This is a genomic window from Micromonospora sp. WMMD712 (genome assembly GCF_029581295.1).
GTDB classification, from domain to species: domain Bacteria; phylum Actinomycetota; class Actinomycetes; order Mycobacteriales; family Micromonosporaceae; genus Micromonospora; species Micromonospora carbonacea.
In genome coordinates this window covers 6,066,386-6,527,758 of record NZ_CP120743.1, presented here as the reverse complement: position 1 = coordinate 6,527,758, position 461,373 = coordinate 6,066,386, and the positions used below count along the sequence as shown (strand labels likewise).

Below are 461,373 nucleotides of genomic sequence, written 5' to 3'. Positions count from 1 at the left end.
CCCGGGTCCCCCCGGCCGGGCCCACCGGCGGCGGGGATCGGGAGGCGGCGGTGGCGCACGGGGTGCTGCTGCGGGACCGGGTCCTGCTCGAACTGCTCTACGCCACCGGCGTGCGGATCAGCGAGGCATGCGGCCTGGACACCGCCGACGTGGACCACGGCCGCCGCGTGGTGCGGGTGCTCGGCAAGGGCGCCCGGGAACGGTCCGTGCCGTACGGGGTGCCGGCGCAACACGCCCTCGACGAGTGGCTGCGGGCCGGGCGGCCCGCCCTGGCGGGTCCCGGTTCGGGCGACGCCCTGCTGCTCGGGGCGCGGGGCGGGCGGCTGCACCCGACGACGGCGCGGCGGGTCGTCGCCGGGCACGCCGAGGCCGCCGGTCTGCCCCGGACCACCCCGCACGGGCTGCGCCACTCTGCCGCCACCCACCTGCTGGAGGGCGGCGCGGACCTGCGGGCGGTGCAGGAGCTGCTGGGGCACTCGTCGCTGGGCAGCACCCAGATCTACACCCACGTGTCGGTCGAGCGGCTGCGGGCCGCGTACCGGCAGGCCCACCCGCGCGCCTGAGCCGGCCTCCCGCCCCGGCGGCGGGGGCCCGGCGCGGCCCGGTCCTCGTCGGGGGGCACCGCCCACCGTGCCCGGCTACGATCATCGGATGAGCGCGCCGCAGCCGCCCGACCCCCTTCCCGGTGCCCGGCTGCTCTTCTCGCTGGACCCGGCGGTGAGCCACCTCAACCACGGCTCGTTCGGCGCGGTGCCGGTCAACGTGCAGCGCGTCCAGCAGCGGCTGCGCGACGAGATGGAGGCGAACCCGCTGCGCTTCTTCGGGCTCAGCCTGGTGGACCGGATCACCCATACCCGCCGGCACCTGGCCGCCTTCCTCGGCGCCGACCCGGACGGCACCGCCCTGGTCGGCAACGCCACCACGGGCGTCGCCGTGGTGCTCCAGTCGCTGGGCCTGCGCCCCGGCGACGAGGTGGTCACCACCGACCACGGCTACGGCGCGGTCGGCTTCTCCGTCGACCGCGAGTGCCGCCGCACCGGGGCGACCCGGCGCATCCTGCCGGTGCCGTTGACCGCGACAGACGAACAGGTCGTCGAGATCGTCCGCGCCGGGCTGCGCCCCGGCCGCACGAAGCTGCTCGTCGTCGACCAGCTCACCTCCGCCACCGCCCGCCTGTTCCCGGTCGCCGAGGTCGTCGCGGCGGCGCACGCCCACGGGGTGCCGGTGCTCGTTGACGCCGCCCACGCGCCGGGCATGCTGGCGACCCCCGTGGCGGGCATCGGCGCGGACTTCTGGGTGGGCAACCTGCACAAGTGGGGGTACGCCCCGCGCGGCACCGCCGCGCTGGTGGTGGCGTCGCCGTGGCGTGACCGGATGGAGCCGCTGGTGGTCTCGTGGGAGCAGGATGCCGGCTTCCCCGGCAACGTCGAGTGGCAGGCGACCCTGGACTACACGTCGTGGCTCGCCGCGCCGGCCGGCGTCTGGACCCTGCGCAGCCTCGGCGTCGAGCGGGTACGCGCGCACAACGCCGCGCTTGCCGCGTACGGGCAGCGGGTGCTGGGGGACGCGCTGGGGGTGCCGCCGGCCGACCTGCCGGAGCCCGGCGGGCCGACGGTCGCCATGCGGATCGTCCCGCTGCCGGACGGGCTGGCCACCACGATCGACGCCGCCCGCGCGCTGCGCGAACGGATCGCCGAGGAGTTGTCGGCCGAGGTGGCGGTGATGGCCTGGGCCGGTCGCGGCTGGCTGCGGGTGTGCGGCCAGGTCTACAACACCCCGGACGAGTACGAACGCCTCGCCGCCCGGCTGCCGGCGCTGCTCGCCCGGCGCTGACGACCGACCCGTGCTGCCCCCTTCCCGCCATGCCGCCAGACCCTGACGGCCGCGCCGTGCCGGCGGCACGGGGGCACCGTGGGACCGGGCTGCCGCCCTGCCGGCGGCATGGGGGCGCCGTGGGACCCGGCTGCCGCCAGGTCGCCGGCGTGACGCCCGCTGCGGCGAGCGCGACCGGGGCAGCCGAGCGTCCCGGGCCAGGGGGGCGACGGTCAGAGCGGCAGCAGCCGGACGGGGCCGAGGCCGAGCAGCGCCGTCGGGTCGAGGTACTCCTCGCCCCGGCGCAGGCCCCAGTGCAGGCAGGCCCGGTCCGGGCAGCCCGCGTGCCCGGGTTCCAGCCGGCCCAGCGACGCCCCCGCGGCCACCCGGTCGCCGACCCGGACGCCGGGCGTCACCGGCTCGTAGGTGGTCCGCAGCCCGGCGCTGTGCCCGACGGTGATCACCGGTCGGCCGGCGACCTGCCCGGCGTGGAGCACCACCCCGGGCCCGGCGGCGCGGACCACGGCACCCGGCTCGGCGATCAGGTCGACGCCCCGGTGCCCGGGCAGCCACGGCTGCGGCGGCGGCTCGAAGCGGCGGGCGGGTCGCGGCACCCCGTCGAGCGGCCACCCGAAGGCAGGCAGTCCGGAACCTGGGCCGGCGACGACCGGGCCCACCGCGACCGGACCGACAGCGGCCGGACCGGCGACGACCGGACCGGCGACGACGGGGTCGACGGCGACCGGGGTCGGAACGGCCGCACCGGCGACGACCAGGATCGAGGCGACCGGGCCGGGGGCGGCAGCGGCGGCGAGGGCGAGGCCGAGGCCGCAGAGGACGACCCCGGCGGCCGCCGCCGGCCGTAGTCGGTTCGGGGCCGGCGCGCTTCGACGCCGCGTTCGACTACCACGACGGCCCCCGACCCGGCCCGCGCCCCCGGTCCGGCCCGCGCCGGGGCCGCCCGTGCCGTTGCTCCTGTCCGGGCCGGGACCGCCCGGCGCGTGCCTCGTCCGCATGTCCGGCAGCGTGCCGGAAGGCCGGGGTGGCCGCCACCGGCCACGGCTCGCCTGTGGACAGCCGGCGTCGTTGTGGACAACCCCCGCCCGGCCCGATGATCTGCTATGGCCGGTGGGCGCGGACCGCGTCGGGCGGAGCCGGTGGACGCGGCCACCGCCGGCGGGGCGGCGTGGGGGTCGGCGGGGTGGGCTCCGCCGCCCGGCGGGCGGCGGCGGGGCGCGGTGGCGGTGGGGACGGCTGGCGCAGCCGGCAGGGCGCGGATCGGGTGGGGCCCGACGGCTGGCGCAGCCGGGAGGCAGAGCGCGGATCGGGTGGAGCCCGACGCCCGACGCCCGACGGGGCGGTTACGGTGCGGTCGTCAGCCGCCGAAGCCGGAGTCGGCCGGCAGGGAGATGTCGGGCTTCTCCAGCTCCTCGACGTTGACGTCCTTGAACGTCATCACCCGGACATTCTTGACGAACCGGGCCGGACGGTACATGTCCCACACCCAGGCGTCGTGCATCTCGACCTCGAAGTAGACCTCGCCGTCGGAGTTGCGCACGTGCAGGTCCACCTGGTTGGCCAGGTAGAAGCGGCGCTCCGTCTCCACCACGTACGAGAACTGACGGACGATGTCGCGGTACTCCCGGTAGAGCTGGAGCTCCATCTCGGTCTCGTACTTCTCGAGATCTTCCGCGCTCATCGCACTCCGCCTTCCATGACCACATCCTCCCCCACCGGCGCGGGAGGTCGGGGCTGCTCGCCCAACGCCACGCCGACGGTACCCCCTGACACGTCGAAACGCTCCATCGGCTCGACCGGCCGCGCACCCACCGGACGGCGGGATCTGGGTGGCCGCCCGTCCAGGCCGGAAACGGTGGCCACATTGACGTACGAGAACCTGTGTTCCCGGCACGGGCCGCGCTCCCGCAGGGCCGCCGTGTGCTCCGCGGTGACGTAGCCCTTGTGCTCGGCGAAGCCGTAGCCGGGGTACGACGCGTCCAGCTCGACCATGATCCGGTCCCGGGTCACCTTGGCGAGCACGCTGGCCGCCGCGACGCAGGCCGCCACCCGGTCGCCCTTCCACACCGCGAGCCCCGGCACGTCCAGGCCGTCGACGCCGAAGCCGTCGGTCAGCACGTAGTCCGGCCGGGTGGCCAGCGAGGCGAGGGCCCGGCGCATCGCGGCGAGGTTGCACACGTGCAGGCCCCGGGCGTCGACCTCGTCGGCCGGGATCACCACCACCGCGTACGCGAGGGCGCGGGCGACCACCTGGTCGTAGACGCGCTCCCGGCTGGCCGGGGTGAGCAGCTTGGAGTCGGCCAGCCCGTCGATCTCGCCCCGCCGCCCCTCCGGCAGCACCGCCGCCGCGGCGACGAGCGGCCCCGCGCAGGCCCCGCGCCCGGCCTCGTCGGCGCCGGCCACGTGCCGGAAGCCCCGGCGTTGCAGGGCGCGCTCCAGCGCGTACAGCCCGGCCTCCCGGCGCACGACGGTGCGCGGCGGGGTCAGCACGGCGCGCCCCCGGCGGTGGACCCGACGTCGGCGGACCCGGCGGGGGCGGCGGACCCGGCGGGGGCGGGCGGCGGGTCGGCCGGCTCGGGGCGCGCGGCGAGCGCCCGGCGCAGCAACGCCGGCAGGTCGGCCGGGTAGTAGCGCTCGGTCGTGGCCGCCAACTCGTCGAGCGGCCACCAGCGGTGCCCGGTGATGCTGGCCCGCTCGACGGCGTCGAGGCCCGCCGTGTCGACCTCCCACCCCGCCACGCGGGCCAGGAAGAACTGCTGCTCCTGCTCGTAGTAGGCGGCGCCGAACGGGAAGCGGATCCGCTCCTGCTCCACCGGCTCGCCCAGCTCGGCCGGGGTCAGCCGCAGGCCCGTCTCCTCGGCCAGCTCCCGGGCGGCGGCCGCCGCCGGGGACTCCCCCGGCTCCAGCCCGCCGCCGGGGGTCAGCCAGTATCGGTGGTCGGGCCGCGCCGGGTCGTGCCCGGCGAGGAGCAGCACCCGGCCGGCGGCGTCGACGAGCAGCACGCGCGCCGCGCGTCGGGGGGTGTAGACCGTCACCGTCCCAGCCTGCCAGACGCCGCGCCGGACGCCCATGCCCACCCGGGGGCCGCTGGGGTCGCGCGGGCCGATCAGGGGTTGGGTACGTCGTCGAACGACTTCGGCACGGTGAGCCACGTGGCCCGGTCGACCGGCCAGAAGACGGTGAACGCCCGCCCGACCACCTGGTCCTCGGGAATGGTGGCGCTGTCGATGTTCTGACCCGACTGCTGCCAGTGCTCCAGCGAGTCGCCGGACGCCGAGCGGTGGTCGCCCATCACCCACAGCCGCCCCTGCGGCACGGTGATGTCGAACTCCTGGTCGGCGGCCTTGTCCTGCTGGCCGTTGGCCGAGTAGATGTACGGCTCGTCGATCGGCTTGCCATTGATCATGAGCCGTTCCTGCGGGTCGCAGCAGACGACGTGGTCGCCGCCGACGCCGATCACCCGCTTGATGAAGTCCTCGCCGTCGGGGTTGCCGCTCCACTCGGTCGGTGCCTTGAACACCACGACCTCGCCCCGGTGCGGTGACCGGAAGTCGTAGACCAGCTTGTTGACCAGCACCCGATCGTTGATCTGGAGAGTGTTCTCCATGGACGGCGACGGGATGTAGAAGGTCTGGAGCACGAAGGCCCGCACCAGCACCGCTACCAGGATCGCCACGCCCAGGAGGATGGGCAGCTCCTTCCAGAAGGAGCCGCTCTTCTTGTCGGTCTGCTCGTCAATCACGGGTGGAGCCTACGTCGCCGCAGGCGGACCGGCCGCCCGGAACGCGCGAGAACGGACAGCGCGGCCGAGACCGGCAGGAGCAGCAGCACACCGCCCGTGCCGCTGGGCCGCACCGGGGCCAGGGGCTGCCCGGCCGCCGGGGTGGGCCCGGTGACCGTGGCGAAGGTCTCCGGCACCGGCAGCGACGCCCACCGCGACGACGGCCAGACCACCGCGAACGCCCGGCCGACGACGTTCTCGATCGGCACCGGGCCCTGGCAGCGGGCGTCCTGGGAGACGAGCCGGTGGTCGCCCATGACGAAGATCTGGCCGGGCGGGACGACCACCTCGTCGAAGCGCCGCGACCGGCACTCGGCGGGGTTGGGCGGCAGGTCCAGCGGCGAGTCGCGGATCACGTACGGCTCGTCGAGCGGGATGTCGTTGACGGTGACCCGGCCCTGGGCGTCGCAGCAGCGGACCCGGTCCCCGGGCACGCCGATCACCCGCTTGATGAAGTCCTTCTCGCCGGGGCGGCTCACGCCGACCAGGTCGCCGACGGTGCGGCCGAACTTGCCGACGATCCCGGGCTCGGGCTCCTGGACCTCCTGGGCGACCCACTTGTCGGTGCCCCGGAAGACCACCACCTCGCCGCGCTGCGGGTCGCGGACGTCGTAGACGACCTTGTTGACCAGCACCCGGTCGTTGACGAGCAGGGTGTCCTCCATGGAGCCGGAGGGGATGAAGAACGCCTGGAGCAGGAAGGTGCGGATCAGCACCGCCAGGCAGAAGGCGACGACCAACAGCAGCGGCAGCTCCTGCCACAGCGGCATCTGCCGGCGGGACCGTCGTTCCCGCCGACGCCACGGATCGACCGCGTCGCCCTCGTCAAGCGTGCGCACCATGCCACTCCCCGGTTCGCAGAAACGCCACTACCGCCCGGGAGCCTCGACGAGGCCCCACGGGCGGTAGTGGGACGATCCGCGACCACGGCTGACGCCGCGACGCATCGATGCCCGCCTGCGCCCGTGCGACCAGCGTAACCGGGCCGGGCCCGTACGACATCCGCGCAGCTCAGGCGGCGTGGCGAGCGGGAAGTCAGCTAGGCTGCTTCTCGCGGCGCTCCTTGATCTTGGCCTTCTTGCCCCGCAGCTCGCGCAGGTAGTAGAGCTTGGCGCGGCGCACGGCGCCACGGGTCACGATCTCGATCCGGTCGATCGCCGGGCTGTTCACCGGGTAGGTCCGCTCGACACCCACGCCGAAGCTCATCTTGCGGACCGAGAAGGTCTCGCGCAGGCCGTCACCCTGGCGGCGGATGACGACGCCCTGGAAGATCTGGACCCGGGACCGGCTGCCCTCGACGACCCGCGCGTGCACCTTGACGGTGTCACCGGCGCGGAACTGGGGGATGTCGACCCGCTTCGACTGGGCGTCAAGGGCGTCCAGGATGTTCATCGCTGCGTCCTCGTGAGGCTCACGGCGCACCGTCAGTCGGTGCGCGGATGGGTGATTCTGATCCCCGGGTGGCGACCGCGGGCGGCCCCGGTCGAGGATCCTCGCAGCCGCCCGCGGCGCGGGCGGTCACGGCAACCTCCCTACTTTGCCACATCCCCCGCCGGCAGCGGAAATCCGGCCCGGTCCAGGGCCGCCCGGTCCCGTTTGTCCAGGCTCGCCGGGTCGAGCGCGGCGAGCAGGTCGGGCCGGCGGGCGGCGGTGCGGGTCAGCGCCTCGTCGCGCCGCCAGCGGGCGATCCGGCCGTGGTCGCCGGAGCGCAGCACCTCCGGCACCTCGTGCCCGCGCCAGCTCGCCGGCTTGGTGTACATCGGCGCCTCCAGCAGCCCGTGGGCGTGCGACTCGTCGTCGAGCGAGCCGGCGTTGCCGAGCACCCCGGGCAGCAGCCGGGTCACGGCCTCCAGGATCACCAGCACGGCCACCTCGCCGCCGAAGAGCACGTAGTCGCCGAGGGAGACCTCCGTCACCCGCATCCGGGTCGCGGCGTGGTCGAGCACCCGCTGGTCGATGCCCTCGTACCGGCCGCAGGCGAAGAGCAGGTGCGACTCGGCGGCCAGCTCGTGCGCCATGGCCTGCGTGAACGGCTCGCCGGCCGGCGACGGCACCAGCAGCCGGGGCAGGGTCACGCCGTCCGGGGCCAGCTCGGCCGGGGCGAGGGCGTCGAGCGCCTCGCCCCACGGCTCGGGCCGCATCACCATCCCGGGCCCGCCGCCGTAGGGCGTGTCGTCGACCGTGCGGTGCACGTCGTGGGTCCAGCTCCGCAGGTCGTGTACGGCCAGCCGCAGCGTCCCGGCGGCCCGGGCCCGGCCGATCAGCGACAGGTCGAGCGGGGCGAGGTACTCGGGGAAGATCGACACGACGTCGACGCGCATGCGCGGGTGCTCCAGGGGCCTAGAGGTCGAGCAGGCCGCCGGGCGGGTCGACGACGACGCGACCGCCGGCGAGGTCGACCTCGGGCACGATCGCCCTGACGAACGGGATGAGCGCGGTGCGCCCCTCGGGGCGGCGCAGCACCAGCAGGTCGGACGCGGGCGCGTGGTCGATCTTGACCACCTCGCCGAGGTGCTCACCGGCCGGGGTGACCGCCGCCAGCCCGACGAGCTGGTGGTCGTGGAACTCCTCCGGGTCCTCCGGCGGGGCGACGTCGGCGCTGTCCACCCCCAGCAGGGTGCCGCGCAGCGCCTCGGCGACGTCGCGCTCCAGCACGCCCTCGAAGGCGACCAGCAGCCGCCCCTGGTGCCAGCGGGCGGACTCGACGGTCAGCGCGGCCGGGACCCGGAACGGCACGCCGGGGCCGGGGGCCGGGTTGGCCGGCGGCGTCGCGCCCGGCTCGGTAGCGAGTACCGAGCCGGGCGCGAAGCGTGCCTCGGGCTCGTCGGTGCGCACCTCGACGGTGACCTCACCACGGATGCCGTGCGGCTTGCCGATCCGGCCGACGATGAGCCGCATCAGTACGAGTCGACGATGTCGACGCGCACGCCGCGCCCACCGATGGAGCCGATCACCTGGCGCAGCGCCTTGGCGGTCCGGCCGGACCGCCCGATCACCGTGCCGAGGTCCTCCGGGTGCACGCGGACTTCCAGCCGCTTGCCCCGACGGTTGTCGACCAGCCGGACCCGGACGTCGTCCGGGTGGTCGACGATGCCCTTGACCAGGTGCTCAAGCGCCGGACGCAGTGCCATGTCAGGCCTGCTCGCCGGCGGCGTCCGCCGCGGGCTGCTCCTCGGCCTTCGGCGCCTGCTCGGCGGCCGGGGCCTCGGCCTTGGCGGCCTTCTTGGCCGGCTTCGTCGGGGCGTCGGCCAGGCCGGCGGCGGCCTTCGCCTCGGCCTCGTACGCCGCCTTGCGGTCGGCGCGCTCGGCGGCGACCTTCAGCGGCGGCGGGGCCGGCAGGCCCTTGAACTTCTGCCAGTCACCGGTCAGCTCCAGCAGGCGCTGCACGGCGTCGCTCGGCTGCGCGCCGACGGACAGCCAGTACTGGACCCGCTCCGACTTGACCTCGATCACCGAAGGGTCCTCCTTCGGCTGGTACACACCGACGAACTCGATCGCGCGACCGTCACGCTTGGAGCGCGAGTCGGCGACGACGATGCGGTACTGCGGGTTGCGGATCTTGCCCATCCGCAGGAGCCGGATCTTTACGGCCACAGTTGTTTCGCTCCTGTTGCGATCTCACCGGCCCGGTCCGGGCGGTGCACGGGTGAGCGCCGACCGGCACAGTGGGGTTGGGCCGGAGACTGCTCGGTGGACTGGCGACGCGCCCGGGGTAGAGGGCGCCGGACGCGCGCCGGATACCAGCGACCCATTCTGCCAGATCGGGCCGGGATTCCTCACATCGGCCGGCCGGGCCGCCGCCCAGCGGCACCGGAACGCGCGTTTCGCGCCGTTTGTGGTGGTTCGTCGTCAGCGGGCGGGCGGGCGGTCCCAGCCCGGCGGCAGCGCGCTCGGCACGTCCCAGCCGGGCGGCGGGACGAAGTCGCACCAGGTGCCGTCGAACGGGAACTCCCCGGCCTCGGCGCGGGCGATCACCCGCTTCCCCTCGGCCCGGACCGCGGCCTCGTCGGCCACCCAGTAGTGGGCGGGGAAGGCCAGCCGCTCGGCGAACTCCTCCTCGTCCTTCCACTCCCAGGTGCGGTCGGGCCGGATCACCACGTCGAGATCCTGGTCGACCATGTCCACCCCGGCCAGGTCACCGTCGTCCCAGCGCACGCCGGGCTCCTCCAGGTTGACGTACCAGTGGCTGAACCGGCCGGCGGCGTCGGAGAACCACCAGACGGAGTGCGCCTCGCCCACGGGCAGGAACTTCAGCAGCGCCGGCCCGTTCCACCGCCCGTGGGCCAACCGGTACGACGAGGTGATCCACTCGGTGAACGGCACCGCCCGCATGCCGAGCCCGGCTGCGGTCACCTCGTTGGCCACCGGGGAGTCGCGGGCGACGTAGAGCAGCAGGCCGCGCTCGTCGTCGCTGACCACCCGCCCCGTCCGGGCCCAGCCGATCCGGCCGTGCCGGACGTTGCGGTGCACGATCAGCCGGCCGGGCGCGAACCTCATGGCACCGACCCTATCGGTCTGGCTGGCGGCACCGGCCGGCCGCCCTTCTTTCCACGGCGGTGGGTCAGTAGGCGCGGGCCAGGATCGCGACCAGGTCCGGCTCGTCCTCCGAGTCGGGGACGGAGCCGTCGGCGCGCAGCAGGCAGCGCACCGTCACGCCCTGGCCGTTCGCCTCGGCCTCGCCGGCCACGCCGACCGCCGACCACGGCACGCGGGCCCAGCCGGTGGCGGCCGCCTCGATCGCCTCGGCGAGCGTGGCCACCTCCACGGTGCGGGACCGGCGGTGGTCCAGGGCCTGATCGTGCAGGGCGCGCTGGTCGGCCTCCAGGGCGGCCAGCACCGCGCCGACCACGTCGGCGACCGGGGTCGGGGACTTCGAGCCGTCCGTGCGCCGGACCACGACCGCGTTGCCGGCGGCCAGGTCGCGGGGGCCGACCTCCACGCGTACCGGATAGCCACGCAGCTCGGCGTCGACGGCCCGGCGGCCGAACGCGGTGTCGGTGCGGTCGTCGAGCGCGACCCGGACCCCGGCGTCGCGCAGGCCGTCGCGCAGCTTGGCCGCCGCCTCGCCGACGCCCTCGCCGTCCTTGACGATCATCACGTACGCCTGCACGGGCGCCAGCTTCGGCGGGACCCGCAGGCCGTTGTCGTCGCCGTGGGCCATGATCAGGCCGCCGAGCATCCGGGTCGAGGTGCCCCACGACGTCGTCCACGCGTGCTCCCGGCCACCCTCGGCCGAGGAGTAGCTGATGTCGAACGCCTTGGCGAAGTTCTGCCCCAGCTCGTGACTCGTGCCGAGCTGGAGGGCCTTGCCGTCGCCCATCATGCCCTCGCACGTGTAGGTGGCGGTGGCCCCGGCGAAGCGCTCCCGGGCGGTCTTGAGGCCCACCACGACCGGGATGCCGAGCACGTTGACCATCAGGTCCTCGTACGCCTCGTGCAGGATCTTGCGGGCGTACGCGCGGGCGTCGGACCGGGTGGCGTGGGCGGTGTGCCCCTCCTGCCAGAGGAACTCGCTGGTGCGCAGGAACACGCGTGGGCGCAGCTCCCAGCGGACCACGTTCGCCCACTGGTTGAGCAGCAGCGGCAGGTCCCGGTAGGAGTCGATCCACTTGGCCATGAACTCGCCGATCACCGTCTCGCTGGTGGGGCGCACCACCACCGGCTCGGCGAGCTGCTTGCCGCCGCCGTGGGTGACCACCGCCAGCTCCGGCGAGAAGCCCTCGACGTGCTCGGCCTCGCGCTTGAGGTAGCTCTCCGGGATGAACAGCGGGAAGTACGCGTTCTCCGCGCCGGCCGCCTTGATCCGGGCGTCCATCTCGGCCTGCATCCGCTCCCAGATGGCGTAGCCGGCCGGTCGGATGACCATGGTCCCGCGGACCGGGCCGTTGTCGGCCAGCTTCGCCTTGGCGATCAGGTCCTGGTACCAGCGGGGAAAGTCCTCCGCACGGGGAGTGAGCACGCGTGCCATGACCGCACATCCTATGCGCCCCGCCACACGACGCCGTCATCGGGCGCGCTCCCGCCCCGCGCCGTCCCCGCCGGGGCCGGATCGTCACCCGGCGCGGCAAGGGCCCGTTCGGCGGCGCGCGGGCCACGACACCACTCAGGCCGGCCGTAGACTTCGGCCACGATGGGTGAAGTGAGGGACGCCGCCCGGCAGCGGCTGCGCGACGGCATCGTCGACGCCGCCCGGGCGCAGACGATCGCCGAGGGCTGGGACGGCGTGCGGATGGGCGGGGTGGCCGCCGCCGCCGGGGTGAGCCGGCAGACGGTCTACAACGAGTTCGGCACCAAGGCGGGGCTGGCCGAGGCGCTGGCCCGGCGCGAGGTGGACCGGTTCGTCACCGACGTGCGGGCCCGCCTCGACGAGCACGGCGACGACCTGCGCGCGGCGGCGTACGCGGCGATCGCGCACACCCTCGCCGCGGCGGCCGACAACCCGCTGATCAAGGCGATCCTGACCAGCGCCCGGGGCGGGTCCGACGAGCTGCTGCCCTACCTGACGACGCGCGCCGAGCTGGTGCTCACCGAGTCGACCGCCGCGCTGCTGGAGTGGGCCGGCGGCCACCTGCCCGCCGCCGACCCGGCCGCGCTGGCGTTCGCCGCCGACACCGTCGTCCGGCTGGTGGTCAGCCACATCGTGCTGCCCCGCTCCCCCGTCGAGCAGACCGCCGACGCCCTGGCCACGCTGGCCACCCGCCTCTTCGCCCCGCTCCCCTGACCCCCGCCCCCTGGCCCCACGCCTCCCTGGCCCGCGCTCCCCTGACCAGCGCCGCGCGGGGCGGCGCCGCGACGGTCAGCGCAGCACCCGGCCGCGCAGGACGATGCGGCTCGGGGTGCGCACCACGCCCAGGTCGCGGCGGGGGTCGGTGGGATAGACCGTGAGGTCGGCCAGGCCGCCCTCGACGAGGCCGGGGAAGCCGAGCCACTCCCGGGCCCGCCAGGAGGCGGCGGCGAGGACGTCCACCGCCGGCATGCCGGCCTGGGAGTGCAGCAACAGCATCTCCTCGGCGGCCAGCCCGTGATCGATGCCGCCGCCCGCGTCCGTGCCGACGTAGATCGGCACCCCCGCCTCGTACGCCGACCGGACCACCTCGGGGAAGCGGTCGCGCAGGGCGAGCATGTGATCGGCGTACCCGGGGAACTTCGCGCGGGCCTGCTCGGCGATCCCGCCGAACGTCCGGATGTTGATCATCGTGGGGACCAGGGCGGTGCCCTGCCGGGCCATCAGGTCGATCAGGTCGAGGCTCAGCCCGGTGCCGTGCTCGACGGAGTCCACCCCGGCCCGCACCATGATCTCGACGCCCGCCTCGGAGAACGTGTGCACCGCCGCCCGGGCCCCGGCGGCGTGCGCGGCGACCACGGCGGCGGTCATCGTGTCGGCGTCCCAGGCGGGCGCGAGGTCGCCGGCACCCCGGTCGATCCAGTCGCCGACCAGCTTGACCCAGCCGTTGCCGGCGGCGGCCTGTGCGGCGACGGTGGCGGCCACCTGCGGCGCGTCGACCTCGACCCCGATGTCGCGCAGGTAGCGGCGCGGCGGGGCGACGTGCCGGCCCGCGCGGGCCAGTCGCGGCAGCCCCGGGTCGTCGTCGAGCTCGGGGTACGGGTACGGCGAACCCGCGTCCCGGATGGCGAGGACCCCGGCGTCGACGTCGACGTGGGCCGCCGCGCGGGCCTGGTCGAGGGAGGTGATCGGGGCGCCGCCCCGGGCGATGCCGAGGTGACAGTGGGCGTCGGTCAGCCCGGGGAGCACGAAACCGCCGTCGACGATCGTCTCCGCGCCGGGCACCGGGTCGAAGGTGACCCGGTCGCCGACCAGCCACAGGTCCCGGACCTCGTCGTCGGGCAGGAGCACACCGCGCACATGCAGAGCCATGCGCACAGTCCTACCCGATCACTCCCCCTCCGTGGCGAGCAGCCCGTCCCGGCGGACGGTCAGGGCCGGCAGGTCGACGGAGACCTTCCACGGCAGCTCCGTGACGAAGAGGTCCTCGGTGTGGGTGATCTGCTCGTACTCCCGGCCACCGGCGGCGAGCGCGTATTCCGTCAGCGTGACGCGCTCCTGGAGCGGGTCCACCACCCAGTACGACCGGACCCCGGCGTGCGCGTAGACCTTCGCCTTGTCGTACATGTCGCGGAAGGTGGAGGTCGGCGAGACGACCTCCACGGCGAGCAGCGCATCCTCGACGGGGACGGGCGAGCGGTCGGCGTGCCGGCGGCGGATGACGACGACGTCGGGGCGCGGCTCGTTGCGGCGGTCGACCCGCATCGACAGGTCGAAGCTCACCAGGTGTTCCGGCGGGCAGTTGACGCGAAGCGTGAGCAGCAGCTCCACGCACAACTCTTGGTGCAGGGCAGTCGGCGACGGCACGATCAACCTTCCGTTGATCAGTTCGTACGGAAGGTCCTTCGGCAGGTCGCCGAGGTCGTCGACCGTCCACTCGTGCCGTTCGGGCAGGATGGGCGCTGCGGTCATGACATCTCCTCCCAGGAGGCGACGACCACTCTAAGCGTCGAGGCCGTCGCCCACCGTCACCGACACGCGTCAGCGGGGCCGGCCGTCGCCCTTGCCGAACTTGTTAAAGTCGATCTTCGGCAGCTTGAAGCCCGGGGGCAGGCCCTGGCCGCCGGCCAGGTCGCCCGGGTCCAGGCCCGGCGGGAGCTGCGGCATTCCGCCCGGGAACCCGCCCGGCATCCCCGCGCCCGCCCCGGTACGCGGCCGGTTGCCGCCCTTGGTGCCCTTGCGCTTGTTCTTCGGCGACTTGGTCGCCTTGCGCCGGCCGCCGCCGGGCAGGCCCATCATGCCGCCCATCTGCTTCATCATCTTCTGCGCGTCGGCGAAGCGGTTGAGCAGCTGGTTGACGTCCATCACGGTGACGCCCGAGCCGTTGGCGATGCGGGCCCGGCGCGAGCCGTTGATGATCTTCGGGTTGGTGCGCTCCGCCGGGGTCATCGACCGGATGATCGCGGTGACCCGGTCGAAGTGCTTGTCGTCCAGCTCGGCGAGCTGGTCCTTCATCTGCCCCATGCCGGGCATCATGGCCAGCACGTTGGCGATCGGGCCCATCCGGCGCACCGCGATGAGCTGGTCGAGGAAGTCCTCCAGGGTGAACTGCTCGCCGCCCATCAGCTTGGCGGTCATCTTCTCCTTCTGATCGGAGTCGAAGGCCGCCTCGGCCTGCTCGATCAGAGTGAGGACGTCGCCCATGCCGAGGATCCGGCTGGCCATCCGGTCGGGGTGGAAGACGTCGAAGTCCTCCAGCTTCTCGCCGGTGGAGGCGAACAGGATCGGCTGCCCGGTCACCTCGCGCACCGACAGCGCGGCGCCGCCCCGGGCGTCGCCGTCGAGCTTCGACAGCACCACGCCGGTGATGCCGACGCCGTCGCGGAACGCCTCGGCGGTGCGTACGGCGTCCTGACCGACCATCGCGTCGATGACGAAGATGACCTCGTCGGGGTCGACCGCGTCACGGATGTCGGCCGCCTGCCGCATCATCTCGGCGTCGATGCCGAGCCGGCCGGCGGTGTCGACGATGACGATGTCCCGGGCCGCCCGCTTCGCGTGCTCGATCGAGGCGCGGGCCACCTGCACCGGGTCGCCGGTGCCGTTGCCGGGCTCCGGGGCGTACACCTCGACGCCGGCCCGGCCGCCGAGCACCTGGAGCTGCCCGACGGCGTTGGGACGCTGGAGGTCGGCGGCGACCAGCAGCGGCTGGTGCCCCTGGGCCTTGAGCCAGCGGGCCAGCTTGCCGGCCAGGGTGGTCTTGCCGGAGCCCTGGAGGCCGGCGAGCATGATCACCGTCGGCGGCTGCTTGGCGAACTGGAGCCGCCGCCCCTCGCCGCCGAGGACGTTGATCAGCTCCTCGTTGACGATCTTGACGATCTGCTGGGCCGGGTTGAGCGCCTGGGAGACCTCCGCGCCGCGCGCCCGCTCCTTGACGTTCGCGATGAAGCCCTTGACCACCGGCAGGGCGACGTCGGCCTCCAGCAGCGCCAGGCGGATCTCGCGCGCCGTGGCGTCGATGTCGGCGTCCGTGAGCCGGCCCTTGCCGCGGAGCTTGGTGAAGATCCCGGAGAGGCGGTCACTCAAGGTGTCAAACACGCGAACATCCCGTTTGTCAGTGTTTCGGCGGGCACAACGCGACCGGGCGCAGGTGTCCGGCCATGGCTAGGGTAGCCCGCCGGCCGCACCCGCGCTCCGGCCCGCCCGGCACCGCGCTCGCGGGGATCGGCGGTTAGCAGGGGGCCCTTCCTCTACCAGAAGCGTTAACAAGGGGCCCCTCCTTACACCGCAGCGAGGACGGCGGCCTCCAGGCGGGCCCGCTCGTCGTCCGGCGGCCAGCCGCCCACCAGGTAGAACGCGTCCACCACGTCCCCGCCGAGGGTGGAGATCCGGGCCGCGCGCACCTGCGCGCCCGCCTCGTCGAGGGCGCAGGTCACCCGGTAGAGCAGACCGGCCGCGTCGGCGGCGCGCAGCTCCAGCACCACCGCGTCGGTGGCCGCGTCCCGGTGCCACACGACCCGGGGGGCCGCGCCGGAGCCGCGCGCGGCCAGCGCCCGGCCGCGCAGCCGCTGGGTGACCGAGACGTCCCCGGCGACCGCCCGGCGCAGGTCACCGGCGAGCGCGATCGGGTCGGGCGGCAGGCCGTAGCGGGGCTGCACCCGACACTCCACCAGGGCCCGGCCGTCGACGGTCGAGGCGTCGGCGGAGAGCACCTCCAGCCGGTGCAGGGCCAGGCAGCCGGCCACCGTCGCGAGCAGGCCGCGCCGGTCCGCCGCGGCCACCGCCACCCGGTCCCCCGTCAGGTGTACGACCGGCAGCGGCCCGTCGAGCAGCGCCGGGTCGGGGTCGGGCGGGGCGGGCAGCACGCCGGTGTCCAGCGCGGTGCGGACCCGGGCGACCAGCTCGGCGACGAGGCGGCCCTTCCAGTCCGACCAGGCGGCCGGGCCGGTGGCCGCCGCGTCGGCGCGGACCAGGGCGTGCAGCAGGTCGAGGGTGGCGCCGTCGCCGACGGCCTCGGCGACCCGGGCGATGGTCACCGGGTCGGACAGGTCGCGGCGGGTGGCCACGTCGGGCAGGAGCAGGTGCAGCCGGACCAGCGTGCCGATGAGCGCCACCTCGGGCTCGGGCAGGCCGATCCGGGCCACCACGGCCTCGGCCAGCGGCGCGCCGACGGTGCTGTGGTCCCCGGGCAGCCCCTTGCCGACGTCGTGCAGGAACGCGCCGAGCAGCAGCAGGTCCGGCCGGTCCACGTCGCGGGTGTGCCGGCTCGCCTCGTACGCGGCCTGCACCAGGTGCCGGTCGAGGGTGTAGCGGTGCACGGGGTTGTGCTGGGGCAGGCTGCGCAGCCGGGTCCACTCGGGCAGCCAGCCGTCGATCAGCCCGTACCGGTCGCAGGTCTCCCAGGCGGGGACGAGGCCGGGCCCCGCGCCGAGCAGGGTGATGAGCGCGGCGCGGGCCTCCGCCGGCCAGGGCGACGGCAGCGGCGGGCAGTAGGCGGCCAGCCACTCGCAGGTGGCCCGGGCGATGGGCAGCCGCGTGGTGGCCGCCGCGGCGGCCATCCGCAGGGACAGGCTCGGGTCGGGGCGCGCGCCGATGGCGGTGCGGGCCAGCACCAGTTCCCCGTCGTGCTCGACGACGTCCCGGGCGACCGGGCGGCGCGCCGGGCGGGGGTCGGCCCCCCGGCGGCGGGAGCGCAGCCGGTCGGCGGCCCGCCAGGCGTCGTCGAGGGCGTGGCTGACGGTGCGGGCGTCGCCGGCGACGCGGCGCAGCAGCACGTCGCCGTCGTGCGGGGCCACGGCCCCTGAGGCGGCGTCGCCCGCCGGCTGGCGCAGGCCGAGCCGGGCGGCGACGCCGTCGCGTTCCTGGGCGACGAGCCGGTCGACGCGGCGGCCGGCCTGCGCGTGCAGGGCGTCGCGGGTGTCGAGCAGGCGCAGGTGGGCGGCCCGGACGGCGGGGCGCAGCGCGTCGGTGATGCCGGCGGTGGCGATGGCGCGCAGGATGCCCACGTCGCGCAGCCCGCCGGCGGACTCCTTGAGGTCGCCTTCGAGCAGGAAGGCCAGCTCGCCGTGGGCCTGCCAGCGGGCCTCGGTGATCTCCCGCAGGGCGGGCAGCTGGCGGACGGCGGTGCGCCGCCAGTGGTCGGCGGCGGTGCGGGCCAGGGTGTCGGCGAGTTCCCGGTCGCCGGCGACGTAGCGGGCGTCGAGCAGGCCGAGGGCGACCTTCACGTCGTCCTGGGCCACGGAGAGGGCCTCGGCCAGGGTCCGCACCGAGTGGTCGAGCCGCAGGCCGGCGTCCCAGATCGGATACCACAGCTTGGGGGCAAGCTCGTCCATGCCGGGCACCCCGGCGTGCACGAGCACCAGATCGAGGTCGCCGTACGGGGCGCACTGCCGCCGCCCGAGCCCGCCCACGGCGACCAGCGCGATGCCGGGGCGGTCGGGCAGCAGCGGCGTCAGCCACCGGTCGAAGGCGGCGGCCCGCGCCCGGCGTGCGGCGTCCCCGATCCCCCCGGGAACGCCGACGACCTCGTTGACCAGGAGGTCCGCGTCACCGTCGCCGGCGCTGTCCGACGCGTCTCCCCTGATCAACGAGGTCATCTATGCGGGCCGGCCTAGAGGGCGTCCAGGCCGCGTTCGCCGGTGCGGACGCGGACGACGTCCTCGACGCCGGTCACCCACACCTTGCCGTCGCCGATCTTGCCGGTCCGGGCGGCGCTGACGATCGCGTCGACGATCTTCTCGACGTCGATCTCGTCGGTGAGCACCTCGACCCGGATCTTGGGCAGGAACTCGACCGTGTACTCGGCACCCCGGTAGACCTCGGTGTGCCCCTTCTGCCGGCCGTAGCCCTGGACCTCGCTGACGGTCAGCCCGGCCACGCCGAGGGCGTGCAGGGCCTCCTTCACCGCGTCCAGCTGGTACGGCTTGATGACCGCGGTCACCAGCTTCATGTCCAACCCCTCCATCCCAGGAACGTTAACCGGCGACCTTCTCGCTGACCGGCTCGGACTCGTCCGAGGCCGGCTTGGTGCCGGCGCCCGCCGGCGTCCCGATCCCGGCGAGCGCGAAGGCGCTGCCGCCGCCGCTGCCACCGGCCACGGAGAGGTCGTAACCGCTCTCGGCGTGCTCGGCGAGGTCGATGCCCTCGACCTCGGCCTCGGGCTTGAGGCGGAAGCCGATCGTCTTCTCGATCGCGAAGGCGAGCAGCCAGGCGATCCCGAAGGACCAGACGGTCACGATCAGGCCGGCGATGGCCTGGCGGCCGAGCTGGGTGACCCCGCCGCCGTAGAACAGGCCGTCGGAGGCGCCGACCACGTCGGTGATCGCGGAGTTGACCGAGTTGGTGGCGAACAGGCCGAGCCAGAGCGAGCCGATCCAGCCACCGACGAAGTGCACGCCGACCACGTCGAGGGAGTCGTCGTAGCCGAGCTTGTACTTCAGGGCGATGGCGAGGGCGCAGACCGCACCGGCGACGATGCCGAGCAGGACCGCGGCCCACGGGGCGATGAAGCCACAGGCCGGGGTGATGGCGACCAGGCCGGCGACCGCGCCGGAGGACGCACCGACCATGGTCGGCTTCTTGTCCTTGATCCACTCCACCGCGAGCCAGCCGAGCACCGCCGCGGCGGTGGCGAGCTGGGTGTTGATGAAGGCGAGGCCGGCGACCGAGTCGACGGTCAGCTCCGAGCCGGCGTTGAACCCGAACCAGCCGAACCAGAGCAGGCCCGCGCCGAGCGCGACCAGCGGGATGTTGTGCGGCTTCATGCCCTCGCGGGGCCAGCCGAGCCGCTTGCCGAGCACCAGCGCCACGGCCAGGGCCGCCGCACCGGCGTTGATGTGCACGGCGGTGCCGCCGGCGAAGTCCAGCGCGTGGATGTCGCCGCCGATGATGCCGCCGCCCCAGACCCAGTGGGCGACCGGGAAGTAGACCAGCGTGGCCCACCCGAAGGCGAACAGCAGCCAGCCGCCGAACTTGGCGCGGTCGGAGATCGCGCCGCTGATCAGCGCGACGGTGATCACCGCGAAGACCATCTGGAACGCCATGAACACGTAGAGCGGGACCCCGATGCCGCTGGGGTTCTCCGCCGTGGCGCCCCACAGGTCGGTCTCGGCCAGGAAGGTCTTGGTGCCGAGGTACGCCCCCGGGTCGCCCCAGAAGCCGTTCACGTCCGTCCCGAAGGCGACGCTGAAACCGTAGAACCACCACAGAACAGAGATGAGCCCAATGGCGGAGAAGCTCATCATCATCATGTTGAGCACGCCCTTGGCCCGGTTGAGCCCGCCGTAGAACAGCGCCAGTCCGGGCGTCATGAGCAGCACGAGCGCGGTCGAAACCAGCAGCCAAACGGTGTTGCCGCCGTCGATCGTCGGTGCTTCAGGCACGCTGGCCTCCTAAAGGTGAAGTTCCCTCCTTCGCGGCTTCCGGGGCAGCGTCGCCCGTACGCCGGTTGCGCGGAAGCTTGGTCGTCTCCTGTTTCCTTCAGCGTCACCACGCGATTTCCAGCCCGTGACGCTGTGTTTCGTACGTGTGAAGAAAACCTCACCGCCGCCGGGCGGGGCGGGACGTCACCGCAGCGCGTACTCCAACGCGTGCCGTTCGTAGTCCAACAGGCGGAGGTCGCGCATCGGGCGGCGAAGGTGACCCTTGTGCACGATCCGGACGAACGCCGGCTCACCCGCGGCGGCCATCCGGCGGATGCCCTCGACGTGGTCGACGACGCGCTTGCGGATCGTGCGCACCAGCCGGTGCCGGTCGCGCGGGATCAGCCCGTACGCGTCGGCGAACAGCCGCAGCCGGCGCGGCCGGTCCGGGTGCCGCCAGCCGAGGGTGATCGAGTCCCGGTCGGAGAAGATCGGCACCCAGGTCCACGCCGCGTACGCCACGTCGTAGATCCGCGCCCCCGGCGAGGCGAGGTCGAAGTCGATCAGCCCGAGGGTGCCGTCCGGCCGCCAGATCACGTTGTGCGGGGCGGCGTCGTGGTGGCAGATCACCTCGGTGTCCGGCGGCGGCGGGCCGAACGAGCGCCACACCGCCCCGGGCGGCGGGGCGAAACCGTACTGGGCGTCGTGGAACATCCGCAGCATGGTGGCGACCGTCACCAGCGCCTCGTCGGTGACCCAGTGCGGGGCCAGCGGGTATTCCCCGCACTCCCCCTCCAGGTACGACAGGACCTCCCGGTTGCGCTCGTCCATGCCGAGCGCCCGGGGCGCGCCGGTGAACCCGACGTACTCCAGGTGGCGCAGCAGGGCGTGCACGGACGGTGTCCACGGGCCGGCGTTGCGCCGGACGGTGTCGCCGACCCGGACGACGGTGCTGACGTTCCCGCCGTGCAGCGGGATCTCCTGCGAAGTCACGTACGGTCTCCCGAGGCCCGGCGCGGGGTGGCGGTCCTCGCGCCACCCGACGTAGGCGCGATCGTCACTGGTCACTGCGAGGTTACGCGTCGCGGGCGAGCGGCTCGACGCCGAGCAGCGCGTCGACGAACTGCGCCGGATCGAACGGGGCGAGGTCGTCCTTGCCCTCGCCGAGGCCGACCAGCTTGACGGGGATGCCGAGCTTGCGCTGGACGGCGATCACGATGCCGCCCTTGGCGGTGCCGTCAAGCTTGGTCAGCACCACGCCCGTCACGTTGACCACCTCAGTGAAGACCCGGGCCTGCTCCAGGCCGTTCTGGCCGGTGGTGGCGTCGAGCACCAGCAGGGTCTCGTCGATCGGCCCGTGCTTCTCGACGACCCGCTTGACCTTGCCCAGCTCGTCCATGAGGCCGACCTTGTTCTGCAACCGGCCGGCGGTGTCGATCAGCACCGTGTCGACGCCGGTGTCGATGCCGCGCTTCACCGCGTCGAACGCCACGCTGGCCGGGTCGGCGGCCTCCGGGCCACGGACGGTCTCCGCGCCGACCCGGCCGCCCCACGTCTGGAGCTGGTCGGCGGCGGCGGCGCGGAACGTGTCGGCCGCGCCGAGCAGCACGCTGCGGCCGTCGGCGACCAGCACCCGGGCGATCTTGCCGCAGGTGGTGGTCTTGCCGGCCCCGTTGACGCCGACCACCAGCACCACCGCCGGCACCCCGTCGGACGGCGCGGTGCGCAGCGACCGGTCCAGGGCCGGGTCGAGGGCGTCGACCAGCTCGGCGGCGAGCAGGGCGCGCAGCTCGTCGACGGTGCGGGTGCCGAGCACCCGGGTCCGCTCCCGCAGCCGGTCGACGATCTGGCGGGTCGAGTCGATGCCGACGTCGGCGGTGATCAGGCTGTCCTCGATCTCCTCCCAGGTGTCCTCGTCGAGCCGGTCCCGGCTGAGCAGGCCGAGCAGGCCCTTGCCGAAGGCGTTCTGCGAGCGGGACAGCCGGGACCGCAGCCGGACCAACCGGCCGGCGGTCGGCTCGGGCACCTCGACGGCGGGCGGCGCCTCCACCACGGGCGGGGGCTCGACCAGGATCCCCGTGGCGAGGTCCGCCTCCGGCGCCTCGACGGGCGGCCCGGCGAGGTCCTGCCCGGCGCGGGTGTCCACCTCCGTCTCCGGCAGCGGCGGTTGCGGACGCCGGCGCAGCCGCGGCACCACCAGCCCGAGGCCGCCGAGGATCAGCACGCCGAGCAGGGCGAGCGCGATGAGGAGGTATTCCGTCATGCCGAAATCCTGTCAGATGCCGGCGACGGCGTCCCAGCCACCGCTACCGGCGGGGGTGCGAGCTGCGGGTACGCTCGCCACGGCCAGGGGTGGCGCGACGGCCGACCGGGTAGAAATGATGAGATCGTCTCGTCTCCTGGAGGTTCCCCATGCCGGCACCCCGCCTGCTCATCGGCCCGCTGCTGCGCCGGGTCGTCGGCACGCGGGCCACCGTCTGGGTGGAGACCAGCGCGCCCGCGACGGTCCGGGTCCGCACGGCCGACGGCGCCGAGGGCACCGCGACCACCTTCTCCGCGTACGACCACCACTACGCGCTCGTCGTCGTCGAGGGGCTCACCCCCGACAGCGCGACGACCTACGAGGTGCTGGTCGACGACGAGGTCGCCTGGCCGGAGCCCCGGTCCGCCTTCCCGCCCAGCGTGATCCGCACCCGGGCCGCCGACGACCGGGACCAGCCGGTGCGCCTGGTCTTCGGCTCCTGCCGGGAGACCACCCAGCACTCCACCGCCCGCAAGCTGCCCCCCGACGCGCTCGACGCGTACGCCCGGCGGTTGATGGCCGACCCGGGCCGGGCCGACGCCCAGCCCGACCTGCTGGTGCTGCTCGGCGACCAGGTCTACGCCGACGAGACGTCGCCGACCGTGCGGCGGCTGCTCAAGCGGCGTCGCCGGCGGCCGGAGGGCGCCCCGGCGACGCAGGTGGTCAGCTTCGACGAGTACACCAAGCTCTACCTGGAGTCGTGGCGCGACCCGGAGATCCGCTGGCTGTTCTCCACCGTGCCGAGCGTGATGATCTTCGACGACCACGAGGTGATCGACGACTGGAACACCTCGGCGGCGTGGCGCGACGACATGCGCGCCCAGCCCTGGTGGGCCGAGCGGATCGGCAGCGGGCTGGCCTCCTACTGGGTCTACCAGCACCTCGGCAACCTCGCCCCCGACGAGATCGCCGCCGACCCCGTCTACGCGAAGGTCGTCGCCGCCGGGGACGCCACCGAGGTCCTGCGCGAGTTCGGCGCCCGGGTCGACAAGGAGGCCGACGAGGCGCACGACACCGAACGCTGGCGCGCGGTGCAGTACCAGTGGAGCTACGCCCTGGACCTGGGGCGCACCCGGCTGGTGATGCTGGACAACCGGTGCAGCCGGGTGCTGGAGCGTCGCAACCGGGCGATGCTGCCGCCCGGCGAGTGGTCCTGGTTCCTCGACCGCGCGCACGGCGTCTACGACCACCTCGTCGTCGGCGCGTCGCTGCCCTGGCTGCTGCCGCCGGGCATCCACCACGTCGAGGCGTGGAACGAGAAGCTCGCCGACTCCCGGCACCGCTGGGTGGCCGGCTTCGCCGAGCGGCTGCGCCGGGCGCTCGACCTGGAGCACTGGGCGGCGTTCCGGCGTTCCTTCGACGCCCTCGGCGCGCTCTTCACGCGGCTGGGCAGCGGCCCGGCCGGGCACACCGGCGACCGGGTCGGCGCGGGGCCGGCGTACCCGCCGCCGGCGTCGATCAGCGTGCTGTCGGGCGACGTGCACCACTCGTACGTGGCCCGGGCCCGGTTCGCCGACCCGGGGGTGCACACCCCCGTGCACCAGCTCACCTGCTCGCCGATCCACAACCAGGTGCCGGCGGCGATGCGTCCGCTGATGCGGCTGGGCTGGTCGCCGGGGCCGGCCGGGGCGGCCCGCGCGCTGGCCCGCAGCGCCGGGGTGCGCCGCCCGAGCGTGCGCTGGCGCAAGCTGGCCGGCCCCTACTTCGGCAACGCCGTGGCGACCCTCGCCCACGCCGGCCGCACGGCCGACGTGACGATCGAGGGCACCACCGGCGACGGGCACCTGCGCACGGTGTTCCGAAGGCGGCTCGCCTCCGGGGGCTGAGCTCGTCGCACCCGTACCCTTACGGCGTGGACGATCATTCCCCGGAGACCCTGCGGTTCGTCGAGCACGAGTTGACCGCGCTGCTGCGCCGGGGACGCTCGCTCTCCTTCGAGGTCGCCCAGGAGGTGCACCCCAACCTCGACCAGAACGCGTACGGCCTGCTGCTGTGGCTGCGCCGCTCGGACGCGACCCGGCTGACCGACCTGGCCGCCCGGCTCGGGATCAGCAAGGGGACGCTGAGCCGGCAGATCAACGGCCTGGAGGCGCTCGGACTGGTGCGCCGGGAGGCCGATCCGGAGGACCGGCGGGCGTGGCGGCTCACGCTGACCGAGGAGGGGCAGCGCCGGTTCGACGCCGCCCGGGCGACCCGGCTCGCGCTGTTCCGGCGCATAGTGGAGAGCTGGTCGAGACGGGACGTGGCGGACTTCGGCCGCCTGCTGCGCCGCTTCAACGACGCCCTCGACTGAGGTGCAAGGAAGGGCCCCCTGTTAACGCTTTCTGTATAGGAAGGGCCCCTTCCTAACACCCCGCGCCGCGGCGGGCGGCGGGCGGCAGGCGGCAGGCGGCAGGCGGCGGGCGGCAGGCGCGCAATGCGGTGGCCCGGTGTCGGGGGTGCCGGCCAGGATGGGCGGATGACCTGGAGAGCACCGCAGACCACCCGCAGCGACGCCCCGTTCGTCGGCGACGAACGCACCATGCTCGACGGCTGGCTGGACTACCACCGGCAGACCCTGCTGCTCAAGTGCGCCGGGCTGACCGCCGAGCAGTTGCGCACGCCCAGCGTCGAGCCGTCCGGGCTGAGCCTGCTCGGCCTGGTGCGGCACCTGGCCGAGGTGGAGGCGTGGTGGTTCCGGGAGTGCTTCGACGGGCAGCGCGTCGACTACCCGTACTTCACCCCGGAGAACCCCGACGCCGACCACGACGTCAGCGCCGCCGACGCCGAGGCCGACCTCGCCACCTACCACCGGGAGGTCGACCTCGCCCGCGCCGCCGCGGCGGGCCGCTCCCTCGACGAGACGTTCACCGAGGCCGGGCCCAAGAAGCGCACGTTCAGCCTGCGCTGGGTCTACCTGCACATGATCGAGGAGTACGCCCGGCACAACGGCCACGCCGACCTGATCCGGGAACGCATCGACGGCGTCACCGGCGAGTGACGGGCCCCGGGGCCGACGAGTGACGGAAGAACCCGGGGCCGGCAGCCCGCCGGCCCCGGCAACGACCGCTCAGTACGCCAGGGCCGCCCGCAGGTAGCGCAGCCCCGACGGCCCGTCCCACCGGTACGCCGAGAGCCCGGCCGCCCGCGCGCCCCGGATCGCCCAGTCCTCGTCGTCGACGAACAGCACCCGGGCCGGCGGGGTCTCCAGCGCAGCGCAGGCCGCCTGGAAGTACTCCTTCGCGGGCTTGTGCACCCCGACGACGGAGGAGTTGACCACCACGTCCAGTTCGTCGGTCAGGCCCAGCGCGGCGAGGTCGGTGTCGAGCAGGTCGGTGCCGTTGGTGCCCAGCCCGACCCGTACGCCGGCCGCCCGCACCTCGCGCACGAACGCCAGCACCTCGGGGTCGACCTCGCCCCGGTAGCGCTGCCACTGCTCGACGGCGGCGCGGGCGCGCTGCGGGCCGCCGGCCGAGTCGGCCAGCGCGTCGGCGACGCTGGCCACCCAGTCGGCGTGGCTGACCTGGCCGGTCAGCACCGGCTGGAGCCGCCCCCAGTGCATCGCGATCTCGGCGAGCACCCCGTCGTCGAGGCCGTACTCCCGTTCCACGCCGGCGGCGACCGCCGGGTCCCAGCGCCGCAGCACCCCGTCGAGATCCACCAGGAGCGCAGTCGCGCGTTCCCGAGCCACTACTGTTTCTCCTCGCCGCGGCCGTGCCGCTGGTCGTCGTCGCCGTCCCGCACGGTGCCGCCGTCGACGGCGGCGCGGGCGGGCGGCCTCTGCTCGCCCTCGGCCCGGTTGAGCCGCTGGCTGATCACCTGGGTGACGCCGCTGCGCATGGTCACCCCGTAGAGGGCGTCGGCGATCTCCATCGTCCGCTTCTGGTGGGTGATGACGATCAGCTGACTCTTCTCCCGCAACTGTGCCAGCAGCGTGATCAACCTGCCCAGGTTGACGTCGTCGAGGGCCGCCTCGACCTCGTCCATGATGTAGAACGGGCTGGGCCGGGCCCGGAAGATCGCCACCAGCATCGCCACGGCGGTCAGCGAGCGCTCGCCGCCGGAGAGCAGGGACAGCCGCTTGATCTTCTTGCCGGGCGGCCGGGCCTCCACCTCCACGCCGGTGGTGAGCAGGTCCTCGGGGTCGGTGAGGACCAGCCGCCCCTCGCCGCCGGGGAAGAGCACCGTGAAGACCTGCTCGAACTCCCGCGCGGTGTCGGCGAACGCGCTGGCGAAGACCTCCAGGATGCGCTCGTCGACGTCCTTCACCACGGTCAGCAGGTCCCGGCGGGTGGCCTTGAGGTCCTCCAGTTGCTCGGAGAGGAACTTGTAGCGCTCCTCCAGCGCGGCGAACTCCTCCAGCGCCAGGGGGTTGACCTTGCCGAGCAGGGCCAGCTCGCGTTCCGCCTTCGCGGCCCGCTTCTCCTGCGCCGGCCGCTCGTAGCGGACCGGCTCGGGCACCGGCGACCCGTCCCGCTCGGCCGCCGCCACGTCGGCCTGGGTCGGGGGTACGGGCTGCGTCGGGCCGTACTCGGCGAGCAGCGTCTCCACGTCGAGGCCGAAGTCCTCGGCGGCCTTGGCCTCCAGCTGCTCGATGCGCAGCCGCTGCTCGGCGCGGGCCACCTCGTCGCGGTGCACCTGACTGGTCAGCCGCTCCAGCTCCGCGCCGAGGCGCTTCGCCGCGCCGCGTACCTCGGACAGCTCGGCCTCGCGGGCGGCCCGCTCGCGCGCCACGGCGTCGCGGTGCTCCTCGGCCCGCGCGATCGACACGGCGAGCCGGGCCAGCGCCTCGCGGGCGCCGCCGGCCACCGCGCGGGCGATGGTCGCGCCCCGGGCGCGGGCCGCGCGCCGGGCCGCCGCGCGTTCCCGCGCGGCCCGCTCGGCGGCGGCCTGCCGGCGCAGCGAGTCGGCCCGGCCGGCGATCGAGGAGACCCGCTCCTCGGCGGTACGCACGGCGAGCCGGACCTCCATCTCGTTCTGCCGCGCCTGCGGCACCATCGCGGCGAGCTGGTCGCGTTCCTCCGTGGACGGCTCGGCGTCGATCGGGGTGGCCTCGGCCAGCCGCAGCCGCTCCTCCAGCTCGGCCAGGGCCGCGAGGTCGCGTTGCCGGGCCGCCTCGGCGCGGGCGCGGGACTCGCCGAGCCGGTCGGTCTCCGCCTTCGCCGACCGGGCGGCGGCACCCAGCTCGGCGAGGCGGCGGGCGGCAGCGTTGCGGTGGCTCTCCGCCTCCCGTTTCGCGGCGGCGGCGTGCTGCACGGCCTCCTTGGCGGCGGCGACCTCGGCGCGCGCCTCGACGAGCCGCTCGCGCAGCTCGGCGGCGGTGCGCTCGGCGGCGAGCCGGTTGCCCCGGGCCTCCTCGACGGCGGCCTGCACCTCGATGAAGCTGGGTGCCTTCGCCGACCCGCCGGCCGCCGCGTACGCCCCGACGACGTCGCCGTCGGGGGTGACCGCGCGCAGCTCCGGGTTGTCGGCGACCAGCTCGGCGGCGGCGGCGAGGTCGTCGACGACGGCCACGTCGCGCAGCGCCCGGTGCACGGCGGGGCGCAGCTCGGCGGAGCACTCGACCAGGTCGGGGGCCCAGCGGGCGTGCGCGGGCAGCTTCGGGCGCAGGGCGTCGGGGCCGCCGGTCATGCCCGGCCCGGCGGGGCTGCCGACGAGCAGGCCGGCGCGGCCGGCGTCGGAGATCTTGAGCAGCCGCATCGCCTCGACGGCCTCGTCGACGCCGGTGACCGCGACCGCGTCGGCGAGCCCGCCCAGCGCGGCGGCGAGCGCGGCGGAGTGGCCGGGGGCGACGGTGAGCAGCCCGGCGAGGCTGCCGAGCAGGCCGGGCACCTCGCCGGCGCGGGCCAGCAGCGCGCCCGCGCCGTCCTTGCGGCGCAGGCCGATGGCGAGCGCCTCCTCGCGGGCCTTCTGGGTGGCGGCCTCCTTCTCGGCGGCCCGTTCCGCGTCGGCGAGGGACCGCGCGGCGGCCTGCGCCCGCTCCTGGGCGGCGACGGCCTCGGCGTGCCGGTCGTCGAGGTCGGCGTTGTCCCGGTCGGCCTCGGTGGACTGCTCGGCGACCGCGTCGAGGTCGGCCTGCGCCTGCTCGGCGCGGGCCAGGGCGTCGGCGTGGGCGGCGGCGAGCCGCTCGATCTCCTCCCCGGCGCTGGTGGTGCGGGCGCGGGCGGAGTTGACCTGGCCGGTGAGCCGGGCCAGCCCCTCCCGTCGGTCGGCGATCGCCTTCGCGGCGGCGACCAGCTCCCGTTCGGTGGCGGCGAGCTGCCGTTCCAGCTCCTGCCGCTGCTCGACGGCCTCGGCGAGGCGGATCTGGTCGTCGGTGAGCGCGCCGCGCAGCTCCTCCTCCTGCTCGCGGACCCGCTCCGCCTCGGCGTCCAGCTGGTCGGGGTCGCGGCCGGGGCGCTCGTCGTCGGGCGTGGCGGTGAGGTGGCGCAGCCGCTCGCGGGCGAGCTGCTCGACGGAGCGGAACCGTTCGGAGAGCGCGGACAGCTTGTACCAGGTGTCCTGGGCGGCGGCGAGCAGCGGCGCGTCCTCGGCGAGCGCGGCCTCCAGCTCGCCGAGCCGGCCCTGCACCTCGGCGTGCTCCGCCTCGACCTCCCGGCGGCGCTCCCGCGCGGCGCTCTCGTCGGCGATCTCCCGGTCCAGGGTGGCGCGCAGGGTGTGCAGGTCGTCGGCGAGCAGCCGCAGCCGGGCGTCGCGCAGGTTGGCCTGGATCGCGGCGGCGCGGCGGGCCACCTCGGCCTGCCGGCCCAGCGGCTTGAGCTGGCGACGCAGCTCGGCGGTGAGGTCGGTCAGGCGGTTGAGGTTGGTCTGCATCGCGTCGAGCTTCCGCAGCGCCTTCTCCTTGCGCTTGCGGTGCTTGAGGACGCCGGCCGCCTCCTCGATGAACGCCCGCCGGTCCTCCGGCTTGGCGTGCAGCATCCCGTCGAGACGGCCCTGGCCGACGATGATGTGCATCTCCCGGCCGATGCCGGAGTCCGACAGCAGCTCCTGGATGTCCAGCAGGCGGCAGGAGTCGCCGTTGATCTCGTACTCGCTCTCGCCGGAGCGGAACATCCGGCGGGTGATGGAGACCTCGGTGTACTCGATGGGCAGCGCGCCGTCGGTGTTGTCGATGGTGAGGGTGACCTCGGCCCGGCCCAGCGGGGCCCGCCCGGCGGTGCCGGCGAAGATGACGTCCTCCATCTTGCCGCCGCGCAGCGCCTTGGCGCCCTGCTCGCCGAGCACCCAGGCGATCGCGTCGACGACGTTGGACTTGCCGGAGCCGTTCGGGCCGACCACGCAGGTGATCCCGGGCTCCAGCTTCAGCGTCGTCGCGGAGGCGAAGGACTTGAACCCCTTCACCGTCAGGCTCTTGAGATACACCTTCTCGATCCTCGTCCGGTGGCCGCCGAGCGTCGTGGGCTGCGCGGACCTGGTGAACCCGCAGACTAACCCGGTGTCGCCGGGGCTCGGGCACGCGACCCGCCCCGGGCCGGCGTCGACGACCGGCCGGGACGCCGCGTACCGGGTTTCCCGGTACGGATCGGACGGCCCCGGCCGACGCGGAGCTTGATCAATTATTCAAGATCAGAGAATGGTACGGGGAAATGTCCCGGACATGGCTGCGCGCCGGCACATTAAGTGTCGGCGCGCGATTTCTGCGTGGTGCGATTCAGTTGTCGGACCTGCGGAAGATCAGGTCAGCGCCGGCTCGGCCAGCCGGAGGAGGTCGTCCGCCTCCGCCGCAGCCGCCGCGAGCCGATCGTTCTCGGCGCGCAGACGCGTGATCTCGAACTCCAGGGCCTGAACCCTGGACCGCAGTCGGGTGACCTCGTCGAGCAGACGCCGATCGGGCGCTGCACCTACGTGGCCGTAGAGGGCCTTCGCCATGCTGACTCCTTGATATGCGCTGCCGGAAAGGCCGGACCAACGCGCGCCCACTCGTACGCGGCTGTCATTCCCAGCGATTCTGGGCACGAACGGGCGCGACTGGCGACACCTACATATTGAGCCGACAACCCCTCATTCGTCAAGTTAGCGCAGGCCGTAGATCATCTTCACGTCGGCCGGGCCGCTTGTCGGTGGCTGCCACAAGGCGCGGACACTCTCTGTCCGGACGCGTTAACTGTACGCCCGGGAACAACGGAACTCACCCCGCGTGAAGCGCTTTCGTCTTAACTCTTTCTTAGCCACGTTGCCGCAGCTTGCGGCACGCCCGTACGGTCACCCCGGCCCGCAACCGACCCATGGAGGCGACAGGCGTGTACGGCTGGACCGACCCGAACGACCCGGAGGTCGCGCGACGGCGTCAGGAGCCCCCGGCCGACGAGCCGGCCTGGCTGACCGACCGCCCGGCGCCCCGGTCGACCTACCTGTTCGGGGACGAACCGGACCAGCCGAGTGACCAACGGCACACCGCCCGGCCCCCGGCGTCGCCGGCCGACCGGCCCCGGGCAGACGAGCCCACCGCCCGGTGGCACTCCCCGGAACAGCCGAACGGACAGTGGCACGCGCCGGAACGGCCGAACGGAGAATGGCACGCGCCGGAACGGCCGGGCGGACAGTGGCACGCGCCGGAGACACCGGGCGATCGGTGGCACGCCCCGGAACGGGCCTCCGACCAGTGGTATCCGGCCGACCGCCCGGCCCCGGCGGCGGAGCACACCCGGGCGCTGCCGGTCGTCCCCGGCCCCACCGGCGGCGCGGCCACGCCGACCGCCGCACGGCCGGCCCGCCCCGCCGCCACGCGCCGCCCCGGCACCGCCGCGGGCGGCGGCGAGGGACGGCACCGGCCCGCCCGGCGGCTTTCCCGACCGCTGCTGATCGGCGGCGCCGCCGCGGCGGCCACCCTGGTGGTGAGCCTCGGCGTCGCCGCCCTCGTGCTGCCCGGCGGGGACACCCCACGGACCGACCCGGCCGCGGCCGACGCCCCGGTCGTCGCGCCCGCCGACCCGGCCGTCGCCACCTCGGCCAGCCCGTCGGCGTCGCCCTCGCCGAGCGCCTCGCCGACCAGCGCCAGCCCGTCGCCCTCGCCGAGCCGGACGGCCAAGCCGACCCCGAAGCCCAGCCGGACCACCGCCGCGTCGCGGAGCAACCAGCGCAGCAGCGCCCCGGCCACGCCCCGGGTCGCCGCCGCGCCCGGCGTGAGCGCGCAGGCGAAGGAGGTCGTCGACCTGGTCAACGCCGAGCGGGCAAAGGCCGGGTGCGGCGCGCTGAAGATCGACGACAAGCTCATGGCGGCGGCCCAGGCGCACAGCCAGGACCAGGCCGACCACCGGAAGATGACGCACGACGGCAGCGACGGCAGCGACGTCGGCGAGCGGCTCGACCGGGCCGGTTACGCCTGGCGCGCGTACGGCGAGAACGTCGCGTGGAACCAGCAGACCCCGGCCGCGGTGATGGACGCCTGGATGAACAGCCCGGGGCACAAGGCCAACATCCTGAACTGCTCCTTCACCGAGATCGGCGTCGGCGTCGCCAACAGCGACGGGCCCTACTGGACGCAGGACTTCGGCACCCCGCGCTGACCCGCGCCGGGCGGGGACCCCGGGACGGGGAGAGGCGAGTCGTCCCGGGGGCCACGCTCGTTGACCGGGTGAGGCGCGCCGGGCGCGGTGCCCGGGGCGGCAGGTCCGTCGCGGGACGGCCCGACGGCCGGTGCGCCGCGGGCGGCCGGTGGACGCACCCGCCTCCGGGCGGCCGGACGCCGCACCGCGACCTGCGGAGCTGCCGATGCGGATCGGGCCGCCGCCGCCCGGCGAAGGGCGCGCGCCGCGTCGACTGCTGCGCGTGCTCCTCGCGCTGACGCTGGTGACGACGACGTACGGCTGCCGGGCCGTGGTGACGCCGCCGGGCGCGCCGACCCCGTGGCCGCCCGGCCAGGCCCGGCACTGGCGCTGGCAGTGGCAGCTCACCGGCCCCCTCGACACCACGGTCGAGGCGGACGTGTTCCTGCTCGACCCCGTGCGTACCACCAGCACCGAGACCGCGGCGCTGCGCGGCCGGGACCGCCGGCTGGTCTGCCAGGTCGGCGTCGGCGCGTACGCGCGGACCGACCCGGACGCCGACCGGTACCCGGCGGACGTCGGCGGCGCGGCCGGCCGGTCGCCCGGCACCCGGTGGGTGGACGTGCGGCGGTGGGACGTGCTGGAGCCGATCCTGGCCGACCGGCTCCGGCTGTGCCGGGGCAAGGGCTTCGGGGCGGTCGCCCTCGCCGACGCCGACGGCTACGCCCACCCGACCGGCTTCGACCTGGACTTCGACGACCAGTTGCGGTTCAACCGGCGGGTCGCCGCCCTGGCCCGCTCGCTGGAGCTGTCCCCCGGCCTGCTCGGGGACGTGCCGCAGGTGACCGCGCTCGCGCCGGACTTCGACTTCGCCGTCGACGAGGAGTGCGTCCGGCTGCGCCAATGCGCCAAGCTGCTGCCGTTCGCCGACGCCGGCAAGCCGGTGTTCCACGTCGAATACGCGGGCGACCCCGACGAGTTCTGCGTGACCACCCTCGGGTACGGCTTCGCCTCCATCCAGAAGCGCCGCACGCTGGACGCGTGGCGGGACGCCTGCCCGGACGCCCCGCCGGCCCCCGGCCGCAACGGGACCGGCGGCGACTGAGCGGGGCCCGGCCGGCGGCGACTGGGCGCGGCCCGGCCGGCGGGCGGGCGACCGCGCGGCGGGTCAGCCCCGCAGCGCCGCCCGGGGCCGGGGCTGGCAGCGGGGGCAGCTGTAGGAGGAGCGGTTCATGAACGCCTCCCGGCGCAGCGGCGCGCCGCACCGCCGGCACGGCTCGCCCTCCCGCCCGTACGCGTTGAGCGCCCGGTCGAAGTAGCCGCTCTCGCCGTTGACGTTGACGTAGAGGGCGTCGAAGCTGGTGCCGCCCTCGGAGATCGCCTCGCCGAGGACGTCCCGGACGTGGCCGAGCAGCCGCTGCGCGACGGGCGCGGTGAGCTGGTCGGTCGGCCGGGCCCCGTGCAGCTTCGCCCGCCACAGCGCCTCGTCGGCGTAGATGTTGCCGACCCCGGAGACGAGGGTCTGGTCGAGCAGGGCCCGCTTCACCTCCGTGCGCCGCCGGCGCAGGGCGGCGACGAAGGCGCTGTCGGAGAACTCCGGGTCCATCGGGTCCCGGGCGATGTGCGCGATCTCGGACGGCAGCTCGGCCCCGCCGGCGGAGACCGCCAGCCCGCCGAACGTGCGCTGGTCCACGAAGCGCAGCTCGGGGCCGTCGTCGGCGAACCGGAACCGGACCCGCAGGTGCAGCTCGTCGGCCGCCGTCGCCGGCTGGAGCAGGAGCTGGCCGGACATGCCGAGGTGGCCGACGATGGCGTCGCCGCTGTCCAGCGGCAGCCACAGGTACTTGCCGCGCCGCCGCACGTCGAGCACCGTCCGCCCGGCGAGCACGTCGGCGAAGTGCGCCGGCCCGGCCAGGTGCCGGCGCACCGCCCGGGGGTGGCGCACCTCGACGCCGACGATCCGGCGGCCGGTGACCCACTGGGCCAGGCCCTGCCGGACGGTCTCGACCTCGGGCAGCTCAGGCACGGTTCGCCTCGCCGGCCGCCGGGGCGTCCGTGGGCTCGCCGGTCGAGGCGTCCGCAGGCTCGCCGTCGGCGGCGACCAGCGCCGACGCGCCCACGACACCCGGCGGGTCGACCTCGCCGGCCACGCCCACGACGTCCGTCCCGTTGACCGCGCCCGGCTCGACAGGCCCGTCCGCGGCCCCGGCGGCGGCCCGCTCCCGTCGTGCCGCCTCGGCCTGCTCCCGCTCGGCCTGGGCGGTCAGCTCCCGCCAGGCCGACTCGGCGGCCCGCTGCTCGGCCTCCTTCTTGCTGCGCCCCTCCGCCCCGCCGTACCGGTTGCCGGCGACCACCACCCAGGCGGTGAACGTCTTGAGGTGGTCCGGCCCGGTGCCCTCGATGCGGTATTCGGGCACGCCCAGCCCGAGGGCCGCCGTCAGCTCCTGGAGGCTCGTCTTCCAGTCCAGCGCCGCGCCCCGCCCGGCCGACTCGGCCATCAGCGGGTCGAACAGCCGGTGGATCACGATCGCGGCGGTGTCCAGGCCGTACTGGAGGTAGATCGCGCCGAGCAGGGCCTCCAGGGTGTCGGCGAGGATGCTCGCCTTGTCCCGGCCGCCGGTGCTCTCCTCGCCCTTGCCCAGCAGCAGGTACGCGCCGAGCCCGTCCGGGCCCAGGCCCCGCGCCACGTCCGCGAGCGCCCGCATGTTGACCACGCTCGCCCGCAGCTTGGCGAGCTGCCCCTCCGGCAGGTCGGGGTGGTTGTGGAACAGCGCGGTCGTGATCACCACCCCGAGGACCGAGTCGCCGAGGAACTCCAGCCGCTCGTTGGTGGGCAGACCGCCGTTCTCGTACGCGTACGAGCGGTGGGTCAGCGCCCGCTCCAGCAGCTCCGGGTCCAGCGAGACCCCGAACGCGGTCTCCAGGTGACCGATCGGCGCACGCCGCCGCCTGTCGATGGTCATGATGCGGTTACCTCTCGGTTCACGACCGGACGGCGCGCGCCGGGCGCGCCCGCCGGTGCCGGCGCGTCGACGCGGCCGGTCGGGACGGTACGGGCGGTCACAGGCTCACCTCGGTGTCGGTGGTGCGCTCGGTGTGGTCACCGGACTGCGCGGAGCTCTCCAGGGCCATCCCGGCGGCCGGGCCGACGCCACCGGGGACGCCGAGCAGGACGGAGACGGTGTCGGTGGCCCGGCGACGCCACAGGTGGGCGGCCAGGGCGATGCCGGAGGCGACGTCCTCGCCCCGGGCCGCGCCGTGGCAGACCACCACCGTGCCGGCCACCCCGAGCAGGGCGGCGGCCCGGGGAGCGCCGCCGCCGGGCGGGGGCCCGCCGGCCATCGCGTACGCGCCCTCGATCGCCTTCAGCAGCACGTTGCCGGTGAACCCGTCGGTGACCACCACGTCGGCGCGCAGGCCGGAGGCGATGTCGTAGCCCTCGACGAGGCCAACGTAGCGCGCGGCGCAGGGCAGCGGCGCGGCGGCGAGCGTCGGGTCGGCGCTGCGCCGCAACCGGTCCCCCTTGCCCGCCTCGGTGCCCACCGACAGCAGCCCGACGCGCGGCTCGACCACGCCGTGCGCGACGGCCGCGTAGGCCGCGCCGAGCACGGCGTGCCGCGCGAGGGTGGCGGGGCCGGGCTCCAGGGAGCCGCCGACGTCGAGCAGCACCACCGGTCCGGCGACCGCCGGCAGGGTCGCGACCAGGGCCGGCCGGCGCACGTGCGGCCAGCGGCCCAGGCCGAGCGCCGCCGCGGTGACGGTCGCGCCGGTGGAGCCGGCGGAGACCATCGCGTCGGCGAGGCCGTCGCGGACGGCGGTGGCGGCCGTGCGTACGGTGCTGTCGGCGCGGGCGGCGACCGGGTTCTCGGCCATGCCGACGGCGGCGCGCACCGGCCGGACCGTGACCCGGGCGCGTTGCGTCGGGTCGAGGGCACCGATCAGCTCGTCGGCGACCTCGGCGGGGCCGACGAGCAGGAGGTGCAGGTCCGGGTCGGCGCGCATGGCAAGCAGAGCGCCGTCAACCACGACGGCGGGAGCGTCGTCCCCGCCGAGGAGGTCAACGGCGATCCGCGCGGTGCCCGGCTCCAGCGGGACACCGGCCGGAACGGGCCGGCCGGCGACGGCGGGAGCCGGGGCACCGGGCGATCGCCAGGATGCGCGCGCCACCCGACCGGGGGTCGGGGGCGTCACTCGGCGTCCAGGTCAGACCTCGAGAACCTGGCGGCCGTTGTACGTGCCACAGACGGAGCACGCGGCGTGCGGCAGCTTCGGGGACTTGCACTGCGGGCAGGCGGTGGTCGCCACCACGGTCGCCTTCCAGTTCGCCCGGCGGGACCGGGTGTTGCTGCGCGACATCTTGCGCTTCGGGACGGCCACGGTTCCTACTCCTCTGTACGGTTCAGTTGCGACAGGCCCGCCCAACGCGGGTCGATCTGCTCGTGACTGTGGTCGGCCGGCAGATCGTCCCAGTGCACCCCGCACTCGGGGCACAACCCTGGGCAGTCCTCCCGGCAGAGCGGGTTGGTCGGCAGCATGAGCACCACCGCGTCCCGCAGCGCCGGCTCCAGGTCGATCAGATCGTCCTGCATCCGGCCCACCTCGTCCTCGTCGGTCGTGGCGTCCGTGGTGCTGTTCTCGTACGCGTACAGCTCCTGGACGGGCACGGCCACCGAGTCGTCGATCTCACGCAGGCAACGCCCGCACTCGCCCTTGACGCGACCACTGACGGTCCCGGAGACGAGCACCCCCTCGGACACCGACTCCAGCCTCAGGTCGAGGTCGAGGTCCGCGCCCTCCGGCACGCCGATCAACTCCACGCCGAGGTCCTTCGGTGCCGGTACGACCCGCCGGAGCGTACGCAACGCGCCAGGGCGACGCGGCAGGTCCCTCGTGTCGAGGACCAGCGGCGCCTTGGGGTTGAGTGATGAAGGCGAGTGTTTGGGCATAGTCAGACTCCGGCCAGTGAGAGGCCGACAAAAAAGGTTACCTGGGCGGCCCCCGCACCGTCGAACCGGGGGCGACGCCCGCCCCGCCTGTCGGCTGCTGAGGTGCCGCTCAGAAGGGTAGCGGGCGGTCGGCCTCGTCCCCACCGAAGGTGCCGATCTCGCGCAGCGCGTGCATCTTGTCCCGGCCACGCTCGATGGAGGCCAGCGCCCGGGTGAGGAACTGCTCGAAGTTGGCCAGCGCGGTGTCGACGTAGTCGTCGACCTCCTCGCGCAGCCGCTGCGCCTCGGCCCGGGCCTCGGCGATGATCCGGGCGCCCTCGTGCTCGGCGGAGACCGTGATCTCGTTCACCGACACCAGGCGGGCGTGTTCCGCCTCACCCTCGCTGATGATCCGGTCGGCCTCCCGCTTGCCGGCATCCATGATCTTGTCCCGCTCCTCCAGCAGGGCCGCCGCCCGGCGCAGGTCGGCGGGGAGGCCGGCGCGCAGTTCGTCGAGCGCGGCGATCATCTCACCCCGGTCGACCATGCAGTTGTTCCGCGACATCGGGACGGAGCGGGCCTGCTCCACCATGGCGATCAGTTCGTCGATGCGGTCGAGCGGGTCCACCGGTACCTCACTCCTGTCGTTCGTCGGCCGACCTACATGATGCGGGCTACGGCCGGGTTCCCGCTCGAACCATCATGTCGCGCCCCGGCCACCGCCCGCCGATCCACCCCGCCCGGCGCGTCGTGTCGCGGCCGGTCAGAGCGTCGTGCACGGCCGGGCCGGCCGGCCGGACCCGCCGGTCGGGGGCGTCGGCCCGCCGCCGGGTCGCCTGGCCGCGCGGCCGGGCGACCCGGCCCGGGCGAAGGACCACCGCCGGTCAGGCCGGCCCGCCGCGCGGCCGGGCGAAGGACCACCGCCGCAGGTCAGGAACGCGGCGGCGGGCCGAGCCGGACCTGGAGGGCCTCGCGGACCAGGTCGGGCACGTGGGCGGAGACGTCGCCGCCCCACTTGGCCACGTCCTTGACCAGACTGGAGGAGAGGAAGGAGTAGAGCGGGTTCGTCGGCATGAACAGCGTCTCGACGCCGGCCAGGCCGATGTTCATCTGGGCCATCTGGAGCTCGTAGTCGAAGTCGCTGACCGCCCGCAGACCCTTGATCAGGACGCTGGCCCGCTGGGCGCGGCAGAAGTCGACAAGCAGACCGCGGAAGGACGCGACCCGCACGTTCTCGTAGGAGGAGGTGACCTCGCGGAGCATCTCGATCCGCTCCTCGACGGTGAACAGGCCACTCTTCGACTGGTTGATCAGCACGCCGACGATCACCTCGTCGAAGAGCCGGGCGGCCCGCCCGATGATGTCGAGGTGTCCATTGGTGACCGGGTCGAACGAGCCGGGACACACCGCACGTCTCATGATCGGCGACCGTACCAAAGGGTGGTCTCGCCGTAACGGCGGCTGCGCTCGGCAGTGACGCCCTCCACCCAGCCGACCGGCCCGGTCCGGCTGGAGCGCTCGACCACCACGAGGGCGTCCGCCGCCAGCCAGCCGCCGTCGACCAGAGCGGCCAGCATCGCGGTGACGTCGGCATCGGGCACGGCGTACGGGGGGTCGGCGAAGACCACGTCGTACGGCCCGCCGTCCGGGCCGGCGGCCAGCACCGTGGCGACCCTGCCGGTGACGAGCCGGGCGGCCGGGGCGGCCCGCAGCGCGGCGATGTTCTCCCGCACCACGCGGGCGGCGCGCGGGTCGGACTCGACCAGCAGCACGTGCGCCGCCCCCCGGGACAGCGCCTCCAGGCCGACGGCGCCCGACCCGGCGTACAGGTCGGCGAAGCGCGCCCCGGCCAGGTCGACCTCGGCCTGCACGGCGCTGAACAGCGCCTCCCGGACGCGGTCGGAGGTGGGCCGGGTGCCGGCGCCGGGCGGCGCGGCGATGCGCCGGCCGCCGAGCGCCCCGGCGACGATCCGGGTCACCGACTGCTCCTGCTCATGCCCCGACGCTACGCGACGCCGGCACCGGGGCGGGCGGCACCGTGCGTGCCGCCGGCGTCCCCACGCGAACACGTTACGTATATCAATGATCTCAAGTTCATAACATCACCCTTAGGGCTATCTGAGCGCTGTAACGGTCGGCGCGTTCTCGCTAGGGTCTGCCGGGTGCCGGCTGCGCTCCGCCGGCCCACCGGCGCCGGGAGGCGTCGTCGCGGGTGCGCCTGACCCGGCCGCGACCGCTGACCGCCGTTGCCCGCGCCGCACCCTGACGTTTCTTCACCCCGGGAGTACGCGTGATCCGTCCCAAGCTGTCGCCACGGCGACCGCTCGTCGTGGCCGCCGCCGCCCTGGCCGGCCTCGCCACGGCGTTCGCGGTCTCGTCGCCGGCCCTGGCGACCAGCCCCTCGCCGACCGCCACGGCGTCGCCCACCCCGACCGCCGCGGCGACCTCGCCCGCCAACGAGGGACCGGCCTGCGTCAGCGCGGCCGACGCCCGCTACACGCACACCTTCAAGGGCAAGCGCGGCGAGGCCAGCATCACGCTGGTCAACGGCCCGCTCTGCGAGGGCGAGGAGCAGGCCCTCGCGCTGGTCTCGTACGTCGCCCCGTCGGCGAAGATCGCCTTCCCCCAGTACGTGCTCGACAAGTCGGTCAAGAAGTTCACCGGCGTCGGCGCGGGCGAGCTGGGCGTGGCGACCCTCGACTTCAAGGTCGAGGTCCCCCAGTGCTACACCCAGGTCGACTTCGTCTTCGGTGACGAGATCATCGACCCGCTCACCGAGACCGGCCCGCGGTACAACAACCGCAAGGTCGGCAGCCCCAAGGGCATCGGTTCCCAGTCGAAGGGCCCGCAGGCCTGGTACAACGGCGGCTCCGAGACGTGCAGCCCGGTCCCCGAGGTCATCGCGCAGTCCGACTGCGAGGGCAACGTCGAGCTGACCCTGGTCAACCGCAGCGGCAACGCGGCGGCGGCGTTCACCATCACCGGCAGCGGCGGCTACACCGAGACCGTCTCCGTGCCGATGCGCAAGATCGAGACCCGCAAGCTGAACCCCGGCCAGGCGCAGGAGCTCAAGGTCACCGCCCCCGGCATGGAGGACTTCACCGGCGGCTGGGCCAAGCCCGAGGACTGCCAGGAGCCCGAGGTCGGCGAGCCCGACGGCGGCTACGAGTCGACCTGCGACGAGATGATCTTCCGGATCGCGAACCCGGAGAACGGCGCGACCCTGACCTCGACCTTCACCTCGAGCACCGGCGAGCCGAAGACCGTCACGGTCGAGCCCGGCCGCGACGTCACCGTCACCTTCCCGGCCAGCCCCGGCCTGACCGTGACCGTCACCGGTGACCTCGCCTCCGGCGAGGCGATCAAGTGGGAGCAGCCGAAGGACTGCGAGGACGGCGAGGGCGGCGAGGAGGGCGGCTCCGGCGGTGGCGACCAGGAGGGTGGCCTCCCGGTGACCGGCGCGGCGGCCGGCGGCATCGCCGCCGGCGCGGCGGCCCTGCTCGCGGTCGGCGCGGTGCTCTTCGTGCTGGCCCGGCGTCGCCGGATCCGCTTCACCGCCTGAGCTGAACTGATCTGACGCACCGGCGAGGGCGCGTCGACCACCCCGGTCGACGCGCCCTCGCCGTGTGTCTGCTCTCTGGTGCCTCGCGTCTGGGGTGGCGGGGGTGGGTGCCTCGCGGCGGTGGGTGCCTCGCGGCGGGGGGCGGGTGCGTCGCGGCGGGGGGCGGGTGCGTCGCGGCGGGGGGCGGGGTGCGTCGCGGCGGATGTCTCGCCCCGCACGCCCAGCGCCCAACGGGTAGATCGCGCTCGATCGCGGATCGAGTGGCATCGCGCCCCGCTCGGACGCCACTCGATCCGTGTTTCAGCACGATCTTGGCGCGGGCGTACGCGCAGACACGGTCCGCCCCGGCGGGCCCGCAACGGACCCGGCGCGGCCTGAGCCCGCCACCGGGGACCGAGCTGTCATGTCGGCGACATGGCGGTATCAGCAGGGCCCGGATACCGCCATGTCGCCGACATGGAGTCGATCATCGGCCTGGCACCCGCCAGTCGGGTAACCGGCCCAGACAGGCAGCCGGCCCAGGCAGGAACCTGCGGCGGGCAGGGAGCCACGGCCGGCAGGGAAGCCTGGGCCGGTCAGCCCTTCTCCAGGTATTCCGCGCGTTCGGCGTCGACCAGGGCGGCCACCGAGGCGGCCAGCGCCGGATGACGGGCCAGCTCCGGATCCTCCTCCACCAGCGCGATCGCCTCGGCGCGGGCGTCACGGATCAGGTCGGTGTCGCGCAGCAGCGACAGCAGCCGCAGGTGCGAGCGCCGGCCGGACTGGGTCGCCCCGAGCACGTCGCCCTCGCGGCGCTGCTCCAGGTCGAGCTCGGCGAGCTTGAAGCCGTCCGTGGTGGACGCCACCGCGTCGAGGCGTTCCCGGGCCGACGAGCCCTCGGCCGCCTCGGTGACCAGCAGGCAGAGCCCCGCCGCCGAGCCCCGGCCCACCCGGCCGCGCAACTGGTGCAGCTGGGAGACGCCGAACCGGTCGGCGTCCAGCACGATCATCACGGTGGCGTTGGGCACGTTGACGCCGACCTCGATGACGGTCGTGGCGACCAGCACGTCCAGCTCGCCGTCGGCGAAGGCGCGCATCACGGCGTCCTTCTCGTCGGCGGGCAGCCGCCCGTGCAGGACCCCGATCCGCAGCCCGTGCAGCGGCCCCTCGGCGAGCAGCGGGGCGACCTCGGTGACCGCGAGCGGGGGCCGGCGGCCGTTGTCGTCCTCCCGGGGCGGCTCCTCCTCCGCCCCGGACCCCGAGCCGCCCGGCCCCGAGCCGCCCGGCCCCGAGCCACCCGACCCCGACGCCGGGTCCCCGATCCGGGGGCACACCACGTACGCCTGGTGGCCGGCGGCGACCTCCTCGCGCAGCCGACGCCAGGCCCGGTCGAGGAACGCCGGCTTCTCGGCCGCCGGCACCACGTGCGAGGCGATCGGCGAGCGCCCCTGCGGGAGCTGGGTGAGCGCGGAGACCTCCAGGTCGCCGTAGACGGTCATCGCCACCGTGCGCGGGATCGGCGTCGCTGTCATCACCAGCACGTGCGGCGGCTGCTCCGCCTTGGCGCGCAGCGCGTCGCGCTGCTCCACACCGAACCGGTGCTGCTCGTCGACCACGACGAGGCCCAGGTCGGCGAAGTCGACGCCCTCGTAGAGCAGGGCGTGGGTGCCGAGCACGATGCCGGCCCGGCCGGCGGCTACCTCGGCGAGGGCCCGACGGCGGGCCGCCGCGCCCAGCGAGCCGGTGACCAGCTCCACCGAGGTGGCCCCGTCGGCGGCGCCCAGCTCCCCGGCCCGGGCCAGCGGGCCGAGCAGGTCGAGGATGCCCCGGTGGTGCTGGGCGGCGAGCACCTCGGTCGGGGCGAGCAGGGCGGCCTGGCCCCCGGCGTCGACCACCTGGAGCATCGCCCGCAGCGCCACCACCGTCTTGCCGGAGCCGACCTCGCCCTGCAACAGCCGGTGCATCGGGTGGGCGGTGGACAGGTCGGCCGCGATCTCCGCGCCGACGGCCCGCTGGCCGCCGGTCAGCTCGTACGGCAGCCGGGCGTCGAACGCGTCGAGCAGCCCGCCGGCGCGCGGCGGCCGGGACCGGGCCGGCCAGGCGGCGGCCCGGTGCTTGCGCTGCACCAGGGTGAGCTGCACGGCGAACGCCTCGTCCCACTTGAGCCGGCGGCGGGCCCGGTAGAGGGCCTCCTTGCTCGACGGCCGATGGATCTCGCGCAGGGCGGTGCCGAGGTCGATCAGGTTGCGGGTGGCCCGGACGGCGGCGGGCTGCGGGTCCTCCGGCGGGGTGAAGGTGTCCAGCACCACCCGCACGCAGCGGGCGATCACCCAGGTCGGCACGGCCGCGGCGGCCGGGTAGACCGGGATCAGGGCCCCGGCGAACTCCTCGACCTCCTCGTTGGCGGCGGCCTCGCCGTCGCCACCCTCGCCGAGCAGCACGTATTCCGGGCCGTTGAGCTGGCGCTTGCCCCGGAACTCGGTGACCTTGCCGGCGAACAGCCCCCACCGGCCGGGGCGCAGCTCCCGCTCCCGCCACGCCTGGTTGCCGAAGAACGTGCAGGTGAGCACCCCGCCGGAGTCGTCGCCGACGGTGACCTCCAGCAGCTTGCCCCGGCGCTGGCGCATCGGCCGCACGTCGGTGCGCCGCACCTGGGCCAGCACGGTGACCTGCTCGCCGACGTCGAGCGACCGGATGTCGGTGTGCTCGCCGCGCTCGTCGTAGCGGCGGGGGAAGTGGTGCACCAGGTCGCCGGCGGTGTGCAGGTCGAGGTGGGCGGCCAGGGCCTTGGCCGTCTTCTCCCCGACCAGCTTCTTCAGCGGCGTGTCGACCGTGGCCGGCTCGGACGTCGTCGTCATTCGACCCCCACCAGGAGCGGATAGTGCGGCTGGCCGCCCGCATATGCCTGGACCTCCACGAACGGCCAGCGTCGGGCGACGTGCTCGGCGACGGCGTCGGCCAGCCCCTCGGGGGCGTCCGCCCCGGAGAGCAGGGTGACCAGCTCACCGCCACCGCCGAGCATGCGGTCGACCACGGCGGTGCAGGTGTCGGCGAGGTCGGCCCCGATCAGGTGCACCTCGCCCTCGACGAGGGCCAGCACGTCGCCGGGGCGGCACGGGCCGGCGACGGTGAGCGCCTCGCGGCTGGCCCAGCAGACCTCGGCGTAGCGGCAGGCCCCCGCCGCCTCGGCCATCGCGATGACGTCGTCGGCGAAGCGGCGCTGCGGGTCGCGCACGGCGAGCGCGGCCAGCGCCTGCACCGGCGACCGGGTCGGCACCACGCTGACCCGTACCCCCAGGGCGTGCGCCTCCCGCGCGGCGGCGTGGGCGACGGCCTGGGTGTTGGGGTCGTTGGGCAGCACCACCACCCGGGCCGCCGCCGTGGCGCGGATCGCGTCGAGCAGCGCGCCGGTGGACGGGTTGCCCGGCACCACGGTCGCCCCCTCCCCCGCGAACAGCTCGGCGATGCCCGCCCCCGAGGCGACCACCACGGCCGCCCGGCCGTCGCCCGTCGGGGCCGCCGCGCCGGCGTCGACCGGGGCGGCGGGCGGTTGGTCGGCGAAGCGGGTCACCGAGATCCGGTGCGGCCGGCCGGCCGCCACCCCCGCCTCGATCGCCGCGCCGACGTCGTTGACGTGCACGTGCACGTTCCAGGTGGCCGACGCCGCGCCGCCGGCCCCGTCGCCGACCACCACCAGCGAGTCGCCGAGCCCGGCCAGGGTCCGCCGCATCCGGGCCACCGCGTCGGCGTCGGCGTCGAGCAGGAACTGCACCTCGTACGCGTAGTCCGGCGAGCCGGTCTCCCGGGCGGCCGTGGCCGGCGGGCGGACCGGGCGGGGCGCGGGGGCCGGCCGGCGCGGACTCTCGCCCGTGACCACCTCGACCAGCGCGTCGAGCAGCAGGCAGAGCCCCCGGCCACCGGCGTCGACCACGCCGGCGCGGGCGAGCGCCGGCAACTGCTCGGGGGTGCGGGCCAGCGCCTCGGCCGCCGCGCCGGCCGCCGCCCGGGCGACGGCGGGCAGGTCGTCGCTGTCGGCCGCGCCGGCCGCGTGGGCCGCCGCGGCGACCACGCTGAGCACGGTGCCCTCGACGGGCTCGGCCACGGCGGAGTAGGCGGCGGCGGTGGCGTCGCCGAGCGCGGCGGCGAGCTGCCGGCCCCGCACCGCCGGGGCGGCGGCCAGGGCGTCGGCGAGGCCGCGCAGGATCTGCGACAGGATGACCCCGGAGTTGCCCCGGGCGCCCAGCAGCGCGCCGCGCGCCATCAGCCGCAGCGCGTGCCCGTGTGCGGTGGGCCCGCCGTCGGGCAGGGTGGCCAGGTCCATCGCGAGCGCCTGCTGGGCCGAGGTGAGGGTGAGCACCAGGTTGGTGCCGGTGTCGCCGTCGGGGACCGGGTAGACGTTGAGGTCGTCGATCTCGCCCTGGTGCCGGCGCAGCGCGGCCAGCCCGCCCGCGCACCAGCGGCGCACCGCGGCGGCGTCGAGGGTGTCCAGCACGTCGGGAAGCCTACTGGCGCACACCGACACCCGCCGGGGGCGACGCCACCATGTCGGCGACCCGGCGGCGGCACCGCTGCGGCACGGCGACGCCCCGAAGGCGATCCAGTGGCGGCACGACGGCGACATGACGGCGGCGACGGTGCCGGGGACGCCCCTGCCACGGCGTCACCAGGGGCCCGGTTGGGCCGCGACGGGGGCATCGGGTAACCTGGCCAGGTTGCCCGGGCTGCGCCTGGCGGCGACCTCATGAACGTATCAATCCCAGGAGTATCCCGTGGCTAGCGTGTGCGACGTCTGTGGCAAGGGGCCGGGCTTCGGCCACAACGTGTCCCACTCGCACCGGCGGACCAACCGCCGCTGGAACCCGAACATCCAGTCGGTGCGCACCCCGGCCGGTGGCGGCACCACCAAGAAGCTGAAGGTCTGCACCTCCTGCATCAAGGCCGGCAAGGTCACCCGCGCCTGACGCGGTAGCGCCGACCCACCCATCGTCGACAAGCCGGCGGGCCCGAGGGCCCGCCGGCTTGTGGTGTGCGCGTTCCAGCAGGGAGGCATCCGTTGGACCTGGGCCTGGGCCCCGCCGAGATGATCGTCGTCGGGGCCTCGCTGGGCACCCTGCGCTGGCTCGACGAGGAGCTGCCGGCGGGCAGCGTGGTCGTCGTCGAGGAGCCCGACGTGATCGACCGGCGTGGCGTCGACGAGCTGGTCGGGCGGCTGTCCGTCCTGGCCCGGGTCGTGCCGGCCGAATACCAGACGGGCTTCGACGCGGACGCGCTGCTCGCCCGCGAGCCGGAGCTGGCCGGGGCCCGCCTCGTCATGCCGGGCCTGGAGTACGCCGTCGGCGCCGCCGCGCGCCTCGCCGCCCGCCTCGGCCTGCCCGGCGCCGGGGCGGAGGCCGCCGACGTCTTCTCCGACAAGCACCGGATGCGGCTGCTCGCCGCCGGGGCCGGGCTGCCGAACCCGGCGTACGCGCTGGTGGGCGGGCCGGCGGAGGCGATGGAGTTCGCGCGCCGGCACGGCGGTCGCTGCGTGCTCAAGCCGACCCGGCGCTCGGGCAGCCTCGGCGTGCGGCTGGTCGCCGACCCGGCCGAGATCCCGGCCGCCTGGGCGGCCACCGCGTCCCCGGAGGCCCCGCCGGAGGCCACCGACCGAGGGCTGCCCACGCAGGTCCTCGCCGAGCAGGTGCTCGACGGCCGGGAGCACAGCGTCGAGCTGCTCGTCGCCGACGGCGAGGTGATCTTCGGCAACGTCACCGACAAGCGGGTGCTGCCCGGTCCCCTGCCGGTCGAGACGGGGCACACCGTCCCGTCGGCGCTGCCCGGGGCGACCCGCCGCGACCTGCTCGACGCGGCGGGGCGGCTGTGCGCCGCCGCCGGCTTCCGCACCGGGGTGCTGCACAGCGAGTGGATCGTCGTCGACGGCGTTCCGCACCTGGTGGAGTGCGCCGCCCGGCTGCCCGGCGACATGATCACCGCGCTGATCTCGATCGGCTACGAGTTCGGCTTCATCGACGCGTACCTGCGGGTGCTGCGCGGCGAGCGGCCGGCGCTGCCGGCCCGGCCGACCGGGGCGGCGGCGGTGGAGTTCCTGCTCGCGCAGCCGGGCACCGTCACCGGCATCGAGGGGCTGCGGCCGGCCCGCCGGGTGGCCGGGGTGCTGGAGGTGCAGCTCGACACCGCCGTCGGCGCGACCGTCGCGCCGGTCACGTCGTCGGGCCGGCGCAGCGGGCACGTGCTGGCCTGGGGCGTCGACCCGGCCGAGGCCGAGCGGGCCGCCCGCGCCGCCGCCGCCGAGATCCGCGTCACCGTCGCCTGACGGCCCGCCGCCCGCAGCGGCCGACCCGGCGGCGGGCCGGGCGGGTCGGTCAGAGGGTGCGGCCGAACGATAGGCAGCCCGGGTGGTCCCGGTAGAAGCCGAAGTTCGGGATGCGCTCGTAGCCGACCGTGCTGTACATGGCGATCGCCTCGGGCTGCTTGTCGCCGCACTCCAGGACGAGCCGCTTGCGCCCGTGCTCGCGGGCGGACCGCTCGACGGCGGCGAGCACCGCCCGGGCCACGCCCCGCCCCCGCGCCTGCGGGCTGGTGTACATGCGCTTCAGCTCGGCGGTCTCCCCGGCGTCGCCGTGGCTGCGCCAGCCGCCGCACCCGACGGGCTCCCCCGCGAGGTAGGCCACCAGGAACGCGCCGTGCGGCGGCACGAACTCGGCGGCGTCGACCGGGGTGTCGTCGCCGCTGCCCCCGTACCGCCGGCCCAGGTCCGCCAGGGCGGCCCGGATGAGCGCCTGGGCCTCCGAGGAGTCGAAGCGGGCCGGGCGGATCTCGATCTCGCTCACGGGGGAAAGGGTACGTCGCCGGCCGGCCCCCTACCGGAAGTGGTCCCAGCCGGTCGGGCCGTCGTACGCCTCGCCGTCGACGGTGACGCCGGTGCCCTCCGTCACCCGGCCGACGGCCCGCCACGGGTCGGGCAGCGCCACCGCCGGAGGGAACGTGGCCGCCAGCGCGTGGTCGTCGCCGCCGGCGAGGATCCACGAGTACGGGTCGACCCCGAGCGCCTGGGCGGCGTCGCGCATCTGCCGGGGCACCTCGAAGGCGTCCCGCCGCACGTCGATGCCGACCCCGCTGGCGCGGGCGACGTGCCCGAGGTCGGCGAGCAGCCCGTCCGACACGTCGATCATGGCGGTGGCCCCGAGCCGGGCGGCGTGCGCCCCGGCCGCGTACGGCACCTCGGGCCGCCGGTACGCCTCGACCAGGATCTTCGGCGTGCGGAAGCCCCGGGACAGCACGGTGTAGCCGGCGGCGGCGTACCCGCTGCGGCCGGCGAGCGCCACGACGTGCCCCGGGCGGGCCCCCGAGCGGACGACGGGGGCCCGGCCGCCCAGGTCGCCCAGCGCGGTGACGGCGATCGTCAGCGTGGGGCTCGCCGACATGTCGCCGCCGACCACGCTCGCGCCCACGGTCGCGGCCTCGGCCCCGAGCCCGTCGGCCAGCTCCTCGGCCCAGGCCGGGTCGAGATCCGCCGGCATGCACAGGGCCACCAGCAGGGCCGTCGGGGTGGCGCCCATCGCCGCGATGTCGGCCAGGTTGGCCGCCGCCGCCCGGTGCCCGACGTCGCGGGCGGCGGACCAGTCCCGGCGGAAGTGCCGCCCCTCGACGAGCACGTCGGTGGAGGCGACCACCCGGGCGTCCGGCGCGGCCAGCACCGCCCCGTCGTCGCCGGGCCCGAGCAGGCACGACGCCCCCTGGGGCAGCCGGGCGGTGACCCGGTCGATCAACCCGAACTCACCGATTCCGGTCACGCTCATGCCCGCTCCCCGCCGCGGCCGTGCCCACCGTGGACCCGGGACGGTCCCCTGCCCCGCCCGCCGGGGACCCGGGATCGTCCCGCCGCCCGCCCGCCGTCGCGCCCGTCGCGCTCGCTCACCGCTTCTCCTTGGCCACCGATAGGGATCAGACCTGGTCCGTAAGGTAGTTTCACCCTTCGGGCCGCCCAGCGGCGGCGACGGACGGAGGTCGAGTCGTGGTACAGGCGTACATCCTCATCCAGACAGAGGTGGGTCGGGCGCGTGACGTGGCCGGCCTGATCGGCGACCTTCCCGGCGTGGTGCGGGTCGACGCCGTCACCGGGCCGTACGACGTGGTCGTGCTCACCGAGGCCAACACGGTCGACGAGCTCGGCAAACTCATCGTCAGCAACGTGCAGATGGTGCCCGGCATCACCCGCACCCTCACGTGTTCGGTGGTGCGCCTGTAAGTGGACGAGATCACTTCCTCCACCGAGTCCCCGGCCGGGCCGGAGGCGACCGACGCCGCCGGCACCCCGCGCCGGGACCGCACCAACCGCAGCGCCGCGCTGCTGGCCACGCTGGTCGCGGTGCCGGTCACCGTGGCCGTGGCCGGGTTCACCTTCGCCAAGCTGACCCCGGACGCCCCGGCCGCCGGGCCGGGCCCGACGGCGACCAGCGCCGGGCCACGGTCCACCGCGCCGGTCGAGATGGCCGCCCCCCGGCTGGCCGAGCGGCCCGAGACGGTGTGCCGGGCCCTGACGTCGCAGCTCCCGCCGACCGTGCGCGACCTGGCCCAGCGGCCGGTCACCGCCGGCCCCGAGCAGAACGCCGCGTACGGCGACCCGGCGCTCACCATCGCCTGCGGTGGCGCCGAGCCGGAGCCGGACGACACCGACGACGTCTGGGTCGTCAACAAGGTCTGCTGGCACGCGGCCGAGGGGCCGGACGCGACGGTGCTCACCACGCTGGACCGGGAGACGGCGGTGCGGGTGACCGTGCCCCGCACCTACGGTTCGGCTCTGCAGTGGGTCAGCCCCATCTCCGACGTGGTGGTCGCCTCGGTGCCCTCCGGCGGCGACGCCCCCGGCGGTTGCGTCGGCTGACCGTGCGGCTGGCCCGGCCCAGCCACCGCCGGCCGACCCGGCTGCGCCGGCCGGCCGCCGGCTGGTGCGCGCGTTCAGTGCAGGCCGACGCCGCGCCGCTGGGCGGTGCGGATCAGTCGGTTGACCAGCTTCGGATACTCCAGCCCGGAGGCGGCCCACATCAGCGGGAACATCGACGTCGGGGTGAAGCCGGGCATCGTGTTGATCTCGTTGAGGTAGACGTCCAGGTCCGGCGTGACGAAGAAGTCGACCCGGGCCAGCCCGGCGCAGTCCAGGGCGGCGAACGCGCGGACGGCGTAGTCCTGGACCTGCCGGGTGACGTGGTCGGGCAGGGTGGCCGGCAGGTCGTACTCGGGCTCGGAGAGATACTTCGCCTCGAAGTCGTACCAGTCGTGGTCGCCGCCGGCCCGCACCTCGGCCAGGACGGACGCCTCCGCGCCGCCCCCGGCCTCGCCCTCCAGCACGCCGCACTCGACCTCCCGGCCGACGATCGCGCCCTCGACCAGCACCTTCGGGTCGATCTCCCGGGCCGTGGCGACGGCGGCCTCCAGGTCGGCCCAGTCGTCGACCTTCGTGATGCCGAACGACGAGCCGGCCCGGGACGGCTTGACGAAGACGGGCAGCCCGAGCCGCCGCTTGTCCTCCTCGGACAGGGTGACCCCGCTGCGCAGCACGGCGTACGGGCCGACGGGGATGCCCTCGACGGCGCAGAGCTTCTTGGTGAACTCCTTGTCCATCGCGGCGGCGGAGGCGAAGACGTTCGCCCCGACGTAGGGGATGCCGGCCATCTCCAGCATGCCCTGGATGGTGCCGTCCTCGCCGTACGCGCCGTGCAGCACCGGGAAGACCACGTCGACGTCGGCGAGCGCCCGGGGCCCCGCGGCGGGGTCGAGCACCAGCAGCCCGTTGCCGGTGGGGTCGGCCCGCAGCACGAGGTCGGCGCCGGCCTCGGCGGTGATCTCCGGCAGCTGCCGGGCGCTGATCGCCAACTGGGCCGGATCGCCGCTGGTCAGCACCCACTTGCCGGCGCGGGTGATGCCCACGGGGACCACCTCGAACTCGTCCGGGTCGAGCGCGCCGAGCACGCTGCCGGCGCTGACGCAGGAGATGCCGTGCTCGGGGCTGCGGCCGCCGAAGACGAGGGCCACACGGGTCTTGCCTGGGGTGGTCACTCGGTCACCCTTTCGTCGCGACTGCGAGGCTCGTGGTGCTCGCCGGCGGCGCCCACCCGGATGACCTTACTGTGCGTGGCCGGACAACGGAGTTGATACCCGGGGAGAAGCGGCAGCACTGCGCAACCGGTCAACACTGCATATACTCTGCGTAATCGGACCACGCCGGACAGCAGCCCTGCTGGCGGCCGTGGCGGCGAGCGACGGCGCGCCGATCAGAGGCCGTAGCGGCGACCGACAACCCGTGGTCAGAGGCCGTGGCGGCGGCCGACAGCTCGCGGTCAGAGGCCGTAGCGGCGGCCGACGGCGATCACCTTCACCCGCTGCCGCCCGGCCCGCACCATGCCCAGCGCCATGAACGCGCCGGCGATCCGGTCCGCCGCCTCCCGGCTGCTCGCCCCGACGACCTGCCGCCGCCGCTCGGGGGCCTGCCGCTCGTCCCGGTGCACGCCGTCCACCGGACGGACGTCGGTGAGCACCACCAGGAACCGGGTCACCGCCGGCCTCCCGCAGCTCCCCACGCCGGCCGGCCGGGCGAACCCTCCGGCTCCGCGGTGGTCGCCGCCAGCCCGCCGGAGCGGTCCCGGCAGACGTACGCCAGGTGGGCATGGATCCACGCGTCGTCGTTGTCGCGCAGCACGGGGTGTGCGCACCAGCGGCACCGCGACACCCGGGGCCAGCAGGCGGTCACCGTCATGCGAGTCCCTTCCGGTGCGTCCCGGGTGGCGGCACGCGGCGATCGGGTACGGGGGAGAAAACCCGATCGCCACGCGCCCCATCCCCTCCGGTCACTCACCACCGCCGTCGCCACGACAACCGGCAGTGAGGAACTGGTCACAGGTTGCACGCTGATCGGCGTGAATGCAACTCTCATCGCCGTTCTCTCATGTGCATCTTCCCGGGCAGGTGTGCCACCATCGACGCATGGCACCGAAGACGGCCCGGGCCCGACGGCTCGGCATCGCGCTGCGTACGCACCGGGAGGCGGCCGGCCTCACCCTCGAAGCGGCCGCCGACGAGATCAACAGCACCCGCAGCACCCTGTCCCGGTACGAGAACGCCCAGACGCTGATCAGCCCGGCCACGGTGCGCGCCCTGCTCACCCTGTACGGGGTGGGTGCCGACGAGATCGCCGCCGCCGTCCAGCTCGCCAAGGATGCCCGCAAGCCCGGGTGGTGGGTGTCCTACTCGTACCTGCTGGACCGGCGCACCATCGACTTCATCGCGCTCGAGGCGGAGGCCTCCGGCATCGCCAACTTCGAGCCGTCGGTGGTGCCCGGCCTGCTCCAGACCGCGGACTACATCCGGGGGGTGATGCGGGGCGGCCCGCACACCCTCAGCGACGAGCAGGTCGAGCAGCGGGTCCACCTGCGACTCGACCGGCAGCAGCGGATCACCGGCGACGACCCGGCGATCCTCGACGCGATCATCGACGAGGGCGCCCTGCTGCGCCCCGTGGGCGGCCAGGCCGTGATGGAGGCGCAGCTGCACCACCTGCTGAAGATGGCCGAGCTGCCCAACATCACGGTCCAGGTGATCCCCCTGTCCGCCGGCTACCACCGGGGCACCAGGGGGTCGCTGCACATCCTGGAGTTCCCCGACCCGGAGGACCCGATCATCGCGTCGGTGGAAACCGTCGCCGGTCAGATGGTCCTCGACCGGCCCGGCGACCTGCGTACCTGCACCAAGATCATGGAGCACCTGCGGACGGTCGCACTCAGCCCCGCGGCCACCCGGGACCAGCTCCTCCGACTCCTGAAGGGACGGTAGAACATGACCCCGACGACGAGCGCGGCCCTCGCCACGGCGCGATGGCGCAAGAGCAGCCGCAGCGGCGACGAGGGAGCCTGCGTGGAGATGGCGGTCGTACCCGGCAAGGTGGCCGTCCGCGACTCGAAGGACCCGACAGGCCCGGCGCTGCTCTTCCCGCCGACCGCGTGGGCCGCGTTCGCCGCCGCGCCGCCCCTGACCTCCCGGCGTCCCTGACCGCCGCGCGGGCCGGCCGGGGGGTCCCGTCCCGGCTGGCCCGCGCGGCCCCGTCGTGGTCCACCCGCCGTCCGGTCCGCACCGCCGGCCGGCGGGTGGACCACCACCTCGTTCCGGCCCGCCGGCACCCCGGCCGAGCCGGAGCACCGGGGCGCGGTCCGCCGCCGTCAGCCGGGCCGGCGGGCGGTCACCGCGGTCGCGTCCAGTTCCTCGTCGTACGCCACGGACGGCGTCAGCCCGAGGTCGGCCAGCGCGGCGCACAGCGCCTCGACCTGCCCGACGCCAGCCTCCACGGCCAGGTGCCCGCCCGGCGCCAGCCAGTGCACCGCCCCCCGCGCCACCCGGCGCAGCACGGCCAGCCCGTCCGACCCGCCGTCGAGCGCCACCGACGCCTCGTGCAACCGCGCCTCGGGCGGCATGAGCGCCACCGCCTCCGTCGGCACGTACGGGGCGTTGGCCACGATCAGGTCGAGCCGGCCGCGCCATTCGGTCGGCACCGGCTCGTACAGGTCGCCCTGGTAGACGGGCACGCCGAGGTGGGCGAGGTTGCGCCGGGCGCACGCCACGGCGGCCGGGTCGAGGTCGGCGGCGGCCAGCCAGCGGGGACGCAGCCGCCCGGCGAGCACCAGCGCGGCGGCACCGGACCCGCAGCACAGGTCCAGCACGGCCGCGCCGGGCCCGGTGACCGCCGTGGCGGCCGACACCAGCAACGCGGTACGCGCCCGCGGCACGAACACGCCCGGGTCGACGCCGACCCGCAGGCCGCAGAACTCGGCCCAGCCGAGCAGGTGCTCCAGCGGCAGGCCGGCGACCCGCCGCTCGACCAGGTCGGCGAGCCGCTCGGGAGTGTCGGCGGCGGCGGCGAGCAGCTCGGCCTCCTCCTCGGCGAAGACGCAGCCGGCCGCGCGCAACCGCGACACGAGCGCGTCCGTGGTGGACTGAGCGTGAGAAGGGGACCCTTCTCTACCGTATGCGTTAACAGGGGGCCCTTCCTTCCAGGGCGGCGGTGACGTCGGCGACCAGGTCGGCGGTGTCCTCCACGCCGCAGGAGAGCCGGACGAACCCGGGCGGGGTGTCGTCGCCCCACTGCGCCCGCCGGTCGGCGGTGGTGTGCAGCCCGCCGAAGGAGGTCGCGGCGGCCACCAGCCGGGACGCCGTGAGGAACCGGGCCACCCGCTCGGCGTCGCCGAGGTCGAACGACACCACCCCGGGCATCCGGCGCAGCTGGGCCGAGGCCAGCGCGTACGCCGGGTCGCCCGGCAGCCCCGGCCAGCGCACGCCGGTGACGTCGGGACGGCCGGCGAGCAGCCGGGCCAGCGCCGCCGCGTTGGCGCTCTGCCGGGCCAGCCGCAGGTCCAGGGTGGCCAGCGAGCGGTGCGCCAGCCACGCGTCGAACGCCCCCGGCACCGCCCCGGTCATGGTGCGCCAGGCGGTGACCGGGTCGAGCAGCCCGGCGGAGCGGGTCGCCACATAGCCGAGCAGCAGGTCGGAGTGGCCGGTGAGGGCCTTCGTGCCGGAGGCGACGACCACGTCGGCGCCGAGGTCCAGCGGGCGCTGGCCGAGCGGGGTGGCCGTCGTGTTGTCCACCGCCACGAGGGCCCCGGCGGCGTGCGCGGCGGCGGCCAGGGCCGGCACGTCGGCGACGTCCAGGCCGGGGTTCGCCGGCGACTCCAGCAGCACCAGCCGCACCCCCGCGAACGACGGGTACGGCCCGGCGGTCGGCGCGAACAGCACCCGCACGCCGATCCCGGCGAGGGTGTCGGTGGCGAACGCCCGCACCGGGAAGTAGCCGTCGGCGGGGAGCACCACCGTGTCGCCGGGGCGCAGCACGGCCAGCAGCAGGCCGGTGATCGCCGCCTGCCCGCTGGCGAAGACGCGCACGTCGCCGCCCTCCAGCTCGCCGATGGCCGCCTCCAGCAGCCGGCGGGTCGGGTTGTCGGGCCGGCCGTACCCGTTCGGGGTCGCCGCCGGGCCCTGCCGGGGGTCGAGGTGGTAGGGCGCGGCGAAGACCGGGCCGGGCAGGAACGGCTGCCCCGGAGCGGGCTCGGGCAGCCCGGCCCGCACGCACCGGGTGCCGTCGCCGTCGACGCGTTCGCCGTCGGTGGGTTCGCCGTCGGTGCCGGGGGTCGTCACGCGGGCCGCCTCACTCGTACGACTCGGGCTTGGCGGTGCGGCTCATCAGCGCGTCGACGGCGAGCCGGGGGTCCATCCCCTCGTGGCAGATCCGCTCGATCTGCTCGGTGATGGGCATCTCCACCCCGTGCGCGCGGGCCAGGTCCCGGATCGCCAGGCAGCTCTTCACGCCCTCGGCGGTCTGCCGGGTGGCCGCCTGCGCCTGCTCCAGGTTCTCGCCCCGGCCGAGGTGCTCGCCGAAGGTGCGGTTGCGGGCCAGCGGCGACGAGCAGGACGCCACGAGGTCGCCCATCCCGGCCAGGCCGGCGAAGGTGATCGGGTCCGCGCCGAGGGCCACCCCGAGGCGGGCGGTCTCGGCGAGCCCCCGGGTCATCAGCATCGCCCGGGTGTTGTCGCCGAAGCCCATCGCGGTGGCTATGCCGTACGCGAGGGCGATCACGTTCTTCACCGCGCCGCCCAGCTCGCAGCCGATCACGTCGTCGTTGGTGTACGGCCGGAAGTAGGGCGTGCGGATCGACGCCTGGACGAGCTGGGCACGGCGGTCGTCGGTGCCGGCGACCACGGTGGCGGCGGGCTGCTCGGCGGCAATCTCGGGGGCGAGGTTGGGGCCGGAGACGACGACCACCCGGTCCGGGGTGACCCGGGCGGTCTCCACGATCACCTCGCTCATCCGCTTGGTGGTGCCCAGCTCGATGCCCTTCATCAGGGACACCAGGGTCGCGTCCGGGTGCAGGTCGCCGACCCACTCGGCGAGGTTGCCGCGCAGCGTCTGCGACGGCACCGCGAGCACCACGATCTCCGCGCCCCGGATCGCCTCGGCGGCGCTGCCGGTGCCGGTGACCCGGTCGGGCAGCCGCAGGTCGGGAAGGTATTCCGGGTTGTGCCGGCGCAGCCGGATCGCCTCGGCCACCGGCTGCCGTCGGGCCCAGATCGTCACGTCCCGGCCGGCGTCGGCGAGGATCTTGGCGAAGGCGGTCCCCCACGACCCGGCCCCCAGCACCGCCACGTGGCCGGTCACGCCGCGTCCTCCCGGCCCCGCGTCGGGCGGGCGGCCCCGGCGGCCCGCGCCGGTCGTTCCCACAGCGGCGGCGGCGTCCCGCCCCGGATCTCGGCGAGCTGGTCGCGCAGGCGCAGCATGATGGTGTCGGTCATCTCTTCCAGGGTGGCCTTGGTGGGCGTGGAGCCGGCCCACCGGCTCAGGTCGACGGGCGGCCCGGCGACGACGGTCACCGGGATGCGGGGCCGCAGGCCCAGCCGGTTGTTCCGGGGGTCGAAGAGCCGCTCCGGCCCCCACATGGCGACCGGGATCACCGGCGCGCCGGTGGCCAGCGCGAGCCGGGCGGCCCCCGTCTTGCCCTTCATCGGCCACAGGTCGGGTTCCCGGGTGGTGGTGCCCTCCGGGTAGATCACCACGGCGCCGTCCTCGTGCAGGGCGGCGACGAGGGCGTCCAGGGACTTGACGGCGTCGACCGTGCCGCGCTCGACGGGGATCTGGAGGCAGCGGTGCAGGATCCAGCCCACCACGGGCACCCGGAAGACGCTGGCCTTGCCCAGGTACCTCGGCCAGCGCCCGGCGTCGTAGATGAAGTGCGCGGAGACCAGCGGGTCGGCGTGCGAGAGGTGGTTGGGGACGATGATGACGCCGCCGTCGTGGCGCAGGTGCTCCATGCCGCGCCAGGTGCGCCGGGTCCAGACCGTCATGACGGGCTTGACCAGCACCACGGCGAATCGTTGCCAGAACCCCAGCCTGCGCCGCGTCACCCTGCCTCCTCGTAGCCCCGACCCCACGCCGCACCCGCCCGTGCCGCCCGCAGCGAAATCATGCCTGCTCGCCCCCGGTACGGCCAGTGAGGGTACCGCCGGGCCGACTGGCAGGATTGTGCCGTGCGGCAGCGGACCTGGACTGTGGTGGTGCCGGTGAAGCGCCTCGGCGTGGCGAAGAGCCGGCTGCGGGGGGCGCTGCCGGCCGTACCCCACGAGGAGCTGGCGCTGGCCCTGGCGGCCGACACGGTCGCCGCCGTGCGGGCGTGCCCGGCGGTCGCCGGGGTGGTGGTCGTCACCCGCGACGCCCGCGTGGCGGCGGCCGTCCGCGCGGCGGGCGTGCGGGTCGTGCCGGACGCGCCGGACGCCGGCCTGAACGCGGCCTTCCGGCTCGGCGCGGCGGTCGCGGCCGGCGGCGGGTGGGTGGCCGGGCTCACGGCGGACCTGCCGGCGCTGCGCCCGGCCGAGCTGACCGCCGCGCTACGCGCGATCGCCGCCGGCCCGCCGGGGGTACGCCGCTTCGTCGCCGACGCCCCGGGGAGCGGCACGGTGCTGCTCGCCGCGCCGGCCGGCGTGCCGCTGGACCCCCGGTTCGGGGTCGGCTCGGCCGCGGCGCACGAGGCGGGCGGGGCGCTGCCGCTGGCCGGCGACTGGCCCACCCTGCGCCGGGACGTCGACACCGCGGCCGACCTGGCCGCCGCCGCCCGGCTCGGGCTCGGGCCGCGCACCGCCGCCCTCACCGCCGCCCGCGCGGGCTGAGCCACCGCCGGCCCCGGTGTACGGTGCTGGCATGCAGGGCACCGTGGCCACCTACGACGCGGCGACGCGCAGCGGCGTGCTGTTGCTCGACGACGGCACCGAGCTGGCGTTCCCGGCACGCGCCTTCGACGCCTCCGGCCTGCGGCTGCTGCGGCTGGGCCAGCGGGTGCGGGTCGAGACCGACGCCGCCGGGGCGATCGTCCGGGTGACGTTGCCGACGATGCCGTGAGCTCCCCGCCCAAGTTCATTTTGCGTTAACCCGTTCCGGGACATTATGACTGGGTGAGCACCCCTCGCGAGCACCCCACCGGCCCGGCCGCCGACCACCGCCCCGCCGCCGACCGACCCGAGCCCGGCCCCGACGGACCCGAGCCCGCCGTCGCCGACCGACCCGAGCCCGGCGATCCGGCGCGTCGGCGCGACGGGTCCCGCCGGCGCGGCACCGACGGCCGGTTCCGTCCGCGCGACGCTCCCGAGGCCGCCGGCTCGGCCGGGGCCTCCGCGACCGCCGAGCCGGGCCGTCCCGGTCGGCCGGCATCCGCCGGGGCCGCCGGGCCGAACGGGAGCGAACCCCCGACGGCCGGGGCCGCCCCGGGGCCCGCCGACCCGACGACGGCCCCGCCCGACCCGACGACGGCCTTGCCCGGCCGGGCCTCGGCGTCGACCGGGCTGGAGGAGGTGCTCGACGCCGGCCCCCTCCCCGACGACGAGCCCGCGTCGCCGAAGCCGCTGCCCGAGGACCGGTTCCTCAACCGGGAGCTGTCCTGGCTCGACTTCAACGCCCGGGTGCTCGCCCTGGCCGAGGACCCGCGCACGCCGCTGCTGGAGCGGGCCAAGTTCCTGGCGATCTTCGCCAGCAACCTCGACGAGTTCTACATGGTCCGGGTGGCCGGCCTGAAGCGCCGCCAGTCCGCCGGGCTGCCGGTGCGCGGCGGGGACCGGCTGCCGCTGCGTACCCAGCTGGAGCGGATCGGCGAGCGGACCGCCGAGCTGGTCGGCCGGCACGCCTCCTGCTTCGTCGACGACGTGCTGCCGAAGCTCGCCGCCGAGGACATCCGCATCCTGCGCTGGACGGACCTGGACGCCCCCGAGCGGGAGCGGCTGCGCACCTACTTCCGGGAACACATCTTTCCCGTGCTCACGCCGCTCGCGGTCGACCCGGCGCACCCGTTCCCGTACATCTCCGGGCGGTCGCTGAACCTGGCCGTGGCGGTCCGCGACCCCGACGGCGGCTCGGAGCTGTTCGCCCGCGTCAAGGTGCCGAACAACGTGCCGCGCTTCGTCCGGGTCGACCGGGAGTCCCCCGGGGTGCGGGTGCTCCCGGTCGAGGAGCTGATCTCGGTGCACCTGGGGCAGCTCTTCTCCGGCATGCAGGTCGTCGAGTGCCACCTGTTCCGGGTCACCCGCAACGCCGAGGTGGAGGTCGACGAGGACCGTGACGAGGACCTCCTGCAGGCCCTGGAGCGGGAGCTGGCCCGCCGCCGGTTCGGCCCGCCCGTGCGGCTGGAGGTCGCCGCCTCGATCTCCGACCACATGCTGGAGCTGCTCGTCCGCGAGCTGGACATGGACAGCCACGACGTGCTGCGCGTACGCGGGCTGCTCGACCTGTCGGCGCTGTGGCAGCTCTACGGCGACGCCGACCGCCCCGACCTGAAGGACCCGCCGTTCGTGCCGGCCACCCATCCCCGGCTCACCGAGGGCGAGGTGCCACGCAGCGTCTTCGCCACCCTGCGCGACGGCGACGTGCTGGTGCACCACCCGTACCACTCGTTCGCGACCAGCGTGCAGCGCTTCATCGAACAGGCCGCCGCCGACCCCGACGTGCTGGCCATCAAGCAGACCCTCTACCGCACCAGCGGGGACTCCCCCATCGTCGACGCGCTGGTCGACGCGGCGGCCGCCGGCAAGCAGGTGGTGGTGCTGGTGGAGCTGAAGGCCCGCTTCGACGAGGTGGCCAACATCGGCTGGGCGCGCACCCTGGAACGCGCGGGCTGCCACGTCGTCTACGGCCTGGTGGGCCTCAAGACGCACTGCAAGACCGCCCTGGTCGTCCGCCAGGAGGGCAACCAGATCCGCCGCTACTGCCACATCGGCACCGGCAACTACCACCCGAAGACCGCCCGGCTCTACGAGGACTTCGGCATGCTCACCGCCGACCCCGAGATCGGCGCGGACCTGACGGACCTGTTCAACGTGCTGACCGGCTACAGCCGGCAGACCGCGTACCGCCGGCTGCTGGTGGCGCCGCAGGGCATCCGGCGGGGGCTGATCGAGCGGATCGAGCGGGAGGTCAGCCACGTCCGGCTCGGCATGCCGGGCCTGGTCCAGTTCAAGGTCAACTCGCTGGTCGACGAGGAGGTCACCGACGCGCTCTACCGGGCGTCCCGGGCCGGGGTGCACGTGGACCTGCTGATCCGGGGCATGTGCACGCTGCGCCCGGGGGTGCCGGGGCTGTCGGAGAACATCCGGGTCCGCTCGATCCTCGGCCGGTTCCTGGAACACTCCCGGATCTTCCGGTTCGGCAACAACGGCTCGGCCGAGTTCTGGATGGGCTCGGCCGACCTGATGCACCGCAACCTGGACCGCCGCGTGGAGGCGTTGGTGCAGGTGAGCGACCCGGTGGCCCGCGCCGAGCTGGACCACGTGCTCACCGCCGCGTTCAGCCCCGACGTGGAGGCGTTCGAGCTGCACGGCGACGGCTCCTGGACCCGGAGCACCGGCACGGGGCAGGCCCCGCCGACCCACCTACAGGACCTGCTGCTGCGCCGCGTCGGCGGCACGGCCGGATGAGCCTAGGCTGAGCGGATGCCGGAGGGGGAACGCGTGATCCGGGCGGCGGGCGGGGTGGCCTGGCGTCAGGCCGACGGCGGCGTGCTGGTCTGCCTCGTGCACCGCCCCCGCTACGGCGACTGGTCGCTGCCGAAGGGCAAGCTGGAGCCGGGCGAGCACCCGCTGCTGGCCTCCGTGCGGGAGGTCGCCGAGGAGGCCGACGTGCGGGCGGTGCCGCAGGTGCGGCTGCCCACCGTGCGCTACCGCAGCGAGGGCCGGCCGAAGGTCGTCCACTACTGGTCGATGCGGGCCGTCGACACGGGGGGCTTCCAGCCCGACACCGAGGTCGACGACATCCGCTGGCTGCCCGTCGGGGAGGCCGCCCGGCTGGTCAGCTACCCGCACGACGCCGAGGTGCTGACCGCGTTCGCCGCCCTCCCGCCGGTCACCGCGACGGTGGCCCTGGTCCGGCACGCCCAGGCCGGCCGGCGCGGCACCTGGTCCGGTCCGGACTCCGCCCGGCCGCTCGACGAGACCGGTCGGGCCCAGGCGCACGCCCTCGCGCCCCTGGTGGCGCTGGTCCGCCCGACCCGGCTGCTGTCCGCCTCCGCCCGCCGGTGCGTGCAGACCCTCGACCCGGCGGCCGCCCTGCTCGACCTGCCGGTCGAGGTGACCGGCGACCTGGACGAGCCACGGCCCGGTCAGGACCCGCACGAGCGGGCGCTGGCCGCCGCCGCCTGCCTGGCCGAGCTGGCCGCCGCCGGGGGCACGGCCGGGGCGTGCAGCCAGGGCCGGGTGATGCCCGGCGCGTTGGAGCGCCTCGCCGGCCGCGCCGGCGACTTCACCACCGACAAGGGCGGCGGCTGGCTGCTCGCCTTCGCCGCCGACCGTCTCCTCGCCGCCGACCGCTGGTAAGGAAGGGCCCCTTCCTAACGCATCCGGTAGAGAGGGGTTCCCCTCTCACCGCCACGCCCGCAGCCGGGCTGGGGCGGGCGTCACGGCAGGGCCAGGGTCACCGCGACGGGGAGGTGGTCGCTGGCGGTGCTGCGGGGCGCCACCGGGCCGGCGGGCCGCACGCCCGCCGAGACCAGCACGTGGTCGATCTGCTCGCGCGGCTCGTCGGCCGGGCTCGTGGGCAGGGGCCGGGCCGCGGCCAGCGCGTCGACCAGCCCGACGCGGGTGAACTCCGCGTACCCCGGTGCGCCCGGCTCCGTGTTCAGGTCACCGGCGACCACGAGGGGCAGCCCGGCGGCGTACCGCAGGGCGAAGCCCGCCACGGCGCGGGCCTGCGCCACCGGCTCCCGCCCCGGCGGCGGTTGCAGGTGGGTGGCGACCACGGCGAGGCGTACGCCGCCGCCGACGTCGACGGTCACGCCGAGCGCCTGGGCGCCGGTGGGCGCGCCGGCCGGGGCCAGCCGCTCGCTGCGGGCCGCCGCCACGGGAAACCGGCTGAGGACCGCGTCGCCCCAGAGCGGATCGGCGGCGGGCGCGAAGACGTACGGCATGCGCAGCCGCGCCGCGAGCAGGGCGAGGGTGTCGTGGCCGCCGTTGAGCAGCCAGCCCCGGTCCACCTCGCCGAGCACCACCACGTCGGGGCGTTCGCGGGCGACCACCCGGGCCAGCCCGTCGGGGTCGAACCGTCCGTCCAGTCCGTACCCCATCCGGATGTTGTAGGCCACCACCCGGACCGCCGCCGGGGGCGTGCCGGGCCGCGACGGGACGGGGACGCCGGCCGGCAGTCCCGTCGCGGCGAGCACGACGAGGCCGCCGGCCGCGGCGATGCCCGGCACCCACCGCCTAGGCGGCGCGGACGTCGCCCCCCGGGGCCCGCCGAGGGCCACGGCGGCGACGAGGGCGGCCACCGCGACCGGCACGGCGGCGTTGGGGTAGCCGAGGTCGTAGGCGGCGTAGTAGCCGACGGCGGCGACGGCGAAGAGCAGCATGCCCAGCACCGCCGCGAGGCCGGGCCGGGAGGCCCGCCTCGGGTCCCTACCGGGTGACGGCGCGGCGGGGACCCCGACGGCGGGTGACGCGGCGGCGGAGGGCGGCGCGGCGGGTGCCCCGGCGGAGAGCCGCGCGGTGGCGGGTGGAGCGGCGGCAGCGGGCAGCCCGGCGGCAGCGGGTGGCGCGACGACGGTCGGTGCGCTGCCGGCGAGGGCGAGGCAGGCACCCGTGCCGGCGGCGGTCAGCACCACCGCCGGCCCCAGCAGCCCGGGGTCGCCGGTGGCGAACAGCACCGCGCCCGCCACCAGCGCCAGCGGGCCGGCCAGCCGCCAGCGCCCCCGGGGCGGCCGGGCCAGCGCGGCGAGCAGGAAGATGCCGACCGCCCAGGCCGGCAGGGTGGCGACGTCGCCGGGTTCCGGTGGCCAGGAGAGCCCGCCGCCGGGGCCACGCCAGTAGGAGGCGGCGGTCGCGGCCACCGCCGGGGAGAGCGCCACGAGGCCGGTCAGCAGCAACGCCGGGCCGGCGAGCAGCCACGCGCGGGCCCCGCCCGGTTCCGCCGGCCGCGCGGGACCCGCCGTGGCGGCCAGGAACACCGCCACGAGGGCCACGCTGCCGGCCCACCCGACCGGGCCACCCCGCCAGACCAGGTCGTACGTGCCGAGCACCGCGTGCCCGACCGCGCCGAGGGCGATGCCCAGCGCCAGCCCCGGCACCGGCCGGCCGATGGTGGCGGCGGTGCCGGCCAGCCAGAGCAGTCCGGCGAGCAGGCCGGCGGTGGCCAGCCAGAGCTGCGTACGACCGCCCGGCGCGGCGGTGAGGGCGAGCCGTGCGCCGCCCAGCGCGACGGCGGCGGCGAGCGTGACGGGCCGCGCCCCGAGCCGGCGGACCAGCGGCGGGAACGCGAGGGCGAGCACGAACCAGCCCAGCGCGAACGCGCCGAGCAGCTCGGCGGGGGTGGTGGCGGCCTGCCCGAAGATGGTGATGACCGACGGGAGGAAGACCCGCAGCACGTCGGTGAGCGCGACGACGCCGAGGGCGAGCGCGGCGGTGCTGAGGTGGCGGTAGCGCACGGGCTGCCTTTCGCCGACCGGTGAGGGGTTCGGCGATTCTCCGCGCGTGGCACGCCGTCGGTCAACGGTCGGAGAGCGACGCTGCCCCACCCAGGCACGCCGCGGGGCGCCCACCGTTCGGGTGGACGCCCCGCGGGACGGTGCCGGCCGGTCAGCGCTTGGTGGCCGCCTTCTTGGCCGGGGACTTCTTCGCCGGCGCCTTCTTGGCCGCCGTGCTCTTGGCCGTGGTGCTCTTGGTCGCCGCCGTGGTGGTCTTCTTCGCCGCGGTCGACTTGGTCGCCGCCGCCGACTTCTTCGCCGGGGCGGCCTTCTTCGTGGCGGTCTTGGCCGCCGTCGTCTTGGTCGCCTTCGCCGGGGCGGCCTTCTTCGTCGCGGCGGCCTTCGCGGTGGTGGCCTTCGCCCCCGCCGCCTTGGCCCCCGCCGCCTTGGCCGTGGTGGCCTTCGCCCCGGTGGCCTTGGCCCCGGCCGCCTTCGCGGTGGTGGCCTTGGCCGTGGTGGCCTTGGTCCCGGCCGCCTTGGCCGTGGTGGCCTTGGCGGTCGTGGCCTTGGTGGCGGCGGTGGCGGTCTTCTTCGCCGCCACCGTGGCCTTCGGCACCTTCCCGCTGGCCACCATCTCCTTGAAACCGGCGCCGGCCCGGAAGGTCGGGACGGATGTCTTCTTGACCTTCACCGCCTCGCCGGTACGCGGGTTGCGCGCTGTTCGCGCACCCCGGACGCGCTTCTCGAACGCTCCGAATCCGGTGATCGCCACCTTCTCGCCCTTGGTGACCGCCGCCTGGACCTCAGCGAGGACCGCGTCGAGCGCGGCCGTCGCCGTCTTCCGGTCCCCCAGGCGAACGGCGAGCGCCTCGATGAGCTCGGCCTTGTTCACTACTTCCTCCCGATTGTGCAACTGACTCGACGCGAGCCATTCTGCGCGCACGGTATGCCCTGTGCTGCCTGGACACAAACATTCGGTGGAAAAAAGCCCTTGTGTCGTAACGGATTCGCCCCCACCGGCGGGGCCGGTGGGGGCGGAAACCGATGCGGGATCGGGCGTACGGCTATGCCACGGAGGGCAGGAACGGGCTCCGGCCGCGCTCGTATGAGGTGATGTCGGCCTCGTGTCGAAGTGTGAGTCCAATGTCATCCAACCCCTCCATCAGCCGCCAACGGCTGAAGTCGTCGAGGGGGAAGGACCAGGTGGCGTCCCCGGCCCGGACCTCACGGGACGTCAGGTCGACGGTGACCGGGGTCGCCGGGTCGGACTCGACGAGGGCCCACAGCTCCTCGACGGCCCGCAATTCCAACTCGACCGGCAGCAGCCCCTCCTTGAGGGCATTGCCGCGGAAGATGTCACCGAAGCGGGGCGAGACCACCGCCTTGAACCCCCAGTCGCGCAGCGCCCACACGGCGTGCTCCCGGGACGACCCCGTGCCGAACTCCGGGCCCGCCACAAGAATCGACGCACCCGAATACGCGGCATCGTTCAACACGAATGAGGGATCCTCCCGCCACGCGTTGAAGAGCCCGTCGGCGAATCCCGTCCGGGTCACCCGCTTGAGGTACACGGCGGGGATGATCTGATCCGTGTCCACGTTGGAGCGGCGCAGCGGCACGGCGGTGCCGGTGTGCACGGTGAACTTGTCCATCTGTGCGGCTGCCCTTCTACAGGTCTGCGGGGGCGGCGAGCCGGCCGACCACGGCGGTGGCGGCGGCGACCGGCGGCGACACCAGGTGGGTGCGTCCGCCCCGGCCCTGGCGGCCCTCGAAGTTGCGGTTGGAGGTCGAGGCGGAACGCTCACCCGGGGCGAGCGTGTCCGGGTTCATGCCCAGGCACATCGAGCAGCCGGCGAACCGCCACTCGGCCCCGGCGTCGGTGAAGACCTTGTCCAGCCCCTCGGCCTCGGCGGCCTCCCGGACGGCGGCCGAGCCGGGCACCACGAGCATCCGTACGCCGTCGGCGACCGTGTGTCCGCGCAGCACGTCGGCGGCGGCGCGGAGGTCCTCCAGGCGGCCGTTGGTGCAGGAGCCGACGAAGACCACGTCGACGGAGAGGTCGCGCAGCGGGGTGCCGGGGGTGAGGTCCATGTACTCCAGCGCGCGGCGGGCGGCGGCCCGCTCGGACTCGCCGGCGAACGCCTCCGGGTCGGGGACGGCAGCGCCCAGCGGCGCGCCCTGGCCCGGGTTCGTGCCCCAGGTCACGAACGGCGTGATCCGGCTCGCGTCGAGGGTCACCTCGGCGTCGAACGTCGCGCCGTCGTCGGTGGGCAGGCTCCGCCAGTACTCCACCGCCGCGTCCCAGTCGGCCCCCTGGGGCGCGTTCGGCCGCCCCTTGAGGTACGCGAACGTGGTCTCGTCCGGCGCGATCATGCCGGCCTTGGCACCCCACTCGATCGACATGTTGGCGACGGTCATCCGCCCCTCCATGGAGAGCGCGCGGATCGCCTCGCCCCGGTACTCCACGATGTGACCCCGCCCACCGCCGGTGCCGACCTGGGCGATGAGGGCGAGCACCAGGTCCTTGGCGGTGACGCCGGGGCCGAGCTGGCCGGTGACGTTCACGGCCATCGTCTTCGGGCGGGCCTGCGGCAGGGTCTGGGTGGCCAGCACGTGCTCGACCTCGCTGGTGCCGATGCCGAACGCGAGCGCGCCGAAGGCGCCGTGGGTGGCGGTGTGGGAATCGCCACAGACGATCGTCATGCCGGGCTGGGTGACGCCGAGCTGCGGGCCGATGACGTGCACGATGCCCTGGTTGGCGTCGCCGAGCGGGTGCAGCCGCACGCCGAACTCGGCGCAGTTGCGGCGCAGCGTCTCGATCTGGGTGCGGGAGGTGGGGTCCGCGATCGTGAGCAGGTCGCCGCGCCGCTGCGAGAACGCCGGGTCGGCGTACCCCGTGGGGGTGTTGTGGTCCTCGGTCGCGAGCGTGAGGTCGGTGCGGCGCACGGGGCGGCCGGCGAGCCGCAGGCCGTCGAAGGCCTGCGGGCTGGTGACCTCGTGCAGCAGGTGCAGGTCGATGTAGAGCAGGTCCGGTTCACCGTCGGCGGACCGGACGACGTGCGCGTCCCAGACCTTCTCGGCCAGGGTCCTCGGTCGAGTGTCTCCCACCATCTGGACATCCTAAATTCTGGGAGGTAAATTTCGGCTTGTGGGACACAGTATGAGCGGTGTCGGCGTTCTCGACAAGGCGGTGGTCATCCTGGCCGCCTGTGTCGACGGCGCCAGCCTGGCCGAACTCGTTGAACGCACCAAGCTGCCCCGGGCCACCGCGCACCGGCTGGCACAGGCGCTGGAGATCCACCGGATGCTGGTCCGGGACACCCAGGGCCGCTGGCGCCCCGGGCCCCGGCTCGGTGAGCTCGCCAACGCCGCGCCGGACGTGCTGCTGACGGCGGCGGAGCCGCTGCTGGCCGCGCTGCGCGACGCCACCGGGGAGAGCGCCCAGCTCTACCTGCGCCGCGCGGACGAGCGGATCTGCGTGGCCGCCGCCGAGCGGGCCAGCGGGCTGCGGGACACCGTCCCGGTGGGCTCGGTGCTGCCGATGACCGCCGGTTCGGCGGCGCAGATCCTGCTGGCCTGGGAGCCGCCGGAGGCGGTGATGCCGCTGCTGCCCCGGTCGAAGTTCACCGGGCGCACCCTCGCCGAGGTGCGCCGGCGCGGCTGGGCGCAGAGCGTCGCCGAGCGGGAGGCGGGTGTGGCGAGCGTCTCGGCCCCGATCCGGGACCGCACGGGCCGGGTGATCGCCGCGATCAGCATCTCCGGCCCCATCGAGCGCCTCGGCCGCCGCCCCGGCGAACGTCACGCCATGGCCGTCGTCCGAGCCGGCCAACGCCTGAGCGGCCTCTGACCCCGACCCCCACCCCTGTTCCGCCCCTCCCGTGCCGGTGGGCGGGACGGGGGTGGGACGGGGAAAGGCCCGGCTCACCGGGGTGAGACGGGCCTTCCTGGGTGTAGCCCCGACGGGATTCGAACCCGCGCTACCGCCTTGAGAGGGCGGCGTCCTGGGCCGCTAGACGACGGGGCCAGAACTTTCCTGCTTCACCGCCCTGCCGGACGGTGCCGCTGTAGTCTAGCGACGGGTCCCCGGGCCGCGCGCGCAGGGGTGGACGGAACGCGAAGGCGGCGCCGACGGGAAGACCATGCCGAGAGGACCGCCGCGGGCGGGCCCGGGACGCAAATCAGCCCGCCTCACCGCAGTGAGACGGGCTGGATACACCTGTAGCCCCGACGGGATTCGAACCCGCGCTACCGCCTTGAGAGGGCGGCGTCCTGGGCCGCTAGACGACGGGGCCAGAACCTGCCTTGCTCCACCGCCCTGCCGGGCGGTGCCACTGAACACTACCGGTCGATCGCCCCTGCCTGCTCGCGCGGGCCGGAACGCTCTCCGATGTGATCCAGCGACCGGTCACTCTCGCGAACGCCGGTTGCTGGGGTACCAGGACTCGAACCTAGACTAACTGAACCAGAATCAGTCGGGCTGCCAATTACCCCATACCCCATTGGCACCTCGCGGTGCCGTTCGGTGCCTTGCGGCACCGGAGAGAAACTTTACCCTCCCGCCCCCCACAGGCCAAATCGGGGGCCCGAAACCGCATCTGGCCTGCGGCTTCGGGCTTCCGACGGCTCAGGTCACCGGGACGACCGGGTTGCTCAGCTCCCCGATCCCCTCGATACGCACGGTGACCGTATCCCCCTCCGTGAGCGGGCTAACCCCGGCCGGCGTGCCGGTGAGGACCACGTCGCCGGGGAGCAGCGTCATCACGTGCGAGACGTACGACACCAGCGCCGGCACGTCGAAGACCATGTCCCGGGTGCGGCCGAGCTGGCGTACCTCCATCTCCTCCGGGTTGCGGCCGACCTCGCAGCGGACCTCCAGGTCGGTCACGTCGAGCCCCGTGGTGATCCACGGGCCGATGGGGCAGAACGAGTCGAAGCCCTTGGCCCGGGTCCACTGCCCGTCGGAACGCTGGAGGTCCCGCGCGGTGACGTCGTTGGCGCAGGTGTAGCCGAAGATGGCCCGCTCGGCGGCGGCCCGGTCGGCCCGGCGGGCGCCCGGCGCGCCGATCACCACGGCCAGCTCGGCCTCGTGCTCGACCTGCTTGGAGAAGATCGGCAGCCGGATGGCGTCCCGGGGCCCGATCACGGAGGTGGACGGCTTGAGGAACAGCAGCGGCTCCTTGGGCACGTCGTTGCCCAGCTCGGCGGCGTGCTCGGCGTAGTTGCGGCCGACGCAGACCACCTTGCTGGGCAGGATCGGGGAGAGCAGCCGGACGTCGGAGAGCGCCCACCGGGCGCCGCTGAACTGGATCTGGCCGAACGGGTGACCCTCGATCTCGGCGACGGTCAGGCCCTCGGGGCCCGCCCCCGGTTCGCCCTCGACGACCCCGAACGACATTCCCTTGGCATGAGCGAAACGAGCGATACGCACCGGGCCAATCTAGCCCGCCCGGCCGGGGCGGCACCGGCGCGTCGGCCACGGGCCGGCGCGCGGCGGGCCAGCGTACGCCGGATGCCGCCGCCGCGGGCCGGGTTCGCCGCTTCGTACCCGCACGGCGGGGAGCCGCACCTAGCGTCGGCTACCGGAGGTTCGTTCGTATGCCTGCATCGAGACGACACCACAGGGCCCTCGCAGTGTTCGTGCACTGCCTCGGCATTCTCGCCGCCGTTCCGGCGCTGCCCACGGTGGCCCCGGAGCCCGCCGCGCCGGAGGCCACCGCACCCCGGGCCGCCGCGCCACCGGCCACCGCACCCCGGGCCACCGCCGCGCCACCGGGGGTGCTCCGGGCGGCGGCGGCCACGCTGACGCCGACGCCGACGCCGACGGGCACCGCGGCGACGCCCGCGGCCCCCGCGCCGCCGCCGCTGGTCTCCCCGTCCGTGGTCGTGCCGACGCGGGGCGCGGCGTCGGCCGTGACGGTGCTGGTCACGCCGGCCGGCACGCCGGCCCCGGGCTACCAGGTCCAGGTGCGCAACGCCAGCAGCATGGCCGTGGCCACCACGGTGCGCCAGGAGCTGCCGCCCGGCACGTCGGCCACCTGGGTCACGCCCGGTGGGCGGACCAGCCGCTCGGCCACCACCACGGAGGTGACCTGGCAGCTACGGCTCCCGGCGCGCAGCACCACCACCCTGCACACGGCGCTCACCACCGCCGCGCCGGGCCGCGCCCTGTCCGCGCCCGCCTGCGCCTTCGCGGCCGGCGGCGACCGGCCGTACGACTGCGCGACCGCGACCTGGGACCGCTCCCCGGTCCCGGCGGCCCAGGCCACCGACGCGCCGGCCTGGCGACGGCCCGCGGCGCTGCTCGCCGCGCTGGCCGGGGTGCTCCTGCTCACGGCCGCCGGGCTCTGGTGGTGGCAGCGACGCCGCCGGGCCCGGGCCACGGCCGGGCGCACCGGATCCGGCGGCGCGGGGAACCGGCCCGCCGGTGCGGGGACCGTCTACGCCGGCACCGGCGCAGGGTCCCCCGGCACGGCCCCGACGGCGGCACCCGGCCAGGGCGGGCCGTCCCGTCCGGTCACGCCGGTCGCCGTGGGCCGCCGCCGCAGGCCCCCGGTGTGGCTGGTGGTGGGGGCGGCCGTCGCGGTCCTGGCCGGCGTGGCGCTCGCCGCGACGGTGACGGCCACGCAGCGGGTGGCCGCGATCGACACGACCAAGCAGCCGAGCAGCGGCGCGTGGGTGGGCACCAGCACCACCGGCGTGGTCGGCGTGCCGCTGCGGGAGCAGGCGCTGGAGTTCACCGTCTACCGGGTCGCCTGCCCGTCGACGCCGTCGATCGCCGGGCGGCAGTGCCAGGCCACGGTCGGGGTGCGCAACCTCACCCCCGAGCAGCAGACCTGGCACGGCGAGATGCAGCGGGCGTACCTGCCGGGTGGCACCTGGGTCAGCGTCGACGAGGCCGCCACCCGGCTGGCCAACCAGGGGCGGGACGTCTTCGGCCAGCCCCTCGCCGCGGGCAGCCGGCTGGTGCTGCCGCTGGTGTTCACCGTCGACGACGCCGACCGGCCCGAGCAGCTGGAGCTGCGCAGCGGGGTGTTCTCCGCCGGGGTCCGGGTCGACGTTCCCTGAGGCCGGGTCGGTCGGGCGGCGGTCGTACGCTGGTCGGGTGACCGCCGCCCTCGCCCCCGCCGCGCCGCTCGACCTGGCCGACTGGCAGGCGCGGCGCCGGGCTCACGAGGAGCGGGTCGACGGGTGGCTGGCCCCGCACCTGGCCCGCCGCCGCGCCGGGCGCAAGCACCCGGTGGAGGACTTCCTCTTCACCTACTACTCGCACCGCCCCGCCCAGCTGCGCCGCTGGCACCCGGGCGCGGGGGCGGTGCTGCGGGGCGCGGACCCGGCCGAGTTCGGCCGGGACTACCGCGCCACCGCCGCCGGGCTCACCCTCGACACCGATGTGGTACGCGCCCGACGGGCCGAGTCGGTCGACTGGATCCGTGCCCTGCTCACGGCGACGGCGGGCCGCCCGGCGCACCTGGGCTGCTTCGGGATGCACGAGTGGGCGATGGTCTACCGGCAGACCCAGGAGGAGGTACGCCACAACGCGTGGCCGCTGCGGCTCAGCCCGGAGCGCACCGCCGAGGTCGTGCAGGAGCGGGGCGTGCGGTGCAGCCACTTCGACGCGTACCGGTTCTTCACCGCGCCGGCCCGGCCGCTGAACGTGCTCACCCCGACCCGGGAGCGCCAGCACGAGTTGGAGCAGCCGGGCTGTCTGCACGCCAACATGGATCTCTACAAGTGGGCCTACAAGCTGTCGCCGCTGGTGCCCAGCGAGCTGGTCGCCGACGCGTTCGCGCTGGCCCGCGAGATCCGCACGCTGGACATGCGGGCCAGCCCCTACGATCTGGCCGCGCTCGGCTACCCGCCGGTGCGGGTGGAGACGCCGGAGGGCCGGGCCGAGTACGCCGCCGCCCAGCGGGGCTTCGCCGAGCGCGCCGCCGGCCTGCGGGCCCGCCTGCTCGCCGCGCTGGGCATCGCCTGACCCTCCCCTTTTCGCACCTTTCATCACCTTTCGCGCTTTCCGTTCGTTGGCTTCCTGTACCCGCGGGACGAGGAAACGGGAGCACCATGACCAGACGATCACTCGCCGGGCGAGCGCGGGGCCTGATCCGACGCACCGCGCCCGGCATCCCCCGCTCCCGCCGCGAGGCGCAGACGTCGCTGGAGGCGCTGGCCACCCTGCGCGGGCAGGGCTGGCACCGGTCGGTGGGGGCGGCGCCCGTCGACGGCGAGGGCCGGCCGCTGCCCTGGCTCAGCTACTCCGCCGTGCGGTGGCTGGACGACGTGCTGCACCCCGGGGTGCGGGTGTTCGAGTACGGCTCGGGATCGTCGACGTCCTGGTTCGCCCGGCCCGGCCGGGTCGGCGAGATCGTCTCCGTCGAGCACGACGCCGCCTGGTTCGCCCAGCTCCCCCAGCCGGCCAACGGGGAGATCCGGCACGTGCCCTGCGCCGACGGCTGGTGGGACGGCTCGGCGGACTCCCCCTACGTGACGGCGGTCGCCGACGGGGCCCCCTGGGACGTGGTGGTGATCGACGGCGCCTCGCGCACCGTCTGCGCCCGGGTCGCGCCGAAGCACCTCGCCCCGTCCGGCCTGGTGGTCCTCGACGACACGGACCTGGCGACGACCGACCCGGCGGCAGCGGAGCTGGCCGCGCACGGCCTCGGCCGGCTCGACCTCTGGGGCTTCAAGCCCGGCATCCAGCGGATGACCTGCACCTCGGTCTTCGGCTGGGACTTCAACCACTGGCTGCTGCCGGGGCGGGCCCACGGGCACGCCCGCTGACGGCGACGCCGCGCGCCGGCCTCCACCGACCGACCCGCCGCCTCACCAGACACAACCCGCCCCCTTTGCTCTGCACCCACGGGCGCAGCGGCCACCGAGGGTCACTGTTGCGTATCAGGGTGCAGAGCAAAGGGACGGAAACGGGGGGTGGCGAGGGCAGGCCGGTCGGCCCGAAGCGCGCGGCGCGGCCGGGGATCAGGACGCGGCGCAGCTCGTCTGCGGCACCGGGTTGCTGGCACCGGCGCTGCCGAGGAACCCGAAGGCCGCCTCGGCACCGGGCGCGAGGGCCCCGTTCCAGCTGACGTTCCGCGCGGTCACCGCGGTTCCGCTCTGCGTCACGTCGGCGTTCCACGCCTGGTCGATCCGCTGGCCGTCGGCGAAGCCGAACCGGACCGTCCAGCCCTTCAGCGCCGCGGTGCCCGTGTTGCGTACGGTCACCTCGCCCTGGAAGCCGCCCTGCCACTGCCCGACGATCCGGTAGCTGGCCGTGCACCCGCCACCCGGGTTCGAGGTCGGGGTGACCGGCGGCGACAGCGTCGGCGTGACGGTCGGGGTGGGCGTCGGCGTGACCGACGGGGTCGCGCTGGGGGTGGCCGTCGGGGTGGCCGTGGGCGTGGCCGTCGGGGTGCCGCCGGTCAGCGCGGCGACCAACGCCGGATACCAGCGGTCCGACATCTTCTGGTCGCCGGCGGCGTTCGGGTGCACCCCGTCGTAGGTGTCGGCGGCGGTGCTGAAGCCCGTCCACTGGTCGACGACCACGATCGGCGACTGCGCGGTGGTCTTGCCCGCCGCCCAGCCGTCGATCGCGCTGTTGAGCGCCACCACCCGCTGCCCGCACTCGGCGCAGCTCGCGGGGGCCATCGGGATGATCTTCGCGACGATCACCCGCATCGCCGGGTTGCTGGCCCGCATCTGGTCGACCAGCTTGGAGTACGCGGCCAGGATGGTCGCCGGGGGGATGTTGCTCCACACGTCGTTGGTGCCGAAGTGCATGAGCACGACGTCGGGGTCGGTGGCGGAGAGCCAGCCGGGCAGCAGGTTCTGGTTGGCGACGTTCGTCACCAGGTATCCGCCGTGGCCCTCGTTGTCGCCGTCGTACGGCTGGCCGCAGCCCTGCGGGCCGAGGGTGCCGACGAAGTCGACGTCGGTGTGGCCGGTCGACTGGAGGCGGTTCCAGAGCAGGGAACGCCAGCAGCCGGGCGAGCCGGTGATCGAGTCACCCAGCGGCATGACGCGCACCGGGTCGGCGGCGGCCGGCAGGGCGGGCGGCGCGGCGACGAGCCCGAGCAGCAACGTCAGCGGCACGGCCGCGAGGGCGGCGAGGAGGGCGGCGAGGAAGGGCTTTCGGGGCATGGTGGAGGGACTCCTGTCACGTGACGTCGTGCGCGGTCGGTGACGGCCCTGTTGCTCCCGGAGCCATTCCAGCAGACCCCGACGCGGCGGGCAACGCGCGGAGGTGGCAGTCGCGCCGGCGCAGGGCGCGACGCGGTCAGTCGCCGTCGACGCGGCGGTCGCGCTTGCGCTGCGCCTGGCGCTTCTTGTCGGCGAGGCGGCGTTCCTTCGCCCCCCGCGACGGGCGGGTCGGGCGGCGCGGCGGGGGCGGCGGGGCGACCGCCTCGCGCAGCAGGGCCGCCATCCGCTCCCGGGCGGCCTCCCGGTTGGCGAGCTGGGCCCGGTGCTCGCTGGCGGCGATGGTGAGCACCCCGTCGACGAGCCGGCCGGCCAGGCGGTCCAGGGCCCGGGCGCGCAGCGGCTCGGGCAGGCTCGGCGAGCCGGCGACGTCGAAGCTCAGCTCCACCCGCGAGTCGGTGGTGTTGACGCCCTGCCCGCCCGGGCCCGACGAGCGGGAGAAGCGTTCCCGCAGCTCGGCGGCCGGCACCACCAGCCGGTCGGTCACCCGCAGTCCGTCTTCCACGTCAGCAGGCTAGCGCCCGCCCGGGCGTGGCGGGTGGCCGTGGGGCCCGGCGGCGGCCCGCCCGGGGTCAGCCGCCCTTCCCGATGATCGCGTCGGCGCTCTGCTGCACCTGCTCGATCGGGATGGCGAAGCCGATGCCGATCGAGCCGCTGCCGTCGATGGTGGCGATGGCGGTGTTCACGCCGACCACCTCGCCCCGGGCGTTGACCAGCGGGCCGCCGGAGTTGCCCGGGTTGATGGACGCGTCGGTCTGCACGGCGCGGTGCCGGGTCGCGCCGAGGCGCACCTGACGGTCGAGGGCGCTGACGATGCCCGCGGTCACGGTCCCGGCCAGCCCGAGCGGGGAGCCGACCGCGAGCACCGGCTCGCCGACCCGGGTGGCCCCCGGCTTGGCCAGCGGCAGCGGGGCCAGGCCGGCGTCCGGCGGCACCCGCAGCACGGCCAGGTCGCTGCCCGGCTCCCGACCGACGACCTCGGCGGCGAACCGCCGGCCGTCCGGCAGCTCCACCGTCACCGCCCCGCCGCCGCCCTTGGCGAGGATGTGGTCGTTGGTGATCAGGTGCTGCTGGTCGTCGATGGCGAAGCCGGACCCCGTCGCCGAGCTTCCGGCGGCCCCGCCGACCAGCACCGACACCACCCCCGGCACGGTGCGCTCGGCGGCGGTCACCAGCTCCGCCGGCACGGGCGCGGCCGACGCCGCCTCCGGGCCCGGCACGTCGCCCGGGTCGGCGACCCACGCGCCCGCCGCCGCGCCGGACAGGGTGGACAGCGCCACCACCCCGGCGGCGGCCAGCAGCCGGCCCTGCCAGGTCCGACGCCGGTCGGCCCCGCCCCCACCGGGTACGTCCCGCCGGCCACGCCCGTCGGGGTCGAGCTCGGGCGAGACGAACCACGGCCCGCGCGGCTCGCCCAGTCCGGTCTGTACTGCCATCCGCTGCTCCTCACGTCGACGTCTGTCGGGGAGTCCGGCCGGACCGGGCCGGCCGGTGGGGCCGCCGGGTTCAGGGCAGCCGGGAGAACCACCGCATCGATCCCGCCGCGGCCCCCATGGCCAGCACCAGTCCCAGCCCGATGAACCGGGCGGAGACGTCCTGCCGCTGGGTGCGGTAGCCGACGGAGGTGCCGATGTCGTCGTACACCGCCCGCAGCTCCTCGCGGGTGGTCGCCTCGTGGAAGCCGCCGCCGGTGGAGTCGGCGACCGCCTTGAGGGTCTGCCCGTCCACCGGCACCTGGATGGGCCGCCCGCCCCGGTCGACGAACCCGGACGGGGTGCCGAACGAGATGGTGTGCACCGGCACCTTCGCGTCGACGGCCTCGGCGGCGGCCTCCATCGGGTCCATGCCGGAGGTGTTCGCGCCGTCGGAGAGCAGGATGATCCGGGCCGGCGGCAGGTCCTGCGCGGCCTGGCTGTCCAGCGCCCGCACCGCGCCGAGGGACGTGTTGATCGCCTCCCCGATGGCGGTGCCCTGCACGCCCGTGCTGCCCTCGGCGAGGCGTTCGATGCCGTCGTGCAGGGCCTGGCGGTCCGTGCCGGGCGGCACCAGCACGGCGGCGCTGCCGGCGAACGCGACCAGCCCGACGTTGAACTCCTCGGGCAGGCCGTCGACGAAGCGCCGGGCCGCGTCCTTGGCGGCGCTGAGCCGGTCCGGCTCCACGTCGGAGGCGAGCATCGAGGTGGACACGTCGACCGCCACCATGACGGTGGCCCGTTCCCGGGGCACCCGCACCTCGGCGCTGGGCCGGGCGAAGCCCACCACCAGCAGCGCCAGCATGGCCAGGAACAGGCCCGCCGGCACGTGCCGCCGCCAGGCCGGGCGGTGCGGGGCCACCCGGTCGAGCAGCCGCAGGTTGGTGAAGCGGACCGCGTACCGGTTGTGGCGGCGCTGGGCGAGCAGGTAGCCGACGGCGAGCGCGGCGACCCCGAGCAGCAGCCAGAGCCGCAGGGGCGACTCCCAGCTCACGCGGCACCTCCCGACAGCGCTCCGGAGCGGGCCGTTCGGCCGGTGCCGCTGGCCGCCGGGGCCAGGGCGAGCCGGCGCTGGGCGTGCACGTGCCGGACGATGTCGGCGCACCAGTCGCGGTCGGTGCGCAGCGGCAGGTGGGCTGCCCCGCACCGGCGCAGCACCTGGCGGACCTGGTCGCGCTGGGCGCGGGCCGCCTCGGCGTACCGCTCCCGCAGCCGGCGGTCGCCGGTGCAGACCTCCCGCCGGCGGCCGGTCTCCGGGTCGACCAGGGTGATCAGGCCGACGTCCGGCAGTTCCAGCTCGCGCGGGTCGGTCACCTCCACGGCGAGCACCTGGTGCCGGACGGCGAGCCGGCGCAGCGCCACCTCCCAGGGCGGCGGGTCCGCCGGGTCGTCCGGCAGCCCGTCGAGGAGGTCGGAGACCACCACGACCAGGCCGCGCCGGGTGGCGGCCCGGCCCACGGCGGCCAGCCCGTCGGCGAGGCCGGGCGCGGCGGGCGGGCCGGCGGCCGGGTCGGTCCCGGCGGCGCGCGGCGCGGCCAGCAGGGCCCGCAGCAGACCGAGCAGGTGGGTACGCCCGCCCCGGGCGGGGAACCGGCGCAGCCCGTGCGCGCCGAGCAGCTGCGCGCCGAGCCGGTTGCCGGAGCCCGCCGTGAGGAAGCCGACCGCCGCCACGGCGGCCACCGCCAGCTCGCGCTTGTCCAGCTCGGCGGTGCCGAACTCCATGCTGGGGCTGGCGTCGACCAGCAGCCAGGTGGTCAGCTCCCGGTCGGCGTCGACCTCGCGGACGTGCGGGACGGTGGTCCGGGCGGTGACCGCCCAGTCCATCCGGCGCACCTCGTCCTCGCCGGGCCGGTACTCGCGGCTGCCGGCGATCTCGCTGCCGGGGCCGGGCAGCAGGCCCCGGTGCTCGCCGTGCAGCAGCCCGTCGAGGCGGCGGGTGACGGTCAGCTCCAGCCGGCGCAGCCGCCGGTCCGGCGCGAGGTCGGCGAGGGTCGGGTCCGGCGGCACCGCCCCGGCTCCCCCGGCGGCCCGCGTTCCCCCGGCGGCCCGTGCTCCCCCGGCGGCCCGGTTCACCGGGGCGGTGCCGGCGGGCGGGCCGGCGAAGCCCCTCACGCCGCCGCCAGGTCGGTGGCGTATCCGGTGTGCTGGGCGGCGACCCGGGGCGGGGGCACGGCCTGGATCAGCCGGTGCACCACCGCCTCGGCGGAGACCCCGTCGGCGACCGCGTCGAAGGAGAGCACCAGCCGGTGGGCCAGGACGTCCACCGCCAGTTCCCGGACGTCCTCGGGCAGCACGTGGTCGCGGCCCCGCAGCAGGGCCTGGGCGCGGGCGGCGGCGACCAGGCCGAGGGTGGCCCGGGGGCTCGCCCCGTACGCCAGCAGCGGCGCGATCTCGGGCAGCCCGAACCGGCCCGGGTCCCGGGTGGCCAGGATCAGCCGCACGACGTACTCGGCGACGGCGTGGTGCACGAAGACGTCGCCGGCCCGCCGCTGGAGCGCGCGCAGCCGGTCGGGGTCGAGGACCCGGCGCGGGGTGGGCCGGTCGGTGCTCATCCGGTAGAGGATGGCCAGCTCGTCGGCGTCCCCGGGGTAGTCGACGACGATCTTCATGAGGAACCGGTCCCGCTGCGCCTCGGGGAGCTGGTAGACCCCCTCCGACTCGATCGGATTCTGGGTGGCCAGCACCAGGAACGGCACGGGGACCGGCCAGGCGCGCCCGCCGATGGAGACCTGCCGTTCGGCCATCGCCTCCAGCAGGGCGGACTGCACCTTCGCCGGGGCCCGGTTGATCTCGTCGGCGAGCACGAGGTTGGCCATGATCGGGCCGAGCTCGACGTCGAAGCTCTCCTTCGACGCCCGGTAGATGCGGGTGCCGACGATGTCGGAGGGGACCAGGTCCGGGGTGAACTGGATCCGGGAGAACGTCCCGCCGACCACTGTCGCGAGGGTCTGCGCGGCGAGGGTCTTCGCCACGCCGGGTACCCCCTCCAGGAGGCAGTGGCCGCCGGCGACGAGGGCGGTGAGCAGTCGCTCGACGAGCCGATCCTGCCCGACGATCACGCGTTTGACCTCGAAGAGGGTCTGTTCCAGCTCGACGCCGCTCGGATCGGGATCGACCGCGGTGGGCAGGCTGGCCAGGGTGTCCGAGATGTCCGTCACGGTGCTTGCTTCCCGGGCCGGCACCCGGGCAAACGTCGGAATTCGAGCACCTTACCGGTCCGAACCGGGACGAGCACCCTCAACCGCGACCGAAGGCCGCAGGGGCCGCGGGCGGCACGAGGGTGCCGGCCCCGTCACCGGGGCCGGCACCCCTCGTGTTTTGACCGTTCTGTGGGCAGGGTGGTCTGGCGGTGTGGTGTGGGTGTGTTCGTGGTGGTGTGGTTGAGGGCTGTCATTTGCCCTTGTGGACGGCGTTCTTGCGGATGACCGGATAGCGAGTGCGGCGTTTGCGGCGTCTTCCGGCAGGGCGTCCGGGTCCGGGGTGCCCGGGTTTCGCGTGTCCTGGTGGTTGCCAGGCGTTGCGCAGAGCGGGCGAAACCTGTCGGCGTGTCTGGCCGGGGGTCGGGGTTGTGGTGGTGGCGGGTTCCCAGGGCAGCCGGTGGTGGGTGATGTGGTTGCGGGCGCAGAACAGGTGCAGGTAGGCGTAGGCGTGCAGGCGGAGCCAGGTGGTCAGGGTGCCGGGCTGGCGGGGGTGGAAGTCCGGGGCCTGGGCGGTGGTTTTCAAGTAGCGGAAGTAGTGCTCGACGTCGAAGCGGGCCAGGTAGGTCATGACCAGGGTGAGCAGGTCGCGGCGGTGGCCGGAGTACCAGAGTGCGAGGTCGCCGGCGCGGCGGCTGGGGCGCAGGTGCTGGACCCGGGCGAGTAGCACGGTGCCCTCGACGATCGGGAGGGTACCCGGGTCGGTGAATCCGCGGCTGGCGCGGGTGAGTTTGGGGTGGACCTGATGCCAGGCCCGAACGGTGACGATGCCGTAGATGTCGAGTGGTCCGCTGACACCGGCGTCCGGGGTCAGGTCGGGTTCGCGTAGGGCCAGCCGGAACCCGTGCCGGCGGGGCCGGCCTCCGAGTGGGTGAGCGGCCCGGCGTTCGGGTCGGGTCCACATGGTCTGCGAGGTCGCCAGCCTGACCAGGACGTCCGCGGGAATCCCGCGCTCGCGCAGCAGATGGGTGATCCGGGCCGCGGGATAGCCGGAATCCAGCAGGAACAGCGACGGATCGGCCGGGCGGGCCCCGTCCTGGGCGCAGACCCGGGCGATGTGGTCCACGGTGACCTCCACCAGGTCGTCGCCGGAGGCGATCCGGTCGGTCAGGACCGGCACGACCCACGAGTCCGGGGTCAGCGTCAACCGGACGACGTGCTGATACCGCCACCCGGTCCTGATCAGCGCCGCGCCACGCGGGCCGCCCGGGGTGTACTGCGGCTGCCGGTCCGGGCTGGTGGCCGCGTTCGGCCGTGGCCACGCGGTGGTGTCGACGGCATACACCCGGGGCAGGCCGGACCGAGCGGCGATCCGACACGCCGCCCGCAACGCCCGGCCGGTGTCCACCTCACCGTCGCGCAACGCCCTGTACGCCGCGGCGTGCCCGGTGACGGCGCCCAGCGACAGATGCGCCGGACAGCCACACCGGCCCTGATCGGCGGCCAGCTCGTCGACCAGCGTGAACAACGTCCGTGACCGGGACACCAGGACGCCCTCGTACAACTCCCGCCGCCACGCATCCAACAAGATCCGGCCCAGCTCGCCGTCACCAGCACCAGTAGCCGTTACTCTCCTCATCGAGGACCCTGCCCATTGATGATCTTTGTGTGAGAACTCAGATCATGGACAGGGTCCTCCCCATTCCGCTAGACCTCGACCACCACAAATCCCCCCGATGGTCAAAACACGAGGGGTGCCGGCCCCGTCACCGGGGCCGGCACCCGCGCCGGGCGGTACAGGGTCAGGGAGTGAACACGGCCAGGTGGAACGGCCGGTCCGCGGGCGCGCCGGTGGAGTCGTACGTCTGCACGAAGACCCCGTTCGGCGTGGCCAGCCGCGGCGCGACCGAGATCTCGCCGGCCGGCGGGATGCAGCACGAGTCCGTGGTGCCGATGGTGGCCACGAAGGCGGCACTGGTCAGGCTGCGGTTGAAGATGACCTGGTACTGGCCGGGGCCGTACTTGGTCGCGGAGACGGCGTCCCGCGAGCGGAGCAGGGTGCCGGCGCTGCTGACGACGGCGAAGGACGTCGAGCCGTTGACGTAGGAGGGGCTCACCCCCTTCTTCATCGCCGCCTTGGCCGCGGCCGCCTCGGCCACCGTCGGCTGCGGCTGTCCGGACGGCGCGACGGCGCTTCCGCCCGGCTGCCCGGTCTGGGCCGCGGGCCGGGCCGCCGTGGTGGTCTGGGCGGCGGCGATCCCGCCGCCGGCCAGCGTCAGCACCAGCGCGCCGAACGTGACCGCGACCGCCCTACGGGAAATGATTCTTGCCATGACAGGTCCCCCTTGTTGACCGTGTCGACACGACCGGCCCGCGAAACAACGAGCCGGCTTTATCCGAGCCTGCCAGCACCGAAAAATGTCGCTGAAGCGACCACCGTCAAGCCGGCTGAAGAAGCATCCACACCCGCCTTGAGCAGCTATTACTCCCTGAGAATCGGGGCTGGAACCAGGTGGAAAGTAGCACCGGCCAAAGCGCGGGGTCAATGGCGGAAGGCGGCGTTTCAGACTGTTCCAGCCCGGCCCATAAATTGCGAAACATGAACGCTCGACAATTCACGATGCCCGCCGATCCGGCACGGGCGGCGTCGCCGGTCGCGCCCTGCCGCTACGGTGTCGACGTGCTCACCCACGCCGACGCCCCCGCCCGACCGGCCGCTCGCGCCGCCCGGATCCGGGCCTGGCTGTGCTGGCTCGCCGTCGCCCCCGGGCTGGTGTGGGCGGCGGTGCGCATGCCCGGCCTCGAACGGGGACCGGCGGTGCAGGCGGTCGCCTTCACCCCGTACGTCGCCGCCTGGACGCCCGTGCCGCTGCTGCTCGCGCTCGCCCTGCGGCGTCGCTGGCCGGCGGCGGTCGCGGCCCTGGTCGCGGCGGCGCTGATCGCCGTGGTCGTGCCCCGGGCCGTGCCGTCGACGCAGCCGCCGGCCGGCGGGCCGACGCTGCGGGTGCTCACCGCCAACCTGCTGGCCGGCGCCGCCGACGCCGGCACCGTCGTCGGGCTGGTGCGCGACCTGCGGGTCGACGTGCTGGCCGTGCAGGAGTTCACCCCGGGCGCGGCGGCCGAGCTGGACCGGCTCGGCCTGGCCGCCCTGCTGCCCCACCGGCAGCTCAACCCGCAGGTCGGCACCGTCGGCTCGGGGCTCTACGCCCGCTTCCCGATCGCCGGGGGCGGCATCCGGCAGCACCGCAGCGGCTGGGGCTTCACCCAGGCGTACGGGACGATCACCCCGCCCGGCGGGCCGCCGGTGCGGGTCGAGTCGGTCCACCCGTCGGCCCCGTACGCGCTGGACCAGGTCGGATTCTGGCGCGCCGACCTCGCGGCGCAGCCGCCGGCCACCCCCGACGCGGGGCTGTCGATCCTCGCCGGGGACTTCAACGCCACCCTCGACCACGCCCCGCTGCGCGACCTGCTCGCCACCGGGTACGTCGACGCGGCCGACGCCACCGGCACCGGGCTCGTCGGCACCTGGGGACCGTACGACGGCGACCCGATCCCGCCGGTGACGATCGACCACGTGCTGGCGGACCGGCGGATCGCCGTCCGGTCCGTGTCGGTGCACGCGGTGCCGGGCAGCGACCACCGCGCGGTCCTCGCCGAGCTGCGCCTGCCCGCCGCCTGAGCCGCCCCGCCGCCCCGCCCCGCGCCGCCCCGCCGCGCGCCGCGCCGCGCCGCCTGCGGTGGTGAGAAGGGGACCCTTCTCTACCGCAGGCGTTAACAGGGGGCCCTTCCTTACACGCGGGCGCGGTCCAGGCCGTAGGTGAGGGCGTCGACGAGGGCGTGCCAGGACGCCTCGACGACGTTGGGGTGCACGCCGACCGTGGTCCAGTCGCGGCCCGCCCCGTCGGCGGTCTCCACCAGCACCCGGGTCACCGCGCCGGTGCCGTGGCTGCCCTCCAGGATGCGCACCTTGTAGTCGGCCAGCTCGAAGTCGCGCAGCTCCGGGTAGTGCCGGGACAGGCCGACCCGCAGCGCCTCGTCGAGGGCGTTGACCGGGCCGTTGCCCTCGGCCGTGGCGATCAGCCGCTCGCCGCGTACCCGGATCTTGACGGTGGCCTCGGAGACCACCGAGCCGTCCTCCCGGTGCTCGACCAGCACCCGGTAGGACTCCAGGGCGAACGGCCGGGCCGGGGCGGCGTCGGGCAGCTCGGAGCGGACCAGCAGCTCGAACGAGGCGTCGGCGGCCTCGAAGGACCAGCCGCCGGCCTCCAGCTCCTTGACCCGCCTGGTCACGCGGGACAGGGTCTCCGGATGGCCGGCCAGGTCCAGGCCCAGCTCGCGGCTCTTCAGCTCGACGCTGGCCCGGCCGGCCATCTCGGTGACCAGGATCCGCATGTCGTTGCCCACCACGGTCGGGTCGACGTGGTTGTAGAGCAGCGGATCCACCTTGATCGCGCTCGCGTGCAGCCCCGCCTTGTGGGCGAAGGCGGCGGCCCCGGCGTACGCCTGGTGGGTGTCGGGGGCGATGTTGGCGATCTCGGCGATGGCGTGGGAGACCCGCACCATCTGCTCCAGGCAGCCCTCCGGTAGGACCGGCAGCCCGAGCTTGAGCTGGAGGTTGGCGGCGACGGCGAAGATGTCGGCGTTGCCGGGGCGCTCGCCGTAGCCGTTGGCGGTGCCCTGCACGTGCCGGACGCCGGCCTCGACGGCGGCGATGGTGTTGGCCACCGCGCAGGCGGTGTCGTTCTGGGCGTGCATGCCCAGGCGGGCGGGGTCGACCCCGGTGCGGGCGGTCAGGTCGGCGATCGCCGCGCTCACGTGGGACGGCAGCATGCCGCCGTTGGTGTCGCAGAGCACCATCACCTCGGCCCCGGCGGCCAGGGCGGTCTGCACGACCTCCGCGCCGTACGCGGGGTCGTTGCGGTAGCCGTCGAAGAAGTGCTCGCCGTCGACGAAGACCCGCCTCCCCTCGGCGACGAGGTGGCGCACCGTGTCCCGGATCATCGCCAGGTTCTCCTGCGCGGTGGTGCGCAGCGCCCGCTCGACGTGCCGCAGGTCGGCCTTGGCGACCAGCGCGACGGCCGGGGTCTGCGCGTCGAGCAGCGCCCGCACCTGCGGGTCGTCGGCGACGGCGACGCCGGCCTTGCGGGTGGCCCCGAACGCCACGAGCAGGGCATGTTTCAGGTCGAGTTCGGTGCGGGCCCGGCGGAAGAACTCGGTGTCCTTGGGCACCGCGCCCGGCCAGCCGCCCTCGATGAAGCCCACCCCGAACTCGTCGAGCAGCCGGGCCACGGCGAGCTTGTCGACGACCGAGTAGGTGAGCCCCTCGCGCTGGGCGCCGTCGCGCAGCGTCGTGTCGTACAGCTGGAACGTCATGGGGAGTCCTTTCGGGCACGGACGGGACGGGGTGCGGTGGCGGAGGGGGGACCAACAAAAAGACCCCCCGCGGATGCGGGAGGTCTGCGCGCTCGGCGAGTCGGTTGCCGGGCGCGCTAGCTGCCAATAATGGCGACGGTGCTGGTCACGGTCGCCACTCTGCCACCCGCACCCGGGTTTCGGGAGGAACAATCCACATACCGGGACAGTCACGGAGGGTTGCATACCGCAGGGCGGGCCCCACCCGGGGCGGAACGCGCCGTCGGTGATCGACTTCACAAGTCATCCGGCCGCTATCGAGCCGAAACACCGCTGCGGCAGTATCTGGAACCGATCAAGTTACCGGCCCCGTGCCGCTGTCAAGGAGGACCCCGTGCTCACTGTCGGTGACCGCTTTCCCGAGTACGAGCTGACCGCCTGCGTCTCGCTGGACGCCGACCGGGCGTTCGAGTCGATCAACCACAAGTCGTACGAGGGCAAGTGGCGGGTGGTCTTCTTCTGGCCGAAGGACTTCACGTTCATCTGCCCGACGGAGATCGCCGAGTTCGGCCGGCTCAACGGCGAGTTCGCCGACCGGGACGCCCAGGTGCTCGGCGTGTCGGTGGACAACGAGTTCGTCCACTACGCCTGGCGCAAGGACCACCCCGACCTGCGTGAGCTGCCGTTCCCGATGCTCAGCGACATCAAGCGCGAGCTGACCGACGCCTGCGGCGTGCTCGGCGCCGACGGCGTGGCCCAGCGGGCCACCTTCATCGTCGACCCGGACAACGAGATCCAGTTCGCCATGGTGACCGCCGGCTCCGTCGGCCGCAACGTCTCCGAGGTGCTGCGCGTGCTCGACGCCCTCCAGACCGACGAGCTGTGCCCGTGCAACTGGAACAAGGGTGGCGACACCCTCGACGCCACCAAGCTGCTCGCCGGGGCCGGGGCCGGGGTCGGGGCCTGACGATGGGCCTCGACGCGATCAAGGCGGCCCTGCCCGAGTACGCCAAGGACATCAAGCTCAACCTGGGCTCCACCGTCGGCGCCTCCACGCTCAAGCCGGAGCAGGCGTGGGGCACGGCGCTGGCCTGCGCCGTCGCCGCCCGCAACCCGGTCGTGCTGCGGGAGATCGCCGCCGAGGCGGCCGGCCACCTCACCGCCGAGGCGGTCGAGGCCGCCAAGGGCGCCGCGACGATCATGGCGATGAACAACGTCTACTACCGGGCCAAGCACCTCATCGGCGACGAGAACTACGCGTCGATGCCGGCTCGGCTGCGGATGCAGATCATCGCGCGGCCGGGCGTGGAGAAGGGCGACTTCGAGCTGTGGTGCCTCGCCGTGTCGGCGATCACCGGCTGCGGGGTCTGCCTGGAGTCGCACGAGAAGACCCTGCGCGCCGCCGGGTTCACCCGGGAGCAGGTGCACGAGGGGCTGCGCATCGCCGCCGTCGTGCACGCCGCCGCCGTGGCCCTCGACGCGCAGGCCGCGCTCGCCTGAGCCGTACGCCCGGGACACCCGCCGGCGCCGCACCCCGCGGCCCGGCGGGTGTCCGCGTGTAGGCGGCCCGGCGAGGGGCCGGCGTGTAGGCGGCCCGGGGCCCGGGTAGGTGGTCGTTCGGGGACGACCCCGCCGAGACGATCCCTCCGAGACGACCACGACGGTCGGGGCAGGAGCACCCATGGACAGGCTCGACCCGCACGCCGCCACCGGCACGCCCGACCCGATGCGGCACGGCGACCAGGGCGCGATCGCCGGCGGCGCCCCCGCCGGGGCGTTCGACCCGTGGAGCTACCGCGACCGGCCCTCGGTCGCCGACGCCGACCTCGTCGGCTACCACGTCGAGGCCACCGACGGCGGCATCGGCAAGATCGACAGCGCGAGCCACGAGGTCGGCGGCAGCTACCTGGTGGTCGACACCGGCCCCTGGATCTTCGGCAGGAAGGTCATGCTGCCCGCCGGCACGGTCAACCACGTCGACCACGACGCCCGCACCGTGCACGTCGACCGGGAGCGCGACCAGATCAAGGCCGCCCCGGAATACGACGAGGACAGCCACGGCGACCCGGCGTTCCGCGACCGGCTCGGCGGCTACTACGACGAGAGCTACGGCAACCTGCCCCCGGGCACGGCCCGCTGAGCCGCCGCCCGCCGTGGTGGCGGTGCCGGTGCGGCGCTCGCCACGCCGGCCACCGCTCGCCGCGCCCGGCGGCGCTCATTGCGACGGCCACCGCCCGCCGTGACGGCCGGTGGGGTTCCGACCCACCGGCCGTTACCGTGTCAGCGTGGACGCGACCGAGGACAAGCGCAGGATCCCCTTCACCGCCCTGTTCAACTTCCGCGACGTCGGCGGCTACCCGGCCGGCGACGGGCGCACGGTCCTCTGGGGCCGGCTCTACCGCTCCGACTCCCCGCACCGCATCGACGGCCCCGACCGGGACGCGTTCGTCGCCCTCGGCGTGCGCACCGTGATCGACCTGCGCCGCCCGACCGAGGTGGCCCGGGACGGCCGGGTGCCGGAGCTGCCCGGGCTCGCCTACCGGCACATCCACCCGGAGCACGCCGACTGGGCGGAGGCCCAGTACGAGCCCGGGGCCAGCCTCGCCCGCTTCCTCGCCGACCGGTACGCCGACCTCGCCGGCACCGGCGCGGCCGGGCTCGCCGAGGCGGTCGGGCTGATCGCCGACAGCGCCGCCGAGCCGGTCGTCGTGCACTGCGTGGCCGGCAAGGACCGCACCGGCATCGTCTGCGCGCTGACCCTGTCGGCGCTGGGCGTGAGCGACGCCGACATCGCCGCCGACTACGCGCTGAGCACCGAGGCGTCGCAGCGGTTCAGCGCCTGGGTGGCCGCCACGATGCCGGACGCCCGGGAGCTGCCGGCGCCCTATCTGGCCTCGCCCGCCGAGGCGATGACGCTGTTCCTGGCCGAGCTGCGGGAGGGGCACGGCTCGGCGGAGGGCTACCTGCGGCACGCCGGCGTCACCGACGCCCAGCTCGCCGCGCTCCGCGCGCACCTGCTGACCTGAGCCGCACCACCCCCGCTCCGGCGGGAGTGAGAAGGGGCCCCTTCTCTACGCCAGGCGTTAAGAAGGGGCCCTTCCTTGCACCTACAGGCGGGTGACCCAGCCGTGCGGGTCGGCGGCCCGGCCGCGCTGGATGTCGACCAGCCGCTGCTGCAACGCCGTGGTCACCGGGCCCTGCCCGCCGTCGGCGACGGCGAACTCGCCGTCGGGGTACTTGACCCGGCCGATCGGCGTGATCACGGCCGCCGTGCCGCAGGCGAACGCCTCGCGCAGCCGGCCGCTGGCCGCGTCGGCCTGCCAGTCGGCGAAGCTGAGCGGCCGCTCCTCGACGCGGTGGCCGGCCTCGGCGGCCAGGGTGAGCAGCGCGTCCCGGGTGATGCCGGGCAGGATGGTGCCGGTCAGCGGCGGGGTGACGAGGGTGTCGTCGTCGTAGACGAAGAACACGTTCATCCCGCCCAGCTCGTCGACGTAGCGGCGCTCCACCGCGTCGAGGAAGACGACCTGGTCGCAGCCGGCCTCGATCGCCTCGGCCTGGGCGGCGAGCGAGGCGGCGTAGTTGCCGCCGCACTTGGCCGCGCCGGTGCCGCCGGGGGCGGCGCGGGTGTAGTCCGGCGAGACCCAGACCGTGACCGGCTTGACCCCGCCCGAGAAGTACGACCCGGCCGGGGAGGCGATCACCACGTAGAGGTATTCGTTGGACGGCCGGACGCCGAGGAAGACCTCGCTGGCGATCATGAACGGGCGGAGGTAGAGGCTGCTCCCGTCGCCCTCTGGGATCCAGTCCCGGTCGATGTCGACGAGCTGGCGCAGCGAGTCGACGAACAGCTCCGGCGGCAGCTCCGGCATCGCCATCCGGCGGGCCGAGTCGACGAACCGGGCGGCGTTGGCCTCCGGCCGGAACATGGTGATCGACCCGTCGGCGAGCCGGTACGCCTTCAGCCCCTCGAAGATCTCCTGCGCGTAGTGGAGCACGGCGGAGGCCGGGTCCATCGGGATGGGCCCGCGCGCCTCGACCCGGGCGTCGTACCAGCCCTTGCCCTCGGCGTAGCGGATCGTGACCATGTGGTCGGTGAAGACGCGGCCGAACCCCGGGGCCGCGAGCAGGGCCGCCCGTTCGACGGCGGATACCGGCGTGGGATTCGGACGGATCTCGAAGTCGAGCATGTCACCACCGCTCATCGCGCGTGCCTCCCTGGGGAACGACGGCGCGCGGGACCGCACGCCGGGGAAAAGTGCTGCCAGAAACCTACCCCGAACGCTCGTTCAGCGGGTAGCGCCAACCGACGGGCGGTGGCCTCCGACAGGGTGCCGGCGGTGCCGGCCGGTCACCGGGTGCTCGCGACGGCCCCGGCGGCTCAGGCCACCGCGTAGCCGGCGAGCCGGTCGCCTACCTCGGCGGTGCGCAGCGGTACGCCGGCCGTGCGGTTGGCCAGCTCCGTGCCGACGGCGGCGGTGACCCGGGCGGCGGCCTCGGCGTGCCCGAGCTGGTCGAGCAGCAGGGCGGCGGAGAGCACGGCGGCGACCGGGTCGGCGACGCCCTGGCCGGCGATGTCCGGCGCGGAGCCGTGCACCGGCTCGAACATCGACGGGTACGCCCCGGACGGGTTGATGCAGCCGCTGGCGGCCAGCCCGATCCCGCCGGTGACGGCGGCGGCGATGTCGGTGAGGATGTCGCCGAAGAGGTTGTCGGTGACCACCACGTCGTAGCGCTGGGGCTGGGTGACGAGGAACATCGCGGCGGCGTCGACGTGCTGGTACTCCGTGGCGACGTCGGGGTGCTCGGCGGCCACGGCCTCGAAGGCGCGGGCCCACAGCGACCCGGCGTGGGTCAGCACGTTGGTCTTGTGCACCAGGGTCACCTTGCGCCGCTCGCGGCGCGCCGCCCGGGCGAACGCGTCGCGGATGACCCGCTCCACGCCGTGCCGGGTGTTCAGGCTCTCCTCGGTGGCGACCTCGGCCGGGGTGTCCCGGTGCAGGGAGCCGCCCGCGCCGGCGTAGAGCCCCTCGGTGCCCTCGCGGACCACGACCAGGTCGACCTCGCCGGGCTTGACGCTGGCCAGCGGGCCGGCCACGCCCGGCCACAGCCGGGAGGGGCGCAGGTTGACGTACTGGTCGAAGGCGAAGCGGAGCTTGAGCAGCAGTCCCCGCTCCAGCACGCCCGGCGGGACCGTCGGGTCGCCGACCGCGCCGAGCAGGATGGCGTCGTGCCCGGCCAGCTCGGTCAGCACCGACTCCGGCAGCACCTCGCCGGTGCGGTGGTAGCGGGCCGCGCCGAGGTCGTAGGCGGTGGTCTCCACCCCGGGGAGCACCGCGTCGACGACCTTGAGGGCCTGCGCGACCACCTCGGGTCCGATCCCGTCACCGGCCACCACCGCGATGCGTGCCACGTCCTCAGCTCCCTCGCCTCGTCGTCTCCGCCCAACGGTACGACCCCGTCCCGCCTCCCGGTACGAGCCTTCCACAATTCGGGAAAGCGGAATGCACAGCAGGCTCCCAGGTGAGATTCATGATGCGGTCAACTTCCCTGCCTAGGGTGGGTGGCGAACGGGTCCCCGGGGCCCGGACGGGTGGTCGCCGCGGTGCCGCGGCACCGTCAGCGAAGGAGCGGCAGGATGCGCATCGACGAGCAGCCCCGGCACCGCTGGGTCGACGAACAGCCGCGCACCCGCTGGGTCGACCAGTCGGCCTTCGCCAGCCGCCGCCCCGACCTGCGGCTGGGCGCCCGCAGCCACCGCCTCGACCCCGCCGGTGGCGCCGCCGTCGACCGGATCGCCGTGCAGCACACCGTCCGGACCGGCGCCGCCGAATACTCGCTGCTGCTCAACGCCCCGAGCTGGCTGGGCCGGCGCGGGGTCGGCGAGGCGCTGGCCGACGCCGTCGCCGAGCTGCGCGCCGTCGACCTCACCTACAGCCCGACCCGCCCCGACAGCCTGGTCTCCCGGCTGCGCCGGGGAGAGATCAGCCCCGAGTCGTACGCGCCGCTGACCGACCTGGTCGACCGGTGCGCCGCGATGCGAGCGGCCACCGACGGCTGGTTCGACGCGTGGGCGGTGCCCGGCGGCTTCGACCCGGGCGGCCTGCTCGGCGGCTGGGCGGTGGAGCGGGCCGCGGCCCGGCTGCGCGCCGCCGGCATCCACGACTACGCCGTGGTCGCCGGCGCCGACCTCGTCGTCCGCGGCCACGCCCCGCACGGCGGCCCGTGGCGGGTGGCGGTGCACCACCCGACCGACCCCCGGCGCGCCCCGCTGGCGCTGGAGATGACGGCCGGTGCGGTGGGGACCTCCGGGGTGACCGGCCGGCGGGGACACGTGGTCGACCCGCACACCGGGGAGCCGGCCGACCAGCTCGACGCGGCCACCGTGATCGGCCCGGACCTGGCCGTGGCCGACGCCTACGCCACCGCGCTCTACGCCGCCGGCCCGGCGGGGCTGGCCTGGTTCCGCAACGGATCGGACTACCGGGCGCTGTTCGCCCACCGCCGGCGCTGAGCCGGCCTCGACGCCGGCCTCGACGCCGGGCCCGCCGCCGGGTGAACCGGCACGACCCACCGGTCGCGGGGCCGCCGCCACCCGCGCCGGCCGGCTTTCGCATCCCGGCCGCCGGGTGGTCGGCGATCGGCCCCCACGGTCTCGGCAACGACCGTGGGGGCCGATCAGCGACGAGTGCGCGTGGCTCGCGCAATCGAGGGGTGCGGGACCGGCCGGGCCCGAGGTCAGACCACGCCACCCGAAGACGGGCCGACGACCGAACTCAGCCAGTGACCGCACGAGTACGCTAGCGAATCGACGCAACTCGACGCAAGAGTCTCCACAGCGGACCGTCCAGGAGGGACGTTCGGAACTTTCCCCGTTCACCTGCGGTGGGGTCGCGGTGACTTCCCGGGCCCAAGATGGCACGCTGTCCGCCGTGAGTTTCGATCTGAGCGTGTGGGCCCTCCCGGACGGGGCCACGCCCGCGGACGTGCGGGCAGCGGTGCAACGGTGCCGGCAGGGGCAGCACGGCGAACGTTACCCGGACCCGCGGGTCGTCGCCTTCTACCGGGCGATCACGGCCAGCTATCCCGACCGGCCGGCCGGCCCGGGTTCACCGTGGGAGGTCGTGCCGCTGCACGCGGCGAACGACCACATCGAGATGAACCTCAACCCCGCCTGCGAGGACCAGGTGCTGCTCGACATCGAGCGGCTGGCCGGCGAGTACGACCTGATGCTCTTCGACTACCAGGACGGCTCGGTCTATCCGCCGCCCGCCCGCACCCGGCGCTGACCCGTCCGCTCCCGTCCGCCCACCCGAACGACACGACACGATCCGACGCCGTCCGACACGACGCGGGGCCCGGCCGATCCGGCCGGGCCCCGCGGTCGTCCCAGGTGGACCGTGCGCGACGGTCCACGGTGGACGGAGCCTACTCGTCGCGCAGGTCCGCGGCGCTCGCCGCGGTCGCGCCGATCGAGTCGGCCGCCGAGGTGAGCAGGTCGGCGCCGAGGGCCTGGTCGACCGTGAGGGTCATCAGGGTCTCGCCGCCGGCCTCCCGGCGGGCCACCTGCATCGCGGCGATGTTGATGCCGGCCTCGCCGAGCAGGGTGCCGACGGTGCCGACCACGCCCGGGCGGTCCACGTAGCGCAGGAAGAGCAGGATGCCCTCCGCGCCGATCTCCACGTCGAAGCCGTCCACCTCGGTCAGCTTCAGCACGTCGCGGGCGCCCGCCGCGGCGACCGTGCCGGACACGCTGACCGTGCGGCCGTCGGGCAGCGCGCCGCGGACCGTCACCAGGGTCGGGTGGTCGGTCGTCTCGGCCTGGCTGGCCAGGTTGACCTCGACGCCCCGCTCGGCGGCCAGGTGCGGCGCGTTGACGTAGGTGACCTGCTCCTCGACCACCGAGCTGAACAGCCCCTTGGTCGCGGCGAGCTTGAGCACCGACACGTCGTGGGCGACGGCCGCGCCGCGCACCTCGACGGTGACGCTGGCGGCCACCCCGCCGGCCACGGCGGTGAACGCCCGGCCCAGCTTCTCGGCCAGCGGCAGCAGCGGGCGGATGTCCTCGGCGACGACGCCGCCGGCCTGGACGTTGACCGCGTCCGGCACGAACTCGCCCTGGAGGGCCAGCTTCACGCTCTTGGCCACGGCGAGGCCGGCCTTGTCCTGCGCCTCGGCGGTGGACGCGCCCAGGTGCGGGGTGGCCACCACGTTGTCGAAGGCGAACAGCGGCGAGGAGGTGCACGGCTCCTTGGCGTACACGTCGACGCCCGCGCCGCCGACGCGGCCCTCGGCGATCGCGTCGGCGAGGGCCTGCTCGTCGACCAGCCCGCCCCGGGCGGCGTTGACGATCCGCACGCCCGGCTTGACGATCGACAGCTCCTTCTCGCCGATCAGGCCCACGGTCTCCGGGGTCTTCGGCAGGTGGATCGAGATGAAGTCGCTCTCCCGCAGCAGCTCCTCCAGCCCGACCAGGCGCACGCCGAGCTGGGCGGCGCGGGCCGGCTGGATGTAGGGGTCGTACGCGATCAGCCGGGTGCCGAACGCGGCCATCCGGGACGCGAAGAGCACCCCGATGCGGCCGAGGCCGACGACGCCCACGGTCTTGCCCTGCACCTCGACGCCGGTGTACTTGGACCGCTTCCACTCGCCGGCCTTGAGCGCGGCGCTGGCGCTGGCGGTGTTGCGGGCCACGGCGAGCAGCAGCGCGACGGCCTGCTCGGCGGCGGAGACGATGTTGGAGGTGGGGGCGTTGACGACCATGACGCCCCGCGCGGTGGCGGCCGGCACCTCGACGTTGTCCAGGCCGACACCGGCCCGGGCGACCACCTTCAGCCGCGGGGCGGCGGCGATCGCCTCGGCGTCGATCTGCGTGGCGCTGCGCACGATCACCGCGTCGGCCTCGGAGAGCGCGGAGAGCAGGGCCGGGCGGTCGGTGCCGTCGACGTGACGGACGTCGAAGTCGTGGGCGAGCACCTCGATGGCGGCGGGGGCGAGTTCTTCGGCGATCAGTACGACAGGATTCATCGGTCCTCGTAGAGGTCGTTTGGCGGTCGGCCGGGGCGACGGGGCGCCGCGCTGCGCCCTGCGCTGGTTCGTGCCATGGCCGTCAGGTGCCGGCTACGCACCTACCCGCGATCGTAGGGCGCGGGCCGCCCGGCGTGCCCCGGACGCTGGGGTGAGTGCCCTCACAAACCAGACATGTCAGGGGTGTTAAGACCGGGTGAAATGACACGGCGACCCGCCCGACGCCGGGGAGAGCGTCGGGCGGGTCGCCGCCGTGCGGACGGTGCTCAGGCGGTCTCGGTGATCGGCCGGTCGACCCAGCTCATCATCGACCGCAGCTTCTGGCCGGTCGCCTCGATCGGGTGCGCCGCGCCCTCGGCCCGCCACTTGGCGAAGTTGGGGCGGCCGTTGTCGTCCTCGGCGATCCACTCGCGGGCGAACTCGCCCGACTGCACCTCGGAGAGGATCTTGCGCATCTCCTCCTTGACCCGGGCGTCGACGACGCGCGGGCCGCGGGACAGGTCGCCGTACTCGGCGGTGTCGGAGACGCTGTAGCGCATCCGGGCGATGCCGCCCTCGTACATCAGGTCGACGATCAGCTTCAGCTCGTGCAGGCACTCGAAGTAGGCGATCTCCGGGGCGTAGCCCGCCTCGGTGAGCACCTCGAAGCCGGTCTGCACCAGCGCCGCCGCGCCGCCGCAGAGGACCGCCTGCTCGCCGAACAGGTCGGTCTCCGTCTCCTCCTTGAAGGTGGTCCTGATCGCGCCCGCCCGGGTGCCGCCGATGCCCTTGGCGTACGCCAGGGCCAGGGCGAACGCGGTGCCGCTGGCGTCCTGCTCGACGGCGACGAGGCAGGGCACGCCCTTGCCGTCGACGTACTGGCGGCGGACCAGGTGACCCGGGCCCTTCGGGGCGACCATCGCCACGTCCACGTCGGCCGGGGGCTTGATCAGGTCGTACCGGATGTTGAAGCCGTGGCCGAAGAAGAGCGCCTTGCCGGGGGCCAGGTTCGGGGCGATCGCCTCGGTGTAGAGGCCGCGCTGCGCGGTGTCCGGGGCCAGGATCATGATCACGTCGGCCTCGGCCGCGGCCTCCGCCGGGGTGAGCACCCGCAGGCCCTGCTCCTCGGCCTTGGGCCGGCTCTTCGAGCCCGCCGGCAGGCCGATCACCACGTCGACGCCGGAGTCGCGCAGCGACAGCGCGTGGGCGTGGCCCTGGCTGCCGTACCCGATCACCGCGACCTTCTTGGCCTGGATCAGGCCGAGGTCGGCATCGTCGTCGTAGTACACCTCAACGCTCATTGACTTCCCTTTCGTACGGCGGCCCGGGTGTGGCCCGTCGTGGCTTGTGCGGTCGGTGGTGCGGGGGATCAGGCGGCCCGCAGGGCCGGGCCCGCGGTGATCGAGCGCGAGCCGCGCCCGATCGCCACCGTCCCGGACTGGACCATCTCCTTGATCCCGTACGGTTCGAGGTCGCGCAGCAGCGCGTCCAGCTTGTCGGGGGTGCCGGTGGCCTCGATCGTCAGCGTGTCGGGCGCGACGTCGACGACCCGGGCGCGGAACAGGTTGACCGTCTCCAGCACCTGGCTTCGTGCCGCGCGGTCGGCGCGGACCTTGACCAGCAGCAGCTCCCGGGCGACCGAGACCTGCGGGTCCAGCTCGACGATCTTGAGCACGTTGACCAGCTTGTTGAGCTGCTTGGTGACCTGCTCCAGCGGGGACGACTCGGCGTTGACCACGATGGTGATCCGCGAGACGTCCGGGTTCTCGGTCTCGCCGACGGCGAGGCTGTCGATGTTGAAGCCGCGCCGGGAGAACAGCCCGGAGACCCGGGCCAGGACGCCCGGCTTGTTCTCCACCAGCACGGAAAGCGTGTGCATCGTCATGGCAGTGCCTCTCTCGTCATGCCCTCATGGCCCTCGCTGCGCTCGGTGCATTCGGTCATGACTAGATGTCGTCCTCGTCGAAGGCCGGGCGGACGCCGCGGGCGAACATGATCTCGTCGTTGCTGGTGCCGGCGGCGACCATCGGCCACACCATCGCGTCCTTGCCGACCACGAAGTCGATCACGACGGGGGCGTCGTTGATCGCCATCGCCGCCTCGATGGTCTTGTCGACGTCGGCGGCGTTCTCGCAGCGCAGGCCGACGCAGCCGAGGGCCTCGCCGAGCTTGACGAAGTCGGGGATGCGGTGCTTGTGGGTGCCCAGCTCGGTGTTGGAGTAGCGCTCGTTGTAGAAGAGCGTCTGCCACTGCCGGACCATGCCGAGGTTGCCGTTGTTGATCACGGCGATCTTGACCGGGATGCCCTCCAGCGCGCAGGTGGCCAGCTCCTGGTTGGTCATCTGGAAGCAGCCGTCGCCGTCGATCGCCCAGACCACCGTGTCCGGCCGGCCCACCTTGGCGCCCATCGCGGCCGGGACCGCGTAGCCCATCGTGCCGAGGCCGCCGGAGTTGAGCCAGGTGCCCGGCTTCTCGTACGAGATGAACTGCGACGCCCACATCTGGTGCTGGCCGACGCCCGCCACGTAGACGGCGTCCGGGCCGGCGATCTTGCCCAGCCGCTCGATCACGTACTGCGGGGAGAGGGTGCCGTCGGCCGGCTCCTCGTAGCCCAGCGGGTAGCGCTCGCGCAGGTCGTCGAGCTGGGTCCACCAGTCGCCCAGGTCGGCCGGCCGCCCGGCGGCCCGCTCGGTGGTGACCGCCGCGATCAGCTCCTCGATCACGTGCTTCGCGTCGCCGACGATCGGCACGTCCGCGTGCCGGTTCTTGCCGATCTCGGCCGGGTCGATGTCGGCGTGCACGACCGTCGCGTCCGGGGCGAAGGAGTCCAGCTTGCCGGTCACCCGGTCGTCGAACCGGGCCCCCAGCGCCACGATCAGGTCGGCCTTCTGGAGGCCGTAGACGGCCGCCACGGTGCCGTGCATGCCGGGCATGCCCAGGTGCTGCCGGTGCGAGTCGGGGAACGCCCCGAGCGCCATCAGCGTGGTCACCACCGGGATGCCGGTCAGCTCCGCCAGCCGGCGCAGCGCCTCGGTGGCCCCGGCCTTGAGCACGCCGCCGCCGACGTAGAGCACCGGCCGGCGGGCGCTCGTCATCAGCCGGGCCGCCTCGCGGATCTGCTTGCCGTGCGGGTGCAGCGTCGGCCGGTAGCCGGGCAGGTCCAGCGTCGGCGGCCAGGAGAACGTGGTCTGCGCCTGGAGGACGTCCTTCGGGATGTCGACCAGCACCGGGCCGGGGCGGCCCGTCGAGGCCAGGTGGAACGCCTCGGCGAGCACCCGCGGGATCTCCTCGGCCGTCTGGACCAGGAAGTTGTGCTTGGTGATCGGCAGGGTGATGCCCTGGATGTCCGCCTCCTGGAAGGCGTCCGTGCCGATCGACGGCCGCGCGACCTGGCCGGTGATCGCCACCATCGGCACCGAGTCCATGTACGCGTCGGCGATCGGGGTGACCAGGTTCGTCGCGCCCGGGCCGGAGGTGGCCATGCAGACGCCGACCCGGCCGGTGGCCTGGGCGTAGCCGGTGGCGGCGTGGCCGGCGCCCTGCTCGTGCCGGACCAGGATGTGCCGCACCGTGGAGTCGTAGAGCGGGTCGTACGCCGGCAGGATCGCCCCACCCGGGATGCCGAAGACGACGTCGACGCCGAGCGCCTCCAGGGACCGCACGAGGGAACCGGCCCCGGAGAGCTGGACCGGCTCGGGCTGCCGTACGGCCGGGGTGGCCGGGGCGGCGGCGCGGCCGTTCGGCGCGGCGTCGGTCGCGGGCTCGGCGCCGGCGCGGGCCCGGCGGGCGGAGTGGGCGAGTGTCTCTGGCGTGGGTCTCGTCATTGCGGTTCAGGCCTTCGGCTGGAGTGGCTGGTGCTCTGCGGGCGTGCGACGCGGGCGGGTGCCCGCCCCGATGCGATGGGGGTCCGATGGCAATAAAAACGGCCCTCGTGCAGACATGCACGGGGCCAGCGCACTCTCGACGACGGAGAGTGCGCTCAGGTAAGTACTCGCGGAGACCGGTTCGACGACATGCGGTCAAGCCTGCCGCATCTCACGCGATGAGTCAACTGATCCCACATTTTGGTTAACGGATGTCGGCGCGTCCTGCCCCGACGCGCCGCCCGCACCCCCCGCGAGCTGCGCGGACCCGTCCCAGTCGGCCCGTGGGGCGGGCCCCTCCCAGTCCGCGCGTTGGGCGGGCAGCCGCGCCGGCCGCACCGGGGCCGGCGGCCCGGCCGGGGCCGCCGGGGCCGGCACCGGGGAACGGCGCGCCCCGGACGACGTCGCCGCCTCCAGCATCGCCTCCAGGTGCTCGGCCGGCACCCCCCAGCCGAAGAGCGCGCCCTGGCCGAACCGGCAGCCGGCGGCGACCACGGCGGCCAGCTCGGTGGGGTTGGTCACCCCCTCGGCGATCACCTCCAGCCCGAGCTGGTGCCCCAGGCGCATCACGATGTCCACCATCGGGGCGAAGGGCGGGCCGTCCGCGCCGGCCGGGCGGACCGGCTCGTGCTCGGCCACCAGCCCGTGATCGATCTTGAGGATGTCGATCGGCAGCCGGCGGAGCTGGCCGAGTGACGAATATCCCGCGCCGAAGTCGTCGAGGGCGATCCGGACGCCGGTGCGCCGCAGCGCGGTCAGCCGCCGGATCAGCTCGTCGAGGTCGGTGGCGACGGCGTGCTCGGTGACCTCCAGCACCAGCCGCTGCGGCGGCACGTGGTGGGCGCGCAGCGCGTCGGCGACCTGCACCACGTATTCCGGGGCGTGCAGTTCCCGGGGCGAGACGTTCACCGACACCCAGACGTCGTGCCCGTCGGCCAGCCAGCGGGAGAGCTGGTAGCACGCCTGGTGCAGCACCCACGCGCCGAGCTTGGCGATCATCCCGCACTCCTCGGCCAGCGGGATGAACTCGTCCGGGCGCACGTGGCCCAGCTCCGGGTGGTGCCAGCGCAGCAGCGCCTCCGCCCCCACCGGGCGCACCGAGGGCAGCGACGCCACCGGCTGGAACACCAGCCGCAGCTCGTCGCGCTCGATCGCGCCGCGCAGCTCGTGCTCCACCGTCGTGCGGCGGCGCAAGAGCTTGTCGTACGCGCCGTCGTAGTGCTCGATCCGGTTCTTGCCGCGCTGCTTGGCGTAGCGCAGGGCCAGGTCGGCGTGACGCAGCAGCAGCTCCGTGTCCGGCTCGTCGGGCAGCCCGGCCACCCCGATGCTCACCGACAGGAAGACCGGCCCGCCCGGCTGGTCGTAAGGGTCGCCGAGCACCCCGAGCAGCCGCTCGGCGACCCGCCCCGCCTCGGCCGGGCGGCCCGGCACGAGCACCGCGAACTCGTCGCCGCCGAGCCGGGCGGCCAGGTCGTCGGGGCGCAGGTTGCCGCGCAGCCGCCGGCCCACCTCCGCCAGCACCTCGTCGCCCACGTCGTGCCCGCGCATGTCGTTGACGTTCTTGAAGCCGTCCAGGTCCAGCCCGAGCAGCACGCACGGGTCGCCGGAGCCGGTCGCCTGGTGCAGGGCGCGCAGCAGCCCCCGCCGGTTGGCCAGGCCGGTCAGCGGGTCGGTGTGCGCCAGCTCGCGGAAGTGCGCCTCCCGCTCGGCCAGCCGGCCCGCGTAGCGGCGCACGTCGTGCAGGGCCAGGTATTGCCGGGCCACCAGCGCGAAGCCCTCCAGGCTGCCGGCGACGATGCCCAGCGCGTCGAACCGGCCGCCCTGGAGCAGGTGGTACATCGCGGAGGCGGCCATCGCGCCCATCGGCACGAAGGCGTACGCGCCGTCGGAGCCGATCAGGTCGACGTCGAGCTGCCCCGGCGGGTCGGCCCGGCGCACGACCAGCGCGGCGGTCAGCAGCCCCGCCGCCAGCAGCGCGGCGCCCGCCAGCACCATGCCCGGCACGGCCTGGCAGAGCCCGCCGGCGATGCCGAGCCCGCCGGAGGTCACCGCCGTGATCCCGGTGCCGAGCAGGGCCAGCCGGCGGCGGGGCCGGGCGGCCCGCAGGAGCACGATCAGGGTGAGCCCGGCGGTGAGCGCCACGCTGACGGTGGCCAGCAGGATCGGCGCGCAGGCCATCGGCGTGGCCGCGCCGAGCAGCCGGGTCGGCTCGGAGAAGAGCACCCAGCCCACGAACCAGAGGGCGGTGGCCATCGTCACGCTGTCGAGGACCAGGCGGGCCGTCGCCGCGCGGGTCGTCCCCGCGCCGGGCAGCCGCAGCAGGCCCGCGCCGAAGGCGAGCGCGCTCGCCGCGACCCCGGCGGAGACCAGGGTGGCCCAGCCGGTGCGCTGCCCCTGGCGGTGGGCCAGGTGCTCGCCGGTCAGCGCCACGGCCAGCCCGACCGCGAGGCCGGCCACCGCGAAGCCCCCCGCCACGGCGACCAGCCCGGCGGCCCGCCCGCACCGACGGCCGGAGCGCCGGGCGGAGACGACCAACAGGGCGGTCGCGCCGACGGCGACCAGCCCGCTCAGCACCACGACGGCGATCAGGCCCGGGGGGAAGTGCACGCTCCCAACTGTGCCGGATGCCCGGTGTCCATGGGGGGCCGGGTGTGCAACTGTTGGGACACGGGGCCGCGCCCCGGCGGTTGCCCCTCCGGCGGTGCAAGACTGGTAGCCATGCCTGAGCTGCGGTCGAGGACCTCCACCCACGGTCGGACGATGGCCGGCGCCCGGGCCCTCTGGCGGGCCACCGGGATGACCGACGACGACTTCGGCAAGCCGATCGTCGCCATCGCCAATAGTTTCACCCAGTTCGTCCCCGGCCACGTACACCTCAAGGACCTCGGCGGCCTCGTCGCCGACGCGGTCGCGGAGGCCGGCGGGGTCGGCCGCGAGTTCAACACCATCGCCGTGGACGACGGCATCGCCATGGGCCACGGCGGCATGCTCTACTCGCTGCCCAGCCGCGAGCTGATCGCCGACGCGGTGGAATACATGGTCAACGCGCACTGCGCCGACGCCCTGGTCTGCATCTCCAACTGCGACAAGATCACCCCCGGCATGCTGCTGGCCGCGCTGCGGCTCGACATCCCCACCGTCTTCGTCTCCGGCGGCCCGATGGAGGCCGGCAAGACCGTGGCGATCGAGGGCGTCGTCCACTCCAAGATCGACCTGATCGACGCGATGATCGCCTCGTCCAACGAGGCGGTCACCGACGACCAGCTCGGCGAGATCGAGCGGTCCGCCTGCCCGACCTGCGGCTCCTGCTCCGGCATGTTCACCGCCAACTCGATGAACTGCCTCACCGAGGCCATCGGCCTGGCCCTGCCCGGCAACGGCTCGACGCTGGCCACCCACGCCGCCCGGCGGTCGCTGTTCGTCGAGGCCGGGCGCACCGTCGTGGAGATCGCCAAGCGGTGGTACGACGGCGACGACTCCTCCGTGCTGCCCCGGCAGATCGCCAACCGGGCCGCGTTCGAGAACGCCATCGCCCTCGACGTGGCCATGGGCGGGTCCACCAACACGATCCTGCACCTGCTCGCCGCCGCGCGGGAGGCCGAGCTCGACTTCTCCGTCGCCGACATCGACGCCGTCTCCCGCCGGGTGCCCTGCCTGGCCAAGGTCGCGCCGAACTCCCCGAACTACCACATGGAGGACGTGCACCGCGCCGGCGGCATCCCCGCCATCCTCGGCGAGCTGGACCGCGCCGGGCTGCTGCACCGCGACGTGCACGCCGTGCACTCCCCCACCCTCGCGCAGTGGCTCGCCGACTGGGACGTCCGCGGCGGCTCCGCCACCCCCGAGGCGATCGAGCTGTTCCACGCCGCCCCGGGCGGGGTGCGCACCACCGAGCCGTTCTCGACCACCAACCGCTGGTCGACGCTGGACACCGACGCGGCCGGCGGCTGCGTGCGCGACCGCGAGCACGCGTACAGCGCCGACGGCGGGCTGGCCATCCTGCACGGCAACCTCGCCCCGGACGGGTGCGTGGTGAAGACCGCCGGCGTGCCCGAGGAGTGCCTGACCTTCCGCGGCCCGGCCAAGGTCTACGAGTCGCAGGACGACGCCGTCACGGCCATCCTGGCCAAGGAGATCGTCGCCGGCGACGTGGTGGTGATCCGCTACGAGGGCCCCAAGGGCGGGCCCGGCATGCAGGAGATGCTCTACCCCACCTCGTTCCTCAAGGGGCGCGGGCTGGGCCGCTCCTGCGCGCTGCTCACCGACGGCCGGTTCTCCGGCGGCACCTCCGGGCTGTCCATCGGGCACGTCTCCCCCGAGGCGGCCTCCGGCGGCCTCATCGCCCTGGTCGAGCCCGGCGACGAGATCGTCATCGACATCCCGGGCCGGTCCATCGAGCTGAACGTGCCCGACGACGTGCTGGAGGCGCGGCGCATCGCGCAGGAGAAGCGCCCCAGGCCGTACACGCCGGCCGACCGGCAGCGCCCGGTGTCGGCGGCGCTGCGCGCGTACGCGTCGATGGCCACGTCCGCCAGCGACGGCGCATACCGCCGCGTGCCGGAGTAGAAGGAGGGGCCCCTTGTTAACGCCTGGCGTATAGCAGGGGCCCCTTCTCACCGCCCCGCTGCCGGATCCGCGCCGCTGGGCCGGCCAGGCCCGCACGCGTCGCACATCCTGTTCCCCGGCACGTCACGTCAGCCGACGATCGGGCAGGTCGACGCCCTCGGCGAGCGGCCGCAGACGGTCGTCGTCGTGGCGGTGGACGGTGCGGCCGGCTCGGGTGAACCAGATGCTGAGCGGGCGGCCGGCGTGCCGGGCGGCCAGCCGCCGCAGCCCCGGCACCGGGTCGGGCGGCAGTGGGCAGGGCGTCGACCGGGGCACCGGGACCGGCGTCCGGGGGTCGGCCGGCGCGGTCTCCGGCAGGGTGACGTCGAGGCATTCCAGGCAGCGCGCCACGGCCGCCGCGAGGCTGGGCAGGTCCGGCAGGTCGTCGGGGCGCACCGGGGCAGCCGGCGCGCGCAGGTCGACCGACCAGAGCACCCCGTGCGCCCGCATCGGCGCGGCCGGGTCCCGCCGCAGGTCGAGCACGTTCACGAGCAGCGCCAGGTCCAGGCCGCACGCCAGCCGGAGCAGCTCGGCCAGCGGCGGCGCCTCGGGGCGTACGGCGGTGACCAGCAGGCGCGCGGCGGGCAGCGCCGGGCCGACGGCGGCCACCTGCTCCCCCACCGGGTCCGCGCCGGCCCAGGGCAGGGCGACGTAGCCGTCGCGCACGTCCGGCGGGAGGGCGTGGCCGCCGTCGGCCTCGGCGAGGTCCTCCGGGCGTACGCCGAACACGGTCGCCCAGGCACCCAGCCGGTAGCGGTCGGGGAGCCGGACCACCGACCGGCCGCCCGGCCTGACGCTGACCGCCGTCACGGGTTCCGGCACGCCGGCCCGCCACGCGAGGTGCGCCACCCGGCACCGCAGGTCGGTCAGGGTGACCAGCGCGGCCTGGTGCACGCGGCCGGTGCCGGCGCAGGTGGCGCAGGACAGCGCCCAGGCTACCCGGCGGCGGGCGGGGCGGCAGGCCGGGCAGGGCCGCGACGGCACCGGCTCGCCGAGCCACGGCGGGTCCGGCGGCTCGGCGGCCCGGCGCAGCGGCGTCCGGTTTCGGGGTAGGCCGTCGGGCCGGTGCGGCCGGCTGCGGCGCGGGCCGGCGGGCTGCCCGGCCAGGTCGGGTACGGGCCCGCCGGGACGCAGGCCGGTATGCCACCAGCGGCCGTCCCGCCACACGGCCTGCGCGCCGGGCAGCCGCCCGCCGCCCGTCCGGCCCGCGCAGTCGGCGCGCACCCGCCGGGCGACCCGCGCCACGTTGACGGTCGCCCCCGGGATCAGCGGCCGGAGCGGGTCGGGGCGGAGCTGCCGCGCGGGGGCGTCCCGGCCGCGCTCGCCGAGCCCGGTCAGCGCGTCTGCCACGTCGGTGCCGGCCAGCGCCGCCGCCAGGTCGGCGAAGCCCGGCTCCGGCGGCAGGTCGGGCACCCGTGAGCCGGGCACCTCGTAGCGGACGGCCCAGCGCAGGGCGTCGCCGTGCCGGCGGGCCTCCACGACCAGGTCGAGCAGGAGCAGGTCGGCCAGCGCGCACAGCCGGCCCAGCCGCCGCGCCGGGTCGACCGGGGGCGGGGCGGCCGACCGGCCCACCCACACCCGCCACGCCGGCCCGGCCGCCCCGGCGAGGGCCCGCGCCACCAACTCGTGCCGCTCGGCCGCCGGCAGGTCGGGCCGCCAGGCGTCCGGCATCGGTACGACCACCGGCTCCACGGTGGCGGCGACGCCGGCCTCGGCGGCCAGCTCGCGTACCCGGGCAGTCAGGTCGACCGCCCAGCCGCCCGCCGCCACCGGACCGGGGTCGAGGTTGCTCGGCAGCACCTCGTGGGACGCGACCGCGCCGGTGTCGAGGTTGGCCACGGTCAGCACGAGCTGCGCGCGCCGCAGGCCCCGCCGCGCGCAGCGGTGGCAGCCGGCCGGGGCGGTGCCGTCGCAGGCCGGGCAGGCGACGGTGGGCGCGCCGGTCACCGGGGCGGCCGGGCCGTGCAGGGCCCGTCGTGGTCGACGCGGCGCGCGCAGCGCGGCCCGCCGGGCAGCGGCAGGTCGCAGAAGACCCGATGGCGTACGCCCTGCTCGTCCTCGGCCGAGACGGTCGCCTCACCGGCGTCCACCTGCGACAGGAACGTCACCGAGCGGGCCAGCGCCGCCGCGAACCGGTGGGCGGCGCTCAGGTCGGCGGCGGTGAACGGCAGGTGCGCCACCCAGCGCCCGCTCACCGGAGCGCCGCCAGGTGGATGCCGGCCGGGCGGACCTGATGGGGAATCGCGCGCACGGCGCACCTCCTGAACGACCATTCGATGCGGCAGATGATGGGCTGTGGAAATTCCACGGCCATCGCCTTTGACAACGCCATCTTGTAGGGTCGGAGGCACTATCACAACGAATGCCCCCGCACACTGTTCCGCTAATCGTCCGCAACATTCGGCGTTCCAGAATGGGGCGTCGGGATGTTGCAAAACGCAACGGGTAAGGAGGCCGATGGCCGAGGACATGGGATCGACGGTGCCCCGCCGCCGGCTCGGCAGAGCACTACGTGACCTGCGCACCGAGGCGGGGATCACCCTGGACGCCGCCGCCGAGGCGCTGGAGTGCAGCCGGCAGAAGGTGTGGCGCATCGAGAGCGGGCTCGGCGCGGCGCGCAGCATCGACGTGCGCGCCATGTGCGAGCTCTACCGGGCGAAGAACGAGCTGACCCGGGCGCTGGTCGCGCTGGCCGGCGAGACGAAGGCCAAAGGTTGGTGGCACGCGTACGGAGACGCCATTCCCGACTGGTTCGAGCTGTACGTCGGCCTCGAATCCGCCGCGTCCAGGCTGCGTTTCTACAAGAACAGTCTCGTGCCGGGCATTCTGCAAAGCCGGGACTATGCGCTGGGCATCTACCGGATCGACCAGCCGGAGATGAGCGAGGACGACCGGGAGCGCGCCGTCGAGCTTCGCCTGCAACGGCAGTCGTTGCTGACCCGCCGCCTGCCGAAGGCCCCGCAGGTGGAGGTCGTGCTCTGCGAGTCGGTCCTGCTCCGCCCGGTCGACAGCTCGGCCACGATGGCGGACCAGCTCCGGCGGCTGCTTCAACTCAGCGAGCAGCCCAACGTCTCGATCCGCGTCCTGCCCCTGATCGCCGGCCCGCATCACGGTGCGGTCGGTGGCGAGTTCGTCATGCTCGACTTTCCGCTCGGCAACCGGAGCACCCCGGATCCATCGGTGGTCTACAGCGAGTCATGGACCGGGGCGCTCTACCTCGACCGTCCGGGCGAATTCGCCGCCTACGAGAAGGTCTGGTCGAGCCTGCTCTCGCTCGCCCTCGACGAGGAACAATCGAGGCAACTGATCAACAAGATTGTTGGGGAGGTCCACCATGGCTGATCTGACCGGTGCCCGCTGGCGCAAGAGCACCCGCAGCGGCGGCAACGGCGGCGAGTGCGTCGAGGTCGCCGACAACCTGCCCGGCATCGTCGCCGTACGCGACAGCAAGGATCCTGCCGGCCCGGCCCTCACCTTCACCCCCGCCGCCTGGACCACCTTCACCGGCCAGGTCGGGCGCACCCGTTGACGGCAGCCGGGTGCGGCGGGCGTCGACGCTGCCGCACCCGGTAAACCGCCGTCAGTAGTACTCGCGGATGTAGCCGAGGGCCCGCTCGTACACGTCGGGGTCACGGATCTTGAACTTGATGTAGAGCGTCTTGCGGAGGGCCTGCTGGACCAGGCGGTCGCCGTCGCGGGTGTCCTGCCAGCCGGTGAAGCGCACCGCCCGCACGACCTCGTCGACCTCGGCGACGATCTTCTCGGCGATGATCGGGGTCCCGTTGCCCTTGAGGGACTGGAACAGCTCCGTCAGTGCCGCCCTGCCCTGGTCCTCGCGGGGGACCTCGGTGGCGTTCTTCTCCGCGGCCACGGTGTCCTTGGCCAGGAGGAACAGCTCCTTGAGAAACTCCAGGCTGGCCTGCTGGGAGTGCGCGTACTTCTCCCGCAGAGCCGTGAGCCGCTTGCCGAGTTCGATGAAGACAGGATTACCCATGTGCCTGGCGATGCGGGCGGTAATCCACTTTTCGACCTCGACCGGGTCGACGTTCGTTGGCCGACCCGACATCAGGTCCTCGATCACCTGAGCGTCCAGGACGATGGTGTCAAGGTCGGTGCGGGGCACCTCCACGGTGACGTGCGCGTTGATGAGTTGCAGGGTCTTCGCGCCGAGGGTGTGCCACACCAGCCGGCCGGCGACGTCCGCCGGCCGCACCGACTCATACACGTCGGTGAGCCACCGGTAGTCGGTCTGGTAGGCCGAGAGGATCGGGTCGGGGCTGAGGGTCTCCCAGAGTTGGGCGACGACGCTGAAGGACTGACCGAAAGCGTCGCGGGCCGCGTCGCTGCTGATCGCGGTCTGAGCGGTGATGAGCCCCTCGTAGCCGCCCACGGTTCGGTCGACGCCGGGAAAGAAGGCCAGCGCGGCCTGGATGGCCGGGCCGAGCTGATTCCGCAGTAAACCGATGTTGCTGATGACCTGCTGCACGTTCTTGTCGTCGAAGGCGAAGGCCTTGGCGACGTCGTCGAAGATGCCCAGATAGTCGACGATCAGGCCGTGCGTCTTGGTCGGCGGGTAGACCCGGTTGGTGCGGGTGATCGCCTGGAGGAGGTTGTGCTCCTTGAGCGGCTTGTCGACGTACTGCGCATAGAGGATCGGAGCGTCGAACCCGGTGAGCAGCTTGGCCGTCACGATGATGATCTTCAGCGGGTCGGCCGGGTCGTTGAACCGGGCGGTGATCCGCTCCAACTCGTCCCGGTCGGGGGTGAACTCCTTCCACGCCTTCGGGTCCCGCGCATTGTGGCTCATGACGACGGTGGACGTGTCGGGGCCGAGGAGCTTGTCGAGTTCCGCCTTGTAGGCCACGCAGGTCGGCTTGTCGTAGACGACCACCTGAGCCTTGAAGCCCTGCGGCTCGACCTTGGCCCGGAAGTGCTCGGCGATGTCCGCAGCGATCCGGCGAACCCGCCCGTCGGCCTTGATCAGCGACTCCAGCGAGGCAGCCCGCCTCGACAGGGTGGTCTTGTCGGCCTCGGTGAGCCGGTGCTGTTCGGCCAGTTCCGCGAACGCGGCGTCGATCGCGGCCGCGTCGAGATGGATCTCCGAAAGGCGCGGCTCGAAGTGCAGCGGGAGCGTCGCCCCGTCCCGGATCGAGTCCTGGAACGAGTACCGCGACAGGTAACCACCTTCGTCCAAAGTGGACCCAAACCACATAAAAGTATTGCGGTCGCGCCTGTTGATGGGGGTGCCGGTCAGGCCGAACAGGAACGCGTTCGGCAGCGCCTCACGCATCTTGCGCCCGTAGTCGCCCTCCTGGGAACGGTGGGCCTCGTCGACCATCACGATGATGTTGTCGCGGTCGTCCAGCACCCCGGGCGCCTCGCCGAACTTGTGCACCGTGGTGATGATGACCTTGCGCGCCCCCGCACCGAGGAGGGCCTGTAGTTCCCGGCGGCTGTCGGTCGAGACGAGGTTCGGCACGTCCGAGGCGTTGAACGTGCCGGTGATCTGGGTGTCCAGGTCAATCCGGTCGACGACGATGATCACCGTGGGGTTCGTCAGCCCGGCCGTGGCACGCAACTTCTGCGCGGTGAACACCATGAGCAGCGACTTGCCCGAACCCTGGAAGTGCCAGATCAGGCCCTGCTTGACCTGACCGGTCAGCACCCGCTCGACGATCAGGTTCGTCGCCTGGAACTGCTGGAACCGGGCGATGATCTTAATCTTGCGGTGCTTCTTGTCCGTGGCGAAGACGGTGAAGAACCGCAGGAAGTCCAGCACCGCCGCCGGGTTGAGCACGCCCTTGACAGCCTCGCGCACCGCCGCCAGGCCGCTCGGTGCCGGGACGTCATCGTCGGATTCTTCCCGCCATGGGCCCCACAGATCGACCGTCATGCCGACCGAGCCGTACCGGAAATCCTTGCCCTCGGTGGCGAAGTTGAACACGTTGGGCACGAAGAACGCCGGGACGTTGACCTCGTAGTCCTCGTTGATCTGCGCCGCTGCGTCGATCCACGTGTACGCCGGCCGGACCGGCGACTTCGCCTCACCCACGACCAACGGGAAGCCGTTGCACCACAACACCAGGTCGAAGCGGCGCTCGACCCGCCCGACCTTGTACGTCACCTCCGTGGAGATCATCCACTGGTTGGCGCTCGGCTCGGGGTTGTCGAAGTCGACGAGCCGGATCGTGACGTGCTCTCCGGCCGGGCCGAACGGCATCGACTTCTGCCCTGTCAGCCACGCGGCGAACTCCTCATTCGCCACCACGGGATTCGGCGTGCGCCGGGCGGACAGGATGATCGCCCGCAGGTGATAGATCACCTCGTCGGCCAGGCGTGGGTCGGCCTCGATGACCGGGTTCAGCCGCTTGAGGGCCTCCCTGACCGGCCCCTCCAACAGCACCTCATCCGTCCGGCGCGGCAACTCCCTGCCAGGCAAGAACTGAATGTCGGTCGACGCGACAAGATCCCGTACGAAGTCCCGAACGGTGTTGGCCTCGTCGAATATCACTCGACACCGCCAAATACCCTGCCGGCCAACGAATCGGAAAGACCCGACAAAGAGGCAAGCTCCGCTTTAGCGGAGCGAATGGCAGCACGCACCTCTCCAAGCCGAGACAGGAAGTGGTCCTGCATCGGGATATCGGGGACTCGCACCTCAAACATCGCAAAACGCGCCACCCCAAGGTGAGCAATCGAGGTCGTCTGGGTCGCGAGGTCCGCAAACTTGCCCGAATAGAGGCAGGCCCGGAAGAGAGCTTGGGCATAGGCGGGTCGCACAATGTTAAGATTTGGCCGGAACCTGATCAAGGTATTCTGAAAGCACATCGGCTCTGGCAACGAAGTTACCAGAGCCGACTGGCCGACCAACTCCCGACTCTGCCCCTCGCTGATCAGAATGTCGTTCGGCAGGACACTGAAATTCTCTTGCTCATCTGGACTAAAGTTCATTCGCTTAACGTCCGACAGGCGCAGCTCATCGTCACCTATGTTCGCCACTCGAAGATACGGAATCATGTGGTCGCCGTGCGCATGCTTCGGAGACCGCTGGCGGCCCATTAGGACCGTCCCGAGGCTGTCGATCCGAGCTGGGCCCCCAACATCCGCATCCAAGAGCTGCTCAAGCATGCGCACTTCCAGCAGGGACAACTTTCCTATTGGGACATTACGCCGATGACGTTCGATAGCCCAGAAAAGTTCGGCGAGGCGCTTCTGCTCGTCGATGGGTGGCAGGTCGAACTGGAAACTCGCCAGGTCGGTCCAGTTCACGTAGGGGTTGACCGAGCCACGCGAGTTGGCCACAGCGTAGGAGTGGAACGCCTCCGCGCTCAACAGAAACGGCATGAACTCCTGAAGCAGGATGTCCGGGTCGCGGGTTTCGAGGACGAAGGTCTTCTCGCCGGTGATCCCCTCGAACTCGGGCACCGCCGTCTTGCGGAGATATGAACGACGGGACACATAGAGGACGTGACCCGGCCGGAAGCGCTTGTAGAACATGGGGCCGATCGGGTCTCGCCCGATGACGCCCCACTTCGTGATGTGCAGGCTGTTGCTCGGAATGTGTTCCCCGGCGAGGAACCGTTCGAGGCCGGAGGTTTCCGCGTCGACCCGATCCGTGACGTGCTTGATCACGTCGCCGAGCGCAACGCGCTTCCAGCCGCTCTTGTCGAGGTTGAGGCTCACTTGGCCATCTCCTGTCGCAGCAGGGCTAGCACGTCGTCGATGGCGCGATCCGCGTCCGTTGCGGAGGCCCGCCAGGCGTGGACGGCGTCGACGACGCTCACGGCCTCGGCCGTCTCGGTCGTGGCGGCGCTGACGTAGGAAGGGATGGCGAGGCTGTACCCCTTGTCGCTGGTCTCGTCGGCAGTGGCGACGGCAGCGAACCCCTCCTGGTCCTCGAAGCTCTCGTAGGCGGCGAGGATCTTCTGCTGGTGATGGTCACGCAGGAACGACTGGGTCTGCTCGCGCGCAAATTCCGTCCGGGCGTCGATGAAGAGGATCTTCCCCTTCCGGTCGACTGGTTTGCGCGATCGGAGGACGACCACGGCCGCCGGCATGGGCGAGTTGTAGAACAGGCCCTCGCCCAACCCCAGGACGCACTCGACGAGATCAGCCTTGACCAGGCCCTCCCGCATCTCCGCCTCGTCCCGGCGGAACAGGACGCCGTGCGGGAGGAGAATCGCGGCCCGGCCGCTCTCCGGGTCGAGGCTGGCGGCGATGTGCTGGAAGAAGGCGTAGTCGGCGCGGCCCTGCGGCGGGACGCCCCACATGTTGCGGCCGTACGGGTCCTTGGCGAAGGCGGCGCGGTTCCACGCCTTGATGGAGTACGGCGGGTTGGCGAGCACCACGTCAAAGGTGCGCAGTCGGCCACCGTCGAGGAAGGCGGGCCTGGTGAGCGTGTCGCCGTGCGCGATGTGGCCGTCGACGATGCCGTGCAGGAACAGGTTCATCCGGGCGATGGCCGACGTACCGTAGTTGAGTTCCTGCCCGTACAGGCGGAGGTTGCGCCACTCCTTGCCCTGGCGGCGCAGCTCGGCGGCGGTGGAGATGAGCATGCCACCGGTGCCGCAGGTCGGGTCGTAGACCGACTCCCCCGGCTCGGGCTTGAGCATCATCGTCATCAGGTGGACGAGGGTGCGGTTGGTGTAGAACTCCTGCGCGGTATGGCCGGAGTCGTCGGCGAACTTCTTGATGAGGTACTCGTAGCCTTGGCCGAGTTCGTCCTCGGGCAGGTTGGCCACCGTGAGCGTCTTGGTGGAGAAGTGCTCGACGAGCCGCTTGATGGTCTCGTCGGGCAGCAGGTTCTTGTTGCCCCAGTCGCCGTCGCCGAAGACGCCGGTCAGGGTGTCCGGGTTGGCCGACTCGATCGCCCGCATGGCGGCGAGGATGGCCGCGCCCACGTCGCTCGCGACCTTGCGGATGTCCTGCCAGTGGGCACCGTCGGGGATGGCGAAGCGGTGGTTCTCCGGCAGGTCGGCCAGCTCGTCGTCGCCGTAGATCTTCAGCGCGGCGGCGTGCTCCTCGTCGTACACGTCGGAGAGCCGCTTGAGGAAGACCAGCGGGAAGATGTACTGCTTGTAGTCGCCGGCGTCGATGAGGCCGCGCAGCACGACGGCCGCGCCCCACAGGTACGACTCCAGTTCGCGCTGGGTGATGCGGGTGCTCACGCCGTCACCTCCGTCGGGGCGAGGCCCCACTTGGCGAGTTCGGCTTCCAACGCGGCGCGGGTCTCCCGGGCGGCGGCGTGGGCCGCTTCGAGGTCGGTCAGGGCCTGCTCCAGGGTCGGCTGGTCGCCGTCGTCGGCGGGGGCTACGTACAGCGGGATGTTGAGGTTGTAGCCGTGGGCCCTGATGTCGTCGAGCGTGGCGACCGCCGCCAGGCCGGGCGCGTCGGCGAACGACTGGCAGGTGCGCAGCAGGGCGTCGGCGTGCTCGGGTTCGAGGGTGTTCTGGTTACGGCCGCGCTTGAACAGCGCCTCCCCGTTGACGAACAGCACCCTGCCCTTGCGCTCGTCGGCCTTGCGTCGGCGCAGGATGAGCACGCAGGCGGCGAGGCCGGTGCCGTAGAAGAGGTTCGGCGCGAGGCCGATCACGGCCTCGACCAGGTCCGCCTTCAGGACATACTCGCGGATGCGCCCCTCGGCTCCCTGGCGGAACAGCGCGCCCTGCGGCAGCACGACGGCGACCCGGCCGGTCCCGGGCGCCGCAGAGGTGATCATGTGTTGGACCCAGGCCCAGTCGGCGTACCCCTTGGGCGGCACGCCCCCGAGCCGGTTGCGACCCCACCGGTCGGTCCCCCACGCCTCCTCGCCCCAGTTCTTGAGCGAGAACGGCGGGTTCGCGATCACGCAGTCAAACTGGGCCAGGCGCGAGCCGTCGTAGAAGGCCGGCGAGCGCAGGGTGTCGTCGTGGGCGATCTGGAAGTCCTCGACGCCGTGCAGGAGCAGGTTCATCTTGGCGAGGCCGGAGGTGGCGAGCACCTTCTCCTGGCCGAACAGCCTGCCCCAGAGGGTCTGCGGCCGACCGCCCTGCCGCTTCACGTGCTCGATGACCTCGATGAGCATGCCGCCCGTGCCGCACGCCGGGTCGTAGACCGTCTCGCCCTCCTGCGGGTCGAGGATGTCGACGAGCAGTTTCACCACCGGCCGCGGGGTGTAGTACTCGCCGGCCTTCTTGTTGGACTGGTCCGCGAACCGCTTGATGAGATATTCGTACGCCTGCCCGAACACGTCCGGCGCGACGACCGCGTTGCTCAACGTCCTGGTCGAGAAGTGCTCGATGAGGTCGAGCAGCTTCGCGTCGGGCAGCTTGTCCTTGTTCGTCCAGGCGGCGCTGCCGAAGATGCCGTACAGCACGTCCGGGTTGGCCTTCTCGATCGCCCGGAAGGCGGTCACCAGTGCCTGCCCGACGTTCTCGGTGCGGGCACGCACGTCCTCCCAGAGGCTGCCCTCCGGGATGCCGAAACGGTGGTTCTCGGCGAACGACGCGTACTCGTGGTCGCCGTCCGACTCCGCGAGCGCCCGCTCGTACTCCTCGGTGTAGGCGTCGCTGATCCGCTTGAAGAACATCAGCGGGAAGATGTACGCCTTGAAGTCCGCCTGGTCGATGCTGCCGCGCAGCAGGTCAGCGGCCCTGGCCAGATACTGTTCCAGCTCAGGCAGGCTCAGCGGGATGGCCAGCGTGTCCCGCGCGGACGCGGGAGGTCGCGCGAATCGGTCGGTCATGACGGGTACCCGTTCAAGGTCATGCTCGGTGGTGTCTCCTCGTGAGCGGCGGTCACACGATCGCGCCGGTACCACCGTAGTCGCAACTACGGACAGCGAGACTTTCCGCCTGCGGGAGTTCCGCGTGCTGTCGGACGACCCTCGCGTTCGGAAGACCGGCCCGGCGCAGGGCAGCGCCCTTCAGGCCACCCCGAGCCGTCGAGCCATCATCGTGCTTCGCTGGCCGACCGCAGTCGGCTAGCGGACAGAAGTGTCGTCATGGACCAAAGCGATGATGTCGACATCTCCGTCCGACAGCAGCAGCCGGCTGGGCGGATCGACTGGCTCCCGACCAGGCAGCTTCTTCCGTTCGTTCGCGCCAACAGTCGCGCCGGTTTCTACCCTGTCCGCCGAGTAGCTTCTCGTACCACCGCCTTCACGAGGAGTCATCGCATGTCTGAGGAGACCTGGCTCGCTGCCCGCCTGATCCCCACGTCGGGCATCAACGGCGCAGAGGAACAGGAACGGCGGGCGACCTCCGCCCTGCTGGCGGTGATGAGCGCGGTACGGGAGTTCGGGCGCGTCCTGACCCAGTCCCTCGGAGCGCCGGCCGGGACGGTGCAGACCTTCATCGAGGTGCCCTTCAAGCTCGGCACCCAGCAACTCTTCCCGGACGGCCTGATCCGGGTCACCCGAGGGCAACGGCAGTGGACCGCGCTGGTCGAGGTGAAGACCGGCAGCAACACGCTGCGGACCGACCAGTTGGAGGCTTACCTCGACATCGCTCGGGAGCAGGGCTTCGACGCCCTCATCACGATCTCCAACGAGATCGCCCCGGTCCCGGGCCAGCATCCGACGACCGTCGATCGCCGGAAGCTGCGCAAGGTCGCCCTGTATCACCTGCCCTGGACGGAGATCCTGACCCAGGCGGTGATCCAGAAGGAGTATCGCGGCGTCGCCGACCCGGATCAGGCGTGGGTCCTCGGCGAGTTGATCAGGTACCTGGAGCACCCCCGCTCGGGCGCGCTGGAGTTCAGCGACATGGGGCCGGCGTGGGTGCAGGTGCGTGACGGGGTGTCCGCCGGGACCCTACGGGCCAACGACGGCGGCGCGGCGGAGGTGGCCGGTCGCTTCGACGCGCTGATCCGCTATGCCTGCCTTCGTCTCGGCCGACAGTTGGGCACCGAGGTCACCCCCGCGCTGAGCCGGAAGGATCTCGCCGATCCGGCCGGCCGCACCCAGTCGCTGGTGAACCAGCTCGTCAGCACCGGGACCCTGACCGGCAGCATCAGGATTCCCGGTGCGGTCGGCGCACTTCAGGTCATGGCCGACCTGCGGGCCGGGCAGATCGTCTGCCATGTCGACGTTGACGCCCCCCGCTCGGGCCGGCCGACGACGAGGGTGAACTGGCTGGTCCGCCAGTTGAGGGACGCACCGGACACCGTGCGGGTCGAGGCGTTCGCCATGCATGCCCGGGGCGGCGGCGCCACGGATCTCCTGCGTCGGGTCCGCGAGGAGCCCACCACGCTGATCGCCGACCCGTCCCGCGAGCTGCGCGCCTTCCGGGTCGCCCAGAGCACCACGGCGGGCACCAAGCGCGGCACTGGACGGGGTGCGTTCATCGACTCCGTGCTGCACGCGATCGACGACTTCTACGAGCAGATCATCCAGAACCTCAAGCCGTGGATGCCCGCGCCCCCGCGGCTCCGCATGCCCGACGATGTCACCCCCGTGCAGCCGGTGTCCGCCAGCCTCGTCTCCACCGCCATCTCCTCCCAGGACAGCCCGGAGTTCGACGCCCCGCCCGCAGGGGCCGAGCGCCGTGCGACCGTCGGCCGGCCGGAGGCATGATCGGATCTGTGCTGGTGACGTCGGTCAGGGGATCGGGCGGACCTGGGTGGCGCCCCGGTAGCAGCCCGTGCGCCCCGGTGGCGACGTCCAGCCGTCGCCGGTGATCCGCACCTCGGCCCAGACACAGCTCCGGGTGCTGGTCAGCAGGTTGCCGTAGGACGAGATGCCGGCGTAGTCGATGGTGAAGTCGCGGCTGCGGGCCGGGGCGTCGCCGTCGGTGACGGTCAGCACCACCCGGGCCGGCCGGGGCACGGCCGGTGCGCCCGCCGGGGCCGGCATGAACCGGGGCCAGCTCGCCCCGCAGGCGGGCGAGTAGCGCAGCTCCACCATGCCGACGACCCGCTCGTCGACCAGCACGGCGGCGCTGTCCACGGTCGCCACGGCGGGGTCGGCGGCGCAGCCGGCGTCCTTCGGGTCCGCCCCGTCGCGCACCTCGACGGCCGGGGCGGGCCCGGCGGACGTCGGCGACCCGGCCCCGGCCGGCGGGGTGGGGACGGGCGGCGGGTCCGCAGAGCGCCAGCCGAGCGACGCGAGCCCGACGACGAGCGCCAGCAGCAGCCCCGCCCCGGCGGCGGGGAGCAGCAGCCGGCGGCGGGACCGGTCAACCGGCACCGGGGGCGGCGACGCCTCGGCGGGCGGCCCGACCGCCTCGGCGACGGCTCCGGGACCGCCACCGGCCACGACAACGCCCGAACCACCGGTCGCGGCGGCGCTCGGAGCACCGGCCACGGCAGTCGCGGGCGCGGCTGCGGCGACCTGCCGCCAGCGGCGGGCCCAGGCCGCCTCGTCGCCGCCGAGCGCGCGGACGTACGCGAGGGTGGTGTCGAGGGTGGGCAGCTTCCGCCCGCCGGCCGCCTCGGACAACGAGCTGGACGAGCGGTGGGCCCGGCGGGCCAGCGCCTGGTAGGTGGGCCGTCCGGCCTGCTCGCGTAGCCTGCGCAGCTCGGCGGCGAAGGCCTGCACGGGGTCGGCGTCGGGGTCGAGGGGGCGCTCCGCCCGGGCCATCCTGGCTCCTCGGATTGATTGACCAGCGCCGGCATTGATTGTCCAGCGCCACACAGCGTAGAGACGACCGCCCGCGGAAGGTAGAGATGGAGGTCGATTCATTGCCGAACATCGGCTATCCACTGTGGAGGAAAGATGACCACCGCATCCCGTACGCCGAGGGCCGCCCGCCGGGCGCTGGCCGTCGTGGCCGCCGGCACGCTCGTCGCCGCCAGCCTGCTCGTAGGTAGCCCGGCGAGCGCCGCCTGCCCCTCCTCCGGCTGCGACGGCAGCGACCCGATCAACACCGGCTGCTCGGCCGACGCCCGCAACGCGACCAGCCAGCCGGCGTACATCATGAAGGGCGCGACGACGTTGGCCGTGGTGGAGCTGCGCTACAGCGCATCCTGCGGCACCAACTGGGGCCGGATCAACAACCGGGTGACCCCGAACAGCGTCAAGGTCAGCGCCTACAGGGAGAGCCCGTACAAGTCGACGCCGTGGTACGGCGGCACCGGCGCGCAGTACTACGGCGACCAGCTCTACGGCGACAACTCGGTGATCTGCGCGGTCGGCGAGGTCGTCTACGGCGGCGTGACGTACACCAGCTCGCCGCTCTGCGCGTGACCGGCGCGGGCGTCGACACAGGCGTCGGCGCGGGCTGAGCGACACGGCGACCGCCAGCGGCCGCCAAAGCCGTCAGCGGCCGCCGAAGCCGTCAGCGGCCGCCGAAGCCGTCAGCGGCCGCCGAAGCCGTCAGGGGCCGCCGAAGCCGTCAGGGGCCGTCAGGCGGTGGGCGCGCCGCGCAGCAGGCCCCGGGCGTGGGCGATCGCGGCCGGGGTGTCCGGGAAGACCAGCCCGTCGCGGCGCAGCTCGTCGGCCACCCCGAGGGTGGCGAGCACCTGGTCGTGGCCGGGGGTGATGCCGGAGAGCAGCACGGTGATCCCCCGGCCCCGCAGCCGCCGGATCGCGTCGCCCAGCACGTGCGCCCCGGTGGCGTCCAGCGCCGACACCCGGGACATCCGCAGGATGACCACCCGCACGTCGGCGACGTCGGAGAGCTGGAGCAGGAAGGTGTGGGCGGCGGCGAAGAAGAGTGGCCCGTCCAGCCGGTACGCCACGATGTGCTCGTCGAGCAGCGCGTGCTCCTCGGCGCTGTGCTCGCCCCGGTCGAGGGGCACCTGCTCCAGCCTGGCGCTGCGGGCCACCGCGCGCAGCGCGATCACGACCGCCACGGCGATGCCGACGGCCACGGCGGTCACCAGGTCCCAGATCACGGTGACGGCGAAGGTGAGCACGAGCACCAGCGCGTCGCCCCGGGTGGCGCGCGCCAGCGCCAGGAGCGAGGCGGCCTCGACCATCCGTACGGTGGTGGCGAGCAGCACCCCGGCGAGCGCCGCGAGGGGGATGCGGCCGACGAGCGGCGCGGCGGCCAGCACGATCGCGGCGAGCGCGACGGCGTGGGTCAGCGCGGCCAGCTTCGACGACGCCCCGGCGCGCACGTTGACCGCGGTGCGGGCGATGGCGGCGGTGGCCGGGATGCCGCCGAACAGCGGGGAGGCGAGGTTGGCCAGCCCCTGCCCGAACAGCTCCTTGTCGGGGTCGTGCCGCTCGCCGACGGTCATGCCGTCGGCGACGGTGGCCGACAGCAGGCTCTCCAGCGCGGCGAGGGCGGCGACGGCGAGCGCGGAGGGCAGCAGCACGCCGACCGCGCCGGGGTCGAGGAAGCTCAGCGACGGCGCGGGCAGCCCCTGCGGCAGCGCGCCGATGCGGACCAGGTCGACCGGCGCGGTCTCCGCGAGGATCGTCGCGGCGGCGACCCCGACCAGGGAGAACGGCACGCCGGGCCGCCAGCGGCCGCCGAGCAGCATCAGCGCCGCGACGCCGAGGGCCACCGCGAGGGCAGCCGGCCGGGGGTGTACGACGAACCGGGCGACCGCGTCGGCGGCCACCGCCCACACCCGCTCGCCGTGCGCGTCTGTCACGCCGAGCGCGGCGGGCACCTGTTGCAGGGCGATGACCACGGCGATGCCGGCGGTGAAGCCCTCGATGACGGGGGTCGGCAGATAGCGGACGTAGCGGCCGAGGCGGGCCAGCGCGAGGGCGATCAGCAGGAGGCCGGCCAGCGCGCCGACCATCAGCACCCCGGTCGGGCCGAACTGCTGCACCACGGGCACCAGGACCACGGTCATCGCGCCGGTGGGGCCGGAGACCTGGAGGTTGGAGCCGCCGAAGACGGCGGCCACGGCACCGGCGACGACGGCGGTGACCAGCCCGGCCTGCGCGCCGAGCCCGGAGGTGACGCCGAAGGCGAGGGCCAGCGGCAGGGCGACGATGGCCACGGTGAGGCCGGCGAGCAGGTCGCGGCGGGGCGAGCGGCGTACGGCGTGCCAGTCGGCGCGGCCGGGCAGCAGGCCGAGGACGCGGTCGCGGACGGCGGTGATCGCGGCGCTCACCTGTCGGCGCGCAGCTCGTCGAGGAGGGCGTCGCGGTCGGTGAGGACCGCGCCGAGGATGCGCCGCCCGGCGGCCAGCAGGTCGGCCACGTCGGGGGTGCTGAGGGAGTACACGACCAGGGGGCCGTCGCGGTGGGAGGCGACCATGCCGGCGCGGCGCAGCACGGCGAGCTGCTGGGAGAGGTTGGACGCCTCGACGTCGATGGCGGTGAGCAGGTCGCGGACGGGCTTCGGCCCGTCCTGGAGCAGTTCGAGCACGCGGATGCGCACGGGGTGCCCGAGGGTGCGGAACAGCTCGGCCTTGGCCTGGTACAGCGGCACGGACACCTGGGGACTCCCCGCTCGACGACCCATACATGAAGACTTTAACACTTGCAGAAATCTTCAAGTCGACGAGCGGGGACGCCCCCTCAGGCCGCCGGGACGAACCGGACGGCGTCGGCCACCACGTACCCGTCGGTGCCCTCCGTGCGGATCAGCACGCTGCCCGCCGACCCCGCCGCGAACTCGTACGCCCCGAGCGACACCCACTGCCCGCCCGAGCCACGCTGGTCCACCGTGCGGGTGGTCACGCCCCCGGCGTGCGCCACGTCCACCGGCACGTTGCTCGCCCGGTTCGGATCGGCCGTCCAGCGCAGCTGGACCGTCCACGTGCCGGCGGCCGGCAGCGCCGGGGTGAACCGCAGCCGGTTGACGCCCTTGCCGGTGTTGCCGTCGTGCTCGTAGTCGGTGCCGTAGTAGCCGCCGACGGCGGTGCTGCCCACCCAGGCCCCGCCCCGGGTCACCCCGGCCGCGCGGTTGTCGACCACGATCTCGCCCTCGGCGGCGGGCGGCCAGGTGAGGATCTGCCCGTCGGCGCGCAGCCGGGCCTGGAGGGCGCCGACGTCGACCCGCTGCGCCGGCACGCCCGCGTCGAGGGCCAGCTTCGCCGCCGTCGCGGCGGACTGGGCGAGGATCATGAAGACCGGCTCCATCCGGATCGAGCCGTACGCGATGTGGCTGGCCGCCAGGCAGACCGGGACGAAAAGGTTGGCGCACTGCCCCTGCGCGGGCACGATCGACCGGTAGCTGACCGGGTACGGCCCCGGCACCCCCACCTGCACGTCGCCCTCGTTCTTCACCACCCCGTTCACCACCACCCGCTGGCAGTTGTGCGAGTCCATCGTGTAGCTGGCCAGGCCGACCGAGTCGGCGACCCGCACCGCGCCCCGGCAGTCCCGCTCGGTCATCACGTAGTCGGCGAGCATCCGCCGCGCCTCGCGGACGTACAACTGGGGTGGCCAGCCGCCGGTGGCGGTGAACTCGTCGGCGGCCAGGCCCCAGGCGGCGGTGTCGGCCCGGACCGACGCCGGCAGCCGGGGGTCGTTGGCCAGGAACCACAGCAGGCCCTGCTGGTACGCGCGATGCTCGGCGACCATGCTGTCCCGCTGCGCCCAGGTGGCCGTCGGGTACGCGTAGCCGGCCCCGATGAAGTCGGTGGAGAACGCGCCGGTGTTGTTGGAGTCGGTCTTGCCGCCGCCGACGCTCTGCGTGGTGAAGAACGGGCCGGTGTAGCCGGCCTGCACGTAGCGCAGCAGCAGCTCGTAGTCGGCCGGGTCGTAGCCGGCCGGCTTCGGGAACGGGATCCGGTCGGCGGCCCGGGTGAGGCACATCCGGAAGTTGTACGCCTGGATCCGGTCGTCGCCGGTGCCGTTGGGCGCGACGGGAGCGGCGGAGATGCCGGGCAGCAGGCCGCTCGCGGGATTGCCCGGCGTCACGTACGGGTCGACGGGCAGGGTGAACTGGTGCGCCCCGCGTAGCTGCACCCCGTTGATCGTCTCGCCGTACACCGAGTTGGCCTCCCGGCCCACCGTGTACGGCACCCCGGCCGCCGCCATCAGGTCACCCTCGTACGTGGCGTCGACGAACATGCTGCCCGCGAAGAGCCGCCCGTCGTCGGTGGCCAGGCCGGTGAGCCGGTCGCCCGCGCGGGTCACGGCGGCGAGCCGGGCGTCGAGGTGGACCGGGATCGCGTGCTCGGCGAGCAGGTCGGCGAAGACGGCGGCGGCGACGTGCGGCTCGAAGACCAGCCGCATCGGGGAGGTGGGGGTGACGGCCGTGCCGGCGTACTTCGCGTGGACCCGGCGGTAGAACTCCCCGGCGAGGCCGCCGATGGCGGCGCTGGTGCCGCTGTCGGTGTAGCCGAGGCCGCCGGTGGTCAGCCCGCCGACGTGGCCGCCCGGCTCCACGACCAGCGCGGTGCGCCCCAGCCGGCGCATCTGCACGGCGGCCATGATCCCGGCCGACGTCGCGCCGTAGACGACCAGGTCGGCGGTGACCGTGCCGGCGGCGCGGGCGGGCCGGCCGGCGGCGGGCGACCCGGCGCTGGTCAGCCCGGGGCCGGCGGCGGCCCGGGCCGGCTGGCCGAGGCCGGTGACGGCGGGGGCGAGGAGGGTGGCGCCGCCGAGGCGCAGCAGGCGGCGGCGGTCGAGCGGGAGCGGCATCGCGCAGGCCCTTCGGGGAAAGGGGAAAGGCGCGCGCCGCCGCACCTCGGGAACGCATCGACTCTCGTGCATTCGCTCGGCTGCTGTCAAGCGCCTGCGGGGTGATTGGAGGGGCCCCTTCCTATACAGAAAGCGTTAACAAGGGGCCCCTCCTTTCAGTTCACCGTGCGCAGGACGGGGCGGGCGGTGAGGGCCGCCGCGGGCAGCGGGCGCGGGGCCCGCACCGTGAACGTCGCCGACTCCCCCGGCAGCAGCGTCACCAGGGCCTCGTCGACCTCGGCGGCCGGGTCGAGCCGGTCCGGGAACAGGGTCAGGTCGCGCAGGAACGTGCGGGCGGTGACGCGTACCCGCTGCCCGCCGTCGACCTCCTCGACCGTGGCGTCGTACTCCGCCGCCGGCCAGTCGGCGTCGCGGTCCTCGGCGTAGAACCAGAACGCCCGCCCGGCGTCGCCCGCCTCGGCGACCAGCAGCTCCCGCCGGGGCTCCTCCGGCCGGGCCAGGTCCGCCGGCAGCGCCAGCTCCACCTTCCCGTACGCGGGCACGTCGAGGTCGTACGCCGACTTCGCCCTCGGCTCGCCGTCGGCCGTGACCCGGGTGACGGCGGCGGGGGCCCGCCACGGCTGCCCGGTCTCGTTGACGGCCACCAGCGCCAGCCCGCCGTCGCGGGGCTGGACGGTGAGCAGCCGGTCGGCGTACGCGCGGCGCAGCGCGTACCACAGCGGTTTGCGCCGGCCGTCGCCGTCGACGGCCGCCCAGGAGGTGACGGGCCAGCAGTCGTTGAGCTGCCACACGATGGCGCCCATGCAGACCGGCCGGTGCGAGCGGAAGTGCTCCACCCCGAGCTGGATGGCGCGGGCCTGGTTGAGCTGCGTGAAGTAGTGCCACTCGGCGAAGTCGGCCGGCGGGGGCAGGTGCGCGTCCAGGCCCCGTCGGAGCTTCGCGTCGCCGTCGATGGCCTTCTGGTGGTGGGCCATCCCCGGCGAGTCGGGGGCGAGCGGGTCGTCGGAGATGGCCCGGCGCAGCGTCGCGTACGCCGGGGGCGCCTGGTAGCCGAACTCGGCGACGAACCGGGGCAGGTACTCGCGGTATTTGGTGTAGTCGTCGGTGTTCCACACGTCCCAGATGTGCATGCTGCCGTGCGCCGGGTCGTTGGGGTGGATCTCCGCCGAGCCGGGCCGGTCCGACCAGCCCGACCAGGGGCTGCCCGGCCAGTACGGGCGGGTCGGGTCCAGCTCGGCGACGATCGCCGGCAGCAGCTCCAGGTAGTAGCCCCGGCCCCAGGTGCGCCCGGCGAGGCGCTCCTGCCAGCCCCAGTCGTGCCAGGCCCAGATGTTCTCGTTGTTGCCCGTCCAGAGCACCAGCGACGGGTGGGCGGCCAGCCGGGTGACCTGTTCGCGCGCCTCGGCCTCCACCTCGGAGCGGAACGGCTCCTCCTCCGGGTAGGCCGCGCAGGCGAACAGGAAGTCCTGCTGCACCAGCAGCCCGAGGGAGTCGGCCAGCTCGTAGAAGTCCTCCGACTCGTACCGGCCGCCGCCCCAGACGCGCAGCAGGTTGATGTTCGCACCGACGGCCTGGTCGAAGCGGTGCGCCAGCCGCGCCCGGGTGACCCGGTCGGGGAACGCGTCGTCGGGGATCCAGTTGGCCCCCCGGACGAAGACCGGCACGTCGTTGACGACCAGCGTGAACGCGGAGCCGTACGCGTCGGGGGCGGTGTCCAGGCGCACGGTGCGGAAGCCGATCCGGCGGGACCAGGCGTCCAGCTCCCGGCCGTCGGCGGCGTGCAGCCTCACGTCGAGGGGGTGCAGCGGCTGGTCACCGTACCCCCGGGGCCACCACAGCGCGGGGTCGCGGACCTCGACGGTCAGCGCGGCCGTGCGCTCCCCCGCCGCGACGACGGCCTCGGCGGCGGCCCCGGCCACCGTGGCGCGGACGGTGACCGGCTCGCCGGCGGTGGCCTGCCCGGAGGCGACGGCCTGCCCGGCGGTGGTCTGCCCGGCGGCGGCGCGCTCGATCTCGACTACCACCTCGACCCGGCCGACACCGTCGGCGACGGTGACCAGCGGCCGGACCGTCGCGAGCCGGGCCGTCGACCAGGCGTGCAGGCCGATCTCCTGCCAGATGCCGGCGGTGACGAGCGTCGGCCCCCAGTCCCAGCCGAAGTTGCAGGCCGTCTTGCGGATGAAGTGGAAGGGCTCGGGGTACGCGTTGGGCCGGTCGCCGAGCCGGTCCCGGTGCGCCTCGGCGTAGCGGTAGGGCGAGTCGAACCGGACGGTCAGCGTGTTGGCCCCCGGCCGCAGCGCGTCCGCCACGGCGAACCGGTAGCCCCGGTGCATGTTCTCGGCGCGGCCGACCTCGACGCCGTTGACGGCGAGCGTGGCGACCGTGTCGAGGCCGGCGCAGACCAGGTCGACCCGGTCGGCGTCGCCGGTCGGCGCGTCGAACGTGGTCTCGTAGACCCAGTCGGTGCGCCCGATCCACGCCAGCGCCGTCTCGTTGTCGTCGAGGTAGGGGTCGGGGATCAGCCCGGCGGCGAGCAGGTCGGTGTGCACGCAGCCGGGCACGCTCGCCGGGACCGACCGGCTCGCCACCTGCGGCGGCGCCTGGCCCCCGGCGACGGCCCGCAGCAGCCAACCCTCGTGCAACGATTGCCGGATCACGACTTCACCGCGCCTTCCATGATTCCGCGGACGATCTGACGCCCGCCGACGAACAGCATGACCAACAGGGGAATCGTGGCGACGAACGCGCCGGCCAGCACCCGCCGGTAGATCACGTAGTTGCCGCTGGCCAGGTCGGAAATGGCCACCATCGAGGTGGGGAAGTCGGTGCCGCTGAGCGTGATGAGCGGCCACTGGAAGTCGTTCCAGGTGGCCACGAACGTCAGCAGGCCGAGCACCGCGAGGGCGGGCCGGATCGCCGGCAGCACCATGCTCCAGTAGATCCGCATGGTGGTCGCGCCGTCCACCCGCGCCGACTCGACCAGCTCGTCGGGGACGGAGTTGACGATGAACTGGCGCATGTAGAACACGCCGAACGCGGTGACCAGGCCGGGCGCGACGACGGCGAGCAGGGTGCCGTTCCAGCCGAGCTTGCCCATCACGATGTAGAGCGCCACGATGCCGAGCTGGTTGGGCACGGTGAGGGTGAGCACCACGAACAGCATCAGCCAGCCGCTGCCCTTGAACCGCAGCTTGGCGAACGCGAAGCCGGCCAGCGAGCAGAAGAACAGCACCGAGGCGGTGACCACGGTGGAGACGATGAGACTGTTGATCAGGCCGGCGGCGAAGAAGACGTCCTGGAGGGAGAAGACCTCCTCCAGGTTGACCAGGAACCGGTCGCCGGGCACGACCGCCGGGGGGATCATCGCGAGGGCCTCGTCGTCGCTGGTGGCGATGACGAACATCCAGTACAGCGGGAAGACCGAGAAGAGGATCGTCACGGCCAACAGCAGGTACGTGCCGAGGCCCGCCGGGGTGTCCTGCGGGGCGCGGCCCATCAGCCGGGCCCGCCGGCCCCGGGGCGCGGGGACCTGCGCGACGGGCCTGCGCGCGGTGTCGACGGCGCTCATGTGCGGCCTCCGGACAGGCGGCTCGTCAGCCAGGTGTTGATGCCGGCGATGACGAGGATGATCAGGAACAGGGCCCAGGACATCGCGGCGGCGTAGCCGAGGTTGAGGTCCTTCCAGCCCACCTTGTAGATGAGCTGGGCGATGGTCTGCCACTCGCCGTTCGGGCCGCCGGTGGCCGCCTGCGCGTTGAGGTCGAACAGCATCGGCTCGGTGAAGAGCTGGAGCCCGCCGATGGTGGAGAGCACGACGGTGAACACGACGACCGGCTGGATCATCGGCACGGTGATCTGCCAGAGCTGCTTCCACGGGCCCGCGCCGTCGATCGCCGCCGCCTCGTAGACGTCGCGGGGGATGGACTGCATGGCCGCGAGGTAGAGCAGCGCGTTGTAGCCGATCCACTTCCAGTTGACCATGGTGGCGACGGCGATCCAGGAGTGCAGCTTGTCGGCCCGCCAGTCGATCGGCGCGTCGCCACCGCCGAACGGGCCGAGCAGCCAGTTGGCCAGGCCGAAGTCGCGGGAGAAGAAGACGCTGAACACCATCGTGGAGGCGACGATCGGCGTCACGTACGGCAGCAGGACGCCGACCCGCCACCAGGTCTGGGCGCGCAGCCTGCGGTTGAGCAGCGAGGCGAGCACCAGGGCGAGCAGCAGTTGCGGCAGCGAGGAGAGCAGGAAGATGCCGAAGGTGTTGTAGAGGGCGTTCCAGAAGTCCTCGTCGCCGGCGAGCCGGGTGAAGTTGTCGAGCCCGGCCCAGTACGGCAGCGTCGGGTCGTCCAGCTCGTAGTTGCGCAGCGCCACCACGCCGTTGAACAGCAACGGGAACAGGCCGAAGACGGCGAACAGCAGGAAGAAGGGCGCGATCATCAGGTACGGCAGGTAGCGCATGTCGAAGCGGTACAGCCGGTCGCGCCAGGCGAGCCGCCGGGTGTCGGGCATGTCAGGACCTGCTGGCCTTCTCGGCCTCCTTGACCGCCTCGGCCCAGGCGGCGTCCGGCTTGAGCGTCCCGTTCTCCACCCGCCGGATGACGTTCTCCACGTTCACCCGCGTCGGGCCGTTCTTCCTGCCCTGGTACTGCGGGGTGAGGCCCTGCGCCATCTTCGGGAAGATCTGCCCGACCGGGGCGTCGGTGAAGAACGGGTTCTTGAACTCGGCGATCGCCGGGTCGGCGTAGAGGGCCGGCTGCGACGGCAGGTTGCCGACCTTCTTGAAGATCTCGATCTGCTGTTCCGGCTGGACCAGCCACTCCAGCAGCTCGTACGCCTCGTCGACGTGCCTGCTCTGCTTGGGGATGGTCAGGAACGAGCCGCCCCAGTTGCCGCCGCCGCCGGGCACGGCCGCGATGTCCCACTTGCCCTCGGTGCCGGGGGCGGTGTCCTTGATATGGCCGAGCATCCACGCCGGGCAGGCGAGGACGGCGAACGCGCCGCTGGTGAAGCCCTTGTCCCAGTCGGCCTGGAAGCTGACGAGCTTGGCGGAGATGCCGGCCTGGAGCGCCTTGACGGTGTAGTCGAAGGCGACCTTGGGGCCGCCGTCCATCCGGAGCTGCTCCTGCTCGTCGTAGAAGCCGGCCTGCTGCTGGCCGAGGATCGGGTTGAACAGGTTCGTGCCCGAGTCGATGAACTTCTTCCCCGTCGCGCCGGTGTACTGCTGGCCGACCTCGATGAACCTGTCCCAGGTGGGCCACAGCGCGGAGACCTGGTCGCGGTCGGTGGGCAGCCCGGCGGCCTTGAAGAGGTCGGTGCGGTAGCACATGGCCAGGCCGCCGACGTCGGTGCCGAGGCCGATCTGGGTCCTGCCGTCGGCGGAGAGCGTCTGCTTCCACTTCCACGGCAGGTACTTGCTCTCGAACGACCCGGCGCCCTTGTCCAGCAGGTTGACGAACTTGTCGGACTGGCTGCGGAACTGCACGGCGTAGCCCTCGTCGATGGCGGCGATGTCCGCCGCGCCCGAGCCGGCGACGAGCTTCTTCTGGAGGTCCTCGTGCTGGGCGTTGTACTCGCCCGAGTTGAGCTGGATCCTGACGTCGGGGTGCGCGGCCTCGTATCTGGTCTTGAGGTCCTGGAGCCCGAAGTCGCCCCAGAAATTGATCTTCAGGGTGACCGTGCCGCCATCCGCGTCGCCGCCGCCGGTGGTGCTCCGGCCGCTGCACGCGGCCACCAGGGTCAGGCCGACCACCCCCACGGCGACCGCGCGGGCCCAGTGGCTCCAGGACCGTCTCATGTCATCCTCCGAGCATGCTGGAACGCTCCCGACATCGAGAGACGTTGACTGAACCGGATAAGTGACGCCACCGTACGGGCCGGCTTCAGCAGTGTCAACGGCCGGTTAACCAGGTGCCTTTTCCGTAACTTGCCGGCGTCTCGCGGGGGCTTAACCGCGCAAGCGCCGCCCCGGGGCCGCGCCGCGCACGGGCCCCGGCCCCGATCGGCGGCCGGGCCGGTTGCAGTAGCGTGAGGGCCGCCGGCCACCCCGGCAGCGTGCACCCGCCACGGGGGCGGGCCGAGCAAGTGGAGGAACACGCCGGTGAAGCGGCCGACCATCGCCGACGTCGCGCGGCGGGCCGGGGTCTCCAAGGGCGCGGTCTCGTACGCGCTGAACGGGCAGCCCGGCGTCTCCGAGGCGACCCGCCAGCGCATCCTGGCCATCGCCGCGGAGATCGGGTTCAGCCCGAGCAGCGCCGCCCGGGCGCTCTCCGGCGCCAGCGCCAACGCCGTGGGCCTCGCCCTGTGCCGCCCGGCCCGGATACTCGGCATCGAGCCGTTCTTCATGGAGCTGATCAGCGGCGTCGAGGCCGAGCTGTCCGCCCGCTCGTACGCGCTGACCCTCCAGGTGGTCGCCGACCCCGACGCCGAGATCGCGGTCTACCGCCGCTGGTGGGCCGAGCGCCGCGTCGACGGGGTCTTCGTCTGCGACCTGCGCACCGACGACCGGCGGGTGCCGGCGCTGGAGGAGCTGCAACTGCCCGCCGTGGTGATCGGCGGCCCCGGGCACACCGGCGGGCTGGCCCACGTCTGGTCCGACGACGCCACGGCGCTGGTGGAGACCGTGGAATACCTGGTCGCCCTGGGGCACCGCCGCATCGCCCGGGTCGGCGGGCTGCCCTCGCTGCTGCACACCGAGGTCCGCAGCGACGCCTTCACCGAGGTGTGCCGGCGACTCGGGCTCGACGAGTCGGTCACGGTCTGGTCGGACTACACCGGCGAGGAGGGGGCGCGGGCCACCCGCCGGCTGCTCAGCTCCCCGCACCGCCCCACCGCCGTCATCTACGACAACGACGTGATGGCGGTGGCGGGCCTGTCCGTGGCCCAGGAGATGGGCCTGACGGTCCCCGGCGACCTGTCCATCGTCGCCTGGGACGACTCGCCCCTGTGCCAGCTCGTGCACCCGCCGCTCACGGCGCTGGGCCGGGACATCCCCGCGTACGGCGCGCACGCCGCCCGGCAGCTGCTCCAGGTGATCGCGGGCGAGCCGGTCAGCGGCGTGCAGGGCGAGACGGCGCACCTCACCCCCCGGGGCAGCACCGCGCCGCCCCGGGCACGGTGAGCCGGGCCAGCGTCGCCTGAACCGGTTAAGCGATCATCGGGACGCCGACGGGAACTCCTCGAGGTACGCCTCCACCCGCTCGGCGGTCGCCGGGCGGGCCAGCGCGTGGCCCTGCCCGTACCGGCAGCCGGCCCGCGCCGCCGCGTCGACCTGCGCCGGGGTCTCCAGCGCCGCGGCGACCACCTCCAGGCCGAGCCGTTGGCCCAGGCCGACCACCACGTCCGTCAGCGGCGGCCGGACCGCGCCGGTCCCTCCCGCCACGCCGGCCGGACAGGTCGCGCCGGCCACGCCGCCCATACCGGTCCCGCCGGTCGCGCCGCCCATGCCGGCCCCACCGGGCCGGTGCGCGGACGCCGCCGCCGGGGCCAGCTTCAACAGGTCGACCGGGAGCCGGCGGAGCTGGGCCAGCGAGGCGTGCTCGGCCCGGAAGCCGTCCAGGGCCGTGCGGACGCCGAGCGACCGCAGCCCGGCGAGCCGGGCCACCACCGCCGGCAGCTCCGGGCCGACGCGGGGCTCGGCCACCTCGACCACCAGCCGGTCCGCCGGGACCCCGTGGGCGGCCAGCACCGCCGCCGTGCGGCGGAGGAAGTCCGGCGCGGTCAGCTCCCCCGGGGTGACGTTCACCGACATCCACAGCCGCCGGTCGCCGGCCGACCAGTCGGCGAGCTGGCGGCACGCGCGGTCCAGCACCCAGCGGCCCACCTCGCCGATCAGGTCCAGGTCCTCGGCGACCGGCAGCAGCTCGGCCGGCAGCACCGTGCCCAGCACCGGGCTGCGCCAGCGCAGCAGCGCCTCCGTGCCCACCGGCAGCCGGTCGGCCAGCCCCAGCACCGGCTGGTAGACCAGGTCCAGCTCGCCCCGGGCCACCGCGCCGGGCAGCTCCCGCTCCAGGTCGAGCCGCCGCACCAGCTGCTCCTCCAGGTACGCGTCGTACCACTCGATGCGGTCCCGCCCGAGCTGGGCGGCCCGGCGGCGGGCCAGGTCCGCCTGGCGCAGCACGTCGTCGGGCCCCGCGCCGCGGACCTCGGCCAGGCCGATGTTGGCCTGCAACCGGACCTCGTCGTCGCCCGCCATCCGGTACGGCTCCGCCAGCGCCGCCAGCAGCCGGTTGCCCAGCCCGTACGCGAGCACCGGGCCCGCGTCGGTGAGCACCGCGAACTCGTCGCCCACCAGCCGGGCCACCAGGTCCTCCGGGCCGGCCACGGCGCGCAGCCGGCGGGCCACCTCGACGACGACGGTGTCGCCGAACGCGTGCCCACGGCCGTCGTTGACCACGCCCAGGCCGTGCAGGTCGACCACCAGCAGCGCCCCCGACCGGTCCCGGCGGGCGCGCAGCTCGCGCAGCAGCTCCTGCCGGTTGGCCAGCCCGGTGAGCTGGTCGGTCGCGGCGAGCTGGTGCACCGCGCGTTCCAGCCGGCGGCGCTCGCCGACGTCGCGCACGTGCAGCACGAGCGCGCGGACCTCGGGCACCCCGCGCTGGTCGCTCACCGTGGACTCGGTCTCCCGCCACGCCCCGTGCCCGTCGCGCATCCGGGCCGGCAGCAGCGTCGGCCGGTCGCCCGCGAGCACCCGGTCGAGCAGCCGCGCGATCCGCCCCGCGTCGTCCGGGTGCAGCAGGTCGGCGAAGTGCCGGCCGAGCACGTCGGCGTCGGTGAGGGCGAAGAGCCGGGCCGCCGCCGGGGACTGCCAACGCACCCGCAGCGCGTCGTCCAGCAGCAGGATCAGGTCGTTGCCGCCGGAGACCAGGGCACGGAAGTGCGCCTCCTGCGCGGCGAGCCGGCCGGCGTACCGGCGGTTGTCGGCTGCGGAGATCAGCTCCCGGACGACCAGCGGGGGGATCACCGAGAGGCCGAGCAGGACCATGCCGGTGCTGAACGGGCCATAGACGGCCAGGTGCCCGGCGGCGGCCACGGTGGCGATGCCCGCGGGCGCGCTGACCCGGGGCCAGACCGGCGGCGGGCCCCCCGCCCGCCTCGGGTCGCCGGCGGCCACCCGCCGGACCCCGGCCGCGGTCAGCAGCACGCCGGCCACCAGCGGCGGCACGGTCGCCAGGGCCGCCCGGTCCGGCGCGCCGTAGGCCAGCAGCACGATCAGCGCGAGCAGGCCGAACTGGGCGGCCCCGGTGCCCAGGAGGCAGGCCGCCGCGCCCGGGCGGCGTCGCCAGTCGGCCAGGGCCGCCACGCCGACCGCCGCGAAGCCGAACCCGCCGGACGCCACCGCGATCCGGGCGGCGAGCGGGGCCTGCTCCGTCGGCATCAGCACCCAGGCGGCGAAGTGCAGGCTCAGGCCCAGGCTGACGATGTCCGTCGCGTGGCGCACCCGGGCGCGGGCCGCCAGCCGGGTGCGGCCGGGCAGCAGGAGCAGCCCGACGGTGTGCAGCACGGCGGCGAGGCCGAGCCCCGCCGCGCCGACGGCGACGCGCAGACCGGCGGCGGCCAGGGGCAGCACGGCGACGGTCAGCCCGACGGTGAGCACCGCCGCGTGGAGCAGCCCGGCGGCGGGACGCACCCGGGGGCCGCGCCACGGGCCGGGCCGGTCGCCGCCGTCCCCGGCGGGGTCGTCGCCGCTGGCCGGGACGACCAGCCGGGACAGCCGGGCCCCGGCGAGGGCGCTGCCGGCGGCACCGGCGAGCGCCACCACGGCCAGCGGCGGGCCCGCGCCGGCCAGCCCGGCGAGGAGGAGCAGCGCCACCACCGCCAGCACCAGCAGGTCGGCGGGGCGCAGGCGGGGAACACCTGAGGGGTACGCGTCGGGCACGGCGGTCGCCTTCGTGAGGGGGCACGGGCGGATGCGGTAGGGCGGTGCGGCCCGGCACGGCGGTTGCGGTCGCCGGGCCGGGACGATCGGCGGTGTCGCCCGGCGGACGGGCCTGCCAGCGGCATGGCAGGGCGCGGCGGTTGAACCCGCCCGATACGGGAGAACGATTCATCGTCACCGCCGGACGCGGGCGCGGCCGACCGGGTAGGCGTGATTCGGGTCACTGCCCCCCACCGGCCATCCGACGCCCGGCCGGCGGGCCGCACCGACCAGGTGGGATCATCTCCGGGTGCGTACCGAGACCGTCCGCTTCCGCCACAACCAGGCGATCCTGGTCGCGGCGGTGATCGCCTTCATCGGGGCCCTGCCGCTGGCCAGCGCCGGGTGGTATTTCGTGCCCGTGCTGCTCGTCCCGCTGGCGATCGGGGTCTGGGCCTGGCGGGCCGGCACCGAGGCCGACGCCCGGGAGCTGCGCCTGCGGGCGCTGGCCGGGCAGCGCCGGGTCGCCTGGGACCGGGTCGTCGAGCTGGGCGCCGACGCCCGGGGGCGGGCGGTCGCCCGGCTCGACGACGGCGAGCTGCTCGTGCTGCCCGGGGTGCGCGGCAGCGAACTGCCCCGGCTCGTCGCGGTCACCGGCCAGGCCCTGCCCGGCCCGGCCGCCTGACCCCACCGCCGTGGGCCGGCCGGTCAGTAGCCGTCCGTCACCGCGTTCGCCAGCGGCTCGCCCGCGGCGAAGCGCCGGACCTGCTCGGCCACCAGCCGGTACGCCCGGGGCAGCAGCCCGCGCACCGAGCCGGCGACGTGCGGGGTGAGCAGCACGTTCGGCAGCTCCCACAGCGGGTGGTCGGCGGGCAGCGGCTCCGGGTCGGTGACGTCCAGGGCGGCCCGCAGCCGCCCGGCGGCCAGCTCGGCGACCAGCGCGTCGGTGCGGGCCACCGGGCCGCGCGCGGCGTTGACCAGCAGCGCGCCGTCGGGCATCGCGGCGAGGAACTTCTCGTCGACCAGGCCGCGCGTCGCGTCGGTCAGCGGCACCAGCAGCACCACCACGTCGGCCTCGGGCAGCAGCGCGGGCAGCTCGTCGACGCCGTGCACCCCCTCGGCGGGGCGGGCCGTCCGGGCGACCAGGGTGAACGTCACCTCGAACGGGGCCAGCCGGGCCCGCACCGCCGCGCCGATCGACCCCGCCCCGACGATCAGCACCCGCTTGCCGGCCAGCTCGTCGGTCGGGCAGAGCCGGTCGTACGCCCACTCGCGGCGGGACCGGGCGACGGCGAAGTCGGGGAAGCCGCGCACCTGGGACAGGATCGCGGCGACCACCCACTCGGCCGTGCCGACGTCGTGCACGCCCCGCGCGTCGCAGAGCGTCACCCCGGGCGGCACCCGGCCCGCCCATGCGTCCGCGCCGGCCGAGAGCAGCTGCACCACCCGCAGGTCGGGCAGCTCGCCGAGCAGGGCGGTGGCGTCCACGCCGGAGAGGAACGGCGGCACCCAGAACCGGACGCCGGCCACCCCGGAGGGCAGCCGCGACGGGTCCTCGGCCACCTCGACGGTCACCCCGGGCGGCACCTCGCCGAGGAGGGCGCGGCCGGCGGGGTGCGGGATCCAGACCTTCACGAACGCCGACGATAGCCGGTGCGGGCCCCCGTCGCGGCACGGCCGGGGCGGCTAGGCTGGGCCGGGTGAGCACCGGTGCCCCGTACCACCGCAAGAGCCCGCTGCGGGCGGTCGTCGCGGCATCCTGCGCGGCGCTGCTGCTGGCCGCCGCCGGGTGCAGCTTCGGCGAGCCCGAGCCGGACCCGGCCGGCGAGCCGCCCAACCTGCCCACCCCGTCGGTCTCCGCGCCCGCCGGGGCCGGTCAGCAGGTGGTCACCACGGTGCTGGCCAAGGGGCTGCGGGTGCCGTGGGGCATGGCGTTCCTGCCCGACGGCGGGGCGCTGGTCACCGAGCGGGACAGCGGCCGGATCCTCCAGGTCGGCCCCGGGTCCGGGCGCGAGGGGCTGACGGTCACCCCGGTGCGGACGGTGCCGGGCGTGGTGCCCGGCGGCGAGGGCGGGCTCATGGGGATCGCGGTCTCCCCCGACTACGCGACCGACCAGACGATCTTCGTCTACCACACCGCCGCGAACGACAACCGGATCGTCAAGCTCGACCTGGACGGGGCGCCCACCCCGATCCTGACCGGCATCCCCAAGGCCGGCATCCACAACGGCGGCGGGCTCGCCTTCGGCCCGGACGGCTTCCTCTACGCGAGCACCGGCGACGCCGGCAACCGGGAGGCCGCGCAGGACCAGAAGAACCTGGGCGGCAAGATCCTGCGGATCACCACCGCCGGCAAGCCGGCCCCGGGCAACCCGTTCGCCGGCTCCCCTGTCTGGTCCCTGGGCCACCGCAACGTGCAGGGCCTGGCCTGGGACGCCGGCAAGCGGATGTACGCCGTCGAGTTCGGCCAGAACACCTGGGACGAGATCAACCAGGTCACCAAGGGCGGCAACTACGGCTGGCCCCAGGTCGAGGGCCAGGCCGACGACAGCCGGTACGCCGACCCGCTGGTGCAGTGGCCCACCTCCGACGCCTCCTGCTCGGGGCTCGCGGCGGCCGAGCGGCTGCTGGTCACCGCCTGCCTGCGCGGGCAGCGGCTGTGGCTGGTCGAGCTGACCGACACCGGCACCGTGCTCGGCCAGCCCCGGGAGCTGCTGACCCGCCGGTACGGCCGGCTGCGCGGCGCGATCGCCGCCCCGGACGGGTCGATCTGGGTCACCACCTCCAACCACGACGGGCGGGGCCAGCCGGCCCCCGAGGACGACCGGATCCTGCGGCTCGTCTTCACCGACGGCGGCGCGGGCCGCAGCTGACCCGCCGCCGCCAACAGGGCCGGAATCCCGGGTTTGCCAAGATCCTTCACTGGGCAGGTCAGAATCTCAGCATGGACGGGCAGGAGAACGAACAGCGCAGCACCGGCGAAGCCGTGCCCCGCAGGGCCGGGCGCGGCCGGGTCCGCCGGGCGGGGGTGGTCCTCGCCGTCCTGGTGATCGCCCTGGCCGGGGCCGTCATCGGCACCCTCGCCGGCGGGCGGGTGCACACCGACATCGGGCCGTTCCGCGCGCAGCTGAGCATCACGCCTTCGCTGGAGGGCGGCACCACCGTCGACATCCCGCCGCTGGGCGCGCTCCAGCTCGACAGCCACGACGGGCCCACCCACCTCACCGTCGGCCTGGGGGCCCTCGACCAGCGGCGCACCGAGGCGCTGATCGACGACCCGGCGAGCATCAGCCGGGCCAGCCAGTCCGCCGTCACCGACGTCCGCAACGGGGTGCTGCGCCTCGGGCTGCGCACCGTCGGCGCGGCGGTGCTGGTCACCCTCGTCCTCGCCGGGCTGGTGTTCCGCGACACCCGGCGCACCGCCTGGGCGGGCGGGCTGTCGCTGCTGGTCACCGCCGGCAGTCTCGGCCTGGCCGCCTCCACCATCCGGCCGCAGGCGATCGAGGAGCCCCGGTACGAGGGGCTGCTGGTCAACGCGCCCGCGATCGTCGGTGACGCCCGACGGATCGCCAACGACTACACCAAGTACGCCGAGCAGCTCCAGCGCCTCGTCGGCAACGTCAGCCAGCTCTACACCACCGTCTCCGCGCTGCCGGTGTACGAGCCGGCCCCCGGCACCACCCGGGTCCTGCACGTCTCCGACATGCACCTCAACCCGACGGGCTGGCAGCTCATCCGCACGGTCGTGGAGCAGTTCGGCATCGACGTGGTGATCGACACCGGCGACATCACCGACTGGGGCAGCGAGCCCGAGGCGTCGTTCGTCGGCTCGATCGGCCTGCTCAAGAAGCCGTACGTCTACATCCGGGGCAACCACGACTCCGGCAAGACGGCCGCGGCGGTAGCCCAGCAGCCCAACGCGATCGTGCTGAACAACTCGACCACCACCGTCGCCGGGCTGACCATCGCCGGCATCGGCGACCCCCGGTTCACCCCCGACAAGGAGACCTCCCCGGCCGGCAGCGGCCTGACCAGCGAGGTCGCCAACCAGGTGATCGGGGCCGGCGACCAGCTCGCCGCCACCGTGCGCAAGTCGCCCAGGCCGGTGAACATCGCGCTGGTGCACGACCCGGCGTCGGCCGGCCCCCTGTCGGGCACCTGCCCGCTGGTGCTCGCCGGGCACACCCACGCCCGGCAGATCTCCAAGCTGCCGCAGGCGCCGGGCCAGATGCCGACGCAGCTGATGGTGGAGGGTTCCACCGGCGGCGCGGGGCTGCGCGGCCTGGAGGGCGAGAAGCCCACCCCGCTGTCGATGACGGTGCTCTACTTCGACAAGGACAAGCTGCTCCAGGCATACGACGACATCACCGTCGGCGGCACCGGGCAGGCGCAGGTCAACCTGGAACGGCACGTGGTGCAGAACCCGAAGGCCGGCGACCAGGTGCCGGTCACCCCGACCCCGACCCGCTGACCCGGCCGATCCCGCCACCCGCGCCCGCCCCCACGGCCACGCCACCTGCGCCCACGCCCACCCCCGCGGCCACGCCACCCGTGCCCGCACCACTCGCGGCCACGCCGCCACCGCCTCGCTCACCGCGCCGCCGGGTTCGGCCCTGCCACCACGGCCCTGCCAGCACGGACCACCACGGACCTGCCGGCACGGATCTGCCACGGGCCTACGGCCCCACCGGCCCGCAGGCCACGGCCGCCCGTGACATCGGGTAACCGAACCGCGCCGGGCGACACACCTCCTCGACTCCTTTGCTCTGCACCCATGGACGCAACAGTCACCCTCGGCAATCAACCCCGAGGGGCATCGCCGGGATACGCCGGCCGTTAGCGCTGGTCAGCGCCAGTGTTGCATCCTTGGGTGCAGAGCAAAGGAAAGGTGGGCGGGGTGAGGCCGGCGGGGGATGCCACGGAAAGTGACGACGAGGCACCCGACACGGAGCGCGACGGGCTACGGGCCGCCAGGGTCTGGGCCCACGCGGCGGCGCAGCCCACGCGGCAGCGCAGCCCACGCGGCGGCGCGGCCCACGCGGCGGCACGGCCCGCGCCGCGGCGCGGCAGAGCAGCGGCACCGCAGGGCCGGCGGCGGGTAGCGGCGTAGCAGGGCAGCGGCGGGCAGCGGCGCACAGCAGGGCGGGCGGCGGGCGCGGCGGGGGCGGGGGCGGGGTCAGCGCAGCGAGAGGGCGGCCAGGGCCGCGTTGACGATGCTGCCGGGCAGCAGGTCGTGCAGCTCGTACAGCTCGCGGACGCTGCCCGACTGGCCGAACTCGTCCACGCCCAGCGGCACCGCCGGGGCGCCGACGGCCGAGCCGAGCCAGGCCATCGCGTGCGACGCGGCGTCGTGCACCGTCACCACCGGCACCCGGTCGACGAACGCCGACCGCAGCGCCCCCGGCACGCTCGGCACGGTGGCCGTCCGCACCCCCTGGCGCAACGTGCGCTGCCACGCCCGGTAGAGGCGGTCCAGGCTGGTCACGTCCACCACGTGCGCGGCCACGCCCTCCTCGGCCAGCTCGGCGGCGGCGGCCAGCACCTCCGGCAGCACCGCGCCGGAGGCGGCGAGCTGCACCACCGGCGCGTCGGCCAGCTCCGGATGCGCCGCGTGCGCGTCGACCAGCCGGTACGCCCCGGCGACCGCCTGCCGGCGCAGCACCGCGTCGCCCAGCCGGGCCCGCGCCGCCTCGAAGGGCGCCTGGTCGATCGGGCGGGTGCTGAGCCGGAAGTAGTACGCCCCGTCCTCGACCGGCGCGGCCGTGCTGGCCGGCGTGCCACCGGCGGCGATCTGCCCGAGGGCGTCGCAGAGCAGCCAGTCGAGGGTGGCCGCGTACGCGGGCTCGACGAACGTCACCCCGGGCAGCTCCAGCCCCACCGACGCGGTGATCGTGGACTGGTGCGCGCCGCCCTCGGGGGCGAGGGTGACGCCCGACGGGGTGCCGGCGACCACGAACCGGGAGCCCGAATAGGTGCCGTACAGGAACGCGTCGAGGCCGCGCAGCACGAACGGGTCGTAGACCGTGCCGACCGGCAGCAGCGGCTGCCCCGACAGGTCCCACGACAGGCCGAGCTGGCCGAGCAGCAGGAACAGGTTCATCTCCGAGATGCCCAGCTCGATGTGCTGCCCGGCGGGGCTCTCGGTCCAGCGCAGCATCCGGTCCTCCGTCCAGGACCGCTGCTCGGTCGGGGCGAACACCCCCGTCTTGTTGATGAACCCGGCGAGGTTCGTCGAGGTGGCCACGTCGGGCGCGGTGGTCACCAGGTAGGGGGCGACGGCCTCGTCGCGGGCCAGCTCCACCAGCACCCGGCCGAAGACCTCCTGGGTGGAGACGGGCCGGCTCGCGCGTACCCTCGTGGTTTCCGGCACGGCGACCGGCAGCGCCCGCCCGGCCGGCGGTCGGGACAGCGCCTCCCGGCGCGCGCCGGCCCGGATGCCGGCCGGCGACGCCGGGTCGAGGCGGTCCCACTCGGTGGCGGGGGTCAGGCCGTGGGCCGCGCGCAGCGCGTCGACCTGCGCGGTGGTGAGCAGCGCCGAATGGTTGCGGGGATTGCCGGCGATGGGCAACCCCCAACCCTTCACGGTGTACGCGAAGACGACGCTGGGCCGGTCGGTGACCGCGTCGCACTGGGCGTACGCGTCGAGCATCGCCTCCAGGTCGTGCCCGCCCAGGTCGGTGACGAGCGGGGCCAGCTCGTCGTCGGCGACGTCGGCGATCAGCTCGGCGATGCCGGCCGGCGCGCCGTCGCAGAACCGCTCCCGCAGCGCCGGCCCGGCCAGCCCGAACAGCGACTGGTACTGCTCGTTGGGCATCGCGTCGATCCAGTCGCGCAGCGCCTCCCCGCCCGGCCGGGCGTACGCCCGCGCGAGCCGGCGACCGTACTTGACCTCGACGACGTGCCAGCCGGCGGCCTCGAACTGGCCGCGCCACTGGTTGATCCGCACCCCGGGGACGACCCGGTCGAGGGACTGCCGGTTGAAGTCGACCAGCCACATCACGTTGCCCAGGCCCGTGGTGGCCGGGTCGGCGACGGCCTCCCAGATGTTGCCCTCGTCCAGCTCGGCGTCGCCGATCAACGCCACGAACCGGGAGCGGGGGCGCGCGCCGAAGTGCGCGTCGACGTACCGGCGGGTGACGGCGGCGAACAGCGGCGCGGCGGCGCCGAGGCCGACGGAGCCGGTGGAGAAGTCGACGCCGTCGGGGTCCTTCGTGCGTGACGGGTACGACTGGAGGCCGCCCCGGGCACGCAGCCGCGTCAGGTAGGACCGGTCGAGGTTGCCCAGCAGGTATTGGATCGCGTGGAACACGGGGGAGGCGTGCGGCTTCACCGCGACCCGGTCGGCGGCGTCGAGGTGCGCGAACCACAGCGCGGTCATCGCCGTGACCAGCGACGCGCTGGACGCCTGGTGCCCGCCGACCTTTACCCCGTCGCCGGTGTCCCGGTCGTGGTTGGCCGCGTCGACGATGCGGGTGGCGAGCCAGAGCACCCGCCGCTGGATCTCGTCGAGGACGTCGAGGTCGTGCTGGTTCACGGGGTTGCTCCATCCGGGCGTCGCCGTTGACGCCCCGCGCGGGGGGTGTGGGGGTGTGGGGGTGTATGTGGGTGGGTGGGCGGGCGGGGCGTTAGGAGGGGGCCCTTCCTATACAGAAAGCGTTAACAAGGGTCCCCTCCTTGCACCTCAGGCGCCGAGGCGGGAGAGGATCAGCTCGCGGACCGTCTTCGCGTCGGCCTGGCCACGGGTGGTCTTCATGACCGCGCCGACCAGCGCACCCGCCGCCGCGACCTTGCCGCTGCGGATCTTCTCGGCGATGTCCGGGTTGGCGGCGATCGCCTCGTCCACGGCGGCGGTGAGCGCGCCGGTGTCGGAGACGACCTCCAGGCCCCGGTTGGTCATGATCTCCGTCGGCGAGCCCTCGCCGGCCACCACGCCCTCCAGCACGGTGCGGGCCAGCTTGTCGTTGAGCTTGCCCGCGTCGACGAGGCCCTGCAGCTCGGCGACCTGCGCCGGGGTGGCCCCGACGTCGGCCAGCTCCACGCCCGTCTCGTTGGCGCGGCGGGACAGCTCGCCCAGCCACCACTTGCGGGCGGCGGCGGGGGTGGCCCCGGCGGCGACGGTCGCCTCGATCAGCTCGACCGCGCCCGCGTTGAGCACCGACTGCATGTCGGCGTCGGACAGGCCCCACTGCTCCTGGAGGCGGCGGCGGTGCAGCCGGGGCAGCTCCGGCAGGGCCGCCTTCAGCTCGGCCACCCAGGCGGCGTCCGGGGCGAGCGGCACCAGGTCCGGCTCCGGGAAGTAGCGGTAGTCCGTCGCGGTCTCCTTCGACCGGCCCGGGGTGGTGTCGCCGGTGTCCTCGTGGAAGTGGCGCGTCTCCTGGACGATCCGGCCGCCCGCGTCGAGCACCGACGCCTGCCGCAGCATCTCCGAGCGGACCGCCCGCTCCACCGAGCGCAGCGAGTTGACGTTCTTGGTCTCGGTGCGGGTGCCCCACTCCTGGCCGGACAGGTTGAGGGAGGTGTTGACGTCGCAGCGCAGCGACCCCTCCTCCATCCGCACGTCGGAGACGCCCAGCGAACGGATCACGTCGCGCAGCTCGGTGACGTACGCGCGGGCCACCTCGGGGGCCAGCGCCCCGGTGCCGGGCACCGGCTTGGTGACGATCTCCACGAGGGGGATGCCGGCCCGGTTGTAGTCGACCAGCGACTCCGTCGCGCCGTGGATGCGGCCGGTGGCCCCACCGACGTGCAGGGTCTTGCCGGTGTCCTCCTCCAGGTGCACCCGCTCGATGCCGATGCGCACCAGCTCGCCGCCCACCTCGACGTCGAGGTAGCCGTCGACGCAGAGCGGCTCGTCGTACTGGCTGATCTGGAAGTTCTTCGGCATGTCCGGGTAGAAGTAGTTCTTCCGGGCGAACCGGCACCACGAGGCGATCGAGCAGTTGAGCGCGAGGCCGATCCGGATCGTCGCCTCGATCGCCGCCTTGTTGGCCACCGGCAGCGAGCCGGGCAGGCCCAGGCAGACCGGGCAGACCCGGGTGTTCGGCTCGCCCCCGAAGTCCGTCGGGCAGCCGCAGAACATCTTGGTGTTCGTGCCCAGCTCGACGTGGGTCTCCAGGCCGATCACCGGCTCGTAGCGGGCGACGACGTCGTCGTACGCGGGCAAGGTGGTCGTGCTCATCGGTGCTCCTGCCTCACAGTGCCGGTGGGGTGAACGTGCCGACCGCGGACTCCAGCGCGGCGGCGACCCGGTACATCCGGTCGTCGGCCATCGTCGGGGCCATGACCTGGAGGCCGACGGGCAGCCCCTCGGAGAGCCCGCACGGCACCGAGATGCCCGGCCCGCCGTACAGGTTGGTGGGGATCGTGTACAGGTCGGCCAGGTACATCTGGTACGGGTCGGAGGTGCGCGCGCCGATCGGGAACGCCACGAACGGGGTGGTCGGCGAGATCAGCGCGTCGACCCGCTCGAACGCGGCCGTGAAGTCGCGGGTGATCAGCGTGCGGACCTTCTGCGCCTGCCCGTAGTAGGCGTCGTAGTAGCCCGAGGAGAGCGCGTACGTGCCGAGCATGATCCGGCGCTTGACCTCGGGGCCGAAGCCGGCGTCCCGGGTCAGCGACATGACCTCTTCGAGGGACCGGTTGCCGTCGTCGCCCTCGCGCAGCCCGAACCGGACGCCGTCGAAGCGGGCCAGGTTCGAGGAGCACTCGCTCGGGGCGATCAGGTAGTACGCCGGCAGCGCGTACTTGAAGTGGGGGCAGGACACCTCGACGATCTCCGCGCCGAGCTTGGCCAGGGCGTCGACGGAGTCGCGGAACGCCGCCGCGACGCCCGGCTCCGCGCCCTCGCCGGAGAACTCGGTGACCACGCCCAGCTTCACGCCGGTCAGGTCGCCGGTCGCGCCGAGCCGGGCGGCGGCCACCACGTCGGGCACCGGCTGCGGGATGGAGGTGGAGTCGCGCGGGTCGTGGCCGCCGATGGCCGCGTGCAGCAGCGCCGCGTCGAGCACCGTACGCGCGCACGGGCCGGGGGTGTCCAGCGAGGACGAGAACGCCACCAGGCCGTAGCGGGAGGTGCCGCCGTAGGTCGGCTTCGCGCCGACGGTGCCGGTGACCGCGCCCGGCTGGCGGATCGAGCCGCCGGTGTCCGAGCCGATGGCCAGGGGCGCCTCGTACGCGGCGAGCGCGGCGGCGCTGCCGCCACCGGAGCCGCCGGGGATGCGGTCGGTGTCCCACGGGTTGCGGGTCGGCCCGTACGCCGAGTATTCCGTGGAGGAGCCCATCGCGAACTCGTCCATGTTGGTCTTGCCGAGCAGCACCGTCCCGGCGGCGCGCAGCCGCTGCACGATCGTCGCGTCGTAGGGCGGACGCCAGCCTTCGAGGATCTTCGACCCGACGGTGGTCGGCACGCCCTTGGTGGTGAGCACGTCCTTGACGGCGACCGGCACGCCCGCGAGCGGGCCGAGCTCCTCGCCGGCGGCCCGGCGCTCGTCGACGGCGCGGGCGGCGGCGAGCGCGCCGTCGGCGTCGACGTGCAGGAAGGCGTTGACCCGGTCGTCGACGGCGGCGATGCGGTCCAGGTGGGCCCGGGTCACCTCGACCGCCGAGGTCTGGCCGTCGGCGACGAGGCCGGCGAGCTCGACGGCGGTCAGCTTGGTCAGGTCGGTCATGACGCCACATCCTCGTCCAGGATCCGCGGGACGCGGAACCGCTGCTCCTCGGCGTCGGGCGCGCCCGACAGGGCCTCGGCCGGGGTCAGGCCGGGCACCACCACGTCCTCACGCAGCACGTTGGTCAACGGCACGGAGTGGGACGTCGGCGGAATGTCCGCCGCGGCGACCTCGCCGACCTGGGCGACCGCCTGGAGGATCGTGTCGAGCTGGCCGGCGAAGGTGTCCAGCTCCTCCTCCGTGACGGCGAGCCGCGACAGTCGCGCCAGGTGCGCGACCTCCTCGCGGGAGATGGCGGCCATCAGTGCCCCCTTCTGGCTGTCTGTCCTGCTGCATCTGGCGGTGGCCGGCCGCGCGCCGGCAACGACGATGACGCGCGGTGACCGCAGCGAGTCTATTGCCCGGCACGGGCCGGGCGTCCCCGACTCCCCCCGCGGCCGGCGCGGTGGCGGGGTCAGCGGGCCTGCGGGGGGCGGCTCTCCGCCTCGCGGGCCGCCGGCCGCAGCGGCCGGTAGCGGGCCAGCCAGTCGGTCAGCTCCCCGGCGGGCATCGGGCGGGCGTAGAACCAGCCCTGCGCCACGTCGCAGCCGGCGGCGTGCAGCAGCCGCCAGGTGCGCTCGTCCTCGACGCCCTCGGCGACGACCCGCAGCCCGAGCGCCCCGGCCAGCTCGATCATCGACCGGACGATCGCGGCGTCGTCGGCGTCGTCGGCCATCCCGAGCACGAACGACCGGTCCACCTTGACCTCCGACAGGGGCAGCCGGCGCAGGTGCTGCATGCTGGAGTAGCCGGTGCCGAAGTCGTCCAGGGCGATGGCCACCCCGATGGCGTGCAGCCGCGAGATGGTGGCCAGCACCCGCCGGGGGTCGGCCATCAGCGCGCCCTCGGTGATCTCCAGTTGCAGCCGGTCGGGCCGGACGCCGTAGCGGGCCAGCCGGTCGGCGATCTGGTCGGCGATCTCGCCGGTGTGCAGGTCCCGGACGCTGACGTTGAGCGCGGCCCGCAGGGTGATCCCGGCCGCCGCCCACTTGGCCAACTGCTCCACCACGTCGTCGACGACCCGGCGGGTGAGCAGCCGCATCACGGCGCTCTGCTCGGCGACCCGGATCAGCTCCTCCGGGTCGACCATGCCCCGGCGCGGGTGCCGCCAGCGCAGCAGCGCCTCGACGCCCACCACCTCGCCCGTGGCGATGGCGACCTGCGGCTGGTAGTACATGGTGATCCGCCCGACGCCCTCGACGTCGCCGCACGCCGGCCCGGCCTGCGGCGCCGGCCCCACGGCGTCCGCCCCGCCCGGCTCGGCGTCGGGCCCGGCGGAGCGCCGGCGGATCGGGTCGGCGGCGGTGACGATCCGGTTGATCAGGTCGTCGGGGTGGTCCGGCTCCGCGCGTTGCCGGTGCCGGCGGGCCCGCCACCGGCCCGGCCCGGCGGGCGTCGGCCGCCCCGCGTCGACCGGGCCGCCCGCCGCCGCGGGGAGGGCCGCCGGCAGCGCGGCCCCGTCGCCGCCGCGCGCACCGACCGGCGCGTCGCGCTCCGCCGCCCCGGCCGGCCCCGCCTCGAGTACGCGCCGCAGGTCGGCCAGGAGCCCCAGCCGCTCGGCCGAGTTGTGGTCGGACTCGGCGGCGTAGACGGCGATGGTGTCGTTGCGGTGCTTGGCGTCGTACATGGCGACGTCGGCGTGGCGCATCAGGGTGGCGAAGTCCTCGCCGTGTTCGGGATACAGGGCGATGCCGATGGAGCCGCCGACGTCCAGCGGCAGCCCGTCCAGCGACACCGGCTCGGCGAGCGCGGCGACCAGCCGCTCGGCCGTGGCGCGGGCGGCGTCCACGCCGGCCAGGCCGGTGCTGACGATGGCGAACTCGTCCCCGCCGAGGCGGGCGAGCAGGTCCCGCTCCCCCACCGCGCCGGCCAGCCGGGCGCTGACCTCGATCAGCAGGCGGTCGCCGACGGCGTGGCCGAGCGCGTCGTTGACGTTCTTGAACCGGTCCAGGTCGATCAGCAGCAGCGCGAGGTGGGCGTCCGGTTCGTTGCGCGCGGACCGCTCGGCGTGCAGGTGGACCTGCTCGGCGACCTCGGCCAGCAGCGCCTTGCGGTTGGGCAGGCCGGTGAGCGGGTCGAGCGCGCCGAGTTGTTCCTGCTCGGCGGCGAGCCGGGCCATCCGGTACACCGCGAACAGCGGCACCAGCACCAGCGGGATCAGCGCGGCGCTGGCCCGGGCGGCGGCCACCAGCACGGGGGCGAGCAGCAGCAGCGACCCGGTGGAGATCAGCTCGTAGCCCAGGCCGGACCGGACGCCGGGCCACCAGCGGTCCGCGAAGCGCAGCCGGATGGCGGTGCTGACCAGGCCGTAGTTGACCGCGAACCAGACGGCGGTCGCCCCGCCCACCGCGAGCACGTCGACCGCGCGCAGCCGCCCGCCGGCGAAGATGCTCCCCGGCCCGAGCGCGGTGACCGCCGAGGCGGCGGCGAGGGCGCATGCGTACTGGGCGGCGTTGAAGCCGGAGCGCCATCCGGCGTGCCCCATCCGCCAGCCGGAGACGACCACCGCCACGGTCTGCACGGCCACCGCGGGCCCGAGCCCCCAGCCGAGCAGGATCGCGAAGGTGAAGCAGGTGGACGGGAAGACCGCCGACGACTGCCGCCGCCCGGGCGGCACGAACGGCCGCGCGTCGCAGACGACGGCGAGCGCCGCCATCGTCCAGAACGCCGCCGGCAGCTCGTCGAGCCGGCCCGCCAGCGCGGCCAGCGGCCCGACGGTGAGCAGCGCCGCCAGCGCGGCGACGGCGGCGACGAAGCCGAAGAAGGACGTCGCCCGCCCCGGCGGGACGGAGTTTCGCGGATCGGCGGCCTCCATCGCACCTCCCGGGCAGCGGTCACGACGGGCCCTGCGCCCGCCGTGACCACCATGAAACGCTCTGGGTGCCGCTTTTCAGAGATGACAGCCGCGAATCGGTCCTAGTCGTAACTAACTTGGTATACGCGGCCAGGTCCGGTCAAGGTGTACGAGCGGCCGCCCGTCGCGGGCCGCCGCGCTCCCGCTCGGGTCACTCGCCGACCCGGGCCACCTCCCGGGCCGCGTCCGGCCCCTGGTCGAGCAGGACCCGGAAGCCGTCCTCGTCGAGCACCGGCACCTTCAGGGTGGCCGCCTTGTCGGCCTTGGAGCCCGGGTTGTCGCCCACCACCACGAAGCCGGTCTTCTTGGAGACCGAGCCGGTGACCTTGCCGCCCCGGGCCTGGATCGCCTCGGCGGCCTGGTCGCGGGAGAACCCGCCGAGGGTGCCGGTCACCACGACCGTGAGCCCCTCCAGCGGGCGCGGCCCCTCGTCGACGGCCTCCTCGGCCATCCGTACGCCCGCCTCGGCCCACTTGCGCACCACCTCGCGGTGCCAGTCGACGGTGAACCACTCGACGATGCTGGCCGCGATCGTCGGGCCCACGCCGTCGACCGAGGAGAGCTCCTCCTCGCTGGCGGCCTGGATCGCCGCCATCGACCGGAAGTGCCGGGCGAGGGCCTGGGCGGCGGTCGGGCCGACGTGCCGGATGGAGAGCCCGACCAGCACCCGCCACAGGTCGCGTTCCCGGGCCACGGCGAGGTTGTCGAGGAGCTTGGTGGCGTTGCTGCCGAGGCTGCCGTCCTTGTTGACGAAGAACGGCGACCGGGCCAGCTGCTGCGCGTCGAGGCCGAACAGGTCGCCCTCGTCGGTGATGACCTGCGCGTCGAGCAGCGCCGCCGCGCCCTTGTAGCCGAGCACCTCGATGTCGAACGCGCCCCGGCCGGCCAGGTGGAACACCCGCTCGCGCAGCTGCGCGGGGCAGCTTCGGCTGTTGGGGCAGCGGATGTCGACGTCCGCCTCCTTCTCCGGGCGCAGGGCGGTGCCGCAGGAAGGGCAGTCCGCCGGCATCTCGAACCGCCTGGCGTCGGCGGGGCGCAGGTCGACCACCGGGCCGAGCACCTCGGGGATCACGTCGCCGGCCTTGCGGATCACCACCGTGTCGCCGATGAGCACCCCCTTGCGCTCGACCTCGTGCGCGTTGTGCAGGGTGGCCTGGGCCACCGTGGACCCGGCGACCAGGACCGGCTCCAGGATCGCGTAGGGCGTGACCCGGCCGGTGCGCCCGACGTTGACGGCGATGTCGAGCAGCTTGGTGTTGACCTCCTCCGGCGGGTATTTGAAGGCGATCGCCCAGCGGGGGGCCCGGCTGGTCGAGCCGAGCCGGCCCTGGATGGAGACCGGGTCCACCTTGACCACGACCCCGTCGATCTCGTGCTCGACGTCGTGCCGGTGCTCGGCGTAGTAGGCGATGAACCCGGCGACGCCGGCCAGGTCGGGCACGACCCGCCAGCGGTCGCTGGTGGGCAGCCCCCACGCGCGCAGCGCCGCATAGGACTCGGACTGCGCGGTCGGCGTGTAGCCGCGCCGGGCGCCGATGCCGTGCACCACCAGCCGCAGCGGCCGGGACGCCGTGACCCGGGGGTCCTTCTGCCGCAGGCTGCCGGCGGCGGCGTTGCGCGGGTTGGCGAAGGGCGCCTTGCCCTGCTCGACGAGGCTCGCGTTGAGGTCGGCGAAGCCGGCGATCGGGAAGTAGATCTCGCCGCGCACCTCGACGAACTCGGGCACCTCGGGAAACTCGTCGGACGGCGTCAGCCGGGCCGGCACGTCGCGGATGCTGCGGACGTTGGCCGTGACGTCCTCGCCGGTGCGCCCGTCGCCCCGGGTGGCGGCCCGGACCAGCCGGCCCTTCTCGTAGGTGAGGTTGATCGCCAGCCCGTCGACCTTGAGCTCGCAGAGGTAGGGCACCGGGCCGCCCGCGTCCCGCTCCACCCGCTCGGCCCAGGCCGCCAGCTCCTCGTCGGCGAACGCGTTGTCGAGCGAGAGCATCCGCTCGGCGTGGGTGACCGGCGTGAAGTCGGTGGAGAAGGTGCCGCCGACCCGCTGGGTCGGCGAGTCGGGGGTGCGCAGGGCGGGGAACTCGGCCTCCAGGGCCTCCAGCTCACGCAGCTGCCGGTCGAAGTCGGCGTCGGAGACGGTGGGGGCGTCCAGCACGTAGTAGCGGTACTGGTGTTCGGTCAGCTCCTGGCTGAGGGTGGCGTGCCGCTCCCGCGCCTCGGGGGTCGGCTCGGGGCCCGCCGCCGCCTCCTGCGCCGGGCTCACCTGCTGTGGAACGGCTTCCTCGGACATGTTGCCGGCTTCGGACACCGCGTCGACCTCCCTGTTCACGCTACCCCCGCACCGTATCGGGACGGTGGGACAATCCGCGGCCTGGGCGGCGCAGCCCACGTCACGCGAGGGAGGTTGGGCAGTTGCGGTGCCTAGGCAGCTGAATCACCAACGACATCACCCCCCACCGGCCACCCGGCCATGATCGTCTGCTGATTTCGGAGACGACACGCCGACGCCCGTCTCCGAAATCAGCAGACGATCATCGCTGGCTTCGGCACACAGCCTGCCCTGTCGCTGCGTCTCCCCGGAACGCCGCACCGTGTCCGATACGCTCCGACCGGCAACGAGTCGGCATCGCGTGTGCGGGTCGACCTGCGGCCTCCAGCCTGCGCCGACCCGCCTCAACTGGGGCAACGCGAGCAGCGCGTTCAGGCCGCCACATCGCCCCACGGCCCTACCGCCACAACGCCGCCGGGCTGCTGGCGCACCGCAGAGCGTGTCGCCGCCCGTAGCCGGGCTGCCGCGCAGGGCGCTGATGTCGTATTCGACTCAGCTCCCTATGTGCCGGCAGCAGTCATCCGCCCTCGGCCCGCCGCGGGCTCGGGGGGCGGGTCGAGGGCAGGCAGGGGAAGAGAGTAGTCGGGGCGCGGGAGGCAGTCGGCCGGGGAGCGGTCAGTCGAGTCCGGCGGCGAGGGCGGCGAGCTGGTCGGCGTACTCGATGCGGGCGGCCCAGTCGGTCGGCCAGGCCGGCAGGCCGTACGCCGCGCCGACGAACGCGCCGGCCAGGGCCGCGATGGAGTCGGAGTCGCCGGCGGTGGTCGCGCCGCGCGCCAGCGCGCCGACCGGGTCGTCGGCGTGCCACAGCGCGCAGAGCAACGCGGTCGCCAGCGCCTCCTCGGCCACCCACCCCTCGCCGGTACGCCGGCAGGGGTCGTCGCCGTCGTCGGGACGGGTCAGGGTGGTGGTCAGGCGGCCCAGCGCGCCCAGGCACTCGTCCCAGCCCCGGGCGATGAACTCCGGCGGCGAGTCGACGCCGGGGCGCTGCCACAGGTCGCCGAGCCAGTCCGACCGGTAGACCCGGCGCTGCTCCCGGGCCCGGTCGGTGAGCAGCGCCGGCAGCTCGGCCAGCGCCGCGCCGTCGCGCAGCAGGCGCACCGCGTACGCCGTCAGCTCGCTCGCGGCCAGCCCGGTCGGGTGGCCGTGGGTCAGGCCCGCCTGGAGCTGGGCGAGGCCGGCCAGGGTGTCCAGGTCGACGGCGAGCAGCCCGACCGGGGTGACCCGCATGTTGGCCCCGCAGCCCTTCGAGCCGGCCACGGTCGCCTCCTGCCAGCGCACCCCCCGGGACAGCTCCGCGCAGGCCCGCAGGCAGGTCATGCCCGGCGCGCGGTTGTTGTCGGGGCTGACCGCCCAGGCCAGGAAGCGCTCGCGCAGCAGCGGCTCGACCGCCGCCGGGGTGTACGCGGGCGCGTCGTGCAGCGCCCAGCCCACCGCGAGCGCCATCTGGGTGTCGTCGGTGACCAGCGCCGGGTCGCCCACCAGCTCCCGGGGGCCGGACGGGCCGTAGCGGCGGTGGATCTCGGCGACGGTCAGGAACTCGGTCGGGCGGCCCAGCGCGTCACCGTAGGCCAGGCCGAGCAGCGAGCCGGAGGCCCGCCGGAGCGAGGAGTCGATCACCCGTGTGATCATGCCGCGCCCCGGCGGTCCCCGCCATGTGGCGGGACACAGCCGGGGCCGGTCAGTCCCAGCAGAGGCAGAACGGGTGGCCGGCCGGGTCGGCGTAGACCCGGAACCCCTCCCCCTCGCCGTCGAGCCGGCGCGCGCCCAGCGCCAGCACCGCCCGCTCGGCCGCCTCGATGTCGGTGACGGTGACGTCGAGGTGGAGCTGCTGCGGCCGCTCCGGGTCGGGCCAGGTCGGCGGGCGCAGGTCGGGGGCCTTCTGGAAGGCGAGCCGGGGGTGCTGCCCCACCGGGCCGCCGAGGACCACCCACTCGTCGCCGTCGGAGTCACCCTCCGCCAGCGGCAGGCCCAGCAGCTCGGCGTAGAACGCCGCGAGGGCACGCGGGTCGGGGCAGTCGACGACCGTGCTACGCAGTTGACCGATCATGTGCCTCATCCTGCCCGCGGGGTGCGACAGGAAACCTCAGTCCTCGGCGAGTCGCCGGCCCGCGTCCCGGCACGCCGCGAGCACCGCCCGGACGTGCTGCGGCGTGGCCCCGGCCAGGCCGCAGGCGGGGGTGACCACCACCTGCTCGGGCAGCCGGCGACGCGGGAAGCCGAGGCGGTCCCAGAGCTGGCGTACCCGGTCGGCGACCTGGGCGGAGGTCGGCGCGCGACCGCCGGGCGGCGGGGTGGCCGGTGCGGCGCCGGCCAGCAGCCCGAGCCCGGCGTCGATCGCCTCGCCGAGCGGGTCCAGGTCCTGCACCAGGGCGAGGTCGAGCGCGACCGCCGCCGCGCCGGCCGAGCGGATCAGCTCCAGCGGGACGTCCGGCGCGCAGCAGTGCACCACGACCGGCACGCCGACGGCCTCGACCACCGCGCGCAGCAGGTCCGCCGCGTCGGACTGCGGCACCGGCCGGTAGGTGCCGAAGCCGCTCTCGGTGGGCACCCGCCCGGCCAGCACGGTCGGCAGGGACGGCTCGTCGAGCTGGAGCAGCACCGAGGCGCGGGGCAGCCGGCGGGCGACCGCCGCGAGGTGGGCGCGCAGCCCCTCGGCGAGGGAGCCGGCGAGGTCCCGCACCGCGCCCGGGTCGCGCAGCATCCGGCCGCCGATCGGCAGGTCGATGCCGGCGGCCAGGGTGTAGGGGCCGGCGGCCTGCACCTTGACCGGGCCGGCGTACTCCTCGGCCTGCTCGGCGAGCTGGTCGAGGTCGCGTTCCATCAGGTCCCGGGCCCGGCGCAGGTCCCGCCCCGGGCGGGGGGCGACCCGCCAGCGGGCCGCGTACAGCTCGACGGGCAGCTCGACCAGCAGGCCGCCGGTGCGGCCGATCAGGTCCGCCCCGGGGCCGCGCGCCGGCAGCTCGGGCAGGTGGGGCAGGGCGGGCAGCTCCCCGAGGACGATCCGCTGCGCCTCGGCGATGTCGGTGCCGGGCAGCGAGCCGATGCCGGTCGCCGCGCCGAGGGGCCAGGGCCACGCGCTAGCTGTCACGGGCGAAGGGTACCGGTCGGCGGCCGGCGGCACGCGGCGATGGTCGCACGACCGGGCACCGCGCCCGCGGCGCTGGTCGCACAGCTGTGCACCGCGCCCGCGACGCCGGTCGAGTCGGGCGGCGCGTCAGCCGGCGATGGTGGCCGAGCCGAGCACCACGTCGCCGGCCGGGTCCGGCCGGTACGCGACGACGGCCTGGCCGGCGGCGACGCCGCGCACCGGGCGGCGCAGCTCGGCGTGCAGCGTGTCGCCGGTCAGCTCGACCGTGGCGGGGACCACGTCGCCGTGGGCGCGCAGCTGCACCTCGCACTCGATCGGCCCGTCGGGGCGCTCGCCGCCGGTCCACACGGGACGCTCGGCGCGCACCGTGGAGACCTCCAGCGCCTCGGCCGGGCCGACGGTGACGGTGTTGGTCTTCGGGGTGATGGAGAGCACGTAGCGGGGACGGCCGTCGGGGGCGGGCCGGTCCAGGTGCAGGCCGCGGCGCTGCCCCACCGTGTACGCGTACGCGCCGGTGTGGCTGCCGACCACCGCTCCGGTGAGCGCGTCGACCACCTGGCCCGGCGCCTCGCCGAGCCGGCCGGCGAGGAAGCCCCGGGTGTCGCCGTCGGCGATGAAGCAGATGTCGTGCGAGTCGGGCTTGTCGGCGACGGCCAGGCCGCGCCGGGCCGCCTCCTCGCGGACCTGGGCCTTGGTCGAGTCGCCGAGCGGGAAGACCGACCGGTCGAGCTGGGCGCGGGTCAGCACCGCGAGCACGTACGACTGGTCCTTGGCCGCGTCGACGCTGCGGCGCAGCAGCCCGTCGGGGCCGAGCCGGGCGTGGTGGCCGGTGACCACCGCGTCGAAGCCCAGCGCCACGGCCCGGTCCAGCACCGCCGCGAACTTGATCTTCTCGTTGCAGCGCAGGCAGGGGTTGGGGGTGCGGCCGGCCGCGTACTCGGCGACGAAGTCGTCGACCACGTCGGCGTGGAACCGGTCGGCCATGTCCCACACGTAGAACGGGATGCCGAGCACGTCGGCGGCGCGGCGGGCGTCCCGCGAGTCCTCCAGCGTGCAGCACCCGCGCGCCCCGGTGCGGTAGGTCTGCGGGTTGCGGGCGAGCGCCAGGTGCACGCCGGTGACGTCGTGCCCGGCCTCCACGGCCCGCGCCGCCGCCACGGCGGAGTCGACCCCGCCGGACATGGCCGCCAACACCCTCACCCCGTCACGCTCCCTTCCCCGCTCCGAGCGTACCGGGCCCGGCGCGGCGGCCCCGGGGCAGCGGGCGCGGTCAGCGGGGCGCGCGCAGGGCGGCGGCGCGGCGGGCCCGCTCCACCGCCGCCGGCAGGGCCGCCACGAGCGCGTCGACGTCGGCCTGGCCGCTGGTGTGGCCGAGGCTGAAGCGCAGCGAGGAGCGGGCCCGGTCGTCGTCGGCGCCCATCGCGATCAGCACGTGCGAGGGCTGGGCCACCCCGGCCGAGCAGGCCGAGCCCGTGGAGCAGGCGATGCCCTGGGCGTCGAGCAGCAGCAGCAGCGCGTCGCCCTCGCAGCCGGGGAAGGAGAAGTGCGCGTTGCCGGGCAGCCGGTCGTCGGGGTCGCCGTTGAAGACGACCTCGGGCACGGCGTGCCGGACCCGCCGCACGAGGTCGTCGCGGAGGGCGGCGACGCGGGCCGCGTACTCCTGCTGGCCCTTCACCGCCGCCTCGACGGCGACCGCGAAGGCGACGATGCCGGCGGTGTCGAGGGTGCCGGAGCGCACGTCGCGTTCCTGGCCGCCGCCGTGCAGCAGCGGGGTGGCCGCGACGTCGCGGGCGAGCAGCAGCGCGCCCACCCCCGCCGGGCCGCCGAGCTTGTGCCCGGTGACCGTCAGCGCGGAGACGCCGCTGGCGGCGAAGTCGACGGGCACCTGGCCGACCGCCTGGATCGCGTCGGTGTGGAACGGCACCCCGTGCTCGGCGGCCACGGCGGCCAGCGCCGTCACGGGCTGGAGGGTGCCGACCTCGTTGTTGGCCCACATCGCGGTGACCACGGCGACGGCGTCGCCGTGCTCGGCCAGCTCGGCGCGCAGCGCCTCCGGGTCGAGCCGGCCGGCGGGGTCCACCGGGAGCCAGCCCACCTCGGCGTCCTCGTGCCCGGCCAGCCAGTCGACCGCGTCGAGGACCGCGTGGTGCTCGACGGCGCTGGAGACCACCCGGCGGCGGGCCGGGGAGGCGGCCCGGCGGGCCCAGAAGATGCCCTTGACCGCCAGGTTGTCGCTCTCCGTCCCGCCGCCCGTGAAGATCACCTCGGAGGGGCGGGCGCCCAGCGCGGCGGCCACCCGCTCGCGGGACTCTTCGACCCGGCGGCGGGCGCGGCGGCCCGCCGCGTGCAGTGACGACGCGTTGCCGACGTCGCGAGCGGCGGCCACGTACGCCTCCAGTGCCTCGTCGAGCATCGGAGTCGTCGCCGCGTGATCCAGGTATGCCATCGCCGTTCAGCCTACTGACCGGCCCCGCCCCCGCCCGACCCCGGAGGCCGCCCCGCCCTGGGGCGGGGCGGCCTCCGGGGCGGAACCCTCACACCGGGACGGCGGTGACGACGATGTTGTCCCGGTAACGACGGGTCTGCGGGTCGAACGGGCCGCCGCAGGTGATCAGCGTGAGCCGGGGGCTGCCGTCGCGGGCGAAGTACCGGTCCAGCGGGATCTTCGTCTTGGCGTACTCCTCGCGGGCGACGACCCGGTACTCGCGCGTCGTCCCGTCGCCGCCGGTGGCGGTGACGGTGTCGCCCCGGTCCAGCTCCCGCAGCCGGAAGAACGCCCCCCTGCCCTGTTCGGCGCTGTCCACGTGGCCGGCGATCACCACCGACCCGGCGTCGGCGGACAGGCCGGGGCCGTACCGGTACCAGCCGATCCGGTCCACGCTGGGCGGGACCTCGAACTCGTCGGTGCGCGGGTTGACCCCGACCGGGTCGACGCGGGCGGTGACGCCGATCGCCGGGATGCGCAGCCGCACCGGCGGCACGGTCGCGTCGCCGGCGGGCAGCTCGCCGGCCGTGACCGGCACCGACGGGCCACCGGGGGCGCTCGCGGCCGGCGATCCGGTGGCCACGGCCAGGGCCGCCGCGTCGTCCGCGCCGACGTCCTCGGCGGGCTGCGCGCCGCAGGCGACCACGGCGGCGACGGTGAGCGCGGCAGCGCCGGCGGCCAGCGCCGCCAGCGCGCCGCGGTCGCGCACCGTCACCGGCGGGACGTCCGGGCCGTGGCGGCGACCCGGACGCCGCCGCCGACCAGCAGCAGGACGCCGGCGCCGGCCAGCACGTACCACCAGGTCTGCACGCCGGTGCCGGCCTGGCCGCCGGTGCCGCTGGGCACGCCGCCCGGGGCGGAGTGCAGGCCGGTGATCGTCTGCGCCACCAGGTCGAGGTTCTTGGCCTCGGCGGAGCCGATCGCGTAGACGATGGTGGCGGTGCCCTCCTTCAGGTCGAGGTCGGCGGGGCCGATCGCCACGGTGTCGGTGCCGGCGAGCACCACGTCGGCGGAGACCGTGCCGGCGTCGACGTCGGCCTTCGACTCGTTCGGGTTGGTCAGGTCCTCGAAGACGGGCTTTCCGCCGGCCCGCACGTCCACGGCCGGGGCGGCGGCGGTGTGCCGGACGATCAGCCGGGCCTTGCCGGCGTCGACCTTGGCGGTGTCGTTGACGAACGGCGTGATCTTGGGCTTGCCCGCCTCGTCGAGGTGTGCGGCGAGGCTGATGTTCGCCCCGCCCGGCACCTCGGCGTCGTCGACGGTGAGGATCGCCTTGTCGAGCGCCTCGCCGGGCTTGGTCAGGGCGATGTCGTACGCGCCCTGCTCCAGGTCGAGCGGGCCGGCCACGTCGCCGGGCTTGAAGTTGTCGAGGGTCTTCCTGCCGTTGACGTACACGTCGACGGGGGTGTCGGGGATGCCGTGCACGACGGAGACCTTGCTGGTGGCGGCGTAGGCCGGCGTGGCGGTGAGCGCGCCGGCGCCGGCGAAGGCCAGCGCGGCGACCGCGCCGCCCGCGGCGACCCGACGGAAGTACGAGAGCTGCATGTCTGCCTCCTGGTGGTTCGTGCTGGTTCGTCAGGCCTGGTGTGCAGAACGGGTTACGCCGGCTCCCGCCGCCCCGGATGCGCCCTCCGACGACTTCTTTTTCTTTCCGCCCGGCGCATCCGCGGCGGTCCCCGGCGACGAAGAGCAGGTGAGACAGGTGCGGACGCACGAGGCGCGAAGGTGGGGCGATGACGGCGGGGGTTACAGTCGGGCATGCTCCACGGAAGGCGAACCGCCCGGTGACAGCGGTGCAACAGGAACCCGAGCCACCACCCCAGGACGACCTCGCCGAGCGGTTCCGCGCGGGCGACGAGGCCGCCCTGCGCCAGGCGTACGACCGGTACGGCCGGGCGGTGCTGCACCTGGCCACCAGCACGCTGGCCAACCGCAGCGACGCGGAGGACGTGACCCAGGCGACCTTCGTGGCGGCCTGGCTGGGGCGGGACACCTTCGACCCGACCCGGGGGTCGCTGATCGGCTGGCTGCTCGGCATCGGCCGGCGCAAGGTGGTCGACCGGCTGCGCGCCTCGGCGCGGGAGACCCGCGTGGTGGAGACGGTGCGGCAACTGCCCGACCCGGCCCCGACCGGCCCGGACCCGGACACGGTCGTCGACCGGCTGGTGGTGGCCGACGAGCTGGCCCGGCTCCCCGACGAGCAACGCCGGATGCTGGAGTTGGCGTTCTACGACGACCTGACCCACCAGCAGATCGCGACGGTGACCGGGGTGCCCCTGGGGACGGTCAAGAGCCACATCCGCCGGGGTATGGCGAGCCTGAAACGCAGATGGGAGGTGGACGGTGCAGCACCTGGACCACGACCGGCTGGTCTTCCTGGCGCTCGGTGAGAGCGAGGCGGACGACGGTGAGGCCCGCCACCTCGACGCCTGCGCGCACTGCCGGGCCGAGGTGAACGGCCTGCGGCACGTCGCCGGCCTCGGCGCCGGCACCCAGGGCCTCGGCGACCTGCCCGACCCGCCCGAGCACGTGTGGCAGGGGATCGTCGCGCAGGTCGCGGCGGCCGAGGCGCTGCCCTCGCTCGGCGACCGGCGCGCCGCCGGGGTGTCGGCGGCCGCCCCGACGCCGGGCGGCGGCGCAGGAGCGGAAAGCGGCGCGTCACGGCCCGGGCGGGCCGGTGGGCGGCGACGCCGGCTGCCCCGCTGGGCGGTCACGGCGGTCACGGCGGCCGCCGCCGCCGCGGTCGGCGTGGCGGGCACCTTCGCCGTGCTGTCGGGCCGGGCCGACGAGCCCCGGGCGCCGGAGCGCGTGGTGCTGGCCAGCGGGTCCCTGACCGCGTACGGGACGACGCCGCGCGACGCCAACGGGGACGCCCGGGTGTTCACCGACAACCAACTGCACCTGCACGTGGCGAATCTCCCGGCGGTACCGGGGTACTACGAGGTCTGGCTCATCGACCCGGCGACCATGCGGATGTTCTCGGTCGGCGTGCTGAACTCCGGCACGGGGGACGCGCTGCTACCGTTGCCGCCGAACGTCGACCTCCGGACCTACTCCGTGGTGGACGTCTCCGCCGAGCAGTACGACAACAAGCCCGCCCACTCCGGCGACAGCCTGCTGAGGGGCACCCTGACGGGCTGATCGGCGGGCCGGATCAGCTCCCCGGCCCGCCGATCAGCTCCCCGTCGACAACGGCGGAAGGGGGCCACCCGATCCCGGGTGGCCCCCTTCGGCGTCTCGCCCGGGTCGCCCCGGGGAGCGGCTCACTTGCGCTTGCGGATCTCCTCGGCGGCCTGCGGCACGACCTTGAACAGGTCGCCCACCACGCCGAAGTCGGCCAGCTCGAAGATGGGCGCCTCGCCGTCCTTGTTCACCGCGACGATGGTCTTCGAGGTCTGCATGCCGGCCCGGTGCTGGATCGCCCCGGAGATGCCCAGCGCCACGTAGAGCTGCGGGGAGACCGTCTTGCCCGTCTGGCCCACCTGGAACTGGTGCGGGTAGAAACCGGAGTCGACGGCCGCGCGGGACGCGCCGACGGCCCCGCCGAGCAGGTCGGCCAGCTCCTCGACCAGCTTGAAGTTGTCGGCGTTGCCGACGCCGCGCCCGCCGGAGACGACCACGGACGCCTCGGTCAGCTCGGGGCGGGAGCCCTTCTGCTCGGCGACCCGGTCGACGACCCTGGCCAGCTTGTCGGCGTCGCCCACCGTCACGGTGAGCTGCTCGACGGCGGGCGTGGCGGGCGCCGGGGCCGGGGTCAGCGAGTTCGGCCGCACGGTGACCAGCGGCAGGCCCCGGGTGACCTTCGACGTGACGATGGTCGAGCCGGCGAACGCGACCTGCGTGGCGGTGCCGTCGGCGGCGAGGGCGACCACGTCGGTCAGGATGCCGTTGTCCAGCTTGACGGCCAACCGGGCGGCGATCTCCTTGCCCTCCTGGGCGGAGGCGAGCAGCACGGCGGCCGGCTGGACCCGCTTGACGAGGTCGGCCAGCACGGTGGCCTTCGGGGCCACCAGGTAGCCGTCGATCTCCTCGCTCTCGGCGGCGTAGATCTTCTCCGCGCCGTACTCGCCCAGCTTCGCGCTCAGCGCCTCGGCCGCGCCGGGGCCACCGAGCACGACCGCGGCGGGCGTGCCCAGCTCACGGGCGAGGGTGAGCATCTCCAAAGTGACCTTCTTGACGCCGAACTCGCGGGTGGCTTCGACGACGACGAGAACCTCAGACATGACCTGCACCCCTCACACGAACTTCTCGGTGGCGAGGAACTCGACCAGCTGCGCGCCGCCGGAGCCCTCGTCGGTGACCTTCGCGCCGCCGGAGCGCGGCGGGCGCTTGCTGTGCTCCAGCACCGTGCTGGTCGCGCCGTCGAAGCCCACCTCGGCCGGGGCGACGCCGAGGTCGGCCAGGGAGAGGGTGCGCACCGGCTTCTTCTTGGCGGCCATGATGCCCTTGAACGAGGGGTAGCGCGGCTCGTTGATGGTGTCCCAGACGGAGACGACGGCCGGGGTCGAGGCGGTGACCACCTCGTAGCCCTCCTCGGTCTGCCGCTCCACGGTCAGGGTGGACCCTTCGACGGTGAGCTTGCGCGCGCCGGTCAGCGCGGCGACGCCGAGCCGTTCGGCGATCATGTGCGGCATGACCTGGACCCGGCCGTCGGTCGACTCGGCGCCGCAGATCACCAGGTCGGCGGCGAGTTGACCGAGGGCGGCGGCGAGCACCTTCGAGGTGGCCACGGCGCAGGAGCCGTGCAGGGCGTCGTCCACGACGTGCACGGCGGCGTCCGGCCCCATCGACAGCGCCTTGCGGATCGACTCGGTCGCCCGGTCCGGACCCATGGTCAGGATCGTCACCTCGCCCCCGTGCGCCTCCTTGATCTTCAACGCCTCCTCGATGGCGTACTCGTCCATCTCGTTGATGACGTTGCTCGCCGAACCGCGGTCGACGGTGTTGTCGTCAGGACGCAGGTTGCGGTCCGCGCCCGAATCGGGCACCTGCTTGACGAGTACGACAATGTTCATCGCGCTTCGACGACCCCTCCTGTTGGTGTGGCGATCCCTCGCCAGGTCACGGGCGCAGCCTCCCGCGAAACTTAACGATCGGTCAACCACGGGCTGCTGTGCACTTGCCCACGCGCCAATGTTACCCACAAGTAGCATCGGCTCCCGGGGGCCTCAGGGTGACACAGCTCACCGCGTGCCCGGCCGCCGGGGCGCGCCGCGCCGCACGCGCTCAGGCCGGCTCGGCCAGCGCGCCCCGGATCCGGTCGATCACCTCGGCCTCGGCCGGCGTCACCCCCCGGTGCGCCCGCGCCACCCGGTCGGCGGCGGCCAGCACCAGCGACCGGTACGCCGCGACGTCCCCCGGCGACTTCGCGCGCAGGATCCCCACCGCCCGGCCCAGCGCCGGCAGCACCACCGCCTCGACCTCCAGGGCCGAGTCCCGGGGCAGCCTCGGCAGCGGGCCGGTGGTCAGCGCCTCCTTCACCGGGCCGCTCGCCCCCGCCATCGCCCCCGACGCGGCGAAGCTCTCCCGCAGCATCGCGAACATGCCCGGGTCGGCGTTCGACACCAGGAAGACCGCGCCGAACGCGCCCGTCTTCAGGGTGAGTCGTTCCTCGTCCGTCAGCGGCTGCTCCATGGTCACGGAGTGTAGATGTAGGGCGTGGTGGTGGTGACCGGGACGAGACCCAACCGCTCCAGGATCGGCCGGCTGTCCTCGGAGGCGTCCACCTGCAACAGCGTCCGGCCCCGCTGGGCGGCCAGCCGCGCCCGGTAGCCGACCAGCGCCCGGTAGATCCCCCGGCGACGCCACTGCGCGAGCGTCGAGCCGCCCCACAGCGTCGCGAAGCCGGTGCCCGCCACGTAACGCACCCAGCCGGCGCTGACCACGGTCTCCCCCGCCTCGGCGACCACCACCGTGATCGACTGCGGGTCGGCGGCGATCTCCCTCCCCAGGCCCTCGATCAGGTGGCCCCGGGACTCGCCCCAGACCTCCTCCTCCATGGCCGCGATGCGCTCCAGGTCGGCGCGGGCGGTCACCTCGCGCAGGCGTACCCCCTCGGGGGGCACCGGGAGCGTGGCCGCCAGCGGCGCGACCGGGCCGACCACGACGGTCTCCCGCTCCTGCGGCACGAACCCGGCGGCCCGCAGCCGGTCGGGCAGGTCGGCGGGCTCGTCGTGGCCGTGCAGCTTCCACTCCACCGACTCGCCCCGCGCGCGGAAGAGCTCCACCTGGCGGGCGATCAGGTCGTCCAGCGCCGCCCCGGTCAGGCCGTCCAGGTCGCGGTACGTCAGGAAGCCCCCGTGGTCCAGGCCGAGGACGCGCACCAGCGGCCCGTCCCGCTCCACGGTCACGCCCGCCGGCAGCGGGTCCGGGGCCCACGCCTTGAGCTGGTTGTCGTACGCCTCGCGCAGCGTCGTCGCGTCAAGATCAGTCACCCGTCCAACCTATGCCCTGGACAAAGCGGATAATCGGCGGCGTGTGGGAGACGGTACGGCGGTGGTTCGACCCGCGGGAGCTGCGGTCGGTGGGCAGCACGCCCGACTACCGCTTCTCCCTGGCCAACGAGCGGACCTTCCTGGCCTGGCTGCGCACCGGGCTGGCCCTGGTGGCCGGCGGGCTGGCCGCCGCCCAGTTCCTCCCGCCGCTGCCGCTGGCGCACCTGCGCGAGGCGATCGCCATCGCGCTGCTGCTGCTCGGCGGCACCGTCGCCGTGCGGGCAGTGGACCACTGGGCCCGCACCGAACGCGCCATCCGGCTCGGCGAGGAACTGCCGGCGTCCCGCTTCCCCGCCGTGCTCGCCCTCGCCGTGGGGCTGGGCGCGGTGCTGCTGGTGATCGCGGTGCTCGCCCGCGCGGTCGGCGGCCGGTGACCGTCGGCCGCGCCCCGGCCGGCGACCCGGGGCTGCAACCCGAACGCACCCGTCTCGCCTGGCGGCGCAGCCTGCTCGCGCTCACCGCCGTCACCGTGCTGACCGTCCGGCTGGCGCTCACCGGGGACGCCACGGGGGCGGTGCTGGCCGGCGCGGCGGTCGCCGGCTGGGCGGCGGCCCTCGCCCTGTGCTGGGGCCGGGCCGTCGGGTCGGGCCCGGTGCGCGCCGCCTCCCGCACCATGCCGGCGCTGGCCCTCGCCGCCGCGTGGCAGGCCACGCTGGGCGTGCTGCTCGTCCTGCGCGGACTGGGTTGACGGGCGCGGGTGCGCCATGATGGGGAGATGGCCCGCCTGTACGTCCTGCTCTTCCTGGTCCAGATCGCGCTCGCGGTGTGCGCGCTGATCAGCTGCCTCTCCGCCGAGGAGGGGGCGGTCCGGGGGCTGCCCCGGTTCGCCTGGGTGCTGGTCATCCTGTTCTTCCCGCTGGTCGGCGCGATCACCTGGTTCCTCGCCGGCCGGCAGCGCCCCGCCGGAGGGCCGGGCACGCCCCGGTCGGCAGCCGGCGGTCCGCGCCGGCCGCTCGCCCCGGACGACGACCCGGAGTTCCTCGACTCCCTGGCCGAACGCGCCCGGCGGCAGGACGCCGAGCTGTTCCGCCGCTGGGAGGAGGACCTGCGCCGGCGCGAGGACGACCTGCGCCACCGCGAGGGCGACCCGCCCCGGGAGGAGAACCGCCCCGAGGTGTGACCGGGCCGCCCCCGGCGGGCGTCAGACGCGACGCCGCAGGGCCCGGACCGCCAACGGCGCGAAGACGGCGGCGAGCACGACGGCCCAGATCATCGCCTGGATCGCCGGGCCGACCACCGGGCCGCCCACCAGCAGGCCGCGCAGGGCGTCGGCCAGGATCGTCACCGGGTTGACCTCGACCCAGTGCTGGAGCCAGCCCGGCATCCGGTCGGTGGGGACGAAGACGTTGCTGGTGAAGGTGAGCGGGAAGATCACCATGAACCCGAAGATCTGCACCTTGTCGGGCTCGCTGACCAGCACCCCGACCAGCACCGAGATCCACGCCGCGGCCAGCGAGAACGTGAGCAGCAGGGCGAACGCGCCGAGCAGTCCGACCACCCCGTTGCCGAGCCGGAAGCCGAGGATCGCCCCGACGCCGATCAACAGCGACACCGACCACGCCTGCTTGACGGTGTCGGCGAGGATCCGCCCGGCCAGCGGGGCCCAGCGGGCGATCGGCAGGGCGCGTAGCCGGTCGAACACCCCCTTGGTGAGGTCGTTGTTGAGCCCGAACCCGGTGGTCATCGTGGCGAACAGGGCGTTCTGCACGATGATGCCCGGCAGGGCGAAGGTGAGGTACTCCCCCGGCGAGCCGGAGATCGCCGTGCCGAAGACGTACGTGAAGAGCAGCACGAACATCACCGGCTGGATGCTGAGGTCGACCAGCTCCATCGGGTTGTGCTTGATCTGCACCAGGCTGCGCCAGGCCAGGGTGAGGGTGTGCCGCAGCCCGGCGCCCACGCCGAGGCGGCGGGCCGGGGCGAGCGGGGCGGTGACGGTGGCGGCGGTCATGCCGGCGTCCTCTCCAGGTCGGCCCCGGACGGGCTGTCGGGCTCGGCGCGGTGGCCGGTGAGGTGCAGGAAGACCTCGTCGAGGCTGGCGCCCCGCAGGGCCAGCTCGGCCACGGGGATCTCGGCGTCGTCGAGGCGGCGGACCATGCCGGGCAGCACCCCGGGGCCGTTGACCGCGACGGTGACGGCGCCCTGGGCGACCTCCGGGCTGGCGGCGGCGGCCTCCCCCGCGATGGCCACCACGGTCGCCAGGTCGGCCGGGTCCACCGGGCGGACCGTGAGGACCTGGCCGCCGGTCTTGGCCTTCAGCTCCTCCGGGGTGCCGTGGGCGATCACCCGGCCGTGGTCGACCACGGCGATCTCGCTGGCCAGTTGGTCGGCCTCCTCCAGGTACTGCGTGGTCAGCAGCACCGTCACCCCGTCGGTGACCAGGCCGCGCACGGTGTCCCACAGGTCGTTGCGGCTGCGCGGGTCGAGCCCGGTGGTCGGCTCGTCGAGGAACAGCACCTGCGGCCGGCCGACCAGGCTGGCGGCCAGGTCGAGGCGGCGGCGCATGCCGCCGGAGTAGGTCTTCGCCGCCCGGTCGGCGGCGTCGGCGAGCTGGAACCGGGCGAGCAGCTCCCGGGCCCGGGCCCGGGCGTCGGCCCGGGAGAGGCCGAGCAGCCGGCCGATGAGCAGCAGGTTCTCCGTGCCGGTGAGCGCCTCGTCGACCGAGGCGTACTGGCCGGTGAGGCCGATGAGCTGGCGCACCCGGTGGGCGTCGCGGCGCACGTCGTACCCGCCGACGGTGGCGTGACCCTCGTCGGCGGCGAGCAGGGTGGCGAGCACCCGCACGGTGGTGGTCTTCCCGGCCCCGTTGGGCCCGAGCAGCCCGTACACGGTCCCGCTGGGGACCGCGAGGTCGACTCCGGCGAGGGCCGTGGTGGCGCCGAAGCGTCGCACCAGGCCCTCCGCCCGGATCGCGTACGTCATGGAAACTCCTGTCGTCTGTGCATGTGTCACGCCAACTGGCCGACGGCACTGACAAACTGCCGAGCCTCGGCTGACGTTACGACGACAGACGCCGGGAGTCCCCCGAATTAAGCGGTGGCGCTCAGGCCAGGTTCGACGAGCGGGGGTACGCGTCGGCCGGGTCGGTGAGCACGTTGACCAGGTACGGCACGCCCGAGGCGAAGGCCCGCTCCAGGGCCGGGGCGAGGTCGCCGGCCTTCTCGACCGTCTCGCCCGCCCCGCCGAGGGCCTCGACGACCTTGTCGTAGCGCAGGCCGGGCTGGAGGTCGGCGGCGACGTCGTAGCCGTACATGGCGCGCATCGGGTGCTTCTCCAGCCCCCAGATGCCGTTGTTGCCGACCACGATCACGACGGGGAGTTGCTGGCGCACCAGGGACTCGACGTCCAGCAGCGAGAAGCCGGCCGCGCCGTCGCCCATCAGCACGCAGACCTGCCGGTCGGGGTGGCTGACCCGGGCCCCCATCGCGTAGCCCATCCCGGTGCCGAGGCAGCCGTACGGGCCCGGGTCGAGCCAGGTGCCGGGCTGGGCGGGCTCCAGGTACTTCCCCGCGTACGAGACGAAGTCGCCGCCGTCGCCGATGGTGATGGCGTCGGGGGCGAGCACCCGGCGCAGCTCGCCGTAGACGCGGGCCGGGCGGATCGGGTCGGTCTCGGCGGCCATCGCCTCGGCGTCGCGGGCCTTCGCGGCGTCCTCGGCCTCGCGCAGCCGCGCGATCCAGTCGTCGTGGTCGGCCCGGTCGCCGGGGTGCTCGGCGAACGCGGTGAGGATCAGCCGCAGGTCACCGGCGGGCGAGGCGGCCGGGGTGACGTGGGTGGCCCGCTGGCTGGGCGCGTCGACCACGTGCACGACCCGCGCGTCGCCGAAGTCGCCGAAGGCGAGCCGGAAGTCCAGCGGGGTGCCGACCACGACGACGACGTCGGCGCCGGACAGGGCGGCCCGGCGGGCCTTGGCGAAGGCCAGCGGATGCGACGGGGGCAGCGCGCCGCGCCCCATCCCGTTGGTGAACACGGGCACCCGCAGCGCCTCGGCGGCGGCGCGCAGGGCGTCGACGGCGTTCCCGGCGTACACGTCGGAGCCGGCGATGAGCACCGGGCGGTGGGCGGCGGCGATCAGCCCGGCGGCCCGGGCCACCTCCTCCGGGTCGGCCTCGATCGGGGCGGGCGCGACCGCCTCGGGCAGCTCCGCGTCGCCGACGGAGAAGATCGCCTCCAGCGGGAAGTCGAGGAAGACCGGGCCCCGGTGCGGGGTGAGCGCGGTGGTCAGCGCCGCGCTCACCGCGCGCGGGATGTCGTCGGCGCCGAACACCGTCTCGGCGTGCTTGGTGACGGGGGCGACCAGCGGCAGGTGGTCCATCTCCTGGAGGCTGCCGGAGCCCCAGCGGAACTGCGGGGCCCGGCCCCCGAGCACCAGCACCGGCGAGGCGTTGAAGAAGGCGCTGGTCAGCCCGGAGACGCCGTTGGTGACGCCGGGGCCGGCGGTGAGCACGGCGAGGCCGGGGCGGCGGTTGAGCTTGGCCACCGCCTCGGCCGCGAACACCGCCGACTGCTCGTGCCGCACGTCGTAGAGCGGGAAGCCGGCGGTGTGCGCCGCGTCGTAGAGCGGGAAGACGTGCCCGCCGGAGAGGGTGAACATCTCGCGTACGCCGTGCGCGCGCAGCGCCGCGAGCGCCAACTGTCCGCCGTGACCCTCGACCCGCTCCGTCATCGCCGCTCCCCTCGCCGTGGCCGGAGTCACACGCTACTGGCCGGTAGGCAGAATGTGAACCAGGCTCGGGTCAGCGGCCGGTGAAGTCGGGCTTGCGCTTCTCGACGAAGGCGGCCATCCCCTCGCGCCGGTCGTCGGTGGCGAACAGCGCCGCGAAGAGCTGGGTCTCCCAGGCCAGGCCCGAGGTGAGGTCCATGTCCAGGCCGGCGTCGACCGCCAGCTTCGCCGCCCGCAGCGCCTGCACCGGCCCGCTCAGGTACGGGGTGACCAGCTCGACGGCGGCGGCGTACACGTCGGCGGCCGGCACGACCCGGTCGGCCAGGCCGATCCGCAGCGCCTCCTGCGCGTCCACCATCCGGCCCGACATGATCAGGTCCTTCGCGCGGGCCGGGCCGACGAGCCGGGCCAGCCGCTGCGTGCCGCCCGCGCCGGGGATGACGCCCAACTTGATCTCCGGCTGGCCGAGCTTCGCGTCCTCGGCCACCACCCGCCAGTCGCACGCCAGGGCCAGCTCGCAGCCGCCACCGAGGGCGTACCCGGTGATCGCGGCGACCACCGGCTTGGGGATCCGGGCGAACGCGCCCAGCGCGCTGGACAGGTCCGCCGCCCGCTCCGCCATGTCCACGTAGGACATGACGGCCATCTCCTTGATGTCCGCGCCGGCCGCGAAGACCTTCTCGCCGCCGTACACGATGACGGCGCGGACCCCGGGGTCGGCGGTGGCCTCCGCGGCGGCGGCGCGCAACTCCTCCTGGACCTGCTTGTTCAGCGCGTTCATCGGCGGCCGGTCCAACCGGATGGTGCCGATGCCGTCCTTGGTCTCCAGCCGCACGAACTCGCTCACGCTGCCCTCACTTCCTCGTCGAAGTCGCGTGCCAACCTTACGGCCCGGATCGTTGGGGCAGATAGTCTGATGTCCGCCCCTGCCCCACCGGAGGCCGCCATGGTCACGTACTACGACGACAGGTCGGTGCAGGTCACCTCCACGGCGGTGCGGGCGGACGGCCGGACGTACCCGCTGGCCGAGATCAGCGTGGTCTGGCACCTGCGCGGCAGCCGGTCCTGGCGGGTCCTCGCCGGCCGGGGCGCGATCGGCGCGGCGCTCGCCGCCCCGCTGGTAGCCGCCGCGCTGGGGGTGGCGCTCGCCCTGTGGCTGCACCGCTCGCTGACCGTCACGATCGCCATCGTAGGGGCCTCCGTGCTGGTCGGGCTCGCCGTCGGGCCGGTCGCCGACTTCCTCTTCGAGCGCCTGGACCGCTCGTACGCCCGGGGCAGCCGCCAGTGGGAGCTGTGGGCCCGTTGGCGGGGCCAGCCGGTGCGGCTGGTGCAGACGGGCGACGCGCTGCGCTTCGGGCAGATCTACCGGGCGGTGCAGCGGGCGGTGGAGGCGGGGCAGGCGCAGGCGGGGCAGGCGGAGCGGTTCGGTCGGACCGGCGGCCGCCCGCCGGGAAGCGCCGTCAGGCCGTAGCGCCCCGGCGCGGACCCCGGCCGGTGCCCCGCCCCGCCCCGGCCGGTGCGCGGCGGGCCCGTGCCCGGCGGCCGTTCGCGGCGGCCCGAGGGAGGCGGATCCCACGTGGCCCCGCCCAGCAGGGGCTTCAGCCAGACTAGGGAGCTGATGTCGTAGCCGACTCAGCTCCCTAGCGCGCCGAACGTCCCTCGCCGGGCTGGGCGGGCACGCCCGGCGGCGGTTAGGCTTGGTGATGGCCATCTATTACCAGGACGACGCGGTGCAGGTGACCTCCGAGTCGATCCGGGTGGGTGGCCACACCATCCTGCTCGCCGACGTCACCTACGTCTGGCACGCGCGCGGGCGCACGACCCTCGCCGTGCGCGGCCGGGTGATCGGTCGGGGCGTGCTGGTGCTCCTGCTGTCGCTGCCGCCGCTGGTGGCGCTGGTCTGCGTGGTGTCGCTCGCCTGGTCCGCGCAGGACCGGGGCAACTGGACCCTCGCCCTGATCATCCTGGCCGCCTGCGCGGTCGGCGCGCTGGCCCTGGTCCCGTTCCTGGAGGTGCCGCTCGGCTGGCTCGACCGCTCGTACGAGCGGGGCAACCGGGTCAACGAGCTGTGGGTGCAGCACCACGGGCGGGAGGTGATGCTGCTGAGCACGCCGGACGCGCTGCGGTTCGGGCAGATCTACCGCGCCGTGCAGCGGGCCGTGGAGCAGCAGGGCGACCGGGGCTGACCGGGCGGCACTGGCCCGTCCCGCGCACACTGGAGGGCATGGTGCTTCCCCTCCCCCGGCCGTCCGCCGTCGTCGGCCTCACCCGCTCCGCACTCGACCAGGCGCTCGGTTCGGCGGCCTCCGTCGCCGCCCTGCCGGCCCGCGCCTTCGCGCTGCTCGACGGGGTGGAGGCGCTGCTGCACCGGGTGAACGGGGTGGTGGACCGGATCGAGGGGACGCTGGACCGCACCGACCGGATCCTCGACGACGCCGAGAGCGCCGTCCGGGAGGTCGCCGTGATCAGTGCCGCCGCGACCACCGCGATCGACACCGCCACCGAGGTCGCCGCCGCCGCGGCCGTGGTCGTCGGCGAGGCCGAGCGGGTCTCCGCCGCCGCCGGCACCGTGGTCGCCGAGGCCGACGCGGTGGCCCACCGCGCCGCGGGGACCGTGACCGCCGCCGCGGCGGCGGCCGGCACCGCCGCCGAGCTGCTGGCCGCGTACGAGCCGGCGCTGCGCCGGGGCGCGCCGATGGCGGCCCGGTTCGTCGAGCAGCTCAGCCACGAGGAGGTGACCGCGGCCATCCGCCTCGTCGACGAGCTGCCCAAGCTCAGGGAGCACCTGACCGCCGACGTGCTGCCGATCCTGGCGACGCTGGACCGGGTGGGCCCCGACCTGCACGACCTGCTCGACGTCACCCGCGACCTGAAGCTCGCGGTGGCCGGCATCCCCGGCCTCGGCATGCTCCGCCGCCGGGGCGAGAAGCTGACCGACGAGTGAGCCGGTCCGGCGGGTGGGGCCGGCCGACCAGGGTGGATCAGGCCGGCGGGGCGTAGAGCTGGTCGATCTCGGCCCGGCTGGGCAGGGCCACGGACGCGCCGAGCCGGCGTACGCAGGCCGCGCCGGCCGCCGCCGCCCAGTGCACCGCCGCCCGCAGGTCCCGCCCCTCCCCCCAGGCCACCGCGAGCGCGGCCGTGAACGCGTCCCCGGCGGCGGTCGAGTCGACCACCTCCACCGGCACCGCCGGGACGTGCACCGGCGCGGCGTCGCGCGCGACGTACCAGGCGCCCGCGCCGCCGAGGGTCAGCACCGCGCGGGGCACCAGCGCAAGCAGCGCGCCCGGGTCGTCGCGCCCGGCGCCGGTGAGCATGCGCGCCTCGGTCTCGTTGACCACCAGCAGGTCCACGGCGTCGAGCAGCTCCGCCGGCACGTGCCGGGCGGGCGCGGCGTTGAGGATCACCCGGGTGCCGGCGGCCCGGGCGGCCAGCGCCGCCTCGGTCACCGTCGCCACGGGGATCTCCAGCTGGGCGACCAGGACGTCCGCGTCGCGTACGGCGGAGAGCTCGGCCTCGGTGAGGCCGGTGAACGCGGCGTTCGCGCCGGGGGTGACCAGGATGGCGTTCTCGCCGTCGGCGCTGACCATCACCAGGGCGACGCCGGACGCCCCGTAGACCACCCGGAGATGCCCGGTGTCGACGCCCGCCGCCGTGATCCGCGCCCGCAGGGTCACCCCGAACGCGTCGGAGCCGATCGCGCCGAGGAAGGCGCAGGACGCGCCGGCCCGCGTGGCGGCGACCGCCTGGTTGGCCCCCTTGCCGCCGGGCACCATGACGAAGTCGCTGCCGAGCACCGTCTCGCCGGGGCGGGGCAGGGCCCCGGCGGTGGCCACCAGGTCCATGTTGGCGCTGCCCACGACGGCGACGCGGGTCTGCCGCACGGTTGCCTCCCTTGTTCCGGCCACTGCGGCCGCACGGACGCGGCTCAGGCGGCGCGGGCCGTCCAGCGGTCGCCGTGGCGCTCGACCGTCAGCGGCAGGCCGAAGGTCTTGGCGAGATTGTCGGCGGTGAGGGTGTCGCCGAGCAGCCCCTGGGCCACCACGACGCCCTCGCGCAGCAGCAGCGCGTGGGTGAACCCGGGCGGGATCTCCTCGACGTGGTGGGTGACCAGGACCAGCGCCGGGGCGTCGGGGTCGGCCGCCAGCTCGGCCAGCCGGGCCACCAGGTCCTCGCGCCCGCCCAGGTCGAGGCCGGCGGCGGGCTCGTCGAGCAGCAGCAGCTCGGGGTCGGTCATCAGCGCGCGGGCGATCTGCACCCGCTTGCGCTCCCCTTCGGACAGGGTGCCGAAGGCCCGGTCGGCGAGGTGCCCGACGCCGAGCTGGCCGAGCAGGGCGCGGGCCCGCGCCTCGTCGGCGGGGTCGTAGCTCTCCCGCCAGCGCCCGACCACCGACCAGGCGGCGGTGACCACCGCGTCGGCGACCAGCTCCTCGGCGGGCACCTGCCCCGCGAGGGCCGCGGTCGACAGGCCGATGCGGGTGCGCAGCTCGTTGATGTCGGTGCGGCCGATGCGCTCGCCCAGCACGTGGGCGACGCCGGTCGTCGGGTGCAGCCGGCCGGCGGCCAGGTTCAGCAGGGTGGTCTTGCCGGCCCCGTTGGGGCCCAGCACGACCCAGCGTTCGTCCAGCTCGACCCGCCAGTGCACGTCGTGCAGCAGCGCGGTGCCGGACCGGCGTACGGCGACGCCGTCCAGGCTGACCACCAGATCCGCGTCCACGGGGCTGGCGGCGGGGGCGGCGGCGGGGGCGCCGGGGATCAGGTCACCAGTCACCCGCCCATCCAACCACGCACCTCCACACCGCCCCCCACGGGCGGCGTCCACGCCCTAGGGTGGGGCGCCGTGTCGTTGGTCACCGCACGGGGGAGGCGCGGATGTCACACCGGGAGCACGTCGGATGAGCGCCGTCATCGAGATCGAGGGGCTGCGCAAGACGTTCCACGGCCCGTACCGGAGCCGGCACGTCGCCGTGGACGGCTTCGACCTGCTGGTGGGGCGGGGTGAGGTGCACGGCTTCCTCGGGCCGAACGGCTCGGGCAAGACCACCACGCTGCGCGCCCTGCTCGGCCTGGTCCGCGCCGACTCCGGCCGGATGCGGCTGTTCGGCGAGGACGTCCCGCGGGCGCAGGCGCGGGTGGCCGCCCGGGTCGGCGCGATCGTGGAGACCCCGCAGTTCTTCGGCAACTTCACCGGGCACCGCACGCTGCGGCTGCTCGCCCTGGCCGGCGGGGTGCCGACCCGGCGGGTCGACGAGGTGCTGGCCCAGGTGGGGCTGCTCGACCGGGGCGAGGACGACGTGCGGGGCTACTCGCTGGGCATGCGGCAGCGGCTCGCGGTGGCCTCGGCGCTGCTCAAGGAGCCGGAGTTGCTGATCCTCGACGAGCCGGCGAACGGGCTGGACCCGGCCGGCATCCGGGAGATGCGGGACCTGATGCGGTCGCTGGCCGACGCGGGGGTGACCGTCCTGCTGTCCAGCCACATCCTCGGCGAGATCCAGCTGATCTGCGACCACGTGACGATCGTCTCGGCGGGGCGGCGGGTGGCCTCCGGCCCGGTCGCGGAGGTGCTGGCCGGCCACGACCGGCACGAGTGGCTGGTGCGCGTGCCGGAGCCCGAGCGGGCGGCGGAGCTGCTGCGCGCCGCCGACCTGATGGTGGGCGAGCGCCCCGACCACCTGGTGGTCGGCGGGGTGTCCGACGCCGGCGAGGTCAGCCGGCTGCTCGGCGAGCAGGGGCTGTGGGTACGCGAGCTGGTCCCGCTGCGGCCGGACCTGGAGAGCGTCTTCCTGGAGCTGACCGACGGCGGCACGCACGACGGGGAGGCAGGGGCATGAACCTGGTTCGGGCCGAGTGGGAACGGCTGGCGGCACGCCGGTTCGTGCGGCTCATGCTGGCGCTGCTGGTGCTGGCGTTCGCGATCACGGCGGCGACCGCGCTGGTGGGTTCGCACCGGCCGTCGTTCACCGAGATCGCCGCTGCGCGACAGAGCGCCGCCGCGGAGCGGCAGGCGTTGGAGGAGACGTTCCAGCAGTGCCTGGCGGCCGTACGCGGGACGCTGCCGCCGGAGGAGGCCCAGGACTACCCGCCGGACTGTTCGGTGTTCGACCCGGGGCAGCGCGACCGGCTGCCGGTGGCCGCCGACTATCTCCACGGGGTGTTCACCTTCGCCGACCAGGCCCGGCCGCTGCTCTATTTCCTCGTCCTGTTCCTGGTGCTGTTCGGGTTCCTGGTGGGTGCGTCGTACATCGGGGCGGACCTGTCCACCGGCGGGGTGGTGAACCTGTTGATCTGGCGGCCCCGGCGGCTCGCCGTGCTCGGCGCGAAGCTGGGCACCCTGCTGGGGGCGGTGACGCTGCTGTCGGTGCTGGCGTCGGCGGCGTACCTGGGGGTGTTCTGGCTGATCGGGCAGGGCGCCGGGCTGCCCGGGGTGACGGGCGGCGACTTCTGGCCCGGGCTGGGGCTGGTCTGGCTGCGCGGGCTGGTGCTGGTGCTGCTCGTCGCGACGGCCGGCTTCGCCCTGGCCACGCTGGGCCGGCGGACGGCGGCGGCGCTCGGCGCGGTGACCGCGTACGCGGTGGTGTGGGAGCTGGGCCTGCGGGTGGTGGTGGAGGTGGTGGGCCTGCCGCGCGGCGAGGACTGGATGCTCTCCACGTATCTCGACGCGTGGTTGACCGGCGAGGCCCGGCTCTCCGACGCGACCGCCTGCCGGGGGGTGGGCGGCTACTGCGACGGCAGCTACCAGATCGGCTGGGGGCTCGGGCTGGTGGTGCTGCTGGTGCTCGTCGGCGCGCTGACGGCGGCGGCGTTCGGCGCGTTCCGTCGCCGCGACCTCGCCTGAGCCGCCCGCCGGGCACCACACCTCGCCGGGCCGCCCGCCAGGCGCGGCGACACGTTGCAGCACCCCGCGCGGTGGTGAAGAATTCCTTCACATGAGCCGCGCGGGGTCAGCCCACGGTGCTGCCGAAGACCTCGTCGCGCACCGCGTCCAGGGCCGTGCGCAGCGCGCCGTGCAGGATCGGCTCCTCGGTCAGCCCCGTCGGCACCACCCGGGGCCGGACCAGGGTGATCGCGGCCACCTCGTGCTGCACCCGCTCGGCGAGCGCCGCCCCGCCGGCCTGGCCGACCTCGCCCGCGAGCACCACCAGCGGCGGGTCGAGCACCACGCAGGTGCTCGCCACGCCCAGGGCCAGCCGGCGGGCCAGCTCGTCGAGCAGCGGGCCGCCGGCGGTGCCGGCGGCGATCGCCGCGCGCACCGCGTCGGCCGCCGAGTCGGCCGGCAGCCCGTGCTCCCGGGCCACGGCGAGCACCGCGTCGGCCCCGGCGAGCTGCTGGAACGCCGGCTTGGCCCGGCGCGACACGTCGCGCGGGATGGGCACGCCGGGCACCGGAAGGTAGCCGATCTCGCCGGCCGCGCCGCTGCTGCCGTGGTGCAGCCGGCCGCCGAGCATGATCGCCAGGCCGACGCCCGCGCCCACCCAGACCAGCACGAAGTCGCGGTTGTCCCGGGCCGCCCCGGACTGCGCCTCGGCCACGGCCGCCAGGTTGACGTCGTTCTCGAAGACCACCGGGGTGGCCAGGTCCTCGCGCAGCGCGGCGAGCAGGCCCCGGTGCCAGCGCGGCAGGTTGAACGCGAACGTGATGTCGCCGCTGGCCGGGTCGACCAGGCCGGGGGTGCCCAGCACCACCCGGCGCACGCTGGACAGCTCCGCCCCCGCGCCGCTCGCGGCCTGGACGACGGCGTTGTGCACCACCCCGACCGGGTCGTCGGTGTCCCGGGTGGACTGCTCCACCCGGGAGACGACCGCACCGGTGATGTCCGCGCAGGCGGCCACCACCCGCTCGGCGCCGACGTCCACCCCCACCACGTACGCCGAGCCCGGCCGGACGGCGTACAGCTGGGCGTTCGGGCCCCGCCCGCCGGCCTGCTCGCCGACCCGGGCGACCAGGCCGCGCTCCTCCAGCCGCTCGACGAGCTGGGAGGCGGTGACCTTGGACAGCCCGGTCAGCTCGCCGAGCCGGGCCCGGGTCAGCGGCCCCTGCTCCAGCAGCAGCTCCAGCGCCGCGCGGTCGTTGAGCGCCCGCAACAGGCGGGGGGTGCCGGGCAGGCGGGTCGCACTCATGCCACGTCCTCAAATTTTCGTAAACTTTGCTAACCAAACCGACACGCGGGTGACCGTAGCGTAACGGCCGCCCCGGACCTGGGTACTCGGACGACCCGGCACCCGCCGACGCCTCCGGTACGACGACCGCGCCCGACCGGGCACGGCAGAGGGGAGACCTCCGTGGCGACCGATCCTGGACTGCGCCGGCTCGCGCTGGGCACGCTGCTGGCCGCGTACCCGGGGCCGGTCCCGCCGGACTGGGCCGTCGAGCTGGTCGCCGAGGGGCTCGCCGGGCACACCCTGTTCGGCACGAACGTGCACGACCCGGCCCAGGTGGCGGCGAGCACCGCCGCGCTGCGCGCTGCCCGGCCCGACGTGCTCGTCGCGATCGACGAGGAGGGCGGGGACGTGACCCGCCTCGCCCACGCGACCGGCAGCCCGTACCCGGGCAACGCCGCCCTCGGCGCGGTCGACGACCCGGCGCTGACCGGGCAGGTCTACGCGGCGATCGGCGGCGAGCTGGCCGCCCTGGGGATCACCGTGGACCTCGCCCCGACGGTGGACGTGAACACCGCCGACGAGAACCCGGTGATCGGCACCCGCTCCTTCGGCGCGGACCCGGCCCGGGTGGCCGTCCACTCGGCGGCAGCCGTCGCCGGGCTCCAGTCGACCGGGGTGGCCGCCTGCGCCAAGCACTTCCCCGGCCACGGCGCGACGGTCGCCGACAGCCACCACGAGCTGCCCACCGTCGACGCGTCCCCGGCGCTGCTGCGCGAGCGCGACCTGCCCCCGTTCGCGGCGGTCGTCGACGCCGGGGTCAAGTCGATCATGACCGCGCACATCCGGGTGCCCGCGCTCACCGGCGACGGCCCGGCCACCTTCAGCCGCCCGGTCCTGGTCGACCTGCTCCGCCGCGAGCTGGGCTTCACCGGGGCGGTGATCACCGACGCGCTGGAGATGCAGGGCGCGGCGCTGGCCGCCGGCGGGGTCGGCCCGGCCGCCGTCCTGGCGCTCGCCGCCGGGGCGGACCTGCTCTGCATCGGCGCGCGGGTCGACGCCGGCCTGGTCGAGCGGGTCGCCGCCGAGATCGTCGCCGCGCTGGGCGACGGCCGACTCGACCGGGCCCGGGTCGAGCAGGCCGCCGGCCGCGCCGCCGCGCTCGCCGCCGGAACGCGGGCCGCCGCGCTCGCCGCCGCGCACGGGGCCGCCCGCCCGCCGGCGCCCACCCCCACCGACCTGGGGTACGCCGCCGCGCGGCGCGCCGTCCGGGTGGAGGGCGACGTCGCCGGGCTGGGCCGGCCCCTCGTCGTACGGCTGGACGCCGCGACCACGATCGCGCAGGGGCGGGTGCCGTGGGGCCTCGGTCCGCACCTGGCCAGGTCGGAGGAGATCCGGGTGGTGGCCGCCGAGGCGGACGCGGCGGCCCTGCGCGCCCACGCCGGGGAGCGGCCGATCGTGCTGGTCGGTCGGCACCTGCACCGGCTGCCGGGCGGCGCGGCGCTGGCGGACGCGCTGGCCGCCGCGCACCCGGTGGTCGTGGTCGAGATGGGCTGGCCGGGGCGGTGGCGGCCGGCGGGGGCGCGCGCGTTCGTCACCACGTACGGCGCGAGCCACGCCAACGGCCACGCGGCGGCCCGGGCGCTGGGCCTGACCGGCTGACCGAGCCACCGCCACCGGGACGAGGCGGGGCGGGGGCGGGGGCGGGGGCGGGGGCGGGGGCGGCAGCCATGATCGCCTGCTGCTCCGCGAGAGAAGCCGCGGCGTGTCGTCTCACCAACCGACAGACGATCATCGGCGCCACGGCCCGCTCTTGAACGCGTTCAAGTTGTGCCCTACGCTGAGGACGACCTGAATTTGAACGTGTTCAAGGAAGGTGCCGGGATGGACGTCAAGGTCTGGATGTACCTGGTCTACCTCGCGGTCAGCATCGGCCTGACCGTCTGGGTGGCGCGGTCGCTGTCCCGCAACGGGCTGGTCTTCCTGGAGGAGGTCTTCGCCGACGAGCGGCTGGCCCGCGCCGTGAACAGCCTCCTGGTCGTCGGCTTCTACCTGCTCAACCTCGGCTACGTCACGGTGGCGATGCGGCACCGCGACCCGGTCACCGGCACCAGCCAGGCGATGGAGGAGCTGTCCCTGAAGGTGGGGCTGGTGCTGCTGGTGCTCGGCGCGCTGCACTTCTTCAACGTGTTCGCGCTCGGCCGCTACCGCCGGGGCCGGCTGCGCCAGCTCGCCACGCACCCCCCGGTGGCACCCGTCGCCCGGCTCGCCCCGCCGCCCGCCCAGCCAGGCCCGCACGCGCCGCACGCGCCGTACCCGGTCGCCCCATACCCCGCCGGGCCACACCCAAGCGCGCCGCAGCCCACCGGCCCGCGCCCAGTCGCCCCGCACCCCGCCGGCCCGCAGCCTGCCGGGCCTCCGGCCGCCCCGGACGGTGGCGCGACGGGCGCCGGCCCGGTCCCGCCGGCCCGATGAGCGGACACTCTCCCGTTCCGGCGGGCGACGCCGGTCCCACCGCACACGGGGGCGGTGGGACCGGCGGCCTCACCGTCCTCTACGACGCGCACTGCCCGCTGTGCCGGGCCGCCCGGCGCTGGCTGGCCACGCGCGCCCAGCTCGTACCCCTGGAGTTCGTGCCGGCCGGGTCGGCCGAGGCCCGGCGGCGCTTCCCCGGCCTCGACCACGACGCCACGCTGCGCGACCTGACCGTGGTGGCCGACACCGGCGAGGTGTACGCGGGCGACGGGGCCTGGTTCGCCTGCCTGTGGGCGCTGGCGGACCACCGGGCCACGGCCGAGCGGCTGGCCCGGCCGCACCTCATGCCGCTGGCCCGGCGGATGGTGGCCGCCGCCTCGTCGGTCCGCGGGCTGGTCCGCGAGGAGTGGGACGGATCGGCCGGCCCCGAACCGGGATACGGTGACGACGATGACCGAGCAGACTGCGCCGACGACCGCTGCGGGCGAGGCGGCGACCGTCCGGGGTGAGCAGACGCGGCGGCTCATCCTGGACACCGCGCTGCGGATGTTCCGGGAGCGCGGCTACGCCCGCACCACCATGCGGGCCATCGCCCAGGAGGCGGGCGTCGCGGTCGGCAACGCGTACTACTACTTCGGCTCCAAGGACCACCTGATCCAGGAGTTCTACGCGGGCACGCAGGTGGAGCACCGGGCCGCCGCGGCGGCGGTGCTGGCGCGGGAGACCGGGTTCGGGCAGCGGCTGGCCGGGGTGCTGCACGCGGGCCTCGACGTGCTCACCCCGTACCACGAGTTCGCCGGGACGTTCTTCAAGACCGCGGCCGAGCCGACGTCGCCGCTGAGCCCGTTCTCCGCCGAGTCCGCCGCGCCCCGGCAGGCGTCGGTGGCGCTGTTCCGCGAGGTGCTCGACGGCTCGACCGCGAAGGTCGACCCCGAGCTGCGCCCGGAGCTGCCCGAGCTGCTCTGGCTGGCGTACCTGGGGATGATCCTCTACTGGGTGCACGACCGCTCCCCCGGGCAGGCGAAGACCCGGCAGCTCGTCGACGGTGCGGTGCCGCTGGTCGACCGCCTCGTCGGCCTGTCCCGGCTGCGGGTGCTGCGCCCGGCCACCCGCCAGGCGATCACCCTCATCCGCACGCTGCGTCACTGACCTTTGACCCGGCGCGACATCAAGGCGCAGGTCAAGTCCGTTAGACGACACCGCCGACCCGCCGACTCCCCTTGCCTGCCGCCGATCTCGTTACGTAGCGTCATGGGCGAGACGGCGGCCGGCGGGAGCGACCGGCCGTGCCACGGGGAGGACCTGGGGGGAGGCCGCGCGGACCGTGGATCCGGCCCGGGATCCACGGTCCGCGCCCGGCTCACGGGGGATAGACCCCGTACGACCGCCAGCCCCGGTCCGGGAAGCCGGCGGCCTCCGCCACCCGCGCCGACGCGCCGTTGGCCGGGTCGTGCCGGTACGTGGGCACGGCCCCCTCGTCGAGCACCCGCCGGGCGGCCTGGGCCACCAACCGCCGGGCCAGCCCCCGGCCCCGGGCGGCCCGCACCGTGCCGACGGCCAGCTCGTGACCGTGCGCGTCGTGCCGCTTGATCGCCACGCCGGCCAGGTACCGCCCGTCGGCGTCCCGCACCACCAGCACCTCGCGGTCGAACAGCCCCAGCCACCGGGGCAGCCCCGGCTCGGTCGGCGCGACCCACTCCCCCACCTCCGGCAGCGGGGCCGGGGCCAGGGTCCACCGGAACACGTCGTCGTTGGGCACCCAGCGGGGGTGGGTGACGGCACCCGGCAGGCCGGCGAGCAGCCGCCGGTGCGACCGGGCGGCGAGCGCCCGGACGGCCGGGACGTGCCGGGGCGCGACCGAGAGCACCGTGCCGCGCCCGTCGCCGACCGCGATCGCCGGGCGGAGGCGGCCGTCCCAGGCGGGCAGGTCACGCCGGTACGAGCCGACCACGTGCAGCCCCGGCCCCGGCGGCCACCGCCCGAGCCAGGTCACCAGGTGCAGGTAAAGCCGCCGGTCGCCCACCGGTCGCCTCCCTCCGCCGCGCCCGCCGGGGGGCGCCGACATGATCACGGTACGCCGGTGGGCGCGCAGCCGTGCGCGGGTCGGCGGGGGCCCGGGGGCGGGCGGGCAGCGGGGCCGCCGACGACGGGCGGCGCGCCGTCACATCGTCGGCGGCGGGAACCCGGGGCGCTCCGACCACGTCATATCTATTTCCATACATGTACAACTTTCTCTGGGACGGTAAGGTCATGCCGAATCTGCCTGAGGACCGACACGAGCAGGACGCCGAGCGGCGCCGGCGGGGCACGCGCGGGTGGTTCCCGGCACAGCCGGCATACCGGGAGGCCCGCAACGCGCGCGGCGCCCGGCCGGCCTTGTCCTGGGCGGAGCTGAACCGGCTGCCGGCCGGCTGCTCCACCCGGCGCGGCCTGACGGCCCGCTGACCCGGACCGACGCGGGGCCGGGTGGGCTCAGAGCTGCGCGGCGATGGCCTTCGCGGTGTCCACGTCCGGGCCGGGCCGCGGCACGAAGACCGTCCGCCGGTAGTACTCCAGCTCGCGGATGCTCTCCCGGATGTCGGCCAGCGCCCGGTGGGCCAGCCCCTTCTTGGGCTGCCCGAAGTAGACCCGCGGATACCAGCGCCGGCACAGCTCCTTGATGGAGGAGACGTCGATCATCCGGTAGTGCAGGTGGGCGTCGAGGCGCGGCATGTCCCGGGCGATGAAGCCCCGGTCGGTGGCGATCGAGTTGCCGCACAGCGGGGCGGAGCGGGCGTCCTTCACGTGGCTGGTGACGTAGTCGAGCACTAGGTCCTCGGCCTCGGCGAGGGTCACGGTGGACCGCCGGACCTCCTCGGTCAGCCCGGACTTGCCGTGCATGGTGCGCACGATCTCCGGCATCGCCGCCAGCGCCGCCTCGTCGGCGTGGACGACCACGTCGACCCCGTCGCCGAGCACGTTGAGGTCGGGGTCGGTGACCAGCGCGGCGACCTCGATCAGGGCGTCCCTGCCGAGGTCCAGCCCGGTCATCTCACAGTCGATCCAGACGAGGAGATCAGCCACGCGCACAGCCTACGCGCAGCCCGCACCCTCGCGCCTCGGCGGCGTACGCGGGATGGACCGCTAGGGTTTCCCCGTGCCAGCTGAACCGATCGCGCCACCCTCCGTGACCGCCGACGAGCCGGGCGGCCGCCGGGTCCGCCGGCTGGTCACGGTGCTGGCCCTGGCGGCCGTGCTGCCCGCGCTGTACCTGCCGGGACTGAAGCACGACTTCCTCGATCTCAAGATCTACATGCGGGCGATGGACTGGTGGGCCGCCGGCCACCCGCTCTACGACTACGTGCAGCCGGACCGGGTGCAGGGCGAGCTGTACTTCACCTACCCGCCGGTGAGCGCGCTGCTGCTGCGCCCGTTCGCGCTGCTGCCGCTGGGGCTGACGATCGCGGTCTTCACGGTCCTCACCGTGCTCGGCGTGGTGGTGACCACGCGGTGGCTGCTCGCCCCGGTCGTGGCCCGGCACGGCCTGCCCCGGGTGTTCACCCTCACCGTCGGGGTGCTGCTGGTCTTCGCCGTGGAGAGCACCCGGGAGACGATCACCTTCGGCCAGATCAACATGCTGCTGGTCGTGCTGATCCTGGCCGACCTCCTGTTCGCCGTGCCGCAGCACCGGCGCTGGGCGGGCGTGGGCGTCGGGCTGGCCACCGCGCTGAAGCTCTACCCCGGCATCTTCATCGTCTACCTGCTGGCCACGCGGCGGTGGCGGGACGCGGCCGTGGCCTCGGCGACCGCCGCCGGCGCCACGCTGCTCGCCGCGGCCGTCGCGCCGGCGGACTCGTGGCGGTTCTTCACCCACGAGCTGTGGGCGACCGACCGGGTGGGGCGCACCGACTACACCGGCAACCAGTCGCTGTTCGGGCTGCTCAGCCGGCTCACCGCGCCCGCCGAGCCGAGCCGGGCGCTGTGGCTGGCGCTGGCCCTGCTGGTCGCCGGGTACGGGCTGTGGCGGGCCACCCGGGCCGCCCGCGCCGGGGACGCGCTGACCGGCCTGACGCTGACCGGCCTGGTCGGGGCGCTGGTCAGCCCGATCACCTGGACCCACCACATCTACTGGTTCGTGCCGGCGGTGGTGCTGCTCGCCGACGGGGCGCTCGGCACGGACCCGACGACGCCGGCCGGGGCCCGACGCAGACGGTGGCTGACCGGTTTGGCCGTCGGCACCGGCGCGCTGATCGGCTACGGGGTGGTGTCGTTCCACGACTGGGGGGTGGCCCCGGTGCCCACCGACTCGCCCGGCGAGTTCCTGGCGCGCAACGCCTACGTGCTGCTGAGCCTGCTGCTGGTGGCGGCCCTGCCCGTCGCCCGCCCCGCCCCGGCTTCCGCCCACCAGGGCGAGAAATCGCACCAAATGGACAGTTGTCCCGAGTAGCGTCGTTACCGGCTAATCTTACCCATACCTCGGGCATTCCCCGTGGCACCGATCCCCCGGTGCAGGCGGCCCTCCGTGTCGGCAGCACGGAGGGCCGCTCGCCTGCCGTGCGAGGAAGGGCCCCCGCTTAACGCCTCCGGTCGAGAGGGGTTCCCCGCTCACCGCCCCGCTGGGGCACCGGGCCGCCCCGCCGGGCACCGGGTCAGGGGTGCCGGCGGCGGGCGCTGGGCGCGGCGGGGCGGATGCGGCGCGGCTCGACGCGTACCGGCCGGGTGGTGGCCTCCGGCGCGGCCGGCGGCCAGGCCGGCGGGCCCGCAAGCGCCGACGACCCCGACGACGACGCCGGGCGGGCCGACGGGCCGGGCGGGAAGGGCGGCGGGGCCAGGTCCGCGAGGGTGGCCGGGCGACGGGCCGGGGCCGGGCCCAACGCGGGCCGGGGCCGCCCGGCCGCCGCGCCCACCGCGACCAGTTGCCGGTCGGCGGGCACGGCCGGGTCCGGCGCGGGACGCGCGCCCAGCCCACTGAGCGAGGTCACCCCGAGCCGGTCGGCGAGCGCCGGAACTTGGTCGGGCTCGACCACGAAGACCACCTCGCGCGGTCGCGCCGGGCGCAGCAGCAGCGCGGCGGAGGCCACCAGCAGGACGCCGAGGGTGGCCAGCAGCCAGGCGGCGGCCGGGAACCAGTCGGCGGCCACGCGCGCCTGGAGGGCCACCGCCCCGACTCCGACGGTGAACCCGCCGGCGGCGTCGGGGTGCCGGGACAGGACGCCGAACACGCCTGCGGCCAGTAGCGCCGGGATACCGATGGTGAGCAGCAGCATGCCGACGAGCGCGCGAGCGATCCGCATCCGTGTCGTTCCTTCCGTGGCCTGGGTACTCGGCCGACCTTACCGGCGCAAAAGGCGCAATCGACCCGATATCAGCAGCAACGGCGTACGACGGGGGCCGGAAACGGGCCGGCCCGCCGGGTGGACCGGCGGGCCGACGGGCGGGGGTCTCCCGGGTCAGCTCGTCGCGGCCGGCCCCCGCCGGGTGCGGGCGAACGCGAGCCCGCCGAGGACCAGCCCGGCCAGGCCGGCGACCAGCCCCGCGACGCCGAACGCGAGGCCCGCCCCGCCGTCGGAGTCGTCGTCATCGTCCGCCGCCGCAGCGGGCGCGGCCGGGGCCGGGGCGCCCTCCGTCGGGGCGGCGGCGGTGAGGGTGAGCACGGGGGCCGGCTTCTCCGGCTCCTCGGCCCCGGCGGCCGGCTCCTCGATCCAGCGCACCACCGTGCCGTCCGAGTAGGTCTGGAGCGCCTTGAACACCATCGTGTCCACCTGCGGCAGCGGCCCCATCGACACCGGGAACTCCTGGAACTGGCCCGGCTTCACCGCCGCGTCGCCGGTCGCCGTCCAGGTGATCTTCGCCACCGCCTCGGTGACCTCGCTGCCGTGCACCTGCACCGGCGGGTCGACCTTGCGCTTCTCCACCGCCACCGTCCACCCCGGCACCGGCATCGTCGACACCGAACCGACCGGCGCGTTCTCCGGCAGCACCACCTCGACCTTCGTCGTCGACGTCTCGTCGCTCTCGTTCGGCACCCGGAACGCGAACCGGCCGTAGCCGCCCTGCGTCGCCTCCTTCGGGTTGACCGAGACGTGCGCCGAGGCGGGCGCGGCCACGCCGAGCACCGCGGCGGCGACGGCGCCGAGGGCCAGGGCGGCGGCGGTTACGGAACGGCGGTGACGGAGCATGGGGGACTACCTTTCGTCAACGGATCGGCACGGTGGCGCTCACCGTGGCCTGGTCGATGTCCGAGATGCGGACGGTGAAGCGGAACTGCCAGTCGCCCGAGGCGGGCAGGTTGATCTCCCCGGACGCGTGGTTGTCGGTCAGCGGCAGCAGCGGGATCTCGATCGGCTCGATCCCCGCCGACGGCAGCGCGGCGGTCGCCTTCCACTCGGCCACCGGCTGCGGCCGGTTGTCCGACGTGTACGCGTACAGGTGCATCGAGTTGTTGCCCCGCCGGGCCGGGTCCAGCTCCACCTGGAGCGAGTAGAGCGGGCTGGACAGCGTGGTGGTGAAGAAGTTGTCCGGCGTGCCGGCCACCTCGGCGGCGCTGCGGGCCGGCGGGGTCTGCACCAGGGTCGCCGTCACGCCGAGCACCACGGCCGTGATCGCCAGCTCGACCCAGACCGCCCGGCGCACCGGGGCCGGGTGGGCCGCGGCGGTGCGCCGGCGCACCAGCGCCCGGGAGTACGCGGCCACGCCGATCACCAGCGCGAACAGCAGGATCTTGGCCAGCACCAGCCGCCCGTACGTGGTGTCGACCAGGGCCGCCGGGGTGGCCACCTCGATCAGCGCCTGCACGGTGCCGGCGAGCAGCAGCGCCGCGACCGACAGCGCCGCCCAGCGCGACCAGACGGGCAGGATCGCGCCCAGTTCCCGCTCGTCGGCCAGGCGCAGCAGGAAACCGCCGAGCATCACCAGCCCGCCCAGCCACACGGCCATGCTGCCCAGGTGCACCGCGTCGACCACCACCGACACCGCCGGCGCGGGCGAGGCCGCCGGGTGCCCGGCCAGCGGCCAGGTGAACAGCGCCGCGCCGCCGAGGACCGCCAGGATGATCGCGTCGGTGCGCCCCACCGGCCCGGCGAAGAGCGGGCGGAGCAGGAACGCCGCCGCCGCGAGCAGGCCGAGCCGGACCAGGTGCGCCGTGCCGTACGTGCTGCCGAGCACGTCGGCGAAGCCCGCGCCGGTCACGTCGAACAGCCCGCCGCCGGCGGTGTAGGGCACCTGGAGCCACAGCTCGGCCACGGTGGCGAACGCCAGCACGCCGACCCCCGTCCAGGCGAGCCGGGCCGGGCCGCGGCGGTCGAGCCGGCGCGGCCAGAGCGCGCCGAGCACCAGCGCGGGGCCGACCAGCAGGAGCAGGCCGGCGTAGCCCAGGTACTTGGCGACCTTGACGCCGGTCTCCACCACCGGGTCGGCCCGGGTGTCCGACCCGCTGTCCGTCGGCGGGGTCGACGGCGCGCCCACCGACCAGGTGAACGCGCCGGAGATCGGGTGGCTGTCCGCCGAGATCACCCGGTAGCTGATGAGGTACGTCCCGCGCCCCGCCGAGGGGTCCACCGGGATGGTCACCACGGTGTCGGTGAAGGACGGCTCGCCCCGGTCGGCCCGCGCCCCGTCCGGGGCGATCACCCGGATCTTCCCGGCCACCTTGCGCACCGGCTCGCTGAACGTCAGCACCACCTCGGACGGCGCGCTCGGCACCACGGCGGAGGCGGCCGGGCTGCTGCTCACCAGCACCGCGTGGGCGCTCGCGGGGGTGGCCGGGGCCAACAACAGGGCGACGACGGTGACCAGCAGGCCGGCGAACGTGCCGAGGCGCGCGAGCCGGCGGGGGGGCCGGAGAGTGGCAGCAGTCATGCCGGCCATGCTCGCCGATGAACGGGCCGGTCGGCGAGCCCCGCCCGGCCCTCGGGCGCGCCGCCGGCGCTTCCCGGGGTCGCCGACGCCTGCGGGTCCGCGCCGTCCGGCCGCGCCGACGGCGCCACGCGGACGTAGTCGCAAGTCATGAGGGGATGGTCGGGCGGGGCACCGGAAAAGTTCCCGGAGTGGGCCACGTCATCGGAAGGGTCGAAGGACCCTGCCGGTCACCGGCACGCCGCGTACCGTGGTCTGACGTGATCCCCGCGCCGCGCGAGCCCGCCGCCGACGGTCCCAACGACCCGGCGGGTGGTCGTGTCCCCGACCCGGCGGCCCCGCGCGGGGCCGACCCGGCGACCGGCTGGGCGCTGGCCGCCCGCGACGGCGACCCGGCGGCCCAGGCGGCGTTCGTCCGGGCCACCCAGGCCGAGGTGTGGCGGTTCGCCGCCGCGCTGGTCGACCCCGACACCGCCGACGACCTCACCCAGGAGACCTACCTGCGGGCGTTCCGGGCGCTGCCCGCCTTCGCGGGGCGGTCCAGCGCCCGCACCTGGCTGCTCGGCATCGCCCGCCGCGCCTGCGCCGACCACCTGCGCGTCGTGGTCCGCCGCCGCCGGCTCGCCGAGCGGCTGGTCAGCCACGCCCACACCGACCTGCCGCACCCGGACCCCGCCGGGCAGCTCGGCGCCGTCGACCTGGTGCGCCGGTTGCCCGCCGAACGACGCGGGGCGTTCGTGCTCACCCAACTGCTCGGCCTGTCGTACGCCGAGGCCGCCGCCGTGGAGGGGGTGCCCGTCGGCACCATCCGCTCCCGGGTGGCCCGGGCCCGGCACGACCTGGTCGAGTCGGCCGGCGACGCGCTCGCCGGATGACCGGAAACGCCGGCCGTGACCGGGAACTCGTGCGCGACGGGGAACCTCCGTCGGGGTCGCAGCGACCAATGAGCGTGACCGCATCGCACACCGGGGCCGCCCGCTGGGCCGCCGTCCGGCCCTGGCTCGGCGTCGCCGCCCGGCTCGGCCTGGCCGCCGTCTGGCTGGTCGCCGGCGGGGCCAAGGTCGGCGACCTGGCCGCCTCCGGGCGCGCCGTCAACGCCTACCAGGTCATGCCGTACGACGTCGCGACCGTGATCGGCGCGGCGCTGCCCTTCGTCGAGCTGGCCCTCGGGGCGCTGCTGCTGGTCGGCCTGGCCACCCGCCTGGCCGCCGGGATCTCGGCGGCCCTGCTGGTGGTCTTCGTCGCCGGCATCGCCTCGGCCTGGTCGCGCGGCCTGGCCATCGACTGCGGCTGCTTCGGCAGCGGCGGGCAGCTCGCCGCCGGGCAGACGCCGAGCTACCTCCCGGAGATCCTCCGGGACCTGGGATTCCTGGCCCTGGCCGGGTTCCTGCTGACCTGGCCCCGCACCCCCGTCTCCGTCGACGGCTGGCTCGCGGGCCCACCGGTGGAGGACGATGATGAGTAGTCGCAAGGGGCAGCGGAACGCCGCCCGCGTGGTCCGCGAGCAGCTCGCCCGGGAGCGCCGGCGCAAGCGCACCCTCTGGACGTCGCTGGTGGCGGTCGCCGTGCTGGTCATCGCCGGCGGGATCGGCTGGGCCGTCTGGTCCAGCCAACGCTCCGACACCTTCACCGCCCCGCCGGGCGCGACCGAGGCCGGCACCGGCATCGCCTACGGGACGGGCCCGGTCACCATCGACCTGTACGAGGACTTCCTCTGCCCCGCCTGCAACCAGTTCCAGCAGGCCAGCGGCGCGACGATCGACCAGCTCGTCAGCGAGGGCAAGGCGCGGGTGGTGTTCCACCCCGTCGCCTACCTCAACCGGTTCTCCACGACCGAATACTCCACCCGATCCTCCGCCGCCTCCGGCTGCGCCGCGAAGGGCGGCAAGTTCCAGGAGTACGCGAAGGCGCTGTTCGCCAAGCAGCCGCCGGAGGGCGGCGCGGGGCTGAGCGACGACGAGCTGGTCGACATCGGCGCGGGCGTCGGGCTGAACCGGGACGACTTCGCCTCCTGCGTCTCCGACGGGACGTACAAGGCGTGGACCGAGCACGTCACCGAGGACGCGAGCCGGGCCGGCGTCACCGGCACGCCCACCGTCAAGGTCAACGGCGCGGAGGTCGCCGACCGGTCGCCCGCGGGCCTCTCGGCGGCGGTGGCGGCGGCCGGCAAGTGACCCCCGCCGCGCCGCTCTCCGCCGTCCTCGCCCGGTCCCGGCGGCCGGCCGTCGCCGCGCGGCTGGTCGGCGTGCTCGCCGGGCTGGCCGCCGTCCTCGCCACGGCGACGCCGGCCGCCGCGCACGGCGGGGAGTCGCCCGACGGCACGGACTACCGGGCCGAGGTGACCGGCGTCGCGCCGGCCCGGCCCGGGCTGACCGCCCGCGTCGTGGAGGGCGGGGCGCGGCTGGAGCTGGTCAACCGCACCGGGCGGCCGATCGAGGTGATCGGCTACACCGGCGAGCCGTACCTGCGCGTCGGGCCGGACGGGGTCTACGAGAACAGCCGCTCCCCGGCGACGTACCTCAACCGGACCCTCGCCGGGGACACGGCCCTGCCCGCCCGGGCGGACCCGGCCGCCGCCCCGGACTGGCGGCGCGTCGGCGACGGGCCGACGGCCCGCTGGCACGACCGGCGCGCCCGCTGGCAGGAGTCGGCCCCGCCGGCGGCGGTGCACGCCGACCCGACCCGGGAGCAGCGGGTCCGGGACTGGGCAGTGCCGCTGCGCGACGGCGTCGAGCCGGTGGAGATCCGGGGCACCCTCGACTGGGTGCCGCCGCCCGACGCGTACCCCTGGTGGGTGGCGGCCACGCTCGGCTTCCTGCTGGTCGGCTCCGCCGGGCTGCTGGCGGCCGGCACCCCGCTCGGTGCGCGGGCGCTCGCCGGGGCCGGCGCGGCGCTGGCAGTGGGCGGGGTCGCCGCAATCGTGTTCACCGTGGGCCGGGAGCTGGACGCGGGCGCCACGGGCGTCGGCGGCGTGCTGCTGGGCCTGCTCGGCGGGCAGGTCTGGGCGCTGCTCACCGGCCTCGGCGCGCTCGCGGCGGGCGGCTACGCGCTGGCCCGCCGCCCCGCCGCCGACTTCGCCCTCGCGCTGGCCGGGGCGTGCCTCGCCCTGTTCGCCGGGGTCACCAACGTCGCCGTCCTGGCCCGCTCGGTGCCCCCGCTGCCCTGGCCGGGCGGGGTGGCCCGGGTCCTGCTCGTCCTGGTCCTGGCCACCGGGGCCGGCGCCACCGCGGCGGGCCTGCTCCGCCTCCGCGCCGCCGCCCACCGGGCCGTCCCCGCCCCGGCGGAGCCGGTCAGGGGGTGAAGCCGTAGGGCAGCTCCAGGCGGTGCGCCGCCAGCAGCTCCCGGTCGGCCAGCAGCTCCCGGGTGTCGGCGTCGGCGACGATGCGCCCGCCGTCGAGGATCACCGACCGGTCGCACAGCTCCCGCGCGTACGGCAGGTCGTGCGTGACCATCAGCAGGGTCACCGGCAGGTCGCGCAGGATCTCGGCCAGCTCCCGGCGGGCCGCCGGGTCGAGGTTGGACGACGGCTCGTCCAGCACCAGGATCTCCGGGTGCATGGCCAGCACGGTGGCCACCGCCACCCGGCGGCGCTGCCCGAACGACAGGTGGTGCGGGGCCCGGTCGCGGTGCCCGCCCATCCCCACCGCCGCGAGGGCCTCGTCGACCCGGGCGGCCAGCTCGGCCCCGCGCAGGCCCAGGTTGGCCGGGCCGAACGCCACGTCCTCGGCGACCGTGGGCAGGAAGAGCTGGTCGTCGGGGTCCTGGAAGACGATCCCGACTCGGCGGCGGATCTCCGCGAGGGTGGCCCGGTCCCGGCCCACCGTCAGCCCGCCGACGCTCACCGTGCCCGCGGCGGCGGTGAGGATGCCGTTGAGGTGCAGCACCAGCGTCGTCTTGCCCGCGCCGTTGGGCCCGAGCAGCGCCACCCGCTCGCCGCGCGCCACGGTCAGGTCCACCCCGTCCAGGGCGACGTGCCCGTCCGGGTACGCGAACCGGACGCCGCGCACGTCCAGGGAGGGGGGAGCCGGGTTCTGCACGCCACCGATCATGTCAGGGCGACGGCGGTCGCGGCGATCCCGGCCGCGACCAGCGGCACCGTCGCCCCGACCAGCCACTGCCCCGCGCTCGCCGCGCCCGCCCCCTGCCACACCGCCGGCATCCGGCCGGCGTAGCCGCGCGACAGCATCGCCAGGTAGACCCGCTCGCCGCGCTCGAACGCGCGCAGGAACAGCGCGCCGATCCCGGCGGCGAAGCCGCGCAGCTGCCACAGGAAGCGCGGATCGTCGCCCCGGGAGACCCGGGCCACCCGCATCCGGCGGGCCTCGCCGACCAGCACGTCCAGGTAGCGGAGCATGAACGTGGCGATCTGGGTGACGATCTGCGGGCAGCGCAGCCGGTCCAGGCCGACGATCAGGTCCCGCGTCGTCGTGGTCGCGGCCAACAGGAGCGACGCGAGCACGCCCAGCGTGCCCTTCGCGACGATGTTCCAGCCGCCGAGCAGCCCGTCGACGGACAGGGCCAGCCCCGCCACCTCGACCCGCTCGCCCGCGCCGAGGAACGGCAGCGCGACGGCGAAGAGCACGAACGGCAGCTCGATCGCCGCGCGGCTGAGCAGCCAGCCCGGCCCGACCCGGGCCAGCGCGGCCACGGCGGCGACCAGCAGGGCGTACCCGCCGAACGCCCAGAACGCCGTGCGGGGGGTGGCCACCACGGCGAGGGTGAACAGCACCATCGCGGCGATCTTCACCTCCGGCGGCAGGCGGTGCACCGGGGAGGTCGCCTCCCGGTAGAGCACGTGCGCGTGACCGGCCCCCATCGTCGGGCCGCCTACCGGGACCGCGCGGCGCGCGACGCGTCGTCGGCCGGGCTCCCGGCGGCCCGCCCGCCCGCCTCCGCCGTCGCCGCGCCGGCGGCAGGCTGCTGCGGGCCGCGGCGACGCAGCAGCCAGAAGACGCCGCCGCCCACGGCGAAGGTGAGCAGCACGCCGAGCACCCCGGACAGCCCGGTGGAGAGGAAGTCGTTGTCGAGGCCACGGACGCCGTAGTCGGCCAGCGGGCTGTCGGCCAGCTCGTGGTCGCGCTCCTGCTGGGCGGGGCAGCTGCCGCCCGTGATCTCCCCCTCGGCGTCGACCGTGCAGCCCCGCAGCAGCGACGAGTCCAGCCCGTCGGGGTGCGCCGAGGCGTAGTTGCTCACCACGCCGGCCAGCAGCAGGGCGACCAGCAGCCCGCCGACGACGAAACCCCAGGGACGCTTGCTCATCGGGCACCTCCGGCGGCCGGAACGACGGGGGCCGGCGCGGCCGGCCTGAGGGAGCGCAGCGCGTAGACCAGATCGGGGCGGACCTTGGCGACGGTGACCACCGTGGTGGCGGTGATCAGGCCCTCGCCGATGCCGATGAGGAGGTGGACGCCGGCCATCGTGCCGGCCAGGCCGGCGAGGTTGCCGCCCAGGTCGGTGGTGCCGCCCAGCCAGTACTGGAGCACGAAGCCCTGGGACGCGACCACGACGCTGACCAGCGCCGAGACGAAGGCCGTCACACCGAGGCCGACGGGGGTGCGGGGCAGCACCCGCAGCAGCAGGGCGATCAGCAGGTACGCCGCGGCGGTGCCGAGGACCGCCATGTTGGTGACGTTCAGGCCGAGCATCGCCACCCCGCCGTCGCCGAAGACCAGCGCCTGCACGACCAGCACGACCGCCACGCAGAGCGCGCCGACCCACGGGCCGACCAGCAGCGCGGCGAGCGCGCCGCCGAGCAGGTGGCCGCTCACCCCGGCGGTGAAGATCGGGAAGTTGAGCATCTGGACGGCGAAGATGAACGCGGCGACGAGCCCGGCCATCGGGGCGAGCCGGTCGTCGAGGTCGCGCCGGCCGCGCAGCACGCAGAGAGTCAGCACGGCGAGGGCGAACGCGGCGAAGACGGCGGCGACCGGGCCGTTCACGATGCCGTTGGAGATGTGCATCGCCAGGGTTTCCACTCGACCTCCCGCAGGCCCGGCGGGAGCGTCCGCGCCGGCTCGACCCAGCCTATTTCCACGGATGAGCTGTTGCCAATCCCTTGCAACAGTGCGGAGGCGTCGATCACGGTGCGGTCGGCCCGGCTGACCCGGGACGGCGGTAGGGTTCGGCCATGACCGCGCCCGCCCGCCTCAGCCCCGGTGACCCCGCGCCCGAGTTCACCCTGCCGACCGACACCGGCGAGAGCCTCTCCCTGGCCGACCTGCGCGGCCGGACGGTGATCCTCTACGCCTACCCCGCCGCGATGACCCCCGGCTGCACCAAGCAGGCGTGCGACTTCCGCGACTCGCTCGCCTCGCTGCGGTCCGCCGGCTACGAGGTGGTCGGCATCTCGCCGGACAAGCCGGAGAAGCTGGCGAAGTTCCGCGAGCGGGACGCCATCACCTTCCCGCTGGTCGCCGACACCGACCGGGCGGTGCTCACCGCCTACGGCGCGTACGGCGAGAAGCAGTCCTACGGGCGCACGGTGACCGGGGTGATCCGGTCCACCTTCGTCATCGACCCCGACGGCAAGATCGAGCGGGCGCTCTACAACGTCAAGGCCACCGGCCACGTCGCCAAGCTGCGCCGCGACCTCGGCCTGGACTGAGCGGCCGGGCCACCGGCCCGCGCGGCTCGGTCGACACCGCCGGCGAGGCGGCCGCGCCCCGGCACGACGGCAAGCAGCGAGATGGCCGGGGCGGCACCCGCCACCCATACTTCCCTGGTAGCGATCAGACTACGGCCGGTGACGCCGAGGATCGCCCGCCCCGCCGTGGGCGGGCACCGGGACGGGGCGGCTGCCGGCATCCGCGGGCGGGAAGGGGCAGCTGTGGACTACGCCGAAATCGTGCACCTGGTCAACACCGATCCGGTGGCGCAGGTGTTGCTGGATTCGCCGGTCGCGATGCGGCTCGGCTACGTGGGCCTGGACGGCCACCCGCGCACGGTGCCGGTCGCGTACCTGTGGAACGGCGAGGCGTTCCAGTTCGCCAGCCCCACGACCGCGTACAAGGTGCGGGCGATCGCGGCGCACCCGCAGGTCTCCTTCAGCGTCGACACGTACTCGCCGGAGGTGCGGCGCAGGGTCGCCGCGCAGCTCGGGCCGACCGTCTCCGACTACACGCCCGTCGTCATGCTGGTGCGCGGCACGGCGTCGATCGAGGTCCACCCCGGGGTGCCGGACGTGCACGTCAAGGCGTCGTGGCGGATGTTCGCGGACAAGAGCCTGGCCCCGGGCTGGGAGCAGCAGAAGCGCGCGCACACGACCGACATGGCGGTGATCACCATCAGGCCGACCCACCTCACGCTGTGCGACTTCGTGACCCGCTTCCCGCCGCCGGTCGAGATCAACGCGCCCGCCCACGACCCCGCGCACGGCGGGAGCGACAGCACGCCGGTCCCGGTCAACTGATCCCGGGCCCGGACCCGGGCGGTCCGCCTGCCGGACGGCGCCAACACGAGGGACGCCGAACCCTCTAGACTCCTCGGGCAGGCGGGAGTGGTGGAATTGGGTAGACACGCAGGATTTAGGTTCCTGTGTCCGTGAGGACGTGGGGGTTCGAGTCCCCTCTCCCGCACCACGTTTCCATCGCGCGCACCAGGGTTTCCGTCGCGCGCATCATCGCGGTCGACGGGCCGGCCGAGACTTCGACCGGCCCCGTCGCACCTCGGCTTCCGGCGCGGGCGGCCGGCACCCGCTGTTGCGCCGGTCACGATCGGGCGTCCCCCGGGCGGCGGCGGGGCCAGGATGACGGGGTGAGCCTGCGCTTCGTCCTCGACCCCGACCCCACCGCCGAGCTGCGCGAACGGATCGTCGACCTGTGGGTGGACGTCACCAACGCCGGCGGCGCGGTCGGCTTCGTGCCGCCGGTCACCGCGGCCGACGTCCGCCCCGTCGCCGAGGCGACGTTCGCCGGCATCGTCGACGGCCCGGACCGGCTGCTCGTCGGCTACGACGGCGACCGCCCGCTGGCCGTGCTGGTCTTCGCCGACAACCGGTTCGACCTGAAGGCGCACTGGTGCGTGCTGAAGCGGGTGATGGTGCACCCGGGCACGCAGGGCCTGGGATACGGCTCGGCGCTGATGCGGGAGGCCGAACGGCTCGGCCGGAAGCTGGGTCGCCAGGCGCTGCACGTGACGGTGCGGGGCGGGCTGGGGCTGGAACGCTTCTACGCGCGGCTCGGCTACCGGGAGGTGGGCCGGCTGCCCGGCGCGCTGCGGGTCGCCCCGGGCGACGACCGCGACGAGATCCTCATGTGGCTCGACCTCACCGCCGGCAGCCCCGACGCCGAGCAGGCGTCGCGGTAGTCCGATCACTGGCCGGTTGCGGTGCGGTCGCGTCGGCGTGTCGGGTGGCGGAGCCGGCCAGACATCCCGCCCCGGCCAGGTGGGGACGCCGACGAGGCGCCGGGTCAGTTGCGGCAGCCGGCGGCGGGCGCTTCGGCGGCGAGCGGCACGACGGGCGCGACCGGGGCCGACGGGCCGGCTGAGGCCGGGGCGGCCGACGGCGACGGGCGGGGCGACGACGCGCGGGGCGACGGCGAGGCGCTGGGCCGGGGCGACGCGGAGCGCGTGGCCGGTCGGCCACCGCCGGCCGTCGCGCCGCCGTACATCCTGACCGTGCCGCGCTGGACCTGCCCGGGCGTCAGCCGGACGCCACCGGCGGTGACGCGGTGGCCGTGGACGTCGGTGACCCGGATCGAGAACGGGCCGGGGCCGACGCCGGACTCGACCAGCCAGTAGTTGTAGTCCTGCCGGTCGGCGGCGCGCCACCCGCCCGAGTCGCCCTGCCGTACCTCCACGGCGCGCAGCGGGTTGCCGTGGTCGGCGACCAGCACGGCGAACCAGTACCGCGACGCGCCCTCCTTGATCCGGAACGCGAGCGGGCCGGGCAGCGGCGGGTCGACCACCGCGCGGTAGCTGACGGAGACGACGCCCTGCACCGGGTCGGCGATCCGCGCGAACGCCTCGCGGGAGAGGTCCAGGTGCCCTGGCGCGCACTCGGGGCACTGGTCCATGACGAGGACCCGGACGGTGCCCTTCGGGCCCGTCACGTCGAGGTGGCCGCCGCAGGCCGCGCCGGCCGCGTACTCCGACGGGCCGAGCGCCACGTAGAGCCGGTTCGCCGGGGCGCTCGGGTAGGAGCAGTTGCCGCCGGCGCCCTTCGAGTCGTAGAACGTGGCCTTGCCCTTGTGGACGGTCCCGCCGACCGGCGGCGCGGCGGCGGGCACGGCGACACCAAACGGGGCGACGACACCGAGTGGGGCGGCGCAGGCCGGGGTTGCCCCGGCGCGCAGGGCGAGGGTCAGGCCGAGGACGCCCGCGAGGACGGCCACCCCGCCGGCGGCGAGCCAGCGGGACCGGCCGGGGCCCGGGGCGCGGCGGCGGCCGGGGCCGCCGGCGGGTTGGGGGGCGTCCGGGGGCGCGCTCGCGTCGGTCACGCCGGTCGATGCTGCCGGACCCGTGGCGTCGGGGACAAGCCGGCTAAGCCAAAGCTAAGACGCCGGGCGTCACCAGGCGACGCCGATGCCGTCGCCCGGATACCAGTGCCGGGCCGGGGTCTCCCGGTACGCGAGGAACCGCCGGCCGGTGCGTTCGGCGTGCTCGGCGAGGACGTTCGTGGCGGTGACGTTGTCGGTGAGCAGCAGCGCGCCGGGGGCCAGCTTCGGCTCGACGGCGTCGAACTCGCGCCTCTCGTGGGCGCGGCTGTGGTCGCTGTCGTGCAGGAAGAGGTCGACGGGCCGGTCGAGCGCGCCGATCGAGGCGACGGAGTCCCCGACCACCAGGTCAACGACCCCGGACCAGGGCGCGGCGCGGGCCAGGTAGCCGGCCTCGGGGTTGATGTCCAGCGAGGTGACCCGGCCGGGGTGGCCCTCGGCGGCGTTGCGCAGCAGGGCCGCCGCCAGCACGCAGCTGCCCAGCCCCTTGTCGACGCCGGTCTCGACCACGTGCGCGGGGCGGGTGGCGCGGACCATCGCGTACCAGCCGATCCGGCGGGCGTAGCGGACCTGGCGGTCGGCCAGGCCCCGGCGGGCCGCCCCGGCGGTGGCCCGCTCGATGTGCCGGCGCAGCTCGTCGTCGCCCTCGATCTCGGCAAACCAGCCGCGCACCCGGCCCACCGGCACGTCGCAGACGACGCTGACGAACCAGGACAGGTGGTGCCGGCTGAGCGTGGTCAGCTCGTACGTGTAGTTGTGGTGCTCCCGGGAGGTGACCAGCCAGCGGGCGGAGGCGCGCAGCACCCTGGCGTCGTGCCGGGCCACCCGGGCGAGCCGCTTGGGGAAGGCGGCGACCGAGGCGAGCCGGGTGCGGGCGACGGCCCGCCGGAGCTTCGTTGCGTCCACGGGAGGGTTGTACCAGGTCCGGGGAAACAACGGGTGGCGAACTTCACCGTCGCCCGGCCCCGGACCGGCCGGAACGGGCACGTGCGGGGCGCGGCGCGTCGATAGCATCGCCGCCATGTCCCGTCCCGAGCAGGCCGCCGCACCGACCCCGGGCGGCCCGCCCGGCCCGCCCGCCGCAGCGTCCACGCCGGAGGGCGCCGGGGCGCGCCCGAAGCGCCGCCGGTGGGGTCGGATCGCGCTCGTGGCGCTGCTCGCCGTGGTGCTGCTCGGCGCGGGCGGCACGGTCGCCGGGGCGCTGTGGCTGCGGTCGGTGGAGCGGGGCGTCGACCGGGTCGACGCGTTCGCCGAGGTGCCGGAGCAGGAGCGGCCGGCGGCGGCGGCCCGGGGCGCGCTGAACGTCATGGTCCTGGGCAGCGACTCGCGGGACCCGGACGGCACCCAGGGGTCGCGCACCGACACGATCATCGTGGCGCACCTGCCGAAGGACCGGTCGAGCGCCGAGCTGATCTCGATCCCCCGGGACACCTGGGTCCCGGTCCCCCGCTCGGCCGACGGCCGGCACGGCGGCCGGGAGGCGAAGATCAACGCCGCGTACGCCTGGGGCGGGGTGCCGCTGATGGTGCGGACGGTGGAGCAGTTCACCGGCGTCCGCATCGACCACGTGGTGCTCGTCGACTTCGCGGGGTTCCGGGAGATCATCGACGCCCTCGGCGGGGTCGAGATCACCTCGGAGAAGACGTTCACCTCGATCCACCCGCCGTTCCGCACCTTCCGGCAGGGGCCGCAGCTCATGGACGGCGAGACGGCGCTGGACTACGCCCGGCAGCGCAAGCAGTTCGCCGACGGCGACTTCGCCCGGATCCGCCACCAGCAGCAGGTCATCAAGGCGATCCTCGACCGGGCCGCGTCCGGCGGCATCCTCGCCAACCCCGGCCGGCTCAACGCGTTCGTGCGGGCCACTTCCGACTCGGTCTCCGTCGACCGGGGCATGTCGCTGCTGGACATGGCGACCCAGTTGCGCGGACTGCGCGGCGGCAACCTGTTCTTCTTCACCTCGCCCAGCCGGGGCACGGGCACCGTCGGCGGCGAGAGCGTCGTCTTCGCCGACGACCGCCGGGCGCGCACCCTCTACGACGCCGTCCGCCGCGACGCCGTCAAGGAGATCGTCGCCGCCGGCTCGTGACCGGCAGTCCCGCCTGTTCCCGGGTCGGGCCGGTGCGCGGTCCCGACCCGGGAACGTCGGACCCGGTCCGTAGGCTGCCGCCGTGTCCGATGACTTGTCCCGGCTGCTGGGCGCGCTGCCCGCCGGCGAGCTGCCCCCCGGCCGCCTGATCACGCCGCAGGCGGGCGGCCCGCCGCGCTACTGGCTGAGCGACGCTGCCGCCGAGTCCGAGATGTGGGCGCGGTTCCGGCGCGACCACCCCGGCACCGGGCTGTGGCCGCTGCTGCTGAGCGGCCTGGGCGGCCAGCCGCACCGCCCCTGGGTCGACGGGGAGGTGGCCCCGGCCCGCCGGCCACCCCGGGGCGGCCACGACCCGGCGGAGCTGCTGGCGCACTGGTGGGACGGCTGCGTGTCCGAGGACGACGACCCCGAGCTGGCCGAGGCCACCGCCCCGTTCGGCCGGCGCTGGCCCGGCCTGGCCGCGCCCGGCGAGCCGCAGGAGCCGGCCGGCGACGTCGCCGACGACCTGGCGGACTTCCTGCTCAGCGACACCGAATACCTCGGAGAGACCCGGCTCGGGCTGGTGCCGGCCGCCGGCGGCGCGGACGCGCCGGCCGCCACCGGCTGGCGGGGGCCGGTGCACCACCTCGACTCCGGTGGCCAGCTCACGGCGGTGCTGCGCAGCTGGGCGGAGCGCTTCGGCGCGCTGGTGGTCGGGGTCGGCTTCGACACCCTCCACCTCAGCGTGGCTGCCCCGCCCACCACGCCTGAGCACGCCCTGCGGGTCGCCGCCGAGCACCTCGCCTTCTGCCCCGACAACGTCCGGCAGGGCAGCGGCTCACTGGCCGCGTACGCGGAGGAGATCCGGGGCGGGCAGAGCTGGTCGTTCTGGTGGGACTGACCGCCGGCGGTTTCTCCCCGGGGGGCGTCAGCCGCCGGTGCGCCGCCGCGCCGCCAGCTCGTCGAGCAGCGCCGCGTGGGCCGGCTTCGGCCGGAAGTCGGCGTCGAAGAGGCAGGCCGCGCCGAAGCCGACGTGGTAGCCGGGGATCCAGCTACGGGCGTCGGTGAACCCCCACACGGTGACCGACGCGCAGGCCGCCACGTCCAGGCAGGCGCGCAGCACGTCCCGGTACACGGTCGCCTGGCGGCGCAGCCCCTCCGCCGTCGCGGGGAGCCGTACCCGCACGTCCAGCTCGGTGACGGCGACGCGCACGCCCAGCGCGGCGAACCGGCGCAGGTTGCCCCGGACATCCTGGGGTGGGCGTTCGGCGTCCAGGTGCCCCTGGAAGCCCACCCCGTCGACCGGTACGCCGTCGGCCCGCAGCCGCCGCACCAGCTCCAGCAGCGCGTCGGCCTTCGCGGTCCGCCCCTCGGTGCCGTACTCGTTGACGAACAGCCTGGCGTCGGGGTCGGCCTGGCGGGCCCAGCGGAACGCGTCGGCGACGTAGCCGGGGCCGAGCTTGCGCAGCCAGAGGGTGTCGCGCAGGGAGCCGTCCTCGGCGAGCACCTCGTTGACCACGTCCCAGGCCCACACCCGGCCCCGGTAGTGCGCGACGACGGCGGTCACGTGCCGGCGCAGCACCTCCCGCAGCCGCTGCGCCGACCAGTCCGGGGAGACCCAGTCGGGCACGTCGTTGTGCCAGACCAGGGTGTGACCGTAGACGGCCTGGCCGTTGCGGTGGGCCAGGTCGACGATCTGGTCGCCGCCGGCCCACGCGTACACCCCGGGCGAGGGCTCCAGGTTGCGCCACTTCATCGCGTTTTCCGCGGTGACCGCGTTGAACTCGGCGGCGAGGACGCCCGGGTAGGCGGGGTCGAGGTTGAGGCCCCTCGGGTCGACGGCCGTGCCGATCAGCGTCCCGGCCGGGGCGAGGCCGCGCAGCGTGCCGGCCGCCGACGGAATGTAGGCCGGGGCGGACCGGGCGGCCCCGCCCGGGTCGCCGGCGCGGCCGGTGCCGACGGCGGCCATGCCGGCGAGCAGCACGGTGGCGACGACCAGCGCCGCCGCCACCAGCAGGCCGGCGGCGGTGAGCGGGCGCGGCCGGGTCACCGCCGGAACCGGCCGGGGTCGGGTGGGCGCGCCGGCCACGGCCCCGGCGGCGTCGTCGGGGTGGGGCAGCGACGCCCGGTCGAGGCTCCGGCCGCCGTCACCCACGGGCCCAGGGGGCGGCTGTGAAGTTGCGCCGGGCGCGCTCGGCGTAGATCGCCCGGGGCAGCTCCGGCACCTCCTCGGTGGCGAGCAGGCCGGTCAGCGTGCAGGTCACCGCCGCCGCGTCGCCGGGCATCCGGGGCGTGCGCAGCGCCGCCGGCTGCCCGATCTCGTCGAGGAAGTCGTCGCACTTGCGCTGGTACGGCACGAGGGTGAACGGTACCCCCGCCAGGTACGCGAAGACGGCCCCGTGCAGCCGCATGTGCAGCCCGAGGTCGCAGCGCTTCATCTCGTCCCAGCAGGCCCGCACGCCGTCGCGGGCGGTGACGACCCGCACGTCGCAGTGCCCGGCGACGGCGGCCCGCAGCCGCTCGCCGACCCGCTCGTCGCCGTGCAGCGGGTGGGTGTTGAACACGAACACGGTGACGTCGACGGGCTCGGCGCGCACCAGCGCGCGCACCCCCTCGACCAGGGCGTCCTCGCGGCGGCGCACATCGGCGTCGGCGGCCTCGTGGTCGACGCCGAGCAGGGTCACGCCGAGGCGGGCCCGGCCGGTGGGGCGCGGCCGGCGCGGCGGGACAGGCTCGCCGAGCGCCTCCGGCAGCAGGCCGGCGAGGTCACCGGCGGGCACCAGCACGCCCGGGTAGCCGGCCCGTTCGAGGACCTCGGCGGAGGCGATGTCGCGTACCCCGATGAAGGCGACCCGGCGCAGGACGCGCAGCAACCGGCGCTCGGAGGCGGCGGAGACGAACGGGCCGACGGAGACCCCGACGGCGGCCATCGGATGCCCGGACACCCCGGAGAAGAGCGAGAAGACCTTCTTCTCGCTCAGCGGCCCCATCTCGCGGAACACGGAGCCGCCGCCGAAGACCAGCATGGTGGAGCGGCGCAGCAGGGCGGCCTTGTTGAGCACCCAGCCGGCCCGGTCGGCGGTGCCGCGCGAGCGGTACCAGCGCGGGTCCATGCCGGTGCGCTCCGGCGGCAGGTCCACCATGGGCGGCGCGGCGAAGACGGGCTCCTCGGCTCCCCAGTAGACCCGGGTCGCCCAGTCCATCACGACGCAGAACGCGTTGTCGCCGACGTTCTCCATGCCGTAGTAGCCGACGACCAGGGGCCGGCGGGCCACGGCGGCCGGCGCGGGACGGGTGGGGGCCGGTTCAGGACGCACGGGGAGCCTCCCTGCTCAGGCGCCTGCGCAGGTCGCGCCAGGTGGGCAGCGGGGCGTCGCCCACGACGCCCCGTCGGGCGGCGACCCAGAGCAGGCAGCAGAGTACCGCCTCCGCCAGCACCGTCGCCCCGGCGGCACCGCGCACGCCCCACACCGGGACGGCCACCGCCAGCGCCGCCAGCAGCACCACGGCGCCCACGGCCTGGTACGCCACCTTGCGGCGCAGCAGCCCGCCGCTGGTCAGCAGCGCGGCCACGGCGGCGCCGCCGAACCGGAACGGCACCGCCAGCGCCAGCACCGCCAGCACCGGCGCGGCGTCGCGGTATTCCGGGCCGAACACCACCGGCAGGGCCACCAGGCCGCCGACCGCCACCGCCGCCGCGACGACCGCGCCGAGCGCGACCATCCCGGCGCTGCCCCAGCGGTACGCCAGCAGCACCGCCTCGGCGTCCGAGCCGGCCCAGCGGTGCAGCTTGCCCAGCAGGTACTGCTGGTAGACGACCCGGGGCACCAGGTAGACGGCGGTGAGCACGGCCATCGGCACGGCGAGCAGGGCCGCCTCCGCCCCGCCGAGCAGCTCGGCGGCGAGGACCGTGCCGAAGTGGATGCCGAGCAGGTAGCAGACGTTGCCGAGCACGTAGGGTGTGGCCGCCCCCAGCAGCTCGCCCGGCCGGGGGCCGGCGTCGAGGCCCCCGGCCGGGACGGCGGGGCCAGCCGGGACGACGGCGGGAGCCGGGACGGCACCGGGGGCCGGGACGGCGGCGCGGGCGGCGGGGGCCGGGTGGCCCTCCAGCGGCATCGCGCCGCGCCGGAACTCGCGGGAGGCCAGCAGGCAGGCGGCGACGGTGGCCACGGCGACGACCGCGTACCCGGCCGCCGCGGCGACGACCGACAGCCCGGCCGCCCAGACCGCCACGGTGACCAGCACCCGGCCCAGGTGGGGGGCCAGCTGGAGCGCGGACAGGCCACGGTAGTCGCCGCGCAGCTGCCGCACCGAGCCGGCCAGCGCGAGCGCCGCCTGGGCGACCACGACGGTGGCGAGCAGCGCCCGCACCGCCGCCGCCGTGACGTCGGGCAGCTCGGCGGCGCTCCAGGCCAGCACGCCGAGCAGCAGCGCCGCGCAGGCCGCGCCGGCCAGCCGCAGCGACGGCCCCACCCACCGGTACGCCCGCGCGCCCTCCTGCCCGAACACCTGCAACCACAGCTCGGAGACGCCGAACACGGCCAGCGGGGCGGTCAGCGACACCACGGCCAGCACGGCGGTGAACGAGCCGAAGTCCTCCCGGGTGAGCGTGCGGGCGAGCAGCACCTGGCTGCCGAACGCGGCGACGGTGACGCCGGCCTGGCTCAGCCCCAGCAGGCCGACCTGGGCCAGCATGGTGGCCGCCCGACCGCGCCCGGGCCTCGGGTGCGGCCCGGGGCCGGAGTCCGGCTCCCGCCCGCGCCGCGGTTCGCCGCCGCGCCCGGCGTCAACGGCCGAGGCTGACAAGCCACTTCCCCGTCTCGCTGAGGGTGCGCAGCGCCTTGATGCCCAGCGCCACGCCGGGCGTCCGCGACGGGCGGTACATGTCGACCAGCCGGAACCAGAAGACCAGGCCGCCGAGGCGGCCCCGGGTGATGTTGCCGTCGTGCCGGCGGAACCGGACCACCGGGTGGGGCAGGTGCCGGGGGTGCACGCCGGCGCGCAGCGCCCGCAGCATCAGCTCCACGTCCTCGAAGAGCCGGAAGCTCTCGTCGTACCCGCCGATGCGCTCCAGCACCCGCCGGTCGATGGTGGTGCCGGAGTGCTTGAACGGCAGCCGGGGGCGGGTCAGCACGCCCAGCAGCATGGTGCGCGCCGAAGTGTATTCGGGCAGCCGGATGCGCCGGGAGGCGTCGCCGCGCACCTCGTGGTAGTCGACGTAGACCCAGCCGCCGCCGGTGGCGGTGAGCAGGTCGTGCAGCCGGCCCAGCGCGTCGGCGGAGAGCTCGTCGTCGGAGTCCAGCACCGTGATGTAGCGGCCGGTCGCGGCGCGCAGGGCGACGTTGCGGGCCCGGGCGATGCCGCTCGGCGGCAGGCTGAGCACCCGGACCCGCCGGTCGGCGGACACGCCCGCCTCCGCCAGCACCCGGGTGACCGGAACGGCCGAGCCGTCGTCGACCACGACCAGCTCGAAGTCCCGGTGGTGGTTGGCCAGCACGCTGCGCACCGCGTCGACCAGCAGCTCGGCGCGGTCGCGGACCACGATGCAGACCGAGAACGTCGGCACCACGGCCGCGTCGTCGCCCGCGTGCGCCACCCCGTCCGCGTCGTGCTCACCCTGGACGGACGCCGGCAGTGGATGCCTCATCGAGCCGCCCCTCCTCCCCCCGTTCGACCTCGGCCGCGACCGTGGCGTCGCCCGGCGACGCGCCCGCCGCGCCGCCGGGCGACAGGATCACCAGCTGCCCGAAGAGGAACAGCCACATGAAGTACGGGTACGCCATCGGCTTCTGGGTGAGCCCGAAGAGCACGAAGACCGCGTAGAGCACGCCGAGCGCCCAGCGCTGCGCCGGGTCGGCGCACCGCCGCCGGACGACGACGTGGAGGCCGGCGACGATCCCGACGACCGCGACGAGGCCGACGACGCCCCAGACGACGAGGATGCGCAGCAGGTCGTTGTGCATGTCCCACGGCTCGTAGCCGAACCCGAAGAGCCAGACGTCCGGCGTGGACCGGTGCAGGACGCGGGCCACGTCGTTCCAGATCGCGCCCCGGCCGTGCATGAACGTGTCGGAGCGTACGTCGAGCGAGCCGACCTCGGTCAGCGCCACCCCGGCCCGCTCCCGGACGGTCTCGCCCGCGAGCGCGACGGCGACCCCGCCGGCCGCGAGCAGGCCGGCGGCCACGGCCACGACCCGCCGCCGGCCGACGCGGGTGCCCAGCGCGGCCCGCAGGGCCCCCAGCCGCCGCGCCTCGAAGGCGACCACGATCACCAGCAGGCAGCCGATGGTGAGCCGGTGCAGCGACACCGCGCCGGTGGCCACGAAGAGGCCGATCAGCGCGTAGCGGCGCAGCGGCGTCAGGCGCAGCCGGTCGCCGGCCGCCCGGAGCCGGTCGCCGAGCACGTAGCAGAGGAACACCGAGAACATCAGCAGCCGCCCGAGCGACATCGGGTGGTAGTAGCCCCCCGACGCCCGGCCGATCTTCTGGCCGGGCAGCTCGAAGTAGAACGAGTAGGGCACGACGCCCGCCACCTGGAGCCAGGCCAGCGCGCAGTGGACGACCGCGCCGGCCAGCACGACGGCCGCCACCCCGGCCAGCCGGCGGACGGGGAACCGGGCCGGGCTCATCAGCGCCATCCCGATCAGCGCCACCGGGGCGAAGCTGACCAGCAGCCGCACCGCCTCGGCGGGGATCGCCGAGGCGGGGTCGAGCCGTGGACCGTAGATGGGGTAGCGACGGATGTCGAACAGGGCCAGCAGGTCGGCGCGCGGACCGGCCGCCAGGTAGCTGAACCCGGAGACGACCAGCAGCAGGGCGAGGGCGAGCAGCATCGCCAGCACGGGGCGCGGCGGCAGCCGGCGGGCCGCGAGCACCGCCGCCGCGAGGGCGGCCAGCATGCAGCCCGCCCCGACGGCGCTGAGCAGGACGCCCAGGTCGACCCCGCCGCCCGCGTCGCGCTCGCCGATGTCGAGCAGGGGCTTGACCGCGATCAGCGCCAGCGCGGCGGTGGCGAGGTGGCCGGCGGCCCGGTCGAGCCGCTCCGGCGTGCCGCCCGCGAGCCGGGGGCCGGGGGCGGTGAGCGGCGTGGGACTGTCCACCTTGTCCAACCGTCGGTAAGGGGCGAAACACCAGGACGATACCAACGCGGGGGCCCCGTCCGCTGACCCCGAGGCCGCCCGGCGGGGCGCGCGGCGACGCGACCCCGGCTTGCCGGTGCGGCGGCCCGTCCGGCAAGCTGGTCAGCCGTGCCGAGCCCCCCGCCCCGCCCCGTCCCGATCGGTGTGGTCATCGCCGCCCACGACGAGGCGAACGTCATCGGCGGCTGCCTGGACGCGCTGCTCGCCGACGCGGGCCCCGGCTCCGGCGTCGAGCTGGACATCGTCGTGGTGGCCAACGGCTGCACGGACGACACGGCGCGGGTGGCCGCCGCGCGGCCCGGCGTACGGGTGGTGGAGCTGGCCGAGGCGGGCAAGGCGGCCGCGCTGAACGCCGGGGACGCGGTGGCGCGCGGCTTCCCCCGGTTCTATCTGGACGCCGACGTGGTCCTCGGCCCCGGCGCGCTGCGCGCGATGGCCGCCGCGCTGACCGCCCCGGTGGACCCGCCGCTGGCCGTGACGCCCCGCCGGGAGATGGTCACCACCGGCCGGCCGCTGCTGGTGCGCGCCTACTACGCGATCAACACCCGGTTGCCGATCTTCGCCGACGCGCTGTTCGGCCGGGGCGTGCTGGGCGTGTCGGCGGCGGGACGGGAGCGCTTCGACCGGTTCCCGGCCGAGATCGCCGACGATCTCTTCCTGGACTCCCGGTTCGCCTCGGCCGAGAAGCGCGAGGTGTCGGCGGTGGCGTCGGTCGTGCAGACCCCCCGGACGCTGCGGGACCTGGTCCGCACGCTGGCCCGGGTGCGGGCCGGCAACGCCATGCTGCGCGCCTCGCACCCCGGGATCCGCCCGTCGGTCCCGTCGTCCTGGCTGCGGGACGTGGTGCTGCCCCGCCCCTGGCTCGCGCCGGCCGCCGTGGTCTACGTGGCCGTCACGCTCGCCGCCGCGCTGCGCGCCCGCCGCCACCCGCGCGGGGCGTGGGGCCGGGACACCTCGACCCGCTGACCGCCCGAAGGAGGGCCGGGGTCAGCGGCGCGATCGACGCCGCGCCAGCAGCACCACGCCGATCGCGAGCGCGGCGAGCAGCGCGCCGCCGAGCCCCGAGAACAGGACCGTGGGCAGGTTGGACTGCTCCGGCGCCGCCGCCGTGAGCTGCTGCCGGTCGGCGGCGCTCTGCCGGTACGCCTCGGCGAGCTCGTTGCCGTTGCCGCCCCGGGCGACGGCGTCCAGTTGGGACACCGCCGTGTCGTCCCGCCCGGTGAAGTACGCGTCCAGCCCGCGCCGGTAGAGCCGGTCGGCGTCGCCGAGCGCGGGCGTGACCCCGGCCTCGGCGAGCAGCTCCCGGGCGGCGGTGACCGGCACCACGGCCCGGTTGGCCCCACCCGCCCCGGACCGGTCGTTGGTGAGTACGCCGACGACCCGGCCGGCGGGGTCGAGCGCGACGCCGCCGTGGGAGTAGATCCCGATGTCGTCGCCGATCCGGAACAGCGGCACCGGGCCCTGGCCGGTGTCGGTGGCGGTGACCTGCACGGTCTTCGAGCGCAGCGTGTAGGTGGCGTCGCGGAAGTCGGCGTCGACGGTGTGGTAGCCGGCGACCGCCACCACGCCGCCCGGCGTCAGCGCGGCGGCGTCGCCCAGCTCGACGGCGGGCAGGTCGGGCCGGGCGACCCTGACCAGGGCGAGGTCCCCGGCGTCGGCGGCCCGGGTGCGGACCACCTCCCCGGCGATCGCCGGGGTGCCGGTGAGCCCGCCGGTGGCCTGGTTGAGCTGCACGAAGACCTGGCTGGACGGGGGACGGTCCGGCTCCTTGCCGGTGAACCGGGTGCCGGCCGTCCGCGACCGGACCCAGCCGTCGAGCGCGCCCGAGGTGAGCTTCTTGCCGGCGACGAGGATCCGGCCGAGGGTGTAGAGGGCCCGCTCCCGGGCGACCGGCTCGTCGGGGGCGACGCACTGGCCGTTGGTGAGCACGTGCCCGGCGGGGTCGACCACGAAGCCGCTGCACCGCCGCTGGAACGTGACGGGCGTCGGGTTGAGCAGCGCCCCGGTCCGCCCGTCGCGCAGGTATCCGTTGAACACGGCCTCGACGAAGACGAGCCCCGGCGCGGCGGTGGCGAGCGCCCGTTCCTGCGCGCTGTAGGGGGCCGCCTGGCTCCACGGGCGGAAGCCGGCGGCGGGGGTGACGGTCGGGAACGCCCCGGCGGGGCCGGCCGGCGACGGCGCGTCCGCGCCCCGGGTGACGGCCCAGGCCGCGAGCCCGCCGCCCGCGGCGAGCACGACCAGGGCCAGCGCCGCGACGCCGAGCCGCAGCCCGGTGCGCGGGCGGGGCGGCGGGGACGGCTGGATGCGCCGGGCGGGCGACGCGAACGGGTCGTGCGGCGGCGGGTCGGCGAACCCGGGGTGGGCGGCCGGCGGCTCCGCCGGCGCGGTCGCGACGACCGGCGAGCCGGTGGCGTGCGCCGCCCAGACCGGCGGCGCCCCCGAGCCGGGCATCCCGGACACGGGCGCTCCGGAGGCGGGCACCGCCGAGCTGGGCGTTCCCGAGACCGGGACACCGGAGGCGGGCTGACCCGAGGCGGGGACGGCCGAGGCGGGGACGGCCGAGGCGGGGACGGCCGAGGTCGGCGTGGCCGGGGTCGGCCTGCCCGGGGTGGTCGGCGTGGCCGGGGTGGGTGCCGGCGTCGCCCCCCGGGTGGCCGGGTCGCCGACGGGCTCCAGGTGGGGCGAGCGCAGCGGCATGCCGAGCAGGCCGAAGAGTTTGTCGGCGGCGTTCTCCACCTCGGCCGGGTAGGCCACCCAGGGGCGGGCGGCGGCGAAGTCGGCGTTGACGTAGCGGGGGCCGCCGGGGGTCTGCGCGAGGGTGTCCGCCGCGTTGGTGAACGCCTCCCGCCAGGGCCGGTCGGCGGCGGCGGCCCCCTCCAGCACGGCGATGGTCAGCAGCCGGTCCTGACCGTCCACCGCCCACCAGACGCTGCCGACCTGGCACACGCCCGACGCCTCGGTGAACCTGTACGGACCCTCCGGCTGCATGCCCCACTCCTCTGTTCACCCGCCGTGCGGATAGTACCGAGGCGGCACGACGCGGGAGGCCGTCGCGGGGTTGCCTCTGAAAGTTTTCATGCATAGGGTCAGGCCATGAATGAAGGAGGCACCTCCGGGGCGTCCGCCGCCCGGGTGCTCGACCTCTTCCAGGGCGTCCGGCTCACCCCGACGCAGCGGCGCATCGCGCACAGCCTGGTGCAGCACGCCGCCGCGGCGGCGTACCTGTCAGCGGCCGAGGTGGCCGAGCTGGCCGGCGTCAGCCAGCCGTCGGTGACCCGGTTCGCCGTCGCGCTCGGCCACGACGGCTACCCGGCGCTGCGCCGCCGGCTGCGCGAGCTGACCGGCGCCGCCGGCACCGACGAGCCCTCCGGCGGCAACGAGCTGCAACGCGCCGTCTACACCGAGGTGGCCAACCTGGAGCGGCTGGCCGGCGAGCTGGCCGACACCGACCGGATCGCCGCCGTCGGCAAGCTGCTCGCCGCGAGCCGCCCCCTGCCGGTGCTCGGGCTGCGGGCCGCCGCGCCGCTGGCCGCGTACTTCGCGTTCTTCGCCGCGAAGGTGCACCCCGACGTGCGGGTGCTCGACGACGGCGGCAGCCTGCTCGCCGACCGCCTGGAGCAGGCCGCGGCGGCCGGCGCGACCGCGCTGCTGGCCTTCGTCCTGCCCCGCTACCCCCGGGAGACCCTCGACGCGCTGGCCGAGGCGCGGGCCGCCGGGCTGACGGTGGTGGCCATCACCGACTCGCCGGTCAGCCCCGCGACCGAGCACGCCGAGGTGGTGCTCCCCGCCGCCGTCGGCACCGACCTCGTGTTCGACCTGCACACCGCACCGATGACCCTGGCGATGGTGGTCCTTCAGGCCATCTGCGACGCCGCCCCCGCCGAGACCCAGCGCCGGCTGGAGGCCTTCGAGTCCTCCGCCGCCCGTCGCCAGTTGTTCCTCGGCTGAGAGGAGAGACGAGATGCCCCAGCCCGTCCGCGCCGCCCGGGGGGCCGCGCTCACCGCCCGGGGGTGGCCGCAGGAGGCCGCCCTGCGGATGCTGATGAACAACCTCGACCCGGAGGTGGCCGAGCGCCCCGACGACCTGGTCGTCTACGGCGGCACCGGGCGGGCGGCGCGGGACTGGCCGTCGTACCACGCGCTGGTGCGCACGCTCACCGACCTGCGCGACGACGAGACGATGCTGGTGCAGTCCGGCCGCCCGGTCGGGGTGCTGCGCACCCACGAGTGGGCCCCCCGGGTGCTGCTGGCCAACTCCAACCTGGTCGGCGACTGGGCCACCTGGCCGGAGTTCCGCCGCCTGGAGTCGCTCGGCCTGACCATGTACGGGCAGATGACCGCCGGTTCGTGGATCTACATCGGCACCCAGGGCATCCTCCAGGGCACCTACGAGACGTTCGCGGCCGTCGCCGCGAAGTGCTTCAGGGACGGCACGCTCGCCGGGACGCTGACGCTCACCGCCGGCTGCGGCGGGATGGGCGGGGCGCAGCCCCTCGCGGTCACCATGAACGGCGGCGCGTGCCTGATCGTCGACGTCGACCGGTCCCGGCTGGACCGCCGGGTGCGCGACCGTTACCTCGACGAGGTCGCCGACTCCCTCGACGACGCCGTCGAGCGGGTGCTCGCCGCGAAGCGGGACCGCCGGGCGCTGTCGGTCGGCGTCGTCGGCAACGCGGCCACGGTCTTCCCCGAGCTGCTGCGCCGGGGCGTGCCGATCGACGTCGTCACCGACCAGACCAGCGCGCACGACCCGCTGTCCTACGTGCCGGAGGGGGTGGAGCCGGCCGACGCGCCCGACTACGCGAAGGCGAAGCCGGCCGAGTTCACCGACCGGGCGCGGGAGTCGATGGCGAGGCACGTCGAGGCGATGGTCGGCTTCCTCGACGCCGGCGCGGAGGTCTTCGACTACGGCAACTCGATCCGGGGCGAGGCGCGCCTCGGTGGCTACGAGCGGGCGTTCGACTTCCCCGGCTTCGTGCCGGCGTACATCCGGCCGCTGTTCTGCGAGGGCAAGGGCCCGTTCCGCTGGGCGGCGCTCTCCGGCGACCCGGCCGACATCGCCGCCACCGACCGGGCGATCCTCGACCTGTTCCCCGAGAACGAGTCGCTGGCCCGGTGGATCCGGCTGGCCGGCGAGCGGGTCGCGTTCCAGGGCCTGCCGGCGCGGATCTGCTGGCTCGGCTACGGCGAGCGCGACCGCGCCGGGGTGCGGTTCAACGAGATGGTCGCCTCCGGCGAGCTCTCCGCGCCGGTGGTGATCGGCCGCGACCACCTCGACTGCGGCAGCGTCGCCAGCCCCTACCGGGAGACCGAGGCAATGGCCGACGGCTCCGACGCGATCGCCGACTGGCCGCTGCTCAACGCGCTGGTCAACACGGCTAGCGGGGCGTCCTGGGTGTCCATCCACCACGGCGGCGGGGTCGGCATCGGCCGGTCCATCCACGCCGGTCAGGTCTGCGTCGCCGACGGCACCCCGCTGGCCGGGCAGAAGATCGAGCGGGTGCTCACCAACGACCCGGCGATGGGCGTCATCCGGCACGTCGACGCCGGTTACGACGCCGCCCGCGAGGTCGCCGCCCGCACCGGCGTCCGCGTCCCGATGGCCGAGGTGCAAGGAGGGGCCCCTTGTTAACGCATTCTGCAGGTGAAGGGCCCCTTCCTAACGACGACCACAGCAGCCAGCGGCGGTTCCGCGAGCTGTGGGATCAGATCGCGCCGATCGGGCGCGACGCCGGCAGCGGCGGCTACCTGCGGTACGCGTTCACCGGCCCCGAGCTGGCCCTGCGCGACTGGTTCCGGGCGCAGGCCGAGCGTCGGGCCATGCCGGTGACCGTCGACGGCAACGGCAACCTCTTCGCCCGCTGGGGCGAGCCCGACGCGCCGCAGGCGGTGCTGACCGGCAGCCACTTCGACTCGGTGCCGCACGGCGGCGCGTACGACGGGCCGCTCGGCATCGTCAGCGCGTTCCTCGCCGTGGACGAGCTGCGCGCCGCCGGCGTCACCCCGTCCCGGCCCCTCGTGGTGGCCGCGTTCGCCGAGGAGGAGGGGGCCCGGTTCGGCGTACCCTGCCTGGGGTCGAGGCTGCTCACCGGCGCGCTCGACGCCGACCACGCGGCCGGGCTGCGCGACGCCGACGGGGTGAGCCTGGCCGAGGCGCTGGGCGACCGGCCGGCGGGCCCCCGCCCCGACCTGCTCGCCGGCTGGTCGTGCTTCGTGGAGCTGCACGTCGAGCAGGGCCGCGCGCTGGTCGACCAGGGCGCGCCCGTCGCGGTCGCCAGCGCCATCTGGCCGCACGGCCGCTGGCGCTTCGACTTCCACGGCGAGGGCAACCACGCCGGTACGACCCGGATGGCCGACCGCCGCGACCCCATGCTCACGTACGCGTTCACGGTGCTCGCGGCCAACAAGGAGGCCCGGCTGCGCGGCGCGCACGCCACGGTGGGCCGGGTCCGGGTCGAGCCGAACGCCACCAACGCGATCCCGGCGCGGGTGACCGGCTGGCTGGACGCCCGCGCCGCCGACCCGGAGACCGTCGCCGGCCTGGTCGAGGCGGTCCGCGCCAAGGCGACCGAGCGGGCCGGGCGCGACGGCACGGAGGTCACCGTGACCGAGGAGTCGGCGACGCCGCTGGTCGGCTTCGACGGCGACCTCGGCCGGCGGCTCGCGGCGCTGCTCGACGCGCCGGTGCTGCCCACCGGGGCGGGCCACGACGCGGGGGTCCTCGCCGGGCGGCTGCCCACGGCGATGCTGTTCGTGCGCAACCCGACCGGGGTGTCGCACTCCCCCGCCGAGGCGGCCACCGACGCCGACTGCGCCGCCGGGGTGGCCGCCCTGGCCCGGGTGCTGACGGAGCTGACGTGCCGATGACCGGGGAGCTGACGTGCCGATGACCGGGGAGCCGCGACGATGACCGCCACCCGCTGGCTCGCCGAGCACGCGTGGCTGCCCGACCGGCCCGAGCCCACCGCCGACGTGCTGATCGAGGCCGACGGCGGCCGGATCACCGCCATCGCCCCGCTGTCGGCCGACGGCGCGCCCACCGCCGGGGTCGAGGTGCTGGCCGACGCCGTACGGCTGCCCGGGCTCACCCTGCCCGGCCTGGCCAACGCCCACTCGCACGCGTTCCACCGCGCCCTGCGCGGGCGCACCCAGGGCGCGGACGGCGGTCAGGGCGGGCGGGGCGACTTCTGGAGCTGGCGCGACCGGATGTACAAGGTGGCCGCCCGCCTCGACCCGGACGGCTACCTGGCCCTGGCCCGCGCCGCGTACGCCGAGATGGCCCTCGCCGGGATCACCTGCGTCGGCGAGTTCCACTACCTGCACCACGGCCCCGACGGCACCGGCTACGCCGACCCGAACGCGATGGGCGCGGCCCTGATCGAGGCCGCCGCCCAGGCCGGCATCCGGCTCACCCTGCTCGACACGCTCTACCTGACCGCCACCGTCGGCGGCGCGCCGCTCGCCGGGCCGCAGCGGCGCTTCGGCGACGGCGACGTCGACGGGTGGTCCGACCGGCACGACCGGCTGACCGCCGCGCAACGAGGCCGGCCGCACGCCCGGATCGGGGCGGCGCTGCACTCGGTGCGGGCGGTGCCGGCCGACCAGATCGCCCCCTTCGCCGCCCGCAACGCGGGGGTGCCGCTGCACGTGCACCTGTCCGAGCAGCCGGCCGAGAACGACGCCTGCCGGGCCGCGTACGGCTGCACGCCGACCCGGCTGCTGGCCGACCGGGGGGCGCTCACCCCGGCCACGACCGCCGTGCACGCCACCCACCTGACCAGCGCCGACGTGACGCTGCTGGGCGGGGCCCGCGCCGGGGTCTGCCTCTGCCCCACCACCGAGCGGGACCTGGCCGACGGGATCGGGCCGGCGCGGCGGCTCGCCGACGCGGGCGTCGCCCTGAGCCTGGGCAGCGACAGCCACGCCGTCGTCGACCCGTTCGAGGAGGCGCGGGCGGTGGAGCTGGACGAGCGGCTGCGCACCCGCCGCCGGGGGCACTTCGCCCCGGCGGAGCTGCTGGCCGCCGCGACCGCCGCCGGGCACGCCGCGCTGGGCTGGGCCGACGCCGGCCGGCTCGCCGTCGGGGCCCGCGCCGACCTGGTGACCGTGCGCCTGGACACCGCCCGCACCGCCGGGGTGCCGCCGGCCGGCGCGTTCTTCGCGGCGACCGCCGCCGACGTCGCCTCGGTGGTCGTCGACGGCCGGCAGGTGGTCGCCGACGGGCGGCACCTGACCGTGGACGTGCCCGCCGAGCTGCGCGCCGCCATCGGGGCGGTGACCCGGTGATCGGCAGCCTGCTGGTCGACGACATCGGCGAGCTGGTCACCAACGTGGCCGGCACCGGCGACGGCAGCCCGCTGGGCCTGCGCCGCGACGCCGCCGTGCTGATCGAGGACGGCCGGGTCGCCTGGGTCGGGCCGGCGCGCTACGCGCCCGCCGCCGACCGCCGCGTCGACGCGCGGGGCGGCGCGGTCCTGCCGGGCTTCGTGGACAGCCACGCCCACCTGGTCTTCGCCGGGGACCGGGCCGCCGAGTTCGCCGCCCGGATGGCCGGCGAGCCGTACACGGGCGGGGGCATCCGCACCACGGTCGGCGCGACCCGCGCCGCCTCCGACGGCCAGCTGCGGGCCACCGTGCGCCGGCTGGTCGGCGAGGCGCTGCGGCAGGGCACCACCACGATCGAGACCAAGAGCGGGTACGGCCTCACCGTCGCCGAAGAGGCCCGCTCCCTGCGGATCGCCGCCGAGGTGACCGCCGAGACGACGTTCCTCGGCGCGCACGTCGTCCCCGCCGAGTACGCCGGCCGCCCCGACGACTACGTGGGCCTGGTCTGCGGGCCGATGCTCGCCGCCGCCGCGCCGTACGCCCGCTGGGTCGACGTGTTCTGCGAGCGGGGCGCGTTCGACGCCGACCACGCGCGGGCGATCCTCACCGTCGGGCAGGCCGCCGGGCTCGGGGTGCGGCTGCACGCCAACCAGCTCGGCCCCGGCCCGGGGGTGCAGCTCGGCGTCGAGCTGGGCGCGGCCAGCGTCGACCACTGCACCCACCTGTCCGACGCCGACGTCGACGCGCTCGCCGGCTCGGCCACCGTGGCCACCCTGCTGCCGGGGGCGGAGTTCTCCACCCGGTCGCCGTACCCGGACGCGCGGCGGCTGCTCGACGCGGGCGTGACCGTGGCGCTGGCGACGGACTGCAACCCCGGGTCGTCGTACACCTCGTCGATGCCGTTCTGCGTCGCGCTCGCCGTACGCGAGATGCGGATGACCCCGGCGGAGGCCGTGTGGGCCGCGACCGCCGGGGGCGCGCGGGCGCTGCGCCGCGACGACGTCGGGGTGCTGCGGCCCGGCGCGCGGGCCGACCTGATCGTCCTCGACGCCCCGTCCCACCTGCACCTGGCCTACCGGCCCGGTGTCCCCCTGATCCGCCAGGTCCTGCACAACGGAGTGCCGCAATGTCGATCGTGACCGTCCAGCCCACCGGGATCTCCCCCGCCGACGTGCTCGCCGTGGCGCGCGGCGGCGCGCAGGTCGTCCTCGACCCGTCCACCGTGGCGGCGATGGCCACCAGCCGGTCCATCGTGGACGGCATCGAGGCCGCCGGCCGCCCCGTCTACGGCGTCTCCACCGGGTTCGGGGCGCTGGCCAACACGTTCGTCGCGCCCGATCGGCGGGCCGAGTTGCAGCACGCGCTGATCCGCTCGCACGCCGCCGGGGTGGGCGCGCCGATGCCCCGCGAGGTGGTCCGGGCGATGATGCTGCTGCGGGTACGCTCGCTGGCGCTGGGCCGCTCCGGGGTCCGCCCGCTGGTCGCGCAGGCTCTGGTCGACCTGCTCAACGCCAACGTCACCCCGTGGGTGCCGGAGCACGGCTCGCTCGGCGCGTCCGGTGACCTGGCCCCGCTCGCGCACTGCGCGCTGGTGCTGCTCGGCGAGGGCTGGGTGCTCGGCCCGGCCGGCGAACGGCTGCCCGCCGCCGACGCGCTGGACGCGGCCGGGCTGGCCCCGGTCGAGCTCGCCGCGAAGGAGGGGCTCGCGCTGATCAACGGCACCGACGGCATGCTCGGCATGCTGCTGCTGGCGATCCGCGACGCGGCCCACCTGTTCACCCTGGCCGACGTGACGGCCGCGCTGGCCATCGAGGCGATGCTCGGCTCCGAGCGGCCGTTCCTGCCGGAGCTGCACGCGATCCGGCCGCACCCCGGCCAGTCCGTGTCGGCCGCGAACATCCACCGGCTGCTCCAGGACTCCGCCGTGATGGACTCGCACCGCGACGACCTGGCGCACGCCGTGCAGGACGCGTACTCGATGCGCTGCGCGCCGCAGGTCGCCGGGGCGGCCCGCGACACCCTGGACTTCGTGCGCGCGGTGGCCGACCGGGAGCTGGTGTCCGTGGTGGACAACCCCGTCGTGCTGCCCGACGGGCGGGTCGAGTCGACCGGCAACTTCCACGGCGCGCCGCTCGGCTTCGCCGCCGACTTCCTGGCCATCGCCGCCGCCGAGGTCGGGGCGATCGCCGAGCGGCGGGTCGACCGGCTGCTCGACGTCACCCGCAACCGGGACCTGCCGGCGTTCCTCTCCCCCGACGCCGGGGTCAACTCGGGGCTGATGATCGCCCAGTACACGGCCGCCGGGATCGTCGCCGAGAACCGCCGGCTCGCCGCGCCCGCCTCGGTGGACTCGCTGCCGACCAGCGGCATGCAGGAGGACCACGTGTCGATGGGCTGGGCGGCCACCAAGAAGCTGCGCACCGTGCTGGACAACCTGACCAGCCTGCTCGCCGTGGAGCTGCTGGCCGCCGTGCGGGGCCTCCAGCTCCGCGCCCCGCTCACGCCGTCCCCGGCCGGGCGGGCCGCCCTCGCGGCGCTCGGCGGGGCCGCCGGCCAGCCGGGGCCGGACGTCTTCCTCGCCCCGCTGATGGAGGCCGCCCGCGCCGTGGTGGCCGGGCCGGAGCTGCGGGCGGCGATCGAGCGGGAGATCGGCCCGCTGGGCTGAGCGTCGCCGGCCCGGCCCGCCTGGCCGCGCCGTCCCGCCCTCCCCGGCCGTGTCCCCGCCCGGCCGTGCCGTCCTGCCCGGCCCGGCCGGCCTCGCGCCGCGCCGCCTCAGCTCCCGAGCACCGCCACGCCGATCAGCACCGGCACCGCCGCCACGGTGGACAGCAGCACCGCGTCCCGGGCCAGCACCACGCCCCGGTCGTAGCGGACCGCGTAGACGAAGACGTTCTGCGCGGTCGGCAACGCGGCCGTGACCGTGCAGGCCAGCACCGTCGGCTGCGGCAACCCCAGCGCGTGCCGCGCCACGAGGTACGCGACGACGGGCTGGGCCAGGGTCTTCAGCGCGACGGCCAGCCACACGTCCCGCCCGGTGTCCCCGGAGCCGGGCCGGGGCGCGCCGTGCAGCGACAGCCCGTACGACAGCAGGGCGGCGGGCACGGCCATCGCCGCGACCAGCTCCACCGGCCGCAGCACGGGCTCCGGCGGCAGCCAGCCGGTCAGGTTGACGGCCAGGCCCAGGGCGCAGCCCACCGTGACCGGATTGGCCAGCGGCGCGACCACCGACCGGGCCACCGAGCGCCGCCCGCCGACCGCCGTGTCCAGCACGGCGAAGGCGACCGGTGCCATCACGACGAGCTGGAACATGATGACCGGCGCGATGAACGACGCGTCGCCGAGGACGTAGACGGCGACGGGGATGCCGATGTTCGCCGCGTTCACGTACGACGACGTGAGCGCCCCGATCGTGGCCTCCGCCGCCGGACGCCGCCACAGCAGCCGCGCGACCAGCACGAACACCGCCGCCACGACGGTGGTGCCCGCAACCGTGACGACCAGGGCGGCCGAGAAGACCTCGCGCAGGTCGGCGTGGGCGACCGTGTCGAACAGCAGCGCCGGGGTCGCGACGAAGAACGCCACCCGGGACAGCACCGTGGACGCCCCCGGCCCGAGCACGCCGAGGCGGCCCACCAGGTAGCCGACGCCGATGACGGCGCCGATGACGGCGAACCCCGTCAGCACACCAGGCACGTCGCCACCCGGCCGACCGCCGCCCGCCCCGCCGTCAGGCCGCCGGCGGCAGCACCTTCGCGACCAGCTTCGCCAGCTCGCGCAGCGCCTTGCCCCGGTGGCTGACCGCGTCCTTCTCCTGCGGGGTCAGCTCCGCGTTGGTGCGGTCCTGGCCGTCGCCGAGGAAGATCGGATCGTACCCGAAGCCGCCCTCGCCGCGCGGCGCGCGCAGCAGCCGGCCGGCCTGGCGGCCGTCGACCAGGTGCTCCTTGCCGCCGGGCAGCACCAGGGCCACCGTGCAGACGAAGGACGCGCCCCGGTGCTCGTCGGGCAGGTCGGCGATCTGGTCCAGCACCAGCTCCAGGTTGGCCCGGTCGTCGCCGTGCTTGCCGGACCAGCGGGCACTGAACACCCCGGGCATGCCGTTCAGCGCGTCCACGGCGATACCGGAGTCGTCGGCGATGGTCGGCAGCCCGGTGCGCCGGCAGCCCTCCCGCGCCTTGATCAGCGCGTTCTCACCGAAGGTCAGGCCGGTCTCCGGCAGCTCCGGGTATTCCTCGACGTCGTCGAGGCCGAGCAGCGCGACCCGGTGCGCGCCGAGCGCGCCGTCGAGGATCCGCTGCAGCTCGACGAGCTTCTTGCGGTTACGGGTGGCGAGCAGGATCTTCGTCATGACAGTGCCTTTCGCTGGGCCTCGGCCAACTCCGCGCAGCCGGCCACGGCCAGGTCGAGCAGGGCGTCGAGCTGGTCGCGGGCGAAGACGCCGGACTCGCCCGTCCCCTGCACCTCGACGAACTCGCCGGTCCCGGTGCAGACCACGTTCATGTCGACCTCGGCGGCCACGTCCTCGGTGTAGCAGAGGTCCAGCCGGGCCTCGCCCGCGATCACGCCGACGCTGACCGCGGCGACGGAACGGTGCATCACCTTCTCCGGCCTGCCGGCCAGCGCCTTGCGGGCGGCCAGCCAGGTCACCGCGTCGTGCAGCGCCACGTACGCGCCGGTGATGGCCGCGGTGCGGGTGCCGCCGTCGGCCTGGAGCACGTCGCAGTCGAGGACGACGGAGTTCTCGCCCAGGGCCTTGAGGTCGATGGCGGCCCGCAGGCTGCGGCCGATCAGCCGGGAGATCTCGTGGGTGCGCCCGCCGACCTTGCCCCGGACGCTCTCCCGGTCGGAGCGGGTGTTCGTGGCGCGGGGCAGCATCGCGTACTCGGCGGTCACCCAGCCGAGCCCGGAGCCCTTGCGCCAGCGGGGCACCCCCTCCGTGACGCTCGCTGTGCACAGCACCCGCGTCCCGCCGAACTCGACGAGCACGGAGCCCTCCGGGTGGGTGCTCCAGCCCCGGCTCAGGGTCACCGGTCGGAGTTGGTCGGGCCGCCGCCCGTCAGGTCGCGCCATCCCTGCACCCTATGCGGTGCGGCGGACGGGGCCGCCGCGGGTCCCGCCCCGCGCGCTCGCGTCGGCGCACGCCGGATCGACGCGCTGGCCGGCCCAGCGGTCTCGCCGGCCCAGCGGTTAGGAGGGGGCCCCTGTACAACAGAATGCGTTAACAGGGGGCCCTTCCTTGCACCCGCCGGGTCAGACGTCGTAGCAGGCGCCCGCGCGGACCACTTCCAGCGGACCGTCGTACGTCGTGCCGGCCGCCTCGACGGTGAGCGCCTCGCTGCCCCACGCGGCGACCAGGTGGGTCAGCAGCAGCCGCCCCACGCCGGCCTTGGTGGCAGCCTCGCCGGCCTCCCGGCCGGTGAGGTGCAGGTCCGGCGGGTTCTCCACCCCGTCGAGGTAGCTGGCCTCGCAGAGGAAGACGTCGGCGTCCTGGGCCAGCCGCAGCAGCGCCTCGCAGGGCGCCGTGTCGGAGGAGTAGCAGAGCACCCGGCCGTCGTGTTCCAGCCGCACGCCGTACGTCTCGATCGGGTGGTTCATCCGGTCGACGGTGACGGTGAACGGGCCGATCGGGAACGTGCCGGGCTGGAGGCCGTAGAACTGGTAGACGTCCTCGACGGTGCTGTCCTCCTGGCCGTAGGCCAGGGCGAGCCGGTCCGGCGCGCCGGAGGGGGCGTACATGGGCAGGGCCGGGTACGGGCCGTCCGGGGCGTAGCGCCGCACCACCACGTAGGAGGCGGCGTCGAGCATGTGGTCACAGTGCAGGTGGGTGAGGAGGATCGCGTCCGGGGCACGCAGCCCGGCGTAGCGCTGGAGGGTGGAGAGGGCGCCGGAGCCGAAGTCGACCAGGAGCCGGAAACCCTCGGCCTCGACCAGGTAGGCCGAGCACGGGGAGTCGGGTCCGGGAAAGCTCCCGGCACAGCCGAGGACGGTCAGTCTCATGGAGTCGTCCCGCTGTCGCATACCGTAGTCGTCACGTCGGCCGCCGCTCCGTCGATGATCTTTACCGACGCGTACGACACGCTGCGCAGCCTACGCTGACGCACCCCGGGGCAAGAATCATCTGCTGGAAGTTGTCACGAACGTGACACCCCCGGCCCGTCTCCGGGTCAGCGAGACGGACGGGCCGCCGCCGGTCACCCGGTCACGGCCCGTCCGTGTCGTCATCCCGGCCGGCGCCCCGTCGGGCCCGTCGCCGGCCCCCTCGTCACGCCCAGAGCTGCCCTTCCAGGGCCTCCTCGGCGTCGGCGAGGGTGCCGCCGTACGCGCCGGTGCTCAGGTATTTCCAGCCGCCGTCGCAGACCACGAACGCGACGTCGGCGCGGCGGCCGTCGCGGACCGCCTCGTGCGCCACCGCGAGGGCGGCGTGCAGGATCGCACCCGTGGAGAAGCCCGCGAAGATCCCCTCCACCTCGACGAGCTGCCGGGTGCGCAGCACGGCGTCCCGGGTGCCGACGGAGAACCGCCGGGTCAGCACCGTCGCGTCGTAGAGCTCCGGGACGTAGCCCTCGTCGATGTTGCGCAGCCCGTAGACCAGCTCGCCGTAGCGCGGCTCGGCGGCGACGATCTGGATGCCGTCGACCTTCTCCCGCAGGTAGCGACCGGTGCCCATCAGCGTGCCGGTGGTGCCCAGCCCGGCCACGAAGTGCGTGATCGTGGGCAGGTCCTCCAGCAGCTCCGGGCCGGTGGTCTCGAAGTGCGCCCGGGCGTTCGCCTCGTTGCCGTACTGGTAGAGCATCACCCAGTCGGGGTGCTCGGCCGAGATCTGCTTGGCGGTGGCGACGGCCTGGTTCGAGCCGCCGGCGGCCGGCGAGAAAATGATCTCCGCGCCGTACATCCGGAGCAGCTGGACCCGCTCGGTCGAGACGTTCTCCGGCATGACGCAGACCAGCCGGTAGCCCCGCAGCTTGGCCACCATGGCCAGGGAGATGCCGGTGTTGCCGCTGGTCGGCTCCAGGATCGTGTCGCCGGGGCGCAGCCTGCCGTCGGACTCCGCCCGGCGGACCATGAACAGGGCCGCCCGGTCCTTGATGCTGCCGGTCGGGTTCCGGTCCTCCAGCTTCGCCCACAGCCGCACCGGGGGCGCCCCCTCGGGCACCACCGGCGACAGCCGCGGCAGCCCCACCAGGGGCGTGCCACCGCAGGCGTCCAGCAGGCTGTCGTAGCGCGCCATCGCCGGCCGCCTCAGCGGGCGACGGCGTGCGGGGTCACCGGGTGCGAGGCGCTGTGCGAGGCGATCGCCGCGGCGGCGGCGAAGCCGAACGCGCCGCCGGCCACGGCCGGCAGGATGGTGACGCTGTCGCCGTCGTTGAGCTTGGCGTCGAGCGCGCCGAGGAAGCGGACGTCCTCGTCGTTGACGTAGACGTTGACGAACCGGTGCAGCGCGCCGGCGTCGGTGACCAGGCGGGCCCGCAGGCCGCCGTGCCGGGAGTCCAGGTCGGTCAGCAGGTCGCCCAGGGTGTCGCCGGCGCCCTCGACGACCTTCGCGCCGCCGGTGTACGTGCGCAGGATGGTGGGGATGCGAACCTCGATGGCCATGGTGTCGTACTCCTTGTTCGGGTGTGCGGTCTGCACGGTGACGGGAAGAGAAGGAATGTCGCGGGGCCGCTGGGTCAGCGGTCGGAACACTCGTAGTCGACCGTCGCCGGGCTCTGCCCGAACATGTAGGACTGGACGGCGTGCGGGTCCACGGCGGCCTCCACGATCTCCACCGGCTCCTCGGTCACCACGCCGTCGACGATCCGGAAGGACCGGATCTCCTCGGTGTCGGGCTCGCGGGTGGAGACGAGCAGGTAGTGCGCCCCCGGCTCGCCGGCGAAGGCGACGTCGGTGCGGGAGGGGTAGGCCTCCGTGGCGGTGTGCGAGTGGTAGATCACCACCGGCTCCTCGTCACGGTCGTCCATCTCCCGCCACACCCGCAGGTGCTCCATCGAGTCGAACTCGTAGAACGTCATGGAGCGGGCGGCGTTCTCCATCGGGATGTGCCGGGTCGGGGTGTCGCTGCCGGCGGGGCCGGCGACCACGCCGCACGCCTCGTCCGGGTGGTCCCGACGCGCGTGGGCGACGATCGCGTCGATGATCGACCGGTCGATGCTCAGCACGCCGCCCAGCCTAGCCCCTCGCCGACGCCCACAGCGAGGTGGCGCGGGTCACGGTCAGTCGATCATGGCGTTGAGCAGGGATTCCTGGAGATAGCCGAGATAGGCGTAGACCGAAAGCTGGAACACCCGGCTCGACGACGGATCGGCGCCGACCGCCGCGTCCAGCTCCGCGCCCAGGTCCGTGCCGTCCTTGATCTCCAGCCGGACGCCCATCGCGAGGCGGGCGTCGTTGAGGGCCCGCAGCCACGCCTCGGCCGCCTCGGCGTCGAGCTGCACCTCGCCACCGGCGGAGTCGGGCAGCGCGGCGAGGATCGCCCCGGCCTGGTCGATCTTGCCGGTCTTCAGGTCGCCCTCGGTGTACTTGCGGAACTCCGCCGTGCCCGCCGAGTCGTCCGGGTAGACCTCGGGGAAGAGCCGGCCGACCACCGGGTCGGTGTGGTCGAAGCCCTCGGTGAGCAGCCCCACCACCTCGGAGGCCACCTTGCGCAGCACCCGGACCTCGTCCACGGCCAGCGTGGCGACGTATCGTTCGCCCCGGCGACGGAACATGCTCACGACCTCTCCACCGTGGCCCACAGCCCGTACGCGTGCAGCTGCGCCGCGTCGTGCTCCATCCGCTCCCGGGCCCCGCTGGAGACCACCGCCCGCCCCTTGTGGTGCACGTCCAGCATGAGCTTCTCGGCCCTCTCCCGGCTGTAGCCGAACAGCTTCTGGAAGACCCAGGTCACGTACGACATCAGGTTGACCGGGTCGTCCCACACGATCGTCACCCACGGCCGGTCGGAGACCGGCACCTCTTCGGTGTCCGGGGTCTCGACCGGCGCAACCTGCGGAGCCGCCATGCCCCCATCGTGCCACCGGTCGCGGGGAAGCGATGAACCGGAACGCCGGACGGGCCCGGATCGGCCGCCGGAGCGGCGCACCGGGCCGGCCCGGCCTGGCCCCGCCGCCGCGCGCCGGGCCCGCCGTCAGGCGAGCAGGATGCCGTGGTCGAGCGCATCGGCCAGCACCGTGGCGAGCGAGAGCCGGACCGCCTCGAACCGCCGGGACACCTCCCGGGTCAGCTCCAGCTCGACCTCGCGCAGGGCCCGCTGCGCCCAGGCCCGGGCACCGCCCGGGTCGTCGTTGCCGGGGCCGCGCCAGCGCTGCCAGCACCCGCCGGAGAGCCCCACGGCGATCGGCGGGAGCACCTCGGGGCGCTCCGCGCCCGGATAGCCGCGCAGCGCGTCGGACGCGCCGGGGCCGGTCAGCTCCGCCACCCCGGCGGTGCTGGTGACCAGCAGCACCCGGTCGAGGCCCCGGCCCGCCGTGTGGTCGTCGAGCCCGAACCGCACGGCCTCGGCGATCCGCCGCCGTACGCCGTCGGGGACCGGTCCGCCGAGGACCCGCTCGGCGGCGTCGTCGCAGATGGCCCGCACGGCCCGGTCGCACAGGGCGGTGGCGGACAGGGAGAGCACCTCCAGCTCCCGGTCGAGCAGTTGCGGCAGCCCCGCGCACCCGACCCCGAAGACGATCTCCTGCACCACCCGCAGGTGGGTGTCGGCCAACTCCAGGGCGACGTCCTGCCGGATCCGCTGGGCGCAGGAGCGGGCCTGCCGTTCGAGCTGACCGGCCCAGTCGGTCGCCTCCGCGCCGGGCAGGACCGGCACCCGGTCGTGCGCGCCGGGCGGCTCGGGCGGCTGGGCGCTGCACCGGCGCAGTCCCTCGTCGGCGGCCCACCCCACGACGGCCCGGCGCAGCGCCTCGGTGTCGTCGGGACGGGCCGGGTACCACCGCGCCCCGGCCAGCCCGGGCACGGCGGCGAGCAGCGCGGCGCGGTGCGCGGCCACCGCCACCCCGGCCGGATCCACCGCCCCGGCCGACCCGGCCGCCCTGGCCGCCCTGGCCGCCTCGGCCGACCCGGCCGGATCCACCGCCCCGGGCGGACCGGCCGACCCGGGCAGGTCAGGCAGGTCGGGCGACCCGGCGGGCGCCGGCGGATCAGCCGGCCCTGGCGACCCGGCGAGCTCCGGCGGCCCGGCCGACTCCGGCGGCCCGGCCAGCTCCGGCGGCGCGGCCCAGCCCGACAGCCCCGGGGTGACGACGAAGAAGACCTCGACCGGCAGGGCGGCGACCTCGGCCAGCAGGCGCAGCTCGGCGGCGCTGAACGCCTGGTCGGCGGCGATCACGAAGAGCAGCGCCCCGGCCCGGCCGACCGCGTCGAGCAGCAGCCGCCCGCCGGCGAGGCCGAGGGTCCCGGTGTCGGGCGTATCGACCACGGCGAACCGCCGCAGCAGCGGCTCGGCGACGGTCAGCTCGACCCGCCGCGGCGGCCGGGCCAGCGCCGGCCCCGTCGCCGAGCCGTCCGGCGCGTACGCGTGCGGCTGCCGGTAGCCCGGCACGTACGCGGCCCGCGTCGACACCCGGGCGTGGTCGACCAGCAGCCAGCTCCCGGGCGGCACGGCGAGCCGCTCCGGGGCGAGCCCCAGCAGGGCGGCGAGCACGTCGCGGCGCGCGGCGCCGGCCGGGCCGGCGGCGACCACGGCGAGGGGCTCGCCCGCCGACGGCTCGGTGCGCCCGAGTCGGGCGGGCAGCGGGGCGTGGCGCGGCGGGGCGGCGGGGTCGCCCGGTTCGTCGGGCACGGCGACCCCGGGGAGAGGGCCCGGCTTCATCAGCGGCCTCCCGGTGCGGGCGGCCGCGGGGGACCCGGCCGCGTGGATCATCCGGCGGTGGCACCCGGATGCGGGAAGATTACGCCTTTGGGACAGCTCGACCGCGCCGGTCGGATACTCACCGGTAATCGACAGGTTACTCAACTTCGCCGCGTGACGGTGCCCGTACGGAAGGATGGCGGTCGATATGCTGCCCGGATGAGTCGGTGGGACTTCGTCGGCCGCCGCGCCGAGCTCGACCGTCTCCTGGTCGCGGCGACCGGGGCGACGGAACGCGGGCTCTTCCTCAGCGGCTCCGCCGGGGTCGGCAAGAGCCGGCTGCTGCGCGAGGCGCTCGCGGCCGTCCCCGCCGACCGGCACGCCGTCTGGTCGGTCTCGGCCAGCGCCACCACCGCCGCCCTGCCCTTCGGCGGCATGGTCCAGGTGCTCCCCGCCGAGCCGCCGGAGGGGCTCTCCCCCGCCGGCGTGCTGCGCTGGGCGGTGGGCCAGTTGCAGCAGCGGGCCGCCGGGCGGCGCATCGTGCTGGCCGTCGACGACGCGCACCTGCTCGACCCGCCCTCGGCCGCGCTGGTGCACCTGGTGGCCCGCGTCGAGAACACCACGGTGATCGGGACGCTGCGCGACGGCGAGCAACTGCCGCTGCCCGTCCGGGCACTGTGGACCGACGACCTGGTCGACCGCGTGGAGCTGGCCCCACTGGGGCCCGCCGACACCGCCGGGCTGCTCGCCGCCATCCTCGGCGGCCCCGTCGACGCGTGCTCCGCCGACCGGCTGTGGCGGCTCTCCGGCGGCAACCCGCTGCTGCTGCGCGAGCTCGTCATGGGCGCGCCGGCCGACGAGCTGACCCGCACGTACGGCGTCTGGCGGTGGACCGGGCGGCCGGCGCCGGCCCCCAGCCTCACCGACCTCGTCGACACCCGCATCGGGCGGCTCACGCCGGGGGTGCGGGCGGTGCTGGAGCTGGTCGCCTTCGGCGAGCCGCTCGGGCTGCGCCTGCTCGACCAGGCGGTGGAGCCGGCAGACGTGGAGACCGCCGAGGAGCGCGGGCTGATCGCGGTGGAGCCCAACGACCGCCGCACCGACGTGCGGCTGGCGCACCCGCTCTACGGCGAGACGATGCGCCGACGGTGCCCGGTCAGCCGCACCCGCCGCCTACAGGCCCGCCTCGCCGAGCTGCTGGAGGCCGCGGGGACGCGCCGCCGCGACGACCTGCTGCGGGTGGCGGTCTGGCGGCTCGACTCCGGCACCGCGCAGGACCCGGCGCTGCTGCTCGGGGCCGCCGCGCAGGCGTTCGCCCGGTACGACGTACCCCTGGCGACCCGGCTGGCCCGGGCGGCGCTGGACGCCGACGGCGGCTTCGACGCCGCGGAGCTGCTGGCCACCCTCCTGATGTTCGCCGACCGGCCGGAGGAGGCGATCGCGATGCTCGACTCCGTCGCGCAGGACGCGGCGGAGCAGGCGAGGTGCGTGCGGTGGCTGACCGTCCGCGGGATGGTCAGCTACTGGGGGCTCGGCCGGGAGTCCACCGTCGACGAGATCGCGGCGCGCGGCGCGGAGCTGACCGACGCCGCCGGCCGGGCCCGGGTGCACGCCTTCGAGGCGATCATGCGGCTGCACCGGCTCGACACGGCCCGGGCGGTGCGGCTGGCCCAGGCGGTGCTGGACCGCCCGGCCGCCAGCGCGGCCGCCCGGGAGCTGGCCCGCTGCACCCTCGCCCACCTCCAGGCCGCCCAGGGGCAGTTCGCCCGCAGCGGCGCGGCGATCGGGCAGGTGCAGGCCGAGGCGGCCCGCTGGCGCGCCGACATGCCCTACCTCCAGCTCGCGCTGGAGCTGGCCCGGGGCACCCGGCTCGCGCTCGCCGGCGACCTGGCCGGCATCGACGCCATCGTGGCCGACGAGTTCGCCGACCTGGCCGGTGCGGGCGACTTCCGGCTCGGCACCGGCTACCTGGGCATCCTCCGGGCGTACGCGGCGCGGCTGCGCGGCAGCAGCGGCACCGCGCTGAAGACGGCCCTGGAGGCGTGCGCGGTGCTCGCCACCAGCCGGGTGTACGCGGGCCTGGCCCACGCCGAGCGGGCACAGGCGGCGGCGCTGCGGGGCGACGCCGCGCACGCCGCCGAGGCGATGGCCGAGGCGGACCGCACCCACGCCCCCGGGATGGCGGTGCTCTACCCCTGGCTGGAGCAGGCCCGGGGCGCGGTGCTCGCCGCCGGCGGCGACCAGGCCGGCGCGACCAAGCACCTCGCCGCCCTCGCCGACCGGCTCCGCGACGACGGGCTCGCCGGCCACGAGCTGCTCGTCCTGCACGACCTGGTGCGGCTGGACGCCGCCGCCGCGCCCGTGGGGCCGACCTGCACCGACGGCGGCAGGCGGACGGTCGCCCAGCGGCTCGCCGAGCTCTGCGAACGGGTCGACGGCCCGCTGCCGCCCCTGCTGGCCCGGTACGCCCGGGCCGCCGTCGCCGGACCGGCCGACGACCTGCTCGCGGTCGCCGACGGTCTCGCCGCGCTGGACCTGCGGGTCTGGGCCGCCGAGGCGGCCGCGACGGCGGTGCACCGGCTGCGCGGCGGCCGCTCCGGCGCGGCGGTCGCCGCCCACGGGCGCCTCGGCGAGCTGCTCGGGCGGTGTGACCAGGTCGACACCCCCGCGCTGCGGCTCGGGGAGCCCGCCCTGACCGACCGGGAGTGGGAGGTCGCCCGGCTCGCCGCCGAGGGCGTCACCAGCCGCGCCATCGGCGAGCGCCTCTTCCTGTCCAGCCGCACCGTGGACAACCACCTGCACCGGATCTACCACAAGCTCGGCGTGACCGGCCGGGCCGAGCTGCGGTCCGCCCTCCGCTGGCCGTCGGGCTCTCCGGGTTGCCCAGGCTCTGCGGGCCCTGCGGGCTCTCCGGATCGTCCCGGTTCCTCGGGCTCTCCGGGCGACGGCGGCGGGTGGCACTTCCCGGGCGGCGACGGCGGGCGGCCCCGCCCCGGCCCCGACGAGGGGCGATCCTTCCCGGGCCAGGGGGGCGAGCCGGGAAGGTGAACTCTAGGCTGGGCAGGTGAGCACCTTTCGCCCCGCGCTGCTGACCGACCACTACGAGCTGACCATGGTCAGCGCCGCCCTGGCCGACGGCACCGCCGACCGCCCGTGCGTCTTCGAGGTCTTCAGCCGTCGGCTGCCCACCGGCCGCCGCTACGGGGTGGTGGCAGGCACCGCCCGGCTGATCGACATGATCCGCGACTTCCGCTTCTCCGCCGACGAGGTCGACTTCCTGCGCCGCACGGGCGTCGTCGACGACGCCGGCGCGGAGTGGCTGGCCCGCTACCGCTTCACCGGCGACATCGACGGATACGCCGAGGGCGAGCTGTTCTTCCCCGGCTCGCCGATCCTCACCGTCTCCGGCGGCTTCGCCGAGTGCGTCGTGCTGGAGACGCTGGTGCTGTCGGTGCTCAACTACGACTGCGCGGTCGCCGCGGCGGCCGCCCGGATGGTCACCGCCGCCCGGGGCCGCGCGCTGATCGAGATGGGCTCCCGGCGGGCCCACGAGGAGGCGGCCGTCGCCGCGGCGCGGGCGGCCTACCTGGCCGGGTTCCGGTTCACCTCCAACCTGGCCGCCGGCCAGCGCTACGGCATCCCGACCGCCGGCACCGCCGCGCACGCGTTCACCCTGCTGCACGACGACGAGCGGGCCGCGTTCGCCTCGCAGGTCGCCACGCTGGGCAAGGACACCACGCTGCTGGTCGACACGTACGACATCAGCCAGGGCATCCGCAACGCCATCGCGGTGGCCGGTCCGGAGCTGCGGGCCGTCCGGATCGACTCCGGCGACCTCGCGGTGATCGCCCAGCAGTCCCGCGAGCTGCTCGACTCGCTCGGCGCCACCGAGACGAAGATCATCGTCTCCGGCGACCTCGACGAGTACGCCATCGCCGCGCTCGCCGCCGAGCCCGTCGACATGTACGGCGCGGGCACCGCCGTCGTCACCGGCTCCGGCGCGCCCACCGCCGGGCTGGTCTACAAGCTGGTCGAGGTGGCCGGGCGGCCGGTGGTCAAGCGCTCCGAGCACAAGGCCACCATCGGCGGCCGGAAGGTCGCGGTACGCCGGCACAAGCCCACCGGCACGGCGACCGAGGAGATCATCGTGCCGCAGGGCGTGCCCGACCGGCAGCCGCACGACCGGCTGCTCCAGCGGACGTACGTGGCCGGCGGCGAGCCGGTCGAGCCGCCGACGCTTGACGAGTCGCGGGAACACCTGCGGCAGTGCCTCATCTCGATCCCGTGGGAGGGCCTCAAGCTCTCCGCCGGCGACCCGGCGGTCCCGGTGACCGTCGTCCCCGCCGGCTGACCCGACCGACCCCCGACCCCCGTCGCCCCGCACCGCGAAGGAGCACCCCTGGCATGGCGAACGCGCTGATCATCGTCGACGTGCAGAACGACTTCTGCGAGGGCGGCTCCCTCGCGGTGGCCGGCGGCGCCGGCGTCGCGGCGGGGATCTCCCGGCTGCTCGCCGCCGAGCCCGACCGCTGGGACCACGTGGTGGCGACGAAGGACTACCACGTCGACCCGGGCGCGCACTTCGGCAACCCGCCCGACTACGTCGACTCCTGGCCCGCCCACTGCGTCGTCGGCACGCCCGGCTCGGAGTTCCACCCCGAGCTGGCCACCGGCCGGATCGAGGCGATCTTCCACAAGGGCGAGCACGCGGCGGCATACTCCGGCTTCGAGGGGCACGCCGCCGACGGCGAGCACCTCGCCGACTGGCTGCGCGCCCGCGGGGTCGACCGGGTCGACGTGGTCGGCGTCGCCACCGACCACTGCGTACGGGCCACCGCCCTGGACGCCGCCCGGGAGGGGTTCGCCACGACCGTCCTGCTCGACCTCACCGCCGCCGTGGCGCCCGAGACGCTGGACGTGGCCCTGCGGGCGATGGAGGGGGCGGGGGTGGCGATGACCGGCACGCCGGTGGTCGGAGCCGCCTGAGCGGGTAAACCGCTGGCGCGTGTCACACCCCCGGTCGAGGATGTCGGGCGGAGGTGTCCCACCGTCGTGAACATGTCGCCCTACCGGCAGGCGCTCGCCCTGCCCGGCCTTCGGTCGCTGCTGCTGGTCTCCGTGCTCGCCCGCGTCCCGCTCACCGCGACCGGGGTGACCATCACCTTCCACGTGGTGCTGGACCTCGGCCGGGGCTACGGCGCGGCCGGTCTGGTCGGGGCGGCGATGACCGTCGGCGCGGCACTCGGCGGCCCGCTGCTCGGGCGGCTCGTCGACCGGCGCGGCCTGCGCCCGGTGCTCGTGCTGACCACCGCCGCCGAGGCGGTCTTCTGGTCCACCGCGCCGGCACTGCCGTACCCGGTGCTGTTGCCGGCCGCGTTCGTCGCCGGCCTGCTCGCCCTGCCGATCTTCTCGGTGATCCGGCAGTCCATCGCCGCGCTCGCGCCGCCCGAGCACCGCCGCCCGGCGTACGCGCTGGACTCGATGTCGGTGGAGCTGTCGTTCATGGTCGGCCCCGCCCTCGCCGTGGCGATGTCCACCGCCGTGTCCGCCCGGGTCACCCTCTACGCGGTCGGCGCGGGCATCGTCGCCGCCGGCGTCGCCCTCTGGCTGCTCGACCCGCCCACCCGCGCCGCCGACGAGCCCGCCCCGCAGCGGCGTCGGGTGCCCCGCCGGGAGTGGCTGACCCGCCGGATGGTCGCCGTCCTCGCCGTGAGCCTCGCCACGACCCTCGTGCTCGGCGGCACCGACGTCGCGGTCGTCGCCGTGCTGCGCGCCGGCGGCGAGGTCGGCTGGACCGGGGTGGTGCTCGCCGCGTGGGCGGTCGCGTCGCTGGTCGGCGGCTTCGCCTACGGCGCGGTCAGCCGCCCGGTCTCGCCCCTGGCCCTGGTCACCGTGCTCAGCCTGTGCACCATCCCCGTCGGGCTCGGTGGCGCGCACTGGTGGCTGCTCTGCCTGGCCCTCGTCCCGGCCGGGATGCTCTGCGCGCCGACGCTCGCCGCGACGGCCGACACGGTCAGCCGGCTCGTCCCGGCCGAGGTGCGGGGCGAGGCGATGGGCCTGCACGGCTCGGCGGTGACCGTCGGCATCGCCCTCGGCGCGCCGCTCGCCGGCGCGGTCATCGACGCCTCCGCCCCGCCATGGGGCTTCGTGGTCACCGGCGCGATCGGGCTGCTGGTCGCCGCCGCCGTGCTCCCCGCCGAGCTGCTCCGCCGCACCACCCCGACGGCGGCCACCCCGACCCGGGCCGCTCCGACCGGGGCCGCTCCGACCGGGGGAACCCCGGCGTCCGCGGCGGACCCGGTCCCGCCGCTGTCGGCCGAACCGGTTCCCGGGTCGCCGGGCCCTGCTGCGCCGGCCTCCGCCACCACCGGCGTAACCGGTTGACCCGCTGTGCACGGCGTGCACGGTGGGGGCCGGGGCCGACCGTGCCCGGCTCCGGGCGGTCAGGCTTGATCCCTCCGCCGGGCACGGTCGGCCCCGGCCGTCGTTGGTCGCCCGAGTCGCGGGCCGCGAAGGCCAGTCGGCCGCCGCCCCGCACCTGGTCGCCCCGCCATGTCGGCGACATCGGGGTTTCCCACCCCCTCCGACCCCGCCATGTCGCCGACATCGCGAACGCCCCGACCGGGCAAGCTGGCCCAACCGGGCGGGCTGGCCCGGGGCGGCGACTCAGACGGGCCCGTACGGCGACGGGCGCCGCGCCCCGGGGGTGGGGTGCGGCGCCCGTCGTACGGGTTGACCGGCGGCTCAGCGCTGGTCGACGTTGCCCGCCTTGTCCTCCTGGTAGCTGGCACCGTCGTCGGACTCGCTGGTCAGCGGCTTCGAGCCGCCCTCGGGCGGGCCGGCGAGGCTCTGGCCGGCGGCCAGCTCGGGGAACTTCGCGTCGAACGCGGGGCGCTCGGAGCGGATCCGGGGCATCCGGTCGAAGTTGCGCAGCGGGGGCGGCGAGCTGGTCGCCCACTCCAGCGAGTTGCCGTGGCCCCACGGGTCGTCGACCTCGACCACCGGGCCGGTCTTGTACGACTTCCAGCAGTTCCAGATGAACGGCAGGGTCGAGATGCCGGTGATGAACGCCCCGACCGTGGAGACCGTGTTGAGGAAGGTGAAGCCGTCGCCGGGCAGGTAGTCGACGTACCGGCGGGGCATGCCCTCGTTGCCCAGCCAGTGCTGCACCAGGAACGTGGTGTGGAAGCCGATCATGGTCAGCCAGAAGTGGATCTTGCCGAGCCGCTCGTCGAGCATCCGGCCGAACATCTTCGGGAACCAGAAGTAGATGCCGGCGAAGACGGCGAACACGATGGTGCCGAACAGCACGTAGTGGAAGTGCGCCACCACGAAGTACGAGTCGTGCACGTGGAAGTCCAGCGGCGGGCTGGCCAGGATCACGCCGGTGAGGCCGCCGAAGAGGAAGGTCACCAGGAAGCCGATGGCGAAGAGCATCGGCGTCTCGAAGGTGATCTGGCCCCGCCACATGGTGCCGATCCAGTTGAAGAACTTCATGCCGGTCGGCACGGCGATCAGGTAGCTCAGGAAGCTGAAGAACGGCAGCAGCACCTGGCCGGTGGAGAACATGTGGTGCGCCCAGACGCTCATCGACAGCGCGGCGATGGCGATGGTCGCGGCGACCAGCCCCTTGTAGCCGAAGATCGGCTTGCGGGAGAAGACCGGGATGACCTCGGTGATGATGCCGAAGAACGGCAGCGCGATGATGTACACCTCGGGGTGGCCGAAGAACCAGAAGAGGTGCTGCCACAGCATCGGGCCGCCGGTGGCCGGGTCGTAGACGTGCGCGCCGAGCAGCCGGTCCGCGGCGAGCGCGAAGAGCGCGGCGGCCAGCAGCGGGAAGATCAGGATCGCCAGCAGGCTGGTGACCAGCATGTTCCAGGTGAAGATCGGCATCCGGAACATCGTCATGCCGGGGGCGCGCAGGGTCAGGATCGTGGTGATCAGGTTGACCGCGCCGAGGATGGTGCCCAGACCGGAGATGGCCAGGCCGACGACCCACATGTTCGCGCCGACGCCCGGCGAGTGCTCGGCGGTGCTCAGCGGGGTGTACGCGGTCCAGCCGAAGTCGGCCGCGCCGCCCGGGGTGAGGAAACCGGCGGTCGCCATCGTGCCGCCGAACAGGTAGAGCCAGTACGCGAAGGAGTTCAGCCGGGGGAACGACACGTCCGGGGCGCCGATCTGCAGCGGCACCACGTAGTTCGCGAAGGCGAACACGATCGGCGTCGCGAAGAACAGCAGCATGATCGTGCCGTGCATCGTGAACAGCTGGTTGTACTGCTCCGGCGACAGGAACTGCAGCCCCGGGCGGGCCAGCTCGGCCCGCATGATCAGCGCCATCAGGCCACCGATCATGAAGAACGCGAACGCGGTGACCATGTACATGATCCCGATCTGCTTCGCGTCCGTGGTGCGCAGCAGCCGCGCGATTGCCGACCCCTTGACCGGCTCTCGGACCGGCCAGGGCCGGGTCACGACCGGCTTGGGTGCGACGGTGGTCACGAGTGGCCTCCGGTTCTGGGTTGTCCCGCTCGGCACGCCCTGGTTATCTGCGAGCCGTCATCCGCAAGGAGGATAGTCCCCGGCAGGTGGGGGTGCCGCGTGGGGTGGCCGGCTACGATCACGCCCCGTTCGCGCGCGCTCGCGCCGGCGCGACCGACCGTCCCGCGCGACCGTCGTCGGCGTCAGGGCCGATGCGGCGGGCGGCCGACACGCGGGGCGCGACCGGCGGCCCCGCCCGCCGGGCGGCCGACGACCCCGCTCACACCGGCTTGACCAGCAGCCCGTAGTGCGCGCCGAAGATCTCCGCCCCGCGCCGGCGCAGGAACGGGTCGCGCAGGGCCGGCGGCACGTCGCGGGTGCGGTTGCGGTCCCGGGTCCGGTCCCGCACCCACTGGGTACGCGGGCGACGGCGGCTCTCGTACGCGGCCAGGGCCTCCTCGACGGTGTCGGTGGAGGTCAGCGACTCGGCCAGCACCACGGCGTCCTCCAGGGCCATGGCGGTGCCCTGGGACAGGGTCGGCGCGGTGGCGTGCGCGGCGTCGCCGACGAGCAGCACCCGCCCCCGGGACCACCGGCCCAGCTCGACCTCCTCGGTGACGCCGACGTGCACCTGCTCCAGCGCGTCGAGCACCTCGGGCACCGGGCCCGCGTACGCGCCGAACAGCTCGGTCAGCCGCGCGACGGGGTCGGCGGGGGCGACGGTGCCCACCTCGTCGGCGTAGCAGTAGAGCCGGCCGGCCCCGAGCGGCACGACGAGGAAGCCGGCCTGCTGGCCGAGCAGCGCGGTCCACTCGTCGACCGGCGGGCCGCCCCGGACGACGCCCCGGTAGACGACGTGCCCGGCCGGGCGGGGCGCCCCGCCGAGCGCGGCCAGGGCGCGCACGGCCGAGCGGGGGCCGTCGGCGCCGATCACCAGGTCGTACTCGGCGGTGGCGCCGTCGGCGAAGGTGATGCCGACGGCGGCCGGCAGCAGCTCGACCTCCCGCACCTCGACGCAGTGGCGGACCTCGCCGCCGGCACCGGTGAGCAGCACCCGGTGCAGTTCCGACCAGGGCAGCGCGCGGCACTCGCCGACGTCCGCCCAGAGCGACCCCAGGTCGACCTCGCAGAGCGGGTCGCCGGCGGCGTCGAGGAAGCACTGCCGGCGGATGACCTGCCCGAGGGGGCGCACGGGGCCGTCGAGGTCGAGCCCGCGCAGGGCGCGGGCCGCGTTGCCGGGCAGGTAGAGGCCGGTGTCGACGAGGGCCGACGCGGGCAGGCGCTCGGTGACATCGGGCCGGAGACCCACCCTCCGCAGTGCCCGGGCCACGGCCAGACCGGCGATGCCCGCGCCGACGACGAGGATGCGCAGGGGGGAGCCACCCATCGTGGTGTACGCCTCCGGGGGGTAGCGGCACGCGTTGGAGGCAAGACACTACTCGGTGCGATCGACGCACGCCAGGGCCGTTCGTCTCGGGCGGGTCGACCCTCGACGGGTTGCGTCGATCGCCGGGGGACGCCCCACGGGCCGGCCGGGCGGGCGGAAAAGTTGTTCCGCGAGGTGAACTCCGTTCCGCCGGTGGGCCGGTCCATCGACGACCGCTAAAGTGTTCCGGGTGACGGCGGGCGACGCGCACCGGGCGGTGAAGTCGGCCGGTCGCGCGCTCGACGTGCTGGAGGCCCTCGCGGCGGCCGGCGGCCCGCGCCCGCTGGGCGAGTTGAGCCGGGCGCTCGGCATCCCCAAGAGCAGCCTGCACGCGCTCCTGCGCACCCTGCTGGCGCGGGGCTGGGTGGAGACGGACGACGGCGGCGGCCGGTTCGCGCTCGGCCTGCGGGCCCTGGAGGTCGGCGCGGCCTACCTGGGGCGCGACGGCGCGACGGGCCTGCTGGGCGGCGTGCTCGACCGGCTGACGGCCCGGTTCGCCGAGACCGCGCAGCTGTTCCGGCTCGACGGCGGGTCGGTGGTGCTGCTGGCCCGGCGGGAGTCGCCGCACGCGCTGCGCGCGTACCACCCGGTCGGCTGCCGGCTGCCGGCGCACGCCACGGCGGCGGGCCGGGCGCTGCTGGCCCAGCGGCCGGACGACGCGGTGGACCGGTTGCTGAGCTGGCCGCTGCCGGCCCGGACGGCGAGCACGGCGACGGGACCGGCGTGGCTGCGCGCCGAGCTGGCGGCGGTACGCGAGCGGGGCTGGGCGGCAGAGGCGCAGGAGTGCGACCCGGGGCTGGCGGCGGTCGCGGTGGCGGTGCCGCTGCGGCGGCCGGCGACGGAGGCGATCGCGCTCTGCGCGCCGGTGGCGCGGCTGGGGCCGCAGACCCGGGCGCAGATGGCCGCCGCGCTGGTCGAGGCGGCCGGGCGGGTGGGCGCGGGACGCTGGCTGCTGGCCGGGGATTCGTGGCCGCCGTTCGACGGACCGAACGCCGACTCCCCGCTAGCTTAACCGTTTCATTTGCGCAACGGTTTCAAACATGTAAATGTGTCGTCGGAGCGTGGGAGCGCTCCCGCACCCCCGACCACACCGCACCCCCGACCCGTCCCGAGCGTTTCGCCGTCGCAGCAAGGAGCATCATGAAACGTCCACTCCGCGCCCTCGCGGCCGCCGGCCTCCTCGCGGCCGCCTCGATCGTCGCCGTCGCCGTCGGCGGCACCGCCTCCGCCGACACCCAGATCTGCGAGCAGTTCGGCTCGACGGTCATCGGCGGCAAGTACGTCGTGCAGAACAACCGCTGGGGCACCACCGCCCAGCAGTGCATCAACGCCACCAGCACGGGCTTCGAGATCACCACCCTCAACGGCAGCAGCCCGACCAACGGCGCGCCGACCGCGTACCCGTCGATCTTCGTCGGCTGCCACTACACGAACTGCTCGCCGGGGACCAACCTGCCGGTGCAGGTCAGCCAGATCAGCAGTGCCCCCGGCAGCATCAACTACCGCTACGTCAGCGGGGCCATCTACAACGCCTCGTACGACATCTGGCTCGACCCGAGCCCCAAGCGGGACGGGGTGAACCAGATGGAGATCATGATCTGGCTCAACCGGCAGGGCCCGATCCAGCCGATCGGCTCCCCGGTGGGCAACGCCAACATCGCCGGCCGCAACTGGGAGGTCTGGCGCGGCAACAACGGCGGCAACAACGTGATCTCCTACGTCGCGTCGTCGGCGATCCCCAGCCTGAGCTTCGACGTGCTGCACTTCATCAACGACACCCGCAACCGCGGGGCGATCACCAACTCCTGGTACCTGACCAGCATCCAGGCCGGCTTCGAGCCCTGGCAGGGCGGCGCCGGGCTGGCCGTGACGAACTTCTCGCAGAGCGTCAACACCGGCGGCACCCCGCCCACCACCAACCCGACCCCGCCCCCGGGCACCGGCGCCTGCGCGGTGAAGTACACGGCCAACTCGTGGAACAACGGCTTCACCGCCGACGTGCAGATCACCAACACGGGCACGGCGACGCTCAACGGCTGGACGCTGAACTACAACCTGCCGGGCGGCCAGCAGATCACCGGCTCGTGGAACGCCACCGTGTCCCAGAGCGGCTCGGCCGTGACGGCGCGCAACATCAGCCACAACGGCACGCTCGCCCCGGGCGGCACGGCCAGCTTCGGCTACCAGGGCACGCTGAGCGGCGCGTACTCGTCGCCGAGCAGCTTCACCCTCAACGGCATGACCTGCACCCGCTCCTGACCACCACCACAGGCGCGGGGGCGGCCCGGTTCCGGGCCGCCCCCGCGCCGCGTGCAGATCAGCCGCCGAGGGCGTCGATGTCGTGCATCTCCTCGGCGGTCAGCGAGAAGCCCCAGATGTCGGCGTTGGCGCGGATCCGCTCCGGGGTGACCGACTTCGGGATCACCACGATCCCGTGGTCGACGTGCCAGCGCAGCACCACCTGGGCCGGCGACACGTCGTGCGCGGCGGCGATCCGGGTCAGCACCGGGTCGGACAGGTCGGTGGACTTGAACGGGCTGTACCCCTCCAGCACCACTCCCCGGTCCCGGTGCTCGGCGTGCCGCCGCCGGTCGTACAGCGCGGGACCCCAGCGGATCTGGTTGACCGCCGGGACCTCCCCGGTGGCCTGGATCAGCTCGTCGAGCTGGCCGGTGCCGTAGTTGCTCACCCCGACGGCGCGGGTCAGGCCCTCGTCCCGCGCGGCGAGCAGCTCCCGCCACACCGGGATGCTGTCCGACGCCGCCGACGGCGGCCAGTGGATCAGCCAGAGGTCGACGTGGTCGAGGCCGAGGGCCCGCAGGCTGGCCTCGATCGTCTCGCGCTCCCGGCCCACCCGGTCGGGCGGCAGCTTCGTGGTGACGAAGACGTCCTCCCGGCGCAGTCCGCTGTCGCGGACCGCCCGGCCCACCTCCGCCTCGTTGCCGTACATGGTGGCGGTGTCGACGTGCCGGTAGCCGGCGTCGAGGGCCGCGAGCACCGCCGCGTGCCCGGCCTCGCCGGTGGCCTGCCAGGTGCCGAAGCCGAGCAGCGGCATCCGCACGTCGCCGGGGAGCAGCACGGTGGGCTGGTCGAGAGTGTCCATGGCCGCTGTCGTACCCCTGATCGCGCCGGCCATGCCCGGCGCGGCACGCACGGCGCACGGCGCCCGCCTGCGCGACCGCCCGGTTCGGCGCAGAATGCGGGGGTGGCCGACCGCCTGGCGGAGCACCGCCGCCCTCCACCTCTGCGCCGGCGCGGCCACGACCACCGGCGTGACCTGAGAGCTCCGAGCCGAGGGCGGGAAAACGCACCGTGTACCTGACGCACCTGGAGTGCCCGCGCTGCGGGCGGGCGTACCCGGCCGCGGATCCGCAGAACCTGTGCGCCTGCGGGTCACCCCTGCTGGCCCGCCACGACCTCGCGGCCGTGGCCGCCGCGGTCACCCCGGAGCGGCTCGCGCTGCGCCCGGCCGACCTGTGGCGCTACCGGAAGCTGCTGCCGTGGCCGACCCCCGGCACGTCACCACGCTGGGCGAGGGCTGGACGCCGCTGCTGCGCGCCCCGGCGTACGGGGCCCGGATCGGCATCCCGACCTGATCGTCAAGGACGAGGGGCTCACCCCGACGGGGTCGTTCAAGGCGCGCGGCGCGGCGGTCGGCGTGAGCCGGGCCCGGGAGCTGGGCGTCCGGCGGATCGCCCTGCCGACCAACGGCAACGCGGGCGCGGCCTGGGCGACGTACGCCGCCCGTGCCGGTCTCGCCGCGACCGTCGTGATGCCGGTGGACGCGCCGGCCATCTGCCGACGGGAGGTGCTGGCCGCCGGGGGCGACCTGCGGCTGGTCGACGGGCTGATCGGCGACGCCGGGCGGCACGTGGCCGCGCTCGTGGCGGCGGCCGGCGGCGCGGTCTTCGACGCCGGCACGCTGCGCGAGTCCTACCGGCTGGAGGGCAGGAAGACCATGGGGTACGAGATCGTCGAGCAGCTCGGCTGGCAGGTGCCGGACGTGATCGTCTACCCGACGGGCGGCGGGGTGGGGCTGATCGGCATCCACAAGGCCATGCAGGAGCTGCACGGGCTGGGCTGGCTCACCGACCGGCCGCCCCGGCTGGTCGCCGTGCAGTCGACCGGCTGCGCGCCGATTGTGCGCGCCTTCGCCGCCGGGGAGGACCGGGCGCGACCGTGGTGCAAGGAAGGGCCCCTTGTTAACGCTTTCGGTAGAGGAAGGGCCCCTTCCTAACACGCCGCAGCCGGGCGGCCGCCCGCCGGGCGCGGCGGGTCAGCTCGTCGTCGGGTCGGTCAGCCGCCACGCGGCGTTGACCAGCCCGATGTGCGACAGCGCCTGCGGCGTGTTGCCGAGGTGGAGGCCGCTGCCCGGGTCGATCTGCTCGGGCAGCAGCCCCACGTCGTTGGCGTGCCCGAGGAGCCGTTCGAACAGCCGCCGGGCCCGGTCCCGCTCGCCGGTCAGCACCCGGCACTCCACCAGCCAGAACGAGCACAGCAGGAAGCCGGCGGGGTCCGTGGACCAGCGCCGCACCAGGCCGTCGCCGGCGCCCAGCTCGCGCTCGACCGCCTCGATGGTGGCGCGCATCCGGGGCTCGGTCGCGTCGGCGAAGCGCACCAGGGGCAGCAGCAGCGCCGAGGCGTCCAGCTCCGGCGAGCCGAAGGCCCCCGTGTACGCGCCGACCCGGTCGTTCCAGCCCTCCCGGAGCACGGTCGCGCGGATCTCGTCGCGGGTCGCCGCCCAGCGGCCCGGGTCGGCCCGCCCGCCGAGCTGCGGGGCCAGCGCCACCGCCCGGTTCAGCGCCACCCAGCAGAGCACCTTGGACGACAGGTAGTGCCGGTCGGCGTCCCGGGTCTCCCACATCCCCCGGTCGGGCAGCCGCCACGTCGCGGCCACCTGGTCGGCGAGGCCGACCACCATCTCCGCCAGCTCGTCGGCGAGCGTGTCGCCGAGCTGCTCGTGCAACCGCCAGACCGCCGAGATCACCTCGCCCGGCACGTCGAGCTGCCGCTGCCGCCAGGCGTCGTTGCCGAGGCGGACGGGCCGGCTGTCGGCGTATCCCCGCAGGTGGGGGCAGTCGTGCTCGGAGAGGTCCCGCTCCCCCTCCAGCCCGAACAGCACGGGCACCGGCGCGTCGCCGATGCGGCCGATCGAGCGGGCCGCCCAGGCGAACAGGCGCGACGCCTCCTCCGGGCAGGCCGCCACCCAGAGGGCGCGCATCGTCGAGGCGAAGTCGCGCAGCCAGGAGAACCGGTAGTCGTAGTTGCGGTCGCCGCCGAGGCGTTCCGGCAGCGACGTGGTCAGGGCCGCGGCGACCGCGCCGCTGCGGGCGTACGTGAGGCCGGTGAGCACGACCGCGCTGTGCCGGACCTGCGGGACGTACTCGCCCTCGTAGTGGTGGGACTCGCGGAACGCCTGCCACGCCCGGGTGGTGTCGGTGAGCGCGGCGACCGGGTCGAGGCGCACCGGCGGGCCGCCGTACGCCGGGGCGTACGCGAGGGTGAAGCCGACGGTCTCACCGGCCGCGACCGTGAACTCCTGCCGGACCCGGTCGCGGTCCGCGCGCAGGGCGGGCCCGGTGCCGGCCAGCACCAGCACCGCGGGGCCGGCGGCGGCCAGCACGCTGCCGTCGGCCTGCTCGTGCAGGTACGGCGTGAGCAGGCCGTGCTCCGGCCGGGGCGCGAGGTCCAGGCCCATCCGGACCCGGCCGGTGAGCCCCTCGACGACCCGCAGCAGCACGGCCGGGGAGTTCATGCCCAGCTCGTGACCGCGCGCGCCGGACTCGGCGGCGAGCGCGTCGGTGACCGCGACGCTGCCGGCGGGCGTGTGGTGGACGGTGCGCAACACCAGGGTGTCCGGCCGGTACGCCCGCTCGACCCGCGACGGCGCGAGCGGGGCGAGCCGCCAGTGCCCGGCCGCCGGGTCGAGCACCCGGCCGAGGACGGCGGCCCCGTCGAACCGGTCCGGGCACCACCAGTCGATCGAGCCGTCCCGGCCCACCAGCGCGCCGGAGCGGCAGTCGGACAGGAACGCGTAGTCGGAGATGGGCGGCTGGTCCACCCGCCCGGGGTACCCGCGCCGGCTCCGATCAGACAGCGGCCCCGGTCAGACAGCCGGCCCCCGACCAGGCAGCCGGCCTCGACCGGGCGACGGGCCCCGGGCGACGGGCCCCCGGGGGGCCGTGCGTGCGGGCGGGCGACGGGCCCCGGGCGGCGGGCCCCGGGCCGCCGTGCGGGCGGGCCCGGGCCGCGCGCCCGCCGGCCTCAGGCGGTGGGCGGCTCGTCCTCGCCGGCCGCCTCCGCCGCGTCGGCCTCCGCCTTGGTGTGGTGGACGGCCTGGTCGGCGTGCTCGGGCGGGCCGTAGACGGTGTAGAGCACCAGCGGGTTGGGGCCGGTGTTGACGAAGTTGTGCTTGGTGCCGGCGGGCACCACCACCAGGTCGCCCTGGGCGACCTCCTTCGTCTCGCCGGCGACCCGGGCCTCCCCGGTGCCGCTGACGAAGGTGAGGATCTGGTCGATGCCCTCGTGGACCTCCTCGCCGATCTCACCGCCCGGCGGGATCGTCATGATCACCAGTTGGGTGTGGTCGCCGGTCCACAGCACGCGGCGGAAGTCCGGGCTCTTCTCGGCGACTGTCGCGATCGTGAAATGCTCCATGGCCCGCACATACCCGGTCCCGCCGCGCGTCACGCCGGGAACGACGGATGGTGCGATTTCCCACTGATCCGAGGTTTGGACCCGGCCGGACCGGGCATCGACACCTCCGACCGGCGTACGCGTCCGGTCGAGCCAGGTCCCCGCCGGCGTACCGCCGTACGGCTGCGGTGGTGGGAGACGGCCGGAGCGCGGCGACGTTACGACCCCCGGGTCGCAGCGGCGCCGTGCGCTCCTGTCCGGGGCCGGCGACCGGTGCCCGGGGCGGGCCCGGCGGACGGCCCCCGCCGCGGGCTGCGGCGGGGGCCGGGTGCAGCGGCGCACGGGACGCCGGTGCGGGCGCGTCAGGACGCGATGGCGAGGTGGAACGCCCGGTCGGCGGGCGCCCCCGCCGAGGTGAACGTCTGCACGAACACCCCGTTGGGCACGCCGGCGCGGCCGACGACGGCGATCTCGCCGCTGGGTGAGGCGCCGACGCTGCCGGGCAGGCCGATGGTCCCGAGGTACGCGGACCGGGTCAGGTCGTGGGAGAAGACGACCTGGTAGGTCCCGACGCCGAGGCGGGTCGCCGAAACCGTGCCGAAGCCCCGGATCAGCGTCCCGTTGGCGTCGACCACCGCGAAGAAGATCTGCGCTGTCGGGGGCATCCCGTACAGCGTGGCGGGGACGGACAGCGCGGCCACCTCGGCGAGGGTCTCGGGGCTGGCGGCGGGCTGGTCGGCGGTCTTCTTGGACTCGGACATGATGACTCCTTCGCGGCCGCCCGGCGGCGGACGACCAAATAGAGGGATGTAGTGAAAAGTAGTGATCAGCGCGGAAAGCAAATTTTCACACTGATCAATACCTTTTACGAGTAGAACGGTAGCCCCGCCACCCGCCGGCCAGCCATCCCCGCCGGCTGTCCAATCATGGACAGCCGGCTATTTGATCACAGCCCTGAGCTGGGCAGACCCTGTCCGATCACGGACTCCCGCCGCCCGCGTGGCCGCCCGGCCCGGTCAGCCGTCGCGGTGCAGCCAGGCCAGCAGGTCCGGCGGGGCGAGGGCGGCGCTCCGCGCCCGGTAGCGGGCCAGCGTCGCCGCGTCGAGCAGTTCCCGCCCCTGCCCCGAACGGCCGCGCCGGAAGAACGCGTGCCGGTCCCTCAGCACCCCCGCCGGATCCGGGACCAGCAGGTCCGCCCGCTCACGCATCCGGTCGAAGGTGGCCGCCTCGACCAGCTCCGGCCAGCGCGGCTGCGCCACCTCGACGCCGAGCCGGCCGGCCAGCGCGCGCATCTGCCCCGCCAGGTCGGCCACCAGGTCGTCGTAGTGCACGAGGGTCACGTTGGGCCGGTCGCGACGCCGCCAGGCGTCGCCCAGGTGCCACCACACCCCCTGGAGCGAGTCCAGCTCCGCGCGCGGGTCGACCTCGCGGTCCACCCACCGCCGCAACGACTCCACCAACGGGGTACGCGGGGCGGGCGGCCCCGCCGGGGCGGGCCGGCCGGTCAGCTCCGCCAGCCGCGCCCGGTCCAGGTTGCCGCTCTGGTGCCAGAGCGACACCGCCATGTCCAGCGGGTGCCGGGCCACCACCACGTAGTGCGCCCGGTCGTCCAGCGGCACCCCGTCGAGCGGCGTGTGGGTCTTGACGAACCGGCGGTGCCGCTGGGCGGCGAGCCGGGCGTACACCTCGGCGCGGGGCTCGGCCAGCCAGTCCAGCCAGGGCGAGAGCCGCGACAGCGGGGCCGGCAGGTCGGGCGTGCCGAACACCAGCAGGGCACAGATCATCTGCATCCAGGTGGTGCCGCTCTTGGACCGGGTGCTGATGACGATGTCGCCGTCGCGGAACGGGAATCCGGCCCAGCGGGCGCTGTCTTCTTCGGACGATCGGTAGCGGAAGGGCGCGTCGGGCATCCGGGGATCGTACGAGCGCCCCCCGGCCGGACGCCCGGCATTTGCCGCAAGCCCTGTGACGAGGGCCGATGTGTCGCTACATTGAGGTATGGTGCCCGCCCACGGGGGCCGGGCGGCGGAACCGGTCTACCACCCCATCCTCGCCTGCCACCGTGGCGAACTGGAGGCGCTCCGCCACCTCGACAGCGCCACGGCCGCCCTGGTCGCCCCGGTCCTCGACGTGTCCATCGTGGACCGCGCCCTCGCGGAGGCGTTCACCCGGCTCCCGCCCGGGCTGTTGCCGGCGGTCGACGTCACCGCCCTGCCCGACGGGCCGGACGCCGAGCTGGCCCGGTGGAACGTGCCGCTGGTGCCGGTGGCCGGGCTCGCGGACAGCGACGCGCGGCTGGCCGCGCACGGCGTGGCGGCCCGGGCGTACGCCGGACGGCTGGTCGTGCGGCTGCGGGCCCGCAGCGACCGGTCCGGCCCGGACGCCGCGACGGCCTCGGTGGAGCGGATCTGGCGGCTCACCCGGCTCGTGCCCGAGCAGTGCGAGCTCCTCGTCGACGCCGGGGACGTCTGCTGCCCGGCGGACGTCCGGCTCGCCGAGCCGCGCGTGCGGCGGCTGGTGGACTGGGCGCGGCGGCACGCCTGGCGGGCGGTGACGGTGGCGGCCGGCGGGCTGCCGCCGACGCGGGCCGGGTTCCCCACCGACGAGCCGGTCCGCCTCGAACGCTGGGACTGGCTGCTCTGGCGTCGACTGGCCGACCTCGGCGTCCGGTACGGCGACTACGCGGTCGGCTGCGCGGTGCCCGGCGGCGAGCCGCTCTCCGACCGCCTGCCCACGGTCCGCTACACCACCGACCACGCGTGGTGGCTCTACCGCTGGTACCGGCGGGGCGGCCGGGGCGACGAGCGGGTCGCCGACCTGTGTCGGACGCTGGTGTCGGCGACGCACTGGCCGACGGCCGGGGCGGCGTTCTCGTGGGGTGACCACGAGATCCTGCGTCGGGCCCGGCGGGTGGCCGGGGCCGGCTCCACGACGAACTGGGCGGCCTGGAGCACCTCGCACCACCTGGCCCACGTGCTGCACCAGCTCCGCCACGACGGCGATCGCCGCCCCACCGGCCGGCCCACGCGCGCGGCGGGCCGACGCGGCGAGGGGCCGGCTACTGCTCGGTGAAGCCGAACTGCACGATCCCCTCGTCGTCGACGGTGGCGTCGACCGAGGTGTCGGTGAGCAGGTCGGCGGCGTCGGAGTCGAGGAAGATCCGGGCGCCCTGCTGGTCGACCACCTGGTCGCCCTGGACGGGCTCGGGCACCAGCTCGATGGTGAGCGAGCCGGCGTCGGTGTCGGCGGCGATGCGCAGGCCGCCGCCCTCGGCGACGTCCTCCTGGGCGGCCAGGTCGCGGATCACCAGCACGGCGTTGTCGGTCATGGTCAGCATGGGGCACTCCTCGTGGATTCTCGGTGGCACCCGGGTGCGGACCGGGCTCGGCCCGCGGACGGTCACACGGGGGAGCTCGGGTGACGGCGGGGCCGTCACCGGGCGAAACGGGGCTGCTCGGCACGCGCCCCTGCACCCACCGTGCCCGCTGCGGTGGCATCCGTCAAATGGAACGAGTTCGATCGGGCCTTGCGACGGAACCGGCTCCGAGCTGCCCGGATGCTCCCTACGCTGGAGCCCATGGACGACGCGAGGCGGTACGCGGCCGAGTTCGTCGGCACCCTGCTGCTGGTCTTCTTCGGCGTGGGCAGCGCGGTCTTCGCCCAGGTCCAGGGCGGCGTGGTGGTGGTCGCGCTGGCCTTCGGCTTCATCCTGGTGGGGCTGGTCTACACCATCGGCCCGCTCTCGGGCTGCCACGTCAACCCGGCGGTGACCCTGGGGGTGCTGCTGTCGGGCAAGATCTCCCCGGTCGGCGCGGCGGCGTACTGGATCACGCAGTTCGCCGGGGCGACGGTGGCCGCGCTGCTCATCTGGGGGCTCACCCGCTGGGGTGGCGTGGCGGACCAGACCGGGGTGCTCGGCACCAACGGCTACGGCGCGCACATCAACCTGGGCGGCACGGCCGTGCTGGAGACGGTGCTGAGCTTCCTGTTCGTCCTCGTCGTGCTGGTGGTGACCAGCCGGGCCGAGCACGCCGGGTTCGCCGGGCTGGCGATCGGGCTGAGCCTGGCCGCCTGCCTCCTGGTCGGCCTGACCCTCGACGGCGTCTCGATCAACCCGGCCCGGTCGTTCGGCCCGGCGGTGTTCGAGGGCGGCACGGCCCTGCGACAGCTCTGGGTGTTCGTCGTCTTCCCGCTGCTCGGCGGCGCGTTGGCCGCCCTCGCGGCGCCCCTCGTGGTGCGGCGCGACCCGCGCTACCGCGCCGATCCGGAGACGACCGGCCCCGCGCCCGGGCCCGCCTGACGCGAGCCGGCGGGCCGGGGGACAGGGCCGGACCGGTCCGTCGGCGGGCCGGGGGACGGGGGCGGACCGGTCCGTCGGCGCGCCGCGGCCCCGGACCGCCGCCCGATCCGGCACTAACCTTCGCTCCATGGGCTTGGCCGGCAGAATTCTCCATGGCAGCATCAGCGCATGCAGCGTTGCGCCGCAAGCCCCGAGCGGGTGGAGGCGTCACCTGTCAGACCGGCCCGGGCCCCTTCCGGGTGCGGAGGAAGGGGCCCGGGCCCACGGGCGTCCCGGGGGCCGACGGGCGCGTCACGCGCCGGGGCGGTCCGGCGGGCGCACCGTGGCGGCCGGGTCGCCCCGTTCGATCAGCAGGTCTATCTCGGCGGCCCGCAGGCCGCGCAGGGCGAGCACGCGCCGACCCCAGCGGTGCAGCCGGCAGGGGTGCGGGCTGGCGTCGTTGCGGCAGACCATCCCGCCGGACCAGCGCCGGGGCGCGTGCACGACGACCGCCCGCACCGCGAACTGGGCGTCCTCCCCCGTGACGTACGGCGGCAGCGGAATGTCCCACAGCCCCTCCCCGGACTCCTCGCGCGCGCCGGGAACGGCGGCGGAACGGGCGGCACGGGTGGGGGTGGCGGTGCGGCTCATCGGGCATGCCTCCACAGAGGACGGACGGACCAGGTCAGCGGACAACCTACGACCGTCCGGAGGCGGCCCGACGGACAAACTGTCCCGATCGGCAGGCGGGCCCGGACCGCCCGCACCGGCTCAACGCAGCGCCACGGCCTGCAGGTTGACGTTGCCGCACCCGCCGAAGGTGGCCTCGACGGTCCAGGTGAGCAGCAGCTTCGTCCCCTTCGGGGCCTGGAACCGCACGGTGAACTCGGTGGTGTGCGTGGTGTGCGGGTCCTCCAGCCGGCGGACGGCCGTCCCACCGCCGTCGGACAGCCGCGCCTCCAGCCGGCCGCGCGCCATCCACAGGCCGGCGTAGAGACGCACGGTGCGGGCCTCGCCCCCACCGTCCACGGCGAGCGCGAAGCCGCTGCCGACGCCACAGGTGGAGACGCCTGTCGTGGTCGCCGTGGACGACGTCACCGGGGCACCGTCGCGCCAGCTGAACGTCTCCGGGCTGACGTCGTGGCCCACCCGGTCGCCGCGGCCGCCCTCGTCGGCGATCTCCCCCGAACCGTCACGCTTGCGGACCGTCGAGTCGGGGCCGCGCAGTCCCCAGTGGACCCAGTCCCGGGTGCCCGCCGCGGTCAGGTCGACGGCGGCCGGCACGTCGGCCTGGGCGACGTCGAGGTGGACCGCCGCCGGCTGCGGCGCCACCGGGCTCGACGGCGACGGCGGCGGCGGGGCGGTCGGGGTCCGCTGCCGGGGGCGCAGGCCGGGCGTGGCCGCGTCGGCGGGCGAGCCCGGCCGGTCCGCCACCGGGAACCCGCCGCTGGGCCGGCCCGCCGGGGCCGGCAGCACCGCCTCGTCGTCCGGGCCGGCGGCCGGGCCGTCCGGGGCGGCGGCATACACCCCGAGGGCGACGAGACAGGCGACGACCACCAGGCCCTCCACCGCCCACCGCCGGCGCTGCCGGGCCCGGGCCAGCCGGCGCTGCTCCGAGCGCGTCCGGCCGTCGACCGGCTCCCCGGCCCGGCGCAGCGGGCCGGACACCCCCCGCCCACCAGGATCGACGTCCCGCGTGAGGTCTTCCTGCGCCACCTGGCCTCCACTCCCCACCCGGTGTCCCGGTCCCGGCGACCGCCGCGCACCGGCGTGAGCCGTATCACGTTGGCACCACCCCCGGCCGGACGCCAGGGGTGTCCCGCCGGGCGTTTCCACTTCGTTACCGTCCGGTAGGAGCCGGCGCGCGACCGGCTCCCCAGCGACCGGGGCGGGCTGCGCCACGGCGCCGGGTCACCGGACGGGCGCGGGAACGTCGGCGGGGGTCAGCCGGGCGGGCGCCGACGTCGCGGCGAGACAGGCAGGGCGCACCGCGACGCGCCGAGGCGGTGGTGGCGCCGCCGGCTGCGCTGAGCGTACTGGAGGTCACGTTAAGCGCGAAAGCGGCGAAGTCCACGAACCGGGGCGGGCCCCGATTGAGTCGCCGATCAGCCCACCTGGAAGCCGAGGGCCTGCGCCAGCAGCACCGCCTGCCCGGCGTCGACCAGCGCCCCGGCCCGCCGCACCGTCGTCGGATCCAGCGCCGACAGGTCGCTGCCCCGCAGGTCGGCGCGCACGAGACAGGAGCCGTGCAACTGGGCCCCGGAGAGGTCGACGCCGGTGACCGTGGCGCCGGTCAGATCGGCGCCGGTCAGGTCCGCCTCCCGCATCCGGACGTCGGTCAGGCGCACCCCGCGCAGGTCGGCGGCGGGCAGCGCCACGAACGACCAGTCGCCGCCGTCGACCCGCAACGGCCGCAGGTCACACTGGTCGAAGCTGCTGCCGACCAGCTTGCAGCCGGTGAACTCGGCCTCGAACAGGTTGCACCGCTTGAACACGCAGCGGGTGAAGGCCGAGTCGACGTGCCGGGAGGCGTTGAACGCCACGTTGCCGAAGACGCACTCCGTGAAGACCGCGCCGCGGCTGACCGCCTCGGTCAGGTCGACGTGGAAGAACTCGCAGCGCACGAAGTGCCGGTCGGCCAGGTCCTCGGCATACCAGTCGTCGTGGCGGAAGGTCGCGTCCTCGGTGGGCTCCGGCACCCGGCCAGCCTAACGGCGGCCACCGACGTCTTCCGCGCGGCGCGTACCGGCTAGTAGGTTCGGTGGGTGAGCCTGGCCCCCCGCACCGACCCCGACCGCATCGGCTTCGACCCCGCGCGGCTGGCACGGATCGACGAGCACTTCGGCAGGTACGTCGACGACGGCCGGCTCGCCGGCTGGCAGATCGTCGTCACCCGCCGGGGCGAGGTCGCCCACGCCAGCACCTACGGGATGCGCGACCGGGAGGCCGGGCTGCCGGTCGAGCCGGACACCATCTGGCGCATCTACTCGATGACCAAGCCGATCACCTCCGTCGCCGCGATGATGCTGTGGGAGGAGGGCCGCTTCGAGCTCACCGACCCGATCGGCCGCTGGCTGCCCGAGTTCGCCGAGGTCCGGGTCTACGACAAGGGGCCGGTGACCAAGCCGTACACGGTGCCGGCGGTCGAGCCCATCCGGATCTGGCACCTGCTGACGCACATGTCCGGCCTGACGTACGGCTTCGCCCAGGTCTCCGTCGTCGACGGCCTCTACCGGGCGGCCGGCTTCGACCTCGGCGTGCCCGCCGGCGCCGACCTGGCCGCCGCCAGCCAGGGGCTCGCCCGGCTGCCGCTGCTGTTCCAGCCCGGCACCGGCTGGAACTACGGGGTCTCCACCGACGTGCTCGGCCGGCTGATCGAGGTCGTCTCCGGGCAGCGGCTCGACGAGTTCCTCGCCGCCCGGATCTTCCGGCCGCTGGGCATGACCGACACCGGCTGGTGGGTCGAGGAGGCCGACGCCAAGCGGCTCGCCGCGCTCTACTTCCCGCACCCCGCGACCGGGCAGGCCATCCGCGCCGACGCGCTCGGCCGGCTCGCGCTTGCCGCGCCCGACTTCCTCTCCGGGGGCGGCGGGCTGGTCTCCACCGCCGCCGACTACCACCGGTTCACCCAGCTCCTGCTGCGTGGCGGGGAGCTGGACGGCGTGCGCCTGCTCGGGCCCCGCACGGTGCGCTTCATGACCCGCAACCACCTGCCCGACGGCCGCGACCTGGCCTCCTACGCCCCGACCGGCTTCGCCGAGACGGTGCTCGACGGCATCGGCTTCGGCCTCGGCTTCGCCGTGGTGCAGGACCCGGTCCCGTCCCGGGTGCCGAGCAGCGCCGGCGAATACTACTGGGGCGGGATGGCCAGCACCGCGTTCTGGGTCGACCCGGTGGAGGAGGTCACCGCGCTGCTGTTCACCCAGCTCATGCCGTCGAGCACCCACCCGCTGCGGCCCCAGCTGCGCCAGCTCGTCTACTCCGCCCTGGTCGACTGAGCCGGCCGGTGGTCCCGCCGCCGACGGCGTCGGGCACGGCGCGGTGGTGTCGCGGGCGGCATCGGGGGCGGCCCCGCCGGCGGTATCCGGGGCGTCTCGTCGGCGACGCCGAGGAAGCGCGGCCGGGATCGCCGGAACGCCGCCGCCGGGCCCGGCCGGCTCCTAGCCTGGGGCCATGAGCAACGTCGTGGTGTTCGGCGCCGGGGGCACGGCGGGGTCGCGGATCACCGCCGAGGCGGTCGCCCGGGGCCACCGGGTGACCGCAGCCGTACGCCGCCCCGAGGCGACCGGCTACCTGCCGGCCGGGGTCGACCTGGTCACCGGGGACGTCACCTCGGCGCACAGCGTGCGGGAGCTGGCCCCGGCCGCCGACGTCATGGTCGTCGCCGTCGGCGGCGACGAGGGCCGGGCGCTGTGGCGCGACGCGGCCGAGAACCTCGTCACCGTGCTGCGGGACGTGCCGAACCCGCCCCGGATCATCCACGTCGGCGGCGGGGCGACCCTGCTGACGCCCCGCGGCACCCCGTACCTGGAGGAGCCGGACTTCCCGGAGGAGTACCGGGAGCCCGCCCTGGGCCAGGCCGACGCCCTGGCCTGGTACCGCTCGGCGGCCGACGGGGTCACCTGGACGTACGTCTCCCCGCCGCCGCTGGAGTTCCACCCCGGGGAGCGCACCGGCCACTACCGCACCGGCCTCGACGAGCCGGTGACCGACGAGCGGGGGCGCGCGGCGCTGAGCTACGAGGACCTGGCCGTCGCCGTCGTCGACGAGATCGAGAACCCGCGCTTCGAGAACATGCGCTTCACCGCCGGCTACTGAGCCGGGGCGGGGTGTGCCCGGTCCCGCCCCGCCCGACCAGGTCGCGCGTGCTCAGCCGCCGCGCGGGCACAGTCAGACCGCGTGGGCACAGTGTCAGACCGCGCCTGCTCAGTCGGCGCGCCTGCTCAGTCGGCGAGGCGGGCCGGGAAGCCGCCGGTGGCGATCGGTCCCCAGTCGTCGACGGTGACCCGGATCAGCGACTTGCCCTGCCGGACCATCGCCGCCCGGTACTCGTCCCAGTCCGGGTGCTCGCCCGAGATGCTGCGGAAGTATGCCACCAGGGGCTCCAGCGCCTCGGGCAGGTCGAGCACCTCGGCGGTGCCGTCCACCTGCACCCAGGGCCCGTCCCAGTCGTCGGAGAGCACGCAGGCCGAGACGCGGGCGTCCCGCCGGATGTTGCGCGCCTTGGCCCGCTCCGGATAGGTGGAGATCACCAGCCGGCCCTCGGGGTCCACCCCGCACGCCACCGGGGAGGACTGGGGGCGGCCGTCGGAGCGGGTGGTCATCAGCAGGACCCGGTGCCGGGGACGGATGAAGTCGAGCAGGGCGGCCCGGTCGACCCGGGTGTTGCTCGCGATGCTGCGTGCCATACCCGTTTCTACCAGCAGCGCCGTCAGCGGGGCCGGGCGGTGTTCCGCCCCGCCGTGGGCTGGGCGGGCACCCGGGGCCGCACGGTGGGCCGCCACGCCCGGCCGTTGGCGTAGATCACCCGGAAGCCCAGGTACGCCGCCAGCGGCGCCCAGTGCGCCGAGCCCATCCGCAGCTCGGCGGCGTTGTGCCGCTGCCCGTTGGCCAGCACGTCGAGCAGCACGGTCTCGAACGCCGCCGACTCCACCCAGTCGACCTCCCGGGTGAACCCGCAGATCAGGGCCGCGCCGGTCTCGTCGAGGAAGTCGCGCAGCACGGCGTCGGACGCCCGCAGCACCGAGCAGCTGCCGAAGTAGAGGCGGCGGCCGTCGCAGCGGCCGGCCATCCGTTCGGCGACGTCGGAGAGGTCGACCGAGTCCCAGTCGGTGAGGCAGAGGCGGCTCGGCTCGCCGTGCATGGCGAAGAAGCCCACCCGGTAGTCGGCGTACTGCTTGAGCAGCCAGCGGTCGAGGAAGTAGAACAGCTCGTCGCGGGTCGCCGCGTCCTTGTGGATGAACCGGATCTTGCCCAGCCGTTCGAGGAGCTCCAGGGTCGGCAGGACCGACCCGCGCTCGTTGAGGTCACGGTGCCACTGCCCCTCGACGCAGAAGACACCACCGCGCGCCACCAGCCACCTCCCCGAGCCCCCGCTGACGTTACCGCCAGCCGCCGCCACCTCGGGGATCACCCTCCGCACGAGTCGGCTGCGAGCTCGCCCCGTCCCGGCGTCGCGGCGTCCCGGCGTCGCGGCGTCCCGGCGTCGCGTCGTCCCGGCGCAAGATCGCGCTCGATCACGGATCGAGTGGCCTCCTGCGCCCCGCGAGACCACTCGATCCGTGATCGAGCAGGGCCTTGCCCGCACGGCGTCGGCCCGGTCGCGAGATGCAACCTCCGCTACCGGGCCGACGCAACGTTCCGGTCAGCTCGCCCGAGGCCAGCGCGGCGCGGCGGCGTTGGGCGGCACCGGCCGGCTGGGCAGGCCGGGCCGGACCACGGGCCGCCCGGTGGGCACGGAGACCCGCCCAGGCGCAGGGGGCACCCGCCCCGGGGGCGTCGGCACCCGACCGGAAGGTGTCGGCACCCGACCCGGCGGCGTCGGCACCCGCCCGCCGGACGCGGAGACCCGGCCCGGCGGCACGGGCGTACGCCCGCCCGGGTTGGCGGCGCGGCCCGGGGGCGTCGCGCCCCGCCCGGACTGCGCGGCGGCCGGGTGCACGGCGGGCCGGTCGGCGCGCGACGGACCGGTCGCCGTGAACGGGAACGGCACGTGCACGAACGGGTTTCCGTGCCTGATCAGGGCGTCGATCTGCCGCCCGTTGAGGCCGTGGGCCTCCAGCACCCGCCGACCCCAGCGGTGCAGCCGGCAGGGGTACGACGCTCCGTCGTTGCGGCACAACGCCCCCGACGGCCACTCCTCGGCGGCGTGCACCACCACCGCCCGGACCGCGAGCCGGACGTCCTCGGGTGTCAGGGACGCCGGGACCGGCACCTCACCCAGCACTTGGTCGATGGGATCCGTCGACTGCTCACCAACTCGCACGGCAGGCCTCCCGCAGCTCGGCAGCGGTGCGGCCGACCCGCCGCACCACATCCTCGCGCAGTGGTACGGCGCGCGGGGGCGAGGAGTTCAATCACGGGTCCGCGGGGGCGCCAAGGTCATGACGGCCGGGTGGCGGTATCCAGCCCGGATGATCACGCCATGTCGCCGACATGAAGTCGATCAAGTCTCCAACAGGTCGGCACCCGTAAAGTTCCCCGGCGCTCTCCCGATGTTCACACCGGCGCCGATAGCATCGTCGACCATGAATACAAAGAGCGTCACCCGCTCGCGATCCGGGCGGCTGATCACGGCGTTCGCACTGGCCGTCACGATGGTGGCACCCGTCGTGGCGAGCACCTCCGCGTCGGCGGCGACCACGCTGACCGTGGCACAGGCGCTGGCCGCCCAGGACGGGCGCACGGCCACCGTCACCGGATACGTCGTCGGGCAGCCGACGGCGACGAACACGGTGATCACCTCCGGCTACACGGCGGACACGGCGATCGCCATCGCCGACAGCGCCGCCGAGACCGGCACGGGCAGGATGCTCTACGTCCAGGTGACTGCCGCGTACCGCAGCACCTTCGGGCTGCTGACCAACCCGGGGCTACGCGGCAGGCAGGTCACCGCCACCGGGGCGCTGACCGCGTACTTCAGCCACGGCGGGCTGAAGAACCCGACCGCGATGAGCCTCGGCGGCGGCACCCCGAGCCCGTCGCCGACGGCGTCGCCCACCGCGTCGCCCAACCCGTCGCCCAGCCCGACCGGCGGCGGCGGCCCGTACGACTCGACGTACTACGCCAGCGCGATGGGCAAGACCGGCGCCGCGCTGCGCAGCTCCCTGCACGCCATCATCAGGACGCAGACGAAGCTCAACTACGACCAGGTGTGGGAGGCGTTGAAGGACACCGACCAGGACCCGGCCAACGCCAACAACGTGCTGCTGCTCTACAGCGGCCGCTCGCAGAGCAAGACCAGCAACGGCGGCGACGCCAACGACTGGAACCGCGAGCACGTCTGGGCCAAGTCGCACGGCGACTTCGGCACCGCCACCGGCCCGGGCACCGACGTGCACCACCTGCGCCCCGAGGACGTCTCGGTCAACTCGACGCGCGGCAACAAGGACTTCGACACCGGGGGCAGCGGGGTGTCCGAGTGCGCCGGCTGCTATTCCGACGCCGACTCGTTCGAGCCGCGCAACGCGGTCAAGGGCGACGTCGCCCGCATGATCATGTATATGGCGATCCGCTACGAGGGCGACGACGGCTGGCCGAACCTGGAGATCAACAACTCGGTGTCCAACGGCACGTCCCCGTACCACGGGAAGCTGTCGGTCCTGCTCGCCTGGAACCTGGCCGACCCGCCGGACGCGTTCGAGAAGCGCCGCAACCAGGTCATCTACGATCGCTGGCAGGGCAACCGCAACCCGTTCGTCGACCACCCGGAGTGGGCCACCGCCATCTGGGGCTGACCCCGCCCGGGGCCACCCGGTTGTCGCGGATCACCCCGCCCCGGTCGTGAGATGGCGACCGGGCGGGGTAGGACAACCGGGTGGCACGGCCCGGCCGCGCAGCCTCCGCGCGCCCGGGCCCCTGACGATGGGAGAGACTGCCGACATGGCGAACACGGTTCCCGACATCGCGCTCAACGACGGCAACACCATCCCCCAGCTCGGCTTCGGCGTCTATCTGATCCCGCCGGAGGAGACCGCCGAGGCCGTCGGCCGGGCCCTGGAGATCGGCTACCGGCACATCGACACCGCCGAGATGTACGGCAACGAGGCCGAGGTGGGCCAGGCGGTGCGCGCCTCCGGCCTGGCCCGGGACGAGGTCTTCGTCACCAGCAAGCTGAACAACAGCTTCCACCGCCCCGACGACGCCCGCCGCGCGTTCGACGCCACCCTCGCCGCGCTGAAGATGGACCACATCGATCTGTTCCTGATCCACTGGCCGCTGCCCACCCGCTACGACGGCGACTTCGTCTCCACCTGGAAGGTCCTGGAGGAGTTCCGGCGCGACGGCCGGGCCCGCTCGATCGGCGTGTCGAACTTCCAGGTGCCGCACCTGGAGCGGCTGGCCGCCGAGGCCGACGTGGTGCCGGCGGTCAACCAGATCGAGGTGCACCCCTACCTCGGCAACGAGGACGTGCGCGCGTACGGCCACGCGCACAACATCCTCACCGAGGCATGGTCGCCGATCGCCCAGGGCGCGGTGCTCGACGACCCGAACCTCGTCGACATCGCCGAGGAGATCGGGCGCACCGTGCCCCAGGTGGTGCTGCGCTGGCACGTGCAGCGCGGCGACATCGTCTTCCCCAAGTCGATCGACCCGAAGCGGATGGCGGAGAACTTCCAGATCTTCGACTTCGCGCTGGACGACGCGACGATGGAGCGGATCACCGGCCTCGACCGGGGCGAGGCGGGCCGGCAGGGCCCGCACCCCGACACCTTCGACTGGTTGCCCGACTGACCACCACGTGCCCGACTGACCACCACGTGCCCGACTGACGACCATGTGCCCGGCTGAGCGGGCGACCCCGGCGGCGGGCCTGCCACGGCAGGCCCGCCGCCGGCGCGTCCGGGCCGTCAGCGTTCGAAGGTGTCCGGCAGGTGGATGCGGTCGGCGGGCACCCCGGCGGCGAGCAGCCGCAGCCGCGCGCCGGCCACCATCGGCGGCGGCCCGCACAGGTGCACCTCCTGGTCGCCCGCGTAATGGCGCAGGGCCACGGTGAGCGCGTCGCCCCGCTCGGCGGGGCCGGCCGCCGGGTCGTGGGAGTACGCGGGCGCCACCGTCAGCCACTCGTGGGCGGCCTCCAGCTCGGCGAGGGTGGCCCGGTCGTAGAGGTCGGCCGGGGTGCGCGCCCCGGCGACCAGGGTCACCCGCCGGCCGTCCGGGGCGGCGGCGAGTTGCTCGACGAGGGCGCGCAGCGGCGCCAGCCCGGTGCCGCCGGCGACGAGCAGCAGGTCGTGCCAGGGGCTCGGGTCGAGCAGCAGGCTGATCCCGCAGGGCGGGCCGAGCAGGAGCGGCCCGCCGGGGCGTACCCCGTCGACGAGGGTGCCCGAGACGGCGCCGGCGGCGACGGCGCGCACGTGCAGCTCGACGGTGCCGTCGGGGCGGGGCGCGTTCGCCGGGGAGTACCACCGCCAGGCCCCGGGCCGGCGCGGGTCGCAGACGGGCACCGCCTGCCCCGGCCGGTACGGCAGCGGCCGGCGCGGGCGCACGGTGAGCACGGCCACGCCGTCGGCGGCCCGGTCGTGGGCGACCACCTCGGCCCGCCACCACGCCGGCCCGTCGCCGACCCGGGCGGCGGCCCGGCGCACGGCGGTGACCGCCCGGCGCAGCCCGCGCTCCCAGCCGGCGGCGAGGGTGGCCGTCCAGCGGGCCCGGTTCTCCCGGGCGACGGCGGCGAGCAGGGCGTCGCCGAGCACGTCGGCGTGCTGCGGCAGCAGGCCGACGCCCCGGTGGGCCCGGGCCAGCACGGCCAGCGCGGCGGCGCGCCCGGCCGGGTCGTCGCCGCCGCCGGCCAGCCGGCCGAGCGTGGCGAAGACCACGACGTGGTCCCGCTCGGCCAGCAGCCCGGGGAGGCGGTCACTCACGGTGTCCAGGAAGGTGGCGGCGGCCCGGTCGACGGCGGCGGCGGTCGCCGCCCAGGACGGGCCGAGGTCGGCGCTCACCGCCCGGATCGTCTCCGCCACCCTGACCGTCGGCCCCGCTCGCAGCTCCGTCGTCTCCACGGCGATGGGTACGGACGGTGACCATCGATGGTTCACCCCGTTGACCGAGGGCGATCGGCCGGTGACCGTCAGGGCGCCCGCGGCTCCGCCACCCCTGGACGGTCGGCCGGTCGCGTCGGGCCGGTCAGCCATATCCATCGATAGTCATCTACTAATAGGATGCCGGCCATGCGTGCCCGTCGCGTCACCGCCGCAGCCGCCGTCGCCGGCCTGCTGAGCCTGCTCGCCGTCACCGCCGCCCGCGCCGCCGACGGCCCGGCCCTCACCACGCCCGGCGCGCCGGTCGTCGTGGCCAACGAGCCGCACCAGCTCACCCTCGCCTGGACGCCGTCGACGTGGGTGGGCGAGCCGGGCGGCACCGAACCCATCACGTACGAGGTGCTGGTGCCGCTGGGCCCCAACACGTACCGGGGGCTGGGCAGCACGCAGACGCCCTCGATCACGTTGGCCGCCCTGCCGCCGGGCACCGAATACCAGGTGGCCATCCAGGCCCACACCATCGGCGGATACTCCGGCACGTCGGCGACCACCGACCTGCGCACCGCGTACGGCCGGGCGAAGGTCAGCTACCTCAACCTCGACTGGGCGCCCACGGACAACCAGGTCCACTTCGTCGCGCAGGTCGTCAACACCGGCACGCAGCCGCTCGACCTGCGCACCGTGCGGATGGACTACCACCTGACCTTCGAGGGCGGCAACACGTCCCTCGTGACGGAGTGCGACTGGGCGGCGCTGGGCTGCGACCGGGTCCAGCGGCAACTGTTCTTCTACCTGCCGCCCGCGCCGCCCCCGCCGCCACCGGGCAGCAGCCCCACGCCCGTGCCCACCGCGACGCGGTACCCGGTGCCGGGCACGCCCGTCCCCGGCCACGTCCGGCTCACCTTCACCGGCGGGACCCTCGCCCCCGGCGAGTCGAGCGGGCCCATCCAGCTCCGCTTCCACCGGCAGAACTGGACCGCCGTCGACGAGCGGGACGACCCGAGCTGGCGGGCCGCCACCGGCGTCTGGGCCGACAACAGCCGGATCACCCTCGACGTCGACGGCGTCCGCGAGTTCGGCGACCAGTACGCCGGCTGAACCCGGCCGGAACAACCTTGAAGTAGGTTGTCGGGCCGCTGCGCGTATCCCCCTGATTCGCCCCGCCCTGAGGTAGCTTCTACTCCGCGCGCGACACCCTTCTTGGACGACGCAATCCCGATCGTCCACATTCACTTTCCCTCGTGAAGGGCCCGACGGCGGACATGGGCGAACCCCTCGAACCTTACGTACCCGACCCCACGCTCAGGGCGGCGCTGGAGGACTTCGGGCAGCAGTGCGACCGGGAGATCAGCGTCCCGCCGCAGACGCGCCTCGACCGGGGCTACGGAGGCGGCACACTCTTCGTCGCGAGGCTCACCGAGCCTGCGCCGCCGGGCCGGGAGCCCACCCGGAAGGTCTTCGTCAAGGTCCTGCCGGCCCGCTCGCGGCAGCGGGAGGTGCGCGGCCAACAGCGGCCGCGGGCAGCCCTGGGCGACTTCGCCCGGCAGCACCTCGCCGAGCAGATCTTCCCGCCCATCGACCTGCGCGACGGCCGCCGGCTGATGTTCCAGGAGACCACCGACGACGACGCCCGGATGCGGGGCCTCGACGAACTCGACGGCGAGGACCTGCTCGCCGCGTTCCGGGCCGTGCTGGAGGCGGTGCTGCACGAGTGGAACAGCGCCGCACCGGCCCCCGGACGCGCCGGCCCGCCGCACCGCGAGACCACCCTCGGCCCCTACCTCGAACGGGAGCTGCGGGCCGCCGGCGCGTGGGAGAAGATCCATCACGCGCTGGGCATCTTCGGCTTCCGCAGTGACGCCGAGTCGCTGGTCATCGACTCGCGGCCCCTGCCGAACCCGCTGCGGACCGTCGACCCGGCATCGCCCCACCACCGCCGACCGGTCCGCTTCCACGCCGGCTTCGCCCACGGCGACCTGCACGGCGGCAACGTGCTCGTGCCCTGCGGGGCCGACGGCCGGCCGCACCCCGAGCGGTTCTCGCTGGTCGGGTTGAGCGCCGTCGACGCGGAGGCCCCGTTGACCCGCGACGTCGCCGCCCTGCTGCTGGCCACCGTGCTCCGGTACGTCCCGAGTCTCGACCACGACGGGTCCGAGGCGCTGATCGACTACCTGGTCCACCCGCAGCGGGGGCGACCGGGCGCGCTGGTCGGGCCCGTCGCGGAACTCGTCCGGATCGCCGACGAGGTCGGCACCGCGTACGCCCAGCCGCTCGCGGGGCCGGCGACCTGGCGCAGGCAGGCCCGCCTCTCCCTGATCGCCCAGGCGCTGACCTGCACGACCTTCGAGGACCTGCGGCCCGACCGGGGCCTGTGGTGCCTCCGGCTGGCGGCGCGCGCCATGCAGGCGCACCTCGAGGAGAGCCCCGTCGCGCCCGCCGCACCGGCCACCGCCGTGGGCAGGTGGCCGGTGCGCCCCCCGGCGACCCCCGGCCCGGGCACCGACGCCGCGCACCCCCACCGGCCGACGGCCACCGGCCCACCCGCCCCAGACCCGGGGCAGGGCGGCTCGCCGTCCCGGGTGCTCGTGTGGTGCCTGCTCGTGGCAGCGCTGCTCGCCCTGGCCGGCGTCGCGGCGTGGGCGCTGGCCCCCGGGTCGGGCACGACCTGACCGGTCACGGCCACCGGCCACCGGCGGCCGGCGGCCGGTCAGGGCCGGCGCGGGTGGTGCAGGTGGTCGAGGATCGCCTGGTTGGCCTGCCAGCCGTCGGGGAACTTCACCGGCACGTCGAGGTGCACCGGCTCGGTCGACGGGTGGGCGTCGAGCAGCTCCGCGATGCCCGCCCGCGCCACCACCACGCACGCGTGCCGGTGCCGGGACGTCAGCACGCACAGCCGCCCCGACTCCAGGTGGAACGCGGTCGCGTCCCGCCGGCCCGACAGCGGGTGCAGCACGATCGTCACGTCGTACTCGCGGCCCTGGAGCCGGTTGGCGGTGTCCACCGTGACGCCCGCACCGGCCGCGCCCAGGTGCGCGCGGATGGCCGCGACCTGGTCGCGGTGCGCCGCCCCCACGGCGATCCGGTCGGCGGTGACCGGCGCGCCGGCCGGCGCGTGCTCGGAGACGGCGACCGCGCCGCGCGCCAGCACCCGCAGCGCCAGCGCGGCGCACGCGGCGGCGGCCTCGGCGTCGGTACGCGGGGCGTGCCGCTGCGGCAGCTCGTACAGCGCCCAGCCCGTCGACGCCGCCAGCTCCACCGCCGCGTCGACGGCGTCCCCCGGCCCGGCGTCGGTGAACGCGAGCACCCGGTCGGCGCGGCCGGTGCCGGCGCGGAACCCGGTGAACGGGTAGAACGCCGCAGCGACCACCGGGGCCGCCGACGCCGGCAGCCGCCACGACACCGGCAGCCGGTGCACCGGCAACTGCGGGTTGTGCCGCAGCAGCACCGCCACCGCCGACTGCATCGGGTCCCAGGTCAGGCCCGTCCAGCGCACGGTCTCGACCGTGGAGAACGGGTCGAGCTGCCCGGGATCCCCCACGAACAGGGCCCGCTCGAACCTGCCGGCCACGCGCAACAACGCGTCGGACCGCATCTGGTACGCCTCGTCGACGATCGCCCACGGCCAGCAGCCCTCGGTGACCATGGCCCACTTGGCGGCCGTACCGATGACGACGGCCGGCCCGCCGAGGTCGGCGACCTTCGCGGCCACCTTGACCGTCGGGTGGTCCTTCACCCGGTCCGTCGGCCGGTATTCCGTGGCGGAGAGCCGGCCGATGCGCAGCCCCGGGGCCTTGCGGGCGAGCCGGTCGATGAGGTCGTCGACCTGCTCGTTGGTCTGCGCGACGATGATCAGCGGCTCCCCGGCGGCGGCCAGCTCGACGGCGGCGCGGACGACGAGGGTCGACTTGCCGGCACCGGGCGGCGAGTCGACGACGACGCCCCGGTGGTCACCGGAACGCAGGTCGGCCAGCACCGCCGTGACGACCCGCTCCGCCTCGACGGACGGCGGCACCTCCAGCCCGAGCATCGACCTCTCCCCCCGTGGTCACCGGAGATTACGCCCGGTCAGGCCGCGCAGGAACGCCAGCCCCTCGACGGCGAGGGCGTCGGGGTCGGCGGCGAGGGGCCGCCACACGGACATCGGCACGGCCAATCCCTCGGCGGTGAACGACTCGATGTTCACCTGGCCGCCGTAGCCGATGTCGCACAGGGCGTCGAACATCCCCGGCCAGTCGAGGTGGTCGCCGCCGGGCGTCCCCCGGTCGTTGCCGCACACCTGGACGTGCGCGAGGTGGTCGCCGGCCAGCCGGATCGCGGCCGGCAGGTCGCGTTCCTCGATGTTCAGGTGGAAGGTGTCCAGCGCCAGGCCCAGCCCGGGGACGCCGTCCACCACCTCCAGCCCTTGTTCGACGGTGTTGAGCAGGCTCGTCTCGAACCGGTTGAGCGGTTCGAGGGCGATCGTCACGCCCTGCCCGGCCGCCTCGTCGGCCAGCGGCCGCAGCCGCGCCACGAGGCGGGCGGTGGCGGCCCGCCGGGCGTCCGCGTCGAGCAGCCACCGCCGGCCGGCCGGGGCGTAGAGCGGGCCCGCCACCACGGCCGCGCCCACCCGCCCCGCGACCCGCACGCAGTGCCGGACGAACTCTTCCGTACGCCGCAGCACCTCCGCGTCGTCGGCGAGCAGGTCGTGCCCGGGCAGCAGACCCGCGCAGACGGCGGGGGCCAGCTCCAGCCCGGCGAGCAGGTCGGCCGCCGACCCGGGATCCCAGTCGCCGGGCGCCTGGACGGTCAACTCGATGGCGTCAAAGCCCCACGCCCTGATCCGGGGTGCCAGCCGGGCGAGCGCCCGGTCGGTCAGCGGAGCCGCCCACGCCCACGTGTTGATGCCGATGCGCATCCGTACCCTCTCGCCGTCGCGATCATCAAGATCATCGACTGTAGAGGAACTCCGGTCAGGCGGCGACGCCGCGCCGGCCCTGGGCCGCGTCGCCCGGCGTCGGCAGCTCCTCCACGTGCTGCCACTCCAGGTCGCCGTTCCCCCGCAGCGCCGCCTCGCCCCAGCACACGCGGAGCAGACCGGCCTCCGAGTTGCAGGCGTACCCGATCAGCAGAACCTTCGGCTCGACAGGAAGCCGATCGAGGGCCTCCCGCAGCTCCGACCGACCGTCGGCCTCCTGATCGGTGAGCGGCATGAGCGGCAGGGTGTCCTGCTGGTAGCGCGGCTCCGGGCCGCACAGGGCGAGCAGGCCGCGGGCGAAGCGGCTGAGGGTGCGCCCCGGCCGGGTCCGCGCGATGTCGACGTCGCCCCTGCTGGAGTAGTGCCAGGGCAGCAGCAGGTGCCCCGCGCAGACCGTGATCCTGAACTGGGCACCCGGTGGCCGCAGGTCCGTCACGTCGGGCAGCTCCCGGAGATGATGGTGCAGTTCCTCGTACTGCACGAGCCAGCGCACGGACCCGAACGCGTGGTCGCTCGTCATCTCGGACGCCTCCCGGGCGTCCATGGCGCGCTCCACCGCCCGCTTGAGGGCCGCCGGGACGCGCTTGCGCAGCGCCACCGCCTGAGCGAACCCGAACCTCTCGATCGACCATCGCGACGGCCCGTCGGCAACACCCACACCGATCACCCCCCGTGTCCTGTCGCACACGTTCCGACATAGACGGTCTCACGAAGGTCGATGTCGGGCCAGGGGTCTCAGCGCATCCCGGCCACCTCCCGCCGATGGACGCGCAGCGCGGCGGCATCCGGGTGGTCCGCCGCGCGGGCCGGTGGGCGCAGCTTCCCGCCGTGCCAGCCCGCGTAGTGTCCCGCCTCCGCCTTGACCCGGACACGGAAGTCCTCGTCGACCCAGATCAGGCCCCGGTCGAAGAGGTTGTGCACGTCGGCCCGGAGCAGCAGACCGTTGGTCACCCGGTTCGTGGTCGGCCCGTCGTAGGGCGAGATGTGGGCAGCCTGGAGGGCGGCCTCGGTGTCGCAGCCGGTGATCGCGCAGCGTCCCCCGTACGCCTCGATGAGCCTGCGCCGGAAGTCGGCCTGCCCCTGGCGGGCGGTGACCTCCGCGAGCCGGCGGCGACGCCCCTCCGGCAGCCCGTCGGGCTGGGGTGCCCTGATCGCCTCCAGCGCGTCCGCGAGCCGGTCGCGCTCGGCCGCGCTCATCGCCCGCACGCCCCGCGCCGACCCGGCCGGCACGACGGGCACGCCCCGCTCGTCGTCGAGGATCCGACGGGTCAGTTCGGTGTCCCACCGGACCGCCACCCACCACTCCAGCCCGTCTTCCGCCGCCCGTCGACAGGGGTCGTCCCAGGCGACGCCCGCCGCGACGAGACGGGCGGACGGCTCGGCGGCGTACACCCAGATCCGGTCTCCGGTGGCGATCCGGTGATAGCCGGCGGAGAGCTGCCAGTCGACCACCGCCTCGGTGGAGAAGCACTCCCAGACGTCGCGGCTCCTCCCCGAAGGGCTGTCACCCATGTGCACCGGGTAGATCCAGTCGATCGGTTCGCGCCGGCCCAGCACCACGTCCGCGAGTGGCTGACAGTGCCCACGCGCGTGCAGGGTCCGGGATCGCAGCAGCGGCTCGGTGAGGGCGCGGGCGGCGAGGACGATCCGCTCGTCCCCGAGCGCCGCGATCAGGTCCTCAACGTCACCGGCGAGACATTCCTGGTCGGGCCCCGCATCGACGTACTCCGACCGCCAGGTGGTGAGGGCGGGATGGGCCGCCCGGAAGCCTGCGGGCGTCCAGTGCCGGTCGAGCACCGACCTGCGGACGACCAGGAAGCCCTCGGCCCCGGCACCGGCACCCGGCTCGGCCGGTTCGTGCAGCACGAACGTCTCCATCGTCTTCATGGAGATCGCCGACAGCCGTGGCGGGTTCGTTCTGGTGCTGGGCAGGCAGGAGAGCGCCCAGCGGTCCCGCTCCGTGGAAGCCGCGTCCGGCACGACCGCGTCGAGGTAGGCGCGGTTGGCGGCCACCACGGAGCTGAAGTACGGGCCGTCCGCCAACCGCTCGAAGCGGCTCACGGGATCGGTGGACGCGCCCCGCTGCCCCGAGCCCAGCCGGTTGAACCGTGGCGTGACCACGGTGAGCAACGCATCCTTGAGCGCCTTCGGGTCGGCCGCCTCCCGCCACCTGATCTCGCACCGGCCGAGCCAGGCGGCGATCTCGTCGGTGCTCGCCTGCCGGCCGAACTCCTCGTCGAGCAGCTCACCGACCTGCTTGTGCAGCACCGACGAGCCCCGGCTGCCCCGCAGGTGGGCGCGGAGCCGCTCCCGAAGGCTCCGCCCCGTCTCACCCACGTAGACGATGCCGCCGTCGAGGACGACGACGTGCGTTCCGGGCGCGAGCGGCGCCTGGGCGACCGTCTCCCGGGTGAACGGCATCGGGTCGGTGAAGGCGGCGAGCAGACTGTCGAGAGTGGAGTCCGGCATCCCGCGAGGCTACGCCGTCTGCTGCGGCAGGCTCCTTGTCAGGGCCGCCGGGTCGGGCAGGTGGAGGCGGCCCTCGGGCACCCCGGCGAGGGGCAGCCAGCAGCGGGCGATGTCGACCATGGCGGGCGGCCCGCAGACGTACACCTGCTGGTGCGGCCAGGGGTGGCGGCGACCTGCTCGACCAGGGCGCGCAGTGGGGCCAGCCCCGTGCCGCCGGCCACCAGCAGCAGGTCGCCGTCGCGCAGGTGCAGGCCGGTGTCCCGGGCCGGGCCGAGGCGCAGCAGGTCGCCGGGACGTACGTCCTGGACGAGGCCGCCCGAGACGGTGCCGGCGGCCACCGCGCGGACGTGCAGCTCGACGGTGCCGTCGGGGCGGGGCGCGTTGGCCGGGGAATACCAGCGCCACCGCCCGGGATGGCGCGGGGTCTGGACGGGGACGGCCTGGCCGGGGCGGTGGGGCAGCCGCGCCCAGGGGCGCAGGGTCAGGACGGCGATGCCGGCGCACGGCCGGTCGTGGCCGATCACCCTGGCCGGCACGCCGTCACCGGCCCACACCTCGGCGGCGCTCATCGGGCCACCGCCCGGCGCGCCTGGGCAATCCGCTCGCCCGGCAGGTCGGCCGCCCAGCACACCCCGACCAGGTAGTCACCGATCCGCCGGCGCTGCGCCTCCGACAGGCCGAGCCCACCCCAGGCGTCCGCCGGCTCATCGGCGAGCGCGGCGGTCAGGCTCGCCGTCAGGTGCGCGGCGATCCGATCCAGATCCACCCCGACGAGGTACGGGGACAGCTCCGCGTCCGCCGCCACCAGCCGCAGCCACCGACGGACGATCTCGGCCGGCGGCACGCCGTGACGCCCGTCGCCTGGTGGCCCCGTGGGGAGGTCTGCTGCGGTGCTGCCCATGGTGTCTGCGCCCCTGGATGTCGTGCCGGATGGAGTGGGTGCCGGGGCGGGCGGGGACGAGGTCGCGTCGTTCGGGTCGACACGCCCCGGAACCCGGCACCCGCCCCGGGCCATGCGGTCGACGATCGACGCTGGCCAGGGGTTCCACCATGTACTGATGATCGTGAGAGTCATGCGCGCTGAGCATTTGGCCGATCACTCGCAGCCGCCGAGCGTCCGGACGTCCTCGATATGCGCGCTACGTATACCGAACCCCCACGGAGCGGGTTGACTGGATACGCTCGACTTCGGACTCAGCCGCCCGCGATTGGCGAGGTTCCCGGTGACACCTGCGAACTGTCCACGCTGCGGCGGGCGACTCGCCCGCGACAACGACAGCGGACGCTGCACGCCCTGCCAGGCCGCCGAGCGAGACCGGCTCGGCACGCCGCCGGTGGTGCCCGCTTCCTTCTGGGAGCACCAGCCGGTACGACAGGCGCTCGCCGAGCGGCACCTCGGGCGGGTGATCAGGGCGTACCGGTGCCATCCCTACCACGGGCGGCACCCGCTGCCGCAGACCGTGGTGGGGGGATGGCTGGGGATCACCCAGGCGCAGTTGAGCCGGGTGGAGAACGGCCCACCGCTGGTGCACCTGGACCGGCTGGCCCACTGGGCAGGGGTGTTCGGCATCCCTAGGGCCTACCTGTGGTTCACCCCGCCAGGCCGGAGCCACATGACGGGTGTCGCCGCCGAACGCGAGCCACAGCCCCCGGGGCCGGACGAGGGCCGGCGAGCGCTGTTGGCTGGCATCGCCGCCGTAGCGGCGGGCGCGGGCCTGACCAGCAGCACGGACATCATGCAGCCCCGACGCATCGGCGCTGCGGATGTCGCGCGCCTGAACGCCGTGCTGACGCTCTATCGATCGGTGGACCGGGAATGCGGGGGCGGCCTGCTGTATCAGGAGGTGGCCCGCTTCGCCGAGTCGGTGTACCGCATGCTCGACTGGATGCACCCAGCCGGGCTCACCCCACGGCTGGTGGCAGCGGTCGCGGCAGCCCGCCAGTTGGCCGGCTGGACGGCTTTCGACGCGGGCAGGCACGCTGACGCCCAGCGGCACTTCGTCGCTGGTGAACGGGCCGCCGTCACCGCTGGCGATGCGCCACTGGCTGCGATGATCCGCTATGCGCAGGCCAAGCAGCTTCAGCACCTGCGACACAACCGGGACGCCCTCGCGACGCTCCAGTTCGCGCACGCCCAACTCGGATCGCAGGCCACCCCGGCGGTCAAGGCCCTTTTCTGGGGCGCGGAAGCCGCCTCCGTTGCCGCGCTTGGCGATCATCAGACTGCGGTGACCACCTTGGGCAAGGCCAATGATCAGTTCGATCGCATCAGCCACGAACGTGAGCCTGGGTGGATGGGCTTCTACGACCGGGGTGAGCTGCTCGCCCAGTACGGCCGCGTCTACCGGGACGGGGCGCGGCAGGACAGCAGACACGCACCCGAGGCGGTGCGTTGGACCGAGGACGCCGTCGCGGCGTTCGACGTGGCCAACGTGCGCAGCACGGTGTTGAACGAGGTCGGATTGTGCAGCGCGCTCTTCCTCGCTGACGAGCCAGAGCGAGCCCTCGCCGTGGGTGCCCGGGTGCTGGAGCAGGCACGTGGGATCAGCTCCCGACGGGTGATCGATCGTGTCGTCAACCTGCGTCGAGATCTGTCGCGGCATCGGGAACTGCCGGAGGTTGCCGCCTTCGAGCGGGCGCTCACAGCCCGCGCTGTGGCCGCTGCATGAGTGGGCGGTTCTCGGAGCAGGTGATGACGGAGGCGATGCGAGATGTCGCAGGCATCTTGGGTGTTCCCTGCGGGGACGCACAGTTGCTGCGGTTGACCAACAACGCTGTCTTCGCCCTGCCGAGTTCGGGCGTCGTTATCCGGATCGCCCGTACGCACCGGCTCCGCGACCGGGTGACGAAGGTCGTGCAGCTCGCGCGCTGGTTCGCCGACATCGAGGCACCGACCATCCGCCTGACACCGGGCGTCGAGCAGCCGGTCGAGGTCGGCAACCTGGTCGCTTCGGTGTGGGAGTACGTCCCACCAGGATCGCCCGCCCCGACGGTGAAAGACCTCGGCCTTGTGCTGCGGGAGTTCCATTCGCTCGGCGTGCCACCGTTTCCGCTTCCTGCCTGGGACCCGGTAGATGACGCACGCAGACGATTGGCCGACGCCGACGGCCTTCGCGGGAGTGACCGTGAATTCCTGGTGCGGTGGTGCGACCGCCTGGAGCCACAGATAGCCGCCCTGTACCAGCGCGCGGAACGGAATCTCATCCACGGGGACGCTCATGTCGGCAACCTGCTCCGACAGCAGTCGGGCCGGGTGGTGATGTGTGACTTCGACGCCACCTGTGTTGGCCCATGGCAGGTTGATCTGGCGGCGGTCGCGGTGGGCGAGGAGCGATTCGCACGCTCGGGGGTACACGAGGCGTTGACCACTGCCTACGGCTGCGACGTGACCTCCGACCCCTCGTGGCGGCTGCTACGGGAGGCACGCGAGTTGAAGATGATCGTCGCCGCCGTGCCTCTTCTTACCGCATCCGAGGAGGTAGCCGCCGAATTCGACCGGCGTCTCCATTCTGTCCGCGAGGACGATCGTGGGACGCGCTGGACACCGTTCGCTGATCTCACCACGTCGACCAAGAATGCGGCACGACGATGACTGACGTACGGCTCGCGCGACCAACGGCAGCTTCTTCCCGGTCCGGCGACGCGCCCGCAGGACGCGGGGGCATCCGCCGCAGGCGCGTGCCGCCTGTATCCGGTCGTCGAGCAGTTCTTCGAATCGCAGTGGCAGCGGGGCAGCAAGTATGAGCGAATACCGGCACCTGCTTCCGGTCGCGGAGGCGGCGGTAGCTCGGGCGGCCGAGACGATGCGGCACCGATCCCCTGGCCCGCTCACCGCCAAGGGTGAACGGGACTTCGCGACCCAGCTCGACTACGAGATCGAGCGGGAGGTCCGCGCCTTCCTTCAGGCCGCCACTCCTGAGATCGGCTTCCTCGGCGAGGAGGACGGGGTCCACGCCACCGGCGAGATGCAGTGGGTCCTCGACCCGATCGACGGGACGGCTAACTTCGTGCGCCAGATTCCGTTGTGCGCGGTGTCGCTGGGGCTGCTGCACGGAGACGACGCGGTCCTCGGTGTCGTCGAGGCGCCCTTCCTGGGAAACCGGTACGCCGCCGCCCGCGGCAACGGCGCGACAGTCGACGGGAAGCCCATCCGGGTGAGCGACACCAGCAGGCTGAGCGACGCGGTGGTGGCGATCGGCGACTACGCCGTCGGGCCGGACGCCGCAGTCAAGAACCGGTCCCGGCTCGCCCTGACGGCCCGGCTGGCCGAGGCGGTGCAGCGGGTGCGGATGACCGGGACAGCCGCGCTCGACCTGGCGTGGCTGGCGGAGGGGCGGATCGACGCTACGTTGACGTTGTCCAATCACCCGTGGGACATGACTGGCGGAACGGCTATCGCCCTGGAGGCAGGTGCGATTCTGGTCGACCGGGACGGAAGCAACCACTGCGCTCGGTCGGCCATGACCCTCGGCATCGCGCCCGGCCTGACTGATGAGGTGCTGACGCTGGTGGGAGCGGCCCTGAGTGAGGACTGATCAGCGACGCTATCGATCGGCACAACATTCGCGCTCGAACGGCGGCAGATCCGGATACCCGAGTGCGAGTCAGGCCGGCTCGGGATTACCGTACCGTGATGACCTTCGACTTCGGTATTACCGGCTACCAGCCTGCCTGGCTGAACGGAGCTGCTGAGGTCGCCGGTCGTCACGCGCATCGGCTGCGGGGCCTCGTCGGCCGGCGGCTGACGTCCAGTTGGGTGGTGTGGGATGACGATGACGACACCTGGTTTGCCGACTGCCCGGTGGTGTTCGACTTCGACGACGAGCGCCTTGAGGTCAATCATCAGAAGTTTGATGATCTGTCGATCACGTATGGGTCGATCGACGTGACGCGGAAGCCGGTGTGGCCGACCTCGGACGCGTTTCGGCTCCGCTGGCGCAGCGATGCTCCCGCACTGTTGGCTGCTCGGCACGGGCAGAGGCTTGAGGCGGTGGAGGTTCTGGAGTGGGCCGGGGGTGGCCTGGCGGACGGTGCCGTGGCGTTGGGCCTGCGATTCGTGAGCGGCTGGTTGACGATCTACAACGCGCTGGACGAGAACGGGATTGAGGAGGGCGATCCCTCCCTGCGGTACCGCCGACACCGACTGGGGTGAGCGTGCAACTGCATGGCTCGACCGAGCCGTCGGCGGCATGAGCGGATGTCAGTTCGGGCGTGCCGGGGTCCTTCTGGTGCTCCGTCAGGGGGCCGATAGGCTGCGGCGGCCGTCCCGCCTTCAGACAGCGATGGGAAGTATCGATCATGGCCACGGTCTGTGTCGAAGTCGCCATCGACGTGCCCGCACAGCGCGTGTGGGAGGCCATCGCGGATGTCGGCGCGGTACACCGGCGACTGTTGCCCGGCCGGGTGGTCGATGCCCGGATCGAGGGTGACGTACGCATCCTGACAATGCCGGACGGGGCGCAGGTACGGGAACTCATCCTGGCGGTCGACCACACCATCCGCAGGATGGCGTACGCAGTGGTAGAGGGCCAACGGCTGCCACTGACCTACCACCACGCGGCGTTCCAGGTGCTTCAAGAGGGCGACCACAGCCGGCTCGTCTGGCTGACCGATGTCCTTCCGCATGCGATGGCCGATGCGGTGAGGGCCCGGCTCGAACGAGGGATCGAGGAGATCAGAGAGGTGCTGGAACTCAACGGATCCGAGCGGTAGTGCCGCTCCTGTCGAACAGCGGCAGGACCCCACCAACCGCTGAACGCCGCACTGCTGGTTCAGCCCCGATGGTGCGCGGTGTTGATCACGTTGCCGTCTGGTGCCCGGACAAAGAACCGGCGTGCACCCCATGGCTCTGTGGTCAGCGGATGCACAGTCTCGTATCCGCGTTTCTGCGCATTCTCATAATCACCTTCCACGTCATCCACCTGGACGAAGATGGCCGGGTCTTCGGGTGCAGTTGCGTCGCGCGTCACGAGTTGGACGTTCGACCCGCTGTCGGAAGAGATCTATCGGGCCACCCATCCCAGGTTGTTCTCCGAACGCTGCGGCGATCCGACTCGCATACTTCGGTCGTGGCCGGTCTTTGGGGAGCACAGAGAAAATCACCGGGCGCGAAGCTCCATGCACTCAATTCGGCATGAGCGCTCGTCGAGCACGGGCACGTTAACCTCCGACCCATGGACGAGCCTGAGGTCGGCATCTACGAGCATCTGATCACCCGCCAGCTCGCCACCCGCCTCCACCACCTCGACCCGGCCCACGTCCAGCACCACCCCTTGGACCCGGCCGACGCCCACCAGCCCCTCACCCGGCACCTCGCCGCCCTGATCAGCCGCGCCCTGCAAGCCGTCCCCGGCGGCGACGACAGGCTGCACCGCCAGGTCGACCTGACCAACCGGATCGCCGAGGCCATCGCCACCCTCAGCCCCACCGCCACCGACGACCACGACCAGGTCACCGACGCCCGCAACCTGCTGCACGCCATCGCCGCGCCGCCCACCCCGCCCGCGCAGCCGGCCTTCCCGGCCCGGCCGACCACCCCGCTCTCCACCGGCGCGCTGCTGGTCAACGGCCGCCACCAGCCGCGCATTGGCCACGAGGTCACCCACGAGATGGCCTCGGCCGACCGGGTCGACCTGCTGTGCGCGTTCATCAAGTGGCACGGGCTGCGCATCGTCGAGCCGGCCGTCCGCGAGCTGATCGGCCGGGGCGGGACGCTGCGGGTCATCACCACCACCTACCTCGGTGCGACCGACCAGCGGGCGCTGGACCGGCTCGCCGAGCTGGGCGCCGAGGTCAAGGTCTCCTACGAGACCAGGACGACCCGGCTGCACGCGAAGGCGTGGCTGTTCCGCCGGGGCAACGGCCTGACCACGGCGTACGTCGGGTCAAGCAACCTGTCGAAGGCCGCGCTGGTCGACGGGGTGGAGTGGAACGTCCGCATCTCCGACGCGGAGCAGCCGCACGTCATCGACACGTTCACCGCCACGTTCGAGGACTACTGGAACGATCCGGCGTTCGAGGCGTACGACGCCGGGCGGGACGGTGAGCGGCTGCGCGCCGCGCTCAGCGGGGAACGGCGGGAGGGATCGCCGACGCAGATCGCGAACCTGGACGTGCGGCCGTACCCGTACCAGGCGGAGATCCTGGCCGACCTGGACGCGGAGCGGCAGGTGCACGGCCGGCACCGCAACCTGGTGGTGATGGCGACGGGCACCGGCAAGACCGTCGTCGCCGCCCTGGACTACCGACGCCTGCGCCGCAGCGGCACGGTCGACTCGCTGCTGTTCGTCGCGCACCAGGAGCAGATCCTGCGGCAGAGCCTGTCGACGTTCCGGCAGGTGGTGGGTGACGGCAGCTTCGGCGAACTGTTGGTCGGCGGGAGCGAGCCGACAGGCTGGCGGCACGTCTTCGCCTCGATCCAGTCGCTGCACCGCCGGGAGATCGACCCCGGGGCGTACGACATGGTGATCGTCGACGAGTTCCACCACGCGGAGGCACCGACGTACGCCCGGTTGTTGGAGCGGCTGCGTCCGCGCGTGCTGCTGGGGCTGACGGCGACCCCCGACCGGGCCGACGGCGGCGACGTGCGGCGGTGGTTCGACGGCCGCGCCGCCGTGGAGCTGCACCTGTGGGAGGCCCTGGAGCGGCAGTTGCTGGCCCCGTTCCAGTACTTCGGGGTGCACGACGGCACGGACCTGTCGCACCTGCGGTGGCGGCGCGGCCAGGGGTACGACCCGGGCGAGCTGGGCGCGATCTACACCGGCGACGACGCGCGGGCGCGGCTGATCCTGCGGGCCGTGCGGGACACCGTGGACGTGGGGCGGATGCGGGCGCTCGGGTTCTGCGTGAGCATCGGGCACGCCGAGTTCATGGCGGACTGGTTCACGAGTCACGGCGTGCCGTCGGCGGCGGTGACGTCCCGGCTGGACCGGTCGGCGCAGCACGGGCTGCTGCGCGACTTCCGGGCCGGGAAGCTGCGGGTGCTGTTCACCGTCGACCTGTTCAACGAGGGCGTCGACCTGCCGATGGTCGACACGATCCTGCTCCTGCGGCCCACCGAGAGCGCGACGGTCTTCCTCCAGCAGCTCGGCCGGGGCCTGCGCCTGGACGACGACAAGCCCTGCCTCACCGTGCTGGACTTCATCGGCGGGCAGCACGCGAACTTCCGGTTCGACCTGCGCTGGCGGGCCCTGACCGGGGTGAGCCGGCGGGCGGTCCGGGACGCGGTCGAGCAGGGCTTCCCCACGCTGCCCAGCGGCTGCCACGTCGAGCTGGACCGGGTGGCGAAGGAGGTGGTGCTGGCCAACCTTCGCAGCGCCCTGCCCACCTCGAAACGGGGCCTGGTGGCCGAGCTGCGGCAGCTCGGGGACGTCGACCTCGCCGGGTTCCTGCGGGAGACCGGCCTCGACGTCGAGGACGTCTACCGCTCGGCGGCGGTCGGCGGGTGGACCGGGCTGCGGCGGCTCGCCGGGCTGGACACCCCGGCCCCCGGCCCGGACGACCGCGAGTTGGGGCGGGCCATCGGGCGGATGCTGCACCTGGACGACGCCGACCGGCTGGACCTGTTGGCCCGGGTCGCCGCCGGTGAGCGGCCGGGGCCGGGACGGCTGTGGGACATGCTGCACTTCGACCTGTGGGGTCCGCAGGCACCGTTGACCGACCGGGACGCGCGGCTGGCCCGGCTGTGGGCGGAGCCGGCGCGCTGCGCCGAGCTGCGGCAGCTCGCCGGGGTGCTGCGGGACCGCATCCACCGGGTCACCGTGCCCGTCGGCGCGCTGCGGGTACACGCCCGCTACAGCCGCAACGAGGCGTGCGCCGCGTTCGGGATGCCGAACCCGGGGTCGCTGCGGGAGGGGGTGAAGTGGCTGGAGTCCGAGCGGGCGGACCTGTTCTTCGTGACCCTGGTCAAGTCGGAGCGGCACTACTCCCCCACCACGATGTACGCGGACCGGGCCGTCACCGACCGGCTGTTCCAGTGGGAGTCGCAGAGCACCACGTCGGCGGCGTCGGCGACCGGGCAGCGGTACGTCAACCACGAGCAATCGGGGTCGAGCGTGCACCTGTTCGTGCGGGAGACGCGGGTGCCGGACCGGGACCTCGGCGCGCCGGCCTACCTGTACGCCGGGCCGATGGCGTACCGGCGGCACACCGGGGACCGGCCGATGCGCATCGTCTGGGAGTTGGCGCACCCGTTGCCGGCCGACCTGTACGCGGCAGCCCGCGCCATCGCCGCATGAACGTCAGCTGTGCTGCGCCCGGTGGAAGACCGGTTGGGTGATCGCCCTGGTGAACTGCGGGCCCACGAGGTAGCGCTTCCCGGGGAGCCAGCCGTGGGAGTTGTCGCCGACCACGACGCCGAGCCCGGTGTGGCGGTCGAAGTCCGCGAACCGCGGGCCGCCGCTGGATCCGCCGCCCATCACGCACTCGGTGCCCCACTGGCCGGGCGGCTCCGGCCAGTCCTCGGTCGCCTGCTGCTCCACCGCCGGGCCGGCGCAGTAGGCGAGGCGTTCACCGGTGTACTCGGGCAGGCCCTCGCGGGCCTTGTCCGAGCTGGCCCGTGGGTAGCCGAACTGGTGCACCACCCGCGCGCCGGGCACGTCGTAGCCGATCCGCTGGGCCGCGCCGACGGCGTCCTGCACCCGGCGTCCGTCGCTGTTCGGGTGGAGCACCACGAACGCCTGGTCGTACGAGTCGTAGCGGCTGTCGATCTGGTCGTTGCGCAGCCACGTCGAGGGGGCCACCGACAGCCGGGCGACGAACATGCCGTACGGCGCGTGGCCGTCGCGGTAGCCGGGGACGAACAGCACGTTGCCCGACCACTGGTTGTCCTCACCGATCAGGTCGGTGTTGTTGACGCAGTGGGCGGCCGTCACCACGGTGCTGCGGTTGGCGCTGTCGAGCACGGTCGCCGTGCAGCTGCTGTCCTCGCCGTGGTCGGTGAAGAAGAGCCGCCCGACGGTACGCGAGACGGCGTTCGCCCGCGTCCACGGCGCGCCGTCCGGCCCGGCGACGGCCGGCACCTCCGCCGACGGGGTGGTGAGCGCGGCGATCCGCTGCGGCGTCCAGTACGCCAGGACGGCCTGCCGCTGCGCCGCGGTGACGGCGACGGCGTGGGTGGCGACGGGACCGGGCTTCGCGGCCACGGCCTGCGGGGCGGCCCCGGCCAGGGCGGTCGTCACGAGCACGGTGACCGCGCCCGCGACGCCGACGCTGCTGCGCCAGCCAGAAGTTGGCTTCGATGTCATGGCGGGAAGCGTAGGAACCGAATGTCAGGAACTCGTTGAGCGGCTACAGGTGAGCACGTTTCAGTCGACCGGGTCGTGGGTGCCCCGGGGCACGTGCGGCTTGCAGCGACGCAGCCGCTCGGCGGCCATCCGCCCGCCCACGGCCAGGCCGTGCCGCTCCACGGCGGCCAGCCCGTACGCGCTGCACGTCGGGGTGTAGCGGCACTGGCCCGGCCAGCGGTGCGACAGCCACCGGCGGTAGCCGAGGATCGCGGCCCGGCCGGCCCGGTCGACGACCGGCGCGCGGGTCGCCCCGGCGGCCACCGAGCCGAGGGTGAGCAGGAACGAGAAGAGCCCGAAGTCGCAGCAGTCCGGGCCGTCGCAGTCGCAGTCGGTGCAGGAGTCGACGCTGCGTCGCTTCTTCTTGCGGTGCCGGTCCCGCTTGAGGCTGAACATGCCCACGATCATCCGACACCCGCGCCACCTGACCGAACGGAGGAGTCAGGACCAGACGGTGCGGCGGAGCCCGTCGTGGGCGGCGCACACGTCGGCCCGGCCCCCGGTGAGGGTGAGCGCGCCGTCGCGGCACTGCACCAGGTACCCCGTCCCGGCCCAGAAGTCCTGGCCGCAGTCGAAGTAGTCGCACACCCGCACGTCGGGCCGGCGGATGCGGGAGCCGCCGCAGTAGTCGTACCCGAAGGGGTTGGCCGGCGCGCCGCAGAGCCGGTCGCGCGTCGCGGCCGGTGGGGCGGGGGAAGACGCGGCGGTGGACGACACGGTGCCGTGCCGCGGTTTCGACGCGGACGCCGCGGCGGCGCGGGCGGCGGGGAGCCCGGTCGGCCCGGCGGTGGGCGGCGCGGCCGTGGCGGCGGCCGCGACGTCCGAGCCGGGCCGCACCGGCGGGTCCGACTCGAACAGCACCGCGGGCACCAGCAGCGCCGCGGCGGCGGCCACCGCGACGGTACGCCGGCCGCCCGGCACGAGGGAGGTGATCCGGGCCTGCGCGGGGGTGGCGATGGCGGGGCGGAACGGCCGGGTCTGGTCGTGCTCGGCGATCAGCTCGTCGAGCTGGGCCAGCACCGCGCCGCGCTGCTCGATGGCCTCGGCGAAGGCCAGGGTGAGGGTGAACCGGAACTCGGCGGCGGCGTCGGCGGGCAGCAGCAGGCCGGAGGTGCGCCGCCGGTCGAGGACCTGGATCAGCGTGATCGGCGCCGCCGGGTCGTGGGCCAGGCCGGTCATCCTCCCGTACGTCCAGTCGCGCCGGCCCCGCCCGCCGAGCAGGACGAGGCGGCGGTCGGTGAGCACGGCGAGGCCGGCGTCGGTGACCTTGACCCCGTCGGGGCGGCGGTGGTGCAGCGCGGACCGGCCGGGGTCGACGCACAGGTCGGGGGCGGGGAGCACGGCGGTGTGCCGCAGCTCGACCAGTTGCACGGCGGGCAGCGCCCAGAACACCCGCTCGCCGGGGGCGAGCTCCAGGGGCAGCCCGGCTCCGGCGTTGGCCTGGCGGCCGAAGTCGGCCGCCGCCGCGCGCCGCCGCCGCAGCTCGTCGTCGCGTCGCCGCCAGGCCCGCTCGGCGTCGCGGTACGTCCGCTGCCGCCGCTCGTTCTGCCGGTGCGCCCACCGGTACCGCCAGGTGGCACCGGTCGACTGCCGCCGGGTGAAGCCCGGCGAACTCCCTGTGGAACCCGTCGAATCAGTCTTCGCCACGCCGACTCCTTCGCCGCGCGAGCCACCAACCGGGGTGTCACCCGGATCAACGGCACCGACGGAGCCGACGGCCCCGTCGAAACGCGCTAATCACCCGATCGGTGGACCAATAGGCACAGTAGGGGGATGGCAGCACGTCGATTCACGTTCCCCGCCGGGACCCGTGTGCGGAGGTTGATCACTGGGTAACGCCTTCCGCAGCCCGGCGCGGGCAGGCGTGCCGGCGCCGCCGACGCCGAGGAGGAACCGTGGCCGACCCGGACCAGCGCCCGCACGTGGTGATCGGGGTCGACATCGGCACCACCAGCACCAAGAGCGTCGCGTACGACACCGACGGGCGGCAGCTCGCCAGCCACTCGGTCGGCTACCCGCTGGACGAGCCGCAGCCCGGCTTCGCCGAGCAGGACCCGTCGCTGATCCTCGACGCGGTCGTGGAGACGATCCGCACGGTGGTGGCCGGGCTGCCGGGGCCGGTCGCAGGGCTGTCGTTCAGCACCGCGATGCACAGCCTGATCGGGCTGGACCCCGACGGGCAGCCGCTGACCCCGTCGGTGACGTGGGCCGACTCCCGCGCCAGCCGGCAGGCCGAACGGTTGCGCGCCGCCCGGTCGGGGCTGGCGCTGCACCGGCGCACCGGCACCCCCGTGCACCCGATGGCGCCGCTGCCGAAGCTGGTCTGGTTCGCCGAGCAGGAGCCGAAGCTGTTCGGGCGGGTCGCGCACTGGGTCGGCATCAAGGACCACGTGCTGCTGCGGCTGTGCGGCGCGTTGGTCACCGACCACTCGGTCGCGTCCGCCAGCGGCCTGATGGACATCCAGACCCGCGCCTGGGACGCCGAGGCGCTGCGCATCGCGGGGATCAGCGAGGAACAGTTGCCGCAGCTCGTGGCGACCACCACGGTCCTGCCAGGGCTCACCGCCGAGTACGCCGCCGCCACCGGCCTGCCGGCGGACACCCCGGTCGTGGTCGGCGCCGGGGACGGCCCGCTGGCCAACCTGGGGCTCGGCGCGGTGCGGCCGGGCGTGGTGGCCTGCTCGATCGGCACCAGCGGGGCGATGCGGGTGATGGTCGAGCGCCCCGCCGTGGACCCGCTCGGCGGGGTGTTCTGCTATGCGCTGACCGAGGACCGCTGGGTCGTCGGTGGCGCGATCAACAACGGCGGGATCGTCCTCCAGTGGGCCGGTGACGCGCTCGCCCCCGAGCTGGGCGAGGACTCCGAGGAGGAGCTGCTCGCCCTGGCCGCCCGCGCCCCCGTCGGCTCCGGCGGGCTGGTCATGCTGCCGTACCTGCTCAGCGAGCGCGCGCCGCACTGGAGCGCGCTGCCCCGCGGCGCGTACGTCGGGCTGACCCACGGCCACCGCCGCGAACACCTGGTCCGGGCGGCGCTGGAGGGGGTCTGCCAGCAGCTCGCCCTGGTGCTGGCGTCCGTGCGGTCCGCCGGCAACGAGGTGCGGGAGGTGCGGGCCAGCGGCGGGTTCGCCCGCAGCCCGCTGTGGCGGCAGATGCTCGCCGACGCCCTCGGCATGCCGGTGCGTTTCCCCGCCGGGCACGAGGGGTCGAGCTTCGGCGCGGCGCTGCTGGGCATGCAGGCCCTCGGCCTGATCGCGTCGGTCGACGTCGCCGCCGACCTGGTCCGCATCGACGAGACGGTACGCCCCGACCCGGCCGCCGCCGCCACGTACGCCGCCCTGCTCCCCGTGCACGCGGAGCTCTACGAAGCGCTCGTCCCGACGTTCACGTCACTGCGGCGGCTGGCCCCGGACCTCCCGCCGGAGCCGCCACCCACCGCCCCACCCATGTGCTCGCCCGTGCCGCCGTCGGCACGGACGCCGTCCGAAGGTCGTGATACCCGTGGTCACACTCCTCGCCGCACCGGCGGAACCCCTCACCGACGCCGGTGACGCCCAACTGATCGTCGCGGCCCTGCTGGGCATCGCCGCGGTGGTGGTCCTGATCGCCTGGGGCAAGGTGCATCCGTTCCTGGCGCTGATCCTCGGCGCGGGCGTGCTCGGCGTCGTCGCCGGGGTGGGGGCCGAGGCGATCGTCACCTCGTTCAGCGGCGGCGTCGGTTCCACCGTCGGCGGGGTGGGGCTGCTGATCGCCCTGGGGGCGATGATCGGCGGCCTGCTCGCCGAGTCCGGCGGGGCGGACGGCATCGTCACCCGCATCGTCGACCGGGTCTCCGGCCGGGCCCTGCCGTGGGCGATGGCCGGGGTGGCCGCCCTGATCGGCCTGCCGCTGTTCTTCGAGGTCGGCGTGGTGCTGCTGGTGCCGATCGTGCTGCTGGTCGCGAAGCGCACCGGCATGTCGCTGATGAAGGTCGGCATTCCGGCGCTGGCCGGGCTGTCGGTGCTGCACGGCCTGGTGCCGCCGCACCCCGGGCCGCTGGTGGCGATCTCGTCGCTCGACGCCGACCTTGGCCTCACGCTGGGGCTGGGCCTGCTGATCGCCGTCCCGACGGTGATCGTCGCCGGGCCGGTCTTCGGCAACATGATCTCCCGGTACGTGCCGGCGACCATCCCCGAGGCGCTCCTGCCGACCCGCACGCCGGCCGCCGCCGGCGGAGCGGAGCGGGGGACGGCCGGGCCCGGGGCTGACGGGCCAGCGGCGGCCGGGCGGCGGCAGGCCGATGTGGACGGCGAGCTGCTCACCGAGGACGACCTGGTCAACCCGGGCACCGGCCGGCCCGGTGTGCCGGTGGACGACTCCGGCACCGAGACCGTCCGGCGGGCCCCGAAGTTCTGGCCGGCGGTGATCACGGTGCTGCTGCCGGTGGTGCTGATGCTGCTGCGCGCCATCGGCGAACTGGCCCTGGCCGAGGACACGCCGGGCCGCCGGGTCCTCGACATCGTCGGCACCCCGATGGTGGCGCTGCTGGCCGGGGTGATCGTGGCCATGTTCACCCTCGGCTTCCAGGCCGGATTCAGCCGTAAGCAGGTCTCGTCGGTGCTCGGCGGATCGCTGCCGCCGATCGCGGGCATCCTGCTGATCGTCGCGGCCGGCGGCGGGTTCAAGCAGGTTCTGGTGGACGCCGGGGTGGGCAACCTGGTCGCCGACGCCGCGAAGGACGCCAGCCTGTCGCCGCTGCTGCTGGGCTGGCTGGTCGCCGTCGGCATCCGGGTGGCGACGGGCTCGGCGACGGTGGCCACGATCACCGCCGCCGGCATCGTCGCCCCGCTCGCCGCAACGATGGACCGGCCAGGGGTCGCCCTGCTGGCCCTGGCGATCGGCTGCGGGTCGCTGTTCTTCTCGCACGTGAACGACGCCGGCTTCTGGCTGGTGAAGGAGTACTTCGGGCTGACCGTCGGGCAGACCATCAAGAGCTGGTCGGTGCTGGAGACGATCATCTCGGTGGTCGGCTTCGCGGGCGTGCTGCTGCTCGACCTGCTGTGGTGACCTGCGGACGGCGGGCCTGCCCGCCGGTGTGGCGGCCGGCTCGCCGGTGTGGCGGCCGAAGGCGGGGAGGGTCGTCATGCGCCCTAGGGAGCTGATGTCGTGGATGACTCAGAGCGGGGTACCCGGACCGGTCGCCGGCCGGGAGCGCCTCGGGGCGCCCTGGAAAGCACCCGGAAGCGCCGGGGAGCGGACCCGGGACCCCGGTTGCGGGCGCTCGGAAGGGCCGAATGCCGGATGCTCGGCAGCGCCGGATGTCGGGGGCCGGGTGCCGGGTACCGGTGCCGGTGCCGGTGCCGGGTCATCGCAAGCGCCGGGTCCGGCACGCTCGGAAGTGCCGGGTGCCGGGTGCCGGGTGCCGGGTAATCGGGAGCGTCGAGTCCCGCACGCTCGGGAGCACCGGGTGCCGGGCTCGGGAGGCCGAGCGTCCATGCCGTGATGTCGTAGCTGACTCAGCTCGCTAGGGGCCCGAAAGCACCATGGGGGACGGAGCCGGAGGGGGAGGAAGAAAAGAAGCGCGCGGGCCGAGGGAACGAGGCCGGGCCGCCATCGACCGGCCGCCGGCACGCGCCGGACGACGGCACACGCCGGACGACGGCACACGCCGGACGACGGCACGCTGGGCGACGGCCGAACCGATCGCCGAGCGGATGCCAGACGGGGGCAGGCTCGGGTCAGCTCGGGTCAAGCCCGGGTCAGGCTCAGTTGCGGGCCGCCGGGGCGAGGGCGGCGCGCAGGCCGGCGAGGCCGGTGGGGCGGCCGTACCGCCAACCCTGGCCGTGCACACAGCCGATGGCGGTGACCGCCTCGTGCTGCCGGTCGGTCTCCACCCCCTCGGCCACGACGGTCAGGTCGAACGCGTCGGCGAGCCGGGTCACCATCTCCACCGTGGCGTACGCGCGGGCGTCCTCGCCGAGCCGGGCCACGAACGACCGGTCGATCTTCAGCTCGGTGGCGGGGATGCGGTGCAGGTAGCTCAGCGACGAGTAGCCGGTGCCGAAGTCGTCGATGGCGATGCGGATGCCCAGCTCGCGGAGCTGGCGCAGCCGGTCCAGCACCGCGTCGCTGCCCTCGATCAGGGCCGACTCGGTCAGCTCCAGGGTGAGCGCGCGGGGGGCGAGGCCGGCGCCGGCGGTGGCCGCGGTGACCGTGGCGATGAGGTCGGGCCGGCGCAGGTGCGCGGCGGCGATGTTGACCGCGACGGTGGCGTCCGGGTTGCGGTCCCGCCAGGTGGCGGCGGCCCGGCACGCCTCGTGGATCACCCACCGGTCGATGGGCAGGATCAGCCCGGTCTCCTCGGCCAGCGGCAGGAACCGGGCGGGGGTGAGCAGTCCCAGCCGGGGGTGCCGCCAGCGCACCAGCGCCTCCGCGCTGCGCACCTCGCCGGTGGCCAGGTCGACGATCGGCTGGTATTCCAGGTGCAGCTGTTCCTCGTCGACGGCGCGGCGCAGGTCGGCGATCAGCTCGGCGCGGCCCACCGCCGCCTCCCGCAGCGCGGCCGTGCACGTGCGGTACGCGGACTTGCCGGCCGCCTTGGCCGCGTACATGGCGATGTCGGCGTCGCGCAGCAGGTCAGTGTGGGAGGCGTGCTGCGGGCCGTACTCGGCGATGCCGATGCTGGCCGAGGGGTGCACGCCGGCCTCCTCCTCGCCGGGCGAGGGTTGCAGGGCGTCGAGCAGCCGTTCGGCCAGGTGCTCCGGGCGGACCTGCCGGTCGCCGTCGACGAGGACGGCGAACTCGTCGCCGCCGAGCCGGGCTACGGTGCCGTCGTCGGCCACGGCCGCCTTCATCCGGCCGGCGATGCTGGTCAGCAGGTCGTCGCCGGTGACGTGCCCGAACCGGTCGTTGACCTGCTTGAAGCCGTCGAGGTCGAGCAGCAGGACGGCGACCGGCGGGCCGTCGCGCAGCGCCCGGCGCAGCCGGCGGGTGAAGGTCAACCGGTTGGGCAGGCCGGTGAGCTGGTCGGTGTAGGCGAGCCGGCGCAGCCGGGCGACGAGCCGCAGGTTCTCGTTGGCGGCCAGCCCCTGCCGCAGCGCGAGCACCCCGAGCAGGGCCATCATGCCGACGAAGACCAGGTGCGGGGTCTGCCCGGTGGGCTGGCGGGCCAGCACCACCGCCACGATCGCGCCACCCACCGGCAGGTACGGCAGGGCGACGCGCCACCACGGCGGCAGCGGCTGCTCGGCGGCCTCCTCGGAGGGGTCCCAGGCCGGCGGCGGCGGGTAGTGGGCGGCGACGCCGATCAGCAGGTAGCTCAGCGGCCAGCACACGTCGATCGGATGGCCGGGGGCGTAGCTGCCGTGGGCGAACAGGGAGACGTACGCGGCGTCGGCGAGCGCCCGGGTGCCCAGGCTCGCCCCGATCGCGGCGAGTGGCCGCCACATCGGGCGGGTCGTGCCGGCCACCGCGACGAGGACGGTGAGCTGCATCAGGTCGAGCATCGGATAGAGCAGCCCGAAGGTGCGCAGCGGGTCGGCCAGGTCGGCGTCGGCGACGTCCCGGAACACCACCACCCAGCCGATCGGGATGAGGGCCAGCCCGACGATCACGCCGTCGAGCACGGTGCGGGCCCGGCCGACGGCGTTGCGGGGCGCGGCGGCACAGCAGAGCAGCGCGGCGGTGCCGGTGCCGATGCCCAGGGTGAACAGCACGCCGATGAGCATCGTGTGGGGCAGGGCGTCGTCGCCGAGCCGCTGCACCGTCCACACCGTGCGGCCGAGGGCGGCGAGGCCCATGGTGACCGCGAGCAGCACCCAGAACCGGCGCAGCGGCGCCGGGTGCCGGCGGGCGGCCCGGACGCAGGCGTGCGCGGCCCAGCCCGCCACGGCGATCGCGGTGAGGTCGCTGGCCAGGGCCGCGCCGGGCAGGGCGGCGATCAGCCAGGTCAGCTCGACGAGCAGGATCGCCGCGGCCACGGCGAGGCCGACCCGGCCGGGCCGAACCGCCCGGGCGGGAGCCGCGCAGGCGGGACGTGCGTCGTGGGGCAGCACAGTGTCGTCCGGCTCTCTCTCCTGCGCGCACCCTCGACGGCGAGGACCGGTGATTGACGGCGAACCACGAAAGCGTAGCCAGCCGCCGGGCGGGCCGCCAGGCCGGTGCACAGAGGACGGTGGCGCGCCCCGGATCGGAGCGACGGCTCAGGCCCACTCCTCCGCCGGGTCGCCGTCCGCCGGCCCCGCCAGCGGGCCGGGGGCGGGAGCGGGGAGGACGGGGGCGGCCGGCGGACCGCCGTGCGTCCACGGGGTCTCCTCCGGGGCGGGGAACGACCCCGCCGGCAGGAAGCCGTCCGACAGGGTGGTGAGGCAGAGCCGCTCCCCCACCTCCGGCACCGAGCCCGGCGGGGCGGTCAGCCCCCGGCCCATCCCGCCGGAGAGCTCCAGCACCACCTCGGTCTTGCCGTCGGCCGCCGGGGTCAGGAAGACCACCCGCGCCTTCTGTCCGGGCCGGGCCGGCGAGTGGAGCGTCGCGCCGACCGGCACCGCCACCGGCTCGGTGGTGACCACCTGGATGCGGGGGCGCAGCACCGGCCGCTTGCCGGTGTCGTCGACCCGCGCGGGGTCGGCGAGCGTCACGTCCCCGACGAACGCCTCCCCGGTGAGCCGGTGCTCGGCCATCACCAGCGGGTCGTCGTAGGCGCGCTGCACCGCGTACGAGGCCGCGGCCCGCTCCAGCCGGTGCAGCCGCACGGCCGCCGCCACCGCGCCGTCGCGGCGCGGCTGCGGCCCGCCGCCGGCGTCGACGTGCTCCGCGTGGCCGGTGAAGGCGTCCCGGTCGCCGGCCCAGCGCCCCGCCACCCGCGCCCCCGCCGGCAGGGCGGCGAGCAGCCCCAGGCCGCGCCACACCAGCTCCCAGGTGGGCGCGAGCTGGCCGCGCAACGCCAGCTCCAGCTCCGCGTACGCGGCCCGCCGCGCCGCCTCGTCGTCGGCCGCGTCGGCGTAGGCGGCGATGGCCGGGGCGAGCACCCGGTTGTCGAACTCCGGGTCGGTGGCCGGGCCGGCGGGCGGGCAGCGCGCCGGGTCCTCGGCGCGGGCCGCCGCCTGCGCGCCGGTGAGCCCCGGCGGCGGGTCGAGCCAGCCCAGCACCGCCGGCAGGTGCTGGTCCTCCACCGCGCTCTGCCCGGTGGCCCAGTGCAGGGTCAGCGCGTCGGTCAGCGCCAGCAGCGCCGACGAGCCGGGGTGCTCGGCCCGCTCGGCGAAGAACGTCAGCCAGCGCCCGAGCAGGGGCACCGCCGGGTGCACCGGGTAGTCGCCGTCGGTGCGGCGGAACCGGGTGGAGCGGCCGAACAGCCGCAGGAACGTCACCCCGGCCGGGTTCGGCACGACGAGCTGTGGCGCGTCGACGTACCGGTGCCGGACGTCCCGGCCCCGGTCGACCGCGACCGCCTCCGTGTCGCCACGGAACGAGTCCAGGTAGGGCAGCACGATCCCGGCCAGCTCGGCGGCGAACGCGAACCGCTGGTCGCGGTTGCGCGGCTGCGGCACGATCAGCAGCCGTGCCGCGTCGGGAGCGTCGCCGACCAGCGCCGCGAGGGGGGCGTTCGCCTCGCCCGCCATCGTCAGCGGCACCAGCACCAGCGGCCGGTCCGACAGGTGCAGGTGCCGGACGGTGGCCACCGGCTGCGCCACCCCGGCGGCGAGCGCCTGGGCCTTCGCGAGCGCGCGCAGCGTACTCATGCGGGCTGACCGGCCAGGGCGTCGGCGCGCAGCCGGGCCGCGGCCCGCAGCAGCGCGGCGGCCTCCGCCTGCTCGGGCGCGCCGGGGTCGGAGCCGGCGGCCAGCGCGAGGACCTCGGCCACCGTCGCGACCCCGCCGAGCGCCTCGCGGACTGGCCGGCCCAGCGCGGCCGTCTCGGCGCGGGTCTCGGCGCGGCAGAAGTATGCCAGCTCGCAGGCCGCGAGGCAGTCGGGAGCGTAGCGGGCCGGAACCGACGCCAGCGACCGGCGCAGCCGCTCCGGGTCGGTCGACGGGTCGGCGGTGAAGTCGGCGGGCAGCCGGGCCAGCAGGTCGTCGACGCGGGCCATCCGGTCGAGCTGGCGGCGCAGCACCAGCAGTTGCTTGCGCACGTCGACCAGGCTGGCGACGGGCCGGTTGGCGAAGTCGCGCGGGCAGACGAGCACCACGTCGGAGGAGACCAGCGCCGCGTCGTGCCCCTCGGCGGCGAGCAGCTCGCGCAGCGCGAGCACGTAGACGGCGGACTGGATCGCGGCGGCGGCCACCTTGCCCGGGTCGGCCTGCCCGTCGATCAAAGGAAACGACTTGATCTCCACGACGTGGAACCGGCCGGCGAGCCGGGCCGCCACCAGGTCCGGTTCCAGGTGCACCCGCTGGCCGGCGACGTCGAGGCCGAGCAGCGGGTGGTCGAACAGGGCGGCCGGGTCGTCGACGCCGGCCGGCGCGGCGGCGGCCAGCGCGGCGCGGGACCGCGCGGCCCGGCCGGGCTGGCCGGCGGCGTCGGGCCGCTCGCCGTGGTCCTCCGCGCCCAGGTCGGTCCAGGTGGCCGGGCCGGTCGGGTCCACGCCGAGCCGCTCGGCGACCAGCCGCAGCAGCTCGGCCCCGCCGTCGGCCTTGACCTGCGCCTCGAACGCGTTGCCCCGGGTGATCGCGAAGCGGGACTGCCCGAACCGGGCCGGGAACCCGACCCGCTCCGCCAGCCCCGGCTTGTCGGCCCCCGCGCTGTCCAGCACGGCCCGGCGGTCACAGCCGGGGTTGCCGGTCAGCGCGGCGATCGTCCGGGCGTTGTGCCGGCGCGGCGGCCCGCCGCCCCGGATCTCGGCCAGTCGCCGCGCGGTGCTCGTCACGACACGCCACCTTAGGCGGTCCGCGCGCGTTCGGCGCGGGCCGCGCCGCGACGGACCAGCACGGCCACCGCGACCGTGGCGGCCAGCGCCGCCCCGGCCATCGCCCAGAGCACCGTACGCAGCCCCGAGGTGAAGCCCGGGTCGGCGAGCCGGCCGGCGGTGGTGCTGGCCAGCACCGCCCCGACCACCGCGATGGCGATCGTCTCGCTGGCCAGCCGGGCGGTGTTGATCATTCCGGCGCCGGTGGCCGCCCGCCCCGGCTCGACGCTGCCGATCGCGATCGCGTCCAGCAGCCCGATCGACAGGCCGATGCCCACGCCGATCGTCAGCAGCGGCCCGGCCAGCGACGCGGTGCCGCTGCCCGGGGCGATGACGGTGGCCCAGGCCGCCCCGGCCGCGACCAGCGCCACGGAGCACACGATGACCGCCGGGGCCGGCACCAGCCGGGTCAGCGCGCCGCTGAGCAGGGGCAGCGCCAGGGTCGGCGCGGTGAGCAGGATCAGCGTGCCGCCGGCCGCCCCGGGGCTCAGCCCGACGACGGTCGTCAGGTAGGACGGCAGGTAGACCAGCAGCGGCACCAGCACCGCGACGATCGTGGCCGCCGCCAGGCAGACGCCGACGAAGCGGGGGTTCGCCAGCAGGGCCAGGTCGAACATCGGCGCGGCGCGGCGGCGCTCCACCCGCACGAAGAGCACCAGCAGGGCGACCGCCGCGCCGAAGGCCGCCACGATCACCGGGGCGGACCAGCCGAACTCGGGGCCCTGCACGAAGCCGAAGATGAGCAGCAGCAGCGCGGCCGTGAACGACACGGTGCCGGGCCAGTCGACCCGCCCGGCGTGCGGCTGGCGGGACTCCGGCAGCAGCGGCACGAGGCCGAGGACCGCGCAGGCGACAAGCGCGGGGACGACGAACACGGCCCGCCAGCCGAACGCCTCGATCAGCAGCCCCGCGATCGACGGGCCGAACGCGAGGCCCGCGCCGATGGCCGTGCCGAACAGGCTGAACGCGCGGGCCTGCCCCGCCCCCTGGAACGCGCCGGCCAGCAGGGCGGCGGCGCTGGTCGCGGCGGCGGCCGCGCCGATGCCGGCGAGCACCCGGGCCGCGTCGAGCAGCACGATGTCGTCGACGAACGCGCCGGCCAGCCCGGCGACGGCGAAGACCGCCAGGCCGGTGGCGTAGACGCGGCGGCGGCCGAGCAGGTCGGCGAGCGCGCCGGTGGCGAGCATGAAGCTGGCGAAGGTGGCGTTGTAGCCGTTCACCACCCACTGCACGCCGGCCAGCCCGGCGTCGAGGTCGCGGCCGATGTCGGGCAACGCGACCGACGCGCCGGTCAGCGAGATCGGCAACGACATGGTGGACAGCAGGACGGCGACCAGCACGACGGCCGGATGGTTGCGCACGCTTCTCCCCGTTCTTCGCGGCGGCCCCAGCCTAGGTGGCGCGGGCGGGGCGGCACCGGGTTCGGGGCGGAGATCACAGCGCATCGCCGCAGGCCGGAGGCGGTCGGGCGAGCAGCAGCCGGACGGCGGGCGGCGGCCGGCGGGCCGGTCAGGGGGTCAGCGGTCGGCGGAGCGGTTCCAGGGCGAGCGGGGCAGGGCGGTGCCCGCCTGCGGGCGACGGGCGCGGCGGCGGGGCCGGCGACCCGGGGTGCAGGGCGGGCGGGAGGCGGTGGGAGCGGGCACCCCCGGCACGGGGGCCCCGGGCACGGTCCCGGGCCCCGGGTCGGTCACCGGCTCCGGGTCGGTCCCGGGCTGAAGATCGGTCCCGGGCGCGGGATCGGTCACGGGCGCGGGATCGGTCACGGGGTGGCCGCCGGTCAGGGGACGACAGCCGATCAGCCAGCAGAGGAAACGGGCCATCGGCGGTCAGCCGACCGGGAGGCGCGCGGCCTCGGCGGCGGAGATGTCGTACTGGGCGCCGCAGAAGGTGCACTGCTGGACGTGGCGGGTGCGGATCGGGATCAGCGGGACGAAGAACAGGGTGAACTTCGTCGACCGGCGACTGATCACCTGGGCGGCGTGGTTGCCGCAGTTCCGGCACATCTGCTGCGTCACGCCCGACCGGTCGACCTTGGTGCGGAGCCCGAATATGAAGAACATCGCCCCGCAGTACCCACCCGCCGCACTCCTTGCACCTGTGATCACTGCCAACGGGAGAAACAAGATCGTGCTCAATCCGGGAAAGAGTGGTCTCGCCCGGGGTCGGAAGCCACTCGATCCATGATCGAGCAGGATCTTCGGCTTGCGCGGCCGGTCACCACCCGACAGCAGGAGCGGCGCGGCGGGCCAAGGGGGCCGCCCCGCCGCCGGTCACCACTGCTACGTCGACGCCGCTACCGGAGCGGGTGCCTCAGGAGACCGGGGTCGGGTCCGGGAGCCAGATCGGCTGCCAGTCGGGCAGCTCGTGGAACCGGACCAGCTCGCCGAACCCCGCGACCGTGCCGCTCCACGCCGCGTACGGCGGGTTCTGCTCGTCGAAGCCGCTCTGCACGAAGGTGAGCTTCGTCTTGCCCTGGGACTCGGCCAGCTCCCAGGTGGTGACGCCCGTCGGGCCCCAGTCGATCGACATCCGGCGGCCCGGCTCCAGGTCGACGACCTTGGCCGCGTAGCCGGACTCGAAGCCGCCCATGGCGTACCGGCCGCCGACCCGGGGCTCGATGCCGATCGGGTAGCCGAACCAGGCGCTGGCCTGCGCCGAGTCGGTGAGCGACTCGTACACCTTGGCCAGCGGGGCGGCGATGAGCAGCTCGCCGCGCAGGTCGGCGGACGTGAAGTCGGTGCGCGGCAGGAGCTGGCGGCCCTCCAGGTGGGCGGCCAGGTTGGCGACCGCCAACGCCCAGTACGTCTGGAGCACGCCCCGGATCGTGCTGCCGCTCATCGCCTCGGCGAAGTCGAAGTGGCTCTGCCGGAGGGTGAGGATCGTCGCGTCGCCGTCCGGCTCCAGGGTGAACTCGGTGGTGGTCTCCACCCCGTCGAGCAGCCAGCCGAAGCGCAGCGTCCGCTCGTCGGCGTGCAGCAGGCGCTGGTGCGGGGCGTCGCCCTCGGGCGTGTAGCGCCCCCAGAACGCGTACCGGTGGGGCAGCTCCACCTCGGCGTGCTCGGCCAGCCAGGCGCGCAGCTCCGCCGGGTCGGTGAGCGCCCGGTGGACGGTCTCGACGGGCGCGGCGAGGCGGGCGCGCACGGTCATCGGTTCAGTCACGGTCTTCCCCCTTGGGATAGCAGGCCACGGCGAGCTTGAAGGCGTCTCCCTCGGCGCCCCCGTAGCGGGTGAACAGGTCTTCCAGGGCGGTGCGCAGGTCGGCGAGGAACTCCTGCCGGCGCTCGGCCGGCACCCGGATCTCCCCGGAGACGCCGATCGACGGCAGCTCGGGGGCCGCCCGGTCCAGGGCCGCGACGTCCGCCTGGACCTCCTCCATGAGGTCGAGCAGGTGACCGAGGCTCAGCTCGTCGCGGGCCCGGCGCAGCCCGCCGATGCGCCCGACGAGCCGGGGCGAGAGCCAGTAGGACCGGGCGGCGGCCTGGTAGATGCCTTCACTGATGCCGCGCACCTTGCGCTCGGACACCTGCTCGGCCAGGCCGGCGGCGACGAGCTGCTTGACGTGGTAGTAGACCCGCTGCGGGGTCTGGCCGAGCCGGGCGGCGACCTCGGTGCAGGTGCCGGGCTCGGCGAGCTGCCGCAGCACCTCGATCCGCTGCGGCTTGAGCAGGGTCTCGGCCTGCGACATCTCTTCGAGGTACAGGACGTCTCTCATAGCAAAACCAGTTTGTACGTACAAAAACTTCTTGTCAATAGGTTCGACGAGAGGGGACGGCCGGGCGGCCGTCCCCTCTCGTCAGTGCCCCGCGGTCAGGCCGACCAGTCCGGCCGCAGCGGGTAGCCGTTGACCCCGCGCGGGCCGTTGCGGGTGGCCAGCACCTGGTGGAGCTGGATCTCGTTGCGCTCGAACGCCAGCCGCGACCCCGCCATGTAGAGCCCCCACACCCGGGCGGTGCCCTGGCCGACCTCGGCCACGCACTCGTCCCAGTGCTCGACCAGGTTGCGGCACCACCCGGCGAGGGTCAGCGCGTAGTGCTGGCGCAGGTTCTCCTCGTGGTGCACCTCCAGCCCCGCGTCGTGGATCTCGCTGATCAGCCGGCCCGGACCGGCCAGCTCGCCGTCGGGGAAGACGTACCTGTCGATGAACGCGCCCGAGCGGTGCGGGGCCCGGTTGTCGGCCCGGGTGATGCAGTGGTTGAGCAGCCGCCCGCCGACGCGCAGCCGGCCGCCCAGCGCCCGGAAGTAGGCCGGGTAGTTGCGCACCCCGATGTGCTCGGTCAGGCCGATCGAGGAGATCACGTCGAACTGCTCGCGCGGGGCGTCCCGGTAGTCCAGGTGCCGCACCTCCGCCAACTCCGACAGCCCCTCCCGCTCGATGGCCGCCTGCGCCCACTGCGCCTGTGCCCGGGACAGGGTCACGCCCAGCGCCTTCACGCCGTATTCCCGGGCCGCGTGCCGGACCATGCCGCCCCAGCCGCAGCCGACGTCGAGCAGCCGCATCCCCGGCTTCAGCCCGAGCTTGCCGGCGACCAGGTCGTACTTCGCCGCCTGGGCCTGCTCCAGCGTGTCGTCGGGGCTGCGGTACACCGCGCACGTGTACGTCATCGACGGCCCGAGCACCAGCTCGTAGAAGGCGTTCGACACGTCGTAGTGGTGGGAGATGGCGGTGCTGTCCCGTACGCGGGAGTGCCGCAGCCCGTTGACCACCCGCTTCCAGCGCGGCGCGGCCTCCTGCGGCGGGGGCGGCGGGGGCAGCAGCCGCTCCCAGCCCAGCCCGCGCACCAGGGCCAGCCCCTCGGCCAGCGACGGCGCGCGCAACTTCAGCTCGTCCTTGAGCACCCGCAGCGCCTCGTACGGGTCGCCGGGGTGCACGCCGCCCAGCTCCAGGTCGCCGCTGACGTAGGCCCGCGCCATGCCCAGGTCGCCCGGGGCGGTCAGCAGGTAGGACAGGCCCCGCTCGGAGCGGACGGCCAGGGTGATGCCGGCGTCGGCCGGGCCGACGGCGCTGCCGTCGTACCCCGTGATCCGGACCGGCAGGGCCCCGGCCGTGACGGCACGGACCACGTCGGCCACGGTCGGGGTCGCGCGCCGGCCCCCGGCCGGCGGGACGGACGGGACGTCGGCCGCCCCCTGTTCTCGGTCAATCAGGCTCATTTTCGCGCTACCGCCTTCTCGTAAAGTCCGGTGAGCCGGTGGTCCGGGTCGTAACGGTCCTTCACCGCGCGCCAGGTGTCCCCGCCGTAGAGCCGGTCGAACGCCTCGCGGTCGTAGTACGCGTCCGAGTAGAGCGACTTGTGGCCGCCCGCGTCGGACACCGCGCGCTCGACCAGCCGGTTGACGTCGCCGTCGGCGGCGCCCCCGGTGATCGGCACGGTCCCCCAGAAGCCGATGTTGACGTAGTTCTGGCCGGGACGCAGCGGATATAGCGGCCAGGCCCGCGCCGAACCGGGGCCGGCGGGCTCGCGCAGCCGCAGCGGGCAGAGCCAGACCGGGGACATCCGCACCTCCCGGGCGAACCAGCGCAGGAAGCCGGCGGTGCCCTCCAGGGGGATCTCCACGTCCTGCACGACCCGCTCGCGGGCCGGCTGGCCGCGCAGCCGGTCGATGCGGGCCGCCACCTGGTGCCGGTGCTCCAGCCGGACGAGCCGGTGGTAGACGTCGCTGCGCCGCAACCGGGCAGGCCAGAGCCTCCGCACGACCGGGTGCTGCGCGCCGAACGCCGCCGAGCACCAGAACCAGTCGGTGTCCCAGCGCCACAGGTAGTCGTGGGTGGTCAGCCAGTCGCGGGTGCGCCGGGGCAGCGAGCGATAGTAGATGCCCTGGCCGGTGTAGTCGCTCACCTGCGGCGCGTCGTCGGTGAAGGTCGCCAGCACGAGGTACGCCTCGCCGGGGCTGAACATCACCCCGTCCATCGCGTCGACCGGCTCGCCGGCCCAGGAGCCGGTGGCGGTCACCTCGCCGATCGCCGCGGTCAGCGCGTCGAGGTCGGTGAAGCGGACGTTGCGCAGGGCCACGTACGTGCGGACCGGGGCGAGCTCGATGCGCAGCCGGGTGGCGTAGCCGAGGCTGCCCAGCGAGTTGGGGAAGGCCGCGAAGAGGTCGGCGTGCTCCCCGTCGGGCCGGGCGGTGACGATCTCGCCCGCGCCGGTGAGGACGTCCAGCTCCAGGACCGACTCGTGCGGCAGGCCGTGCCGGAACGAGGTGGACTCGATGCCGAGGCCGGTGACCGCGCCGCCCAGGGTGATGGTGCGCAGCTGCGGCACCACCAGCGGCATCAGCCCGTGCGGCAGGGTCGCGGCGACCAGCCGCTCGTAGGTGCACATGCCCTGCACCTCGGCGGTGCGGGTGACCGGGTCGACGTCGATCACCCCGCCGAGGCCGCTGACGTCCAGGCCGGGGGCGCTCGGGGCGGATCTCGGGCGGAACAGGTTGGAGGTGCGTTTGGCCAGTCGAACGGTCTCGCCGGCAGGCACCGCGGCATAGGACCGCCGCAGCAGGTCCACCGCTCCGTCGTGGTCGACACCATGATCCACACGACCCGCGCGCATGAGATCACTGTACGCGCGAACGATCGTTCCGGTGGGACGTCCACGGTGGCCTTTACCACGTCACAGGCCCCGCGCGGGCACCCGGTCCGCGTCCGCCCGCGCTAGCGTGGGGCGTATGCCGAAAGCCGTCTGGAACGACCTGGTGATCGCCGACAGCGACGACACGGTGGTGGTCGAGGGCAACCACTACTTCCCGCGCGCGGCCCTGCGCGACGACGTGCTCCGCGACTCCGGGACGCACACGTTCTGCCCGTGGAAGGGCACCGCCTCCTACTACTCCCTGGAGCACGACGGGCACACCAGCGCCGACGCCGTGTGGTACTACCCGGATCCGCTGCCGGCCGCCGAGATGGTCCGCGACCGGGTGGCCTTCTGGAAGGACGTCTCGGTCGTCGACTGAGCCGCCCCGCGCCGACGCAGCAGCAGGGAGAGCCCGGCCGCGCCGATCGACAGGGCGCCCGCGACGTACCAGGCGACGGCGTAGTCGCCGAGCCGGTCGCGGACCAGCCCCGCCCCGGTCGCGGCGAGCGCCGCGCCGAACTGGTGGGCGGCGAAGACCCAGCCGAAGACCACCGCGCCGGACGCGCCGAACCACTCCCGGCACAGGGCCACGGTCGGCGGCACGGTGGCCACCCAGTCCAGGCCATAGAACACGACGAAGACCAGCATGCTCGGTTCGGCGGTGCCCGCGAAGAGGCTCGGCAGCACCAGCAGCGACGCGCCGCGCAGCGCGTAGTACGCCCCGAGGAGCAGCCGCGCGTCGAACCGGTCGGTGAGCCAGCCCGAGGCGATCGTGCCGACGATGTCGAAGAGCCCGACCAGGGCGAGCAGCCCGGCGGCGGTGGTCTCGGCCATGCCGTGGTCGTGCGCCGCCGGCACGAAGTGGGTGCCGACCAGCCCGTTGGTGGTCGCGCCGCAGATCGCGAAGCCGCCGGCCAGCAGCCAGAACGGCCGGGTCCGCGCGGCGGCGGCCAGCACGGACACGGCCCGCGCCCCGGCCCCGCCGGCCGGCGGCGCGGGCGCGACCACCTCCGCCGCGCCGTAGGCGGGCACGCCGAGATCCGCCGGGTGCTCCCGCAGCAGCCATCCCACCAGGGGTACGACCGCCAGCGCGGCCCCGGCGACGACGAGCGCCGCCGCGCGCCAGCCGTGGTCGCGCACGAGCACGGCGACCAGCGGGAGGAAGACGAGCTGGCCGGCGGCCCCGCCGGCGGTCAGCACCCCGGTCACCAGGCCCCGCCGCGCCACGAACCAGCGCCCGGTGACGGTCGCCACGAAGGCCAGCGCCATCGACCCGGTGCCCAGCCCGACCAGCACGCCCCAGCAGAGGACGAGCTGCCAGCTCGCCGTCATGAAGACCGTCAGCCCGCTGCCGAGGGCCACCAGCACCAGCGCGGCGGCCACCACCCGGCGGATGCCGAAGCGGTCCATCAGCGCGGCGGCGAAGGGGGCGGTGAGCCCGTAGAGCAGCAGGTTGACCGAGACGGCGGCGGAGACGGTGGCCAGCGGCCAGCCGAACTCGGCGTGCAGCGGGTGCAGCAGCACCGACGGGGTGGCGCGGAAGCCGGCCGCGCCGACCAGCGCGACGAAGGCGACGGCCGCCACGGCCCAGGCAGGGTGGAGACGACGGATGCGGGTCACGCACCGAGTCTCGGGCCGCCGCCGCCCCGCGACGAGTGGCCGGAACGCCATGGTGCGCAATAATCGGGCCATGACGTTCGCTCCGCACCGGGTCGCGGTGCTCGCCGTGGACCGGGTGGTCGGCCTCGACCTCGGCACCCCCGCCCAGGTCCTCGGCGCGGCCCGCACCCCCGACGGCGACCCCCTCTACGCGGTGGACACCTGCACGGCCGGCGGTCGCCCGATCCGCAGCACCGCCGGCTTCCAGGTGCTGCCCGACCACGGGTTGGAGCTGGTCGCCGCCGCCGACACGGTGGTCGTGCCCGGGGTGCACGGCGGCGGGCCGATGACCGACGGCACGGTGGAGCCGGCCGTCGCGGAGGCGCTGCGCGACGCCCACGCCCGGGGCGCCCGCGTCATGTCGATCTGCACGGGCGCGTTCGTGCTCGCCGCCGCCGGCCTGCTCGACGGCCGGCGGGCCACCACCCACTGGGCGTACGCGGGCCTGTTCCGCCGGCTGCACCCCGCGATCGAGTTGGACCCGGAGGTGCTCTTCATCGACTCCGGAGACGTGCTCACCTCCGCCGGGGTAGCCGCCGGGATCGACCTCTGCCTGCACGTCGTCCGCACCGACCACGGCAGCGACGTGGCGAACCGGGCGGCCCGGCGCTGCGTGGTGCCGCCGTGGCGCGACGGCGGGCAGGCCCAGTACATCGAGCGACCGGTGCCCCGGGACCCGGCCCACGGCACCGCCGCCACCCGGGAGTGGGCCCGGCAGCGGCTGCACGAGCCGGTGGCCCTGCGCGACCTGGCCGGGCACGCCCGGATGAGCGTGCGCACCTTCACCCGGCACTTCCGCTCGGAGACCGGGCTCAGCCCGGCCCAGTGGCTGCTCCAGCAGCGCACCGACCACGCCCGGCTGCTGCTGGAGACGACGGACCTCAGCGTCGAACAGGTGGCCCGCCGGTCCGGCTTCGGCACCGCCACCGCGCTGCGCCAGCGGCTGCACGGACGGGTCGGCGTCTCCCCGTCGGCGTACCGCAGGGCTTTTCGGGCCCGCGCCTGACCGGCCTTCTGGTCCCCACGCGGCCCAGCCCCGGCGACCGCGACGACGGCGACGGCGACGGCGACGGCGACGGCGCGACTTGCGGCGAACCGATTACCTTCCGTGACGCCTTCGCCGCCGCGCACTCGTCCCGCCACTGTTACGCTTCGTCACCCTCCATCCGCCGCGCCCCACCCGTTCCTTTCCCTTTGCTCTGCACCCACCGACGCAACATGGCGGTCTACCTGGGACCGGGCGCGGGGGTGGGCCTTCGCGGGCGGTCGGGCCGATCGCGCTACGTGAGCGTTGCGTATTCGGGTGCAGAGCAAAGGGGTGGGCACGGATGGTGTGGACCCCGGCGGCCACGGCTACGCTGCGTCATCTCTCGATGCCCGGGGGTCAGCGTGGAGGGTGCGGTGTGGGTGGCCGGCGGCGTCGGCGGTCAGGCGCGGTGGGCGTGGAACTGGGGGCGTAGGGCCCGCAGCTGGGCCAGGTGCTTCGGCAGGTGGACCCGGGCGTGCAGGTCGAGGGTGCGGGCCCAGGGCAGCGTCTCGTCGACCCGCAGGTCGACGTCCTCGTGCAGCCTGGTCTCGACCGGCGTCTGCGCCGCCGGGCCCAGCCGGTCGACGAGCGCGCAGAGCCGCCGGCTGGTCTCCCGCAGCCGGTCGGCCAGCCCACCGAGCGCCGCCGGCCCGCCCGACACCGCAAGCCCACCCGACACCGCCGGACCGCCCGGCGTCGGCGGGCCGGGGCCGGGTGCCCCGGGGCCGGGAGCCTCGAGGTCGGCGTACTCGGCGACGAGGGCGTCGAGCTGCGGGCGGTGGATGGCGTCCAGGTCGTAGTACGCGACCGGGGAGCCGGCGAGCACCGCCTCGGTCGCCTCGCTCATCAGCTCGTCGCTGGCCACCAGGTGCGCCACGATCTGCTCGGCGCTCAGCTCCCCGTCGCCGGGCGGCCCGAACCCGCCGGCCGCCACCTCGGCGAGCACCTCGTCGTACGCCCGCCGCAGGGCCTCGCTGTCCACCGTCCCAGTCAACCCCGACGCCGGCCCGGCCGGGCAGCGCTACCGTGCCCGGATCACCCGGACGGGACCGGGCCGTCGGCGCGGCCGGGCGGGCGGGCGTTCAGCGGCGGCCCCGGCGGGCGCGCAGGTAGTCGCTGACCACGTACTCGCCGAGGTCGCCGAGGTCGGGGGTGAACATCCGGCCCCGGGACCGGCGGGCCACCGCGTCGACGAAGCGGCGCAGGCCCGGATCCTCGCCGAGCATGAACAGGTTGAGCATCGCGCCGGCCCGGGTCAGCCGGTCCACCTCCCGGATCGTCGCCGTGATCGTCTCCGGCAGCGGCGGCCAGTTGAAGTACGCCCGGCCGTCGTCGGGGTCGAGGTGGGCGGTGGGCTCGCCGTCGGTGACCACGAGGACCACCGGCTCCGCGTCCGGGTGCCGGCGCAGGTGCCGCCCCGCCAGCCGCAGCGCGTGCTGGAGGTTGGTGCCCTGCTCCAGGTCCGGTTCGACGGCCGCCAGCTCCGCCTGGGTCAGCGGCGCGGCCTGCCGGCCGAACCCGATGATCTGGAGCGCGTCCTGCGGGAACCGGGTCGCCATCAGGTGCGACAGGGCCAGGGCCGTCTGCTTCATCGGCCCCCACCGCCCCTGCGAGATCATCGAGTACGACAGGTCCACGCACAGCGCCACCGCCGCCGAGGCCCGGCGTTCGGTCTCCGCCACCTCGAAGTCCTCGGCGGCGAGCTGTACCGGCACCGACGGCCCCGCCCGGCGGACCGCCCGGTGCAGGGTGCGCACCACGTCGATCGGCTGCTCGTCGCCGTACTCCCACTGCCGCGACGCCCCGCTGACCTCGCCGGCCGCGCCCGCCGTACGCAGGTCGTGCTGGCCACGCGGCCCGGCCGTCAGGTCGGCGAAGACCTGGCGCAGCGCGGTGCCGGCGAGCCGGCGCAGGGCCTTCGGGCTGAGCGTCAACCCGTCGGCGTCCCGGGTCACCCAGCCCTGCCGGCGCAGCTCCCGCTCCAGCTCCCGCAGCCGGCGCACGTCGTCGGCGGCGTCGCGGCCCAGCGTGCGGGCCACCGCCTCGACGTCCACGTCGTCCAGGGTCGCGCCGGGGTGCTCCTGGTCCAGGGCGTCGAGCAGCTCGTCCAGCTCGGCGATCTCGGCGAGCGCCCCGGCCGCCTCGCCGTAGCCGAGCGGCTGGTCGCCGCGCACCCGCTCGCCGCCGCCCCGGTGCAGGTCGGGGCGCAACGCCCGCAGGTTCGCGTCGAGCGCGGCCAGCTCGCCGGCCAGCCGTTCGCCGAGAGACTCGCGCATCAGCCCGGCCAGCTCCTCGCGCTGCCGGTCCGACAGCGACCGCATCAGCCGCTCCCCGGCCGCCGCCCGCCGGGCCAGCACGTCGACCAGCTCGTCGACGTCCCTCGGCTGCTCCGGGAAGAACTCGCCGTGGCGGCGCATGAACTCGGCGAACGCGTCGGTGGTGTCCTCCGACCGGGCGTGCCGGGCCAGCAGCTCGTTGAGGTCGCGCATCATCTCCGCGAGCTGCCGCTGGACCTGCGGGTCGCCGGCGGCCCGCGCCGCGTCGCGCAGGCCGGCGAAGCGCTGCTCCAGCACGTCGCCGCGCAGCCCGTCGAGGATCCGCCGGTACGCCTGCCGGGCCTCGTCGCTGGCCCACTCGTAGCCGGCCAGCTCCCGCACGGCGCGGGCGGTGGACCGGGGCAGGTTGTCGAGCACCGCCTCGGCGAAGCGGGCCGCCTCGTCGTCGCGCCCGCGCAGCTCGTCCCGTTCGGCCGCGAGGGCCTGGTCGAGCAGCGCCCGGGCGCGGGTCACCGCCCCGTCGAGGTCGCCCCGGCGCAGCGCCTCGCGGCGCAGCCGCCGGGCCCGGGCGGCGAGGTCGTCGAGGCCGCCGCGCCCCTGCGGGCCGCGCCGCAGCAGGTCGCGCAGCGCCTCGCGGAGGCTGCCGCCGGCCAGCACCTCCGCGCCGACCGAGTCGACGGCGGCCCGCACGTCGTACGGCGGGGCGAGCGGGTCGGGGCCGCCGCGCCACTGGCCGTACCGGAACCGGTTGCCGGCCACGTCAGCCCCGGCCGCCGTAGACGGTGCGTCCGGAGTCGGTGACGTCCTTGCCCAGCCGGCGGGTCAGGTGCAGCCCCTCCAGCACGAACTCGACGCCGGCCGCCGCCTGCTCCGGCGTCGGCGCGTCGCCCAGCCCGAGCCGGTCGAGGGCCTTGGCCAGCCCCGGCACGGTGCCGACCTGCCGCAGCAGCTCGGCCGAGGCGACCAACTCGCCGGTCTCCACGACGCGGCCGTCGTCCACCAGCGCGGTGAAGCCGGACAGGTCCAGCCCGGCGAGCCGGGCCCGGAACGTGTCGGCGGTCGCGGTACGCAGCAGGTGGGCGAGGATCTCGACCTCCCGCCCGTCCTCGCCGCTCTCGAACTCGACCTTGCCGCGCAGCGTGGAGGTCACCGACACCGCGTCGCCGACCCGGGCGACGGGCGTCTCCTCGCGTACCCCGTCGGTGGTGGCACCGGCCGCGAGCAGGCCCGAGCGGCGCAGCGCGGCGGCGGCGACGGTCTCGGCGGCGGCGATCGCGAACCGGGCCGAGACGCCGGAGCGCTGGTCGACCGACGGGGACTCGCGCACCGCGCGGGCGAACCGGGCCAGCACCTCCAGCACGTGCTGCGGCACCTCGGCGACCAGGTCGGCCTCCTGCCGGATGAGGGCCAGCTCCAGCTCCAGGCCGAGCGGGTAGTGGGTGTGGATCTCCGCGCCGAAGCGGTCCTTGAGCGGGGTGATGATCCGGCCCCGGTTGGTGTAGTCCTCCGGGTTGGCGCTGGCCACCAGGAGCAGGTCCAGCGGCAGCCGCAGCTGGTAGCCGCGCACCTGGATGTCGCGCTCCTCCAGCACGTTGAGCAGCGCCACCTGGATGCGCTCGGCCAGGTCGGGCAGCTCGTTGACGGCGAAGATGCCCCGATTGGTGCGCGGCACCAGCCCGAAGTGGATGGTCTCCGGGTCGCCGAGGGTGCGCCCCTGGGCGATCCGGATCGGGTCGACGTCGCCGATCAGGTCGCCGACGCTGGTGTCGGGGGTGGCCAGCTTCTCGCCGTACCGCATGCTGCGGTGCAGCCAGGCGACCGGCAGGTCGTCGCCGGCCTCGGCGGCCAGGGCGCGGGACGCGGGGGTGAGCGGGTGCATCGGGTGCTCGTTGAGCACCGAGCCGGCGATGACCGGGGTCCACTCGTCGAGCAGCGCCACCAGGGAGCGGATCAGCCGGGTCTTGCCCTGGCCGCGCTCGCCGAGCAGCACCATGTCGTGGCCGGCGAGCAGCGCCCGCTCGACCTCGGGCAGCACCGTGTCGTCGTAGCCGACGATGCCGGGGAAGCGGTCCCCGCCGGCACGCAGCCGGGCGAGGAGGTTGTCGCGGAGTTCCTGCTTGACCGTGCGGTAGTGGTGCCCGGCGGCCCGCAGCGCGCCGAGGGTGGCGGGCAGGTCGGCGGGCGGGACCGGGAGAACCTGGTTGGGCTCAGTCACCCGACCCACGCTAGCGCGGCCGTGTTGCAAGGAGGGGCCCCCTGTTAACGCATTCTGTATGGGAAGGGCCCCTTCCTAACCTACGGCGGAGGCTCCGGGGCGACGGCGGGCCTGCCCCGGGGGCGCGGTGGACGGCGGGTGCGGCGTGACGAGACGGATCGCCGATTGACAAGACAATAGGCGTACATCGATGGTTGGAGCGCTCCCAACCCACCACCTGCCGCTCCCGTCCCGGAGGCTGCCATGAACCGTCCGCGTCCCAGACTCCGCACCGGCCTGCTGGCGCTGGCCGGCGCGCTGCTGCTCATGCCCGTCGCCGGCCTCGCCTCGGCCGCCGAGGCGGCGGAAACTGCGGGTGCCCCCGGAGCCGCCGCCCTGGGCATCCCGGCGCCGCTCTGGACGCCGGCCCCGACACCACCCGCGACGCCGAGCCCGCGCCCGACGCCGACGCCGACCACGGGCGCACCGCACCCGACGGACTACCCGACTCCCACGCCGACCACGGGCCCGCCGTACCCGACCGACTCCCCGACCCCCACGCCGACGCACCCGACCGATCCGCCGAGCCCCACGCCGACGACCGCCATCCGCTGCTCGGCGACGTGGCGGCTGGTCAGCGACTGGCCGGGGGCCTTCCACGCCGAGGTGACGGTGCACAGCACCGGCACCGCGCCGGTGGCCCGCTGGGCGGTGCGCCTGCCGCTCGCCGACGGCCAGGGGGTACGCGACATCTGGAGCGCCACGATCTCCTCGACCATCGACAACGTGGTCACCATCGGCAACGCCGACTGGAACGGCCGGATCGCCCCGGGGGCCAGCACCGCCTTCGGGCTGATCGGCACGGGCCCCGCCACCGCACCCGCCCTGAGCTGCATCGCCGTCTGACGGCCGCCCGACGGCCGGGGCAGCGGCGACGAGCTGTCGCTGTCCCGGCCGCCGGCGCGGCGATAGGGTCGGAAACGTGACCTACCTTGCCTCGGACGAGCGCTACCAGACGATGACCTACCGGCGCAGCGGGCGGAGCGGGCTGCGGCTGCCGGCCGTATCGCTCGGGCTGTGGCACAACTTCGGGCCGGACCGGCCGTACGAGCGGCAGCGGGACATCGTCCGGCGCGCCTTCGACCTCGGCATCACCCACTTCGACCTGGCCAACAACTACGGCCCCCCGCCCGGATCGGCGGAGGAGAACTTCGGCCGGATGCTCGCCACGGACCTGAAGCCGTACCGGGACGAGCTGGTGATCTCCAGCAAGGCCGGCTACGACATGTGGCCCGGCCCGTACGGCGAGTGGGGCTCCCGCAAGTACCTGATCGCCTCGCTCGACCAGTCGCTGCGCCGGATGGGGCTGGACTACGTCGACATCTTCTACTCGCACCGGTTCGACCCGGACACCCCGCTGGAGGAGACGATGGGCGCGCTCGACGCGATCGTCCGCTCCGGCAAGGCCCTCTACGTCGGCATCTCCAACTACGATTCGGAGAAGACCGAGCGGGCCGCCGCGATCCTGCGGGACCTCGGCACGCCGCTGCTGATCAACCAGCCGTCGTACTCGATGCTCGACCGCTGGACCGAGCGCGACGGCCTGCTGGACACGCTGGAGCGGGTGGGGGCCGGCTGCATCGCGTTCAGCCCGCTCGCCCAGGGGCTGCTCACCGACCGCTACCTGGGCGGCATCCCCGAGGACTCCCGGGTGCGCACCAGTGTCTTCCTCAACGAGAGCGACCTCGACGAGCAGAAGATGGCCACGATCCGGGCGCTCGGCGGGGTGGCGGAGCGGCGCGGGCAGTCCCTGGCCCAGCTCGCGCTCGCCTGGGCGCTGCGCGACCCGCGCATGACCAGCCTGATCATCGGCGCGAGCAGCGTCGCGCAGCTGGAGGCGAACGTCGCCGCCCTGGACAACCTGGACTTCACCGCCGAGGAGCTGGCCGAGATCGACGGCCACCTCGGCTGAGCGTCACCATCGGCCCCGCCGCGCTCCCCACGGTGGCGAGTACCCGCTGTTAGCCTAAGTGGACACTCGGCAAGGACGTCAGCCGCGCGGGTCCGTTCAGGCAACGGCCCGAAGGTGCCGACACGCTCACCGGCCGGGTGTCGCAGGCAGCGAGGGGATGCGCGGCGTGGGCTTGGTCGAGACGGCGCTGTTGCGCACTGCGGGCTCGGTGGTCACGCCAGCCGTGAAACGGTGGCTGGGAAACCGCCGCGCCCAACGGGAACGCGACACCTCCCTGATCGAGCTGATCGGCTCAGGAATCGCCGACGACCTCGGAGTACGCCGGGCCGGCCGGCGGTTGGACGACATCGTCGACACCGTCTACGAACGGCTCCAGCCGCTGGTCCGCCGCGGCGAGCAGGCGCTGCCCGACAACGAGGTCGCCGCGGCCCTGGACGCGGTGTCCGACACGCTGCGGGCCGCCGATCTGTCCGACGCGGCGGTGTTCGCCGACGACGTCGACCCCGCGCTGATGGCCACCCGGCTGCGCCGGCAACTGCCCGACGTGCCCGATCGGGCCGGGCTGAGCGAGGGCGCCGCCCACCTGTACGGCAGGGTCCTCGACGAATGCTGCACCTGCCTGACCCAGTTGGTCGTCCAGCTCGGCCCGTTCCAGGCCCGCGCCACCGTGCAGGCCCTGGAACGGCTGACCACGGTCGCCGACGGCCTCTCCCAGGTCCTGGCACGGCTGCCGGTGACCAGCCTGGACGCCCCGACCGGCACCAGCCACGACACCCAGTTCCGGGCCCGGTACCTGGCCCATCTCCTCACCATGCTGGACCAGCTGGAACTGTTCGGCATCGACGTGCATCGTTACCGGCTGCGTACCCCGCTGAGCATCGCCTACATCAGCCTGGCCGTCACCGGGGCCAACGCCCGCAGCCTGCGCCGTGGCGGGTTCCGCTGGGATCCCGGCCGGCTGCGCTCCGACGGCGGCGGTGACAGTTCCTCGGTACGGGCCGAGCAGGCCCTCGGCGCTGCCGAGCGGGTCCTGCTGCGCGGCGATGCCGGCTCCGGCAAGACCACCCTGCTGCAGTGGATCGCGGTCACCGCAGCCCGGCAGGGGTTCACCGGAGACCTCGACAGCTGGAACGGGCGCACCCCGTTCCTGATCCGGCTGCGTGACCACGTCGGCCAGTCCCTGCCTCCCCCGGAACGGTTCCTCGACCTGATCGCCGCCACGGTGGCCGGGCTGATGCCTCCCGGCTGGGCGCACCGCCAACTGGACGCAGGGGCGATCCTGTGCGTCGACGGCGTCGACGAGGTGCCCGAAGCCCAACGGCGGGCGGTGCGGGACTGGCTGCGCGGCCTGCTGGCCGCCTACCCCGACCTGCGGGTCGTGGTCACCTCCCGGCCCGCCGCCGCGTCCGCCAAGTGGCTGAGCTCCGAGGGCTTCACCTCGGTGTTCCTGGAACGGATGGGACCGGCCGACGTCAAGGCCCTGATCCGCCACTGGCACGAGGCCGTCCGCCGCGCCGGGGACCTGCCCTGCGAGCCGCACCTGCTGCCCGGCTACGAACAACGACTGCTCGCCCAGCTCGACGGCAGCGCCCACCTGCAGAACCTCGCCGGCAGCCCACTGCTGTGCGCGATGCTGTGCGCACTGAACCTCGACCGCGACAGCAACCTGCCGCGCAATCGGATGGACATCTATCAGGCCGCGATCGACATGCTGCTCCACCGCCGCGACTCACAGCGCGGCGTCTTCACCGACCTGCCGGATCTCACCAGCCGCGACCAGGCCCAGATCCTGCAGGAAGTCGCCTGGTGGCTGACCCAGAACAACCGTACCGAGCTCACCCGCGCCGAAGCTGAACAACGCTTCGCCCATCGGCTGGCCGGGATCCGGCGTATCACCGCACCCACCAATGCCGTACTCGACCACATGATCCACCGCAGCGGCATCCTGCGCGAGCCGATCCCCGACCGCATCGACTTCGTCCACCGCACCTTCCAGGAATACCTGGCAGCCCGCGAAGCCGCCGACCAGGGACACACCGGCGCGCTTCTCGAACACGCCCACCTCGACACCTGGCGCGAGACCATCATCCTGGCCGCCGGCCACGCCAACGCGCCCATCCGCACCCAACTGCTGACCGGCCTGCTCGCCCTCGCCGACGAGCAACCGAAGAAGGCCCGCAGGCTGCGGCTGCTCGCCGCGGCCTGCCTGGAAACCGCGCCTGCGGTCGAGCCGGAGATCCTCACCCGCATCCGCTCGCACCTGCGCAGCCTGCTACCCCGGTCCGTGGCCGAGGCCCGATCCCTGGCCGCCGTCGGAGAACCGCTGCTCGCCGAGCTGCCCGCCGACCTCGGGACGCTGAGCGAGGCCCAAGCCGCAGCGACCGTGCGAGCCGTCGCCCTGGTCAACGGGCCCGCAGCGCTGGCCAGCCTCGCCCGGTACGCCGCCGACCCTCGCCCTCGCGTCCAACGAGAACTCATCACCGCCTGGGAATACTTCGACCCCCACGAGTACGCCGAGAAGGTCCTCGCCGATGCACCACTCGAAAACGGCGCGGCAACAATCGGCAGCGCAAGCCTGCTGCCAGCGCTGCCCCGGCTCCGCCACCTCACTAACACCACATTCTGGTCTTCTGACAACATCGATCTCGAAATTCTTGCTGACGCGCCAGATCTAGTGGTGCTATCCGTGAACTCAAGGTTCGTCGGAAGCCTCGAACACCTCGCCAAACAAACCGACCTGGGCTTCCTCCAGCTTTCGGCCGGTGGCAGGCAGATAGACCTGCGCGCCTTCGCCACCCTGCCAAACCTCACTCACCTACACCTTCACGACCTCGCGGCCAATCAAGATCTAGCGGCCTTGGCTGGCCTCAGCAAATTAACCACCCTCGGTGTCTCGGGCACACCAGTCACCCGAGAACTCTTCGCAAGCCTCCCGTCGCTGAAAGACCTAAGCATTTCTCCGCAGTCCTCGTGGGGCGTGGACATCCTTGCCCCGCTACCCCACCTAACCGGGCTAACCCTGACGGCGGCCGCAGAGCCTGCCGGCGGCTTCTCTGCACTTGTGGGCCAGCTCAGCTGGCTTGATCTCACCAAGCTGGGCCTCTTGCGGTGCCAATGGGTGACAGACATTCAGCCGCTTTCGCGATTTCCGTCACTAACCAACCTGGATATCGAAGGCACGTCGGTAACCGACTTGACACCGCTGTCGAACCTCACCCGACTGCGGCAGCTGTACATCGGCAACACCGAGCACGTCCTCGATCTCATGCCGCTCGGCGACCTGTCAGAACTAAGAGATCTGTGGATAGAGGCTCCGCCACCCGGGATCGACCTGATGCCGCTGCGCGGGAAACGCACCACCGTGCATCTGCCACGGGAGTTCAAGCTGGACGACACGGCAAGGCCCCACGGCATACGCATCAAGCGCTTCTGAACGCTCAGTCACATCTCGGCAAACCAGAGCGGGCGGCCTGATCCGTCGTGGTCCGCCCACGCCACGAAGGGCGCTACAGCGCCGAGTCGGCCTTCAGCCCGGCCAGGAAGCTGGACCACGAGCCACCGTCGAAGGCGAGCGTCGGGCCGGTGCGGTCCTTGGTGTCGCGGACGTCAACCACGCCGCCGACGAACCGCACCTCCACGCAGTTGGCGTTGTTGGCGCTACGGGAGGACTTGAACCAGCCCTCCCCGGAGTTGTACGACGGACTCACGTCATCTCCTTGGCGATCTGGCGGACCAGGTCAATCGAGTCCTCGGAGCGTAACGCCCGCTCACAGGCTTCCTCGAGGGTCACCTGGTAGTCGTTCACCAGCGTGGATTGATCAATGATGTCGATGGACGTAAGCACCTCCTGCCAGACCAGGTCAGGCAGCCTGGGCGACGGGAACGAAAGGATCTGGAAGGAGCCACCTAGCGCAGGGTGCGCCCCGGCGGCGAAGGGCAGCACGCGGATGTCGATCTGCCCGGGCCGCTCGGTCGCCATCTCGACCAGGTGCTCAAGCTGTGCCCTCATCACAGCCGGGCCGCCCACCTGCTGGCGTAACGCGCCCTCGCCGAGCAGCGCCGCCACTCGGATGGGGGGCTCGGTGTGGAGTCGCGCCTGCCTGGCCATCCGGGCTGCCACCCGCCGCTGCACCTCGGTGAGCCGAATGGTGGTGGTCCCGCCGGCGATGACCGCTCGGGCGTACCCCTCGGTCTGCAACAGGCCGGGCACCAGCTCGCTGTCGTAGAAGCGGATCTCCTCGGCCCCGGCCTCGTAGCCGAGGAAGCGGATGAACTCGGCCGGGAAGAGCTGGGAATACTCGTGCCACCAGCCGCGCCGGCTCGCGCCGATCCGCAGCTCCTCCAGCTCTGCCGCCTCCTCCGGCTCCAGCTCGTAGACGTCGATGATTCGGGCCAGCCGGGCAGCGGGGAGTTTCACCCTGCCCGCCTCCACTCCCGAGACGTATGTCTGGATGATGCCGATGGCGCGCCCGGCTGCCGATGCGGTCAAGCCGATCTCTTCGCGGCGCTGACGCAGCCGCAGTCCCAGTTCCCAGGCTTGCACGACCGGCGACGGCTCCACACGGGCCGACGATCCGCGCGGTGGCGTTGCACTCGATGACGTGACGGGCATTGCTTCTGCCTCTCCCTCGAAGAACACCCTCAGTATTCTCATCACCACTCTTGATAGCAAGAAGAATCTGGTGCAACCTCAACTACGACCACTGAACATGGATGAGCAAGAGGAGGCAGCATGCTGAACGAGGCCAGGTGGTTTGCTCCGGAGCCGGAGGTGCGGCACGCGTTCTCGCTCTGCCAGGTGCGCGAAGCGGGCACGCCCGACGAGTGGTACGACCTGCTCGGGGTCGTCCGGGTGCCCGTCGACCGGCACGCGCCGGACAAGCTGCGCGCCGGGCTGCTGCCCTGGGCCCTGGCCACCCTGGCGGCCGGCGAGTACGGCTTCGGCCGCTACCACGCCGGCTATTCCACGCTCGATGAGGACGGCGAGCCGGACAAGTCCCTCGCTGGCGAGCACATCGACTGGTCCGGCAGCGGTGTCCTGGTCCCCGCCGACGAGCAGCCCAACTCATGATCCGCGCCAACGTGGCATGCGGCAGCCCGGCCTTGACCCCGCGCGCCATTCGAACATATGTTCGACCGATGACCTTCGTCGGGAATTCTCACCAGCGACAACGGCCGGGAGGTCCGAGCCAGGAGGGCAGACCAGGGCCTACGATCGTCCGCATGGACACGGCGATGGTGGAACGGGCTGCACTGGTCGCCCTGCTTCGCCGCCCTCGCGTGAACTGGTCGGAGACGGCCCTGGACATCCAGGACAACGGCAGCGCCAGGGCCGTCCTGGACCGCACGGTCGGCCACTCCGACACCCTCTTTCCGGACGCGGATTCGACCGCCGACCTGATCGACGCCGCCGCCGCCGAAATCGCCGGCTGGCAGGCGGACGGGATTGGCGTCCACGCCTTCTTCGACGCCGCCTACCCGGCCCAACTGCTCGGCATCCGGGAGATGCCGCCGCTTCTGTTCAGCCGAGGTGACCTGCGCCTCCATGATCGGGCGGTGGCCGTTGTCGGCAGCCGCAGGGCAAGCGCGGACGGGCTACGAATCGCCCGTGCCGTCGCCACCACCCTCGCCGGGCGCGGGGTGACCGTGGTCAGCGGGCTCGCCAGCGGCATCGACACGGCCGCTCACTCCGCCGCGCTGGAGGCAGGGGGGCGCACCGTCGCCGTCATCGGCACCGGCATCCGTCGGTACTACCCGCCGGACAATCGGCGCCTACAGGACCACATCGCCGATGTCGGGCTGCTGATCTCCCAATTCTGGCCCGATGCCCCGCCCAGCCGGCAGAGCTTTCCCATGCGCAATGCCGTGATGAGCGGATATGCGGTCGCGACTGTCGTCGTCGAGGCAGGCGAGACCAGCGGAGCAAGGATCCAGGCCCGACTCGCCCTCCAGCACGGCCGCCCCGTCGTCCTGACCAGTCAGGTCATGCAGTGCGACTGGGCCAGGGCGTTCGCCGAGAAGCCCGGCGTCTACGTCGTCCACGGCACCGCGCAACTGTTGGAAGCCGTCGACGACATCCTCAGCTATCAGCCCACCGAAGCCGGTCTGGAGAACTTCCCTGACTTCGCCCTCCGCTGACCAGCGTTGGAGCACCATTCACCGGTACGTCGAAGTCCAGCGCGGTTACCTGCGGAATCCACTGCCCGCGTGCCCCTGGATCTGTCCCACCTGCCGTGGGGTGCGAGGCGAGGGTTACCCGCTCTGCTTCCGGTGCCAGTCCCACCTGAGTCGCTCGGCCGGCGTCCTCGCGGACCTCGTGCTACCGATCTCCTACTCGCCACGCACCTGGCAGCACCATCACAACCTCAGGGCATACAAGGGCACGGCCCGTTCCGAGCAGGCTCGACGAAGCCTGCTCGCCGTCCTGCTGCTCTTCCTGCGCGACCATCTTGGCTGTGTGGCGGCCCGCACCGGCGCACCGCCAACTCATGTGATCACCGTCCCCAGCACCCGCCGCCCCGGCATTCATCCGCTCACCGACCTCGTCGGCAGTCGGCTCCACCTGCCCTGGATCGACAGCGCGGTCAACCCGAGCTACGGGCCGGACGACCACGACTTCCACGCCGACTGGTTCACCCCGGCCATTCCCTCGTCCCCATCGCCGATCCACGCACTGATCCTTGAGGACACCTGGACGACCGGTGCCCGCGTGCAGTCACTGGCCCACGCCCTTAAGGTCGCGGGTGTCGCCACGGTCGCCGCGATCGTTCTCGGCCGCCATGTGGATCCGACCTACACGCCGGCAAAGCGGCTGATGGAGGCCATCGCCGATCCGGTCTTCGACCCCGCCCGCTGCGCAACGGAGAACGGCTGACAGCACGCCGAAGCCCAACCTCGGCTGAGGCGGCTCACCAGACCCGGCGGCGGCCGGCGCGGTGGTTGCGTACCCCGCAGGGGCGGCCGGGTGGCGGGGCGGCGGGGCGACGCAGGCGTACGACCAGGGCGGCCAGCAGCACGACCAGCGTGACCGCCGCACCGGCCGCGACCGGCCACCCGCCCGGGCCGAGCCGGCTCACCGACGCGACCGGCACCCCGGGCGCACCCCCGACGGTCTCGCCGGCCGACGAGCCCAGCGTGCCCGCGTCGGCGGCCAGCACCTCGGGCGCGTCGGCCGGCCCCGACTCCCCCGCGGAGGCGGAGGTGGTCTTCGGCTTCTCCGCCGCCGGGCCGCCGCGAGGGGCCGCAGCTTCGCGGTAGCCGACATCGGAACAGGAGTAGTAGGTGTCCTGGGTGTCGGAGTTCTGCCAGATCGTGTAGATGAGGTGCCGCCCGCTGCGGCCCGCCGGCAGCCGGCCCGTCATCGTGTACGCCCCGTCGCGGATCGGCGGGTCGGTCGCCGTGAGGAACGGCTCGGTCTCCAGGTCGACCCAGGTCAGCCGCCGCTTCGGGTCGTAGTCGTCGACGGTCGAGTAGAGCCGGAACGTGCCCCGGTGCGGGATCGTCGTGCGGTAGCGGAAGGTGAACTTCGCGCCCGCCGTCAACTCGGTCGCCGGCCAGTCGGAGCGTGCCAGGTCCAGCCCCCGGTAGGCGGACAGCCCGCCGCTGCACAGCTCCCCGTCGGGGATGCGCTGCCGGTCCCGCCCGTCGATGCGGGCCACCCGGATGTTGTCCCACTCGCGGACCGCCGCGCCCGCCGACACGGCCGCCCGGCAGGCGGGGGCCGCGGCGTGGGGGCCGCCGGGCCGGCACGCGGCGGCGCGGCTCAGCGGCTCGGTGGGGGCCCCGTGGGCGTACGCCGGGGGCGCGGCGAGCGCCACGGTCGCGGCGGCGACCGCGACGGCGGCGAACATGCGGCGTACGGCCATGGTGTCGACCTCCCGCGCACTGGTACGGACGCGGGGCGGCAAAGGTTCGACGGGCGGCCCGGTGTCACCTGCCCGTGCCCGCTTACCTGCCCGTGCCCGCCGCGCGGAACGGCTGGGCCTGCCAGGCGGCCGGGTCCTCGGGTCGACGGGGCGGGTGGGCGCAGAGGACGTACGAGTCGGGGGCGGTCGCGCCGTGCCGGCCGCCGAGCGTCGCCATGATCGCCCGGTGCACGTCGCGCGGGTCGACGCGCGGGTCGGCCGGGGCGGCGTACCCGACGAGCGACCGGGTGCCGACGGGCCCGTCCCGCAGGACGACCCTGGCGGTCGGGTCGCCGGTCGTCTCCCGGAGCACCCGCTCGCTTTCGGCGAGGTCGATCCAGGCGGAGTCGATCTCCACCCAGTTGTCGCCGCGCTCGACCCGGTCGAGCCCGACGAGGTCGCCGAACCGGTCGTAGTCGATGTCCCGCTCGGCGGCGGTCAGCAGGATCCGCTCCATCGACCACAGCAGCTCCGCCGCCTCGTCGGTGGTGACGTGCCGTACGTCGTGGGTGAGGCCGACCACGACGGTGGGCCGGGTACGCAGGATGACGAGCTGCACCGGGCCGGTGGTCTGCGTCTCCAGGCCGCTCTCCACCTCGGTGCCCCGCACCGGCACCCCGGCCCGCCCGTCGAAGACGCCGCCCCGGGAGGTGCTCATGTCGTTGATCACGAGGTCCCGGTGCCGTTGGCAGCCCCGCTGGGAGCCGATGGACTGGACCAGCTCCTCCACGGCGGTCGCGTCGAAGTAGGCGTACTGGTAGGCGTTGAAGATGTTGAGGTGCGTCTGCCGCAGCGTCTCGTGGAACGAGGGGGCCGGCGCGAACGGGACCAGCGCGCTCTGCGCGATGCTGCCGACGAAGCTCTGCATGCGGGGCAGCGCCCGGTTGCTGTAGAGGGCCTCCAGCATCGCCCGGTCGGTGTCGGTCCACCAGCACAGCAGCGTCGCCGTGGTGGCGACGAGGACGCTGGCCGGGGTGACCCGGGCCCGCCTGGCGATCTCGGCGAGCGCGGCGGCGACGGGGGCGGAGCGCAGCGTCGCGAGCCGGTGCTCCGGCTCCCCCTGCCGGCGGGCCGGGGTGGAGACGAGGCAGGGCGGGAGGGTCTGCAACTGCCTGCGCCAGTAGTCGAGCGTCCTCGTCATCCGCCGCCGGGCCTCGGGGGTCCGCTCGTGCTCGGCCTGGTCGGCGGGCTGCCAGGCCGGCGGGGCCGCCGCAGCGTCGGCGGGCGACGCGACCAGCCCGACGAGCTCGTCCAGCACGATGTTCGCCCCCACCAGGTCCGCGACCGTGTGGGAGAACTCGAAGACCGCCCGCACCGGCACCCCGGCGTCGGTGGTGACCGCCATCCGGACGGGGAAGTCGACGCCGTGGTCGAACGGGCGGGGCGGATCGGTGATCCAGGTGCGGTCGCGCGCCTGCGGCCCGAGTTCGAGCAGCGTCACCTCGACGTGGCCGGACCGGGACACCACCTGGGCCCGTTCGACGCCCGGGCCGACCTCGTAGACCGTCCGCAGCCCCTCGTGGCGGGACACCAGCGCGCCGACGGCTGCGAGCACCTCGTCGACGGTGTGGCCGGCGGGCAGGTCGGCGTGGACGACGAACACCGCGCCGGTGCCCTCGTGCGGCATCCAGTCGAAGACGTTGCTCTGCCCGTGGGGCATCGGCCAGCGGCCCGCGCGGTGCCCCGCGAAAGGCACCCGCACGGTCCGGTGGACGGTCGGGCTCTCGACGGTGGTCACGGCGCGACCTCCAGCTCGGTCTGGTCTGCCTTCTCCTCGGCGGGCCCGGGCGTCGGCTTCGGACGGGTCAGCAGCCGCAACCCGGACAGCAGGATCACCAACGACAGGACGGCCAGCAGGACGCGGTAGTCCACGACGCCGATGAGGACGGCGGCCACCCCGATGCACGCCGTCTGCGGGACCGTCACCAGCATGCCCGCCGTGGTGAAGACCCGGCCCAGCAGCCGCGAGGGGGTGTGCCGCTGGAGCAGGGTGTTCCAGCCGATCGAGAACCAGGTGACCGCGAGCCCGATCCCGATCGCCCCGCCCAGCACGACGGGGGTCGCGCCGACGGCCAGGGCGGCGCAGCCGATCCCCAGGCCGACCAGCGCCCCGCCGATGGCCCGGGCCTCGCCGACGCGGCGCAGCAGCCACGCGCCGGTGAAGCCGGCGGCGATCGAGCCGATGCCCTGGACGCTGACGATCACCCCGAAGAACGCGGCCGGCCGGTGCAGCCCGTCCTCGACCACCACGAAGATGATCGGCTCCAGAAACCCCACCGCCCCGAACGCGACGGCGCTGACCAGGGTGACCTGGGACAGCAGCGGGACCGACCGGATGTGCCGCAGGCCGGCGAGCAGCTCCGTGCCGAACCGTTCGCCGGTGGGTTCCGGCGGCGACTCGGCGACGCGTACGGACGCGAGCGCGGTGATGGCGGCGAGGAAGGTCAACGCGTCGATCAGCGCCAGCAGGTGACCGCCGAACGCGGCGTAGATGCCGGAGCCGACCAGCGGCGCGAGGATGCGGGTGAAGCCGAACAGCGTGCCGAACGCCGCATTGGCCGACGGCAGGTCACGGTCGGGCAGCAGGTCCTTGAGCAGGGCGTTGCGCCCCGCGGTGAGCACCGTGGCGACGCAGCCGTGCACGATGGCGACGGCGTAGATGATCCAGGTGTCCTCGGCGCTGCGCACCCCGAGCAGCGCCAGCACCACCAGCCCGGCGATGCCGTTGGTCACCATCAGCAGCGTCTTGCGGCGTACCCGGTCGATCTGCCGCCCGGCCAGCGGGGCGAACAGCACCGGCAGGCCCATGGCCAGGAACACCACGCCGGCCGCCGAGTTGCTGCCGGTGAGGTCCTTGACCCAGATGCCGAGGGCCAGCAGCAGCGCGGTGTCCCCGAAGCCCGACAGGGCGTCGCCGATGTACAGCCGCCGAAACCGGCCGTCCCTGAACGCGGTCACTCAACTCAGCGCCTCTCGGTGGTTGACGGGACGGCCGACGGGTTCCAGCCGCACCTGAAGGTGGCGATAGCCGTGCACCAGGTTGGAGCGCAGCGGCACCGGCTCCCCGAGCACGGCCACGGCCCCCGCGAACTCGGCCAGGGCCAGCAGCAGCGCCCGCAGCTCCAACCGGGCCAGCGCCGCGCCGAGGCAGTGGTGCGGGCCGTATCCGAAGCCCAGGTGGTTGGCGGCGCGGCCGGGGCGGAACTCGTCGGGGGCGGCGAAGTGGCGGGGGTCGCGGTTGGCCGCCGGCAGCCACGCCACGACCGCCTCGCCGGTCGACACCCGCTGGCCGGGCAGGTCGACGTCGTCGGTGGCGACCCGCAGCACGTGCATCGCGGGCGACGTCCACCGGATGACCTCCTCGACGACCGGCCCGACGAGGCCGGGGTCGGCCCGCAGGCCGGCGAGGGTCCCCGGCGACGTGGCGAGCGCGTGGAAGCAGCCGGCGATCGCGTGACGGGTCGTCTCGTTGCCGCCGACGAGGACGTTGTCGCAGTTGAGGAGCACCTCGCGCAGGTCGAAGCGGCTGTCGGCGGCCAGCGCGCTGATCAGGTCGTCGCCCGGGTTGCGCCGCCGGTCGGCCACCAGGTCGGCGAGGTAGAGGATCATCTCCGAGTGGGCCGCCTCCGGCGACATCCGGTCGAAGGTGTCGTCCGCGCCGCCGAACGCGTGGTTGGTCAGCTCGATGAGCATGTCGCGGTCGTCGGCCGGCACGCCGAGGATCCGGCAGACGACGCTCGCCGGGATCACCGGCCCGAGCGAGGCGGCGACGTCCACGCCGCCGGCCGAGACGGCGTCGGCGACGAGCCGGCGCACCTCCTGCCGGACGACGTCGTCGAGGGACTCGGCCATCGCCCGGGACAGGAACGGCATGATCACGCTGCGCAGCCGGCCGTGCTGGGGCCCGTCGGCGACCACGAGCATGCCGCCGCCCGCCTTGTCGGGGTGGTCGCGGTCGAAGCCGATCATCATCCCGTACTCGGAGGTGAACGGCGCCTTCGGCGCGAGGATCGCGCGGCACGCGGCCAGTGAGAACACCGACCAGAAGCCGCCCGGCGACGTGCCGGCCCCGCTCCACAGCACGGCGTCGGCGGCGGCGTGGCCGCGCCAGCGGGCGAACCGGCCCGGGTCGAGGTAGAGGTCAGGGTCGCCCAGGTCCATCGCCGTGCCCCCTCCGCTCGGTCCCGGCCGGGCCGGTGCTCTCCCCGACCGGGTCGGCGGCCTCCCCGGCCAGGTCGGTGATCTCGCGGGCCAGGTCGGCGAAGGCGGGCCGGCGGAACACGGTGACGATCCGCAGGTCCACGCCGAAGCGCCGGTGCACCGCGCCGACCAGGTGCAGGGCCTTGATGGAGGTGCCGCCCAGGGCGAAGAAGTGGCTGTCGGCGGCGACGTCGGCGACCCCCAGCAGGTCCCGCCAGATGTCGGCGAGCCCGGCGGCGACCGGGTCGCCGGCTGTGGCTGGACCGCCGGGTGTGGGCAGGCCGTCGGGTGTGGCTGGACCGTCGGCCGGGACGGCCGGCGCGTCCGGATCCGGGGCCGGGGCGGCGGCCGGATCCGGGGCGGCGGCGCGGCCGAGCTCTGCCAGCAGCGCCGGCCGGTCCACCTTGCCGTTGTTCGTCGTCGGCAGCCGCCGCACCCGGTGGCACCGCGCCGGCACCATGTACGCCGGGAGGTTGGCCCGCAGGAACTCCCGCACCTCGCCCGGGTCGGCGGGGCCGGTCAGCACGGCGACCAGCTCCACGGCGTCGGCGTCGGCGACCGCCAGCACGGCGCCCTCGCCCACCCCGGGACAGTCGCCGAGGACCCGTTCCACCTCGCCGAGCTCCACCCGGAACCCGCTGACCTTGACCTGGTCGTCGCGGCGGCCGAGGAACACGACGCCGCCGTCGGGCAGCAGCCGCACCAGGTCGCCGGTGCGGTAGAGCCGCGCGCCGGGCTCGACGGCGAACGGGTCCGCGACCACCGGGTCGGCAGCGAACGGGTCGGCGACGAACGCGGCGGCGGTGCGCCCCGGGTCGCCCACGTAGCCGTCGGCCAGCCCTTGACCCCCGACGTACAGCTCGCCGGTGCCGCCGGGCGCGACGGGGGCCAGCCGGTCGTCGAGCACCCGCAGGTACGTGCCGTCGATGGCCCCGCCGATCGGCAGGACCCCCCGGTCCAGGTCGGCGGCGGTCACCTCGTGGGCGGCGGAGAAGGTGGTGTTCTCCGTCGGCCCGTACGCGTTGACGAGGTGCTGCGGCGCGCCGGCGGCCAGCATCCGCCGGACCGGCTCCAGCGCGTACTGGTCGCCGCCGATGAGCAGCACCCGCAGCCCGGCGAACGCGTCGGGCACGTGCGCGACGATGGCGTTGAGCAGGGCGTTCGTGGTGAACATGACGCTCACGCCGGTGTCGGCGAGGAACCGCCCCATCCGGTGCGGCGACAGGGCCACCTCGCGCGGCACCACCGCCAGCGTCGCGCCCGCGCACAGCGCGCCCCAGACCTCCAGGGTGGCCGCGTCGAAGGCGGTGTTCGACAGGTGCGCGACGACGTCCTCCGGGTGCAGGCTCAGGAAGTTGGACCGTGGCACCAGCCGCAGGATCGCCTCGTGCGGGACCACCACCCCCTTCGGCGTCCCGGTGGAGCCGGAGGTGTACATGACGTACGCGGGATGCCGGACGGTCACCGGCACCGGCGGCGGGGCGGGCCGGTCGGCGGCCCCGGCCAGCGCGGCGGCCAGGTCGACGCTCGGCACCCCGGCCGGCACGTGCCCCCGCGCGCCCGGCTGGCACAGGGCGAGCCGCACGCCGCTGTCGCGCAGGATCGTCCGACTGCGGGCGGTCGGCTGGGCCACGTCGACGGGCACGTACGCCGCCCCGGCGCGCAGCACGGCCAGGAACGCGGTGACCGCGTCCGCGCCCCGCTCGGCGGCCACCGCGACCCGGTCCCCCGGCCGTACGCCCGCCTCGACCAGGTGCCCGGCGAGCCCGGCGGCGGCGGCGTCCAGCTCGCCGTAGCGCAGGCTCTTCCCGCCGTGCCGGACGGCGACCGCGTCCGGGTAGGCCCGCGCCCGGTGCGCCACCAGCTCGTGCACCGGCCGCTCGGCGGGCTGGCGGCGGTACCCGCCGGGGGTCCGGCCGGCGGCCCGGTACGGAGCCGCCGCAACCGACGGGGCCGACGCGATCGGCGCGGGCGCGACCGACGCGGTCGGGGCGACCGGCACCGCCGAGGGGGCCGGGACCGGCGCAGGGGCCGGCGCGACCCGGACCGCCGAGGGGGCCGGCGGCTGCGCGGCGGGCAGCGTCGCCGCGACGGGGGCGTCCGGGGCGGCGCTGAGCAGGGCGAGGTCGGCCAGCAGCCGGCCGTGCAGCTCCTCGGCCCGGCCCCGGGTGAACAGGTCGGCGGCGGCCTCCAGCGCCGACGTCGCCGACGCCGCGCCGGTGGTGACCGTCCACAGCAGCTCGTACTTGGCGGTGCCGGTCGACAGGACGTCGCGGGCGGCGGTGGCCCCGGCCGGGGCCCAGTGCCAGGCGCGGTCGTCGACGTGCGAGATGCTGACCTGGGTCAGCGGGTGCCCGGCCGGGCCCGCCGAGGCGGTCGCGTCGGCCACCAGCTCCTGCAACGGCGTCCACTGGTAGGCCAGCGCCGCGCTGACCTGCCCGCGCACCTGCGCGACGAGCTGCCGGAAGGTGGTGTCGGGCCCGATGCGCACCCGGACCGGCAGGACGTTGACGAACATGCCGACGGTGTCCTCGTCGTCGGCCGTCCGCCCGCCCAGCGGCGCGCCGACCACGACCTCCGGCGCATGCGCCGCGCCCCCTTCCGCGGCGACCCGGGCGAGGAACGCCGCGTACGCGGCGAGCAGCACCATGAACTCCGACGCCGCGCAGGCCGCCGCGAGTTCGGTGAGGCGGGCCACCAGCGCGGCGTCGACCGGCGCGGTCACCACCTCGCCGGCCGGGCCCACCACGTCGGGGCGCGGCCGGTCGGCCGGCAGCGCCATCCGGCCGCCCAGCCCGGCGAGCTGCCCCCGCCAGTGGGCGCGCGCCGCCGCCGCGTCGGGGCGTCCGGCCAGGCCCCGGCGGCGCAGCGGCGGCAGGTCCCGGGCCAGGCCGACGCGTTCGCCGTACGACTGCTGGAGCTGGCGGTCGAGCAGGTCCAGTGAGTGCTGGTCGGCGATCAGGTGGTGCAGGGTGAGCAGCAGGACCGCGCGGTCGCCGGGCTCGGTGACGAGGCAGGCGCGCGCCAGGGGCGGCACGTCGGTGGGCACCGGGCGGCGGGCCTCCTCCGCGACGTGCCGGCGGGCCTCGGCGGCGGCCCGCGCGGGCTCCTCCCCGGACAGGTCCACGACCGTCCACGGCAGCGCGGCGGCCGACCGGACCAGCCGCCGGCCGTCCGCCGTGAAGCAGGTGCGCAGCGCCTCGTGCCGGTCCACCAGGTCCTGCAACGCGGCGCGCAGCGCCTCGGCGTCGAGCTCGCCGGTGAACCGGTAGCGCACCGGGACGCAGTACAGCGGCGAGCCGGGGTGCAGCCGGTCGGCGAACAGCAGCCGCTCCTCGGTGGGCGACATCGGGGTCTCGCGCGCCGCCGGCGCGTGCCGGGCCAGGTGCGCGGCCACGTCGACGGGCCGCCGGCAGGTGAACAGCAGGTCCAGGTCGACGGCGATGCCGGTGCGCCGGCGCAGTTCGAGGGCCACCTCGACGGCCTGGAGGGACTGCCCGCCGAGGTCGAAGAAGTCGGCGTCCGGGTCGATCCGGTCCCGCCGCAGCACCTGGCCGAGGGCGGCGTGCACGATCTCGGCGTACGGCGCGGCATCGGCCGTCGCCGGCTCGTTGTCGATGCTCACGCGGCCCGCCCCGCGTCGTCAGCCGCGTCGTCACCGGCGGTGGCGCGCCTGACCAGGTGGTCGCCGAGGACCAGCGCGTCCAGGGTGGACCGGGCGAACGTGGCGACCGCCTCGGCGGGGGTGCGGACGATCGGCTGGCCCCGCAGGTTGAACGACGTGTTGACCAGCACCGGCAGCCCCGTGCGGCGGCCCATCTCGCGCAGCAGCGCCCAGAACAGCGGCGCGGACTCGCGCTGCACCACCTGCACCCGGGCGGACCCGTCGACGTGGGTGACGGCGGGCAGCCGGTCCCGGTAGGGCTCCCGCACGCCGGTGACCATCAGCATGTGCCGGAACGCCGCCGCCGTCCCCGGCGGGATGTCGAAGTAGGTGGCGGCGTCCTCCACGGGCACCGCCGGGGCGAACGGGCGGAACTCCTCGCGCTGCTTGACCACGGTGTTGAGGTGGGCGCGCATCGTCGGCGAGCGCGGGTCGGCGAGGATGCTGCGGTTGCCCAGGGCGCGCGGGCCGAACTCCATCCGGCCCTGGCACAGCGCCACCGTGGCACCGCCCTCGATCAGCGCGACGGTCTCGCGGACCAGGTCCTCCCCGGCGTGCCGCGCGACGGTGAAGCCGGGGCCGAGGTCGCGCAGCGCCGCCGCGACGTCGGCGTCGGCGAGGTCGTCCCCCCAGTACGGCATGTCCATGCCGGCCGGCGCCGCCGGCCGCGCCTCGCGCAGCGCGGCCAGGGCCGCGCCCAGGGCGGTGCCGTCGTCACCGGCGGCGGGCTGCACGAACACCTCGTCGAAGAGGCCGCTGCGCAGGATCACCCCGTTGGCGGAGCAGTTGAGCGCGACGCCGCCGGCCAGGCAGAGCCGGCGCAGCCCGGTGCGGCGGCGGTACTCGGTGAGCACGTGCAGCAGCGTCCGTTCCAGCGCGTCCTGGAGGGCGGCGGCCACGTCCATGTGGTGCTGCGCCAGCTCGGCGTCGGGCTCGCGGGCCGGGCCGAGCTTCTCCTCCAGCCGGCGCAGCACGCCCTGGTGCGTCTCGCGTTCCAGCGGGGACTTGTTGGCCGACAGCAGCGGCACGGCGAACCCGCCGTCGGGGTCGAGCCGGACGAACTCGTCGAGCGGCCCCCGGTAGCGCTGCCGGTCCCCGTATGGGGCCAGGCCCATCACCTTGTATTCGTCCATGCCGGGCTGGAAGCCCAGGTAGTGCGTGAAGACGCTGTAGAGGATGCCCAGCGAACTCATGATCGGATAGCTGCCGCACTGGTCGAGCGACGCGCCCCGGCCCTCGAACACGGTCAGCGACTCCTGCTCGCCCATGCCGTCGGCCACGACCACCAGCGCCTCGTCGAAGCCGCTGAGGTAGTAGCTGCTGGCGGCGTGGGCCACGTGGTGCCGCACGTGGACGAATCGGGGCTCGGCGACGGCGGGCGGGTAGTGGGCGCGGAAGGTCTCCCGCTGCACGCGCTGGGCGTACACCTCCTCGTACCACCGGGTCGCGAGGTGGTCGAGCCGCCAGACGGGGGACGGCTCGTACCGGAAGCCGTGTGCGACGACCTCGACGTCGCGCATCGTCGCCCCGGCCGCCCGCAGGCAGGCGTCGATCGCGTCGTGGGGGAAGCGGCCGGTGCCCTTGTCGCCGTCGTAGCGTTCCTGCGCGGCGGCGGCGATCACCCCGGTCTCGTCGACCAGGGCCGCCGCGGCGTCGAGGCCCTGGACGATCCGTTGTTCCCGCCGCCACCCGTCGCCGAGTATCGCGCGCTTGAGCGCCGTGCCGCGGTCGAGGCCGCTGAATCCCAGCGTCAGCATTGTCGTCAACCTTCGTTCGCAGGGGTGGGGGCGGAACCTTCGTGCGCAGGGGTGCGGGTGGCCGGCACCGGTTCGGGCAGGTGCGCGGCCAGTCGGCCGGGGGTGGGGTGCAGCATCAGTTGCAGGACCTCCAGGTCGACGCCGAGCGCCTCGACGCCGTGCACCAGCCGCATCGCCGTGAGCGAGTCCCCGCCGAGGTCGAAGAAGTCGTCGTCGACCCCGGCGGGCACGCCCAGCACCTCGCCGAACAGCGCGCACAGCCGGGCCTCCCAGGCGGTGACCGCCCCGGCGTCGGCGTCGGCTGCGGCGTCCGCCTCGGCGGCCGGTGCCGGCGGCGCGGGCAGGGCCGCGCGGTCGAGCTTGCCGTTGGGCGCGAGCGGCAGCGCGGCGAGTTCGACGAGCGCCGCCGGCACCAGGTACGCCGGCAGGCCCGCCGCCAGCTCGGCGCGCAGCCGGGCCGGGTCGAACGGGGTGCCCGGCTGCGGCACCACGTAGCCGACGACGCGGCGGATGCCCGGCACGTCCTCCCGGACCGTCGTCGCCGCGGCGGCCACGCCCGCGCAGCGGGCCAGCGCCGCGTCGATCTCGCCCAGCTCGACGCGGAAGCCCCGCACCTTCACCTGCTGGTCGTCGCGCCCGTGGAACACCACCTGGCCGGCGGCGTCCCAGGCCGCCCGGTCGCCGGTGCGGTACATCCGCTCCCCCGTGCCGCCGAACGGGTCGGCCAGGAACCGCTCGGCGGTCAGGGCGGGCCGGCCCAGGTAGCCCCGGGCCAGGCCGACGCCGGACAGGTAGAGGTCGCCCACCACGCCCGGCGGTACGGGGCGCAGGCAGCCGTCGAGCACGTGCACCCGGGTGTTCCAGATGGGCCGGCCGATCGGCACGTACGCCGGGCGTGCGCCGGCCGGCACGGGCCAGTGCGTGACGTCCACGGACGCCTCGGTGGGCCCGTACAGGTTGTGCAGCTCCGCGCCGCAGGTGGCGTGGAAGCGGTGCGCCAGGTCGGGGTCGAGCGCCTCGCCGCTACAGATCACCCGGCGCAGGCCGGCGCAGTACGCGGCGACCGGCTCGGCCAGGAACGCGGCGAGCACCGACGGCACGAAGTGCGCGGTGGTGACGCCCTGCCGGGCGATCAGCCGGGCCAGCCGGGTCGGGTCGCGCTGCTCCTGCGCGTCGGCGACGACGACCGCCGCGCCGGTGGACAGCGGCCAGAACATCTCCCACACCGACACGTCGAAGCTGAGGCTGGTCTTGTGCAGGACCCGGTCGGCGGTGGTCAGCCCGTACTCCTCCTGCATCCAGCGCAGCCGGTTGACGATGCCGGCGTGCGGGACGACCACCCCCTTGGGCCGCCCGGTCGAGCCGGACGTGTAGATGACGTAGGCGGGGTGCCCGGGGCGCAGCGGCGCGCGCCGGTCCCGGTCGGTGGGCGCGGTGGCGGGTTGCCGGTCGAGCAGGTCCGCCACGGCCGGTTCGTCGACGGCGACGCACCGGTCGGCGGGGCAGCCGTCGGCGACGAGCTGGCCGGCGGTGTCCCGGGTCGCGACGACGCAGACGGCCGCGCTGTCGCGGACCATCAGCGCCCGCCGCGCGGCCGGGTAGTCCGGGTCCACCGGCAGGTACGCCGCGCCCGCCTTCACGGCGGCGAGGATCGCCACGAGGCTGGCCGTGGAGCGGGGCAGCCCGACGGCCACCACCCGCTCCGGGCCGGCCCCGCGCGCGATCAGCAGGTGCGCCAGCCGGTTGGCGGCGGCGTCGAGGCCGGCGTAGGTCAGCTCCTCGTCGCCGCAGCGGACGGCGACCGCGTCGGGGGTGCGCCGCGCCTGCGCCTCGACCAGCCCGGCGAGGGTGCGCGGGGCCGGACCACCGAGCGGGTGGGCCGTGTCGTTGGCGACGGCGAGCAGGCGCAGCTCCGCGCCGGTGAGCGGGGCGAGCCGGGCCACCGGGGTCGCCGGGTCGGCGACGACCGCCCGCAGCAGCGCCGCCAACCGCTCCAGCACCGCCGCCGCCGTCGCCGCGTCGACCAGGTCGGGCTGGTGGCTGACGCGCACGCGCATCCGGCGGCCGGGCAGCACGACGACGGCCAGCGGGTAGTGGGTGGCGTCGCGGCCCGTCACGGCGGTGATCCGGGCGTCGCCCACGGCCGGCGTGCCGTCGAGCGCGACGGGGTAGTTCTCGAACACGTACAGGGTGTCGAACAGGACGCCCTGGGTGCCGGCGAGCCGCTGCACCGCGCCCAGCCCGAGGTGCTGGTGCGGCACCAGGGCCGACTGCTCGCCGTGCAGCCGGGTCAGCAGGTCACCGAAGGTCTCCCCCGGGCCGGCGCACACCCGCACCGGCAGCGTGTTGAGGAACAGCCCGACCATCTGCTCGACGCCCGGCAGGTCCGGCGGGCGTCCCGCGACCGGGGTGCCGAACACCACGTCGGCGCGGCCGGTGAGATAGCCGAGCAGCACGCCCCACGCCCCCTGGAGCACGGTGTTGACGGTCACGCCACGTTCCCGGGCCAGGGCGGTCAGCGCCGCCGTCAGCTCCTCGTCCAGCTCCAGGTCGACGTCGCGCGGCAGCGCCGTCGGGTGCGCCGCGCCCGGCCCGGCCAGCAGGGTCGGCTCGGTCAGGCCGGCCAGCGCCGCCCGCCACGCCGACTCGGCGGCGGTCCGGTCCTGCCGGGCCACCCAGGCCAGGTAGTCGCGGAACGGCACGGGCGGCGGCGGGGCGGCGGCCCCCCGGTGGTGCTCGTAGCCGGCGATGAGATCGCGCAGCACCAGCGACAGCGACCAGCCGTCGAGGAGGATGTGGTGGTGGGTGAAGTCGAGGCGGTGCCGCTCGGCGTCGAGCCGGGTCAGGCTGAACCGCAGCAGCGGCGGCCGGGCCGGGTCGAAGCGCCGCCGCCGTTCGGTGTCGGCGATCCGGGCGGCCTCGGCGTCGCGTTCCGCGGCGGGCAGCGCCGACAGGTCGGTCTCCTGCCACGGCAGCTCCACGCCGTCGCCGAGGACCTGCACCGGCGGGCCGGCGAGCCGCTGCCGGAACGCCGCGCCGAGGTGCGGGTGCCGGGTGAGCAGGCCCTGGGCGGCGCGGCGCAGCGCCTGCGGGTCGAGCGGGCCGGTCAGCTCCAGGGTGAGCTGGGCGGTGTAGACGTCCGCGCCGGCCTCGGCGTACGTGGCGTGGTAGAGGATGCCCTCCTGCAACGGCGCGAGCGGCAGCAGGTCCGTCAGGCGCGGATACTCGGCCCCGATGGCGTCGAGTTCGGCCTGCCCGACGTCGACCAGCGGAAAGTCCGACGGGATCCGGCCCGCCGCCGGTGCCGCCGCGCTGTCGGCCAGCACCTGTAGCGCGCGCAGCCACGCGTCGGCCAGCTCGCGGGCCCGGGGCTCGGGCACGGCGTCGCCGGCCCACGTCCAGGTGGCCCGCAGCCGGGGGCCGTCGGCGGTGTCCACGGTCACGGCGTTCAGCGACACGGCGTGCGGCAGCGGCATGTCCGCGTCGACGTCGCCGCCGAGGGCGTCGCCCGCGACGGGCGTCCAGTCGGCCTCCGCCGCGCCGCCGCCGAGCCGGCCCAGGTAGTTGAAGCCGAGCTGCGGGCGGCCCAGCCCGGCGAGTTCGGGGCCGGTGGCCGGGTTGAGGTGACGCAGCAGCCCGTAGCCGATGCCGTTGTCGGGCACGGCCCGCAGCCGCTCCTTGACCTCCCTGACGACGACGCCGACGCCCGCTCCGGCGGCCCACACGTCCGCCCAGTCCACGCCGGCCGGGTCCACCCGCAGCGGGAACAGGCTGGTGAACCAGCCGACGGTGCGGGACAGGTCGACGTGTTCGGTAAGCGGCTGCCGGCCGTGGCTCTCGACGTCGACGAGCAGCCCACCGGGCCGCTCGGACGCGACCGCGATGGTCAGCGCGGCCAGCAGCACCTCGTCGACCCCGGCATGGTACGCGTCGGGGACGCGGCGCAGCAGCGCCGCCGACAGCTCCGCCGGCACGGTCTGGGCCAGGCTGCGGGCGGTGCGGGCGGTGTCCCGGGCCGGGTCGGCCGGGCGGGTGCCGACGGGCGGCGGGGGTGCCGTCAGGACCCCGCGCCACAGGTCCAGCTCGGCGGCGCGCGCCGGCCGGGTCGCCTCCTCGGCGAGCAGCGCCGACCACCGCCGGTACGAGGTGGTGACCGGGGCCAGCTCGGGCCGGCCGCCCGCCGACGCGGCGGTCCACGCGGCGGCCAGGTCGGGCAGCAGGATCCCCCAGGAGGTGGCGTCGACGGCGAGGTGGTGGGCGGCCAGCAGCAGCCGGCCCCGGGCCTGCGGGCCGGCGTCGAACCAGACGGCCTGGAGCATGACCCGCGCGGCCGGCGCGAGCCGGGTCTGCGCCGCGCGGGCGTGCGCGGCCACGACCGCCCGCAGGGCCGGCTCCTCGTCGGCCGGGTCGACGGGCACCCGGGTCAGCACCGAGGCGGCCGGCACGCTGCCCGGCGCGGCCACGTCGAGCCGCCACGGGCCGTCGGGGCAGGACGGCCGGTCCAGCCGCATCCGCAGCGTGTCGTGCCGGTCGAGGACCGCCTGCACGGCGGCGCGCAGGTCGGCCTCGGTGAGCCCGGCCGGCACGCGCACCACCATGGACTGGTAGTAGCCGTCCACCGGCCCGCCGGCCGCCCGCAGCCACTCCATGATCGGCGTCGGGTCCAGCTCGCCGACCCCGTCGTCGGCGCGGGCGACGGCGGCGTCGCGGGTGCGGGCGGCGGCGACGTCGGCGGCCAGGTCGGCGGCGGCGGCCAGCCGGGCGACGGTCGGGTGGGCGACGACGTCCCGGGGCCGGATGGCCAGCCCCGCGCTCTGCGCCCGGCTCACGAGCTGGATCGACGAGATGCTGTCGCCGCCGAGGCCGAAGAAGCTGTCCCCCACCCCGACGGTGGGCACCCCGAGCACCTCGGCGAACAGGTCGCAGAGCAGCTTCTCGGTGGCGGTGCCCGGCAGGTCGTCGCCGGGCGCGGGCTCCTGGCCGGGCGCGGGCAGGGCCAGCCGGTCGACCTTCCCGTTGGGGGTCAGCGGCAGGGCGGCGAGCCGCACGAAGATGTTCGGCACCATGAACTCGGGCAGGTGGGCGGCGACGAAGGCGCGCACGGCCGCCGGGTCGGGGGCGGGTCCGCCAGCCGTCCCGACCAGGTACGCGACCAACTGCCGGCCGCCCGTGCCGACCTCGCGGACGACCACCGCCGCCTGCGCGACCGCGTCGTGGCGGGTCAGCACCGCCTCCACCTCGCCGGGCTCGATCCGGTGTCCCCGCACCTTCACCTGGTCGTCGACCCGGCCGACGAACTCCAGCTCCCCGTCGGGACGCCAGCGCACCAGGTCGCCGGTGCGGTACATCCGCTCGCCCGGCCCCGAGTACGGGTCGGCGACGAACCGGGTCGCGGTCAGCCCCGGCCGGCGCAGGTAGCCGCGGGCCAGCGCCCGCCCCGACACGTACAGCTCGCCGGCCACCCCGGCGGGGACGAGCCGGAGGCTGTCGTCGAGGACGTACACCTGGCAGTTGCGGACCGGGCGGCCGATGGGCACGGCGGCCCCCGCCCCGACCCGGTCGGCGCGCAGGTCGGCGCTGATGGTGGCGCACACCGTCGTCTCCGTCGGGCCGTACGCGTTGACCATGCGGCGGCCCGGCGCCCAGCGGGTCACCAGCTCGGCGGGCAGCGCCTCGCCGGCCAGCACCAGGGAGCGCAGGGTCGGCAGCGGCTGCACGGCGAGCTGGGTGAGCACCGCCGGGGGCAGCGTCGCGTGGGTGACCCCGTGCGCCCGGACGCACTCGGCGAGCGGCTCGCCGACGAGCAGCCGCTCGGTCGGCACGACCAGCGCCGCGCCGTTGGTCAGCGCCATGCACAGCTCCCAGAAGGAGGCGTCGAAGCTGGGCGAGGCGAACTGGAGGACCCGGGCCCGCCCGTCGACGCCGAGGTGGGCGGCCTGGGTGGCGGCGAGGCTGCTGACGCCCCGGTGGGTGACGACGACGCCCTTGGGGCGGCCGGTGGACCCCGACGTGAAGATCACGTACGCGGGGTGGGTCGGCAGCAGCGGGACCCGACGGTCCCCGTCGGTCGGGTCACGGTCCGGGCGGCCGGCCAGCTCCGCCGCCAGCGCCGGGTCGTCCAGGTCGAGGCGGGGCAGGCCGGCGGCCTCGGCGGCGGCGCGGGCCACCGGCGCGGCGTCCGCCCCGGCGAACACGACGCAGGCCGGCTCGGCGTCGGCCAGCATCTGCTCGACGCGGGGGCGCGGGTATTCCGGATCGACCGGCAGGTAGCCGCCGCCGGCCTTGGTGACGGCGAGGATCGCGGTGACCAGGTCGACGCCGCGCGGCAGGGCGAGCGCGACGAGCCGCTCCGGGCCGATCCCCCGGGCGACGAGCGCGTGGGCGAGCCGGTTCGCGGCGGCGTTCAGTTCGGCGTACGTCAGCCTGCGCGCGCCGCAGCGCACAGCGACCGCGTCGGGGGTGCGGGCGGCCCACGCCTCCACCAGGGCCGGCAGGGTCGCCAGGGGCACCGGGTCGGGGTTGCGGGACTGGGTGGACAGCCGGTGCCGCTCCTCGACGCCGAGCAGGTCGAGCCGCCCGGTGCGGGTCGCCGTCGCGGCGGGCAGCTCGGTGAGCAGCCGGATGAACCGGCGCAGCAGTCCCCGGGCGAAGGCCGCCGGGAACAGGTCCGGCCGGTACGACAGCCGCAGCCGCAGCCGGGTGCCGGCCGCCGCGTTGAGGCTCAGCGGATAGTGGGCGGCGTCGTCCGCGCCCGCCTCGACGCGCAGCGGCCCGCAGCGCAGCTCCCCGGACTCGGGGAAGTTCTCGAACGCGACGCAGGTGTCGAACAGCTCGCCCGTCCCGGCGACCTTCTGCACGTCGGCGAGGCCGAGGTGGTGGTGTTCGATGAGGTGCGCCTGCTCGTGCTGGATCCGCGTCAGCAGCGCCGACAGCGGTTCGTCGCGGCGCAGCCGCACGCGCACCGGCACGACGTTCATCAGCAGGCCGACCATGCTCTCCGCGCCGGCCAGCTCGGGGGGCCGCCCGGACACGGCCGCGCCGAACGTCACGTCGGAGCGGCCGGTGAGCTGGCCGACGAGCAGCGCCCAGGCGGCCTGGACGACGGTGTTGACGGTGAGGTCGTGCCGGCGGGCGAACGCGACGAGGTCCGCCGTGTCCCGCGGCCCGAGTTCGCCGGGCAGGCTGCCCGGCCAGACGGGGGCGCGGGCCGGGTCGGCGGGGGCGACGAGGGTCGGCCCGTCCAGGTCGGCCAGCGCCGCCCGCCAGGCCGCCTCGGCGCGCGGCCGGTCCTGCGCGCCGAGCCAGGCGAGGAAGTCCCGGTACGGCACCGGCGGCGGCAGCGCCGCACCGTCGCCCCCGTGCCCGTAGAGGGCGCACAGCTCGCGGATCAGCAGCGACGTGGACCAGCCGTCGAGCAGGATGTGGTGGTACGTGACGACGAGCCGGTGCCGGTCGCCGTCGACGCGGATCAGCCGGAACACGATCAGCGGGGCCCGGCGCAGGTCGAACCGGCGGCCCTGGTCGGCCTCGGTGTGCCGGGCGAGGGCGGCGTCGGGGTCCTCCCCCGGCTCGACGGTCACCTCCGTCCACGACAGGCCCGCCCCCGTGGTGATCACCTGCACGGGCGCGCCGGAGCGGCGTTCCCGGAAGCTGGCCCGCAGGTTGGGGTGCCGGCGCAGCAGCCCGCCCGCCGCCGCCTTCAGCGCGGCGGCGTCCAGGGGGCCGTGCAGGTCGAGGATGAGCTGCGCGGTCTGCACCTCCGGGCCGGCGCTGCCCTGCCAGGAGTGGAACATCATCCCGGCCTGCAACGGGGCCAGCGGCAGGATGTCCTCGATGTTCGACGTCGTCATGACACCGCTCCCTGTTCCGCCGCGAGCTCCTGCTCAAGGTCGTCGATCTCGTCCTGGGTCAGCGAGACCAGCGGCAGGTCCGCCGGCGTGTGACCGCCGGCGGACGGCGTCGCCGAGCTGGCCACGACGGCCTCCAGGGCGGCGTGCCAGTCGTCGGCCAGGTCGGCCACGTCGGTCTCGGCCAGCAGCCCCGCCGGCCACGACCAGGTGGTACGCAACTGCGGCCCGGCCGGGCCGTCCACGGTGACGGCCCCGATCTCCAGGGCGTGCGGCACGGGGTCGGCCGGGTCGGCCCCGCCCCGCAGCGCGAGGCCCTCCTCCGCCGGACCCCAGTCGTCCGGCTCGGCGGCGGGGAACCGGCCGAGATAGTTGAAGGCCACCTGCGGGGCCGGCAGCCGGGCGAGCGCGGGGCCGGTCCGGGGGTCGAGGTAGCGCAGCACGCCGTACCCGCCGGCCGGGGGCAGGGCGGCGAGCTGGTCCCTGACCCGCTTGACGGCGGCGCTGACGGTCGGGCCGCCGGTGCGCGCCTGCGCCCCGTCGACGGGGCCCGGGTCGAGCCGCACGGGGTGGATGCGGGTGAACCAGCCGACGGTGCGGGACAGGTCGGCGTCGGGCACGAGCCCGTCGCGGCCGTGCCCCTCCAGGGCGACCAGCACCCCGTCGGAGCCGCCCCGGCCCCGCCGGGCCAGCCACGGCGGCAGCGCCAGCGCCAGGGCGCTCAGCAGGATCTCGTCCACCCCCGTCCGGTACGCGGCCGGGGCCGTGGTCAGCGCGGCCAGGGTGCAGGCCGGCGACGCGGTGCGGGTGACGCTGCGCAGCCGCCCGTGGACGTCGACGCGGCGGTCGAGGGGCCGGTCGCCCAGCGGCGGGTCGGGCCGGTCCAGCAGCCGCGTCCAGGCGGCCAGCTCGGCGGCGCGGGTCGGCTCGGCGGCGCGGTCTGGCACGTCGGCGCGGTCTGGCGCGTCGGCGCGGTCTGGCGCGTCGGCGCGGTCTGGCTCCCCGGCCAGCGCCGCGACCTGTCGCGCCCAGGCGCGCAGCGTGGTGCCCGCCGGCTCCAGCGCCGGGGGCCGCCCCGCGTCGAGCGCGGCGCAGGCCGCGCGCAGGTCGGCCAGCAGGATCCGCCACGACACCCCGTCGACGGCGAAGTGGTGCACGACCAGCAGCAGCCGGTTCCCGACGTGCGGGGCGGCGGCGAACCAGACGGCCTGCACGAGCACGCCGTCGGCGGGGCGCAGCCGCCCGCGGGCGGCCCGCGCCTGCGCGGCGATGAGCGCCGGCCGGTCGGCCGCGTCGGCGTCGGCGAGGTCGACGACGCGCAGGCAGTCGTCGGCGCGTACCGCCCCGGCGGGCGGGATCTCCAGCTCCCACGGCTCGTCGCCCGGCCCGGTGCGGGCCCGCATCCGCAGCGCGGGGTGGTGGTCGAGCAGCGCCTGCACGGCCTCGCGGACCCGCTCGACGGTCTGCCCGGCGGGCACCCGCACCAGCATCGACTGGCTGAACGCGTCCAGCGGGCCGCCGAGTTCCTCCCGGGCCCAGGCCATGATGGGCGTCAGCGGCACGGTGCCGGTGCCGTCGTCGGCCGGGCCGCCGTCGGCGCCGTCCACGGTGGTCGCCACGGCGGCCAGGGCGCGCACGGTGCGCTGCTGGTAGACGTCCTTCGGCTTGAGGCGCAGGCCGGCGCGGCGGGCCCGGCTGACGAGCTGGATGGACATGATGCTGTCGCCGCCGAGGCCGAAGAAGCTGCCGTCGATGCCCAGCTCGGGCACCCCGAGCAGCTCGGCGAAGAGGTCGCACAGGATGCGTTCGGCCGGGGTACGCGGAGCCGGGCCGGTGAGCGACCCGTCGAGTTCGGGCTCGGGCAGCGCCGCCCGGTCGACCTTCCCGGTCGGGGTCAGCGGCAGCGCGTCGAGCACCACGAGCCGCGCCGGCAGCAGGTACTCGGGAAGCTGGTGGCGCAGCCACTCGCGGACCTGCGCCGCCGTGAGGGTGGCGGGGCCGGCGGGGGTGACGTAGCCGACGAGCCCGGCGCGTCCCGCCTCGTCGGGGCGGGTCACCACGACGGCCGCGCCGACGTCCGGGTGCCGGGCGATCGTCGCCTCGACCTCGCCGGGTTCGACCCGGAAGCCCCGGATGTTGACCATGTTGTCGACGCGGCCGGCGTACTCCAGGTCGCCGTCGGGGCGCAGCCGCACCCGGTCGCCGGTGCGGTAGAGCCGGCCGCCGGGCGGGCTGGCGTACGGGTCGGCGACGAACCGCTCCGCCGTGAGTCCGGGCCGGCCCACGTACCCGCGCGCCAGCCGCGCGCCGCCGACGTAGAGTTCGCCGACCGCGCCGGGCGGCACGGGCACGAGCATCGGGTCGAGGACGTGCGCGGTCAGGCCGGCCACCTCGCGGCCGATCCGGCTGAGGCCGTCGCCGACGTCGTCGGGCCCGAGGGTACGCGCGGTGACGTGCACGGTGGTCTCGGTGATCCCGTACATGTTGACCAGTCGCGGCCGGTCCCAGCCGTGCCGGGCGGCCCACCGACGCACCGAGGCGTGCTCCAGGGCCTCGCCGCCGAAGACCACCCAGCGCAGCGCGTGGGGCCGGTCGGACCGGGAGTCCACGTCCTCGAACTGGGCGAACGAGGAGGGGGTCTGGTTGAGCACGGTGACCCCGGCGTCGGTGACCAGGCGGTGGAAGTCCTCGGGGTTGCGGGAGACCCAGTAGGGCACCACGACGACCCGGCCGCCGGTGCTCAGCGCGCCCCAGATCTCCCACACGGAGAAGTCGAACGACGAGCTGTGGAACATGGACCAGACGTCGTCGGGGCCGGCGGCCAGGAACTCCTCGCCCCAGTGCAGCAGCCGGGCGACGGCGGAGTGCGGGACGGTGACGCCCTTGGGGCGGCCGGTCGAGCCCGACGTGTAGATCACATACGCCGCGCTGTCCCCTGTCGTCGGCACCGGAGGAACCGCGTCGACCGGCTCCGCAGCCTCCGCGTCGACCTCCACCACCCGCCACGGACCCGACGGCAACCGACCCGCCGCACCCGCACCCCCCAACACCACCGACACACCCGAATCCGCCAACATCCACGACAACCGCTCCGCCGGATAATCAACATCCAACGGCACATACGCCCCACCAGCCTTCAACACCCCCAGACACCACACCACCAACTCCACCGACCGCCCACCACACACCCCCACCAACGAACCCCCACCAACCCCCAACCCCCGCAACAACCCCGCCACCACATCCGACCGCGCCCCCAACTCCCCATACGTCAACACCACCTCCCCACACACCACCGCCACCGCACCCGGCGAACGATCCACCCACCGACCCACCAACTCGTGCACCAGCAGCGCGCGGTCGGCGGGCTCCGGGGGTGGCGCGGCCGCCGCCGACCAGCAGGCGAGCAGGGACCGCTCCGCCGCGCCGGCCAGCGGCTCGCGCAGGTACCGGCGGTCCGGCGCGGTCACCATGTCCCACAGGGCGGCCACGAACCAGTCGCGCAGCAGCCGCACCTGCTCGGCCCGGACGGCGTCGGTGTGGAAGTCCATGGCCAGCAGCACCCGGTCGGAGACGGGGTCGCGGACGACGCCGATGTTGAGCGGGAAGTTCGTCGGCTCGGCGCGGACGGTGGAGAAGCTGCCGATCTTGCCGTCGAGGATCTCGGTGCCCCGGCCGGAGAGCATCTCGGCCATCACGTGGAAGTGGTTGTAGACGAAGTTGACGTTGACCGGCTGGTCCATGCCGAGCCGGCGCTGCATCTCGGCCATGGGGAAGCGGCGGTGCGGCAGCATGTCGCGCTCGGCCGCGAAGACCGCGGCGATCAGGTCCGTCCACGTGCCGTCGGGCAGCGCCAGCCGGAACGGCAGCGTGTTGAGGAACAGCCCCCGCACGTCGTCGCCGCCGGCCTCCTCCGGCCGGCCGTTGGCGGTCACCCCGACCAGCACGTCGGTCGCGCCGGTGGCGTAGCCGACCGTACGCAGGCAGGCCGCGACGAACAGGGCCTTCAGCGGGGTGCCGCACCGGTTGGCCAGGTCCCCCAGCGCCGCGCAGAGCTCGGGGCTGAGCACGGTCTCGACCGAGCCGTAGCGCTGGCGGGCGTCGGTGGCATACCACCACTCGCCCGCGAAGCGCTGCTCGCCGGGCAGCTCCGGCACGGGCCCGTCGGGCCAGCGCAGCAGCCGGGTGTCCGGCGGCTCGGCCAGCCGCTCGCGCCAGAACCGTTCGGTCCCGGTCGAGGTGAGGGCGGCGCGTTCCAGCTCGACGAAGTCGCGGTACTGCGCGGTCAGCGGCGGGTCCGCCGGCTCGACGCCGTCGCGCAGTCCCTGGTAGACCCGCATGATCTCGCTGAGCGTGGAGTGCAGGCTCCAGCCGTCGAACACGGCGTGGTGCTCGGTGAGGGTCCACTGGAACACGTCGTCGGTGCGGCGGTGCACGTGCATCCGCAGCAGCGGCGGGCGGTCGTGGTCGAACGGGGTGACCCGCTGGTGCTCCAGGTAGGCCCGGACGATCTCGTCCTGCGCCGCCTCGTCGAGGTCGCGCAGGTCGTCGCAGCCGACCGGCAGGACCGCCTCGGCGTGCACGAGCTGGAGCGGCTCGCTGTAGTCGGTGAGCGACAGCGCCGTACGCAGGATCGGGTGCCGGCGCACGACGTGCGCGACGGCCCGGGAGAAGGCGTCGGCCTCGAACGGCGCGCGCACCTTCATGCTGTCGACGTTGTGGTACGGCAGCCGCTCCGGGTCGCGGGTCATCTCGTAGACCATGCCGACCTGCAACGCCGTCATCGGGTACGCGTCGACGAGCCCGCCCGGCAGGTGGGCCCGGTCGGCGGCGTCGACCAGCTCGAACGGGCGGCGCGTCGGGGCGTCGGGGACGTCGACGACCGTGCAGGCGGCGGCGAGCTCGGCGATCGTGGGGCGGTGGAACAGCTCCTGCAACTCGAAGGTGATGCCGCTGGCGCGGGCCGCGCCGAGCACCCGGATGCTGCGGATCGAGTCGCCGCCGAGGTGGAAGAAGTTGTCGTGCCGGCCCACCTGGACGGGGCCGAGCGCGTCGACCCAGATCTCGGCGAGCCGCCGCTCCACCGGGCCCTGCGGGGGGACGTAGTCGCCGCTGCCGGCGGGGCGGGCCTCCTCGACGGGGTCGGGCAGCCGCCGGTGGTCGGTCTTGCCGCTGGGCGTCAGCGGGATCGCCGCCAGCTCCACGAAGCGCGCCGGCACCATGTAGTCGGGCAGCCGGTCCGCCAGCCACTGCCGCAGCTCGGCGACCGGCACCGTCGACCCGGCCGCCGGCACCACGTACGCGATGAGCTGCGGGGCCCCCGCGTCGTCGGGCCGGATGGTGACGGCCGTGCCGGTGACGCCGGGGAACTGGTGGGCGACGGCCTCGATCTCGGTCAGCTCCACCCGGAAGCCCCGGATCTTGATCTGGCTGTCGGCGCGGCCGGCGTACTCCAGGGTCCCGTCGGGACGCCACCGGGCCAGGTCGCCGCTGCGGTAGAGGCGCGCGCCCGGCTCGTCGCCGACCGGGTCCGCCACGAAGCGTCCGGCGGTCAGCCCGGGCTGGCCGAGGTAGCCCCGGGCGACCCCGGGCCCGCCGACGTACATCTCGCCGATGACGCCGACCGGGCAGGGCCGCAGGTGCCCGTCGAGGACGTGGATCGCCAGGTCCGCCAGCGGGCGGCCGATCTGGGTGAGGGCGCGGGTCAGGTCGTCGGCCCCGACCTCGCGGAACGTGTTGTGCACGGTGGTCTCGGTGATCCCGTACATGTTGACCAGTCGCGGCCGGTCCCAGCCGTGCCGGGCGGCCCACCGACGCACCGACCCGTGGTCGAGGGCCTCACCGGCGAAGACGACGTAGCGCAGCGCCAGCGGCTGCGGGTGCGACTGCCGGTGCGGGTCGGCGAGGCGGGCGTCGGCGGCCTCGAACTGGACGAACGCGGACGGGGTCTGGCTGAACACGGTCACGCCCGCGTCCCGCACCAGCGCGTACAGGTCGTCGGGGCTGCGGGAGACCCAGTAGGGCACCACGACGAGCCGGCCGCCGGTGCCCAGCGCGCCCCACGTCTCCCAGACGCAGACGTCGAACGACGAGCTGTGGAACATGGACCAGACGTCGTCGGGGCCGAAGTCGAAGTCGCGGGCGGCCGAGGCGAACAGCCGGACCGCGTTGCGGTGGGTCACCGTGACGCCCTTGGGGCGGCCGGTCGAGCCCGACGTGTAGATCACATACGCCGCGCTGTCGCCCGACACCTCCACCGGCGGCGGCACCTGGTCGACCGGCTCCGCAGCCTCCGCGTCGACCTCCACCACCCGCCACGGACCCGACGGCAACCGACCCGCCGCACCCGATGCCCCCAACACCACCGACACACCCGAATCCGCCAACATCCACGACAACCGCTCCGCCGGATAATCAACATCCAACGGCACATACGCCCCACCAGCCTTCAACACCCCCAGACACCACACCACCAACTCCACCGACCGCCCACCACACACCCCCACCAACGAACCCCCACCAACCCCCACCCCCCGCAACAACCCCGCCACCACATCCGACCGCGCCCCCAACTCCCCATACGTCAACACCACCTCCCCACACACCACCGCCACCGCACCCGGCGAACGATCCACCCACCGACCCACCAACCCGTGCACCGTCAGGTCGGCGTCGTCACCCGCCGGGTCCACCACCGCCGACGTCTGGGCCGCCGACCAGGACCGGATCAGCGACCGCTCGGCGGCGTCCATCGCGGCGAGCCGCCCGACCGCCAGCCGGGGCTGGTCGAGAGCGCTCGACAGCAGGTGCGACCAGTGCCGGAAGAAGTGCTCGACCGAGTCGCGGCCGAACAGGTCCGTGCAGTACTCGATCTCGATGTCGAAGCGGTCGCCGTCGTCGTAGACGGTGAACGTGAGGTCCAGCTTCGCGGTGTCCGTGGGCACGAACTCGCGGGTGAGGAACGACGCGCCGGCCCCCGCCCCGGCTCCGCCCGCGACGCCGGCCCCGGCCGCCGGCCCGACCCCCGCTTTCGACCCGGTCTCGTGGAACGCGAACAGCACCTGCACGAGCGGGCCGTGGCTGGGCACCCGCTGCGGCACGAGGCGGTTGACCAGCCGGTCGAACGGCACGTCGAGGTGCTCCAGGGCGTCCAGCACCGACTCCTGGGTGCGCGCCACGACGGCCTCGAAGGTCGGCTCGCCGCCCAGGTCGGTGCGGGCCACCATCGTGCCGGCGAACAGGCCGACCACGTCCAGGAAGCGGCTGTCCCCCCGGCCGGCGACCGGCGAGCCGACGACGAGGTCGGTCTGCCCGGTCTGCCGGTGCAGGAAGACGTGGAAGGCCGCCAGCAGCACCACGTACGGCGTGACACCGCTGGCCGCCGCCAGGGCCCGCACCCGGTCGCGGGCGCCGGGCTCCACGGTGAACCGCAGGGTCTCGCCCCGGTAGGTGAAGTCGCGGGGCCGGGGCCGGTCGCGGCCGAGTTCGAGCAGCTCCGGCGCGCCCCGCAGCTGCTCGACGCGCCGGTCGAGGTCCCGCTGCGCCCGCGGCCCGGCCAGCCATTCCCGCTGCCGGGCGCTGTGCTCGACGTACGTGGCCTCCGCCGGGGGCGGGACGGGAGCGCCGCCCAGCCCGGCGGCCAGCTCCCGTTCGACGATCTCCAGCGAGAGGCCGTCGACGGCGATGTGGTGGAACGTGAGGTGGAGCAGCCGCACCCGGTCGTCGACGGCGAACACCGCCGCGCGGACCAGGGGCCCGGCGCCCAGGTCGAACGGCCGGCGGGACACCTCCCGCACCACCTCGGCGCACCGGGCGTCGCGTTCGGCGGCCGGGCAGCCGGTGAGGTCGTGCACCTCCAGGGGCAGCTCGCGGCCCGGCAGCAGGCGCTGCACCGGCTCGCCGTCGACCTCCTCGAAGGCCGTGAACAGCGCGTCGTGCCGGGCCAGCAGGCGGCCGACGGTGGCGACGACCTCCGGCAGCGGCACGGCGTCCCGCAGCCGCCACGACACCGGAACGTGGTACGCGGCGCTGGCCGGCGCCAACCGGTCGATGAACCACAGCCGCTGCTGCTCGCTGCTCAACGGCCAGCGCTGGTCGTCCTCACCCATGGGACGCGGCGTTCTCGGCCTGGTCCACGTTCCCGGCCTGGTCCATGGCGAGGGCGAGGCTCTTCGGCCGCATGTCCTGCCAGTTCTCCTCGACGAAACGCAGCGCGTCGTCGCGCCCGCCCGGCCCCCATGCCACGGTCCAGCCCGCCGGCGTCTCGGCGAATTCCGGCCACAACGAGTGCTGCGACTCGGCGTTCACCAGCACCAGAAACGTGCCGTCCGCATCGTCGAATGGATTCATGATCCGCCTCCGGTCCACATCGATGCCGCAGGGAGTCCACATAGCCCCCGGAAGCGGCCGTGCAGAATCCTGCCGGGCGATAGCGGCGGCAGCCAGAAATTGCCACTTTCACCAAGTGGCAGTTGGTGTAAACGGTTTCCGCAGGAGCGCGCGGACAGCCGGATGCCGGCGGCGGCGAAAAACGCCGCGGGGCAGGCGGGAGATGAAAGGCGGCTACGCGGCCTCGGCCACCGGAATCAGCGAGACGATCTGCAGCTCACTCGCGCTCGGATCGGTGAGGGTCACGACATCGACAAGCGTCGTGCGGTGCTCGCTGAGCCGGATGCCCCGCCTGGACCGCAACGCGCACCCGTACGCGGCGTGGGCGTTCCACAGGCAACGGGCCTCGGGACTGGTTTCCAGGCAGGCGTCCACCAGAGCGGCGATCCCCGCGTCCTGGGGGTGCAGCGCCTGGGCGATACGCATCTGGGTGAGCAGCGGCGCCGCCCAGTCGGTCTCCCAGTTGACCAGCCGGCGGCGCGCGTCGGCGTCGGTCAACAGCCAGCGGGGATAGCTGGGATCGCTGCGCAGCCAGGGATAATAGGCCTCGCACACCTCGTTGTGCAGCACCACCCGCGCATACCGGTCGAGGACGTAGGTCGCCCAGCGCTGCCCCTCGACGAACTGGCGCAGGGCGGGGCCGAGGACGACGGCGGTCGCGCCGACCGTCGACGGCGCCGGCATCCGGCCGACCGCCAGGAGGTACAGCAGCTCCCGCTCGCGCCGGTCGAGGCGCAGCGCCTCGGCGACGGCGTCGAGGAAGGCGTCCGAGTAGTTGGCCCGCACCCCGCGTTCCAGGTTGCTGTACCAGACGACGCTCACCCCGACGATCTCCGCGATCTCCTCCTGGGTGACGGTCGACCGACGGGCCCGACGCCTGCGGACGACCTGCCGGTCCTCGGGCACCAGCCGGTGCCGCCAGGCTCTGACGCAGGCGGCCAACTCGCTGTTCTGATCCGCCGAGACCTGCCGGATGGCAACCATTTCTACCTCGTTCTGGCGCAGCCGTGAATGATTGTTCCACGCATTTGGACCTGCACCGAAATGGAACACCGGCCAGCGGTCACACGGCTCTGCCAAGAGCCGGAAGCAGGGCGGATCGATCGGTCGACGGCTGCCCGTCGCCGGGACCGAGCGATCCTGTGTACGCCACATTCGGCCGAATAGGCCAAAGCCAGCTCGCGACGACACCGACACAATCGCGCCCAGCGACCGTCACGAATGTGGATGCTACCGCTCGGGGACCCGGACACCAATAGCTGCGTATCGAGAAGATCACGGTCCGGTCATCTGCCCGAAATCTTTCCACCGACCTGCACCAACTCGTCACGGACTTGGCCACCCTGCCCCCTTGGCCACGTCCACGGGCGTGCGCACTACTTGCCCGTGATGGCCCTGTTGCGTAGATCGTGACCCGCGCCGAGGCCCGCGCGGCACACCCCCGCGCCGACCGACGACAGCAATACATTCAAGTACGGCTCTCCATTCGCGGGACCGCAATTCACAACGAATTGCGCCGCCCCGAAGCGCGCCGTTCGGCACGCCGTTTCCCGGCACGGATATGAGTCGCGGAGAGCCCCGGAGTCCCAATCGCCGCAGTTGCGGCCGACTTCCCGTCCGGGGCGCATATCCCCTGGTAGAGGCGGGTTCTCCAGCGCCGCGAGACGCATGTCATACGAAACGCGGGAGAAACGAGGGCTGGTTAGCGTCCCGCTCGTTGAACATTTCCACTCCTTTCCGGGGAGACACTTTGAAGGTACGAACATCGAGGAGCGTGCGTATTCTCCTCGCGGTGGCCGTCTCGTTGACGGCCCCGGTCGCGCTGGCCGCCCCGGCCATGGCGGCATCCCCCACCCCCGCCGCGCCGCCCCCCGCCGCGCCGGCGGGCCTGCCCGACCCGACGGCGCGCGGACCGTTCGGTCACCAGGCCGTCCAGGAGGCAAAGTTCGGCCTCGCCGACATCCAGGAGCCCAACTCCGCCGGGGCCGACCCGACGCCGGGGACGGCGCAGGCGGCGGAGCAGATCGAGATCCGCGGCCAGCTCTACACGCCGGACTGGGCCAAGCGCACCACGCCGTCGCCGCTGATCGTCCTGGTGCACGGCAACCACGGCTCGTGCGACTCCGGGCAGAACAGCGCCCAGCTCACCTGCGCCCAGTTCAAGCACAACGAGAACGGCTACGCCTACCTCGCGGAGAACCTCGCCACCTGGGGTTACACGACGTTCTCGGTGTCGCAGGACCAGCTGATGATGCGGCAGGACAGCAGCAAGGGCAAAGGCATGCACAGCCGGCGCATGCTCATCGCCGCCACCCTGGACGCGCTCAGCGCGGCCAACCGCGCCGGGGGCCTGCCGGTCGACGAGCACACGACCGTCGGCACCACGCTCTCCGGCCGCCTCGACCTGACCCGCATCGGCCTGATGGGACACTCGCGCGGCGGTGACGCCGTGTCGAGCTTCATCGACTACAACCGCATCCGCACCGACGGCCCGCGCTACCCCCTGCGCGGCGTCATCTCCCTCGCCCCGGTGGACTACGAGCGCAAGGCCCCGTACGGCATGCCGTACCTGACGATCCTGCCGATGTGCGACGGCGACGTGTCCAACCTCCAGGGCGCGCGCCTGTTCGAGCGCAGCCAGTACGTCAACCCGGGCGACCCCTTCCCCCGCATCCAGGTCGAGCACCTCGGCGCGATCCACAACTGGTACAACACCGTCTGGTACGCCGACGGCGGCGCGGACGGCCAGGGCAACAACGACGCCGCCTGCGGCAACTCGGCCCCGTTCGCGACGAACAACATCCACCCGAACAACCTGCGGCTCAGCGGCGCGGCCAGCTACACCGACCCCGACCTGAACTACGCCATCGACAACTCGGACCCGCTGAACCCGGCCGTGAACACCAAGTTCTCCGGCGACGCGGCCCGCATGGGCGACCAGGAGAAGCTGGGCCTGGCCACGATGGCCGCCTTCTTCCGCCGCTACGTCGGCGGCGAGGGCGCGTTCCAGCCCTGGCTGACCGGCGAGCTGGCCAACACCGCCAGCGGCCTCCAGGTCCCGGCGACGGCCTGCCCGACCAGCCCGTCCGGCACGGCCATCCCCTGCAACGAGCGGGTCAACACCAGCTACTTCGCCGCGCCGCAGGAGCGGGTGGACGTGATCCGCCCCGAGGTGGAGAACCCCCTCGGCCTCAACGCCCTCGGCGGCGCGCTGACCGGCAGCGGCTTCGCCGACCCGTACGCCCAGGCGGCCGGCGTCGCGCCGAAGCCGGCGGCGACGGCCGGCGGCTACGACTGGTGCAACCCGGAGCCCCAGGACTTCGCGCCCGCGCAGCTCGGCAAGACCGGGCTGCCGACCGCCGCCAAGCCCTGCCCGCTGCCGGCGGCCGGCGCGCTCGGCGGGCAGAACGCCACCCGCGAGAACAGCCCGATCAACCACTCCTACGGCCGGCAGCTCACCCTCGCCTGGGAGCCGGCCTCCCCCGCCACCCTCACCGCCGCGATCCCGGCCGCGTCCAAGGACGTACGGGGCCTCAAGGCGCTGGCCCTCAGCGCCGCCGTCAACTTCTTCGACACCCGCAACCCGGGCGCCGACAACCGGGGCGACAACACCCGCGACACCACCGTCAACGGCACCCCGACCAGCCCGGTCTGGCCCAACGAGCTGCCCACGTCGTACGACCCGACGTCGACCACGCAGCGCTTCGTCATCGCGCTGAGCGACACGGCCGGGCACGAGGCCACCGTCGACGCCGGCGACCCGCGCTGGGGCAACGCCCTGCACATGTCCACCGGCACGAACACGCCGAACACGCACATCGTCCTCGACCAGATCCGCGTGCCGCTGAGCGAGTTCGCCGCGCAGGGCGTCGACGTCAGCTCCCTGGCCAAGCTCGAACTGCGCTTCGGGGCGGGCGACCTGCCGAAGTCCGGCTCGATCCAGCTCGCCGACGTACGCTTCCAGGAGAGCGCGGCCGGGGCGCGGCTGCTGTCCGACGGCAACCACGCCAACGGCGCGGGCTACGGCAAGTCCGCCCTCGGCGGCCCGGACCCGGCGACCTACCTCGCCGCGTACGACAACACCCCCGGCAAGGTCGCGCTGGTCGACCCGGTCGCGAACCCGCGCGGGAACACCACCTGGACCGTCGACGACGACGGGAGGCAGTGCCCCACCGCCCAGTTCACCTCGATCCAGGCGGCCGTCGACCACGCGTCGCCGTGGGACACGATCGTGGTCTGCGCGGGCGTCTACCGGGAGTCCTCGACGCCGGTGCACCACGCGTCCAACCCCGTGCAGGCCGGCGCACGCAACGGCCTCACCATCACCAAGCCCCTGAAGATCAAGGGCGCGGGCGCGGACAAGGTGACCATCGAGCCGGACCAGTCGCTCGGCACCCTCGCGGGCGACCAGCCCTACCTGCGCGACGGCGGCGGCAACGTGATCACCGTGTCGCGGCAGTCGCTCGGCTCCACCGACACCAACGAGATGTTCGTCGACATCTCCGGCGTGACCGTCACCTCCGGCGACGTCTGGGCCGAGGCCGGCATCGCCTTCTTCGGCGCGGCCGGTCGCGTCGCGGACAGCGTCGTCGGCCCGCTGCGGGCCGCCACCACCGCGCAGGAACTGGCCGAGCACCCGCACGGCTGGGGCATCGTCAAGACCGGCGTGATCCGGGGGGCGGGCGTCGCCACCGTCGAGAGCGAGGTGACCGTCACCGGCAGCGTGGTCACCGGCTACCAGTCCGGCGGCATCCTGTTCGACGGCGCGCGGGGCACGGACGGCAGCCCGGACAACACCGCCCGGACCGGCATCCGCCACCACGGCTACGTGACCGGCACGGTCGTCACGGGCGCGTCGAGCAGCGTGTTCCCGCAGGTCGGCATCCAGTACGCCAGCGGGGCAACCGGCTTCGTCGACGACAGCCGGATCACCGGGAACTACCACCGGCCCGCGCCGGAGAAGTCCTTCGGCATCCTGCTGACCGACGCCGGCACCGACACCGCCGGGGCGCTCACCGTCTCCGGCGACATCATCACCGGCAACGGGTTCGCCGTCTACAACGCCAACGCCGACAACACGGGCGTACGCGAGGCCGCCCCGGTCACGGTGACCGGCAGCTACCTCGGCAAGCGCGCGCCGCTCGCGGGCGGCCCGGCCGACCCGCGCACCGGGGTCGAGGCGATCTCCGGCCCCGACAGCACGGGCGCGGCCACCGTCACCGTCGCCAAGCGGCTGCCGAAGCCGCCGAAGGCGGTGCCGACCGGGGTGGGTCGCGTCGCCGACCACGCCCCGTGGGCCCAGGTGGCCGACCCGGGGCAGGGCGCGGTGTTCCAGGTCGGGACGACGGTGCGCCCGCTGATCCGGGGCACCGACGACTTCGCCATCGCGTCGGCGACCCTGCTCGTCAACGGCGTCAGGGTCGGCACCAGCACCGTCGCCCCGTACCTGTTCGACTGGACGCCCGGCGCCAGGGACGCCGGCCGGCAGGTCAAGCTCCAGGCGCTGGTCGTCGACTCGGCCGGGCGGGCGACGCTGTCCAAGGCGGTGGTGGGCAAGGTGGCCCCCGTGACGCCGCCGCCGACGGTGCAGCTCGGCAAGGTGACGACCGACGCCAAGGCGGGCACGGCGACGATCGCCGCCACCGTCAACACGGCCGGCACGCTCACCCTCACCGGCGACAAGGTGGTCGGTGTGACGAAGCAGGTGAGCAAGGCGGGCACGGTCACGCTGACCGTGACGGTCGCGCCCGCGTACCGGCAGGAGCTGGTGAAGGCGGGGCGGCTCGACGTGACGGTCACGGTCGCGTTCGGCAACGCGACGGGGCAGAGCGCGAGCAAGACCGTGCAGGTGCGACTGCTCAAGAAGTGACGATCCGGCAACTCGGAAGCTGACCGGAGGGGTCCCGCAGCAGGGGCCCCTCCGGCGGTGTCCGCTGCGGCCTACCCATCTCTCCGCCCACGCGCAGGTGCTCAGTCACCGACACGTGGCCTGGGCACTCGGCCTTCGGCCGCGTAGCGGAGACGTTCGGCGGCGAGAAAGGCCCTCCCCAGCCCGGTCCGGACGTCCGCGGCACTACGACCGCTGCACTTGATGACGTAGAAGAGAACGGTGTTGATGGCGGTTACGGCACCGGCATAAACATAGACGTCTTTGACAAGATCGAGATAGATCAGCGTGCCAATTACCCCGCAGGTCACCGCATAGAAAGCCGCCGATGGTGTCCAGCCGCTGAAGGCATCAAGGCCGGCAACACGGCTGGCCGGAACGGTCGAAAGCTGCGCCGCCTTGGCGCGCCGCAGCGCCAGCCGGGCGAAGGACAGGCAGGACCAGTTACAGATGAACACGAAGAGCACGCCGACCGGCGTGAAGACAGACCACCAACGCCCCTGCACCAGCGTCGGTGGCAGGACCAGCAGGAAGGCAGCTACCGCAAAGAGCCGCATGTGCAGTTCGGCGAGGACGGCGAGCAGACTCAGCCACCCCTGGCGCAGGCCGGCCACCAAAGGGGTCAACCCGGCGAAGAGGTTCTGGTAGTAGCGCGCACCGACGAGGAGGAAGCTCAGGCCGACCATGCGTACCGGGAGGTTCTCCGCAAAATCGGAGATCGGGTAGTCCGGCTGCCGCAGGTCATCGAGGTAGGGAAACCTGTCTGACGGGGTTCCGGTCGCCTGTTGCAGGAAGGCGATCGCCTGGTTCCCCCAATCCCAGCCCAGGTCACGCAACCACCAGGTGACCAGGATCGTGGCCGCGACATACCAGGCCGCCGCCGACAGCCATGAAGCAGTGAGGAGCCAACGGATGTGCATGCTACGACGAGGATGCCGGTAGAGCCCCTGACTCCGCCGGATCCGCCAGACCTGCCATTGCCGGGCTGGCGCTCCGGCCAGCGGCATGAAGAGGTCGAGCAGGGCGGCCAGCCACCGAATTCTGACCTGGCCGACTCGTCCACGGCGGGTAGCCGCCATGGCGGCGAGTTCCTCGTCGAAGAATCGGCGAAGCTGTGGGTAGAGGGGGGCTGGAGGCGGATCCGGCCGAAAGAGCAGCAACCGGCGGGTCGGCTCGCCGTCGACGAGGTCCTCGATGAACCGGGCCATCACCGGGGTCTCGGCATAGAAGAGGTCCGGCACCGTGCCGTCGGATCCGCCGGGTGCGCCGGAGATGGCGACAAGTAGTTGACCGACCGAATAGAGATCGGTTCTGTTCGTGCCGGTGCCGCCGGCCCTGAGCTCGGGCGCGACATAGGTCGCGTCCGGGCCTCCGATGCCCGGAAGGGCATGGGTGTAGAGGTAGTTGACACCGAGATCGATGAAGATGAAGGAGGGGCGCGCTCCTTCCTCGCCACTCGCGACGATGATGTTCGACGGGGACAGGTCGCAATGCCGGAGCCCGGCCTGCTCGAGCTCAGCCATTGCAGCGAAGAGCTCCCGGCCAAGATCGGCCAGCACGTCGATTTCGATCTCGCGCGCCGCGGCTGCGGGTCGCCGAGTCGTTCGGTCGGCGGAAGCCGACCCCGGCGTGTTGCCGCGCCGGCGGTCGAGATGTTCGGCGAGGGTTTCCCCCGGAACATAATCCATCAGGATCCAGCTGGCGCTGCTCGCCCATATCTGCACCAGATGTCGCAGATCGCGGCTGGGCACGCCGTACCTGGAATAGTACTCCGCGGTATTTCTGACGATTGTCGGCACCTGCAAGAATGGATATACCAGGCACTTCAGCGCGAGCTGCCGACGCCGTCCGTGTGCCGCCCCGACCGGGTAACCCGCCAGGATGAACGAGGTGGTGCCGTGTCGGTGAAACCGGACCGTGTCGAAGTCGATGCCGTTCCACTCACTGCGGGCCGAGGCGCTCGGCTCGATCTCGCTCGTATCGTGCCCCGGGATCCAGGCATCCGGACTGTAATGTTCGGCGATTGCCCGGCGCACGGCGGGGTCCCGCACCAGCGGCACGCACAACGAGTCGCAATCGTGACCGGTCTGCCCATGCCCGCCGTCTGAGTCCACCTCCTTGCGGGGATGGCGGTATTCATCGGAGTGCCGCAGAGACACAAGGGTGATCAGGAGCAGCCCGAGATGACCGAAGACGTTCTCGAGCGGCCGCTGGACCGATTCCGGTCGGGCACGGAACCCACCACACCACCCGTGGAGATCGTCCACCACGCTGTCCCAGGACCGCTCGAACAGGCTGAGGAAACTCTGTGCGTCGGTCGGCAGCTGGAGCAGCGTCACTCCCCAGCTGTAGCGAGTCAAGCCCACCAGCTCCTGCTCGGCGGGTCCACTCTCCTCGGCGTCAGGGGAGATGGCCCGGAGAACGGTCGAGAGGGTGTCTCGCCTAGCGCTACTGTGCATGATCCTTCGCAACTATGGTGAGGCGTGGCACGGCTCGGATACGCCCGCCGGGAATGAGCGCGGGGTCACGGTTCTCGATGGCGCAGTACATGACTTCATAGCCACCCCGGGCCCCGGCGATGACGCGCCCGGAGTCCATCTCGTGCCGTTTGACCTCAGGCATCCACGGCAAGGGCGCCAGGTCGAGCACGTATGGCGCTTCCCCCGGCTCGGTCATCCGCCGCTGCAGCATGCGCCGCTCGACTCGATAGTCACGCATCGCACGCAGGTACCCGGCCCCGAGCCCGTCCCTGATCGCGTTGAGGTGCCGAGCGGCGTAGCGCTGCGAGAGTGACACCCCGTCGCGGGGCGGGCGGATCGGCCGGGTGCTGAGCGAGAGCACATGGGTGCAGCCGTCCTGCAGTGCAATGCGGTAGGGGTGGGGAGTCAACACGCCACCGTCGACCACCCGCTCACCGCGGAAGACAGCCGTGCCACGCAACGCCACCGGCAGCCATGCACTGGCGACGAGGGCACTACGCAGGTCGGCGCGGGAGGTGAAATCATGGACCGTCTCGGTCCGGATCTCGTCGGCCAGGGTGATCGCGATGTGCAGCGGGACGGGCGAAGCGATCACCCTGTCATAGTCGAGCGGTTTGAGCTGGTCGACCACGACTCCGAAGGCGTAGTCCAGGTCAAGGATGTGGCCCCGGAAGAACCGCCGGAAGTCGACGAATTTCCGGGTGGTCAGATCGTCATAGTAGATCGACAGTGGATACCAGCTGCCCCCGGCCAGGAAGTAGGCGCTGTTGATCGCGCCGGACGACGCCGAGTAGACGGCGTCGAAGGCTGTGGTCATGCCAAGGTCTTCCAGCGCACACAGCATGGCACCGGAAACCACGCCTCTTATTCCACCACCCTCAACAGCCAATCCGATCTTGAAATCGTCCGACCGGTTGCCTGGAGAGTCGTTCTCCCTCCGCCGACGCCGCAGCGCCTCCAGCACAGGATGATTCGTCAGCCAGGGCGCGTCATCCATCTTCGGTACCCCCTTACCGAGACCAGAATTCGCCGCTGCCGCTCGCGCCGCATCCGCCGAAACAGGCTGCCACGCTGGTTAGCTACGGTCAAGAAAAGCGCTTCCGGGGGTCGGATATCCAACAGGAGGCGCGTGGCACGCCCGTCGCCATTCGCAATCCGGCCAGGGCTCATTCACGTTCACGCGGGGATCGCCGGTGGAGCCGACCGCCGAGCCCCGGCACCGACGAACGCCGGGCAGCCCGTCGGCCATTCTCGCCGGAGCAGCCCCGCCCTGGCAGGCGGCGATAGCAGCGCCAAACCGATTAAGCACACCTCGAAGATCGTGTACGATGAGCGGCGCACCACGCCATCATTCACAGGACGCCCATGCCGCAACCCTCCCAGGTGACCGCCGTCGAGATCTCCCGGTTCCCCGGCGTCACGCGCGCCGCTGTGAGCAACTGGCGTCGGCAGCACCCCGGCCTTCCCGCTCCGTCGGACGAGGACGTCACCGTCCGGGCGAGAGCCATCGTCTTCCCCCGAGATTCGGCACCAGGGCGCGGCGCACTGCTTCCACCGGAAGGACCACGTTGAACAGCAGCAAACACTCCGAGCTGGCGAATCACGCCTGGTCGGTCGCCGATCTCCTGCGCGGCGACTACAAGCAGTCCGACTACGGCAAGGTGATCCTGCCGTTCACCGTGCTGCGCCGGCTGGAGTGCGTCCTCGAACCCACCCGCGATCGGGTCCTCGCGGAGCACGACCGGCTCAAGGACAAGGACGTGGACGTCTCCCGGTTCCTGCGCCGTGCGTCCGGGCACAGCTTCTACAACGTGAGTGGCTACACGCTGGAGACGATCGCCAACGATCCTGGCCAGGCCGCGAAGCACCTGCTCGCCTACATCGGCGCGTTCTCGACCAACGCGCAGGAGGTGATGGAGCGCTACGAGTTCGCCCAACAGGTCCGGCGGCTCGACGGCGCGGGCCTGCTCTACCGGGTGGTCGGCCGTTTCGTCGATCTCGACCTGCGCCCCGAGGTGGTCTCCAACCACCAGATGGGATACGTCTTCGAGGAGCTGATCCGGCGCTTCGCCGAGAGCTCCAACGAGACGGCCGGCGAGCACTTCACGCCGCGCGAGGTCATCGAGCTGATGGTGAACCTGCTGGTCGCCCCCGACGACGACGTGCTCAGCGTCCCGGGCACCTCCCGCAGGGTGCTGGACCCGGCCTGCGGCACCGGCGGCATGCTGTCGGCGGCCGAGGAGCACATCACCCGGCTCAACCCGTCGGCGACGGTCACCGTCTTCGGCCAGGAACTCAACCCGGAGTCGTGGGCGATCTGCCGATCCGACATGATGATCAAGGGCCAGGACCCGGAGAACATCAAGTTCGGCAACTCGTTCAGCGACGACCGCCACCGTGGCCAGCGCTTCGACTACCTGCTGGCCAACCCGCCGTTCGGGGTGGAGTGGAAGAAGGTCAAGGACGAGGTCGAGCACGAGTACGCGACCCTCGGCGACAGCGGCCGGTTCGGCGCGGGCCTGCCCCGGATCAACGACGGCTCGCTGCTCTTCCTGCAACACATGATCTCGAAGATGAAGAAGCCCACCGCCGACGGCAGGGGCGGCAGCCGCATCGCGATCGTCTTCAACGGCTCGCCGCTGTTCACCGGGGCGGCCGAGTCCGGCGAGTCGCGCATCCGGCGGTGGATCCTGGAGAGCGACCTGCTCGAAGGCATCGTCGCCCTGCCCGACCAGCTCTTCTACAACACCGGCATCTCCACGTACTTCTGGATCCTGACCAACCGCAAGGCCGCCGGCCACAGGGGCAAGGTCGTGCTGCTCGACGCCCGCGACCAGTTCGCCAAGATGCGCAAGTCGCTCGGCGACAAGCGCAAGTTCATCACCGAAGACCAGATCAAGAACATCACCCGGCTGTACGGGGAGGCGCTCGACGCCGCCCGCGACCCAGAGCACCCGCAGCACGCCAAGGTGAAGGTCTTCGCCAACGAGGACTTCGGCTACCGGCGGATCACCGTCGAGCGGCCCCTCAAGCTCCGCTTCGAGGTCACCGACGAAACCCTGACCCGGGTGCGCGACTCGAAGGCGATCGGCAGGGCGCTGGACGCGGAGGCGCTTGCCACGGCGTTGAAGCCGCTGCACGGGCAGTCCTGGCCGACGAAGCGGGCGGCGTGGGACGCGCTGCGTACCGCGATGGCCGCCGCCGGGGTGCCCTGGCCCTCCGGTGCGCCGTTCCAGAAGGCGCTACGTGAGGCGATCGGCGTGCGCGACCCCGAGGGCGAGGTGCAGCTCGTCAAGGGCCAACCGGAGCCGGACCAGGAGCTGCGCGACTACGAGAACGTGCCGCTGGACGAGGACGTCGAGGAGTATCTGCGCCGCGAGGTGCTGCCGCACGTCCCAGACGCCTGGATCGACCACGAGAAGACCAAGACCGGGTACGAGATCCCGTTCACCCGCCACTTCTACGTCTACAAGCCCCCGAGACCACTCGCGGAGATCGACGCCGAACTGAAGGCACTGGAGGCCGAGATTCAGGCTCTACTCGGCGAGGTGACGAAATGAGCTCTTCGCCCGGACTAAGCACCCGAGAATGCTGGCCATCCTCACCACTAAAATACGTAACCAGCCTCCTCAGCAGAGGATCAGCACCTAATTACGTGGATGACGGTCCCGTGCGAGCGATAAGTCAGGCCGCCAATCAGTCAACCGGCATCGACTGGACAAAGACCAGGTGCCACGATTACCGCGGCGACCTAACCAAGCTCAAAGGACTGCTTAAACCATCCGACATCATCATCAACTCGACAGGGACAGGAACCCTCGGCAGGGTCGGATTCTTCCACGGCCCAAGCGATGGATCTCCCTGCATGGCGGACAGCCATATAACCGTAATTCGCTTCGAAACTGACCACGTAGAGCCGAGATTCGCCTACTACTGGCTCAATTCAAAGCCATTCCAGGAGTACATCTATACGGCGCTAGCCGTCGGCGCAACCAACCAGATCGAGCTCAACCGAGACAGGCTCGCAGGCACCCCTATTCCACTTCCGCCAGTACCCGAACAACGCCGAATCGCCCAATTCCTTGACGCCGAAACCGCCCGCATCGATCACCTCATCGCCTTGCGAAGGCGTCAGCTCGACCTATCGATCGAAGAAATATCAGCCCGTGCAGCCCACGCTACTGGACGGGTGATCATCAGGCAGGGAGCACAGCCCTCCACCCGAACCGTCGTGCCACTTCGACGGGCAGCGCGCTCAGTACAAACAGGAAGCACACCAGCCAACCTGCAAGATTATACGCCTAATGGCCCCCAAGACTTCAGGCCGTGGTATACGCCGGCCTCGCTGTATGGGATTCTGTCGGTCGGCCAAGCCGAGAAAGCGATACCGCTCGACCAAGAAAGTGATGTCCCCACGTTCCCATCCGGAAGCATCCTAATCACCGGAATCGGAGAGTCTCTCGGCAAGATTGGCTACTTAGATCACACCGCGACCGGAAACCAGCAATTGACCGCCATCCAGCCCCAAAGCAACACGGATGGAAGATTTCTGGCCTGGCAACTTTGGGCCGCTCACCAAGAAATCAGGGAGTGGGCGCAATATTCCCGAATTCGAATCATCAACAATGACGCTCTGAGATCTTTTCCAATCCACCTTCCCAGCCTCAGCGATCAGATCGCGAAGAGGAAAGAGCTGGACGGATATCGACAGAAGTTTGAAGACCTCAACAAATTGGTTGGGCATTTCTCAAAGAGGATCACTGAGCGACGCCAGGCAGTAATCACCGCTGCCGTTACTGGCCAGATTGACGTATGCACTGCCGGCAGGCGAGGACTGGACCACTAATCGGATTCAATCAACCAACATCAGCGCAATGTCGACTTCTACCCACAAGTTGCTTCCGCTTTAAAGCTACCGACGAACGCGCCCCAGGCGGCGGCCTCGAAGCTCAGCATCCCACTCTCCGGAGCCTTTGAGTCGCGCACATCGATCAAGTGACCTCGATTGCACACCTCGACACACTGCCCGTTGTTGCCGGATCGGGTTGACTTGCGCCAGGCGTTACGCTCCATGCCTGCTCAACTCCTTGATGAACTTGATGGACTCGGCCGGCGAACGTGCCAGCGTCTTCAGATTGTCGTATGCGTCGCTCAGTCGCGCCAGGTCGCGAGCCGACTCAAGGAACAGTTCGCCGGCCAGGGTTTCGACGTAGCCCAACGGCGGCTCGCCCTGCTCGAAGGCGAGCAGGGCGAAGCCGCTACTGACTGCGAGGTGGGCACCGGCCTCGAAGCGTAGGACCTGGATGGTCACGTTGGGCAGGCGACTCAACGTGACCAGGTGGTCGAGCTGCTCGCGCAGGACGTCCAGGCCACCAACCTCCGTGCGCACCGCCGCCTCGGACAGGATGGCATGCACCCGCAGCGGCGCGGGCTCACGGTGCAGCACCTTCTGTCGGGTCATTCGAGCGGCGACACGCTGGTTGATGGTGTCCTTGTCGGACTCCCGGCCGATCATGTTGACCTCGCGGGCATAGCGCTCGGTCTGCAACAACCCCGGCACCAACATCGGCTCGAAGTTCTTCAGCTCGGCAGCCTCCTCCTCGTAGGCGATGTAGGTCGCATACCGCCCGCCGAGGCGCTGCCACCACCCTTCCTCGCGCAGGTCGCGGGCCTGTTCAAGCAGCGACGTGGCGGGCTCCTCGTCGATCCTGATGCCATACGCGACCAGAAGCTCCATGACGTCGCCCGCACGGGGCTTGATCTCGCCGGACTCGATCCGGCTGATCCGTGACGACGAGCAGCGAACGAGCTTCGCCGCGTCCTCACCGGTCAGACCCTTGGCATCACGGAGTTTGCGCAGCTCCCGGCCGAGCCGACGGGAGCGCGGTGTCGCTGGCGTGAAACGAGGCATGTCGTGATTCTGCCTCAAACCCGCTCACTGCTGTGCGCGGCCTCCAACGCGGCTCAGCGGTTGAACTGAAACAAGGGCTTGCTTTGCATCACTTGATGCGCAACTCTGGACACACACCGCCCACGGATCGCTTCGCTGCGTGACGTTCGGGACAGGTCAACCTGCACGGCCGGGGAGCGGACGTCGCAACGCTCGTTCTCCGTCTCCGCCAGAGGTGAGAGTGATCGTGATGTCCGAAGTTGTGTCGGTCGTGTTCGGTGGGTTGGTGCCGGGGTTCCTCCTCGGGTTGCTGGCCTTCCGGGTCAAGTCGCGGTGGTGTCCGCGCTGCGGGGAGTCCACGTTGGCCATGCCGCCGACGGAGCGGGACCGGTGACCCGGCCAACGCGGCGCACCGGCGACGAGCCGCCGATCGGGCGGCGGGTGGCGGAGCTGCGCGTCAGCCGGGGCATGAGCCAGCAGATCTTCGCCGACCGGATCGGCAGGTCGAAGAGCTGGGTCGACAAGGTCGAGCGCGGCGTCCGTACCCTCGATCGGTTCTCGGTGATCGAGACGGTGGCCGCGGCCCTCGGGGTGACCCCGGCCGTCCTGCTGGGCGGCAGGGCCCAGCGGGGTTCGGCCGCCGGCACCGACACTGGCAGCGCCGTGGAGCGGGTGCGCGAGGCGTTGGCGCGCTACGACGTACCAAGAATCGGCAGCGACGGCCAGCCGGCGTCGTCGCCACGCCAGCCTGCCGACCAGATCGGGTACGCCTGGACGGCGTACCGCAACGGCCACCACGCCCAGGTGTTGCGGATGCTGCCCGAGCTGCTCGCCGACGCCCGCGCGGTCGGCGGCGCGTCCGCCGCCGACCTGCCGGTGCGGGTCTACCGGCTCGCCGCCCAGGTGCTGGTCAAGCTCGGCAAGGCCGACCTGGCCTGGCTGGCGGCCGACCGGGCGATGAGCGGGGCCGCCGACGATCCACGGCTGGCCGGCCTGGCGGCGGTCTCCGTCGCCCAGGCGCTCCGGGCGCTACGGCAGGGCAAGCTGGCGACGGGTGCCGCCGCGGCCGCCGTGCACCGCCTCGACCTCGCGCGGTCCCACGTCTTCCTGCCGGAGGAGCCCGCGCTGACGGGCACCCTGCTGACCGAGGCCGCTCTCGCCGCCGCCTCGTGCGGGGCCGTCGCCGCTGCTGCCGAGTTCACCGAGCGGGCGGCCCAGCTCGCCGCCAGCCACGGCGAGCGGCAGCACGACGACCACGACGGCATCGGATTCGGCCCCACCACCGTCGAACTCACCCGCGCCCTGACCGCCATGCGCCTCGGTGACCATCAGCTCGCCGTCGCCGCCCACCGGCGGGCCACCGGCGACGACGCATGGCGTCTGCTCCCCGCCGAGCACCGGGCCGCCCACCTCGTCGACATCACCCGCGCCCACCTCGACCTCGGCGACCGCCAGGCCGCCGGCCGGGCCCTGGTCACCGCCGACGGCATCGCCCCGGCCGAGACCCGCCTCCGCCCCGCCGCCCACGCCGCGCTGACCGCCGTGCTCCGCGCCGGCCCCACCGCCGCCGACGTCGCCCGCCTCGCCGCCACCATCGGCCTGACCCGACGGTAGCTTCACCCCCAACGCTCTGAGCACCCCCGGGCCACGTCACGCCGCTGTCGCCGACCGATCGGATATCCGACTCGGGCGGTCGCGCTTTCCAGGCGCGGACGTGACGTCGGCGGCGCTGAGCTGCACCGATACGCTCCGCTGAACGCTCCCCCACGGAAAGCGATCTCCGATCGGCCCGCCGGACCGCCAGGACGGCTACGATGGGTGACGCACCCTCGTCAAGATCAACTTTTGCCCGTTCCTGCGCGCTTCGCCGCGCACAGCAGGCTCAGCCCGACACCGGCGCACCTCCGCCCACTGTGCTGCGGCGGTAGCGCAAGGCCGGGCCTCCCGACGCGGTGTGCTGCGATGACGGTGAAGATCGGCAGTGAGGTAGTCGGATGAGCGGGAGCACCGAACCAAAGACGCAGGTCCGGCAGGTACAGGACGCGCTTCTACGGGAGTTCGAAGGGCTGATCGACCTCACGGATCTCGCCAACAGACCACCTGCCGAACGTGAGCAGTCCCTTCGTTCGAGGGCCCTAGCCGCCCTGGTGGTGCGGGATCTGACCGGTTGCGACTCGGCGGCTGCGGCCGACGCCGTTGTTGACGGTCAGAACGACATCGGCATCGATGCGGTGGCCACCGACAAAACGGGGTCGCATCTCTGGTTGGTCCAGGCGAAGTGGAGCGACAAGGGCAAGGCCAGGTTCGAGGTTGCCGACGCGCTCAAGTTCGTTGACGGCCTGCGCCACATCGACGGTCGGAAGTTCGACCGCTTCAACATGCGCTTTCAGGACCTCGCCGACCGCGTTGACGCGGTTCTCAGCACACCGGGATCGAAGATCACCCTGGTGACGGCGGTCATGCGGACTGACGCGCTCGCGGCCGACGTCATGCAGCGGCTCGTCGACGCGCAGGACGAGTTCAACCAGTACGGCAACATCCTCGACCAACGCGTTTACCTGGCGCGCGACATCTGGGAGGTGGTGCGCAACGACTTCGCCGAACCACCCATCGCGCTGCGCGTCGGAATGCAGGACTGGATCAAGATCTCCGGGCAGTACGAGGCGTTCCAGGGCATCGTCTCGGTCGCCGACATCGCCCAGTGGTATGACGACCACGAAGACCGGTTGTTTGACCGCAACATCCGCAAGCCGCTCGGTATCACGCAGGTCAATCAGGGTTTGATCGCGACGCTGACCGATGAGCCGCACAACTTCTGGTTTTTCAACAACGGGATCACCCTGCTCTGCGACAGTCTTGAGCCCGAGTACGCTCGGCTGGGCGCGCGATCTCCCGTCGTGCTCCGGCTGACCGGTGCCAGCATTGTGAACGGCGCGCAGACCGTCCACGCCATCCACCACGCATTTCGCAAGAACGCCGAGGCGGTCGCCGAGGGATACGTCACCGTCCGGGTCATCTCGCTGAGGACCTGCCCGCCGGGTTTCGCCGACGCGGTGACCACAGCCACCAACACGCAGAACCGGGTGGAGCGGCGCGACTTCGTCGCGCTCGATCCGGTACAGCGGGCCATCAGGGAGGACTTCCTTCTCTCGCTCCAGAAGACGTACGCGGTCAAACGCGGGGAGCCGCCCGCTCCGGACAGCGGTTGTTCGGTGGAGGTCGCGGCGACCGCGCTGGCCTGCGCGCACCGGAACTCCGACCTCGCCGTCCGGGCAAAGCGCAACGTGGACCTGCTGTGGGAGGAGGGCCCTCAGGGGGCCTACCAACTATTGTTCGACGCACAAGACAGGCCCTCCGCCCACCAGATCTGGCGCAGCGTCCTCATCCTGCGTGAAGTGGACAACACGATCGATCGCACCGCCAAGAAGCGTCAGGAGCGGGCCGAGGCGATCGTGGAGCGCGGGAACCGGCTGATCGCGCACATTGTCTTTCAGCACCTGGACCTCGACGGCATCGACGACCCAGACGCCGACTGGGAGCAGGTCCTCGCCCAGGTGCCCGAGGCCGTCGAACGCGTCGCAGCCTGGCTCGTCTATCACGTCGACGCCACGTTCGGCCGGAGTTCGATCGTGTCCAGCACGCTCGCCAACCCGGACCACTGCCGTACCCTCGCGGGCCTGGTCCTGGCGGACCTGAAGCGTGGCGCTCCGGTCCCCGACCTGCCGATCGAATATCAACCTGCCAGCATCCCGAAGCAGAAGCGACGGCCCAACGCCGTCCCCACCCTGATCGACGCCGGGGTGCTGGCCGACGGCACGCCGCTGACCTACCAGGCGGCCGGGCGGCCCGAACGGGAGGCGATGGCCGCCTGGATCGCGGCGGACCCGAGCCGGGCAGCCGCGACCTGGGTCAACCAGCGGGTCCGCCCGATCCTGTGGGCGGCCGACGGCAAGCGTTACTCCCCCTCCGGCCTGGTGCAGGAGATGTGGCGGCTGGCAGGGTGGGGCAAGGCACCCGCCGCCGCCCAGGGCCCGGCCCGGTGGCACCTGCCGGGGGGCAAGTCGCTCTGGGCGCTGGCGCAGGAAACCCTGGCCGCCGTCGGCGACGACGTCGAGGAGGACGCGTGAGCGCCGCGCACCACGAGTCGAAGTTCGGTGACGCGATCGTCGAAGCCATGCTCACCCACGGGTGGGAGCTGGGCAGCAGCGCCGACTACCGCCCCGACCTCGGCCTGGACACCGGCCAGCTCTTCGCCTTCATCGGGGCCACCCAGGCCGCCGAGTGGGACGAGCTGGTCACCCTCTACGGCGGCGACCAGGCCGCCGCGCAGCGCGGCTTCGCCAAGCGCCTCGACCAGGCGATCAGCGTCGACGGGTTGCTCGACGTGCTCCGCAAGGGCGTGAAGGACCACGGGGTACGCCTCCGCCTCGCCTACTTCCGCCCCTCGTTCGTGGAGTCCGACGCGATCCTCGACGACTACCGGCGCAACCGGCTCACCGTGGTCCGGGAGCTGGCGTACGCGACCAAGCACGCCGACCGGGGCAACCGGCTCGACCTGGCGCTGTTCCTCAACGGCATCCCGGTGGCCACCGCCGAGCTGAAGAACCCGCTGACCGGCTCGGGGGTCGAGCACGCCAAGGAGCAGTACCGCACCGAGCGGGACCCGACCGAGCTGATCTTCGCGCGGCGGGTGGTCGCCAACTTCGCCGTGGACCCCGACCTGGTCTTCGTCGCCACCCAACTGCGGGGCAGGCCGACCCGGTTCCTGCCGTTCAACACCGGCTCGGCGGGGCCGGGCCGACGGGGCGGCAAGGGCAATCCGCCGGCCACCGAGTTCGGCAAGTACGCCACCTCCTACCTGTGGGAGGAGGTCTGGCAGCGGGACAACTGGCTGGATCTGCTGGAGCGCTTCGTCCATCTGCACCGGGAGAAGGGCGCGGACGGGCGTACCCGAAAGACCTTGATCTTCCCCCGCTACCACCAGTGGCACGTGGTGAAGACCCTGACCGCGCACGCGGCGCGGCACGGGGCCGGTCACCACTATCTGGTGATGGCCTCGGCGGGGTCGGGCAAGTCGAACACCATCGCCTGGCTCAGCCACCGCCTGTCGTCGCTGCACGCCCCCGGCGACCCCGCCGAGCTGGACCCGGCCGCGGTGGCGGCCGGCCTGAAGCCGGGCTCCCCCGTCTTCGACAAGGTCATCATCATCACCGACCGGCGGAACCTGGACGCGCAGCTCCGCGCGACGGTCGGCAGCTTCGAGCAGACCGCCGGCCTGGTGGTGAAGATCGACGAGGAGCACGGGGCGAAGTCCGAGCAGCTCGCCCAGGCGCTCTCCCGCGCGACGGGAAAGATCGTCACCGTCACGTTGCACACCTTCCCGGCCCTGACGGAATACCTCAAGGAACACCGGACCGAGATCCAGGGGCGACGGTTCGCGATCGTCATCGACGAGGCCCACTCGTCCCAGACCGGTGCGGCCGCCGACGCGGTCCGGGCCGTGCTGCGCGACCTGGGCCTGGACGCCGATTCCGACGACCCGGGCGCGACCAGCGCGCCGGCCCCGACGGGCACCGAGGCGAAGCTGAAGGAGCGGGCGCGCAGCCGGCAGCGGGCCGCCAACCTCTCCTACTTCGCGTTCACCGCCACGCCCAAGCAGAAGACGCTCGTGGAGTTCGGCACCCTCGGCGAGGACGGCGAATACCACCCGTTCCACACCTACTCGATGCGCCAGGCCATCGAGGAGGGCTTCATCCTCGACCCGCTGCGCAACTACGTCACCTACGACACCTACTACAAGCTCGCCAACGGCAACCCCGAGGACCGGAAGGTCGACCGCTCCAAGGCAAACCCGCTGATCGCCCGCTACGCGCTGACCCACGACTCGACCGTCGCCCAGCGGGCGCAGGTCATCGTCGAGCACTTCCGCGAGCACACCGCCGGGCGGCTCGGCGGCCGGGCCAAGGCGATGGTGGTGACGTTCGGCAGGGCGCAGGCCGTGCAGATGGCCCGGTCGATCAGGAAGCACATCGGCGACCTCGGGTATCCCGACTGGGGCGTCCTGGTGGCGTTCTCCGGCACGCTCACCTACGACGGGGAGGAGGTCACCGAGGCGAAGGAGAACGGCGGCCTGCCGGAGAAGGCACTGCCCAAGGCGTTCGCCTACACGCGCGCCGACGACAAGGCCGGCGGGGCCGGGCAGCGCGAATACCGCATCCTGGTCGTCGCGGAAAAGTATCAGACGGGCTTCGACCAGCCGCTGCTCACCACGATGTACGTCAACAAGCCGCTGGCCGGCATCGCCGCCGTGCAGACCCTGTCCCGGCTCAACCGCACCGCCGACCGAAAGAGCCAGTCCGACCTGGCGGTGCTGGACTTCAGCAACGAGGCCGAAGCGATCCAGGACGCCTTCCGGCCGTACTTCGAGGAGGCCGCCACCCTCCCCCCGGACCCGAACCTCCTCTACACCGCCCAGAGCCGGGTGATGTCCGCGGAGCTCCTCGTCGACGAGGAGATGCTCGCCTTCGCCACGGCCTGGCTGGCCGCCGACGAGCAGGCCGCCGGCAGCGCGGCGAACCGGGCGAAGCTGCACGCCGAGCTGTACCGGCACCTCGACCCGGCGGTCGCCCGCTTCGCCGAGTTGCTCAACGGCGACGACGAGGGTGACCAGGCCAGGGCCGAGACGTTCCGGGCCGACCTCAGCGACTACGTCCGCAAGTACGGCTTCCTCTCCCGCATCGTCCCCTACACGGACGACGAGTTGGAGCGGCTCTACCTCTACGGGAGGCACCTGCTCAACCGGCTGCCCCGCCGTGACGACGGCGGCGTCGACATCGGCGAGATCGACCTCACCCACCTGCGGGTCGAGCTGGACCGTGAGCAGGACATCAGCCTCGTGCCCGAGGGGACGGCCGAGTTGACGGGCTTCGGAGACGGCTCCGGCCGCGCCAAGGAACCTGAGAAGTCGCTGCTGTCGGAGCTCATCGCGCGGTTCAACGACAAGCATGCCACGGAGTTCACCGAGCAGGACGTCATCAAGCCGTTCAACGAGGCCCTCGCCGACCCGAAGGTGCGGTTGGCCGCCGTCGCCAACGACGAGGAGAACTTCGGCCACGTCTTCGACCCGGTCTTCGAGGACAAGATGATGGACCACTTCGACACCACCGCCGAGATGGGACGCAAGTACTTCGACCAGCAGCAGAACTTCCGCAGCTCGCTCAACCGCAGCGCCCGCAGCGCGGCCTGGCGGATGATCCGCGAGCAGGAGGGCGTCACGGACGCCGCCTGAGGCAGGGGACGGGAGGGCCGTGGTGATGCACCCGGAGCCGGTCGCCGGCCGGTACGAGCTGGTCGAGCAGATCAGCTCCGGCGGCATGGGGCAGGTCTGGCGCGGCTACGACGCCGTGCTCGACCGCGAGGTCGCGGTCAAGCTGATCCGCCCCGACGTGATCTCCTCCGCCGACCAGGCCGAGGAGTTCGCCAGGCGGTTCCGCCGCGAGGCCCGCGTGACCGCGCGCATCCAGCACCACGGCGTACCCCAGGTGTACGACGCGGTGCTCGACAATTCCTACGACCGCGTCTACCTGGTCATGGAGTACGTGCGCGGCACCTCGCTGCGCGCCTACGTCGACCCCCTGCGGCCGGTGCCGATCGAGTGGGCGACGGCGGTTGCCGCCCAGATCTGCACCGTGCTGTCCCACGCCCACGCCGTCCCCGTCGTGCACCGGGACCTCAAGCCCGAGAACGTCCTCGTGTCCGACGGCGGCGCGGTGAAGGTGCTCGACTTCGGGATAGCCGCCATCCTGCGCACCGACGTCACCCGCCTCACCGGCACCGGCGGCATGGTCGGCACCCACCACTACATGCCGCCGGAGCAGATCCAGGGCGCGCAGATCACCCCGCAGAGCGACCTGTACGCCCTCGGCTGTGTGCTGCACGAGCTGCTCGTGGGCAGGACGGTCTTCACCGGTGACAACGAGTTCGAGCTGATGCGGCAGCACGTCAGCGAGACGCCGCCGCCGCTGCGGCGCCTCCGCCCCGACGTGCCTGAGGCGCTGGAGCGGTTGGTCGGCGAACTCACCGCCAAGGTCCCCGAGCAGCGTCCCCAGGACGCGTACGACGTCCACGAGCGACTGCTGCCGTTTCTCCCCCGACCGGGGGCGACCCTGCCAACCGTCGGACGCGGCCCAGCCCACGTGCCCGACCCCACGCTGCCGTACCGCCGTCCCAACGCTCCCAGGCCCCGCCCCGGCACCGCGGTGGCGAGCGATCCGCGGGACCGCCCCGTCCCACCCCGACCATCGGACGCCCTGCCGGCCACCAAGCTGCGGGCCACGATCAAAGTCGCTGTCGAGCGCTCCAACGACCTGCTCGCGGAGGGTCGGTACACCCAGGCGGCGGAGGCGCTGCGACAGGTCATCGAGCCGGCGGCAACGGCGCTGGGCGTCGAGCACCCGCGCGTCCTCACCCTCCGGCAGCGCCGGGCGGCGATCCTGGTCCTCGGCGGCGACTTCCGCCGGGCCCTGCCCGAGTTCGATGCTTTGTTCTCAGCTTTCGCGCGCACCGGAGGGCCGACCGGTGACGACGCGCTGGCCTGCCTGCGCCAGGCTGCTCACTGCCGGGCGGAGCTGGGCCAGGCCACCGTGGCGCTACGCCAGTTCCGACAGGTTCTCGACCACGTCCGCGCCGCCGAGGGCGACGTGTCCTCGGACGCCCTTGAGCTACGACGAGACATCGGCATGCTGCTGCTTGCCGAAGGCAACACCGACCAGGCGATGGCAGAGCTGGTGCCGCTGCACGAGGACCTCTTCCTGATCTACGGGCCGGAGCACGAGGAGACCCGGGAGATCGCCGACGTGCTCACCCGGCTCCGCCACACCGGCGGTGGGATGAGCTAGCTTGCGGGCAGGGGATCACCGCTTCCCGTTCGATGTCGAACACCTGGGGTGGGCCAGCCGCTGCATCAACTCCTGCCGCAGCGGCCACGACTGGTCCTGGTCGAGGATGGACTGAGCCAGGCAGGCCAGGCCGAGGGCCAGGGGCCATGACGCCGATCCTCTGATCTCTTCCGGCAGCATGGCCAACGGCTTCCTCGGGTTCCATCTCGTGATCGGTGCCAGGTCGACCGCCAGCACCTCGGTGACGTAGGGGCGCTCGACGAGCCGGACGGCCCGATCGAGCACCTCGTCGCTGGTGAGTTGGAGCAGGGTGACCACGCAGAACTCCGGCATCGCGCCCCGGCTGACCCACCGACCGTGCCCCACGATCGCGCTGACCTCGATGTCCTGCTCGCTGATGTGGCATTCCTCCCGCAACTCCCGCTCCGCACCGCGGCGGACGATGTCTCCGAGCGTCAGCCCGGTGCCGTCCTGTGGCACGTCGCGGGGTTCAAGAGCGCCAGAGCCGGACGGGGCGATGAGGCCAGGGCTGCCCACGTTGTCCCTGGCCTGGGCCACGAGGATCAGTTGGCCGTCCGCCGTGAAGGCCAGCGAGGACACGCCGACAGTGTTGGCGAGTCGGCTACGCCGAAAGGTCAGCAGTTTCCCACCCTGGTCGAGGATCAACTCCCTTCCCCGCAGAAGCGGCAGTTTCCTACCCGTCCCCCATACGTCGAACGGAGCCAGCAGATTGCTGCAAAAGAAGTCGAAATAGCGGCCGGGCCTCAGCTTGACAGCCGCGTCCTCGTCACCGGATGGCACATCGGAGGCCAGGCCGATGATGTCACCGTTGTACATGGCAGCGACGCGGGCCCGACGCGCGAGAAAGTCGAACGACCAGATCCTGAGCTCGCGAGGCAGGCGATACGGTGAGGTTTCCAGCTCGGCCCTGACGGGCTGGCCGCGGAGCCGCGCGCACTCCTTCGCCATGATCACGCCGACGTCGTGTGCGCTTTTGACGATGGTCCCCAGAGTGCTGAGGTGACTCGACAGGTCGCTGTAGTCGTCGCCGTCCCGCGACTGGAACCGCACCAACCGGGCCCGGCGACGATTGGCATGGATCTCCAGCCCGGAAACGAAACAGCCGGCCGCCGCCGCCAGCACGCTGATTGCGACAGGAGGGTTGTGGATCGCTGTGGCGGCGCCGAAAGAGGTCAGCGAAATTCCCGCAGTGGTGACTCGATAGCGCCACAGACTCCTACGCCAGATGCTCATCGTCGTCACGGCTTTCCTCGCAGTTCCCAGCATCCGCGCCTCTCCCCGGTGCAACCGACAGCGGCAGCCGCATTGTAGCTACGCGGCGAAAGCACCCCTGGGGCCACAAAGTCCGCTTGAGGAGAGTGAAATGCATTTGTCATGATTAATAGCAATTTCGGAGATGCCGACCTCAGTGCATCGCTCTCTCAACGCCAAAGAGGCGCTGATGGTGACGTGCGGACGAAGCAGCAGGCACGAGGCCCCCCACGCGGAGCCCACAGCCGACCGCCCACCTCCAGCAACGCCGAGCGACGCCCCTCACCACCGACGACCACTGCCACTCACCGCCCCCCACCCCTGCCCCGCGATCTTGCAGTTGCGGCCCCGACAAAAGGAACAACACGCTCCATCGGGGGGGCCGCAACTGCAAGATCGCGGACGAGAATGGGAGATCTTGGAGCGAAACGGCCCCTCCAGGGGCCCTTCCAGAGGCGAAATCTTCCAAGATCTGCCGACTCCTCGTCTTCACCTCTTACGCCTCATGGAACGTGGTCGACGCGGCACGCTGGCGGGAGCGGTGTTCGCGTACCTTGCGGCGGTTGCCGCACTCGGCCATCTGGCACCACACCCCCGTCCGGTTGCGGGCGTGGTCGTAGAAGACCCAGCGGCAGTCCTCGGCCGGGCACATCTTCAGCCGGACCCAGGTACCGTCGAGCGCGGCGACGGCCACCACGCCGAGCAGCCCGGCCAGCACCGCGTCGATACCGCCACGCTCCGGGACGAACTGCGGCGTCGCCGCGGCGCCGAAACTCAGGTGTACGGGCAACCGCGCGGCGACCCGGTTGAGCCGGTCCACTCCCGCCGGGGCGGGGGCAGCAGCCCCGGGGGCAGAGAGCCCGAACGCACCAGCACCAGCAACGCCAGCGCCAGCGCCAGCGCCAGCGATGGTGTCGCGCAGCGCCTCGCGCAGCTCCACCGCCGCCCGCCGGTCCGCCTCGGTCAGCGCGGGCGGCACGCCCGGCCGCCGGGGTGACCCACCAGGCCGGGGCGACTCCCCGGGCCGAGACGACGCTTCCAGCGCGGGCGACTGGAGCGGCTCAGCAGGGAGATCGGCAAGTGACCAAGCGGCGGCGAGCCAGCCGGCCAGGCCCTCGACCGTGTCGAGGTCGTCGACGCCGCGTTCCAGGTCGAGCGTGTTGACGAAGGACCGGACGACCTCCAGCCGGCCGGGCGCCTCCTGGCGCTTCATCGCCCCACCTCCCACATCGCCCTACTTCCCCGCGTCGGTAACCACTCAAACAGTTTAGAGGTTACAGTCGGCATTGCGCTGGGTACCACCGTCCGCAACCGGTCCGACACGCACGACGACCACGCCGAGGTGACTCCATGACGGCATCCGCCGACCTGACCCCCTCGTCCGCCGACGAGCGGCACGCCCACCCCGAGGAGCGGCAGGCCCACCCCGAGGAGCGGGACGCCCGCCCCGACCACGACGAGGAGGCGCCCGACCCCGGCGCGCGGCGGCTCGGGCTGCTCGCCGTGTGCGTCGCCACCGCGCTGTGGGGCTTCGGTGGCACCGTCGCCAGCGACCTGTTCGACTCCGGGCTGCGCCCCGCCGAGCTGGTCGCCGCCCGTACCCTGATCAGCCTCGCCGGGCTCGGCCTGCTGCTCGCCCTGGCCCGCCGCCGCCCCGGCACGCCGAGGCGCACGGAGCCGATCGACTGGCCGCTGGTCGTCGCGTTCGGCCTGGCGATCGCCGTGGCCAACGCGTGCCTGTTCCTGGCCATCAGCCACCTGCCGGTCGCGGTCGCCATGGTGTTGCAGAATCTCGCCCCGGCGTTCGTGGTGGGGTGGCTGGTGGTGCTCGGCCGGTGCCGGCCCGGCATCGCGATCGCCCTGGGGCTGCTCGTCGCCCTCGCCGGGGTGGCCCTGGTGGTGGAGCTGCCCACCACGCCGCTGGGCGAGGTGAACCTCCTCGGGGTCGGCTTCGGCATCGCCACCGCCATCGGCGTGGCCGCCTTCTCGGTGCTGGGCAGCCGGGCCACCCGCAAGTACGGCGCGCTGCGCGCCAACACGTACGCGTTCGCCGTGTCCAGTGTGGCCTGGCTGCTCTACTTCGCCCCGCAGGGCGTGCCGGAGATCGTCGGGCGGCACGACCTGCTGCCCGGGGTACTCTTCGTCGCGATCCTGGGCACCCTCGCCCCCTTCGTGCTCTTCTCCTGGGGCACGGCCCGGGTCGGCCCGCACGCCGGGGCGGTGAACATCTGCCTGGAGCCGGTGTTCAGCGCGGTCCTCGCCTGGACCTGGCTCGGCCAGTCGCTCAACGCCGTGCAGATCGCGGGCGGCCTGCTGGTCATCGGCGCGGTGGTCCACCTGCAACGGCTCCGGGTCGGCTGAGGACGAACGGCGACAGGCGACGAAAGGCGGCGGCCACCGGCTCGCACGGGCGTCACCGGTTACGCGCCACGGGCCGCCGCCGCTTCGCGCCACTGCGGCGGCAAGTACCCACTGTTAGCCTGAGTGGACACTCGGCTACGGTCAGGGGAAGGTCGTGCTGCTACGGGTCCTTGGGCCAATAGAGATCACCCACGAAGACCGCCGGCTCGACATTCCCGGGCTCCGCGCCCGCACGGTCCTCGCCATCCTCGCCGCCAACCGGGGCCGGGCGGTGCAGGTGGAGGATCTGATCGACACGGTGTGGGACGGCCGCCCCCCGTCCACGGCCCGCTCGCAGATCCAGATCTGCGTGTCGCAGTTGCGGCGGCTGCTGGCCGAGGTCGGCCGCAAGGACGCCCTGGAGACCCGCTTCGGCGGCTACCTGCTGCGGCTGGCCCCCACCGAGCTGGACGCGGGGCGGTTCGAGCTGCTCGTCGCCGAGAGCCGGCACCTCAGCGGCGACGGCCAGGTGGCCGAGGCGGTCGCCCGGCTGCGGGCCGCCGACGCGCTCTGGTACGGCGCGACCCTGGCCGGCGTGCCCGGCGAGCCGGTCGAGGCGTGGCGGCGGGGGCTCGACGAGCGGCGCGGCGCGGCCGTCGAGGAGCGGATCCGGCTGGAGTTGACGCTCGGCCGCCACGACGAGCTGGTCGGCGAGCTGGAGGCGCTGATCGCCCGGCATCCGCTGCGCGAGCGGCTGCACGCCCACCTCATGCTCGCGCTCTACCGGGCCGACCGGCAGGCCGACGCGCTGAAGGCGTACCGGCGGGCGCGGGCGCTGTTCGTGGAGGAGCTCGGCATGGAGCCGAGCGCGGAGCTGGCCCGGCTGGAGCGGGCCATCCTGTCCCGCGCGCCGCAGCTCGATCTTCCGGCGACGCCCGCCGCGTCCCCGGCCGCGCCGTCCGCCGGCGCGGGTCCCGCGTCGCCGGGTCCGCCCGGCCCGCGCGCTCCGCACCAGCTTCCGGCGGACCTGGCGGACTTCACGGGCCGGCAGAAGCTCGTCGGCGAGATCCGCGACGTGCTGACGGCCGAGGCCGACCCGGGGCACCGGGGCTTCGCCCCGCTCGCGGTGATCACGGGCCCGGGCGGGGCGGGCAAGACCAGCCTCGCCGTGCACGTGGCGCATTCGCTGGTGGACCGGTTCCCCGACGGCCAGCTCTACGCCAACCTCGGCGGGCCGTCGCCCAGCCCGGAGCGCCCGGCGGAGGTGTTGGACCGCTTCCTGCGGGCGCTGGGCGTGGCCGGTCCGGCGATCCCCGACAACCTGACCGAGCGGATCGGGTTGTACCGCAGCCGGCTCGCCGAGCGGCGGGTGCTGATCCTGCTGGACAACGCCGCCGACGAGACGCAGGTCGCGCCGCTGCTGCCGAACACGGCCGGTTGCGCGGTCATCGTGACCAGCCGGGTCCGGCTCGGCACCCTCGCCGGCTCGCACGAGGTCGACGTGGATGCCCTGACGCCGGAGCAGAGCGTGGCCCTGCTGCATCAGATCGTGGGCGACCGGATCGCCGCCGAGCCCGTCCAGGCCGACGAGTTGGCGCGGCTGTGCGGGTGGCTGCCGCTGGCGCTGCGCATCGCCGGTGCCCGCCTCGCCTCGCGTCCGCACTGGCGGGTGAGCCGCCTGGTGGACCGGCTGCGGGACCAGTCCCAGCTGCTCAACGAGCTGGTCCACCGCGACCTGTGCATCCGCACCACCATCGGGTTGAGCTACCACAGCTTGCCGGAGCGGTCCCGCCGGCTGCTGCGCCGGCTGGCGCTGCTCAACTGCGAGGACTTCCCGCTGTGGGTGACCGCGCCGCTGCTCGACGAGCCGCCGTCGGTGCTGGAGGACCTGCTGGAGCAGCTCGTCGACGTGCGGCTGCTGGAGGCGCACGGCCACCCGCAGAGCGGCTCCACCCGCTACCGGCTGCACGACCTCGTCCGGGTCTTCGCCCGCGAACGCCTCCTGGCCGAGGAGCCGCCCGAGGAGCGCGAGTCGCTGGTGCGGCACGTGCTCGGCGCCTGGCTCGCCGTGGCCGAGGAGGCACACCGCCGGGAGTACGGCGGCGACTTCACCATCGTGCACGGCGCCGCCGCCCGCTGGCCGGTGCCCCGCGCGGTCACCGACGGGCTGCTCGGCCGGCCGATGGACTGGCTGGAGCTGGAGCGGCGCAACCTGGTCTGCGCCGTGCGGCAGGCCGACGCCCTCGGCCTCGACGAGCTGTGCTGGGATCTCGCGTTCACCCTCGTGACGCTCTTCGAGGCCCGCAGCTACTTCGACGAGTGGGCGGAGACCGCCGACATCGCCCTGTCCGCGACCCGGCGCAGCGGCAACCGGCGCGGCGAGGGGATCACGCTGCACTCCCTCGGCGCGATGCACATGTTCCTGCGCGACCCGGGTCAGGCCGAGCGGATGTTCACCACCGCGCTGCGGATCCTGCGTCCCCTCGGCGAGCGGCACGGGGTGGCGCTGGTGGAACGCAACCTCGCCTACCTCCACCGGCTGCGCGGCGACGACCGGGCGGCCCTGCGGGGCTACGAGGCGGCGCTGGCCGGGCTGGGCTCGGCCGGCGACCTGGTCGGCCGGGCGCACGTGCTGGTGAGCATCGCGGGGATCCGGCTGGAGCAGGGCGATCCGGCCGCCGCGCATGCCCTGCTCGGCGAGGCGCTCACCATCTGCCGGGACGCGGGGGCCCGGCGGGTCGAGGCGCAGGTGCTGCACCGGCTCGGTGAGCTGTATCTGCGCTCCGGCGAGCTGCGCCGCGCCGAGGAGTCGTTCCAGGGCACGTTGGAGATCGTCCGGGCCGCCGCCGACCGCACGGGCGAGGCGTACGCGCTGCACGGCCTCGGTGTCGTGTACGGCCGGGACGGGCGGCTGGCGAAGGCCCGGGCGATGCTGACCCGGGCCCGGCAGCTCGCCGGTCAGGTGGTCGAGCGGGTGGTGGAGGCGCAGGCGCTGTACGAGCTGTCCCAGTTGCCCGACCGGGACCGGGCGGAGGCGGCGGACCAGCTCCGCCGGGCGGCGGACATCTTCGGAGAGTTGCAGGCGCGGGTGTGGCACGCCCGCGCGCTGCGCGCCCTGGCGGACGTGTCCGGGTAGGCGCGGCACGGGGCGGGGCCGCCCTGTCCCACCGGCGGCCCCGCCCCGTGCCCACCGCACGGGCCCACCCGTCCCACCGGGCGGGCCCGACGGTCTCACCGCTGCCGTTGGGGTGCGGGTGGCAATCCCCAGCCGGTCTCGTCCATCGGTTCGATGGTGTGACCGGCCGACGCGCCCCAGCCGGTCTCCGGCTCCAGGTTCGGCGTCGAGGCGGTGCCGTGACCGGCGGGCACCGCGACGGCGAGGACGGCGGCGGTCGTCGCCAGCAGCAGGCGGATCATCGGTTACCTCCACGGGAACGGGTGCGGATCGCGTCTGTCACCTGTGTCCCCGGCCGGCTATCGAAGTCCTATCCCCGGGCTAACCGATCTGTGGGTCGCGCCGCCCCGACCGACGGATAGCCGGGCCATAGCCGACCGAAGGATGCCCGGGGATTTCCTCCGACGTCAGCCGCCACCGCCGATGTGGCAACGGAGCCGGAGTCGAGGAGACCGCAGTGACGATCATGCAAGAGAGCAACCGGACGGAGACGGTCGCGGCGGGTTCGGCCGCCCGTCAGGTGGACGCCGTGCTGCCGCCGGCCGGCAGCCTCGCCGGACTGGACTACGTGCAGGCGCTGACCGCGGTGGCGCTGGAGACCCTGCGGGAGGTGACCCTGGACCGGCCCGGCCCGGTGACCGCCGGTGGTCCGGCGGCGGTGCGGGAGGCCGCCCGGCGGTCCCTGGGCGGGCCGCTGCTGCCGGCGGAGCCGGGCTATCCCCTGGAGACGTTCCGCCGGTTCGTGCGGGACTACGCCACCTGGTCGGTCGACGTCAGCCACCCAGCCGCGGTGGCCCGCATGCAGTGCCCGCCCACCCCGGTCGCCGCCGCCGCCGAGCTGGTGGTGGGCATCCTGAACCAGTCCCTGCACGCCTGGGAGAGCGGCCCGTACGCCCTCGAACTGGAGCGCTACGTCATCCGCGAGCTGGGCGAGCTGGTCGGTTACGGCCCGGACGCGGGCGGCACCATCACCGCGGGCGGCAGCATCTCCAACCTGATGGCCGTGCTGGCGGCCCGCGACCGGGTGCTGGCGCAGCGGTGCGGGTGGCGGCCCTTCGCGCAGGGCCTCACCGGGCTCGACAAGCGCCCCGTGGTGCTGGCCACGGACGCCACCCACTTCTCCATCGGCCGGGCCGTGGGCATCGTCGGCCTGGGCGAGGACATGATCGTCCGGGTGCCCTCCGACGAGCTGGGGCGGCTCCTGCCGGAGGAGCTGGAGCGCACGCTGGCGGGCCTGCCGGAGGACGTGGTCCCGGTGGCGGCGATCGCCTGCGTCGGCGCGACCGACCAGGGCTGGGTCGACGACGTGGCGGCGCTGGCGGAGGTGACCCGCCGGCACGGCGTGTGGCTGCACGCCGACGCCGCGTACGGTGGCGGGGCCCTGTTCTCCCCCCGGCTGCGCCCCCGGCTGGACGGCATCGCCGAGGCCGACTCGGTGACGCTCGACCTGCACAAGTTCGGCTGGACGTCGGCCACCTCCGGCATCTTCCTGGTCCGCGACGCGAGCGTCATGACGCCGCTGGCGCAGCAGACCACCACCCTGAACGCCGACGACGACGCCGAGGCCGGCTTCATCGGCCTGTACGGCAGCTCGGTGCAGGCGACCCGCCGCGCGGAGGCCTTCAAGATCGCCGTCACGATGAACGCGCTGGGCCGCGACGGGATGGCCGCGATGGTGGACGGCTGCCACGACCTCGCCCTCTACGCCGCCGACCGGGTCGAGGCGGAGCCGGCCCTGGAACTGGCCGCCCGGCCGTCCATGAGCACGGTGCTGCTGCGCTACCGCCACGACGGCGACGCCGACGCCTTCAACGGCGAGCTGCGGCGGCAGCTCATGACCCGGGGCGTCACGCTGCTGGCCCGCACCCGGGTGCGCCGGCCCGACGGGTCGTCCCCGGTCTTCCTCAAGCTGATGCTGCTCAACCCGGCCACCACCACCGACGAGTTGGACCGCGTCATCGACGACATCCTCGCCACCGCCGCCGACCTGGAGCGGTCGGCGCAGGCGAGCCGCTAGCGCGGCGGGCGTCCCGCCGCCCCGAGCAGAGAGAAACAGGGGAGAAATGACTACCATCGACGCCTCTGCGCGGCCCGCCGACCCGGACGGCACCGCCGCCCCGCGCCGCACCGCCGCCGCGCCCCGCCGCAGCACCGGCACGGAGCCGCACCCGCCGACCGTCGCCGCGCCCCGTCGTGCCGCCGCCAGCGGGCCGCACCAGCCCACCGTCACCGCGCCCCGCCGCCCGGCGTCCCGGGCCGGCGGGCCGGCGGCGGCCGACCAGCGGCCCGGCCGGCTGACGGTCGCCGAGCGGGACACCCGCGACTCGGCCGACAACAGCGTCCGTGACTCGATGCGGCGGCTGCCCCGCTTCGCCCAGCTTCCGCTGACCTTCCTGACCGGCCGGCCGCACACGGGGCAGCGGCCGCTGCGGCTGACCCCGACCGTCCACCTGGTCACCGCGACCGTCTCCGTGGCCGTCGGCCTGACCGCCACCGGGGTCGCCCTGGCCCTGTCGGGCTGGTGGCTCGCGCTGCTCCTGCCCGGCTGGGCGAGCACCCTGCACGGCGCGCGCAACCTGCGCATGATGGTGTTCCACCAGTGCGCCCACCGCAACATGTGGGCCCGCAAGCGCCCGGACCAGATCCTCGGCAAGATCGTCGCCGGGGTGCTGATGGTGCAGCACTTCGAGCGCTACAGCGCCGAGCACGTGGCCGACCACCACGCGCTGCACCACATGACGCTGCGCGACCCCACCGTGCAGGCGTTCCTGGTCAGCCTGCGGCTGCGCCCCGGGATGACCCGCCGGCAGATGTGGCGGCAGGTGCTGGGCCGGCTCACCTCGCCGGTGTTCCACGCCCGGTTCCTCTGGGCCCGGATCCGCTCCTACAGCCACGCCGCCAGCCGCACCGAACGGGCCTTCACCGCCACCGGGTACGCCGCCGTCGCCGCGCTCGCCACGGTCGCCCACGCCTGGCCCCTGGTGCTGGTCGGCTGGGTGCTGCCGATGACCGTCTTCTTCCAGGTCAGCAACACCCTGCGGCTCTGCGTCAAGCACACGTTCCCGGCCCCCTGGCAGACCCAGCGCCGCGGCAAGGCGTACTTCGCCAGCCTCACCAACGCCATCTTCATCGGCGAGCCCGCCCCGGCGAGCTCCCTGCGGGGCGGGGCCGCGGCGCGCGCCTGGGCCCGCTGGTGGACCCGGATGCTGCTGGTCCACTTCCCCTCGCGCTACCTGGTGCTCACCGGCGACACCGTCTGCCACGACTTCCACCACCGCCGCCCGATGAGCCGGGACTGGGCCAACTACATCTTCGCCCGGCAGGCCGACATCGACGGCGGGCACCGGGGCTGGCCCCCGTACCGCGAGATCTGGGGCCTGATCCCCGCGATCAACCTGGTCCTCGACTCCCTGGCCGAGGCCGACCCCGACGAGTTCGACCCGCAGCGGCTCGCGGAGACCAGCGACCGCGAACTGTTCGCCGCCTTCGACGACTGACCGGCCGACGCGGCGGGGCCGGTGGGGCCCCGCCGCCCAACCCCCACGACACGAGGGCCCGACGGCCCGGACGGGAGCATCATGGACACCACGCGAAACCTCGTCATCCTCGGCGTGGCGGGCAGCGACGCGCACGCCGTGGCCAACCACCTGATCGCGATGCACCTGCGTGAGCACGGCTACGACGTGGTCAACCTCGGCGTCTGCACGCCGCTGACCGAGTTCGCCGACGCCGTCGACGCGCACCCCGAGGCGGAGGCGGTCATCATCGGCAGCCTCAACGGGCACGCGTACGCGGACCTGCGGGACCTGCCGGCGCTGCGGGCCGCCGGGCGGCTCGGCCGCCCGGTGATCCTCGGCGGGAACCTCTCGGTCGGCAGCCACAAGGCCGACGACGTGCACGACCGGCTGCGGGCCCTCGGCGTCGACCACATCCTGGAGAACCCCTACGAGCTGCCGCTGGTGCTGGACCTGCTGCGCGCGGCCACGCCCGGCGCGACCCGGCGCGCGAAGAAGCGCAACGCCCGGACCAGGACCGGCACGCGGGCGGCCCACCTTCAGGGCACCGGCACGCGGGCCGCCCACCAGGGCACCGGCACGCGGGCCGCCGGCCAGCGCGGGTCCCGGACGGCGGTGGGCAGCCGTGGCTGACTGGGCCGACCTGCACCTGGCGGACAGCACCGTCGACGGGCTGCCGTCCTGGGCGGAGACCGTGGCACACCTGCGCGACAGCGGCGCGCCGACCGCGGTGGCTGCGCTGCGGGCGGCCCGCCGCGCCGGCCGGCCGATCGTGCAGCCCCGCTGCGGCGTCGGGTCGCACGACGCGATGACGGAGCTGCTGCGCTCGCTCGCGCCCGCCGGACCGGGCATGCTGACCGTGACGATCGACTCGTTCACCCGGCTGCGGCAGTTCGACCACGCCGCCCGGGTGCTGCGGGAGAACCCCGCCGACCTCAACGGCTACCCGCTGGTGGCGCACGGCTGGCAGCGCGGCCGGGAACTGGTCGCCACCGTCGACGTGCCGCTGGAGATCCGGCACGGCTCGCCCGACCCCCGCGACCTGTTCGCGGTGTCGCTCGCCGCCGGCTTCACCTCCTTCGAGGGCGGCGGGATCGGCTACAACATCCCGTACTGCAAGAACGTCCCGCTGGCCACGTCGCTGGAGTGCTGGCGGCAGGTCGACGCGGTCTGCGGCCGGCTCGCCGAGGCGGGCGTGCTCGTCGACCGGGAGCTGTTCGGCACCCTCACCGCCGTGCTGGTGCCGCCGTCGATCAGCCTCGCCGCCACCCTGCTGGAGGCCCGCGCCGCCGTGGCGCAGGGGGTGCGCTGCCTGTCCATCGCCTACCCGCAGGGCGGGGAGGTGCACCAGGACGTCGCCGCCCTGCGGTCGATCCGCGAGCTGGCCGCGCGGTACCTGCCGGCCGACGTCGAGGTCTACCCGGTGCTGCACGAGTTCATGGGGGTCTTCCCGCGCGACCGCCGGGCGGCCGACGCGCTCGTCCTCTACGGCGGCCTGGTCGCCCGGCTCGGCGGGGCCGACAAGGTGATCAACAAGACGAACCAGGAGGCGTACGGGATCCCGGACGCCGCCGCCAACGCCACCGGCATCCACACCACCCTGCTCGGCGGCTCCGCCCTGCTCGACTTCGTCCGCCTCGACACCGACCGGGTCGCCGAGGAGATGCACTGGCTGCAACGCGAGGTCGCCGAGCTGGTCGACCCGGTGCTCGACGGCGACGACCTGGCCGGCGCGATCGTGGCGGCGTTCGACGCCGGCCGGCTCGACGTGCCGTTCAGCGCGAGCGTCCACGCGCGGTCGGAGGTCGTTCCCGGCCGGGACCCGGACGGGGCGATCCGCTACCGGGATGCCGGCAACCTGCCCTTCTCCGCCGAGGTGCGGCGGCGCAACGCCGACCTGCTGCGCCACGGGGCGGGCGACCCCGGCCGGTTCATCGAGACGGTCAGCGCCGACATCGACTACTTCCTGCACCACGAGCGGGCATTCCCGGTGCCGGCCTGAGCGCCCGGCCGTCCCCTCCCGAAAGCCCCACCCGAGAGCCCGAAAGGACAGCAGCGATGCACTCTGAGAACCAGCGGCCCGACCCGGGGGCGGCGGCAGCCGTCCGGGCCGCCGACCGGGCCCACGTCTTCCACTCCTGGTCGGCGCAGGCGCACATCGACCCCCTGCCGATCGCCGGCGGGGAGGGCGTGCACTTCTGGGACTACGACGGCAACCGCTACCTGGACTTCTCGTCGCAGTTCGTCAACCTCAACATCGGCCACGCCCACCCCCGGGTGGTCGAGGCGATCCAGCGGCAGGCCGCCCGGCTGTGCACCATCGCCCCGCACTTCGCCAACGACCAGCGCTCCGAGGCGGCCCGGCTGATCGCCGAGCACGCGCCGGGCGACCTGAACCGGGTGTTCTTCACCAACGGCGGCACGGAGTCCAACGAGCACGCGGTGCGGATGGCCCGGCTGGTGACCGGGCGGCCCAAGGTGCTCAGCGCCTACCGGTCGTACCACGGGGCCACGCACACGGCGATGCACCTGACGGGCGACCCGCGCCGGTGGCCCACCGACACCGGCACGGCCGGGGTGGTCCGCTTCTTCGGGCCGTACCCGTACCGGTCGGCGTTCCACGCCGAGACCGCCGAGCAGGAGTGCGCGCGGGCGCTGGAGCACCTGGAGCAGGTCATCCAGTTCGAGGGGCCGACGACCATCGCCGCCGTGCTGATCGAGACCATCGTCGGCACCAACGGCATCCTGGTGCCCCCGGACGGCTACCTGCCCGGCGTCCGGGCCATCTGCGACCGGTACGGCATCCTGCTGGTCACCGACGAGGTGATGACCGGCTTCGGCCGGACCGGGGCGTGGTTCGGGGTGGACAACTGGGGCGTCGTGCCCGACCTGATCACCTTCGCCAAGGGCGTCAACTCCGGCTACGTCCCGCTCGGCGGCGTGATCATCTCCGACCGGGTCGCCGCGGAGTTCGCCGACCGTCCCTACCCCGGCGGCCTGACCTACTCCGGTCACCCGCTGGCCTGCGCCGCCGCCGTGGCCACGATCCGGGCCATGGAGGACGAGGGGGTCGTCGAGCACGCCGCCTGGCTCGGCGAGCACGTCCTGGGCCCCCGGCTGCGCAAGATGGCCGAGTCGCATCCGAGCGTCGGCGAGGTGCGGGGGCTCGGCGCGTTCTGGGCGGTGGAGCTGGTCCGCGACCGGCGGACCCGGGAGATGCTGGTGCCGTTCGCGCCCACCCCGGCCCAGGCGGCGCCGATGAACGAGCTGGCGGCGGCCTGCCGCCGGCGGGGACTGTGGCCGTTCACCCACTTCAACCGGGTGCACGTGGTGCCGCCCTGCGTCATCTCCGAACAGGACGCCCAGCGGGGGCTGGACATCCTCGACGAGGCGCTGGAGGTCGCCGACCGCTACGTCGACAGCTGACCCGCGCGGACAGCCCGGGGCGGTCCACGGAACCGCCCCGGGCAGGCTACCGTATCTATCGATAGATTCTGATAAATCAGACGGGGTGATCAGGTCTTGGGCCGAGGGAACGAGACGCCGGACCGCTACGACTGCCAACGCCTCGCGCGAGCAGCCGTCCACGCCGGGATCGAGGCGGGCAACTTCCTGCGGCATCAGTTCCGCCGCCAGGTCGACGTGCGGACCAAGGACGGCGTGGGCGATCCCGAGGCACACGTCCGCGACGTGGTCTCCGAATGCGACCTGCGCGCCGAGGACATGATCCGCCAACGCCTGCAGGACGTGGCCCCAGGTTCTCGAATCATCGGCGAGGAGCACGGTTCGTACGGCGACGGCGACCTCTGCTGGTACGTCGACCCCATCGACGGCACCTACAACTTCGTCCGCGGCCTGCCCCTGTTCTGCGTGTCCATCGGGTTCTCCGTCGCGGGCGTGCCGCGCGGTGGCTGCGTCTACGACCCCTCCCACGAGGAGCTGTTCGTGGCGGTGGACGGCCGGCTGTCGGTCAACGGCCGGCCCTGGCGCAGCCCGAGGCCCGTCCCCGCGACGTCGCCCCTGGTGCTCACCGACATCCCGCACGGCAACCGGCCGCACCCGGCCGACCGGGACCTGCTGCTGCGCCTGTCGCGACATGCGGAAGTACGGCGGCTGGGCTCGTCGGCTCTGGCGCTCGCCTGGCTGGCGGTCGGCCGGGCCGACGCCGCGGCCAACACCGACATCTTCGCGTGGGACGTGGCCGCCGGCCGGTGCCTCGTCGAAGCGGCCGGCGGCCGGTTCGTCATGATGCCGGACCCGACAGGCACGGCCTGGCGCGGAAGCTTCGTCGCCTGGACTGCCGCCGGGGCGCAGGTCGGGCCACGACTGCTGCAGGCCGTAGCAGCCGCCGGCCCGCCGGTGCCCACGCCCTAAACTCCGCCGCCTTCGCGCAGCCACCGGCCCGGGTGGCGGCTCCCGGGCCGGCGGGCCGCCGACCGGTCAGGACCGCGCAGGGCGCACCGGCGCCGCCCGGAAGACGGCCGGCGCGGCGTCGACCGGCGCTCGCGGATCGTCGTGGACGAAGCGTACGGTCGCCTCCAGGTCCTCGGCGATACGCGCGGCCAGCGGGGCGTCGATCGGCGGGGAGACGTATCGGACACTGGCGTCGATCCCGGCGGGCCCCAGCGTGAAGGACAGCAGCAGCGTCGGGCCCCCGTTCTCACAGGTGGCCTCCTCCGACAGCGGAATGTCGGCGACGCGCACCGGCGCCTGCTGCATCGACAGGTTCGGGGTGGCCGCGTACATCCCGTTGAGCTCGATCTCCCACGCGCCGAGCTGGCCCGCCCGCCAACCGGGAGAGCGCTTGGTGCGCATGCAGACCTCCTCGAACGGCAGCTTCGCGAAGTGCTCCGTCCGGGCGCGCAGTTCGTCCCGGCGGCGAGCGATGGCGTCGGCGACCGTCGGGACACCGGCATGGTCCACCACGTCAACGACGTAGCTGCGCAGGAGGCCCTGGACGTCGAAGCCACGCAACCTGTGCCGCCCGCTGTGGATGACACCGAAGTTCGCCGGCCGCCCGTCGTCCCGCCGGAAGTAGAGTCCGGCACACCCCGCGAGCACCTCGAACTGGGTGCACCCCTGAGCCTGCGCCACCGCCGCGAGCGCGCTCAGGCTCTCCGCCGAGAACCGCCAACCGTGGAAGCTGATCGACACCTCCGCAGCGGCGAGTTTGTCCTCGACCATCCACTCGGGAAGCGCGGGTCCGCCCTGGTCCAGCAGCCCGACCCAGTCGTCGAACGTCTCCCGCAGGCCCTCCTCGACCATCGCCTGGTAGTAGCCGGCGAACTGCTCGACGTCGGCGGGCTTGACCGTCTCACCGTCGTACTCGCTGCGGATCTGGTCGAACACCATCTCCGCGGAGATGCCGTCGCTGCACACGTGGTTGAACACGCAGGCGACCAGCGTCTCGTCGGTGGGCCCGATGCCTGCGACGACCTGGACGGCGAGCGGACGGGGCACGGTCCACCAGTCGTCCAGGGCACCGACGTGCCGAGCGGCGTCCTCCGGCGTGCCGTCCCACGTCACGGTCCGCAGGGCCCGCTCGGCGATCTCACCCGGCTCGCGGATCACCTGCACCGGCATGTCGTCGGCCGGCTCGATCGCGGTGCGCAGGCTGTCGTGCAACGCCACGACCCGGTCCACCGCCGCGGCCAGCCGGTCAAGGTCCAGCCGCGCCTGCACCACGTAGGCCGCGAACAGCCGCTTGGCCGGCACGCAGGTCGTGGGAGCGACGATGAAGTCGTGGTAGACGGCCTGGCCAGGCGTCATGGGCAAGGTACGCACGTCGGTGGGGCCTCTCGTGATAGTGATCCGTGTTCCTGGCATTGAAGCTTGTCACGCCGTCGTGAGTCGTCCCGGTCGGTAGGGTGACGTCATGGTCGATCTGCGGGCCCTCACACTGGACACGGCCGACGTCGTCCACGCGCTGCTCGGGGACCCACACCTCGCGCCCGCCTGGCACCACCCCAGCGCCCTGCCCAGGCTGAGTGTCGGCGGTCTGGCCGGCCACCTCGCCGCCCAGGTGTTCAACATCGAGGTCGTGCTGGGCGAGCCGGCGGGCGGCGGGCCCGTGCTGTCCGTGCTGGAGCACTACGCCCGGGCCACCTGGATCGGCGCCGGCCTCGACGAGCCGGTGAACGTCACGGTGCGGCAGGCCGGCGAGCGCCTCGCCTCCGGCGGGCCGGAGGCGCTCGCCGCGGACGTCGCCGCCGCGTGCGCCCGGCTCCGTGCGGCGCTGCCGGGCGAGCCCGCGGAGCGGATCGTCCGGATCCCCTGGACGGGCCGGCGGCTGCGGCTCGACGACTTCCTCCTGACCCGGATGCTGGAGATGGCGGTCCACGGCGACGACCTGGCGGCGAGCGCGCCGGTGGCGACGCCGGAGTATCCCGACGCCGCCATGGCGGCCGTGCTCGGCCTGCTGACCCGGTTGGCGGCCCGCCGGCACGGGCCGGCCGCCGTGCTGCGCGCCTTCAGCCGGCCCGAACGTGCCAGCGGCCCGATCGCGGCGATCTGACCCGACGGCACGGGCGGGCATCACGCGAACCGGTGCATCACGTGCTTGATCCGGGTGTACTCCTCCAGCCCGTACACGGACAGGTCCTTGCCGTAGCCCGAGTGCTTGAAGCCCCCGTGCGGCATCTCGGTGGGGAACATCAGGTGGGTGTTGACCCACACACAGCCGAAGTCGAGCTCGGCGCTCACCCGCAGGGCACGCGCGTGGTCCGTGGTCCAGACCGACGACGCCAGGCCGTGCACCACGGAGTTGGCCAGCCGTACCGCCTCCTTCTCCGTGCGGAAGCGCTGCACGGTGATGACCGGGCCGAAGATCTCCTCCGTGCTGACCCGGTCGTCTTCGCGGACGTCGGCGATGATCGTCGGGGCGAAGAAGTAACCGGCGGTCCCGACCCGGTGCCCTCCGGTCACCACCCGGGCGTGGTCGGGCAGCGTCTCGACGAACCCGCTGACCCGCGCAAGCTGGTCGGCGTTGTTCAACGGCCCGTACAGGGCCGACTCGTCGTCCGGGCCGCCGGTGCGGACCGCCGCCACCCCCGCCTCCAGCGCCGCGAGCAACTCGTCGTGCAGTTCCTCGGCGACGAGGACGCGGGACGCTGCCGTACAGTCCTGGCCGGCGTTGCTCAGCGCCCCGGTCAGGATGCCCTGCACGGTGGCGTCGAGATCCGCGTCGGCGAACACCACCACGGGGGTCTTGCCGCCCAGTTCGAGCTGGACGCGCTTCAGCGACGCCGCCGCGGTCGTCGCGACGTCGACGCCGGTGGCGATGGAGCCGGTGAGCGACACCGCCGCCGGGATCGGGTGCTCGACCATCATGCGGCCGGTCTCCGCTCCGCCACAGACGACGTTGAGCACGCCCGGCGGCAGGATCTCGGCCGCGATCTCGGCGAACAACAGCGCCGTCGCCGGCGTGCTCTCGGCCGGCTTGAGGACCACCGTGTTTCCGGCCGCCAGGGCGGGGGCCGACTTGAGCGCGGCCATCATCATCGGGTAGTTCCAGGGTGCGAGCTGCGCGCAGACGCCCAACGGCTCGCGCCGCACGTACGAGGTGTGGCCGGTCGCGTACTCCCCGGCGGCCAGTCCTTGCAGCGCCCGCGCGGCACCGGCGAAGAACCGCAGCTGATCGCCGGCGAGCGGGATCTCGTTGGCGGCCCCCCGGCTGCCGGTCTGCCGTAGCTCCGCCCGGACCAGGTCGGGCAGGCGCGACTGCAGCGCGTCCGCTACCCGCAGCAGCAGCGCCTGGCGTTCTGCCGGGGTGGTGGCGCGCCACCGCTCGAAGGCGTTCGCCGCGCTGCGCATGGCCGCGTCGACCGCGGCCGCGCTCGACGCGGGCGCCGTCCCGTACTCCTCCCCGGTCACCGGGTCGACCAGCGGGTGGCGGTCGCTCTGCTCGGCCTGGGTCAGCTTGCCGTCGACGAAGTTCGACAGGTGGGTCACGGGCGCACCTCCAGGGTCTGGAAGCCGTGGAAACCGAGGTTGTTGTTCCAGTTCAGCGTCTGCGGCGGGACGTTCAGCTGCGGGAACCGGCGGTACAGGCTGACCATCGCGATGCGGGTGGTCTGGCGGACCAGCGGGTCACCGAAGCACAGGTGACGGCCCGCGCCGAAGGTCAGGTGACGGTTCGGCGCCGGTCGGGTCAGCACCAGCGAATCCGCGTCGGGGAAGTGCTGCTCGTCCCGGTTCGCCGAGGCCACGTAGAGCAGCATGGGGCGGTTGGCCTCGATCCGGCAGTGGGTGCCGCGGGCGTCGACGTAGTCGAAGTCCTCGCGGGCGATCCGGCCGACGAACTGCACCGGGGTGCAGAAGCGCAGCAGCTCCTCCACCGCGTCGTCGACGGTGTCCTTGGACAGCAGCAGCTGCCGCTCGGACACCGGCCGCTCGTTCATGGCGTGGACGCTGTTGCCGACCAGGTAGCGGATCGACGCGGTGCCGGCGAAGAGCAGGAGCGCCGCCTGCGAGACGATGTCCTCCTCGCTGAAGCGGTGGCCGTGCACCTCGGTCGTGCGCAGCGTGTGGAGCAGGCCCTCCTTGCGTGCGGCGTGGGCCACGATGTCCGGCGCGGAGAGGAAGTCGACGAGTTCCCGGGTGCTCTGCCGGGTCCGCTGCACATGTTCGAGTGACACCTGGGTCGACCCGAACAGGTGCGCGATGTCGTCGGTCCACCGGGTGAGGTCCTGATGGCTGTCGGTCGGCACGCCGAGCACGTCGGCGATCACCATGGCCGGCAGCGGGAACGCGAAGTCGGTCATCAGGTCGAACCCGGAGGGGTCGACCGAGTCCAGCAACCGGTCGACGATGGCCTGGATCCGGGGCTCCAGCACCTCGTCGGTGAACGGCATGTAGCTGCGGTTGGCCTGGCGGCGCAACGTGGTGTGACTCGCGCCGTCGTGGAAGGCGAGCCAGCGTTCGAAGACGCCGACCATGTCCTGGAACGCGTCGCGCTGGTCCGGCGGCAGGAACCACAGCGGCACGGCGGCCCGGGCGTTGGACAGCCGCTCGTCGGTCATGAGGGCGATGTTGTCGGCGTAGCTGAAGAACAGCCATGCCCCCCCGAAGATCCGCTCCGAGCGATACGACGGCGACTCGGCCCGCATGCGCGCGTAGAACGGGAACGGGTCCGGGATGTACTTGTCCTCGTTGTGGGTGAACTCTGCGGCGGTCAACGTGTCGGAACCCAACGTCCACTCCCCGTGACAATGGTGCCCGGTGTCGGACACGGCGGATCGCGGCGCCGCCAGGACGCCGGCGGAAAGATCATTGGCCCGGAGGCCGGCTCGTGGCGGATGAACCAAAAAGGGGAAGACGCGAGCACAACATCGATCGGCGACCAAGTCAGTACAAAGGCGCACCGCGTCTTCAGACCACCACGACAAGCTCCATCCCCGATTCAAGCAGTGATGACCAGCGATCCGCAACCCCGTTGACCCGCCACCCCGACCCGCGAGACGAGCACGAGACCCAGGATCGTCCGAAATGCACGCCGCACCGGTCGACCACCCCCCGAACCCGCCACCAGATGGGCCCCCAGCAGCGATTTCCGGACGGGTAGACGGGCGTTGCGGGATGGGGCATACTGTCACAGGCGTCGATCAAGGAAACCGTCAAGATTGATGCAGAAGCCGACCGCAATGATCATGAGGCGCTTCCGAGCTGTGCGTTCGCGTCGAAACGGGGACTGGCATGCATATCGATACTGGCCAACTTCACGACATACCGGGCAGCCGCCGGTAAGCCGGGCGCCCGACGGGCCGGCCCCGATCCTGACCCGGGCAACGCGACGGTCTCCGGTCACACTCTGACGCACCGCCGTGACAGGGTCGCGGGGATTCCGCTCCGCCGCGCCATTCTGAACCGTATCCGGGAGTCACGCATGTCTGCGGTCGGAGACTGGAGAAGCACCCAACTGCCGTATCGCCTGGACCGGCGAGCGTTCGCCGACGAGGAGATCCTGCAACGGGAACTCGAGCTGGTGTTCAAACCGTCGTGGCAGTTCGTCGCGTTCGAATCCGAGCTGCCCGACGCCGGCGACTACGTGGTGCGCCGAATGGGCCGCGACAGCGTCATCGTCACCCGGGACGAGAGCGGGGCCGTCGCGGTCCTGCTCAACTCCTGCAACCACCGGGGCACGCAACTGTGCCGGGCCACCTTCGGCAACGCCGCGCACTTCCGCTGCAGCTACCACGGCTGGACGTACAGCAACGACGGCCGGCTGGTCGGCGTGCCGCACCTGCGCACCGCGTACCCCGCCGGGTTCGACAAGACCCTCTACGACCTGCGTCGCGCCCGCGTCACCGCGTACCGGGGCTTCGTCTTCGCCACCTGGTCCCCGGACGGACCGTCGCTGGAGGAACACCTCGGCGAGTTCCGCTGGTATCTCGACGCGATGCTCGACCTGGCCGGGGGCGAGTGGGAGGTGTACGGCCCGCCCCAGCGCTCGATCATGAAGGGCAACTGGAAGGTGCCCACCGACAACTTCGCCGGCGACGGCTACCACATGGGCACCACCCACCAGGCCGCCTTCGAGCAGGGCATCTACGGCGACTCGCTGGCCAGCGGCACCCTGGGCCGCAAGGAACTGGAACTGATCGGCATCAACGTCAGCACCGCACACGGCCACAGCCTGCGCGCCGGCTACGTGGTGGAGAAGGGCGACCGGTCGATCAGCACCGACGTCTCCGAGCCGGCCTACCTCGGCTACCCGCCCGAGGTCTGGCCGAGTTTCACCGCCGGGCAGACCCGGGAGCAGATCCGCTTCAACTCGCGTTGCGAGGTGCTGCACGGCGCCGTCTTCCCGAACATCGCCTACCTCAGCGTCTCCCACGACCGGGCGATCGGCCGGGACGACGACCCGCTGACCAGGTACACGGTCTGGCGTACCCACACGCCCATCGACGCGCGCCACACCGAGTGCCACTACTGGACGCTGGTGCCGAAGGCGATGCCGGAGGAGTGGAAGCGCCGGTCGTACCAGTTCCAGGCACGGTCGCAGTCGGCCGGGGGAATGCTCTTTGAGATGGACGACTTCGAGAACTTCGCCCGCATAGACAACGTGGTGAGCGGGCCGGTCACCGACGGCGAACCGCTCGACCTGACCCTCGGCCTCGGGCTCGGCGAGCCGGTGCCCGACTTCCCCGGGCCGGGCGACGCCGAGTACTGCACGCTCTCGGAGCACAACCAGCGGGCCTTCTACCGCAGATGGGGCGCCCTGATGGGCTACGAGGGACTGATGGGACAGACGCGATGACAGAGGTGATCGCGACGACGGAGACCGCCGACGACGAGCCGGCGTACGAGCGCCTGCCGTTCCCGCAGCGGGGCGCCCGACGACGTGACCTGACCGCGGCGGTCACCGAGTTCTACACCGACGAGGTGGCGGCGCTCGACGAGAACCGGCCGGACGACTGGCTGGAGATGCTGGCCGCCGGCTTCATCTACCAGGTGCCCGTGCCGCTGCTGCGCGAGGATCCTGCGCTCCCCCGGCACAGCGACCGGGCGATGCTCTACGAGGCGACGAAGCACATCATGTCGATGAAGCTCGGTCGCGTCGGCAAGCACTACGCGTGGTCGGACCGGCCGGGCGCGTCGATCCGGCACATCGTCGGCGGGGTCAGGGTCCACGAGACCTCCCGGGACGGGGAGCTGCGGGTCGACAGCAACGTCGTCGCCTTCTGGAACCGCGGCATCGAGGAGTCGACGGTGATCAGCGCCGGCCGCCAGGACGTGCTGCGGCACCTCGGCGGTGAACGGTTCCAGCTGCTGCGCCGGCGGGTGCTGCTCGACGCCGAGGTCGCCACGTACCAGCAACTCTCCATCATCCTCTAGCAAGGTCGAAGATCAGGAGCGAGGCGTGAGCGGACTTGCCTGGAACGCCGAGGAGCGCCAGGAGCGGGAGCTGTGCCGGATCACGAGCGAGTCGGCGGCGGTCACGGTGCTCGCCGCCCCGAAGGGCAACGGCCTGCGGCTGAAACTCCGCTCCGAGCGTTCCGGCGCGTCCACCGTGCTGGACGCCACCGTGCTCGAGGCGCTGTGCCACCTGACTCCGGAGGTCGCCACCGAGCTGGTGCGGGTGCGGACCGAGGGCGTCGACAGCGCCACCCCGTACGAGGATCGGGCATGAAGCCTGCCCCGTTCCGATATCGCCGACCCGACAGCCTCGCCGGTGTGCTCGGCGAGCTGGCCGACGCCGAACCGGACGTCGCCGTGCTCGCCGGGGGCCAGAGCCTCGTCCGCCTCATGAACGTGCGGGCGGTGCGCCCGGCCGTCGTGGTGGACATCAACCGGGTTCCCGGCCTGGACGACATCACCCTCACCGCGGACGCCGTCCGCGTGGGCGCGACGGTCCGCGTCGCCCGGCTCGAACGGGAGCCGGCGCTACGGGACCGGCTCCCCGTCCTGTCCGAGGCCGCGGCACTGGTGGGGCACCCCCAGATCCGCAGTCGCGCCACCATCGGCGGCTCGCTGTGCCACGCCGATCCGGCGGCTGAGCTGCCCACCCTGGCGGTCACCCTGGACGCCCGGTTGCGGCTGCGGTCCGCCGCCGGCGAACGGGTCGTGCCGGCCACGAGCTTCTACCGGAGCCCGTGGACGACCGACCGGCGCCCCGGCGAGTTGCTCACCGAGATCGAGATCCCCGCCCCTCCCGGCCTGCTCGCCCGGTTCGTCGAGATCTCCCGGCGGACGAACGACCTGCCGCTCGTCGGCGTCTGCGTGGCGATACTCGTCGACGAAGGGGTGGTCGCCTCGGCACGCGTGGGCGCGGGCGGGGTCGGCCCGACTCCGGTCCGCCTGCCGGCGGCCGAACGGGCGCTCACCGGCCGGGCGCTGACGGAGCTGGCCGGGCCCGCGTCCTCCCGCCGTCCGGACGAATCCCCGCTGTACCGGGCGCTCGCGGCCGCGGCCGACGAGACCGACCCGCCCGACGACGCGGTGGGAACCGCGGCTTTCCGCCGCGCGCTGCTCCGCAGCGCGCTGCGCCGCGCGGCCACCGGCGTGGCGGCCGTGGAGGCCCGGTGAACGCGGCCGGTCACCCCCCGGCGGACGCCACCGGAGGGGTCTGGGAGGTCGGCGTCACCGTCAACGGCACGTCGCTGCGGCGCACGACCGAGGCCCGCACGCTGCTGAGCGACTTCCTTCGCCACGACCTCGGGCTCACCGGCACCCACGTCGGCTGCGAGCAGGGCGCGTGTGGCTCGTGCACCGTGCTCGTCGACGGGGCACCCGTGCGCTCGTGCCTGATGTTCGCCGTGCAGGTCGACGGCCGGCACGTCGAGACCGTCGAAGGGCTGGCCGACGCCACCGAGCTGACCGGCCTGCAGGAGGCGATGCGACGTGAGCACGGCCTGCAGTGCGGCTTCTGCACGCCGGGCCTCCTCATGACCCTCACCGCCGCCGACCGGGCCGGGCGGTCCGACGAGGAGGTGCTGGGCGCACAGCTCGGCGGGCACACCTGCCGCTGCACGGGCTACGCGGGCATCCGCGCGGCGATCCGGCGGTACTGGGCGCAGAGGGAGGATTGACGTGCAGGCAGGGCGCTACGTCGGCCAGTCGGTGGACCGTCCGCAGGACCCGCGGCTGCTGCGCGGCCTGGGCCGCTACGTCGACGACATCGACGACGCCGGCGCGCGGCACGCCGTGATCGTCCGCAGCCCCGTCGCGCACGGACGGCTGACCCGCTTCGACGCGACCGCCGTACGCGACACGGGCCTGGCGGAGCTGGTGCTGGGGCCGGCCGAGCTGGCTGGGCTGGCCGATCCGCTGCCCACCAAGTGGCGGCTGCCCGGACAACACCTGACCGGCATCCCGGTGGCGACCACGAACGTGCGGTACGTCGGGCAGCCGCTCGGCGTCGTCGTGGCCGCCTCGCGCGCCCTCGCCGAGGACGCCGCGGAACGGGTGCTGCTCGACTTCGAACAACTGCCGGCGGTGTGCGACGTCGATGCCGCCCGGGCCCCGGGGGCACCGTTGCTGTACCCGGAGCACGGCAGCAACGTCGCCGGGGAGATCCACTTCGGCGACCCGCTGGCCGACCTGCAGGCGGCGATCGCGGACGCGCCGCACGTCGTCGAGCGTGAGCTGAGCATCCAACGTGTCGCGCACAGTCCTCTGGAACCGCGCGGTCTGCTCGCCGAGTGGATCGCCGGCACCGAGCAGCTCACCGTGTGGATGAGCAGTCAGGCCAGCCAGGTGGCCCGGCACGAGCTGGCCGCCACCCTGCGGCTGCGGGTCGACCAGGTTCGGGTCGTCGCCGCCGACGTGGGCGGGTCGTTCGGCAGCAAGAACACCCTGTACGTCGACGAGGCGATGGTCTGCGCCGCCGCGATGGTGCTCGGCCGACGGGTGAAGTGGATCGAGGACCGCCGGGAGAACCTGCTCGCCACCTACCAAGGCCGTGGGCAGCGCGCACGGGCACGACTCGCGCTGGACGCCGACGGCCGCTTCGCCGCCCTGCATGCCGAGATCGTCGGGGATCTCGGCGCGTTCGCCACCCAGGCGGGCAGCGGTCCCTTCCAGGTGGCCGGGCTGGCGATCGAGGGGCCGTACCGGTTCGCCACCGCCGGCGCCACGGTGTCCGCCGTCTACACCAACCTCGTACCGACCGGCGCCTACCGCGGCTACGGCATGCAGGAGGCCGCCTGGATCCGGGAGCGGATGATCGACGAGGCCGCCCGGGAGCTGGACGTCTCCCCCGTCGAGCTGCGGATGCGCAATCTCGTCACCCCGGCCGAACTGCCCTACACCACGCGCACCTCGCTGACCTACGACTCCGGCGACTATCCGTCGGCCCTCCGCCGGGCCGCCGAACTGGCCGACACCGTACGGCCCGGACCGGACCGGCCGGCCGACCAGGTACGCCGCGGCGTGGGCCTGGCCTGCAGTGTGGAGATCACCGGGTTCGCTCCGAGCGCGCTGCTGGAGATGTTCCAGATTCCCTGGAGCGGCTGGGAGAGCGGACGGATCCGGGTCAACCAGGACGGCAGCGTGACCGTCACCTCCGGGGTGAACGCTGTCGGCCAGGGCATCGAGACGGCGCTGGCCCAGATCACCGCCGACGAGCTGCAGGTGCCGATCGACTGGGTCAGCGTCCACCTCGGCGACACCGCCACCTCGTCGTACTCGGACCTGTCCTCGCAGGCCAGCCGATCCGTGACGCTGGCCGGCGGAGCGCTGGTCCGGGCCGGCGCCAGGATGCGGGAACGGATGCGTGGCCTCGCCGCCCGCGCCCTGGGCGTGGCGGAGACGGCGGTGACGTGGGACGGCGCCGTGTTCGGCGGCGGTCCCGGTTCCGCCACGCTGACCTGGCGCGAGGTCGCACACCGTGGCTGGATGGGATGGGGCCGCGCCGAGGCGGACCGCATCCAGCTCGAAGAGGTCGTGGACTTCGATCCCCCAGCGATCACCTTCGCGTACTCGGTCGCCGGCGCCGCCGTCCTGGCCGAGATCGACACGGGACGCGTCACCGTCGAGGGATACTGGTCGGTCAACGACAGCGGTGTGCTGGTCAACCCGATGCTCGCCGACGGTCAGATCGCCGGCGGGATCGCCCAAGGGCTCGGCGTCGCGCTGTTGGAAGAGGTCCGCCACGACCCGACGACCGGCCAGCCGCTGAGCACCTCGCTCTTCGACTACCTGCTGCCACTGCCCTCGGACGTACCGGATCCGCTCATCGAGCACCGGTGCACCCCCAGCACGGTCATCCCCGGTGGTTTCAAGGGACTCGGCGAAGGTGGCTGCATCCCGACGCCGGCCGCGGTCGGAAACGCCCTGGCCGCCGCGGTTCCCGAGATCGCGGCCGAGGTCGTGGCGACGCCCCTGGCGCCGTCGACCGTGTGGCCGCTGCTGGTCAAGGCGGGCCTGGCCGATGGGTGAGCCGACGACGGTCCGCGAGGCGACGATCGCGCTGCTGCGCCACCACCGGATGACGACCATCTTCGGCAACCCGGGCTCGACCGAACTGCCGATGTTCCGGGACCTGCCCGACGACTTCCGCTACGTCCTCGGCCTACAGGAATCCGTGGTGGTCAGCATGGCCGACGGGTACGCCCAGGCGACACGGCGCGCCGCCGTGGTCAACCTGCACTCGGCGATCGGTGTGGGGCACGCGATGGGCAGCATCTTCACCGCGTACCGCAACCGGACCCCGCTGGTGGTCACCGCCGGCCAACAGGCCCGGGAACTGCTCGCGGGTGAGCCGTACCTCTTCTCGGAGGACCCGGCGGCGCTGCCCCGGCCGTACGTCAAGTGGAGCCGGGAGCCGGCCCGCGCCGAGGACGTCCCTGGGGCGATCGCCCGGGCCTACCACGTGGCGATGAGCCCACCGCGCGGCCCCGTGCTGGTGTCCATCCCGGTGGACGACTGGGACCGCCCGGCCGAGCACGTGCCACCACGGCGGGTGAGCCAGGTGGTGCGCGCCGCGGAGGCGGAGGTCGCGGAGCTGGGCGCCGCGCTGGCCGGCGCGCGCCGCCCGGCGTTCGTCGTCGGTGCGTTGGTCGACCAGGAGCTCGCCTTCGCCGACACGGTGCGGCTTGCCGAGATGCACCAGGCGCGGGTGTGGGCGGCGCCGATGTCGTCCCGGTGCAGCTTTCCCGAGTCCCACCCGCTGTTCGCCGGCTTCCTGCCGCCGGCCCGGTCAGGGCTGCGCGACTGCCTGGACGGCTGTGACCTGGTTGTCGTTCTCGGTGCGCCGGTGTTCACCTACCGCCTCCCGGGCGAGGGCCGCTACCTGCCCGACGGTGCCCGGCTGTGGCAGCTCACCGACGACCCGCAGCAGGCGGCGTGGACTCCGGTCGGCACCTCGCTGGTGACGAGCATCGCCCCGGCGGTGGCGGAACTGCTGGCCTACCCACCGGCGAGCCCGCGACCGGCCCCGCCGCGCCGCGCCCGGCCCGCGCCGGTCCGGGCCGGCGGCGCGATCACCGTGGAGTTGCTGATGCAGACCCTCCACCGGCTGCGCCCGCCGGGCAGCATCATCGTCGAGGAGGCGCCGAGCAGCCGACCGGTGATGTGCGAATACCTACCCAACGACGCGCCGGAGAGCTTTTTCACCTGCGCCAGCGGAGGGCTCGGGCTGGGCCTGCCGTCGGCCGTGGGGATGCTGCTGGGCCGCCCCGACCGGCGAGTCATCGCGGTCATCGGCGACGGTTCGATGATGTACGGGATCCAGGCGCTGTGGTCGGCCGCCCGGATCGACAACGCGCCGATGACGGTCGTGGTGGTGAACAACGGCGGCTACGCGACCGTCCGCCACTTCGCCCAGCTGCTCGGCATGGACAAGCCCGTCGGTGCGGACCTGCCGGGTCTCGACTTCAGCGGGCTGGCGCGGGCACAGGGATGCCGTGGTGCCCGGGTGTCCGGGGCCGACGACCTGCCGGCCATGCTCGGTGAGGCGCTCGCCAGCGAGGTGCCGTACGTGCTGGACGTGGTGGTGGCCTGAGCAGCCACGCGGTCAGCGCACGACCAGCCCGCCGTCGGGCCGCAGGATCTCGCCGGTGAGGTGGCTCGCGTCCGGGCCCGCCAGGAAGCGGTACAACGGTGCCAGTTGCTCCGCCGTGGCGAGAGCCCCGAGCGGGTTGAGCGACCGGATCGCCGCCGCGACGGGTGCTGGCTCGGCGTAGACCTCGCTGCCGTCGGCGTCCCGCAGGCCGGTGATCACCCCACCCGGTGCCACGGCGTTGACCCGCACGTGCGGCGCGAGGTCCGCGGCGAGGTGGCGCACCACTCCGACGCAGGCGTGTTTCGCGGCGGCGTAGGCGAGGCCGGCGCCGTTTCCACTGACCATGAACGAGGCGTCGGACAGGGTGAACACCATGCTGCCGTGCCAGCGGCTCAGGTGTTCCGCGGTGGCTCGGGCACCCAGGATGTATCCGACGACGTCCACGTCGAGGACGCGCCGGGTGAGCGCGGCCAGTTGTGGGCCGTCCCGGTCACACAGGCGCACGCCGCCGTCGTGGATTCCGGCGTTGCCGACGAACACGTCGAGCCGCCGCCAGCGCCGCAGCGCCTCGGCGACCGCCCGGTCGTTGTCGGACGGGTCCGTGACGTCACCCTCGACGAACACGACGCCGGGCGGCAGCGGTGCCCGTGGCGCCCGCCGGTCGAATGCCACCACGGCATGGTCGTGGCGGGCAAGGTCACCGACGACGGCCCAGCCGATGCCGGAGGCCCCACCGGTGACCAGCGCGACCCGCGGCCCGTCCGAGCCGGGGCCCGTGGGCGTCACACCGGGGGCGGGGTCCACAGCCCGGGATCGGGCCGCCCCCGCATGCTCGATCGGACGGCGTCGTCGAGGGGGTTGGAGGTGCCCCACTGGTCGATGCCCTGGTCGGTGGAGGCATGCACCTGCGGCTCCCAGGTGGACTCGTCGACCAGCTGCAGAGCCGTCGTGTATTCCATCACGAAGCCGCTCGACGGATCCGAGAAGTACGAGAAGGTGTTGTCGCCCACCCCGTGCCGGCCGGGACCCCAGATCAGCGGGTGCCCGTTGCGCATCATCCGGCCGGTGGCGCGCATGAACTCGTCGATGCCGAGCACCTCGAACGCGACGTGGTTGAGCGAGGCGTGGGGGGCCGAGGTGAACGCGATGAGGTGGTGCGCCGGGCCGGTCCGCAGGAAGCAGAAGTAGTCCTCGACCCAGTCGGACACCTTGAAGCCCAACACGTCCTCGTAGAAGCGGCGGGACCGTTGTATGTCGACGGTGTTGAGGACGACGTGGCTGATGCCGACCGGTCGGGTGTCGGTGGCCGCCAGCGGCTCGTACGCCCGCTGGTCGACGCCTGCGGACACCTCCAGGGTGCGGCCGTCGCAGTCGTGGAACCGCACCGCGTATCCGCCGCCGGGCTCCTGCCGGGGGCCCGGGAGCCCGACGAGCCTCGCGTCGGACCGCCGCGCCACCCGCTCGGCGATGGCGTCCACGTCGGCCGGCGTCGTCACGGCGAGCGCGAGCAGGTCGACCCGCGGCTCGCTGGTCGAGCGCAGCCGCAGACTGTAGCTCTCGGCGCAGCCGGCGCCGAGGTACACCCGGTCGTCGTCCACGCCGACCAGGTCGAGCTGCCACTGGTGTTCGTAGAAGTCCCTGGCACGCGTCAGATCCGGTACGCCCAGGCTGACCTGGCGAATGTGCGAGATCACTGCGAGCCTCCTATCGCCTGTTCGCGGTCTGTCCTGCGGCGGTGCGGAGGATGCCGTCGAACCGTGCCCGGAGTTCGTCGATCCGGTCGGCGTCGTCGCGGGCGTCGTACCGCCACGAGACGGTGACGTCGTCCCCGACGCGGCTCATGCGGCACTCGACGGGCGCCGACAGCGGCCTGACGCCAAACGGCACCGAACGCAGGCGAAGACTGCCGAGCGCGACGGTCTCGCCGCCTGCGGCGACGAACCGCATCTGGTGGGCCAGCGCCGGGAGCGGCCCGGTGTCGTCGACGACGAGGACGGCAGGTCGGTCGTTCCGACCGGCCGCCGGCAACGCCGACCAGTCGCGGACCGTCGGCAGCACCGATTCGAGGGCGTCGCCGCCGGGCACCGACACGACCCGGGCGAACCGGCCGACGAGATCGTGGAACTCCGGCCGGTCGCGGCCGAAGTGCACCGCCGCGACCCGGTCGTCGCCGGCCGCAGCGGTCACGGCGGCGAGCAGCAGCGACGCCACACTCACGTCCCGCTGACCCGCGAGCCGGCGCAGCACCCCGGCGAGGGCCGGATCGAGCGTCACCTCGGTGATCCGCGCCTCGGGCGACTCGACCGGCGCGAAGGGCGCTGCGGCCGGGGCCTGCCCGGCCGACCACTGGACGAAGTCCCGGTAGGTGTACGGCAACGCCGGCAGGTAGGTGTCGTCGCTGAAACGCTGCCCCCCGAGCAGCATCGCCAGGTCGCGCAGCAGGACCGCGAGCGACCACCGGTCAGCCGCGATCCGGTGGACGCCGACGGCGAGGAGCGGCGCCTGCGCACCGTCGCGCAGCAGCCGTACGTGCAGGGGCCCGCCGCCCGCGGACCGCGGCAGCGCCGCCGCCGTCGCCGCCAGCGCGGACATCCGTGCCGGCAGCTCGGCGGGCGGCACGTCCTCCACCCCGAAGCTCACCTCGACGCGGGGCATCGTGAGCTGCGTCGGCGCGGGGCCGGACGGGTCGACCGCCATCCGCAGCATGGGGTGCCGGTCCACGAGCGCCTGGAAGGCGGCGCGCAGGGCGGCCTCGTCGACATGTCCCGCTAGTCGGGCCGCCAGCAGGTGGGCCGCCCACGGCGCCGGGGCGGAGACGTACGGCAGTTGCGCCGCGGCGAGCGGGAACTCCGGCGGCCCCGCGGCGGGCATCAGGGCGGCGTCGGGTGATCGCCCGGGGTCGGTCAGCCGCGCCGCGGCGTCGGCCAGCGAACGCGCCCCGAGCAGCGTGCCGAGCTGAGCGGGCACGCCCAGGTCACGTTCGATGGCCAGGCGCAGTTGCATCGCCACGAGGCTGTTGAGGCCGGTGGCCAGGACCGGCGCGGTGACGTCGATCCGCTCCGGGGGCACGCGCAGCAACCTGGCGAGCTGTCCGACCAGGTAGGCGGTCATCTCTGCCGGTCGGTTGTCGGTGGCCCGCGGACTGGCGGCGGTTTCTTCGGTGCCCAGGTCGAGGTTGCGCCGCAACACCTTGCCCAGCGGGGAGCGCGGGAGCGCGTCGCGGAACACCAGGCGGTGCGGCACCTTGTAGTCGGTCAGCCGGCCGCGGCAGAAGTCCAGCAGCGTGTCCGCGTCGACCGGGCCGTCGGCCACCACCACCGCGACGAGGATCTCGTCGCCGCCCCGGGTGCCCACGCCGGTCACGACGGCCTCGCGGACCCGCTCGTGCTCGACGAGCACCGCCTCGACCTCCAGCGGGTTGACCTTGCGGCCACCGGTGTCGATGAGCAGGTTCAGGCGCCCGGTGATGTACAGCCGGCCGTCCTCGTCCAGCGTCCCGAGGTCTCCGGTGTGGTAGAAGCCGTCGGCGAGGACCTCCTCGGTGAGGTCGGGCCGACCGTCGTAGCCGGTCATGACCGACGGGCCGCGGACCGCGACCTCGCCGACGGAGCCGGGCGGCAGCGGCTGGCGGTCGCCGTCGACCAGGCGGACCTCGACGCCGTCGAGCACATGGCCGACGGACCCGGCCGTGGCGTGTCGCGGGTCGCGGCAGTCCCAGGCGACGCTGCCCGCCTCGGAGCTGCCGTACGTCTGCCGGATCGGCTTGCCGTAGCGGCGCAGGAACCGCTCGGCGGTTGCCGTCGGCAGGAAGTTCCCGCCCGACAGGAACAGCCGGACGGTGGAGACGTCCGCCGGGTGACGCTCGTCAACGTCCGCGAGCAGCTCGTAGATGTACGGTACGGCCGGCATGACGGTGACGCCATGCTTCTCGATCATCTCCAGCACCCGGTCGATGCGGGAGCCGAGGACGAGCTGGCGATCGCCTTCCTGGCCCGGCGGGCCGGTCTGTTCGAGCAGGACCAGCGTCGCGCCGGCCCGCGCCGCGACGATCATGCAGCAGAACTGGCCGAGCGCGTGGAACAGGGGCACGACGCACAGCATCCGGTCCTGCGGGCCGATCCCGGCGGTGCGGGTGATGTTGTCGGCCTCGGCGACCTGGTTGCGCTGGGTGCGGCAGATCCGCTTCGGGGCGCCGGTCGAGCCGGACGAGTAGGTCACCGACCATTCCCCGGGGTAAGGGTCCGCCGGTCCGCTGCTGGCGGCGTTGGTGGTGGTGAACAGGTCGGCGACGAGGAGATGACCACCCCGCTCCCCGCCGACGACCGCGATCCGGCTGCGCAGGTCGGCGCGTTCGGCGAGCAGTCGCTGGAACGTCCCGGCCCGCATCGCGTGGGTGACCACGAGAACCGGCTCCGCGTCCCGGATGCATCGCCGCAGTTCCGGCTCGGCGGCGTTCGGGTCGATCGCGTACACCTTGGCGTGCAGCAACGCGGTGGCGAAGTAGACCGTCACGAACTCGGGGCAGTTGGTCAACGCCAGCAGCACGGTGTCACCGGGGCCGACGCCGTGCAGGCGCAGCCCGTCGGCGCCGGCTCGGACCGATCGGTAGAGCTCGTCATAGGTGATGCGACGGTCCTGGTAGACGATGGCGTCGCCGGCGGGCACGGCGGCGGCCGTGGCCCGCAACATCTGTTCGATCACCGTGACGTCCGCCCGATGCCCAGCCCCGGGCCGTTCGCAAACAGGTTAATCACTTAATCCCCCGACCGGTGATGACCTGGTAGAACCCGCAGAAGCAGTGCTCACTCATCGAAGCAGTCGGATGCTACCAGCAATTGCGTGAGGGCAGCAATGACGGCCACCTGATGGATATTCATTTGCCATGGCCACTGCCGAGTGTAGTGTGCAAGTTCGGTCGGTCCGGGTGCATGTGCGCAAGAGGACCGAAGTGAGATTGGTCCGCTCGACCGCCCGAAAGGATCGCCAGTCTTGACAATCGGAGAATCCGTCACCGCACCGGCGGCTGCGGCGCGCCGCAGCCGGGGCGGCGCCGTCCTGATCGGCGCGCTGGTCGTGGATTCGATCGGCAACGGGCTGTTCCTGCCGCTGGGCCTGATCTTCTTCACCCGAATCACCGACGTCCCGCTGGCCCTCATCGGCGTCCTGCTCAGCGTCGCCAACGTGATGCAACTGCCCATTCCGTTGTTCGCAGGCGCCCTCGTGGACCGCTTCGGCGCGCTGCCGCTGGTCGTGCTGGCGCAGGTCCTCCAGGCGCTCGGTTACGCGGCGGCGGGCATGGTGCACGGGTCCGTGGGCATCCTGCTCTCGGCGGTCCTGACGGCCCTGGGCGTGCGCTTCTTCTGGTCCTCGATCTTCACGCTGATCGCCGACTACGTCGACGGGCGCGACGGCGCGCAGAGCAAGGACTACTGGTACGGCTGGGCGAACATGGCCCGCACCGCGGGCCTGGGCGTCGGCGGCGTGCTGACCGGCATCGCGCTCGCCAGCCCACACACCGGCCAGCAGACCTTCCGGATGATCGCGTTCGGCGCGGCGGCGTGCTTCGCTGTCGCCGCGGTGACGATCGCGCTCGTGGTACGGGCGCCTCGGGCCAAGCAGCAGGACGTGCCCTCCCTGCAGGGCTACCGGGCGCTCATGCGCGACCGGCCCTACCTGGGGCTGGTGCTGGTCAACGCGGTGTTCGCCCTCTCCACCATGATGCTGGCGCTGGCCCTGCCGACACTGGTGCTGCTGCACCTGCATGCCCCGGGCTGGCTGGTGTCCGGCCTGCTGGTCGGCAACACCGTCGTGGTGTCTGTGGTCACCGCGCCGGTCGTGCTCCGGCTGCGCCGGTTCCGTCGGACCCGCGTGGTGGCCACCGCGGCCGCGCTCTGGGCGGTGTGGGCGCTGCTGCTGGCGGTGCTGCGCCCGGAGCACCTGTCGTGGGCGATCCCGCTGCTCGTCGCGTCGACGCTGCTGTACACGGCCGCCACAGTCATCCACGCGCCGGTCTCGATGGGGCTGGCCGCGGCCGCCGCGCCGGCCGACACCCGTGGGCGCTACCTGGCGATCTTCCAGTACTCCTTCACCCTGGCCGAGGTCGTCGGTCCGAGCTTCTTCACGATGCTCTTCGCCGCGTACCACGGTCTGCCCTGGGTGGCTCTCGCGGCGCTCAACGGGGTGGCGATCCTGGCGGTGCTGGCCCTGGAGCGGCGCCTGCCCGCCGCCGCGGTGCGGGACGACTGAGCCCGGCGAGCCCGGGATCGTGGGCGGGTCCGGCCCCCGTCGCCGTGGCCGGAAGGCCATTCGTGGTCGCGGGCCGGCCCCGGTTCCGCAGCGGGCCCTGGTGCCCTCGATGATCGGGCGCAGGCGTCGAGCGACCCCATTCCGAGCAGGCCGTACGGGGTGGCGGATCACGGGAGGTGTGGGTAGCATCGTCGACCGAGGAGATCGACACATGCAAAGACGTGATTCACGGGGGTGGTCTGCGTCCATGCTTAACCCACGCTTTACTGCGCCGTCTTTATCGACACCTTCCCCACACGTCGCGCTTCGATGAAAATCGGGGTAATCGGCGTTGGCCGAATCGGTTCCGTGCATGCGCGCAATCTCGCGTCGATGCTTCCCGCCAACTCCCTGCTCATCCACGACGCCGATGCCACCACGGCCCACCAGGTGGCCGCCGAACTGGCCGGCTCGGTCCGCCCGACCGTGGCGGCACTCGTCGAGGACGCTGACGCCGTGGTCGTCGCGACTCCGGCCACCGAGCGCTCCGACATCCTCGCGACGGCGATGGCGAAGGGGACCGCCGTCTTCTGCGAGAAGCCCCTCGCCGCCGAGCTGGAGGAGGCACGCCAGGTGGCCCGGACCGCTCGCCGTACGGGCGCGCGCTTCCAGGTGGGCTTCCAGCGTCGGTTCGACCCGGACTACCGCCGGTTGCATCAGCTGGTGGCCTCCGGCGCCGCCGGTCAGTTGATCATGATACGGGGAACCGCTTTCGACCATCGGCCACCGGACGAGGGATACCAGCTCACGTCCGGCGACATCTTCACCGACTGCCTGATCCATGACATCGATGCGGCCCGCTGGATCGCGCACGACGAGGTGGTAGCGGTGCAGGCGGACGCACGCGAGGTGCCCGACCAGCCGGCCCGTGACGACGGGATCGGCGTGGGCACCGTGGTACTCACCTTCGCCGGGGGCGGCGTCGCCGTGCTCACCGCCTCGCGGTTGAACCCTCTCGGCTACGACCATCGCATGGAGGTGCTCGGCACCCGGCTGTCGATGGCCGCCGGCCTCAACGGGATGACTCCCCTGCGGGTCCTGCAGGCGACCCGCCTGCCCGGCACGCGCATGAACACGGCCGCCCGGTCCGGCGAGATGCCGGCCTTCGCTGATTTCACCGAACGCTTCGCCGCCGCCTACCGGGCCGAGATGCGCGCCTTCCTGGACCTGGCCGCCGGTGGCGGACCGAGCCCGTGCGGCCCGGATGACGCGCTGCGTGCCCAGGAGATCGCGGCGGCAGCCGCGACGGCGGGCCGCACCGGCGCCAGGACGCCGGTGCCGTTCTCGCGCGACGAAGCGCTGACCAGCTGAGCCCACGGTCCCCACGCCGCGCCGGGCGTGGACGCCGAAGGATGGAGGACGATGTCCGCCCTGCCGCACGCCGCACGTTCGCCGGGTCGCCTGGCCATCGCTGGCGGGGCCCCGGTGCGTTCACCCGACCGGCCGTGGCCGACCTGGCCCCAACCGGCCCCCGGGGCGGCCGCGGCGCTGGCCGCGGTGCTCGACAGCGGCCGCTGGGCGATCAGCAGCCCCCGCTGCGGCGGCGAACTCTACGAACGGCGCTTCGCGCGGCTGTTCAGCCAGTACCTGGACGTGGCGCACTGCGTCCCGGTCGACCACGGCTCCAGCGCGCTCGTCATCGCGCTCGAGTCGCTCGGCCTGAGCCACGGCGACGTGGTTCTCGTGCCGGCGCTGACCTGGGTCGCCACCGCGTCGGCCGTGCTGCGGGCCGGCCTGGTGCCGGTTCTGACCGACGTCTCGCCCGAGACCGGGTGCATCGAGGCGGACGGGCTGGACCTCGACGTGGACCCCGGCGCGGTCATCGTGGTGCACTGGTCGGCCGTGATGGCCGACGTACCGGCCATCACGGCGGCCGTGGACAGCCGCGGAATCGTCGTGATCGAGGACGCCGCGCAGGCACACGGAGCGCAGTGGCTGGGCCGGCACGCCGGCACGATCGGCCGGCTCGGGTGCTTCAGCATGCAGAACGGCAAGGTGCTCACCTGCGGTGAGGGCGGCGCGGTGGTGACCGACGACGAGCACCTGGCAGGTGTGCTGGAGGAGCTGCGGGCCGACTCCAGGCGATACCGCTCGGACGAGGCGCGGCCGGGCGAGCTCGACCTGGTCGAGACCGCGACGGTCCAGGGTGCCAACTTCTGCCTCGACGAGTTCAGCGCGGCGCTGTTGTGCGCGCAGCTCGGCATGCTCGACGCGCAGCACGACATCCGCAACCGCAACTACGCGCGCCTGGGCGAACTCCTCGCCGACGTGCCCGGGGTGCGCCTGTTGTGCCCGTTGCCGCAGCAGAACCGGATCTCCGTCTACGAGGCGCCGATCGTCTTCGACGACCTGCCCGAGGGCCGCTCCAACCGGGACCTGGCCGACGCCCTGACCGCCGAGCTCGGAGTGCGCTTCTACCCGCCCCGCGAGCCGCTGGACCGCAGTCACCTGTTGCGGCCCTCGACGAAACCGGCGCTCGCGTCGCTGGCGCAGCGCTTCCACGAACTGCACCGCGGACGCCACTTCCCGCACGCCGAGCGCATGGCGGGACACGCGGTGCTGACCCACCACAGCACCTTCCTCGGCGACGAGGAGGACATGGTCGACATCGCCGCAGCCGTGGCCAAGGTGGTGGCCGCGAACGAAGGCGGCTGGTGAGCCCACCCGAGACCCGGCGGATGGCGGTCGGTCTGGGACGGCGAAACCGCCCGCCGCCGCGAACCCTGAGCAAACAACCGCAGCTCATGAAGGGCGAAACCATGACAGCACGAACCAGGCTATATCGGATTGCCGCAGGAGCCGCCGCTACGGCCCTGCTGCTCGGCACCACCGCGTGTTCCGACGAACAGGTGCCCGCCGGCGGCGAAGGTTCGGCGAAGTTCGCCGTGATCACGGAGTGGGACGGGGGGTCGTTCTGGGCGGTGGTCAAGCAGGGCTCCCAGCAGGCCGCGCGGGACCTGGGGGTCGAACTCGTCTTCAACACGGCCGACGGTGACCACGAGCGGCAGGCACAGCTGATCGCCTCCGCGGTCACCGACCGGGTCGACGGGATCGCGGTGTCCGCGGCCGACCCGGACGCGATCACCGACGCGGTCCAGCAGGCGCGCGCAGCGGGGATCCCCGTCGTCACCCTGAACTCGGGCGCGGAACAGTCCGCCGCGCTGGGCGCGATCGCCCACATCGGTCAGACGGAGACGGTGGCCGGCACCCAGGCGGGCAAGCGGCTCGCCGACGCCGGCGGCACGAGGCTGCTGTGCATCAACGGGGAGGGCGCCAACGTCGGCCAGGTCCAGCGTTGCCAGGGCGCCCAGCGGGGGTTCACCGGCCGGACCGAAGTCGTCAACGTCAAGGGGGCCGGCGACATCGCCACCACGCTCAGCGAGATCGAGTCCAAGTTGCGCGCCGATCCGCAGGTCGACGCGGTGCTCACCCTCAATCCCGACATCGCCCTGGCGGCCCGCGACGCGATCAAGTCGGTCGGGCGGGAGGTGAAGCTGGGGACGTTCGACCTGAGCCGGGACGTGCTGTCGGCCATCGAGCAGGGTGAGGTCGACTTCGCCGTCGACCAGCAGCCCTACCTGCAGGGATATCTGCCGATCATGTGTCTCAACCTCTTCCGCACCAACGCGAACCTGGTCGGCGGCGGCAGTCCGGTGTTGACCGGTCCGGCGTTCGTGGACCAGTCGAACGCCAAGGACGTGCAGAAGTTGGTCGAGCAGGGCACCCGGTAAGGAGGCAGCGCGGTGGAGCGGACGACCAGAAGCGTCGCACTACGCGCCGGCCCTCCGGTGCCACCGGCACCCCGCAACACGCCGGTGCCGCATCGCCCGCGCCTGCTGACCCGGCTGATGCGCCACCCGGAACTGGGCGCGTTGGCTGCGGTGATCGTCGTCGGGCTGTTCTTCTCGGTCAGCACCGCCCGGTTCGCCTCGCCGGGCGGCATGGCGAACTGGACCGACGTCGCCTCGACCATCGGCATCGTCTCGGTGACGGTGGCCCTGCTCATGATCGCCGGCGAGTTCGACCTGTCCGCCGGGGTGATGGTCGGCAGCGCGGGACTCCTTGCCGGCATCCTCAGCACGCGACTCGGGGTCAACCTGTGGCTCGGCGTCGTCGCCGCGCTCGCGTTCGCGGCTGCGGTAGGTTGGCTCAACGGGGTCGTGGTGGTACGCACCGGCCTGCCGAGTTTCATCGTCACGCTGGCGACGTTCTTCGCCCTCCAGGGTGTCAATCTCGGGGTGACCAAACTGCTCACCAACAACGTCCAGGTCGGCGGTCTGCGGGCGGTCGCCGGCTACGACCAGGTCCGCGCCGTGTTCGGCGGGACGTTCTCGCCCTGGAACTTCAGGGTCACCCTGCTGTGGTGGATAGCGATCACCCTGGTGGCGGCGCTGCTGCTGAAGCGGACCCGCACCGGAAACTGGATCTTCGCCGTCGGGGGCGATCCGGGGGCGGCCCGGATGATGGGCGTGCCCGTCGCGCGGGTGAAGATCGGCTTGTTCGTGGCCACGTCCATGACGGCGGCGTTGGTGGGCATCATGGTGGCGACCCGGCTCGGTTCCGTCACCGCCACCCAGGGTGTCGGCAACGAGTTCATGTACATCGTCTGCGCCGTCGTCGGTGGCACCCTGCTCGGTGGCGGCTACGGCTCCCCCGTCGGGGCCTCGCTCGGTGCCGTGATCGTGGGCATGGCCTTCATCGGCATCCAGTTCTCCGGCTGGAACACCGACTGGCGTTTTCTGTTCCTCGGCGTGATCCTGCTGCTCGCGGTGCTGGTGAACAATCTCGTCCGGCGCAGCGCTGAACGGGCGGAGCGATGACGGCACCGACGCCGCTGCTGGAGGGCCGCGGCCTGTCGAAGCGCTACGGCAACGTCGAGGCGTTGTCCGACGTCTCCGTGTCGGTCCACGGTGGTCAGGTCACCTGCGTGCTCGGCGACAACGGGGCGGGAAAGTCGACCTTCATCAAGATCCTCTCCGGCGTCGAGCCGCAGGACGAGGGTGAGCTGAGGGTCGAAGGCCAGGCCGTACGGTTCGACTCCCCACGCGACGCACGTCGCCACGGCATCGCCACCGCCTTCCAGAACCTCGCGACGATGCCGCTCATGTCGATCTGGCGCAACTTCTTCCTGGGCGTCGAGCCGACTCGCCGGTACGGCCCGCTACGGCTGCTCGACGTCGAGACCAGCAGGCGGGTGTGCCGGGCGGAGCTGCGGAAGATCGGCTTGGAGGTCCGCGACCCGGACCAGGCCGTGGGGACGCTCTCCGGCGGCGAGCGGCAGGCCGTGGCCATCTCCCGGGCTCTGTACTTCGGCGCCAGGGTGCTCATCCTCGACGAGCCCACCTCGGCGCTGGGGGTCAAGCAGACAGCCGCCGTGCTGCGCTTCGTCGCCGCGGCCCGCGACCGCGGGGCGGGGGTCGTCTTCGTCACCCACAACCCGCACCACGCCTATCCGATCGGTGACCGGTTCGTCGTGCTCAACCGCGGCCGGCTGATGGGTTCGTGGACGCGTGAGCAGATCAGCCGGGACGAACTCACCTCGGCGATGGCCGGCGGCGTCGAGTTCGAGGAGCTGACCCGCCATCTTCGACACCGTCCGTCGGTGGACAGATCCGACGGCCGCACCCATCGGTAACGACTCATGATTTGGAGACCCATGCCAACAGATGCGCGACAGCCAGCATCCGCCAACGGGTGGCAGGTCCGCCTCGGTGACCCGAGCGGACACCAGGCACCCGCGCACCGTCCCGTCCGGGTCGCCAGCCTCATGGGCTACGTCGACCCGCTGGGCGTACGCCCGGGCGAGACGCTTCGGGTGCATCTCTCCGCACCGGCGGCGCACGAGATCGCTGTGGGCCGCCTGGGACGCGACGCGTTGTTGCTACCCCAGCCGGACGACGCGGCGGACCGGGCCGAGGTGACCTGGCTGGGGCAGGTGTCGTCGGCCTCGGCCAACCGGCACGACGTGCACCCCGGCTCGTACGGTGTCGCCGCGAACGGCCCCGCCGAGCGCCCCTCGACGGTCTCCGCCTGGGTCCGGGTGTGGCATCTGCCCGCCACGGTGGAGACGTCCAGTTGGGCGGCGGTCGTCAGCGACCTGGACTACCCCGACCGGTGCGGCTGGGCGATCGGCGTCGACGCCGACGGGCATCCGGGCTGCTACGTCGGCGACGGCGGGCACCACGACCGGGTGAACTGGACGTTCGCCGGCTCGTCCCTGCTGGGCCGGCTCGGGGAGTGGGTCCACCTCGCTTTCACCGTCGACGGCGACCGGGTGCAGCTGTGGGTCGACGGCACCGTCGCGGCCGAGGGTTCGGCGGCGGTGGGCACCTCGGCGGCTGGCACGCTGCGCGTCGCCGCCGCGGCACAGAGCTGCCTCGTCGATCACCTGCTGGACGGCGACGTGAGCAGCGTGGCTCTCTTCTCACGCACGCTGACCCGGCACGAGGTGGTCACGCTCACCGAGGACCGGGCGATGTCGCCGACAGTGCCGGTGGCAACGGACGCGCTGCTGGCCCACTGGCCGCTACGGGAGCGGTCGGGCACGACCGCGGTGGACGTCAGCGGCAACGACCGGCACCTGACCCTGGTCAACACCCCCACGCTGAACATCCCGGGCCCGTCGGCCTCCCGGGCCATCGGCCGGCCGGGCTACGACCCGGACGCCGACCCCACCCGGGGCGGCTGTGTCCGCTTCTCCTCCGACGACCTCGTCGACTGCGGATGGCCCGCAGGGGCCGAGATCGTGGTGCCGGAGGACGCGGACAGCGGGACCTACTACGTACGGGTGACGCTGGCCGGCGCCGACGACGAACCGCTGGAGCTGCCCTTCGTCGTGGTGCGCCCGCAACCCCGCCGGCCGCGCTCCATCGCGCTGCTGTACGCCACGTTCACCTGGACCACGTACGCGCGGCGCTCCGTCGACGGGGTCAACATCCCGGGCCTCGTGTCCTCCGCCTACACCCGCAACATCAGCGGCCGGCTGTTCTTCAACCTGGGAATGAAGATGCCCCTGCCGCGGGTGCAGCCCTTCGTGCACCGCAGCCACCTGTGCGACGCCACCGTCCACCAGCACCTGGTCCGGCCGGAGCGGCACGCGGAGTCCTGGCTGGCGCGCGAGGGCTACGCCTACGAGTGCATCACCGACGCGGAACTCGACGCCGACCCCGGCCTGCTGGACCGCTTCGCCGCCCTGATGATCGTGGGCCACAACGAGTACTGGACGCAGAGCATGCGCGACGGTGTCGAGGCGTACCTGCGCGGCGGCGGCAACGTGGTGTGCTTCAGCGGCAACACCGCCTTCTGGCGGGTCAGCTACGACCAGCAGACGAAGGTCATCGAGACCCGCAAGACGACGCACCCCGGCGAGGGAACCGGGGTGGCCTGGCTGCCGCCGGACGAGTGGGGTGAGCGCTGGCACACCGACGGTCGCCCGGGCGGGAAGTGGTCCTACCTCGGGCAGGCGCCGAGCGAGCTGCTGGGTCTGGAGACGCTGGGCTGGATCGACAGCGGGGACCGGACCGCGTTCGCGCCGTTCACGGTCACCGCGCCCGATCACTTCCTGTTCCACGATCCGCAGCCGGTGCCGACCGAGCCCGGCAACCTGATCGGGGTCCGGTCGCACGACGGCCCGGCCGTGAGCGGATACGAGATGGACGGGCTGCCCGAGGTGCAGGGCATGCCTGCGCTGGATCCCAAGGGGCTGACCGTCCTCGCGCACGCCGACCACGGCCCCCGCTTCGTCGCGCACTGGGGTGCGGACTCCGGGCACGGCGCCGACCTCATCTACTGGGAGCGCCCGGCGGGTGGCCGGGTGCTCAACGCCGGCTCGACGAACTATCCGGGGGCCCTCGCGGTCGACGCGGGCCTGCAGGTGCTGACCCGCAACGTCCTGCACCACATGGGCGTCGATCGGGACTGATCCCGGGCAATCGGGCTGTGGCCGGCGGAGACGTTGCCGCCGGCCACAGCCCGACCACCGGTTCCAAGCCGTCGTCGTCCGGGCACGAGGCTCGGGAGACCACGACGCGCCGGCCCGGCGAAGGGCCGGCATCCGAAACCAGGAGGTGCTCCACAGTGACCACGATCGACCCGGTGCAGATCAGCGTCGTGGTGATGCACCATCCGCGTCGGAGCGACCGCATTCCGGCGCTGCTCGCCGCGTGCCAGCCACTGTCCGTGCGGGTCGTCGTCGATCCGGATCCGAGCGGCCCGCCCAGCCCGCTGCGTACCGCCAAGCGCGCCTGGGCGGCGATCGCGCCCGGCGCCACCCACCACCTCGTCCTGCAGGACGACATCCTTCCCATCCCGGGGCTCGCCGAGCACCTCCACCGGGCGCTGGCCGCCCGGCCGACCGACGGCGTGACCCTGTCGGTGCAGCAGACCAGCCCGCGCAACTCCTACGCGGTGCGCCGCGCCGCCCTGGCCGCTCGGCCCTTCGCCGAGATGTCGGCGGTGGAGTGGACGCCGACACTCGCCCTTGCCCTGCCGGTGGGGCACGCGGAGCAGCTGGCGCGGTTCCTGGCCGAGCATCCGGACGAGCAGGTCGACGACGATCACCTGGTGACCAGGTTCTGCGCCGACCGGGGGATCCGGGTGTTCGCCACCGTGCCCAACCTCGTGGAGCACGCGGACGTGGTGAGCCTGTCCATCTACGGCGACGAGGGCCGCCGCCCGGTGACCTTGTACGACGAGCAGCTGAAGATCTCGCCGACGTGGTGGGAGTCGGCCGGCGGTGCTCCGGTCCCGGCCCCGGAGCGGCCGGAGAGCGGGGGCCTGGCCGTCGAGCTACGGGAGTCCCGGTGCGGGCTGCGGCTGCTGTCCAGGTCGGCCGACGAGCCGTTGGAGCATCCGTTCGCCTGGGACTGGCGGGACCAGGCGGACCTGGCCGGGGCGTCGGCCGGGCAGATCGTCGCCCGGTGGCGGGCTGCCGTGGCCGACCAACCGTCGCTGAAGGCGGTGAATCCGGCGCTGACCCTGGAGGTGTGGGCAGCGGGCTACCTGCTCGGCGCGGACCTGCTTCGCCAGGTGGCGCCCGCCGACCCGGGTGGCGAGCACGCCGACCTGGTGCCGCCGCTGCGCAGCTGCGCCATCTCCTCCTGGCTGGAGGTGGGCCTGGCCGGGAGGGACCGGCGGGCGCTGGATCCGGCCGGGTGGGCGGCCCTCGTCGACCTGGGTCTGCTGGCGGTCGCCGCCGGGGCGCGACCCACGGCCCACGATTCGTTGTCACCTTCCCGGTCCGGCGAGCACGACCTGGGGGATCTGGCGGGGGTGGTACGCCGGATGGCCCGCCGGGAGGCGTCGGCGCTGCTGCTGCGACCGAACCTCGCCGCCTGGGCGCTCTCGTCGACCACCCGGGTCGCGGTGCGGGCGCGGTCCTGCCCGTGGTGCGGGACGGACGCCGAAGCGGCGGACCCGGCCGCGCTGGAACCCATGGACGAGGTGCGGATGTGGCGCCCCGGCGAGCCGCACCCGGGCGCGCCGGTGACCCTGCACGCCCTGGCCTGCGAGTGGCTGACCGCCAGGTCCTTGCTGCCGCTGGTGCGGGCGGCCCAGGACGGCCACGCCGCGCTGCCGAGGGACGTGTCGACCCGGGCGGCCACGGCCGCGGAGATCGTCGCTCGAGCGCCGGGCGTGTCCCTGGCGGATCTGCTCGCCGAGGTGGACGGCCGAGAGTCCTGGCTGCCCTCGGCGGTGTCGTCGCAGGGCCGGGCGGACCACTCGCTGCCCGGACAGCCGACGCTACCGGCGTCGACCCGGTTGGCGCCCACCGTGGCCACCGGCTCCGGCACGGACCGCGACCTGGTCGGGCCACATCTGCTCACCCCGCACCGACTCGACGACGAACCGGCGGGCCTGCCGGAGACGTACCTCCGGTACCGCGCCGAGGCGTACCCCTGGGCGGAAGCCCGACCGGCCCGATGACCCGCCGGGGCACCTCCGGGCCGTCGTCTCCCCCGGCGGCCGGCGTCCTGTTGGCCGCCGGGGCGGGAAGCCGGTACGGCGGCCCCAAGGCCCTGGCCCGGCACCCCGACGGAGGGTTCTTCGTGGAGCGGGCGGCCCGTACCCTCGTCGACGGGGGCTGCTCGCCGACGGTGGTGGTGCTCGGGGCGGCGGCCCAGCAGGTGCGGGACGTGGCGGATCTGGACGGGACGATGCCGGTGGACAAACCCGACTGGAGCGACGGGATGGGCTCGTCGTTGCGAACCGCGTTGGCGGTGTTGGCGTCCACCGGGGCGCCAGCGGCGCTGGTACTGCTCGTGGACCAGCCCGGGGTCACGGCGGAGGCGGTGCGGCGGGTCGCCCGCGACGCGACGGCCGCGAGCCTGGTGATGGCCGCCTATCCCGGCGGCCGGCGCGGCCACCCGGTGCTGCTGGGCCGCAGCCACTGGGCCGGGGTGGCGGCGCTGGCGGTCGGCGACGCAGGCGCGCGGGCGTACCTGAGGGCACACGCCGAGCGGCTCCGGGTGGTCGACTGCTCGGGCATCGCTGACGACACCGACGTGGACCGGCCGGGGTGGTCCGCCGGTGCGTGACGTTCTCCCCGACCTGCTGCGCTGGTGGCAGGCGGACGAGCCGGTGGGACTCGCGACGGTGATCCGGACGTGGCGCAGCGCCCCTCGCCAGGCCGGTGCCGCGCTGCTGGTCGGACCGGACGACAGTGTGGTCGGCAGCGTCTCCGGCGGCTGCGTCGAGGGGGCCGTCTACGAACTGTGCCGCGAGGTCGTCAAGGACGGGACGCCCCGGGTGGTCCGCTTCGGCGTCAGCGACGACGAGTCGTGGGACGCCGGCCTGACCTGCGGTGGCACCGTCGAACTGTACGTCGAGCGGGTCGACCGCCGCCGGTTCCCCGACCTCGACCTGGTGGCCGCCACGGTCGCCGCGGGCCGGCCCGTCGCGACGGCGACCTGCGTGGACGGGCCGCCGGGATGGTGCGGCCGGCGGATCGTGGTGGATCCAGCCGGGCAACGGGGCACTCTGGGCACGGCGACGGTGGACGCGGCGGTCGCCGCCGAGGCACGGGCACTGCTGCGTGACGGGCGCTGCGGTGTGGTCCGGCTTCCCCACTCGTCGGCCGGGCCGCTGTCGGTCATGGTGGTGACGTACCCGTCCCCGGCCCGGATGCTGGTCTTCGGGGCCACCGACTTCGCGGCGGCGGTCACCCGGATGGGGCGGTTCCTCGGCTACCGGGTGACCGTCTGCGACGCGCGACCCGTCTTCGCCACCGCGCGACGGTTCCCGCAGGCGCACGAGGTGGTCGTGGACTGGCCGCATCGGTACCTCGCCGCCGAGGCGGCGGCCGGGCGGGTCGACGAACGGACGGTGGTCTGTGTGCTCACCCACGATCCCCGGTTCGACGTGCCGGTACTGAAGCATGCGCTGGAGCTGCCGCTGGCGTACGTCGGTGCCCTCGGTTCCCGGCGGACCGCGCAGGACCGGCGACGTCGGCTACGCGAGGTCGGGGTCGGCGAGGCGGCGCTGGGCCGGCTGGCAGCCCCGATGGGTCTCGATCTCGGGGGGCACAGCCCGGAGGAGACGGCGCTGAGCATCGCCGCCGAGATCGTCGCGGTGCGCGGGGGCGGTGGAGGAGCGTCCCTATCCCGGCTTCCGGGTCGCATCCACCATCAGGACGGGTAGGGCTCACGCAGCCGACGCAACAAGCTGCGAGACGCAGAATGGCGGCACCGACGAGCTTAGCTCTCAATGCCGCCAACCTGGCGTTCAAGGGTGGAGCCGAGGGGACTCGAACCCCTGACCCCCACACTGCCAGTGTGGTGCGCTACCAGCTGCGCCACGGCCCCTTGCTGTTCGCCCCCGGTCTCCCGGGCACGGACAGAACTATACACACGCCGGCCCGCATGGTCATCTCGCGGGGGCCCTCCCCCGCCGCGCCTCAGTTGAGCGCCACGTCGGGCGGGAAGTGGGCGACGGCGGCCATCATCCCGCCCTGCCGGCGCAGCACCATCGGCCACAGGTCGTCGGGGCGGTCGACGAACGCGTCGCCGGGCAGCGCGTCGAGGACGAACCAGGACCCGTCCTCGATCTCCTGCTCCAGCTGACCCGCGCCCCAGCCCGAGTAGCCGGCGAAGACCCGGATGCCGCCGATGCTCTCCCGCATCCGCTCCGGGTCCACGGAGAGGTCGATCGTGCCGACCGCGCCGGAGACCTGGTGGAAGCCCCGCAGCCGCCTCACGGGGTTACGCATCCGGGCCAGGCAGATGGCCGAGTCGGGCTGGACGGGGCCGCCCTCGAACAGCACCGCCGGGTCCCGCGCCAGGTCGCTCCAGTCGCCGAGGACGTCGGCGACCGGCACCTCCGTGGCCCGGTTGAGCACCACGCCGAGCGCGCCGCCCGGCTCGTGGGCCACGAGCAGCACCACGGTGCGGTCGAAGTTCGGGTCCTTGAGCGTGGGGGTCGCGACCAGCAGCCGTCCGGTCATCGAGTCCATCGCCCGCCCGCCGATCGCCTGGTCCTCTCCCTGCATGTCGGACATCCGTCAGCCGCGCGCCAGGACGCGGAAGTGACGCCCCCGGACGGCGTCGCCGCCGGGCCGGACAGGACCGACGTCGTGGCCGGCATGGGGGGTGGCCTGCCGGACCCGGTCGGCACGGGACGCCGGGCTCATCCGTGCTGTCAACGCCATGTCTGGCACCATAGCCTGCGCCCGCGGCGCTGGCTAAGGTCTGACCGGTGGGTGATCGAGTGGGATCGAAGGGGGCGACGATGGGTCCGACGGCGGACATCGCGGTCATCGGCGGTTCGGGGCTCTACGCCCTGTTGGAGGGCGCGACCGAGCACCGGGTGCAGACCCCGTACGGCGAGCCCTCGGACGCGGTCACGATCGCCGAGGTGGGTGGCCGGCGGGTGGCGTTCCTGCCCCGGCACGGGCGCGACCACCGGCACCCGCCGCACCTGATCCCGTACCGGGCGAACCTGTGGGCGCTGCGCGCGCTCGGGGTGCGGCAGGTCCTCGCCCCGTGCGCGGTCGGCGGGCTCCGCCCCGAGCTGGGGCCGGGCACGTTCGTGGTGCCGGACCAGTTGATCGACCGCACCAGCGGACGGGTGCAGACCTACTACGACCGGGGTGCGGTGCACGTGGCCTTCGGCGACCCGTACTGCCCGGTGGGCCGCCGGGCCCTGCTGGACGCGGCGGCCGGACGCGGCGTGCCGGCCGTCGACGGCGGGACGATGGTGGTCGTGGAGGGGCCGCGCTTCTCCACCCGGGCGGAGTCGCGCTGGTTCACGGCGATCGGCGGGGCGGTGGTCAACATGACCGGGCACCCGGAGGCGGTGCTCGCCCGCGAGCTGGCCCTCTGCTACACCCCGATCGCGCTGGTCACGGACCTCGACGCCGGGGTGGAGGCGGGCGAGTCGGTCACCCAGGAGGAGGTCTTCCGGGTCTTCGCCGAAAACACCGACCGGCTGCGCGGGGTGCTGCTGGACGCCGTCGCCGCCCTGCCGGCCGGGCGGGACTGCCCGTGCGGGCACGCGCTGGACGGGATCAAGCTGCCCTTCGCCCTGCCCTGAGCCCGGCCGGGCTCACGGGAGGGCGAATAGCCCGGTAGGTGGGCCTCTTCCCGATAGATTCGGCGGGTGGCAACGGTCCGCGAGACGACGTACGAGCTGCTGCGGGCGCTGGGCATGACCACCGTGTTCGGCAACCCCGGCTCGACGGAGGAGCCCTTCCTCCAGGACTTCCCGGCCGACTTCCGCTACGTCCACGCCCTGCACGAGGCGTCGGCCGTCGCCATGGCCGACGGGTACGCCCAGGCCACCGGCCGCCCCGCCCACGTCAACCTGCACACCGCCCCGGGCACCGGCAACGGCATGGGCAACCTCGTCACCGCCTGGCACAACAAGACCCCGCTGATCGTCTCGGCCGGTCAGCAGACCCGGGAGATGCTGCTGCTGGAGCCCCGGCTGGCCAGCCCCCGGGCGGCCGAGCTGACCCAGCCGTACGTCAAGTGGAGCCACGAGCCGGCCCGCGCGCAGGACATCCCGGCGGCGTTCATGCGGGCGTACGCCACGGCGGTGCAGCCGCCCGCCGGCCCGGTCTTCCTGTCCCTGCCGCTGGACGACTGGGCCCGGCCGGCGGACGGGCCGCCCGAGGTGCGCACCGTGGCCACCCGGTACGCCCCCGACCCGGCCCGGCTGCGGGAGTTCGCCGCCCGGGTGGCCGCCAGCCGCCGCCCCGCGTTGGTGCTCGGCGGGGCGGTCGACCGGGCCGGGGCGTGGCCGGCGGCGGTGGCGCTGGCGGAGCGGCTGGCCGCCCCGGTCTGGGCCGCACCCGCCCCGGAGCGGACCCCGTTCCCCGAGGACCACCCGCACTACCGGGGCGTGCTGCCGTACGCGATCGGGCCCCTGGCCGAGGCCCTGGCCGGGCACGACACGGTGCTGGTGGTCGGCGCGCCCGTGTTCCGCTACTACCCGCACGTGCCGGGCGACTACCTGCCCGCCGGCGCCCGGCTGCTGCACGTCACCGACGACCCCGACGAGACGGCCCGCGCGCCGGTCGGCGACAGCCTGCTCGCCGACGCGGGCCTGGCCCTGGCCGCCCTGGCCGAGCTGCTCCCGGCGGCCGACCGGCTGCCCCCGCCGCCCCGGCCGGCGCCGGGGCCGCCCGACCCGGGCCCACCGGCGAGCCCCGACGCGCTGTTCGCCGCCCTGGCCCGGCACTGGCCGCCCGACGGGGTCCTCGTCCAGGAGTCACCGTCCAACCTGGCCGCGCTGCGCCGCCGGCTGAAGGTCACCCGCCCCGGGTCGTACTTCACGATGGCCAGCGGCGGCCTCGGGTTCGGGCTGCCGGCGGCGGTCGGGATCGCCCTGGCGGAGCGGGACACGGGCCGGGGCCGGCCGGTGGTCGCGGTGATCGGCGACGGGTCGTTCCACTACTCGGTGCAGGCGCTGTGGACGGCCGCGCGGCTGCGCCTGCCGCTGGCCGTCGTGGTCCCGGTCAACCAGCAGTACGCGATCCTCAAGGCGTTCGCCGAGCTGAAGCACACCCCCGGGGTGCCCGGCCTGGACCTGCCCGGTCTGGACGTCGTCGCGGTCGCCCGGGGGTACGGCTGCGCCGCCACGGTCGTCGCGGAGCCGGACGGGTTGGGCGACGCGTTGGGCGCGGCCCTGGCGGCGGACCGGCCCACCGTGCTGCCGGCGCCGATCAGCACCGAGGTGCCGCGACTGCTCTGAGCGTCCACGGGGACCGGGGCCGGGACGAGGGGCCCTCGGCGGACGCCCTGCATCCTCGGGCCGCGCTCAGGGGCGCAGGACCAGCGGCGCGCCGGTGACCACGTCGAGCACCGGCCGGTTGCCCAGCGGCGCCTTGAGGGTGGCGGTGACCGGCTCCAGCTTGAGCAGGTCGATGCACACGCCGGTGCCCCGGACGACCCCGCCACCGACCACCACCACGTCGTCGCGCTCCTGCACGAGCGGGGTGATCCCGGTGTCGCAGGCGCCCACGCCGACCTGCCAGGTCAGCTTCGCCCCGTCGACGGCCCGCAGGTCCTGCGCGCTGACCACCCCGTCGGGGGCCCGGCCCGGCGGCGCGGTCGGCTGCGGCGGGGCGGCGGGGTCGACGACGGCGAGCCGGGCCACCTTCGCGGTCAGCTCGTCGACGGTGAACAGCCACGCCGGCACCTGCGCCTCACCGCGGCTGGTGCGGACCGGCGCGGTGCCGAGCGTCACGGCGGTGACGGTGAGCGGCACGCAGGCCGACGCGGGCGCGCTGCCGACCGGGTCGTTCGGGCCGACGCTGTGGCCGTACGGCCCCTCCCCGACGGTCGGACCGTCGGGTCCCGGCTCGACGACCGGGCCGGAGCCGGGCTTCGCCGGCCGCCCGGGGCTCCTCGGCCGCCCCGCGCAGGGCGGCGGGTCCCCCTGGTCGAGCTGCCGGTACGCCTCGGCGGCGCTGAGCAGCTTCACGGTGAGCGTCCCGTCGGGGAAGCGGACCGCACCGTCGGCCGGCCGGGCGGTGGGCACCTCGATCTGCTCGCGGTACCAGCCGTTGCGGAACGCCTGCTCGGTGTCGGGGCTGAACCCGGGGTCGCCGAGGAGCACGGTGGGCTCCTGCAACGGCAGGTAGCCGCCGGTCCAGGCGGTGCCCGGCCGCCACGCGTCGGCGACCTCGTCGGCCCGCTGCCCGAACGCCGCGAAGCGCTCGTCGTTGGCGCTGCCGGCGGGGCTGCCGCCGGCGGACGGCCCGGAACCGGCCGGTGCGCAACCGGCCGCGACGACCAACAGGGGCAGCCCCAGCAGGGCGAGAACTCGACGCATACCGCTACGACGCGCCCGCGCGGCCTGCGGTTCCACCGGATGCGACGAAGCGCCCCGGCCGGGTGGCCGGGGCGCTTCGTCAGGTGGTGGAGGTGCCGGGAATCGAACCCGGGTCCTTCGCCGGTTTGTCAGGGCTTCTCCGAGCGCAGCTCGCTGTGCCTCTACTCGGCCCCACCGCTCACGCGAGCAAGTTGGTGTGACGGGCCCAGTCGCTGATTGATCTCGCCGCACGGACCCCGCGACCGGGTCCGGTTGGCCAGCCTTCTAGCTGATGCCGGCTACTGGGACGAAGGCGTTCCCAGGCCGACAGACTTAGCTACTCGCCTCAGGCGGCGAGAGCGAAGTCAGCGCGATTGTTCTTGGCGCTTATTGGTTTCCGACGACCGATTCTCGAGACGACGTCGGCTTCCTCGGCTCGCTTCCCCTGCCGCAACGTACGAAGTCGAAACCAGTCACCCCCTCGACGGGCCGCCGGTGTGGCGGCACCACCAAGACTAACGCCTGCCGCAACGGGATTCATCCCCGAGCCCCGCCCCGGCGCGCCGAGGCGGACAAACGGGACGAATCAGTCGTCCATGCCCTTGCCGCGTCGGCCCGCGGCCCGGGCGATCTCCCGTTCCGCGTCCCGCTTGGCCAGGTCCTGACGCTTGTCGTACGACTTCTTGCCCTTCGCCAGGGCGATCTCCACCTTGGCCCAGCCGTCGGAGAAGTAGACCTGCAACGGGACCATGGTGAGGCCGCCCTCGCGGGTCTTGCCGATCAGGCGGTCGATCTCCAGACGCTTGAGCAGCAGCTTCCGGGTGCGCCGGGGCTCGTGGTTGGTCCAGGTGCCCTGCGTGTACTCCGGGATGTGCATGCCGTGCAGGAACAGCTCGCCGTCGCGTTCCTGGGCGAACGCGTCGACCAGCGACGCCCGCCCCGCCCGCAGCGACTTCACCTCGGTGCCGGTCAGCGACATGCCCGCCTCGTACGTGTCGAGGATGGCGTAGTCGTGCCGTGCCTTCTTGTTGGAGGCGACGACCTTGCGCCCCTTCTCCCGTGGCATCGGTGCCCCTCCCCTCGTGCGATACCCGCCCCGGCCCGGACGGCGGGCCGGAAGCGGAGATCATCCTACCCGAACGACAAGGGCCCCCGGCGCGGATTATTCCGCGCCGGGGGGCCCTCGGCTGTCGCCGGCAGACCCGGTGGGCGACTAGACGCGCAGGTAGAACCGGAGGGTAGTCCAGCCGGTGACGGCGCTGACCAGTGCGCCGACGCCCGCCATGATCGGGAACATCAGGAAGATGTCGCTCCAGGTCACCGGGGAGAACAGGCCCTGCAACGCGCTCAGGGAGCCGTCGAACAGGAAGAACTTCAAGGCGATCAGCGCGCCCAGGCCGAGGAACGAGCCGATCAGACCGGCGACCACGGCCTCCAGGACGAACGGCGCCTGGATGAACCAGTTGGACGCGCCGACCAGCTTCATGACCGCCACCTCGCGCCGCTTGCTGTACGCGGCCACCTGGATGGTGTTGGCGACCAGCAGCAGGGCGGCGATGGCCATCGCGATCGCCCCGGCCAGGGCGATGTTCTGGCCGGCGGTGAAGAGGTCGAAGATCTTGTCCAGCAGCCGGCTCTGGTCGACGATCTCGTCGACGCCCTCGGTGTCCTTGTACTGGTCGTAGATGCTCTTGTACTGCTCGGGGTTGACCAGCGTGAGCCGGAACGACTCCGGCAGCTGGTCGGGCTTCACGGCCGTCACCAGGTCCGGCGCGTCCTGGTACATCTCCTGGAAGCGCTTGTACGCCTCGTCCTTGTTGACGTAGAGGACCTCCTTCACCAGGGAGTCACTCTTGAGCTTCGTCTCCAGGTCGGTGCGCTGCTGGTCGGTGACGTCGCTCTTCAGGAAGATCGAGACCTGGATGTTCTTGTAGTACAGGTCCTTCATGTCGTCGACCTTGCTGTACACCAGGCCACTGACACCGAGCATGGTCAACGACACGGCCAACGTGATGATCATCGCGATGGTCATGGTGACGTTGCGCCACAGTCCGACCAGTACCTCGGACAGGACGTATTTCACGCGCATCGGGAATTCCTCCGGGTCTCCGGCGTGAGGTGTTCGTCGTCAGGCTGCACAGGGGTGGAGCGCCGGCTCACCCGTAGACGCCGCGGGCCTGGTCACGCACGATGCGGCCGCTCTCGATCTCGACGACCCGGCGGCGCATCTGGTTCACGATGTTCGAGTCGTGCGTGACCATCACGACCGTCGTACCGGTGCGGTTGATCCGGTCCAGCAGGCGCATGATCTCGATGGACGTGTCCGGGTCGAGGTTTCCGGTCGGCTCGTCCGCGAGCAGGATCAGCGGGCGGTTCACGAACGCCCGCGCCACGGCCACCCGCTGCTGCTCACCACCGGAGAGCTCGTGCGGGTAGCGGTGCTCCTTGCCACCGAGCCCGACCAGCTCCAGCACCTCGGGCACGACCCGGCGGGCGACCGCCTTGGTCTTGCCGATCACCTCGAGGGCAAACGCCACGTTCTCGTACGCGGTGCGGTTCGGCAGCAGCCGGAAGTCCTGGAAGACACAGCCGATGGAGCGCCGGAAGTGGGGGCGCTTCCACGACCGCATCGAGGTCACGTCCTTGCTGTTCACGATGACGCGCCCCTTGTTCGGGGTCACCTCGTGCAGCAGCAGCTTGATGATGGTGGACTTGCCGGAGCCGGATGGGCCGATGAAGAAGACGAACTCGCCCTTCTCGATCGAGACGGACACGTTGTCGAGCGAAGGCCGGGACGCCTTCGGGTACGTCTTCGTCACTTGCTCAAGCTGAATCACGGGTGGTGAGTCTACGCGGTGTAATCGATGAGCCAAGCCCCACGCCCCCGTCATGCGGGGCGCGTCGTCGAAACGCCCGGTTAGCAGGAGATCGACGACGCGCTCCGCCCACGGGTGATCACGCAGAGTCGCTGGCGAGCTGCCGCTGCTTGCGCCAGCGGATGCCGGCCTCGATGAAGCTGTCCAGCTCACCGTCGAAGACCGCGCTCGGATTGCCCGTCTCCTGCTCGGTTCTGAGATCCTTCACCATCTGATAGGGGTGCAGCACGTACGAGCGCATCTGGTCGCCCCACGAGCCGGCGGCGTCGGTCTTCAGGCCGTCCAGCTTGGCCTGCTCCTCCTGCCGCTTGCGCTCCAGCAGCCGGGCCTGGAGCACCCGCAGCGCGGACGCCTTGTTCTGTAGCTGGGACTTCTCGTTCTGGCAGGTCACCACGATGCCGGTCGGGATGTGGGTGAGCCGCACGGCCGAGTCGGTGGTGTTGACGCTCTGCCCGCCCGGGCCGGAGGAGCGGTAGACGTCGACCCGCACCTCGTTCTCGGGGATGTCGATGTGGTCGGTCTGCTCGGTGACCGGCAGGACCTCCACGCCGGCGAAACTGGTCTGCCGGCGGCCCTGGTTGTCGAACGGGCTGATCCGCACGAGGCGGTGGGTGCCCGACTCGACGCTGAGGGTGCCGTAGGCGTAGGGGACCTTGACCGCGAACGTCGCGGACTTCAGGCCCGCCTCCTCGGCGTAGGAGGTCTCGTAGACCTCGGTCGGGTAGCCGTGCCGCTCGGCCCAGCGCAGGTACATCCGCAGCAGCATCTCCGCGAAGTCGGCCGCGTCCACCCCGCCCGCGCCGGCCCGGATCGCCACCAGCGCCTCCCGCGAGTCGTACTCGCCGGAGAGCAGGGTGCGGACCTCCATGTCCTGGATGCTCTTGGTGAGCGCGCCGATCTCGGTCTCCACCTCGGCGAGCACGCCGGGGTCGTCCTCGGCCTCGGCCAGCTCCAGCAGCACCCGGGCGTCGTCGAGCCGGGAGCGCAGGCTGCCCAGCTTGTCGATCTCGCCGTTGACGTAGGACAGCTGGGAGGTCACCTGCTGTGCCTTGGCCTGGTCGTCCCACAGGTCCGGCGCGGAGGCCTGCTCCTCGAGCCGGGCCTTGTCCTCGTGCAGCCGGTCGATGTTGAGCACGGCCTCGATGTTGCGCAGGATGGCGTCGAGTTCCTTGAGCTGTTCGGCGTAATCGGCAGCGGTCACGACTGACAAGCGTACTGCGGTGGCCCCGGGTGGGCTTGCCAGCCCCGCGGTCACGAGCCAAAACTGTCCCCGGTGCGGGCGGGGGGCAGCCTGGAGACCGACCGCGCGGCCCGGTGGCGGGGTGACGGGCCGCGCGGTCGACGGCGTCAGCCGACCGGGGCGGACTTCAGCCAGGACAGGGCGGCCTTGTGGTAGGCGACGGCGAACTCCAGCGCGCTGGCGTCGAAGTTGTCGCCCTCCTTCTTGGCGTTCTTCACCTGTTCCCGCACCCGCGCGAGGGCCTCGGTGTGGTATTCATTGGCAGAGGCCTGCAGGTTGCGTAGCTGGTTGGCCGAGTGCAGGCTGCCGAAGGCGATCCGCAGGGCGATCGGGTTGCGGATGGTGTCGCGTCCCGGGTCCTCGGCCAGCCACCGGGAGAACATCCGCTTCCCGGCCGCCGTGATCGCGTAGGGCTGGCTGGAGCGGGGGCCGGGCTTGCCCAGCCGCACCAGACCGCGCTCGGCCAGCACCGGGAGCTCCCGGTAGACCTGGCTGCGGGTCATCGACCAGTACGGGGCGAGCTTGCGCTCGGCGGCGGCCATCAGTTGACCGCCTGTCATGGGACCCTCGTGGAGCAGCCCGAGAAGGGCCGCCGCCGTGGGGTTCACTCCGGAATCCGCCATGCCCATTACGCTGCCACTTTGCCGCCGCGCCGTCCAGGATTTGCCACTTTCGCCACCCGGACGGCTTCCAATGTGCACTGTCGGCCGGCGACAGTCCGTTAAGGGACGGTGACCTGGCGCCCCCCCCACCCCGCCGCCGGCACCCCCGCTGGCGCCCCCGCTGGCGCCCCGCCGGCGAGCCTCGGGCGCGCCTCGGGCGTTGTGAAGGGCCCCCTGTGCAACAGAAAGCGATAACAGGGGGCCCTTCCTTGCGCTCAGCCCATGTGGGGGTAGGTGTGGTCCGTCGGGGGGACGAAGGTCTCCTTGATCGTCCGGGGGGACATCCAGCGCACCAGGTTGTGCCAGGAGCCGGCCTTGTCGTTGGTGCCGCTGGCGCGGGCGCCGCCGAAGGGCTGCTGCCCGACCACCGCCCCGGTCGGCTTGTCGTTGATGTAGAAGTTGCCGGCCGCGTACCGCATCCGCTCGGCCACCGCGTCGACCACCCGGCGGTCGGTGGCGAAGATCGACCCGGTCAGCGCGTACGGGGCGATCGACTCGGCCTGGGCCACCACGTCGTCGAAGCGGGCGTCGTCGAAGACGTGCACGCCGAGGATCGGGCCGAAGTATTCCGTGGTGAACGTCTCGTGCGCGGCGTCGGAGCACTCGAACAGGGTCGGCCGGACGAACCACCCGACCGAGTCGTCGGCGGTGCCGCCGGCCAGCACGGTGCAGGAGGGGTCGCCGGAGATCAGCTCCAGCGCGGCGGTGTGCCGGTCGAACGCCCTCGCGTCGATCACCGCCCCGCCGAAGTTGGTGAAGTCGGTGACGTCGCCGTAGGTCAGCGAGTCGGCGGTGGCGGCCAGCCGGTCCCGCAGCCCGCCCTCCCACAGCGACCGGGGCACGTACGCCCGCGACGCGGCCGAGCACTTCTGGCCCTGGTACTCGTAGGCGCCCCGGATCAGCGCGGTGTGCAGCGCGTCGACGTCGGCGCTGGCGTGCGCGACCACGAAGTCCTTGCCGCCGGTCTCGCCGACCAGTCGGGGGTAGCCCCGGTAGCGGTGGATGTTCTCGCCCACCGTGCGCCACAGGTGCTGGAAGACCTTCGTGGAGCCGGTGAAGTGGATGCCGGCCAGGTCCGGGTCGGCGAGCACCACGTCGGAGACCTCCTCGCCCCGCCCGGTGACCATGTTGATCACGCCGGGCGGCAGGCCGGCCGCCTCGAACAGCCGCATGGTGAAGTGCGCGGCGAACTGCTGGGTCGGGCCGGGCTTCCAGACCACCGTGTTGCCCAGCAGGGCCGGCGCGGAGGGCAGGTTGCCGGCGATCGCGGTGAAGTTGAACGGGGTGACCGCGTAGACGAAGCCCTCCAGGGGGCGGTGGTCGAACCGGTTCCACACCCCCGGGGAGGAGAACGGCTGCTCCTCCAGCAGGCCCCGGGCGAAGAACACGTTGAACCGGAGGAAGTCGATCAGCTCGCACGCCGAGTCGATCTCGGCCTGGACGGCGGTCTTCGACTGGCCGAGCATCGTGGCCGCGTTGAGGGTGTCCCGCCAGGGGCCGGCGAGCAGCTCGGCGGCCCGCAGGAAGATCGCCGCGCGCTCGGCGAACGGCAGCGACCGCCACATCGGGGCGGCCGCCTTCGCCGCGGCGACGGCGGCGCGGGCGTCGTCGTGGGTGGCGTGGCCGGTGACGCCGAGCACGTGCGCGTGCCGGTGCGGCTGGACGACGTCGATCGGGTCGCCGCCGGCCATCCGCTGCTCCCCGGCGATGGTCATCGGCAGGTCGATCCGCTCGGCGGCCAGCTCGGCCAGCCTCCGCTGGAGCCGTTCCCGGTCGACGCCGCCCGGCTCGTAGGTGCGGACCGGCTCGTTGTGCGGCTCGGGTACGGAGAACACGGCGTCCATCAGCGCTCCTGGCGATCTCGACAGCGGTGGCGAAACCGGACCCGCGGGCGGCCGGCCGGGTGACCGGACGCCGGGCACCGCGCGGTGTACCGGTCGCGGCGGCGGGACCTGCGCCGATTCTTCCACGGGCCGGCCCCGCCCCCGCTCCGGCGGCCCGGGCCGGCCTGCGCCGTCCGGCCTGTGCGCCGCATGATCGACTCCATGCCGGCGACATGGGGGCATCCCCGCCGCAGGACACCCCCATGTCGCCGGCATGGCGAGCCCGCCCGGCGCAGGCCCGCCCGGCGCAGGCCCGCCCGCCAACCCGGCCGCGGGCCCGGCGGCGGGCCCGGCGCGTACGCTGGATGGCCGGTGACCAGCCCGCCGCGTCCCGGCAGTGCCGACGCGGGCCCGGGCGCCCGTCGAAGGGGAGACGATGAGCAACCAGCCCGGCAGCTCCACGGCCGAGGAGCCGGACCAGCCGGTGGAGACCGACCCGGCCGCCGGGCGGGAGCCGGCCGCCGGGCGGGAGCCGGCCGCCGAGGCCCTCCCGGCCGCCGGGGGCGCGATCGCCCGCGCCCCCGGCGCGGTCGTGCTCGCGGTGCTGGCGGTCGGCTGGCTGGCGGCGATGCTCTGGTCGACCCGGGCGGCGATCACCTCCGCCCAGGCGGGCGTCACCGCGATCAGCCTCTCCGCGTTCGCGCTGCCCGGGGTGATCTCGGCCGCGCTGGTGGCCGGCGCGGCGGCCGCCCTGGCGGCGGCGAACCTGCTGGCCCGGCGCGGCGTCGACCGGGCCACCCTGCGCTTCGTCGTCGCGACGGGCGCCGGCCTGCTCGTCGGGCTCGCCGCCGCCGTGGTGATCAACCTGACCTACTTCGACAACGCGACCACCAACGTCATCGCCGGCACCGCCGCGGCGGCGGCGACCATCGGCGGCGCGGTGGCCGGCGCCGGCAACGCCCGGGTCGCCGGGGCGGTGGTCACCGCCGCGCTCGGGGCGCTGGTGTTCGTGGTGGCGTTCAGCCGGGCCCGGGACCCCCTGTTCGACCTGTTCGGGGCGGGCGACACCCAGGAGTCCCTGGTCACCGCCGCCAAGTGGGTGTCGCGCACGGAGTCGCTGCTCGCCGGCCTGGTGGCGGGGCTGCTCGCCTTCGCGTACCTGACCTGGGCCCGTCGCCGCGCCCAGCGGCGCGACCCGGCGACGGGCGACGTCCGCTGGCCCGGTTACCTGCTGGCCGGGGCCGGCCCCGGCCTGCTCCTGCTGCTCGCCGAGGTGGTCATCCGCGTCGGCGGGCGGTCCCTGCTCGACCTGGCCGGCGCGCTGAGCGAGGCGGACTCCGTCGCGCAGACCTCGCTGGGCACCTCCCGGGTGGACAACGGCATCTGGGTGCTCTTCGTCGGCGCGCTCACCGCGCTGATCGCCTTCGGCCGCACCCTGGGCCCGTCGCCCGACGACGCCGCCGAGGACGACGGCGTGGAGGCGGTGGAGGCGAGCGCCGACCGCTGACCGGCACGCGCCGGGGTCGGCGGCAGGGCGGCGGGGCGCGGGTCAGGAGGCGACGCGCAGGAGCTGCTCCAGCTCGGTGACGTCGTACCACTCCAGCTCGTGGTCCTCCGCGCCGTCGACGGTGAACTGGGCGTCGGTGTCGCCGGCCAGGGCCTCGGCGGCCACGTCGGCGGCGGCCGACACGTCGGCGACCGCGGCGTCGCCGTCCACGTGCAGGGCGGCCACGGCCGACACCGGCACCGGGCGCACCAGCCGGACGGCGCTGGAGCCGAGCACGTCGTCGGTGCGGCGCAGCGCGGCGGCCGGCACGTCGACCGAGATCACCACCCGGCGGCGGGGCGCGGCCGGGTCGTCGCGCAGCAGGAGCAGGGCGTCCTGGGCGGCGCGGGTGAAGGCGACGTACTCCAGCTCCTCCTCGTCGCCCTCGGCGTACCACTCGCGCAGGGCGGGGGTGACGGCGTGCGCGTCCGTCTCGGGCAGCCCCTGCTCGGGCAGGCGGGCGAGCATGGGCACGATCGCCGGCACGTACACCCGGACAAGCTCGTCGTTCACCGGTGGTCTCCCTCCGCCTCCGGGCCGACGTGCGTGGGCCCGGGCGCCGATCATGCCGTACGCCGTGACCGTCATACACCGCGCACCCGGCCGGCGGGAAGCTGCCGCGCGGGCCGGCCGGGCGGCGCGTCGACCGGCGTGGGGCGGCGTCGTCGGCAGCAGGTGGCAAACTGAAGCAAACGATCCCAACCCCGGGAGATTCCGTGGAGCCGAGGTTCCTGCTGCTCTCCGACGTGGCCGCCGAGCTCAACGTGTCGGACTCGCAGGTGTACCACATGGTGCGCAGCGGCGAGCTGCCCGCGATCAAGATCGGTGGCCGGGGGCAGTGGCGCGTCGAGCGGGCCCGGCTGGAGGAGTACATCCAGCGCAAGTACGCCGAGACCGCCGAGTGGGTCCGGGGCAACCCGCTGACCGACCGCGACCCCGAGTAGCCTCCGCCGCACCCCGCGCCATTGACCGGGGCCGCTGCGTGGCCGAGAATCGAGGCTGTCGGAGGCAAACGAAGGCAAACGCAAGCATCGGGGGTTGCGATGATCGAGTCCCGCCGGCCCGGGCCCGTCCGACCCCCGGTGCGGGTCCGCCCCGCGCCGCCGCTCGACCCGCCCTTCGTCGAGGAGCCGGCCGAGGGCTTCCCCCGCCCGGTCGCCGCCCAGCTGGCCCTCGACCTGTTCGAGGCGCACCGGCTCGCCCCGCACCGCCCCACGAGCCGGCCGCACGACCCGCGCCCCGCCCCCGGCGGCCCCGGCCGGGCCGACCCGACCGCCCCACGGCCGTCCGCCCTGGTGACCGCCACCCCGGAGGCGACCCGGGCGGCCCAACGCTTCGTCGCCACCTGCCTGGAGATCGTCAACGGCTACCGGCCGCCAGGGCAGATCCGCCCGCTCACCGAGCCCGGCCGGGCAGCCGACGTGGCGCAGGAGCTGGCCACGGCCGCCGCACACACCGGCCCGGTGCGCCGTCGCTCCACCCGCCCCGCCGTGCGGCTGCGCCGGCTGCGGGTCTGCGAACCCCGCCCGGCTGCCGTGGAGGCCGCCGCCGTCCTGACCGCCGCCACCGGCCGCACCTGGGCGATGGCGCTGCGCCTGGAGCACCGCCGGGGGCGCTGGCTCTGCACCGCCCTCCAGGTCCTCTGACCGCAGGTCGCCGGCACCGACACCGACGGGCCCCGGCGAGAACGCCGGGGCCCGTCGGTGTCGCGGTGGGTCAGTTGCCGCCGTTGGCGGCGCCGTGGCAGCGCTTGTACTTCCGGCCGGAGCCGCACGGGCAGGGCGCGTTGCGGGACGTGTTGCCGGACGCGTCGGCCTGACCCGGTGCCACCCGGCGGGCCGAGCTGGCCGCCGTCGCCTGCCCGCTGCCACCGAACGCCGCCGGGGCGCGCTGGGGCTCCGGGGCCGGCGGGGGCGTCGGCCGGGCCGCGCGCGGCTTGCGCACCGGCGGGGCCTGCTCCTCGGGCCGCTCCACGGCGACCGCGCCGGCCCCCGCCTCGCCGTCGATGGTCGGCGCGGAGTATTGCAGGCCCTGCTGCTGGGGAGCGCGGCCCAGACCCTTGGCCTTGATCTCCACCGGCTTCTCCAGCAGCTGCACCTCCTCGGCCTCGGGCTCGGCCTCCTGGACCTGCACCTCCAGGTTGTAGAGGAAGCCGACCGTCTCCTCCTTGATGCCGTCCATCATGGTGGCGAACATGTCGAAGCCCTCGCGCTGGTATTCCACCACCGGGTCGCGCTGGGCGTACGCCCGCAGGCTGATGCCCTCCTGGAGGTAGTCCATCTCGTAGAGGTGCTCGCGCCACTTGCGGTCGATGACCTGGAGCAGCACCATCCGCTCCAGCTCACGGGTGCCCTCGGCGCCGAGCTGCTCCTCGCGCCGGTCGTACGCGGCGTGCGCGTCGTCCTTCAGTCGGGCGACCAGGAAGTCCTGGTCCATGCCGGCCCGGGAACCGAGCTCCTCCTCCAGCTCGTCCAGGGTCACGCCCACCGGGTAGAGCTGCTTGAGGCTGGCCCAGAGCTGGTCGAGGTCCCAGTCCTCGGCGTACCCGTCGCTGGTGGCCCCGACGACGTACGCGCCGACGACGTCGTCGATCATGTTGCGGACCTGGTCGGAGAGGTCCTCGCCGTTGAGCACCCGCAGGCGCTCGGCGTAGATGACCTGGCGCTGCTTGTTGAGCACCTCGTCGTACTTCAGGACGTTCTTGCGGATCTCGGCGTTCTGGCCCTCGATCTGGGCCTGCGCGCTCTTGATCTGGCGGGTGACCATCTTCGACTCGATGGGCACGTCCTCGGGGATGTTGAAGCGGTCCATCACCGCCTCGACCGCCCCGGCCCGGAAGCGCTTCATCAGCTCGTCCTGCAACGACAGGTAGAAGCGGGACTCGCCCGGGTCACCCTGCCGGCCGGCGCGACCACGCAGCTGGTTGTCGATGCGCCGGGACTCGTGCCGCTCGGTGCCCAGCACGTAGAGCCCGCCGGCGGCGGCGACCTCCTCCGCCTCGGCGTCGCAGGCCTGCTTCCACTTGGGCAGGACCTCCTCCAGCGCCTTGGCGTACTCCTCCTCGTTCTCCGCCGGGTCGAGGCCGCGCTGGCGCAGCTCGTTGGCGGCGAGGAACTCGGCGTTGCCGCCGAGCAGGATGTCGGTGCCCCGGCCGGCCATGTTGGTGGCCACCGTGACCGCGCCCTTGCGCCCGGCCTGGGCGACGATCTCGGCCTCGCGGGCGTGGAACTTGGCGTTCAGCACGGAGTGCGGGATGCCCCGGCGGCGCAGCAGCTGCGAGATGATCTCCGAGTTTTCCACGGAGACGGTGCCCACCAGCACCGGCTGACCGGCCTGGTGCCGCTCGGCGATGTCCTCGACGACGGCGTTGAACTTGGCCTTCTCCGTCTTGTAGATGACGTCGGCCCGGTCCTGCCGGACCATCGGCCGGTGGGTGGGGATGGTCACCACGCCCACCTTGTAGACCTTGTTGAACTCGCCCGCCTCGGTCTGGGCCGTGCCGGTCATGCCGGAGAGCTTCTCGTAGAGGCGGAAGTAGTTCTGGAGGGTGATCGTGGCGAGCGTCTGGTTCTCCTGCTTGATCTCCACCCCCTCCTTGGCCTCGATCGCCTGGTGCATGCCCTCGTTGTAGCGACGGCCGTGCAGGATGCGGCCGGTGAACTCGTCGACGATCAGGACCTCGCCGTCGCTGACGATGTAGTCCTTGTCGCGCTTGTAGAGCTCCTTGGCCTTGATGGCGTTGTTGAGGTAGCCCACCAGGGGGGTGTTGACCGACTCGTAGAGGTTGTCGATGCCGAGGCGGTCCTCCACCTTCGCCACGCCGCGCTCGGTCACCGCGATGGTGCGCTTGGCGTAGTCGACCTCGTAGTCGCCCTCGCCGTCCTTGCCGGGCTGGAGGCGGGCCACCACGCTGGCGAACTCGCCGTACCAGCGGGCGGAGTGCTCGGCCGGGCCGGAGATGATCAGCGGCGTGCGGGCCTCGTCGATCAGGATCGAGTCGACCTCGTCGACCACGGCGAAGTTGTGGCCGCGCTGGACCAGCTCGTCCTTCGACCAGGCCATGTTGTCGCGCAGGTAGTCGAAGCCGAACTCGTTGTTGGTGCCGTAGGTGATGTCGCACTCGTAGGCCGCGCGGTGCTCGCTCGCCGGCCGGTTGGGCAGCACCACGCCGACGGTCAGGCCGAGGAACTCGTGCACCCGGCCCATCCAGGCGGCGTCGCGCTGGGCCAGGTAGTCGTTGACCGTGACCACGTGCACGCCCTTGCCGGACAGCGCGTTGAGGTAGACCGCCATGACCGAGGTCAGGGTCTTGCCCTCACCGGTCTTCATCTCGGCGATGTTGCCGAAGTGCAGCGCCGCGCCGCCCATCACCTGCACGTCGTACGGCCGCTGGCCGAGCACCCGGGCGGCCGCCTCGCGCACCGTGGCGAACGCCTCCGGCAGCAGGTCGTCGAGGGTCTCCCCGTCGGCGAGCCGCTCCCGGTACTGGTCCGTGAGACCGCGCAGCTCGTCGTCGCTGAGGTTGACGTAGTCGTCCTCGATCGAGTTGACGGCGGCGGCGATGGCCTTCAGCCGGCGCACCATGCGGCCCTCGCCCGCGCGGAGGACCTTTTCCAGAATCGACACGGATCAACGCTCCCCTAGACAGTCTCGACCCATCGTAGGCGCTCCGTCGGCCCGATGGTCACTGGTGGCGGCGGTCTGATCGGCGAGAAACCGACATAACACTCCGACCGCCGGCCGGGCGGCGGGATATCCGGTTACGCCCAGCGCGAAAGATCCGGCACGATGGCTCGGGTGGAACCCGTGGAGCTCACCGAGGACGGCCTGCTGCTGCGACCCTGGCGGACGGCCGATGCGGACGCCGTGCACCGGGCCTGCCAGGATCCGGACATCCAGCGCTGGACCACCGTACCGCGCCCGTACCTGCCGGAACACGCCCGCGCCTTCGTCGGCGAGATCAGCGCCGGGGACTGGCGGGCCGGGACCCGCGCGCCGTTCGCCGTCTGCGACGCCGCCACCGGCGAGCTGCTCGCCTCGTGCGGGCTGGTCTCGGTGGACCGCACGACGGACTCCGGCGAGGTCGGCTACTGGGTCGCGCCGTGGGCCCGGGGCCGGGGCGTCGCCACCCGGGCCACCCGGGCCGTCGCCCGCTGGGCGTTCGACGCGCTGGGGTTGCGCCGGCTGATCTGGCAGGCCGAGATCGGCAACCACGCCTCCCGGCTGGCCGCGCTGCGCGCCGGCTTCCGGGTCTCCGGCGAGCTGCGGCTGGCCGACCCGTCGCCGGGCGGGCGGCGGGAGGGCTGGGTCGGCTCCCTGTTCCCCGAGGACCTGCCCGCGCCGGGCGACGCGGGCCCCGCCGGGCCGGACACCCTCGACGCCCGCCGGGCCGGCGTCTTCGGCCGGGAGCAGCCCACCCTGTTCGCCACCGTCGCCGGGCGGGAGCTGCGGCTGCGGCCGATCGAGGAGGGCGACCTCGACGCGATCACCGAGACCTGCCGGGACCCGCACACGGTCAAGTGGACCACCGTGCCGGCCCCGTACGAGCGGGCGGACGCCGCGAGGTTCAGGCGCGACGTCGCCGACGCGGCCTGGGCGCGCGGCACCGGCGGATACTTCACCGTCGCCGACGGCGAGGACCGGTACGTCGCCTCGGTCGACCTGCGGATCGCCGCCGCCGACCCGGTGCAGGGCATGGTCGGCTTCATGACCGCGCCGCACGCCCGGGGCCGGGGATACATGCCGGCCGCCACCACCGCCCTGGCCGCCTGGGGCTTCACCACCCTCGGCCTGGCCCGCGTCGAGTGGCGCGCGCTCGTCGGCAACACCGCCTCCCGCCGGGTCGCCGAGAAGGCGGGGTTCACCATGGAGGGCACCGCCCGGGGCTTCCTGCCCACCCGCGCCGGCAGCCGCGCCGACGCGTGGGTCGCGTCGCTGCTGCCCGGGGACCTCGCCGCGACCACGCCCAGGCCGACCGGGAGCGGGGCATGAGCGCGCCCCGCCTGCCCGACACCATCGAGGGCGACGGGGTGCGGCTGCGGCCGTACCGCCTCGCGGACGTGCCGGACGTCGCGGCGGCCTGCGTCGACCCGCTCACCCAGCGGTTCATCTCGGGCATGCCCAGCCCCTACACGGAGGCCGACGCCCGGTGGTGGGTGACGGAGGGCGTCGCGGCGGCTTGGGCCGCCGGCGGGGCCTCGTACGCGATCGCGGACCCGGCCACCGACCGGCTGCTCGGCGGCGCGGGCCTGGGCAACCTGGTGCCGGTGCGGGAGCAGGCGGAGCTGGGCTACTGGGTCGCGCCGTGGGCGCGGGGCCGCGGCGTGGCCACGGCCGCGACCCGGGCGCTCGCGGCGGCGGCCTTCGCGCACGGCACGGCCCGCCTGGAGCTGCTCACCCACCTGGAGAACACGGCCAGCCAGCGGGTCGCGCTCGCCGCCGGGTTCCGGCACGAGGGGGTACGCCGGGCGGCGAACCTGGCGCGCGGCGGCGGCCGGCAGGACCTGGTCTGCTGGGTACGCCTGGCCGACGACCCGCCCGGCCCGACGACCCGCCTCCTGCCCGACCTGCCCGGCGGGCGGCTCACCGACGGCGTGGTGACCGTGCGCCCGGTCGGGCCCGACGACGCGGGGGCGCTGTTCGCGCTGCACAGCCTGCCCGAGGTCGTCGCGAACCGGGTGCCGCCGCGCGCCCCGACGCCCGCCGAGGTCGAGCGGCGGTGCCGGCTGGCCGGCACCCGCTGGCTGGCCGGGGAGGCGGCCGACCTGGCCATCGTGGACGCGCACACCGGCGAGCTGGCCGGCGGGTGCATGCTCTACCACGACGAGCAGGCGACCGGGCAGGCGATGGTCGGCTTCAGCCTGCTGCCCGCCGGGCGGGGGCGGGGGCTGGCCACCCGGGCGGTGCGCCTGGTCACCGGGTGGGCGTTCGACGGGGTGGGGCTGGCCCGGGTCTGGGCGGGCACCCGGCCGGAGAACGCGGCCTCGCAGCGGGTCCTCGCGCGGGCCGGCTTCACCCGGGAGGGCCTCCTGCGCGGCCGGCTGCCCGGCCCCGACGGCACCCGCGTCGACTCGGTCCAGTACGCCCGGCTCGCCACCGACGAGCCCCGCTGAACGGGACCGCCCCGCTGGCCCGTGGCCGGGTCAGCGGGGCGGTCGTCGGATCGGGTGGTCAGGTGTCGAGGGAGATGATGCCGTAGTCGTAGGCGTGTCGCCGGTAGACGACGCTGGGGCGGCCGGACTCCTTGTCGTGGAACAGGTAGAAGTCGTGCCCGACCAGTTCCATCTGGAACAGCGCGTCGTCGACCGTCATCGGCTCGGCGGGGTGGACCTTCGCCCGGGCGATGTGCCAGGGCTGGTCGTCGGGCTCCTCCTCGAACCGCTCGGCGACGGCCGTGGCCGTGCCGACGCCGTCGAGCGCCGCGACGGGCGCGCCGAGGTCGGCGACCGGCAGGTCGGCCGTGGCCGCCGCGACGGAGATCGGCGCGTGCCGCCCCCGGTGGACCCGGCGGCGGTCCGCCGCGCGGCGCAGCCGGTTGTCCAGTTTGGCGATCGCGGCGTCGAGCGCGCTGTAGAAATCGTCGGTGCAGGCCTCGGCCCGAATCACCGGACCACGGGAAACACACGTTATCTCGACCCGCTGGCAATGGTCGGACTGGCGCGGATTGCGCTCGTGGAACAACTCGACATCGACGCGAATAAGCTTGTGATCGTAACGCTCGATCTTTGCGAGCTTCTCGGCTACGTGCACCCGGTAATGATCCGGGACCTCGACGTTGCGGCCCTTGACCACGATGTCCACGTGACCTCCCTTGTTCGGACGGTCTTCGATCCGGAAATCCCGGCCGGCTCGCCTTCTGGGAGACCCCACGCTCGGCGTCGACCGGGTCAGTGCGGCTACGCCTCCTCTCACCGCCGGGGGTGGGTGGGAATGCCTTCCTACCCCCGACACGAAAACGCTAACCCCTGTTCGCCCGGCAGTCACCCCCCAACGCGCAAAGCCTCAGAATTTTCACAGCTCACACACGGTCGGGTGAATCAGAAACACGCTGGGTCACGGAAGGCGGCGTTTCTCGGTGGCGGCGAGGACGGCGGCCACCGTCGGCGACAGGCCGGTCGCGGTGAGCACCCGGGAGGCGGCGGCCAGGGTGACTCCGGTGGTGACGATGTCGTCGAGCAGCACGACCGCCGGGGCCGGCGAGCCGGCCCGGACCCGGGGCGCGGCCGCGCCCGGCCGGGCCCGGAACGCCGACTCCGCCGCCCGGGCCCGACCCGCGCTGTCCAGGGTGGCCGAGTCCGGGCGGGGCAGCGCCCGCAGCGGCCGGACCACCCGCGCGGGCCAGCCGGCCCCGGCGAGCCGGGCCGCCGCGTGCCGGGCCAGCCGGCCGAGGTGGTCGCCGTAGCGGGCGCGGGCCGCCGCCGCGGTGTCCGGCACCGGGACCAGCAGCACCGGCCGCGCCGCGCCGACCGCGTCGGCCACCACCTCGGCGAGCAGCCCGCCCAGCGGCCGGGCCAGCCCGTGCCGGCCCCGTTCCTTGTACGCCAGCAGCGCCTCGCGCAGCGCCCCACCGTAGGGGCCCAGGGCCACGCACGGGGGCAGCCCCGGCGGGGCGGGGGTGGGGCGTACCGGCCGGGGGCGCAGCGCCGCCAGGGTCGCCACGCAGTCGACGCAGAACCCCTGCCGGGCCGCCCGGCGCTCCCGGCAACCGGCGCACTCCACGGGCAGCACCAGGTCGGTCAGGTCCGCCCAGAGGCGCATCAGTAGAGGAAGAACGGGGCGGTCGGGTTGCCGGCCTGCGCCCCGGCCGCCGGCGGGGTCACGTCCCGCACCTCGTCCCGCTTGATCGTGTCGAACGGGCTGTTGCGGTAGGCCACCCCGTTCGCCTCGTACATCAGGTTGCCGTTGGGGAACGGCGCCACCGCGTTCAACGGGTACGACGACAGGTGGCTGACCCGCGCGCCGACGTCCCGGCGCAGCGGCGTCTCCAGTGCCCCGTCCACGCTGATGTCGTAGATCGCCGGCCGGCCGGCGGAGCCCGCCAGGTGCAGGGTGTTCTCCCCCGCCCAGTCCACGGCGGACAGGTCGGTCAGCGAGGTGGCCAGCCGGCGGGCCGGGCCCACGGAGACCACGCCGCCGTTGAGGTTGACCGCCGCGACGTAGAGCGCGCCGCCGACGATGACGGCGATGCGGTGCCCGTCGAGCGAGGTCGCCACCGCTGTCACCTTGCCCTCGGCGGTCAGCGGGACGGCCCGCAACTGGGCGCCGGAGTCGAAGCGGTAGAGCGTGCCGTCGGCCACCACCAGGCCCTGCGGCCGGTCGGGGGCCGGCGAGCGCAGCCACACCGGCTGGCCCATCGCGGCGAACGTGCGGGTGCCGCGCTGGACGATCGACACCGGTGCCGCGCCTACGCCGACCACCAGCCGCTGCCGCTTGTCCGCCCCGGCGGTCACCAGCGCGGCGCGGATCTCGTCGTGGGAGCGGCTGAACCCGGCCGAGACGACGCCCTTGTTGACGGCCTCGGTGACCGGAACGGCGTCGACCGGCTCGCCGCCGCCGAAGTCGAGCGGGTGCACCGCGCCGTCGTAGACGCAGAACCGCTGCGGGTTGCCGCCGAGCGGGTACGCCGGCCGGTCCCGCCGCCGCTGGCCGAGGTCGGGCACGGTCACCCGGGTCTGGTTGTGGATCCGCAGTTCGAGCTGGCCGTCCAGCTCCGGCAGCGACCAGGCGAGCTGGTCGACGAACTCCTCCACCCGCCGGTCGTCCGCGTCGACCGGCATGTCGAGGTTGACCTCCCACCGCCCGTCGGCCCCGGTCGCGTTGTTGATCAGCCGGGTGCCGTCGGGCAGCCGGCTCGTGCCGGGCCCCAGCCACTCCGACGGCCCGGCGGTCAGCCACTTGACCACCTCGGTGACCCGCCGCTCGTCGGGCACGGCAAGCGGCAGGTAGCGCTGGTCGGGCACCAGCTGGGTGCGGCCGGTGTTCCAGAAGTAGACGATGTGGGTCTGGTAGTACTGGCGCAGCGCCTGGTCGCTGAGCAGCAGCACGTTCGGCGGCGGGTCGGCGACGTACCAGCCGGTGTCGGGCTTGTCCTCCTGGGCGGCGGCGCGCAGCTCGAAGCGGTATTCCGTCTCGGTGGCCACCGGCGGCATGAGGGTGCCGTCGGCGCGCAGCAGGCCGATCTGCTGCACCCGCAGCGTGACCCGGGTGCCGTCGGTGCTGTCGGTGATGACGGGTGTCTCGCGCAGCCGGACCACCGTGAGGGCCACCTCGCTGGGCTGCTTCTCCTGGATCCGGCTGCGCCCCTCGGGGGCGACGAACTGCTTGACCCGGTAGTAGGCGCGGTCCGCCTCGCCGGCCGCGGCGGAGAGGAAGTTGGTGACGAAGGCCGCGCGGTCGGTGCCGCTGGCGAGCCGGTTCGGCGGCTCGTCCCGGCGGAAGCTCGACGAGCCGGACTTGGCGGCGGTGACCTGCCCGTCCACCCTCACCTCGGACCGCTCGGGGATGCCGCAGCCGGTCGCCCCGGCGAGCAGGAGCGCCCCGGCGAGCAGCCCGGCGAGCCGGCGGCGCGTCACGACCCGACCTCCGCCCGGTCCTCGGCCCCCGCCGCCGGCCCGATGGCCAGGGCGCCGCCGGGGCCGGGGCCGATGGCGAGCAGCCCGCCGGCCCGGGGGCCGCCGAAGGGCAGGGTCGCGTCGGCGGGCACCAGTCGCAGCGGCGACGTGGTCAGCCGGTCGCCGGCCCGGGCCGGCAGGGTGAGCCGGAACTGGGCGCCCTGCCCGGGCGCGCCCCACGCCTCCAGCCAGCCGCCGTGCAGCCGGGCGTCCTCCAGGCTGATGGACAGGCCGAGGCCGGTGCCGCCGGTCTGCCGGGCCCGGGACGGGTCGGCCCGCCAGAACCGGTTGAAGACCAGCTTCTCCTCGCCCGGCTTGAGGCCGACCCCGTGGTCGCGGACGGTGACCGCGACGGCCGCCCGGTCGTGGCCGAGGGTGATCCGGACGGGCTTGCCCTCGCCGTGCTCGACGGCGTTGCCGACCAGGTTGCGCAGCACCCGCTCGACGCGGCGCGGGTCGACCTCGGCGATCACCGGGGCGTCCGGCAGGTCGAGGTCGATGGTCACGCCGACCCGCTCGGCCAGCCCGGCCAGCCGGTCGGCGACCCGGTGCACGACCGGGACCAGGTCGGTCGGCTCGGCGTCGAGCATGGCGAACCCGGCGTCGAACCGGCTGATCTCCAGCAGGTCGGTGAGCAGCTCCTCGAAGCGGTCCAGCTCGGCCTGGAGCAGCTCGGCGCTGCGGGCCACGGCCGGCTCGAACTCGTCGCGCTCGGCGAAGATCAGGTCGGCGGCCATCCGGACGGTGGTCAGCGGGGTGCGCAGCTCGTGCGAGACGTCGGAGGTGAACCGGCGCTGCAACCGGGACATCTCCTCCAGCCGCAGGATCTGCCGTTGCAGGTTGGTCGCCATCTGGTTGAACGAGGCGGCCAGCAGCGCCAGGTCGTCCTCGCCGTTGACCACCATCCGCTGGTCGAGCAGGCCGGCGGAGAGCCGCTGCGCGGTGCGGGCGGCCACCCGCACGGGCGTCACCACCAGCCGGGTCACCAGGGCGGCGAGCAGGCCGAGCAGCAGCACCAGGGCCGCCCCGGTGGCCACCACGGTGGCCCGGGCGTCGGTCGCCGTGGCGTCCTGCCGGGTCAGCGGGACGAGGTAGTAGAGCTCCACCTGGCCGAACCGGGTCGGCACCGGGGAGCCGTATACCAGGTATTTCGTGGTGTCGCCGGTGAGCCGGCCGGTGCGGATCTGGCTGGCGATGTTGCCGTCGGCGACGGTGGCCCGCAGCTCCCGGCTGATCAGCGGCCGGACGTCGACGTCGGGCGAGAAGCGCGGCTCGATGATCCCGGTGTAGTTGTCGGCGGTGATCGCCACCACCACCCCGCTGGTCTGCTGCGGGTCACCGCCGGCCAGGTAGTTGACCGTGCCGTCGATGGTGTCCTGGAGCTGGGCCTCCTGCGCCTGGCTGAACAGGCTGAACTGCTTGGCCGCGTAGTCGCTGCCGCTGCTGAGCCGCAGCCGGACGTCGGTCTCGGCGTTCTCCAGCAGGATGTTGGTGATCTTGTCGGCGATGAGGTAGGCGAACCCGCCCACGAGCAGGCTGGAGGTGACCAGTGTGATGGTCACCACCCGGAGCTGGAGCGAGCGACGCCACATCTGGTGCAGGCCCGCCAGCAGCCGGGCCACCCGCCCGGACGACACGCGCCACAGCTCCCGCGCGGCGGGTGGCCGGCGGGTGACGGTGGGTGCGGGACCGGGAGGCGGGGAGGTGGTCACAGTGCGACCAAGGCTATCCCGTGCCCGCCTTGTAGCCCACGCCCCGCACCGTCAGGATGATTTCCGGCCGCTCCGGATCCGGCTCGATCTTGGCCCGCAGCCGCTGCACGTGCACGTTGACCAGCCTGGTGTCGGCGGCGTGCCGGTAGCCCCAGACCTGCTCCAGCAGCACCTCGCGGGTGAACACCTGACGCGGCTTGCGGGCGAGCGCGACCAGCAGGTCGAACTCCAGCGGCGTGAGCTTCACCTCCTCGCCGTTGCGGCTCACCGTGTGCGCCGGCACGTCGATGCTGATCTGGTTGCCGGGCGGGCCGATGGTCAGCAGCTCGGGGGCCACGTCCTCGCCCCGGCGCAGCCGGGCCCGCATCCGGGCCACCAGCTCCTTGGGCTTGAACGGCTTGACCACGTAGTCGTCCGCGCCGGACTCCAGGCCGAGCACCACGTCCACCGTGTCGCTCTTGGCCGTCAGCATCACGATCGGCACGCCCGACTCGCCCCGGATCGCCCGGGCCACGTCGATGCCGCTCATGCCGGGCAGCATCAGATCGAGCAGGACGATGTCGGGCCGGTTCTCCCGGAACGCGGCCAGCGCCCGTTCCCCGTCGGCGACGAACGAGGGCAGGAAGCCCTCGCTGCGCAGGACGATGCCGAGCATCTCGGCGAGCGCGGGGTCGTCGTCGACCACCAGTACCCGGGCTCTCATGGGATCTATACTTCCATCCCCGCTCCGGTCGGTGGGAGCGGCACCGTCCGGGGAGTTGCCGGCGGGCCGCCGACTGGCCGCCCGATCAGCCGAACAGCGCCCGCCCCCAGTGGTCGCCGCCGTCGCGCACGCCGGGCGGGCAGGCGAAGATGCCGCTGGAGACGTGCCGCAGATATTCGTTCATCGCGTCGTTGCGGGCCAGCCGGGTCTGGATGGGCACGAACTGCTTGCGCGGATCCCGCTGGTAGGCGATGAAGAACAGCCCGGCGTCGAGCCGGCCCAGCCCGTCGGAGCCGTCCACGAAGTTGTAGCCCCGCCGCAGCAGCCGCGCCCCGTCGTTGGCGTCGGGGTGGGCCAGCCGCACGTGCGAGGTCTCGGCGATCACCGGCTGGCCGTCGTCGCCCTTCGCGGCGAAGTCGGGCTCGTCGAACTCGTCGCCCCTGCCCAGCGGCGCGCCGCTGCCCTTGGCCCGGCCGACGATCTGCTCCTGCTCGACGAGCGAGCTGCGGTCCCAGGTCTCGACGAGCATCCGGATCTTCCGGGTGACCAGGTACGACCCGCCGGTCATCCAGTCCGGGCCGTCGCCGGGCTGCACCCACAGGTGCTCGCGCAGCAGCCCGCCGTCCTCGGCCTTGAGGTTGGCCGTACCGTCCTTGAAGCCGAACAGGTTGCGCGGGGTCGCCTGCCCGGTCGAGGTCGACGAGGTGCGCCCGAACCCGAGCTGCGACCAGCGGACGCTGACCACGCCCATGCCGATGCGGGCCAGGTTGCGGATGGCGTGCACCGCCACCTGGGGGTCGTTGGCGCACGCCTGCACGCACAGGTCGCCGCCGGAGATCTCGGGCCGCAGCGCGTCCCCGGCGAAGTGCGGCAGGTCGACCAGCGCGGCGGGCCGGCGGTCGGCGAGGCCGAACCGGTCCCGCCCCTGGGCGTCGCGGAACAGCGTCGGCCCGAAGCCGACGGTGAGGGTGAGCTGGGACGGGGGCAGGCCGAGCGCCTCGCCGGTGTCGTCCGGCGGGGCCTCCGGCACGCCGCCGACCGCGCCGATCACCCCGGCGTCCTTCCCGGCGGTCATCCGGGCGGCCGCGGCCGTCCACTCGCCGAGCAGCTCGACCAGGCGGGCCCGGTCCTTGGTGACCACGTCGAAGGCGACGAAGTGCAGCCGGTCCTGGGCCGGGGTGGTGATGCCGGCCTGGTGCTCGCCGTGGAAGGGCACCGCGCCGGCCGCCGCGCCCTGGTCGGCCGAGGCGTGCTCCACCCCGCCGCGGACCAGCGCGCCCGCCCCGGCGGCGACGCCCGCCACCCCGGCGACCCCCGCGCCGGCGAGCGTGATCGCCCGCCGCCGGGACAACTTCGCGCTCATGCGACCACCCTCTCCTGCTCGTCGGCGCGTCCGCCGGGGCCGTACGTCACCGGGCGACGACCGCGGCGACCTTGCTGATCGGCTCGGCCAGCGCGTTGATGCTGTCGGACAGCTCCTTCAGCTCGGCCTTGCTCAGCGCGGTGTGCAGCTTCCAGCCGTCGCCGTCGCGGTGCTTGCCGAGCGCCGTCTCCACGTTGGCGAACTCGGTGTCGAGCTGGGCGACCAGGTCGGGGGCGCGCTGCTCCAGGGCCGGGCGCAGCGCCGCGACGGCGGCCTTCGAGCCCTCCAGGTTGGCGTTGAAGTCCCACAGGTCGGTGTGCGAGTACCGCTCCTCCTCGCCGGTGATCTTGCCGCTGGCGACCTCGTCGAGCAGCGCCTTCGCGCCGTTGGCGAGCTGGAGCGGGGTGAGCTTCTCGGCGTTGGCCCTGGCCACGATCTCCTTGACGTCGGCGAGCAGCCGGTCGGCGATCGGGCCGTCGGCGCTGATGTCGCCGGTGGTCCAGAGGTCCTTCTCGATCCGGTGGAAGCCGGTGAACTCCATGCCCTCCTCGACGACCTCCTCGCGGCCGTCGATCTTCGGGTCGAGGTCGCCGAAGCTCTCCGCCACCGGCTCGATCCGCTCCCAGTAGGTGCGGGCCACCGGGTAGAGCGCCTTGGCCTTCGCCACGTCGCCGGCCTTGACGGCGGCGACGAACTCCTCGGTCTTCGTCAGCAGCGCGGCGGTCTGGCTGGTGACGTACCGCTGGTAGCTCGCGGTGGCCTCGGCCAGCGCGGCGTCGGGGGCGACGGTCGCGGCGGTGCCGCTGACCTTCAGCGCCCCCCGGATCCCCTTGCCGCTCATCCCGGGCTTGCAGGCCGTCTCGTACGTCCCGGCGGGCAGCTCCACGCGCAGCTCGCGCTTGAGCCCGGGGGCGATGTTCTCGACCTCGCCCATCACCCGGTCCCCGGCGGCGTAGACGTAGAACTCGGTCACCTTCGCGCCGGAGTTCGTCACCTCGAAGACGGACTGGCCGGCGGCCAGCTCGGTCCGGCCGACCTCGCAGGCGGTGTCGCTCGCCTTGACGGCGATCGGGCCGCCGTCGGCCGTGCCGGCGTCCTTCTCCTGCCCGCCGCAGGCGGCGAGGCCGGTGGTGGCGAGCGCGCCGGCGGCGGCGAGCACCAGGAAACGGGTGGTACGCATCGGGGTTTCTCCTCGGGATGGTCAGGCGCGCGGCGACGCGGACGCCGTTCCGGTGGGCTCGGTGACGCCGGCGGCGGCCGCCGACGGGGCGGGCGCGCCCGCGCCGGTGGGCGGGGCGGGGCGGCGCAGGAAGAGCGCCAGCACCGGCACCGCGTACGCGACCCAGGCCACGGTCTCCAACACGCTCGGCGCGGGGGTGACGTTGAACATCCCGGCGAGCAGGGCCGCGTACCAGGTGCTCGGGTCGAGCGTCGCGCTGATGTCGAAGGCCAGGTCGTTGAGGCCCGGCAGGACGCCGGCCTCCTGGAAGTCGTGCACGCCGTACTTGAGGATGCCGGCGGCGACCAGGATCAGCAGCGCGCCGGTCCAGGTGAAGAACACCGACAGGTTGATCCGCAGGGCGCTGAAGTAGAGGCCCACGCCGATCGCCACGGCGCTGGCGATGCCGGCGAGCAGGGCCAGCAGCGGCCCGCTGTCGCCGGCCGCGCCCTGGGCCGCGGAGTAGAAGATGAGCGCGGTCTCCAGCCCCTCGCGGACCACCGCGAGGAAGGCCATCCCGGCGACCGCGAGCGAGCCGACCGCGAGCGCCTCGGTGAGCCGGCCGCGCAGCTCGCCGGCCATCGTGCGGGCCGCCCGGCGCATCCAGAAGATCATCCAGGTGACGAAGACGACGGCCGCCACCGAGGTGACCGCCTCGAACAGCTCCCGGTCCTCGGAGCGGGCCAGCAGCGAGGTCGAGGTGTATTCGATCAGCCAGCCGACGAGCACCGACAGCGCCACCGCGAGCCCGACGCCGCCCCACACCTGCGGCAGCCGGTCCCGGCGCTGCGACTTGACGAGGAAGGCGACCAGGATGCTGACCACGAGGGTCGCTTCCAGGCCCTCGCGCAGGCCGATCAGGTAGGTGGCGAACATCGGTGCTCCGTGATCGATCAGGTTGCCTCGGTTAACTTAGGGCAGCCATACCTTCCTCCCGCCGGCCCGGCCCCGTCAAGTTGTTCTTCGCCACGTCACCCGCCCCGGGATCGCCGCCGGCCCCCGCCGCACGCCCCCACACGCGAAGGGACCGGGCCCGCCGCCGTGCGGCCGACCCGGTCCCTGTCGTGCTGGCTCAGTACCGGTAGTGCTCCGGCTTGAACGGGCCCTCCGGGGAGACGCCCAGGTAGGCCGCCTGCTCCTTGGTCAGCGTGCTCAGCTTCGCGCCGAGCGCGGCCAGGTGCAGCCGGGCGACCTTCTCGTCGAGGTGCTTCGGCAGCACGTAGACGCCGGTCGGGTATTCGTCGGTCTTGGTGAACAGCTCGATCTGGGCGATCGTCTGGTTGGCGAACGAGTTCGACATCACGAAGCTCGGGTGGCCGGTGGCGTTGCCGAGGTTCAGCAGCCGGCCCTCGGAGAGCACGATGATCGCGTGCCCGTCGGCGAACTTCCAGAGGTCGACCTGCGGCTTGATGTTGACCCGCTCGACGTCGGAGCGCTTGGCCAGGCCGGCCATGTCGATCTCGTTGTCGAAGTGGCCGATGTTGCCGACGATGGCCTGGTGCTTCATCCGGGCCATGTGCTCGTTGGTGATGACGTCGAAGCAGCCGGTGGCGGTGATGAAGATGTCGGCCTGCTCGACGACGTCGTCCAGGGTGGAGACCTGGTAGCCGTCCATCGCCGCCTGGAGGGCGCAGATCGGGTCGACCTCGGTCACCACGACCCGCGCGCCCTGGCCGCGCAGCGACTCGGCGCAGCCCTTGCCCACGTCGCCGTAGCCGAGGACGACGGCCATCTTGCCGCCGATCAGCACGTCGGTGGCCCGGTTGATGCCGTCGATCAGCGAGTGACGGCAGCCGTACTTGTTGTCGAACTTGCTCTTGGTCACCGAGTCGTTGACGTTGATGGCCGGGAAGAGCAGCGTGCCGGCGCGGTGCATCTCGTAGAGCCGGTGCACGCCGGTGGTGGTCTCCTCGGTCACGCCCTTGATGCCGGCGGCGATCCGGGTCCACCGCTGCCCGTCCTCGCCGAGCGAGCGGTGCAGCACCTCCAGGATGACCGCGTACTCCTCGGAGTCGGCCGACTCCACCGGCGGCACGGCGCCGGCCTTCTCGAACTCGACGCCCTTGTGGACGAGCAGGGTCGCGTCGCCGCCGTCGTCGAGGATCATGTTGGGGCCCTGGCCGTCGGGCCAGTCGAGGACCCGCTCGGTGCACCACCAGTATTCCTGGAGGCTCTCGCCCTTCCAGGCGTAGACCGGGACGCCGGCCGGCGCGTCGGGGGTGCCGTCGGGGCCGACGACGATCGCGGCGGCGGCGTGGTCCTGGGTGGAGAAGATGTTGCACGACGCCCAGCGGACCTGCGCGCCGAGCGCGACCAGGGTCTCGATCAGCACGGCGGTCTGGATCGTCATGTGCAGGGAGCCGGTGATCCGCGCCCCGGCGAGGGGCTGCGCCTGCGCGAACTCGCGGCGGATCGCCATCAGGCCCGGCATCTCGTGCTCGGCGAGCTGGATCTCCTTGCGCCCGAACTCGGCGAGCGACAGATCCGCCACCTTGTAGTCGCCCTCGGCGAGGGTGCTCGGCCGGGCCTCGGACGGCGTGCCGGGTTGGGCCGCCGGGAGGGTGCTGGTCATGGAAGCTCCTGTCGAACGAACGAAGTGCTGCGCGACCCTCCACCTTACGCGCGGAGACCGACAGCGCACGGGGCGGTCGGTCGCGAGCGGACTGTCCGCCCACGGTCCGGCCGCCCCGTGCATCCCCCCGGTTTGGTTCCCCGCGCGCCACCGGACCTTCGTCGCGGTGACGCTGCGCACTTAGAAAGTTACACCGAGCCAGCACACCGTCAAGCTATTTCGGGAATTCCCGATTTGTGTCGGCCGGCTCCGCCCGCCCGGTCCCCACCCACCGGCCACCTCGGCCGCCCCGCACGGGCAGGTCGAACGAGCGGAAAACCCGCCGGGCCAAGCGGAACCCAAGCCCGGCTTTAGCGGGACCCGAGGGCGTCCCGGTCCAACCCGCTGGTCGCCACGTACGCCTCGCCCTCGCCGTCGAGGACGAGCGGGCCCGCGTCGGCGGGGCCGACCGCGGCCTGCCCCGGCGCGAGGGCCACCGCACCCGTCCCGTCGTCGGCCAGGACCTTCCCGGCGCGGCAGAACACCACGCGGGGGCCCGGCACCGCGAGCCGCACCGGCGCGCCGGCCAGCACCGCCCGGTGCAGCGCGAAGTCGTCGACCGGCACCGGCCAGCGCACCACCTGGGGCGCCACCTGCTCCGGGGCCACCAGCGGGTCGTCGAGCACCTCGAAGCGCAGCACCCGCAGCAGCTCGTCGACGTCGACCCGCTTCGGGGTCAGGCCGCCCCGCAGCACGTTGTCGCTGGCCGCCATGATCTCCATACCGGTGCCCCGCAGGTAGGCGTGCAGGTTGCCGGCCGGCATCCAGATCGCCTCCCCCGGCGCGAGCCGCACGTGGTGCAGCAGCAGCGCCACCAGCACCCCCGGGTCGCCCGGATACCGGGTGCCCAGAGCCCGCGCCAGCGCCGCGTCCGGCCCCGCGGCCTCCGCCGCCAGCACGGCCCCCACCAGCCCCGCCCGCTCGGCCTCCGGCCAGCTCAGCAGCAGCCGGACGGCCTCCCGCAGCCCCGCCGTGCCCTCGCGCAGCGCCGCCACCACCGGTTCCAGCGCCCGCACGCCGAACGCGGCCAGCGCCGCCGCCGACGCCGCCGGGTCGCGGAAGCCGCACAGCGCCGCGAACGGCGTGAGCGCGACCAGCAGCTCGGGCTTGTGGTGCGGGTCGGCGTAGTTGCGCTCCCCCGCCGGCCGCGCCGCGTCGGCCGCGTACCCGGCGCGGGCCTGCTCCGCGTCGGGGTGCGCCTGCAGGCTCAGCGGAGCGTCGGCGGCGAGCACCTTGAGCAGGAACGGCAGCCGGGGGCCGAACCGCCGCACCGACCGCTCGCCGAGCCAGCGCCCCGGCTCGGCGGCCAGCACGTCGAGCAGGCTCACCGGTTCGCCGTCGCGCTGCACGCTGGCCGGCGCGCCCGGGTGGGCGCCCAGCCACAGCTCCGCCTCCGGCCCGGGGCTGGGCACGGGCCGCCCCTGCAACCCGGCGATCGCCGAGCGCGAACCCCAGGCGTAGTCCCGGATCGGGCCGTGCAGCGGCTCCATGGTCAGCCCCCGGCGTGCGATTCGTCCGCGCCGGCCACCGCCGCCTGCGGCGCGACGGCCTCCGGCGTGGCGACGGCGGTCTGCGCGGCGGCCCCGGTGCCGGCCCGCTGCGCGGTGGCGGACCAGATGTCCGGCTCCAGGTAGATCACCCGGGCGACCGGGACGGCCGCGCGGATCCGCGCCTCGACGGCGTTGATCCCCCGGGCCAGCTCCTCGGCGCTCTCGCACGCCGGCACCGCGATCTTCGCGGCCACCAGCAGCTCCTCCGGGCCCAGGTAGAGCGTCTTCATGTGGATGATCCGCTCCACCTCCGGGCCGTCGGTGACGGCCCGTTCGATGGTCGCCACGTCGGTCGGCTCCGCGCCCTCGCCGAGCAGCAGGCTCTTGGTCTCGATAGCCAGGACGACCGCGATGACCACCAGCAGGACGCCGATCATCGCCGTGCCGGCCGCGTCCCACATGCCGTTGCCGGTGATCAGGGTCATCCCGACGCCGAACAGGGCGAAGACCAGACCGACCAGCGCGCCGAAGTCCTCCAGCAGCACCACCGGCAGCTCGGGGGCCTTGGCCCGGCGGACGAACCGCACCCAGGACTGGTTGCCCCGGATGAGGTTCGACTCCACGATCGCCGTGCGGAAGGAGAAGCTTTCCATCACGATCGCCGCCACCAGCACGACGACCGGCACCCACTGCCAACTCTCGATCGGGTGCGGGTCGGCCGCCTTGTGCCACGCCTCGTAGAGCGCGAACAGGCCGCCGAGGCTGAACAGCACGATGGCCACGATGAACGCGTAGACGTAGCGCTCCCGGCCGTAGCCGAACGGGTGCTGCGGGGTGGCCTCGCGCTTGGCCCGCCGGCCGCCGAGCAGCAGCAGCCCCTGGTTGCCCGAGTCGGCCACCGAGTGGATCGACTCGGCGAGCATCGACGAGGAGCCCGTCAACAGGAACGCGATGAACTTCGTGACCGCGATGCCGACGTTGGCCAGCAGGGCCGCGACGATCGCCCTCGTACCGCCGTTGGCGCTCACACCGCTCCCCGTTCGATGCCGCACGTGCTCACTGGTTTGCCAGCTCCTTCATCTCGGTGATGGCCGGAACCGCCATCGGGTCCAGCCCGTGTGCCAGGGCGAGGTAGACGGAGGCGAAGTCGGGCACCGCCACCAGCGAGGCGAGCCGCTCCAGCGCGGAGCCGCCCTCGGCCGTCACCACGTCGCAGCGGACCCCGCGCCGCTCGGCGAGCGTCTGCACGGCGTCGGCCCGTCGCTCCTCGACCGCCAGCGGCTCGTCGGCGTCGTCCTCGGCGTTGAGCCCGCCGTCGCGCAGCAGCACCAGCCGCAGCCGGGTGCCGCCGTCGGCGGACTCGCCCGGGTCGGCGAAGATGTCCCGTTCCCCCTCGGCCAGCCCGCCGAACACGCCGTCGAGCAGGCCGACGCGGCCCCGCCCGGCCTCGCCGAGCGCCCCGCTGACCACCGGGTAGCGGGCGTTGGCCGACAGGGTGTCGCCGAACCGGCGGGCCGCGACGGTCGCCAGCGGCGACGAGCCCCAGACGATCGGCACCGAGCCGGCCAGCCCCAGGGCCAGCGACTTCGCCGGGTTGACGAAGGACTCGGCCGTGGCACGGCAGCGGTCGGCGTCGGCGTCGAGCCGCGCCGCCGTCTCCGCGAGATCCGCCTCGTTGACCTTCACGAGCCCGAGCGTACGGGCGGCGAGCAGAACCGGCACGGTGAGCGCCCACAGGCTGGCCCGGGCCGGGGCGCGGCGGGGCACCGGGATGAACGGCGCGCGGGCCCGCTCGGCCACCGACTGCAACTGCGAGTCGGGCGCGCCGACGGCGACCAGGCGGGCCCCCCGGCGGTGGGCGGCCTCGGCCGCGCCGAGCGCCTCCGGGCTGCGGCCGGAGGCGCTGACCGCGATCACCACGTCGGCCGCGCCCACCCAGCCGGGCACGCCGGCGCTGCGGTGCGGGATGACCGGGACCGGGCAGCGCGGCCCGGCGACCGTGGCCAGCACGTCCCCGGTACGCCCGGCGGTGCCGATGCCGGCGATGACGACCGCCCGGGGGCGGCCCTCGTCGGCGAGCACGGTGAGGTTGGCCTCCGCCGCCAGGGCGGCGGACTCCCGCACCTGCGCCCCGGCCGAGGCCATGAACCGCAGCATGCCGCCCGGGTCGTGCTCGGCGAGGGCGTCCGGGTTGTCGAGCAGGGCCTCGTCGGCGTGCCGGTGCCCGCTGACCCCGGCCGTCCCCTCCATCACGACTGCTGCGCGGGTCCGCCGCGCGCCTCGTCGAGCAGCAGCACCGGCACGTCGTCGCGCACCTCGAAGATCCGCCCGCACTCGGTGCAGGTCAGCGTCTGCGCCCCCGCGTCGTAGTCGAGCGGGGCGTGGTGTGTGTCCGGACAGGCGAGGATCTCGAGCAACTGCGGGTCCAGGGCCACGGTGCGGCTCCTTCCACGGGTGCGTAGGCGGCGGTCGGCGGTGCCGGCCGGCGCAGGGGATCTTATCGGCGAACCCGGTCGAGCACCTCGTCGCGGAGGGAGATCATCCGTTCCTCGGTCGGTGCCTCGACGTTCAGCCGCAGCAGCGGCTCGGTGTTGCTGGCGCGCAGATTGAACCAGGCGCCGTCGGGGAAGCTCAGGGTCAGCCCGTCCAGCTCGTCGACCGCCGCCTCCGGGTACGCGGCCCGCACCTGGGCGATGCTCTCCGCCTGGTCGGCCACCGTGGAGTTGATCTCACCCGAGGCGACGTAGCGCTCGTACTCGCGGGCCAGCTCGGACAGGGGCAGGGCCTGCCCGCCGAGCGCCGCGAGCGCGTGCATGGCGGCCAGCATGCCGGTGTCGGCGAACCAGAACTCGCGGAAGTAGTAGTGGGCGGAGTGCTCGCCGCCGAAGACGGCGTTGGTGCGGGCCATCTCGGCCTTGATGAACGAGTGGCCGACCCGGGTCACCACCGGCTCGCCGCCGTGCTCGCGGATGATCTCCGGCACGGCGCGCGAGGTGATCGGGTTGTGGATCACCGTGGAGCCGGGGTGCTTGGCCAGCTCGCGGACCGCCACCAGGGCGGTGATCGCCGACGGGGAGACCGGCTCGCCGCGCTCGTCGACCACGAAGCAGCGGTCGGCGTCGCCGTCGAACGCCAGGCCCAGGTCGGCGTCGTGCGCGCGGACGGCCCGCTGGAGGTCGACCAGGTTGGCCGGGTCCAGCGGGTTGGCCTCGTGGTTGGGGAAGGTGCCGTCGAGCTCGAAGTAGAGCGGCACGATCTCCAGCGGCAGCGCGGGCAGCACGGCGTCGCCGAGGACGCTGGGCACCGTCCAGCCGCCCATCCCGTTGCCCGCGTCGACCACGACCTTCAGCGGCCGGATGCCGGACAGGTCGACCAGCTTGCGCAGGTGGGCCGCGTATTCCGGGCGCAGGTCGCGCCGCTGCGTCGGCCGGGTCGGCGCGCCGGCCGGCCGGGCGGCCCCGGAGTCGAGCAGGGCCTGCGCCCGGTCCCGGATCTCGGCCAGCCCGCTGTCCTGGCCGATCGGGCGGGCGCCGGCCCGGCACATCTTGATGCCGTTGTACTGCGCCGGGTTGTGGCTGGCGGTGAACATCGCCCCGGGCAGCCCGAGGGTGCCGGAGGCGTAGTAGAGCATGTCGGTGGAGGCCAGCCCCAGCTCGATCACCGAGCGCCCCTCGGCCCGGACGCCCGCGGCGAACGCCTCCGCCAGGCCCGGCCCGCTGGCCCGCATGTCGTGCGCGATCACCACGGCGTCGCCGGGCTCCCCGGCGGCGGCGAGCACCTGCCCGAAGGCGGCCCCGAGCGCCTCGGCGACGCGTTCGTCCCATTGGTCCGGCACCGTCCCACGGACGTCGTACGCCTTCACGATCCGGGACAGATCAGACACGCGCTTCGCTCCTTCGCCGCAGGTCGCCAACGGCCTGAGCGTATCGGAGCACCGGGGGGCGGCCGGCCTCAGCCGGGCAGGCGCGGCATGATCGTCGTCGCGTCGCCCCCACCGGACGGCGCGGGCGGCTCGCCCGGCCCCGCCGCGTCGCCCCTGGCGGGTGACGGCGCGCCGCCGTAGACCCCCCCGGTGGGCGGCGGCGCGGCCGGCGAGCCGTAGACCCCGCCGGACGGCGGCGCGGCCGGCCGGCCGTACACCCCGGGGGTCGGTGGCGTCCGGCCCGGCGCGGGCGTCGCGGGCGTGGCCGACCGGTAGGTGGTGCCGCCGGGGTTGCGCGGCAACGGGACGCCGGAAAGGGCGTCGGCGTCGTCGGCCGGCTCCCGGTCGGCCCGCGACCGGCGCACCAGCAGCACGATCAGGCCGACGCCCAGCACGACCAGGCCGACGCCGAAGAGCATGATCCAGGACAGCCCGCCGGAGCCCTCCTCGGCCGCGGCCACGGTGCCGGCCCCGCCGGCCTCGGCGGCGACGGCGGCCAGGGTCGGCTCCCCGGCCGTCGGGGCGTCGGTCGTGGGCTCCGCCGTCGGGCTCGGGCTGGGACTCGGCGACCGCGACGGGCTGCGGCTCGGGGTGGGCGACGGCGTCGCCGCCTGCGGCCCGACCACCCGGGACGCGACGGCCCCCCGGCCGATGGCCCGGCCCCGCCCGTCGACCGCCTCGCCGACCACCGTGAGCCGGCCGCCCGGCGCCCCCGCCGCGAACGTCAGCCGGTAGCGCATCGTGACGCCCTTGCCCTTGCACAGGGTCGGGTTCGTCGGGGCGGACCGGCCCGTGGTGACCGCTCCCCCGCCGCCGGAGACCGGCACCGGGACCCAGCGACCCCCGAGGCTCACCTGCGCGGTGACCTGGTTGGCGGCGAGACCGGCGAGGCTCAGGCCCAGCCCGGTGCGCAGCACCACGCAGCCCTCGGTGCGCTTGCGCACCTCGACGTTGACCGCGCCGGGCGAGCCGCCCGGCCGGAAGCTGTCGGTGGCGCGTACCCGCACCGAGTCGCCCTCGGCCAGGGCCGGCGACGCCCCGGCGGCCACCAGGCCGCCCAGCATCACGCAGACCGCCGCGAGCCGCGTCGCGTGCCGACGTAGCGCCATGATCACCGCCGTTTCTCCCGTCCGGGTCCGCGGGTCAGGTTACTACCGGCCACCGATCGCGGCGCGGCGCGGAAAGGAGGGGCCCCTTGTTAACGCCTGCGGTAGAGAAGGGTCCCCTTCTCACCCGGCCCCGGCACGGCGGGCGGGGCGGGGGCGCCTTGCCGGACGCGTAACATGTTGGTTACCCTTTACCGGTGGACGAGGTGGCGGCGGCGATCGCCGATCCGGTGCGGCGCGACATCCTGGTGATGCTGCGCGGCCGGCGGCTCGCCGCGGGGCAGATCGCCGACCGGTTCGTCATCAGCCGGCCCGCCGTCAGCCGGCACCTGCGGGTGCTGCGCGAGAGCGGGCTGGTGCGCGACACGCTCGTCGGCCGTCGACGCCTCTACGAGCTCGACGCGTCGCCGTTCGGCGAGCTCGTCGAGTGGCTCGGCCAGTTCACCGCCGCGGGCCAGGTCACCGCCGCCGATCAGGTCACCGCCGCCGCCGGTTGGGAGCGCCGTCTCGACGCGCTGGAGACCGAGGTCCATCGCACCCGTCGCGAGCGCCGCCGGCGCGACGCGCCGGATCACCCACGGGAGAGGACAGCATGACCAGCCCACCCACCGGCCGGCTCTGCCCGGTCCCCGGCGGCCACGATCTCGTCGTCAGCCGCACGTTCCGGGCACCCGTCGAGGACGTGTGGGCCAGCGTGACCGAATCCGACCGTACCGCCCGGTGGTTCGGGCCGTGGGAGGGCGAGGCCGCCCCCGGCCGGGTGATCCGGGTGCAGATGGCCCACGAGGACCAGGAGCCCTGGTTCGACCTGCGGATCGACGCGTGCGAGCCGCCCCGGCGGCTCGCCCTGTCGACGACCGACGGGCCCGGCGGCTGGCGGATCGAGCTGCTGCTGTCGCACTCCGCCGGCCGGACCGAGCTCCGGCTGGTCCAGCACCTCGCCACCACCGACGGGATCGGCGATCTGGGCCCCGGCTGGGAGTACTACCTCGACATGCTGGCGGCGGCGCGGGACGGGCGGCCCGCACCGAGCTTCGACGACTACCACCCGGCGATGAAGCCCTACTTCGAGGCGCTGCCGACCCGGGCCGACCCGGCGTGAACTGGCGCGGGGCCGAACCCGCGCGGCGACGGCCGACTCACCCCGTGCCGCCAGCCGCGAGCGCGGCGCGGCAGAGCCGGTCGGCGGCGCGGGTGGTCTCGGGCAGCCGGTAGCGCGGCGTCAGCGCGAGCACCCGGGCGCACGCGTTCTCCAGCCCCATCCGGTGCCCGACGCTGACGAAGACCGGCTTCACGTCGTCCCGGGTGCGCAGCACGCGGCCCACCACCTCCCCGCCGTCGCACAGCGGGGACCAGGCGCCACGCGCGGCGGCCGGCGGCTCCCAGCGGCCCACCAGCGGCGTCTTGCCGACCCCGATCGCCGGCAGGCCGGTCACCACGCCCAGGTGGCAGGCGAGCCCGAACCGGCGCGGGTGGGCCAGCCCGTGCCCGTCGCAGACCAGCAGCTACGGGCGGACGGTCAGCAGCTCCAACGCCGCCAGCAGGGCGGGCAGCTCCCGGAAGGCGAACAGGCCGGGGACGTACGGGAAGGCGGGCCGGCCCACGCTCACCGCCTGGTCCACCACGGCCAACGTCCGGGCGTCCAGCACGGTGACGGCCGCCGCGAGCCGGTCGCCGCTCTCGGCGTACGCGACGTCGAGCCCGGCCACGGTCGCGGGCGCGGCGGGCCCCGGCCCGGTGAGGTCCACCAACGGCCGCAGCCGGTCCTGCACGGCGAGCGCCTCGGCCTCGGTCCGGGGCGGCGGGGCGGCGACCGGGGTGTCCACCCGGTGATCGTAGGCGGCGTCCTGCGGCCCTCGGCCCCGCGTGCCGACCGGCCGCCGCCGCGCGACACACCCGTCCGGTCCAGCCCGTCCTTTCGCACACCTGTCGGGTAATTTCTTCTGGTCCGACAACCGGTCACCGACAGGAGAAGCTCCGCGCATGGGCAAGAAGACGATCCACGTCTCCGACTTCAGCGGCACCGTTCTGCAGCCGGACGACGAGGTGGTCCGCGTCGTGGTGCTGGAGCACCCCGACCTGGTCGCGGGGCCCGTGCAGCTGGACGCCACCGCGACGGAGGTGGAGAGCATCGACGACGCGGCCCTGGACGTCGTGGTGGTCGAGGTCCACGACCGGCACGGCGGCGGCGAGCCCCGCCGGGTGGTGCTGACGGCCAGCGAGTTCGACGCGATGGCCACCGACGTGCCGATGGCCCAGTTGCTGAAGACCGCCGAGCGGGTGCGGCCCCCGAAGGCCCGCAAGGGTGCCGAGAAGGTCGACTACGGCACCATCGAGCACGCCGGCAAGCCGCACCGGGGGCGGGTCACCGAGGAGGAGGCCCGGCTGGTCCGGGAGCAGCTCGACGAGGTGAACAAGCGGCTCGCCGACGCCGGCATCCGGCAGGTCGACCCGGCCGACCCGGAGCACGCGGCCCGCTACGGGTTCCCCGCCGCCGACTGACCGCCGTCCCGACGTCGGGCACGCGCCCCCGTGGCGCGTGCCCGACGCGGTTCAGGCCCGCTTGCGGGCGAGCTCGGCCAGCGCGCCCTCCACGGCGGACTCCAGGGCGTCCTTCTCCAGGCCGAGCCCGCCGAGCACGCCGTCGCCGCCCTCCTCCTCCAGCAGGGCGAGCAGGATGTGCTCGGTGCCGACGTAGTTGTGCCCCATGCGCAGGGCCTCCCGGAACGTCAGCTCCAGGACCTTCTTGGCCCGCGCGTCGAAGGGGATCAGCTCCGGGACCCGGTCGGCCTTCGCCGGCAGGGCCGCGGTGGCGGCCTCCCGGACCCGCTCCAGGGGTACGCCCCGGGCCACGATCAGCGCGGCGGCCAGCCCCTCCGGCTCGGCGAGCAGGCCGAGCACGACGTGCCCCGGGGTGATCTCGGCGTGGCCCGCCGCCCGCGCCTCCTCCTGCGCGGCCAGCACCACGTTGCGGGCGCGCGGGGTGAACCGGCCGAACCCGGCGCTCGGGTCGAGCGTGGCGGCGGTCTCCGCCTTGGCGGCGGAGCGTTTCTGGGCGGCCTGCTTGCTGACCCCCATGCTGCGGCCGATCTCCGTCCAGGACGCGCCGGAGCGGCGGGCCTGGTCGACGAAGTGGCCGATGAGGTGGTCGGCGACGTCGCCGAGGTGGTCGGCGGCCACGACCGCGTCGGCGAGCTGGTCGAGCACGTCGGGGCGGGCCTTCTTGATTCCCGCGATGAGGTCGTCGAGCCGGACCGGATTGGGAAGCTGGGCGTATTCCGTCATACGTCAACCATAAGTTGACGCAGCCCCGATCGTCAACCCCAGGTTGACGATCGGGGCTCCACGTTCGACACCACCGCCGCCGGTCCGGGGAGCCGTGCCACCCGGGGCGGACCCCGGCCCGGCGCGCCCGGATAGGGTCGGCCCATGCGGCTGCACGTGGGATGCGCGATGTGGGCGCACCGGTCGTGGCAGGGGCGCTTCCTGGCGCACCCGTCGCCCGCCCAGGAGCGCCTGCGGCACTACGCCGGCTGGTGCGACGCGGTCGAGGGGAACACGACGTTCTACGCGACGCCGAGCCGGGACACCGTGGCGTCGTGGGCGCGGCAGACCGAGCCGGACTTCCGGTTCGTGGTCAAGCTGCCCCGGCTCGTCACCCACGACCGCCGCCTCGCCGACGCCGACGCCGAACTCCGCGCGTTCCTCGACGCGATCGAGCCGCTCGGGCCCCGGGCCCACGCGCTCTGGGTCCAGTTGCCGGGCTCGTTCGCCCCCGCCGACGTGCCCGCGCTGGCCCGTTTCCTGCGGCGGCTCCCGGCGGCCCACCGGCAGGCCGTGGAGGTGCGTCATCCCGCGTTCTTCGCCGACGCCCACGCGGCGCGGCTGCTCGAGGAGGCGCTCGCCGGCACCGACGCCGAGTGGATCCCGTTCGACACCACCGCGTTCTTCGCGAGCCCGCCGACCAGCGACGCGGAGCGGGAGGCGTGGACGCGGAAGCCGCGCCTGCCGCTGCGGACCCGCGCGCTGACCGACCGGCCGATCGTCCGGTACCTCGGCCGCGACGACCCCGGGCGGACGGTCGAGGGCTGGCGGCGCTGGGTCGACGTGGTCGCCGACTGGCTGCGCGAGGGCCGCTCGCCCACCGTGTTCGTGCACACCCCGGACAACGCCGACGCGCCGGCGCTCGCCCGCCGGTTCCACGACGAGGTGCGCGCCCGGGTGCCCGGCCTCGGGGCGCTGCCCGAGCCGGTGCCGGTCGAGCCCCTCACCCTCTTCTGATTACCGGGGCCGCCCCCGGACGAGAGCCGGTGGGGCCGCCCGGACGCGCCGGGCGGCCCCACCGCTGCCGCTCAGTGTCCGGTGGGGGTGAGCTTGATCAGCTCCCAGCCGCCCTCCGGAACGTCGTCGGTCGGGTCGGTACGCAGGTTCATCGGGTTGGCCATCCCGAGGTACAGGGTCGAGCCGTCGGCGACCATGGTGCGGAAGCCGTAGTTGAGGTAGTTGCCCATCCCCTTCGTGTCGACCGCGGTGGCGGGCCGCAGGCTCGACTCGAACACGTACAGGTCGCCGCCGTAGAGCTCGGGGTCGATCTCGATCGGGTCCAGGTCGTCGCTCAGCCCGCGCGCCGCGTTGGCGAAGCCCATCTGCCGCGCGGCCTCGGGCAGCAGGTCCTTCGCGAGGTAGCTCCAGTCCATCGTGCCGACGAAGAGCCGGCCGCCGGCGACGGCCATGGTCCAGGTGTAGTTGGTGTAGACGTTGCCGAACCCGCTGTGGCCGTACTTCGGCTTGTAGCCGGTGGGGGTCCACTTCCAGGCGCCCGCGCCCTCGTTCGCCGTCGGGTCGTACGCCGGCAGCACCCGCTCCCCGTAGAGCAGCTCCACCTTCTCCCGGTCGGTGTCGAACCGCTTGCCCCGGAAGATGCTCACCGGGCGCTGGGTGTTCTCCAGCATCGTCCGCGCCGCGGTCTCGTCGGCCGGCGGGTACAGGTCGGCGACCACGCTCGTCGACTTCATCGGGACGTGCATCGTCCCCCAGTAGAGGTAGCCCTGGTAGGACATCAGCGCACCGAGGCCGTACGTGCCGGCGATGACCGGGTCCGGCTCGTAGGACGCCGCGCTCCAGACCTGCTTCCAGCCGACGGTGTCCTCCTCCGTCAGGCCGGGCGCGCCGTCGGCCAGCGGCGGGCTCATCCAGACGCCGGCGACGGCGGGGTTGGGCTCGTCGGCCGGCGCGACGCCGGGACGGCCCCAGCCGGTGCGGGCCGTCGAACGCGCGGCGAGCGAGCCGCCGGTCGCCGCCGACCAGGTGCTGACGAAGACCCGGCCGTCGTGCTCCGTCAGGTCGGCGATCTGGGCGGGCAGCTTGCCGACCTCGACGAAGTTGAACGGGTTGGTCCGGTCGCCGGCCCAGCGCAGCATGTACCCGCCGTCACGGCCGTTGGCGCCGACCCCGACGCCCGCGTAGAGGACGTCGCCGGCCACGAGGAAGTGGCGGATGTTGCCGTACTTGGTGAAGTTGGCCGACCCGAGGTAATCGCCGGTCGCCGTGTCGAACGCGAACATGTTGACCGTCTGGCCGAGGGCCGGCCCGGCGAGCAGGACGACACCCTGGTGCGTTCCGCCGGCCCGCAGGCCCAGCGTCCTCTTCAGCCGGGACGCGTCGTCGGCCGACGCGTTCGTGATGACGCTGGTCTTCTCCGTCTGCACTTTGGAGGCCAGGTCGTATACGTACACCCGGGGCTGCCGGTGATCGCCCACGTTTGTCGGCATGGTCGGATTCTGTACGACAATCTGACTGCTCGCGAACTCGCAGACATAGTCGTCGTTCAGCCGCGGGTTCGGCAGGGAGAGCGTCGACCCCGTTACGATGCAGTTAACATTTGCTCCGGTGCCGAACCAGAGGCGATTGTTCGCCTGGGCGAGCGACCATACGTACGCCTGGTTGACCTTGGCCTGCCCCTGCGCGCACGGCGGCCCGGCGGGATAGGGCTGTCCGATGCCGGCGAAACATTCGTCGGGAACGGCCTTTCCGAGCAACTCGTGCTCAAAGGTCGTCGACGCCTGCGGCAGCCGCTCCGCCTCCCCGGGAACCGCCGCGACGGACGGCGCGGCGGCAAGGACCGGCAGGACGCCGAGCGCGACGGCGGAGAACATTCGCCATCTAGACATTCTGGGCCGATGCATCAATGCCCTCTCTCCCAACACAATCTCTCCGTCACGATGCATTGACGATTACCGGACACAACTAAAGCGACACTCACCGTAATCGGAGGGATCGCGAACGCGGTCGCGGTAAACGGTCGACGGCATCACTGCCGGAAGTCCGACAGAAATCCGGCTGAATGACAGAATTGGATATGCCGCTCGGATTCCGAGCGCCCACAGCGTACCGCCGACGACTGCTCCTGTCAGCCGTCCCCCCGGTGGGCGCGAATGGCACCGGCGAATGCCCTGCCGGTTCGGGGGAACAGAAGAAGGCCCTGGCCTGGTGATTCACACCCCAGGCCAGGGCCTTTCCGCCGGTACGCCACCCGGACCAGGGCCCGCGCGGCGGAGAAGAACGGGACTTCCGGTCAGGCCGGCACGACCACCTGCGCCGGAGTCGACCGGTTGACGGTGGTGCCGTCGCCCACCTGCCCGGAGATGTTGTTGCCCCAGCACCACAGGCCGCCGTCGGTGCGGATCGCGCAGCCGTGGTAGGTCACGGCGAAGCCGTCCGTCCAGGTGGTGAGGGTGCCGATCCGGGTCGGGGTGTTGCGGTGGGTGGTGGTGCCGTCGCCGACCTGCCCGGAGTTGTTGTTGCCCCAGCACCACAGGCTGCCGTCGGTGCGGGCCGCGCACGACGTGTCGACGCCGGCGTCGACCCTGGCCCACGTGGCGGCGGTGCCGACCTGGACCGGAGTGGTCTGGAAACCGGTGCCGCCGCCGAGCTGGCCGTACCCGTTCTCGCCCCAGCACCACAGGGTCCCGTCGGTGCGGACCGCGCAGGTGTGCGCGTAGCCGGTCGTCACGCCGGCCCAACTGGTCGCGGTCCCCACCTGCGTCGGCGTCGACCGATAGCTGAGGATGCCGAGGCCGAGCTGGCCGTCCGTGCTGTCGCCCCAGCACCACAGGGTCCGGTCGGTGCGCACGGCGCAGGTGTGCGCGTAGCCGGTGGAGACGCTCGCCCAGGTGGTCGCCGTGCCGACCTGCAACGGGGTGGTCGTCCAGTAGGGGGACGAACCGGTGCCCAGTTGCGTGTTGCGGTTCAGGCCCCAGCACCACAGGGTGCCGCTGGTCCGGACGCCGCAGGTGTGGTTGGCGGCGACGCTGACGTTGGCCCAGTCGGTGGCGTCACCGACCCGCACCGGGGTGGTGCGCTTCGTGGAGGTCCCGTCGCCGAGCTGCCCGTTGGAGTTGCCGCCCCAGCACCACAGCGTCCCGTCCGTGCGCACCCCGCACGTGCTGCTGGTGCCGGCGTCGATGCGCGCCCAGGTGGTGGCCGCACCCACCTGGACCGGGGTGGTGCGGTTCGTGGTGGTCCCGTCGCCGAGCTGGCCGCTGAGGTTGTCGCCCCAGCACCACACCGTCCCGTCGGCGGGGATCGCGCAGGTGTGCGCGTTACCCGCGGCCACCCGGGCCACCGACGCGGCGGCGAGCGCGGCGCTCGGCGATCCGCGCTCGGCGGAGCCCGTGCCCGCGGTGGCCGGGCCCGCCGTGACTCCGACGGCGAGCGCCGCGATCCCGATGGCTGCCGCCGCCGCGGCGGCGGCTGTCCGCGCCGCCCGCCCCCATCGCGCCCACCGGCGGCCGTCCTGATGTCCGTCCATGTCCTGCTCTCCCCACAAAACGTCGTTCCTGTACGGCGGAGGCGGCGTTGCCCCGGCAGGCCGCCAGCGGCCCACCACGTCGACAAGTTGACCTTATGAATCGGCTATCGTCAATGTATAGCCTGCCGGGGCCCCGCCGGATCCACCGTTTCGTCCGCGACGTTCAGCGACTCAGCTGCGGCTCCACCGCTGACTGGCCGCCCCGGTGCAGTCCCAGATCTGGGTGCGCGTTCCGTTGGCCGTGCCGCCGCTGACCAGGTCCAGGCACCGGCCCGAACCGACGGCGGTGATCGTGCCGTCGGCGTTGAACCGCCACCGCTGGTTGGACTGGCCGTTGCAGTCCCAGATGATCACCGAGCTGCCGTTCGCGGTGCCGCCGCCGTTGACGTCGAGGCACTTGCCGCCGAAGACCCGCAGCTCCTGCGCCGCGGTCGAGGTCCAGGCCTGGTTGCTCTGGCCGTGGCAGTCCCAGATGATCGCCGCGGCGCCGTTGGTCTGCGAGGCGCCGTTGACGTCCAGGCACCGGCCGGCGGCGGAGTTGCGGACGGGCGTGGTGCCGCCCGGCGGCGGCGTGGTCGGGCTGACGGTGGGCGACGGGCTCGGGCCCGTGCCGTCGAACTGGGTGAAGAACCGCCACACCTCGCCCTTGGTCCAGGTCCGCACCCCGCTGTCGCCGCCGCCGTCCACGGGGCCGGGGGTGTGACCGCCGTCGAACGCGGCCCACACCACGGGATAGCCGGACCGGCAGCCGGAGTAGGTGGTGGTGATGTGGGTCAGGCTGCCCGCCCTCGGCTCGGGCGGGCTCTGCGCCGTGCACCCGTTGTTGCGCACGAACGTGTCGCGCAGGGACCGGCCGGCGGAGACGTTGAGCACCGGGTCCCCGATGCCGTGGATCCCCATGTACGCGATCGGCTGGGTGCCGCCGCTACAGCCGCTGAGCTGCCCGCCCGAGTAGACCGCGACGGCGCGGAAGACGGTCGCCCGGGAGCAGGCCAGCGAGTAGCTCATGCCTCCGCCGTAGCTGAAGCCGAGCGCGAACAGCTGCGTCGTGTCGACGCACAGGTCCGCCTCGATCTGCCTGATCATGTCGTCGACGAAGGTGACGTCCTGGCCGCCGGGGTTGGCCCAGCCGTTGCCGTTGCCCTGGGGCGCGACGAAGATCGTGCTGTTGTTCGCCTGCTGGCGCAGCCCGTAGTAGGACCAGGCCGCCCCGTCCGTCCCGCCGGAGTCCACGTCGTTGGCGGTGCCGCCGTTCCAGTGGAAGCCGAAGATCAACCGGTAGGGGTGGTTCCGGTCGTAGTTGTCGGGGATCCGCAGGATGAAGCTGCGGTTCTGGCCGCTGCTCTGGATGGACCGCTGCCCGCTGGTCAACGTGGGCGCCTTGCCGCACCCCGCGGTCGCTGCGGCCGCCCCGACGCCCGCGGCCGAGGCGGTTCCGCTCAGGCCTCCGGCCAGCGCCGTCGCGCTCACGCCGGCGACGAGGATCGCCGCCGCCGCGATGGTTCCGAGAATTGGTCTGCGCTTCGCCATCGATGGGCTCCTGCCACTCGGCTCGGACTGCTTCGGGTGCGGGGGCCACGGCGATCCCCCTGACGCCACGACTGCCGCTCCCGATCACGCCCACCACTGGGGGAACGCGGGAGAGGCGCACGACGTGCCCGCGGTGCCCGGCTCCGCGTCCGCAGGCTCCATCTCCGGTCTCGCTGCCCAGGCAGGACCAGGTGGTCTTCGAATCGTCGACGGCATCCGCACCGCGCGGAGCCGGACGCAACCCGGACCGTCCGCTGGCGTCGAACCGATTCGGCAAGACCCTAGAGCCATCGAGTGAGATATGTCAATGCCATGTCCGGCGGGTTGCGGCCGGTCGACCCGCGCTCAGTCCTCCCCGTCGACGAGCACGAACCCGCCGCCCGGCAGACACCGCGCCCGACACCCGGTCCGGAACATCCGGCTGCCGTCGGGCCCGCCCAGCGGATCGGGCAGGAACCGGGCCAGGGTCAGGTCCGGCCGGTCGAGGTACCCGACGGCCAGCATGGGGCCGCCCAGGAACAGCTCCCCGACCTCCCCCGTCGGCACCGGCCCGAAGCCGGGGTCGAGGACGTGCCACCGGTGCTGCGGCAGCGGCGTCAACACCTCGCCGTCCGGCGCGACCGCCGCCATCATCGAGGTCTCGGCGAAGCCGAACAGTTCCGTCCTCTCGGCCGGGCCGGTGCTGCGGTCGATGTGCAGCGACCACCGTGCCGGCCCCGCCGTGTCGTCACCCCAGCCGCCCGTTCCCGGCGCCTGCGCCGCCGGCAGGAGCAGCTCCGCGCCGGTCAGCAGCGCGCGGGTCGCCGCCACCACGCCGACCAGCGGGCCCGCCGAGGCCGGCACGCTCAGCCGGTCCCCGTGGGCCGACGGAGGCAGGCCGCAGGCCCCGGACAACCAGCTCAGCTGCGCACCGCGCCACACCACCCCCACCGCGCCGTCGGCCAGCGGCACCACCAGGGACGGTCCGGACTCCTCTCCCGGCGGCGCGCCGATCGCCGGCCCGGTGCGGCCATGGGCCTGCCAGAACGCCCCGGTCACGCTGCGCCAGCGCTGCCGGACCACCGGCCAGCCGTCGGGCGCAGCCGCTCCCGCCGGGGTCAGCACCAGCTCCGGCTGCGCCTCCCGCACCGCCGCGTCCGGGCGGCTGCCGACGCACAGGACACAGGTGGCTCCGGCCGCCAGCACCGCCAGCGCCGCGGCGACCAGGTCCTCGGCGCGCTCGCCGACGACGGCCACCCGCCTGCCGGGTCCGGCGCCGGCGGCGGCCAGCCGGTCGGCGGCGTCGTCGATCGACTCCCACAACCGCCGGTAGGACAGCCGCAGGTCGCCGACGCACAGCGCCGGCGCGTCGGGCTGCTCCCCCGCCGCCTTGCGGAGCAGGCCGACGAGGCTGACGTCGGTCGCGAGGGAGCGTGCCGCGTCGCCGGCCCGCGACACGCCGGTCAGCTCCGCCACCTGCCGGCCGCAGGCCTGGATGGTGCCGGCGAACGGCACGACCCGCCACCCCGCGGGCGGCCGTCGACCGATGGGCCAGACCGCGAAATCCCGGGCCTGGCTGACCACCAGTTGAAAGTAGCGGGACTCCCTCCACCGAGACATGCGGCTCTCCCAGTTCCGGAGACTGGCCCGGCATACATTCCGCCGGCGCGAGGCCGGGAGAACACCGGGCGAAACCTCGACGACATCCGACCGAACCAACCTAGGGGACCCCGGTCATGGCTCGGTCATGCCTCACGATGCGTGTCGTGGTCGTCAGCGGGCGCTCGGCCGGTCGTCCATCGGCTTGATCAGCCGGGCGGCGGTCGCCTTGCGGATCGCGTCCACCCGGGACACCGCCTGCAGCTTGGCGTAGATGTTGGTGAGGTGCCGCTTGACCGTCGCCTCGGTGATGAAGAGCCGGCTGGCGATCTGCGCGTTGCTCATCGCCTCCGCGGTGAGCCGGAGGACCTCCAGCTCCCGCGAGGTCAACGGCGTGCCGTTCGTCCGCGGCTTCTGCCGGTCCAGCCGTTCCACCGTCTCGCGGGAGACCGCCAGCAGGACGCTCTGCGTGGGCCGGCGGACCACCGAGCGCACCGCGGCGACCAGGTCGTCCCGCAGGATCGTCTTGAGGAGGTATGCCACGGCACCGGCCTCCAACAGATCGTGCACCATGTCCGGGTCGTCGTGCATGGTCAACACGATCACCCGGGTCTCCGGCGCCACCCGCCGGGCCTGCCGGATCACCGCCGCCGCGCCCGGACCCGGCATCTCCACGTCGAGCAGCAGCACGTCCGGGCGCAGGCGCATCACGAGGGCCAGCGCCTCCGGGCCGGAGGACGCCTCACCGACCACCGCGAACTCCGGCTCGGTGGAGAGCATCTCCCGGATGCCGTCGCGCAGCAGGGTGTGGTCGTCGGCCAGGCACACCCGGATCTGGGGCCGGTCCGCGTCGGTCACAGGCCCGCCTCGGCGAAGGGGATCCGCACCTCGACGCGGGTGCCCTGACCGGGCGCGCTGATCACTTCGACCTGCCCGTGCAGCAACAGGGCCCGCTCGAACATCGACGGCAGGCCGCCCCGGGCGCGCTCCGGATCAGTGGTGTCGAAGCCGCACCCGTCGTCGACCACCATGGCGGCCACCGCGTTGTCCCCCACGTCCACCGTGATGTCCAGCCGGCTCGGCTCGGCGTGCCGCAACGCGTTGCGGGCGGCCTCCCGCAGGATCAGGTAGAGCTCCTCCAGCACGTCGGGCGGGAGGACCTTGAGATCGCCGTTGGTCACCAGCGAGAACTGCACCGCGGGCGGGACGTTGGCCTCCAGGTAGCCGCGCAGGGTGCGCTCCAGGCCGTATTCGCCCACGGAACGACGGAGCTCGGCGGAGAGGCCGCGCACCGTGCGGACCGCCTCGTCCAGCGACTCGATGGCCGAGTCGATCTTGGCGCGGGCCTGCTCCGGGTCGCGGTCGGCGTAGTGCCGGTGCAGGTCGAGCCGGTGCAGGGTGAGCCCCATCTCGTGCAGCACCCGGTCGTGCAGCTCGCGGGCGATCCGGGTGCGCTCCTCCTGCCGGGACGCCTGGAGCTTCTCCATCAGGAAGCCCACGTACGACAGCGAGGCCAGCGCGACCCGCGCCATGATCGCCTCGTGCAGCGCACGGCTGAGCCGCAGCGCCCCGGCGCTGTCCGCGGCCGGCAGGCCACGCGTGATGATCGGCAACATCACCTCGAAGAGCGTGGTCGCGGCGCGGAGCGACTGGACCGGGTGGATGCCGCGCCGGGCCCGGTCGGCACCGATGTCGACGGCGAACAACCGGGCCTCGCCGACCAGATCCATCGGTGGCGCCTCCGTCATGGACACCCGGGCCGCGACGTCACTGAGCACCGCCTGCACCTGTGCCGCGAGCTGCGCCAGGACGTCGGGACCGCTGGCCAGGTCACTTTCCTGCTGATGCAGTGACTGCTGAAACGCTTCGACGATCTCGCGCGCCATCGAGGACAGTTCGGCCTCGGCCACGGGCTGCATCGCGTACGGATTCGCCACGGACCCCCCCGCTGTCTCGCCAGAGGCTACCACGGTAGCGTGCCTGTAGCGGAGCGTAGACCCTTGGCGGGCAGTGACGAAGATAACCGTCCACTTCCGACACCGCCGTCAGGCGGGGAGGAACCCCAGCACGCTCAGGTGCACGGCGTACTGGCTGGCCATGAAGAGCCGGTAGGGGCGGCGCTGGAGCCAACGCCCGGTGGCGCCGGCCCCGGTGAGCAGGCAACCGACCACCCCCGTCGCGCCGATCGCCAGCACCACCGCCGGCAGGATCAGCACCGGGGCCACCACCAGGGCGCCCGACAGCAGCACGCCGCCGGCCACCACCACCAGGACGGCCATCAACCGGCGGGCGGCCCGGTCGCCCAGCAGCACCGGCAGGGTGCGCCGGCCGGCCGCCCGGTCACCGGCCACGTCGGAGAGGTCCTTGGTGGTGCCGCCCAGCGCCATCCACAGCGACATCGCGACCGACAGCACGACCAGCTCCGGGCCCACCGGCCCGCCCGATGCGGCGGCGCCGGCCAGGTAGGTGACGATCCCACCCGACACCACCACCAGCACGAAGCCGAACATGTTGCCCTTCTGCGGCCGGGGACCGGCCGAGTAGAGCCAGCCGAGGGCCAACATCAGCGCCACCAGCCCGACCAGGCGCGTCGAGACCGTCGCCGCCGACAGGAGGGCGAGCCCGGCCAGGGCCACCACGATCCGCCGGGCCACGCCGATCGGGAGCGCCCCGGTGGCGAGCGGTCGCGGCGAGCCGTTGCGCCGGTCCTCGACCTGGTCGGAGAGCCCGTTCAGCAGGTACACGAACCAGGTCGCGCAGAGCCAGGCGAACGAGCCGGCCAGCAGCGAGCCGGGCCGGGTCAGCACCGCCTGCGGTGCGGCCACGGCCGCACCCGCGAGGAAGCGAAGCTGGAAGACGACCTGGACGACGGGGCGTGCCTCCCGCCAACTCGCCACCACGTGCCGGCAGCCTTCCAAGACCGCCACCGACGACGGCCGCACGACACCGACGGACCGGGTGTACCGGTCGAACCGAATTCCCGAGTGGTAGGTCATGTGAATATCGTGGAGGTGAAACGCGTTACCCGGTTCACCCGACCCACTCACTTACGCCTACGACGTAGGTAGCAGACCCCCTACTACCTATTGACACTTCCGTGGCCACATTTACTGCGCCACCTTGGCCTCCGCCGCGCAGGCTATTTACGGTCGGCAGGGCACCCACAGCCCAGTGGACGACAGAGCGTGGTGGAACACTATGTCAGACATCGCAGTCACGTCGAGCGCCGAACTGCTCGGCGGATTTCGGATCACCATCGACGGCCGACCCGTCACCAACTGGCGGGCCGGCAAGTCCCAGGCGCTCGTGCAATACCTGCTGCTGCACCGGGGCCGACCGGTCAGCCGGGACACCCTCCGCTCGGCGCTGTGGCCGCACCTGCCCCCGTCGGCCGGCGTCACCTCGGTGAAGGCCGCGGTGCACGGGGCCCGGCGCGCCCTCTGCGCACCGGGCGAACGGCACTCGCCGGTGCGGATCGCCTCGGTGGACGGCGGCTACCTGCTCCAGGCCGACCACCTCCGGATCGACGTGGCCACCTTCGAACGGCGGATGACCGCCGCCACCGCCGCGGTCGCCGGCGGCGACCGGACGCTGGCCGCCGGGCACCTGCGGCGCGCGCTGGAGGTCTACCGGGGCGACCTGCTGCCCAACCAGGACGCGGAGTGGGCGGTGGCCGAGCGGGAGTGGTGTCGGGTCCGCGCCCTGCACGCCCTGCGGCTCCTCAGCGACCTGGCCCTGGAGACCGGGGACTGGTGGGCCGCGATCCGCTGGAACCGCCGGGCGTTGGAGGTGGACCCGTACGACCCGGCGGCCTTCACCGTCCTGGCCGACTGCCACCGCCGGCTCGGCATCACCGGGGCGGCGCTGCGCTGGGACGAGCTCGCCCAGAGCCGGCTGGCGCAGGTGTGACCACCGGAAGGAACCGACCGCAATCCATGGAGGGAGCAGCATGACCATCACGACCCCGCTGGGGCACCCGACCCCGTCCGCGCCGCCCCGGGCCGCCGGTGACCGGCGCCCGGCCGGCCCGCCGACGCCGGACCCCACGCCGGGCCCGACGCCGCCCGCCCGCCGCTCGCTGGGCAGCCGGTGGCGGCAGGCCCTGCACCGCGTGCGACGGAGCGTGCGGGCGATCGCCGACGACTGCCCCCCGATCCTGCTCTACACCGCGCACCGCAACTGAGCCCCAGCCGCACCCGCGCCACCCTGACCGAGGGCGCCCCGCACGTCGTGCCAGACGTGCGGGGCGCCCCTTTCTCTGCCGTAATGCCACTGCGGAGAAAATCCATGCGCTGATGGTCGTAGATGGACCTTCCACCTTCGAGGAAATCCCACCCGAATGAGGATGCGCCACCTTGGCCAAAGGAATCGATGTCCCTAACGTCGTTGGCACCGGTATTCATCGACGTCGACCACGGCGTCGGGAGTGAGGGGGAGAGGCCGAATGGCCGCTGATGGGCAGAGAGTTTCGGTCGTCATACCGAACTACAACTACGAGAAGACGCTCGGTGCGTGCCTGGACGCCGTGTTCGCGCAGACCCACCGGCCGTACGAGGTCATCGTCGTCGACGACGGCTCGACCGACCGGTCCCGCGACATCGCGGCCCGGTACCCGTGCCGGGTGGTCGACGGAGGTGGCAACCGGGGCGTGTCGGCGGCCCGCAACATCGGCGCGCGGGCCGCCACCGGCGACATCCTCTTCTTCGTCGACTCCGACGTGGCGCTGCGGGCCGACGCGATCGCCAACGCCCTGGCGGTGCTCGCCGCCGATCCCTCCTGCGGCTGCGTGCACGGCACCTACGACACCCAGCCGCTCTACGACGACGGGCCGATCGAGCACTACAAGGTGCTGCACGCGCACTGGTGGCGGCGGCGCAGCGTGGGCCGGGTCAACACCGCGATCTTCGCGCTGGCCGCGGTGCGGCGCTCCGCGTTCCTCGCCGCCGGCCAGTTCCACGAGGAGCTGCGCGACGCCGAGGACGTCGAGTACAGCGAGCGGCTCGCCCGGGTCACCGGCATCAGGCTCACCGACACCGTGGTCGGCCGGCACGACGACTGCGCCCGGTTCGGGGACATGCTGCGCGAGCAGTACCGCCGTTCGCTGCCGCTGGCGGCGTTCGCCGGGGCGCACCGGATGCGCGCCGGCAGCGTGGCGGTCAATCCCGCCCTCGGCGTGCTGGCCGCCCCGCTGGTGCTGGCCACCCTGCCGCTCGGTCTGCTGCACCCGGCGCTACTCGCCGTGCCGCTCGCCTGCTTCGGGCTCTTCCTGCTCGCCGACCCGGGCCTGCTGCCGTTCGTCCGGCGCGAGCGCGGCACGGCCTTCCTGGCCTGGTTCGTCGGCGTGCACCTGGTGGCCCAGCTCGCCATCGTGGTGGGCGCGGCGGCCGGGCTGGTCGCCCGGCTGCGCGGCACCGGCAGCCCCCGCCCGCTACCCCTCGCGGCGGGTCGGTGATGGGCAGGCGGCGGGCGTGGCGCACGGCGCTCACGGCGGTCTTCGTGGTCGCGGTGATCGGCGGCGTCGCCCTGGCCCTGCGCGGGCAGGACTGGTCGACGCTGGGCCGGCTGCTGCGGCCGGACACCGCCGGGTGGCTGCTGGCCGCGCTGCTGGTGACCGGGGCCGGTCTGCTCTGCGGCATGCGGGCCTGGACGCTGACGCTCGCCTCGGTGGGGGCGGAGGTGCCGTCCCGCACCGGCGTCCGGATGTTCTTCGTCGGGTTCCTCGGCAAGTTCGTCCCGGGCCGGCTGTGGGGCCTGCTCGCCCAGCTCCGGCTCGGCGACGCCGCCGGGGTCAGCCGGGGACGGATGGCCGGCACCTACCTGGTGAACCTGGTCGTGGTGCTGCTGACCGGCGGCGCGGTGGGGCTCCTGGTGGCCCCGGCCGTGCTCGGCACCGGCGCCGGGCTGGCCTGGCTGCTCCTGCCGGTCGCCCTGCTGGTGGTGCTGGCCGTCCGGCCCGGGCTGCTCGACACCCTGGTCCGGCTGGCCGCCCGGGTCGCCCGCCGGCCCCAGCCGGCACCGCTGCACCGGCCCGCCGAGGTCCGCCGCTCGATCGGGTGGCAGACCCTGTCCTGGGTGCTCTCGGGGATGCACCTGTGGGTCGTCGCGGTGCTGCTCGGCGCGGACGCTCGCGCCGCCCTGGCGGCGGCGGTCGGCGCGTTCGCCCTGGCCACCACCGCCGGCACGTTCGCCATCTTCGTGCCGGACGGCGCCGGCGTGCGGGAGGTGCTGGTGGTCGCGGCCCTGTCCACCGTCCTGCCCCTGCCGGCGGCGGTCACCGCGGCGGTGGCCAGCCGGGTGCTCAGCACCCTCGCCGAGGTGCTCACGGCGGGCCTGGCGCTGCTCACGGTCACGGTCTCGGACCGGCTCGCCGCCAGGGGCCGCGCCGCCACCCCGCCCGCCGGGGCGGACGCCCGGCTCACCCCGACCCCCGGCTGACCCCGGGCACGACCCGCCGACTCCACCACCGCCACCGCTCCACCACCACCGCCACCGCTCCACCACCACCGCCTCCGGAAAACCCCGCTTCGGAAAGGACCCCTCATGACCGAGCTACTGACCATCGACGACGCGGAGCAGCTCTCCGTCGCCGAGGTGCAGGACCTCTACCGCAAGCACGTCAACAAGAGCCAGGTCAGCCTGATGACCTCGTTCGGCTTCGGCCGGGAGCTGGTCGACCACGCCCAGGGCCCCTGGATCCACACCCGGGACGGCCGGCGGATCCTGGACTTCACCGGCGGCGTCGGGGTGCTCAACCACGGGCACAACCACCCCCGGATCCTGGCCGCCCGGCAGCGCTTCCAGCAGCAGCAGCGGATGGAGGTGCACAAGACCTACTTCTCGCCGTACCTGGCCGCCCTGTCGCACAACCTGGCCGCCGTGCTCCCCGGCGACCTCGACATGTCGTTCCTGCCCAACTCCGGTGCGGAGGCGGTGGAGGGCGCGGTCAAGCTCGCCTACAAATACCACGGCGGCAAGCGCAACACGATCATGCGCAGCGACATCAGCTTCCACGGCAAGCTGCTCGGTTCGGGCAGCCTCACCGGCAGCTCGCAGAACCACTTCACCTTCCCCGGCATCCCGGGCGTGGTGAGCTTCCCGTACGACGACCTGGCCGCGGTCCAGGCCGCCGTCGACGCGACCCGGGACCGCCGGGGCAAGTGCGACGTGTACGCGATCCTCATCGAACCGTTCAGCGCCTCGACCATGCGCTGGTGCTCGGAGGAGTTCCTGCGCGGGCTGCGCGAGCTGTGCACCCGCGAGGACATCGTGCTGATCTTCGACGAGATCTACACCGGCTGGGGCAAGACCGGCACGATGTTCTACTTCATGCGCTACCCGGGGCTGATCCCGGACGTGGTGACCACGTCGAAGTCCTTCGGCGGCGGCAAGTCCTCGATCTCCGCGTACGTGGCCCGGCGGCCGATCTTCCACAAGGCGTACGAGAGCTTCAACGACGCGCTGCTGCAGAGCACCAGCACCACCTACTACGGCTTCGGCGAGGAGACGGCCACCGCGATCGAGGCGATCAACGTGGCGGTGGAGGAGGACTTCCCCGCCCGGGCCCGCGACATCGAGCGGGTCCTGGGTCCCGGGCTGGCCCGGCTCGCCAAGGAGCACCCGGACGCGATCGCCGAGGTCCGGGGCGCGGGCGCCCTGTGGGGGGTGTTCCTGGACGCGCCACGGGTGCTGGACCTGGTCACCAAGCTGGCGCCCGGCGGCCTGGCCAAGGACCCGCAGTTCGGCACGAAGCTCGTCACCTGCGCGGTCATCAGCGCCCTCTACCGGGACCACGACATCTACACGTACTACACGCTCAACGGCAAGAACCCACTGGTGGTCGGCCCGTCGCTGGTGACCGGCACGGCCGAGGTGGAGCACTTCCTCGACTGCCTGGACAAGACCCTCGCCCAGGGCCTGCCCCGGCTGGTCACCCGTTTCGTCAAGGAGAAGGTGTCGTCGCTGTGGTGAATCAGAACGCAAAGACGGTGGTGGTGACCGGCGGCAGCGGAATGCTGGGCGGGCACCTGGTGCGGGCGCTGGCCGCCGACGGCTGGCGGGTGCGCGGCCTGGACGTGCGCGACCCGATCGAGCCGGTGCGGGGCGTGGAGTACACGGTCGCCGACGTGCGGGACCGGGCCAGGGTCGGTGCCGTCCTGGCCGGCGCGGACGCCCTGGTGCACACCGCGGCCGCCCTGCCCAGCTACCCCGAGGACGAGATCCGCTCGATCATCGTGGGCGGCACGGAGACCGTGCTCGACGCCGCCGCCCGCGCCGGCACGGCCCGGGTGGTGCACGTCTCCTCGACCGCCGTGTACGGGCTGCCGAACGTGGTGCCCACCACCGAGGAGTACCCGCGGGAGCCGGTCGACCCGTACAGCCGGGCCAAGGCCGGCGCGGAGGAGGTCGCCGAGCGGTACCGCGCAGCCGGCATGGTGCTGCCGATGCTGCGGCCCAAGACGTTCCTCGGGCCGGGCCGGATGGGGTTGTTCTCGATGCTCTTCGAGTGGGCCGAGGAGGGCCGCAACTTCCCGGTGCTCGGCAAGGGCGACGTGCGGATCCAGATGCTGGCGATCGACGACCTGGTCGACGCGGTACGCACCGTGCTGCACGCGCCGGACGACGTCGCCAACGACACGTTCAACATCGCCGCCGACCAGTTCGCCACCCTGCGGGAGGACTTCCAGGCGGTGCTGGACGCCGCCGGCCACGGCAAGCGCGTGGTCTCGGTGCCGGTGCGCCCCGCCGTCGCCGCGCTGGAGCTGCTGCAACGGCTCAAGCTCTCCCCGGTCTACGGACGCCTCATCCACAAGCTGCGGGCGGACTCCTACGTCAGCGTCGACAAGGCCCGCGACGTCCTCGGCTGGACCCCCCGGTTGTCCAACCGCGACGCCATCCTGCGCACCTACGACTGGTGGCGGGCCAACAACCGCACCGCCGCTCCGACCTCGTCCGGCCGGACCAGCCGGGACCCCTGGAAGCAGGGCGCCCTCGGCCTGGCCAAGGCCATCTTCTGATCGGCACCGGAGGTAACCGTGACTGTCCTCGTCGACCCGCCGACCCTCGACCGGCCGGCCCCGGCCGCCGCCCCCACGGCGGCCCGGGCCACCGACTCCCCCGCCACCGACCGCAACCTGGTGCGTGACCTGATCACCCTGATCCGACCGCACCAGTGGGCGAAGAACCTGCTGGTGGTGCCGCTGGTGCTGATCGACACCCCTCGGCTCGGCCTCGGTCTCCTCGGCCGGGTGAGCTGGGCGGTGCTGCTGTTCACCATGGTCTCCGCGCTGGTCTACGTCTGGAACGACGTCTACGACCGGCACCGCGACCGGGCGCACCCCACCAAGCGCAACCGGCCGATCGCCTCGGGCCGGGTGAGCGTGCCCGCCGCGTACGCCTTCGGCGCGCTGATCGCCACCGCGCTGGTCGCGGCGGTGGCGTTCGGACCGGCGTTCCCCTGGTGGCCGCTCGCGGCCTACCTGACGCTCAACGTCGCGTACAGCAGGGGGCTCAAGCACCTGCCGCTGCTGGACGTGCTGGTGGTGGCCGGCGGCTTCCTGCTCCGGGTGGTGCAGGGCTACCTGGCCGCCGGGGTCGCCGTGTCGAGCTGGCTGCTGATCGCCGTCTTCTCCCTCTGCCTGCTGCTCATCCTCGGCAAGCGGCGGCACGAGATGGCCGTCGGTGGCAGCGCCCACCGACCCTCGCTGGCCGGCTACTCGGTGCAGTACCTGGACCTGCTGATCGTGCTCTGCGCCGCGGTCGCGATCAGCGGCTTCCTCGGCCACGTGCAGGCCACCATCCCCACCCCGTACCAGGCGCTGGCGTTGGTCGGCTCGACCCCGTTCGCGCTCTTCGCGGTGGCCCGCTACCTCCAGGTGGTCGTCGTCGACGGTGACGGCGGCGAACCCACCCGGGTGCTGCTGAAGGACCGGGCGATGCTGGTCAACGCCCTGCTGTGGGGCGTGCTGATCGGCGGCGTCCTGCTCGTCACCCAACACCCGGCCCTGCTCGCCCTCGCCCACTGACGATCCCGACCCACCTCACCCACCCCCTCCTGAGGAGACAGCCCCATGACGACCCCGACCGCGAACCCGCTGGTCTCGGTGATCATCCCGAACTACAACTACGGCAACTCCATCGGCAAGTGCATCGACGCCGCGCTGGGGCAGACCTACCAGCCGATCGAGGTGATCGTGGTCGACGACCACAGCACCGACGACTCGCTGGCCAAGGCCCGTCAGCGGCCGGTGACGGTGCTCCAGACCCCGCGCAACAGCGGGGTGGCCGTCGCCCGCAACACCGGCGCCGCGGCGGCCCGCGGCGAGATCCTCTTCTTCGTCGACTCCGACGTGGCGCTGCGCCCGGACGCGGTGGAGCTGGCGGTCGCCGAGCTGGCCGCCCACCCCGAGTACGGCGCGGTCTGCGGCATCTACGAGGAGGACCCGCTGATCCGCGACAGCATCGTCGAGGAGTGCCGGGTGCTCCAGGCGTACTGCTGGCGGATGGCGTCCCTCGGCGAGGTCAGCTTCCTGTTCTCGTCGCTGACCGCGATCCCCCGCCGGGTCTTCGAGGAGGTCGGGCCGTTCAACCCCCGGCTGCGACAAACCGAGGAGGTCGACTACGGCGAGCGGATGTCGGCCCGCCACCAGATCATGGTCACCGACCAGGTCCGCGGCTGGCACGACGACGACGACGAGCTGTGGCCGCTGCTGCACAAGCTCTACCGCCGGGCCCGGCTGCGGGTGCCGCTGTTCGCCCGGCGGCGGCGCTTCGCCAAGGGCTTCGAGAGCCCGGCCCGCTCCTTCGGCACGGTGGCCGCCCTCGGCGTGCTCGCCAGCCTGCCGCTGGCCGTGCTGCACCCCGCCTGGCTGCTGCTGACCGCCGCCCTGTTCGGCATCTCGCTGTCGGCGGACGCGGAGATGTACCGACACGTGCGACGCCGCAAGGGCCTGCCGTTCCTGGCCGTGTTCACCGCCGTCGCCTTCGGCACGAACGTGGCGATCGCCGCCGGCATCGCGGTCGGTGCCCTCCAGTGGCTGGTGTCCCGCGACTTCCGCCGGCTCTACGACGCCGAGTGGTCGTCCGCCCGCACCCCGTCGTCCCCGACGATGGTCGGGACCACGGCATGAGCCTCCTGCTCGACCCCGTCCCCGGCGCGGCCACCGCCGCGCCGGGGACCCCCGGGGTCATCGCCCCCACCGCACCGCGACGCCGCGACCCGGGCAGGCCGGGGTGGCCGCGCCGGGCCCGCTGGCTCGCCGCGCTCACCGCCTGCTGGGCGGTGTTCCTCCTGACGTTCCTGTCCCTCACCGGTGGGCACTGGTGGTGGCGGCCCGTCGAGCTGATGCCGCCGCTGGTCTTCGTCGCGGTGCCGCTGCTGCTGCTGGCCCTCGCCCCGCTGGCCCGGCCGGCGCGCGCCCGGCTCGCCGTCGCCGCGGTGTGCTGCCTGGTCATCGGGTTCGACGTGTCCGGCCTGAACCCGGCCGCGCTGTCCGGCGGGGCCACCCCGGCCCCGCCCGGCGCGGTCCGGGTCTTCTCCTGGAACACCGAGTACTGGTACGACGGCACCGACCCGCAGCGCTTCCACGACTACCTGGCCGCCCAGCAGGCCGACGTCTACCTGCTCCAGGAGTACGTCGGCTGGGACCTGGACCGGCACCGTCCGGTCCGGGTGGACCACGTCGCCGAGCTGCGCCGCCTCTTCCCCGACTACCAGGTGGTGGCCGTCGGGGAGCTGCTCACCATGTCCCGCCTTCCGATCGTGGCCTCGCGGGCCCTGGACGGGCTGCCGTACCTGGCCGACCCGGTCCGGCACGGGGTGCCGGCGGACTCGGACTTCGGCGACTACTACCGGCACAAGGTGCTCCGCACCGACGTGCTCGTCGACGGCCGGGTGCTCTCCGTCTACAACGTGCACGTGCCGGTGCAGCTCGACATCTCGATGGACCCGACCGACGCCGAGTTCACCGAGTTCATGCGGGCCCAGGAGGACCGCCGGCAGGCCCACTACCGGGCGCTGCGGGCCGACCTGGCGGGCAACGGCAACGGGCAGCTCGTCGCCGGCGACTTCAACGCCACCTCGGCGATGGGCGAACTGCACGACCTCGCCGCCGGGATGGCCGACGTGGCCGAGGCCAGCGGCCGGCTCTACCCGGCGTCCTGGCCGGAGAGCAAGCCGTGGTGGCGGCTGGACTGGGCGTTCGTCTCCGGCCCGGTGCGCTCCCACGACTACCGGATGGTCGGCCCGCAGGGCCTCTCCGACCACCTCGGACAGCGCTTCACCGTCTCCCTCGCCGGCGCCGGCTGACCGGCTCGCGCGGCCACCGGCCGGCCCCGTCCCGCTCCCCCGCCCGGGGAGCGGGACGGGGTTTCCGCGTGGACACACGGCGACCGGGCAGGGGAATCCCCTGCCCGGTCGCCGACGCGGGTCCGGTTCAGCAGGCCTCGTCGAGGCGCTTGCGCAGCTCGGTCGGGAGGTCCAGGTCGACCGCGGCGAGCGCCTCGTCGAGCTGGGCCACCGAGCTGACCCCGACGATCGGCACGACCGCCGGGTCACCGCCGATCAGCCAGCTCAGCACCACCTGGTTCACCGTGACGCCCAGCTCGTCCGCCACCTCGCGCAGCGCCTGGAGCCGCCGCTCGGTGCCCGGGTGCTGGTAGTGCTCCGGCAGTGGCTTGTCCGGCCGGGTGTACGAGCCCCACAGCAGGGTGCTGTACGCGAACATGGTCAGCCCCCGGCTGCGGACGAGGTCCAGCAGCTCGTCGCTGGCGTGCACGTGCCCACCCTCGGGCAGCGCCGTCGCCGGGCGGGGCAGCAGGTAGGAGTAGCGCTGCTGCACCGCCGTGTACGGCGTCCAGCCCCGTGCCTCGGCCAGCGCCCGGGTCTCGGCCAGCCGCCAGGCGGCGTGGTTGCTGGCCCCCAGCGTGCGGACCTTCCCCTCGGTCACCGCCTCGTGGAACGTCGCCAGGGTCTGCTCGTCGGGGGTGTCGCGGTCCTCCCGGTGCGAGTAGTACAGGTCCAGGTGGTCCACGCCGAGCCGCTGGAGCGAGCCGGCGAGCTGCGTGCGGATCACCTCCGGGGCGAGCCCCTCGGCCCCGCCGTTCGCCCCCGGCCCGGAGCCCACCTTCGACGCCAGCACCAGGCCGTCCCGGCCGCCCCGGCGGGCCAGCCACCGGCCGAGCACCGTCTCGCTCTCGCCGCCGACCCCGTTGGGGACCCAGAACGAGTAGCAGTTCGCGGTGTCGATGGTGGTGCCGCCCGCCTCGACGAAGCGGTCCAGGATCGCGAACGAGGTCTCCTCGTCCACTTCGGTGCCGAACGCCATCGCGCCGAGGCAGAGCTGGCTGACCTGGATCCCCGCGCCGCCGGACAACTCGCGTTGCCTCATGAGTCCCTCCCAGAGTGTGACGGATCGTCGCGCCCAGGATAGGGACGGCGACCCGCCGCAGGCCCGCTCCGGATCGATATCTACGACCTTCGGCGCAGGACAGATGGCACCCAGGGCGCATCTGTGCCGGCGGCGGACGTCGCCACCTTGTTGCCGTCGTCGCCGGCTTCCTACAGTCGCCGCAGGGCACCGGCCACACCGGTGCGGCGCCCGGAAGGAGGATGACACCATGCGGGTCGGCCTGGTTCCCGGCGTGTGGTCGTACGGCCTCGGCTCGGTCTCCACCGTGCTCTCCGTGTACGAGGCGGTTCGCCTCGCGGGGCACACGCCGGTGCTGTTCGCCAGCCCACACTTCCGGCCGCTGCTGGACCGGCTGGGCGTGCCGGCGGTGCCGATCCCCGGGCCGGACGCCGCGCCGTACCCAGACGCGGCGACCGCCCTGCGCCTGGACGACCTGCTGTCCCGGTCCGCATACGCCGACCCCGACCTGGTGGAGACCGTCCTGGCCGCGCAGCTGCGGGAGTTCCGGGCCCGCCGGGTGCAGGTGCTGTTCCACGACTACGACCTGACCACCGTGGTCGCCGGGTCGCTCGCCGGCATCCCCGTGGTCACCCCGGTCACCTGGCCGGACCACCGGCTCTTCGGGCGGGGCAGCGACGGGTGGGCGCCGGTGGACACCCGGGCGCTGGCCGCCTTCCGGCCGGCGTTGAGCCGCAGCCGGGCACCGGAGCCCCAGTCCCTGTCGGAGGTGCTCTTCACCTGGAGCACCCGCCTGGTCTACCCGCTGTCGCCCGAGATGGACCCGCTGGTCGCGCGGCACAGCACCGGCGAGTACGTCGGCCAGCTCACTGCGGCGTCCCTGGACCGGCACCTCGTCACCGGGCCGGCGGACTGGCCCCGGCCGGGGCAGCGCGGGCTGCTGGCCTACACCAGCGGCCCGCCGATGGACGCCGACTGGTACTACCGGCACTGCCTCGCGGCGTTCGAGGGCACGGACGTCGACGTGCTCATCGCCTCGGGCAGCACCGACACGGCCCCGCCCCGGGTGTCGCCGCGCGGCAACGTGCAGGCGTGGCCGCTGCTGCCGCTGCGCAACCTGCTCGGGCGGGCCAGGGCGCTGCTCTGCCACGGTGGCCGGGGCACGCTCGCCAGCGCGGTGCACGCCGGCGTGCCGCTGCTGGTCTTCCCCGGCGGGGACCCGGAGCGCGAGTACTTCGCCGACATGCTGGCCCGGCAGGGCCTGGCCGCCAACTGCGGGGACGACGACTGGCGGCCGGAGCGGCTGCGGGAGCTCGTCGACCGCGCCGGCACCGTCCGGCCGTCCCGGTCCGCCCGGGCCGCCGCGCCGCCGACCGGGCCGTCCCGCGTCGTCTCGATCATGCAGGAGCTGACCGCCGACCCGGTCCGGCTGCTGTCGCGCGCCGGCTGACCCCACCGACCTCCGACCGACAAGGAGAACCGACCGATGACCGGGCACCCTGGTGACCATCCGACCGACGACCACTACGGGGACGAGCTGACCCTGCGGCTGTCCGCGGTGACCGACACGCGCGCCCTGGACGACGGCGAGGCCCTGCACACCTTCATGCGTGACCTCGTCGCCCGCATCGGCATGACCGTGATCGCCGGGCCGCTGGTCGCCAGCGAGGACGGCCCGCCGCACCAGGCCGGCAAGTCGGCCGTGGTGATCCTCGCCGAGTCGCACGCCGCCATCCACACCTATCCGGGGCTGCGGGAGGTGTTCGTGAACATCTTCTCCTGCAAGCCGTTCCGCGAGGCCGACGTCCTCGACGAGCTGGCCGGGCTGGTGGGCGGGTTCGAGATCAGTGAGCGGTCCCTGACCCGCCGGGGCGAGAACTGGCCCCGTGCGCTCGGGCCGGCGGTCCGGCTGTGGCGCGGTCAGCGGCTCGCGGCGGTGAGCGCCTGACGGCCGGGCGTGGACGGGGGTGGTTCCGGAAGTTTCGAGAATCCGGATCCGGGTCGCCGCTCCCACCCGGCGGCACCGCATGACCATGCGGAACGCGGCCCCGGCACGCGGCCGGAAGCCGGCCGGAGCCACCCCCCGACCTCGAACCGGAGGAGGAGAAGTTTCGGGAATATTTCGGAAAGTCGTTGACAGACCCGAAGTCGGCGTCCTACGTTCGTCATCGACGGTTCTCAATGCTGTCGATGTCATCCCCCGCGACCCCGTCCCGGTCGTGCCCGAGGACCGCCCGCCCACCGTGTGGTGAGACGCCGACCGACCGGCTGCCGCGCCTGGCCGTCGACAGCCCGCCGGGTCGCACCGCGGCGCTGGCCACCACCAGCTGTCACGAGGAGGAACACGCACATGAACCACACCTCGACCAGACCGCGAAGGGGCAGCCGCCTACGGCTCCTCCTCGGCGCCGCGTGCGCCGCAGCGCTGGCCGTCACCGGCACGTTCATCGCCTCGCCCAACGCGTACGCCGAGGCCGACCGTACCCTCACCTCCAACCTCACCGGCACGCACAACGGCTACTACTTCTCGTTCTGGAAGGACAGCGGCAACGCCAGCATGACGCTGCGCGCCGACGGCCGTTACAGCAGCAGCTGGGACCGGAGCACCAACAACTGGGTCGGCGGCAAGGGCTGGGCCACCGGCACCCGACGGACGGTCAGCTACTCGGCCAACTACAACCCGGGCAACAACAACACCTACCTCGCCCTGTACGGATGGACGCGCAACCCGCTCATCGAGTACTACGTGGTGGAGAACTTCGGCAACTACAACCCGAGCACCGGGGCCACCAGGCTGGGCACGGTCACCACCGACGGCGGCACCTACGACATCCTGCGCAGCCTGCGGGTCAACGCCCCGTCGATCGACGGCAACCAGACGTTCTACCAGTACTGGAGCGTGCGCCAGAACAAGCGGAGCAGCGGCACCATCACCACCGCCAACCACTTCGACGCCTGGGCCCGCGCCGGCCTCAACCTCGGCACCAACCACGCCTACCAGATCATGGCCACCGAGGGCTACCAGAGCAGCGGCAGCTCCGACGTCACCGTCTGGGAGGGCGGCGGGGGCAACCCCACCAGCGGCCCGACGACCACCCCGCCCGCGGGTGGCAACTGCACCGCGGTGCTGTCGCCCGCCGAGCAGTGGGGTGACCGGTTCAACCTGAACGTGGCGGTCAGCGGCGCCAGCAACTGGGTGGTCAGCCTCGGCCTCGGCGGCGGCCAGAGCATCCAGAACAGCTGGAACGCCTCGGTCAGCGGCACCACCGGCACCGTCACCGCCAGGCCGAACGGCAACGGCAACAACTTCGGCATCACGATCATGGCCAACGGCAACTGGAACTGGCCGACGGTCACCTGCCGGACCGGCTGACCCCGGCCCGGACGTACCAGACGGGTGGCGTGCCGGCCGAGCCGGCGCGCCACCCGTCGCCGCACGCGGCGCGGTTCACGGGGTCGGCGTGGCCATGGTCTGCAGCCCGACCCGCAACGCCTCGACGACGAGGTCGAGCAGCTCCTCCCGGTGCGAGACGCCGCCGGGCACCAGGCGGAGCAGCTCCGCACCCACCCGGCTGAGCAGCTCGTCGGCGAGCGGCGCGATCGCGGTCACCGAGCCGGCGAGCACGTGCAGCACCTCGGTCAGCGGAGCGTCCGGCCTGCTCGCGACCCGTGCGGCCAGCACCGCACGGGCGCCCCGGACGCCGAACGCGCCGTCCGGACGCGGCAGGAGGACGCCGCTGTCGATCAACGGGCGGACCAGGCTCGGGTCGGCGCGCAGCACCTGGTCGATCGTCCGCTCCGGCAGGATGAACTTGCCGATCACCCCGTCCGGGTCGAGCAGGGCGC

At 74.1% G+C, this 461,373-nt stretch carries 387 protein-coding genes, 5 tRNA genes, 1 other RNA gene and 3 pseudogenes (2 of these 396 only partly in view); 160 read left to right on the top strand and 236 right to left on the bottom strand.

The genetic code is table 11. The features are described from left to right. Together O7633_RS28285 and O7633_RS28280 are read left to right on the top strand one after the other, a co-directional pair. Nucleotides 1–563, top strand: partial view of a tyrosine recombinase XerC gene (locus tag O7633_RS28285; RefSeq protein ID WP_282328670.1) — the 3' portion only. 421 nt of this gene lie to the left of the window's left edge; only the last 563 of its 984 coding nucleotides appear in the window; its start codon lies beyond the left edge, outside the window; the stop codon is at nt 561–563. A gap of 88 nt (nt 564–651) precedes the next feature. Further along, a complete protein-coding gene (locus tag O7633_RS28280) occupies nt 652–1,833 on the top strand; it encodes an aminotransferase class V-fold PLP-dependent enzyme (protein ID WP_282324561.1) in 1,182 nt (393 codons plus the stop codon). A 212-nt stretch (nt 1,834–2,045) separates the two neighbouring features. On the opposite strand, the gene O7633_RS28275 is transcribed toward O7633_RS28280, so the two are convergent. The 13 genes from O7633_RS28275 to proS form a co-directional block, all read right to left on the bottom strand. Next, nucleotides 2,046–2,591 (bottom strand): M23 family metallopeptidase, encoded by a 546-nt coding sequence (locus O7633_RS28275; protein WP_282328669.1) that lies wholly within the window; start codon nt 2,589–2,591, stop codon nt 2,046–2,048. Between the two features lie 596 nt (nt 2,592–3,187). Beyond that, nucleotides 3,188–3,511: a DUF2469 domain-containing protein gene (locus O7633_RS28270; RefSeq protein ID WP_007075222.1), complete on the bottom strand. Its 324-nt coding sequence runs from the start codon at nt 3,509–3,511 to the stop codon at nt 3,188–3,190. After that, nucleotides 3,508–4,320 (bottom strand): ribonuclease HII, encoded by an 813-nt coding sequence (locus O7633_RS28265; RefSeq protein ID WP_074473828.1) that lies wholly within the window; start codon nt 4,318–4,320, stop codon nt 3,508–3,510. The genes O7633_RS28270 and O7633_RS28265 overlap by 4 nt, the downstream gene beginning before the upstream one ends. Continuing rightward, complete coding sequence (locus tag O7633_RS28260) at nt 4,314–4,865, bottom strand: NUDIX domain-containing protein (protein WP_282324560.1); 552 nt, start codon at nt 4,863–4,865, stop codon at nt 4,314–4,316. The genes O7633_RS28265 and O7633_RS28260 overlap by 7 nt, the downstream gene beginning before the upstream one ends. A gap of 71 nt (nt 4,866–4,936) precedes the next feature. Further along, nucleotides 4,937–5,572 (bottom strand): signal peptidase I, encoded by a 636-nt coding sequence (gene lepB, locus O7633_RS28255; RefSeq protein ID WP_282324559.1) that lies wholly within the window; start codon nt 5,570–5,572, stop codon nt 4,937–4,939. After that, nucleotides 5,569–6,453, bottom strand: a complete 885-nt coding sequence (gene lepB / locus O7633_RS28250) for a signal peptidase I (protein WP_178063791.1) — start codon at nt 6,451–6,453, stop codon at nt 5,569–5,571. Before lepB (O7633_RS28250) ends, lepB (O7633_RS28255) begins: the two co-directional genes overlap by 4 nt. A 193-nt stretch (nt 6,454–6,646) precedes the next feature. Next, nucleotides 6,647–7,003, bottom strand: coding sequence for a 50S ribosomal protein L19 (rplS, locus tag O7633_RS28245; protein WP_043962345.1), 357 nt, complete (start codon nt 7,001–7,003; stop codon nt 6,647–6,649). A 140-nt stretch (nt 7,004–7,143) separates the two neighbouring features. Next, entirely contained in the window at nt 7,144–7,932 is a 789-nt protein-coding gene (gene trmD, locus O7633_RS28240) for a tRNA (guanosine(37)-N1)-methyltransferase TrmD (RefSeq protein WP_178063790.1), read from the bottom strand. Nucleotides 7,933–7,951: 19 nt separating this feature from the next. Continuing rightward, entirely contained in the window at nt 7,952–8,509 is a 558-nt protein-coding gene (gene rimM / locus O7633_RS28235) for a ribosome maturation factor RimM (RefSeq protein WP_074473824.1), read from the bottom strand. Continuing rightward, on the bottom strand, nt 8,509–8,742 hold the full coding sequence (locus O7633_RS28230; RefSeq protein ID WP_036374728.1) for an RNA-binding protein: 234 nt from the start codon (nt 8,740–8,742) through the stop codon (nt 8,509–8,511). The genes rimM and O7633_RS28230 overlap by 1 nt, the downstream gene beginning before the upstream one ends. A gap of 1 nt (nt 8,743) precedes the next feature. After that, nucleotides 8,744–9,205 (bottom strand): 30S ribosomal protein S16, encoded by a 462-nt coding sequence (gene rpsP / locus O7633_RS28225; RefSeq protein ID WP_074473823.1) that lies wholly within the window; start codon nt 9,203–9,205, stop codon nt 8,744–8,746. A 255-nt stretch (nt 9,206–9,460) separates the two neighbouring features. Next, complete coding sequence (locus O7633_RS28220; RefSeq protein ID WP_282324558.1) at nt 9,461–10,108, bottom strand: DUF402 domain-containing protein; 648 nt, start codon at nt 10,106–10,108, stop codon at nt 9,461–9,463. Nucleotides 10,109–10,172: 64 nt separating this feature from the next. Then, nucleotides 10,173–11,579: a proline--tRNA ligase gene (gene proS / locus O7633_RS28215; protein WP_282324557.1), complete on the bottom strand. Its 1,407-nt coding sequence runs from the start codon at nt 11,577–11,579 to the stop codon at nt 10,173–10,175. Between the two features lie 162 nt (nt 11,580–11,741). Here proS and O7633_RS28210 point away from each other — a divergent pair, with 162 nt between their 5' ends. Then, entirely contained in the window at nt 11,742–12,332 is a 591-nt protein-coding gene (locus tag O7633_RS28210) for a TetR family transcriptional regulator (protein ID WP_278132903.1), read from the top strand. 75 nt (nt 12,333–12,407) lie between these two features. Here O7633_RS28210 and O7633_RS28205 read toward each other — a convergent pair whose 3' ends face one another. The 8 genes from O7633_RS28205 to ftsY form a co-directional block, all read right to left on the bottom strand. After that, complete coding sequence (locus tag O7633_RS28205) at nt 12,408–13,487, bottom strand: amidohydrolase family protein (protein ID WP_282324556.1); 1,080 nt, start codon at nt 13,485–13,487, stop codon at nt 12,408–12,410. A gap of 18 nt (nt 13,488–13,505) precedes the next feature. Next, a complete protein-coding gene (locus O7633_RS28200; RefSeq protein WP_282324555.1) occupies nt 13,506–14,087 on the bottom strand; it encodes a Uma2 family endonuclease in 582 nt (193 codons plus the stop codon). A gap of 69 nt (nt 14,088–14,156) precedes the next feature. Beyond that, the gene (gene ffh, locus O7633_RS28195; RefSeq protein WP_178063786.1) at nt 14,157–15,713 is read right to left on the bottom strand and encodes a signal recognition particle protein; all 1,557 of its coding nucleotides are present in this window, start codon (nt 15,711–15,713) and stop codon (nt 14,157–14,159) included. A gap of 182 nt (nt 15,714–15,895) precedes the next feature. Further along, on the bottom strand, nt 15,896–18,211 hold the full coding sequence (locus tag O7633_RS28190) for a [protein-PII] uridylyltransferase (protein ID WP_282324553.1): 2,316 nt from the start codon (nt 18,209–18,211) through the stop codon (nt 15,896–15,898). A gap of 14 nt (nt 18,212–18,225) precedes the next feature. Then, nucleotides 18,226–18,564, bottom strand: coding sequence for a P-II family nitrogen regulator (locus tag O7633_RS28185; RefSeq protein WP_176734818.1), 339 nt, complete (start codon nt 18,562–18,564; stop codon nt 18,226–18,228). A 25-nt stretch (nt 18,565–18,589) separates the two neighbouring features. Beyond that, nucleotides 18,590–19,996, bottom strand: coding sequence for an ammonium transporter (locus O7633_RS28180; RefSeq protein ID WP_074473815.1), 1,407 nt, complete (start codon nt 19,994–19,996; stop codon nt 18,590–18,592). 183 nt (nt 19,997–20,179) lie between these two features. Then, entirely contained in the window at nt 20,180–21,043 is an 864-nt protein-coding gene (locus O7633_RS28175; protein ID WP_178063784.1) for an aminoglycoside phosphotransferase family protein, read from the bottom strand. A 7-nt stretch (nt 21,044–21,050) separates the two neighbouring features. Next, nucleotides 21,051–22,238: a signal recognition particle-docking protein FtsY gene (gene ftsY, locus O7633_RS28170; protein WP_282324552.1), complete on the bottom strand. Its 1,188-nt coding sequence runs from the start codon at nt 22,236–22,238 to the stop codon at nt 21,051–21,053. A 149-nt stretch (nt 22,239–22,387) separates the two neighbouring features. Here ftsY and O7633_RS28165 point away from each other — a divergent pair, with 149 nt between their 5' ends. The 3 genes from O7633_RS28165 (at nt 22,388) to O7633_RS28155 (ending at nt 25,257) form a co-directional block, all read left to right on the top strand. Next, the gene (locus O7633_RS28165) at nt 22,388–24,103 is read left to right on the top strand and encodes an alkaline phosphatase D family protein (protein ID WP_282324551.1); all 1,716 of its coding nucleotides are present in this window, start codon (nt 22,388–22,390) and stop codon (nt 24,101–24,103) included. Between the two features lie 26 nt (nt 24,104–24,129). Beyond that, nucleotides 24,130–24,570 (top strand): MarR family transcriptional regulator, encoded by a 441-nt coding sequence (locus tag O7633_RS28160; protein WP_278132888.1) that lies wholly within the window; start codon nt 24,130–24,132, stop codon nt 24,568–24,570. Between the two features lie 165 nt (nt 24,571–24,735). Continuing rightward, entirely contained in the window at nt 24,736–25,257 is a 522-nt protein-coding gene (locus O7633_RS28155) for a DinB family protein (protein WP_282324550.1), read from the top strand. Nucleotides 25,258–25,326: 69 nt separating this feature from the next. On the opposite strand, the gene O7633_RS28150 is transcribed toward O7633_RS28155, so the two are convergent. The 3 genes and pseudogenes from O7633_RS28150 to O7633_RS28140 form a co-directional block, all read right to left on the bottom strand. Beyond that, on the bottom strand, nt 25,327–25,947 hold the full coding sequence (locus O7633_RS28150) for an HAD-IA family hydrolase (protein ID WP_278132885.1): 621 nt from the start codon (nt 25,945–25,947) through the stop codon (nt 25,327–25,329). Between the two features lie 101 nt (nt 25,948–26,048). Further along, nucleotides 26,049–29,618 (bottom strand): annotated as a pseudogene (smc, locus tag O7633_RS28145) (chromosome segregation protein SMC); the annotation flags it as partial. A gap of 312 nt (nt 29,619–29,930) precedes the next feature. Continuing rightward, a complete protein-coding gene (locus tag O7633_RS28140; RefSeq protein WP_036374707.1) occupies nt 29,931–30,125 on the bottom strand; it encodes a hypothetical protein in 195 nt (64 codons plus the stop codon). 356 nt (nt 30,126–30,481) lie between these two features. Between O7633_RS28140 and O7633_RS28135 the strand changes: the two genes are divergently transcribed. Together O7633_RS28135 and O7633_RS28130 are read left to right on the top strand one after the other, a co-directional pair. Continuing rightward, complete coding sequence (locus tag O7633_RS28135; RefSeq protein WP_282328668.1) at nt 30,482–31,762, top strand: CAP domain-containing protein; 1,281 nt, start codon at nt 30,482–30,484, stop codon at nt 31,760–31,762. 205 nt (nt 31,763–31,967) lie between these two features. Then, nucleotides 31,968–32,846, top strand: coding sequence for an endo alpha-1,4 polygalactosaminidase (locus O7633_RS28130; protein ID WP_282324548.1), 879 nt, complete (start codon nt 31,968–31,970; stop codon nt 32,844–32,846). Between the two features lie 63 nt (nt 32,847–32,909). Here the strand turns inward: O7633_RS28130 and mutM are convergent, their stop codons facing one another. From mutM to rsmD, 8 genes are all read right to left on the bottom strand, one after another. Then, complete coding sequence (mutM, locus tag O7633_RS28125; RefSeq protein ID WP_282324547.1) at nt 32,910–33,767, bottom strand: bifunctional DNA-formamidopyrimidine glycosylase/DNA-(apurinic or apyrimidinic site) lyase; 858 nt, start codon at nt 33,765–33,767, stop codon at nt 32,910–32,912. After that, complete coding sequence (gene rnc, locus O7633_RS28120) at nt 33,760–34,704, bottom strand: ribonuclease III (protein ID WP_282324546.1); 945 nt, start codon at nt 34,702–34,704, stop codon at nt 33,760–33,762. Before rnc ends, mutM begins: the two co-directional genes overlap by 8 nt. A gap of 97 nt (nt 34,705–34,801) precedes the next feature. Beyond that, entirely contained in the window at nt 34,802–35,830 is a 1,029-nt protein-coding gene (locus tag O7633_RS28115) for a phosphate acyltransferase PlsX (RefSeq protein WP_282328667.1), read from the bottom strand. Between the two features lie 114 nt (nt 35,831–35,944). After that, nucleotides 35,945–36,118 (bottom strand): 50S ribosomal protein L32, encoded by a 174-nt coding sequence (rpmF, locus tag O7633_RS28110; protein WP_043962315.1) that lies wholly within the window; start codon nt 36,116–36,118, stop codon nt 35,945–35,947. Nucleotides 36,119–36,123: 5 nt separating this feature from the next. Then, on the bottom strand, nt 36,124–36,687 hold the full coding sequence (locus O7633_RS28105; RefSeq protein ID WP_043962314.1) for a YceD family protein: 564 nt from the start codon (nt 36,685–36,687) through the stop codon (nt 36,124–36,126). Between the two features lie 109 nt (nt 36,688–36,796). Continuing rightward, nucleotides 36,797–37,294 carry a hypothetical protein gene (locus O7633_RS28100; RefSeq protein WP_074473803.1) on the bottom strand — a complete coding sequence of 166 codons (498 nt, stop codon included), beginning with the start codon at nt 37,292–37,294 and terminating at the stop codon, nt 36,797–36,799. A gap of 302 nt (nt 37,295–37,596) precedes the next feature. After that, complete coding sequence (gene coaD, locus O7633_RS28095; protein ID WP_074473802.1) at nt 37,597–38,085, bottom strand: pantetheine-phosphate adenylyltransferase; 489 nt, start codon at nt 38,083–38,085, stop codon at nt 37,597–37,599. Continuing rightward, the gene (rsmD, locus tag O7633_RS28090; protein ID WP_074473801.1) at nt 38,082–38,645 is read right to left on the bottom strand and encodes a 16S rRNA (guanine(966)-N(2))-methyltransferase RsmD; all 564 of its coding nucleotides are present in this window, start codon (nt 38,643–38,645) and stop codon (nt 38,082–38,084) included. Before rsmD ends, coaD begins: the two co-directional genes overlap by 4 nt. Before the next feature lie 311 nt (nt 38,646–38,956). Here rsmD and O7633_RS28085 point away from each other — a divergent pair, with 311 nt between their 5' ends. Next, a complete protein-coding gene (locus O7633_RS28085) occupies nt 38,957–40,228 on the top strand; it encodes a cell wall anchor protein (RefSeq protein WP_282324545.1) in 1,272 nt (423 codons plus the stop codon). A gap of 575 nt (nt 40,229–40,803) precedes the next feature. Here O7633_RS28085 and recG read toward each other — a convergent pair. Then, nucleotides 40,804–43,065 carry an ATP-dependent DNA helicase RecG gene (gene recG, locus O7633_RS28080; RefSeq protein ID WP_282324544.1) on the bottom strand — a complete coding sequence of 754 codons (2,262 nt, stop codon included), beginning with the start codon at nt 43,063–43,065 and terminating at the stop codon, nt 40,804–40,806. Continuing rightward, nucleotides 43,062–44,699, bottom strand: a complete 1,638-nt coding sequence (locus O7633_RS28075; RefSeq protein ID WP_278136365.1) for a DAK2 domain-containing protein — start codon at nt 44,697–44,699, stop codon at nt 43,062–43,064. The genes recG and O7633_RS28075 overlap by 4 nt, the downstream gene beginning before the upstream one ends. A gap of 277 nt (nt 44,700–44,976) precedes the next feature. On the opposite strand from O7633_RS28075, the gene rpmB reads away from it, so the two are divergent. Both rpmB and O7633_RS28065 read left to right on the top strand, forming a co-directional pair. Beyond that, on the top strand, nt 44,977–45,168 hold the full coding sequence (rpmB, locus tag O7633_RS28070; protein ID WP_007075181.1) for a 50S ribosomal protein L28: 192 nt from the start codon (nt 44,977–44,979) through the stop codon (nt 45,166–45,168). Nucleotides 45,169–45,260: 92 nt separating this feature from the next. After that, on the top strand, nt 45,261–46,517 hold the full coding sequence (locus O7633_RS28065; protein ID WP_282324543.1) for an ATP-grasp domain-containing protein: 1,257 nt from the start codon (nt 45,261–45,263) through the stop codon (nt 46,515–46,517). 49 nt (nt 46,518–46,566) lie between these two features. On the opposite strand, the gene O7633_RS28060 is transcribed toward O7633_RS28065, so the two are convergent. Both O7633_RS28060 and O7633_RS28055 read right to left on the bottom strand, forming a co-directional pair. Further along, nucleotides 46,567–47,034 (bottom strand): GNAT family N-acetyltransferase, encoded by a 468-nt coding sequence (locus O7633_RS28060; protein ID WP_282324541.1) that lies wholly within the window; start codon nt 47,032–47,034, stop codon nt 46,567–46,569. Between the two features lie 30 nt (nt 47,035–47,064). Continuing rightward, nucleotides 47,065–48,003 carry a thiamine-phosphate kinase gene (locus tag O7633_RS28055; RefSeq protein WP_282324540.1) on the bottom strand — a complete coding sequence of 313 codons (939 nt, stop codon included), beginning with the start codon at nt 48,001–48,003 and terminating at the stop codon, nt 47,065–47,067. Between the two features lie 215 nt (nt 48,004–48,218). Between O7633_RS28055 and O7633_RS28050 the strand changes: the two genes are divergently transcribed. Further along, nucleotides 48,219–48,452, top strand: a complete 234-nt coding sequence (locus O7633_RS28050) for an Lrp/AsnC ligand binding domain-containing protein (RefSeq protein ID WP_043962303.1) — start codon at nt 48,219–48,221, stop codon at nt 48,450–48,452. A 99-nt stretch (nt 48,453–48,551) separates the two neighbouring features. Next, nucleotides 48,552–49,088: a DUF3515 family protein gene (locus tag O7633_RS28045; protein ID WP_282328666.1), complete on the top strand. Its 537-nt coding sequence runs from the start codon at nt 48,552–48,554 to the stop codon at nt 49,086–49,088. Between the two features lie 74 nt (nt 49,089–49,162). On the opposite strand, the gene O7633_RS28040 is transcribed toward O7633_RS28045, so the two are convergent. The 3 genes from O7633_RS28040 to O7633_RS28030 all read right to left on the bottom strand — a co-directional run bounded on the left by O7633_RS28040 (nt 49,163) and on the right by O7633_RS28030 (nt 50,957). Further along, nucleotides 49,163–50,260 carry a D-alanine--D-alanine ligase family protein gene (locus O7633_RS28040; RefSeq protein ID WP_282324538.1) on the bottom strand — a complete coding sequence of 366 codons (1,098 nt, stop codon included), beginning with the start codon at nt 50,258–50,260 and terminating at the stop codon, nt 49,163–49,165. A gap of 281 nt (nt 50,261–50,541) precedes the next feature. Continuing rightward, the gene (locus O7633_RS28035; protein ID WP_282324537.1) at nt 50,542–50,757 is read right to left on the bottom strand and encodes a hypothetical protein; all 216 of its coding nucleotides are present in this window, start codon (nt 50,755–50,757) and stop codon (nt 50,542–50,544) included. Continuing rightward, a complete protein-coding gene (locus tag O7633_RS28030; protein WP_074473792.1) occupies nt 50,754–50,957 on the bottom strand; it encodes a hypothetical protein in 204 nt (67 codons plus the stop codon). The genes O7633_RS28035 and O7633_RS28030 overlap by 4 nt, the downstream gene beginning before the upstream one ends. Nucleotides 50,958–51,184: 227 nt before the next feature. Between O7633_RS28030 and O7633_RS28025 the strand changes: the two genes are divergently transcribed. Both O7633_RS28025 and O7633_RS28020 read left to right on the top strand, forming a co-directional pair. After that, nucleotides 51,185–52,030 carry a helix-turn-helix transcriptional regulator gene (locus O7633_RS28025; RefSeq protein WP_278132868.1) on the top strand — a complete coding sequence of 282 codons (846 nt, stop codon included), beginning with the start codon at nt 51,185–51,187 and terminating at the stop codon, nt 52,028–52,030. Nucleotides 52,031–52,033: 3 nt separating this feature from the next. Continuing rightward, complete coding sequence (locus O7633_RS28020) at nt 52,034–52,246, top strand: DUF397 domain-containing protein (protein WP_282324536.1); 213 nt, start codon at nt 52,034–52,036, stop codon at nt 52,244–52,246. 167 nt (nt 52,247–52,413) lie between these two features. Here O7633_RS28020 and O7633_RS28015 read toward each other — a convergent pair whose 3' ends face one another. The 4 genes from O7633_RS28015 to O7633_RS28000 are packed head-to-tail and all read right to left on the bottom strand — an operon-like array spanning nt 52,414 to nt 56,140. Beyond that, nucleotides 52,414–53,166, bottom strand: coding sequence for a putative protein N(5)-glutamine methyltransferase (locus O7633_RS28015; protein ID WP_282324535.1), 753 nt, complete (start codon nt 53,164–53,166; stop codon nt 52,414–52,416). A 55-nt stretch (nt 53,167–53,221) separates the two neighbouring features. Beyond that, nucleotides 53,222–54,379: a cystathionine gamma-lyase gene (locus tag O7633_RS28010; protein WP_282324534.1), complete on the bottom strand. Its 1,158-nt coding sequence runs from the start codon at nt 54,377–54,379 to the stop codon at nt 53,222–53,224. A gap of 10 nt (nt 54,380–54,389) precedes the next feature. Then, nucleotides 54,390–55,397: an NAD(P)H-dependent glycerol-3-phosphate dehydrogenase gene (locus O7633_RS28005; RefSeq protein ID WP_074474037.1), complete on the bottom strand. Its 1,008-nt coding sequence runs from the start codon at nt 55,395–55,397 to the stop codon at nt 54,390–54,392. Then, nucleotides 55,394–56,140 carry a lysophospholipid acyltransferase family protein gene (locus O7633_RS28000; RefSeq protein WP_282324533.1) on the bottom strand — a complete coding sequence of 249 codons (747 nt, stop codon included), beginning with the start codon at nt 56,138–56,140 and terminating at the stop codon, nt 55,394–55,396. Before O7633_RS28000 ends, O7633_RS28005 begins: the two co-directional genes overlap by 4 nt. A gap of 123 nt (nt 56,141–56,263) precedes the next feature. On the opposite strand from O7633_RS28000, the gene cofC reads away from it, so the two are divergent. The 4 genes from cofC to O7633_RS27980 all read left to right on the top strand — a co-directional run bounded on the left by cofC (nt 56,264) and on the right by O7633_RS27980 (nt 60,583). Next, nucleotides 56,264–56,899: a 2-phospho-L-lactate guanylyltransferase gene (gene cofC, locus O7633_RS27995; RefSeq protein WP_282324532.1), complete on the top strand. Its 636-nt coding sequence runs from the start codon at nt 56,264–56,266 to the stop codon at nt 56,897–56,899. Between the two features lie 31 nt (nt 56,900–56,930). Next, on the top strand, nt 56,931–57,128 hold the full coding sequence (locus O7633_RS27990) for a cold-shock protein (RefSeq protein ID WP_074473787.1): 198 nt from the start codon (nt 56,931–56,933) through the stop codon (nt 57,126–57,128). A gap of 410 nt (nt 57,129–57,538) precedes the next feature. Beyond that, entirely contained in the window at nt 57,539–59,689 is a 2,151-nt protein-coding gene (locus tag O7633_RS27985; RefSeq protein WP_282328665.1) for an RNA degradosome polyphosphate kinase, read from the top strand. Between the two features lie 15 nt (nt 59,690–59,704). Next, the gene (locus tag O7633_RS27980; RefSeq protein WP_282324531.1) at nt 59,705–60,583 is read left to right on the top strand and encodes an NUDIX hydrolase; all 879 of its coding nucleotides are present in this window, start codon (nt 59,705–59,707) and stop codon (nt 60,581–60,583) included. Between the two features lie 80 nt (nt 60,584–60,663). Here O7633_RS27980 and O7633_RS27975 read toward each other — a convergent pair whose 3' ends face one another. The 4 genes from O7633_RS27975 to leuC all read right to left on the bottom strand — a co-directional run bounded on the left by O7633_RS27975 (nt 60,664) and on the right by leuC (nt 65,772). After that, nucleotides 60,664–62,682 (bottom strand): endonuclease/exonuclease/phosphatase family protein, encoded by a 2,019-nt coding sequence (locus O7633_RS27975; protein WP_282324530.1) that lies wholly within the window; start codon nt 62,680–62,682, stop codon nt 60,664–60,666. A gap of 151 nt (nt 62,683–62,833) precedes the next feature. Beyond that, on the bottom strand, nt 62,834–63,553 hold the full coding sequence (locus O7633_RS27970; protein WP_178063769.1) for an HU family DNA-binding protein: 720 nt from the start codon (nt 63,551–63,553) through the stop codon (nt 62,834–62,836). Between the two features lie 172 nt (nt 63,554–63,725). Continuing rightward, a complete protein-coding gene (leuD, locus tag O7633_RS27965; protein WP_282324529.1) occupies nt 63,726–64,313 on the bottom strand; it encodes a 3-isopropylmalate dehydratase small subunit in 588 nt (195 codons plus the stop codon). 16 nt (nt 64,314–64,329) lie between these two features. Next, the gene (gene leuC / locus O7633_RS27960) at nt 64,330–65,772 is read right to left on the bottom strand and encodes a 3-isopropylmalate dehydratase large subunit (protein ID WP_178063768.1); all 1,443 of its coding nucleotides are present in this window, start codon (nt 65,770–65,772) and stop codon (nt 64,330–64,332) included. Nucleotides 65,773–65,821: 49 nt separating this feature from the next. Between leuC and O7633_RS27955 the strand changes: the two genes are divergently transcribed. Then, nucleotides 65,822–66,508: an IclR family transcriptional regulator gene (locus tag O7633_RS27955; protein ID WP_013284529.1), complete on the top strand. Its 687-nt coding sequence runs from the start codon at nt 65,822–65,824 to the stop codon at nt 66,506–66,508. A 104-nt stretch (nt 66,509–66,612) separates the two neighbouring features. On the opposite strand, the gene O7633_RS27950 is transcribed toward O7633_RS27955, so the two are convergent. The 4 genes from O7633_RS27950 to O7633_RS27935 all read right to left on the bottom strand — a co-directional run bounded on the left by O7633_RS27950 (nt 66,613) and on the right by O7633_RS27935 (nt 68,089). After that, nucleotides 66,613–66,685: transfer RNA gene (locus O7633_RS27950), tRNA-Glu, on the bottom strand. 195 nt (nt 66,686–66,880) lie between these two features. After that, a tRNA-Glu gene (locus O7633_RS27945) sits at nt 66,881–66,953 on the bottom strand. Between the two features lie 135 nt (nt 66,954–67,088). Next, nucleotides 67,089–67,160, bottom strand: a tRNA-Gln gene (locus O7633_RS27940). Between the two features lie 125 nt (nt 67,161–67,285). Beyond that, nucleotides 67,286–68,089, bottom strand: a complete 804-nt coding sequence (locus tag O7633_RS27935) for a fumarylacetoacetate hydrolase family protein (protein ID WP_278132854.1) — start codon at nt 68,087–68,089, stop codon at nt 67,286–67,288. A 167-nt stretch (nt 68,090–68,256) separates the two neighbouring features. Here O7633_RS27935 and O7633_RS27930 point away from each other — a divergent pair, with 167 nt between their 5' ends. The 3 genes from O7633_RS27930 (at nt 68,257) to O7633_RS27920 (ending at nt 71,439) form a co-directional block, all read left to right on the top strand. Beyond that, on the top strand, nt 68,257–69,726 hold the full coding sequence (locus O7633_RS27930) for a hypothetical protein (protein ID WP_282324528.1): 1,470 nt from the start codon (nt 68,257–68,259) through the stop codon (nt 69,724–69,726). A gap of 37 nt (nt 69,727–69,763) precedes the next feature. Next, the gene (locus tag O7633_RS27925) at nt 69,764–70,636 is read left to right on the top strand and encodes a 3-methyladenine DNA glycosylase (protein ID WP_282324527.1); all 873 of its coding nucleotides are present in this window, start codon (nt 69,764–69,766) and stop codon (nt 70,634–70,636) included. A gap of 86 nt (nt 70,637–70,722) precedes the next feature. Next, nucleotides 70,723–71,439, top strand: coding sequence for a hypothetical protein (locus O7633_RS27920; RefSeq protein ID WP_178063765.1), 717 nt, complete (start codon nt 70,723–70,725; stop codon nt 71,437–71,439). A 195-nt stretch (nt 71,440–71,634) separates the two neighbouring features. On the opposite strand, the gene O7633_RS27915 is transcribed toward O7633_RS27920, so the two are convergent. The 8 genes from O7633_RS27915 to O7633_RS27880 all read right to left on the bottom strand — a co-directional run bounded on the left by O7633_RS27915 (nt 71,635) and on the right by O7633_RS27880 (nt 79,791). Next, nucleotides 71,635–72,792 carry a cellulose binding domain-containing protein gene (locus O7633_RS27915; protein WP_282324526.1) on the bottom strand — a complete coding sequence of 386 codons (1,158 nt, stop codon included), beginning with the start codon at nt 72,790–72,792 and terminating at the stop codon, nt 71,635–71,637. 136 nt (nt 72,793–72,928) lie between these two features. After that, a complete protein-coding gene (gene arfB, locus O7633_RS27910) occupies nt 72,929–73,354 on the bottom strand; it encodes an alternative ribosome rescue aminoacyl-tRNA hydrolase ArfB (RefSeq protein ID WP_282324524.1) in 426 nt (141 codons plus the stop codon). 67 nt (nt 73,355–73,421) lie between these two features. Then, a complete protein-coding gene (locus O7633_RS27905) occupies nt 73,422–74,285 on the bottom strand; it encodes a trypsin-like peptidase domain-containing protein (protein ID WP_278132850.1) in 864 nt (287 codons plus the stop codon). A 70-nt stretch (nt 74,286–74,355) separates the two neighbouring features. Further along, nucleotides 74,356–75,315 (bottom strand): VWA domain-containing protein, encoded by a 960-nt coding sequence (locus tag O7633_RS27900; RefSeq protein ID WP_282324523.1) that lies wholly within the window; start codon nt 75,313–75,315, stop codon nt 74,356–74,358. Continuing rightward, nucleotides 75,312–76,328 (bottom strand): DUF58 domain-containing protein, encoded by a 1,017-nt coding sequence (locus O7633_RS27895; RefSeq protein WP_282328664.1) that lies wholly within the window; start codon nt 76,326–76,328, stop codon nt 75,312–75,314. Before O7633_RS27895 ends, O7633_RS27900 begins: the two co-directional genes overlap by 4 nt. A gap of 101 nt (nt 76,329–76,429) precedes the next feature. Continuing rightward, nucleotides 76,430–77,479, bottom strand: a complete 1,050-nt coding sequence (locus O7633_RS27890; RefSeq protein WP_074473774.1) for a MoxR family ATPase — start codon at nt 77,477–77,479, stop codon at nt 76,430–76,432. Between the two features lie 232 nt (nt 77,480–77,711). Beyond that, nucleotides 77,712–79,097: a hypothetical protein gene (locus O7633_RS27885; RefSeq protein ID WP_282323395.1), complete on the bottom strand. Its 1,386-nt coding sequence runs from the start codon at nt 79,095–79,097 to the stop codon at nt 77,712–77,714. Nucleotides 79,098–79,260: 163 nt separating this feature from the next. Then, nucleotides 79,261–79,791, bottom strand: a complete 531-nt coding sequence (locus tag O7633_RS27880) for a hypothetical protein (RefSeq protein WP_074473773.1) — start codon at nt 79,789–79,791, stop codon at nt 79,261–79,263. Between the two features lie 458 nt (nt 79,792–80,249). Between O7633_RS27880 and O7633_RS27875 the strand changes: the two genes are divergently transcribed. Next, nucleotides 80,250–81,137, top strand: a complete 888-nt coding sequence (locus O7633_RS27875) for an endonuclease/exonuclease/phosphatase family protein (RefSeq protein ID WP_282328663.1) — start codon at nt 80,250–80,252, stop codon at nt 81,135–81,137. Between the two features lie 110 nt (nt 81,138–81,247). Here O7633_RS27875 and cimA read toward each other — a convergent pair whose 3' ends face one another. Continuing rightward, the gene (gene cimA, locus O7633_RS27870; protein WP_282324522.1) at nt 81,248–82,831 is read right to left on the bottom strand and encodes a citramalate synthase; all 1,584 of its coding nucleotides are present in this window, start codon (nt 82,829–82,831) and stop codon (nt 81,248–81,250) included. A gap of 373 nt (nt 82,832–83,204) precedes the next feature. On the opposite strand from cimA, the gene O7633_RS27865 reads away from it, so the two are divergent. From O7633_RS27865 to O7633_RS27850, 4 genes are all read left to right on the top strand, one after another. Continuing rightward, nucleotides 83,205–83,777, top strand: a complete 573-nt coding sequence (locus O7633_RS27865; protein WP_282324521.1) for a peroxiredoxin — start codon at nt 83,205–83,207, stop codon at nt 83,775–83,777. A gap of 2 nt (nt 83,778–83,779) precedes the next feature. Continuing rightward, nucleotides 83,780–84,310, top strand: a complete 531-nt coding sequence (locus tag O7633_RS27860) for a carboxymuconolactone decarboxylase family protein (RefSeq protein WP_178063759.1) — start codon at nt 83,780–83,782, stop codon at nt 84,308–84,310. A 181-nt stretch (nt 84,311–84,491) separates the two neighbouring features. Beyond that, the gene (locus O7633_RS27855) at nt 84,492–84,950 is read left to right on the top strand and encodes a hypothetical protein (RefSeq protein WP_074473770.1); all 459 of its coding nucleotides are present in this window, start codon (nt 84,492–84,494) and stop codon (nt 84,948–84,950) included. A 145-nt stretch (nt 84,951–85,095) separates the two neighbouring features. Then, the gene (locus O7633_RS27850; RefSeq protein WP_282324520.1) at nt 85,096–85,836 is read left to right on the top strand and encodes a tyrosine-protein phosphatase; all 741 of its coding nucleotides are present in this window, start codon (nt 85,096–85,098) and stop codon (nt 85,834–85,836) included. Nucleotides 85,837–85,917: 81 nt separating this feature from the next. Here O7633_RS27850 and O7633_RS27845 read toward each other — a convergent pair whose 3' ends face one another. Both O7633_RS27845 and O7633_RS27840 read right to left on the bottom strand, forming a co-directional pair. Continuing rightward, nucleotides 85,918–87,012 (bottom strand): branched-chain amino acid aminotransferase, encoded by a 1,095-nt coding sequence (locus O7633_RS27845; RefSeq protein WP_282324519.1) that lies wholly within the window; start codon nt 87,010–87,012, stop codon nt 85,918–85,920. 176 nt (nt 87,013–87,188) lie between these two features. Then, on the bottom strand, nt 87,189–88,220 hold the full coding sequence (locus tag O7633_RS27840) for a 3-isopropylmalate dehydrogenase (RefSeq protein WP_282324518.1): 1,032 nt from the start codon (nt 88,218–88,220) through the stop codon (nt 87,189–87,191). 225 nt (nt 88,221–88,445) lie between these two features. Between O7633_RS27840 and O7633_RS27835 the strand changes: the two genes are divergently transcribed. Both O7633_RS27835 and O7633_RS27830 read left to right on the top strand, forming a co-directional pair. Next, nucleotides 88,446–89,321 (top strand): FAD:protein FMN transferase, encoded by an 876-nt coding sequence (locus O7633_RS27835; protein WP_278132836.1) that lies wholly within the window; start codon nt 88,446–88,448, stop codon nt 89,319–89,321. Between the two features lie 418 nt (nt 89,322–89,739). Continuing rightward, nucleotides 89,740–90,096 carry a hypothetical protein gene (locus tag O7633_RS27830; RefSeq protein ID WP_176734805.1) on the top strand — a complete coding sequence of 119 codons (357 nt, stop codon included), beginning with the start codon at nt 89,740–89,742 and terminating at the stop codon, nt 90,094–90,096. A gap of 139 nt (nt 90,097–90,235) precedes the next feature. On the opposite strand, the gene serA is transcribed toward O7633_RS27830, so the two are convergent. From serA to O7633_RS27805, 5 genes are all read right to left on the bottom strand, one after another. Continuing rightward, nucleotides 90,236–91,834 carry a phosphoglycerate dehydrogenase gene (serA, locus tag O7633_RS27825; protein ID WP_074473764.1) on the bottom strand — a complete coding sequence of 533 codons (1,599 nt, stop codon included), beginning with the start codon at nt 91,832–91,834 and terminating at the stop codon, nt 90,236–90,238. A 266-nt stretch (nt 91,835–92,100) separates the two neighbouring features. Further along, nucleotides 92,101–93,114 carry a ketol-acid reductoisomerase gene (ilvC, locus tag O7633_RS27820; protein WP_074473763.1) on the bottom strand — a complete coding sequence of 338 codons (1,014 nt, stop codon included), beginning with the start codon at nt 93,112–93,114 and terminating at the stop codon, nt 92,101–92,103. 68 nt (nt 93,115–93,182) lie between these two features. Continuing rightward, the gene (gene ilvN / locus O7633_RS27815) at nt 93,183–93,698 is read right to left on the bottom strand and encodes an acetolactate synthase small subunit (RefSeq protein ID WP_043962263.1); all 516 of its coding nucleotides are present in this window, start codon (nt 93,696–93,698) and stop codon (nt 93,183–93,185) included. A gap of 61 nt (nt 93,699–93,759) precedes the next feature. After that, on the bottom strand, nt 93,760–95,637 hold the full coding sequence (locus O7633_RS27810) for an acetolactate synthase large subunit (protein ID WP_282324517.1): 1,878 nt from the start codon (nt 95,635–95,637) through the stop codon (nt 93,760–93,762). A 195-nt stretch (nt 95,638–95,832) separates the two neighbouring features. Then, a complete protein-coding gene (locus O7633_RS27805) occupies nt 95,833–98,283 on the bottom strand; it encodes an EAL domain-containing protein (RefSeq protein WP_282324516.1) in 2,451 nt (816 codons plus the stop codon). 111 nt (nt 98,284–98,394) lie between these two features. Between O7633_RS27805 and ilvD the strand changes: the two genes are divergently transcribed. After that, on the top strand, nt 98,395–100,242 hold the full coding sequence (gene ilvD, locus O7633_RS27800) for a dihydroxy-acid dehydratase (RefSeq protein WP_282324515.1): 1,848 nt from the start codon (nt 98,395–98,397) through the stop codon (nt 100,240–100,242). 123 nt (nt 100,243–100,365) lie between these two features. Here ilvD and O7633_RS27795 read toward each other — a convergent pair whose 3' ends face one another. After that, nucleotides 100,366–102,228 carry a hypothetical protein gene (locus O7633_RS27795; protein ID WP_282324514.1) on the bottom strand — a complete coding sequence of 621 codons (1,863 nt, stop codon included), beginning with the start codon at nt 102,226–102,228 and terminating at the stop codon, nt 100,366–100,368. After that, nucleotides 102,225–102,476 (bottom strand): hypothetical protein, encoded by a 252-nt coding sequence (locus O7633_RS27790; protein ID WP_282324513.1) that lies wholly within the window; start codon nt 102,474–102,476, stop codon nt 102,225–102,227. The genes O7633_RS27795 and O7633_RS27790 overlap by 4 nt, the downstream gene beginning before the upstream one ends. A 262-nt stretch (nt 102,477–102,738) precedes the next feature. Here O7633_RS27790 and O7633_RS27785 point away from each other — a divergent pair, with 262 nt between their 5' ends. Then, nucleotides 102,739–103,623, top strand: a complete 885-nt coding sequence (locus O7633_RS27785; RefSeq protein WP_282324512.1) for a helix-turn-helix transcriptional regulator — start codon at nt 102,739–102,741, stop codon at nt 103,621–103,623. Beyond that, nucleotides 103,616–103,810 (top strand): DUF397 domain-containing protein, encoded by a 195-nt coding sequence (locus O7633_RS27780; protein ID WP_282324511.1) that lies wholly within the window; start codon nt 103,616–103,618, stop codon nt 103,808–103,810. The genes O7633_RS27785 and O7633_RS27780 overlap by 8 nt, the downstream gene beginning before the upstream one ends. 51 nt (nt 103,811–103,861) lie before the next feature. Here O7633_RS27780 and O7633_RS27775 read toward each other — a convergent pair whose 3' ends face one another. Genes O7633_RS27775 through O7633_RS27760 form a run of 4 tightly spaced genes read right to left on the bottom strand, consistent with a single transcriptional unit; the run spans nt 103,862 to nt 111,004 of the window. Beyond that, entirely contained in the window at nt 103,862–106,792 is a 2,931-nt protein-coding gene (locus tag O7633_RS27775; protein ID WP_282324510.1) for a type I restriction endonuclease subunit R, read from the bottom strand. Continuing rightward, nucleotides 106,789–107,964 carry a restriction endonuclease subunit S gene (locus O7633_RS27770; protein WP_282324509.1) on the bottom strand — a complete coding sequence of 392 codons (1,176 nt, stop codon included), beginning with the start codon at nt 107,962–107,964 and terminating at the stop codon, nt 106,789–106,791. Before O7633_RS27770 ends, O7633_RS27775 begins: the two co-directional genes overlap by 4 nt. Beyond that, on the bottom strand, nt 107,961–109,448 hold the full coding sequence (locus tag O7633_RS27765; RefSeq protein WP_282324508.1) for a class I SAM-dependent DNA methyltransferase: 1,488 nt from the start codon (nt 109,446–109,448) through the stop codon (nt 107,961–107,963). Before O7633_RS27765 ends, O7633_RS27770 begins: the two co-directional genes overlap by 4 nt. After that, nucleotides 109,445–111,004, bottom strand: a complete 1,560-nt coding sequence (locus O7633_RS27760; protein ID WP_282324507.1) for a class I SAM-dependent DNA methyltransferase — start codon at nt 111,002–111,004, stop codon at nt 109,445–109,447. Before O7633_RS27760 ends, O7633_RS27765 begins: the two co-directional genes overlap by 4 nt. Nucleotides 111,005–111,436: 432 nt before the next feature. Here O7633_RS27760 and O7633_RS27755 point away from each other — a divergent pair, with 432 nt between their 5' ends. Continuing rightward, nucleotides 111,437–112,834 (top strand): stress response protein, encoded by a 1,398-nt coding sequence (locus O7633_RS27755; RefSeq protein WP_282324506.1) that lies wholly within the window; start codon nt 111,437–111,439, stop codon nt 112,832–112,834. Nucleotides 112,835–112,858: 24 nt separating this feature from the next. Here the strand turns inward: O7633_RS27755 and O7633_RS27750 are convergent, their stop codons facing one another. After that, nucleotides 112,859–113,839, bottom strand: a complete 981-nt coding sequence (locus O7633_RS27750) for an XRE family transcriptional regulator (RefSeq protein ID WP_282324505.1) — start codon at nt 113,837–113,839, stop codon at nt 112,859–112,861. A gap of 135 nt (nt 113,840–113,974) precedes the next feature. On the opposite strand from O7633_RS27750, the gene O7633_RS27745 reads away from it, so the two are divergent. After that, nucleotides 113,975–114,445, top strand: a complete 471-nt coding sequence (locus O7633_RS27745) for a DUF2690 domain-containing protein (protein WP_282324504.1) — start codon at nt 113,975–113,977, stop codon at nt 114,443–114,445. A gap of 158 nt (nt 114,446–114,603) precedes the next feature. Here the strand turns inward: O7633_RS27745 and O7633_RS27740 are convergent, their stop codons facing one another. From O7633_RS27740 to O7633_RS27710, 7 genes are all read right to left on the bottom strand, one after another. After that, nucleotides 114,604–116,274, bottom strand: coding sequence for a SulP family inorganic anion transporter (locus O7633_RS27740; protein ID WP_282324503.1), 1,671 nt, complete (start codon nt 116,272–116,274; stop codon nt 114,604–114,606). After that, nucleotides 116,271–116,600 carry a metalloregulator ArsR/SmtB family transcription factor gene (locus tag O7633_RS27735; protein ID WP_282324502.1) on the bottom strand — a complete coding sequence of 110 codons (330 nt, stop codon included), beginning with the start codon at nt 116,598–116,600 and terminating at the stop codon, nt 116,271–116,273. Before O7633_RS27735 ends, O7633_RS27740 begins: the two co-directional genes overlap by 4 nt. Before the next feature lie 83 nt (nt 116,601–116,683). Beyond that, on the bottom strand, nt 116,684–118,756 hold the full coding sequence (locus tag O7633_RS27730) for an FAD-dependent oxidoreductase (protein WP_282324501.1): 2,073 nt from the start codon (nt 118,754–118,756) through the stop codon (nt 116,684–116,686). Between the two features lie 155 nt (nt 118,757–118,911). Then, nucleotides 118,912–121,413: a glycoside hydrolase family 2 protein gene (locus O7633_RS27725; protein WP_282324500.1), complete on the bottom strand. Its 2,502-nt coding sequence runs from the start codon at nt 121,411–121,413 to the stop codon at nt 118,912–118,914. After that, nucleotides 121,410–122,252, bottom strand: coding sequence for a carbohydrate ABC transporter permease (locus O7633_RS27720; RefSeq protein ID WP_278136359.1), 843 nt, complete (start codon nt 122,250–122,252; stop codon nt 121,410–121,412). Before O7633_RS27720 ends, O7633_RS27725 begins: the two co-directional genes overlap by 4 nt. A 68-nt stretch (nt 122,253–122,320) precedes the next feature. Further along, the gene (locus tag O7633_RS27715; RefSeq protein WP_282324499.1) at nt 122,321–123,262 is read right to left on the bottom strand and encodes a sugar ABC transporter permease; all 942 of its coding nucleotides are present in this window, start codon (nt 123,260–123,262) and stop codon (nt 122,321–122,323) included. Between the two features lies 1 nt (nt 123,263). Next, entirely contained in the window at nt 123,264–124,547 is a 1,284-nt protein-coding gene (locus tag O7633_RS27710) for an extracellular solute-binding protein (protein ID WP_282324498.1), read from the bottom strand. A gap of 303 nt (nt 124,548–124,850) precedes the next feature. Between O7633_RS27710 and O7633_RS27705 the strand changes: the two genes are divergently transcribed. Then, entirely contained in the window at nt 124,851–125,870 is a 1,020-nt protein-coding gene (locus O7633_RS27705; RefSeq protein WP_278132807.1) for a LacI family DNA-binding transcriptional regulator, read from the top strand. Between the two features lie 33 nt (nt 125,871–125,903). Here the strand turns inward: O7633_RS27705 and O7633_RS27700 are convergent, their stop codons facing one another. Next, nucleotides 125,904–128,126: an EAL domain-containing protein gene (locus O7633_RS27700; protein WP_282328662.1), complete on the bottom strand. Its 2,223-nt coding sequence runs from the start codon at nt 128,124–128,126 to the stop codon at nt 125,904–125,906. Nucleotides 128,127–128,916: 790 nt separating this feature from the next. Between O7633_RS27700 and O7633_RS27695 the strand changes: the two genes are divergently transcribed. After that, nucleotides 128,917–129,291, top strand: a complete 375-nt coding sequence (locus O7633_RS27695) for a PH domain-containing protein (RefSeq protein ID WP_282324497.1) — start codon at nt 128,917–128,919, stop codon at nt 129,289–129,291. Nucleotides 129,292–129,314: 23 nt separating this feature from the next. Here O7633_RS27695 and O7633_RS27690 read toward each other — a convergent pair whose 3' ends face one another. After that, the gene (locus O7633_RS27690; protein WP_278132803.1) at nt 129,315–130,241 is read right to left on the bottom strand and encodes a 2-hydroxyacid dehydrogenase; all 927 of its coding nucleotides are present in this window, start codon (nt 130,239–130,241) and stop codon (nt 129,315–129,317) included. A 65-nt stretch (nt 130,242–130,306) separates the two neighbouring features. On the opposite strand from O7633_RS27690, the gene O7633_RS27685 reads away from it, so the two are divergent. Both O7633_RS27685 and O7633_RS27680 read left to right on the top strand, forming a co-directional pair. Beyond that, nucleotides 130,307–131,479: a PQQ-dependent sugar dehydrogenase gene (locus O7633_RS27685; RefSeq protein ID WP_278132801.1), complete on the top strand. Its 1,173-nt coding sequence runs from the start codon at nt 130,307–130,309 to the stop codon at nt 131,477–131,479. 71 nt (nt 131,480–131,550) lie between these two features. Beyond that, nucleotides 131,551–133,077 (top strand): metallophosphoesterase, encoded by a 1,527-nt coding sequence (locus O7633_RS27680; protein WP_278132799.1) that lies wholly within the window; start codon nt 131,551–131,553, stop codon nt 133,075–133,077. Nucleotides 133,078–133,782: 705 nt separating this feature from the next. On the opposite strand, the gene O7633_RS27675 is transcribed toward O7633_RS27680, so the two are convergent. From O7633_RS27675 to O7633_RS27615, 13 genes are all read right to left on the bottom strand, one after another. Continuing rightward, on the bottom strand, nt 133,783–136,140 hold the full coding sequence (locus O7633_RS27675) for a pyruvate dehydrogenase (protein WP_282324496.1): 2,358 nt from the start codon (nt 136,138–136,140) through the stop codon (nt 133,783–133,785). Nucleotides 136,141–136,287: 147 nt separating this feature from the next. Further along, a complete protein-coding gene (gene gatB / locus O7633_RS27670) occupies nt 136,288–137,784 on the bottom strand; it encodes an Asp-tRNA(Asn)/Glu-tRNA(Gln) amidotransferase subunit GatB (RefSeq protein WP_282324495.1) in 1,497 nt (498 codons plus the stop codon). Between the two features lie 13 nt (nt 137,785–137,797). Next, the gene (gene gatA, locus O7633_RS27665) at nt 137,798–139,273 is read right to left on the bottom strand and encodes an Asp-tRNA(Asn)/Glu-tRNA(Gln) amidotransferase subunit GatA (RefSeq protein WP_282324494.1); all 1,476 of its coding nucleotides are present in this window, start codon (nt 139,271–139,273) and stop codon (nt 137,798–137,800) included. After that, a complete protein-coding gene (gene gatC / locus O7633_RS27660) occupies nt 139,270–139,575 on the bottom strand; it encodes an Asp-tRNA(Asn)/Glu-tRNA(Gln) amidotransferase subunit GatC (protein ID WP_007075103.1) in 306 nt (101 codons plus the stop codon). Before gatC ends, gatA begins: the two co-directional genes overlap by 4 nt. A gap of 152 nt (nt 139,576–139,727) precedes the next feature. Then, nucleotides 139,728–142,127: an EAL domain-containing protein gene (locus O7633_RS27655; protein ID WP_282324493.1), complete on the bottom strand. Its 2,400-nt coding sequence runs from the start codon at nt 142,125–142,127 to the stop codon at nt 139,728–139,730. A gap of 190 nt (nt 142,128–142,317) precedes the next feature. Beyond that, complete coding sequence (ligA, locus tag O7633_RS27650) at nt 142,318–144,453, bottom strand: NAD-dependent DNA ligase LigA (protein WP_282328661.1); 2,136 nt, start codon at nt 144,451–144,453, stop codon at nt 142,318–142,320. A gap of 654 nt (nt 144,454–145,107) precedes the next feature. Continuing rightward, on the bottom strand, nt 145,108–146,121 hold the full coding sequence (locus O7633_RS27645) for an ADP-ribosylglycohydrolase family protein (protein WP_282324492.1): 1,014 nt from the start codon (nt 146,119–146,121) through the stop codon (nt 145,108–145,110). A 49-nt stretch (nt 146,122–146,170) separates the two neighbouring features. Further along, nucleotides 146,171–146,539 (bottom strand): VOC family protein, encoded by a 369-nt coding sequence (locus O7633_RS27640; protein ID WP_282324491.1) that lies wholly within the window; start codon nt 146,537–146,539, stop codon nt 146,171–146,173. A gap of 36 nt (nt 146,540–146,575) precedes the next feature. Continuing rightward, nucleotides 146,576–147,580, bottom strand: a complete 1,005-nt coding sequence (locus tag O7633_RS27635) for a methionine synthase (protein WP_278132785.1) — start codon at nt 147,578–147,580, stop codon at nt 146,576–146,578. Between the two features lie 126 nt (nt 147,581–147,706). Beyond that, nucleotides 147,707–148,780 carry a tRNA 2-thiouridine(34) synthase MnmA gene (gene mnmA, locus O7633_RS27630; RefSeq protein WP_278132783.1) on the bottom strand — a complete coding sequence of 358 codons (1,074 nt, stop codon included), beginning with the start codon at nt 148,778–148,780 and terminating at the stop codon, nt 147,707–147,709. A 70-nt stretch (nt 148,781–148,850) separates the two neighbouring features. After that, the gene (locus tag O7633_RS27625) at nt 148,851–150,026 is read right to left on the bottom strand and encodes a cysteine desulfurase family protein (protein ID WP_282324490.1); all 1,176 of its coding nucleotides are present in this window, start codon (nt 150,024–150,026) and stop codon (nt 148,851–148,853) included. An 88-nt stretch (nt 150,027–150,114) separates the two neighbouring features. Next, the gene (locus O7633_RS27620; protein ID WP_278132779.1) at nt 150,115–150,780 is read right to left on the bottom strand and encodes a class F sortase; all 666 of its coding nucleotides are present in this window, start codon (nt 150,778–150,780) and stop codon (nt 150,115–150,117) included. Beyond that, nucleotides 150,777–151,610, bottom strand: a complete 834-nt coding sequence (locus O7633_RS27615) for a DUF4397 domain-containing protein (protein ID WP_282324489.1) — start codon at nt 151,608–151,610, stop codon at nt 150,777–150,779. Before O7633_RS27615 ends, O7633_RS27620 begins: the two co-directional genes overlap by 4 nt. A gap of 239 nt (nt 151,611–151,849) precedes the next feature. Between O7633_RS27615 and O7633_RS27610 the strand changes: the two genes are divergently transcribed. Beyond that, a complete protein-coding gene (locus tag O7633_RS27610; RefSeq protein ID WP_074473735.1) occupies nt 151,850–152,455 on the top strand; it encodes a sigma-70 family RNA polymerase sigma factor in 606 nt (201 codons plus the stop codon). Beyond that, the gene (locus O7633_RS27605; protein ID WP_282324487.1) at nt 152,409–153,206 is read left to right on the top strand and encodes an anti-sigma factor; all 798 of its coding nucleotides are present in this window, start codon (nt 152,409–152,411) and stop codon (nt 153,204–153,206) included. The genes O7633_RS27610 and O7633_RS27605 overlap by 47 nt, the downstream gene beginning before the upstream one ends. A 122-nt stretch (nt 153,207–153,328) precedes the next feature. Here the strand turns inward: O7633_RS27605 and O7633_RS27600 are convergent, their stop codons facing one another. From O7633_RS27600 to O7633_RS27585, 4 genes are all read right to left on the bottom strand, one after another. Next, the gene (locus O7633_RS27600; RefSeq protein WP_178063708.1) at nt 153,329–154,288 is read right to left on the bottom strand and encodes an electron transfer flavoprotein subunit alpha/FixB family protein; all 960 of its coding nucleotides are present in this window, start codon (nt 154,286–154,288) and stop codon (nt 153,329–153,331) included. A 12-nt stretch (nt 154,289–154,300) separates the two neighbouring features. Beyond that, nucleotides 154,301–155,080 carry an electron transfer flavoprotein subunit beta/FixA family protein gene (locus O7633_RS27595; protein ID WP_278132772.1) on the bottom strand — a complete coding sequence of 260 codons (780 nt, stop codon included), beginning with the start codon at nt 155,078–155,080 and terminating at the stop codon, nt 154,301–154,303. A gap of 211 nt (nt 155,081–155,291) precedes the next feature. Continuing rightward, complete coding sequence (locus O7633_RS27590; RefSeq protein WP_282324484.1) at nt 155,292–155,699, bottom strand: hypothetical protein; 408 nt, start codon at nt 155,697–155,699, stop codon at nt 155,292–155,294. A 2-nt stretch (nt 155,700–155,701) separates the two neighbouring features. After that, nucleotides 155,702–156,499 (bottom strand): GNAT family N-acetyltransferase, encoded by a 798-nt coding sequence (locus O7633_RS27585; RefSeq protein ID WP_282324483.1) that lies wholly within the window; start codon nt 156,497–156,499, stop codon nt 155,702–155,704. A gap of 41 nt (nt 156,500–156,540) precedes the next feature. Here O7633_RS27585 and O7633_RS27580 point away from each other — a divergent pair, with 41 nt between their 5' ends. The 3 genes from O7633_RS27580 to O7633_RS27570 are packed head-to-tail and all read left to right on the top strand — an operon-like array spanning nt 156,541 to nt 157,679. Next, entirely contained in the window at nt 156,541–156,933 is a 393-nt protein-coding gene (locus O7633_RS27580) for a DUF202 domain-containing protein (RefSeq protein WP_178063704.1), read from the top strand. Beyond that, nucleotides 156,930–157,247, top strand: a complete 318-nt coding sequence (locus O7633_RS27575; protein ID WP_282324482.1) for a DUF202 domain-containing protein — start codon at nt 156,930–156,932, stop codon at nt 157,245–157,247. The genes O7633_RS27580 and O7633_RS27575 overlap by 4 nt, the downstream gene beginning before the upstream one ends. A 27-nt stretch (nt 157,248–157,274) precedes the next feature. Then, a complete protein-coding gene (locus O7633_RS27570; protein ID WP_282324481.1) occupies nt 157,275–157,679 on the top strand; it encodes a PLD nuclease N-terminal domain-containing protein in 405 nt (134 codons plus the stop codon). Nucleotides 157,680–157,700: 21 nt separating this feature from the next. Here O7633_RS27570 and O7633_RS27565 read toward each other — a convergent pair whose 3' ends face one another. From O7633_RS27565 to O7633_RS27550, 4 genes are all read right to left on the bottom strand, one after another. Beyond that, nucleotides 157,701–158,510 carry an ABC transporter permease gene (locus O7633_RS27565; protein ID WP_278132753.1) on the bottom strand — a complete coding sequence of 270 codons (810 nt, stop codon included), beginning with the start codon at nt 158,508–158,510 and terminating at the stop codon, nt 157,701–157,703. Continuing rightward, nucleotides 158,507–159,481 carry an ATP-binding cassette domain-containing protein gene (locus tag O7633_RS27560; protein ID WP_282324480.1) on the bottom strand — a complete coding sequence of 325 codons (975 nt, stop codon included), beginning with the start codon at nt 159,479–159,481 and terminating at the stop codon, nt 158,507–158,509. Before O7633_RS27560 ends, O7633_RS27565 begins: the two co-directional genes overlap by 4 nt. A 121-nt stretch (nt 159,482–159,602) precedes the next feature. Continuing rightward, nucleotides 159,603–161,225, bottom strand: coding sequence for an acetolactate synthase (locus O7633_RS27555; RefSeq protein WP_282324479.1), 1,623 nt, complete (start codon nt 161,223–161,225; stop codon nt 159,603–159,605). 70 nt (nt 161,226–161,295) lie between these two features. Beyond that, nucleotides 161,296–162,069, bottom strand: coding sequence for an enoyl-CoA hydratase-related protein (locus O7633_RS27550; protein WP_282324478.1), 774 nt, complete (start codon nt 162,067–162,069; stop codon nt 161,296–161,298). Nucleotides 162,070–162,168: 99 nt separating this feature from the next. On the opposite strand from O7633_RS27550, the gene O7633_RS27545 reads away from it, so the two are divergent. From O7633_RS27545 to O7633_RS27535, 3 genes are all read left to right on the top strand, one after another. After that, on the top strand, nt 162,169–162,693 hold the full coding sequence (locus O7633_RS27545) for a DUF6232 family protein (protein ID WP_282328660.1): 525 nt from the start codon (nt 162,169–162,171) through the stop codon (nt 162,691–162,693). A gap of 232 nt (nt 162,694–162,925) precedes the next feature. Then, a complete protein-coding gene (locus O7633_RS27540) occupies nt 162,926–163,408 on the top strand; it encodes a DUF6232 family protein (RefSeq protein WP_278132748.1) in 483 nt (160 codons plus the stop codon). A gap of 38 nt (nt 163,409–163,446) precedes the next feature. Next, nucleotides 163,447–164,166, top strand: coding sequence for a hypothetical protein (locus tag O7633_RS27535; RefSeq protein ID WP_282324476.1), 720 nt, complete (start codon nt 163,447–163,449; stop codon nt 164,164–164,166). A 37-nt stretch (nt 164,167–164,203) separates the two neighbouring features. Here O7633_RS27535 and O7633_RS27530 read toward each other — a convergent pair whose 3' ends face one another. After that, nucleotides 164,204–165,103 carry a ribokinase gene (locus tag O7633_RS27530; protein WP_282324475.1) on the bottom strand — a complete coding sequence of 300 codons (900 nt, stop codon included), beginning with the start codon at nt 165,101–165,103 and terminating at the stop codon, nt 164,204–164,206. Nucleotides 165,104–165,147: 44 nt separating this feature from the next. After that, a complete protein-coding gene (locus O7633_RS27525) occupies nt 165,148–165,990 on the bottom strand; it encodes an ABC transporter ATP-binding protein (protein WP_282324474.1) in 843 nt (280 codons plus the stop codon). A gap of 124 nt (nt 165,991–166,114) precedes the next feature. Here O7633_RS27525 and O7633_RS27520 point away from each other — a divergent pair, with 124 nt between their 5' ends. Next, entirely contained in the window at nt 166,115–167,050 is a 936-nt protein-coding gene (locus O7633_RS27520; RefSeq protein WP_282324473.1) for an ABC transporter ATP-binding protein, read from the top strand. Further along, nucleotides 167,047–168,054 (top strand): ABC transporter permease subunit, encoded by a 1,008-nt coding sequence (locus O7633_RS27515; RefSeq protein WP_282324472.1) that lies wholly within the window; start codon nt 167,047–167,049, stop codon nt 168,052–168,054. The genes O7633_RS27520 and O7633_RS27515 overlap by 4 nt, the downstream gene beginning before the upstream one ends. A gap of 106 nt (nt 168,055–168,160) precedes the next feature. On the opposite strand, the gene O7633_RS27510 is transcribed toward O7633_RS27515, so the two are convergent. Next, entirely contained in the window at nt 168,161–169,336 is a 1,176-nt protein-coding gene (locus O7633_RS27510) for an ROK family transcriptional regulator (protein ID WP_282324471.1), read from the bottom strand. Between the two features lie 162 nt (nt 169,337–169,498). On the opposite strand from O7633_RS27510, the gene O7633_RS27505 reads away from it, so the two are divergent. The 4 genes from O7633_RS27505 to O7633_RS27490 all read left to right on the top strand — a co-directional run bounded on the left by O7633_RS27505 (nt 169,499) and on the right by O7633_RS27490 (nt 172,939). After that, nucleotides 169,499–170,977 (top strand): glycoside hydrolase family 3 N-terminal domain-containing protein, encoded by a 1,479-nt coding sequence (locus tag O7633_RS27505; protein ID WP_282324470.1) that lies wholly within the window; start codon nt 169,499–169,501, stop codon nt 170,975–170,977. A 222-nt stretch (nt 170,978–171,199) separates the two neighbouring features. Continuing rightward, nucleotides 171,200–171,790, top strand: coding sequence for a hypothetical protein (locus O7633_RS27500; protein WP_282324468.1), 591 nt, complete (start codon nt 171,200–171,202; stop codon nt 171,788–171,790). After that, nucleotides 171,787–172,299 carry a DCC1-like thiol-disulfide oxidoreductase family protein gene (locus O7633_RS27495; protein ID WP_282324467.1) on the top strand — a complete coding sequence of 171 codons (513 nt, stop codon included), beginning with the start codon at nt 171,787–171,789 and terminating at the stop codon, nt 172,297–172,299. Before O7633_RS27500 ends, O7633_RS27495 begins: the two co-directional genes overlap by 4 nt. Continuing rightward, nucleotides 172,241–172,939 carry a TetR family transcriptional regulator gene (locus O7633_RS27490; protein WP_282324466.1) on the top strand — a complete coding sequence of 233 codons (699 nt, stop codon included), beginning with the start codon at nt 172,241–172,243 and terminating at the stop codon, nt 172,937–172,939. The genes O7633_RS27495 and O7633_RS27490 overlap by 59 nt, the downstream gene beginning before the upstream one ends. Before the next feature lie 211 nt (nt 172,940–173,150). Here the strand turns inward: O7633_RS27490 and O7633_RS27485 are convergent, their stop codons facing one another. Then, entirely contained in the window at nt 173,151–173,813 is a 663-nt protein-coding gene (locus O7633_RS27485; protein WP_282324465.1) for a GNAT family N-acetyltransferase, read from the bottom strand. Between the two features lie 227 nt (nt 173,814–174,040). Here O7633_RS27485 and O7633_RS27480 point away from each other — a divergent pair, with 227 nt between their 5' ends. Further along, entirely contained in the window at nt 174,041–174,235 is a 195-nt protein-coding gene (locus O7633_RS27480; protein ID WP_074473701.1) for a hypothetical protein, read from the top strand. 27 nt (nt 174,236–174,262) lie between these two features. On the opposite strand, the gene orn is transcribed toward O7633_RS27480, so the two are convergent. After that, complete coding sequence (gene orn, locus O7633_RS27475) at nt 174,263–174,859, bottom strand: oligoribonuclease (protein WP_282324464.1); 597 nt, start codon at nt 174,857–174,859, stop codon at nt 174,263–174,265. A gap of 67 nt (nt 174,860–174,926) precedes the next feature. On the opposite strand from orn, the gene O7633_RS27470 reads away from it, so the two are divergent. Then, complete coding sequence (locus O7633_RS27470) at nt 174,927–176,216, top strand: glycosyltransferase 87 family protein (protein ID WP_282324463.1); 1,290 nt, start codon at nt 174,927–174,929, stop codon at nt 176,214–176,216. Between the two features lie 202 nt (nt 176,217–176,418). On the opposite strand, the gene O7633_RS27465 is transcribed toward O7633_RS27470, so the two are convergent. The 3 genes from O7633_RS27465 to O7633_RS27455 form a co-directional block, all read right to left on the bottom strand. Then, the gene (locus O7633_RS27465) at nt 176,419–177,063 is read right to left on the bottom strand and encodes a hypothetical protein (RefSeq protein WP_282324462.1); all 645 of its coding nucleotides are present in this window, start codon (nt 177,061–177,063) and stop codon (nt 176,419–176,421) included. 156 nt (nt 177,064–177,219) lie between these two features. After that, nucleotides 177,220–177,948 (bottom strand): YcnI family protein, encoded by a 729-nt coding sequence (locus tag O7633_RS27460; RefSeq protein ID WP_282324461.1) that lies wholly within the window; start codon nt 177,946–177,948, stop codon nt 177,220–177,222. Between the two features lie 16 nt (nt 177,949–177,964). Beyond that, entirely contained in the window at nt 177,965–179,626 is a 1,662-nt protein-coding gene (locus O7633_RS27455; protein ID WP_282324460.1) for a copper resistance protein CopC, read from the bottom strand. 368 nt (nt 179,627–179,994) lie between these two features. On the opposite strand from O7633_RS27455, the gene O7633_RS27450 reads away from it, so the two are divergent. The 4 genes from O7633_RS27450 (at nt 179,995) to O7633_RS27435 (ending at nt 182,924) form a co-directional block, all read left to right on the top strand. After that, entirely contained in the window at nt 179,995–180,498 is a 504-nt protein-coding gene (locus tag O7633_RS27450; protein ID WP_282328659.1) for a sigma-70 family RNA polymerase sigma factor, read from the top strand. Between the two features lie 68 nt (nt 180,499–180,566). After that, complete coding sequence (locus O7633_RS27445) at nt 180,567–181,088, top strand: MauE/DoxX family redox-associated membrane protein (protein WP_278132701.1); 522 nt, start codon at nt 180,567–180,569, stop codon at nt 181,086–181,088. Then, nucleotides 181,081–181,797 (top strand): thioredoxin domain-containing protein, encoded by a 717-nt coding sequence (locus O7633_RS27440; protein WP_282324459.1) that lies wholly within the window; start codon nt 181,081–181,083, stop codon nt 181,795–181,797. The genes O7633_RS27445 and O7633_RS27440 overlap by 8 nt, the downstream gene beginning before the upstream one ends. Continuing rightward, nucleotides 181,794–182,924, top strand: coding sequence for a hypothetical protein (locus O7633_RS27435; RefSeq protein WP_282324458.1), 1,131 nt, complete (start codon nt 181,794–181,796; stop codon nt 182,922–182,924). The genes O7633_RS27440 and O7633_RS27435 overlap by 4 nt, the downstream gene beginning before the upstream one ends. Here the strand turns inward: O7633_RS27435 and O7633_RS27430 are convergent. The 4 genes from O7633_RS27430 to O7633_RS27415 are packed head-to-tail and all read right to left on the bottom strand — an operon-like array spanning nt 182,914 to nt 185,598. Then, the gene (locus O7633_RS27430; protein ID WP_278132696.1) at nt 182,914–183,672 is read right to left on the bottom strand and encodes an ATP-binding cassette domain-containing protein; all 759 of its coding nucleotides are present in this window, start codon (nt 183,670–183,672) and stop codon (nt 182,914–182,916) included. The two genes, O7633_RS27435 and O7633_RS27430, sit on opposite strands and share 11 nt — an antisense overlap. Continuing rightward, nucleotides 183,669–184,439, bottom strand: coding sequence for a cobalt ECF transporter T component CbiQ (gene cbiQ / locus O7633_RS27425; protein WP_074473684.1), 771 nt, complete (start codon nt 184,437–184,439; stop codon nt 183,669–183,671). The genes O7633_RS27430 and cbiQ overlap by 4 nt, the downstream gene beginning before the upstream one ends. An 11-nt stretch (nt 184,440–184,450) precedes the next feature. After that, entirely contained in the window at nt 184,451–184,882 is a 432-nt protein-coding gene (locus O7633_RS27420) for a PDGLE domain-containing protein (RefSeq protein ID WP_282324457.1), read from the bottom strand. Beyond that, complete coding sequence (locus tag O7633_RS27415) at nt 184,879–185,598, bottom strand: energy-coupling factor ABC transporter permease (protein ID WP_282324456.1); 720 nt, start codon at nt 185,596–185,598, stop codon at nt 184,879–184,881. The genes O7633_RS27420 and O7633_RS27415 overlap by 4 nt, the downstream gene beginning before the upstream one ends. Before the next feature lie 152 nt (nt 185,599–185,750). Here O7633_RS27415 and bcp point away from each other — a divergent pair, with 152 nt between their 5' ends. From bcp to O7633_RS27395, 4 genes are all read left to right on the top strand, one after another. Next, nucleotides 185,751–186,227 (top strand): thioredoxin-dependent thiol peroxidase, encoded by a 477-nt coding sequence (gene bcp, locus O7633_RS27410; protein WP_074473679.1) that lies wholly within the window; start codon nt 185,751–185,753, stop codon nt 186,225–186,227. Nucleotides 186,228–186,449: 222 nt separating this feature from the next. Then, entirely contained in the window at nt 186,450–187,031 is a 582-nt protein-coding gene (locus tag O7633_RS27405) for a pyridoxamine 5'-phosphate oxidase family protein (protein ID WP_278132693.1), read from the top strand. Between the two features lie 81 nt (nt 187,032–187,112). Beyond that, nucleotides 187,113–187,200 (top strand) — tRNA-Leu (locus O7633_RS27400). 175 nt (nt 187,201–187,375) lie between these two features. Further along, the gene (locus O7633_RS27395) at nt 187,376–187,927 is read left to right on the top strand and encodes a GNAT family N-acetyltransferase (protein ID WP_282324455.1); all 552 of its coding nucleotides are present in this window, start codon (nt 187,376–187,378) and stop codon (nt 187,925–187,927) included. A 104-nt stretch (nt 187,928–188,031) separates the two neighbouring features. Here the strand turns inward: O7633_RS27395 and O7633_RS27390 are convergent, their stop codons facing one another. Together O7633_RS27390 and O7633_RS27385 are read right to left on the bottom strand one after the other, a co-directional pair. Continuing rightward, nucleotides 188,032–189,060, bottom strand: a complete 1,029-nt coding sequence (locus O7633_RS27390) for an expansin EXLX1 family cellulose-binding protein (protein WP_282324454.1) — start codon at nt 189,058–189,060, stop codon at nt 188,032–188,034. 69 nt (nt 189,061–189,129) lie between these two features. After that, nucleotides 189,130–189,963 carry a class I SAM-dependent methyltransferase gene (locus O7633_RS27385; protein ID WP_282324453.1) on the bottom strand — a complete coding sequence of 278 codons (834 nt, stop codon included), beginning with the start codon at nt 189,961–189,963 and terminating at the stop codon, nt 189,130–189,132. 115 nt (nt 189,964–190,078) lie between these two features. Between O7633_RS27385 and O7633_RS27380 the strand changes: the two genes are divergently transcribed. Beyond that, nucleotides 190,079–191,146: an LCP family protein gene (locus tag O7633_RS27380; protein WP_282324452.1), complete on the top strand. Its 1,068-nt coding sequence runs from the start codon at nt 190,079–190,081 to the stop codon at nt 191,144–191,146. Nucleotides 191,147–191,228: 82 nt separating this feature from the next. Next, nucleotides 191,229–192,026: a DUF4253 domain-containing protein gene (locus tag O7633_RS27375; RefSeq protein WP_282324451.1), complete on the top strand. Its 798-nt coding sequence runs from the start codon at nt 191,229–191,231 to the stop codon at nt 192,024–192,026. A gap of 27 nt (nt 192,027–192,053) precedes the next feature. Here the strand turns inward: O7633_RS27375 and O7633_RS27370 are convergent, their stop codons facing one another. The 5 genes from O7633_RS27370 to O7633_RS27350 form a co-directional block, all read right to left on the bottom strand. Then, nucleotides 192,054–193,280: an endo-1,4-beta-xylanase gene (locus O7633_RS27370; protein ID WP_282324450.1), complete on the bottom strand. Its 1,227-nt coding sequence runs from the start codon at nt 193,278–193,280 to the stop codon at nt 192,054–192,056. Beyond that, the gene (locus O7633_RS27365) at nt 193,273–194,442 is read right to left on the bottom strand and encodes a polysaccharide pyruvyl transferase family protein (protein WP_282324449.1); all 1,170 of its coding nucleotides are present in this window, start codon (nt 194,440–194,442) and stop codon (nt 193,273–193,275) included. Before O7633_RS27365 ends, O7633_RS27370 begins: the two co-directional genes overlap by 8 nt. Further along, nucleotides 194,432–195,820 carry a polysaccharide biosynthesis C-terminal domain-containing protein gene (locus O7633_RS27360; protein ID WP_282324448.1) on the bottom strand — a complete coding sequence of 463 codons (1,389 nt, stop codon included), beginning with the start codon at nt 195,818–195,820 and terminating at the stop codon, nt 194,432–194,434. The genes O7633_RS27365 and O7633_RS27360 overlap by 11 nt, the downstream gene beginning before the upstream one ends. 91 nt (nt 195,821–195,911) lie before the next feature. Next, nucleotides 195,912–196,772, bottom strand: a complete 861-nt coding sequence (locus O7633_RS27355) for a glycosyltransferase (protein ID WP_074473663.1) — start codon at nt 196,770–196,772, stop codon at nt 195,912–195,914. Continuing rightward, nucleotides 196,738–198,225 carry a hypothetical protein gene (locus O7633_RS27350; protein ID WP_282324447.1) on the bottom strand — a complete coding sequence of 496 codons (1,488 nt, stop codon included), beginning with the start codon at nt 198,223–198,225 and terminating at the stop codon, nt 196,738–196,740. The genes O7633_RS27355 and O7633_RS27350 overlap by 35 nt, the downstream gene beginning before the upstream one ends. A 147-nt stretch (nt 198,226–198,372) precedes the next feature. Between O7633_RS27350 and O7633_RS27345 the strand changes: the two genes are divergently transcribed. Next, complete coding sequence (locus O7633_RS27345) at nt 198,373–199,230, top strand: glycosyltransferase (protein ID WP_282324446.1); 858 nt, start codon at nt 198,373–198,375, stop codon at nt 199,228–199,230. Between the two features lie 21 nt (nt 199,231–199,251). Here the strand turns inward: O7633_RS27345 and O7633_RS27340 are convergent, their stop codons facing one another. Next, entirely contained in the window at nt 199,252–201,252 is a 2,001-nt protein-coding gene (locus O7633_RS27340; protein ID WP_282324445.1) for a trypsin-like peptidase domain-containing protein, read from the bottom strand. A 105-nt stretch (nt 201,253–201,357) separates the two neighbouring features. Between O7633_RS27340 and O7633_RS27335 the strand changes: the two genes are divergently transcribed. The 6 genes from O7633_RS27335 to hutH are packed head-to-tail and all read left to right on the top strand — an operon-like array spanning nt 201,358 to nt 209,254. Beyond that, a complete protein-coding gene (locus tag O7633_RS27335; protein ID WP_282324444.1) occupies nt 201,358–202,212 on the top strand; it encodes a MurR/RpiR family transcriptional regulator in 855 nt (284 codons plus the stop codon). A 13-nt stretch (nt 202,213–202,225) separates the two neighbouring features. Then, complete coding sequence (gene hutU / locus O7633_RS27330; protein WP_282324443.1) at nt 202,226–203,896, top strand: urocanate hydratase; 1,671 nt, start codon at nt 202,226–202,228, stop codon at nt 203,894–203,896. Further along, entirely contained in the window at nt 203,890–205,131 is a 1,242-nt protein-coding gene (locus O7633_RS27325; RefSeq protein ID WP_282324442.1) for an allantoate amidohydrolase, read from the top strand. Before hutU ends, O7633_RS27325 begins: the two co-directional genes overlap by 7 nt. A gap of 39 nt (nt 205,132–205,170) precedes the next feature. Then, the gene (locus tag O7633_RS27320; RefSeq protein WP_282324441.1) at nt 205,171–206,550 is read left to right on the top strand and encodes a formimidoylglutamate deiminase; all 1,380 of its coding nucleotides are present in this window, start codon (nt 205,171–205,173) and stop codon (nt 206,548–206,550) included. Beyond that, a complete protein-coding gene (gene hutI, locus O7633_RS27315; RefSeq protein WP_282328658.1) occupies nt 206,550–207,728 on the top strand; it encodes an imidazolonepropionase in 1,179 nt (392 codons plus the stop codon). The genes O7633_RS27320 and hutI overlap by 1 nt, the downstream gene beginning before the upstream one ends. Further along, a complete protein-coding gene (gene hutH, locus O7633_RS27310; RefSeq protein ID WP_282324440.1) occupies nt 207,716–209,254 on the top strand; it encodes a histidine ammonia-lyase in 1,539 nt (512 codons plus the stop codon). The genes hutI and hutH overlap by 13 nt, the downstream gene beginning before the upstream one ends. Before the next feature lie 107 nt (nt 209,255–209,361). Here hutH and O7633_RS27305 read toward each other — a convergent pair whose 3' ends face one another. The 10 genes from O7633_RS27305 to O7633_RS27260 all read right to left on the bottom strand — a co-directional run bounded on the left by O7633_RS27305 (nt 209,362) and on the right by O7633_RS27260 (nt 217,393). Next, entirely contained in the window at nt 209,362–210,282 is a 921-nt protein-coding gene (locus O7633_RS27305) for an AEC family transporter (protein ID WP_278132660.1), read from the bottom strand. A gap of 34 nt (nt 210,283–210,316) precedes the next feature. After that, nucleotides 210,317–210,934: an RdgB/HAM1 family non-canonical purine NTP pyrophosphatase gene (rdgB, locus tag O7633_RS27300; RefSeq protein ID WP_282324438.1), complete on the bottom strand. Its 618-nt coding sequence runs from the start codon at nt 210,932–210,934 to the stop codon at nt 210,317–210,319. Further along, nucleotides 210,931–211,656 carry a ribonuclease PH gene (rph, locus tag O7633_RS27295; RefSeq protein ID WP_282324437.1) on the bottom strand — a complete coding sequence of 242 codons (726 nt, stop codon included), beginning with the start codon at nt 211,654–211,656 and terminating at the stop codon, nt 210,931–210,933. The genes rdgB and rph overlap by 4 nt, the downstream gene beginning before the upstream one ends. Before the next feature lie 180 nt (nt 211,657–211,836). Next, a complete protein-coding gene (locus O7633_RS27290; protein WP_278132655.1) occupies nt 211,837–212,583 on the bottom strand; it encodes an MBL fold metallo-hydrolase in 747 nt (248 codons plus the stop codon). A gap of 265 nt (nt 212,584–212,848) precedes the next feature. Then, entirely contained in the window at nt 212,849–213,814 is a 966-nt protein-coding gene (locus O7633_RS27285) for a pyridoxal-phosphate dependent enzyme (RefSeq protein WP_178063660.1), read from the bottom strand. A gap of 11 nt (nt 213,815–213,825) precedes the next feature. Next, nucleotides 213,826–214,179, bottom strand: a complete 354-nt coding sequence (locus O7633_RS27280) for a MoaD family protein (RefSeq protein WP_074474019.1) — start codon at nt 214,177–214,179, stop codon at nt 213,826–213,828. A gap of 74 nt (nt 214,180–214,253) precedes the next feature. Continuing rightward, complete coding sequence (locus tag O7633_RS27275; protein WP_282324436.1) at nt 214,254–214,742, bottom strand: M67 family metallopeptidase; 489 nt, start codon at nt 214,740–214,742, stop codon at nt 214,254–214,256. Between the two features lie 54 nt (nt 214,743–214,796). Next, complete coding sequence (locus O7633_RS27270) at nt 214,797–215,291, bottom strand: DUF2017 domain-containing protein (RefSeq protein ID WP_176734816.1); 495 nt, start codon at nt 215,289–215,291, stop codon at nt 214,797–214,799. A gap of 2 nt (nt 215,292–215,293) precedes the next feature. Beyond that, entirely contained in the window at nt 215,294–215,584 is a 291-nt protein-coding gene (clpS, locus tag O7633_RS27265) for an ATP-dependent Clp protease adapter ClpS (RefSeq protein WP_043962170.1), read from the bottom strand. Between the two features lie 126 nt (nt 215,585–215,710). Continuing rightward, nucleotides 215,711–217,393 (bottom strand): hypothetical protein, encoded by a 1,683-nt coding sequence (locus O7633_RS27260; RefSeq protein ID WP_282324435.1) that lies wholly within the window; start codon nt 217,391–217,393, stop codon nt 215,711–215,713. 198 nt (nt 217,394–217,591) lie between these two features. Between O7633_RS27260 and O7633_RS27255 the strand changes: the two genes are divergently transcribed. The 4 genes from O7633_RS27255 (at nt 217,592) to O7633_RS27240 (ending at nt 223,756) form a co-directional block, all read left to right on the top strand. Next, the gene (locus tag O7633_RS27255) at nt 217,592–220,420 is read left to right on the top strand and encodes a LuxR family transcriptional regulator (RefSeq protein ID WP_282324434.1); all 2,829 of its coding nucleotides are present in this window, start codon (nt 217,592–217,594) and stop codon (nt 220,418–220,420) included. 16 nt (nt 220,421–220,436) lie between these two features. Beyond that, nucleotides 220,437–221,723, top strand: a complete 1,287-nt coding sequence (locus O7633_RS27250; protein WP_178063658.1) for a nicotinate phosphoribosyltransferase — start codon at nt 220,437–220,439, stop codon at nt 221,721–221,723. A gap of 53 nt (nt 221,724–221,776) precedes the next feature. Beyond that, a complete protein-coding gene (locus O7633_RS27245; protein ID WP_074473641.1) occupies nt 221,777–222,358 on the top strand; it encodes an isochorismatase family protein in 582 nt (193 codons plus the stop codon). Nucleotides 222,359–222,430: 72 nt separating this feature from the next. After that, nucleotides 222,431–223,756: an MFS transporter gene (locus tag O7633_RS27240; protein ID WP_282328657.1), complete on the top strand. Its 1,326-nt coding sequence runs from the start codon at nt 222,431–222,433 to the stop codon at nt 223,754–223,756. Between the two features lie 360 nt (nt 223,757–224,116). Here the strand turns inward: O7633_RS27240 and ctaD are convergent, their stop codons facing one another. Together ctaD and O7633_RS27230 are read right to left on the bottom strand one after the other, a co-directional pair. Further along, a complete protein-coding gene (gene ctaD / locus O7633_RS27235) occupies nt 224,117–225,874 on the bottom strand; it encodes a cytochrome c oxidase subunit I (RefSeq protein ID WP_282324432.1) in 1,758 nt (585 codons plus the stop codon). Nucleotides 225,875–226,133: 259 nt separating this feature from the next. Then, on the bottom strand, nt 226,134–227,240 hold the full coding sequence (locus O7633_RS27230; protein WP_282324431.1) for an FAD-dependent monooxygenase: 1,107 nt from the start codon (nt 227,238–227,240) through the stop codon (nt 226,134–226,136). A gap of 229 nt (nt 227,241–227,469) precedes the next feature. Here O7633_RS27230 and O7633_RS27225 point away from each other — a divergent pair, with 229 nt between their 5' ends. Together O7633_RS27225 and O7633_RS27220 are read left to right on the top strand one after the other, a co-directional pair. Continuing rightward, nucleotides 227,470–228,291: an IclR family transcriptional regulator gene (locus O7633_RS27225; protein ID WP_256095363.1), complete on the top strand. Its 822-nt coding sequence runs from the start codon at nt 227,470–227,472 to the stop codon at nt 228,289–228,291. Between the two features lie 128 nt (nt 228,292–228,419). Beyond that, nucleotides 228,420–229,538, top strand: a complete 1,119-nt coding sequence (locus tag O7633_RS27220) for a cellulose binding domain-containing protein (RefSeq protein ID WP_074473634.1) — start codon at nt 228,420–228,422, stop codon at nt 229,536–229,538. A gap of 58 nt (nt 229,539–229,596) precedes the next feature. Here the strand turns inward: O7633_RS27220 and O7633_RS27215 are convergent, their stop codons facing one another. After that, a complete protein-coding gene (locus O7633_RS27215) occupies nt 229,597–230,382 on the bottom strand; it encodes an aldo/keto reductase (protein ID WP_074473632.1) in 786 nt (261 codons plus the stop codon). Nucleotides 230,383–230,591: 209 nt separating this feature from the next. On the opposite strand from O7633_RS27215, the pseudogene O7633_RS27210 reads away from it, so the two are divergent. Continuing rightward, nucleotides 230,592–231,450: pseudogene (locus tag O7633_RS27210) on the top strand (threonine synthase); the annotation flags it as partial. 105 nt (nt 231,451–231,555) lie between these two features. Here O7633_RS27210 and O7633_RS27205 read toward each other — a convergent pair. The 4 genes from O7633_RS27205 to O7633_RS27190 all read right to left on the bottom strand — a co-directional run bounded on the left by O7633_RS27205 (nt 231,556) and on the right by O7633_RS27190 (nt 235,825). Continuing rightward, entirely contained in the window at nt 231,556–233,340 is a 1,785-nt protein-coding gene (locus tag O7633_RS27205) for a glycoside hydrolase family 15 protein (protein WP_282324430.1), read from the bottom strand. Between the two features lie 203 nt (nt 233,341–233,543). After that, entirely contained in the window at nt 233,544–233,936 is a 393-nt protein-coding gene (locus O7633_RS27200; protein ID WP_178063652.1) for a cupin domain-containing protein, read from the bottom strand. 341 nt (nt 233,937–234,277) lie between these two features. Continuing rightward, on the bottom strand, nt 234,278–234,676 hold the full coding sequence (locus tag O7633_RS27195) for a hypothetical protein (protein ID WP_278132626.1): 399 nt from the start codon (nt 234,674–234,676) through the stop codon (nt 234,278–234,280). Between the two features lie 255 nt (nt 234,677–234,931). After that, nucleotides 234,932–235,825: a sulfotransferase domain-containing protein gene (locus tag O7633_RS27190; protein WP_282324429.1), complete on the bottom strand. Its 894-nt coding sequence runs from the start codon at nt 235,823–235,825 to the stop codon at nt 234,932–234,934. Nucleotides 235,826–235,913: 88 nt separating this feature from the next. Here O7633_RS27190 and O7633_RS27185 point away from each other — a divergent pair, with 88 nt between their 5' ends. After that, entirely contained in the window at nt 235,914–236,987 is a 1,074-nt protein-coding gene (locus O7633_RS27185) for a hypothetical protein (protein WP_282324428.1), read from the top strand. Here O7633_RS27185 and O7633_RS27180 read toward each other — a convergent pair. Further along, nucleotides 236,974–237,252, bottom strand: coding sequence for an iron-sulfur cluster biosynthesis family protein (locus O7633_RS27180; protein WP_282324427.1), 279 nt, complete (start codon nt 237,250–237,252; stop codon nt 236,974–236,976). The genes O7633_RS27185 and O7633_RS27180 overlap by 14 nt on opposite strands. 240 nt (nt 237,253–237,492) lie before the next feature. On the opposite strand from O7633_RS27180, the gene O7633_RS27175 reads away from it, so the two are divergent. Further along, entirely contained in the window at nt 237,493–238,215 is a 723-nt protein-coding gene (locus O7633_RS27175) for an aquaporin (RefSeq protein WP_282324426.1), read from the top strand. Nucleotides 238,216–238,506: 291 nt separating this feature from the next. On the opposite strand, the gene O7633_RS27170 is transcribed toward O7633_RS27175, so the two are convergent. The 3 genes from O7633_RS27170 to O7633_RS27160 form a co-directional block, all read right to left on the bottom strand. Then, nucleotides 238,507–238,845: a hypothetical protein gene (locus O7633_RS27170; RefSeq protein ID WP_282324425.1), complete on the bottom strand. Its 339-nt coding sequence runs from the start codon at nt 238,843–238,845 to the stop codon at nt 238,507–238,509. A gap of 120 nt (nt 238,846–238,965) precedes the next feature. After that, the gene (locus tag O7633_RS27165) at nt 238,966–239,910 is read right to left on the bottom strand and encodes a hypothetical protein (RefSeq protein WP_282324424.1); all 945 of its coding nucleotides are present in this window, start codon (nt 239,908–239,910) and stop codon (nt 238,966–238,968) included. 389 nt (nt 239,911–240,299) lie between these two features. After that, on the bottom strand, nt 240,300–240,893 hold the full coding sequence (locus tag O7633_RS27160) for a pentapeptide repeat-containing protein (protein ID WP_178063645.1): 594 nt from the start codon (nt 240,891–240,893) through the stop codon (nt 240,300–240,302). Between the two features lie 66 nt (nt 240,894–240,959). On the opposite strand from O7633_RS27160, the gene O7633_RS27155 reads away from it, so the two are divergent. Together O7633_RS27155 and O7633_RS27150 are read left to right on the top strand one after the other, a co-directional pair. After that, the gene (locus O7633_RS27155; RefSeq protein ID WP_282324423.1) at nt 240,960–242,192 is read left to right on the top strand and encodes a serine hydrolase domain-containing protein; all 1,233 of its coding nucleotides are present in this window, start codon (nt 240,960–240,962) and stop codon (nt 242,190–242,192) included. Nucleotides 242,193–242,367: 175 nt separating this feature from the next. Then, nucleotides 242,368–243,012: an NAD(P)H-binding protein gene (locus tag O7633_RS27150; RefSeq protein WP_178063643.1), complete on the top strand. Its 645-nt coding sequence runs from the start codon at nt 242,368–242,370 to the stop codon at nt 243,010–243,012. Nucleotides 243,013–243,137: 125 nt separating this feature from the next. Here O7633_RS27150 and O7633_RS27145 read toward each other — a convergent pair whose 3' ends face one another. The 3 genes from O7633_RS27145 to O7633_RS27135 all read right to left on the bottom strand — a co-directional run bounded on the left by O7633_RS27145 (nt 243,138) and on the right by O7633_RS27135 (nt 245,140). After that, nucleotides 243,138–243,602, bottom strand: a complete 465-nt coding sequence (locus O7633_RS27145) for a PPOX class F420-dependent oxidoreductase (protein ID WP_282324422.1) — start codon at nt 243,600–243,602, stop codon at nt 243,138–243,140. A gap of 23 nt (nt 243,603–243,625) precedes the next feature. Beyond that, a complete protein-coding gene (locus tag O7633_RS27140) occupies nt 243,626–244,267 on the bottom strand; it encodes a hypothetical protein (protein WP_074473608.1) in 642 nt (213 codons plus the stop codon). A 291-nt stretch (nt 244,268–244,558) separates the two neighbouring features. Beyond that, nucleotides 244,559–245,140: a hypothetical protein gene (locus tag O7633_RS27135; RefSeq protein ID WP_282324421.1), complete on the bottom strand. Its 582-nt coding sequence runs from the start codon at nt 245,138–245,140 to the stop codon at nt 244,559–244,561. Between the two features lie 301 nt (nt 245,141–245,441). On the opposite strand from O7633_RS27135, the gene O7633_RS27130 reads away from it, so the two are divergent. Then, a complete protein-coding gene (locus tag O7633_RS27130; protein ID WP_282324420.1) occupies nt 245,442–246,650 on the top strand; it encodes an endonuclease in 1,209 nt (402 codons plus the stop codon). 145 nt (nt 246,651–246,795) lie between these two features. Next, a complete protein-coding gene (locus O7633_RS27125) occupies nt 246,796–247,647 on the top strand; it encodes an aldo/keto reductase (RefSeq protein WP_282324418.1) in 852 nt (283 codons plus the stop codon). Nucleotides 247,648–247,763: 116 nt separating this feature from the next. Here the strand turns inward: O7633_RS27125 and O7633_RS27120 are convergent, their stop codons facing one another. After that, nucleotides 247,764–248,852 carry an FAD-binding oxidoreductase gene (locus tag O7633_RS27120; protein ID WP_282324417.1) on the bottom strand — a complete coding sequence of 363 codons (1,089 nt, stop codon included), beginning with the start codon at nt 248,850–248,852 and terminating at the stop codon, nt 247,764–247,766. A gap of 228 nt (nt 248,853–249,080) precedes the next feature. Here O7633_RS27120 and O7633_RS27115 point away from each other — a divergent pair, with 228 nt between their 5' ends. Next, complete coding sequence (locus O7633_RS27115; RefSeq protein WP_282324416.1) at nt 249,081–249,989, top strand: cellulose binding domain-containing protein; 909 nt, start codon at nt 249,081–249,083, stop codon at nt 249,987–249,989. 143 nt (nt 249,990–250,132) lie between these two features. Next, nucleotides 250,133–251,560: a hypothetical protein gene (locus O7633_RS27110; protein WP_282324415.1), complete on the top strand. Its 1,428-nt coding sequence runs from the start codon at nt 250,133–250,135 to the stop codon at nt 251,558–251,560. Between the two features lie 38 nt (nt 251,561–251,598). Here the strand turns inward: O7633_RS27110 and O7633_RS27105 are convergent, their stop codons facing one another. The 6 genes from O7633_RS27105 to O7633_RS27080 all read right to left on the bottom strand — a co-directional run bounded on the left by O7633_RS27105 (nt 251,599) and on the right by O7633_RS27080 (nt 257,215). Beyond that, complete coding sequence (locus O7633_RS27105; RefSeq protein ID WP_278132599.1) at nt 251,599–252,918, bottom strand: AAA family ATPase; 1,320 nt, start codon at nt 252,916–252,918, stop codon at nt 251,599–251,601. A gap of 18 nt (nt 252,919–252,936) precedes the next feature. After that, the gene (locus O7633_RS27100; RefSeq protein ID WP_278132596.1) at nt 252,937–253,785 is read right to left on the bottom strand and encodes a sugar phosphate isomerase/epimerase family protein; all 849 of its coding nucleotides are present in this window, start codon (nt 253,783–253,785) and stop codon (nt 252,937–252,939) included. A 55-nt stretch (nt 253,786–253,840) separates the two neighbouring features. Continuing rightward, nucleotides 253,841–254,443, bottom strand: a complete 603-nt coding sequence (locus O7633_RS27095; RefSeq protein WP_278132594.1) for a hypothetical protein — start codon at nt 254,441–254,443, stop codon at nt 253,841–253,843. 137 nt (nt 254,444–254,580) lie between these two features. Then, nucleotides 254,581–256,314 (bottom strand): HNH endonuclease, encoded by a 1,734-nt coding sequence (locus tag O7633_RS27090; RefSeq protein ID WP_278132592.1) that lies wholly within the window; start codon nt 256,312–256,314, stop codon nt 254,581–254,583. Nucleotides 256,315–256,352: 38 nt separating this feature from the next. Next, complete coding sequence (locus tag O7633_RS27085) at nt 256,353–256,883, bottom strand: FAD-binding oxidoreductase (RefSeq protein ID WP_278132590.1); 531 nt, start codon at nt 256,881–256,883, stop codon at nt 256,353–256,355. Beyond that, complete coding sequence (locus O7633_RS27080) at nt 256,880–257,215, bottom strand: hypothetical protein (RefSeq protein WP_278132589.1); 336 nt, start codon at nt 257,213–257,215, stop codon at nt 256,880–256,882. The genes O7633_RS27085 and O7633_RS27080 overlap by 4 nt, the downstream gene beginning before the upstream one ends. A 322-nt stretch (nt 257,216–257,537) precedes the next feature. Here O7633_RS27080 and O7633_RS27075 point away from each other — a divergent pair, with 322 nt between their 5' ends. From O7633_RS27075 to O7633_RS27055, 5 genes are all read left to right on the top strand, one after another. Next, a complete protein-coding gene (locus tag O7633_RS27075; protein ID WP_278132587.1) occupies nt 257,538–258,983 on the top strand; it encodes an XRE family transcriptional regulator in 1,446 nt (481 codons plus the stop codon). Then, entirely contained in the window at nt 258,980–259,906 is a 927-nt protein-coding gene (locus O7633_RS27070) for an aminoglycoside phosphotransferase family protein (RefSeq protein ID WP_278132585.1), read from the top strand. The genes O7633_RS27075 and O7633_RS27070 overlap by 4 nt, the downstream gene beginning before the upstream one ends. A gap of 148 nt (nt 259,907–260,054) precedes the next feature. Next, a complete protein-coding gene (locus O7633_RS27065) occupies nt 260,055–260,849 on the top strand; it encodes an inositol monophosphatase family protein (RefSeq protein WP_278132583.1) in 795 nt (264 codons plus the stop codon). Nucleotides 260,850–260,947: 98 nt separating this feature from the next. Next, on the top strand, nt 260,948–261,466 hold the full coding sequence (locus O7633_RS27060) for a hypothetical protein (RefSeq protein WP_278132580.1): 519 nt from the start codon (nt 260,948–260,950) through the stop codon (nt 261,464–261,466). A gap of 146 nt (nt 261,467–261,612) precedes the next feature. Beyond that, nucleotides 261,613–262,026 (top strand): SRPBCC family protein, encoded by a 414-nt coding sequence (locus O7633_RS27055; protein ID WP_278132578.1) that lies wholly within the window; start codon nt 261,613–261,615, stop codon nt 262,024–262,026. Nucleotides 262,027–262,085: 59 nt separating this feature from the next. On the opposite strand, the gene O7633_RS27050 is transcribed toward O7633_RS27055, so the two are convergent. After that, entirely contained in the window at nt 262,086–262,283 is a 198-nt protein-coding gene (locus tag O7633_RS27050; protein WP_278132576.1) for a VOC family protein, read from the bottom strand. 204 nt (nt 262,284–262,487) lie between these two features. Here O7633_RS27050 and O7633_RS27045 point away from each other — a divergent pair, with 204 nt between their 5' ends. Further along, on the top strand, nt 262,488–265,550 hold the full coding sequence (locus O7633_RS27045) for a DEAD/DEAH box helicase (protein WP_282324414.1): 3,063 nt from the start codon (nt 262,488–262,490) through the stop codon (nt 265,548–265,550). A 3-nt stretch (nt 265,551–265,553) separates the two neighbouring features. Here O7633_RS27045 and O7633_RS27040 read toward each other — a convergent pair whose 3' ends face one another. Genes O7633_RS27040 through O7633_RS27030 form a run of 3 tightly spaced genes read right to left on the bottom strand, consistent with a single transcriptional unit; the run spans nt 265,554 to nt 268,244 of the window. After that, entirely contained in the window at nt 265,554–266,558 is a 1,005-nt protein-coding gene (locus O7633_RS27040; protein WP_282324413.1) for a hypothetical protein, read from the bottom strand. A gap of 60 nt (nt 266,559–266,618) precedes the next feature. After that, nucleotides 266,619–266,993, bottom strand: a complete 375-nt coding sequence (yidD, locus tag O7633_RS27035) for a membrane protein insertion efficiency factor YidD (protein WP_278132570.1) — start codon at nt 266,991–266,993, stop codon at nt 266,619–266,621. A 45-nt stretch (nt 266,994–267,038) separates the two neighbouring features. After that, nucleotides 267,039–268,244 (bottom strand): hypothetical protein, encoded by a 1,206-nt coding sequence (locus tag O7633_RS27030; protein ID WP_282324412.1) that lies wholly within the window; start codon nt 268,242–268,244, stop codon nt 267,039–267,041. A 248-nt stretch (nt 268,245–268,492) separates the two neighbouring features. Here O7633_RS27030 and O7633_RS27025 point away from each other — a divergent pair, with 248 nt between their 5' ends. Further along, a complete protein-coding gene (locus O7633_RS27025) occupies nt 268,493–270,145 on the top strand; it encodes a gluconokinase (RefSeq protein WP_282324411.1) in 1,653 nt (550 codons plus the stop codon). Beyond that, complete coding sequence (locus tag O7633_RS27020) at nt 270,096–271,640, top strand: SLC13 family permease (RefSeq protein ID WP_282324410.1); 1,545 nt, start codon at nt 270,096–270,098, stop codon at nt 271,638–271,640. The genes O7633_RS27025 and O7633_RS27020 overlap by 50 nt, the downstream gene beginning before the upstream one ends. Before the next feature lie 698 nt (nt 271,641–272,338). Here O7633_RS27020 and O7633_RS27015 read toward each other — a convergent pair. From O7633_RS27015 to O7633_RS26975, 9 genes are all read right to left on the bottom strand, one after another. Beyond that, nucleotides 272,339–274,552, bottom strand: a complete 2,214-nt coding sequence (locus O7633_RS27015; RefSeq protein WP_278132563.1) for an EAL domain-containing protein — start codon at nt 274,550–274,552, stop codon at nt 272,339–272,341. A 222-nt stretch (nt 274,553–274,774) separates the two neighbouring features. After that, the gene (locus O7633_RS27010) at nt 274,775–276,310 is read right to left on the bottom strand and encodes a hypothetical protein (protein ID WP_282324408.1); all 1,536 of its coding nucleotides are present in this window, start codon (nt 276,308–276,310) and stop codon (nt 274,775–274,777) included. Next, nucleotides 276,307–277,434: a hypothetical protein gene (locus O7633_RS27005; protein ID WP_282324407.1), complete on the bottom strand. Its 1,128-nt coding sequence runs from the start codon at nt 277,432–277,434 to the stop codon at nt 276,307–276,309. Before O7633_RS27005 ends, O7633_RS27010 begins: the two co-directional genes overlap by 4 nt. A gap of 11 nt (nt 277,435–277,445) precedes the next feature. Continuing rightward, nucleotides 277,446–278,834 carry an MFS transporter gene (locus O7633_RS27000; protein WP_282324406.1) on the bottom strand — a complete coding sequence of 463 codons (1,389 nt, stop codon included), beginning with the start codon at nt 278,832–278,834 and terminating at the stop codon, nt 277,446–277,448. Nucleotides 278,835–279,299: 465 nt separating this feature from the next. Then, nucleotides 279,300–279,533: a zinc-ribbon domain-containing protein gene (locus tag O7633_RS26995; protein ID WP_282324404.1), complete on the bottom strand. Its 234-nt coding sequence runs from the start codon at nt 279,531–279,533 to the stop codon at nt 279,300–279,302. 250 nt (nt 279,534–279,783) lie between these two features. Further along, nucleotides 279,784–280,632 (bottom strand): SRPBCC domain-containing protein, encoded by an 849-nt coding sequence (locus tag O7633_RS26990; protein ID WP_282324402.1) that lies wholly within the window; start codon nt 280,630–280,632, stop codon nt 279,784–279,786. Then, nucleotides 280,625–281,185, bottom strand: a complete 561-nt coding sequence (locus O7633_RS26985; protein ID WP_229403885.1) for a helix-turn-helix domain-containing protein — start codon at nt 281,183–281,185, stop codon at nt 280,625–280,627. The genes O7633_RS26990 and O7633_RS26985 overlap by 8 nt, the downstream gene beginning before the upstream one ends. Before the next feature lie 95 nt (nt 281,186–281,280). Then, on the bottom strand, nt 281,281–282,624 hold the full coding sequence (locus tag O7633_RS26980; protein WP_282324401.1) for a class I SAM-dependent methyltransferase: 1,344 nt from the start codon (nt 282,622–282,624) through the stop codon (nt 281,281–281,283). Next, a complete protein-coding gene (locus O7633_RS26975) occupies nt 282,621–284,018 on the bottom strand; it encodes an FAD-binding oxidoreductase (RefSeq protein WP_074473564.1) in 1,398 nt (465 codons plus the stop codon). Before O7633_RS26975 ends, O7633_RS26980 begins: the two co-directional genes overlap by 4 nt. A gap of 115 nt (nt 284,019–284,133) precedes the next feature. On the opposite strand from O7633_RS26975, the gene O7633_RS26970 reads away from it, so the two are divergent. Next, nucleotides 284,134–284,418, top strand: coding sequence for a DUF427 domain-containing protein (locus tag O7633_RS26970; RefSeq protein WP_282324400.1), 285 nt, complete (start codon nt 284,134–284,136; stop codon nt 284,416–284,418). On the opposite strand, the gene O7633_RS26965 is transcribed toward O7633_RS26970, so the two are convergent. After that, nucleotides 284,340–285,659: an MFS transporter gene (locus O7633_RS26965; RefSeq protein WP_282324399.1), complete on the bottom strand. Its 1,320-nt coding sequence runs from the start codon at nt 285,657–285,659 to the stop codon at nt 284,340–284,342. The two genes, O7633_RS26970 and O7633_RS26965, sit on opposite strands and share 79 nt — an antisense overlap. A 70-nt stretch (nt 285,660–285,729) precedes the next feature. Between O7633_RS26965 and O7633_RS26960 the strand changes: the two genes are divergently transcribed. After that, entirely contained in the window at nt 285,730–286,704 is a 975-nt protein-coding gene (locus O7633_RS26960) for a DJ-1/PfpI family protein (protein ID WP_282324398.1), read from the top strand. A gap of 421 nt (nt 286,705–287,125) precedes the next feature. Here the strand turns inward: O7633_RS26960 and O7633_RS26955 are convergent, their stop codons facing one another. The 3 genes from O7633_RS26955 to O7633_RS26945 all read right to left on the bottom strand — a co-directional run bounded on the left by O7633_RS26955 (nt 287,126) and on the right by O7633_RS26945 (nt 291,225). Continuing rightward, nucleotides 287,126–287,707: a hypothetical protein gene (locus O7633_RS26955; protein WP_282324397.1), complete on the bottom strand. Its 582-nt coding sequence runs from the start codon at nt 287,705–287,707 to the stop codon at nt 287,126–287,128. A gap of 100 nt (nt 287,708–287,807) precedes the next feature. Continuing rightward, nucleotides 287,808–289,760, bottom strand: coding sequence for a VWA domain-containing protein (locus tag O7633_RS26950; protein WP_282324396.1), 1,953 nt, complete (start codon nt 289,758–289,760; stop codon nt 287,808–287,810). Nucleotide 289,761: 1 nt separating this feature from the next. Then, the gene (locus tag O7633_RS26945) at nt 289,762–291,225 is read right to left on the bottom strand and encodes a sigma 54-interacting transcriptional regulator (protein ID WP_282324395.1); all 1,464 of its coding nucleotides are present in this window, start codon (nt 291,223–291,225) and stop codon (nt 289,762–289,764) included. Nucleotides 291,226–291,459: 234 nt separating this feature from the next. Here O7633_RS26945 and O7633_RS26940 point away from each other — a divergent pair, with 234 nt between their 5' ends. The 3 genes from O7633_RS26940 to O7633_RS26930 all read left to right on the top strand — a co-directional run bounded on the left by O7633_RS26940 (nt 291,460) and on the right by O7633_RS26930 (nt 296,600). Next, complete coding sequence (locus tag O7633_RS26940) at nt 291,460–292,101, top strand: cellulose binding domain-containing protein (RefSeq protein WP_282324394.1); 642 nt, start codon at nt 291,460–291,462, stop codon at nt 292,099–292,101. Nucleotides 292,102–292,177: 76 nt separating this feature from the next. Beyond that, on the top strand, nt 292,178–293,167 hold the full coding sequence (mgrA, locus tag O7633_RS26935; protein WP_074473555.1) for an L-glyceraldehyde 3-phosphate reductase: 990 nt from the start codon (nt 292,178–292,180) through the stop codon (nt 293,165–293,167). Nucleotides 293,168–293,333: 166 nt separating this feature from the next. Continuing rightward, nucleotides 293,334–296,600, top strand: coding sequence for an NACHT domain-containing protein (locus O7633_RS26930; RefSeq protein WP_278132531.1), 3,267 nt, complete (start codon nt 293,334–293,336; stop codon nt 296,598–296,600). 73 nt (nt 296,601–296,673) lie between these two features. On the opposite strand, the gene O7633_RS26925 is transcribed toward O7633_RS26930, so the two are convergent. Together O7633_RS26925 and O7633_RS26920 are read right to left on the bottom strand one after the other, a co-directional pair. Further along, the gene (locus O7633_RS26925) at nt 296,674–296,874 is read right to left on the bottom strand and encodes a DUF397 domain-containing protein (RefSeq protein WP_278132529.1); all 201 of its coding nucleotides are present in this window, start codon (nt 296,872–296,874) and stop codon (nt 296,674–296,676) included. Further along, nucleotides 296,871–297,806: a helix-turn-helix transcriptional regulator gene (locus O7633_RS26920; RefSeq protein WP_278132527.1), complete on the bottom strand. Its 936-nt coding sequence runs from the start codon at nt 297,804–297,806 to the stop codon at nt 296,871–296,873. Before O7633_RS26920 ends, O7633_RS26925 begins: the two co-directional genes overlap by 4 nt. Before the next feature lie 93 nt (nt 297,807–297,899). On the opposite strand from O7633_RS26920, the gene O7633_RS26915 reads away from it, so the two are divergent. The 3 genes from O7633_RS26915 to O7633_RS26905 all read left to right on the top strand — a co-directional run bounded on the left by O7633_RS26915 (nt 297,900) and on the right by O7633_RS26905 (nt 300,041). Beyond that, complete coding sequence (locus O7633_RS26915; RefSeq protein WP_278132525.1) at nt 297,900–298,238, top strand: hypothetical protein; 339 nt, start codon at nt 297,900–297,902, stop codon at nt 298,236–298,238. A gap of 152 nt (nt 298,239–298,390) precedes the next feature. Then, nucleotides 298,391–299,305, top strand: a complete 915-nt coding sequence (locus tag O7633_RS26910) for a DNA-processing protein DprA (RefSeq protein WP_278132523.1) — start codon at nt 298,391–298,393, stop codon at nt 299,303–299,305. Between the two features lie 178 nt (nt 299,306–299,483). Further along, the gene (locus O7633_RS26905) at nt 299,484–300,041 is read left to right on the top strand and encodes a hypothetical protein (RefSeq protein ID WP_278132522.1); all 558 of its coding nucleotides are present in this window, start codon (nt 299,484–299,486) and stop codon (nt 300,039–300,041) included. A 34-nt stretch (nt 300,042–300,075) separates the two neighbouring features. Here O7633_RS26905 and O7633_RS26900 read toward each other — a convergent pair whose 3' ends face one another. The 10 genes from O7633_RS26900 to O7633_RS26855 form a co-directional block, all read right to left on the bottom strand. Next, entirely contained in the window at nt 300,076–301,032 is a 957-nt protein-coding gene (locus O7633_RS26900) for a lytic polysaccharide monooxygenase (RefSeq protein WP_282324393.1), read from the bottom strand. Nucleotides 301,033–301,114: 82 nt separating this feature from the next. Further along, complete coding sequence (locus O7633_RS26895; protein WP_282324392.1) at nt 301,115–302,809, bottom strand: condensation domain-containing protein; 1,695 nt, start codon at nt 302,807–302,809, stop codon at nt 301,115–301,117. After that, nucleotides 302,806–304,029: an MFS transporter gene (locus O7633_RS26890; RefSeq protein ID WP_282324391.1), complete on the bottom strand. Its 1,224-nt coding sequence runs from the start codon at nt 304,027–304,029 to the stop codon at nt 302,806–302,808. The genes O7633_RS26895 and O7633_RS26890 overlap by 4 nt, the downstream gene beginning before the upstream one ends. Then, nucleotides 304,030–305,232: a cytochrome P450 gene (locus O7633_RS26885; protein ID WP_282324390.1), complete on the bottom strand. Its 1,203-nt coding sequence runs from the start codon at nt 305,230–305,232 to the stop codon at nt 304,030–304,032. Beyond that, a complete protein-coding gene (locus O7633_RS26880) occupies nt 305,213–308,896 on the bottom strand; it encodes an amino acid adenylation domain-containing protein (RefSeq protein ID WP_282324389.1) in 3,684 nt (1,227 codons plus the stop codon). The genes O7633_RS26885 and O7633_RS26880 overlap by 20 nt, the downstream gene beginning before the upstream one ends. After that, the gene (locus tag O7633_RS26875; protein WP_282324388.1) at nt 308,893–310,692 is read right to left on the bottom strand and encodes a carbamoyltransferase C-terminal domain-containing protein; all 1,800 of its coding nucleotides are present in this window, start codon (nt 310,690–310,692) and stop codon (nt 308,893–308,895) included. Before O7633_RS26875 ends, O7633_RS26880 begins: the two co-directional genes overlap by 4 nt. Nucleotides 310,693–310,697: 5 nt before the next feature. After that, complete coding sequence (locus tag O7633_RS26870) at nt 310,698–318,542, bottom strand: non-ribosomal peptide synthetase (protein ID WP_282324387.1); 7,845 nt, start codon at nt 318,540–318,542, stop codon at nt 310,698–310,700. Next, nucleotides 318,539–326,647: a non-ribosomal peptide synthetase gene (locus tag O7633_RS26865; RefSeq protein ID WP_282324386.1), complete on the bottom strand. Its 8,109-nt coding sequence runs from the start codon at nt 326,645–326,647 to the stop codon at nt 318,539–318,541. The genes O7633_RS26870 and O7633_RS26865 overlap by 4 nt, the downstream gene beginning before the upstream one ends. Next, a complete protein-coding gene (locus O7633_RS26860; protein WP_282324385.1) occupies nt 326,640–326,888 on the bottom strand; it encodes an MbtH family protein in 249 nt (82 codons plus the stop codon). The genes O7633_RS26865 and O7633_RS26860 overlap by 8 nt, the downstream gene beginning before the upstream one ends. Before the next feature lie 213 nt (nt 326,889–327,101). Beyond that, entirely contained in the window at nt 327,102–327,911 is an 810-nt protein-coding gene (locus O7633_RS26855) for a helix-turn-helix domain-containing protein (RefSeq protein ID WP_178063601.1), read from the bottom strand. Between the two features lie 790 nt (nt 327,912–328,701). Here O7633_RS26855 and O7633_RS26850 point away from each other — a divergent pair. Further along, the gene (locus tag O7633_RS26850) at nt 328,702–332,796 is read left to right on the top strand and encodes an Ig-like domain-containing protein (protein WP_282324384.1); all 4,095 of its coding nucleotides are present in this window, start codon (nt 328,702–328,704) and stop codon (nt 332,794–332,796) included. Nucleotides 332,797–332,897: 101 nt separating this feature from the next. Here the strand turns inward: O7633_RS26850 and O7633_RS26845 are convergent, their stop codons facing one another. Together O7633_RS26845 and O7633_RS26840 are read right to left on the bottom strand one after the other, a co-directional pair. Beyond that, a complete protein-coding gene (locus O7633_RS26845) occupies nt 332,898–335,153 on the bottom strand; it encodes a hypothetical protein (protein ID WP_282324383.1) in 2,256 nt (751 codons plus the stop codon). Nucleotides 335,154–335,262: 109 nt separating this feature from the next. Further along, complete coding sequence (locus O7633_RS26840) at nt 335,263–336,291, bottom strand: patatin-like phospholipase family protein (protein ID WP_282324382.1); 1,029 nt, start codon at nt 336,289–336,291, stop codon at nt 335,263–335,265. Nucleotides 336,292–336,862: 571 nt separating this feature from the next. On the opposite strand from O7633_RS26840, the gene O7633_RS26835 reads away from it, so the two are divergent. Continuing rightward, nucleotides 336,863–338,854, top strand: coding sequence for a class I SAM-dependent DNA methyltransferase (locus O7633_RS26835; protein ID WP_282324381.1), 1,992 nt, complete (start codon nt 336,863–336,865; stop codon nt 338,852–338,854). A 95-nt stretch (nt 338,855–338,949) separates the two neighbouring features. Then, a complete protein-coding gene (locus O7633_RS26830) occupies nt 338,950–340,140 on the top strand; it encodes a restriction endonuclease subunit S (protein WP_282324380.1) in 1,191 nt (396 codons plus the stop codon). Nucleotides 340,141–340,178: 38 nt separating this feature from the next. On the opposite strand, the gene O7633_RS26825 is transcribed toward O7633_RS26830, so the two are convergent. Both O7633_RS26825 and O7633_RS26820 read right to left on the bottom strand, forming a co-directional pair. Then, nucleotides 340,179–340,367, bottom strand: coding sequence for a DUF397 domain-containing protein (locus O7633_RS26825; protein ID WP_074478510.1), 189 nt, complete (start codon nt 340,365–340,367; stop codon nt 340,179–340,181). Further along, complete coding sequence (locus tag O7633_RS26820; protein ID WP_282324379.1) at nt 340,357–341,205, bottom strand: DUF5753 domain-containing protein; 849 nt, start codon at nt 341,203–341,205, stop codon at nt 340,357–340,359. Before O7633_RS26820 ends, O7633_RS26825 begins: the two co-directional genes overlap by 11 nt. Nucleotides 341,206–341,434: 229 nt before the next feature. Between O7633_RS26820 and O7633_RS26815 the strand changes: the two genes are divergently transcribed. The 5 genes from O7633_RS26815 (at nt 341,435) to O7633_RS26795 (ending at nt 350,081) form a co-directional block, all read left to right on the top strand. Next, nucleotides 341,435–341,578, top strand: coding sequence for a hypothetical protein (locus O7633_RS26815; RefSeq protein WP_282324378.1), 144 nt, complete (start codon nt 341,435–341,437; stop codon nt 341,576–341,578). After that, nucleotides 341,575–342,798 carry a helix-turn-helix domain-containing protein gene (locus tag O7633_RS26810; protein ID WP_282324377.1) on the top strand — a complete coding sequence of 408 codons (1,224 nt, stop codon included), beginning with the start codon at nt 341,575–341,577 and terminating at the stop codon, nt 342,796–342,798. Before O7633_RS26815 ends, O7633_RS26810 begins: the two co-directional genes overlap by 4 nt. Before the next feature lie 380 nt (nt 342,799–343,178). After that, nucleotides 343,179–345,311 (top strand): AIPR family protein, encoded by a 2,133-nt coding sequence (locus O7633_RS26805; protein ID WP_282324376.1) that lies wholly within the window; start codon nt 343,179–343,181, stop codon nt 345,309–345,311. Beyond that, nucleotides 345,308–348,472, top strand: a complete 3,165-nt coding sequence (locus tag O7633_RS26800) for a type I restriction endonuclease (RefSeq protein WP_282324375.1) — start codon at nt 345,308–345,310, stop codon at nt 348,470–348,472. The genes O7633_RS26805 and O7633_RS26800 overlap by 4 nt, the downstream gene beginning before the upstream one ends. Before the next feature lie 25 nt (nt 348,473–348,497). Then, on the top strand, nt 348,498–350,081 hold the full coding sequence (locus O7633_RS26795; RefSeq protein WP_282328655.1) for a serine/threonine-protein kinase: 1,584 nt from the start codon (nt 348,498–348,500) through the stop codon (nt 350,079–350,081). Between the two features lie 15 nt (nt 350,082–350,096). Here the strand turns inward: O7633_RS26795 and O7633_RS26790 are convergent, their stop codons facing one another. Together O7633_RS26790 and O7633_RS26785 are read right to left on the bottom strand one after the other, a co-directional pair. Further along, nucleotides 350,097–351,344 carry a hypothetical protein gene (locus tag O7633_RS26790; RefSeq protein ID WP_282324374.1) on the bottom strand — a complete coding sequence of 416 codons (1,248 nt, stop codon included), beginning with the start codon at nt 351,342–351,344 and terminating at the stop codon, nt 350,097–350,099. Nucleotides 351,345–351,849: 505 nt separating this feature from the next. After that, complete coding sequence (locus tag O7633_RS26785; RefSeq protein ID WP_282324372.1) at nt 351,850–352,566, bottom strand: CGNR zinc finger domain-containing protein; 717 nt, start codon at nt 352,564–352,566, stop codon at nt 351,850–351,852. A 137-nt stretch (nt 352,567–352,703) separates the two neighbouring features. Here O7633_RS26785 and O7633_RS26780 point away from each other — a divergent pair, with 137 nt between their 5' ends. Beyond that, nucleotides 352,704–353,714: a DMT family transporter gene (locus O7633_RS26780; protein ID WP_282324371.1), complete on the top strand. Its 1,011-nt coding sequence runs from the start codon at nt 352,704–352,706 to the stop codon at nt 353,712–353,714. Between the two features lie 154 nt (nt 353,715–353,868). Continuing rightward, complete coding sequence (locus O7633_RS26775) at nt 353,869–356,829, top strand: AfsR/SARP family transcriptional regulator (RefSeq protein WP_282324370.1); 2,961 nt, start codon at nt 353,869–353,871, stop codon at nt 356,827–356,829. A 95-nt stretch (nt 356,830–356,924) separates the two neighbouring features. Here the strand turns inward: O7633_RS26775 and O7633_RS26770 are convergent, their stop codons facing one another. Then, complete coding sequence (locus O7633_RS26770) at nt 356,925–357,110, bottom strand: hypothetical protein (RefSeq protein ID WP_282324369.1); 186 nt, start codon at nt 357,108–357,110, stop codon at nt 356,925–356,927. Between the two features lie 224 nt (nt 357,111–357,334). Between O7633_RS26770 and O7633_RS26765 the strand changes: the two genes are divergently transcribed. From O7633_RS26765 to O7633_RS26740, 6 genes are all read left to right on the top strand, one after another. Beyond that, on the top strand, nt 357,335–358,885 hold the full coding sequence (locus O7633_RS26765; RefSeq protein WP_278136353.1) for a pyridoxal-dependent decarboxylase: 1,551 nt from the start codon (nt 357,335–357,337) through the stop codon (nt 358,883–358,885). A 46-nt stretch (nt 358,886–358,931) separates the two neighbouring features. Further along, entirely contained in the window at nt 358,932–360,365 is a 1,434-nt protein-coding gene (locus tag O7633_RS26760; protein WP_282324368.1) for a stearoyl-CoA 9-desaturase, read from the top strand. A gap of 81 nt (nt 360,366–360,446) precedes the next feature. After that, nucleotides 360,447–361,016 (top strand): cobalamin-dependent protein, encoded by a 570-nt coding sequence (locus tag O7633_RS26755; protein ID WP_282324367.1) that lies wholly within the window; start codon nt 360,447–360,449, stop codon nt 361,014–361,016. Then, complete coding sequence (locus tag O7633_RS26750) at nt 361,009–362,385, top strand: methylaspartate mutase (RefSeq protein WP_282324366.1); 1,377 nt, start codon at nt 361,009–361,011, stop codon at nt 362,383–362,385. The genes O7633_RS26755 and O7633_RS26750 overlap by 8 nt, the downstream gene beginning before the upstream one ends. A 56-nt stretch (nt 362,386–362,441) precedes the next feature. Beyond that, nucleotides 362,442–363,809 carry an aspartate aminotransferase family protein gene (locus O7633_RS26745; RefSeq protein WP_282324365.1) on the top strand — a complete coding sequence of 456 codons (1,368 nt, stop codon included), beginning with the start codon at nt 362,442–362,444 and terminating at the stop codon, nt 363,807–363,809. Between the two features lie 96 nt (nt 363,810–363,905). Further along, entirely contained in the window at nt 363,906–364,757 is an 852-nt protein-coding gene (locus O7633_RS26740) for an inositol monophosphatase family protein (RefSeq protein ID WP_282324364.1), read from the top strand. 66 nt (nt 364,758–364,823) lie between these two features. On the opposite strand, the gene O7633_RS26735 is transcribed toward O7633_RS26740, so the two are convergent. Beyond that, nucleotides 364,824–366,152, bottom strand: coding sequence for a condensation domain-containing protein (locus tag O7633_RS26735; protein ID WP_282324363.1), 1,329 nt, complete (start codon nt 366,150–366,152; stop codon nt 364,824–364,826). A 106-nt stretch (nt 366,153–366,258) separates the two neighbouring features. Between O7633_RS26735 and O7633_RS26730 the strand changes: the two genes are divergently transcribed. After that, nucleotides 366,259–366,897, top strand: a complete 639-nt coding sequence (locus O7633_RS26730) for a maleylpyruvate isomerase N-terminal domain-containing protein (protein ID WP_282324362.1) — start codon at nt 366,259–366,261, stop codon at nt 366,895–366,897. Between the two features lie 20 nt (nt 366,898–366,917). Here the strand turns inward: O7633_RS26730 and O7633_RS26725 are convergent, their stop codons facing one another. Next, nucleotides 366,918–368,324: an aminobutyraldehyde dehydrogenase gene (locus O7633_RS26725; RefSeq protein ID WP_282328654.1), complete on the bottom strand. Its 1,407-nt coding sequence runs from the start codon at nt 368,322–368,324 to the stop codon at nt 366,918–366,920. Between the two features lie 5 nt (nt 368,325–368,329). Beyond that, nucleotides 368,330–369,574 (bottom strand): cytochrome P450, encoded by a 1,245-nt coding sequence (locus O7633_RS26720; protein WP_282324361.1) that lies wholly within the window; start codon nt 369,572–369,574, stop codon nt 368,330–368,332. A 692-nt stretch (nt 369,575–370,266) separates the two neighbouring features. Between O7633_RS26720 and O7633_RS26715 the strand changes: the two genes are divergently transcribed. From O7633_RS26715 to mdlC (O7633_RS26685), 7 genes are read left to right on the top strand one after another with little or no spacing between them, the layout of a single operon-like run. Beyond that, nucleotides 370,267–371,640, top strand: coding sequence for a Rieske 2Fe-2S domain-containing protein (locus tag O7633_RS26715; protein ID WP_282324360.1), 1,374 nt, complete (start codon nt 370,267–370,269; stop codon nt 371,638–371,640). Beyond that, nucleotides 371,637–372,218 (top strand): aromatic-ring-hydroxylating dioxygenase subunit beta, encoded by a 582-nt coding sequence (locus O7633_RS26710; protein WP_282324359.1) that lies wholly within the window; start codon nt 371,637–371,639, stop codon nt 372,216–372,218. The genes O7633_RS26715 and O7633_RS26710 overlap by 4 nt, the downstream gene beginning before the upstream one ends. Nucleotides 372,219–372,243: 25 nt before the next feature. Beyond that, nucleotides 372,244–372,513, top strand: a complete 270-nt coding sequence (locus tag O7633_RS26705) for a hypothetical protein (protein ID WP_282324358.1) — start codon at nt 372,244–372,246, stop codon at nt 372,511–372,513. After that, a complete protein-coding gene (locus O7633_RS26700) occupies nt 372,510–373,409 on the top strand; it encodes a xanthine dehydrogenase family protein subunit M (RefSeq protein ID WP_282324357.1) in 900 nt (299 codons plus the stop codon). The genes O7633_RS26705 and O7633_RS26700 overlap by 4 nt, the downstream gene beginning before the upstream one ends. Then, nucleotides 373,406–373,912 (top strand): (2Fe-2S)-binding protein, encoded by a 507-nt coding sequence (locus tag O7633_RS26695; RefSeq protein ID WP_282324356.1) that lies wholly within the window; start codon nt 373,406–373,408, stop codon nt 373,910–373,912. The genes O7633_RS26700 and O7633_RS26695 overlap by 4 nt, the downstream gene beginning before the upstream one ends. Before the next feature lies 1 nt (nt 373,913). After that, nucleotides 373,914–376,262 (top strand): xanthine dehydrogenase family protein molybdopterin-binding subunit, encoded by a 2,349-nt coding sequence (locus O7633_RS26690; protein WP_282324355.1) that lies wholly within the window; start codon nt 373,914–373,916, stop codon nt 376,260–376,262. Continuing rightward, nucleotides 376,255–377,826 carry a benzoylformate decarboxylase gene (gene mdlC, locus O7633_RS26685; RefSeq protein WP_282324354.1) on the top strand — a complete coding sequence of 524 codons (1,572 nt, stop codon included), beginning with the start codon at nt 376,255–376,257 and terminating at the stop codon, nt 377,824–377,826. The genes O7633_RS26690 and mdlC (O7633_RS26685) overlap by 8 nt, the downstream gene beginning before the upstream one ends. A gap of 12 nt (nt 377,827–377,838) precedes the next feature. Here mdlC (O7633_RS26685) and O7633_RS26680 read toward each other — a convergent pair whose 3' ends face one another. The 3 genes from O7633_RS26680 to O7633_RS26670 are packed head-to-tail and all read right to left on the bottom strand — an operon-like array spanning nt 377,839 to nt 382,527. Next, complete coding sequence (locus O7633_RS26680; RefSeq protein ID WP_282324353.1) at nt 377,839–378,612, bottom strand: SDR family oxidoreductase; 774 nt, start codon at nt 378,610–378,612, stop codon at nt 377,839–377,841. Further along, nucleotides 378,609–379,520, bottom strand: a complete 912-nt coding sequence (locus tag O7633_RS26675) for a VOC family protein (protein ID WP_282324352.1) — start codon at nt 379,518–379,520, stop codon at nt 378,609–378,611. The genes O7633_RS26680 and O7633_RS26675 overlap by 4 nt, the downstream gene beginning before the upstream one ends. Before the next feature lie 10 nt (nt 379,521–379,530). Next, complete coding sequence (locus tag O7633_RS26670) at nt 379,531–382,527, bottom strand: AMP-binding protein (protein ID WP_282324351.1); 2,997 nt, start codon at nt 382,525–382,527, stop codon at nt 379,531–379,533. A gap of 288 nt (nt 382,528–382,815) precedes the next feature. Between O7633_RS26670 and O7633_RS26665 the strand changes: the two genes are divergently transcribed. The 10 genes from O7633_RS26665 (at nt 382,816) to O7633_RS26620 (ending at nt 395,748) form a co-directional block, all read left to right on the top strand. Continuing rightward, complete coding sequence (locus O7633_RS26665) at nt 382,816–384,072, top strand: MFS transporter (protein WP_282324350.1); 1,257 nt, start codon at nt 382,816–382,818, stop codon at nt 384,070–384,072. 309 nt (nt 384,073–384,381) lie between these two features. Then, entirely contained in the window at nt 384,382–385,422 is a 1,041-nt protein-coding gene (locus O7633_RS26660; protein WP_282324349.1) for a Gfo/Idh/MocA family oxidoreductase, read from the top strand. A 51-nt stretch (nt 385,423–385,473) separates the two neighbouring features. Beyond that, on the top strand, nt 385,474–386,769 hold the full coding sequence (locus O7633_RS26655) for a DegT/DnrJ/EryC1/StrS family aminotransferase (RefSeq protein WP_282324348.1): 1,296 nt from the start codon (nt 385,474–385,476) through the stop codon (nt 386,767–386,769). Between the two features lie 101 nt (nt 386,770–386,870). Beyond that, nucleotides 386,871–387,842, top strand: a complete 972-nt coding sequence (locus O7633_RS26650) for a substrate-binding domain-containing protein (RefSeq protein WP_282324347.1) — start codon at nt 386,871–386,873, stop codon at nt 387,840–387,842. A 12-nt stretch (nt 387,843–387,854) separates the two neighbouring features. Further along, nucleotides 387,855–388,931 (top strand): ABC transporter permease, encoded by a 1,077-nt coding sequence (locus tag O7633_RS26645; RefSeq protein WP_282324346.1) that lies wholly within the window; start codon nt 387,855–387,857, stop codon nt 388,929–388,931. Continuing rightward, nucleotides 388,928–389,746 carry an ATP-binding cassette domain-containing protein gene (locus O7633_RS26640; RefSeq protein ID WP_282324345.1) on the top strand — a complete coding sequence of 273 codons (819 nt, stop codon included), beginning with the start codon at nt 388,928–388,930 and terminating at the stop codon, nt 389,744–389,746. The genes O7633_RS26645 and O7633_RS26640 overlap by 4 nt, the downstream gene beginning before the upstream one ends. Nucleotides 389,747–389,767: 21 nt before the next feature. After that, on the top strand, nt 389,768–392,032 hold the full coding sequence (locus O7633_RS26635; RefSeq protein ID WP_282324344.1) for a LamG domain-containing protein: 2,265 nt from the start codon (nt 389,768–389,770) through the stop codon (nt 392,030–392,032). 155 nt (nt 392,033–392,187) lie between these two features. Next, entirely contained in the window at nt 392,188–394,035 is a 1,848-nt protein-coding gene (locus O7633_RS26630) for a hypothetical protein (RefSeq protein WP_282324342.1), read from the top strand. Beyond that, entirely contained in the window at nt 394,032–394,646 is a 615-nt protein-coding gene (locus tag O7633_RS26625; protein ID WP_282324341.1) for a nucleotidyltransferase family protein, read from the top strand. The genes O7633_RS26630 and O7633_RS26625 overlap by 4 nt, the downstream gene beginning before the upstream one ends. Further along, nucleotides 394,639–395,748: an XdhC/CoxI family protein gene (locus O7633_RS26620; protein ID WP_282324340.1), complete on the top strand. Its 1,110-nt coding sequence runs from the start codon at nt 394,639–394,641 to the stop codon at nt 395,746–395,748. The genes O7633_RS26625 and O7633_RS26620 overlap by 8 nt, the downstream gene beginning before the upstream one ends. Nucleotides 395,749–395,839: 91 nt before the next feature. On the opposite strand, the gene O7633_RS26615 is transcribed toward O7633_RS26620, so the two are convergent. The 3 genes from O7633_RS26615 to O7633_RS26605 all read right to left on the bottom strand — a co-directional run bounded on the left by O7633_RS26615 (nt 395,840) and on the right by O7633_RS26605 (nt 396,754). Further along, nucleotides 395,840–395,912 (bottom strand) — tRNA-Ala (locus tag O7633_RS26615). A 92-nt stretch (nt 395,913–396,004) separates the two neighbouring features. Next, a complete protein-coding gene (locus O7633_RS26610; protein ID WP_282324339.1) occupies nt 396,005–396,595 on the bottom strand; it encodes a YqgE/AlgH family protein in 591 nt (196 codons plus the stop codon). A gap of 12 nt (nt 396,596–396,607) precedes the next feature. Beyond that, nucleotides 396,608–396,754, bottom strand: coding sequence for a hypothetical protein (locus tag O7633_RS26605; protein ID WP_176735035.1), 147 nt, complete (start codon nt 396,752–396,754; stop codon nt 396,608–396,610). An 80-nt stretch (nt 396,755–396,834) separates the two neighbouring features. On the opposite strand from O7633_RS26605, the gene O7633_RS26600 reads away from it, so the two are divergent. Further along, the gene (locus tag O7633_RS26600) at nt 396,835–397,638 is read left to right on the top strand and encodes an S-methyl-5'-thioadenosine phosphorylase (protein ID WP_074478486.1); all 804 of its coding nucleotides are present in this window, start codon (nt 396,835–396,837) and stop codon (nt 397,636–397,638) included. 66 nt (nt 397,639–397,704) lie between these two features. Further along, on the top strand, nt 397,705–399,300 hold the full coding sequence (mdlC, locus tag O7633_RS26595; RefSeq protein ID WP_282324338.1) for a benzoylformate decarboxylase: 1,596 nt from the start codon (nt 397,705–397,707) through the stop codon (nt 399,298–399,300). Between the two features lie 66 nt (nt 399,301–399,366). Here mdlC (O7633_RS26595) and O7633_RS26590 read toward each other — a convergent pair whose 3' ends face one another. From O7633_RS26590 to pruA, 8 genes are all read right to left on the bottom strand, one after another. Next, complete coding sequence (locus tag O7633_RS26590; protein ID WP_282324337.1) at nt 399,367–400,383, bottom strand: hypothetical protein; 1,017 nt, start codon at nt 400,381–400,383, stop codon at nt 399,367–399,369. Between the two features lie 84 nt (nt 400,384–400,467). Beyond that, nucleotides 400,468–400,843: a transfer-messenger RNA gene (gene ssrA / locus O7633_RS26585) on the bottom strand. A 105-nt stretch (nt 400,844–400,948) separates the two neighbouring features. Beyond that, on the bottom strand, nt 400,949–401,428 hold the full coding sequence (smpB, locus tag O7633_RS26580) for an SsrA-binding protein SmpB (protein WP_282324336.1): 480 nt from the start codon (nt 401,426–401,428) through the stop codon (nt 400,949–400,951). A 147-nt stretch (nt 401,429–401,575) separates the two neighbouring features. Continuing rightward, entirely contained in the window at nt 401,576–402,451 is an 876-nt protein-coding gene (gene ftsX, locus O7633_RS26575; protein ID WP_077936389.1) for a permease-like cell division protein FtsX, read from the bottom strand. 67 nt (nt 402,452–402,518) lie between these two features. Then, nucleotides 402,519–403,199, bottom strand: a complete 681-nt coding sequence (ftsE, locus tag O7633_RS26570) for a cell division ATP-binding protein FtsE (RefSeq protein ID WP_043962078.1) — start codon at nt 403,197–403,199, stop codon at nt 402,519–402,521. Between the two features lie 118 nt (nt 403,200–403,317). Next, nucleotides 403,318–404,439, bottom strand: coding sequence for a peptide chain release factor 2 (prfB, locus tag O7633_RS26565; RefSeq protein WP_074478476.1), 1,122 nt, complete (start codon nt 404,437–404,439; stop codon nt 403,318–403,320). 146 nt (nt 404,440–404,585) lie between these two features. Beyond that, entirely contained in the window at nt 404,586–405,101 is a 516-nt protein-coding gene (locus O7633_RS26560; RefSeq protein WP_074478539.1) for a PadR family transcriptional regulator, read from the bottom strand. A gap of 254 nt (nt 405,102–405,355) precedes the next feature. Next, on the bottom strand, nt 405,356–406,984 hold the full coding sequence (gene pruA, locus O7633_RS26555) for an L-glutamate gamma-semialdehyde dehydrogenase (RefSeq protein ID WP_282324333.1): 1,629 nt from the start codon (nt 406,982–406,984) through the stop codon (nt 405,356–405,358). 415 nt (nt 406,985–407,399) lie between these two features. Here pruA and O7633_RS26550 point away from each other — a divergent pair, with 415 nt between their 5' ends. Continuing rightward, the gene (locus O7633_RS26550; RefSeq protein WP_282324332.1) at nt 407,400–408,470 is read left to right on the top strand and encodes a hypothetical protein; all 1,071 of its coding nucleotides are present in this window, start codon (nt 407,400–407,402) and stop codon (nt 408,468–408,470) included. Between the two features lie 42 nt (nt 408,471–408,512). On the opposite strand, the gene O7633_RS26545 is transcribed toward O7633_RS26550, so the two are convergent. Beyond that, nucleotides 408,513–409,022, bottom strand: coding sequence for a hypothetical protein (locus tag O7633_RS26545; RefSeq protein WP_282324331.1), 510 nt, complete (start codon nt 409,020–409,022; stop codon nt 408,513–408,515). A gap of 203 nt (nt 409,023–409,225) precedes the next feature. Between O7633_RS26545 and O7633_RS26540 the strand changes: the two genes are divergently transcribed. Beyond that, nucleotides 409,226–409,453, top strand: a complete 228-nt coding sequence (locus O7633_RS26540) for a helix-turn-helix domain-containing protein (protein WP_007074927.1) — start codon at nt 409,226–409,228, stop codon at nt 409,451–409,453. Between the two features lie 99 nt (nt 409,454–409,552). Further along, nucleotides 409,553–410,155, top strand: a complete 603-nt coding sequence (locus O7633_RS26535; protein WP_282324330.1) for an Rv3235 family protein — start codon at nt 409,553–409,555, stop codon at nt 410,153–410,155. A 70-nt stretch (nt 410,156–410,225) separates the two neighbouring features. Here the strand turns inward: O7633_RS26535 and secA are convergent, their stop codons facing one another. Further along, nucleotides 410,226–413,135 (bottom strand): preprotein translocase subunit SecA, encoded by a 2,910-nt coding sequence (gene secA, locus O7633_RS26530; RefSeq protein ID WP_282324329.1) that lies wholly within the window; start codon nt 413,133–413,135, stop codon nt 410,226–410,228. A 162-nt stretch (nt 413,136–413,297) separates the two neighbouring features. Between secA and O7633_RS26525 the strand changes: the two genes are divergently transcribed. Both O7633_RS26525 and O7633_RS26520 read left to right on the top strand, forming a co-directional pair. After that, complete coding sequence (locus tag O7633_RS26525; RefSeq protein WP_282324328.1) at nt 413,298–414,500, top strand: GNAT family N-acetyltransferase; 1,203 nt, start codon at nt 413,298–413,300, stop codon at nt 414,498–414,500. Beyond that, nucleotides 414,497–415,621, top strand: coding sequence for a GNAT family N-acetyltransferase (locus tag O7633_RS26520; RefSeq protein WP_282324327.1), 1,125 nt, complete (start codon nt 414,497–414,499; stop codon nt 415,619–415,621). Before O7633_RS26525 ends, O7633_RS26520 begins: the two co-directional genes overlap by 4 nt. Nucleotides 415,622–415,679: 58 nt before the next feature. Here the strand turns inward: O7633_RS26520 and raiA are convergent, their stop codons facing one another. The 15 genes from raiA to O7633_RS26445 form a co-directional block, all read right to left on the bottom strand. After that, on the bottom strand, nt 415,680–416,309 hold the full coding sequence (gene raiA, locus O7633_RS26515; RefSeq protein WP_074478460.1) for a ribosome-associated translation inhibitor RaiA: 630 nt from the start codon (nt 416,307–416,309) through the stop codon (nt 415,680–415,682). Nucleotides 416,310–416,561: 252 nt separating this feature from the next. Next, entirely contained in the window at nt 416,562–417,266 is a 705-nt protein-coding gene (locus tag O7633_RS26510) for a ComF family protein (RefSeq protein WP_282324326.1), read from the bottom strand. Continuing rightward, nucleotides 417,266–419,080, bottom strand: coding sequence for an LpqB family beta-propeller domain-containing protein (locus tag O7633_RS26505; RefSeq protein WP_282324325.1), 1,815 nt, complete (start codon nt 419,078–419,080; stop codon nt 417,266–417,268). Before O7633_RS26505 ends, O7633_RS26510 begins: the two co-directional genes overlap by 1 nt. Continuing rightward, nucleotides 419,077–420,711 carry an MtrAB system histidine kinase MtrB gene (gene mtrB, locus O7633_RS26500; protein ID WP_282328653.1) on the bottom strand — a complete coding sequence of 545 codons (1,635 nt, stop codon included), beginning with the start codon at nt 420,709–420,711 and terminating at the stop codon, nt 419,077–419,079. Before mtrB ends, O7633_RS26505 begins: the two co-directional genes overlap by 4 nt. Before the next feature lie 133 nt (nt 420,712–420,844). After that, nucleotides 420,845–421,534: an MtrAB system response regulator MtrA gene (gene mtrA, locus O7633_RS26495; RefSeq protein ID WP_043962066.1), complete on the bottom strand. Its 690-nt coding sequence runs from the start codon at nt 421,532–421,534 to the stop codon at nt 420,845–420,847. An 85-nt stretch (nt 421,535–421,619) separates the two neighbouring features. Further along, the gene (gene efeB, locus O7633_RS26490; RefSeq protein WP_282324324.1) at nt 421,620–422,897 is read right to left on the bottom strand and encodes an iron uptake transporter deferrochelatase/peroxidase subunit; all 1,278 of its coding nucleotides are present in this window, start codon (nt 422,895–422,897) and stop codon (nt 421,620–421,622) included. A 46-nt stretch (nt 422,898–422,943) separates the two neighbouring features. After that, nucleotides 422,944–424,077, bottom strand: coding sequence for an iron uptake system protein EfeO (gene efeO, locus O7633_RS26485; RefSeq protein WP_282324323.1), 1,134 nt, complete (start codon nt 424,075–424,077; stop codon nt 422,944–422,946). Nucleotides 424,078–424,098: 21 nt separating this feature from the next. Next, a complete protein-coding gene (gene efeU / locus O7633_RS26480) occupies nt 424,099–424,992 on the bottom strand; it encodes an iron uptake transporter permease EfeU (protein WP_282324322.1) in 894 nt (297 codons plus the stop codon). Nucleotides 424,993–425,188: 196 nt separating this feature from the next. Then, nucleotides 425,189–426,688 carry an adenosylhomocysteinase gene (gene ahcY / locus O7633_RS26475; RefSeq protein WP_178063570.1) on the bottom strand — a complete coding sequence of 500 codons (1,500 nt, stop codon included), beginning with the start codon at nt 426,686–426,688 and terminating at the stop codon, nt 425,189–425,191. 350 nt (nt 426,689–427,038) lie between these two features. Then, nucleotides 427,039–428,217, bottom strand: coding sequence for a mannose-6-phosphate isomerase, class I (manA, locus tag O7633_RS26470; RefSeq protein ID WP_282324321.1), 1,179 nt, complete (start codon nt 428,215–428,217; stop codon nt 427,039–427,041). Between the two features lie 2 nt (nt 428,218–428,219). Beyond that, nucleotides 428,220–429,245 (bottom strand): cation diffusion facilitator family transporter, encoded by a 1,026-nt coding sequence (locus O7633_RS26465; protein ID WP_282324320.1) that lies wholly within the window; start codon nt 429,243–429,245, stop codon nt 428,220–428,222. A 28-nt stretch (nt 429,246–429,273) separates the two neighbouring features. Then, nucleotides 429,274–430,470, bottom strand: a complete 1,197-nt coding sequence (locus O7633_RS26460) for an SIS domain-containing protein (RefSeq protein WP_278132438.1) — start codon at nt 430,468–430,470, stop codon at nt 429,274–429,276. Next, nucleotides 430,467–430,652, bottom strand: coding sequence for a Trm112 family protein (locus O7633_RS26455; protein ID WP_043962058.1), 186 nt, complete (start codon nt 430,650–430,652; stop codon nt 430,467–430,469). Before O7633_RS26455 ends, O7633_RS26460 begins: the two co-directional genes overlap by 4 nt. A gap of 62 nt (nt 430,653–430,714) precedes the next feature. Further along, nucleotides 430,715–432,100: a phosphomannomutase/phosphoglucomutase gene (locus O7633_RS26450; protein WP_074478439.1), complete on the bottom strand. Its 1,386-nt coding sequence runs from the start codon at nt 432,098–432,100 to the stop codon at nt 430,715–430,717. Nucleotides 432,101–432,168: 68 nt separating this feature from the next. Continuing rightward, complete coding sequence (locus O7633_RS26445) at nt 432,169–433,248, bottom strand: hypothetical protein (RefSeq protein WP_282324319.1); 1,080 nt, start codon at nt 433,246–433,248, stop codon at nt 432,169–432,171. Nucleotides 433,249–433,442: 194 nt separating this feature from the next. On the opposite strand from O7633_RS26445, the gene O7633_RS26440 reads away from it, so the two are divergent. Both O7633_RS26440 and O7633_RS26435 read left to right on the top strand, forming a co-directional pair. Continuing rightward, nucleotides 433,443–433,841 carry a metalloregulator ArsR/SmtB family transcription factor gene (locus tag O7633_RS26440; RefSeq protein ID WP_282324318.1) on the top strand — a complete coding sequence of 133 codons (399 nt, stop codon included), beginning with the start codon at nt 433,443–433,445 and terminating at the stop codon, nt 433,839–433,841. Beyond that, nucleotides 433,838–434,347: an SRPBCC family protein gene (locus O7633_RS26435; protein ID WP_282324317.1), complete on the top strand. Its 510-nt coding sequence runs from the start codon at nt 433,838–433,840 to the stop codon at nt 434,345–434,347. Before O7633_RS26440 ends, O7633_RS26435 begins: the two co-directional genes overlap by 4 nt. Before the next feature lie 37 nt (nt 434,348–434,384). Here O7633_RS26435 and nfi read toward each other — a convergent pair. Beyond that, nucleotides 434,385–435,005 (bottom strand): annotated as a pseudogene (gene nfi, locus O7633_RS26430) (deoxyribonuclease V). Nucleotides 435,006–435,228: 223 nt separating this feature from the next. Between nfi and O7633_RS26425 the strand changes: the two are divergent. Next, nucleotides 435,229–435,747, top strand: a complete 519-nt coding sequence (locus O7633_RS26425) for a hypothetical protein (protein ID WP_278132424.1) — start codon at nt 435,229–435,231, stop codon at nt 435,745–435,747. Nucleotides 435,748–435,798: 51 nt separating this feature from the next. Here O7633_RS26425 and O7633_RS26420 read toward each other — a convergent pair whose 3' ends face one another. Beyond that, nucleotides 435,799–436,530: a Clp protease N-terminal domain-containing protein gene (locus tag O7633_RS26420; RefSeq protein ID WP_178063563.1), complete on the bottom strand. Its 732-nt coding sequence runs from the start codon at nt 436,528–436,530 to the stop codon at nt 435,799–435,801. A 168-nt stretch (nt 436,531–436,698) separates the two neighbouring features. Here O7633_RS26420 and O7633_RS26415 point away from each other — a divergent pair, with 168 nt between their 5' ends. After that, nucleotides 436,699–437,526 carry a DUF72 domain-containing protein gene (locus O7633_RS26415; RefSeq protein ID WP_278136352.1) on the top strand — a complete coding sequence of 276 codons (828 nt, stop codon included), beginning with the start codon at nt 436,699–436,701 and terminating at the stop codon, nt 437,524–437,526. A 71-nt stretch (nt 437,527–437,597) separates the two neighbouring features. On the opposite strand, the gene O7633_RS26410 is transcribed toward O7633_RS26415, so the two are convergent. The 7 genes from O7633_RS26410 to O7633_RS26380 form a co-directional block, all read right to left on the bottom strand. Beyond that, nucleotides 437,598–439,415 (bottom strand): hypothetical protein, encoded by a 1,818-nt coding sequence (locus tag O7633_RS26410; protein WP_282324316.1) that lies wholly within the window; start codon nt 439,413–439,415, stop codon nt 437,598–437,600. A 404-nt stretch (nt 439,416–439,819) separates the two neighbouring features. Continuing rightward, nucleotides 439,820–441,055, bottom strand: a complete 1,236-nt coding sequence (locus O7633_RS26405) for a hypothetical protein (RefSeq protein ID WP_282324315.1) — start codon at nt 441,053–441,055, stop codon at nt 439,820–439,822. A 171-nt stretch (nt 441,056–441,226) separates the two neighbouring features. Next, complete coding sequence (locus O7633_RS26400; protein WP_278132417.1) at nt 441,227–442,585, bottom strand: RICIN domain-containing protein; 1,359 nt, start codon at nt 442,583–442,585, stop codon at nt 441,227–441,229. Between the two features lie 345 nt (nt 442,586–442,930). Next, the gene (locus tag O7633_RS26395) at nt 442,931–444,184 is read right to left on the bottom strand and encodes an AMP-binding protein (protein WP_282324314.1); all 1,254 of its coding nucleotides are present in this window, start codon (nt 444,182–444,184) and stop codon (nt 442,931–442,933) included. 153 nt (nt 444,185–444,337) lie between these two features. Continuing rightward, complete coding sequence (locus tag O7633_RS26390) at nt 444,338–445,021, bottom strand: response regulator transcription factor (protein WP_074478413.1); 684 nt, start codon at nt 445,019–445,021, stop codon at nt 444,338–444,340. Beyond that, nucleotides 445,018–446,100 carry a sensor histidine kinase gene (locus O7633_RS26385; RefSeq protein ID WP_278132413.1) on the bottom strand — a complete coding sequence of 361 codons (1,083 nt, stop codon included), beginning with the start codon at nt 446,098–446,100 and terminating at the stop codon, nt 445,018–445,020. The genes O7633_RS26390 and O7633_RS26385 overlap by 4 nt, the downstream gene beginning before the upstream one ends. A gap of 108 nt (nt 446,101–446,208) precedes the next feature. Continuing rightward, on the bottom strand, nt 446,209–447,159 hold the full coding sequence (locus tag O7633_RS26380) for a UbiA family prenyltransferase (RefSeq protein WP_278132411.1): 951 nt from the start codon (nt 447,157–447,159) through the stop codon (nt 446,209–446,211). A 202-nt stretch (nt 447,160–447,361) separates the two neighbouring features. Between O7633_RS26380 and O7633_RS26375 the strand changes: the two genes are divergently transcribed. The 9 genes from O7633_RS26375 (at nt 447,362) to O7633_RS26335 (ending at nt 456,467) form a co-directional block, all read left to right on the top strand. Then, nucleotides 447,362–448,072 carry a BTAD domain-containing putative transcriptional regulator gene (locus O7633_RS26375; RefSeq protein ID WP_278132410.1) on the top strand — a complete coding sequence of 237 codons (711 nt, stop codon included), beginning with the start codon at nt 447,362–447,364 and terminating at the stop codon, nt 448,070–448,072. A 40-nt stretch (nt 448,073–448,112) separates the two neighbouring features. Beyond that, nucleotides 448,113–448,346, top strand: a complete 234-nt coding sequence (locus O7633_RS26370; RefSeq protein ID WP_282324313.1) for a hypothetical protein — start codon at nt 448,113–448,115, stop codon at nt 448,344–448,346. 261 nt (nt 448,347–448,607) lie between these two features. After that, entirely contained in the window at nt 448,608–449,615 is a 1,008-nt protein-coding gene (locus tag O7633_RS26365; protein ID WP_074478408.1) for a glycosyltransferase family 2 protein, read from the top strand. Next, entirely contained in the window at nt 449,615–450,598 is a 984-nt protein-coding gene (locus O7633_RS26360; RefSeq protein WP_278132408.1) for a lysylphosphatidylglycerol synthase domain-containing protein, read from the top strand. Before O7633_RS26365 ends, O7633_RS26360 begins: the two co-directional genes overlap by 1 nt. Before the next feature lie 204 nt (nt 450,599–450,802). Then, complete coding sequence (locus tag O7633_RS26355) at nt 450,803–452,131, top strand: aminotransferase class III-fold pyridoxal phosphate-dependent enzyme (RefSeq protein WP_282328652.1); 1,329 nt, start codon at nt 450,803–450,805, stop codon at nt 452,129–452,131. Next, nucleotides 452,128–453,177 (top strand): NAD-dependent epimerase/dehydratase family protein, encoded by a 1,050-nt coding sequence (locus O7633_RS26350; RefSeq protein ID WP_074478530.1) that lies wholly within the window; start codon nt 452,128–452,130, stop codon nt 453,175–453,177. Before O7633_RS26355 ends, O7633_RS26350 begins: the two co-directional genes overlap by 4 nt. A gap of 18 nt (nt 453,178–453,195) precedes the next feature. Continuing rightward, nucleotides 453,196–454,185, top strand: a complete 990-nt coding sequence (locus O7633_RS26345; protein ID WP_246384437.1) for a UbiA prenyltransferase family protein — start codon at nt 453,196–453,198, stop codon at nt 454,183–454,185. A gap of 45 nt (nt 454,186–454,230) precedes the next feature. Continuing rightward, the gene (locus O7633_RS26340) at nt 454,231–455,289 is read left to right on the top strand and encodes a glycosyltransferase family 2 protein (protein ID WP_178063551.1); all 1,059 of its coding nucleotides are present in this window, start codon (nt 454,231–454,233) and stop codon (nt 455,287–455,289) included. Beyond that, nucleotides 455,286–456,467 (top strand): endonuclease/exonuclease/phosphatase family protein, encoded by a 1,182-nt coding sequence (locus O7633_RS26335; protein WP_282324311.1) that lies wholly within the window; start codon nt 455,286–455,288, stop codon nt 456,465–456,467. The genes O7633_RS26340 and O7633_RS26335 overlap by 4 nt, the downstream gene beginning before the upstream one ends. Nucleotides 456,468–456,594: 127 nt before the next feature. On the opposite strand, the gene O7633_RS26330 is transcribed toward O7633_RS26335, so the two are convergent. Further along, nucleotides 456,595–457,548 carry an aldo/keto reductase gene (locus O7633_RS26330; protein ID WP_282324310.1) on the bottom strand — a complete coding sequence of 318 codons (954 nt, stop codon included), beginning with the start codon at nt 457,546–457,548 and terminating at the stop codon, nt 456,595–456,597. A 229-nt stretch (nt 457,549–457,777) separates the two neighbouring features. Here O7633_RS26330 and O7633_RS26325 point away from each other — a divergent pair, with 229 nt between their 5' ends. From O7633_RS26325 to O7633_RS26315, 3 genes are all read left to right on the top strand, one after another. Then, nucleotides 457,778–458,977 carry a nucleotide disphospho-sugar-binding domain-containing protein gene (locus tag O7633_RS26325; protein ID WP_282324309.1) on the top strand — a complete coding sequence of 400 codons (1,200 nt, stop codon included), beginning with the start codon at nt 457,778–457,780 and terminating at the stop codon, nt 458,975–458,977. 36 nt (nt 458,978–459,013) lie between these two features. Further along, nucleotides 459,014–459,475 carry an S-adenosylmethionine decarboxylase gene (locus tag O7633_RS26320; RefSeq protein WP_074478397.1) on the top strand — a complete coding sequence of 154 codons (462 nt, stop codon included), beginning with the start codon at nt 459,014–459,016 and terminating at the stop codon, nt 459,473–459,475. 402 nt (nt 459,476–459,877) lie between these two features. Beyond that, nucleotides 459,878–460,900 (top strand): glycoside hydrolase family 11 protein, encoded by a 1,023-nt coding sequence (locus O7633_RS26315; RefSeq protein WP_282324308.1) that lies wholly within the window; start codon nt 459,878–459,880, stop codon nt 460,898–460,900. Nucleotides 460,901–460,975: 75 nt separating this feature from the next. On the opposite strand, the gene O7633_RS26310 is transcribed toward O7633_RS26315, so the two are convergent. Then, a protein-coding gene (locus O7633_RS26310) for a MerR family transcriptional regulator (RefSeq protein WP_282324307.1) crosses the window boundary here: on the bottom strand, nt 460,976–461,373 show its 3' portion. The gene runs 190 nt beyond the window's last position; only the last 398 of its 588 coding nucleotides appear in the window; its start codon lies off the right edge, out of view; the stop codon is at nt 460,976–460,978.

Bases quoted from the DNA above. Each gene is read 5' to 3' on its own strand.
- O7633_RS28135 (WP_282328668.1), top strand. From the start codon at position 30,482: ATGGAGGCGACAGGCGTGTACGGCTGGACCGACCCGAACGACCCGGAG.
- O7633_RS26760 (WP_282324368.1), top strand. From the start codon at position 358,932: ATGACTACCATCGACGCCTCTGCGCGGCCCGCCGACCCGGACGGCACC.
- O7633_RS27520 (WP_282324473.1), top strand. From the start codon at position 166,115: ATGAGCGCCGTCATCGAGATCGAGGGGCTGCGCAAGACGTTCCACGGC.
- O7633_RS26520 (WP_282324327.1), top strand. From the start codon at position 414,497: ATGAGCGCGCCCCGCCTGCCCGACACCATCGAGGGCGACGGGGTGCGG.
- pruA (WP_282324333.1), bottom strand. From the start codon at position 406,984: ATGGACGCCGTGTTCTCCGTACCCGAGCCGCACAACGAGCCGGTCCGC.
- O7633_RS26320 (WP_074478397.1), top strand. From the start codon at position 459,014: ATGACCGGGCACCCTGGTGACCATCCGACCGACGACCACTACGGGGAC.
- O7633_RS27785 (WP_282324512.1), top strand. From the start codon at position 102,739: ATGGCCGAGGACATGGGATCGACGGTGCCCCGCCGCCGGCTCGGCAGA.
- O7633_RS28165 (WP_282324551.1), top strand. From the start codon at position 22,388: ATGCCGGCACCCCGCCTGCTCATCGGCCCGCTGCTGCGCCGGGTCGTC.
- O7633_RS27710 (WP_282324498.1), bottom strand. From the start codon at position 124,547: ATGAGACGGTCCTGGAGCCACTGGGCCCGCGCGGTCGCCGTGGGGGTG.
- lepB (WP_178063791.1), bottom strand. From the start codon at position 6,453: ATGGTGCGCACGCTTGACGAGGGCGACGCGGTCGATCCGTGGCGTCGG.
- O7633_RS27010 (WP_282324408.1), bottom strand. From the start codon at position 276,310: ATGAGTACGCTGCGCGCGCTCGCGAAGGCCCAGGCGCTCGCCGCCGGG.
- O7633_RS26840 (WP_282324382.1), bottom strand. From the start codon at position 336,291: ATGGATGACGCGCCCTGGCTGACGAATCATCCTGTGCTGGAGGCGCTG.
- proS (WP_282324557.1), bottom strand. From the start codon at position 11,579: ATGGCACGCGTGCTCACTCCCCGTGCGGAGGACTTTCCCCGCTGGTAC.
- O7633_RS27045 (WP_282324414.1), top strand. From the start codon at position 262,488: ATGGACGAGCCTGAGGTCGGCATCTACGAGCATCTGATCACCCGCCAG.
- O7633_RS26375 (WP_278132410.1), top strand. From the start codon at position 447,362: ATGTCAGACATCGCAGTCACGTCGAGCGCCGAACTGCTCGGCGGATTT.
- O7633_RS27340 (WP_282324445.1), bottom strand. From the start codon at position 201,252: ATGCAGCCGGAGGGTCCGTACAGGTTCACCGAGGCGTCGGGCGTGTGC.
- O7633_RS27715 (WP_282324499.1), bottom strand. From the start codon at position 123,262: ATGCCCGACACCCGGCGGCTCGCCTGGCGCGACCGGCTGTACCGCTTC.
- O7633_RS26975 (WP_074473564.1), bottom strand. From the start codon at position 284,018: ATGCGCGCGGGTCGTGTGGATCATGGTGTCGACCACGACGGAGCGGTG.
- O7633_RS28205 (WP_282324556.1), bottom strand. From the start codon at position 13,487: ATGGCTCTGCATGTGCGCGGTGTGCTCCTGCCCGACGACGAGGTCCGG.
- rnc (WP_282324546.1), bottom strand. From the start codon at position 34,704: ATGACCATCGACAGGCGGCGGCGTGCGCCGATCGGTCACCTGGAGACC.
- O7633_RS27540 (WP_278132748.1), top strand. From the start codon at position 162,926: ATGGCCATCTATTACCAGGACGACGCGGTGCAGGTGACCTCCGAGTCG.
- O7633_RS26415 (WP_278136352.1), top strand. From the start codon at position 436,699: ATGTGGGCGCACCGGTCGTGGCAGGGGCGCTTCCTGGCGCACCCGTCG.
- O7633_RS26635 (WP_282324344.1), top strand. From the start codon at position 389,768: ATGCCAACAGATGCGCGACAGCCAGCATCCGCCAACGGGTGGCAGGTC.
- O7633_RS26380 (WP_278132411.1), bottom strand. From the start codon at position 447,159: ATGACCTACCACTCGGGAATTCGGTTCGACCGGTACACCCGGTCCGTC.
- ilvN (WP_043962263.1), bottom strand. From the start codon at position 93,698: ATGACGATGCACACGCTTTCCGTGCTGGTGGAGAACAAGCCGGGCGTC.
- O7633_RS26445 (WP_282324319.1), bottom strand. From the start codon at position 433,248: ATGGCGCTACGTCGGCACGCGACGCGGCTCGCGGCGGTCTGCGTGATG.
- O7633_RS27600 (WP_178063708.1), bottom strand. From the start codon at position 154,288: ATGTCTGAGGTTCTCGTCGTCGTCGAAGCCACCCGCGAGTTCGGCGTC.
- O7633_RS28055 (WP_282324540.1), bottom strand. From the start codon at position 48,003: ATGAGCGTGACCGGAATCGGTGAGTTCGGGTTGATCGACCGGGTCACC.
- hutH (WP_282324440.1), top strand. From the start codon at position 207,716: ATGTCGATCGTGACCGTCCAGCCCACCGGGATCTCCCCCGCCGACGTG.
- O7633_RS27595 (WP_278132772.1), bottom strand. From the start codon at position 155,080: ATGAACATTGTCGTACTCGTCAAGCAGGTGCCCGATTCGGGCGCGGAC.
- O7633_RS26940 (WP_282324394.1), top strand. From the start codon at position 291,460: ATGAACCGTCCGCGTCCCAGACTCCGCACCGGCCTGCTGGCGCTGGCC.
- rph (WP_282324437.1), bottom strand. From the start codon at position 211,656: ATGGCGCGACCTGACGGGCGGCGGCCCGACCAACTCCGACCGGTGACC.
- O7633_RS26410 (WP_282324316.1), bottom strand. From the start codon at position 439,415: ATGTCTAGATGGCGAATGTTCTCCGCCGTCGCGCTCGGCGTCCTGCCG.
- O7633_RS27835 (WP_278132836.1), top strand. From the start codon at position 88,446: ATGCGCATCGACGAGCAGCCCCGGCACCGCTGGGTCGACGAACAGCCG.
- O7633_RS26535 (WP_282324330.1), top strand. From the start codon at position 409,553: ATGATCGAGTCCCGCCGGCCCGGGCCCGTCCGACCCCCGGTGCGGGTC.
- O7633_RS26525 (WP_282324328.1), top strand. From the start codon at position 413,298: ATGGCTCGGGTGGAACCCGTGGAGCTCACCGAGGACGGCCTGCTGCTG.
- O7633_RS26805 (WP_282324376.1), top strand. From the start codon at position 343,179: ATGAGCGGGAGCACCGAACCAAAGACGCAGGTCCGGCAGGTACAGGAC.
- O7633_RS26715 (WP_282324360.1), top strand. From the start codon at position 370,267: ATGTCTGCGGTCGGAGACTGGAGAAGCACCCAACTGCCGTATCGCCTG.
- O7633_RS26900 (WP_282324393.1), bottom strand. From the start codon at position 301,032: ATGGCCGTACGCCGCATGTTCGCCGCCGTCGCGGTCGCCGCCGCGACC.
- ilvC (WP_074473763.1), bottom strand. From the start codon at position 93,114: ATGAGCGTTGAGGTGTACTACGACGACGATGCCGACCTCGGCCTGATC.
- O7633_RS26820 (WP_282324379.1), bottom strand. From the start codon at position 341,205: ATGCCTCGTTTCACGCCAGCGACACCGCGCTCCCGTCGGCTCGGCCGG.
- cimA (WP_282324522.1), bottom strand. From the start codon at position 82,831: ATGACGTTCCAGCTGTACGACACGACGCTGCGCGACGGCGCCCAGCGC.
- O7633_RS27920 (WP_178063765.1), top strand. From the start codon at position 70,723: ATGACCAGACGATCACTCGCCGGGCGAGCGCGGGGCCTGATCCGACGC.
- O7633_RS27885 (WP_282323395.1), bottom strand. From the start codon at position 79,097: ATGAGGAGAGTAACGGCTACTGGTGCTGGTGACGGCGAGCTGGGCCGG.
- O7633_RS27615 (WP_282324489.1), bottom strand. From the start codon at position 151,610: ATGCAGCTCTCGTACTTCCGTCGGGTCGCCGCGGGCGGCGCGGTCGCC.
- O7633_RS27930 (WP_282324528.1), top strand. From the start codon at position 68,257: ATGCCTGCATCGAGACGACACCACAGGGCCCTCGCAGTGTTCGTGCAC.
- O7633_RS27515 (WP_282324472.1), top strand. From the start codon at position 167,047: ATGAACCTGGTTCGGGCCGAGTGGGAACGGCTGGCGGCACGCCGGTTC.
- O7633_RS26765 (WP_278136353.1), top strand. From the start codon at position 357,335: ATGCAAGAGAGCAACCGGACGGAGACGGTCGCGGCGGGTTCGGCCGCC.
- O7633_RS28105 (WP_043962314.1), bottom strand. From the start codon at position 36,687: ATGCCCAAACACTCGCCTTCATCACTCAACCCCAAGGCGCCGCTGGTC.
- O7633_RS27430 (WP_278132696.1), bottom strand. From the start codon at position 183,672: ATGATCGGTGGCGTGCAGAACCCGGCTCCCCCCTCCCTGGACGTGCGC.
- O7633_RS27750 (WP_282324505.1), bottom strand. From the start codon at position 113,839: ATGGCCCGGGCGGAGCGCCCCCTCGACCCCGACGCCGACCCCGTGCAG.
- O7633_RS27460 (WP_282324461.1), bottom strand. From the start codon at position 177,948: ATGCTCCGTCACCGCCGTTCCGTAACCGCCGCCGCCCTGGCCCTCGGC.
- O7633_RS28155 (WP_282324550.1), top strand. From the start codon at position 24,736: ATGACCTGGAGAGCACCGCAGACCACCCGCAGCGACGCCCCGTTCGTC.
- O7633_RS26325 (WP_282324309.1), top strand. From the start codon at position 457,778: ATGCGGGTCGGCCTGGTTCCCGGCGTGTGGTCGTACGGCCTCGGCTCG.
- O7633_RS27655 (WP_282324493.1), bottom strand. From the start codon at position 142,127: ATGGAGGCCGCCGATCCGCGAAACTCCGTCCCGCCGGGGCGGGCGACG.
- O7633_RS27180 (WP_282324427.1), bottom strand. From the start codon at position 237,252: ATGCTGACCATGACCGACAACGCCGTGCTGGTGATCCGCGACCTGGCC.
- O7633_RS27195 (WP_278132626.1), bottom strand. From the start codon at position 234,676: ATGTCCGAGTCCAAGAAGACCGCCGACCAGCCCGCCGCCAGCCCCGAG.
- O7633_RS27380 (WP_282324452.1), top strand. From the start codon at position 190,079: ATGTCCCGTCCCGAGCAGGCCGCCGCACCGACCCCGGGCGGCCCGCCC.
- O7633_RS27855 (WP_074473770.1), top strand. From the start codon at position 84,492: ATGGACAGGCTCGACCCGCACGCCGCCACCGGCACGCCCGACCCGATG.
- O7633_RS26640 (WP_282324345.1), top strand. From the start codon at position 388,928: ATGACGGCACCGACGCCGCTGCTGGAGGGCCGCGGCCTGTCGAAGCGC.
- leuD (WP_282324529.1), bottom strand. From the start codon at position 64,313: ATGGACAAGTTCACCGTGCACACCGGCACCGCCGTGCCGCTGCGCCGC.
- O7633_RS27760 (WP_282324507.1), bottom strand. From the start codon at position 111,004: ATGACCGACCGATTCGCGCGACCTCCCGCGTCCGCGCGGGACACGCTG.
- O7633_RS27745 (WP_282324504.1), top strand. From the start codon at position 113,975: ATGACCACCGCATCCCGTACGCCGAGGGCCGCCCGCCGGGCGCTGGCC.
- O7633_RS27875 (WP_282328663.1), top strand. From the start codon at position 80,250: ATGCCCGGCCTCGAACGGGGACCGGCGGTGCAGGCGGTCGCCTTCACC.
- O7633_RS27500 (WP_282324468.1), top strand. From the start codon at position 171,200: ATGGACGTCAAGGTCTGGATGTACCTGGTCTACCTCGCGGTCAGCATC.
- O7633_RS27270 (WP_176734816.1), bottom strand. From the start codon at position 215,291: ATGTTCCGTCGCCGGGGCGAACGATACGTCGCCACGCTGGCCGTGGAC.
- O7633_RS27810 (WP_282324517.1), bottom strand. From the start codon at position 95,637: ATGACGAGACCCACGCCAGAGACACTCGCCCACTCCGCCCGCCGGGCC.
- O7633_RS27905 (WP_278132850.1), bottom strand. From the start codon at position 74,285: ATGGCAGTACAGACCGGACTGGGCGAGCCGCGCGGGCCGTGGTTCGTC.
- O7633_RS28020 (WP_282324536.1), top strand. From the start codon at position 52,034: ATGACCCCGACGACGAGCGCGGCCCTCGCCACGGCGCGATGGCGCAAG.
- O7633_RS27190 (WP_282324429.1), bottom strand. From the start codon at position 235,825: ATGCCCGACGCGCCCTTCCGCTACCGATCGTCCGAAGAAGACAGCGCC.
- O7633_RS28270 (WP_007075222.1), bottom strand. From the start codon at position 3,511: ATGAGCGCGGAAGATCTCGAGAAGTACGAGACCGAGATGGAGCTCCAG.
- efeO (WP_282324323.1), bottom strand. From the start codon at position 424,077: ATGCGTACCACCCGTTTCCTGGTGCTCGCCGCCGCCGGCGCGCTCGCC.
- O7633_RS26355 (WP_282328652.1), top strand. From the start codon at position 450,803: ATGACCTCGTTCGGCTTCGGCCGGGAGCTGGTCGACCACGCCCAGGGC.
- O7633_RS26335 (WP_282324311.1), top strand. From the start codon at position 455,286: ATGAGCCTCCTGCTCGACCCCGTCCCCGGCGCGGCCACCGCCGCGCCG.
- O7633_RS26910 (WP_278132523.1), top strand. From the start codon at position 298,391: ATGGACACGGCGATGGTGGAACGGGCTGCACTGGTCGCCCTGCTTCGC.
- O7633_RS27420 (WP_282324457.1), bottom strand. From the start codon at position 184,882: ATGAGCAAGCGTCCCTGGGGTTTCGTCGTCGGCGGGCTGCTGGTCGCC.
- O7633_RS26995 (WP_282324404.1), bottom strand. From the start codon at position 279,533: ATGTTCTTCATATTCGGGCTCCGCACCAAGGTCGACCGGTCGGGCGTG.
- O7633_RS27085 (WP_278132590.1), bottom strand. From the start codon at position 256,883: ATGAGCGCCGCCGAGGTGTGGGCCGGTGACGGCGTGCCGGCCAGGGTG.
- O7633_RS27780 (WP_282324511.1), top strand. From the start codon at position 103,616: ATGGCTGATCTGACCGGTGCCCGCTGGCGCAAGAGCACCCGCAGCGGC.
- bcp (WP_074473679.1), top strand. From the start codon at position 185,751: ATGACCGCGCCCGCCCGCCTCAGCCCCGGTGACCCCGCGCCCGAGTTC.
- O7633_RS26855 (WP_178063601.1), bottom strand. From the start codon at position 327,911: ATGGTTGCCATCCGGCAGGTCTCGGCGGATCAGAACAGCGAGTTGGCC.
- clpS (WP_043962170.1), bottom strand. From the start codon at position 215,584: ATGGCGGCTCCGCAGGTTGCGCCGGTCGAGACCCCGGACACCGAAGAG.
- O7633_RS27465 (WP_282324462.1), bottom strand. From the start codon at position 177,063: ATGCGGATCGCTCGCGCGCTCGTCGGCATGCTGCTGCTCACCATCGGT.
- O7633_RS27755 (WP_282324506.1), top strand. From the start codon at position 111,437: ATGTCTGAGGAGACCTGGCTCGCTGCCCGCCTGATCCCCACGTCGGGC.
- O7633_RS27200 (WP_178063652.1), bottom strand. From the start codon at position 233,936: ATGGAGCATTTCACGATCGCGACAGTCGCCGAGAAGAGCCCGGACTTC.
- ligA (WP_282328661.1), bottom strand. From the start codon at position 144,453: ATGTCCGAGGAAGCCGTTCCACAGCAGGTGAGCCCGGCGCAGGAGGCG.
- O7633_RS26400 (WP_278132417.1), bottom strand. From the start codon at position 442,585: ATGGCGAAGCGCAGACCAATTCTCGGAACCATCGCGGCGGCGGCGATC.
- O7633_RS26625 (WP_282324341.1), top strand. From the start codon at position 394,032: ATGACCCGCCGGGGCACCTCCGGGCCGTCGTCTCCCCCGGCGGCCGGC.
- smpB (WP_282324336.1), bottom strand. From the start codon at position 401,428: ATGCCACGGGAGAAGGGGCGCAAGGTCGTCGCCTCCAACAAGAAGGCA.
- O7633_RS28210 (WP_278132903.1), top strand. From the start codon at position 11,742: ATGGGTGAAGTGAGGGACGCCGCCCGGCAGCGGCTGCGCGACGGCATC.
- ilvD (WP_282324515.1), top strand. From the start codon at position 98,395: ATGCCTGAGCTGCGGTCGAGGACCTCCACCCACGGTCGGACGATGGCC.
- rplS (WP_043962345.1), bottom strand. From the start codon at position 7,003: ATGAACATCCTGGACGCCCTTGACGCCCAGTCGAAGCGGGTCGACATC.
- O7633_RS26590 (WP_282324337.1), bottom strand. From the start codon at position 400,383: ATGCGTCGAGTTCTCGCCCTGCTGGGGCTGCCCCTGTTGGTCGTCGCG.
- O7633_RS26315 (WP_282324308.1), top strand. From the start codon at position 459,878: ATGAACCACACCTCGACCAGACCGCGAAGGGGCAGCCGCCTACGGCTC.
- O7633_RS28185 (WP_176734818.1), bottom strand. From the start codon at position 18,564: ATGAAGCTGGTGACCGCGGTCATCAAGCCGTACCAGCTGGACGCGGTG.
- O7633_RS27320 (WP_282324441.1), top strand. From the start codon at position 205,171: ATGACCGCCACCCGCTGGCTCGCCGAGCACGCGTGGCTGCCCGACCGG.
- O7633_RS26700 (WP_282324357.1), top strand. From the start codon at position 372,510: ATGAAGCCTGCCCCGTTCCGATATCGCCGACCCGACAGCCTCGCCGGT.
- O7633_RS26660 (WP_282324349.1), top strand. From the start codon at position 384,382: ATGAAAATCGGGGTAATCGGCGTTGGCCGAATCGGTTCCGTGCATGCG.
- O7633_RS27730 (WP_282324501.1), bottom strand. From the start codon at position 118,756: ATGCCGCTCCCGCTCGACCGCCGCCGCCTGCTGCGCCTCGGCGGCGCC.
- O7633_RS27100 (WP_278132596.1), bottom strand. From the start codon at position 253,785: ATGCGCATCGGCATCAACACGTGGGCGTGGGCGGCTCCGCTGACCGAC.
- O7633_RS27105 (WP_278132599.1), bottom strand. From the start codon at position 252,918: ATGCTCGGGCTGGAGGTGCCGCCGTCCGTCGAGGCGGAGCGGGTCGTC.
- leuC (WP_178063768.1), bottom strand. From the start codon at position 65,772: ATGGTGGGAGACACTCGACCGAGGACCCTGGCCGAGAAGGTCTGGGAC.
- O7633_RS27495 (WP_282324467.1), top strand. From the start codon at position 171,787: ATGAGCGGACACTCTCCCGTTCCGGCGGGCGACGCCGGTCCCACCGCA.
- O7633_RS28030 (WP_074473792.1), bottom strand. From the start codon at position 50,957: ATGACGGTGACCGCCTGCTGGCCCCGGGTGTCGCGGTGCCGCTGGTGC.
- O7633_RS27115 (WP_282324416.1), top strand. From the start codon at position 249,081: ATGCGTGCCCGTCGCGTCACCGCCGCAGCCGCCGTCGCCGGCCTGCTG.
- O7633_RS26780 (WP_282324371.1), top strand. From the start codon at position 352,704: ATGACGGCATCCGCCGACCTGACCCCCTCGTCCGCCGACGAGCGGCAC.
- O7633_RS26365 (WP_074478408.1), top strand. From the start codon at position 448,608: ATGGCCGCTGATGGGCAGAGAGTTTCGGTCGTCATACCGAACTACAAC.
- O7633_RS26755 (WP_282324367.1), top strand. From the start codon at position 360,447: ATGGACACCACGCGAAACCTCGTCATCCTCGGCGTGGCGGGCAGCGAC.
- O7633_RS26435 (WP_282324317.1), top strand. From the start codon at position 433,838: ATGACCAGCCCACCCACCGGCCGGCTCTGCCCGGTCCCCGGCGGCCAC.
- O7633_RS27555 (WP_282324479.1), bottom strand. From the start codon at position 161,225: ATGACGGAGCGGGTCGAGGGTCACGGCGGACAGTTGGCGCTCGCGGCG.
- O7633_RS27070 (WP_278132585.1), top strand. From the start codon at position 258,980: ATGAGTGGGCGGTTCTCGGAGCAGGTGATGACGGAGGCGATGCGAGAT.
- O7633_RS28280 (WP_282324561.1), top strand. From the start codon at position 652: ATGAGCGCGCCGCAGCCGCCCGACCCCCTTCCCGGTGCCCGGCTGCTC.
- O7633_RS26770 (WP_282324369.1), bottom strand. From the start codon at position 357,110: ATGATCCGCCTGCTGCTGGCGACGACCGCCGCCGTCCTCGCCGTCGCG.
- mtrA (WP_043962066.1), bottom strand. From the start codon at position 421,534: ATGAGAGCCCGGGTACTGGTGGTCGACGACGACCCCGCGCTCGCCGAG.
- O7633_RS27230 (WP_282324431.1), bottom strand. From the start codon at position 227,240: ATGGGTGGCTCCCCCCTGCGCATCCTCGTCGTCGGCGCGGGCATCGCC.
- O7633_RS26985 (WP_229403885.1), bottom strand. From the start codon at position 281,185: ATGAGAGACGTCCTGTACCTCGAAGAGATGTCGCAGGCCGAGACCCTG.
- O7633_RS27090 (WP_278132592.1), bottom strand. From the start codon at position 256,314: ATGCCGGACTCCACTCTCGACAGTCTGCTCGCCGCCTTCACCGACCCG.
- O7633_RS27590 (WP_282324484.1), bottom strand. From the start codon at position 155,699: ATGGAGCAGCCGCTGACGGACGAGGAACGACTCACCCTGAAGACGGGC.
- efeB (WP_282324324.1), bottom strand. From the start codon at position 422,897: ATGAGCGCGAAGTTGTCCCGGCGGCGGGCGATCACGCTCGCCGGCGCG.
- O7633_RS28230 (WP_036374728.1), bottom strand. From the start codon at position 8,742: ATGGCACTGCGTCCGGCGCTTGAGCACCTGGTCAAGGGCATCGTCGAC.
- O7633_RS26600 (WP_074478486.1), top strand. From the start codon at position 396,835: ATGGGTCCGACGGCGGACATCGCGGTCATCGGCGGTTCGGGGCTCTAC.
- O7633_RS26970 (WP_282324400.1), top strand. From the start codon at position 284,134: ATGCCGAAAGCCGTCTGGAACGACCTGGTGATCGCCGACAGCGACGAC.
- O7633_RS27240 (WP_282328657.1), top strand. From the start codon at position 222,431: ATGTCGCCCTACCGGCAGGCGCTCGCCCTGCCCGGCCTTCGGTCGCTG.
- O7633_RS26340 (WP_178063551.1), top strand. From the start codon at position 454,231: ATGACGACCCCGACCGCGAACCCGCTGGTCTCGGTGATCATCCCGAAC.
- O7633_RS27720 (WP_278136359.1), bottom strand. From the start codon at position 122,252: ATGGGCCGCGCCCCGCAGGACACCCCGGCGGGCCTCGGCACGTACCTG.
- O7633_RS27490 (WP_282324466.1), top strand. From the start codon at position 172,241: ATGACCGAGCAGACTGCGCCGACGACCGCTGCGGGCGAGGCGGCGACC.
- O7633_RS26960 (WP_282324398.1), top strand. From the start codon at position 285,730: ATGACGTTCGCTCCGCACCGGGTCGCGGTGCTCGCCGTGGACCGGGTG.
- O7633_RS28200 (WP_282324555.1), bottom strand. From the start codon at position 14,087: ATGACCGCAGCGCCCATCCTGCCCGAACGGCACGAGTGGACGGTCGAC.
- hutU (WP_282324443.1), top strand. From the start codon at position 202,226: ATGCCCCAGCCCGTCCGCGCCGCCCGGGGGGCCGCGCTCACCGCCCGG.
- O7633_RS27145 (WP_282324422.1), bottom strand. From the start codon at position 243,602: ATGGCACGCAGCATCGCGAGCAACACCCGGGTCGACCGGGCCGCCCTG.
- O7633_RS26405 (WP_282324315.1), bottom strand. From the start codon at position 441,055: ATGGACGGACATCAGGACGGCCGCCGGTGGGCGCGATGGGGGCGGGCG.
- O7633_RS26550 (WP_282324332.1), top strand. From the start codon at position 407,400: ATGAGCAACCAGCCCGGCAGCTCCACGGCCGAGGAGCCGGACCAGCCG.
- O7633_RS27990 (WP_074473787.1), top strand. From the start codon at position 56,931: ATGCAGGGCACCGTGGCCACCTACGACGCGGCGACGCGCAGCGGCGTG.
- coaD (WP_074473802.1), bottom strand. From the start codon at position 38,085: ATGAGACGTGCGGTGTGTCCCGGCTCGTTCGACCCGGTCACCAATGGA.
- O7633_RS27915 (WP_282324526.1), bottom strand. From the start codon at position 72,792: ATGCCCCGAAAGCCCTTCCTCGCCGCCCTCCTCGCCGCCCTCGCGGCC.
- O7633_RS26735 (WP_282324363.1), bottom strand. From the start codon at position 366,152: ATGACGCCTGGCCAGGCCGTCTACCACGACTTCATCGTCGCTCCCACG.
- O7633_RS27065 (WP_278132583.1), top strand. From the start codon at position 260,055: ATGAGCGAATACCGGCACCTGCTTCCGGTCGCGGAGGCGGCGGTAGCT.
- O7633_RS27245 (WP_074473641.1), top strand. From the start codon at position 221,777: ATGGCGAACGCGCTGATCATCGTCGACGTGCAGAACGACTTCTGCGAG.
- O7633_RS27260 (WP_282324435.1), bottom strand. From the start codon at position 217,393: ATGAAGCCGGGCCCTCTCCCCGGGGTCGCCGTGCCCGACGAACCGGGC.
- O7633_RS27355 (WP_074473663.1), bottom strand. From the start codon at position 196,772: ATGAGGCATCCACTGCCGGCGTCCGTCCAGGGTGAGCACGACGCGGAC.
- O7633_RS27175 (WP_282324426.1), top strand. From the start codon at position 237,493: ATGGACGACGCGAGGCGGTACGCGGCCGAGTTCGTCGGCACCCTGCTG.
- O7633_RS27280 (WP_074474019.1), bottom strand. From the start codon at position 214,179: ATGGCCATCGAGGTTCGCATCCCCACCATCCTGCGCACGTACACCGGC.
- O7633_RS27150 (WP_178063643.1), top strand. From the start codon at position 242,368: ATGAGCAACGTCGTGGTGTTCGGCGCCGGGGGCACGGCGGGGTCGCGG.
- O7633_RS27215 (WP_074473632.1), bottom strand. From the start codon at position 230,382: ATGGACACTCTCGACCAGCCCACCGTGCTGCTCCCCGGCGACGTGCGG.
- gatC (WP_007075103.1), bottom strand. From the start codon at position 139,575: ATGGCCGCCATCTCCCGCGAGGAGGTCGCGCACCTGGCGCGACTGTCG.
- O7633_RS27980 (WP_282324531.1), top strand. From the start codon at position 59,705: ATGCCGGAGGGGGAACGCGTGATCCGGGCGGCGGGCGGGGTGGCCTGG.
- mtrB (WP_282328653.1), bottom strand. From the start codon at position 420,711: ATGTGGCGTCGCTCGCTCCAGCTCCGGGTGGTGACCATCACACTGGTC.
- O7633_RS26605 (WP_176735035.1), bottom strand. From the start codon at position 396,754: ATGGCGTTGACAGCACGGATGAGCCCGGCGTCCCGTGCCGACCGGGTC.
- O7633_RS26875 (WP_282324388.1), bottom strand. From the start codon at position 310,692: ATGCTGACGCTGGGATTCAGCGGCCTCGACCGCGGCACGGCGCTCAAG.
- O7633_RS26395 (WP_282324314.1), bottom strand. From the start codon at position 444,184: ATGTCTCGGTGGAGGGAGTCCCGCTACTTTCAACTGGTGGTCAGCCAG.
- O7633_RS26655 (WP_282324348.1), top strand. From the start codon at position 385,474: ATGTCCGCCCTGCCGCACGCCGCACGTTCGCCGGGTCGCCTGGCCATC.
- O7633_RS26865 (WP_282324386.1), bottom strand. From the start codon at position 326,647: ATGGGTGAGGACGACCAGCGCTGGCCGTTGAGCAGCGAGCAGCAGCGG.
- O7633_RS26915 (WP_278132525.1), top strand. From the start codon at position 297,900: ATGCTGAACGAGGCCAGGTGGTTTGCTCCGGAGCCGGAGGTGCGGCAC.
- O7633_RS27255 (WP_282324434.1), top strand. From the start codon at position 217,592: ATGAGTCGGTGGGACTTCGTCGGCCGCCGCGCCGAGCTCGACCGTCTC.
- O7633_RS26425 (WP_278132424.1), top strand. From the start codon at position 435,229: ATGGGCAAGAAGACGATCCACGTCTCCGACTTCAGCGGCACCGTTCTG.
- recG (WP_282324544.1), bottom strand. From the start codon at position 43,065: ATGACGACGACGTCCGAGCCGGCCACGGTCGACACGCCGCTGAAGAAG.
- trmD (WP_178063790.1), bottom strand. From the start codon at position 7,932: ATGCGCGTCGACGTCGTGTCGATCTTCCCCGAGTACCTCGCCCCGCTC.
- O7633_RS27480 (WP_074473701.1), top strand. From the start codon at position 174,041: ATGCCGAATCTGCCTGAGGACCGACACGAGCAGGACGCCGAGCGGCGC.
- serA (WP_074473764.1), bottom strand. From the start codon at position 91,834: ATGAATCCTGTCGTACTGATCGCCGAAGAACTCGCCCCCGCCGCCATC.
- O7633_RS27290 (WP_278132655.1), bottom strand. From the start codon at position 212,583: ATGAGACTGACCGTCCTCGGCTGTGCCGGGAGCTTTCCCGGACCCGAC.
- O7633_RS26560 (WP_074478539.1), bottom strand. From the start codon at position 405,101: ATGGCGGATTCCGGAGTGAACCCCACGGCGGCGGCCCTTCTCGGGCTG.
- rimM (WP_074473824.1), bottom strand. From the start codon at position 8,509: ATGCGGCTCATCGTCGGCCGGATCGGCAAGCCGCACGGCATCCGTGGT.
- O7633_RS26710 (WP_282324359.1), top strand. From the start codon at position 371,637: ATGACAGAGGTGATCGCGACGACGGAGACCGCCGACGACGAGCCGGCG.
- O7633_RS27645 (WP_282324492.1), bottom strand. From the start codon at position 146,121: ATGATCACACGGGTGATCGACTCCTCGCTCCGGCGGGCCTCCGGCTCG.
- O7633_RS26870 (WP_282324387.1), bottom strand. From the start codon at position 318,542: ATGACGACGTCGAACATCGAGGACATCCTGCCGCTGGCCCCGTTGCAG.
- O7633_RS27360 (WP_282324448.1), bottom strand. From the start codon at position 195,820: ATGCTGGCCCAGGTCGGCCTGCTGGGGCTGAGCCAGGCCGGCGTCACC.
- O7633_RS26885 (WP_282324390.1), bottom strand. From the start codon at position 305,232: ATGGACCTGGGCGACCCTGACCTCTACCTCGACCCGGGCCGGTTCGCC.
- O7633_RS26795 (WP_282328655.1), top strand. From the start codon at position 348,498: ATGCACCCGGAGCCGGTCGCCGGCCGGTACGAGCTGGTCGAGCAGATC.
- O7633_RS27440 (WP_282324459.1), top strand. From the start codon at position 181,081: ATGAGTAGTCGCAAGGGGCAGCGGAACGCCGCCCGCGTGGTCCGCGAG.
- O7633_RS27125 (WP_282324418.1), top strand. From the start codon at position 246,796: ATGGCGAACACGGTTCCCGACATCGCGCTCAACGACGGCAACACCATC.
- O7633_RS28220 (WP_282324558.1), bottom strand. From the start codon at position 10,108: ATGAGGTTCGCGCCCGGCCGGCTGATCGTGCACCGCAACGTCCGGCAC.
- O7633_RS27455 (WP_282324460.1), bottom strand. From the start codon at position 179,626: ATGACTGCTGCCACTCTCCGGCCCCCCCGCCGGCTCGCGCGCCTCGGC.
- O7633_RS27545 (WP_282328660.1), top strand. From the start codon at position 162,169: ATGGTCACGTACTACGACGACAGGTCGGTGCAGGTCACCTCCACGGCG.
- O7633_RS27700 (WP_282328662.1), bottom strand. From the start codon at position 128,126: ATGCCGACGGAGCAGGCCCCGCTCGCCGCCCGGATCGCGGTGGCGTCC.
- O7633_RS26330 (WP_282324310.1), bottom strand. From the start codon at position 457,548: ATGAGGCAACGCGAGTTGTCCGGCGGCGCGGGGATCCAGGTCAGCCAG.
- O7633_RS26360 (WP_278132408.1), top strand. From the start codon at position 449,615: ATGGGCAGGCGGCGGGCGTGGCGCACGGCGCTCACGGCGGTCTTCGTG.
- O7633_RS28140 (WP_036374707.1), bottom strand. From the start codon at position 30,125: ATGGCGAAGGCCCTCTACGGCCACGTAGGTGCAGCGCCCGATCGGCGT.
- cbiQ (WP_074473684.1), bottom strand. From the start codon at position 184,439: ATGGGGGCCGGTCACGCGCACGTGCTCTACCGGGAGGCGACCTCCCCG.
- O7633_RS27335 (WP_282324444.1), top strand. From the start codon at position 201,358: ATGAATGAAGGAGGCACCTCCGGGGCGTCCGCCGCCCGGGTGCTCGAC.
- O7633_RS28130 (WP_282324548.1), top strand. From the start codon at position 31,968: ATGCGGATCGGGCCGCCGCCGCCCGGCGAAGGGCGCGCGCCGCGTCGA.
- O7633_RS27955 (WP_013284529.1), top strand. From the start codon at position 65,822: ATGAGCGGTGTCGGCGTTCTCGACAAGGCGGTGGTCATCCTGGCCGCC.
- O7633_RS26730 (WP_282324362.1), top strand. From the start codon at position 366,259: ATGGTCGATCTGCGGGCCCTCACACTGGACACGGCCGACGTCGTCCAC.
- ahcY (WP_178063570.1), bottom strand. From the start codon at position 426,688: ATGACCAGCACCCTCCCGGCGGCCCAACCCGGCACGCCGTCCGAGGCC.
- O7633_RS27185 (WP_282324428.1), top strand. From the start codon at position 235,914: ATGGTGCCCGCCCACGGGGGCCGGGCGGCGGAACCGGTCTACCACCCC.
- O7633_RS26860 (WP_282324385.1), bottom strand. From the start codon at position 326,888: ATGAATCCATTCGACGATGCGGACGGCACGTTTCTGGTGCTGGTGAAC.
- manA (WP_282324321.1), bottom strand. From the start codon at position 428,217: ATGGAGCCGCTGCACGGCCCGATCCGGGACTACGCCTGGGGTTCGCGC.
- O7633_RS27560 (WP_282324480.1), bottom strand. From the start codon at position 159,481: ATGACGTACGCGATCCGGGCGGAGGGCCTGGTGCGACGCTTCGGCGCC.
- O7633_RS27170 (WP_282324425.1), bottom strand. From the start codon at position 238,845: ATGAGCCGCACCGCCACCCCCACCCGTGCCGCCCGTTCCGCCGCCGTT.
- O7633_RS27565 (WP_278132753.1), bottom strand. From the start codon at position 158,510: ATGACCGCCGCCACCGTCACCGCCCCGCTCGCCCCGGCCCGCCGCCTC.
- O7633_RS27445 (WP_278132701.1), top strand. From the start codon at position 180,567: ATGAGCGTGACCGCATCGCACACCGGGGCCGCCCGCTGGGCCGCCGTC.
- O7633_RS26745 (WP_282324365.1), top strand. From the start codon at position 362,442: ATGCACTCTGAGAACCAGCGGCCCGACCCGGGGGCGGCGGCAGCCGTC.
- O7633_RS27130 (WP_282324420.1), top strand. From the start codon at position 245,442: ATGAATACAAAGAGCGTCACCCGCTCGCGATCCGGGCGGCTGATCACG.
- O7633_RS27535 (WP_282324476.1), top strand. From the start codon at position 163,447: ATGGTGCTTCCCCTCCCCCGGCCGTCCGCCGTCGTCGGCCTCACCCGC.
- O7633_RS26420 (WP_178063563.1), bottom strand. From the start codon at position 436,530: ATGACGGAATACGCCCAGCTTCCCAATCCGGTCCGGCTCGACGACCTC.
- O7633_RS27845 (WP_282324519.1), bottom strand. From the start codon at position 87,012: ATGAGCGGTGGTGACATGCTCGACTTCGAGATCCGTCCGAATCCCACG.
- O7633_RS27220 (WP_074473634.1), top strand. From the start codon at position 228,420: ATGAAACGTCCACTCCGCGCCCTCGCGGCCGCCGGCCTCCTCGCGGCC.
- efeU (WP_282324322.1), bottom strand. From the start codon at position 424,992: ATGTTCGCCACCTACCTGATCGGCCTGCGCGAGGGCCTGGAAGCGACC.
- O7633_RS27640 (WP_282324491.1), bottom strand. From the start codon at position 146,539: ATGATCGGTCAACTGCGTAGCACGGTCGTCGACTGCCCCGACCCGCGT.
- O7633_RS26650 (WP_282324347.1), top strand. From the start codon at position 386,871: ATGACAGCACGAACCAGGCTATATCGGATTGCCGCAGGAGCCGCCGCT.
- O7633_RS26370 (WP_282324313.1), top strand. From the start codon at position 448,113: ATGACCATCACGACCCCGCTGGGGCACCCGACCCCGTCCGCGCCGCCC.
- O7633_RS26815 (WP_282324378.1), top strand. From the start codon at position 341,435: ATGTCCGAAGTTGTGTCGGTCGTGTTCGGTGGGTTGGTGCCGGGGTTC.
- O7633_RS28025 (WP_278132868.1), top strand. From the start codon at position 51,185: ATGGCACCGAAGACGGCCCGGGCCCGACGGCTCGGCATCGCGCTGCGT.
- O7633_RS27080 (WP_278132589.1), bottom strand. From the start codon at position 257,215: ATGGGCAGCACCGCAGCAGACCTCCCCACGGGGCCACCAGGCGACGGG.
- O7633_RS27285 (WP_178063660.1), bottom strand. From the start codon at position 213,814: ATGGCGCGCTACGACAGCCTGCTGGACGCCTGCGGTGGCACGCCCCTG.
- O7633_RS26610 (WP_282324339.1), bottom strand. From the start codon at position 396,595: ATGCAGGGAGAGGACCAGGCGATCGGCGGGCGGGCGATGGACTCGATG.
- O7633_RS27040 (WP_282324413.1), bottom strand. From the start codon at position 266,558: ATGACATCGAAGCCAACTTCTGGCTGGCGCAGCAGCGTCGGCGTCGCG.
- O7633_RS27680 (WP_278132799.1), top strand. From the start codon at position 131,551: ATGGACGGGCAGGAGAACGAACAGCGCAGCACCGGCGAAGCCGTGCCC.
- O7633_RS27880 (WP_074473773.1), bottom strand. From the start codon at position 79,791: ATGGCAAGAATCATTTCCCGTAGGGCGGTCGCGGTCACGTTCGGCGCG.
- O7633_RS27625 (WP_282324490.1), bottom strand. From the start codon at position 150,026: ATGGCATACCTGGATCACGCGGCGACGACTCCGATGCTCGACGAGGCA.
- O7633_RS26980 (WP_282324401.1), bottom strand. From the start codon at position 282,624: ATGAGCCTGATTGACCGAGAACAGGGGGCGGCCGACGTCCCGTCCGTC.
- O7633_RS26825 (WP_074478510.1), bottom strand. From the start codon at position 340,367: ATGGAGCGTAACGCCTGGCGCAAGTCAACCCGATCCGGCAACAACGGG.
- ftsX (WP_077936389.1), bottom strand. From the start codon at position 402,451: ATGCGCGTGAAATACGTCCTGTCCGAGGTACTGGTCGGACTGTGGCGC.
- mdlC (WP_282324354.1), top strand. From the start codon at position 376,255: ATGGGTGAGCCGACGACGGTCCGCGAGGCGACGATCGCGCTGCTGCGC.
- O7633_RS27055 (WP_278132578.1), top strand. From the start codon at position 261,613: ATGGCCACGGTCTGTGTCGAAGTCGCCATCGACGTGCCCGCACAGCGC.
- ftsY (WP_282324552.1), bottom strand. From the start codon at position 22,238: ATGACGGAATACCTCCTCATCGCGCTCGCCCTGCTCGGCGTGCTGATC.
- O7633_RS26785 (WP_282324372.1), bottom strand. From the start codon at position 352,566: ATGAAGCGCCAGGAGGCGCCCGGCCGGCTGGAGGTCGTCCGGTCCTTC.
- O7633_RS27510 (WP_282324471.1), bottom strand. From the start codon at position 169,336: ATGAGTGCGACCCGCCTGCCCGGCACCCCCCGCCTGTTGCGGGCGCTC.
- yidD (WP_278132570.1), bottom strand. From the start codon at position 266,993: ATGTTCAGCCTCAAGCGGGACCGGCACCGCAAGAAGAAGCGACGCAGC.
- gatB (WP_282324495.1), bottom strand. From the start codon at position 137,784: ATGAGCACGACCACCTTGCCCGCGTACGACGACGTCGTCGCCCGCTAC.
- O7633_RS28190 (WP_282324553.1), bottom strand. From the start codon at position 18,211: ATGACCTCGTTGATCAGGGGAGACGCGTCGGACAGCGCCGGCGACGGT.
- gatA (WP_282324494.1), bottom strand. From the start codon at position 139,273: ATGACCGACCTGACCAAGCTGACCGCCGTCGAGCTCGCCGGCCTCGTC.
- O7633_RS26510 (WP_282324326.1), bottom strand. From the start codon at position 417,266: ATGCGCCTCTGGGCGGACCTGACCGACCTGGTGCTGCCCGTGGAGTGC.
- O7633_RS27570 (WP_282324481.1), top strand. From the start codon at position 157,275: ATGGCCCGCCTGTACGTCCTGCTCTTCCTGGTCCAGATCGCGCTCGCG.
- O7633_RS27860 (WP_178063759.1), top strand. From the start codon at position 83,780: ATGGGCCTCGACGCGATCAAGGCGGCCCTGCCCGAGTACGCCAAGGAC.
- O7633_RS27060 (WP_278132580.1), top strand. From the start codon at position 260,948: ATGACCTTCGACTTCGGTATTACCGGCTACCAGCCTGCCTGGCTGAAC.
- rdgB (WP_282324438.1), bottom strand. From the start codon at position 210,934: ATGACGAAGATCCTGCTCGCCACCCGTAACCGCAAGAAGCTCGTCGAG.